General features: G+C 67.2%; 422 protein-coding genes, 5 tRNA genes, 1 other RNA gene, 5 pseudogenes and 4 riboswitches (2 of these 437 only partly in view). Of the genes and pseudogenes, 180 read left to right on the plus strand and 253 right to left on the minus strand.

All coding sequences use genetic code 11. From position 1 onward, the window contains the following. Positions 1-256, plus strand: the end of a protein-coding gene (locus tag AC4EEO_RS15800) for a thiamine pyrophosphate-dependent enzyme (RefSeq protein WP_491339244.1). It extends 1,484 nt beyond the left edge of the window; the window shows 256 of its 1,740 coding nt (coding positions 1,485-1,740); its start codon lies off the left edge, out of view; it ends in the stop codon at positions 254-256. A gap of 100 nt (positions 257-356) precedes the next feature. Here AC4EEO_RS15800 and AC4EEO_RS15805 read toward each other — a convergent pair whose 3' ends face one another. Both AC4EEO_RS15805 and AC4EEO_RS15810 read right to left on the minus strand, forming a co-directional pair. Continuing rightward, on the minus strand, positions 357-1,136 hold the full coding sequence (locus AC4EEO_RS15805; protein ID WP_018763797.1) for an SDR family NAD(P)-dependent oxidoreductase: 780 nt from the start codon (positions 1,134-1,136) through the stop codon (positions 357-359). A 94-nt stretch (positions 1,137-1,230) separates the two neighbouring features. Next, positions 1,231-1,578, minus strand: coding sequence for a hypothetical protein (locus tag AC4EEO_RS15810; RefSeq protein ID WP_018763796.1), 348 nt, complete (start codon positions 1,576-1,578; stop codon positions 1,231-1,233). 232 nt (positions 1,579-1,810) lie between these two features. On the opposite strand from AC4EEO_RS15810, the gene AC4EEO_RS15815 reads away from it, so the two are divergent. From AC4EEO_RS15815 to AC4EEO_RS15830, 4 genes are all read left to right on the plus strand, one after another. Next, positions 1,811-2,020, plus strand: coding sequence for a hypothetical protein (locus tag AC4EEO_RS15815; protein WP_133831432.1), 210 nt, complete (start codon positions 1,811-1,813; stop codon positions 2,018-2,020). A gap of 197 nt (positions 2,021-2,217) precedes the next feature. After that, positions 2,218-2,871 (plus strand): DUF4232 domain-containing protein, encoded by a 654-nt coding sequence (locus AC4EEO_RS15820; RefSeq protein WP_026265151.1) that lies wholly within the window; start codon positions 2,218-2,220, stop codon positions 2,869-2,871. A 99-nt stretch (positions 2,872-2,970) separates the two neighbouring features. Beyond that, positions 2,971-8,043: a DNA glycosylase AlkZ-like family protein gene (locus tag AC4EEO_RS15825; protein ID WP_491339245.1), complete on the plus strand. Its 5,073-nt coding sequence runs from the start codon at positions 2,971-2,973 to the stop codon at positions 8,041-8,043. Beyond that, a complete protein-coding gene (locus AC4EEO_RS15830) occupies positions 8,036-8,866 on the plus strand; it encodes an Fpg/Nei family DNA glycosylase (protein ID WP_018763791.1) in 831 nt (276 codons plus the stop codon). The genes AC4EEO_RS15825 and AC4EEO_RS15830 overlap by 8 nt, the downstream gene beginning before the upstream one ends. A 22-nt stretch (positions 8,867-8,888) precedes the next feature. On the opposite strand, the gene yczE is transcribed toward AC4EEO_RS15830, so the two are convergent. Beyond that, positions 8,889-9,509 carry a membrane protein YczE gene (gene yczE, locus AC4EEO_RS15835; RefSeq protein ID WP_491339246.1) on the minus strand — a complete coding sequence of 207 codons (621 nt, stop codon included), beginning with the start codon at positions 9,507-9,509 and terminating at the stop codon, positions 8,889-8,891. 61 nt (positions 9,510-9,570) lie between these two features. On the opposite strand from yczE, the gene yczR reads away from it, so the two are divergent. Next, the gene (gene yczR, locus AC4EEO_RS15840; protein WP_491339247.1) at positions 9,571-11,049 is read left to right on the plus strand and encodes a MocR-like transcription factor YczR; all 1,479 of its coding nucleotides are present in this window, start codon (positions 9,571-9,573) and stop codon (positions 11,047-11,049) included. Between the two features lie 115 nt (positions 11,050-11,164). Here yczR and AC4EEO_RS15845 read toward each other — a convergent pair whose 3' ends face one another. After that, positions 11,165-11,857: an SRPBCC family protein gene (locus AC4EEO_RS15845; RefSeq protein WP_491339248.1), complete on the minus strand. Its 693-nt coding sequence runs from the start codon at positions 11,855-11,857 to the stop codon at positions 11,165-11,167. After that, positions 11,854-12,489, minus strand: a complete 636-nt coding sequence (locus AC4EEO_RS15850) for a winged helix-turn-helix domain-containing protein (protein ID WP_133831084.1) — start codon at positions 12,487-12,489, stop codon at positions 11,854-11,856. Before AC4EEO_RS15850 ends, AC4EEO_RS15845 begins: the two co-directional genes overlap by 4 nt. Before the next feature lie 113 nt (positions 12,490-12,602). On the opposite strand from AC4EEO_RS15850, the gene AC4EEO_RS15855 reads away from it, so the two are divergent. Further along, a complete protein-coding gene (locus AC4EEO_RS15855) occupies positions 12,603-13,583 on the plus strand; it encodes an RluA family pseudouridine synthase (RefSeq protein WP_133831433.1) in 981 nt (326 codons plus the stop codon). Here AC4EEO_RS15855 and AC4EEO_RS15860 read toward each other — a convergent pair. Continuing rightward, entirely contained in the window at positions 13,555-14,085 is a 531-nt protein-coding gene (locus tag AC4EEO_RS15860; protein WP_043424489.1) for an O-acetyl-ADP-ribose deacetylase, read from the minus strand. The two genes, AC4EEO_RS15855 and AC4EEO_RS15860, sit on opposite strands and share 29 nt — an antisense overlap. A gap of 120 nt (positions 14,086-14,205) precedes the next feature. Here AC4EEO_RS15860 and AC4EEO_RS15865 point away from each other — a divergent pair, with 120 nt between their 5' ends. Further along, positions 14,206-14,829, plus strand: a complete 624-nt coding sequence (locus AC4EEO_RS15865; RefSeq protein WP_043424487.1) for a DedA family protein — start codon at positions 14,206-14,208, stop codon at positions 14,827-14,829. On the opposite strand, the gene AC4EEO_RS15870 is transcribed toward AC4EEO_RS15865, so the two are convergent. Both AC4EEO_RS15870 and ppc read right to left on the minus strand, forming a co-directional pair. Next, positions 14,826-15,131: a hypothetical protein gene (locus AC4EEO_RS15870; protein WP_109045907.1), complete on the minus strand. Its 306-nt coding sequence runs from the start codon at positions 15,129-15,131 to the stop codon at positions 14,826-14,828. The genes AC4EEO_RS15865 and AC4EEO_RS15870 overlap by 4 nt on opposite strands. Before the next feature lie 345 nt (positions 15,132-15,476). Beyond that, positions 15,477-18,284, minus strand: coding sequence for a phosphoenolpyruvate carboxylase (ppc, locus tag AC4EEO_RS15875; RefSeq protein ID WP_491339249.1), 2,808 nt, complete (start codon positions 18,282-18,284; stop codon positions 15,477-15,479). A gap of 191 nt (positions 18,285-18,475) precedes the next feature. Here ppc and AC4EEO_RS15880 point away from each other — a divergent pair, with 191 nt between their 5' ends. Next, a complete protein-coding gene (locus AC4EEO_RS15880) occupies positions 18,476-19,300 on the plus strand; it encodes a DUF1684 domain-containing protein (RefSeq protein WP_491339250.1) in 825 nt (274 codons plus the stop codon). Positions 19,301-19,315: 15 nt separating this feature from the next. On the opposite strand, the gene AC4EEO_RS15885 is transcribed toward AC4EEO_RS15880, so the two are convergent. Together AC4EEO_RS15885 and AC4EEO_RS15890 are read right to left on the minus strand one after the other, a co-directional pair. Further along, positions 19,316-20,524, minus strand: coding sequence for an acyl-CoA dehydrogenase family protein (locus AC4EEO_RS15885; protein ID WP_491339251.1), 1,209 nt, complete (start codon positions 20,522-20,524; stop codon positions 19,316-19,318). After that, on the minus strand, positions 20,521-21,315 hold the full coding sequence (locus tag AC4EEO_RS15890) for an SDR family NAD(P)-dependent oxidoreductase (protein WP_133831089.1): 795 nt from the start codon (positions 21,313-21,315) through the stop codon (positions 20,521-20,523). Before AC4EEO_RS15890 ends, AC4EEO_RS15885 begins: the two co-directional genes overlap by 4 nt. 136 nt (positions 21,316-21,451) lie before the next feature. Here AC4EEO_RS15890 and AC4EEO_RS15895 point away from each other — a divergent pair, with 136 nt between their 5' ends. Then, the gene (locus AC4EEO_RS15895; RefSeq protein WP_491339252.1) at positions 21,452-22,771 is read left to right on the plus strand and encodes a glycoside hydrolase family 76 protein; all 1,320 of its coding nucleotides are present in this window, start codon (positions 21,452-21,454) and stop codon (positions 22,769-22,771) included. Between the two features lie 34 nt (positions 22,772-22,805). On the opposite strand, the gene AC4EEO_RS15900 is transcribed toward AC4EEO_RS15895, so the two are convergent. Together AC4EEO_RS15900 and AC4EEO_RS15905 are read right to left on the minus strand one after the other, a co-directional pair. Then, positions 22,806-24,473 carry a glycoside hydrolase family 32 protein gene (locus AC4EEO_RS15900; protein ID WP_491339253.1) on the minus strand — a complete coding sequence of 556 codons (1,668 nt, stop codon included), beginning with the start codon at positions 24,471-24,473 and terminating at the stop codon, positions 22,806-22,808. A 131-nt stretch (positions 24,474-24,604) separates the two neighbouring features. Next, complete coding sequence (locus AC4EEO_RS15905; RefSeq protein WP_018763776.1) at positions 24,605-25,207, minus strand: YdeI/OmpD-associated family protein; 603 nt, start codon at positions 25,205-25,207, stop codon at positions 24,605-24,607. A gap of 108 nt (positions 25,208-25,315) precedes the next feature. Here AC4EEO_RS15905 and AC4EEO_RS15910 point away from each other — a divergent pair, with 108 nt between their 5' ends. The 10 genes from AC4EEO_RS15910 (at position 25,316) to AC4EEO_RS15955 (ending at position 34,604) form a co-directional block, all read left to right on the plus strand. Next, a complete protein-coding gene (locus AC4EEO_RS15910; RefSeq protein ID WP_491339254.1) occupies positions 25,316-26,044 on the plus strand; it encodes a VOC family protein in 729 nt (242 codons plus the stop codon). A gap of 9 nt (positions 26,045-26,053) precedes the next feature. Then, on the plus strand, positions 26,054-26,593 hold the full coding sequence (locus AC4EEO_RS15915; RefSeq protein ID WP_018763774.1) for an NUDIX hydrolase family protein: 540 nt from the start codon (positions 26,054-26,056) through the stop codon (positions 26,591-26,593). 88 nt (positions 26,594-26,681) lie between these two features. Continuing rightward, complete coding sequence (locus tag AC4EEO_RS15920) at positions 26,682-27,701, plus strand: DUF6707 family protein (RefSeq protein WP_491339255.1); 1,020 nt, start codon at positions 26,682-26,684, stop codon at positions 27,699-27,701. 72 nt (positions 27,702-27,773) lie between these two features. Next, positions 27,774-28,502, plus strand: coding sequence for an SRPBCC family protein (locus AC4EEO_RS15925; protein ID WP_109045899.1), 729 nt, complete (start codon positions 27,774-27,776; stop codon positions 28,500-28,502). 66 nt (positions 28,503-28,568) lie between these two features. Then, positions 28,569-29,864, plus strand: coding sequence for a tRNA guanosine(34) transglycosylase Tgt (tgt, locus tag AC4EEO_RS15930; RefSeq protein ID WP_491339256.1), 1,296 nt, complete (start codon positions 28,569-28,571; stop codon positions 29,862-29,864). Positions 29,865-29,899: 35 nt separating this feature from the next. Next, positions 29,900-30,649: a dienelactone hydrolase family protein gene (locus tag AC4EEO_RS15935; RefSeq protein WP_491339257.1), complete on the plus strand. Its 750-nt coding sequence runs from the start codon at positions 29,900-29,902 to the stop codon at positions 30,647-30,649. 185 nt (positions 30,650-30,834) lie between these two features. Then, positions 30,835-31,773 (plus strand): type IV toxin-antitoxin system AbiEi family antitoxin domain-containing protein, encoded by a 939-nt coding sequence (locus AC4EEO_RS15940; protein ID WP_491329259.1) that lies wholly within the window; start codon positions 30,835-30,837, stop codon positions 31,771-31,773. A 222-nt stretch (positions 31,774-31,995) separates the two neighbouring features. Next, positions 31,996-32,652, plus strand: a complete 657-nt coding sequence (locus AC4EEO_RS15945) for a TetR/AcrR family transcriptional regulator (RefSeq protein ID WP_109045896.1) — start codon at positions 31,996-31,998, stop codon at positions 32,650-32,652. 28 nt (positions 32,653-32,680) lie between these two features. After that, positions 32,681-33,592, plus strand: a complete 912-nt coding sequence (locus AC4EEO_RS15950) for a TIGR01777 family oxidoreductase (RefSeq protein WP_491329258.1) — start codon at positions 32,681-32,683, stop codon at positions 33,590-33,592. Positions 33,593-33,746: 154 nt separating this feature from the next. Next, positions 33,747-34,604 (plus strand): hydroxymethylpyrimidine/phosphomethylpyrimidine kinase, encoded by an 858-nt coding sequence (locus AC4EEO_RS15955; protein ID WP_491339258.1) that lies wholly within the window; start codon positions 33,747-33,749, stop codon positions 34,602-34,604. A 94-nt stretch (positions 34,605-34,698) separates the two neighbouring features. On the opposite strand, the gene AC4EEO_RS15960 is transcribed toward AC4EEO_RS15955, so the two are convergent. Further along, the gene (locus AC4EEO_RS15960) at positions 34,699-36,447 is read right to left on the minus strand and encodes a pyruvate dehydrogenase (RefSeq protein ID WP_491339259.1); all 1,749 of its coding nucleotides are present in this window, start codon (positions 36,445-36,447) and stop codon (positions 34,699-34,701) included. Between the two features lie 100 nt (positions 36,448-36,547). Further along, the gene (locus tag AC4EEO_RS15965; RefSeq protein WP_491339260.1) at positions 36,548-37,162 is read right to left on the minus strand and encodes a TetR/AcrR family transcriptional regulator; all 615 of its coding nucleotides are present in this window, start codon (positions 37,160-37,162) and stop codon (positions 36,548-36,550) included. Between the two features lie 99 nt (positions 37,163-37,261). Here AC4EEO_RS15965 and AC4EEO_RS15970 point away from each other — a divergent pair, with 99 nt between their 5' ends. Then, positions 37,262-37,567 carry a hypothetical protein gene (locus tag AC4EEO_RS15970; RefSeq protein WP_018763763.1) on the plus strand — a complete coding sequence of 102 codons (306 nt, stop codon included), beginning with the start codon at positions 37,262-37,264 and terminating at the stop codon, positions 37,565-37,567. A 93-nt stretch (positions 37,568-37,660) separates the two neighbouring features. Here the strand turns inward: AC4EEO_RS15970 and AC4EEO_RS15975 are convergent, their stop codons facing one another. Further along, positions 37,661-39,055, minus strand: a complete 1,395-nt coding sequence (locus AC4EEO_RS15975; RefSeq protein WP_491339261.1) for an MFS transporter — start codon at positions 39,053-39,055, stop codon at positions 37,661-37,663. A gap of 252 nt (positions 39,056-39,307) precedes the next feature. On the opposite strand from AC4EEO_RS15975, the gene AC4EEO_RS15980 reads away from it, so the two are divergent. Genes AC4EEO_RS15980 through AC4EEO_RS15990 form a run of 3 tightly spaced genes read left to right on the plus strand, consistent with a single transcriptional unit; the run spans position 39,308 to position 42,418 of the window. Further along, positions 39,308-39,976 carry a response regulator transcription factor gene (locus AC4EEO_RS15980; protein ID WP_285320420.1) on the plus strand — a complete coding sequence of 223 codons (669 nt, stop codon included), beginning with the start codon at positions 39,308-39,310 and terminating at the stop codon, positions 39,974-39,976. After that, the gene (locus AC4EEO_RS15985) at positions 39,973-41,421 is read left to right on the plus strand and encodes a sensor histidine kinase (protein WP_491339262.1); all 1,449 of its coding nucleotides are present in this window, start codon (positions 39,973-39,975) and stop codon (positions 41,419-41,421) included. The genes AC4EEO_RS15980 and AC4EEO_RS15985 overlap by 4 nt, the downstream gene beginning before the upstream one ends. Beyond that, positions 41,390-42,418, plus strand: coding sequence for a TAXI family TRAP transporter solute-binding subunit (locus tag AC4EEO_RS15990; RefSeq protein ID WP_491339263.1), 1,029 nt, complete (start codon positions 41,390-41,392; stop codon positions 42,416-42,418). The genes AC4EEO_RS15985 and AC4EEO_RS15990 overlap by 32 nt, the downstream gene beginning before the upstream one ends. 207 nt (positions 42,419-42,625) lie before the next feature. On the opposite strand, the gene AC4EEO_RS15995 is transcribed toward AC4EEO_RS15990, so the two are convergent. Continuing rightward, positions 42,626-44,137 carry a helix-turn-helix transcriptional regulator gene (locus AC4EEO_RS15995; RefSeq protein WP_133831104.1) on the minus strand — a complete coding sequence of 504 codons (1,512 nt, stop codon included), beginning with the start codon at positions 44,135-44,137 and terminating at the stop codon, positions 42,626-42,628. A 149-nt stretch (positions 44,138-44,286) separates the two neighbouring features. Here AC4EEO_RS15995 and aceA point away from each other — a divergent pair, with 149 nt between their 5' ends. Continuing rightward, complete coding sequence (gene aceA / locus AC4EEO_RS16000; protein ID WP_018763757.1) at positions 44,287-45,615, plus strand: isocitrate lyase; 1,329 nt, start codon at positions 44,287-44,289, stop codon at positions 45,613-45,615. A gap of 218 nt (positions 45,616-45,833) precedes the next feature. Next, complete coding sequence (aceB, locus tag AC4EEO_RS16005; protein ID WP_491339264.1) at positions 45,834-47,486, plus strand: malate synthase A; 1,653 nt, start codon at positions 45,834-45,836, stop codon at positions 47,484-47,486. 452 nt (positions 47,487-47,938) lie between these two features. Here the strand turns inward: aceB and AC4EEO_RS16010 are convergent, their stop codons facing one another. Then, a complete protein-coding gene (locus AC4EEO_RS16010) occupies positions 47,939-49,141 on the minus strand; it encodes an MFS transporter (protein WP_133831106.1) in 1,203 nt (400 codons plus the stop codon). 143 nt (positions 49,142-49,284) lie between these two features. Here AC4EEO_RS16010 and AC4EEO_RS16015 point away from each other — a divergent pair, with 143 nt between their 5' ends. Together AC4EEO_RS16015 and AC4EEO_RS16020 are read left to right on the plus strand one after the other, a co-directional pair. Next, positions 49,285-50,244: a D-2-hydroxyacid dehydrogenase family protein gene (locus tag AC4EEO_RS16015; RefSeq protein WP_133831107.1), complete on the plus strand. Its 960-nt coding sequence runs from the start codon at positions 49,285-49,287 to the stop codon at positions 50,242-50,244. 14 nt (positions 50,245-50,258) lie between these two features. Beyond that, complete coding sequence (locus AC4EEO_RS16020; RefSeq protein ID WP_491339265.1) at positions 50,259-50,792, plus strand: GNAT family N-acetyltransferase; 534 nt, start codon at positions 50,259-50,261, stop codon at positions 50,790-50,792. Here the strand turns inward: AC4EEO_RS16020 and AC4EEO_RS16025 are convergent. Continuing rightward, positions 50,789-52,957 carry an amylo-alpha-1,6-glucosidase gene (locus AC4EEO_RS16025; protein WP_491339266.1) on the minus strand — a complete coding sequence of 723 codons (2,169 nt, stop codon included), beginning with the start codon at positions 52,955-52,957 and terminating at the stop codon, positions 50,789-50,791. The genes AC4EEO_RS16020 and AC4EEO_RS16025 overlap by 4 nt on opposite strands. 46 nt (positions 52,958-53,003) lie before the next feature. Then, positions 53,004-54,074 (minus strand): glycosyltransferase family 4 protein, encoded by a 1,071-nt coding sequence (locus tag AC4EEO_RS16030; RefSeq protein WP_491339267.1) that lies wholly within the window; start codon positions 54,072-54,074, stop codon positions 53,004-53,006. A gap of 215 nt (positions 54,075-54,289) precedes the next feature. Here AC4EEO_RS16030 and AC4EEO_RS16035 point away from each other — a divergent pair, with 215 nt between their 5' ends. Both AC4EEO_RS16035 and AC4EEO_RS16040 read left to right on the plus strand, forming a co-directional pair. Further along, positions 54,290-54,988 carry a DsbA family oxidoreductase gene (locus AC4EEO_RS16035; protein WP_491339268.1) on the plus strand — a complete coding sequence of 233 codons (699 nt, stop codon included), beginning with the start codon at positions 54,290-54,292 and terminating at the stop codon, positions 54,986-54,988. Positions 54,989-55,023: 35 nt separating this feature from the next. Then, the gene (locus AC4EEO_RS16040; protein ID WP_133831112.1) at positions 55,024-55,674 is read left to right on the plus strand and encodes a TetR/AcrR family transcriptional regulator; all 651 of its coding nucleotides are present in this window, start codon (positions 55,024-55,026) and stop codon (positions 55,672-55,674) included. 22 nt (positions 55,675-55,696) lie between these two features. Here the strand turns inward: AC4EEO_RS16040 and AC4EEO_RS16045 are convergent, their stop codons facing one another. Beyond that, positions 55,697-56,371 carry a LytR C-terminal domain-containing protein gene (locus AC4EEO_RS16045; RefSeq protein WP_491339269.1) on the minus strand — a complete coding sequence of 225 codons (675 nt, stop codon included), beginning with the start codon at positions 56,369-56,371 and terminating at the stop codon, positions 55,697-55,699. Beyond that, complete coding sequence (locus tag AC4EEO_RS16050; RefSeq protein ID WP_026264985.1) at positions 56,364-56,663, minus strand: type II toxin-antitoxin system VapB family antitoxin; 300 nt, start codon at positions 56,661-56,663, stop codon at positions 56,364-56,366. The genes AC4EEO_RS16045 and AC4EEO_RS16050 overlap by 8 nt, the downstream gene beginning before the upstream one ends. 137 nt (positions 56,664-56,800) lie before the next feature. Between AC4EEO_RS16050 and AC4EEO_RS16055 the strand changes: the two genes are divergently transcribed. Continuing rightward, a complete protein-coding gene (locus AC4EEO_RS16055) occupies positions 56,801-57,730 on the plus strand; it encodes a hypothetical protein (RefSeq protein ID WP_491339270.1) in 930 nt (309 codons plus the stop codon). 49 nt (positions 57,731-57,779) lie between these two features. After that, the gene (locus AC4EEO_RS16060) at positions 57,780-59,417 is read left to right on the plus strand and encodes a stealth family protein (protein ID WP_018763164.1); all 1,638 of its coding nucleotides are present in this window, start codon (positions 57,780-57,782) and stop codon (positions 59,415-59,417) included. 55 nt (positions 59,418-59,472) lie between these two features. Here AC4EEO_RS16060 and AC4EEO_RS16065 read toward each other — a convergent pair whose 3' ends face one another. Then, entirely contained in the window at positions 59,473-60,402 is a 930-nt protein-coding gene (locus AC4EEO_RS16065; RefSeq protein ID WP_109045878.1) for a phosphodiesterase, read from the minus strand. A gap of 161 nt (positions 60,403-60,563) precedes the next feature. Beyond that, the gene (locus tag AC4EEO_RS16070; RefSeq protein WP_018763162.1) at positions 60,564-61,076 is read right to left on the minus strand and encodes a glutathione peroxidase; all 513 of its coding nucleotides are present in this window, start codon (positions 61,074-61,076) and stop codon (positions 60,564-60,566) included. A gap of 81 nt (positions 61,077-61,157) precedes the next feature. On the opposite strand from AC4EEO_RS16070, the gene AC4EEO_RS16075 reads away from it, so the two are divergent. Next, on the plus strand, positions 61,158-61,787 hold the full coding sequence (locus tag AC4EEO_RS16075; RefSeq protein ID WP_491340454.1) for a hypothetical protein: 630 nt from the start codon (positions 61,158-61,160) through the stop codon (positions 61,785-61,787). 74 nt (positions 61,788-61,861) lie between these two features. On the opposite strand, the pseudogene AC4EEO_RS16080 reads toward AC4EEO_RS16075, so the two are convergent. Beyond that, positions 61,862-62,626 (minus strand): annotated as a pseudogene (locus tag AC4EEO_RS16080) (M23 family metallopeptidase); the annotation flags it as partial. A 186-nt stretch (positions 62,627-62,812) separates the two neighbouring features. Between AC4EEO_RS16080 and AC4EEO_RS16085 the strand changes: the two are divergent. Next, on the plus strand, positions 62,813-63,748 hold the full coding sequence (locus AC4EEO_RS16085) for an oxygenase MpaB family protein (RefSeq protein ID WP_491339271.1): 936 nt from the start codon (positions 62,813-62,815) through the stop codon (positions 63,746-63,748). 89 nt (positions 63,749-63,837) lie between these two features. Here AC4EEO_RS16085 and AC4EEO_RS16090 read toward each other — a convergent pair. Further along, positions 63,838-63,922, minus strand: a tRNA-Ser gene (locus AC4EEO_RS16090). Between the two features lie 385 nt (positions 63,923-64,307). Between AC4EEO_RS16090 and ffs the strand changes: the two genes are divergently transcribed. The 4 genes from ffs to AC4EEO_RS16110 all read left to right on the plus strand — a co-directional run bounded on the left by ffs (position 64,308) and on the right by AC4EEO_RS16110 (position 69,966). After that, an RNA gene (gene ffs, locus AC4EEO_RS16095) (signal recognition particle sRNA small type) lies at positions 64,308-64,404 on the plus strand. Between the two features lie 21 nt (positions 64,405-64,425). Next, positions 64,426-67,695 carry a DNA polymerase III subunit gamma and tau gene (locus AC4EEO_RS16100; RefSeq protein ID WP_491339272.1) on the plus strand — a complete coding sequence of 1,090 codons (3,270 nt, stop codon included), beginning with the start codon at positions 64,426-64,428 and terminating at the stop codon, positions 67,693-67,695. Positions 67,696-67,771: 76 nt separating this feature from the next. After that, positions 67,772-68,371 carry a recombination mediator RecR gene (recR, locus tag AC4EEO_RS16105; RefSeq protein WP_018763158.1) on the plus strand — a complete coding sequence of 200 codons (600 nt, stop codon included), beginning with the start codon at positions 67,772-67,774 and terminating at the stop codon, positions 68,369-68,371. 236 nt (positions 68,372-68,607) lie between these two features. Next, positions 68,608-69,966: an aspartate kinase gene (locus AC4EEO_RS16110; RefSeq protein ID WP_491339273.1), complete on the plus strand. Its 1,359-nt coding sequence runs from the start codon at positions 68,608-68,610 to the stop codon at positions 69,964-69,966. Between the two features lie 59 nt (positions 69,967-70,025). Here the strand turns inward: AC4EEO_RS16110 and AC4EEO_RS16115 are convergent, their stop codons facing one another. Together AC4EEO_RS16115 and AC4EEO_RS16120 are read right to left on the minus strand one after the other, a co-directional pair. Further along, on the minus strand, positions 70,026-70,241 hold the full coding sequence (locus AC4EEO_RS16115; RefSeq protein ID WP_491339274.1) for a hypothetical protein: 216 nt from the start codon (positions 70,239-70,241) through the stop codon (positions 70,026-70,028). 118 nt (positions 70,242-70,359) lie between these two features. Beyond that, entirely contained in the window at positions 70,360-70,602 is a 243-nt protein-coding gene (locus tag AC4EEO_RS16120) for a hypothetical protein (protein WP_018763155.1), read from the minus strand. 78 nt (positions 70,603-70,680) lie between these two features. On the opposite strand from AC4EEO_RS16120, the gene AC4EEO_RS16125 reads away from it, so the two are divergent. From AC4EEO_RS16125 to AC4EEO_RS16140, 4 genes are all read left to right on the plus strand, one after another. Beyond that, positions 70,681-71,145, plus strand: coding sequence for a MarR family winged helix-turn-helix transcriptional regulator (locus AC4EEO_RS16125; protein ID WP_491339275.1), 465 nt, complete (start codon positions 70,681-70,683; stop codon positions 71,143-71,145). Between the two features lie 90 nt (positions 71,146-71,235). Next, the gene (locus AC4EEO_RS16130) at positions 71,236-71,766 is read left to right on the plus strand and encodes an SSI family serine proteinase inhibitor (RefSeq protein WP_166651681.1); all 531 of its coding nucleotides are present in this window, start codon (positions 71,236-71,238) and stop codon (positions 71,764-71,766) included. Further along, positions 71,735-72,676 (plus strand): 3-methyladenine DNA glycosylase, encoded by a 942-nt coding sequence (locus AC4EEO_RS16135; protein ID WP_491329243.1) that lies wholly within the window; start codon positions 71,735-71,737, stop codon positions 72,674-72,676. Before AC4EEO_RS16130 ends, AC4EEO_RS16135 begins: the two co-directional genes overlap by 32 nt. Beyond that, positions 72,673-73,005: a hypothetical protein gene (locus AC4EEO_RS16140; protein WP_018763151.1), complete on the plus strand. Its 333-nt coding sequence runs from the start codon at positions 72,673-72,675 to the stop codon at positions 73,003-73,005. The genes AC4EEO_RS16135 and AC4EEO_RS16140 overlap by 4 nt, the downstream gene beginning before the upstream one ends. Positions 73,006-73,080: 75 nt before the next feature. Here the strand turns inward: AC4EEO_RS16140 and AC4EEO_RS16145 are convergent, their stop codons facing one another. Then, entirely contained in the window at positions 73,081-76,188 is a 3,108-nt protein-coding gene (locus AC4EEO_RS16145) for a S8 family serine peptidase (RefSeq protein WP_491340436.1), read from the minus strand. 276 nt (positions 76,189-76,464) lie between these two features. Continuing rightward, positions 76,465-76,650: a hypothetical protein gene (locus AC4EEO_RS16150; protein ID WP_491339276.1), complete on the minus strand. Its 186-nt coding sequence runs from the start codon at positions 76,648-76,650 to the stop codon at positions 76,465-76,467. A gap of 245 nt (positions 76,651-76,895) precedes the next feature. Between AC4EEO_RS16150 and purS the strand changes: the two genes are divergently transcribed. Genes purS through purL form a run of 3 tightly spaced genes read left to right on the plus strand, consistent with a single transcriptional unit; the run spans position 76,896 to position 80,240 of the window. Beyond that, positions 76,896-77,147 (plus strand): phosphoribosylformylglycinamidine synthase subunit PurS, encoded by a 252-nt coding sequence (gene purS / locus AC4EEO_RS16155; RefSeq protein ID WP_015935902.1) that lies wholly within the window; start codon positions 76,896-76,898, stop codon positions 77,145-77,147. A 1-nt stretch (position 77,148) separates the two neighbouring features. Beyond that, positions 77,149-77,934, plus strand: coding sequence for a phosphoribosylformylglycinamidine synthase subunit PurQ (gene purQ / locus AC4EEO_RS16160; protein WP_018763148.1), 786 nt, complete (start codon positions 77,149-77,151; stop codon positions 77,932-77,934). Further along, positions 77,931-80,240, plus strand: a complete 2,310-nt coding sequence (purL, locus tag AC4EEO_RS16165; RefSeq protein ID WP_491339277.1) for a phosphoribosylformylglycinamidine synthase subunit PurL — start codon at positions 77,931-77,933, stop codon at positions 80,238-80,240. The genes purQ and purL overlap by 4 nt, the downstream gene beginning before the upstream one ends. Positions 80,241-80,314: 74 nt before the next feature. Here the strand turns inward: purL and AC4EEO_RS16170 are convergent, their stop codons facing one another. Genes AC4EEO_RS16170 through AC4EEO_RS16185 form a run of 4 tightly spaced genes read right to left on the minus strand, consistent with a single transcriptional unit; the run spans position 80,315 to position 81,902 of the window. Beyond that, positions 80,315-80,608 (minus strand): DUF503 domain-containing protein, encoded by a 294-nt coding sequence (locus AC4EEO_RS16170; protein WP_491339278.1) that lies wholly within the window; start codon positions 80,606-80,608, stop codon positions 80,315-80,317. Positions 80,609-80,627: 19 nt separating this feature from the next. Further along, on the minus strand, positions 80,628-80,945 hold the full coding sequence (locus AC4EEO_RS16175; RefSeq protein ID WP_491339279.1) for a putative quinol monooxygenase: 318 nt from the start codon (positions 80,943-80,945) through the stop codon (positions 80,628-80,630). Further along, on the minus strand, positions 80,942-81,496 hold the full coding sequence (locus tag AC4EEO_RS16180; RefSeq protein ID WP_285320438.1) for a DUF1990 domain-containing protein: 555 nt from the start codon (positions 81,494-81,496) through the stop codon (positions 80,942-80,944). Before AC4EEO_RS16180 ends, AC4EEO_RS16175 begins: the two co-directional genes overlap by 4 nt. Then, complete coding sequence (locus AC4EEO_RS16185; protein WP_133831122.1) at positions 81,489-81,902, minus strand: MmcQ/YjbR family DNA-binding protein; 414 nt, start codon at positions 81,900-81,902, stop codon at positions 81,489-81,491. Before AC4EEO_RS16185 ends, AC4EEO_RS16180 begins: the two co-directional genes overlap by 8 nt. 45 nt (positions 81,903-81,947) lie before the next feature. On the opposite strand from AC4EEO_RS16185, the gene AC4EEO_RS16190 reads away from it, so the two are divergent. Continuing rightward, a complete protein-coding gene (locus AC4EEO_RS16190; protein WP_109045865.1) occupies positions 81,948-82,976 on the plus strand; it encodes an isopenicillin N synthase family dioxygenase in 1,029 nt (342 codons plus the stop codon). On the opposite strand, the gene AC4EEO_RS16195 is transcribed toward AC4EEO_RS16190, so the two are convergent. The 6 genes from AC4EEO_RS16195 to AC4EEO_RS16220 form a co-directional block, all read right to left on the minus strand. Next, positions 82,973-83,398 carry a CoA-binding protein gene (locus tag AC4EEO_RS16195; RefSeq protein WP_133831124.1) on the minus strand — a complete coding sequence of 142 codons (426 nt, stop codon included), beginning with the start codon at positions 83,396-83,398 and terminating at the stop codon, positions 82,973-82,975. The two genes, AC4EEO_RS16190 and AC4EEO_RS16195, sit on opposite strands and share 4 nt — an antisense overlap. A gap of 62 nt (positions 83,399-83,460) precedes the next feature. Then, positions 83,461-84,363 carry a hypothetical protein gene (locus tag AC4EEO_RS16200; protein ID WP_491339280.1) on the minus strand — a complete coding sequence of 301 codons (903 nt, stop codon included), beginning with the start codon at positions 84,361-84,363 and terminating at the stop codon, positions 83,461-83,463. Continuing rightward, positions 84,360-84,911, minus strand: coding sequence for an RNA polymerase sigma factor (locus AC4EEO_RS16205; protein ID WP_026264977.1), 552 nt, complete (start codon positions 84,909-84,911; stop codon positions 84,360-84,362). The genes AC4EEO_RS16200 and AC4EEO_RS16205 overlap by 4 nt, the downstream gene beginning before the upstream one ends. A 271-nt stretch (positions 84,912-85,182) precedes the next feature. Beyond that, positions 85,183-85,548 carry a DUF1508 domain-containing protein gene (locus tag AC4EEO_RS16210; RefSeq protein WP_018763138.1) on the minus strand — a complete coding sequence of 122 codons (366 nt, stop codon included), beginning with the start codon at positions 85,546-85,548 and terminating at the stop codon, positions 85,183-85,185. A 258-nt stretch (positions 85,549-85,806) separates the two neighbouring features. Further along, positions 85,807-87,096, minus strand: coding sequence for an adenylosuccinate synthase (locus tag AC4EEO_RS16215; RefSeq protein WP_018763137.1), 1,290 nt, complete (start codon positions 87,094-87,096; stop codon positions 85,807-85,809). A gap of 229 nt (positions 87,097-87,325) precedes the next feature. Then, positions 87,326-88,381 (minus strand): M14 family zinc carboxypeptidase, encoded by a 1,056-nt coding sequence (locus AC4EEO_RS16220; RefSeq protein WP_491339281.1) that lies wholly within the window; start codon positions 88,379-88,381, stop codon positions 87,326-87,328. A gap of 221 nt (positions 88,382-88,602) precedes the next feature. Beyond that, positions 88,603-88,707: riboswitch (SAM riboswitch) on the plus strand. Between the two features lie 12 nt (positions 88,708-88,719). On the opposite strand from AC4EEO_RS16220, the gene AC4EEO_RS16225 reads away from it, so the two are divergent. Together AC4EEO_RS16225 and AC4EEO_RS16230 are read left to right on the plus strand one after the other, a co-directional pair. Next, positions 88,720-89,928, plus strand: coding sequence for a cobalamin-independent methionine synthase II family protein (locus AC4EEO_RS16225; protein WP_491339282.1), 1,209 nt, complete (start codon positions 88,720-88,722; stop codon positions 89,926-89,928). A 211-nt stretch (positions 89,929-90,139) separates the two neighbouring features. Further along, positions 90,140-90,772: a uracil-DNA glycosylase family protein gene (locus tag AC4EEO_RS16230; RefSeq protein WP_018763130.1), complete on the plus strand. Its 633-nt coding sequence runs from the start codon at positions 90,140-90,142 to the stop codon at positions 90,770-90,772. An 82-nt stretch (positions 90,773-90,854) separates the two neighbouring features. Here the strand turns inward: AC4EEO_RS16230 and AC4EEO_RS16235 are convergent, their stop codons facing one another. From AC4EEO_RS16235 to AC4EEO_RS16245, 3 genes are all read right to left on the minus strand, one after another. Beyond that, positions 90,855-91,274 carry a DUF3151 domain-containing protein gene (locus tag AC4EEO_RS16235; RefSeq protein ID WP_018763129.1) on the minus strand — a complete coding sequence of 140 codons (420 nt, stop codon included), beginning with the start codon at positions 91,272-91,274 and terminating at the stop codon, positions 90,855-90,857. After that, positions 91,275-92,294, minus strand: a complete 1,020-nt coding sequence (fbaA, locus tag AC4EEO_RS16240) for a class II fructose-bisphosphate aldolase (RefSeq protein WP_491339283.1) — start codon at positions 92,292-92,294, stop codon at positions 91,275-91,277. Between the two features lie 122 nt (positions 92,295-92,416). Continuing rightward, entirely contained in the window at positions 92,417-93,073 is a 657-nt protein-coding gene (locus AC4EEO_RS16245) for a TrmH family RNA methyltransferase (protein ID WP_018763127.1), read from the minus strand. Between the two features lie 58 nt (positions 93,074-93,131). Between AC4EEO_RS16245 and AC4EEO_RS16250 the strand changes: the two genes are divergently transcribed. Continuing rightward, positions 93,132-93,974 (plus strand): HAD-IIA family hydrolase, encoded by an 843-nt coding sequence (locus tag AC4EEO_RS16250; RefSeq protein ID WP_018763126.1) that lies wholly within the window; start codon positions 93,132-93,134, stop codon positions 93,972-93,974. Here AC4EEO_RS16250 and AC4EEO_RS16255 read toward each other — a convergent pair. The 4 genes from AC4EEO_RS16255 to AC4EEO_RS16270 all read right to left on the minus strand — a co-directional run bounded on the left by AC4EEO_RS16255 (position 93,971) and on the right by AC4EEO_RS16270 (position 97,239). Further along, positions 93,971-95,011 (minus strand): alpha/beta fold hydrolase, encoded by a 1,041-nt coding sequence (locus AC4EEO_RS16255; protein WP_109045856.1) that lies wholly within the window; start codon positions 95,009-95,011, stop codon positions 93,971-93,973. The genes AC4EEO_RS16250 and AC4EEO_RS16255 overlap by 4 nt on opposite strands. A 70-nt stretch (positions 95,012-95,081) precedes the next feature. Beyond that, positions 95,082-95,705 carry a hypothetical protein gene (locus AC4EEO_RS16260; RefSeq protein WP_018763124.1) on the minus strand — a complete coding sequence of 208 codons (624 nt, stop codon included), beginning with the start codon at positions 95,703-95,705 and terminating at the stop codon, positions 95,082-95,084. Positions 95,706-95,788: 83 nt separating this feature from the next. Next, entirely contained in the window at positions 95,789-96,535 is a 747-nt protein-coding gene (locus AC4EEO_RS16265; protein WP_018763123.1) for a GAF and ANTAR domain-containing protein, read from the minus strand. A 62-nt stretch (positions 96,536-96,597) separates the two neighbouring features. Beyond that, on the minus strand, positions 96,598-97,239 hold the full coding sequence (locus AC4EEO_RS16270; RefSeq protein ID WP_491339284.1) for a helix-turn-helix domain-containing protein: 642 nt from the start codon (positions 97,237-97,239) through the stop codon (positions 96,598-96,600). Between AC4EEO_RS16270 and AC4EEO_RS16275 the strand changes: the two genes are divergently transcribed. Continuing rightward, complete coding sequence (locus AC4EEO_RS16275) at positions 97,223-98,020, plus strand: flavin reductase family protein (protein ID WP_491339285.1); 798 nt, start codon at positions 97,223-97,225, stop codon at positions 98,018-98,020. The genes AC4EEO_RS16270 and AC4EEO_RS16275 overlap by 17 nt on opposite strands. Here AC4EEO_RS16275 and pyrE read toward each other — a convergent pair. Beyond that, a complete protein-coding gene (pyrE, locus tag AC4EEO_RS16280) occupies positions 98,017-98,601 on the minus strand; it encodes an orotate phosphoribosyltransferase (protein ID WP_018763120.1) in 585 nt (194 codons plus the stop codon). The genes AC4EEO_RS16275 and pyrE overlap by 4 nt on opposite strands. A 10-nt stretch (positions 98,602-98,611) precedes the next feature. Continuing rightward, positions 98,612-99,889: an FAD-dependent oxidoreductase gene (locus AC4EEO_RS16285; protein WP_491339286.1), complete on the minus strand. Its 1,278-nt coding sequence runs from the start codon at positions 99,887-99,889 to the stop codon at positions 98,612-98,614. Positions 99,890-99,964: 75 nt separating this feature from the next. Between AC4EEO_RS16285 and nadE the strand changes: the two genes are divergently transcribed. After that, positions 99,965-100,819, plus strand: a complete 855-nt coding sequence (gene nadE / locus AC4EEO_RS16290) for an NAD(+) synthase (protein ID WP_491339287.1) — start codon at positions 99,965-99,967, stop codon at positions 100,817-100,819. Here nadE and AC4EEO_RS16295 read toward each other — a convergent pair. Further along, a complete protein-coding gene (locus tag AC4EEO_RS16295) occupies positions 100,816-101,601 on the minus strand; it encodes an IclR family transcriptional regulator (RefSeq protein WP_491340437.1) in 786 nt (261 codons plus the stop codon). The two genes, nadE and AC4EEO_RS16295, sit on opposite strands and share 4 nt — an antisense overlap. A 169-nt stretch (positions 101,602-101,770) precedes the next feature. On the opposite strand from AC4EEO_RS16295, the gene AC4EEO_RS16300 reads away from it, so the two are divergent. Genes AC4EEO_RS16300 through AC4EEO_RS16315 form a run of 4 tightly spaced genes read left to right on the plus strand, consistent with a single transcriptional unit; the run spans position 101,771 to position 105,883 of the window. Then, positions 101,771-102,502: a CoA transferase subunit A gene (locus AC4EEO_RS16300; protein WP_491339288.1), complete on the plus strand. Its 732-nt coding sequence runs from the start codon at positions 101,771-101,773 to the stop codon at positions 102,500-102,502. A gap of 35 nt (positions 102,503-102,537) precedes the next feature. Next, complete coding sequence (locus AC4EEO_RS16305; protein ID WP_109045851.1) at positions 102,538-103,977, plus strand: short-chain fatty acid transporter; 1,440 nt, start codon at positions 102,538-102,540, stop codon at positions 103,975-103,977. A gap of 44 nt (positions 103,978-104,021) precedes the next feature. Beyond that, the gene (locus AC4EEO_RS16310) at positions 104,022-104,693 is read left to right on the plus strand and encodes a CoA transferase subunit B (RefSeq protein ID WP_491339289.1); all 672 of its coding nucleotides are present in this window, start codon (positions 104,022-104,024) and stop codon (positions 104,691-104,693) included. After that, the gene (locus AC4EEO_RS16315) at positions 104,690-105,883 is read left to right on the plus strand and encodes an acetyl-CoA acetyltransferase (protein ID WP_491339290.1); all 1,194 of its coding nucleotides are present in this window, start codon (positions 104,690-104,692) and stop codon (positions 105,881-105,883) included. Before AC4EEO_RS16310 ends, AC4EEO_RS16315 begins: the two co-directional genes overlap by 4 nt. 29 nt (positions 105,884-105,912) lie before the next feature. On the opposite strand, the gene AC4EEO_RS16320 is transcribed toward AC4EEO_RS16315, so the two are convergent. Further along, positions 105,913-106,491, minus strand: a complete 579-nt coding sequence (locus tag AC4EEO_RS16320) for a GlcG/HbpS family heme-binding protein (RefSeq protein ID WP_018763112.1) — start codon at positions 106,489-106,491, stop codon at positions 105,913-105,915. A 189-nt stretch (positions 106,492-106,680) separates the two neighbouring features. Here AC4EEO_RS16320 and AC4EEO_RS16325 point away from each other — a divergent pair, with 189 nt between their 5' ends. The 5 genes from AC4EEO_RS16325 (at position 106,681) to AC4EEO_RS16345 (ending at position 110,198) form a co-directional block, all read left to right on the plus strand. Beyond that, on the plus strand, positions 106,681-107,907 hold the full coding sequence (locus AC4EEO_RS16325; protein WP_491339291.1) for a sensor histidine kinase: 1,227 nt from the start codon (positions 106,681-106,683) through the stop codon (positions 107,905-107,907). After that, complete coding sequence (locus AC4EEO_RS16330) at positions 107,908-108,534, plus strand: response regulator (RefSeq protein WP_491339292.1); 627 nt, start codon at positions 107,908-107,910, stop codon at positions 108,532-108,534. A gap of 131 nt (positions 108,535-108,665) precedes the next feature. Then, positions 108,666-108,869 carry a cold-shock protein gene (locus tag AC4EEO_RS16335; protein ID WP_009357211.1) on the plus strand — a complete coding sequence of 68 codons (204 nt, stop codon included), beginning with the start codon at positions 108,666-108,668 and terminating at the stop codon, positions 108,867-108,869. Positions 108,870-109,024: 155 nt separating this feature from the next. Further along, on the plus strand, positions 109,025-109,360 hold the full coding sequence (locus AC4EEO_RS16340; RefSeq protein ID WP_285320452.1) for a hypothetical protein: 336 nt from the start codon (positions 109,025-109,027) through the stop codon (positions 109,358-109,360). A 52-nt stretch (positions 109,361-109,412) separates the two neighbouring features. After that, on the plus strand, positions 109,413-110,198 hold the full coding sequence (locus AC4EEO_RS16345; protein WP_109045847.1) for a MerR family transcriptional regulator: 786 nt from the start codon (positions 109,413-109,415) through the stop codon (positions 110,196-110,198). Positions 110,199-110,207: 9 nt separating this feature from the next. Here the strand turns inward: AC4EEO_RS16345 and AC4EEO_RS16350 are convergent, their stop codons facing one another. The 4 genes from AC4EEO_RS16350 to AC4EEO_RS16365 all read right to left on the minus strand — a co-directional run bounded on the left by AC4EEO_RS16350 (position 110,208) and on the right by AC4EEO_RS16365 (position 113,860). Beyond that, a complete protein-coding gene (locus tag AC4EEO_RS16350) occupies positions 110,208-110,870 on the minus strand; it encodes a DedA family protein (protein WP_133831143.1) in 663 nt (220 codons plus the stop codon). A gap of 107 nt (positions 110,871-110,977) precedes the next feature. Further along, positions 110,978-111,754, minus strand: coding sequence for an enoyl-CoA hydratase (locus AC4EEO_RS16355; protein ID WP_109045845.1), 777 nt, complete (start codon positions 111,752-111,754; stop codon positions 110,978-110,980). Beyond that, a complete protein-coding gene (gene mmsB, locus AC4EEO_RS16360; protein ID WP_109045844.1) occupies positions 111,751-112,755 on the minus strand; it encodes a 3-hydroxyisobutyrate dehydrogenase in 1,005 nt (334 codons plus the stop codon). The genes AC4EEO_RS16355 and mmsB overlap by 4 nt, the downstream gene beginning before the upstream one ends. Beyond that, positions 112,748-113,860 carry an enoyl-CoA hydratase/isomerase family protein gene (locus AC4EEO_RS16365; protein ID WP_491340438.1) on the minus strand — a complete coding sequence of 371 codons (1,113 nt, stop codon included), beginning with the start codon at positions 113,858-113,860 and terminating at the stop codon, positions 112,748-112,750. Before AC4EEO_RS16365 ends, mmsB begins: the two co-directional genes overlap by 8 nt. Positions 113,861-114,020: 160 nt before the next feature. Here AC4EEO_RS16365 and AC4EEO_RS16370 point away from each other — a divergent pair, with 160 nt between their 5' ends. Next, positions 114,021-114,827 carry an exodeoxyribonuclease III gene (locus AC4EEO_RS16370; protein WP_026264965.1) on the plus strand — a complete coding sequence of 269 codons (807 nt, stop codon included), beginning with the start codon at positions 114,021-114,023 and terminating at the stop codon, positions 114,825-114,827. A 34-nt stretch (positions 114,828-114,861) separates the two neighbouring features. After that, a complete protein-coding gene (locus AC4EEO_RS16375; protein WP_018763102.1) occupies positions 114,862-115,752 on the plus strand; it encodes a DUF8083 family protein in 891 nt (296 codons plus the stop codon). A 7-nt stretch (positions 115,753-115,759) separates the two neighbouring features. On the opposite strand, the gene AC4EEO_RS16380 is transcribed toward AC4EEO_RS16375, so the two are convergent. From AC4EEO_RS16380 to AC4EEO_RS16400, 5 genes are all read right to left on the minus strand, one after another. After that, the gene (locus AC4EEO_RS16380; RefSeq protein WP_018763101.1) at positions 115,760-116,812 is read right to left on the minus strand and encodes a LacI family DNA-binding transcriptional regulator; all 1,053 of its coding nucleotides are present in this window, start codon (positions 116,810-116,812) and stop codon (positions 115,760-115,762) included. A 128-nt stretch (positions 116,813-116,940) separates the two neighbouring features. Next, positions 116,941-117,192, minus strand: a complete 252-nt coding sequence (locus AC4EEO_RS16385; protein ID WP_018763100.1) for a hypothetical protein — start codon at positions 117,190-117,192, stop codon at positions 116,941-116,943. Next, positions 117,189-118,088, minus strand: coding sequence for a carbohydrate ABC transporter permease (locus tag AC4EEO_RS16390; protein WP_018763099.1), 900 nt, complete (start codon positions 118,086-118,088; stop codon positions 117,189-117,191). The genes AC4EEO_RS16385 and AC4EEO_RS16390 overlap by 4 nt, the downstream gene beginning before the upstream one ends. After that, complete coding sequence (locus AC4EEO_RS16395) at positions 118,085-119,122, minus strand: carbohydrate ABC transporter permease (protein WP_018763098.1); 1,038 nt, start codon at positions 119,120-119,122, stop codon at positions 118,085-118,087. The genes AC4EEO_RS16390 and AC4EEO_RS16395 overlap by 4 nt, the downstream gene beginning before the upstream one ends. 7 nt (positions 119,123-119,129) lie before the next feature. Further along, positions 119,130-120,416: an ABC transporter substrate-binding protein gene (locus AC4EEO_RS16400; protein ID WP_018763097.1), complete on the minus strand. Its 1,287-nt coding sequence runs from the start codon at positions 120,414-120,416 to the stop codon at positions 119,130-119,132. Between the two features lie 139 nt (positions 120,417-120,555). Here AC4EEO_RS16400 and AC4EEO_RS16405 point away from each other — a divergent pair, with 139 nt between their 5' ends. Next, positions 120,556-122,355 (plus strand): glycoside hydrolase family 13 protein, encoded by a 1,800-nt coding sequence (locus tag AC4EEO_RS16405; protein ID WP_491339293.1) that lies wholly within the window; start codon positions 120,556-120,558, stop codon positions 122,353-122,355. A 36-nt stretch (positions 122,356-122,391) separates the two neighbouring features. Here the strand turns inward: AC4EEO_RS16405 and AC4EEO_RS16410 are convergent, their stop codons facing one another. From AC4EEO_RS16410 to AC4EEO_RS16450, 9 genes are all read right to left on the minus strand, one after another. Further along, positions 122,392-123,003: a hypothetical protein gene (locus AC4EEO_RS16410; protein WP_018763095.1), complete on the minus strand. Its 612-nt coding sequence runs from the start codon at positions 123,001-123,003 to the stop codon at positions 122,392-122,394. Continuing rightward, positions 123,000-123,638, minus strand: a complete 639-nt coding sequence (locus AC4EEO_RS16415) for a hypothetical protein (protein ID WP_491339294.1) — start codon at positions 123,636-123,638, stop codon at positions 123,000-123,002. The genes AC4EEO_RS16410 and AC4EEO_RS16415 overlap by 4 nt, the downstream gene beginning before the upstream one ends. Continuing rightward, complete coding sequence (locus AC4EEO_RS16420; RefSeq protein ID WP_133831151.1) at positions 123,635-124,015, minus strand: hypothetical protein; 381 nt, start codon at positions 124,013-124,015, stop codon at positions 123,635-123,637. Before AC4EEO_RS16420 ends, AC4EEO_RS16415 begins: the two co-directional genes overlap by 4 nt. Continuing rightward, the gene (locus AC4EEO_RS16425) at positions 124,012-124,203 is read right to left on the minus strand and encodes a membrane protein (RefSeq protein WP_018763092.1); all 192 of its coding nucleotides are present in this window, start codon (positions 124,201-124,203) and stop codon (positions 124,012-124,014) included. Before AC4EEO_RS16425 ends, AC4EEO_RS16420 begins: the two co-directional genes overlap by 4 nt. Further along, positions 124,200-124,655, minus strand: coding sequence for an Asp23/Gls24 family envelope stress response protein (locus AC4EEO_RS16430; protein WP_491339295.1), 456 nt, complete (start codon positions 124,653-124,655; stop codon positions 124,200-124,202). The genes AC4EEO_RS16425 and AC4EEO_RS16430 overlap by 4 nt, the downstream gene beginning before the upstream one ends. Positions 124,656-124,839: 184 nt before the next feature. Beyond that, a complete protein-coding gene (locus AC4EEO_RS16435; protein ID WP_018763090.1) occupies positions 124,840-126,432 on the minus strand; it encodes a glycoside hydrolase family 68 protein in 1,593 nt (530 codons plus the stop codon). 656 nt (positions 126,433-127,088) lie between these two features. After that, positions 127,089-127,164, minus strand: a tRNA-Phe gene (locus tag AC4EEO_RS16440). 48 nt (positions 127,165-127,212) lie between these two features. Further along, positions 127,213-127,286 (minus strand) — tRNA-Asp (locus AC4EEO_RS16445). Positions 127,287-127,377: 91 nt separating this feature from the next. Then, a tRNA-Glu gene (locus AC4EEO_RS16450) sits at positions 127,378-127,450 on the minus strand. A 164-nt stretch (positions 127,451-127,614) separates the two neighbouring features. On the opposite strand from AC4EEO_RS16450, the gene AC4EEO_RS16455 reads away from it, so the two are divergent. The 4 genes from AC4EEO_RS16455 to AC4EEO_RS16470 all read left to right on the plus strand — a co-directional run bounded on the left by AC4EEO_RS16455 (position 127,615) and on the right by AC4EEO_RS16470 (position 131,855). Then, positions 127,615-128,631: a PHP domain-containing protein gene (locus AC4EEO_RS16455; RefSeq protein WP_018763089.1), complete on the plus strand. Its 1,017-nt coding sequence runs from the start codon at positions 127,615-127,617 to the stop codon at positions 128,629-128,631. A 97-nt stretch (positions 128,632-128,728) separates the two neighbouring features. Beyond that, on the plus strand, positions 128,729-129,709 hold the full coding sequence (locus AC4EEO_RS16460) for a DMT family transporter (RefSeq protein WP_491339296.1): 981 nt from the start codon (positions 128,729-128,731) through the stop codon (positions 129,707-129,709). 9 nt (positions 129,710-129,718) lie between these two features. Then, complete coding sequence (locus AC4EEO_RS16465) at positions 129,719-130,177, plus strand: metallopeptidase family protein (RefSeq protein ID WP_026264962.1); 459 nt, start codon at positions 129,719-129,721, stop codon at positions 130,175-130,177. 208 nt (positions 130,178-130,385) lie between these two features. After that, a complete protein-coding gene (locus AC4EEO_RS16470; protein ID WP_491339297.1) occupies positions 130,386-131,855 on the plus strand; it encodes a C40 family peptidase in 1,470 nt (489 codons plus the stop codon). Positions 131,856-131,880: 25 nt separating this feature from the next. Here AC4EEO_RS16470 and AC4EEO_RS16475 read toward each other — a convergent pair whose 3' ends face one another. The 5 genes from AC4EEO_RS16475 to AC4EEO_RS16495 are packed head-to-tail and all read right to left on the minus strand — an operon-like array spanning position 131,881 to position 138,942. Further along, complete coding sequence (locus AC4EEO_RS16475) at positions 131,881-132,795, minus strand: ABC transporter permease (protein ID WP_491339298.1); 915 nt, start codon at positions 132,793-132,795, stop codon at positions 131,881-131,883. After that, on the minus strand, positions 132,785-133,795 hold the full coding sequence (locus AC4EEO_RS16480) for an ABC transporter ATP-binding protein (RefSeq protein WP_018763084.1): 1,011 nt from the start codon (positions 133,793-133,795) through the stop codon (positions 132,785-132,787). The genes AC4EEO_RS16475 and AC4EEO_RS16480 overlap by 11 nt, the downstream gene beginning before the upstream one ends. After that, positions 133,792-135,003, minus strand: a complete 1,212-nt coding sequence (locus AC4EEO_RS16485) for a LolA family protein (RefSeq protein WP_491339299.1) — start codon at positions 135,001-135,003, stop codon at positions 133,792-133,794. Before AC4EEO_RS16485 ends, AC4EEO_RS16480 begins: the two co-directional genes overlap by 4 nt. A gap of 9 nt (positions 135,004-135,012) precedes the next feature. Further along, entirely contained in the window at positions 135,013-137,868 is a 2,856-nt protein-coding gene (locus tag AC4EEO_RS16490; protein ID WP_491339300.1) for a PEP/pyruvate-binding domain-containing protein, read from the minus strand. Positions 137,869-137,901: 33 nt separating this feature from the next. Then, on the minus strand, positions 137,902-138,942 hold the full coding sequence (locus AC4EEO_RS16495; protein ID WP_026264955.1) for a universal stress protein: 1,041 nt from the start codon (positions 138,940-138,942) through the stop codon (positions 137,902-137,904). 426 nt (positions 138,943-139,368) lie between these two features. On the opposite strand from AC4EEO_RS16495, the gene AC4EEO_RS16500 reads away from it, so the two are divergent. Continuing rightward, complete coding sequence (locus AC4EEO_RS16500; RefSeq protein WP_133831439.1) at positions 139,369-140,007, plus strand: NAD(P)-binding protein; 639 nt, start codon at positions 139,369-139,371, stop codon at positions 140,005-140,007. Positions 140,008-140,059: 52 nt separating this feature from the next. Here the strand turns inward: AC4EEO_RS16500 and AC4EEO_RS16505 are convergent, their stop codons facing one another. Continuing rightward, positions 140,060-140,755, minus strand: coding sequence for a copper resistance CopC family protein (locus AC4EEO_RS16505; protein WP_491339301.1), 696 nt, complete (start codon positions 140,753-140,755; stop codon positions 140,060-140,062). Positions 140,756-140,862: 107 nt separating this feature from the next. On the opposite strand from AC4EEO_RS16505, the gene AC4EEO_RS16510 reads away from it, so the two are divergent. Continuing rightward, positions 140,863-142,302 carry an NCS2 family permease gene (locus AC4EEO_RS16510; protein WP_018763078.1) on the plus strand — a complete coding sequence of 480 codons (1,440 nt, stop codon included), beginning with the start codon at positions 140,863-140,865 and terminating at the stop codon, positions 142,300-142,302. A gap of 65 nt (positions 142,303-142,367) precedes the next feature. On the opposite strand, the gene AC4EEO_RS16515 is transcribed toward AC4EEO_RS16510, so the two are convergent. Beyond that, positions 142,368-143,672 (minus strand): cation:proton antiporter, encoded by a 1,305-nt coding sequence (locus AC4EEO_RS16515; protein WP_018763077.1) that lies wholly within the window; start codon positions 143,670-143,672, stop codon positions 142,368-142,370. 175 nt (positions 143,673-143,847) lie between these two features. Here AC4EEO_RS16515 and hutG point away from each other — a divergent pair, with 175 nt between their 5' ends. Continuing rightward, a complete protein-coding gene (gene hutG / locus AC4EEO_RS16520) occupies positions 143,848-144,837 on the plus strand; it encodes a formimidoylglutamase (RefSeq protein ID WP_018763076.1) in 990 nt (329 codons plus the stop codon). Positions 144,838-144,865: 28 nt separating this feature from the next. Here the strand turns inward: hutG and AC4EEO_RS16525 are convergent, their stop codons facing one another. Then, positions 144,866-145,531, minus strand: coding sequence for a response regulator (locus AC4EEO_RS16525; protein ID WP_018763075.1), 666 nt, complete (start codon positions 145,529-145,531; stop codon positions 144,866-144,868). Then, on the minus strand, positions 145,528-147,108 hold the full coding sequence (locus tag AC4EEO_RS16530; RefSeq protein WP_491340439.1) for a sensor histidine kinase: 1,581 nt from the start codon (positions 147,106-147,108) through the stop codon (positions 145,528-145,530). The genes AC4EEO_RS16525 and AC4EEO_RS16530 overlap by 4 nt, the downstream gene beginning before the upstream one ends. A gap of 308 nt (positions 147,109-147,416) precedes the next feature. On the opposite strand from AC4EEO_RS16530, the gene AC4EEO_RS16535 reads away from it, so the two are divergent. From AC4EEO_RS16535 to AC4EEO_RS16550, 4 genes are read left to right on the plus strand one after another with little or no spacing between them, the layout of a single operon-like run. Then, entirely contained in the window at positions 147,417-148,427 is a 1,011-nt protein-coding gene (locus AC4EEO_RS16535; RefSeq protein ID WP_491339302.1) for a Bug family tripartite tricarboxylate transporter substrate binding protein, read from the plus strand. Further along, on the plus strand, positions 148,424-148,927 hold the full coding sequence (locus tag AC4EEO_RS16540) for a tripartite tricarboxylate transporter TctB family protein (RefSeq protein ID WP_110544112.1): 504 nt from the start codon (positions 148,424-148,426) through the stop codon (positions 148,925-148,927). The genes AC4EEO_RS16535 and AC4EEO_RS16540 overlap by 4 nt, the downstream gene beginning before the upstream one ends. Next, a complete protein-coding gene (locus AC4EEO_RS16545; protein WP_142069171.1) occupies positions 148,928-150,466 on the plus strand; it encodes a tripartite tricarboxylate transporter permease in 1,539 nt (512 codons plus the stop codon). Between the two features lie 39 nt (positions 150,467-150,505). Beyond that, entirely contained in the window at positions 150,506-150,901 is a 396-nt protein-coding gene (locus AC4EEO_RS16550) for a universal stress protein (RefSeq protein WP_491339303.1), read from the plus strand. A gap of 2 nt (positions 150,902-150,903) precedes the next feature. On the opposite strand, the gene AC4EEO_RS16555 is transcribed toward AC4EEO_RS16550, so the two are convergent. Continuing rightward, positions 150,904-151,785: a fumarylacetoacetate hydrolase family protein gene (locus AC4EEO_RS16555; protein ID WP_018763068.1), complete on the minus strand. Its 882-nt coding sequence runs from the start codon at positions 151,783-151,785 to the stop codon at positions 150,904-150,906. A 209-nt stretch (positions 151,786-151,994) separates the two neighbouring features. On the opposite strand from AC4EEO_RS16555, the gene AC4EEO_RS16560 reads away from it, so the two are divergent. Then, complete coding sequence (locus AC4EEO_RS16560; RefSeq protein WP_018763067.1) at positions 151,995-152,255, plus strand: hypothetical protein; 261 nt, start codon at positions 151,995-151,997, stop codon at positions 152,253-152,255. 112 nt (positions 152,256-152,367) lie between these two features. Here the strand turns inward: AC4EEO_RS16560 and AC4EEO_RS16565 are convergent, their stop codons facing one another. The 4 genes from AC4EEO_RS16565 to AC4EEO_RS16580 form a co-directional block, all read right to left on the minus strand. Beyond that, positions 152,368-152,613, minus strand: a complete 246-nt coding sequence (locus AC4EEO_RS16565; protein ID WP_018763066.1) for a hypothetical protein — start codon at positions 152,611-152,613, stop codon at positions 152,368-152,370. 163 nt (positions 152,614-152,776) lie between these two features. Next, the gene (gene hutH, locus AC4EEO_RS16570) at positions 152,777-154,369 is read right to left on the minus strand and encodes a histidine ammonia-lyase (protein WP_109045824.1); all 1,593 of its coding nucleotides are present in this window, start codon (positions 154,367-154,369) and stop codon (positions 152,777-152,779) included. Between the two features lie 9 nt (positions 154,370-154,378). Continuing rightward, complete coding sequence (gene hutU / locus AC4EEO_RS16575) at positions 154,379-156,097, minus strand: urocanate hydratase (protein ID WP_133831160.1); 1,719 nt, start codon at positions 156,095-156,097, stop codon at positions 154,379-154,381. A gap of 240 nt (positions 156,098-156,337) precedes the next feature. Then, positions 156,338-157,207 (minus strand): IclR family transcriptional regulator, encoded by an 870-nt coding sequence (locus tag AC4EEO_RS16580; protein ID WP_491339304.1) that lies wholly within the window; start codon positions 157,205-157,207, stop codon positions 156,338-156,340. Between the two features lie 173 nt (positions 157,208-157,380). On the opposite strand from AC4EEO_RS16580, the gene AC4EEO_RS16585 reads away from it, so the two are divergent. Next, positions 157,381-157,971 (plus strand): DinB family protein, encoded by a 591-nt coding sequence (locus tag AC4EEO_RS16585; RefSeq protein ID WP_018763062.1) that lies wholly within the window; start codon positions 157,381-157,383, stop codon positions 157,969-157,971. A 141-nt stretch (positions 157,972-158,112) separates the two neighbouring features. On the opposite strand, the gene AC4EEO_RS16590 is transcribed toward AC4EEO_RS16585, so the two are convergent. Next, positions 158,113-159,594, minus strand: a complete 1,482-nt coding sequence (locus AC4EEO_RS16590) for an HNH endonuclease signature motif containing protein (RefSeq protein WP_491339305.1) — start codon at positions 159,592-159,594, stop codon at positions 158,113-158,115. A gap of 171 nt (positions 159,595-159,765) precedes the next feature. Here AC4EEO_RS16590 and AC4EEO_RS16595 point away from each other — a divergent pair, with 171 nt between their 5' ends. After that, complete coding sequence (locus AC4EEO_RS16595) at positions 159,766-161,256, plus strand: amino acid permease (RefSeq protein WP_109045804.1); 1,491 nt, start codon at positions 159,766-159,768, stop codon at positions 161,254-161,256. 80 nt (positions 161,257-161,336) lie between these two features. On the opposite strand, the gene AC4EEO_RS16600 is transcribed toward AC4EEO_RS16595, so the two are convergent. Beyond that, a complete protein-coding gene (locus AC4EEO_RS16600) occupies positions 161,337-162,200 on the minus strand; it encodes an SDR family oxidoreductase (RefSeq protein WP_109045805.1) in 864 nt (287 codons plus the stop codon). A gap of 120 nt (positions 162,201-162,320) precedes the next feature. Between AC4EEO_RS16600 and AC4EEO_RS16605 the strand changes: the two genes are divergently transcribed. Further along, positions 162,321-162,698 (plus strand): winged helix-turn-helix transcriptional regulator, encoded by a 378-nt coding sequence (locus tag AC4EEO_RS16605; protein WP_491339306.1) that lies wholly within the window; start codon positions 162,321-162,323, stop codon positions 162,696-162,698. A 214-nt stretch (positions 162,699-162,912) separates the two neighbouring features. Then, complete coding sequence (locus tag AC4EEO_RS16610; RefSeq protein WP_491329209.1) at positions 162,913-163,176, plus strand: hypothetical protein; 264 nt, start codon at positions 162,913-162,915, stop codon at positions 163,174-163,176. 9 nt (positions 163,177-163,185) lie between these two features. On the opposite strand, the gene AC4EEO_RS16615 is transcribed toward AC4EEO_RS16610, so the two are convergent. Further along, positions 163,186-163,935, minus strand: coding sequence for a 3-hydroxybutyrate dehydrogenase (locus tag AC4EEO_RS16615; protein ID WP_285320473.1), 750 nt, complete (start codon positions 163,933-163,935; stop codon positions 163,186-163,188). A gap of 46 nt (positions 163,936-163,981) precedes the next feature. Then, positions 163,982-165,361 (minus strand): MFS transporter, encoded by a 1,380-nt coding sequence (locus tag AC4EEO_RS16620; protein WP_491339307.1) that lies wholly within the window; start codon positions 165,359-165,361, stop codon positions 163,982-163,984. A gap of 127 nt (positions 165,362-165,488) precedes the next feature. On the opposite strand from AC4EEO_RS16620, the gene AC4EEO_RS16625 reads away from it, so the two are divergent. After that, positions 165,489-166,385 (plus strand): LysR family transcriptional regulator, encoded by an 897-nt coding sequence (locus tag AC4EEO_RS16625; RefSeq protein ID WP_109045809.1) that lies wholly within the window; start codon positions 165,489-165,491, stop codon positions 166,383-166,385. Between the two features lies 1 nt (position 166,386). On the opposite strand, the gene AC4EEO_RS16630 is transcribed toward AC4EEO_RS16625, so the two are convergent. From AC4EEO_RS16630 to ccmD, 3 genes are all read right to left on the minus strand, one after another. After that, positions 166,387-167,292, minus strand: coding sequence for a spermidine synthase (locus tag AC4EEO_RS16630; RefSeq protein WP_491339308.1), 906 nt, complete (start codon positions 167,290-167,292; stop codon positions 166,387-166,389). Between the two features lie 108 nt (positions 167,293-167,400). After that, the gene (locus AC4EEO_RS16635; RefSeq protein WP_109045810.1) at positions 167,401-168,345 is read right to left on the minus strand and encodes a sigma-70 family RNA polymerase sigma factor; all 945 of its coding nucleotides are present in this window, start codon (positions 168,343-168,345) and stop codon (positions 167,401-167,403) included. Between the two features lie 155 nt (positions 168,346-168,500). Next, positions 168,501-169,265 (minus strand): heme exporter protein CcmD, encoded by a 765-nt coding sequence (gene ccmD / locus AC4EEO_RS16640; RefSeq protein ID WP_491339309.1) that lies wholly within the window; start codon positions 169,263-169,265, stop codon positions 168,501-168,503. Positions 169,266-169,457: 192 nt separating this feature from the next. On the opposite strand from ccmD, the gene AC4EEO_RS16645 reads away from it, so the two are divergent. The 5 genes from AC4EEO_RS16645 (at position 169,458) to AC4EEO_RS16665 (ending at position 173,412) form a co-directional block, all read left to right on the plus strand. Beyond that, positions 169,458-170,477 (plus strand): hypothetical protein, encoded by a 1,020-nt coding sequence (locus tag AC4EEO_RS16645; RefSeq protein WP_491339310.1) that lies wholly within the window; start codon positions 169,458-169,460, stop codon positions 170,475-170,477. Next, positions 170,477-170,908: a phage holin family protein gene (locus tag AC4EEO_RS16650; RefSeq protein WP_285320477.1), complete on the plus strand. Its 432-nt coding sequence runs from the start codon at positions 170,477-170,479 to the stop codon at positions 170,906-170,908. Before AC4EEO_RS16645 ends, AC4EEO_RS16650 begins: the two co-directional genes overlap by 1 nt. Continuing rightward, a complete protein-coding gene (locus AC4EEO_RS16655; RefSeq protein ID WP_491339311.1) occupies positions 170,905-171,546 on the plus strand; it encodes a DUF3618 domain-containing protein in 642 nt (213 codons plus the stop codon). Before AC4EEO_RS16650 ends, AC4EEO_RS16655 begins: the two co-directional genes overlap by 4 nt. A gap of 110 nt (positions 171,547-171,656) precedes the next feature. Next, positions 171,657-172,835 (plus strand): YihY/virulence factor BrkB family protein, encoded by a 1,179-nt coding sequence (locus AC4EEO_RS16660; RefSeq protein WP_491339312.1) that lies wholly within the window; start codon positions 171,657-171,659, stop codon positions 172,833-172,835. Between the two features lie 319 nt (positions 172,836-173,154). Continuing rightward, positions 173,155-173,412, plus strand: coding sequence for a hypothetical protein (locus tag AC4EEO_RS16665; RefSeq protein ID WP_018763046.1), 258 nt, complete (start codon positions 173,155-173,157; stop codon positions 173,410-173,412). Positions 173,413-173,431: 19 nt separating this feature from the next. Here the strand turns inward: AC4EEO_RS16665 and AC4EEO_RS16670 are convergent, their stop codons facing one another. From AC4EEO_RS16670 to AC4EEO_RS16690, 5 genes are read right to left on the minus strand one after another with little or no spacing between them, the layout of a single operon-like run. After that, positions 173,432-174,166, minus strand: a complete 735-nt coding sequence (locus AC4EEO_RS16670) for a glycosyltransferase family 2 protein (protein WP_491339313.1) — start codon at positions 174,164-174,166, stop codon at positions 173,432-173,434. A gap of 44 nt (positions 174,167-174,210) precedes the next feature. Beyond that, positions 174,211-175,593 carry a bifunctional PIG-L family deacetylase/class I SAM-dependent methyltransferase gene (locus tag AC4EEO_RS16675; protein WP_109045816.1) on the minus strand — a complete coding sequence of 461 codons (1,383 nt, stop codon included), beginning with the start codon at positions 175,591-175,593 and terminating at the stop codon, positions 174,211-174,213. Then, positions 175,587-176,669, minus strand: coding sequence for a hypothetical protein (locus AC4EEO_RS16680; RefSeq protein WP_491339314.1), 1,083 nt, complete (start codon positions 176,667-176,669; stop codon positions 175,587-175,589). The genes AC4EEO_RS16675 and AC4EEO_RS16680 overlap by 7 nt, the downstream gene beginning before the upstream one ends. A 54-nt stretch (positions 176,670-176,723) precedes the next feature. Next, positions 176,724-177,416: an O-methyltransferase gene (locus AC4EEO_RS16685; protein WP_491339315.1), complete on the minus strand. Its 693-nt coding sequence runs from the start codon at positions 177,414-177,416 to the stop codon at positions 176,724-176,726. A gap of 59 nt (positions 177,417-177,475) precedes the next feature. After that, positions 177,476-177,799, minus strand: coding sequence for a thiamine-binding protein (locus AC4EEO_RS16690; RefSeq protein WP_018763041.1), 324 nt, complete (start codon positions 177,797-177,799; stop codon positions 177,476-177,478). A 122-nt stretch (positions 177,800-177,921) separates the two neighbouring features. Between AC4EEO_RS16690 and AC4EEO_RS16695 the strand changes: the two genes are divergently transcribed. Both AC4EEO_RS16695 and AC4EEO_RS16700 read left to right on the plus strand, forming a co-directional pair. Next, positions 177,922-178,539 (plus strand): TetR/AcrR family transcriptional regulator, encoded by a 618-nt coding sequence (locus AC4EEO_RS16695; RefSeq protein WP_026264947.1) that lies wholly within the window; start codon positions 177,922-177,924, stop codon positions 178,537-178,539. A 222-nt stretch (positions 178,540-178,761) separates the two neighbouring features. Further along, on the plus strand, positions 178,762-178,986 hold the full coding sequence (locus AC4EEO_RS16700) for a hypothetical protein (RefSeq protein ID WP_018763039.1): 225 nt from the start codon (positions 178,762-178,764) through the stop codon (positions 178,984-178,986). A 96-nt stretch (positions 178,987-179,082) separates the two neighbouring features. Here AC4EEO_RS16700 and AC4EEO_RS16705 read toward each other — a convergent pair whose 3' ends face one another. From AC4EEO_RS16705 to AC4EEO_RS16735, 7 genes are all read right to left on the minus strand, one after another. Further along, positions 179,083-179,409 (minus strand): hypothetical protein, encoded by a 327-nt coding sequence (locus AC4EEO_RS16705; protein WP_491339316.1) that lies wholly within the window; start codon positions 179,407-179,409, stop codon positions 179,083-179,085. An 83-nt stretch (positions 179,410-179,492) separates the two neighbouring features. Next, complete coding sequence (locus AC4EEO_RS16710; protein ID WP_018763037.1) at positions 179,493-179,750, minus strand: hypothetical protein; 258 nt, start codon at positions 179,748-179,750, stop codon at positions 179,493-179,495. Positions 179,751-179,856: 106 nt separating this feature from the next. Continuing rightward, entirely contained in the window at positions 179,857-180,168 is a 312-nt protein-coding gene (locus AC4EEO_RS16715; RefSeq protein ID WP_018763036.1) for an AzlD domain-containing protein, read from the minus strand. Further along, the gene (locus AC4EEO_RS16720; RefSeq protein ID WP_491339317.1) at positions 180,165-180,953 is read right to left on the minus strand and encodes an AzlC family ABC transporter permease; all 789 of its coding nucleotides are present in this window, start codon (positions 180,951-180,953) and stop codon (positions 180,165-180,167) included. The genes AC4EEO_RS16715 and AC4EEO_RS16720 overlap by 4 nt, the downstream gene beginning before the upstream one ends. Then, positions 180,950-181,474: a DoxX family protein gene (locus AC4EEO_RS16725; RefSeq protein ID WP_491339318.1), complete on the minus strand. Its 525-nt coding sequence runs from the start codon at positions 181,472-181,474 to the stop codon at positions 180,950-180,952. Before AC4EEO_RS16725 ends, AC4EEO_RS16720 begins: the two co-directional genes overlap by 4 nt. A gap of 91 nt (positions 181,475-181,565) precedes the next feature. Beyond that, positions 181,566-182,897, minus strand: a complete 1,332-nt coding sequence (locus AC4EEO_RS16730; RefSeq protein ID WP_491339319.1) for a CoA transferase — start codon at positions 182,895-182,897, stop codon at positions 181,566-181,568. 7 nt (positions 182,898-182,904) lie between these two features. Next, the gene (locus tag AC4EEO_RS16735) at positions 182,905-183,804 is read right to left on the minus strand and encodes a glycerophosphodiester phosphodiesterase (protein ID WP_026264945.1); all 900 of its coding nucleotides are present in this window, start codon (positions 183,802-183,804) and stop codon (positions 182,905-182,907) included. A 205-nt stretch (positions 183,805-184,009) separates the two neighbouring features. Between AC4EEO_RS16735 and AC4EEO_RS16740 the strand changes: the two genes are divergently transcribed. Both AC4EEO_RS16740 and AC4EEO_RS16745 read left to right on the plus strand, forming a co-directional pair. Further along, the gene (locus AC4EEO_RS16740; RefSeq protein WP_491340440.1) at positions 184,010-185,215 is read left to right on the plus strand and encodes a DUF445 domain-containing protein; all 1,206 of its coding nucleotides are present in this window, start codon (positions 184,010-184,012) and stop codon (positions 185,213-185,215) included. Between the two features lie 192 nt (positions 185,216-185,407). Continuing rightward, complete coding sequence (locus AC4EEO_RS16745) at positions 185,408-186,973, plus strand: HNH endonuclease signature motif containing protein (RefSeq protein ID WP_491339320.1); 1,566 nt, start codon at positions 185,408-185,410, stop codon at positions 186,971-186,973. 173 nt (positions 186,974-187,146) lie between these two features. Here AC4EEO_RS16745 and AC4EEO_RS16750 read toward each other — a convergent pair whose 3' ends face one another. The 3 genes from AC4EEO_RS16750 to cycA form a co-directional block, all read right to left on the minus strand. Continuing rightward, complete coding sequence (locus tag AC4EEO_RS16750; RefSeq protein ID WP_491339321.1) at positions 187,147-187,896, minus strand: LamB/YcsF family protein; 750 nt, start codon at positions 187,894-187,896, stop codon at positions 187,147-187,149. Next, positions 187,880-188,683: a hypothetical protein gene (locus AC4EEO_RS16755; protein ID WP_491340441.1), complete on the minus strand. Its 804-nt coding sequence runs from the start codon at positions 188,681-188,683 to the stop codon at positions 187,880-187,882. Before AC4EEO_RS16755 ends, AC4EEO_RS16750 begins: the two co-directional genes overlap by 17 nt. Positions 188,684-188,761: 78 nt before the next feature. After that, positions 188,762-190,288 carry a D-serine/D-alanine/glycine transporter gene (cycA, locus tag AC4EEO_RS16760; RefSeq protein WP_133831185.1) on the minus strand — a complete coding sequence of 509 codons (1,527 nt, stop codon included), beginning with the start codon at positions 190,286-190,288 and terminating at the stop codon, positions 188,762-188,764. Positions 190,289-190,336: 48 nt separating this feature from the next. Beyond that, positions 190,337-190,432: riboswitch (glycine riboswitch) on the minus strand. After that, positions 190,433-190,531: riboswitch (glycine riboswitch) on the minus strand. 290 nt (positions 190,532-190,821) lie between these two features. Further along, positions 190,822-190,922: riboswitch (glycine riboswitch) on the plus strand. Positions 190,923-191,081: 159 nt separating this feature from the next. Here cycA and gcvP point away from each other — a divergent pair. The 6 genes from gcvP (at position 191,082) to AC4EEO_RS16790 (ending at position 199,535) form a co-directional block, all read left to right on the plus strand. Further along, entirely contained in the window at positions 191,082-193,964 is a 2,883-nt protein-coding gene (gene gcvP, locus AC4EEO_RS16765; protein WP_491339322.1) for an aminomethyl-transferring glycine dehydrogenase, read from the plus strand. A 5-nt stretch (positions 193,965-193,969) separates the two neighbouring features. After that, the gene (gene gcvT, locus AC4EEO_RS16770; RefSeq protein ID WP_491329195.1) at positions 193,970-195,118 is read left to right on the plus strand and encodes a glycine cleavage system aminomethyltransferase GcvT; all 1,149 of its coding nucleotides are present in this window, start codon (positions 193,970-193,972) and stop codon (positions 195,116-195,118) included. A gap of 247 nt (positions 195,119-195,365) precedes the next feature. Beyond that, positions 195,366-195,749, plus strand: a complete 384-nt coding sequence (gcvH, locus tag AC4EEO_RS16775) for a glycine cleavage system protein GcvH (RefSeq protein WP_018763959.1) — start codon at positions 195,366-195,368, stop codon at positions 195,747-195,749. Next, positions 195,746-197,068 carry a serine hydroxymethyltransferase gene (gene glyA / locus AC4EEO_RS16780; protein WP_491329194.1) on the plus strand — a complete coding sequence of 441 codons (1,323 nt, stop codon included), beginning with the start codon at positions 195,746-195,748 and terminating at the stop codon, positions 197,066-197,068. The genes gcvH and glyA overlap by 4 nt, the downstream gene beginning before the upstream one ends. Positions 197,069-197,141: 73 nt before the next feature. Then, positions 197,142-198,155 (plus strand): lipoyl synthase, encoded by a 1,014-nt coding sequence (gene lipA / locus AC4EEO_RS16785; RefSeq protein WP_461840003.1) that lies wholly within the window; start codon positions 197,142-197,144, stop codon positions 198,153-198,155. Between the two features lie 69 nt (positions 198,156-198,224). Then, entirely contained in the window at positions 198,225-199,535 is a 1,311-nt protein-coding gene (locus AC4EEO_RS16790; RefSeq protein WP_491339323.1) for an MFS transporter, read from the plus strand. Positions 199,536-199,596: 61 nt separating this feature from the next. Here the strand turns inward: AC4EEO_RS16790 and AC4EEO_RS16795 are convergent, their stop codons facing one another. The 3 genes from AC4EEO_RS16795 to AC4EEO_RS16805 all read right to left on the minus strand — a co-directional run bounded on the left by AC4EEO_RS16795 (position 199,597) and on the right by AC4EEO_RS16805 (position 203,627). After that, entirely contained in the window at positions 199,597-201,942 is a 2,346-nt protein-coding gene (locus AC4EEO_RS16795; RefSeq protein ID WP_491339324.1) for a glycoside hydrolase family 65 protein, read from the minus strand. Positions 201,943-202,076: 134 nt separating this feature from the next. Continuing rightward, the gene (locus tag AC4EEO_RS16800) at positions 202,077-202,814 is read right to left on the minus strand and encodes an HAD family hydrolase (protein WP_133831191.1); all 738 of its coding nucleotides are present in this window, start codon (positions 202,812-202,814) and stop codon (positions 202,077-202,079) included. 195 nt (positions 202,815-203,009) lie between these two features. Next, on the minus strand, positions 203,010-203,627 hold the full coding sequence (locus tag AC4EEO_RS16805) for an alpha/beta hydrolase (RefSeq protein WP_026265134.1): 618 nt from the start codon (positions 203,625-203,627) through the stop codon (positions 203,010-203,012). 173 nt (positions 203,628-203,800) lie between these two features. Between AC4EEO_RS16805 and AC4EEO_RS16810 the strand changes: the two genes are divergently transcribed. The 5 genes from AC4EEO_RS16810 to AC4EEO_RS16830 all read left to right on the plus strand — a co-directional run bounded on the left by AC4EEO_RS16810 (position 203,801) and on the right by AC4EEO_RS16830 (position 208,557). Then, positions 203,801-204,058, plus strand: a complete 258-nt coding sequence (locus AC4EEO_RS16810) for a DUF6458 family protein (RefSeq protein ID WP_018763712.1) — start codon at positions 203,801-203,803, stop codon at positions 204,056-204,058. A 228-nt stretch (positions 204,059-204,286) separates the two neighbouring features. Continuing rightward, the gene (locus AC4EEO_RS16815) at positions 204,287-205,093 is read left to right on the plus strand and encodes a DeoR/GlpR family DNA-binding transcription regulator (protein WP_018763713.1); all 807 of its coding nucleotides are present in this window, start codon (positions 204,287-204,289) and stop codon (positions 205,091-205,093) included. Then, positions 205,090-206,112, plus strand: coding sequence for a 1-phosphofructokinase family hexose kinase (locus AC4EEO_RS16820; RefSeq protein ID WP_491329192.1), 1,023 nt, complete (start codon positions 205,090-205,092; stop codon positions 206,110-206,112). Before AC4EEO_RS16815 ends, AC4EEO_RS16820 begins: the two co-directional genes overlap by 4 nt. Positions 206,113-206,114: 2 nt before the next feature. Continuing rightward, a complete protein-coding gene (locus tag AC4EEO_RS16825; protein WP_491339325.1) occupies positions 206,115-208,211 on the plus strand; it encodes a PTS fructose transporter subunit IIABC in 2,097 nt (698 codons plus the stop codon). Positions 208,212-208,278: 67 nt separating this feature from the next. Beyond that, complete coding sequence (locus AC4EEO_RS16830; RefSeq protein WP_018763716.1) at positions 208,279-208,557, plus strand: HPr family phosphocarrier protein; 279 nt, start codon at positions 208,279-208,281, stop codon at positions 208,555-208,557. A 174-nt stretch (positions 208,558-208,731) separates the two neighbouring features. Here the strand turns inward: AC4EEO_RS16830 and AC4EEO_RS16835 are convergent, their stop codons facing one another. The 3 genes from AC4EEO_RS16835 to ku form a co-directional block, all read right to left on the minus strand. Next, on the minus strand, positions 208,732-209,163 hold the full coding sequence (locus tag AC4EEO_RS16835; RefSeq protein ID WP_491339326.1) for an SRPBCC domain-containing protein: 432 nt from the start codon (positions 209,161-209,163) through the stop codon (positions 208,732-208,734). A 2-nt stretch (positions 209,164-209,165) separates the two neighbouring features. Continuing rightward, complete coding sequence (locus tag AC4EEO_RS16840) at positions 209,166-210,005, minus strand: class I SAM-dependent methyltransferase (RefSeq protein WP_285318582.1); 840 nt, start codon at positions 210,003-210,005, stop codon at positions 209,166-209,168. Positions 210,006-210,153: 148 nt separating this feature from the next. Then, a complete protein-coding gene (gene ku, locus AC4EEO_RS16845) occupies positions 210,154-211,254 on the minus strand; it encodes a non-homologous end joining protein Ku (RefSeq protein ID WP_018763719.1) in 1,101 nt (366 codons plus the stop codon). 40 nt (positions 211,255-211,294) lie between these two features. On the opposite strand from ku, the gene AC4EEO_RS16850 reads away from it, so the two are divergent. Continuing rightward, entirely contained in the window at positions 211,295-213,796 is a 2,502-nt protein-coding gene (locus AC4EEO_RS16850) for an ATP-dependent DNA ligase (RefSeq protein WP_491339327.1), read from the plus strand. A 118-nt stretch (positions 213,797-213,914) separates the two neighbouring features. Here AC4EEO_RS16850 and AC4EEO_RS16855 read toward each other — a convergent pair whose 3' ends face one another. After that, a complete protein-coding gene (locus tag AC4EEO_RS16855; RefSeq protein ID WP_491339328.1) occupies positions 213,915-214,172 on the minus strand; it encodes a hypothetical protein in 258 nt (85 codons plus the stop codon). 432 nt (positions 214,173-214,604) lie between these two features. Between AC4EEO_RS16855 and AC4EEO_RS16860 the strand changes: the two genes are divergently transcribed. Both AC4EEO_RS16860 and AC4EEO_RS16865 read left to right on the plus strand, forming a co-directional pair. Next, positions 214,605-216,191: an MFS transporter gene (locus tag AC4EEO_RS16860; protein ID WP_491339329.1), complete on the plus strand. Its 1,587-nt coding sequence runs from the start codon at positions 214,605-214,607 to the stop codon at positions 216,189-216,191. A gap of 220 nt (positions 216,192-216,411) precedes the next feature. Next, entirely contained in the window at positions 216,412-217,554 is a 1,143-nt protein-coding gene (locus tag AC4EEO_RS16865; protein WP_109863633.1) for an FUSC family protein, read from the plus strand. Here the strand turns inward: AC4EEO_RS16865 and AC4EEO_RS16870 are convergent. From AC4EEO_RS16870 to AC4EEO_RS16890, 5 genes are read right to left on the minus strand one after another with little or no spacing between them, the layout of a single operon-like run. Then, entirely contained in the window at positions 217,504-218,283 is a 780-nt protein-coding gene (locus tag AC4EEO_RS16870; RefSeq protein WP_285318589.1) for an SDR family NAD(P)-dependent oxidoreductase, read from the minus strand. The two genes, AC4EEO_RS16865 and AC4EEO_RS16870, sit on opposite strands and share 51 nt — an antisense overlap. 26 nt (positions 218,284-218,309) lie before the next feature. Next, entirely contained in the window at positions 218,310-220,157 is a 1,848-nt protein-coding gene (locus AC4EEO_RS16875; protein WP_491339330.1) for an IucA/IucC family protein, read from the minus strand. Further along, positions 220,147-220,740 (minus strand): GNAT family N-acetyltransferase, encoded by a 594-nt coding sequence (locus AC4EEO_RS16880; RefSeq protein WP_491339331.1) that lies wholly within the window; start codon positions 220,738-220,740, stop codon positions 220,147-220,149. The genes AC4EEO_RS16875 and AC4EEO_RS16880 overlap by 11 nt, the downstream gene beginning before the upstream one ends. Next, the gene (locus tag AC4EEO_RS16885; RefSeq protein WP_491339332.1) at positions 220,737-222,077 is read right to left on the minus strand and encodes a lysine N(6)-hydroxylase/L-ornithine N(5)-oxygenase family protein; all 1,341 of its coding nucleotides are present in this window, start codon (positions 222,075-222,077) and stop codon (positions 220,737-220,739) included. The genes AC4EEO_RS16880 and AC4EEO_RS16885 overlap by 4 nt, the downstream gene beginning before the upstream one ends. Then, entirely contained in the window at positions 222,074-223,690 is a 1,617-nt protein-coding gene (locus AC4EEO_RS16890) for a pyridoxal phosphate-dependent decarboxylase family protein (RefSeq protein ID WP_491339333.1), read from the minus strand. Before AC4EEO_RS16890 ends, AC4EEO_RS16885 begins: the two co-directional genes overlap by 4 nt. 360 nt (positions 223,691-224,050) lie before the next feature. Here AC4EEO_RS16890 and AC4EEO_RS16895 point away from each other — a divergent pair, with 360 nt between their 5' ends. Beyond that, the gene (locus AC4EEO_RS16895) at positions 224,051-224,374 is read left to right on the plus strand and encodes a hypothetical protein (RefSeq protein ID WP_491339334.1); all 324 of its coding nucleotides are present in this window, start codon (positions 224,051-224,053) and stop codon (positions 224,372-224,374) included. Positions 224,375-224,455: 81 nt separating this feature from the next. Here the strand turns inward: AC4EEO_RS16895 and AC4EEO_RS16900 are convergent, their stop codons facing one another. The 7 genes and pseudogenes from AC4EEO_RS16900 to AC4EEO_RS16930 all read right to left on the minus strand — a co-directional run bounded on the left by AC4EEO_RS16900 (position 224,456) and on the right by AC4EEO_RS16930 (position 231,589). Then, positions 224,456-224,785, minus strand: coding sequence for a GNAT family N-acetyltransferase (locus AC4EEO_RS16900; RefSeq protein ID WP_018763726.1), 330 nt, complete (start codon positions 224,783-224,785; stop codon positions 224,456-224,458). Between the two features lie 15 nt (positions 224,786-224,800). Then, entirely contained in the window at positions 224,801-226,168 is a 1,368-nt protein-coding gene (locus tag AC4EEO_RS16905) for an acyltransferase family protein (RefSeq protein ID WP_491339335.1), read from the minus strand. Between the two features lie 85 nt (positions 226,169-226,253). Then, positions 226,254-226,652, minus strand: a complete 399-nt coding sequence (locus AC4EEO_RS16910) for a DUF1304 domain-containing protein (protein ID WP_491339336.1) — start codon at positions 226,650-226,652, stop codon at positions 226,254-226,256. 36 nt (positions 226,653-226,688) lie between these two features. Beyond that, positions 226,689-227,540 carry a class II fructose-bisphosphate aldolase gene (locus AC4EEO_RS16915; RefSeq protein WP_491329186.1) on the minus strand — a complete coding sequence of 284 codons (852 nt, stop codon included), beginning with the start codon at positions 227,538-227,540 and terminating at the stop codon, positions 226,689-226,691. Further along, on the minus strand, positions 227,540-229,006 hold the full coding sequence (locus tag AC4EEO_RS16920) for a GntP family transporter (RefSeq protein WP_018763730.1): 1,467 nt from the start codon (positions 229,004-229,006) through the stop codon (positions 227,540-227,542). The genes AC4EEO_RS16915 and AC4EEO_RS16920 overlap by 1 nt, the downstream gene beginning before the upstream one ends. A 159-nt stretch (positions 229,007-229,165) precedes the next feature. Then, a pseudogene (locus AC4EEO_RS16925) lies at positions 229,166-230,059 on the minus strand (NAD(P)-dependent oxidoreductase); the annotation flags it as partial. Between the two features lie 30 nt (positions 230,060-230,089). Next, positions 230,090-231,589 (minus strand): four-carbon acid sugar kinase family protein, encoded by a 1,500-nt coding sequence (locus tag AC4EEO_RS16930; RefSeq protein ID WP_018763732.1) that lies wholly within the window; start codon positions 231,587-231,589, stop codon positions 230,090-230,092. A 172-nt stretch (positions 231,590-231,761) separates the two neighbouring features. Here AC4EEO_RS16930 and AC4EEO_RS16935 point away from each other — a divergent pair, with 172 nt between their 5' ends. Next, entirely contained in the window at positions 231,762-232,466 is a 705-nt protein-coding gene (locus AC4EEO_RS16935; protein ID WP_018763733.1) for a FadR/GntR family transcriptional regulator, read from the plus strand. Positions 232,467-232,581: 115 nt separating this feature from the next. After that, on the plus strand, positions 232,582-232,794 hold the full coding sequence (locus AC4EEO_RS16940) for a dodecin (RefSeq protein ID WP_018763734.1): 213 nt from the start codon (positions 232,582-232,584) through the stop codon (positions 232,792-232,794). A gap of 84 nt (positions 232,795-232,878) precedes the next feature. Here AC4EEO_RS16940 and AC4EEO_RS16945 read toward each other — a convergent pair whose 3' ends face one another. After that, positions 232,879-233,085: a hypothetical protein gene (locus AC4EEO_RS16945; RefSeq protein WP_018763735.1), complete on the minus strand. Its 207-nt coding sequence runs from the start codon at positions 233,083-233,085 to the stop codon at positions 232,879-232,881. Between the two features lie 149 nt (positions 233,086-233,234). Next, the gene (locus tag AC4EEO_RS16950; protein ID WP_109863642.1) at positions 233,235-234,149 is read right to left on the minus strand and encodes a helix-turn-helix domain-containing protein; all 915 of its coding nucleotides are present in this window, start codon (positions 234,147-234,149) and stop codon (positions 233,235-233,237) included. A gap of 197 nt (positions 234,150-234,346) precedes the next feature. Here AC4EEO_RS16950 and AC4EEO_RS16955 point away from each other — a divergent pair, with 197 nt between their 5' ends. From AC4EEO_RS16955 to AC4EEO_RS17000, 10 genes are all read left to right on the plus strand, one after another. Beyond that, positions 234,347-235,168, plus strand: coding sequence for an aldo/keto reductase (locus AC4EEO_RS16955; RefSeq protein WP_133831210.1), 822 nt, complete (start codon positions 234,347-234,349; stop codon positions 235,166-235,168). A gap of 55 nt (positions 235,169-235,223) precedes the next feature. Beyond that, on the plus strand, positions 235,224-236,195 hold the full coding sequence (locus AC4EEO_RS16960) for an aldo/keto reductase (RefSeq protein ID WP_018763738.1): 972 nt from the start codon (positions 235,224-235,226) through the stop codon (positions 236,193-236,195). Then, the gene (locus AC4EEO_RS16965; RefSeq protein ID WP_491339337.1) at positions 236,189-237,211 is read left to right on the plus strand and encodes an NAD-dependent epimerase/dehydratase family protein; all 1,023 of its coding nucleotides are present in this window, start codon (positions 236,189-236,191) and stop codon (positions 237,209-237,211) included. The genes AC4EEO_RS16960 and AC4EEO_RS16965 overlap by 7 nt, the downstream gene beginning before the upstream one ends. 81 nt (positions 237,212-237,292) lie before the next feature. Continuing rightward, positions 237,293-238,009: a TetR/AcrR family transcriptional regulator gene (locus AC4EEO_RS16970; protein ID WP_018763740.1), complete on the plus strand. Its 717-nt coding sequence runs from the start codon at positions 237,293-237,295 to the stop codon at positions 238,007-238,009. 126 nt (positions 238,010-238,135) lie between these two features. Next, positions 238,136-239,392 carry an acyl-CoA dehydrogenase family protein gene (locus tag AC4EEO_RS16975; protein WP_491329182.1) on the plus strand — a complete coding sequence of 419 codons (1,257 nt, stop codon included), beginning with the start codon at positions 238,136-238,138 and terminating at the stop codon, positions 239,390-239,392. Between the two features lie 48 nt (positions 239,393-239,440). After that, positions 239,441-240,637, plus strand: a complete 1,197-nt coding sequence (locus tag AC4EEO_RS16980) for an acetyl-CoA C-acetyltransferase (protein ID WP_018763742.1) — start codon at positions 239,441-239,443, stop codon at positions 240,635-240,637. A 40-nt stretch (positions 240,638-240,677) separates the two neighbouring features. Further along, entirely contained in the window at positions 240,678-242,234 is a 1,557-nt protein-coding gene (locus AC4EEO_RS16985; protein ID WP_109863648.1) for a long-chain-fatty-acid--CoA ligase, read from the plus strand. A 99-nt stretch (positions 242,235-242,333) separates the two neighbouring features. Further along, a complete protein-coding gene (locus AC4EEO_RS16990) occupies positions 242,334-243,167 on the plus strand; it encodes an aldo/keto reductase (protein WP_491329180.1) in 834 nt (277 codons plus the stop codon). Between the two features lie 130 nt (positions 243,168-243,297). Further along, positions 243,298-243,561 (plus strand): GlsB/YeaQ/YmgE family stress response membrane protein, encoded by a 264-nt coding sequence (locus tag AC4EEO_RS16995; RefSeq protein ID WP_018763745.1) that lies wholly within the window; start codon positions 243,298-243,300, stop codon positions 243,559-243,561. A gap of 125 nt (positions 243,562-243,686) precedes the next feature. After that, complete coding sequence (locus tag AC4EEO_RS17000; RefSeq protein WP_109863649.1) at positions 243,687-244,088, plus strand: hypothetical protein; 402 nt, start codon at positions 243,687-243,689, stop codon at positions 244,086-244,088. Positions 244,089-244,269: 181 nt separating this feature from the next. On the opposite strand, the gene AC4EEO_RS17005 is transcribed toward AC4EEO_RS17000, so the two are convergent. Then, positions 244,270-245,112, minus strand: coding sequence for a putative protein N(5)-glutamine methyltransferase (locus AC4EEO_RS17005; protein ID WP_018763747.1), 843 nt, complete (start codon positions 245,110-245,112; stop codon positions 244,270-244,272). A 189-nt stretch (positions 245,113-245,301) separates the two neighbouring features. Between AC4EEO_RS17005 and AC4EEO_RS17010 the strand changes: the two genes are divergently transcribed. Both AC4EEO_RS17010 and AC4EEO_RS17015 read left to right on the plus strand, forming a co-directional pair. Next, entirely contained in the window at positions 245,302-246,348 is a 1,047-nt protein-coding gene (locus AC4EEO_RS17010; protein WP_285318610.1) for a lactonase family protein, read from the plus strand. 176 nt (positions 246,349-246,524) lie between these two features. Further along, positions 246,525-249,701 (plus strand): alpha-amylase family glycosyl hydrolase, encoded by a 3,177-nt coding sequence (locus AC4EEO_RS17015; RefSeq protein WP_491329179.1) that lies wholly within the window; start codon positions 246,525-246,527, stop codon positions 249,699-249,701. A gap of 83 nt (positions 249,702-249,784) precedes the next feature. On the opposite strand, the gene malQ is transcribed toward AC4EEO_RS17015, so the two are convergent. Further along, entirely contained in the window at positions 249,785-252,004 is a 2,220-nt protein-coding gene (gene malQ, locus AC4EEO_RS17020) for a 4-alpha-glucanotransferase (RefSeq protein WP_491339338.1), read from the minus strand. 285 nt (positions 252,005-252,289) lie between these two features. On the opposite strand from malQ, the gene AC4EEO_RS17025 reads away from it, so the two are divergent. Both AC4EEO_RS17025 and AC4EEO_RS17030 read left to right on the plus strand, forming a co-directional pair. Beyond that, positions 252,290-253,336, plus strand: coding sequence for an aldo/keto reductase (locus AC4EEO_RS17025; RefSeq protein ID WP_491329177.1), 1,047 nt, complete (start codon positions 252,290-252,292; stop codon positions 253,334-253,336). Positions 253,337-253,503: 167 nt separating this feature from the next. Continuing rightward, complete coding sequence (locus AC4EEO_RS17030; protein ID WP_081624215.1) at positions 253,504-253,800, plus strand: DUF3040 domain-containing protein; 297 nt, start codon at positions 253,504-253,506, stop codon at positions 253,798-253,800. On the opposite strand, the gene AC4EEO_RS17035 is transcribed toward AC4EEO_RS17030, so the two are convergent. The 10 genes from AC4EEO_RS17035 to AC4EEO_RS17080 all read right to left on the minus strand — a co-directional run bounded on the left by AC4EEO_RS17035 (position 253,711) and on the right by AC4EEO_RS17080 (position 262,234). Beyond that, positions 253,711-254,757, minus strand: a complete 1,047-nt coding sequence (locus AC4EEO_RS17035) for a DMT family transporter (RefSeq protein WP_491339339.1) — start codon at positions 254,755-254,757, stop codon at positions 253,711-253,713. The two genes, AC4EEO_RS17030 and AC4EEO_RS17035, sit on opposite strands and share 90 nt — an antisense overlap. After that, on the minus strand, positions 254,754-255,350 hold the full coding sequence (locus AC4EEO_RS17040) for a TetR/AcrR family transcriptional regulator (protein ID WP_491339340.1): 597 nt from the start codon (positions 255,348-255,350) through the stop codon (positions 254,754-254,756). Before AC4EEO_RS17040 ends, AC4EEO_RS17035 begins: the two co-directional genes overlap by 4 nt. Positions 255,351-255,423: 73 nt before the next feature. Further along, positions 255,424-255,966 carry a gluconokinase gene (locus AC4EEO_RS17045; protein ID WP_285318618.1) on the minus strand — a complete coding sequence of 181 codons (543 nt, stop codon included), beginning with the start codon at positions 255,964-255,966 and terminating at the stop codon, positions 255,424-255,426. Continuing rightward, the gene (locus AC4EEO_RS17050) at positions 255,963-257,054 is read right to left on the minus strand and encodes an L-idonate 5-dehydrogenase (protein ID WP_491339341.1); all 1,092 of its coding nucleotides are present in this window, start codon (positions 257,052-257,054) and stop codon (positions 255,963-255,965) included. The genes AC4EEO_RS17045 and AC4EEO_RS17050 overlap by 4 nt, the downstream gene beginning before the upstream one ends. Continuing rightward, entirely contained in the window at positions 257,054-257,824 is a 771-nt protein-coding gene (locus tag AC4EEO_RS17055; protein WP_491339342.1) for an SDR family oxidoreductase, read from the minus strand. The genes AC4EEO_RS17050 and AC4EEO_RS17055 overlap by 1 nt, the downstream gene beginning before the upstream one ends. Beyond that, positions 257,821-258,762 carry a 2-hydroxyacid dehydrogenase gene (locus AC4EEO_RS17060; RefSeq protein WP_491339343.1) on the minus strand — a complete coding sequence of 314 codons (942 nt, stop codon included), beginning with the start codon at positions 258,760-258,762 and terminating at the stop codon, positions 257,821-257,823. The genes AC4EEO_RS17055 and AC4EEO_RS17060 overlap by 4 nt, the downstream gene beginning before the upstream one ends. A 43-nt stretch (positions 258,763-258,805) precedes the next feature. Continuing rightward, on the minus strand, positions 258,806-259,561 hold the full coding sequence (locus tag AC4EEO_RS17065) for an SDR family oxidoreductase (protein WP_018763292.1): 756 nt from the start codon (positions 259,559-259,561) through the stop codon (positions 258,806-258,808). Positions 259,562-259,704: 143 nt separating this feature from the next. Further along, positions 259,705-260,718: a 5-oxoprolinase subunit C family protein gene (locus AC4EEO_RS17070; protein ID WP_491329171.1), complete on the minus strand. Its 1,014-nt coding sequence runs from the start codon at positions 260,716-260,718 to the stop codon at positions 259,705-259,707. Next, the gene (locus AC4EEO_RS17075) at positions 260,715-261,446 is read right to left on the minus strand and encodes a 5-oxoprolinase subunit B family protein (RefSeq protein WP_491329170.1); all 732 of its coding nucleotides are present in this window, start codon (positions 261,444-261,446) and stop codon (positions 260,715-260,717) included. Before AC4EEO_RS17075 ends, AC4EEO_RS17070 begins: the two co-directional genes overlap by 4 nt. A 2-nt stretch (positions 261,447-261,448) precedes the next feature. Further along, positions 261,449-262,234: a LamB/YcsF family protein gene (locus tag AC4EEO_RS17080; RefSeq protein WP_491329169.1), complete on the minus strand. Its 786-nt coding sequence runs from the start codon at positions 262,232-262,234 to the stop codon at positions 261,449-261,451. A 392-nt stretch (positions 262,235-262,626) separates the two neighbouring features. Between AC4EEO_RS17080 and nac the strand changes: the two genes are divergently transcribed. Further along, positions 262,627-263,589 (plus strand): nitrogen assimilation transcriptional regulator NAC, encoded by a 963-nt coding sequence (gene nac / locus AC4EEO_RS17085; RefSeq protein WP_491329168.1) that lies wholly within the window; start codon positions 262,627-262,629, stop codon positions 263,587-263,589. Between the two features lie 123 nt (positions 263,590-263,712). Continuing rightward, positions 263,713-263,955: a hypothetical protein gene (locus tag AC4EEO_RS17090; protein ID WP_018763287.1), complete on the plus strand. Its 243-nt coding sequence runs from the start codon at positions 263,713-263,715 to the stop codon at positions 263,953-263,955. Between the two features lie 98 nt (positions 263,956-264,053). Here AC4EEO_RS17090 and AC4EEO_RS17095 read toward each other — a convergent pair whose 3' ends face one another. Together AC4EEO_RS17095 and AC4EEO_RS17100 are read right to left on the minus strand one after the other, a co-directional pair. Further along, the gene (locus AC4EEO_RS17095) at positions 264,054-264,749 is read right to left on the minus strand and encodes a 4-carboxy-4-hydroxy-2-oxoadipate aldolase/oxaloacetate decarboxylase (protein ID WP_491329167.1); all 696 of its coding nucleotides are present in this window, start codon (positions 264,747-264,749) and stop codon (positions 264,054-264,056) included. Between the two features lie 46 nt (positions 264,750-264,795). Further along, on the minus strand, positions 264,796-266,004 hold the full coding sequence (locus AC4EEO_RS17100; RefSeq protein WP_491339344.1) for an aspartate transaminase: 1,209 nt from the start codon (positions 266,002-266,004) through the stop codon (positions 264,796-264,798). 401 nt (positions 266,005-266,405) lie between these two features. Between AC4EEO_RS17100 and AC4EEO_RS17105 the strand changes: the two genes are divergently transcribed. From AC4EEO_RS17105 to AC4EEO_RS17125, 5 genes are all read left to right on the plus strand, one after another. Beyond that, positions 266,406-266,900: a hypothetical protein gene (locus AC4EEO_RS17105; protein WP_491339345.1), complete on the plus strand. Its 495-nt coding sequence runs from the start codon at positions 266,406-266,408 to the stop codon at positions 266,898-266,900. Positions 266,901-267,222: 322 nt separating this feature from the next. Beyond that, entirely contained in the window at positions 267,223-268,602 is a 1,380-nt protein-coding gene (locus tag AC4EEO_RS17110) for an MFS transporter (RefSeq protein ID WP_133831227.1), read from the plus strand. Positions 268,603-268,855: 253 nt separating this feature from the next. After that, positions 268,856-269,716 carry an SDR family NAD(P)-dependent oxidoreductase gene (locus AC4EEO_RS17115; RefSeq protein WP_491329165.1) on the plus strand — a complete coding sequence of 287 codons (861 nt, stop codon included), beginning with the start codon at positions 268,856-268,858 and terminating at the stop codon, positions 269,714-269,716. A gap of 123 nt (positions 269,717-269,839) precedes the next feature. Continuing rightward, positions 269,840-270,139, plus strand: coding sequence for a DUF4193 domain-containing protein (locus AC4EEO_RS17120; protein ID WP_018763281.1), 300 nt, complete (start codon positions 269,840-269,842; stop codon positions 270,137-270,139). A 125-nt stretch (positions 270,140-270,264) separates the two neighbouring features. Next, a complete protein-coding gene (locus AC4EEO_RS17125) occupies positions 270,265-271,335 on the plus strand; it encodes a quercetin 2,3-dioxygenase (RefSeq protein ID WP_491339346.1) in 1,071 nt (356 codons plus the stop codon). Between the two features lie 53 nt (positions 271,336-271,388). Here AC4EEO_RS17125 and AC4EEO_RS17130 read toward each other — a convergent pair whose 3' ends face one another. The 11 genes from AC4EEO_RS17130 to AC4EEO_RS17180 form a co-directional block, all read right to left on the minus strand. Next, positions 271,389-272,624, minus strand: coding sequence for a DUF3500 domain-containing protein (locus AC4EEO_RS17130; protein ID WP_491329163.1), 1,236 nt, complete (start codon positions 272,622-272,624; stop codon positions 271,389-271,391). Next, the gene (locus tag AC4EEO_RS17135; RefSeq protein ID WP_491329162.1) at positions 272,602-274,335 is read right to left on the minus strand and encodes an FAD-dependent monooxygenase; all 1,734 of its coding nucleotides are present in this window, start codon (positions 274,333-274,335) and stop codon (positions 272,602-272,604) included. Before AC4EEO_RS17135 ends, AC4EEO_RS17130 begins: the two co-directional genes overlap by 23 nt. Beyond that, positions 274,335-275,216 carry a fumarylacetoacetate hydrolase family protein gene (locus AC4EEO_RS17140; protein ID WP_491329161.1) on the minus strand — a complete coding sequence of 294 codons (882 nt, stop codon included), beginning with the start codon at positions 275,214-275,216 and terminating at the stop codon, positions 274,335-274,337. The genes AC4EEO_RS17135 and AC4EEO_RS17140 overlap by 1 nt, the downstream gene beginning before the upstream one ends. A 59-nt stretch (positions 275,217-275,275) precedes the next feature. Continuing rightward, positions 275,276-276,265, minus strand: coding sequence for an alpha/beta hydrolase fold domain-containing protein (locus AC4EEO_RS17145; protein WP_491339347.1), 990 nt, complete (start codon positions 276,263-276,265; stop codon positions 275,276-275,278). Positions 276,266-276,384: 119 nt separating this feature from the next. Next, a complete protein-coding gene (locus tag AC4EEO_RS17150; RefSeq protein ID WP_491339348.1) occupies positions 276,385-277,398 on the minus strand; it encodes a bile acid:sodium symporter family protein in 1,014 nt (337 codons plus the stop codon). A 92-nt stretch (positions 277,399-277,490) separates the two neighbouring features. After that, positions 277,491-279,050 (minus strand): acyl-CoA synthetase, encoded by a 1,560-nt coding sequence (locus AC4EEO_RS17155; protein ID WP_491339349.1) that lies wholly within the window; start codon positions 279,048-279,050, stop codon positions 277,491-277,493. A 7-nt stretch (positions 279,051-279,057) separates the two neighbouring features. Further along, positions 279,058-280,386, minus strand: coding sequence for an MFS transporter (locus AC4EEO_RS17160; protein ID WP_109863672.1), 1,329 nt, complete (start codon positions 280,384-280,386; stop codon positions 279,058-279,060). A gap of 106 nt (positions 280,387-280,492) precedes the next feature. Further along, the gene (locus tag AC4EEO_RS17165) at positions 280,493-280,948 is read right to left on the minus strand and encodes a MaoC family dehydratase (protein ID WP_018763272.1); all 456 of its coding nucleotides are present in this window, start codon (positions 280,946-280,948) and stop codon (positions 280,493-280,495) included. Positions 280,949-280,991: 43 nt separating this feature from the next. Further along, on the minus strand, positions 280,992-282,206 hold the full coding sequence (locus tag AC4EEO_RS17170; protein WP_109863673.1) for an acyl-CoA dehydrogenase family protein: 1,215 nt from the start codon (positions 282,204-282,206) through the stop codon (positions 280,992-280,994). 1 nt (position 282,207) lies between these two features. Next, positions 282,208-283,098: an amidohydrolase family protein gene (locus AC4EEO_RS17175; protein WP_491339350.1), complete on the minus strand. Its 891-nt coding sequence runs from the start codon at positions 283,096-283,098 to the stop codon at positions 282,208-282,210. A 2-nt stretch (positions 283,099-283,100) separates the two neighbouring features. Further along, complete coding sequence (locus AC4EEO_RS17180) at positions 283,101-284,042, minus strand: SDR family NAD(P)-dependent oxidoreductase (protein WP_491339351.1); 942 nt, start codon at positions 284,040-284,042, stop codon at positions 283,101-283,103. A 131-nt stretch (positions 284,043-284,173) separates the two neighbouring features. Here AC4EEO_RS17180 and AC4EEO_RS17185 point away from each other — a divergent pair, with 131 nt between their 5' ends. Further along, positions 284,174-284,641, plus strand: a complete 468-nt coding sequence (locus AC4EEO_RS17185; RefSeq protein WP_133831446.1) for a MarR family winged helix-turn-helix transcriptional regulator — start codon at positions 284,174-284,176, stop codon at positions 284,639-284,641. A 686-nt stretch (positions 284,642-285,327) separates the two neighbouring features. Here the strand turns inward: AC4EEO_RS17185 and AC4EEO_RS17190 are convergent. The 4 genes from AC4EEO_RS17190 to AC4EEO_RS17205 form a co-directional block, all read right to left on the minus strand. Next, positions 285,328-285,537, minus strand: coding sequence for a hypothetical protein (locus AC4EEO_RS17190; RefSeq protein WP_133831239.1), 210 nt, complete (start codon positions 285,535-285,537; stop codon positions 285,328-285,330). A gap of 845 nt (positions 285,538-286,382) precedes the next feature. Continuing rightward, the gene (locus tag AC4EEO_RS17195; RefSeq protein ID WP_491329149.1) at positions 286,383-286,955 is read right to left on the minus strand and encodes a hypothetical protein; all 573 of its coding nucleotides are present in this window, start codon (positions 286,953-286,955) and stop codon (positions 286,383-286,385) included. A 65-nt stretch (positions 286,956-287,020) separates the two neighbouring features. Then, a complete protein-coding gene (locus AC4EEO_RS17200; RefSeq protein ID WP_491329148.1) occupies positions 287,021-287,389 on the minus strand; it encodes a hypothetical protein in 369 nt (122 codons plus the stop codon). A gap of 124 nt (positions 287,390-287,513) precedes the next feature. Further along, entirely contained in the window at positions 287,514-287,849 is a 336-nt protein-coding gene (locus AC4EEO_RS17205) for a hypothetical protein (protein WP_285246854.1), read from the minus strand. Between the two features lie 174 nt (positions 287,850-288,023). Here AC4EEO_RS17205 and AC4EEO_RS17210 point away from each other — a divergent pair, with 174 nt between their 5' ends. Beyond that, a complete protein-coding gene (locus tag AC4EEO_RS17210; protein WP_491329147.1) occupies positions 288,024-288,734 on the plus strand; it encodes a DUF2625 family protein in 711 nt (236 codons plus the stop codon). Between the two features lie 22 nt (positions 288,735-288,756). Here AC4EEO_RS17210 and AC4EEO_RS17215 read toward each other — a convergent pair whose 3' ends face one another. After that, on the minus strand, positions 288,757-289,071 hold the full coding sequence (locus tag AC4EEO_RS17215; protein ID WP_491339352.1) for a PASTA domain-containing protein: 315 nt from the start codon (positions 289,069-289,071) through the stop codon (positions 288,757-288,759). A 544-nt stretch (positions 289,072-289,615) separates the two neighbouring features. Between AC4EEO_RS17215 and AC4EEO_RS17220 the strand changes: the two are divergent. Further along, positions 289,616-290,014, plus strand: a pseudogene (locus tag AC4EEO_RS17220) (recombinase family protein); the annotation flags it as partial. Between the two features lie 512 nt (positions 290,015-290,526). Here the strand turns inward: AC4EEO_RS17220 and AC4EEO_RS17225 are convergent. The 3 genes from AC4EEO_RS17225 to AC4EEO_RS17235 are packed head-to-tail and all read right to left on the minus strand — an operon-like array spanning position 290,527 to position 295,210. Beyond that, the gene (locus AC4EEO_RS17225) at positions 290,527-291,495 is read right to left on the minus strand and encodes an alpha/beta hydrolase (RefSeq protein ID WP_491339353.1); all 969 of its coding nucleotides are present in this window, start codon (positions 291,493-291,495) and stop codon (positions 290,527-290,529) included. Beyond that, complete coding sequence (locus tag AC4EEO_RS17230; RefSeq protein ID WP_018763255.1) at positions 291,492-292,484, minus strand: alpha/beta hydrolase; 993 nt, start codon at positions 292,482-292,484, stop codon at positions 291,492-291,494. Before AC4EEO_RS17230 ends, AC4EEO_RS17225 begins: the two co-directional genes overlap by 4 nt. After that, the gene (locus AC4EEO_RS17235; protein WP_491339354.1) at positions 292,481-295,210 is read right to left on the minus strand and encodes an alpha-L-rhamnosidase; all 2,730 of its coding nucleotides are present in this window, start codon (positions 295,208-295,210) and stop codon (positions 292,481-292,483) included. The genes AC4EEO_RS17230 and AC4EEO_RS17235 overlap by 4 nt, the downstream gene beginning before the upstream one ends. Before the next feature lie 151 nt (positions 295,211-295,361). Between AC4EEO_RS17235 and AC4EEO_RS17240 the strand changes: the two genes are divergently transcribed. After that, positions 295,362-296,192: an IclR family transcriptional regulator gene (locus AC4EEO_RS17240; RefSeq protein WP_491339355.1), complete on the plus strand. Its 831-nt coding sequence runs from the start codon at positions 295,362-295,364 to the stop codon at positions 296,190-296,192. 32 nt (positions 296,193-296,224) lie between these two features. Here the strand turns inward: AC4EEO_RS17240 and AC4EEO_RS17245 are convergent, their stop codons facing one another. From AC4EEO_RS17245 to AC4EEO_RS17290, 10 genes and pseudogenes are all read right to left on the minus strand, one after another. Continuing rightward, positions 296,225-297,724, minus strand: coding sequence for a glycoside hydrolase family 43 protein (locus tag AC4EEO_RS17245; RefSeq protein ID WP_491339356.1), 1,500 nt, complete (start codon positions 297,722-297,724; stop codon positions 296,225-296,227). A gap of 83 nt (positions 297,725-297,807) precedes the next feature. Further along, entirely contained in the window at positions 297,808-298,065 is a 258-nt protein-coding gene (locus AC4EEO_RS17250) for a glycoside hydrolase family 95-like protein (protein ID WP_491340442.1), read from the minus strand. Positions 298,066-298,071: 6 nt separating this feature from the next. Continuing rightward, positions 298,072-300,162, minus strand: a pseudogene (locus tag AC4EEO_RS17255) (glycoside hydrolase family 95 protein); the annotation flags it as partial. Positions 300,163-300,230: 68 nt separating this feature from the next. Then, a complete protein-coding gene (locus AC4EEO_RS17260; RefSeq protein WP_491339357.1) occupies positions 300,231-300,695 on the minus strand; it encodes a DUF8821 family protein in 465 nt (154 codons plus the stop codon). A gap of 59 nt (positions 300,696-300,754) precedes the next feature. Then, positions 300,755-301,714, minus strand: coding sequence for a glycoside hydrolase family 43 protein (locus tag AC4EEO_RS17265; RefSeq protein WP_491339358.1), 960 nt, complete (start codon positions 301,712-301,714; stop codon positions 300,755-300,757). Beyond that, complete coding sequence (locus AC4EEO_RS17270) at positions 301,714-304,005, minus strand: family 78 glycoside hydrolase catalytic domain (protein ID WP_491339359.1); 2,292 nt, start codon at positions 304,003-304,005, stop codon at positions 301,714-301,716. The genes AC4EEO_RS17265 and AC4EEO_RS17270 overlap by 1 nt, the downstream gene beginning before the upstream one ends. Before the next feature lie 37 nt (positions 304,006-304,042). Beyond that, positions 304,043-305,050 carry an oligopeptide/dipeptide ABC transporter ATP-binding protein gene (locus AC4EEO_RS17275; RefSeq protein WP_491339360.1) on the minus strand — a complete coding sequence of 336 codons (1,008 nt, stop codon included), beginning with the start codon at positions 305,048-305,050 and terminating at the stop codon, positions 304,043-304,045. Beyond that, a complete protein-coding gene (locus tag AC4EEO_RS17280) occupies positions 305,047-307,152 on the minus strand; it encodes a dipeptide/oligopeptide/nickel ABC transporter permease/ATP-binding protein (RefSeq protein WP_491339361.1) in 2,106 nt (701 codons plus the stop codon). Before AC4EEO_RS17280 ends, AC4EEO_RS17275 begins: the two co-directional genes overlap by 4 nt. Continuing rightward, positions 307,149-308,102: an ABC transporter permease gene (locus AC4EEO_RS17285; RefSeq protein ID WP_491339362.1), complete on the minus strand. Its 954-nt coding sequence runs from the start codon at positions 308,100-308,102 to the stop codon at positions 307,149-307,151. Before AC4EEO_RS17285 ends, AC4EEO_RS17280 begins: the two co-directional genes overlap by 4 nt. A 65-nt stretch (positions 308,103-308,167) precedes the next feature. Then, complete coding sequence (locus AC4EEO_RS17290) at positions 308,168-309,724, minus strand: ABC transporter substrate-binding protein (protein WP_285318659.1); 1,557 nt, start codon at positions 309,722-309,724, stop codon at positions 308,168-308,170. A gap of 218 nt (positions 309,725-309,942) precedes the next feature. Here AC4EEO_RS17290 and AC4EEO_RS17295 point away from each other — a divergent pair, with 218 nt between their 5' ends. Next, on the plus strand, positions 309,943-311,202 hold the full coding sequence (locus AC4EEO_RS17295; RefSeq protein WP_491339363.1) for a glycoside hydrolase family 1 protein: 1,260 nt from the start codon (positions 309,943-309,945) through the stop codon (positions 311,200-311,202). 62 nt (positions 311,203-311,264) lie between these two features. Here AC4EEO_RS17295 and AC4EEO_RS17300 read toward each other — a convergent pair whose 3' ends face one another. Then, entirely contained in the window at positions 311,265-311,561 is a 297-nt protein-coding gene (locus AC4EEO_RS17300; protein WP_491339364.1) for a hypothetical protein, read from the minus strand. 573 nt (positions 311,562-312,134) lie between these two features. Here AC4EEO_RS17300 and AC4EEO_RS17305 point away from each other — a divergent pair. Continuing rightward, positions 312,135-313,082 carry a methyltransferase family protein gene (locus tag AC4EEO_RS17305; RefSeq protein ID WP_491339365.1) on the plus strand — a complete coding sequence of 316 codons (948 nt, stop codon included), beginning with the start codon at positions 312,135-312,137 and terminating at the stop codon, positions 313,080-313,082. On the opposite strand, the gene AC4EEO_RS17310 is transcribed toward AC4EEO_RS17305, so the two are convergent. From AC4EEO_RS17310 to AC4EEO_RS17320, 3 genes are all read right to left on the minus strand, one after another. After that, a complete protein-coding gene (locus AC4EEO_RS17310) occupies positions 313,057-313,494 on the minus strand; it encodes a universal stress protein (RefSeq protein WP_285318663.1) in 438 nt (145 codons plus the stop codon). The two genes, AC4EEO_RS17305 and AC4EEO_RS17310, sit on opposite strands and share 26 nt — an antisense overlap. Positions 313,495-313,528: 34 nt before the next feature. Beyond that, entirely contained in the window at positions 313,529-313,813 is a 285-nt protein-coding gene (locus AC4EEO_RS17315) for a hypothetical protein (protein ID WP_133831263.1), read from the minus strand. A 92-nt stretch (positions 313,814-313,905) separates the two neighbouring features. Next, positions 313,906-314,628 (minus strand): AAA family ATPase, encoded by a 723-nt coding sequence (locus AC4EEO_RS17320; protein ID WP_109044013.1) that lies wholly within the window; start codon positions 314,626-314,628, stop codon positions 313,906-313,908. A gap of 104 nt (positions 314,629-314,732) precedes the next feature. Here AC4EEO_RS17320 and AC4EEO_RS17325 point away from each other — a divergent pair, with 104 nt between their 5' ends. Both AC4EEO_RS17325 and AC4EEO_RS17330 read left to right on the plus strand, forming a co-directional pair. After that, positions 314,733-315,029 (plus strand): hypothetical protein, encoded by a 297-nt coding sequence (locus AC4EEO_RS17325; protein WP_018763239.1) that lies wholly within the window; start codon positions 314,733-314,735, stop codon positions 315,027-315,029. A 51-nt stretch (positions 315,030-315,080) separates the two neighbouring features. After that, positions 315,081-316,628: a carboxylesterase/lipase family protein gene (locus AC4EEO_RS17330; protein WP_491339366.1), complete on the plus strand. Its 1,548-nt coding sequence runs from the start codon at positions 315,081-315,083 to the stop codon at positions 316,626-316,628. On the opposite strand, the gene AC4EEO_RS17335 is transcribed toward AC4EEO_RS17330, so the two are convergent. The 5 genes from AC4EEO_RS17335 to AC4EEO_RS17355 form a co-directional block, all read right to left on the minus strand. Continuing rightward, the gene (locus tag AC4EEO_RS17335) at positions 316,606-317,046 is read right to left on the minus strand and encodes an SRPBCC family protein (protein WP_285318668.1); all 441 of its coding nucleotides are present in this window, start codon (positions 317,044-317,046) and stop codon (positions 316,606-316,608) included. The genes AC4EEO_RS17330 and AC4EEO_RS17335 overlap by 23 nt on opposite strands. A gap of 80 nt (positions 317,047-317,126) precedes the next feature. Next, complete coding sequence (locus AC4EEO_RS17340) at positions 317,127-317,618, minus strand: RpiB/LacA/LacB family sugar-phosphate isomerase (protein WP_491339367.1); 492 nt, start codon at positions 317,616-317,618, stop codon at positions 317,127-317,129. Continuing rightward, entirely contained in the window at positions 317,615-319,384 is a 1,770-nt protein-coding gene (locus AC4EEO_RS17345) for a dihydroxyacetone kinase family protein (RefSeq protein ID WP_491339368.1), read from the minus strand. The genes AC4EEO_RS17340 and AC4EEO_RS17345 overlap by 4 nt, the downstream gene beginning before the upstream one ends. A 35-nt stretch (positions 319,385-319,419) precedes the next feature. Next, positions 319,420-320,193, minus strand: coding sequence for an SDR family NAD(P)-dependent oxidoreductase (locus AC4EEO_RS17350; protein WP_491339369.1), 774 nt, complete (start codon positions 320,191-320,193; stop codon positions 319,420-319,422). 27 nt (positions 320,194-320,220) lie between these two features. Continuing rightward, positions 320,221-321,045: a sugar phosphate isomerase/epimerase family protein gene (locus AC4EEO_RS17355; protein WP_491339370.1), complete on the minus strand. Its 825-nt coding sequence runs from the start codon at positions 321,043-321,045 to the stop codon at positions 320,221-320,223. 187 nt (positions 321,046-321,232) lie between these two features. Between AC4EEO_RS17355 and AC4EEO_RS17360 the strand changes: the two genes are divergently transcribed. The 5 genes from AC4EEO_RS17360 (at position 321,233) to AC4EEO_RS17380 (ending at position 325,868) form a co-directional block, all read left to right on the plus strand. Continuing rightward, positions 321,233-322,570 (plus strand): MFS transporter, encoded by a 1,338-nt coding sequence (locus AC4EEO_RS17360; protein WP_491339371.1) that lies wholly within the window; start codon positions 321,233-321,235, stop codon positions 322,568-322,570. A 36-nt stretch (positions 322,571-322,606) separates the two neighbouring features. Beyond that, positions 322,607-323,518 (plus strand): transketolase, encoded by a 912-nt coding sequence (locus AC4EEO_RS17365; protein WP_491339372.1) that lies wholly within the window; start codon positions 322,607-322,609, stop codon positions 323,516-323,518. Next, complete coding sequence (locus AC4EEO_RS17370) at positions 323,515-324,525, plus strand: transketolase family protein (RefSeq protein WP_018763230.1); 1,011 nt, start codon at positions 323,515-323,517, stop codon at positions 324,523-324,525. Before AC4EEO_RS17365 ends, AC4EEO_RS17370 begins: the two co-directional genes overlap by 4 nt. A 121-nt stretch (positions 324,526-324,646) precedes the next feature. After that, positions 324,647-325,306 (plus strand): GntR family transcriptional regulator, encoded by a 660-nt coding sequence (locus tag AC4EEO_RS17375; RefSeq protein ID WP_109044021.1) that lies wholly within the window; start codon positions 324,647-324,649, stop codon positions 325,304-325,306. Positions 325,307-325,418: 112 nt separating this feature from the next. Next, positions 325,419-325,868 carry a transferase gene (locus tag AC4EEO_RS17380; RefSeq protein ID WP_491339373.1) on the plus strand — a complete coding sequence of 150 codons (450 nt, stop codon included), beginning with the start codon at positions 325,419-325,421 and terminating at the stop codon, positions 325,866-325,868. A gap of 34 nt (positions 325,869-325,902) precedes the next feature. Here AC4EEO_RS17380 and AC4EEO_RS17385 read toward each other — a convergent pair whose 3' ends face one another. Next, positions 325,903-326,955 carry a LacI family DNA-binding transcriptional regulator gene (locus AC4EEO_RS17385; protein ID WP_491339374.1) on the minus strand — a complete coding sequence of 351 codons (1,053 nt, stop codon included), beginning with the start codon at positions 326,953-326,955 and terminating at the stop codon, positions 325,903-325,905. Between the two features lie 161 nt (positions 326,956-327,116). Here AC4EEO_RS17385 and AC4EEO_RS17390 point away from each other — a divergent pair, with 161 nt between their 5' ends. Then, positions 327,117-329,039, plus strand: coding sequence for a pectate lyase-like domain-containing protein (locus AC4EEO_RS17390; RefSeq protein WP_491339375.1), 1,923 nt, complete (start codon positions 327,117-327,119; stop codon positions 329,037-329,039). A gap of 80 nt (positions 329,040-329,119) precedes the next feature. Here AC4EEO_RS17390 and AC4EEO_RS17395 read toward each other — a convergent pair whose 3' ends face one another. The 11 genes from AC4EEO_RS17395 to arfA form a co-directional block, all read right to left on the minus strand. Further along, positions 329,120-330,154, minus strand: coding sequence for a HoxN/HupN/NixA family nickel/cobalt transporter (locus tag AC4EEO_RS17395; RefSeq protein WP_491339376.1), 1,035 nt, complete (start codon positions 330,152-330,154; stop codon positions 329,120-329,122). After that, a complete protein-coding gene (locus AC4EEO_RS17400) occupies positions 330,154-331,122 on the minus strand; it encodes an urease accessory protein UreD (RefSeq protein ID WP_491339377.1) in 969 nt (322 codons plus the stop codon). Before AC4EEO_RS17400 ends, AC4EEO_RS17395 begins: the two co-directional genes overlap by 1 nt. Beyond that, a complete protein-coding gene (gene ureG / locus AC4EEO_RS17405) occupies positions 331,119-331,736 on the minus strand; it encodes an urease accessory protein UreG (RefSeq protein ID WP_491339378.1) in 618 nt (205 codons plus the stop codon). The genes AC4EEO_RS17400 and ureG overlap by 4 nt, the downstream gene beginning before the upstream one ends. A 42-nt stretch (positions 331,737-331,778) precedes the next feature. Further along, a complete protein-coding gene (locus tag AC4EEO_RS17410; protein ID WP_491340443.1) occupies positions 331,779-332,489 on the minus strand; it encodes an urease accessory protein UreF in 711 nt (236 codons plus the stop codon). Between the two features lie 55 nt (positions 332,490-332,544). Further along, a complete protein-coding gene (gene ureE, locus AC4EEO_RS17415) occupies positions 332,545-333,024 on the minus strand; it encodes an urease accessory protein UreE (protein ID WP_491339379.1) in 480 nt (159 codons plus the stop codon). Positions 333,025-333,040: 16 nt separating this feature from the next. Further along, entirely contained in the window at positions 333,041-334,798 is a 1,758-nt protein-coding gene (ureC, locus tag AC4EEO_RS17420) for an urease subunit alpha (RefSeq protein WP_491339380.1), read from the minus strand. Further along, positions 334,795-335,133 (minus strand): urease subunit beta, encoded by a 339-nt coding sequence (locus AC4EEO_RS17425; RefSeq protein WP_018763218.1) that lies wholly within the window; start codon positions 335,131-335,133, stop codon positions 334,795-334,797. The genes ureC and AC4EEO_RS17425 overlap by 4 nt, the downstream gene beginning before the upstream one ends. An 11-nt stretch (positions 335,134-335,144) precedes the next feature. Then, complete coding sequence (locus tag AC4EEO_RS17430; protein ID WP_018763217.1) at positions 335,145-335,447, minus strand: urease subunit gamma; 303 nt, start codon at positions 335,445-335,447, stop codon at positions 335,145-335,147. Positions 335,448-335,539: 92 nt separating this feature from the next. Beyond that, positions 335,540-336,544, minus strand: a complete 1,005-nt coding sequence (locus AC4EEO_RS17435; RefSeq protein ID WP_018763216.1) for a LacI family DNA-binding transcriptional regulator — start codon at positions 336,542-336,544, stop codon at positions 335,540-335,542. After that, the gene (locus tag AC4EEO_RS17440) at positions 336,544-337,131 is read right to left on the minus strand and encodes an HhH-GPD-type base excision DNA repair protein (protein ID WP_491339381.1); all 588 of its coding nucleotides are present in this window, start codon (positions 337,129-337,131) and stop codon (positions 336,544-336,546) included. The genes AC4EEO_RS17435 and AC4EEO_RS17440 overlap by 1 nt, the downstream gene beginning before the upstream one ends. Positions 337,132-337,190: 59 nt before the next feature. Next, the gene (gene arfA, locus AC4EEO_RS17445; RefSeq protein ID WP_491329123.1) at positions 337,191-338,717 is read right to left on the minus strand and encodes an arabinosylfuranosidase ArfA; all 1,527 of its coding nucleotides are present in this window, start codon (positions 338,715-338,717) and stop codon (positions 337,191-337,193) included. A 310-nt stretch (positions 338,718-339,027) separates the two neighbouring features. On the opposite strand from arfA, the gene AC4EEO_RS17450 reads away from it, so the two are divergent. Continuing rightward, positions 339,028-339,975 (plus strand): ANTAR domain-containing protein, encoded by a 948-nt coding sequence (locus AC4EEO_RS17450; RefSeq protein ID WP_081624200.1) that lies wholly within the window; start codon positions 339,028-339,030, stop codon positions 339,973-339,975. A 31-nt stretch (positions 339,976-340,006) separates the two neighbouring features. Here AC4EEO_RS17450 and AC4EEO_RS17455 read toward each other — a convergent pair whose 3' ends face one another. The 5 genes from AC4EEO_RS17455 to AC4EEO_RS17475 all read right to left on the minus strand — a co-directional run bounded on the left by AC4EEO_RS17455 (position 340,007) and on the right by AC4EEO_RS17475 (position 344,260). Next, complete coding sequence (locus AC4EEO_RS17455; protein WP_018763212.1) at positions 340,007-340,801, minus strand: anti-sigma factor domain-containing protein; 795 nt, start codon at positions 340,799-340,801, stop codon at positions 340,007-340,009. Continuing rightward, complete coding sequence (locus AC4EEO_RS17460) at positions 340,788-341,366, minus strand: RNA polymerase sigma factor (RefSeq protein WP_109044033.1); 579 nt, start codon at positions 341,364-341,366, stop codon at positions 340,788-340,790. Before AC4EEO_RS17460 ends, AC4EEO_RS17455 begins: the two co-directional genes overlap by 14 nt. A gap of 50 nt (positions 341,367-341,416) precedes the next feature. Further along, positions 341,417-341,860 carry a class F sortase gene (locus AC4EEO_RS17465; protein WP_285318693.1) on the minus strand — a complete coding sequence of 148 codons (444 nt, stop codon included), beginning with the start codon at positions 341,858-341,860 and terminating at the stop codon, positions 341,417-341,419. Between the two features lie 431 nt (positions 341,861-342,291). Beyond that, positions 342,292-343,128, minus strand: a complete 837-nt coding sequence (locus tag AC4EEO_RS17470; protein ID WP_018763209.1) for a DUF4397 domain-containing protein — start codon at positions 343,126-343,128, stop codon at positions 342,292-342,294. Positions 343,129-343,246: 118 nt separating this feature from the next. After that, positions 343,247-344,260 carry a LacI family DNA-binding transcriptional regulator gene (locus tag AC4EEO_RS17475; protein WP_491339382.1) on the minus strand — a complete coding sequence of 338 codons (1,014 nt, stop codon included), beginning with the start codon at positions 344,258-344,260 and terminating at the stop codon, positions 343,247-343,249. 132 nt (positions 344,261-344,392) lie between these two features. On the opposite strand from AC4EEO_RS17475, the gene AC4EEO_RS17480 reads away from it, so the two are divergent. Then, positions 344,393-344,734, plus strand: a complete 342-nt coding sequence (locus AC4EEO_RS17480; RefSeq protein WP_018763207.1) for a YciI family protein — start codon at positions 344,393-344,395, stop codon at positions 344,732-344,734. 165 nt (positions 344,735-344,899) lie between these two features. Here the strand turns inward: AC4EEO_RS17480 and AC4EEO_RS17485 are convergent. Further along, a tRNA-Lys gene (locus AC4EEO_RS17485) sits at positions 344,900-344,972 on the minus strand. A 208-nt stretch (positions 344,973-345,180) separates the two neighbouring features. Between AC4EEO_RS17485 and AC4EEO_RS17490 the strand changes: the two genes are divergently transcribed. The 3 genes from AC4EEO_RS17490 (at position 345,181) to AC4EEO_RS17500 (ending at position 347,773) form a co-directional block, all read left to right on the plus strand. Next, a complete protein-coding gene (locus AC4EEO_RS17490; protein ID WP_018763206.1) occupies positions 345,181-345,840 on the plus strand; it encodes a hypothetical protein in 660 nt (219 codons plus the stop codon). A gap of 303 nt (positions 345,841-346,143) precedes the next feature. Beyond that, a complete protein-coding gene (locus AC4EEO_RS17495) occupies positions 346,144-346,761 on the plus strand; it encodes a DUF47 domain-containing protein (protein ID WP_026264994.1) in 618 nt (205 codons plus the stop codon). 1 nt (position 346,762) lies between these two features. After that, positions 346,763-347,773, plus strand: a complete 1,011-nt coding sequence (locus tag AC4EEO_RS17500) for an inorganic phosphate transporter (protein WP_491339383.1) — start codon at positions 346,763-346,765, stop codon at positions 347,771-347,773. Between the two features lie 25 nt (positions 347,774-347,798). On the opposite strand, the gene AC4EEO_RS17505 is transcribed toward AC4EEO_RS17500, so the two are convergent. The 5 genes from AC4EEO_RS17505 to pstS all read right to left on the minus strand — a co-directional run bounded on the left by AC4EEO_RS17505 (position 347,799) and on the right by pstS (position 352,421). Beyond that, entirely contained in the window at positions 347,799-348,197 is a 399-nt protein-coding gene (locus AC4EEO_RS17505; protein WP_018763203.1) for a hypothetical protein, read from the minus strand. Between the two features lie 94 nt (positions 348,198-348,291). Then, positions 348,292-349,071: a phosphate ABC transporter ATP-binding protein PstB gene (pstB, locus tag AC4EEO_RS17510; protein WP_018763202.1), complete on the minus strand. Its 780-nt coding sequence runs from the start codon at positions 349,069-349,071 to the stop codon at positions 348,292-348,294. A 79-nt stretch (positions 349,072-349,150) separates the two neighbouring features. Next, the gene (gene pstA / locus AC4EEO_RS17515) at positions 349,151-350,263 is read right to left on the minus strand and encodes a phosphate ABC transporter permease PstA (RefSeq protein WP_018763201.1); all 1,113 of its coding nucleotides are present in this window, start codon (positions 350,261-350,263) and stop codon (positions 349,151-349,153) included. Continuing rightward, on the minus strand, positions 350,264-351,196 hold the full coding sequence (gene pstC / locus AC4EEO_RS17520; RefSeq protein ID WP_018763200.1) for a phosphate ABC transporter permease subunit PstC: 933 nt from the start codon (positions 351,194-351,196) through the stop codon (positions 350,264-350,266). Positions 351,197-351,299: 103 nt separating this feature from the next. Beyond that, positions 351,300-352,421 (minus strand): phosphate ABC transporter substrate-binding protein PstS, encoded by a 1,122-nt coding sequence (gene pstS, locus AC4EEO_RS17525; protein ID WP_018763199.1) that lies wholly within the window; start codon positions 352,419-352,421, stop codon positions 351,300-351,302. 251 nt (positions 352,422-352,672) lie between these two features. On the opposite strand from pstS, the gene AC4EEO_RS17530 reads away from it, so the two are divergent. From AC4EEO_RS17530 to AC4EEO_RS17540, 3 genes are all read left to right on the plus strand, one after another. Continuing rightward, positions 352,673-353,800, plus strand: a complete 1,128-nt coding sequence (locus AC4EEO_RS17530; protein WP_133831285.1) for an FUSC family protein — start codon at positions 352,673-352,675, stop codon at positions 353,798-353,800. Between the two features lie 126 nt (positions 353,801-353,926). Continuing rightward, on the plus strand, positions 353,927-355,300 hold the full coding sequence (gene radA, locus AC4EEO_RS17535) for a DNA repair protein RadA (protein WP_018763197.1): 1,374 nt from the start codon (positions 353,927-353,929) through the stop codon (positions 355,298-355,300). Between the two features lie 111 nt (positions 355,301-355,411). After that, on the plus strand, positions 355,412-357,100 hold the full coding sequence (locus AC4EEO_RS17540) for a sensor histidine kinase (RefSeq protein WP_018763196.1): 1,689 nt from the start codon (positions 355,412-355,414) through the stop codon (positions 357,098-357,100). A gap of 17 nt (positions 357,101-357,117) precedes the next feature. Here the strand turns inward: AC4EEO_RS17540 and AC4EEO_RS17545 are convergent, their stop codons facing one another. Continuing rightward, on the minus strand, positions 357,118-357,357 hold the full coding sequence (locus AC4EEO_RS17545) for a hypothetical protein (protein ID WP_018763195.1): 240 nt from the start codon (positions 357,355-357,357) through the stop codon (positions 357,118-357,120). A 116-nt stretch (positions 357,358-357,473) separates the two neighbouring features. On the opposite strand from AC4EEO_RS17545, the gene AC4EEO_RS17550 reads away from it, so the two are divergent. The 4 genes from AC4EEO_RS17550 (at position 357,474) to AC4EEO_RS17565 (ending at position 361,676) form a co-directional block, all read left to right on the plus strand. Then, entirely contained in the window at positions 357,474-357,962 is a 489-nt protein-coding gene (locus AC4EEO_RS17550) for an NUDIX hydrolase (protein ID WP_018763194.1), read from the plus strand. A gap of 102 nt (positions 357,963-358,064) precedes the next feature. After that, entirely contained in the window at positions 358,065-358,949 is an 885-nt protein-coding gene (locus AC4EEO_RS17555) for a LysR family transcriptional regulator (RefSeq protein ID WP_018763193.1), read from the plus strand. A 161-nt stretch (positions 358,950-359,110) separates the two neighbouring features. Beyond that, the gene (gene kdgD, locus AC4EEO_RS17560) at positions 359,111-360,025 is read left to right on the plus strand and encodes a 5-dehydro-4-deoxyglucarate dehydratase (RefSeq protein WP_018763192.1); all 915 of its coding nucleotides are present in this window, start codon (positions 359,111-359,113) and stop codon (positions 360,023-360,025) included. A gap of 37 nt (positions 360,026-360,062) precedes the next feature. Continuing rightward, positions 360,063-361,676 carry an aldehyde dehydrogenase (NADP(+)) gene (locus AC4EEO_RS17565; protein ID WP_491339384.1) on the plus strand — a complete coding sequence of 538 codons (1,614 nt, stop codon included), beginning with the start codon at positions 360,063-360,065 and terminating at the stop codon, positions 361,674-361,676. A gap of 1 nt (position 361,677) precedes the next feature. On the opposite strand, the gene AC4EEO_RS17570 is transcribed toward AC4EEO_RS17565, so the two are convergent. Next, entirely contained in the window at positions 361,678-362,913 is a 1,236-nt protein-coding gene (locus AC4EEO_RS17570) for a beta-ketoacyl-[acyl-carrier-protein] synthase family protein (protein ID WP_018763190.1), read from the minus strand. Between the two features lie 10 nt (positions 362,914-362,923). Next, positions 362,924-364,537: a peptide chain release factor 3 gene (locus tag AC4EEO_RS17575; protein WP_109044043.1), complete on the minus strand. Its 1,614-nt coding sequence runs from the start codon at positions 364,535-364,537 to the stop codon at positions 362,924-362,926. Positions 364,538-364,732: 195 nt separating this feature from the next. On the opposite strand from AC4EEO_RS17575, the gene AC4EEO_RS17580 reads away from it, so the two are divergent. The 3 genes from AC4EEO_RS17580 to disA all read left to right on the plus strand — a co-directional run bounded on the left by AC4EEO_RS17580 (position 364,733) and on the right by disA (position 366,840). Next, positions 364,733-364,975, plus strand: a complete 243-nt coding sequence (locus tag AC4EEO_RS17580; RefSeq protein WP_109044044.1) for a hypothetical protein — start codon at positions 364,733-364,735, stop codon at positions 364,973-364,975. A gap of 40 nt (positions 364,976-365,015) precedes the next feature. Further along, positions 365,016-365,519: a 2'-5' RNA ligase family protein gene (locus AC4EEO_RS17585; protein WP_018763187.1), complete on the plus strand. Its 504-nt coding sequence runs from the start codon at positions 365,016-365,018 to the stop codon at positions 365,517-365,519. Between the two features lie 244 nt (positions 365,520-365,763). Next, positions 365,764-366,840: a DNA integrity scanning diadenylate cyclase DisA gene (gene disA / locus AC4EEO_RS17590; RefSeq protein WP_018763186.1), complete on the plus strand. Its 1,077-nt coding sequence runs from the start codon at positions 365,764-365,766 to the stop codon at positions 366,838-366,840. 53 nt (positions 366,841-366,893) lie between these two features. On the opposite strand, the gene AC4EEO_RS17595 is transcribed toward disA, so the two are convergent. Next, the gene (locus AC4EEO_RS17595; RefSeq protein ID WP_491329114.1) at positions 366,894-367,577 is read right to left on the minus strand and encodes a hypothetical protein; all 684 of its coding nucleotides are present in this window, start codon (positions 367,575-367,577) and stop codon (positions 366,894-366,896) included. A 148-nt stretch (positions 367,578-367,725) separates the two neighbouring features. Between AC4EEO_RS17595 and AC4EEO_RS17600 the strand changes: the two genes are divergently transcribed. The 3 genes from AC4EEO_RS17600 to AC4EEO_RS17610 all read left to right on the plus strand — a co-directional run bounded on the left by AC4EEO_RS17600 (position 367,726) and on the right by AC4EEO_RS17610 (position 369,724). Beyond that, positions 367,726-368,670, plus strand: a complete 945-nt coding sequence (locus AC4EEO_RS17600; RefSeq protein WP_018763184.1) for an HhH-GPD family protein — start codon at positions 367,726-367,728, stop codon at positions 368,668-368,670. Positions 368,671-368,730: 60 nt separating this feature from the next. After that, on the plus strand, positions 368,731-369,162 hold the full coding sequence (locus tag AC4EEO_RS17605; protein WP_491339385.1) for a DUF3592 domain-containing protein: 432 nt from the start codon (positions 368,731-368,733) through the stop codon (positions 369,160-369,162). Positions 369,163-369,241: 79 nt separating this feature from the next. Continuing rightward, the gene (locus AC4EEO_RS17610; RefSeq protein WP_109044047.1) at positions 369,242-369,724 is read left to right on the plus strand and encodes a hypothetical protein; all 483 of its coding nucleotides are present in this window, start codon (positions 369,242-369,244) and stop codon (positions 369,722-369,724) included. A 7-nt stretch (positions 369,725-369,731) separates the two neighbouring features. On the opposite strand, the gene AC4EEO_RS17615 is transcribed toward AC4EEO_RS17610, so the two are convergent. From AC4EEO_RS17615 to AC4EEO_RS17645, 7 genes are all read right to left on the minus strand, one after another. After that, positions 369,732-369,905, minus strand: a complete 174-nt coding sequence (locus tag AC4EEO_RS17615; RefSeq protein WP_018763181.1) for a hypothetical protein — start codon at positions 369,903-369,905, stop codon at positions 369,732-369,734. Positions 369,906-369,974: 69 nt separating this feature from the next. Beyond that, positions 369,975-370,667 (minus strand): dihydroxyacetone kinase phosphoryl donor subunit DhaM, encoded by a 693-nt coding sequence (gene dhaM, locus AC4EEO_RS17620; protein WP_109044048.1) that lies wholly within the window; start codon positions 370,665-370,667, stop codon positions 369,975-369,977. Beyond that, entirely contained in the window at positions 370,664-371,296 is a 633-nt protein-coding gene (gene dhaL / locus AC4EEO_RS17625; RefSeq protein ID WP_109044049.1) for a dihydroxyacetone kinase subunit DhaL, read from the minus strand. Before dhaL ends, dhaM begins: the two co-directional genes overlap by 4 nt. A 2-nt stretch (positions 371,297-371,298) precedes the next feature. Continuing rightward, a complete protein-coding gene (gene dhaK / locus AC4EEO_RS17630; protein ID WP_109044050.1) occupies positions 371,299-372,300 on the minus strand; it encodes a dihydroxyacetone kinase subunit DhaK in 1,002 nt (333 codons plus the stop codon). 238 nt (positions 372,301-372,538) lie between these two features. Beyond that, complete coding sequence (locus AC4EEO_RS17635; RefSeq protein ID WP_018763177.1) at positions 372,539-373,048, minus strand: amino-acid N-acetyltransferase; 510 nt, start codon at positions 373,046-373,048, stop codon at positions 372,539-372,541. A 34-nt stretch (positions 373,049-373,082) separates the two neighbouring features. Further along, entirely contained in the window at positions 373,083-375,209 is a 2,127-nt protein-coding gene (locus AC4EEO_RS17640; protein WP_491339386.1) for a S9 family peptidase, read from the minus strand. Positions 375,210-375,296: 87 nt separating this feature from the next. Continuing rightward, complete coding sequence (locus AC4EEO_RS17645) at positions 375,297-377,789, minus strand: ATP-dependent Clp protease ATP-binding subunit (protein WP_026266017.1); 2,493 nt, start codon at positions 377,787-377,789, stop codon at positions 375,297-375,299. Positions 377,790-378,036: 247 nt separating this feature from the next. On the opposite strand from AC4EEO_RS17645, the gene AC4EEO_RS17650 reads away from it, so the two are divergent. After that, positions 378,037-378,678, plus strand: a complete 642-nt coding sequence (locus AC4EEO_RS17650) for a hypothetical protein (protein ID WP_491339387.1) — start codon at positions 378,037-378,039, stop codon at positions 378,676-378,678. Positions 378,679-378,767: 89 nt separating this feature from the next. Here the strand turns inward: AC4EEO_RS17650 and AC4EEO_RS17655 are convergent, their stop codons facing one another. The 3 genes from AC4EEO_RS17655 to lysS all read right to left on the minus strand — a co-directional run bounded on the left by AC4EEO_RS17655 (position 378,768) and on the right by lysS (position 380,960). Further along, positions 378,768-379,100 (minus strand): histone-like nucleoid-structuring protein Lsr2, encoded by a 333-nt coding sequence (locus AC4EEO_RS17655; RefSeq protein ID WP_018762634.1) that lies wholly within the window; start codon positions 379,098-379,100, stop codon positions 378,768-378,770. Between the two features lie 142 nt (positions 379,101-379,242). After that, positions 379,243-379,419 carry a hypothetical protein gene (locus AC4EEO_RS17660; protein ID WP_018762635.1) on the minus strand — a complete coding sequence of 59 codons (177 nt, stop codon included), beginning with the start codon at positions 379,417-379,419 and terminating at the stop codon, positions 379,243-379,245. Positions 379,420-379,421: 2 nt separating this feature from the next. Then, entirely contained in the window at positions 379,422-380,960 is a 1,539-nt protein-coding gene (gene lysS / locus AC4EEO_RS17665) for a lysine--tRNA ligase (protein WP_491339388.1), read from the minus strand. 68 nt (positions 380,961-381,028) lie between these two features. Here lysS and AC4EEO_RS17670 point away from each other — a divergent pair, with 68 nt between their 5' ends. Beyond that, the gene (locus AC4EEO_RS17670; RefSeq protein ID WP_491339389.1) at positions 381,029-381,943 is read left to right on the plus strand and encodes an alpha/beta fold hydrolase; all 915 of its coding nucleotides are present in this window, start codon (positions 381,029-381,031) and stop codon (positions 381,941-381,943) included. Here the strand turns inward: AC4EEO_RS17670 and atzF are convergent. The 5 genes from atzF to AC4EEO_RS17695 are packed head-to-tail and all read right to left on the minus strand — an operon-like array spanning position 381,921 to position 390,616. Continuing rightward, on the minus strand, positions 381,921-383,783 hold the full coding sequence (atzF, locus tag AC4EEO_RS17675) for an allophanate hydrolase (protein ID WP_491339390.1): 1,863 nt from the start codon (positions 383,781-383,783) through the stop codon (positions 381,921-381,923). The genes AC4EEO_RS17670 and atzF overlap by 23 nt on opposite strands. Beyond that, entirely contained in the window at positions 383,780-387,526 is a 3,747-nt protein-coding gene (gene uca / locus AC4EEO_RS17680; protein WP_491339391.1) for an urea carboxylase, read from the minus strand. Before uca ends, atzF begins: the two co-directional genes overlap by 4 nt. Then, on the minus strand, positions 387,523-388,194 hold the full coding sequence (locus AC4EEO_RS17685; protein WP_018762640.1) for an urea amidolyase associated protein UAAP2: 672 nt from the start codon (positions 388,192-388,194) through the stop codon (positions 387,523-387,525). Before AC4EEO_RS17685 ends, uca begins: the two co-directional genes overlap by 4 nt. Further along, a complete protein-coding gene (locus AC4EEO_RS17690; protein ID WP_109044057.1) occupies positions 388,191-389,066 on the minus strand; it encodes an urea amidolyase associated protein UAAP1 in 876 nt (291 codons plus the stop codon). Before AC4EEO_RS17690 ends, AC4EEO_RS17685 begins: the two co-directional genes overlap by 4 nt. A 44-nt stretch (positions 389,067-389,110) precedes the next feature. Continuing rightward, the gene (locus AC4EEO_RS17695; protein WP_018762642.1) at positions 389,111-390,616 is read right to left on the minus strand and encodes an amino acid permease; all 1,506 of its coding nucleotides are present in this window, start codon (positions 390,614-390,616) and stop codon (positions 389,111-389,113) included. 229 nt (positions 390,617-390,845) lie between these two features. On the opposite strand from AC4EEO_RS17695, the gene AC4EEO_RS17700 reads away from it, so the two are divergent. Both AC4EEO_RS17700 and AC4EEO_RS17705 read left to right on the plus strand, forming a co-directional pair. Further along, a complete protein-coding gene (locus AC4EEO_RS17700; protein WP_491339392.1) occupies positions 390,846-391,517 on the plus strand; it encodes a TetR/AcrR family transcriptional regulator in 672 nt (223 codons plus the stop codon). A gap of 57 nt (positions 391,518-391,574) precedes the next feature. Next, positions 391,575-392,411, plus strand: coding sequence for an alpha/beta fold hydrolase (locus AC4EEO_RS17705; protein WP_018762644.1), 837 nt, complete (start codon positions 391,575-391,577; stop codon positions 392,409-392,411). A 16-nt stretch (positions 392,412-392,427) separates the two neighbouring features. Here AC4EEO_RS17705 and AC4EEO_RS17710 read toward each other — a convergent pair whose 3' ends face one another. Both AC4EEO_RS17710 and AC4EEO_RS17715 read right to left on the minus strand, forming a co-directional pair. Further along, positions 392,428-393,927, minus strand: coding sequence for a DHA2 family efflux MFS transporter permease subunit (locus AC4EEO_RS17710; RefSeq protein ID WP_018762645.1), 1,500 nt, complete (start codon positions 393,925-393,927; stop codon positions 392,428-392,430). A gap of 128 nt (positions 393,928-394,055) precedes the next feature. Beyond that, a pseudogene (locus AC4EEO_RS17715) lies at positions 394,056-394,623 on the minus strand (type 1 glutamine amidotransferase domain-containing protein). Positions 394,624-394,931: 308 nt separating this feature from the next. Here AC4EEO_RS17715 and AC4EEO_RS17720 point away from each other — a divergent pair. Next, complete coding sequence (locus tag AC4EEO_RS17720) at positions 394,932-395,198, plus strand: hypothetical protein (RefSeq protein ID WP_491329101.1); 267 nt, start codon at positions 394,932-394,934, stop codon at positions 395,196-395,198. Between the two features lie 38 nt (positions 395,199-395,236). Here AC4EEO_RS17720 and AC4EEO_RS17725 read toward each other — a convergent pair whose 3' ends face one another. The 15 genes from AC4EEO_RS17725 to AC4EEO_RS17795 form a co-directional block, all read right to left on the minus strand. Continuing rightward, positions 395,237-396,163: a 4-phosphopantoate--beta-alanine ligase gene (locus AC4EEO_RS17725; RefSeq protein WP_491329100.1), complete on the minus strand. Its 927-nt coding sequence runs from the start codon at positions 396,161-396,163 to the stop codon at positions 395,237-395,239. Next, a complete protein-coding gene (locus AC4EEO_RS17730) occupies positions 396,164-397,057 on the minus strand; it encodes a Rossmann-like and DUF2520 domain-containing protein (RefSeq protein WP_109044062.1) in 894 nt (297 codons plus the stop codon). Continuing rightward, positions 397,050-398,609, minus strand: coding sequence for a PH domain-containing protein (locus AC4EEO_RS17735; protein ID WP_491339393.1), 1,560 nt, complete (start codon positions 398,607-398,609; stop codon positions 397,050-397,052). The genes AC4EEO_RS17730 and AC4EEO_RS17735 overlap by 8 nt, the downstream gene beginning before the upstream one ends. After that, positions 398,606-399,118 (minus strand): PH domain-containing protein, encoded by a 513-nt coding sequence (locus tag AC4EEO_RS17740; protein ID WP_018762651.1) that lies wholly within the window; start codon positions 399,116-399,118, stop codon positions 398,606-398,608. The genes AC4EEO_RS17735 and AC4EEO_RS17740 overlap by 4 nt, the downstream gene beginning before the upstream one ends. Beyond that, a complete protein-coding gene (locus tag AC4EEO_RS17745) occupies positions 399,099-399,644 on the minus strand; it encodes a DUF3180 domain-containing protein (RefSeq protein ID WP_018762652.1) in 546 nt (181 codons plus the stop codon). Before AC4EEO_RS17745 ends, AC4EEO_RS17740 begins: the two co-directional genes overlap by 20 nt. Continuing rightward, positions 399,641-400,186, minus strand: a complete 546-nt coding sequence (gene folK / locus AC4EEO_RS17750) for a 2-amino-4-hydroxy-6-hydroxymethyldihydropteridine diphosphokinase (RefSeq protein ID WP_491339394.1) — start codon at positions 400,184-400,186, stop codon at positions 399,641-399,643. The genes AC4EEO_RS17745 and folK overlap by 4 nt, the downstream gene beginning before the upstream one ends. After that, on the minus strand, positions 400,183-400,575 hold the full coding sequence (gene folB, locus AC4EEO_RS17755) for a dihydroneopterin aldolase (RefSeq protein WP_491329098.1): 393 nt from the start codon (positions 400,573-400,575) through the stop codon (positions 400,183-400,185). The genes folK and folB overlap by 4 nt, the downstream gene beginning before the upstream one ends. 14 nt (positions 400,576-400,589) lie before the next feature. Then, positions 400,590-401,528: a dihydropteroate synthase gene (gene folP / locus AC4EEO_RS17760; RefSeq protein ID WP_018762655.1), complete on the minus strand. Its 939-nt coding sequence runs from the start codon at positions 401,526-401,528 to the stop codon at positions 400,590-400,592. Positions 401,529-401,534: 6 nt separating this feature from the next. Next, the gene (gene folE / locus AC4EEO_RS17765) at positions 401,535-402,179 is read right to left on the minus strand and encodes a GTP cyclohydrolase I FolE (RefSeq protein ID WP_491339395.1); all 645 of its coding nucleotides are present in this window, start codon (positions 402,177-402,179) and stop codon (positions 401,535-401,537) included. A 9-nt stretch (positions 402,180-402,188) separates the two neighbouring features. Further along, positions 402,189-404,252, minus strand: coding sequence for an ATP-dependent zinc metalloprotease FtsH (gene ftsH / locus AC4EEO_RS17770; RefSeq protein WP_018762657.1), 2,064 nt, complete (start codon positions 404,250-404,252; stop codon positions 402,189-402,191). 172 nt (positions 404,253-404,424) lie between these two features. Continuing rightward, the gene (locus AC4EEO_RS17775; RefSeq protein ID WP_491339396.1) at positions 404,425-405,513 is read right to left on the minus strand and encodes a LacI family DNA-binding transcriptional regulator; all 1,089 of its coding nucleotides are present in this window, start codon (positions 405,511-405,513) and stop codon (positions 404,425-404,427) included. A 41-nt stretch (positions 405,514-405,554) separates the two neighbouring features. After that, positions 405,555-406,106, minus strand: coding sequence for a hypoxanthine phosphoribosyltransferase (hpt, locus tag AC4EEO_RS17780; protein ID WP_018762659.1), 552 nt, complete (start codon positions 406,104-406,106; stop codon positions 405,555-405,557). A 30-nt stretch (positions 406,107-406,136) separates the two neighbouring features. Continuing rightward, the gene (tilS, locus tag AC4EEO_RS17785) at positions 406,137-407,201 is read right to left on the minus strand and encodes a tRNA lysidine(34) synthetase TilS (protein WP_285319066.1); all 1,065 of its coding nucleotides are present in this window, start codon (positions 407,199-407,201) and stop codon (positions 406,137-406,139) included. Positions 407,202-407,324: 123 nt separating this feature from the next. After that, on the minus strand, positions 407,325-408,455 hold the full coding sequence (locus AC4EEO_RS17790) for a zinc-dependent metalloprotease (RefSeq protein WP_491339397.1): 1,131 nt from the start codon (positions 408,453-408,455) through the stop codon (positions 407,325-407,327). Between the two features lie 264 nt (positions 408,456-408,719). Continuing rightward, positions 408,720-410,237, minus strand: a complete 1,518-nt coding sequence (locus AC4EEO_RS17795; protein WP_491339398.1) for a D-alanyl-D-alanine carboxypeptidase/D-alanyl-D-alanine-endopeptidase — start codon at positions 410,235-410,237, stop codon at positions 408,720-408,722. Positions 410,238-410,391: 154 nt separating this feature from the next. On the opposite strand from AC4EEO_RS17795, the gene AC4EEO_RS17800 reads away from it, so the two are divergent. The 3 genes from AC4EEO_RS17800 to AC4EEO_RS17810 all read left to right on the plus strand — a co-directional run bounded on the left by AC4EEO_RS17800 (position 410,392) and on the right by AC4EEO_RS17810 (position 413,148). Next, positions 410,392-410,880, plus strand: a complete 489-nt coding sequence (locus tag AC4EEO_RS17800; RefSeq protein ID WP_018762663.1) for an inorganic diphosphatase — start codon at positions 410,392-410,394, stop codon at positions 410,878-410,880. A 143-nt stretch (positions 410,881-411,023) separates the two neighbouring features. Next, positions 411,024-412,367 carry a carboxylesterase family protein gene (locus AC4EEO_RS17805; protein WP_491339399.1) on the plus strand — a complete coding sequence of 448 codons (1,344 nt, stop codon included), beginning with the start codon at positions 411,024-411,026 and terminating at the stop codon, positions 412,365-412,367. Between the two features lie 7 nt (positions 412,368-412,374). Further along, entirely contained in the window at positions 412,375-413,148 is a 774-nt protein-coding gene (locus AC4EEO_RS17810; protein ID WP_491339400.1) for a DUF429 domain-containing protein, read from the plus strand. Here AC4EEO_RS17810 and AC4EEO_RS17815 read toward each other — a convergent pair. Further along, the gene (locus AC4EEO_RS17815) at positions 413,145-415,571 is read right to left on the minus strand and encodes a phosphoketolase family protein (protein WP_491339401.1); all 2,427 of its coding nucleotides are present in this window, start codon (positions 415,569-415,571) and stop codon (positions 413,145-413,147) included. The genes AC4EEO_RS17810 and AC4EEO_RS17815 overlap by 4 nt on opposite strands. Positions 415,572-415,738: 167 nt before the next feature. Between AC4EEO_RS17815 and AC4EEO_RS17820 the strand changes: the two genes are divergently transcribed. After that, on the plus strand, positions 415,739-416,338 hold the full coding sequence (locus AC4EEO_RS17820) for a hypothetical protein (protein WP_018762667.1): 600 nt from the start codon (positions 415,739-415,741) through the stop codon (positions 416,336-416,338). Between the two features lie 53 nt (positions 416,339-416,391). On the opposite strand, the gene AC4EEO_RS17825 is transcribed toward AC4EEO_RS17820, so the two are convergent. The 4 genes from AC4EEO_RS17825 to serS all read right to left on the minus strand — a co-directional run bounded on the left by AC4EEO_RS17825 (position 416,392) and on the right by serS (position 420,552). Further along, positions 416,392-416,976 carry a histidine phosphatase family protein gene (locus AC4EEO_RS17825; protein WP_491329091.1) on the minus strand — a complete coding sequence of 195 codons (585 nt, stop codon included), beginning with the start codon at positions 416,974-416,976 and terminating at the stop codon, positions 416,392-416,394. A 60-nt stretch (positions 416,977-417,036) separates the two neighbouring features. Then, a complete protein-coding gene (locus AC4EEO_RS17830; RefSeq protein ID WP_018762669.1) occupies positions 417,037-417,921 on the minus strand; it encodes an HAD family hydrolase in 885 nt (294 codons plus the stop codon). Between the two features lie 203 nt (positions 417,922-418,124). Then, the gene (locus tag AC4EEO_RS17835; protein WP_285318754.1) at positions 418,125-419,129 is read right to left on the minus strand and encodes a type IV toxin-antitoxin system AbiEi family antitoxin domain-containing protein; all 1,005 of its coding nucleotides are present in this window, start codon (positions 419,127-419,129) and stop codon (positions 418,125-418,127) included. A 142-nt stretch (positions 419,130-419,271) separates the two neighbouring features. Then, positions 419,272-420,552 (minus strand): serine--tRNA ligase, encoded by a 1,281-nt coding sequence (gene serS / locus AC4EEO_RS17840; protein WP_491339402.1) that lies wholly within the window; start codon positions 420,550-420,552, stop codon positions 419,272-419,274. Between the two features lie 88 nt (positions 420,553-420,640). Between serS and AC4EEO_RS17845 the strand changes: the two genes are divergently transcribed. Further along, a complete protein-coding gene (locus AC4EEO_RS17845; protein WP_133831319.1) occupies positions 420,641-421,729 on the plus strand; it encodes a diacylglycerol/lipid kinase family protein in 1,089 nt (362 codons plus the stop codon). Between the two features lie 64 nt (positions 421,730-421,793). Here AC4EEO_RS17845 and AC4EEO_RS17850 read toward each other — a convergent pair whose 3' ends face one another. The 3 genes from AC4EEO_RS17850 to AC4EEO_RS17860 form a co-directional block, all read right to left on the minus strand. Further along, the gene (locus AC4EEO_RS17850) at positions 421,794-422,000 is read right to left on the minus strand and encodes a hypothetical protein (protein WP_018762673.1); all 207 of its coding nucleotides are present in this window, start codon (positions 421,998-422,000) and stop codon (positions 421,794-421,796) included. Between the two features lie 95 nt (positions 422,001-422,095). Next, positions 422,096-423,076: a prephenate dehydratase gene (gene pheA / locus AC4EEO_RS17855; RefSeq protein ID WP_491339403.1), complete on the minus strand. Its 981-nt coding sequence runs from the start codon at positions 423,074-423,076 to the stop codon at positions 422,096-422,098. Then, positions 423,076-423,402 (minus strand): rhodanese-like domain-containing protein, encoded by a 327-nt coding sequence (locus tag AC4EEO_RS17860; protein ID WP_018762675.1) that lies wholly within the window; start codon positions 423,400-423,402, stop codon positions 423,076-423,078. The genes pheA and AC4EEO_RS17860 overlap by 1 nt, the downstream gene beginning before the upstream one ends. A 214-nt stretch (positions 423,403-423,616) precedes the next feature. Between AC4EEO_RS17860 and AC4EEO_RS17865 the strand changes: the two genes are divergently transcribed. From AC4EEO_RS17865 to AC4EEO_RS17875, 3 genes are all read left to right on the plus strand, one after another. Further along, the gene (locus tag AC4EEO_RS17865; protein ID WP_491339404.1) at positions 423,617-425,023 is read left to right on the plus strand and encodes an amidase; all 1,407 of its coding nucleotides are present in this window, start codon (positions 423,617-423,619) and stop codon (positions 425,021-425,023) included. Between the two features lie 136 nt (positions 425,024-425,159). Beyond that, complete coding sequence (locus AC4EEO_RS17870; RefSeq protein WP_109044078.1) at positions 425,160-425,387, plus strand: hypothetical protein; 228 nt, start codon at positions 425,160-425,162, stop codon at positions 425,385-425,387. 473 nt (positions 425,388-425,860) lie between these two features. Next, positions 425,861-426,331: a LapA family protein gene (locus AC4EEO_RS17875; RefSeq protein ID WP_285318759.1), complete on the plus strand. Its 471-nt coding sequence runs from the start codon at positions 425,861-425,863 to the stop codon at positions 426,329-426,331. 62 nt (positions 426,332-426,393) lie between these two features. Here the strand turns inward: AC4EEO_RS17875 and AC4EEO_RS17880 are convergent, their stop codons facing one another. The 3 genes from AC4EEO_RS17880 to AC4EEO_RS17890 are packed head-to-tail and all read right to left on the minus strand — an operon-like array spanning position 426,394 to position 430,557. Beyond that, positions 426,394-427,920 carry a carboxyl transferase domain-containing protein gene (locus tag AC4EEO_RS17880; RefSeq protein WP_491339405.1) on the minus strand — a complete coding sequence of 509 codons (1,527 nt, stop codon included), beginning with the start codon at positions 427,918-427,920 and terminating at the stop codon, positions 426,394-426,396. A gap of 1 nt (position 427,921) precedes the next feature. Continuing rightward, positions 427,922-429,136 carry a CaiB/BaiF CoA transferase family protein gene (locus AC4EEO_RS17885; protein ID WP_133831325.1) on the minus strand — a complete coding sequence of 405 codons (1,215 nt, stop codon included), beginning with the start codon at positions 429,134-429,136 and terminating at the stop codon, positions 427,922-427,924. 53 nt (positions 429,137-429,189) lie between these two features. Further along, the gene (locus tag AC4EEO_RS17890; RefSeq protein ID WP_491339406.1) at positions 429,190-430,557 is read right to left on the minus strand and encodes an SLC13 family permease; all 1,368 of its coding nucleotides are present in this window, start codon (positions 430,555-430,557) and stop codon (positions 429,190-429,192) included. A 129-nt stretch (positions 430,558-430,686) separates the two neighbouring features. On the opposite strand from AC4EEO_RS17890, the gene AC4EEO_RS17895 reads away from it, so the two are divergent. Further along, entirely contained in the window at positions 430,687-431,385 is a 699-nt protein-coding gene (locus tag AC4EEO_RS17895) for a FadR/GntR family transcriptional regulator (RefSeq protein ID WP_018762683.1), read from the plus strand. 138 nt (positions 431,386-431,523) lie between these two features. Here AC4EEO_RS17895 and AC4EEO_RS17900 read toward each other — a convergent pair whose 3' ends face one another. Continuing rightward, positions 431,524-432,027 carry a DUF4190 domain-containing protein gene (locus tag AC4EEO_RS17900; protein ID WP_491339407.1) on the minus strand — a complete coding sequence of 168 codons (504 nt, stop codon included), beginning with the start codon at positions 432,025-432,027 and terminating at the stop codon, positions 431,524-431,526. Positions 432,028-432,061: 34 nt separating this feature from the next. Then, a complete protein-coding gene (locus AC4EEO_RS17905) occupies positions 432,062-432,634 on the minus strand; it encodes a LysE/ArgO family amino acid transporter (RefSeq protein ID WP_491339408.1) in 573 nt (190 codons plus the stop codon). A 95-nt stretch (positions 432,635-432,729) separates the two neighbouring features. On the opposite strand from AC4EEO_RS17905, the gene AC4EEO_RS17910 reads away from it, so the two are divergent. After that, positions 432,730-433,653, plus strand: a complete 924-nt coding sequence (locus AC4EEO_RS17910) for a LysR family transcriptional regulator ArgP (RefSeq protein WP_018762686.1) — start codon at positions 432,730-432,732, stop codon at positions 433,651-433,653. Here AC4EEO_RS17910 and AC4EEO_RS17915 read toward each other — a convergent pair. Beyond that, a complete protein-coding gene (locus tag AC4EEO_RS17915; RefSeq protein WP_018762687.1) occupies positions 433,613-434,521 on the minus strand; it encodes a nuclease-related domain-containing protein in 909 nt (302 codons plus the stop codon). The genes AC4EEO_RS17910 and AC4EEO_RS17915 overlap by 41 nt on opposite strands. Before the next feature lie 240 nt (positions 434,522-434,761). On the opposite strand from AC4EEO_RS17915, the gene pgm reads away from it, so the two are divergent. Continuing rightward, positions 434,762-436,423: a phosphoglucomutase (alpha-D-glucose-1,6-bisphosphate-dependent) gene (pgm, locus tag AC4EEO_RS17920; RefSeq protein ID WP_018762688.1), complete on the plus strand. Its 1,662-nt coding sequence runs from the start codon at positions 434,762-434,764 to the stop codon at positions 436,421-436,423. Positions 436,424-436,507: 84 nt separating this feature from the next. On the opposite strand, the gene AC4EEO_RS17925 is transcribed toward pgm, so the two are convergent. After that, positions 436,508-437,113, minus strand: a complete 606-nt coding sequence (locus tag AC4EEO_RS17925; protein ID WP_018762689.1) for a malonic semialdehyde reductase — start codon at positions 437,111-437,113, stop codon at positions 436,508-436,510. Positions 437,114-437,312: 199 nt separating this feature from the next. On the opposite strand from AC4EEO_RS17925, the gene AC4EEO_RS17930 reads away from it, so the two are divergent. Further along, positions 437,313-438,665: a uracil-xanthine permease family protein gene (locus tag AC4EEO_RS17930; RefSeq protein WP_285318770.1), complete on the plus strand. Its 1,353-nt coding sequence runs from the start codon at positions 437,313-437,315 to the stop codon at positions 438,663-438,665. Between the two features lie 12 nt (positions 438,666-438,677). Here the strand turns inward: AC4EEO_RS17930 and AC4EEO_RS17935 are convergent, their stop codons facing one another. Together AC4EEO_RS17935 and AC4EEO_RS17940 are read right to left on the minus strand one after the other, a co-directional pair. Next, positions 438,678-439,595 carry an SGNH/GDSL hydrolase family protein gene (locus tag AC4EEO_RS17935; protein ID WP_491339409.1) on the minus strand — a complete coding sequence of 306 codons (918 nt, stop codon included), beginning with the start codon at positions 439,593-439,595 and terminating at the stop codon, positions 438,678-438,680. Then, on the minus strand, positions 439,592-440,479 hold the full coding sequence (locus AC4EEO_RS17940) for a GAF domain-containing protein (protein ID WP_491339410.1): 888 nt from the start codon (positions 440,477-440,479) through the stop codon (positions 439,592-439,594). Before AC4EEO_RS17940 ends, AC4EEO_RS17935 begins: the two co-directional genes overlap by 4 nt. A gap of 185 nt (positions 440,480-440,664) precedes the next feature. On the opposite strand from AC4EEO_RS17940, the gene AC4EEO_RS17945 reads away from it, so the two are divergent. From AC4EEO_RS17945 to AC4EEO_RS17960, 4 genes are all read left to right on the plus strand, one after another. Then, the gene (locus AC4EEO_RS17945) at positions 440,665-441,549 is read left to right on the plus strand and encodes a LysR family transcriptional regulator (protein ID WP_491339411.1); all 885 of its coding nucleotides are present in this window, start codon (positions 440,665-440,667) and stop codon (positions 441,547-441,549) included. 151 nt (positions 441,550-441,700) lie between these two features. Then, positions 441,701-442,798 carry a tartrate dehydrogenase gene (locus AC4EEO_RS17950; protein ID WP_285318777.1) on the plus strand — a complete coding sequence of 366 codons (1,098 nt, stop codon included), beginning with the start codon at positions 441,701-441,703 and terminating at the stop codon, positions 442,796-442,798. Between the two features lie 135 nt (positions 442,799-442,933). Next, a complete protein-coding gene (dctA, locus tag AC4EEO_RS17955) occupies positions 442,934-444,382 on the plus strand; it encodes a C4-dicarboxylate transporter DctA (RefSeq protein ID WP_491339412.1) in 1,449 nt (482 codons plus the stop codon). 1 nt (position 444,383) lies between these two features. Beyond that, positions 444,384-445,370 carry the 5' portion of a glycerate kinase gene (locus AC4EEO_RS17960; protein WP_491339413.1) on the plus strand. The gene runs 210 nt beyond the window's last position, so only the first 987 of its 1,197 coding nucleotides appear in the window; the start codon lies at positions 444,384-444,386; its stop codon lies beyond the right edge, outside the window.

Below are 445,370 nucleotides of genomic sequence, written 5' to 3' on the forward strand. Positions count from 1 at the left end.
GGTGGTCATGGACAACCAGGAGTACGGCACCATCCGCACGCACCAGGAACGGCATTACCCGCAGCGGGTCTCCGGCACCCAACTCAAGAACCCGGACTTCGGGTTGATGGCCACGGCGTTCGGTGGCTTTGGCATCACGGTCAGGGATGACCGCGACGTGCCGGCGGCCCTGGACGCCGCCTTGGCGGCCATCGACCGGGACCGCACGTTCGCGCTGGTCCACCTCGTGGTGGACCAGCGCGTCAAGGCGTACTAGGCCGCACTGCGGGGTGCTGCCCGGGTGGGCGGACGACGACGGGCCGCACCCGGCGTCGTCCGCTTGGCTTTAAGGTGCCTGCCGGCAGCGGTGCTGCCCGCTACAGTGCCGACCAGCCGCCGTCGGAAGCGAGCACGGCGCCGTTGACGTTCGTGCCGTCGTCGCTGAGCAGGAAGGTGATGGACGCGGCGAGCTGCGCGGCGGTGGCGGGTGTCGGGATGTTCGCCTGCATCAGCGGACCCAGCCGACCTGCCGCCAGCTCCGAGCCCCAGTTCGCCTCGATATTGGTGATGGTGGCGCCCGGCGCCACGGTGTTGAAGCGCAGCCCCAACGGGCCGTACATGACGGCAGAGTTCCTGGTAAGGCCCACCACTGCATGCTTGGAGGCCGTGTAGGCCGCACCCGCGGCGGAACCCCGCAGCCCGGCCTCCGAGGAGACATTGACCACGGAGCCGGTGCCCGCCTGCAGCATCAGCGGCACCACCGCACGGGTGAGTCGCATCAGCGCGGTGACGTTGATCCGGAAGACCCGCTCCCAGACTTGGTCGTCCACCTCGTGGATGGGGGCGAAGTTGTCCATGATGCCGGCAACGTTGGCCAGCGCATCCACCCTGCCGCCGGCGGCCGCCACCACTGCCGCCACGGCCTCTTCGGTGGAGATGTCACCGGCGACGGCAACCAGGTCCAGGCCGGGGTTCCCGGCCACAAGGTCATCCAGCCGTTCCTTGCTGATGTCCGCCGCGATCACGCGGCCGCCTTCCTTGGCGACGCGCAGCGCGGTTGCCAGCCCGATGCCCGAGCCTGCACCGGTGACAATGACGGTCCTGCCGGCGAACCGGCCCGCGGTTGTGGTTTCCTGCCATGCAGCTTCGTTGCCCATGATGTTCCTTCCAACAGAGATGTGGTGCACTGGCGTCCCAAGCACTGATGGCCGGCATCGAAAACGATGCCGGCCATCAGCCAGGTTTCCGGGGCTACAGCCGGTCGGTCCGGTCTTCGCCGCCCTTGTGGCCGGTCCCGCGGAGGTTCTCCTGGACCTTGCCGAACAAATCCTTGATGGTGGATTCGGCGTTGGTGATGACGTCCACGGGAACGAAGACCTCGTGGGCGGCCGGCAGGTCGTACTCATCCTTCAGGTGCGTGCCGTTCCCCACCCCTGTCAGGGAGATGTAAACCATGGCTTCCGTCCGCGCGATTCCTGCGAGCTTGCCGAAGACCACCGTGAATTCATTCGGCTGGAAGCTGATTGTCTGCCCGATGTGGCTGCGGCCCAGTTCACCGGCTGTGACTGCCTTTTCCGACTGGCTTCCGGTGTAGTCCATGAACTTCTCCTTCGATCGCCGACGCTTACGCAGGCAGTCTAACCCCGCCCTTCCCCATGGCACACGGGCCTTCCGGACCCCTGCACCAGCCTGCTGGAGGCCTGCACAAAGAAGAAGCGTGGAGCGTGGTCACTCCTCCATTGAGTTGGGCGGCAGCGTCCCTGTTTGATGGCTTCATTGGGCGGCAGCTGCCGCCGCAACCACGCCGTGCAAAGGAATGCCCGTGACTTCAATGACGAGCCGCGTAAAAAGCCCTGTCCGCTGGGACCCGGTCGAGACCGGCGACCTGGTGGAACTCCGCAGGAACGGCCGGGTGGCCTTCAGCGGCGTGGTGGATGACAGGACGGACGACGGCGGCATCGTGTGGGTGACCGCGCCCGCGGGGGGCCGCCGGCTGTTCCACGTCGCAGACGGCCTGGACCTGGCGGTGGTGCCGGCATGACGGAGTGCCCCGAGGACTGCCCGTACTGCACGGGACCTGAGACGGACTGAGGATGGCCGCTCCCGGCCGGGGTGCGCCGCCGCATGCCATCCCGCGGGAGCCTTCCAGTGACCGGATCATCACGATCCGGGCATCAAATTGCCGCCAAGGCAGGTGGCATCGTTGACGCGGGCAACCGGTACGGCGAAGGTGGTGCCATGAGGTCTCAGATAATTTCCCAGGCGATTGCCCTGACGACGGCGGCCGCAACGGCAACGCTGTTGCTCACCGCGTGCGCTCCAAGCCAGCCGCAGTCCCAAACGACGACGACGCCCGCCACCGGGCAGGCCAGCCAGTCGCCCACGTCGTCGGCATCCTCGGCCCCGCCGTCGTCCTCCGCACCTGCCACGACGCCGGACTCCCCCGCCCCCGGCACCACCGCCGCCGGAGCGCCTGCCCTGTGCAAGGCGGCCGGACTCACGGCCGCCACCGATGCCTCCGGCGGCGGCGCGGCGGGCAGCGTCTACATGAAGCTCAACCTCACCAACAAGGGAACCGAACCCTGCATCCTCAAGGGATTCGCCGGCGTCTCCCTGGTTGCGGACGCCGCAGGCGCCCCGATCGGAGCCCCGGCCGCGCGCGACGACTCCACGGGAGTGGTTGACGTCCTGCTGGCCCCCGGCCAGACCGGCACCGCGGTACTGCGCTACACGCAGGCCGGCAACTACATGGACTGCTCGCCGGTGGATGCCGCCGGCTACCGGGTCTACCCGCCCGAGGACACCGACTCCCTGTTCCTCCCGCAGCCCACCAAGGCCTGCGGCAACGCGCAAATCACCTTGCTCTCCATCGGGGCGTTCCAACCGGCCTGACCGCGCACGGCCCGGCGGACCTGGCCGCGACCCGGCACCCACGCCGGGTCGCGGCGGCCGTCGAAACCCAGTGTCGGTGCCTTGGGGCATGATGGAGGCATGAACCAGGAACAGCGTCCTGCGGGCAGCGCTCCCGGCTCCGCTGCGCCCATGGCCCAATTCAGCCGCGCCACCAGGGACTGGTTCCTGGGCGCCTTTTCCGAACCAACACCGGCCCAGGCCGGGGCCTGGACTGCCATCTCGTCAGGTTCGCACGCACTGGTGGTGGCGCCCACCGGGTCCGGCAAGACCCTCGCCGCCTTCCTGTGGGCCCTGGACCGCCTCCTCGGCACGGCCCCGCCGCCCACCGATCCCGCAGCGGAAACCCCGGCCAAAGGCAAGCGGTCCCGGGCACCCAAACGCAAAACCCGCGTCCTCTACATTTCGCCCCTCAAGGCGTTGGGCGTCGACGTCGAACGCAACCTCCGCTCGCCGCTGATCGGCATCACGCAAACAGCCAAGCGGCTGGGGCTCCCGGCACCGCTGATCACCGTGGGCGTCCGGTCCGGGGACACCCCCACAGCGGACCGCCGGGCCCTGCTCAGCAACCCGCCGGACATCCTCATCACCACCCCCGAATCGCTGTTCCTCATGCTCACCTCCAGGGCCCGCGAAACCCTCACCGAGGTGGACACCATCATCATCGACGAGGTCCATGCCGTGGCCGGAACCAAGCGCGGCGCCCACCTTGCGGTGTCCCTGGAGCGGCTCGATGCGCTGCTGCCCAAACCTGCGCAACGCATCGGGCTTTCCGCAACCGTGGAGCCGCGGGAACTCGTGGCGCAGTTCCTGGCCGGTTCCGCGCCCGTGGAAATCGTCGCGCCGCCGGCCAGCAAGAACTGGGACCTTACGGTGTCGGTGCCGGTGGAGGATATGTCGGACCTGCAGGGCGCTGCGGGCGCGTTCGACTCCGGGCCCGCTTCCGGCCTCCAGCCGCAGGCATCCATCTGGCCCCATGTGGAGGAAAAGATCGTTGACCTGGTGCTGGCCAACCAGTCCACCATCGTCTTCGCGAACTCCCGGCGCCTCGCCGAACGCCTCACCGCCCGGCTCAACGAAATCTACGCCGAACGCCAGCTGGTGGCCGTGGGCGGCGGCTGGGACGACGCCGCCCCGGAAGGGCTCGACGCCGGGCCGGGCACCCCGGGGGGACCGTCGTCGGGCCTTCCCGCGTCAACGGCCACACCCGCGCACATGATGGCGCAAGCGGGCAGTTCCGCCGGCGCAGATCCGGTACTGGCGCGGGCGCACCACGGTTCCGTTTCCAAGGACCAGCGGGCATTGATCGAGGACGACCTCAAATCCGGGCGGCTGCGGTGCGTGGTGGCCACGTCATCGCTGGAACTTGGCATCGATATGGGTGCCGTGGACCTGGTGGTCCAGGTCGAATCGCCCCCGTCGGTGGCCAGCGGCCTGCAGCGGGTGGGCCGTGCAGGCCACCAGGTGGGCGAGGTCTCCCAAGGCGTCCTGTTCCCCAAGCACCGGGCGGACCTGGTCCACACGGCCATCACCGTGGAACGGATGCTGGATGGCAAGATCGAGCGGCTGGCCATCCCGGCCAACCCGCTGGACATCCTGGCCCAGCAGACGGTGGCGGCAACGGCCCTTGGGAGCATCGACGTGGAGGAATGGTTCAGCACCGTGCGCCGTTCCGCTCCCTTCGCGTCCCTCCCCCGCTCCGCGTTCGAGGCCACCCTCGACCTGCTGGCGGGACGGTACCCGTCCGACGAATTCGCCGAACTCCGCCCCAGGATCATCTGGGACCGGAATGCCGGCACCATCGAGGGCCGTCCCGGCGCCCAACGGCTGGCCGTCACGTCCGGCGGCACCATCCCGGACCGCGGACTGTTCGGCGTCTACATCATCGGCACGGAGGCGGAAGGCTCGGCGTCCCCGGCCGAGGACGGAAAACCGGCGCGTGCGCCCAAGGGTGGCCGGCGTGTGGGCGAACTCGACGAGGAAATGGTCTACGAGTCGCGGGTGGGCGATGTCTTTGCCCTCGGCGCCACCAGCTGGAAGATCGAGGACATCACCCACGACCGCGTCCTGGTCTCCCCCGCGTTCGGCCAGCCCGGCAAGCTGCCGTTCTGGAAGGGCGACTCCCTGGGCCGCCCGGTGGACCTTGGCCGCGCCCTGGGCGCGTTCGTCCGCGAACTGTCCGCGTCCGATCCCGGCCCGGCCACCGAACGGTGCAAAGCAAGCGGCCTGGACGACTTCGCTGCCAACAACCTCATCCAGTACCTCAGCGAGCAGAAGCAGGCCACCGAGGTGGTCCCCAGCGACACCACGCTCGTGGTGGAGCGGTTCCACGACGAACTGGGCGACTGGCGCGTGATCCTGCACAGCCCGTTCGGCATGCCCGTCCACGCGCCGTGGGCCCTCGCGGTGGGCCAGCGGCTTCACCAGCGGTACGGGCTGGACGGCTCGGCCATGGCGGCCGACGACGGCATCGTCCTGCGGGTGCCCATGATGGAAGACGAGCCGCCGGGCGCCGAACTGTTCCTCTTCGACCCGGAGGAATTGGAGCAGATCGTCACCGCCGAGGTGGGCGGCAGCGCCCTCTTCGCCTCGCGTTTCCGCGAGTGTGCGGCCCGCGCGCTGCTGCTGCCCCGGCAGACCCCCGGCAAGCGCCAGCCGCTCTGGCAGCAGCGCCAGCGGTCGGCCCAGCTGCTGGACGTGGCCAGGAAGTACCCCACGTTCCCCATCGTGCTCGAAACGGTCCGGGAATGCCTGCAGGACGTCTACGATCTGCCGGCGTTGAAGGACATCGCCGCCTCCGTGGAAAGGCGCGAGCTGCGGATTGTGGAGACCACCACCCAGCAGCCCTCGCCATTTGCCAAGTCCCTGCTCTTCGGTTACGTCGCCCAGTTCCTCTACGAAGGCGACTCCCCGCTCGCGGAACGCCGAGCCGCGGCCCTGGCCCTGGACTCCACGCTGCTCAACGAACTGCTGGGCCGGGTGGAACTGCGCGAACTCCTGGACGCCAAGGTCATTGAGGCCACCGAACGCGAACTGCAGCGGCTGACCCCGGACCGGCGTGCGCGGGGCATGGAGGGAGTGGCCGACCTCCTGCGGCTGCTGGGCCCGCTCGCGCCGGAAGAGGCAGCCGCGCGGTTGCAGGGCACGGCGCCGCCGGTTGAGGCTGCCGAGACCTCTCCGGCCGTGGAACCTGCCGAAACCTCTCCTGCGGTTGAGGCCGCCGAAACCGGGCAGTCCGACACCCCCGCCGCTGTCGCCGACGCGGCCGCCCACCTTGCCGCGCTCCAGCGGGCCAATCGCGCCATCAAGGTCAACATCGGCGGGTTTGAGCGGTTCGCCGCCGTCGAGGATGCCGCCCGCCTCCGCGATGCCATCGGCGTGCCGCTGCCCATGGGTGTGCCGTTGGCCTTCATCGAACCCGTTGCCGATCCGCTGGGCGACCTCGTGTCCCGGTATGCCCGGACACACGGTCCCTTCACGGCAGCCGAGGCCGCCACCCGGCTGGGCCTGGGCGTTGCCGTGGTGGGCACGGCACTGAAACGGCTGGCAGCGGACGGACGCGTCGTGGAAGGAGAGTTCCGGCCCCACGCCACCCCGCCCGAGGCCCCACCGCTGGAGCCGGGCGGGCAGGAATCGGGGTCGGGGGATCAAAGCCGTCCGGCTGATCAGCCGGCACCATCGGGCAGCTCCTCACCTGTCGGCCAGCAGGCGGTCGCCAGCGAATGGTGCGACGCCGAGGTGCTGCGCAAGCTCCGCCGCCGCTCCCTGGCCGCGCTGCGCGCCGAAGTGGAACCGGTGGACGCCGCAGCCTATGGGCGCTTCCTGCCGGCCTGGCAGCATGTCAGGACCCCCGGCGGCGGGCGCGGCCAACCCTCCCTGCGCGGCCTGGACGGCATCATCACCGCCATCGACCAGCTCTCGGGGGTGCCCGTTCCCGCCTCGGCCTGGGAGCCGCTGGTCCTGGCAAGCCGGGTATCCAACTACCAGCCCGCCATGCTGGATGAACTCATGGCGGCAGGTGAGGTCTTGTGGTCGGGCGCCGGATCCTTGCCGGGAAACGACGGCTGGATCAGCCTCCACCTCGCTGACTCCGCGGAGTTGACGCTCAATCCTGCCCCTGACTTCGAGCCCGGAGATGCCGGCCGGCGCCTCCTGGACCACCTGCGGAACAACGGTGGCGGGTACTTCTTCCGGCAGCTCACCGAAGTGGCCGGCGGCATGGACGCCGTCCTCAGCGACCAGGAGGTGGTCACCGCGCTGTGGGAACTCGCATGGGCCGGCAGGATTACCGGCGACACATTCGCCCCGGTCCGGTCCCTGATCGCCGGCGGGCATACAGCGCACCGGCAAGTGGCCCGTGCCCCGCGCGCCCGGGCACCGCGGTTGAGCCGGCTGGGCCGCTCCCACGGCACCGGCCTGATGGGCTCCCCCGGGCTGGCCGGCGGCCGGTACGGAGCTCAGGGAGCTTCAACGCCGGCTACGGCAGCCGGCCGCTGGTCCGCCCTTCCCGAGCCCGAACTCGATGCCACCATCCACGCCCGCGCCACTGCTGAACTCCTGCTGGACCGGTATGGCGTGGTCACCAGGGGCTCGGTCATGGCCGAACAAATCCTCGGCGGCTTCGGGCTCATGTACAAGGTACTGGCGCGGCTGGAGGAAGCGGGCCGGTGCCGGCGCGGCTACTTCATCGAACACCTCGGCGCCGCCCAGTTCGCCGTTCCCGCCACCGTGGACCGGCTCCGTTCCTACTCGGAGGACACGCAACTGGCCAAGGCGGACCCGGTGGCCCTGGCCCTTGCCGCCACCGATCCCGCCAACCCGTTCGGCGCGGCCCTCCCCTGGCCCGCACTGAGGGACGACGCCGGTACCGGCCACCGCCCCGGCCGGAAGGCGGGTGCCCTGGTAGTGCTGGTGGATGGCGCGCTGGTGCTGTACGTGGAACGCGGTGGCAAGACCCTTTTGGCGTTCAGCGATGACGCCGCCGTCCTGGCGGCTGCCGGCGCTGCCCTGGTCGGGGTGGTCACCAGGGGAGCCGTGGACAAACTGATCATGGAGAAGGTGAACGGGCAGGGAATCCTGGACACCCCCGTTGCCGCAGCCCTCAGCGCCGCCGGCGCCTACTCCACGCCAAAGGGATTGAGGATCCGTGCCTGAGGGGGATTCCGTCTGGCGGGCCGCCCGTCAACTGCACCAGGCCCTGGCGGGGCAGGCGCTGCTTGCCTCGGATTTCCGTGTGCCGCGGTTTGCCACGCTGAACCTTGCAGGGTGGACCGTCGAGGAAGTGGTCCCGCGCGGCAAGCACCTGCTGATGCGGGTGGTGGGCCCGGAGGACAAACGGCTGACCATCCACTCGCACCTGAAAATGGAAGGGGCCTGGCAGGTCTACCCGCCGGGCGGACGGTGGCGGAAGCCCGGATTCACCGCCCGGTGCGTACTGCGGACGGCCGCTGCGGACGCCGTCGGCTTCTCCCTGGGAATCCTGGAAGTGGTGGCCACGGCCAATGAGGACTCCGTCGTGGGATTCCTGGGTCCGGACCTCCTGGGCCCGGACTGGGACCTGGATGAAGCCGAACGCCGTGTCCGGTCCCGCCCGGAGGTACCGATCGGCGTGGCATTGCTGGACCAACGGAATCTCGCGGGCATCGGCAACATCTACCGCTGCGAGGCGTGCTTCCTGTCGGGAGTGCATCCCGCCACGCCCGTGGCCGACGTCGTGGACGTGCGGACCATGATGACCGACGCCAAACAATTGCTGGAGGCCAACCTCGGCCCCGGCCGCCGCGTTACTGTCCTCAATGCCCGCGGCCTCCCTGTAGGCAGGATGGCCGGCAGGCCCGGCTATTGGGTGTACGGCGGGGAACGACGACCGTGCCTCAAGTGTGGGACTCCCATCCAGCGAGGCCTCCTGGGCAAGCCCAACGGCGAGGAGGAACGGGACATTTACTTCTGCCCCACGTGCCAGCCAGTGCCGGACTGACAGCAGCAGGCCTGGCGGGGACTCAGCAGCTGGCGGGAGCCGGCTTGCTTGCCGCTTTCGGCGTCGCCGCAGGGACCATGAAGCGCGGCAGCAGGACATGGACCAAGGGGCCGATGGCCAAGGCATAAACCACGGTGCCCACGCCCACGGAGCCGCCGAGCAGCCACCCGATGGCCAGCACGGCCACTTCAATGAGGGTGCGGGACAGCCGGACCGACCAGCCGGTCCGGCGGGCCAGGCCGGTCATCAGCCCATCCCGTGCGCCCGGCCCGAAGCGTGCCCCGATGTAGCAGGCGGAAGCGATGCCGTTCAGCCCGATGGCCCCGCCGAGGAGGCCGATCTGGCCGGCCAGGAGGGAAACCGGCGGGATCACTGCCAGTCCGATGTCCGCGAACACTCCCACCAGTACCGCATTGCACAGGGTGCCGAACCCTGGCCACTGCCGCAACGGAATCCACAGGAGCAGCACCAGGAAACTCACCGCGATAACCACCACCCCGATGCTCAAACCGGTCCGGTTGGCAACGCCCTGGTGGAACACATCCCAGGGGTCCAGGCCCAGGCCGGCACGGATGAACATGGCCAGCGAAATGCCGTACATGGCCAGGCCGGTGAAGAGTTGGAGAAGTCTGCGGGTCATCATGACAACAACCATTCCACGCAACTGGCATTGGAATACATAGCCAGTTTGAGATACTGGCTCTATGGCTGTCCTCACTCCCCAGGCTTTGTCCCGCCTCCTCGGCCCGTGGAACAGCGGCACCGGGCCGGCCTACCGCGAGCTGGCGGACGTGGTACGGCTCCTGATCCTGGACGGCCGGATTGCCCTGGATACCGCCCTGCCCAGCGAGCGCTCGCTCAGCTCCGTCCTCGGGGTCAGCCGGACAACCGTTACGGCGGCGTATGCCACCCTCCGGGACCAGGGCTTCCTGAGCACCGGCCAAGGCAGCCGGGGCAAGACCCGCATCCCGGAACTGACCCCGTTCGGGCCGGCGCTTTTCGGCCCGCAACCCCAATCCGCTTCCCCGCTGGCGGCGCCGGGCCTGACCGCCCCTGAAGGGCTGATCGATCTGGCCTATTCGGCATTGCCCGCCAGCGGCGAAGTGGTGCACCGGGCCTTCGCCGCGGCGCTGACGGAGCTGCCTGCCCTGCTGCCGGGTTTTGGCTATGACGCCTTGGGACTGCTGCCGTTGCGCCAGGCAGTTGCGGACCGGTACACGGCTGCCGGTGTACCCACCCAGCCGGGGCAGGTCATGGTCACGTCCGGAGCGCAGCACGCCTTGACCATCATCATCCGGACCCTGGCCGACCGGCAGGACAGGATCCTGGTGGAGCACCCCAGCTATCCCCATGCACTGGATGCCATCCGTTCCGCCCGCTGCCGCCCCGTCCCGGTGGCTTTCGCCGAGTCCGGCTGGGACCTGCCGGCCCTCGAATCGGCCCTGGTCCAGCAGCGGCCCAAGCTCGCCTACCTGGTGCCGGACTTCCACAACCCCACTGGGATGATCCTGCCCGACGAACAACGGCGCCTGCTGGCCCGCGCGGCGGCCGCATCCGGAACAGTGCTGGTGGCGGATGAAACGCTGCGCGACCTCAACCTCGACGGCATCGCCACCACTCCGCTGGCAAGCTTCGGCAGCGGAATCGTATCGATCGGCTCGTTGAGCAAGTCGCATTGGGGCGGCCTGCGCACCGGGTGGATCCGCGCCTCCGAACCGATGATCCAGCGCTTCGCCGCCGCGCGCACCACGCTGGACCTGGGCGGCCCCGTCATGGAGCAGCTGGCCGCAGCCCACCTGGTGCGGGCACTTGAGGAGCCGCTGCCCGCACTGTTGCACACGCTGCGGGGCAACCGCTCAACCCTGCTCGGCCTGCTCGCGGAACACCTGCCCACCTGGCAGACGACTCCTCCCGCCGGGGGCCTCTCCGTCTGGTGCAGGCTTCCCGCCCCCATCAGCACGGCCCTCACGGTCTTGGCGCCGGAATTCGGCATCAGGCTCGCGGCCGGCCCCAGGTTCGGGATCGGCGGCGCCTTTGAACGCAACCTGCGCCTGCCCTTCACGCTCGCACCGGACAAACTGGAGGCGGCGGTGCTGGGACTCCGCGCCGCCCAGGACCGGCTGGACGCCGCTCCCCAGCTGCGCCGGTCACTGATCCATGCCCCCGCCGTCGCCATCGCCTGATCCGGCCACCGGCTGACCCGGGCCACCGAAATCGCCGGAGGGGTGCGTAACCGCCGGAGCGGAACGGCGATCCCGCACCGCTCCGGCGATTTCGCGCGCCAAACGGGAGGCGTGGCTACGCGTACACGTGCTCCAGGAACCCGGCCCATGCCTTGGCCGTGGTCTCGGAGTCGCCGGCGCCGCCGAAATCGTGAACCGTCATGCCCACCGGGGCGCCGAAGGCGTTGCGGCCGAAGAACCGGTACAAGGCGTTTTGGGTACGCAGGCCCAGGAAGTGCTCGTTCGAGAAGTCCACGTCGCCCGCCAGCCGCCCCACGCCGTCGAGCTCCACGTCAAAGCTGTCCCCCTGCCCGGCGGTTCCCAGGCCCAGCGCTTCCAGCAGCTTGGCGAACCCGTCCGGTGCCTGCGAAGCCGGGGGAGCCTGAATGTCGGTGAACACCACGGGACGGCCGTCGAAGTACTGCAGGTATTGGCCCAGCGTGTGCAGGTAGAACTCGGTGTGGCGGCTGGCGCCGTCGTACTGCTCATCCCAGTTGTCGGCGAAAATGCCGCTATGGACGTAGTGCAGGCGTGCGCGGCCGCCGTCCAGCGGCTCCAGGACGTGTTCCAGTTGGTTGAACCAGCCGTCCGGGCCTTCCATCCTGGATACCAGGTGGCTGGGGTACTCTTCCACGGTCCTGACCGCTGGCCACTGGTCCGTGGGGAACATCCAGGCCGGGGTTCCGGCGGTGACGGCTTCCCACACCCGCTCGGGCGTGCCGGGAAGCTCAGAGTCGTGGACGATTTCAAAGGAGCGCTTGTTGTTCATTTGTCCTGTTCCTTGCCTGGAGTGGATTCGTTGGTCGCCTTGGGGGCATTGGTTTCTTTGAGGACCGGGTGCAGGGCCACGACCAGCCGGTGCCGCCGCCCGTGTGGGGACCCGTCGTCGTGGTACTTGTCAACCAGCCGGGTGACCTCCACGCCGAGCTCCTCGGCGAAGGCTGCCCGGTCGGCGGCGGTGCGGAAAGTAATCTCGCCGTCGATGGCGAATGTGGCCAGTTTCTGCCGGGCAGCGGCGGCACCGGCTATCAGTTTTCCCACTTCCCGGACCATCCGGCCGGCGAGCGCCAGCAGCCAGAATGCGGAGAAACGGTCTGAGAAACGGTGCGGATCCGGCGAGATCGAGGCCAGCGCGGACGGCGAGATCAGATAGGAAGCTGCGGTGGCTTGGAGCACGCGCTCGGTGACGTTCCCTTTGCGGCGCTCCTCCACCAGCTCCACCAGTCCATGCCGCTCCAGCGCCTTGAGGTGGTAGTTGACCTTTTGCCTGGGCAGGCCCACCCGAACCGCCAGCTGCGTTGCGGAACCGGGCCGGGCCAGCTCCCGCAGGATGCTGGTGCGGATGGGGTCCAGCGACGCTTCGGCCGCAGCCGGGTCCTCGATGACTGCAATTTCCTGCATGCCACCATTCTCATTACCGACAACTTTTATTGTCAAGAACTTTTTTGTCGTCGGTGGTCCGCGTGATCCTGGCCCCGCTGGCCGCCCAAGGGCACCGGTAGAATAGGGCGGTGATGCAATCCCCCCTCCCCGTGCGCGACGGCGTCAACGCCACCCGCCTCCGCCTCCCGGACGAGGGCCCCTGGGACACCGCGATGGACTACATGATGCACCGCTGGGGGCACATCGATCCGCAGGGCATCGAGGACCGGTTCGACGCCGGCGAGATCGTGGGCGAGGGCGGCATCCCCCTGGACCGCAGCACCCCGCTCCAGGACCACACCTTCATCTGGTACTACCGCACGCTGCCGCCGGAGACCCGGCTGCCCGTCGAGCTGTCCATCCTGCACCAGGACGAGCACCTGCTGGTGGTGGACAAGCCGCACTTCCTCCCCACCACCCCGGGCGGGACCTACATCCAGGAGTCCGCCCTGGTCCGGCTGCGGAACCAACTGGACCTGCCGGACCTGATTCCCATGCACCGGCTGGACCGCATGACGGCCGGGGTCCTGCTCTTCTCCACCAACCCGCAGACCCGCGGCAAGTACCAGGTGCTGTTCGAGAAGCGGCAGGTGCAAAAGGAGTACGAGTGCGTCTCCGCCGCGGAGCCCGCTCCGGGACATCCCGCCGTCGAATTTCCCGTGGTGGTCCGCAACCGGATGACCAAGTCCCGAAGCTACCTGCTGGCGGAAGTCATTGACGGCGAGCCGAACGCGGAAACCAGGATCGAGCAGCTGGAAACGTTCGACGACGGTGGCCCGGAGGGTGCCGCGGGTACCGGTGGCAGCGGCACCAGCAGGCGCCGCCTTGCCAGGTACCGGCTGGAACCACACACCGGCAAGACCCACCAGCTGCGGGTGCACATGGCCTCGCTGGGACTTGGGATCGTCAACGACGCCTTCTACCCTGACCTGCTGGACAAAGCCCCGGACGACTACGCGAAACCGCTGCAGCTGCTGGCCCGCGGCATCCGCTTCGTCGACCCGATCTCAGGCCGGCCAGTAGAGTACCGCAGCGACCTGGACCTCAGCGAAGCTGTCCGAACACGTCCCTGAACACCTCTTCAACCCCGGACGTGTGGAGCACGAACTCCACCACCTCCAGGTCGCTGGCCGGGTGCAGCGCCTGGAATCCGGCCAGGGCGTCCAGGGCCGCCTGTGCGACGGCATCCGCCGCCCAGCCGTAAGCGCCCGCACCCACCGCCGGGAACGCCAGTCCGCGGGCGCCCAGGGAGTCCGCCAGCCGCAGGCTTTCGCTGAAGCAGGACACCAGGAGGGCCCTGTTGGTCTGCCCGGCATGCCGGTTCGGGCCGACGGTGTGGATAACCCAGCGGGCCGGCAGCCGGAATCCGGCCGTTGCCACGGCGGCGCCGGTCTGCAGTCCGTGCGGGAGGTCCGTTGCCCGCAACTGACGGCACGCAGCCAACAGTTCCGGACCGGCTGCCCGGTGCAGCGCCCCGTCCACTCCCCCGCCGCCGAGCAGCGACGAATTCGCGGCATTGACAACCGCATCCACCCGCCGCTGCGTTATGTCGCCCTGCAAAACCGTGATCCGCATGCCGCCAGTTTCCCACTCCACCGTGCGTTCCGGGCACGCACGGCCTCGGCGGTATCCCTCCCCGGGTGGGTGCCCGTCACGGGCACCGCCGGGCCGGCAAAAGTGCGGTACCTTGTGGCAATGGACTTCGGCAGCGCTGACAGCTGGGGAGCGGCCCTCTATTTCTGGGTCATCCCGCTGGTGGTTGGCGACGCCATTTTCCCGCCCATCCCCTCGGAGATGGTGGTGATTACCGGCGGCGCATTGTCCGCGGACGGCCGGGCCAACGTCTTCCTCGTCCTGGTGCTCGCCGCCCTGGCGTCCTGGATTGGCGACATGGTGGTGTTCCACCTGTTCCGCCGCCGGCTCAGCCACGTACTGGATCGCTGGAAATGGGGGCGCCGGGTGCACGCCGGCATCCATGCAGCCCTGGCCAAGGCCGGGCGGTCGTCCACCTATGGCACCATCATCGGCGCACGGTTCATCCCCGGCGGCCGGCTGGCCACCTCGGCAGCGTCAGGGGTCGCAAATGTCTCGGTGCGCGGCTTCGGACTCTGCGCCGGGCTGGGGGCGGTCCTCTGGGCCTGCTGGCTCGTCGGGCTGGGGTACTTTACGGGGTCAACCACCAGGCTGCCGTTCTGGGCCAGTTCCCTGATCGGGGTGGCCGTGGGCCTGGTGATCGGCGCCGTCGTGGGGCTGATCGTCACCCGCCGGCGCGGCGACAGGTCCCCCGTGGAGGACGAGCCCATTCCGGACGCAGGCTAGACGGGCAGCCACTTGCCGCGGCTGCGCCGCAGCACGCTGAGCGCACCTGTCAGCGCAACGCGTTCGACGGCGTCGCGCATCATGCTTGCCGACTCCAGCGCCTGCTGGTTCTCACCGGAGTACTCGGTGGCTTCCACAAGGAATCGAAGGTTGAGTTGCGGCACTCCGCCGGCAATCTGCAGCTGGTGCGCCTCCACGTGGTGGCGGGTGCCCAGCGCCTCCACGGCGGCGTCCATGACGGACTCCGGCGGATTCCCCGGCCGCAGCCCGGTGATCTTGAGGCGGGTCTGGAAGGAAGGCATGCCCTCCACCCTATCCAAACCCCCGCTCACATCCTGCCGCCAAAAACCCAACCCCCGCTCACATCCTGTCCCCCAAAACCCAACCCCCGCTCACATCCTGTCCCCCAAAACCCAACCCCCGCTCACATCCTGTCCCCAAAACCCAAACCCCCGCTCACATCCTGTCCCCAAAAACCCAACCCCCGCTCACTCTCTTCAAGAGAGTGAGCGGGGGTTGGGGTTGGAATGGTAAAACGTGAGCGGGGGTTTGGGTTGGAACCGCAAAACGTGAGCGCGCGTTGGGATGCCAACGGCAATAGGTGAGCCCGCGTCGGAAGAAAAGCCGCCGGAAGTGAGCGGGGGTTCCTAGCCGGTGTTGCGCAGGCCTGCGGCAACACCGTTCACGGTGATGAGCATGGCCCGCTGGAGGCGCTCGTCGATCTCGGCCCCGCTGATTTCCGCCTCGGTCCGGATACGGCGCATCAGCTCAACCTGAAGGTAGCTGATGGGATCCAGGTATTGGTCGCGGATCTCCAGGGAACGCTTCAGCGTGGGCTGGGCGTCCAGGAGGATGTCCTCGCCCGTCAGCTTCCGGACCTCAGCCACCGTGAGTTCGTATTCCTCCCGGATGGTGCGGAACAGGTGGTGCAGTTCCTCCGGGACCAGGGTGGACACGTAGTAGCCGGCGATGTCCATGTCCGTCTTGGCCAAGGTCATCTCCACGTTGGACAGCACGGACCGGAAGAAGTTCCAGTGGTCCATCATCTCCACCAGCTGGGCGGAGTGACCGGCTTCCCGGGCAGCCTTCAACCCCGAGCCCACGCCGAACCAGCCCGGCACGATCTGCCGCGACTGCGTCCAGCCGAACACCCATGGAATGGCGCGCAGGGCGCCGAGGCCCGCGCCCGAATCCGGACGCTTGGACGGCCGGGAGCCGATGTTGAGCGACCCGAGCTGTTCCACCGGCGTGGACGCCATGAAGTAGGCAGGCAGGTCCGGGTGGTCGATCAGCTTGCGGTAGCGGTCGAACGCGGCATCCGAGATGGACTCCATGACGTGTCCGTATCGCTCCCGCTGGTCCTCGGAAGTCCGGGGGGTGCGGTGCAGGGCCGAACCCTGCAGCACCGCAGCGAGTGAGAGTTCCAGGTTCTCCCGGGCCAGTTCGGGCAGGGAGTACTTGTCCGAGATGACCTCACCCTGTTCCGTGAACTTGATTTCGCCTTCCAGGACGCCGTTGGGCTGGGCCAGGATGGCGTCATAGGTGGGTCCGCCGCCACGGCCCACGGAACCGCCGCGGCCGTGGAACAGGCGGACGCGGACACCGTGCTTGGCCGCGATATCGCGCAGCTTGCGCTGGGTCTTGTGGATCTCCCACTGGCTGGTCATGACGCCGGATTCCTTGTTCGAGTCCGAGTAGCCCAGCATCACTTCCTGGACGTCCCCGCGCAACCGCACCAGCTCCCGGTAGGAGGGATCGGACAGCAGCTGGTCGACAATCTCGGCCGAGGCCCGCAGCTCCTCCACCGTTTCCAGCAGCGGGGCGAAGCCAAGCTTGGCGTAAGGCTTGTCGCCGAACAGGTTCACCAGGCCGGCTTCGCGGGCCAGGACGGCAGCGGCGAGGACGTCGTCTGCGCCGCGGGTCATGGAGATGATGTAGGTTTCGATGACGTCCGGCCCGTACATGCGCAGGGCCCGCCGGATCTCCCGGAAGACGTCGTAGGTGCCGTCGGCGGCGCCGTCGAGCTTGATCGGGTGGCCGGAGAGCGGGCGGCGGGACGCCAGTTCGGAGCCCAGAACCTCGAAGCGTTCCTCGCGGCTCAGCTCCGCGTAGCGCAGCCCGGGGCCACCAATCCGGTCCATCAACTGCCCGACGGCGTCGTGGTGGTGGTCGGCGTGTTCGCGGATGTCCAGCGTGGCCAGGTGCAGCCCGAACGAGGCGATGGCGCGGCGCACCCGTGCCAGCGAACCGTCTGCGGCCAGGGCTGCCGAGTGGTTGCGGAGCGAGAGTTCGAGCAGCTGCAGGTCGGCCATGAGTTCATCGGTGGCGTTGTAGTCGCGCCCGTGCTCGTGGTTCGAATTGACTGCCACCCGCTTGCCCGTGTTGATGAGCTTGGCCTTGATGCAGGTGAGCTTCAGCCGGTAGGGCTCCTGCGCATTCAGTTCCAGGACCCGCTTGTCCAGGCCCGGCAGGTTCTTCAGGTCCGTTTCGATTGATTCGAGCAGCGCGCGGTCGGCACCGGCCAGGGCGGTGGAGTTGGAGAGCACGGAGATCAGTTCATCGATCATGCCGATGCTGATGCGGATGGCGCTCTGGTTTTGGATCTGGAGGATTTCCCGGGTCACGGCCGCGGTGACGTTCGGGTTGCCGTCGCGGTCACCGCCGATCCAGGAACCGAACCGGATGGGTGCGTCCTTGGCGGCCAGGCTGACACCGTGCTCACCCAGGAGGTCGGCGAGTTCGGACAACATCTGCGGCATGGCGTCGGTGAGGATGCCGCCCAGGTAGTAGATGGCGTTCCGGGCCTCATCCACGGGCGTGGGCCGGACCTGGCGCAGTTCGTCGGTCTGCCACATCTGGTCGATGATCTCGGCCAGCTGCCGGTCCTGCCTCCGCCGCGCCGTTGACCCCTCGGCCGTGGAGTGGGACAGGACGTCGGAGATCTTGCGGATCTTGTCCAGGACCGAGCGGCGGGACGCTTCGGTGGGGTGTGCGGTGAAGATTGGGCGGACGTCCAGGCCGTTGACCACTTCCTGGAGGACGTCCGGGCCCGCCTGCTCGGCGATGTCCGCCACGGTCTTGGCCAGCCAGCCGTCCTTTTCCGCCCGGTTTCGCAGGCCGCGGACCCGATGGACCTGCTCGGCGGCGTTGGCCAGGTGGAAGTAGAACGCGAAGGCGCGCACCAGGTCGGTTGCCTGCTCGATCGGCAGGGAGCCGAGCAGTTCGCGGACCTGGGCGACGACGTCGTGCGCGCTCCAGGGGCCGGTGGCGTCCGCGCCGCCGCGCGCCGCTTCCTTGGATTCCTTGGTCAGCAGCCGGACCTGTTCCACGAGGTCCAGGAGTTCGGGGCCATGCTGGCGGACCAGGGATTCGCCGAGGAGGGTGGAAACACGGCGGACGTCTGCCCTCAGTTCGGAGGCCAGGTCTGTTTCGGGATGTGCTGCAGTGTGAGCCATGGAAGCTATCTTTCGAGGGTTTCGGACTTGGCTCGTACACTGCGCTGGATACTGTGAGCCACGTTACTAGCTAAAGATGCTACCCCCGGTCCGGCGCCACAGTGGAATCTGTCTCAAAAGATGTCGCCACCGGCGGAATGAACAGGAAATACCCGTGGTTGTAGCGTGGGCACACGCAACCGGAAGGAACCATGTCCACCACCGCCGCAGCCAAGTTCGAGCGTTGGCAGCGCTTCCGCACCAACCGGGACAAGGCGCTGGCAGCCCCGCACGGCTGGCTCACCCTGACCTCTTTCCAGTGGCTCGAGGACTCACCTGCCGGCGTCGACCTCGCCCCGGGCCTCTGGTCCGTGGACGGCACGACGGCGGTACTCACCGCGGTCCCGGCGGACGGGCTCACGCTGGTGGAGACGGGCGGAAAGGTGGACGGCACCGTGTCCGCTGTCCTCGCGGACGAGGAGTCGCTGATGTGGGTCCGGTTCGGCGGCCCGGACGGGAACCAGGTGGTGGTGGAACTGGCGATGCGCGGCGGGAAATACGCGATCCGCACCCGGGATTCGGCCTCGCCGGTGTTCACCGAGTTCGACGGCGTCCCCACCTACCCGTACAACCCGGAGTGGGAAGTCACCGGCCGGTTCGTGCCCTACCCTGAGCCGGTGGACGTACCGATCGGAACCGCCAACCCGCTGGTGGACGGCGTGCACCGCAGCGTGGGTGAGGTGGTCTTTGGCCTCCCCGGCAGCAGCCACGAGTTCCGGCTGCAGGCCGAGGAGGAGAGACTGGGCGCGCTGACCGTCACCTTCCACGACGAAACGAACGGCGACACCACGGACGACTGGCGGAAGCTTTCGCTGCCCCGGCCCCGCCCGGACGGCTCCGTGGTCCTGGACTTCAACCGTGCCATCAACTACCCCAGCGCCTTCACCCCCTACGGCACCTGCCCCATGCCCGTGAAGAACAACAGCCTGGACATCCGCGTGGAGGCAGGAGAGAAGCAGCCGTACCCGGGCGCGTGACCGGTTTCGACAGGTTCAACCCCCGAACGCTGACACCCCTGTGATGGCCCGGCCCACGATCAGGGTGTTGACCTCGAACGAGCCCTCGTAGGTGTAGATGGCCTCGGCGTCGGCGAAGATCTTGGCCATCCGGTAGTCGGTGACAATGCCGTTGCCGCCAAGGATGGACCGGCCCAGCGCCACGGTTTCGCGCATCCGGGCGCTGAGGTACGACTTGGCCAGGGCCACCTGCGGCATGCCCGCTGAGCCCTCGTCCTGGAGCCTGGCGATCCCAGCCATCATTCCCATGCTGGCCACGGTGTTGCCCAGCATGGTCACCAGCTGTTGCTGGATCAGCTGGAAGTGCGCCAGCGGCCGGCCGAACTGCTGACGCTCCACGGCGTACTGCCGGGCGACGTCGAACGCCGCCAGCTGCTGGCCCACCGTCTGCCAGGCCACCATGATCCGCGAACTGCGCAGCAGCTCCTTGGTATCCTCGAAGCTGCTGATGCCGCTGAAGCGGTCCGCCTCCGGCACCCGCACGTCGCTGAAGACGATGTCCGCGTTTTGGACGGTCCGCAGCGCGATCTTGTTCTCGATCCTGCTCCGGCTGACGCCAGGCAGGCCGGCGTCCACGATGAAGCCCCGGACTGAACCGTCGGCTTCGTCGCGCGCCCAGACCAGCATGTAGTCGCAGAACGTCCCGTTGCCGATCCAACGTTTGGCGCCGTTGAGCACCCACGTGTCGCCGGCGTCGTCCGCTTCTCCGGTGCCGGAGGAAATCCGCCGGGCACGTGTCTCCATGCCGCCGGCGACGTCGGAGCCGTGCAGGGGTTCGGTGAGGGCGAAGGCGCCGGTGATCCGCAGGTTCGAGGCGTCGGCCAGCAGCCGCCGTTTCTGGTCCGGCGAGCCGAAGGCGTGCAGGGATTCGACGAAGAGGTCGTGGTGGACCAGGAAGAACGTGGCCAGGGAGGTGTCCACGCGGGTCATCTCCGCGATGACCAGCCCGGCGAACAGGTTGCTGTAGCCCCGGTGCGCCGGCGTGCTCAGTTCCAGGGCGGCCAGCTTGGGCAGGATGTGGGCAGGGAACTCGGCTTTGTTCCACCAGTCGCCGGCGTAGGGTGCCACGTCGGCGGCAAGGAAGTCCCGCAGCTCCGCCAGCTTGTTGCGCTCGGCCTGTCCCAGCATGGATTCGACGGCGAAGAAGTCCGCCGCCGGCAGGTCCGGGATGTCCGGGGAACTCATCGCGGCCCCATCCGGATGGCGCCGTCCAAGCGGATGGTCTCCCCGTTCAGCATGGCGTTATCGACGATGTGCGCCACCAGGTTGGCGTACTCCGCCGGCTTCCCCAGCCGGGACGGGTGCGGTACCTGGGCGCCCAGCGAGTCCTGGGCCTCCTGCGGCAGGCCTGCCATCATGGGCGTTTCGAAGATGCCCGGGGCGATGGTGACCACCCGGATCAGCGAGCGTGCCAGTTCCCGGGCGATGGGCAGCGTCATGGCGGCCACGGCCCCCTTGGAGGCTGAGTAGGCGGGCTGGCCGATCTGCCCGTCGAAAGCGGCCACGGATGCCGTGTTGATGATGACGCCGCGCTCCGGGCCGCCCAACCGGGTGGCGACGGGTTCGGTGGCCGCCATGGCCTCGGCCGCCAGCCGCAGCACGTTGAAGGTGCCGACCAGGTTGACCTGGACAACGCGGCTGAACGCTTCCAGCGGCAGGACGCCAGCACGGCCCAGCACCTTGCCGGGAGTGGCAATTCCTGCGCAGTTCACTACGATCCGCAGCGGGCCCAGCCCGGCGGCTGTTGCGACGGCGGCCCGCACCTCGGCTTCGCTGGTCACGTCCGCCGCGGCGAAGACGGCGGACTGCCCGGCTTGGGCGCGGCCGTTGAGGTCGTCCGCCACCGCCTGGCCGCCCGAGGAGGCGAGGTCCAGGAGCACCACCGAGGCGCCGTCGTCGAACAACCTGCGTGCGGTGGCCGCTCCCAGCCCGGAGGCCCCGCCTGTGACCAGGGCGACGCTGCCTTTGATGTCCATACATCCTCCTTGATGCGCGTGCCTCCGGCCGCGGCGCGGCCTCGGGCAACAGTTAATGAATGTTAACTGAAATACGGCGCCGCCGCACTCACCCCCGCGGAGCCGAGGACCCGGCACCGCCGCTAGGGTGGACGGCATGACCTCCAGCAGCACCTCCTTGGCCACCTGGCAGGACCGTGCGGACCACGCGGCCCGCTCCGTGACCAAGCTGTTCGGCCGGAACCTCTTGCTCCTTCCCGGAACGCACCTCGCTGCCGTGGTGTGGCAGGGCAGGCACCCGGCCGGGAAGGACGCCCCCGAGGCGGGGCAAGAACCCGTTGCGGGGCAAGAACCCGGCCGGCCGCGGGAGCGGTGGCTCGCCGCACTCCGCGGCGCAAGGCCTGCCGCGGGTCTGCTGTCCCCATGGCACTACTGGTGGCAGGCGCATTACGTGGACTGCCTGGTGGACACCGGCCTGCGAGAGCTGGCCGGCGGAGCCACGCCGGCTGCTCGGTTCAACGGGCCGGACCGTCCCAGCGCAGGGCATCTCGCCTCACGGCTGGTCACCGGTATGAGGCTCCGCAATGCCCTGACGCTCGTGAACAGCTACTACGACGACATGGCATGGCTGGCCCTGGCGACCCTGCGGCTGGACAAGCTCGCAGAAGAAGCGCAGCGGCCCGGGCGCCGGCGCAACGCCCGGGTGCGTTCCGCACTGGCCCTGCAGTTCGACTCCGCCTGCACCGACGATTTGGGCGGGGGGACGTTCTGGAGCAAGAAGCGCGATTTCAAGAACACCCCGGCCACGGCACCTGTGGCGTTGTTCTATGCCCGCACCGGCCGGCGCGGCATGGCACAGACGCTGCTGGACTGGCTGGACGCCACCCTCTTCGACCAGGACCAGGGTCTCTACCTCGACGGTGCACGGCTGGGTCCTGCCGGGGATGTGCTGGTGGAACGGTCGCTGTACACCTACAACCAAGGCCCGGTCCTGGGCGCCCTCCTGGAACTGGGCGGCGACTCCAACCTGGCCCGGGCCGCCGCACTGGTGGACTCCGTCCAGCGGCTGCTGACCGTTCCGGCAGCCGGCGGCAACGCCAACGCCGGCACGGTGCTGCGCTGCGAAGGAACGGGCGACGGCGGTCTCTTCACCGGGATCCTCTGCAGGTACCTCGCGCTTGCCGCGGCGGACCGGCGGCTACCCGGGCCTGCCCGCGCTGCGGCCGCTGCGTTGGTGCTGGACACCGCCGAGGCGTTCTGGGCCGGACGGCGGCCGGTGGGCGCCGGTGAAGCAAAGGCGCCCCTGGCCGGCAGGAGCATCTTCTCCGTTCACGCCTGCCAACCCGCGGACCGGACCTATCCGCCGGGAGTGCCGGTGGAGCTCGCCACCCAGCTGCAGGCCTGGATGACGCTGGAGGCAGCGGCCACGGTCATGTCCGCCGGCCGGGCCACTGAACAGCCCGGTCCGGCCGTATGACAGGAAAGCCCGGCCAAACCGGCAGGGCCTGCGCTCAGCGGATACCGGACAGCGGCGTGACTGTTCCGGCTTTCAGCGTCAGGGGCACGTCAGCGGCCAACCGGACCTCTTTCGGGCCTGCCGGCGGGAACATGAGGGACGTCAGGGACTGTCCGTCCACGAAAACCTCCACGGAGGACCGGTCCACGTAGGCGGTCAGCTGCACGGTCCCGCCGGCGGTGCGCGCCTCCACCGAACGGGCCTGGCGGTACTCGCCGCTGCCCTCGGAGGGTCCCTTCCCCTGGCCGCCGGCCGCGGCGTCCCCGTCCCGGGTGATGAAGGCCCGGCCGGCCGCGAAGTCGTAGCCGATGGTGGCGTAGGTGGTGCCACCGCTTTGCAGGAGCAGGGTGGCTTTCCCGGTGCCGTCGGCGGGTTTTTCCAGCTCGACGTCGGCCTTGAACGCTCCGGTGTCCGGGATGGGCAGGGTACGGGCATCCCGGATCGGGCCGGCAGGCACCTGGACAGGCGTCCCTTCCAAGGACTGGAGCGCAGGGGTGGGCGCCTGCACCAGGGCGGGGCGGCCGGCGCCGGACGCGAGCCGGATGTCGCGGACCACCGAAGCCGCCCCGAACCAACCGTCAGTGGGCAACTCCCGGGCATAGGCCCAGTTGTTCATCCAGCCGATGGCGTGCCGGGATGCCTTCCGCTGGCCATCGCTTTGGCGCGGATCATCCCAGGTGACGGCCGCGTAGAAGTCCGCCCCGCCGTCGAGCCACTGGTGGCCGCCGTCCGCCGTGAAGGCCTTGCCGTCGAAAGTGCCGGTCCAGTAGGCCAGGCCGGTGGTGCGGCCTTCCTTGGAACCGTTGGCGCTCGCGGCCAGGACCCAGGTGCGTTTGGCGGGGTCGCCGTCGATGTCCATTTGGAAGAAGTCCGGGCATTCCAGGATACCCAGCCCGTCCTGCTCGAATCCGGACACATAGGTCCACCGCTTGAGGTCGGGGGAGGTATAGAACCCGATCTTGTGGCCCTCTGCGAGGAGCATGAGCCACTGGTTGTTGGCGTCGTCGCGGACAATGCGCGGGTCCCGCCAGTGCTCCGCGCCGGGGTTCTCCATCACCGGGTTCTGTCCATAGCTTTGGAAGCTGTAGCCCTGGTCCGTGGAGTAGAAGAGGGACTGGCGCTGCACGCCGTCGAGCTGCTGGGTGAGCACGGCGATGACCGCCCCCTTGCCAAAGCCCGCGGTACCTTCCGTGTCCACCACGGCGGAGCCGGTCTCGATGTCTCCCAGTCCGTTGCGGAACTTCGGGATGGCAACGCCCCGGTTCTCCCAGTGCACCAGATCGGTGCTGGTGGCGTGGAACCACTCGGTGCCGTTCCCCTCCGGATAGTCGGCGTTGTAGAGGTAGTAGTAGTGCCAGAGGCCATCCAGGTAGAAGGGCCGCTGGGGATCGTTCATCCAGCGCTGGTCCGGGGTGAGGTGGTAGGCAGGCCGGTAGCCGGTTTGGTCAGCCGGCGGCGCCTGCGGCCCTCGGGGTGCCGTGGGTGCTGGGGGTGCCGTGGGTGCCGTGGGTGCCGCACCACCGCGCTGTCCGTCGACCGTCCGCGTGTTTCCGGTAATCACCAGGGCCGCCGCCACCAGGAGCACGGCCACGGCCGCGGCCGTCCACAGAAGGGGGCGGCGCCGAAGGGCGGCATACGCCGGTCCGAAAATTTTGGGGAGCATGGGGTCATCGATCCGTCGCTGAACGCACAAGTGCCGTCCCCCGGGTCGGGGAACGGCACCAGCGCAAGTGAACCGTCAATTTTACCCGGCAGAACGCCGGGAGCCGAATCCGGTTCGTCATGCGGCCGCAGCTAGTCACGGCCTGCGGGGCGCTTCTTCTGCGGATACGGCGTCTCGCCCCGTGCCAGCATCTCCACGAAAGCGGCGATCCGGCGTTCCCGGGTGGCTGCCTGCTTGGCCGTGTTGGTTCGGAACACCAGGGCGAACAGGTTGGTCTTGGTCAGGACATCGAACATCTCCTGCGCGGCCGGGTTCGCGGCGATCGCTGCCGCAAGGTCCGGGGGGACCTCCACGTCGGCCTGGCCGCCGTAGGCTGCTTCCCAGCGGCCGTCCGCCTTGGCCGCGGCAACTGCCGCCCTGCCGGCGTCGGTCATTTTTCCCTCCGCTTCCAGCCGGGCGACATGTCCCACGTTCCGGGCGGACCAGATACTCCTGGGCCGCCGGGGTGTCATCCGCTGAAACGAGCTTTCATCATCGCGGCGCCGGAGCTGCCCGTCGATCCAGCCAAAGCACAGGGCCTCATCCAAGGCCGCCGGATAGTCGAGGCCGGTCACCGTGCCGCCCTTCTTATGCAGCACCAGCCAGACGCCGGGGCTGGTGCTGTGGTTCGCTTCCAGCCAGGCGCGCCAGGCAGCGGCGTCGGGCACCAGCAGTTCCTCGAGGTCATCGGCCATGGCCCCATTCTGCCGGGAAAATGACCTGCCACAAGCCCCTGCGCACCGGCCGGCCACGTGGCATCATGGCCATACAGCCGCACGCCACCCAGCACCAAGGACAACGCCATGCTCCGAGTCCGCCCCGTCCACTTCACCTCGCGCACCGACACCTGGAAGCAGTTCCTCACCGCACTGGGGATGGCACAAACAGAGGACGACGGCGGCTGGCAGGTTTTCGATTCCGCGTCGGGCCGCCTGGCGCTGCATGGGGCGGAGGCCGGGTCCGGGCAGGACGGCCGCACCGCCTTCGCGGTGGAGGTGGGCGACGTGGCAGAGTTTGCCCGCCGCACCAACGACTCGGCCCAGGAGGAGGCAACCGTGCCCGCCGAACTGGTCACCGCCGACCACGGCGAAGCCTGCCGCATCAGCGCGCCGGACGGCTTCAGCTTCCTGGCCGACAAGGCCGTCCACGAGGCCCAGTGCGCCGACGCCGACCCCGCCCTTGCCGTCGCCGCCGTCTGGTACACCGCAGATCCGGAAGCTGCCGTCCGCACCATGCTGCATATCGGGGCGCGGCCGCGGCCCGTGCCCGACGACGACGAAACCGCCGACTTCACGGCCAAGAACGGCGGCGTCCTGCTGGTCCGGGCGGCGTCCGGGCCGTCCCGCTCCGGCCTGGGCTTCGAGTACGGCGGCCCGCTGGAACCGTTGCGGGAGCGGCTCGCTGGAGCCGGTTTCCCGGCCAGCCTCACCGAGGAGGCCTTCGGGAGCACCCTCCACGTGGCCAATCCGGACGCTGGCAGCCCCAACGCGCCCGCCACCGTCTGGATCTCGGAGCGCCGCCCCATGGGGTAGAACTTAACCATGAACGTGCGCACACCTGACCCGAATCCCGGCTGGCTCTCCGAAGAAGACCTCTTTGAGGCGCGCGGGCGGCTGCCCATGGTGTACGTGGAGGCAGTTCCAGTCAGGCTGGACCCGCTGGGCTACGTCAACGAGGTGGGAACGCTGCTGCAGGCCGATGCCGACGGGACCATGGTGCGCTCCCTGGTGTCCGGCCGGGTCATCTACCGCGAGACCATCCGCGCCGCCCTGCTGCGGCACATGGAAAAGGACCTGGGCCCCCTGGCGTTCCCCCAGCTTCCGCTCAGCCCCGTGCCGTTCACGGTGGCCGAATACTTCCCGGCACCGTCCCAGACAGGGTTCACCGACGAGCGGCAACACGCCGTGTCCCTGGCCTACATCATCCCGGTCACCGGCGAGTGCGAACCCCGCCAGGACGCCCTGGAACTGACGTGGATGACCCCGGAAGAAGTGCTCAGCCCGGGCGTCCAGATGGAGTTTTCCGGCGGCCGCGGCGGCCTCATCCGGCAGGCCCTGGCCTTCGCAGGCGTGGGCTTCTGACCACCCCGCCGGGACGTGGGGGTCCCCGGTTTTAGGTGCCCGGCTTTGTAGACTGTAGGGCGGACCGCAAGAGAACTTAAGGACTCCCATGACCGAAACACCAGCCGCCAGGCACCACCGTGAACAGCAGGCTGGATCTCTGACCACCGGCACCCACATCCTCCTTCCGGACGGCCAACGCACCGCCGAAATCGACCAGGTGGAGCTTGAGCGGGACGACTACGGCTCCCCGGCCCTGGTACTGGCGAGCCTTTCCGGCGGCGGAACGCTGAGGGTTGCCGTGGGCGCCACGGTCACCGTTGTGGATGGAGCGCACGACGACGTCACGCAGCTTCCGCTGCCAGCGGACCTTCCAGAGGTCGCACCCTCACCCGAGGCGGGAGCCGCGCCGGCCCAGCCGGCGGCCGGGACGGGCCCCATTGCGGTGGCGCCCGCCGTCGTCCTTCCCCCGCTGCCGCCCGCGCCGCCCGCCGTGAACGGGCCCAGCGAGGAGGAGCTCGCGCTCATCCCGGAACCGGACGGCACGCCCGAATCCGTGGTGGAAGCCGCTGCGGAAGCGCACCCTGATGCGGAGGGTGTCCTGCTCCTGGCCGACCGGCTGTCCAAAGGGGTCAACTTCAAGTCCGGCAGCTGCCTGAAGGACCTCAGCGACCTCGCGCACGAACTGTTCGTCACGCTCAAGGACGCAGACGCCGCGCTGTCCGTCGCGGACCTCCTCACTGTGCTGCCCTACGACGGCAACCCGGGCCGGTGGACCTCCGTGGAAGCATCCCTGGCACTGGCCAGCTACATTTGCCGGCAGGACGGCCAGGATAAACGCGCCGAGGTCTACGAGAAACTGATCCGTACCCCGGAAAACCAGGAAACGGATCCGTTTAAGGCGCGCATGGCGGCCAAGGTTCGGCAGCGTTCACTCAACGAGCCCAACCTGTACGACAAGGAAATCTTCCGCTCGATCGACAACTCCAACCACGACGCAGAACGCGAATGGCGGCTCCTGCGGCTGGAGTCCCTGCTGTTCCTGCGAGCCCACGGCGGTTCGGAAACCATCGGCATGACCGAACTTGAACGGCGCATCAGCAACGAGCTGGAGGCAGTCCGCGCCTGAGCCCGGCGGTGCCCCTCCGGCGGTAAAAATTCCCCCTACCCGGGGCGTAGCCGGAGTTGTACATTCGGGGCTATGACGAACAATCTCAGCGTAGTGATCAACGCCGACGCGCCGCAGGTCTGGACCATGCTGCGTGAACCGTCCAAGGTGGCCCAGTGGCACGGCTGGCAAGCCGAGGACCTGGAGTCCGAGATCAAGCAGATCTATTTCTCCGGCGACGAACAGGAATCCGCGGACCATACCAGCCTGACGGTGCACGGCGGGGACACGTTCGAACTCCACCCGGTGCCGGAAGGGACAAGGGTCAGCGTCACACGCGGGGCGCTGGACCACAATTCGGAGTGGGCAGCCTGGGACGAGGACATCACCCAAGGGTGGCTGACGTTCCTGCAGCAGCTCCGCTTCGCGCTGGAACGCCACCCGCACGGCAAGCGGCACACCCTGTTCCTGCACCTGACGGACGGGAAGGGCTCGGCCATCGAAAAACTCGGGCTGAAGGACCTCCCGGCCCCGGGCGAGCCGTACCAGGTCACCTTGGATACCGGGGAGGAAATCAGCGGCAAGGTCTGGTACCGGACCAGCCACCAAGTGGGCCTAACCGTGCACAGTTACGCCGAGCACGGCGAAGGGCTGCTGGTGGTTGCGGACCACCCTGCCATCAAGGACGTCCGTGCGGAGGGCGACGGTTCGCTGGTGGTGGTTTCCACCTATGACCTTGGCGCCGGAGCCTTCGACGCCGTGCGTTCCGCCTGGGATTCTTGGCGGGAGGCCAACTACCCCGGGACGGACCCAGCCAGCTGACGCTCCGCCGCCGGCCTGCCCGAGGCCGGTTGCCGGCGTCGTAAGGTTTGCTGGCAGACTGGTGTGGTGCCTGCCAACCCTGCCTTCGCCCTGCCTGAAACCCAATCGCAGTTCTCTTTCACCGTAGGCACGCGGCTGGCGGACTCCTGCCCGCCGTCAGCGGCCCAAGAAAGGGAAAACGGCGGCGAGTTCCTGGGCCGCACCGGCACCATCACCACCCCGCACGGTGAGATCCAGACGCCGGCGTTCATCGCCGTCGGCACCAAGGCAACGGTCAAGGCGGTACTGCCGGAATCGATGGCGGACCTGGGCGCGCAGGCCCTGCTGGCCAATGCCTACCACCTGTACCTTCAGCCCGGCCCGGACATCCTGGACGAGGCCGGCGGCCTGGGCGCCTTCATGAACTGGTCCGGTCCCACGTTCACGGACTCCGGCGGTTTCCAGGTGATGAGCCTGGGGTCCGGGTTCAAGAAGGTCATCGACATGAAGACTGTTGCTGCCGCGGGCGCACCCGGCCCGGATGACGCCGTGGCCCCCGGCAAAGAGCGCCTGGCGCACATCGACGACGACGGTGTCTGGTTCAAATCCCACCTCAATGGCGACCGCCACCGCTTCTCCCCGGAAATTTCCATGCAGGTCCAGCACCAGATCGGCGCGGACATCATGTTCGCGTTCGACGAGCTCACCACCTTGCAGAACTCCCGCCGCTACCAGGAAGAGTCCCTGGAGCGCACCCGGCTGTGGGCGGTGCGGTGCATTGAGGAGCACTTCCGCCTGACGGAGGACCGCGCGGGCAAGCCGTACCAAGCCCTGTTCGGCGTGATCCAGGGGGCACAGTACGAGGACCTCCGCCGGAAGGCGTGCCGGGACCTTGGTGCCATGCCGTTCGACGGTTTCGGTATTGGCGGGGCCTTGGAGAAGGAGAACCTGGGCACGATCGTCCGCTGGTGCAACGAGGAACTGCCGGAGGACAAGCCGCGCCACCTGCTGGGGATTTCCGAGCCTGACGACATCTTTACGGCCATCGAAAACGGCGCCGATACGTTCGACTGCGTCTCCCCCACCCGCGTGGCCCGGAACTCGGCCTTCTACACGCCTTACGGCCGGTTCAACCTTTCCGGCGCCAAATACAAGCGCGATTTCGGGCCCCTGCAGGACGGCTGCGACTGCTACGCGTGTGCCAACTACTCCCGGGCATACATCCACCACCTGTTCAAGGCCAAGGAAATGGTGTCCGCCACCCTCATCTCCATCCACAACGAGCGGTTCGTGGTGAAGATGGTGGACGACGCCCGGCTGGCCATCGAGTCCGGCACGTTCTTCGACTTCAAGGCGGAAACCCTGGGCCGTTACTACTCCTGAGCGTTGCTCCCGGCAGCCTCCGCTATCCTGACCAGATGCTCATTGAGATCCAGGCCGCAGCAGGTCCTGCCGAAGCCCTTGTCGCCCGTCCGTCCAGCGGAACCGGCCCGTTCCCCGGCGTGATCCTTTACATGGACGCCTTTGGCCTGCGCCCCCGCATCGAGGAGATGGCGCAGCGCATCGCGGACTGGGGCTACGTGGTGCTGGCCCCCAACGTCTTCTACCGGGACGGAACCGTGGAGCAGCTGGCCCCGGCCGTTGACATGTCCACCGACGAAGGCCGGGAAGCGGCCGGCAAGGCGGCGTTCCCGCGGGTCGGGCACCTGACGTCGGACAAGGCGCTGCCGGACATCGATGCGTGGGTTGCCGCGCTGGCCGGGCTCGACGGCGTTGCCCCCGGCCACATCGGAACCACCGGCTACTGCATGGGCGCCCGACTTGCCGTCCGGACCGCCACTGCGCACCCCGAGGTAGTGGCAGCCTGCGGTGGCTTCCACGGCGGCGGCCTGGCCACGGACGAGCCGGACAGCCCGCACCGTGGGCTGGGGAACGCACGGGCCCGCTTCGTGTTCGGCCACGCCGACAACGACAGGAGCATGGCCCCGGACGCCGTGGCCCGCTTGGGCGACGCGCTGCGGGACGCGGGCTTGGAGGCGTCCAACGTCATCTACACCGGGGCTCCCCACGGGTACACGATGGCGGACACGTCGGCCTTCCACCCTGAAGCCACGGAACGACATTTCCGTGAGCTGCGGGCCCTCCTGGACGGGACGCTGAAGGCCTGACCCGGCCGGCCGCCGTCGAACTCGCCGGAACGCTGCCGGATCGCCGGAACGTTGCGGCGAGCTGGACGGCTTGCGGCGAGCTGGACGGCTTGCGGCGAGCCCGGGGGCAGGGCGGCCCTGGCAGGTTTTCCACATGACGACGGCGGCGCCTTCCTGAGTTGCCGCAGCGGCAGGATCCTGTCCGGATGACACTCCAGCCGCCTTTCCGTCTCCCCTCCCTTCCGAGCACCGGCAACCTATGGCGGACGGCGCAGTTGCACGAGAGCGGCCTCAATTCCCGGGCCATCAAGGCATTGGTCCTCCACGGGAAGCTGGTACGGCTTCGCCACGGCTGCTACATCCGCGCCGAGCTGTGGGAGAAGCAGACAAATCCCGTCCGCAGCAAGCAGTTGATTCGCGCCCACGCGTACGGGACCCTGACCACCTCATCGGGCGGCTATGTGTACAGCCATACCTCTGCGGCCCGGATGCACGCTCTGCACCTGTGGGCAGTCGATGACACGATCCACCTTCTGCTGCCGCGGAATCCTTCCAGCGAGCGGCTCGGCAAGGATGTCCAAGGCCATACCCGGCCGTGGACAGCGTCGGAGGTGGTCACCCTCGGCGGCCTCAGGGTGACCTCGCTGGAGCGGACGGTAGTTGATTGCGCCATGATGCTGGGTTACCGGCAGGCACTGGTACTGACCGATCATGCCCTCCGGCTTGGGGCCGACAAAACCCTCCTCGAAAGCATGGCCGAGGGGCTGGAGGGGCGCCGCGGGATCCGGACCCTCCGGCGCGCCCTTAACCATGCAGATCCACGTTCGGAGTCAGCCGGCGAAACACTGACCCGGGAACTCCTGATGCGGCTGAAACTTCCCCTGCCGGAGCCCCAGGTGTTGGTAGCAACTCGTGCCGGCCGGTACCGGCTGGATTTCGCCTGGAAGGACAAGAAGGTGGCACTCGAATTCGACGGGAAAGCGAAGTACTTCGACTACCGGCCAACGGCTGAGGTGCTGTTTCAGGAGCGGCAGCGCGAGAAGGACCTCACCGAGAATGGCTGGACCTTCCTTCGCCTGACCTGGGCCGACCTCTTCCGTGAACATGAGTTCAAAGCCCGTGTCCTGGCCGCACTTGGGCGGTAGCCAAACCGCCGCGTGGAGCGCCAGATCGCCGGAACGGGACCAGGTCGCCGGTTCTTTCCGGCGACCTGGCATCTTTCCGGCGACCTGACATCCATGCGGCGTGGAGCGCCACACCCGGGGCGTTGCCGGACCACAGCGGATATCGGATCCCAACCAGTCTTTGAACACGTTCAGTTTTGTGTCACACTCATTTTTGAACACGTTCAAGAGTGGGGAGACGCGGTGGTAGCCAAGAGCGAACAGACGCGGCAGCGGGTGGCGGACACTGCGCTGCGCATGTTCCGTGAGATCGGCTTCGAGAAGACCACCATGCGCGCCATCGCTGCCGAGGCAGGCGTTTCCGTAGGCAACGCCTACTACTACTTCGCGTCCAAGGACGATCTTGTCCACGAGTTGTACATCCAGGTGCAGGCCGAGCACGCTGCTCTGGCCTCCGAAGCGCTGGAGCGGACCGCCGGATTCGCTGAGCGGCTGAAGGCCACATTGCATGCCGGCCTTGACGTCATGGCCCCGTACCACCGCTTCGGAGCGGACTTCGTGGCCACCGCCATCCGGCCAACATCGCCGGTGAACCCGTTCTCCGGGGGCTCAACCCTCGCTCGGGAAGCATCCCTGGATATCTTCAGGAACACGGTGGACGGGACCCGCCCTGCCGTACCGAAGAAGGTGCGGGACGACCTGCCGGAACTGCTCTGGCTCTGCTACATGGGCATCACCCTGTTCTGGGTCTACGACACCTCCGAGGGCCAGCGGCGGACCAGGAAACTGGTGGACGGAGCGGCTCCACTGGTGGCCCGCGGACTGGCACTTGCCCGCATCCCGGGAGTCGGCAAGGTGCTGGACGACGTCCTCGACCTGAGCCGCAGCATCCGCGGTTAAGAAAGACAACAACCATTGGGGGGAAAAGGTGGACAGCACACGGACAGTTGTACTGGCAGGCGCTTCGGGCTTCATTGGCACCTACCTGCGCCGGCGTTTCCAGGAGGACGGCTGGATGGTGCGGACCATAGGACGAAAGGGAACCGGCAGTGCCGGGGCAGCATGGGCCGACGACGCCGGCATGGCCCGGGTGCTCAACGGCGCCGAACTGGTGGTGAACCTCGCCGGACGCTCCGTCTCGTGCCGTTACAGCGAGCGGAACAAGGGGGTGATCATGGACTCGAGGGTGTCCACCACCAAGGCACTCGGCCGGGCCATCGCGCGGTGCCAGGAGCCGCCGTCGACCTGGCTGAATGCCAGCACCGGAACCATCTACCGCGACGCCCGCGATCGTCCCCAGTCCGAGGCCGACGGCGAGCTGGGCACCGGCTTCTCGGTGGACGTGGCCAAAGCTTGGGAAGCCGCCCTTGAGTCGGCGGTCACACCGGGAACCCGGAAGATCCCCCTGCGGATCGCTATCGTGCTGGGCCGCGGCGGCGGTGCACTGGCTCCGTTCGCCAACCTCGCACGGCTGGGGCTGGGCGGCCACATGGGTGATGGCTGGCAGAAGTTCAGCTGGGTCCATGTGGAGGACCTGTACCGCAGCATCCGCTTCCTGCACGCGCGGACCGGCATCGCAGGGCCGGTAAATGTGGCTTCACCGGAAGTGGTGAGCAACCGGGAGATGATGCATTTGGTGCGCCGGGCCTACGGCGCGCGCTTCGGCATACCTACCCCGGGATGGCTCCTTCGGGCAGGCGCCATCCTGATCCGCACGGAGACCGAACTCGTTCTGAAGAGCAGGTGGGTACAGCCGCAGAAACTGCTCGACGCGGGCTTCGTTTACAGCCAGCCGGAGCTGGGGCAGGCCTTGCTTCAGATCGCCCGGTCGCGGCCGTGAACCGCCCGCTCCACGTCCCCTTTGGACCAGGGGCATTCCTGCCCGGCGCCGCACTGGCAGGCTCTGAACCGCTGGATTCCTGACCATATGACGTCCCGATGCCCTGTACGTCACCACATGGAAAGCGCCCGACGCCGGGTGGCAGGATGGGGGCATGACTTCCGCTACCCCTGATGCAACGCTGTCCGTCAACGGTCCCGCCGTCGTCCTCACCATCGCAGGTTCCGAGGCAACCGGCGGTGCCGGCGCCCAGGCCGACCTGAAGACATTCCAGGAGCTGGGCGTCTTCGGCATCGCGAACCTGACCTGCATCGTCTCCTTCGACCCGAAGGACAGCTGGAACCACCGCTTCGTGCCGGTGGACCAGCAGGTGATCGCTGACCAGCTGGAGGCGACGACGGCGGCGTATGGTCCGGCGTCCGGCGCACCGTCCGCGCTGGACACGGTGAAGATCGGCATGCTGGGCAGCCCGGCAACGATCAGCACGGTGGCCTCCGCGCTGCAGGAAAACAGCTTCGCCAACGTGGTCCTGGATCCGGTGCTGATCTGCAAAGGCCAGGAACCGGGCCACGCGCTGGACACGGATCAGGCCCTGAAAGCCCAGATCCTGCCGCTGGCAACCTTCGTGACGCCGAACCACTTCGAGGCGGAGTCCCTGTCCGGGCTGGAGATCACCGACGTCGAGTCCCTGAAGGCCGCCGCCGTCCGCATCCACGAACTCAGCGGTGCAGCAGTCCTGGCCAAGGGCGGGGTGCGGCTGGAAGGCCCGGACGCCGTCGACGTCTTCTACGACGGTGAGACCCTGGAAGTCCTCACAGCCCCGAAGGTGGGCGAAGTTGCCGTCTCCGGTGCCGGCTGCTCGCTCGCCGCAGCCGTGACCGCGGAGCTGGCCAAGGGCGCCACACCATTGGATGCAGCCCGGACCGCCAAGGACTTCGTCACCGCCGGTATCCGCAACCGCGTAGCCTCGGGCGCCCCGTTCGATGCGCTCTGGCAGGGCGGCCCCCGGTAGAACCTCTTCTCCCCGCGCCGGGTTCGCCGGAAACCCTCGAGATCGCCGGGAGTTTCCGGCGATCCCGGGAGTTTCCGGCGAACTCGACGTGTTCCTAGCGCCGCGGGATGTTGCGCAGGTTGCTGCGGGCCATACTCACGGCCTCGCCCGCTCCCCGGTTCAGGACCACCTTGGACATGGCTGTGGCGAACCCCAGCACCTGTGACCCGGAGATCTTGGGCGGGATGGACAGTGCTTTGGGATCGGTGATCAGCTCCACCAGGGAGGGACCGGGGTGTGCAAAGGCCTCCCGGTACGCCGTCTCGATCTGTGCCGGATCCGTCACGCGCACGGCGTGGAACCCCAGGGCCTTGGCCACGGCGGCGTAGTTGGCGTCCGGCACGTCCACGCCGAAGTCGGGCAGGCCATCCACCAGCATCTCCAGCTTCACCATGCCCAGAGTGGAGTTGTTGAAGACCACCACGTTGACCGGCAACCGGTGCGCCGCCACCGTAATCAGCTCCCCCAGCAGCATGGACAGGCCGCCGTCGCCCGAGACCGAGACCACCTGCCGGCCGGGACAGGCCAGCTGTGCGCCGATGGCATGCGGCAGGGCGTTGGCCATGGACCCGTGCAGGAAGGACCCGATCAGCCGCCGGGTGCCCAGCGGGTTGATGTAGCGGGCGGTCCAGACATTGCACATGCCCGTGTCCGCGGTGAAAATGGCGTTCTCTGCCGCCACCTGGTCCAGGAGCGAGGCCGCGTACTCCGGGTGGATGGGCTGCTTCTTCTCCACCTTGCGGGTGTAGGCGCCCACGGCCTTGTTCATCAGCCGGTCGTGCTTCTTGAGCATCTGGTCCAGGAACCGGCGGCTCTTCTTGGCCTTCACCAGCGGCAGCAGGGCCCGCAGGGTGGGGAGGACGTCGCCGTGGACGGCAATGTCGACGTCGGTCCGCCGGCCCAGCCGCTGCGCCGCCCGGTCCACCTGCGCGGTCCTGGTGTCGGGCAGGAACTGGTCGTACGGGAAGTCCGTGCCGAGGAGGATCAGAAGGTCGGCGTCTTCGATGCCCTCGGCGGCGGCGCCGTAGCCGAGCAGGCCGGTCATGCCGATGTCGAAGGGGTTGTCGTACTGGACGAAGTCCTTGCCGCGGAGCGAGTGCCCCACCGGCGCCTTGGCCAGCTCAGCGAGCGCCATCAGCTCTGCATGTGCCCCCTCCACGCCGGCGCCGGCGAAAATTGCCACCTTGCCGGCGTCGTTGATGGCGTCCGCGAGCGCTTGGACGCTGGCCGGATCCGGGACCAGGCTGGCGGGACGGAAGGCGGCCGGCAGCGGGGTGGGTGCCGTTGCCTCGAGTCCGGCAATGTCGCCGGGAAGGGTCACGACGGCGACTCCCCCGAGGCCCACGGCGTGCTGGATGGCGCTGTGCATGACCCGCGGCGCCTGCTCGGCGGTGCTGACCAGTTCGGAGTACACCGAACATTCGTTGAAGAGCCGGTCCGGGTGGGTTTCCTGGAAGAAGCTGCTGCCGATCTGCTTGCTGGGGATGTGGGAGGCAATGGCCAGCACGGGCGCCCCGGACCGGTTGGCGTCGTACAGGCCGTTGATCAGGTGCAGGTTGCCGGGGCCGCAGGATCCTGCGCAGACCGCGAGCTTGCCGGTGAGCTGGGCTTCGGCGGCTGCGGCAAAGGCGGCGGCTTCCTCATGGCGGACGTGGATCCAGTCGATCCCACCCTTCGCCGCCCCACCTGTTTGCCGGACGGCGTCCACGATCGGGTTGAGGCTGTCACCCACAATCCCGTAGATCCGCTGCACGCCGGCAGCCTGGAGTTGTTCGATGAGCTGGGTGGCAAGTTCCTTGGCCATGAGTGCAGACTCCCGCGTTTGTGGTGCTGTGCTGACATGGCCCAATATAGTCCGCCCGCGCCCGGCGGACCGCCCGCCGCCAGCGGACGCGGTGGTGCAGCTAGCCGGGCGCGTTTGCCAACGCTGCCTGCGCCTCCGCGAGGAGCGCGCAGGCGAGCAGGGTGGCGGTCCGCACAATGAACGCACGACGCCGGGCGGTGCGGTCAGGGCCGCTGCCCGCCAGGAGGGTGTCGATCTGGGGCAGGACGGGCCAGCCGTCGCAGAGGGTGATGACGGTGATCAACAGGTCCGCGGCGTCCGTGCGGTCGATCCCGGGCAGGACGTCAAGCACCTGGCCCACCTTGATGGCGCAGTGGTCGGACCGGGTGGCACGGCTGACGGTTTCCTTGCCGCGTTCAAGGCCTTCCCAGAACAGGAGCCGGGGCAGGACGCCGTCGGTGGTGTGCCGGTCAAAGAGGCGGCCGGCGTATTCTCCAAACGCTTCCGGCCCGCTGCCGCTAATGGGTACCTCGGTCATGACCCGGACCATTTCGGCGGCCAGGACGGCGTCGAAGAGCTCATCCTTCTTGCCGAAGTACTGGTAGATGCGTTCCTTGTTCACGCCCGCGGCAGTTGCGATCCGGTCCACCCGGGCTCCCGCCAGGCCCTTGGCACTGAACTCCTCCGTGGCAGCAGCGAGCAACAGTTCCTTGGTCCGCTCCGTGTTCCACGCCATGACACAAGTCTACGCAATTCCAACCAGGTAGTTGCAATTGTTGCGGGCCGAGGTTTATTGTCGTTGCAAACAAAAAGCAACTAACTAGTTGGAGTTCCCATGGACACGGTGACACAGCCCGCCTCCCCCGCCATTGCCAATTCGACAACCCCCACGCCACCGGAGCCCGCGGCGCTGCCCATTCCGCCGTCCATCCACGTCCGCGCCGCCATCACCTGGCTGGCCATCTTCCCGCTGGTGGCTGTTGGAATGATGGCTTCCGCCCCGTTGATGGAAAGCTGGCATCCCATCTTCCGGGCGATGGTCCTGACCATGGTGGTGGTGCCGACTGCGGTGTACGTGGTACTGCCCCGCCTGTTCGCCGCCCACGGCTTCCTGGCGCGGCGGCGGACTGCCCGGCGCTAAGGATCCCCAGCGCATAAAGGAGGCGTACGACGACGGCCTGGCAGCCGTCGTCGTACGCCTCCTTGGGAACCAGGCACCCTGGGGCCTCCCGGACTAGACGCCGAGCGGATCCTTGTCCTTGCCGCCACCCACCGGCGTTTGTTCCCAAGCGTGGCCCTGCTCGTCATCGAGGTGGGTGGCCTTCTTGTTCTTCAGGGCGAAGATGTAGACCAGCAGCGAGATGCCGATAGCCACGGTGACGTAGGTGAAGAGGAGCTCAACCTGTCCGGCCTTCTGCAGCGCGGCACCGATCAGCGGCACCGTCCCGCCGAAGAGGGAGTTCGCGATCGCGTAGCCCAGGCCGACACCGAGGGCGCGGATGGAAGCCGGGAACAGTTCGGCCTTCACCAGTGCGTTGATGGAGGTGTAGCCGCCCACGATCAGCAGGCCGCCCATCATCAGCATGAAGGCCACGAAGGGATCCTTCGTCCCGGCGAGCGCGGACATCAGCGGCCAGGTGAACAGCACGCCGGTGATGCCGAACCAGAGCAGCAGGGGCTTGCGGCCCACCTTGTCCGAAATGATGCCGTAGACGGGCTGGAGCAGCATGAAGATGAACAGCGCCCAGAAGTTGATGACCGAGGTCGTTTCCTTGGCGATGCCGCTGGTGGTGTTCATGAAGCTGAGGATGAAGTTGGTGTAGGTGTAGAACGCCACCGTGCCGCCCAGGGTGACGCCGATGCAGATCAGCAGCGCCTTCCAGTGCTTGGTGAAGAGCAGCCTGAGCGTTCCGGGCTGGGCTTCCCCGGATGCCTTGGCGTTTGCTGCGGCCTCGACCTGGCTGGCGGAGACGGTTTCCTCCATGGAACGCCGCAGCCACAGCACGATTAGTGCGGCCACGCCGCCGATGGCGAACGGGATGCGCCAGCCCCACCCGGCCAGGGCCTCCTTGTCCAGGACGTTCTGCAGGACCACCAGCACCAGCAGTGCCAGCATCTGGCCGCCGATCAGCGTGACGTACTGGAAGCTGGAGAAGAACCCGCGGCGTTTGGCGGTGGCCGCCTCCGACATGTAGGTGGCGCTGGTGCCGTATTCGCCACCCACCGAGAAGCCCTGGACCAGGCGCGCCAGCACCAGCAGGACCAGCGCCCAGACGCCGATCACGTCCTTGGTGGGCAGGATGGCGATGAAGAATGAGCCCGCGGACATCATGGTCACGCTCAGCGTCAGGGCCGCCTTCCTGCCCTTGCGGTCGGCGAACCTGCCGAAGAACCAGCTGCCGATGGGCCGCATCAGGAACGTGACGGCAAAGACAGCCATGCCTTCCAGTGCGCCCTGCAGCGGATCCTTGGAGTTGAAGAAGTGTGGCTGGAAGTACGCCAGGAACGCCGTGTAAATGTAGACGTCGTACCATTCCACGAGGTTGCCCGCGGAGCCCTTCAGGATGTTGCCCACCGCCCGGCGGGTCTGGGCTGCCTCCGACTGGGGCGCGGCTTGTTGGGTGCTCATCGGTGAGTTCCTCCTGTAGTAACCTCGGCCTCCTGCGGCGGAGGGCCTCATCCACGGTATGGGTGATTTACCGCACAACCAACGAGGAACGCACTTTCCTAACACTTCCTTAGGTTTCGCGGCGCCCCGCTTTCCCCCTGCCCGATCTCCCGCCGTCGGGCAAATTTTCCCGCCACGCGGTAGTCTCACGGGGGCGGGAATGAACCGGCAACTGGACCTGGAAACAGTGGAAACGCGGCAAGGAAGATGGCCATGGACGTGCTGATCGTCGAGGACGACGACGCCATGGCCGGCGCGCTCACGGCCGCCGTCGAAAGCGCCGGGCACCACCCGCGGCGGTTGTCCCGGGGCGCTGACGCGCTGCTCTCCCACCGGAATTTCCAGGTGATACTGCTGGACCTCGGGCTTCCGGACATGGACGGCCTGGAGGTGCTGCGCAAGCTCCGGCAGGTCACCGATGTGCCCATCCTGATTTTGACGGCGCGCGACGACGAACGCAGCGTGGTGCTCGGGCTCCGCTCCGGCGCGGACGACTACCTGGTCAAACCGGTGAAGCTGGTGGAACTGCTGGCCCGGATAGAAGCTGTAACGCGCCGGGCCGGGCGCAGCAGGGGGACGCCGCAGGAGGTGATCGTGCTTGGCGATGTGGAGATCGACCTGGCCAAGCGCACCGCGTCCAGGGCAGGCGAACCGGTGCCGCTGACCGCCACGGAATTCGAACTCCTCGCCTTGCTGGCCAGCCATGCAGGCTCGGTGGTCACCAGGGAACAGATCCTGGACGCCCTCTGGGGTGACGCCTTCCTGGCCTCGTCCCGGTCCCTGGACGTGCACCTCACCGGGCTGCGGGCAAAACTCGGCAAGCCGGGATTCATCATCAATGTCCGCGGCGTGGGCTACCGCGTCGAGGCGGCTGCCGGATGAGGCTGCGGGTGCTCGGGGTCCTCAGCGTGCTGTGCCTGGTGGTGGTCTTCCTGATCTCGGGCACCATCCTGACCTCCGCCTCCCGGGAGCTGACCCAGGAACTGCAGATCAATCGGGCGGCCTCCTTGAACCGGCTGGCACAAGTGGCCTTTGACGCCGCGAACGACGGCGACACCGTGCGCCTGCAGCGGGAAATGGACACCTATTCCGGGCTGTATGGCGAAGGGATGGTGGTCCGCGTCCAGCAGGCCACGCTGCGTTCGGGGGACCTGGACGCGGGCCGGCCCGATGTGCAGGACGCGCTGTCGATGGCCCGGCTGAACGTGAGCAACACGTCCCTGGAACCGCTGGAGCCCTTCGGCGCGGGGTCGCACGTCATTTTCCGGCCCTTTGGCAGCGCCAGCCAGGTGCTCGGTGCCGTGGTCCTGGACGTCCACGCGGAGACGGCCCGGCAGAAGCTCCAGCAGCGCTGGCTCGGTGTGGGCGTTGCCGCCCTGGCGCTGGCAGCAGTGCTCCTGCTGGGGGCGGCCAGGGTCACCGGCTGGGTGCTGCGGCCCGTCCTCCGGCTTGATTCGGCGGTGCACGAGCTGGAACGGACCGGGCGCACCGAGCGGCTTCCGGAGGAAGGTCCCCCGGAGCTGCGGGAACTGAGCCGGTCGTTCACGGCGATGGCCAGGACCGTGAGCGCCAGCATGGAAGCGCAACGGCAGCTGATCGCGGACACGTCCCACCAGCTGCGCAACCCCGTGGGCGCACTCCGGCTGCGGCTGGACCTGCTCCAGCTTGAGCTGAAATCCGCCCGCGAACACGACGGAGCGGACCGGGCCGTGGCGGAGCTTGAGCGGGTGGAGGACATCCTTGACGGGGTTTTGAAACTTGCCGCCGCGGAGCACCGGGCCTCGGAAGGGTACCTGCGGGCATCTGGCTCTCCCGCGGACCATGCGGCCGCCCCGCCCGTCGACCCGTTCCCCGTCCTTCAGGGGGAAATCGAAAGGGCGGCACCCCTGGCGGACCAGGCCGGGTGCCGCCTGGTGCTCGTGCCGGCACCCCATCCTGCGGCCCTGATTGCGTGCCGGGCCGCCGAGCTGGCCCAGATGCTGGACGAACTCCTCGGCAACGCCTTCAAGTACGCGCCCGGGGCCACCGTCACCGCTGCCGTGCGGACGGAGATGGACGCGGTTGTGGTGGAAATTTCCGACGACGGCCCGGGGCTTTCGGCGTCCGAACGCGCCTCGGCTGCCACCAGGTTCTGGCGGTCCCCCCGGCACTCCTCGGTTCCCGGGACCGGGCTGGGTATGACCATCGTGGGTGAGCTTGCCGCCGCGAACGGGGCCCGGCTGGTGCTGGCCGAAGCAGTCCCCCACGGATTGACGGCCCGGATCGAGTTCCACGCCTACTCGAATGCCGCCCCGGATGCGATGCCCGGCGGTGGTACCCGTGCCTAGCGTTTCCATCCCGGCACCGCACCCGTCCCGCCGGTCCGTCCTGGCGTGGGCCACCGCCGTCGGACTTGCAACCACGCTGCCGCCCGCCCTCAGTGCCTGCACCGGCGGGGACCGGCCGGAGAGCCTCATTGTGGCGGGCGGCGAACCGGGCGGCTTCTACCTCGAGTTCTCGACGCTCCTGGCGGCGGCCCTGGAGCGTCACGGCGTGGCCAACCATGCGCGCGCCGTAGCCACCGGCGGGAGCCTGGACAACATTGCCGAACTCCGAGCCGGGCGCGCCGCGTTTGCCGTGGCCCTCGCGGACGCTGCCGGGGACAAATCCAGCGGGAATGCGCCAGAGATCGCAGCGATCGGGAAGGTCTACGAAAACTACGTCCACTGCGTGGTGCGCAAGGACAGTGGGATCCGGGATGTCTCCGGGCTTGCCGGGCGCCGGGTTGCCGTGGGACAGCCGGGGTCCGGTACTTCCCTCACCACCCCCAGGCTCCTTGAAGCGGCCGGCCTGGGTGCCTCGGCAACTGCCGCAGCGCCCACAGCCGGGACCGCTGCCGTCGAAAATCTTGGCCTGAACGACGGCATTGCCGCTCTGAAGGCGGGTGCCGTGGATGCGTTGTTCTGGTCCGGTGGCGTGCCGACGGCCGCCATCGCCGCAGCCCAGCAGGAGGTGGCGCTGGGGCTGCTGGACCTCTCCGGCCTGCTGCCCGAACTGCGACGGCGGTACGGCGGCATCTATGACCGCGTCCTCATCCCCGAAGGCAGCTACCCCGGCATCCCGGCCGTGTGGACGGTGGGCGCGCCCAACCTGCTGCTGTGCCGCCGGGACCTGGACAACGCCACGGTGGAGCGGACGGTGCAACTGCTGGTGCATAACGCCGGCGAACTCATTCCACAGTCCAGCCTGGGGGTGCAGTTCCTTAGCGCCGAAAGCCTCATCAATACCGCCGGCGTCCCCCTGCACCCCGCCGCGGCCGACGCCTACCGGACCCTGCACGGCTGACCCAACGCCCGCTCACCTCCGACCGGAAAAACCCAAACGCCCACTCACCTCCGACAGGAAAACCCCAAACGCCCGCTCACTTCCGACCGGAAAACCCCCAACGCCCGCTCACTTTCGACCGGAAAACCCCCGACGCCCGCTCACTTCTTTGGCAAGATGTGAGCGGGCGTGCGGGGGATAGCCGCAAGACGTGAGCGGGCGTGCGTCTCAACTCCCGGAGTGGGCCTGCAGGAAGCTGTACACCTCGGTTTCGTCCACGCCCGGGAAGGCGCCGGGCGGCATGGCGGCCAAGAGGTGTGAGTGGGCCCGCGCCGACGGCCAGGCATTGCCGGCCCACTGGTTAGTCAGTTCGGCAGGCGGACGCTTGCAGCAGGTCGGATCCGGGCAGTTGGAGGTGGCGCGGGCCGTGGTCTCGCGCCCGCGGAACCACTTCACGTGCTGGTAGGGCACCCCAATGCTCAGGGAGAACTCCCCGGCGGCGGAGCGCTCCGTGCGGGCCGTGCACCAATACGTGCCCGACGGCGTGTCGGTGTACTGGCTGTACGCGCTGAACTTGTCCGGCACGTCGAACACCGCCCGCGATGTCCACGCCTTGCACGACGGTTGCCCCTCGATGGCGCCGGTGTGGTCCTGGGGGAAGTTCACGCCGTCGTTCTCGTAGGCCTTGTAGATGATCCCGCTTTGGTGCGTTTTCTGGAAATGCGTGGTGATGCCCAGGTGCTTGGTGGCCAAGTTGGTGAACCGGTGCGCTGCGGTCTCGTAGGACACAGCGAACGCGTCCCGGATGTCCTCCACCGCGATTTCCTTGGCAGCTTTGGCTTTTTGCAGAAATTCCACCGTGGCCTGTTCGGGCAGGAGCAGGGCGGCCGCGAAGTAGTTGGTGGCCACCCGCTGGGCCAGGAAGTCGCCGTAGTTCTTGGGCGTTTCATGGCCCAGGACGTAGTGGCCCAGCGCCTGCAGCAGCACCGAGCGGGGGTCGTGGTCCTGCCGCTGGCTCTGGGTCAGGTAAATTCTGCGGTTCTTCAAATCCGTCACGGACCGGGTGGAATGCGGCAGATCACCCACATGGTGCAGGGTGAAACCGAGGTGCGCGGCGATGTCTGCGATGACGTGCTGGCTCAGCGGACCGGTGGTGTAGCCCACCTCCTTGAGGACCTTTTGGGCCTCGGCCTCATACTCCGGAAAGTAGTTCCCGCGTTCCCGCATCATGGCCCGCAGTTCCCCGTTGGCGCGGCGGGCTTCCTCAGGGGTGGCCACCTGCTCGTTCATCTTCCGTTCGAGCTCGTGCAGCAGCCCCACTTGGGCCTCCAGCACATCCAGCGGCAGCCGCGAACTGATACGGATTTTGGGCAGATCCAGCGACTCGTACAGCGGTCCGCGCTGGTACCGTTCCAGCTCGATTTCCAGGGCGGCCCGACGGCTGGGCGGCTCGGCGCCGAGCAGTTGGTCAATGCTGACATTGAGCGCCCCTGCGAGGTGTTGAAGCAGCGTCAGCTTGGGCTCCCGCTTGCCGTTTTCAATCAGGCTGAGCTGGCTGGGAGCGGTGCCGACGGCGGCGCTCAGGTCATCGAGCGTCAGGCCGGCTTGTTTGCGCAGGTGGCGGACGCGGCGTCCCAAGGCGATGACGTCCAGTTCCGGGGCGGCGGTGGAGGGCGTCTGGGAAACGTCCCTGTTCCAGCTTGATGGCGACATTTCTGAAGAATACGGGAAGAAGTGCATTTCTTTCCACAGTTTTCATCTAGAAAGGGGGTTGAAAGTGCTGAAAAGTAGTTGTCACGGAAAGAAACACCGCACCGGATAAGCCGGTGGGAGCCTCAACGGCGAGGTTCCCACCTACTCCATCCGGAGCTCAATCAAGGAGATCAACGATGACTGCAGCATTTGAGCCCACCCAGCAGCCGTCCGGCCAGGACACAACTCAGCAGGCCGCCGCCCTGGAGCTCGAGTGGGCCGCCAACCCCCGCTGGGAAGGTGTGACCCGGGACTACTCAGCCTCCGACGTCGTCCGTCTCCGGGGACGTGTCTCCGAGGAGCACACCCTGGCCCGCCGCGGCTCCGAAAAGCTGTGGAAGCAGCTCACCGAGGAGCACAAGACCGGCGGCTACACGAACGCCTTGGGCGCCCTGACGGGCAACCAGGCCGTGCAGCAGGTCAAGGCAGGCCTGCGCGCCATCTACCTCTCCGGCTGGCAGGTGGCCGCGGACGCCAACAACTCCGGCCACACCTACCCGGACCAGTCCCTCTACCCGGCCAACTCCGTTCCCACGGTGGTCCGCCGCATCAATAACGCCCTGCTCCGCGCCGACCAGATCGAATTCTCCGAGGGCATCCAAACCGTCGAGGACTGGCTGGTCCCGATCGTCGCGGACGCCGAAGCCGGCTTCGGCGGCCCGCTGAACGCCTACGAACTCATGAAATCCATGATCCAGGCCGGCGCGGCCGGCGTTCACTGGGAGGACCAGCTCGCCTCGGAGAAGAAGTGCGGCCACCTCGGCGGCAAGGTGCTGATCCCCACCCAGCAGCACGTCCGCACCCTGAACGCGGCCCGCCTGGCAGCCGACGTCGCCGGCACCCCCACGGTCGTCATTGCCCGCACCGACGCCGAGGCAGCCACCCTGATCACCTCCGACGTGGACGAGCGGGACCAGGAGTTCATCACCGGCGAGCGCACCGCCGAGGGCTTCTACAAGGTCCGCAACGGCATCGAACCCTGCATCGCCCGCGCCAAGGCCTACGCCCCGTACTCCGACCTCATCTGGATGGAAACGGGCACCCCGGACTTGGAGTTGGCACGCAAGTTCGCCGAATCCGTCAAGGCCGAGTTCCCGGACCAGATGCTCTCCTACAACTGCTCGCCGTCGTTCAACTGGCGCAAGCACCTGGACGACGCCACCATCGCCAAGTTCCAGCGCGAACTCGGCGCCATGGGCTTCACGTTCCAGTTCATCACCCTGGCCGGCTTCCACGCCCTGAACTACTCGATGTTCGACCTCGCCCACGGCTACGCCCGTGAAGGCATGAGCGCCTACGTCGAACTCCAGGAAAAGGAATTCGCCTCCGAGTCCCGCGGCTACACCGCAACCAAGCACCAGCGCGAAGTCGGCACCGGCTACTTCGACACCATCTCCACGGCGCTCAACCCCAACGCCTCCACCCTCGCCCTGGTCGGATCGACCGAAGAGGGCCAGTTCCACTAACGCTTACGACGGCGGCGCTTCCGTCCGGCCTTCGGACCGGCATCGTCTCTGCCTGCTATTCCCCACGTCCGGCCTTGGGCTCGTAGAACTCGCCGAGGCCGGACGCAGGGCCCCTTTTACGCAGGCTGCCGCGACACCGGCTCCTCGGCCTCGTGCCTCAGTCGCCACCCTGCTGCTACCCGCCGTCGAACTTCCCTTTTGTCTTTAAGGAGACTGAAATGAACAGCTTCACTGACAGCTTCACGATCAATGGCATTACCTTGACCGCCCAGCCCATTTGCCGCCAGGACGAGGTGCTCACCCCGGATGCCCTCTCCTTCATTGCCAAGCTGCACCGGGCCACCGCTGAGCGGCGCCAGGAGCTGCTGCAGGCACGGCGCGCGCGCCGGGCCGACATTGCCGCCGGAACGGACCCGCGTTTCCTGCGGGAGACCGAGGAGATCCGTAATGATTCGTCCTGGCGGGTGGCTCCCCCCGCACCCGGCCTGGAGGACCGCCGCGTCGAAATCACGGGCCCGGTGGACAAGAAAATGACCATCAACGCCCTGAACGCCGGCGCGAAGGTTTGGTTGGCGGACATGGAGGACTCCTCCACCCCCACCTGGCGGAACGTGATCAAAGGCCAGCTGAACCTCACCGACGCGCTGGAGCGCCGGATCGACTTCACCACCGAAGAAGGCAAGGACTACAAGCTGAAGGCGGACGGCGACCTGCCCACCATCGTGGTCCGCCCCCGCGGATGGCACCTGCCGGAAAAGCACATGCTGATCGACGGCCAGCCCATCGCCGGCGGCATCGTGGACTTCGGCCTGTTCTTCTTCCACAACGCCCGCCGCCTGCTCGCCCAGGGCAAGGGCCCCTACTTCTACCTGCCCAAGATCGAGAACCACCTGGAAGCCCGGCTGTGGAACGACATCTTCATCCTGGCCCAGGACCTGCTCGGCATCCCGCAGGGCACCATCCGAGCCACCGTGCTGATCGAAACCATCACCGCAGCGTTCGAGATGGAGGAGATCCTGTACGAACTCCGCGACCACGCCTCGGGCCTGAACGCCGGCCGCTGGGACTACATCTTCTCCCTGATCAAGAACTTCCGTACCCGCGGCCCGCGCTTCGTCCTCCCGGACCGCGGCCAGGTGACCATGACCCAGCCGTTCATGCGCGCCTACACCGAACAGCTGGTCCGGGCCTGCCACAAGCGCGGTGCCATGGCCATCGGCGGCATGGCCGCAGCCGTTCCCAACCGCAAGGACCCGGAAGCCAACGCCAACGCCCTCGAGAAGGTACGTGCGGACAAGACCCGCGAGGCCAACGACGGGTTCGACGGTTCCTGGGTGGCCCACCCCGACCTGGTGCCCGTCTGCCGCGAAGTGTTTGACGGCGTCCTCGGCAGCAAGCCCAACCAGCTGGACCGGCTCCGCGAGGACGTCACCCCCGATGACCGCGCCCTGATTAACGTCGCTGCCACCACCGGCACCATCACCGAGCAGGGCATCCGGAACAACATCGAGGTGGGCATCCGCTACATCGAGTCCTGGCTCCGCGGCAACGGCGCCGTAGCCATCCACAACCTGATGGAGGACGCCGCCACCGCCGAGATCTCCCGGTCCCAGCTGTGGCAGTGGATCTACGCCCGCGCCATCACGGACCACGGCGAGATCATCAGCCACGAATGGGTGGAAGAACTCCTGGACGAGGAATTCGCCCGGCTGGAGCGCTTCGACGGCGACCGTTTTGAGGACGCCCGAGACATCTTCGAGGAAGTCACGCTCAGCCGTGAGTTCCCGTCCTTCCTGACGCTCCCCGCCTATGCCCGCTACCTCACGGAAGCCCGCGAGAAGGCCACGGTCGAGGAGCTGGCAGCGGCCTGACCCACCACAACTTCCGTTTGCCGGGCCGGCACGCCCTTCGCAACAGGCCCCCCGAAATCCGGGGCGCCGGCCCGGCCACGGAGCACCCCTCACACCCCCGCTCACTTGTTGCAGGAAAACCCGGAACGCCCGCTCACTTTCCCCAAGAAAGTGAGCGGGCGTTCCGCCGTTTGATGCAAGAGGTGAGCGGGCGTTCCGCCGTTTGATGCAAGAAGTGAGCGGGCGTTCCGCCGTCTGGTGCATCAAGTGAGCGGGCGTTCCGCCGTTTGATGCAAGAAGTGAGCGGGCGTTCCGCCGTTTGATGCAAGAAGTGAGCGGGCGTTCCGCCGTCTGGTGCATCAAGTGAGCGGGCGTTCCGCCGTTTGATGCAAGAAGTGAGCGGGCGTTCCGCCGTTTGATGCAAGAAGTGAGCGGGCGTCGGGGTGGCGGAACGCCCGACGGCGGACGCGGCCTTAGCGCCCCTTCGGCACCTTCCGCACGGACAGGGTGGTGCTGGCGAAGAAGGTCAGTACGGAGGCCAGGATGACCAGCAGGGCCGGCGTCCACGAGCCGGACGTGTCGTGGACGAAGCCCACCAGCGGAGGGGCAACGGCAGCGAGGCAATAGCCAAGGCCCTGGACCGTTGCGGACATCCGGCCGGCGGAGGCCTGGTCGCGCGCCAGCTTGATCACGGCGATGAAGATCAGGGTGATGCCGCCGCCCTGGGCGATGCCGCCGGACGTGGACCACAGCCACCACAGCTGCGGCAGGACCAGGAGCCCTACGGGAACGGCAAGCCACAACGTCCCCAAGGTGACCGCCACCGCCGTCGTACTCATGTATTTGGCCGCAAAGGGAACGCCAAGGCCGCCCACGATCGCCAGGATCTGGAAGATCGAGGACGCGGCACCGGCCTGCGCGGCATTCATCCCCAGTTCGTCGTGCAGGTAGCTGGGCAGCCAGGCGGTGACGCCGTAGTAGGAGAACGCCTGGCCGCCGAAGCCCGCGGTCAGCCCGAACGTTGTCCATCCGGAACTGCGCGCCGTCGCCCGCTGCCCGTCCCCACCCGAGGCCTCATCCGGATCCGACACCAGGAATGCCGTGCGCGGCCCCACCGCCAGGACCCACACCACAATGGCGGCGACCGCAAGGACAGCGACGGCGGCGAGCGCAAGCCGCCACCCGGTGACCGCTGCCAGCGGGGCCATGGCCACCGAGGTCAGGAAGGACCCGATGTTCAATGCCGCCGTGTAGATCCCCATGGCGGTCCCCTGCCGGCGCGGTGCGAAATCGCGGCGGATGATCAGGGGCACCGCAATGTTTCCCACCGTGATGGCCACCCCGATGAGCACGGTACCGGCCACCACCAGCACCGGGCCGCCCGCGGAACGGACCACCACGCCGGCAAGGACACCCAGGATGGTCAGCGTGACGGCGAACTCTGCCCCGAACCTCCGCGCCGCCAGAGAGGCCAATGGAGCAGCAAGCGAGAAGCAGAGCACCGGGATACTCGTCAGCAGCCCCAGCATGACCGGCGAGAAGTGCAATTCGGCCTGCATGAGGTCCACCAGGGGCGCGACCGCCACGAAGGGGCCCCGCAGGTTCAGGGCCAGCAGGCCGATGCAGGCCAGCAGGATCCAGCTCTTGGGCACGCGGGAAAGGACGCCGGCGCTCACAGGGACAACATGGGGAATGGGCTTTGATTCATCACCCTCATTGCTATCACGCCGCGCGAGCCCGGAACTCCAGGCGACCACCTGCGCGGCCCTGCCATACGATGAACGTGACTGTGGACGACTGGACACCGCAAAGGACACCCATGACGCACCGGCTTGCCATCCTTGATGACTACCAGGACGTGGCCCACGGCTTCGCCGACTTCGCGGCCCTGGAGGCTGCGGGCGTCACCATCACCTCGTACCGGGAACCCTTCGCCTCCCGCGACGCCCTGGTCTCGGCGTTGGCAGGCACCACCATGGTGATCGCCATGCGCGAGCGGACCGCGTTCCCGCGTGAGGTGTTTGAGCAACTTCCCGCCCTGCAGCTGCTGGTGACCACCGGCATGGCCAACGCCTCGATCGACGTCGCGGCGGCGGCCGAGCACGGAGTTACCGTGTGCGGCACGCCCGGCTCACCCACTGCCGCCCCGGAGCTGACCTGGGCCTTGCTGCTGGCCATCGCACGGCATCTGCCGGCCGAGGACCACTCGCTGCGCGCCGGCGGCTGGCAGTCCACGGTGGGCTTCGAGCTGGCAGGGAAGACCCTTGGCATCGTGGGGCTGGGCAAGATCGGCCGCCGGGTAGCGGCGTACGGCCGGGCCTTCGGGATGGACGTGGTGGCGTGGAGCCCGAACCTGACGGCGGAGGCCGCGGCCGACGCCGGCGCGCGCCTGGTCTCGAAGGCTGAACTGTTCACCCTCGCCGATGTCGCAACCCTCCACCTGCGGCTCTCCCCGCGCTCCGAAAACATCGTGGGCGAGGAAGAACTGCGGCTGCTCGGCCCCGAAGGCATCCTCGTGAACACGGCGCGGGGGCCCTTGGTTGACCAGGACGCACTCCTCAGGGCCCTGGCCGAGGGCTGGATCCGCGGCGCGGCCCTGGACGTCTTCGACCAGGAACCGCTGCCGGCCGGGCACCCGCTCCTGGCCGCCCCCAACACGGTACTCTCGCCCCACCTGGGCTACGTCACGCAGGAAAGCTACCGGCAGTTCTACGGCGGAGCCGTGGAGGACATCACCGCCTGGCTGGCCGGCTCCCCCATCCGCACCATCACCGACTGAGCCGGAAGGCGCCCATGACCCACAGCATCCGCAGGGCAACGGCGGACGACGCCGGCCCGCTGGCCGAGCTGGCAGCCGTCACCTTTCCGCTTGCCTGCCCGCCGTCGTCGTCACCATCCGACATCGCCGCGCACCTGGCCAACACGCTCAGCGAAGCACACTTCACGCGCTACCTCGCTGACCCGGACATCACCATCCTGGTCATCGATGCCGACGGCCCGCTCACCGGCTACAGCCTGCTGGTGGACCGGCCCGCCACGGACCCGGACGTTTCCTCCGCGCTGACGCTGGTCCCGTCCGTGGAGATCAGCAAGTGCTACGTCCACCCTGACTACCACGGGTTGGGCGCCGCCGCCGAGCTCATGCACGCCAGCCTTGAGGCAGCCGCCGCAACCGGTGCGGCGGGCGCCTGGCTGGGCGTCAACAGCCAGAACGCCCGGGCCATCCGCTTCTATGGGAAGTCGGGTTTCCGCAAGGTGGGAACCAAGTCCTTCCGGCTGGGCAGCACGGTGGAACACGACTTCGTGCTGGAACGCCCCCTCCCTTAGGGGAGCCTGCGGGCGCCAAGGCCCGCCGCCGCCGCTTCCAACGGGTAGGCCAGCGGCGGCCGGGGCTCGGCCAGCAGCTTCAGTCCCGGCGGAAGGCCTTCAATGGTGCCGGTGGTTCCGGTGGCTTTGATGGTCACCCGGCTTCCGTCCAGCAGGACATTTTCGGCCCGGAAGGTGCCCACCGTCTCCGGCAGGATCGGTGCCAGGTGCACCACCCCGCGGGTGAAGACGGGGTCGAACCGCAACAGGATCCGTGCCAGTTGCACGGGCGCCGCCGCGGCCCAGGCCTGCGGCGAGCACGCGGTGGGATACGGAACCGGACCAGGGTATTCGCCACGGTCGAACCCGCAGAACAGCTCCGGCAGCCGCCCGTCGAAATGCCGGGCGGCGTCGAGGATCCCGGAGGCCACCCGCTTGGCCTCGTCCACGAACCCGTAGCGCATCAGCCCGGTGGCCACCAGTGCCGTGTCGTGGGGCCACACCGAGCCGTTGTGGTAGCTGACCGGGTTGTAGGCGCCCATGTCGGACGCCAGCGTGCGGATGCCCCAGCCGGTGAACATCTGCGGGGACATCAGGTTCTCCATGACGGACACGGCTTTGTCTTCGTCCACGACGCCCGTCCAGAGGCAGTGGCCGATGTTCGAGGTCAGCGCATCGACGGGCCGTTTGTCCTTGTCCAGCGCCACCGCGTAGTAGCCCTTGTCCGGCAGCCAGAACTTCTTGTTGAACTCCTCTTTGAAGGCGGCTGCCTTGTCTGCCCAGTGCTTTTCGAGGGCGGAATCGCCGCTCCAGTGGGCCAGCAGGGACCTGCCAAGGTACGCGGAGTAGACATACGCCTGGACTTCACAGAGGGCGATCGGGGCTTCGGCGATGGTTCCGTCGGCGAAATTGATCCCGTCCCAGGAGTCCTTCCAGCCTTGGTTCACCAGGCCGTGGTCGTTGGGCCGGAGGTATTCCACGAAACCGTCGCCGTCCCGGTCGCCGTATTTTTCGATCCATTCCAGCGCCCGGTCGGCGTGTGGCAGCAGGGGCTGGATCGCGTCCCGGGAAAGGCCCCACCGGCTTAGCTCCCCCAGGGTGGAGACGAAAAGGGGGGTGGCGTCGGCGGTGCCGTAGTACGCCGTCCCTCCCAGGGACAGGCCGGCAGTGACGCCGAGCCGGACCTCATGCGGGATGCGGCCAGGTTCCTCCTCGGAATCCACGTCCACTTTCTTACCCTGGATCCCGGCCAAGGTTTGGAGCGTGCCCAAGGCGAGGTTGGGGTTGACCATCAGGCTCATGTAGGAGGTCAGCAGCGAATCCCGGCCGAACAGGGCCATGAACCAGGGCGCCCCGGCCGCCACCGCAGCCCGGTTGGGATGGTGGGCATCAAAGATGCGCAGGGCACCAAGGTCGCTCTGGCTCCGGTTGAGCACGTTCTGGAAGCTGGAGTCCTCGATGCTGATCCGCGGGACGCCTTCCTCCCAGTCCAAGTGCCGGCGAACCCCTTCCCGGTGGCGCGGAAGCCGCCCCTCCTTGAAGGGTTCCTCCGGCGCCTCACCGTTGACCAAGGGCACCACTATGACGCTGGTGCTCCATTTGCCCCGTGCCGGAACAGTGACATGGAACCGCAGCCCGTCCGTGCTGACCTCTGCCCCCCGTGCGCCGACGGCGGTCCCTCGTTGCTGGCCGTGCCGTGATGCTTCGATGACCAGCCTCCCGTCCGTGATGGCCCGGGTGGTATCGTCCAGGCCGCTGGTACGGCCGCCCTTTACTTCGAAGAGGTCTGCCTGGTCGGCGTCGACGAGCAGCTCGATCTCGCACTCCACCGGTTCGGCCGCATAGTTTTCAAGGGAAATATCGTCCTGCAGCCCCGGGCCGATGTGGCGGACCTGGCGGACCACCAGGGGGCTGTCAAACCTGCCGCCGGGCCATTTGGCGCGGCCCACGAACGTGGCCTCGAACGGTTGCGGGCGTTGGGCTGACAATGGTTCGCGCAATGCGCTGTTGATCCTGAGCATCCAGCGCGAGATGATCCGCGTGTCCTGGAAGAAGACTCCGTTGGTTCCGGCGTCAGGACTGATGTCGCCCGTGCCGGAGGAGATGCAGAACGACGATCCCTCCAAGACCGTGACCGATCCCGAATCGGATACTGCTGCCTCGTTGTCTTCGTTCCAGGCGGTCATGGAAAGGCTCCCTTCTCCGGCAGATGCCCCCTGGATCGGGAAGCATTCAGGCCCCCAATAAATTCTGGTGCACCCGGGGAACCTGCGGAACCCCTGAGGGCATCCTCCCTTCTATGAGTTCGGCGTAAAGCTCCAGGTGGTCGGCAACCATACGGGCGGCGCTGAAGCGTTCTTCCACGGCTTGCCGGCACACAGCCCTGTCCAGCCCGGCCGCGGCCGCCACAAAGCCGGCCAGTTCCTCGGTTTTTCCCAGGAATCCCGTCCGGCCGTGCTCGACAATTTCCGGAGCCGCTCCGATGAGCGTCCCAATCACCGGGGTGCCGGTAGCGAGCGCCTCGATCATCACCAGGCCGAACGGTTCGGACCACTGGATAGGGTTCAGGAACGCCGTTGCACCGCCAACCAACCGGTATTTGGCGGCATCGTCCACTTCCCCGACGAAGTCCTCGTTGGGGCCCAGGATTGGTTCAATGACTTCCCGGAAAAAGCGGACCTCCTCCGGTTCGCGCATCTTGACCGCAATTTTGAGGTGCATTCCAACCTGCCTGGCGATGGTGATGGCCTCAAGGAGTCCCTTGTCCGGACACGAGCGGCCAACGAAACACAGGTAGCCGCCGCTGCCGGTCCCCACGGGCACGGCGGAGAGGTCCATCCCGTGGTGGATGATCCGGGTGACGGGAACAGCGGGGGCGTGCGACGCCTGGTCCTTGGAGATGGCGATCACGGCACCACGCCGGGCAACGGCGCGGTAGATATCCGCCGCTTGGGCGTGGATGGGCCCGTGGATGGTGGTGGCCACCGGGACCCCGGCCGGCCGGTGCAGGTAGAGGGGCCCCGCCATGGTGTGGTCGTGGATGATGTCGACGTCCTGCAGTCCCTCGTAAGCCCTGACAACATGGCTGAGTTCGCTGATGCTGGTGCCGAGTCCTTCGTACTCGGCGGTCCGCATCCCCGGAACGAGCCTAACCGGGCACGTACTCTCGAGCGGTGCCGCGAGCAGGACCTCGTGCCCGGCGGCGGCGAAGCCCCGGGCAAGGGCGTCCACCACCCTTTCCGTGCCTCCGTAGGTTGCCGGCGGGACCGGGATCCACGGCCCTGAGACAAGTCCAATCCGCATTCCTGGCCTCCCAGGTTACAGGCCGGGCTCCCCAGCAGGCCGGGCTAAATTACACCGGATGCGCTCTTGCACCCGATGAGTCTTCGATTCCGAGGGCCGCTGCATGACCACCTGATCCGACTATTGCCCACGACGGCCGCTGCCACAAGACCCAATGTGGCGGATCTCATGGCAGGTGCCGGAATGGCGCCCCCTGCCGGCCGGTTATGCAGGCCATGAAGATTGAGATCTGGTCCGACGTCGCCTGCCCGTGGTGCTTCATCGGCAAACGCCGCTTTGAGGCCGCCCTGGCATCCTTCCCGCACCGTGATGCTGTTGATGTGGTGTGGCGGAGCTACCAGCTGGATCCCGGGCTGCCGGAGCACTTCGATGGCACCGAACTGGAATACCTGAGCAGCCGCAAGGGGATGCCGGCCCAGCAGGTCTCGCAGATGTTCGAGCACGTGGCACAGCAGGCCAAGGACGAGGGCCTCAACTACCGCTTCGACAAGGTGGTGGTGGCCAACAGTTTCACGGCCCACCGGCTGATCCACCTCGCTGCCGTCCACGGCAAGCAGGACGCCGCCAAGGAGCGCCTCCTCAGCGACCATTTCGAGCACGGCAAAGACATTGGCAGCCGGGAATACCTGGCAGGACTGGGCCGGGAGCTTGGCTTGCCGGAGGACGAGGTGGACGAACTGTTCACCACGGACAAGTACTCGGACGCGGTGCGGTCCGATTTCCAGGAAGGCCAGTCCCTGGGCATCAGTGGTGTCCCTTTCTTTGTCATTGACCGCAAGTTCGGCCTGTCCGGCGCCCAGCCGGCGGAAACGTTCACGCGCGCGCTCAACCAGGCGTGGCAGGAAGCCAACCCGTTGGTGTTGGTCGATTCCGCGGAGGCCGGGGCCTGCGGTCCGGATGGCTGCGCACTCTAGCGCCGTTTACTGACACATCGCGGTAAAGTGTCTGTATGCCCAGGATTTCAGCGGCCAGCAACGCCGAACAACGCGCTGATACGCAGCGCCGTATCCTCACAGCCTTCGGCGAACTCCTTTTCACCCACGGCCTTCCCGGGTTGACCATGACGGACGTGGCCCGGCACGCAGGCGTGGGCCGGACCGCCGTCTACAACTACTACGCGGACATCGAGGAACTGTTGATTTCCTACGCGCTGGAGGAGACGGAAAAGTTCCTCTCGGACCTGCGCGATTCACTGGGCCGCCTGGAGAACCCGGTGGAGCGGCTGGCCCTCTACGTCCGCGCCCAGGTGGTTGACCTCAGCCGCCGCCACCTCCCGCCCGGACCGGCCATGGGGGCTGTGCTGTCGCCGTCGTCCTTCGCGAAACTCTCCGACCACGTCAGCGAGCTCAGCACCCTGCTGCAGGGCATCCTGCGTGACGGCATGGAGCAGGGCTACCTGCCGGTGGCGGACGTGGGGCAACAGTCCCAGCTGATCCTGGGCACGCTGTCCTCCAGCGCCGCCAGGGGCAGCGACGAGCCTGCCGAACTGGAGGCGCGCGTGGCCCGGACGGTGCGGTTCATCCAGCTGGGGGCGGGAGCAAGGTTCGACGACGAAGGGCGGCCCCTGCGCGTGGCCGGCCTTCCGGCGGCGGCCGGCTAAGCGGCGGCCGGCTGAGCCGTGGTCAGCGCGCCGGCACGGCGGCCGGGGTTACCGGAAGCTTGTTGGCATCGGCAATGCGGCGGCTTTCCCTGGGGCAGCCCAGGGTCCCAGGGGTTTGGTCCACCACATCCGCCGGGACGAGCGCTGCGAAATCATGGGCCAGGATGACGTCCACGCTGGCGTCGGTCCTGCTGTCCTGGAAGTAGTCGGACCCCGGTACATTGCGCTGCACCGTGAAGGCGGCAGCCTGCCCGGCCGCGCCTGAGACCACTGCAGCAACGCCCCGGTAGCCGGCATTGACGTTCGACACATTGCCCACCGCGAACTTCCGCGCCAGGAATTCATCCGCCACGGAGCGGGCCAGGCCGGCCCGGGTGGTGGAGTTATAGACGTTCAGGCTGACCTTGTCGTTGGGCGTGTAGTCGAACACCGCAGTGGGGCATGAAGACACCGGCTTCTGGCTGGGCTCGGCCGTGGGAACCTTCAGCCGCCCGTTAATGATGGCGAGGGCAACGATGATGGCCGCGGCGATCATCCCAACCAGCAGGACCAGGACCACGCCGTGGAGCGCGCGGCGGCGGACCCGGGCCGTTTCGTCGGCGTCCTTGGCCGCTTCCATCGCTGCCCGCAGCTCAGCGCCGGACACCACACGGTGGCCGTGCAGGACGCTGGGGTCTTTCGGCCGGCGGCTAGCCATCGAGCACCAGGACCCGGGCGTGGATCGCCGTGCGCTGGTGCAGTGCCGTACGGACCGCGCGGTGCAGGCCGTCCTCCAGGTAAAGGGTTCCCTGGTATTGCACCACGTGCGGGAACAAGTCACCGAAGAATGTGGAATCTTCGGCCAGCAAGGCCTCCAGGTCCAGCGTGCGCTTGGTGGTCACCAGTTCGTCCAGCCGGACCGGCCGCGGCGGCAGCGACGCCCACTGCTTCGGGGTGCTGTAACCATGGTCGGGGTAAGGGCGGCCCTCGCCCACAGCTTTGAATATCACCATGCAACAGTAGGCACCGCGCCGCCCCAGCGAAAGCATCAGGGCGGACCGGCGCCAGGTTGTAGCCAAACAGTGACCATCCGTCACATCGCCCCGTTCCACGGCAACGGGCCGGTTCCTGCTGACAGAATGGAGCCATGACCGCATCCGACTCCCCCGCCATGCCCGAGCCAGGAACCCGCCTGCCATCCACGCCCCCGCTGGCGCTGCTGCTGGATGTGGACGGACCGGTGGCAAGCCCAGTGACCCGCGACGTGAAGCCGGACATCATCCTTGACCTGGTGGCACTCGCGGCAGCCGGAATCCCCGTCATCTTCAACACCGGCCGCTCGGACGCGTTCATCCGCGAACAGGTCATGGAACCCATGATCGCCGCCGGGATCCCGGCGGGAACGGTCATCCACGCCGTGTGCGAGAAGGGCGCCGTCTGGTTCAGCTACACCTCCGCCGGGCCGGGCCCCATCCACGTGGACCGGGAACTCGCCGTGCCCGCAGCGTACGGCGACGACATCCGGCGCCTGGCGGCGGAGGATTACGCCGCCCACATGTTCTTTGACGAAACCAAACGCGCCATGGTCTCGGTGGAGCAGCACATCGACGTGCCCAGCGCCGAGTATCTGGCCGAGCAAAAGCTGTTCGACGCTGACGCCATGGAGCTCATGGGCAGGCACGGCCTGGGCGTTGTGCGGCTGGACCACCATGCGCCCAATTCCGACGACGCAGTGGATTACCGGGTGGATCCCACCATCATCTCCACCGATATCGAGTCCGTGCGGCTGGGCAAGGACCTCGGCGCCAGCCGCGCGGTGGAACTGCTGGCTGCCCAGGGCATCACGCCCCAGGCTTGGCGGACGGTGGGCGATTCCCGGACCGACTACGCGATGGCCGACTGGCTGCACCACAACGACCACCCGGTCAAGCACGTCGACGTCCGGCCCGCGGACGGCGTGCCCGGCAAACCGTATCCGATCCTCACGGCAGCGGACCTGGGACTGGACAGCACGGTGATCCACGACGACGCCGGCGGCGCTTTCCTGCGCGCCTGGCGGGAGGCGCTGGGCGCCTGAGCCCCTGCCGCCGCGGCCCGAAACCTGCTGTTACCACGGCAGGACTATCATGCAGGTAAGAAAGCTTACTTCGACCACCACGGAGACAACCATTACAGAAGCACCGGTCCAGGACGAGGTCTACTACGGCGGCCAGGCGTCCGTGGAGGAACAATTTCACGCGGAGATCACGTCGGCGGCGGCGGAACAACGGCTCAGGCACCGCCCCGATGTCATCCGGCACAAGGGCCGCTACGCCCTGATCAACGACACCAGGACCCCCTACCAGGCCATGGTGGAAGATTTGCTGTTCCTGCGGAACGTCCTGGCAAACGCGGGCCTGGCCTACCTCCTGGTCCGCGGCAACAACGACCGCCCCGTGGTGGCGCTGGACTGGAAGAGCCGGAAGAAACTCCGCGCCGCCCTGGTGGAGGCGTGCAGGGACGAGCCCTTCTACTCCATGACCGTGGACGCCAAGAAGAAGACCTCCGTCCTGGTGGCGGACGGCGAACTGTCCTCCAACCGGCAGGCACGGATCTTCCGCCTGTACCGGCCGCGGGTGGAGCCGGTGGGCGGATTCGAATTCGGCGCCTCCGCCGGCGTCCAGATCGAGCTGTGGTCCTTCGAAGGCGAAGAACTGATCCTCCCCATCGAGAACTCCCTGACCCGCAGGACCATGCTGCGGCAGGACGCCGTCCGCGGCACGGTGGAACGCTACGGCCACACCTGGCCCACCATCGAGAACATGTTCGCCGACCACGCCAGCGACATCAGCTTCGACATCGACCTGGTCTTTTCCTGGGTGGACGGAAGCTCTCCGGAATACATCGCGGCCCGCCGCGCGCAGCAGCAGGGCGTGGTCCTGGGCGAGGGCGACGACCATGAGGCCCGGTTCCGGCAGATCAACGAGCTCAAGTACGCGCTGCGCTCCGTGTACATGTTCGCCCCATGGATCCGCCGCATCTTCATCGCCACGGACTCCCCCGCTCCGGCCTGGCTGGCAGAGCACCCGTCCGTCACGATCGTCCGCAGCGAAGAGTTCTTTGCAGATCCCTCGGTGCTGCCCACGCACAATTCCCAGGCGGTCGAGTGCCAACTGCACCACATCGAAGGGTTGTCCGAACACTTCCTCTACTCCAATGACGACATGTTCTTTGGCCGGCCCGTAGGCCCGGACATGTTCTTCACACCCGGCGGCATCACCAAGTTCATTGAGGCAGAAACCAGGATCGGCCTGGGCGAGAACGCTGCCGAGCGCAGCGGGTTTGAGAACGCCGCCCGGGTCAACCGCAAGCTTCTCTGGAACCGGTTCGGGCGGATCACCACCCGGCACCTGGAACACACTGCAGCTCCGCTGCGGCGCAGCCTCGTGGCCCAGATGGAGGAAGAATTCCCGGAAGAATTCCGGAAGACGGCGGCCAGCAGGTTCCGGGCAGCGGACAACATCTCCGTCACGAACTCGTTCTACCACTACTACGCCCTGCTGACAGGCCGAGCGGTCACGCAGACGGCCGCGAAGGTGCGCTACGTGGACACCACCATGCGGGCCGGGATCAACTACCTGCCCAAGCTGCTCGCCAAGCGGAACATGGACTTCTTCTGCCTGAACGACGGCAGTTTCCCCGAAGTCAGTGCCGACGAACGCGCAGAAGCCGTGACCGACTTCCTGGAAAAGTACTTCCCCATCAAGGCTCCCTGGGAAAAGTGAAGTCCGGGCACGGGTGCCCGGACTTACCGGCGGCCGGCTCCGGAACCCGGCGCGCCTACTTGCTGCTGGCCACGCCCTGTTTGGTGCTGCGGCGCTGCTTGGCGGTTTCCGGAATCCGGACTCCGGCAGCTGCCAGGCGCCGGGCGGTTTCCTCGGGCGAGACGTATTCACCCACGGTGGCCGCGCGGCCCATTGGCACCACCGAGTGCACGATTGTGTGCTCGTATACGTGCACCAGGTTGAAGGCCTGTCCGCCGTCCTGCCCGCGGGTGCCTCCCACCGGAACGTTGAGGTCCTGCGTATAGCAGGATGCTGACGCGACCGAGACCGGAACACCGGCGAAGCTGGCCGTGGTGGAGTAGTGCAGGTGGCCGGCCAGGATGGTGCGGACGTCAGAGTTGCGGACCACCGCCGCCAGGGAGGCTTGGTCGCGCAGCTCCACCAGCACCGAAAGATCGAGTACCGACGGGACCGGCGGGTGGTGGAGTGCAAGGATGGTGCCGTCCGGGGCCGGCGTTTCGAGTTGCTGCGCCAGCCACTCCAGCTGTGCTGTGCTCAGCTCCCCGTGGTGGAATCCAGGGACGGTGGTGTCCAAGGTAATGACTCTCAACCCATTGATGAAGTAGCTGTGGTCCACCGGCTCATCGGTGCCTGGCTGGTCCAGCAGGCCCCGGCGGAAGTTCGCACGGTCGTCATGGTTACCCATGGCCCAGATCACCTTGGCGCCAAGTTCCTCGCATGCAGGGTCAACGATGGCCCGCAGTTTCACATAGGCTTCGGGATCACCCTTGTCTGCGAGGTCGCCCGTGAAAATCACAGCCTCCGGCCGTGCACCGGACGCCTTGACTTCCTCGAAAAGCTGGATGAGGCGTGCTTCGCTGTCGACGGTTCCGTAGAGGGGTTCTGGACCTCCCAACAGGTGGGGATCGCTCAAGTGGAGTAGGAAGTGGCGTGGCCGGGGATGTTCGGCCTCGATGTGCTCCATTGCTACCTCTATGGTCGGTGGGAAGCCGTTCTTCCCTTGTACCCTTCAGTAATATTTATCCAATCAGACATTTGGCAAACTTGGGGTGAATCGCCGTAGCTGATGTGGAAAAAATCAAAAGAACTGCGCTTCTGCAGACTTAATTCGGCCTGCCCGGCGGATCAGCCCAGCGCCTCCTCGATCGCTTCGATGACCTTAGGCGCGTCCGGCTCCACGGTGGGGCCGAACCTGGCCGCCACTGTCCCGTCACGGCCCACCAGGAATTTTTCGAAATTCCACTTCACCGCTCCCGGCAGCAAACCGGTGCGGAACTTGGTCAGCTCGGAATACAGCAGGTGCTGGTTCCGGCCCCGGACGTCCGCCTTGGCTGTCAGCGGGAACGTCACGCCGAAGTTGCGCTCGCAGAATTCCGCGATTTCGCTGTCGGTGCCGGGCTCCTGGCCGGCGAACTGGTTGCACGGGACACCGAGGACCTCAAAGCCGCGGTCACGGAATTTTCCGTAGAGTGCCTCGAGGCCGGCGTACTGGGGCGTGAAGCCGCAGTTGGAGGCGACATTGACCACCAGCACCACTTTTCCCTTGAACTGGCCGAAGTTCGTCCTGGTGCCATCGTTGAGGAGCAACGGGATCGGGTACAGGGGCGCCGGGCGCTGTGTTTGCGAAAGGAAGCTCATAAGGGCAATTCGTTGCCGTCGACTCCGTGTACGGGTCCGGCGTTGAAGAATTTTCCCGTCTAGGACGTCGTCGGGACCGGCGTGGGCTCCAGCGTTGTCGGGGCGGGTGCCGGCGCCACCGTCGTCTCAGGCGCCGTCGGGGCAGGTGGGGGCGCCACCGTCGTCGCAGGCGCCGTCGGGGCAGGAGCCGGCTCCACCGGTGCGGGTGCGGGTGCAGGCGTCGGCTCCGTGGCCGTCGGCGTCGGGGTCGGCTCACTCGGCATCGGCGTCGGCGTCGCGGCAGGTTCGGGACTCGGCGTCAGTTCACTCGGCGTCGGGCTCGGGTCCGGAGGCGCGGGTGTCGGCGTCGGGCTCGGATCCGTGGGCGTGGGCGTCAGCGTCGGGCTCGGATCCGTGGGCGTGGGCGTCGGCGTCGGCGTTGGTGTCGGCTCACTGGGAGACGGGGACGGCGACGCCGTCGGGTTGCCGGCTGTCGGATCGGACGACGGCGGCGGGGCACTGGGCGAAGGCTGGGCAGACGCCGTTGGGGCCGGCGTCGTCAACTGCCCGTTGGACATTGGAAAGAAGGTACCGGACGGCGCCGGGCCAGGCAGCAGCGGCGCCGGACCAGGCGATGCCTCCAGCCCGGCGGACGGGGACGATCCCCGGTCCACGTGGAGCGGGATGGTCCAGCTGACCCTCCCGTCGGACAAGCCAGGCCCGGGGCCGTAGGAAACCATGCCGGCCGGGAGTGATTGGCCGACGGCGCGCAGCTGGAGGAAGCTCCAATTCAAGGGATTGGTGTAGCGGCCGTTCTGGATGGTCTCAAAGTGCAGATGGCAGCCCGTTGACCAGCCCGTGGTTCCCACCCGGGCGATAACCTGGCCCACCTGGACCCGGTCGCCGGTATGGACGCCAATCGACTCAAGGTGGTTGTACGTGGTGATAAGGCCGTCACCGTGGTCGATCTCCACCCGGTTGCCTCCGCCCCAAGGATGCCATCCGGCCGCCCGGACCACCCCGGTGTCGGCCGCATAGACGGGGGTGCCGCAAGCGGCCGCGTAGTCCTGGCCAAGGTGGAAGTCTCCTGATGTCCCGCTGAGGGGACTCACCCGGAAACCGAAGGGCGAGCTCGGGTCGAGCGACTGGAGCGGCGCCATGAGGAAGCCTGCCGGTGGTCGGCCCGCACCGGCCGGGCCGACCACCAGTCCCGCCGACGGGTCCTGGAAACCGCCCAGCGCTGCATGCGGGAAAGCCAAAGTGACATTAGGATCCGAGGCGACGGCCGGCGGAAGGGAACCGGCACCAACCTGGTCCGAGGCCGGCGGCCCGGTATTGCCGTCCACCCCCCGGGTGTCCGTACCCGCGACCGCCCCGGCCGACGCCACGTCACCGGCAGTCCGGGCCCGGTCGAGCGCCCCTGCCAACCGGACGGGTCCTGCGGGGCCGCCGGAAAGATTGACTGCACAAGCGGCAGCCGCGACCATACCGGCGGCGGCCACGGCACGGACCAGGTGGGGAAATGTCCGCTGGGCCGGTTTGCCGTTACCGGGCACCCAATAATTGCCCATTGATTGACTCCAGGACGGGGGTTGCCGCGCGTTGTCTCGACGGTACGTCCCATGGGACCACAGGTCCGCCCGCCGGGGAACCCTGGAGCAGCACAATGCGGGTTTTTTGTGGGCGTTGGGTGCAGGGACGCGCCAGCCGGCCAAGCCGCCGACTGACGCACAGGCCGAAATGGGCAAGAATGGCTCATGCGCAATTTCGTTCGTACCTGGCGGGACGAAATCAAGAAGACTTTCTCCGGGAACGCCGATGCACCACCGGAGTGGTCGCTGCGGCTCGCGGAGGGCGACGATGCCGGCTACCACCTGCCAGGGTCGGCGGTGTGGGCGGTCCACGGCTCCATGTCCCCGATCGTGGGCGGAATCCGGACACTGCTGATGCAGTCGCTGCATCCCGGTGCCCTGGCGGGCGTGCATGAACACTCCAACTTCCGCGAGGATCCCCTCCGACGGCTGGCCAATACCATCCGTTGGATTTTCACGGTGACCTACGGTTCCACTGCCGCCGCGGAGGAGGCCTCACGGCGCGTGCGCCGGCTCCATGAACCGGTGCAAGGCAGCTACCAGGACAATGCCGGCACCGAACGCGCCTACAGCGCCAACGATCCCGGGCTGGCGGCCTGGATCCACATCGCCTTCACGGACGGATTCCTGGCCGCCCACCGGATCTGGGGCGGACCGATCCCCGGCGGAGAAGATGCCTATGTCCGCGAGTGGGCCCAGGCCGGGCGGCTCATGGGCGTGGAGGACCCGCCAGTCACCCGGGCACAGATGCGGAGCCAGCTGGACGCCTGGTACGAGCAGGGCGAACTGCGGGCTGACGGCAGGGTCAGGGAAACGGTGGAGTTCATCCGCAACGCACCCCTGCATCCACTGCTGAGGCCGGGTTACCGCATATTGTTCGCGGCCGCCGTTTACAGCCTGGAACCCCGGTACCGCCGGATGCTGGGCCTCTCCGTCCCACGGCTGGGCCCCTTCCCGATTCCGGTGCGGCTGGCCACAAAGCTGGTGCTCGGCGTCGTACATCTCGCCCTGGGCGGCATCCGCAGGCGCAAGGGTCCCAGCGAAGCAGCAGCCCGGGAACGGCTGCGGCGCCTGGGCGAACCCGCCGCTGACCTGGCCTGAGAAACTGCCCCGCTGTCCCGTTGGGAAGGCCTGGATGGTTATACGAAAGAACCCGGCCCCGGCAGCTGCCGGGACCGGGTTCCAACCGGCGGAGAATGGGGGATTTGAACCCCCGAGGGCGTTAACCCAACACGCGTTCCAGGCGTGCGCCATAGGCCGCTAGGCGAATTCTCCAACTGCTTCTGAATCAAAAGCAGGTACCAGATTACCTGAACTTTTCCGCATCGCCCAATTGGCCCGCGCAGGGCCCGTTTTCGAACGCGCCCGGCAAGACCTTCAGGTCCCGCCAGGCTGCGTCCCTGACCCGGCAATGGACGCCCCCAATGCGCCCATTCCCTGTTGCTGCACCGTTGAGCTGCCGGGTCCGGTTCGTTCAACCAGGCCACGCAGCTCACAATCTTGAGATTGCCCCAATCGGTGTATATACAAATGATCGTGGCTGCCCCGGGGATAAGCAATGGAAATCCGCGACGTGACCGGCGTTTCCTGCCTCGCGCCACCTCCGTCACCGCGGCAGCCGGCCGATTCGAGTCGCGCCCCATGTTCAGGTAAAGTGTTTGACGGCCCCTCATGTGGCGTCATCCTGTTGAACTCCCCCAGGACCGGAAGGTAGCAAGGGTAAATGGGCTCTGGCGGGTGCATGGGGGGTCTTTACTATTCCCCCACAGGGCGGCAGGATGTCAGCCCGGATTGGTAGGGTTTTCTCTGTGACAGTTACCACCGCCCTGTACCGCAGATACCGTCCCGACTCGTTCGCTGACGTTATCGGGCAGGAGCATGTCACCGAACCGTTGATGACGGCTTTGCGCAAGAACCGTGTCAACCACGCCTACCTTTTCTCCGGCCCCAGGGGCTGCGGCAAAACCACCTCCGCCCGCATCCTGGCGCGCTGCCTCAACTGTGCCCAAGGCCCCACTGACACCCCGTGCGGAACCTGCCCCAGCTGTGTGGAACTGGCCCGTGGCGGCTCGGGTTCCCTCGACGTCATCGAGATCGACGCCGCGAGCCATGGCGGCGTGGACGATGCCCGGGACCTCCGTGAGCGCGCCACCTACGCCCCGGTCCGGGACCGCTACAAGATCTTCATCATCGACGAAGCCCACATGGTCACCTCGGCCGGGTTCAACGCCCTCCTGAAGATCGTCGAAGAGCCGCCGGAACACATCAAGTTCATCTTTGCCACCACGGAGCCGGACAAGGTCATCGGCACCATCCGCTCCCGGACCCACCACTACCCGTTCCGGCTGGTACCGCCCGAGCCGCTGATGGCTTACCTTGAGCTGCTGTGCCGCCAGGAGAATGTTCCGGTGGCTCCCGGCGTGCTGTCCCTGGTCATCCGGGCCGGCGGCGGATCCGTCCGCGACTCCCTGTCCGTCCTGGACCAGCTCATGGCAGGCGCCGGACCCAACGGGCTGGACTACGAGCTCGCCGTCGCACTCCTCGGCTACACCCACGCCTCACTGCTGGACGACGTCGTGGAGGCCGTGGCCGCATCTGACGCCGCAACGGTCTTCCGGGCCGTAGACCGGGTCATCCAAACGGGCCATGATCCCCGGCGGTTCGTGGAAGACCTGCTGGAACGCTTCCGCGACCTCATCATCGTCCAGGCCATGCCGGAAAGCGCGCACGCCATCCTGCGGGGCATGCCGGCGGACCAGATCGCACGGCTTCAGAACCAGGCGCACAACCTTGGCGCCGCAGAGCTGTCGCGGGCTGCGGACGTTACCAACACGGCCCTGACCGAGATGACAGGAGCCACGTCGCCGCGGCTGCACCTTGAACTCCTGTGCGCCCGGATCCTCCTGCCCAGCTCCGAGCAGAACGAACGCGGCATGGCCGCACGGATCGACCGGGTGGAGCGGCGGCTCAACTACGCCGGGAACGACGTCGGCGCTGCCGCAACGGCCCCGCCAACAGCCGCGCCGGCGCCTTCAGCGCCCGCACCGGCTGCCTCCGTCCCGGCACCAGCGGCACCCGTTCCGGCACCAGCCACCCCAGCCCAGCCGCAGGTGCCCGCCGGCCCGGCGTCACCCAGCCAACACCCTGCCGAAGAAGCCGCCCGGCCCGTTCCCCACCCCGGCCGGGATGCGGCGGACCAGCCATCGAATGCTTCGCCGGCGCCCGCCGTCCGCCCACAGGAAACCGAACAGGCCGCTCCCGCCCAGGCCGCATTGGCCACCCCTGCGGCGCCTGCTCCTTCCGCGGGACCGGCATCCCCTGCAGGTCCCGCTTCCGGGACCAGCCATGGCGCGCCCGCTCAGGATGCCCGCAACCCCCTCACTCCCCCACGCGTAAGCACCAGCGACTGGCCTGTGGAGGAGCCGGCCCGCGGCCGCCAACCCCAGGCGCCCGCTGCGGCAGCAGCCCCCGAGGCAACGCCTCCGGCGCCACAGGAGCAACCTGCACGGTCCGCCCCGGCAGCTCCCCCGGCAATGGGTGACGTTGAAGTCCTCCGCAGGGCCTGGCCTGATGTCCTGCAGACCCTTTCGAAGATCAAGCGCAGCACCTGGGCCTTGGTGGAACCGAATGCACAGGTCAGCGCCTTCGACGGCAGCGTCCTGACCCTCTCCTTCACCACGCCCGGACTCGCCGGAGCCTTCGGCCGGGCGGACCACTCCGACAATTTGCGCCAGGCCATCCACAAGACGGTTGGCATGGACCTGCAAATCCACGCGCTTGCCGGCGGCGCCAGCCAGGCGAGCTCTGAGCCAAACCCAAAAGTTCCGGCCAGTCCGGTGGTTCCGGCCACGTCAGCTGACGTTGCCTGGGGACTTGCCCCGGCCCCCGCCACATCATCGGCTGCCACGGCGGACAATGCTGCCGCAGCCACGCCGGCTGCAGCACCAGTACCTGCACCTGCCGCATCGCCGGCACCGGCCGTAACCCCAGTGACTGCACCTGCCTCCGCGCCAGCCCAGGCTGCGTCGTCGCCGGCATCCGCCGCAGCCGCTCCGTCCGCTGGGGACAACCAGCGCCGGGAGCCTGCCCAGCCGGCATCTGAAGGCACCGGAGGCCCGGGCAAGGCATCCGGCCCCGCAGTGTCGCAGTCCCCCTACCCCTCCGCCGCCGGAGACTACTCCTATTCGGACGACGACTGGGGCCCGCCCCGGGACGAGGACGCTCCGCCGCTGGATGAAGAGCCCCCCATGGACTGGGAACCTTCGGCCCCTGCTTCCGGCACCACCGCAACGCCTGCCTCCACCGCCGGCACGGACCGGCCCGCTGGCAGCAACCGCACAGAAGCCGCGCCTAAGGCGGGACCCGCTACCGCCCCTTCCGCCAATACCGGTAACGGAGAGGCCCCGCCTGCGGTAGCCGCCCACGACCCATGGGCCCGGGCCGTCGAACAGGCCCCCGGTGTCTGGGTGGTTGGGGACAAGAGCAACGTGGGTGTGCCGCCTGTCAGTGCTTCCGTGGACGAACCGGCGCCCCCGGCCCCTGCCCCGACCCCGCATTACGAACCGGCCACCGCACAGGTGCCGCCCGCTATCCCGGCCTCCGCGACCAGGGCCACGGCCGAGGCCGACCGGGGTGTGGGAGCGGTGAACGACAACAGTCGTGCGGACTCCGTCCGGGAAACGTACAAGCCGGCCCAGGCCATGCCTGCTCCGGAACCTGAACTTGCCATGGCATCAGCCGGGCCCGCCACGTCTGCCCCGTCGCGGCCACAGGCTCCGGCGGCAACGCCCTCCGCGGGACGGCCTGAAACGCGGCAAAGCCTCTACCAGCGGCTGTCCAACAGCCCGGAAGCCGAGGCCGGCCGTGCCAAAGCGCCCACCAGGGCCGCAACGGCCCCCAGCGCGTACGTCCAGGACATCCCGAGCGCCGACGACGAAACCATCGAGGAGTCCGGTGTCTTCGGACGCGCGGCGGTGGAGCGTATTCTGGGCGGAAAGCTGATCGAGGAACGGTCCAACGACGGCAGTCCCCTAGCGCCCCGGTACTGACCGGCCACAGCGCCACAAACCGTTGGTCCGCACCTGGTGACCTGCCCGCCATCCACATCGAACTAAAGAGGGAATTGTGTACGAAGGTGCTGTCCAGGAGCTGATTGACGAGCTCGGACGCCTTCCAGGGGTGGGACCCAAGTCGGCGCAACGGCTGGCGTTCCACATCCTCGAAGCCGATCCCCAGGACATGAAACGGCTGGTCGAGGCCATCACCACGGTCAAGGACAAGGTCAAGTTCTGCACTGTCTGCGGCAACGTCACCGAACAGGAACTCTGCAATATTTGCAGGGATCCGCGCAGGGACCCGGCCGTGATCTGCGTGGTGGAGGAGTCCAAGGACGTCCTTGCCGTGGAACGTACCCGGTCCTTCCGTGGCAGGTACCACGTACTTGGCGGTGCGATCAATCCCATTGCCGGCGTCGGGCCGGAGCAACTTCGCATCCGCGAACTGCTCACGCGGCTGAACGACGGCGCCATCCAGGAAGTCATCATCGCCACAGACCCCAACCTGGAGGGCGAGGCGACGGCGACCTACCTTGCCCGCATGCTTAAGACGATCGGTATCACGGTCACCCGGCTGGCGTCCGGCCTGCCGGTGGGGGGCGATCTCGAATACGCGGACGAAGTCACTTTGGGCCGCGCCTTCGAAGGCCGTCGAAACGCCCTGGCCTGAGGGGCTGCCCGCCGGCCGCAATACCGGGCCCGGCCGGATTTTCCTGCAGTCGGACGACAGCCAGCCTGTCCAGGCGTTGTCCGGCCGGGCTGCCGCCTGCACGCCAGTCCCGTCGTGGGCCGGTATGTGGTCATAATTCAACGTCCCTCCGGGCACGGCGATAAACTGTCGGAGGAAGTCGCGCCGCCAGGCTTCATGGCCTCCAAAACTCCAACTGATCCGATGAAGGTACGCGCATGAGTACGCCCACTACCGAACTGCACAACGCAACCCAGCCGCAGGTGGCGCCCGCCGCCGGCGCGGTGACCAAACAGCTCATCGTGCAGAAATTCGGCGGCTCCTCCGTGGCGGACGCCGAGGGAATCAAGCGCGTGGCCAAGCGCGTGGTCGATGCCCAGGATGCCGGCAACGAGGTGGTGGTTGTCGTCTCGGCAATGGGCGACACGACGGACGAACTCCTGGACCTCGCCGCGCAGGTGACAGATTCCGCTCCCGCCCGCGAAATGGACATGCTCCTGTCCGCCGGCGAGCGCATTTCCATGGCGCTGCTGGCCATGGCCATCAACAAGCTCGGCGCGTCCGCACAGTCCTTCACCGGGTCCCAGGCCGGCATGATTACCGATGGCATTCACGGCAAAGCCCGGATTATCGACGTCGACCCGCACCGCATCCGGACTGCGCTGGACAAGGGCAACATCGCCATCGTTGCCGGTTTCCAGGGCATGAGCCGGGCCACCAACGAAATCACCACCTTGGGCCGTGGCGGCTCGGACACAACGGCTGTGGCACTTGCCGCGGCGCTCGAAGCGGATGTGTGCGAAATCTACACCGACGTCGACGGCATCTACACGGCCGATCCGCGCGTTGTCCCCTCAGCCCAGAAGATCGACACCATATCCAGCGAGGAGATGCTGGAACTCGCCGCCTCGGGCGCGAAAATCCTGCACCTTCGCTGCGTGGAATATGCCCGCCGGTTCGGTGTGCCGCTACACGTCCGTTCCTCATTCAGCCAGCATGAAGGCACCTGGGTCATTCCCGGCGCCGACGACAAGATCACCACTCAAGAGGGAGTTGCCTTGGAGCAGCCAATCATCTCCGGCGTTGCGCACGACCGTTCCGAAGCGAAGGTCACCGTGGTCGGCGTTCCCGACATTCCGGGCAAGGCCGCTGCGATCTTCCAGGTCATCGCCGACGCCCACTCGAACATCGACATGATCGTCCAGAACGTTTCCACCCACGGCACGGGCAAGACGGACATCTCCTTCACCCTGCCGATCGTCGAGGGCGCCGATGCCCTGGCCGCCCTCCACGCAGCGCAGGACCAGATCGGCTTCGAGGCCATTGAATACAACGAGCAGATCGGCAAGCTCTCCCTGATCGGCGCCGGCATGCGGTCACAGCCCGGCGTTTCGGCCACGTTCTTTAAGGCCCTGTCCGATGCCGGCATCAACATCAACATGATCTCCACCTCTGAAATCCGCATCTCGGTGGTAACCCACGCTGACCTGCTGGACGAGGCCGTGCGCGTGATCCACCAGGCGTTCGGCCTGGACAGCGAAAGCGAAGCGACAGTTTACGGCGGCACCGGCCGCTGAGCAGGCACAGAAAGGCCGGGCTGCCGTTACTTTGGTAACGGCAGCCCGGCTTTTTCGTATCAGGACTCCCGGTCCAAGTCTTCCCGGCGCACTGCGTAGTGGTGGCCCGTTGAATCGGCTTCCACCACGAAATGTGAAAGATCCTCTTCGGAGGCCTGCTCAAATTCGTCGTGTCGGTGCACCACGGGCGTGTCGGCATCCAGCCGGGTGGCAGGGCCGAAGAAGAAGCGGAGCCTCTCGGTCAGGCCCATGAAACCGCTGAGGACATGTGCCACTGTTTCCCACCCCCTTCCCGAACCTCGGGCGAAAGTGCTGCTGCCTCCTAGCGGAAACAGTGCCCTTATTCTAGTCCCGGCGCCGGAAAAAGGCGCCGGTGACGGCGGCGCGAAAGGGCTACCGCAAGGAACGGTCCTCAGGGTTCCTGGGCACAACATAGGTGCTGCCATCCGGCCTGGTAATGGTCTCCCACTGCTGGGTTTCCGCCTGGCGCTGGACCAGCAGCCGGCGGTTTTCCTCGGTCATATCGTGGGCCAGCGCAGAGCGGTTGGCCGGGCCGAAGACAGCCCTGAGTTTTCCCGTGGCGCGCATAAAGCGCTGGGAGGCGTTGCCTTTGTCCCCGGACCTGTCCCTGGCCATGAACGCGTTCCTTCCACTCACTGCTTACTTACCGTCAATGTACACTAATAATTAGTGCACTAACAATGTAAGGAAGCCATGACCCCCACATCTCCCGTCGATGCCGCGGATGAAGACCTCTTGCTGGAACACCAGCTGTGCTTTGCGCTGACGGTGGCTGCCCGAAGCGTCGTGGGCGCCTACAAGCCGGTGTTGGAAAAACTCAACCTCACACACCCGCAGTACCTGGTGATGCTGTGCCTGTGGGAGACCAGCCCGCGTACTGTAAGGAACATCAGTGCGGCTTTGGCCCAGGAACCGGCAACCATCTCTCCACTCCTGCGCAGGCTCGAGGCGGCAGGGTTGATTACCCGGGCACGCGCTGAGGGCAACGAACGCGCCCTGGCGGTGGCCCTGACGCCCGAAGGAAGAGCGCTCCGGGAACAGGCACTTCAGGTTCCGGGAACCATGATGGAACGGCTGGGCCTCACCCGGGAACAGGTGACCGAACTGCACGCCTCCATGATGGGACTCATCGCCGCCACGTCGGAGGGCACGCGCTGACCGGCCATCCATCAAGCGGCCCGGCCGCCGGCCCGGGGTTTTCCGGCAAAACCGACGACTAGAATGGCATGACGAAGGGGAGGTGGCCTGATGCGTAACCTACGATTGGCCGCAGCGGTCCTGGCCATGGGTTCCGGGCTGCTCTCCGGTTGCGGCGGTTCGTCCAACGGCGGGCCCTCCGCGTCCGGCAGTTCACCCGCAGGGCCCTCTCCCGATACTGAAACTTCGGCCGCGGCCCCCGCGCCCGCAACGTCACGTCCCGGCAACGGGCCGGGGCAGGGCAACGCCAAGCTTGCCATTACCGTGATGCCGTCCGAGGGCGCACCCGCGCTCGACTACATTTTGGTCTGCTCCTCCGGAACCCCCGCCGCGGAAAGCCGCCACCCGGATCCTGCTGCTGCCTGCGCGGCCCTCAAGGCGAACCCCGCCATCGTGGCCCAGGCCGCACCGGGAAGCGACCGGACCTGCACCCAGCAGTATGGCGGCCCGCAGAAAGCGACTGTGACCGGGGCCGTGGATGGCGTCGCCGTCGAATCCTCCTTCGCCCGGACCAACGGATGTGAAATCAGTGCGTGGGACGCTGCCAAGGATGTGCTCGGTGCCGCCGGTGGAGCCTCATAGCGTGCTGGCGGAGGACAGCGCCCAGGCACGGGAGGAAGCCCACCTGCAGCGCGTCAGCCGCTACGCCGATCCTTATCTTGCCCGCCGGTCGGCCGGGCAGAAGCATCCGGTGGAAGATTTCCTTTTCACCTATTACACCCAGAAGCCGGGCCAGCTGAAGCGCTGGCACCCGGGGTCCGGGACCGTCCTCACCGGCAGGCAGGCAGCCGCCCGGCAAGGCTGGAAGCACTACCGGGCGCTCGACGACGGCGAGCTTGCCTCGCTGGGGCTGGCTGCGGGGAGCATGGCAGTCACCTTTGACCGGGCCGCCTTCCTTGCCGACCGCAAGGAGGCAGTGGCGTTCGCGGGGGTGATCCTTCGCGGCACGGCGGCACGGCCTGCACAGTTCGGCTGCTTCGGCCTGCATGAATGGGCCATGGTCTACCGGCAGGACAAGTTCGATCTGCGCCACGAATACCTGCACCTGCGGCTGGGATCAGCAGGTACGGACAAGGTGGTGGAGGACAACAAGATCCGGTGCACCCACTTTGACGCGTTCCGGTTCTACACCCCGGATGCCATTCCGCTCAACGAGTTTTCACCCAGCCGTGAATCGCAGCGCCACCTGGAGCAGCCGGGCTGCCTGCACGCCAACATGGACCTCTACAAGTGGGCGTACAAGCTGCTGCCGGCCCTTTCGAGCGAACTGGTCATGGACTGCTTCGAACTCTCCTGGCGCATCCGGGCCATGGACATGCAGGCTTCCCCGTACGACCTCGCCGAGTGGGGCTATCCCGCCATTCCCATCGAAACTCCGCAGGGTAAGGCTTCCTACGTTGAGCACCAGCGCAATTTTGCCGCTGAGGCTGCCGCCTTGCGGGAGCGGCTTGCCCTGGACCTGGACGCCCTCGCAGCGGGAGCGCCGAGGTGATCGACCTGTCCATCAGCGTCCGCGATGCCCCGGATGCCCCCGAGTACGTTTTCCGGCTGGTGGCGGAGGACGGAACTTTGGCGGCCGAAACCACCCTGCCGGCACCCGAGGCCGCCCTGGCGGCCGTGGAGGAATTCGGGGAAGACATCTTCTTTCCCCGGCCCGGGCCACCGAGGCTGTGCACCCAACAGTACGGGGGACCCCAGGTTGCCGTCGTTTCCGGCACGTTCCATGGGCGCCCGGTCCATTCGGTCTTCACCCGGACGGACGGCTGCGAGATCGCCCGGTGGAAGGCCATGGCTCCCCTGCTGGGCGGTAACGCCACCTGACCGCCGGACGCCGGGCACGAAAAAGGGTCCCGGACGAAAATCGTCCGGGACCCTCCCCCCATGCTCAGGCGATGGTCATGCTCCGGGTACTGCCTGCGCAATGCCCATCTGGGGCGCACCGGCCGGGGCCTGGGCAGAGCCGGAACCCACCTGCACGTTTACCCAGGTCTTGATGCCGTTGCTGCCCAGGCTCAGCCGCGAAAGGTATCGCCCATCACCCAGGCCGGCCCAGTTCAGGGTGGCCGAGGTGGCCGTCCCGTTGGGTGCCACGATCGGGTTGGGGTTGACGGTGAGGTTGCCGGCGTCGCCCGCAAAGCTCACCGCCTCGACCGAGGCAGTGGCAGGCCCATTGTCCGGGGTGGCGTACAGGTTGGCCACCACGTAATAGGTGCCCGGCCGGGGCGATTCCAGGTCAAGGAATTCGCTCGCCGAGGCCGTTGCCACCTGGGTTGCCGTCAAACCGCCCGAACCGTTGGGTGCGTACACCACCATGTCCCAGTCGACGTCGTTCGACTGCGCCTGGATGCCCAGCCGCGCGAAGGTGGAGCCGGCGGGAACCTGCACCTGGACCAGGGCGTTGTGGGCATCATTCGTGGGTGCGTACGCGCCCGGGGTCTTGGTGATCGCGGTCTGGTTCAGTGGCGCCAGGCCTTCCACGCCGACGGCGATCGGGCTGTCCGAGCCCGACACCAGCTCCATGGAGCCGCTGCCCGTGCCCGTGGCCGAGCTGAACGAGAACGACGGAGCGATCTGGGCATCGACCGGGCGGATGGCAATCGGCGATGTGACGGTCCGCGGGCCCTTCCATGTGAGGCTTCCGGTGCTGAATTTGCCGACCGGTGCGCTGACGTTCCGGATGGTCAGTGTTACTTCACGCGTTTGTCCGGCCTTGGCGAAGTTCAGCGCCTTGGGTTCGACATTGACGTTGAAGCCCGGCATGTTCACCTCGGGCCGGTACATGCCCGGCACCAGGGCCGTCAGCTTGCGCTTGACCTGGACCTCACCCACCAGGCTGCCCAAGGCGACCGACGGGAGGTTGAGGTCGCGGGCGGCGATGGAGCCCGCCTGCGGGGCCCCGGTATCAACGCCTTGTCCGTTCAGGAAACCAAGCCAATCCTGGACGCCGGAGTCGTAAACGAGGCCGGGATCGAGCACCCGGGTGGAGTCGATGTGGCCGGCGCCGCCCTGGAACGGATCCGTGTTGGGCGACCCGTCCGCGTTGACCAGCGGGTAGGCGGTGGTCATCATGGCCGACTTCACCATGGCGGGTGACCACTTCGGTTGCTTGCCAAGCACGAGGGCGCCGAAGCCGGCAATGTGCGGTGCGGCCATGGACGTACCGGACATGAAGCCGAACTGGTCGCCATGGTTGCCGATCGTGGAGACGCCGGCAAGGACGTTCACGCCAGGGGCGGAAATATCAGGCTTGAGCAGGTCGCCGCCTGAAGCGAGGGTGGGCCCGCGGGACGAGAAGCCCGCGATCTGGGGCGCCGGCGCCGGGGGAAGTCCGGTCAGGTCACCCTTGACCAGGCTCACCGTCAGTGCCGTGTTTGCCTGCAGCTTGGACTTCAATTCCAGGCTCTTGGGCGCGTTGACGTGGACGGTGGGAATGACGTGGTTGTCGGCGTCCTCGGAGCTGCTGGTGAGATTCACCAGGATCATGCCGACACCGCCCTTGTCCTGGACTTCCTGGCTCTTGGCAGTCCGGTCCACTACTCCACGGTCACAGACCACCACTTTGCCGGCCACCTTGGCGGGGTCCAGGGTTCCGGGCCCGCACAGGTTGGCGTTGGCCGCCCCGGGAGCAGCGGCAGCAGCGGCCACCACAACAGGCTTGTCCGCAACCTCTGATTTCATGATGGAAGCGCCGCGGTACAGCGAACCATCGGAAACCTTGACCGTTCCCACCAGGTCGCTGGGAAAGGTGGAGGCGGCCACGGTGGTCAGCCACGGTGAGGCATGGTTCACGGTGGAGGCCGTCGGGCCGGAGTTTCCGGCAGAGGCCGACACGAAGACGCCTGCGGCGGCTGCGTTCAGGAAGGCGAGCGCCACGGGATCGGTGGTGCTGTTGTTGTTGCCCGAAATTGAGTAGTTCAGGACGTCCACGCCGTCCTTGATGGCCGCGTCGACGGCCTCAACCGACGATGACGAGTAGCAACCGCCGGTGTCCGGGTTGGTGTCCTCCCAGCACACCTTGTAGACCGATACCTTGGCCGCCGGAGCCACGCCGGAGCTCTTTCCGAAGCTGGCCCCATCAATGACCTGCTCGACGTTGGCATTGCCCGCTGCCGTTGTTGCCGTATGGGTGCCGTGGCTGCCCACGTCCACCGGGGAAATCTGCTCCTCGGGGGCCCGATCGCCCGGGGTCACGTACTGGAGGAAGGAGTCGGCGAAGTAGCGGGCGCCGATCACCTTGGAGTTGCAGAGCGAGCCGTCGAAGCCGGCACCGGTTCCCTGGCCTTTTTGGCATTCGCCTTCAAAGGTGGTTCCGTCCGCCTTGAGCATCGCAATCTTGCCGTCGCCGGTGCGGTAGGGGACGCCCACCTGCGGCGTACCCTGCAGGGGCTGCAGCGGTTCGCCCTGGAGGAAGGGGTTGTCCGGGGCGTAGCCGGAATCGATGACGCCCACCACCACGCCCTTGCCGGCGTTGGCTTCGCCCCCGAACTGCTTGGCCCAGGTCCCGTCCGGACCGGTGAGCTTGAGGAAGTCGGTGGTGGTGTAGTCGGGTTTGTTCTCGACGTCCGGCGCCACCACGAGCACGCGCTTGTCCTTGGACAGTTCGGCCGCCTGGTGGGCGGTCAGCTCCGCGGTGAATCCGTTGAGGGCGGCGGTGTACTGCTTGGCCGGGGATACTCCATGGGTTCCCGCAACGTCACGCTGCTGCTGGCGCAGGTGCGCGTCGTAGGCTTTGTAGTTTGGGCTGCCGGCGTCCAGTTTGCGGCCTTGCTGCGGCTTGGTTGCGCCAAGCCCGGCGGCTCCGCCCTCGTAGGCTGCTGCAGCCGGGCCGGCCAAGACCACGATGTACCGGCCGTCCTTGAACTGGCTGTCTTTCGTGGTGGCGGCGGCATTCTCGAGGCTTTGGCTCCCCGGCGCCGCCGTGGCCGGCGTTACTGCCAGCGAGCTTATGAGGAGGGGCAACCCGACAGCCAGGGCGGCTGCCTTCCGAAGTCCCCCAGCCCGCAAGGGGCTCTTTCCAGTTGATTTCACGCGCAACCCTTTCACGATGTACCGCCCAGACTTGGTGGGCGCCCCAGACGACTGGAACCGCAGAAGTAATTACAGATCTTGTAATTAGCTGAGACCAGACTGTTCACAGGGTACAGACTGAGAGCGAGATATGACATAGAGCACATTTTGGAAATTTTCGCTTGTCATATCCGTCCCGCCGGAACATTCGGGCATACAAAAAGGGCGCCCCGAAGGGCGCCCCGGAGTTGCTGGGGAATGAATTCCGCGCGGCTAGTGGCGTGGGGTCCGCACCACGTCGCTGATCCACTGCCGGGTCTTCTCGTCCAACGGGCCGGCGAGCCGGGTTTCGCGGGCCATGCGGTCCGCCTTCACCTTCTGCAGCACCATCCTGCCCAGGCCGGCAAAAACGGCAGCGGCAACCATCGGCAACAGCACGGACTTGGAATTTTGCGCCATCAGCCAATCCTAGTGAACGCCCTCCGGCAACTCCAGAAGCACATCCTTCGGGCCTCCACCCCGGTCCTCCCGGATCGGGGTCTACTCCATGAACATGCGGAATGCGGCGGCATGGGCCCGGGCCGGTAGAATGATAGGGCAAGCTCGCGGAGCGCCCGTCCACCATGTCCCCGACACCCCGGTACGGCGTGAGACGGCACCACTCCGCTGCGCCCTTAACCAAGCTCACGCACAGGAGTTGCCGGATGCCCCGGATCGTTGTTGACGTCATGCCCAAGCCCGAGATTCTGGACCCGCAGGGGAAGGCGATCGTTGGCGCTCTCCCCCGGCTGGGCTTCACCAGCTTCAGCTCTGTCCGCCAGGGCAAGCGCTTCGAACTGACGGTCGACGGCGAGGTGACGGAAGAAATCCTGGCCCAGGCCCGCGATGCCGCCGAGACCCTCCTGTCCAACCCCGTGATCGAGGACGTCGTCAACGTCGAGGTCGTCGAGGCCTGAAATGACTGAACTTCCCCTGATCGGCGAGGCCGTGGCCGTCGCCGCAGAGCCGCGCCTCGCCGGCGCCCGGATCGGCGTTGTGACTTTCCCCGGGACCCTTGACGACCGCGACGCCGCCCGCGCCGTCCGCCTGGCCGGTGCCACCGCCGTCGAACTCTGGCACGGCGACACGGAACTTGGCGACGTGGACGCCGTGGTCATCCCCGGCGGATTCTCCTACGGCGATTACCTGCGCGCCGGCGCGATCGCCCGTTTCGCCCCGCTGATGTCAAAGATCATCGACGCCGCGAACAGCGATGCCAAGCTCCCCGTGTTGGGCATCTGCAACGGCTTCCAAATTCTCACCGAGTCGCACCTGCTGCCCGGTTCCATGATCAAGAACGACCACCTGAAGTTCCTGTGCCGCGACCAGGTGCTGCGGGTCGAGAACGCCAACACCGCGTGGACGCTGGACTACCAGGCGGGCCAGGAGATCACCATCCCGCTGAAGAACCAGGACGGCCAGTACATCGCGGACGAGAAGACCCTGGACGCCCTTGAGGCCGAGGGCCGCGTGGTGTTCCGCTACGTCGGCTTCAACCCGAACGGCTCCCGCCGCGACATCGCGGGCATCTCCAACGCCGCAGGCAACGTGGTGGGCCTCATGCCGCACCCGGAGCACGCCGTTGAGCCGGGCTTCGGCCCCGAGGCGGCGTTCTCCCGTGAGACGGGTGCCGGCGGTTCCGACACCGACGGCCTCGGCTTCTTCACCTCCGTACTGAACAAGATTGTGGGAGGCGACAAGTGACCACCGAAACCACCAAGAAGTTCAACATCGACACCGTCGAGAACGCAGCCAAGACCCCGGATACCGAGCTGCCCTGGGCTGAACTTGGCCTGAAGCGGAACGAATTCGACGAGATCGTCAAGGTCCTGGGCCGCCGCCCCACCGGCGCCGAACTGGCCATGTACTCCGTCATGTGGAGCGAGCACTGCTCCTACAAGTCCTCCAAGAACCACCTGCGCCAGTTCGGCCAGAAGGTCACCGAGGAAATGAAGAAGGACATGCTGGTGGGCATCGGCGAAAACGCCGGCGTGACCAACCTGGGGGACGGCTGGGCCGTGACCTTCAAGATCGAATCGCACAACTCGCCGTCGTTCGTTGAGCCCTACCAAGGCGCCGCGACCGGCATCGGCGGCATTGTCCGCGACATCATTTCCATGGGCGCCCGCCCGGTTGCCGTAATGGACCCGCTGCGCTTCGGCGCCATCGACCACCCGGACACGGCCCGCGTCATGCACGGCGCAGTCGCGGGCATCGGCGGGTACGGCAACTCCCTGGGCCTGCCGAACATCGGCGGCGAGATGGTGTTCGACTCCGTCTACCAGGGCAACCCGCTGGTCAACGCCCTGGCAGTGGGCGTCATGCGGCACGAGGACATACGGCTGGCCAACGCCTCCGGCAAAGGCAACAAGGTGGTCCTTTTCGGTGCCCGCACCGGCGGCGACGGCATCGGCGGCGCCTCCGTGCTGGCCTCCGAGTCCTTTGATGACACCAAGCCCTCCAAGCGCCCCGCCGTGCAGGTGGGCGACCCCTTCGCGGAGAAGGTGCTCATCGAGTGCTGCCTGGAGCTCTTCAAGGGTTCCCTGGTGGAAGGCATCCAGGACCTCGGCGCCGCAGGCATCTCCTGCGCCACGTCGGAGCTCGCCTCCAACGGTGACGGCGGCATGCAGGTTGAGCTGACCTCCGTCCTGCTCCGCGACCCCACGCTGACCCCTGGCGAGATCCTGATGTCCGAATCGCAGGAACGCATGATGGCCGTGGTCACCCCCGAAAACGTGGAAGCGTTCGAGGCCGTGATGGACAAGTGGGCTGTTGAGTATTCCTGGCTGGGCGAGGTGACCGACACCGGCCGCCTCATCATCACGTGGGAAGGCGACGTGATCGTCGACGTCGACCCCCGCACCGTGGCCCACGACGGCCCGGTCTACGACCGCCCGTTCGCCCGCCCCGAGTGGCAGGATGCCGTCCAGGCCGACACCTTCACGGGCTCGGTGCAGGACGCCGGCCGGCCGGCAGCCCCTGCTGAGCTGGCCAAGGCCGTCACCGAACTCGTGGCATCGCCGAACATGTGCTCCAAGTCCTGGATCACCAACCAGTACGACCGCTACGTCGGCGGCAACACCGCCATGGCATTCCCCGATGACGCCGGCGTGGTCCGGGTGGATGAGGAAACCGGACTGGGCGTTGCCCTGGCCACCGACGCCAACGGCCGCTACACCTACCTCGATCCGTACCACGGCGCGCAGCTGGCCCTGGCGGAGGCCTACCGCAACGTGGCCACTGCCGGCGCCATCCCCATGGCCGTCAGCGACTGCCTGAACTTCGGCTCCCCCGAGGACCCGGACGTCATGTGGCAGCTCGCCGAGGCCATCCGCGGCCTGTCCGACGCCTGCATGGTGCTGGGAATCCCGGTCACCGGCGGCAACGTCTCGCTCTACAACCAGACGGGCACCACGCCCATCCACCCCTCCCCCGTGGTGGCGGTCCTGGGCAAGCTCGACGACGTCGCCCGCCGCACGCCGTCGGGCTGGCGCGAGGACGGCCAGGCCATCTACCTGCTGGGCACCACGGGCGCCGAGCTGGATGGTTCCGAGTGGGCGAACATGCGCGGCCACCTGGGCGGCCAGCCGCCGAAGGTGGACCTCGAGGCCGAACGCGCACTGGGTGAAATCCTGATCAACGCGTCCCGCGACGGCATGATCGACTCCGCGCACGACCTCTCCGAAGGAGGCCTCGCGGCTGCACTGGTGGAGTCCTCGCTGCGTTACGGCGTTGGCGCCCGGATCGCGCTTCAGGACGTCATGGACCGCGACGGCGTGGACCTGTTCACGGCGCTCTTCTCCGAGTCGCAGGGCCGTGCCGTGGTAGGCGTTCCCCGTTCCGAGGAGGTCCGCTTCACGGACATGTGCACCGCCCGCGGCTTTGCCCACACCCGCATCGGCGTGGTGGATGCGGCCAGCGGCAAGCTGGAGATCAACGGCGTGGAGGGGCTGTCCCTCGACGCCCTCCGCGAAGCCCACGAAGGGACACTGCCGAAGTACTTCGGCTAGGCCCCACAGAACGCGGACGGACACTCAAGCCCATAGAGAGGGCTTTGGGTGTCCGTCCGCATTTAAGGACCGGTTCAGTCCTCGCTGTGGAGCTCCCGCTGGCGGGCGCTGAGCAGCTCAATCTCCGGCAGGCCTGCCACGAAGCGCTCGACGGCGGCAAGCACCTCCACGAGGTGCGCCCGGTCAGCAGAAACCAAGCCGACGCCCAGCTGTGTGCGCCGGTACTGGCTGTGGTCCCCCACCTCAGCCACCGAGACATCGAACCGGCGCCTCAATTCCGCCAGCAGCGGCCTGACAACCGAGCGCTTCTCCTTGAGGCTGTGGACCGGCCCCAGCAGTATGTCGAACTCGATCCAACCGATCCACATGGGTTCATGCTATCGAGGGTCAGACGGTGAGTTCACCCATCAGGTCCCAGCCTTCGCCGTCGAACTGGCGGCTCACGATTTTCGGTGTTTCCACAAGGGCTTGCGGCATGTCCGCCATGGCCTTCTTGAAGTGGTCACTGTTGACGTGGTCGCCGGCAGAGTCGTCCTTGAAGGCTTCCACCAGGACGTATTCGTTGGGGTCCTCCAAGCTGCGGGACCAGTCGAACCACAGGTTGCCCGGTTCCTGCCGGGTGGCCTGGGTGAAGTCCGCAACGAGGTCCGGCCAGCGTTCAGACCATTCGGGCTTGACCTTGAACTTGACGACGATAAAGATCACTGGGATGTTCCTTCCGCGGCGAGAGAGCGTGCCCCTTCAATGTACCGGGAAGTAACGTGCCGCTGTGCGGCGCGGGTGACTGGTCCGCCGGCGGCGTAGAACCAGTTGGCGGGCTTGCTGAAGGCGCGGATCCGAAGCCACACCTTCCCCTCTCCATCAAGCTCCACTTCGAAGGACTCTTCGCCACGGGCGGGATGGCCGGGAAGCGTACCGTAGCCAAAGCCGGCCGATTGCGGCCCGTCCAGGTCCGAAGGTTCGTGGACCCACACCACCTGGCACGGCGCATTCAGGCGGAAGGGCCCGACGCCGAATCCGCTCACCACGCGAACGCCGGGCGCCGCCCTCGGTGACCCCGCACGGACCCGCAGCCCGGCCCGCCGCTGCAGCTCCCAGCCCAGGATGCCGTCCGCGACGTGCCGGTACACTGTGGTCCCGGAGCCAAGGTAAGCCTCCTTGAGGACGCGGCCATACCCGGCCGGAGCCGTGCCGGCTTCAGTGCTTCCTGCGCCGGGGTAGTTCAGGCCACCCCCGGGGTGTCCCTCTTCAATCATCGCTTCCGGCCCTTTCGAGGCGCGCCCACCCCAGTTGCTCCTGCTGCTTCCGGCTCAGGCCGGCCACCACCAGGTCATAGGAATCCTCCACCATGTCCCGGATCATCGCTGCCGGCAGGTTGCCATCAAGGCGCACCCCGTTCCAATGGGTCTTGTTCATATGCCATGCACCGGTAATCTCCGGGTGCACTGCGCGCAACTGTACCGCCAGCGCCGGTTCACACTTCAGGCTCACCGAAAAGTCGCGCTCGTCCATGGTGGACACGGCGAACAACTTGGCCTCGTGCCGGGCGCCCCCGGCGATATGGGCACGGACCTTGAAGACTGAGGTGTCCGGTCCGAACGGAAAATCCTCATATGCTCCCGGGAACGAAAGGCAGATCGTCCTCAGCTCAGTTGGGTCCATGAAGGAAGCCTATAAAGCCGGACTGCGCGGTGCTAGTCTGCGAGCATGTCACTCGACCAGGGCCCCATACCTGTTCTGGACCTGCATTCCGCACGGCAGGCGGACGGCTCTTTCAGCCCGGAATTCATCGAACAACTGCGGCACGCCACCCACAATGTCGGGTTCTTCCAAATCACGGGATACGGGGGCAGGCCAGGGCAGGCCGAACAGCTTCTGGACATCATCCGGCGTTTCTTCAACCTGCCGCTGGACGAACGGATGAAGCTGGACAACCGTTTGTCACCGCACTTCCGCGGCTACACGCGGATGGGTACCGAAGTCACCCAGGGGCGCGCGGACGCCCGGGAACAGATCGATTATTCGCCGGACCGCGAGCCGGTTCCGGAGGTTCCGGCAGACCAGCCGTACTGGCTTTTACAGGGCCCCAATCTTTGGCCCGGAGAGGCGTTCCCCGAACTCCGGCCGGCCGCCATGGAGTGGGCCGCGCTGATGTCCGGCGTGGGCATGGAACTGCTCAGGGCCATTGCCGTTTCGCTGCAACTTCCCGAAGACTACTTCGACGAACCATTCCGCGATGCCCCCGCCTGGATGGGCAAGCTGGTGCACTACGTGGGCGGTGTGGTGGAAGCCGCCGGCGACCAAGGCGTGGGCTCGCATGCCGACTACGGCTTCGTAACCCTGTTACTGCAGGACAATGTGGGCGGCCTTGAAGTGCTGCCCCCTGGTACCAGCCGCTGGCTGCCGGTGGAACCGCTGCCGGGGGCCCTGGTGGTGAACCTGGGCGAGATGCTGGAGGTAGCCACCGAGGGGTACCTTGCGGCCACCATCCACCGGGTCCAGGCGCCGCCTCCTGGCGTCGACCGCTACTCGGTACCGTTCTTCTGGTCGCCCCGGCTGGACGCGGTGATCCAGCCGGTCCCCCTGGCTCCGGAGCTGAAGGCCGCGGCACGGGGCATCACTGATGATCCCGCCAACCCCCTGTTGGCGTCCTTTGGCATGAACATGCTCAAAGGACGCATGCGCGCCCATCCGGACGTCACCGAGCGGCACTATCCGGAGCTGATGAAGCGCTAGAGGTTGTACTTCCAGGCCAATTGGGCCGGGCAGGCGTTCATCACCACGTCCAGGCCCGCCGCCTTGGCGCGTTCCGCGGCGGTTTCGTCGATCACCCCCAGCTGCAGCCATACGGCTTTGGCGCCGGTGGCGATGGCTTGGTCCACCACGTCACCCACCCGCTGCGAGTTCACGAAGCAGTCCACGACGTCGATAGGCCGCTTTTCCGCCGGAATGTCAGCGAGGGTGCGGTACCCGGTCTCGCCATGGACAGGTTCGCCGGGCAGGTTGACGGGGATGATTTCCATGCCGAGCTTGTCCCGGATGAACAGCGACGTATCGTAGGCGGCGCGCCACTCATTGGTGGTCAGGCCCACGATGGCCCACCGCCCTTTGGTGCGCATGAGGCGTTCAATGACTGCGGGATCGTTGGTGTGGCCCATGCGATCAGCCTACGCCGCACTCTCCGGAGCCGTTGATGCCAGGCACCGGCTGCGCCCGCTGACTACTTCGCCGGGGATTCAGCCTTCCTGCCGCTGCCCTGGCCCGGCGACTGGCCCACTGGTCCCGGCGCATCAGCCGACTTGGGCGTGGCTGCACCGGGGCCGTCCTGGCCCACTGCCGGAGCCTTCGCCGCGGGCGCGTCCGGCTTGCCTGCTGCCGGCGTCCCCGGAGGCGTGGCGCCTGCCGCCGGTGGTGCGCCGCCGTCGTCCCGGCCGCGGCCGTTCCCGTCCGTCCCGCCTCCCGGCGCGGCGGGAAAAGCAGCCCCCAGCCGGGCCGGCACGCAGGCTACCGGCCTGCCGCCGTCGTCGTGCGTGGAAGCTCCGCCGCAGCTTCGCACGGCCCCACGGCCCGTCGCTCCGGCAGCGTCCTCCAAAAGGCGGGTCGCGTGGCTTCTGCCGGGTGCGGCCGCGGCGGGTGAAGGTGACGAAACCGTGCCCGGGACTTCCCCATCGGCGGCGGGGACCGGGGACCGGTAGCCGCCTCCTGCGGCCGAAGCATTGGTGGTGGACGGCGCGCCCCACGGTGGAGTCCAGTCAGCCAGCACGTGCTGCAATGTTTCACTTCCGGGTGCGGAGGAGCTGGCGGCAACCCCGCCAACCCCCAATCCCATTGCGGCCACCAGGACCAGGCCCAGGGCGGTCGGGCGGCGGCGCCGCCGACGGCGCGCGAGGTCATCGGCGGGCTGCTCCCCGGCAGGAGGGTCTTCCAAGGCGCCTCCCACCACCGGCGTGCCGGCGGCTGGTGCCAGCAAGGCGGCAAGCTCCGCACTGGGTGCCGGAGCGGGCAGCGAAGCCAGCGAACCGAGCGAAAGCAGGACGTCGCGAAGTTCCGGGTCATCGCCGCAGCCGGCGTCCCGGAGCATGTCGTCGACAAGGGACACGAGGTTGCCTGATGGTTGTGTCATGGCGCGAGGTACTCCTTCACTGACGCCAGCTCCCGGAGTTTCAGCAGCGCACGGCGCTGGAGCTGCTTCACGGACCCGGGGCTCTTGTCCATGGCCTCCGCCGCCTGTTCCACGGTCAGGCCGGCCACGAGGCGAAGCGAGAGCGCTTCGCGCTGGTCTTGCGGCAGCCCGGACAAAAGTTCCAGGACTTCGCCGGGCGAGATGTTGCGCAGGGCTTCCTTTTCGGCGGAGGTGTCTTCGCGCTGGTCGAGCTGGGGCTCGAACGGCAGCTTTACCGGGTGACGGCTTTGGCGCCGGCGATCGTCCACCATCCGGGCATGGGCAACGCTGAAGATGAAGGTCCGCAGCCCCGCTTCGCCTCCCCGCACGGTGTCGAGGCGGGGCAGGACGGAAAGGAACACTTCCTGCATGGCCGCCTCCGGATCGTCGACTCCCCGGGCGGCAAGATAGCCCAGGACTTGTGATGCGTACGTTTTGTAGACGAGGCTGAAGGCAGCAGGCCCGGGGACGGCGTGGTCCGGGGCCGCATCTGTCTGTGCATCGGTCACTGACGTGGAGCTTTCAATCAAAAGGGCGTCGGCAAGGGAAGCGTCTCACGGGAATCCGGAACGCTGGTCCTACTTTACCCTTCAGTAACCTTCCCGACCGGTGAGCGCCACGGAACTCCGTCCGCGTGCGGCCTTGCCAAGAGATCAAAAGAGCCGGCCTGGAACGTGATGGGGGACAGGTTCCAGACCGGCACTTCACAGGGGTAATCGCTGCGGACCCCCGAAGGGTTACGCCCTTGTGAAAGTTTTTTTGATTTTATTCATCCCGTCCTCAACGGGTAGCTGCGCTGGCCCAACGCGGCGCGGCCTGCCTGCGCGTTGTTTTCGCCAATGCATAGGCGTGCAGCCTCACCGGCAGCCGCCGGTCATCACACGCCGGTACGACGACGGGCAGGTCGCCAGGAGCTGCGACGCCGGCGGCAGCGGGTACAGCGGCGGGACGGGAGACTGCCCCGGCGGGGCTGAGATCGGTGACCAGGCCCGTCCCCGCACATTCACGAACGGCCGCGATACCGGCAGCTACCGCCGCCTTGTCCTCGAATCCTTGCGAGACGGCCATGACCGACCCATCGGGCCCCAGCAGCCGGAACCTGTAGAGCAGCTCCGGATCAAGAAAGACTTCAATGTTTCCTGCCACGGCATGTCCTTCCGGTCTGGTGTTTTCGACCGGCGACGGCTCTTCGCTGGGTGCATCCCTGCACCGCCAAACGCATAGTGGGACCGTCCGCTGATCAGTTCAAATGGTGTTAACGAGTCTGGCCGCCGCGGCTGCAGGGGTACAAGACCAACTGCGTTAAGCCTGTGTAAATTACTGCCCACGCCCCCAAACGCCGGCGGCGGCCCACCCGCAATGGGTGGCCCGCCGCCGTCGTCTACCGTGTTCCGGAGGGACGTGTCAGTCGTTGATGAGGTCGTTCACCACGATGGTCTGGTCCCGGTCCGGGCCAACGCCAATAGCGGAGAACCGGGTGCCGGACAGCTTCTCCAGCGCCAGCACGTAGTTCCTGGCGTTTTCCGGGAGGTCCGCGAGGGTGCGGGCGCCGGTGATGTCCTCGGTCCAGCCCTCGAAGTATTCGAAGATGGGCTTGGCGTGGTGGAACTCGGTCTGCGTCATGGGCATCTCATCGTGGCGGACGCCGTCCACGTCGTAGGCCACGCACACAGGGATCTGCTCGATGCCGGTGAGCACGTCCAGCTTGGTGACGAAGTAGTCCGTGAAGCCGTTCACGCGGGAGGCGTGGCGGGCCAGGACGGCGTCGTACCAGCCGCAGCGGCGCGGGCGGCCGGTATTGACGCCGAACTCACCGCCGGTCTTCTGCAGGTACATCCCCATCTCGTCAAAGAGCTCGGTGGGGAACGGTCCGGCCCCAACGCGGGTGGTGTAGGCCTTGATGATGCCGATCGAGCGGGAGATCCGGGTAGGGCCGATGCCCGAGCCCACGGACGCGCCGCCGGCGGTGGGGTTTGAGGAGGTCACGAATGGGTAGGTGCCGTGGTCGACGTCGAGGAACGTGGCCTGGCCGCCCTCCATCAGGACCACCTTGCCCTCGTCCAGGGCGGTGTTAAGGACCAGGGTGCTGTCGATGACCAGCGGGCGGAGGCGGTCGGCAAAGGACAGGAAGTAATCAACGATCTCGTCCACCACAACGCTGCGGCGGTTGTAGACCTTGACCAGGAGCTCGTTCTTCTGGCGCAGCGAGCCTTCCACCTTCTGGCGGAGGATGGATTCGTCGAAGACGTCCTGGACACGGATGCCCAGCCTGGCCACCTTGTCCATGTAGGCGGGGCCAATGCCGCGGCCGGTGGTTCCGATGGCGCGGCTGCCGAGGAAACGTTCGGTCACCTTGTCCAGCACCTGGTGGTAGGGGGCCACCAGGTGGGCGTTGGCGGACACGCGGAGCCGCGAGGTATCGGCGCCGCGGGCCTGGAGTCCGTCGATCTCCTGGAAAAGGGCTTCGAGGTTCACCACGCAGCCATTGCCGATGATGGGCACCGCGTTGGGGCTGAGAATGCCTGCGGGCAGCAGTTTGAGTTCGTACTTTTCACCGCCTACGACGACGGTGTGCCCGGCGTTGTTCCCGCCGTTGGGCTTGACGACGTAGTCAACACGGCCGCCCAGAAGGTCGGTGGCCTTGCCTTTTCCTTCGTCGCCCCACTGGGCTCCTACGATCACAATTGCTGGCATGGGATCCTCCCCCATTCGTTCGGGCTGCCCGGGTCCGGCCGCGGGGAGCGGACCTGCGCAGCGCCGTTCATGAGAATGCCCCGAACAGACCGGCCGTCGCCGGACCGCGGGGCGGCTCAGCGATGCAAGAGTTCCGGGGCTCTTACCACCCAAGTTTAGCGGATCAGGCACTTTGTCCACTCGATGGGCCCGCCGCGGCCCCGCAAGGGACTGCGGCGGGCCTGGTCCCTTACTCGTCCTCGGCTTCCCCGGCCGGCCGGGACGTCTGTTCGGCGAGAGTGTCCCAGAAGGAGGTGTCGGCGTCGGCAATGGAACCGTCCGCGATCGCCGCGGCGGTGGAGGTCAGGGTGGTGACCGTCTGCTTGATCAGGTAGCCGTTGCTCCGCTGCCCCAGCGCGTAGCCGTCCAGGTAATGGTCGGACATGCCGCGCATCTCGAAAAGCAGGGTGGCAATTCCGTATTCCACGGAGATGCCGTTGCGGCTGATGGTCTCCGCACTGCCGCCCTGGTACTTGCCCAGGTGGCCCCAGCCGGTGGAGTCCACGTTGTTGAAGACCACGGCGCCGAGCCGCTTGGATTTCTCGACGACGGCGGGATCGGCGTTCGGGGTGGTGGGGTACAGGATTGACCCGGACACCAGCTTGCCGTCGCGTTCAGCGCGGGTGCCCTGGTGGTGCAGGTCGATCATGTAATCGACGCGGTACTTGCGCATCACGTTGCTGTGCAGGGCCTGGGTCTCCGGCTGGACCTTGGCCACGTGGTCCCGGTTCAGGTCCACGCCCTCCGCGTTGTAACGCGTCAGGTGGCGGTCGCCTTTGGCGAGGTAGTCGTCCAAGGAAAAATTCACGTCCCCCATGGCGCCATCGGCATTGAGCATGGGCACGATCAGGATATTGACGCCGTCCAGGATGCCGGACGACTTGCCGGTGCCCAAGTGCTTGATGAACTCCATGGCGCCCTCGGTGGTGAGCTGTTCGTTGCCATGCTGCTGGGTCAGGTAGAGGATGGTGGGTTTGGCCGGGTCAGAGATGTATTTGACCAGGTGGATATCGCGGCCCTTGACCGTCTGGCCGATCACTTCCAGCTCCATGGCCGGTTGCTTGGCGTCCTGGTCCTTAAGGAAGGAGACCATCTGACTGTACGTAGCCAGCTTGCTTGTGGTGATCTGGCCGTTGCCGCCGTAGTTGGGGCCTTCGCCAACTGCGTGGGCCATCGGGGCGGACCCGGCGAAGACGGCCAGCGCCAGCGCGCCGGATACGGCAAGGGTCCTCAAAGATTTCGTCACAGTGCGTTACCTCTTTCGAGTGCATCGGGTGCGTTCAGCCGCCATGTTCCCCATCACGGCCCGTGACAGACAGCCAACCAAGCTTGACGAAAGCTGTCAATAGACTGGACAAAACCTGGGAACGGGTTGGGCTCTTGCCGGGGAGCGCCACCGCCCAACACTGATCCGCCGTATTCTGAACCGCATTTGCCCACGGGCGGTTCATGGATTTAGGTAATAGTGGACCATCCGGAGCGGCTGAGAGACCTGGCTCAATGACGCCGCAGCAACCACGGTCCGGCAGGAAAGCTGCCGGCCGAAGGTGCTACTGCCAGGACCGATGGAAGGAAGATTCCAGCATGCCCCTCAACACCGACCATATTCGCGCCACCCACGCCGGGTCCCTGCCTCGCACCGATGAACTCATCGCAGCCAACACCGCAAAGGAATCCGACGGGATCACCCCGGCGTTCCTGGAGCTCCTGGAAGACTCCGTTGTGGGCGTGGTCCAGCGCCAGAAGGACCTGGGCATCGATATCCCCAACGACGGCGAGTACGGGCATACGATGTCCAACTCCGTGGACTACGGGGCCTGGTGGAACTACTCCTTCGCCCGGCTCGGCGGCCTGGAGCCGACCACCGTGGACCGGTGGGCTGAAGCCGAAGTCCGGCGGTCGTCCCCCGGAAACGTTGTCCTGACGTCCTTCCCCGACCGGCGGGACCGGCAGGCGTTCAATGAGGCGTACAGCGATCCCTCCTCCGGGATCTTGGCGCACCGGAAGAGCGTGTCCCAACCCAAGATCGCCGGGCCCCTGACATATACCGGCCATGACCTGGTGGCCTCGGACATCAAGAACCTGAAGACCGGGCTCGCCGCGGCAGGCCTCAGCGAAGGATTCGTGGCGTCCCTCTCCCCCGGTTCCTGCGCCCGCGTCGCCAATGAGTACTACAAGAACGATGAGGAGCTCGTCTACGCCTGCGCCGATGCGATGCGCGAGGAATACAAAGCCATCATCGACGCCGGCCTGACGGTCCAGCTCGACGATCCGTCCCTGGCCGAGAGCTGGGACCAGATCAACCCGGAGCCGTCCCTGGAGGACTACCTGAAGTTCATCCAGCTGCGCGTCGAGGCCACCAACTGGGCCTTGCGGGACCTTCCGCAGGAACAGGTCCGGCTGCACGTTTGCTGGGGCTCCTGGCATGGTCCGCACACTACGGACATCCCATTCGCCGACATCATCGGCTCAGTGCTGCAGGTCAACGCGGGCGCGTACTCCTTCGAGGCGGCCAATGTCCGCCACGAGCACGAATGGCGTGTCTGGGAGGACACCACCCTTCCTGAGGGCAAAGTCATCATCCCCGGCGTCGTCTCCCACGCCACCAATGTGGTGGAGCACCCGGACCTGGTGGCGGACCGGATTGTCCGCTTCGCCAAGCTGGTGGGACGCGAGAACGTCATCGCGTCCACCGACTGCGGCCTGGGCGGCCGGGTGCATCCGCAGATCGCATTCGCCAAGCTGGAGGCTCTTGGCGAGGGCGCCCGCCGCGCCACCGGGCGCCTCTGGTAGTTATCCGCCCCTTCCGGGAATGACCGCCGGTCCACTGCGCCATGAATGAGGTGCGCTGGACCGGCGTTTCGTTTCTCCGGGCTTGGTAAACTGGCAAAGGCCGACCCGGAATCGGCCCACCCCAACTAACCACCGTTGATGAGCTGCGCCACCGTGCGCCCATTTTCGGCGGTGGACGCAACATCAATCCCCGCAGGAGAACCAGCCCTTCATGACCGCACTGGCCCCCGAAACATTCCACGAACAGCTCATGAGCCGCCGTTACGAGCCCAGCGTTGCCGCTGTCAACGAGCTGTGCGATTCCCTGCAGGAAGCGAAGCCCGGAACCGTGGTGCCCTACGTGGACCCCATGCACGATGTTGAGGAATGCCGCATCATCAGCCTGTACTCCAATATTGGCGAGATGGACCAGTCCGGTTTCATCACTGCCGGTGACCAGGACGCCGCGACCCGCATGCTGGGCATCCAGTGGAAGCTGGGCCTGCGCCCGGAATTCGTGATGCCCTGGAACGTCCACCCGTGGCACGTCCCGGGCGAGGCCAACGGAAAATTCACCCCGGACCAGGTGCAGGCAGGTTTGAAACCGCTGCTGAAGTTCCTCGCCCTGGTCCCCCGCGCTTCCGTGATCGTGGCGCACGGCACGGAGGCAAACCGCCTGGCCAACCTGCTGCTGAAGACCGAAGTCCCGCTGCTGTGGCGCCGCGGCCTCAAGACCTACAAGGTCCGCTCCCTGAGTGGCCGCGCCTTCGCCGGTTCACCGGCCCGCCAGGAGGAGTTTCTCGCGGACATGCACACGGCGTACGCCGATGCCATGGCACGCACCGGCATCGCCCACCAGGCCTAGGGTTTCGACGCGGCTCAACCACCGACGACGGCAGGTCACCTTCGCTGGGAAGGTGACCTGCCGTCGTCGTAATTAGTCGTATCTAGCCCTCGATGGCTGCCTTCGCCGCGGGATCGGAGTCGTTCAGGAACTTCTCGATCCGCTCCGGCTCGTCCGCTTCCCCAATAGCCGACGAAGCCCTGCCCAGCGAGTAAAGCGCACGGAGGAACCCGCGGTTCGGCTCGTGCTCCCACGGGATGGGCCCGACGCCGCGCCAGCCGTTGCGGCGCAGCGCGTCCAGTCCGCGGTGGTAGCCCACTCGGGCGTACGCGTAGGAGTCGATGGTCCGGCCCTCGGTCCACGCTTCCTCAGCCAGGATCGCCCACAACAGTGAGGACGTGGGGTGCTTTTCCACCAGGTCCAGGGCCTCGTGCCCGGCTTCCAGCTGCGCATTGACCTCGGTCTCGGCAGGCAGGAGCGTGGGCTCAGGTCCCATCAGGTTCTTGCGGAACTCATCCGACATCTAGAACGTCTTTCCGGCCGAACCGAGCTGCTTGGTGGCTTCCACCACGCGGGCCGCCAGGCCGGCTTCGGCGGAAGCGCCCCAGACGCGGGGGTCGTAGGTCTTCTTGTTGCCCACTTCGCCATCAACCTTCAGGACGCCGTCGTAGTTCTTGAACATGTGGTCGGCCACCGGGCGGGTGTAGGCGTACTGGGTGTCGGTGTCGATGTTCATCTTGATCACGCCGTAGGAGACGGCGTCGGCGATTTCCTGGTCCGAGGATCCGGAGCCGCCGTGGAACACGAGGTCGAACGGGCTGTCCTTGCCGATCTTCGCGCCCACCTGGGCCTGGATGTCCTTGAGGATCTCCGGGCGCAGCTTTACGCCGCCGGGCTTGTACACGCCGTGGACGTTGCCGAAGGTCAGTGCGGTGATGTAGCGGCCGTTTTCGCCGGCGCCCAGGGCGTCGATGGTGGCCAGGGCGTCCTCGACCGTGGTGTAAAGCTTGTCATTGATGGCGTTTTCGACGCCGTCTTCCTCGCCGCCGACCGTGCCGATCTCCACCTCGAGGATCATCTTGGCGGCAGCCGTGCGCTGGAGCAGGTCGCGGGCAATGCGCAGGTTTTCCTGCAGGGTTTCGGCGGAGCCGTCCCACATGTGGGAGTTGAAGAGCGGATTGCGGCCGGCCTTGACCTCGGCCTCGGAAGCCTCAAGCAGCGGCAGGACAAAGCCGTCCAGCTTGTCCTTGGGGCAGTGGTCCGTGTGCAGGGCGATGTTGACGTTGTAGTTCTTGGCAACTTCGCGGGCGAAAGCTGCGAAACCCAGGGAGCCGGCAACCATGTCCTTGGTGGACGCGCCGGACCAGTAGGCGGCGCCGCCGGTGGAGACCTGCACGATGCCGTCGGACTCCGCCTCCGCGAAGCCTCGCAGTGCCGCGTTCAGCGTCTGCGAGGACGTGACGTTGACGGCGGGGAAGGCGAATCCGCCCGCCTTCGCGCGGTCGATCATCTCGGCGTAGATCTCTGGGGTTGCAATGGGCATGCTGGCTCCTCTGCTGAGTTTCGTCTGTGGGTGGATGACCCTCAAGTAGACCGCTTACGGCTAGGCACCATCCTAGCCATTCCCGGGCAGGCCGGGTGTTTCGGGTCACGGGTTGGTAATACTCAGACCTGCTGGCCGAAGACGTGCCTGCGGACCCAGGCGTGCATGGCGATGGCGGCTGCGGAGGCGGCGTTAATGGACCGGGTGGAGCCAAACTGCTCAATGGACAGGGTGGCGACGGCTGCCTCGTGGACCTCCGGCGTCAGGCCCGGGCCTTCCTGTCCGAACACCAGCACGCAGTCCCGGGGCAGCTCGTAGGTCTCCAGCGGGACGGAGTCCGGGAAGATGTCGATCCCGATGATGGCGAGCCCCTCCCCGTTCGCCCACTGGACGAAATCCGCCACGGTGGGGTGGTGGCGTACGTGCTGGTAGCGGTCGGTGACCATGGCACCGCGCCGGTTCCACCGCCGTCGGCCGATGATGTGGACCTCTTTGGCCAGGAAGGCGTTGGCGGTGCGCACCACCGTGCCGATATTGAGGTCGTGCTGCCAGTTTTCGATGGCCACGTGGAAGTTGTGCCGCCGCGAGTCCAGCTCCGCAACAATCGCCTCGTGTTTCCAGTAGCGGTACTTGTCCAGCACGTTGCGCCGGTCCCCGTCCGCCAGGAGGTCAGGGTCCCAGTGGTCGCCTTCCGGCCATTCGCCTTCCCAGGGCCCGACGCCGACCTCGGCCTTGGCGGGTTCGGCGTCCCCGGGCTCGTGGTTGGGTTCGTCGGTCATCCCGGGCGTTTGATTCACCCTTCAACACTAGACTGGACCACTGGAGCATTCATCACCGGTGGAGGTAGACGTGGCAGAAGAAGTCCAGGCAGCAGGAAACCCCGCGGTTTACCGCAGCGGCCAGGAAATTGAATGCTGGCTGACGGACATGGACGGCGTCCTGGTCCACGAGAACCAGCCTATTCCGGGCGCTGCCGAGTTGATCCAGCGCTGGGTGGATACATCCAAGCGGTTCCTGGTGCTGACCAACAATTCGATCTTCACCCCGCGCGACCTCGCTGCCCGCCTGCGCTCCTCCGGTTTGGAGATCCCGGAGGAAAATATCTGGACCTCGGCGCTGGCCACGGCCCAGTTCCTGAAGGACCAGGTGCGCGGCTCGGAATCCGGAAATCGCGCCTACACCATCGGCGAGGCGGGTCTGACGACGGCGCTGCACGAGGCGGGCTTCATCCTCACCGACCAGGATCCGGACTTCGTAGTGCTCGGCGAGACGCGGACGTACTCCTTCGAGGCCATCACCATGGCCATCCGGCTGATCCTGGGCGGGGCGCGGTTCATCGCCACCAACCCGGATGCCACCGGCCCGTCCAAGGACGGCCCCATGCCCGCTACCGGCGCCATTGCCGCCCTGATCACCAAGGCCACCGGCCGCGAGCCGTACATTGTGGGCAAGCCGAACCCCATGATGTTCCGTTCTGCCATGAACCAGATCGACGCGCACTCCGAAACCACCGCCATGATCGGTGACCGGATGGACACGGACATCATCGCCGGCATGGAGGCGGGCCTGCACACGGTGCTGGTGCTCAGCGGCATCACGCACAAGGACGATATTGCGGCCTACCCGTTCCGGCCCAACCAGGTGCTGAACTCCGTGGCGGACCTGAAGAACCAGATCTAGAAGATACTCACCCGGGAGCCGCCCCGGGGCAAGGGGAAGTATTCATCCAGCAGCTCCGTCAGGAGGGGCCGGTAGATTTGCGGGTTCCAGCCGGGGCTGGCGTGGGCCGGCGCGGCCCCGATGGTTTGCAGGCCGCTGGAGACCATGTTGTCCTTGAACGCCACGGCCCAGGTCTCCGAGGCCGTTTCGTAGTCGACGGTCTGGTCCTTCGGGTTGCCGACATAGGCCATCTTGGCCGTTCCAAGCTGGCCCGCGAACTGGCTGCCCTCGAAGTGGTAGATGTACGCCGACTCGGTCTGGATGAGCACGCTGGAGGGGGCGATCGGCGAAAGTTGTTCGAGCGTCTGGTCCAGGATCTGGCGCCAGCTCCGTTCGTCCTTGTGGATGATCCGCTCTCCCAGTTCGTAGCCGCCGCGGAGGGTGGACGGGAACCTGAAGCCGCGCTCGTACAGGAACACCACGCCGTCGAACCAGCTCTGGTCCAGGACGTCATGCGCACTGTAGGGGCTCGAGTCCAGCAGGATGAACTGCACCTGTATGCCTGCCACGGCAAGGAGCCGGGCGGCCACCTGGGTGGCCAGCATGCCGCCGAAGCTGTGCCCGTAGAAGAACAGTTTGGTGATTTTCTCCACCGCGACGTACTCGGAGATCGCGCGGACCACGTCAGTGACATCCAGGCCCAGGTTGGAATACCCGACGGCGGCGAGCCGGGCGCGCTTGTTCAGCGAGCCGCGGAGGGTGTTGAGGATCCACTGGGCCTCTTCCCAGCTGGTTTTGTACCCGGGGAAGAGGAACCAGCAGGCGTCCGGGTAGTAGGCATCGGCGAAATCATCCGCAACGGGCAGGATCTTTGTGGTTTGGCGCTGCGATTGCACTTCACGGGTCAGCAGCATGTCCGCAGCGAGCAACCCGGAGGCCCCGGCACCGGCGAGGAACGTCCGGCGGGAAAAGCGCTTAAGGGCAGCCGCCTCCGCCAGCAGCCGGGCCTGGGGGACCCCGCGCCGGTGTTGCGGACCTGTCTCCCCCTCATACGGCACACCCCTACCGTAAGCACACCTGAAGTAAACGCCGCAAGGACCGGTATGTAACCATTCCGCGACGCGGCGGTCAGCTGGCCGCCTGGCCCTCCGTGGCGGGGAACGGAGCCTGGGGTTTTTGCTGCCGGCGCGCGATTTCCAGGCCGATGTCGTTGTAGCGGCCCAGCAGGTCCGCGCCGTCGAACGCCTGCGGGTTATCCAGCAGGGCGAAGACGGAATCGCTGGCGTGGAGCAGTTCTTCGTCCGAGTACTCCGTCAGCGGGCGGCCGTAGAGTACTTCGAAGAAAATCACCGGCAACTGAGGGAGTCCCTCGGCAAAATCACCGCCGCCGGTGAACAACTCCGTGACATCGTCGTCCATGAGGAGCGGTTGGGTGGTCGACGGGCCGTCGGCATTGCGGTCGTAACTGGCGGTGACAAGCTGGAGGGTCACCCCGGCGGAGGGAAGGCCCGGCAGGGAGTTGGTGTCCATGGCGTTCAGGTCGGCGCGCAACCCGGCGAGCGCCGATGATTCGATGAGGGCAGCCTGCGAAAGATCAACACAAATGCGGCAACGCAGGCCCATCCGCCGGACGCGTCGAATGATGTGGACGAGTTCCGCACGGGTGTCGTGGCGAAGGGTTCCCCGGACTTCAATCCGGACGATGTCAGCTGAGACATCGAGGTCAACTAGTGCGTCAAGCGCGCGGTCCATAGGTACTCCAAAAGAGGTTCTATGGCCGACGGCTCAACCTCCGCAAGCGTAACCTCCAGCGGGAGCCCCGCACAAGCCGTCCCTCAGGCGCTCTGGCCCGGCCTGACGCTTCCCGGCTCCTGGTAGTGGGTGTGCGCGCCTGCCCCGCCGACGGAATCCACCAGCGACCTGGCGATGTCGCGCAGCTTGGTGTTGCTGTTGCTGGACGCCTCCGTGAGGATTTCGACGGCGGCCGCCTGGCTGCAGCGGTTTTGCGCCATGACAATGCCAATGGCGATGTCGATGATGGTCCGCGATTCCAGGGTCGCGCGGAGATTTGAGGCGCTGTCCGCATGCAGTGAGAACCTGACCGCGAGGCGCAGTGCCTGCGAAATCTCCCTGGTGAAGTCCCGCGCACGGGCAGCCGCCCCGCCATCGAACTTGTGCGGGACGTCGGAATAGAGGTTCAAGGCAGCCTTGGCCTCGCCCTGCAGGTTGAAGGGCAGGGAAAGCACCGAACGCAGCCCGTGGGACGCAACAGCGTTGGCGTAGTCCGGCCCCCACCTGTCCTCCTCGAAAAGGTCCGGAACATAGACCTCACGTTCGTCCTTTGCCGCGGTAAGGCACGGCCCTTGGGACAGGGAGTACTGGATTTCATCTACTTCCCGGGCCGAGTCACTGCTCCAGCCGATCGTGGCTGCCTTCCGGTCACGGAGCAGTGTGATTCCGCACAGGGCGTCGTCGCCGTCGCCTGCCATCTGGTGCGCGGAAAACCGCGCAAGCTCGTTGAGGAAGTCCTCAAAGTCAGCGCTGTCCAGAATCAGGTTCTGGACCTTGTCGGTAGCGCTCAAAGGTTGTTCTTGGGTGGGCAAGTGTAGGGTCTCCAAGCAACTGAAGGGTGATAAGGCAAATATTAGGTCACCCGCTGGCCCTGACCAAGTGCGGACCCCAGTCCGAACCGACGCAATTCTTCGGAGCCGAAGGCGGTCAGTCGGACGGAGCGCGGGTGCGAGCCACGGATCAACCAGCCCCGGTCCAGCGCGCCTGCTGCGAACAGTTCGGCAAAAAGTCCGGCCGCGTGGTCTACCCGTTCGGTCCAGTCCAGGCATGGCCGTGCCAGCGCACGGGTGGGGTTCTCCGGTAACGGCATCCCAACGTCCCGGGCCCAGGCCCGGCCGTTGCCAGTAACCGTCCAGTCGGATGAAAGGAGCCCTTTGTCCAGCCAGGTCCGGGTCACTGCAACTCCGAGGGCCCCGGCCAGGTGGCGGTAACAGGTCCGGCCCTGTTGCAGTTCATGGTTATGTTTCTGAGCCCGGAAGGACCGGGGCACCACGGGTTCTGCATGCGGGCTCAGCCGGACCAGCGCCTCCACCGCGTCGGCCACGTTACGGTTCTTCAGCCTCACATACCTGTGCCGCCCCTGGCGGACGTCCTCGACCAACCCCGCGTCAGTGAGTTTGTTAAGGTGCACCGTGGCGGTCCCGCGGGTGATGCCGGCGCTCTCCGCCAGTTCCGCCGCGGTCCATGCCCGCGCGTCCATGAGGGAGATCAGCATCCTGGCCCTCGACTCCTCAGCCATGGCCCGCGCCGTCATAGCCAAGTCATCTGCCCAGAGCGGTGCCATGCTCCAATACTTCCACGGAGATGGTTTGACCGGCACCAAACTGTTGAGGGGCGACTATTGGGGCATGTTCACCGCCATCACCCCGGGCGCCCACTACTTTGGCTCCCTCGTTGTCCTTTTGACCACCGCGAACCCCGATGGCAGCACGAACATCACACCCATATCCTCTGCATGGTCCCTGGGGGACCACTACGTCCTGGGGCTCGGCACCGCCAACCAGGGCCACGCGAATTTAATGCGGAGCCGCGAAGTTGTACTCAACCTTCCCGAGGCGCGCCTGGCCGGGCAAATAGAGCAGATTGCCATGACTACTGGAATGGACCCGGTACCGCCCCAGAAGAAGCGGCTGTACCGGTACGTACCCGACAAATGGGCCCTTACCGGCTGGACCAGCCTTCCGAGCATGGAAGTTTCGCCGCTCCGGATCGCCGAATGCCCCGTCCACATTGAGGCGACGCTGGAAAACAGTCTGGCCCTGGACACGGATATGGAGGCCATGCACGTCCGGGTGCGCAAAGTCCACGTCAGGGAGGACCTTGCCCTCGACGCACGACATGTGGACGTCGGCGCATGGCAACCGCTGTTCTATACGTTCCGCCACTATTTCGGGCAGGGCCACCACTGTGGATCCAACACCAGGGCGGAGCAGCGGCTGCCGGAGCCGGCCGGACGTCCAGGGCAGCGCCCTGCCGCCGCCCTTACCGGGTACTAGGCAAGGCCAAGCTCGTCCTTGCCAAACGCGAACAGGTAGGGAACACCCGTTTCGGCCTCGATCTTTTCCTTGGCGCCGGTGTCGCGGTCAACGATGACGGCAACGGCCACTACGTTCCCCCCAGCCTTCCGCACGCCTTCCACTGCCGTCAGCGCCGACCCTCCGGTGGTGGACGTATCCTCCAGGACCAGCACCTTCCGACCTTCGACGGACGGGCCCTCCACCTGGCGGCCCATGCCGTAAGACTTCTGGGCTTTGCGGACCACGAAAGCGTCAACGGACCGGCCTGCGTCAACCGCGGCGTGCATCACCGCGGTACCGACCGGGTCTGCGCCCATGGTGAGCCCGCCTGCGCACTCAAAGTCGATCCCGGCGTCGTCAGCCAGGGCCAACATCACCTGGCCCACCAGCTTGGAGGCTTCGTGGTGCAGGGTGATCCTGCGCAGGTCGATGTAGTAGTCGGCCTCGGCCCCGCTGGAAAGGATCACCTTGCCGCGGACAACGGCGAGTTCCTTGATCAGTTCGAGCAGTCGGGCGCGGGCAGCGGCAGCGTCAGGCGCAGCGTGAGTGGGCGAAGTCATGGGCTCCAGTTTAGTGGGTGAGCGGGCGGGCAAAGCCTGGCGCGTGCTCCGGAAGCGGACCGAAAGCGATGACCCGGGGCAGGATCCGCCTCAAGACGGGGTTGTGCCTGATAGCGAACAGCAGCGTCTGGCGGAGCCTGGACGTGTTTCCGGCTGCAGCGGCTGCCGGAAATTTCCCGGCGAACAACGGAACGAACACGGCCCGGTGCATGATCCGCTGCACGGTTTGCACCACCACGGTGGGCATCCAGCGGCGGCGCTGGACCGCAGCAAGGGTGGCGGTGCGCACCTGTCCGCGACGCAGGTCCGGCGCCAGCCGCTTCGCCGCTGCCACCGCGTCCTGGATGGCCAGGTTGATTCCTACGCCCCCGGCGGGTGACATGGCATGCGCGGCATCCCCGATGCAGAGGAAACCGCCGGCATACCACCGGCGCAGGCGGTTCAGCCTGACATCGAGCCAGTGCAGGTCTTCCACACTGCTGACCGAACCGACGGTGTCCGCCAGGTCGGGTCGGAGTGCGGCCACCCGTCGGCGGAACCGCTCCACGCCTTCGGCCCGGATCCTGGCGTCCGCGCCCTTCGGGGCGAGGTAGCCCATCTGGTAATAGTCAGTGCGGTTCAGTGCAATCATCGCTTCCCGGTCACCTATGGCCGGGACCACCCCGGCCGCCCCAGTCCTTCCTGGCGTCCGGCGCGGAAGTTTGAACCACCACACATCAAACGGCACCGGATACTCCTTCGGGGACAACCCCGCGGCCCGGCGCAGCACCGACTGCCGGCCATCAGCCGCCACCACCACGTCGGCGTGAAGCACCTGCTCCCCGCCGGCCGCGGTATCGCCGGCGGACCGGTAGCGCACCGCGGTGACGCGTCCGCCGTCGTCGAACTCCAATCCCGTGGCTTCGCATTCCATCAGGAGGGTGAATGTCGGTTCAGCCTTGGCGGCGGATGCAAGGAAATCCAGGAAGTCCCACTGCGGCATCATGGCCACATAGTTGTACGGGGGTTTCAAGGAGTCGAAGTCAGCCAGGGTAACCAGGCCGGCGCCCGGGACCGGGAATGCCACATTTTGCAGGCGGCTCTGCGGCAGGGCACGGAATCCGGGGCCAAGGCCCAGCTCGTCCATCAGCCGGATCGTGGAAGCATGCACCGTGTCGCCGCGGAAATCTCGCAGGAAATCGCCGTGTTTTTCCAGGACAACCACGTCCACCCCGGCCCTGGCCAGCAACAGTCCGAGCATCATTCCCGCCGGGCCGCCGCCCACCACTGCACACCCCGTCCGTTCCATGCAGTTACGCTACGCCGGGCGCCGCGCGTCCGGAACAGTTGAGGGTTGTTGACAGCGCTGGCTAGGCTGGACCACATGCGCGAACTCCAGGCCAAGATCATTGAAGAAATGGGCGTTCTGCCCCGGATCGACCCCGCAGGGGAGGTGCGCAAGCGCGTCACATTCCTGAAGGAATACCTGAAGGCAACGCATACCAAGGGCTTCGTCCTGGGCATTTCCGGCGGGCTGGATTCCTCCTTGGCCGGGCGCCTTGCGCAGCTGGCGGTGGAGGAACTCCAGGCCGAGGGCGTGGAAGCGAACTTCGTGGCTGTACGGCTGCCGTACGGCGTGCAGCATGATGAGGATGACGCGCAGGCAGCCCTGGACTTCATCAAGGCCAAGACCGAGTGGACCTTCAACATCTCCGCAGCGGTTGACGGTTTCGAGGACGAGTTCGAAAAAACGGTGGGCTCGGAGATTTCCGATTTCCACAAGGGCAACACGAAGGCCCGCACCCGCATGATCGCACAGTACGCACTGGCTGGGGAATTCAACTACCTGGTGATCGGCACAGACCACGGCGCCGAATCCGTGACCGGCTTCTTCACCAAGTACGGCGACGGCGGCGCGGACATCCTGCCCCTGTTCGGCCTCAACAAGCGGCAGAACAGGGCCCTGCTGGCCGAACTGGGAGCGCCGGCCCGCATCTGGGAGAAGGTGCCCACCGCCGACCTCCTCGATGACCGTCCTGGCCGTAGTGACGAAGACGAACTCGGCATCAGCTACGACCAGATCGACGACTACCTCGAAGGCCGCGACGTTCCGGAAACAGTGGCCGAATCGATCGAACAGAAGTTCCTCCGCACCCGGCACAAGCGCACGGTTCCGGTGACCATCTTTGACACCTGGTGGAAGGACCAGGGCCCGGAGGAGCCCCGCGCCGGACTCTAGCGGGTACGCCGCCTGTCCGCGCCGCCCAGCTGCTGCGTAATCCGGTGCGCCTCCGCCATCAGCAGGCCACCAAGTTCCTCCTGCCGTTCGGGTTTGAAGCGCGGCTCGATGCCGGTCAACGACAAAGCCCAGGCCGGCTTGCCGGATCGGTCGAACACCGCCGCACCCATCCCCCAGCTTCCCTCCAGGACCAGCCCGGGGTTTACCGAGTAGCCGGCCAGCCGTGTGCGGGCAAGGTTTTTCCGGATCAAGGCGGCGGTGTGGTTTGCCGCGAATGCCCCCGCGTGGTCAGTCCACCGGTCCAGCAGTTCCTCCTGCTCGCTTTCCGGCAGGAAGGCCAGGATGGCCGTGCCGGCCGACGCAACACCCAGCGGGAACCGCACGCCCTCGTGCAGGACGAAGGAACGCACGGGGAAACTTCCTTCCTCGCGCAGCAGGCAGACCGTCTCAGCGCCGCGCCGGATCGAAAAGAAGGCGCTCTCCCCCGTGGCCTCGGCAAGTCGTCGAAGGCTGGGGCGGGCAATGTCCTCCATCGGAAAGCGTGCCGCGGCCACGGACCCCATGAGCAGCACCTCCGGGCCGAGCACCCAGTTGCCGGTGGTGGGATCGTGGTCCAGCAAGCCTTCAGCGGCAAGGGACGAAAGGAGTCGGTGGACCGTGGGGCGGGTGAGTCCTGATTCGCGCACCAGCCCGGCCAGCGGCATGCCCTCCGCGCTTCGACCTACCAGCCGCAGCAGCCCGGCAATCCGCGTCACCACCTGGGCGCCCTGCACCGGCGTCATGGTCACAAATCCTCCTAATGTCCACAATATGGATATGTTTGAGCATATCGTCCACACTGTAATTCCTTGGCATTGTCGCCTTGACAGGTTCAATGAGCCGCCCGTAGTCTCCGGAAGCAGATCCTGCGTCCACTAAGTGGACGTTCACTGCTCTCAACGAGGAGACGTCATGAAAAAACTCCAGCCTTCTGCCATCGCAGCCCTGGCGGGCGCGCTGCGGAACGGGATGACCCTCGCCGTGGGCGGCTTTGGCCTCAGCGGCATCCCCGCTGACCTGATCGAAGCCGTGCGCGACTCCGGCGTCAAGGACCTCACCGTCGTCTCGAACAACATGGGCGTGGACGGCAAGGGCCTGGGCATCCTGATCGAAGCCGGCCAGGTCCGCAAGGTCATCGCCTCCTACGTTGGCGAGAACAAGCTCTTCGCGGAGCAGTACCTCGCAGGGAAACTCGAGGTTGAGTTCACCCCGCAGGGAACACTGGCGGAACGCCTCCGCGCCGCCGGCGCCGGCATTCCGGCGTTCTACACCAAAACAGGCGTGGGCACCCTGGTGGCCGAGGGCAAGCCGCACGAGGTGTTCGACGGCGAGACTTTCGTCCAGGAGCGCGCCATCAAGGCCGACGTCGCACTGGTCCACGCGCACACCGCGGACACGGACGGCAACCTCACCTACCGTTTCACTGCCCGGAACTTCAACCCGGTGGTGGCCACCGCAGCGGTCCTCACCATCGCCGAAGCGGAGGTCATCGTCTCCCCCGGCGAACTGGACCCGAACCACATCGTCACCCCCGGGGTCTTTGTCCAGCGGTTGGTCCAGGCCACGGCCCGGGTAAAGGACATCGAGCAGCGGACGGTACGCCAGCGCACTGTGGCTGCCGGCGCCGAAGCGCTGGCCGTCTGAGCCGTGGCCGGGAACTCAAAGGAGAGCACCACCTTATGACTACCACGCAACCCGATGACCTCGATATCCGCCAGAAAGGCCTGGCCCGGATGGCGGAGAGGCTGGCCGGATGGACACAGAAATGGTTCCCTGACGCGTACATCTTCGCCTTGGCCGGGGTGCTGCTCGTCGCCGTCGCAGCGTTGGCGGCAGGCGCTTCGCCCAAAGCCGTGGTGGATTCCTTCGGCAACGGATTCTGGGACCTGACCGCTTTCACCCTCCAGATGTCAATGGTTGTCCTGACCGGTTACGTCGTGGCAACCTCGCCCCCTGTGGCCCGGCTGATTGAACGCCTGGCCCAGGTTCCCGGCTCCGCGCGGACCGCCGTCAGCTTTGTTGCCGTGATGTCCATGTCGGTGTCGTTCGTGAACTGGGGTTTGAGCCTGATCTTCGGCGGCCTCCTGGCGCGTGCCGTGGCCCGCCGGGGGGACCTCCACGTCGACTACCGGGCCCTCGGCGCGGCGGCGTTCATGGGGCTGGGCGCAGTCTGGGCGCTGGGGATGTCCTCCTCCGCGGCCCAGCTCCAGGCAACCAAGGCTTCCATTCCGCCGGCGCTCCTGAAGATCACCGGCGTCCTGGACTTCGGCACCACCATCTTCACCTGGCAGTCCCTGCTGACCCTGGTCATCCTGATGCTGCTGACCACCGTCATTGCCCACTTCTCCGCCCCCACGGGCGGCGCCGTCAAAACCGCGGCCGACCTCGGCGTCGACCTTGATGACCAGCCCGAACCGCCGGCCGAGAAGTCGCGCCCCGGCGAGTGGCTCGAATACAGCAGGGTCCTGCCTATCCTGGCGGGGGTGCTCACCCTCGGCTGGCTGGTGTCCCAGCTCCTGACCCTGCCCATCCTGAGCGTGGTCAGTTCACTGAACGGCTACCTGCTGGTCTTCCTGATGCTGGGGCTTGTGCTGCACGGAACCCCGCGCAAATTCCTCCAGTCCGTGACCAAGGCCGTGCCCGCAACCGCAGGCATTTTGGTCCAGTTCCCGCTCTATGCGGCGATGGCGGCCATCCTCACCAAGGCGACGGGCGCGGGCGGCCTCTCGGTGTCCGAGCATCTGGCCCATTTCTTCACCAGCATCGGCGGCAACGGTGCGTTCGCGGTCATCATCGCCCTTTACACGGCCTTCCTGGGGATGTTCGTCCCTTCCGGCGGAGGCAAGTGGCTGGTCGAGGCACCCTACGTCATGCAATCCGCGACCGACGTAAACATGAACCTTGGCTGGACCGTGCAGATCTACAACATGGCCGAGGCCCTGCCCAACCTCATCAACCCGTTCTTCATGCTGCCGCTGCTGGCCGTGTTAGGCCTGCGCGCCCGGGACCTGGTGGGCTTCACGTTCCAGCAGTTCCTGTTCCACCTGCCGGTTGTGCTGCTGTTGGCCTGGCTGCTGGGAATGACATTCGAATTCGTGCCGCCGGTAATACCCAACTGACTACAGACACCCGCATACTGCGAGAAGGAAAAAGGAGTTTCGCCATGGCCTGGACCAGGGATGAGATGGCTGCGATTGCGGCCGGGGAACTGAATGACGGCGACTACGTCAACCTGGGGATCGGCATCCCCACACTGGTGGCCAACAACCTGCCCGAGGGCGTGCGGGTGGTGCTGCAGAGCGAGAACGGGCTGCTGGGCATGGGGCCGTTCCCGTTCGAGGGCGAAGAGGACGCGGACCTGATCAACGCCGGCAAGCAGACCGTCACGGTGTTGCCCGGCGGCAGCATCTTCGATTCCGCCACTTCGTTCGGCATGATCCGCGGGGGCCATGTCAAGGTGGCGATCCTGGGCGCCATGCAGGTCTCCGGCGATGGTGACCTGGCCAACTGGACCATCCCGGGCAAGATGGTCAAAGGCATGGGCGGCGCCATGGACCTGGTGGCCGGAACACCGCGCGTGGTGGTCCTGACCGAACACAACGCCAAGGACGGCAGCGCCAAGATCGTCAGCCAATGCACCCTCCCGCTGACGGGGCTCAGCTGCGTGGACCGGATCATCAGCGACCTCGCCGTGTTTGACCTTTACAAAACGGGCGACGGCGGACGGCAGCTCACGCTGACCCGGCTGGCGCCAGGCGTCACCGAAGAGGAGATCCGGGAAAAGACCGACGCCGGCTTCGATGTCCGGCTTGAGAACGAGGAAATGGCAGCGTGAGCCTGAAAGACCAGTTCGGCAAGGATGTCCTGATCACCGGCTGGGGGCACAGCAGGTTTGGCAAGCTGGCGGACGAGACCCTCGAATCGCTGATTGTCCAGGTGGCCACGGACGCCATCAGCACCGCGGGCGTTGAACCGTCGCAGATCGACGAGGTCTACGTGGGCCAGTTCAACGCCGGCATGATGCCGCTGGCCTTCCCCTCGTCACTGGCCCTGCAGGTTTCCCCGGACCTGGCCAACGTCCCGGCCACCCGTGTGGAGAACGCGTGCGCTTCCGGCTCGGCCGCCTTCCAGCAGGGCACCAAGTCGCTGCTGGCCGGTACCGCAAAAACGGTCCTGGTGATCGGCGCGGAAAAGATGACCCACGCCGGGGCAGACGTGGTGGGCGCCGCGCTTCTCGGGGCGGACTACGACATGGCCGGGAAACAGTCCACCACAGGTTTCACCGGGCTCTTCGCCGAGGTGGCAAAACACTACGCCAAGCGCTACGACGCCGCCGGCAGCCTTGGAGACATACTGGGCAGCATCGCAGCGAAGAACCACCGCAACGGCGTGGACAACCCCTACGCCCAGCTCCGCAAGGACCTTGGCGAGGAGTTCTGCCGGACCGTCTCAGACAAGAACCCGATGGTGGCCGACCCGCTGCGCCGCACCGACTGCTCCCCCGTCTCGGACGGTGCAGCCGCCGTCGTGCTGTCCGTCTCCCCCACCGGCGGTGCCACGGCTCCGGTACGGCTTGCCGGCTTCGGCCAAGCCAACGACTTCTTCCCCACCGACCGCCGCGACCCCACGGCGTTCGAGGCCACCCGGGCCTCCTGGCAGCGCGCCCTGGCGATGGCCGGCGTCGGGCTCGAAGACCTGGACCTGGCCGAAGTCCATGACTGCTTCACCATCGCGGAACTGCTCATGTACGAAGCCATGGGCCTGACCGCCCACGGCGAAGGCGCCCGGGCTCTTGAGGAAGGCTGGGTGTACAAGGACGGCAAGCTGCCGGTCAACGTCTCCGGCGGGCTCAAGGCCAAGGGCCATCCGGTGGGCGCCACGGGAGTCTCGCAGCATGTGCTTGCTGCGATGCAGCTCACCGGGACCGCCGGCGATATGCAGCTGGCGGCCCCGCGCAGGGCTGCGGTGCAGAACATGGGCGGCGTCGGCATCGCCAACTACGTCAGCATCCTTGAGGCTGCCTGACATAGCGCACGGGGGCAGCCCCGTCCTGCTTACTTCGCGGCACCCGCAACAGCATCGGCGCCGGCGGTGGCACAAGCTTCATCCAGGGCGCCATCAGGTGCCCCGCCCACGCCGATGCCGGCAACAGAAACGCCATTGACCTTCAACGGGACACCGCCTGCCAGGAACAGCGTGCCCGGCAGGTCGGCGATCGAGGGACCATTGCCATTGACGCGCTTGGCGAGTTCGCTGGTGGGTGCACCGAAGGCTGCGGCCGTGTAGGCCTTCTGCTTGGCGGCCTCAATGGTGTGGGCGGCGGCGTTGTCTCCCCGGAGCACAGCCTGGACCGTGCCGAAGCGGTCAACGACGGCCACCGTGACGAAGGGCAGCTTGTCTGCCTGGCATTTGGCGAGCGCCGCAGTCACGGCCTGGGCCGACGCTCCGGCAGTGATCCGGTTCTGCTGCACCACTGTTTCCGGAGCCGGCCGGACATCAACGGCCGGTACGACGGCGGGAGCTTCCGCGCCGTTCGCCCCGCCGGTACCGGCGTTCGCGGCCACCGTCGCTCCGGCCGTGGCCAGGATCGCTGCGGCTGCTGCGGCGGTGAGTGCTTTGTGCGACGTCTTCATAATGCTTCCTTCGGTTGGGGGTGCTGCTTCCGGGTTCCATCCTTCCGGCCGCGTCCTGCGGCGGCATCGGTTGATGGGCTGTTCCTGGCTACCCCGAAAGGCCGGCCATATCAGCCAAAAGGCTGAGGGCAGCCAGGGCAGGGACGCCTAGCATGGAGTGCAGAGCCACCCATCAGAACCGGATCCCGCATGCCCACCAGAGATGCCCTACCAGCCACAGGTCCGGCGGCCGGCGCCGCCCAGGGCCCCGACGCCCGCCGGTCGCTTCGTGCGCCGGCGGCGAACGGCCGCCTGGGCGGCATCGAGGCCGCGGTCCATCTTGGCTTCGCGGTGCTCCTGGTGGCCTCCGTGGTGCGGTACGTTCTGCGGCACTCACCGGCCGACAACATGCTGGTGCTGGGACTCGCTGCCGCCGCCAGCCTGCTGTACGCCGTCGTAGCCCTGCTAACGGCTCGGGACCGGCACAGCGTCGCCTGGGTGGTGGCGCTGGTTGGCGTGTGGGCGGTCCTTGTGGTGGCGGCGCCAAGCTTCGCGTGGTGTTCCTTTGCCCTGTTCTTCCTGTGCAGGAGTGCTTTGCGGGGCGCTGCCGCCTACATCCTGGCGGCCGTCATCACCCTGGCAACAGCCGCCGGCCTGTTCCGGCTCGGTAACGGCACCGACATCGCCATGCTGCTGGGTCCACTGGCTGTCGGGACCATGCTGACGCTCATCTATGACAGGATCCAGAACGACGCCGCAGAGCAGCGCCGCCTGAACGCGCAGGTTTCCCTGGCCCAAGGGCAGCTCGCGGCCAGTGAGCGCCGGGCCGGCACCATCGCCGAACGGGACCGGGTATCCCGGGAAATCCACGACACCGTCACCCAAGGGCTCGCCAGCAGCCTGCTCCTGCTCGAAGCAGCGGGCCGCGGGTGGCCGGATGGGACAGCCCGGGACGGTCTGCGCCAGGCCACCGACCTGCTCCGCGCGAACCTGGCGGACACCCGGAGCCTGGTCCACGAGCTCGCCTCCCCCGGGTTGGAATCGACGCCGTTGCCGGACTCGCTGCTGCTTGCCGCCCGGCGGTACATGCCGGCGGCCACCCTGGCGGTGACGGGCGAACCGGGCCCCGTTCCCCCGGAGGTGCGGCACGCCCTGCTGCGGGTTGTGCAGAGTGCCTCCTCCAACATCGCGCTGCATGCTTCGGCTTCGATGGCCGCGCTGACGTTGGGTTTCCTGCAGGACACCGTCACCTTGGACATTTACGACGACGGTGCGGGCTTTGACCCGGCGGCGGCAGCCCCGCCGTCGGCCTCGGGTGGGTACGGCCTGCGGGCAATGCGGCAACGGGTGGAGCAGCTGGGCGGGAGCTTCTCGGTGCAGAGCACCCCGGGCGAGGGCACCATCGTGGCCGCGCAACTTCCTTTGGAGGGGCCATAGATGGGCGGCATTACGGTCCTTCTGGTGGACGACCACCTGGTGGTTCGCAGCGGCCTGCGTGCGTTGCTTGCGACCCAGCCTGATATGGATGTCGTCGCGGAGGCGTCGTCGGGTGAAGAGGCGTTGCAGCTGGTCCGTTCGCACGCCCCGGCGGTGGTGGTCATGGACCTTGCCATGGGCCCGGGCATGGACGGGATCGAAGCCATCTGGCAGATCCGGGACCTCAACCCCGGGCAGGCCATCCTGGTGTTCACCACCTACGATTCGGATGCGGACATTGTCCGTGCCGTGGATTCCGGGGCAATGGGATACCTGCTGAAGGACGCCGCGCCGGAGGAAATTTTTGCCGCCATCCGGGGCGCGGTGCAGGGCCGAAGCGTGATGAGCCCGCCAGTGGCGTCACGGTTGTTCCAGCAGCTGCGCAACCCGGACGAGGTGCTCACGCCGCGGGAGGCCGAACTGCTCAGCCTGCTCACCGAGGGCCTGAGTAACCGCGAACTCGGACGGCGGCTCTTTATCTCAGAGGCCACCGTCAAAACCCACCTGGCACACATCTACGCCAAGCTCGGAGTGGACACCCGGGCGGCCGCGATTGCCACTGCAATCCGGCGCGAGGGGATGCGGTAACAGCGCTTTATGGCCAATACCCTTGCACCATGGCCCCGCGCCCCGTACGTTGGGGACTGCGGGGGACGTTCTCCGCACACTCCGGGATGATCCCCGGAGAGAGAATCAGAGTCACATGAAGGAATGCAGCCATGGCAACAGGCACAGTTAAATGGTTCAACGCCGAAAAGGGTTTTGGCTTCATTGCCCCCGATGACGGGTCCGCTGACGTATTCGCCCACTACTCGGCAATCGCCACCAGCGGCTACCGCTCACTGGACGAAAACCAGAAGGTCGAATTCGATGTGACCCAGGGCCCCAAGGGTCCGCAGGCAGAGAACATCCGCCCGCTCTAAGTCTTCGGCGGCTCCGGCAACTGCCGGGCCCCCCGTCCAGCGGCCCCTCCAACGAACGTTGGAGGGGCCGCTGTTTTTTGCCGGCGTTGTTTCGCCGGCGCTTGTTTTCGCCGGTGCTGTGTTTCACGGCATTGCGGGTTGGGGATAATTGATCCATGACCGGAAAGGACCAGGACCAGGATCCGTGGGTCGAGTTCGACGCACTCGGGCCCGCCGCACCCGACCGCGTCCCGGGCCAGCCCGGCGGCGAACCCCACGGCTTCGGATTCCGCACCGGCGTACGCAGCGCCCGGGTCGCCGTCGGCTTTGCCGTCTACGCCCTGGCCCTGGGCACCATCCTGGCCCTGACGGGTTGCATCGTGTTCATCGCCCGGCAGCAGTGGCTGCTGGTGGGGCTCATGCTGATGTTCGAGTCCATCTTTGTCTTTGCCTTCACGCGGCTCGTCGCCCAGGCGCGGCACCGGACACCGCGAAACGGTCAGGCCAAGTAACCCGACAAGCACCCTTGACCTTGACGCGGCGTCAACCCCTAGGCTCAAGGGCATGGAAGAAATCCGTGGCAACGGCTTGAGGGATTGGCCCATCCAGGATGTGGCCAGGATGGCCGGCACCACCAGCCGCACGCTCAGGCATTACGACGACATCGGGCTCTTGAAGCCCAGCCGGGTGGGCGGGAACGGCTACCGCTATTACGACGGTGCCGCCCTCCTTCAGCTGCAGCGGATCCTTTTGCTGCGGGAGCTGGGCCTGGGGCTGCAGGCCATCGCCGAAGTCTTCCAGCGCCAGGCCGACCCCGTCGCGGCGCTCTCCCGCCACCTTGAGTGGCTGGCGCAGGAGCAACAACGGCTGGCCCGGCAGGCGCAGTCCGTGCAGCAAACCATCGAAACAGTGAAGGCAGGAGGCCAACTGATGGCTGAGAACATGTTTGACGGCTTCGACCATACCCAGTACCGGGAGGAGGTCGAGGAACGCTGGGGCAAGGACGCCTACGCCGCATCTGATGCGTGGTGGCGGGGGATGGACGCCGCGGAAAAGCGGGCGTGGAAGTCCAGGGTGGAGGAGCTGGGCAGGGACTGGAACGCGGCCGGCGCTTCAGGGGTGACGGCGGATGGACCGGAGGCCCAGGACCTGGCACGCAGGCACGTGGCCTGGCTCCAGTCCATTCCCGGAACTCCCGCTGCGGCCGCCGGCGGCGACATCAAGGGATATGTCACCGGACTCGCTGACATGTATGTTGCGGATCCGCGTTTTGCCGCCAACTACGGGGGCATGGACGGGGCCGCCTTCGTGCGGAGCGCCCTGCGCATTTTTGCGGAGAAGCACCTCTGAGGGCACCTGTCAGCGGTTGGCGTTGACCCGCCTGGCCCTCTTGACCCGCCGGACGATGAGCAGGACCACGGCCACGGCGAGCGCAGCGTAGACAGCGTAGTTCAGGACGTGTGAATACTTCTCGATGAGCTGGTACTGGGTGCCCAGCAGGTAGCCGAGGCCAATGAGGGCTCCATTCCACAGCCCGCTGCCGGCGAGGGTGAAGAGGCTGAAGGTGGCCGGTGGCATCGCCGCGGCCCCGGCCGGCAGCGAGATCAGGCTGCGGATGCCTGGGAGGAGGCGGCCGAAGAAAATGGACGATCTTCCGTGGCGGCGGAACCAGGCCGCTGCCTGTTCAAAGTCCTCCCGGTCCACCAAGGGCAGTTTGGACAGCCAGCGGATTGAACGTTCCAGGCCCAGTTTTGCGCCGAGCCAATAGAGCAGCAGGGCACCCAGGTAGGCGCCCAGGGTGCTGGTGGCGAAGACAAGGAGCAGGTTGAGGGAACCTTGCTTGGCAAGGTAGCCCGCCAGGGGAAGGATCACCTCGCTGGGGATGGGAGGCACCACCGTCTCCGCGAGCGTGAAGGCACCCACGCCCCACTCGCCCAGGGTGTCGATAGCCCTCGCCGCGAAGCCCACGATGCCCGTGAGTCCGTCGGTGGGGCTGGCTGCACCGGTCATGGTTGTCCACATACGTCTGTCCCCGTTCGCTGGCATGGCCGTCCGTTACCCGTCATGTCCACAATACGGGCCGCGGAATTCGTCGAGCGCCCCAAGGTCCCCGGAAGCGCGTCCCGGGGTCACCGGTGCTTGAACTGCGGCTCACGCTTTTCTGCGAACGCCGCCATCCCTTCCTTTTGGTCCTCGGTGGCGAACAGCGAGTGGAAAAGCCTCCGTTCAAACAGGACCCCTTGGGCCAGCCCGGTTTCGAAAGCTGCATTCACGGCTTCCTTTGCCGCCATGGCAGCGGGCTTCGACTTGGCGGCGATCAGCCCGGCTGCCTTGAGGGCCTCGGACACCACTTCCTCCGCCGGTACGACCCGGGAGACAAGTCCGCACCGGTCCGCTTCCTCGGCACCGATGAACCTGCCGGTGAGGATCAGGTCCATGGCCTTGGCCTTGCCGATCGCGCGGGTGAGCCGTTGCGAGCCCCCCATCCCGGGAAGTACGGCAAGGTTGATTTCCGGCTGGCCGAACTTGGCGTTGTCCCCCGCAATAATGAGGTCGCACATCATCGCGAGCTCGCAGCCGCCGCCCAGGGCAAACCCGGACACCGCCGCGATGGTGGGGATCCGCAGCCGGGTGAAGTCCTCCCAGCCGCGGAACCAGTCCGCGGTGTACATGTCCATGTAGCCCTGATCAGCCATTTCCTTGATGTCGGCGCCCGCCGCGAACGCCTTGGCCGAGCCGGTGATCACCACGGCGCCTACGTTCGGATCGGAGTCCATCGCGGTCACGGCGGCGACCAGTTCCTCCATGGTGGCCTTGTTGAGCGCATTCAACGCCGATGGCCGGTTGAGGGTCACCAGCCCAACCCTGCCTTGTTGCTCCACCAGGATGTTGGCGTATTCAGTCATTCGGGGCTCCCGTCGTCGTGTGCTGCCGTGGTCCGGCTCCGGCCCGTTGCGTCCGTTCCTGTTGCCGCCGCCGTGGTGTCCGCGGCAGCCGGTTCCGCGCTGCCGCGGATATCAGTAATGATGGCGGAGAAGTCGCGGCCGGCGCCGCCCTCCGCGGCAAACGTATCGTAGATGCGGGCGGCGAGCGCCCCCATATGTCCTGCCACTCCCGTGCTGTTGAGGGCATTGACCGCCAGATTGAGGTCCTTGGCCATCAGCGCCGCCGCAAAACCCGGCTGGTAGTCCCTGTTGGCCGGACTGGCGGGGACGGGTCCCGGTACCGGGCAGTTGGTGGTGAGCGCCCAGCATTGGCCCGAGGCCGCGGAGGCGACGTCGAACAGGGCCTGGTGGCTCAGGCCCAGCTTTTCGCCGAGGACAAACGCCTCGCTGACCGCGATCATGGAAACGCCCAGGATGAGGTTGTTGCAGATCTTGGCAGCCTGGCCCGCACCGTGGCCGCCGCAATGGACCACGCGTTTGCCCATCACCTCCAGGAGCGGCCGCACCGACTCGAAGTCCTGCGCTTCGCCGCCGGCCATGAATGTCAACGTCGCTGCTTCGGCGCCCACCACGCCGCCCGAAACGGGCGCGTCGACCGAACGGTGGCCTGCTTCAGCGGCCAGGCGCGCGGCCTCCCGTGCCTCATCGACGTTGATGGTGGAGCAGTCAAGGAACATGGTGCCCGGCGGAGCCGCAGCCAGCAATCCGGGTTGTCCGGCGTTGCCGCGGTAGGCGTCCAGGACGTGTCCACCGCTGGGGAACATGGTCAGCACGACGTCGGCCTCCGCTACGGCGCCAGCCGCGCTGGCCGCGACCGGCACACCATGTTCCCGTGCCGCTTGGACGGCGGCAGGCACCACATCGAAAGCAACCACCGCATAGCCGGCCCGGACCAAGTTCACGGCCATGGGACCCCCCATGTGCCCCAGGCCGAGGAAAGCCACGGTTCCCGTCTCAGGCATGGTCCGCCTCCTCGGGTGCCCGTTCCGGGTGCAGGTCCAACTCCCGGCCCTCCAGCGGTTCGAAGAACCTGTCCACCTGTCCTGGAAGCACGTCAGCCAGTGTTGCCGGTTTCCACTGCGGATTCCTGTCCTTGTCCACAACTTGGGCGCGGATGCCTTCGCGGAAGTCGGGACCGGCCAGGAACCGGATTCCGGCACGGTACTCCTGGGCAAGCGCTTCATCCAGGGTCAGTCCAGCGGCCCGGCGCAGCGACGCCAGGGTGACCTTGACAGAGGTGGGTGACTTGGCTTCAATCGTGTCGGCCGCCTCCACCGCAGCCTCCCTCCCGGGCCCCGCCCACTCCCGGAGGCGCCGGACGATCCCGGCTGCGTCATCCGAGGCGTAGCAGGCGTCGATCCAGTCACGGTGCCCGGCGAGCAGCGAGTCCGGGGCCGGCCGGGTATACCGTTCGACGACGTCTTCCGCGTCATGGTCCACAAGGGCGGCCGCCAGGTCCGGCAGCGATCCTGACGGTACGTAGTGGTCCGCAAGGCCAAGGAACACCGCGTCGCCGGCGCCAAGATGCGCGCCGGTCAGGGCAGCGTGCGTTCCGGCCTCGCCGGGTGCGTGCGAGAGCAGGTAGGTGCCACCAACGTCCGGGGCGAATCCGATGGTGGTTTCCGGCATGCCCGTCCTGGTCCGCTCCGTGACCACCCGGACACTCCCGTGCGCGGAGATCCCCACCCCGCCGCCGAGGACCAGGCCATCCATGAGGGCCACGTACGGCTTGGGATACCGGGCGATCAGGGAGTTCAGCCGGTATTCTGCCTGCCAGAAACCTGCCGTCCGGTGTCCGCCGTGCAACATGTCCTCGTAGATGGCCACAATGTCGCCGCCGGCGCAGAGGCCGCGTTCCCCGGCGCCCTGCACCAGGACGGTGGCGACGTCATCGTCCCCGGCCCACGCGGTGAGCTGCCGGAGCATCAGGTCCACCATTCCGGCGGTGAGTGCGTTCACGGCTTTAGGCCTGTTGAGCGTGACCAGGCCCAGCCGGCCGCGGCGCTCCAACAGTACTTCCGGGTGCCCGTTGCCGGCGGCACCATCCATTCCCTTGGCTGCGGTCATCGGCTGGCTGCTCCTTCGCATGGTGGCCGGACGAGTGATCCAGGTCATTCTGGTTGCGAATATACCCGCCGCGTCATGCTGGGGACCAACCGCGTGCGGTGCCGCCCGGACTGGCGGGAGGCTTTACCCGGCGCGCAGCTGCCAAGGTAAGTTAGGAACCGTGAAGATAGCTACCTGGAATGTGAATTCGCTCCGTGCCCGCGCCGACCGTGTTGAAGCCTGGCTCCAGCGCAGCGACTGCGACGTCCTGGCCATCCAGGAGACCAAGTGCAAGGACGAGAACTTTCCGTGGGAGCTCTTTGAACGGATGGGCTACGAGGTTGCCCACTTCGGCGTAAACCAGTGGAACGGCGTGGCCATCGCCTCCCGCGTTGGACTTGAGGACGTGGAGCGGACATTCCTGGACCAGCCCTCGTTCGGCAAGGCCGGCAAGGACCCCGTCCAGGAGGCCCGCGCCATGGCTGCCACCTGCGGCGGCGTCAGGGTCTGGAGCCTGTATGTCCCCAACGGGCGTTCCCTGGACGACGAACACATGCCTTACAAGCTCAAGTGGCTGGAAAGCCTGAAAACGCACGCCCAGGGCCTGGTTACGGACAACCCGCAGGCGCAGGTCGCATTGATGGGCGACTGGAACATCGCCCCGTTCGACGACGACGTCTGGGACATCGACTTGTTCGTCAACAACCGCTACACCCATGTCAGTCCGCCGGAGCGTGCGGCGTTCCATGCCTTCGAGTCCGCCGGCTTCACCGACGTTGTGCGCCCCTATACCCCCGGCCCGGGCGTCTACACGTACTGGGACTACACCCAGCTCCGGTTTCCCAAGAAGGAAGGCATGCGGATCGACTTCATCCTGGCCTCCCCCGCCTTGGCAGCCCGGGTCACCGGCGCCTCGATCGACCGCGAGGAACGGAAAGGCAAAGGCGCCTCGGACCACGCTCCCGTGCTGGTGGAGCTGGCGGACTGATGACAGCCCCCTGCGCCCATCCAAGGAGACCGTCATGACGGGAAACCTCTACCGGGGCCAGGCAGGCCTGCCATTTTCCTCCACACTGCGCGTCTACGAACCCTTGGACGCCTTTCCGGCGGAACAACGACCCGCCCTCCAGGCCGCCGGCGAGCGCGCCGCGTCCCGTGCCGCCGTCGAAAACGCTGAACTGCTGGCCTCGCTGGGACGGATCACCCGCTCCGGCGGTGATCCGTTTCCCACCGGGCGCACCGACCTGGTGCGCGTCACCACCGCGCCGGCACCGGACGGCGGAACGGCCGACGACGGCGCTGCCGCCGGCACCGCGCCAGTGTTGCTGTACTGCCCCAGCCAGCTGGTCCTGCGCGCCGGGCTGGCCGCCAACGCCCTGATGGAAGGGATCCACGGCCCGCTGGCGGAGCTGCTGATCCCTGAGGAACAGCGCGACCGGCACCAGGAGCGGATCGACCTGGTGAAGGCACGGGACGGATCCGTCCGCGTGCACACGCGGGCCTCCACCTGGGGCATCCCGTTCAGTTGGTTCTCGCTGTTCATGGAGTCCGACCGCAAGGACGTCGTGGAAGCCGCCGGCCGCATCCTTACGGTCCGCGTCTGGGCCCCGATCACAGACGCCTTGGAGCGGGCCCGCTACGCCGTGGCCAACCTGGCGCTGGCCGCCCCGGACCTTGACATGCTTGACGACCTGGCACAGCTGACCGAATGGCTGGAGCTGTTCCACGTGAACTCCATGGTGGAGCTGGACTATGGTGCCGTCGCAGACAAGGTGTACCCGGACGAATCACCCATGGACATCAGGCTGGGCATCGAGTGCCTGGCTGAGGGCGACATGACCGGCGCCGCGGCCGCCTATCGCAGGCTCGCCTCGCGCTGGATCCCTATCCGGCAGCTTGCCCGCGCTTCTTGAGGCCGTTTCACGCCTTGGGCGGCGCGGTGGTGCGCCGGATAATCAGTTCATGCGGAGCAACGGCGGACCGGACGGACCCGATGTCCCCGTCCAGTTCGTCCAGGAGCATCTTGGTGGCCAGTTCGGCCTGCTCATCCGGGCGTTGCCCAACGGTGGTGAGGCCCATGGCCTCCGCGAAGTCGTGGTTGTCGATCCCCACCACTGACAGTTCGCCGGGGATGTTAACGCCGAGGCGGTTGGCTTCGAAGATGACCCCCATGGCCATTTCGTCAGACGCGCAGAAGATTGCTGTGGGCTTCGGCCCGGAACCGGACCAAAGGCGGCGGAAGGCTTCCTGGCCGCTGCGCACCGTGAAGTCGCCCCATTCGTCCCACTCCGGCCGGGTGGCAAGGCCTGCGGCAGCCATGACGTCCTTGAACGCCAGGATGCGCACCCTCGGGACGTCGAAGTTGAGGTCGGTCTCGTCGTCGCCGTGCAGCAACGCGATGTCCCGGTGGCCCAGGTCGATCAAGTGCCGGACCGCCGTTGAGGCTGCCGCGTAGTCGTCAATGCCGATGTAGGGGCACTCTTCGACGTGGCCGCCCACCACCACCAGCGGGATGTCGATTTTTTGCAGGTGTTCGATTTCTTCGTGGCTGAGCGCCATGCAGAGCACCAGCAGGGCATCGATCTGCTTGTAGACCATGGTCTTGCTGAAGAGCCGCTCGCGGTTGCTGCCGTGGCCGCCGAGGTTGAACAGGGAGAGGTTGTAATGCCGGGCGTGCAGCTCGCGGTCCGCACCCTCGATGGCCTTGGAGAAGAACCAGCGGCTCACGAACGGCGCCAGGACGCCAATGGTCTTGGTGCGTCCCGTGGCCAGTCCGGAAGCAGAGGACGATGCCACGTAGCCCAGGTTTCCCGCGACTTCGAGTATTTTCTCCCTGGTGGCCGGCGAGACGCGGGGCAACCCACGGACGGCGCGGGAGACGGTTGCGGTTGAGACTCCGGCGGCCGCTGCCACGTCCTCGATGCTGACGCCATTATGGCCGCCCCGTTGGGACCTTTCCGTTGTCCGTGCCACCGTGTCCCCTCATAACTCCTGCGCGGCGCAGAGCCGGCTGGCCCTGCGTCTACCCCCAAGCCTCGTATTTTTCCATTCCGCGGCCGGGCAGTGGTAACTGTGGCGGGGACCGCTGTTTTTAAGTGCGCCTACTTGCGGGCCGGCAGCCTACGCCGCAGGCGCACCATTCCGTACAGGGCCAGCAGGGTTGCCAGCAGGCCCAAGGCCCAGCCAATGGCCGGCTGCGCGGTAATTTCCATCCACACAGTGACCACCAGGAGGACCACTGCCCAAAAACCAAGGAAACCGATGATGATGTCGAAATCCTCGCCCGACCTGACCAGCCGGCTGCGGTTGCCCGCCCCCGCTGGTGTGCGGGGGCGGGCACCGTGATCCGTCACTTGACCGCACCTGCCGTGAGGCCGGCGACGATCTTGCGCTGGAAGACCAGGACCAGGATCACCAGCGGAATGGTGACAATGGTGCCGGCGGCCATGATGGCCGTGTACGGGATCTGGTTGGGCTGTGCACCGGCGAAGTTGGCGATTGCCACCGTGACCGGCTGGGTTGCGTCGCTGGACAGCTGGCTGGCAATCAGGAACTCATTCCAGGATGAAATGAACGCCAGGATTGCCGTGGTGAAGATTGCCGGCGCCGCCAGGGGCATGATGACCTTGCGGAATGCCTGCCCCTGGGTGCAGCCGTCAACGCGGGCCGATTCCTCCAGCTCCCACGGCATTTCCCGGAAGAACGAGGTCATGGTGTAGACCGTCAGCGGGAGCACGAAGGAGATGTTGGGGATAATCAGCGCCTGGTAGGTGCCCATCCAGCCGATGTTGGTGAACAGCTGGAAAAGCGGGGTGATCAGGGCAACGCCCGGGAACATGGAAGCACCCAGGATGAAACCGAGCACCAGGTACTTGAACCGGAAATTCAACCGGGCCAGGGCGTAGGCAGCAAACACGCCGATCACCAGCGATACGACCGTCACCACGCCGCCAATGAACACGCTGTTCAGCAGTGCCTGTCCGAACCTGTTGCCGAAGGACGTATCGAAGGCGGTGATGAAGTTGTCCATGGTGACATGGGTGGGCAGGATCGAGGTGTCGTACGTGAACCCGACCTCGCGGAAGGCGGTGACCACCATCCAGTAGGCCGGTGCGAGGCACCAGATCAGGACGACGACGGCACTGATGTAGGTCCTGCCCTGGGCCCACTTCTCCCGGTTCTGGGCAGTTTTGCGACCCTTGTCCTGGCGTGCCCGCAAGGCGGTGGCGTCTGCTGTTGCCGTGGTCATTTCTTCCCCTTTCCGGTTGCGCCGCTCTGCTCAACCACATTTGCCCCGAGGAAGCGGACAAAGATGAAAGCGACCAGGAAGATGATGATGAACGTGATGGTGGACAACGCCGCCGCGGAATTGAAGCCCTGCCTGATCTGGTTGATGACCAGGATGGACAGCGTGGTGGTGTTGTTCGCGCCGCCGGTAAGAATGTACGGCAGGTCGAACATGCGCAGTGCATCCAAGGTACGGAACAGGATCGCCACCATCAGCGCCGGTTTGACCAGCGGCAAGGTGATGAGCCGGAACCGCTGCCACGCGGACGCACCGTCCACCTTGGCCGCCTCATAGACTTCGGCCGGAATCATCTGCAGGCCCGCAAGGATCAGCAGTGCCATGAACGGCGTCGTCTTCCAGACGTCGGCAATGATGACGGCCCACTTGGCCGGCCACTCGCTGCCGGTCCACAGGATGGTGGTGTTGAACAGCTTGTTGGCGATGCCCTCGAAAGCGAAGATGAAGAACCAGAGCTTTGCCGTCACAGCCGTGGGGATGGCCCACGGCACCAGGACGGCCGCGCGGACGAGGCTCCGGCCCCGGAAGGTGCGGGCCATGATCACAGCCATCCAGAAACCCAGCACCGTTTCCAGCGTCACCGTCACGATTGTGAAGAAGAACGTGGTGGCAGTGGCGGACCAGAATTGGCCGCCCAAGGTGCCCGGCGGGCAGGCGACGGTACCGCCGGCGGGCGCGGAACACTGTTGCGCCAGCCAGTTGACGTAGTTTTGGATGCCGGCCGAGCCGCCTGCCGTGAACAGGCCGGTGGCGGGATCGAGGCCGGCGTCCTTCTGGAAGGACATCACGATCGCGCTGATGATGGGGTACACGATCACAATGCCCAAGGCCACGATGGTCGGGGCGAGCAGCCAGGACGCCCAGCGACCCTGGCTTGCGATCCTGTTGTCTTCCCCTACGCCCTTGGGCGCGTGATGGACAGGGGCAGCGCCCGACGCCGGTGACTTAACCGGCGTCGGGCCTAGTTCGGTTGCCATGGCAGGACTACGATCCTGCACCGGCGGATTGAATGGCGTTCTGCATGTCGGAAAGTGCAGCGTCCACTGTCTTTTCTCCCTTGATAGCGGAGTAGGCATTATCTTGGATTGCCTTGGTGACAGCCGGGTAGAAAGGCGTTACGGGACGCGGTACGGCGTTCTCGATGGACGTCTTCAGGACCGGCAGGTAGGGCAGCTTGGCAACCAGTTCCTGGTCTTCATACAGCGAGCCGAGGACCGGAGCCAGGGAACCCTGGGTGGCGTAGAACTTCTCGGTCTCCGCGGAGGTCATGAACTTCATGAAGTCCAGTGCGGTGGCTTTGTTCTTGGAGTACACGCTGGTGGCGAGGTTGTGGCCGCCCAGCGAGGACGCACCAGGGCCGCTCTTGCCGGGCAGTGCCGCAAGGCCGGTCTTGTCCTTCACAGCCGAAGATCCTTCGGTGGTGATCAGGTTGAAGGCGTAGGGCCAGTTGCGCAGGAACAGGAGCTTTCCGCTCTGGAATGCCTGGCGGCTGTCCTCTTCCTTGTAGGTGATGGCTTCCTTGGGGATGTTCCCGTCAGCGTAGGCCTTGGCCAGGTTGCCCAGGCCGGCCTTCGCTTCCGCCGTGTTTACGCTGGGCTTGCCGTCCTTGTCCAGGACTGAGCCGCCGGCGGAGTTGATGGCCTCGGATGCGTTGACGGTCAGGCCTTCATACTTGCTGAACTGGCCGGCGTAGCAACCAATGTTGTTCTGCTTGGCGATGGAGCACATGCTCATCATCTCGTCCCAGGTCTTGGGAGGCGTGGGAACCAGGTCCTTGCGGTAGTACAGGATGCCGCCGTCAGAGGTTTGCGGGGCCGCGTAGAGGGTGCCCTTGTAGGTGGCGCTGTCCACGGTGGGCTTCAGCATGGCGCTGGTGTCGATCGCCATCTTGTCCTTCAACGGCTGCAACCAGCCCTTGGCCGCGAACTCCGCGGTCCAGACAACGTCGACGTCAACAACGTCGTAGTCGGACTGCTTGGCCTGGAAGTGCTGGACCAGGTCGTCGTGCTGCTGGTCGGCCTGGTCGGTCTGCTCCTTGAAGGTGACCTTTTCATTCGGGTGCGCGGCATTCCACTTGTCAATGAGCGGACGGACGACGTTGCTGTTGTCCTTGCCCTGGACATACGTGATGGGGCCGCGGCCGTCGAGGTTGGCATCAGCATCGCTGCCTCCCCCGCCGGTGGTGCCCCCTCCGCCGCCGCCGCAGGCGGACAACGTCAGGGCCAGAATGCCGGCCGTGGCGGCCGGAAGCAGGAATCTCGGGGTTTTCATTAGCTTGAAGCTCCTCGCTGAGTGACAAGTAAGTCGACAGTGCGCTTGTAGGTGAGGTTGATGTGGTGACCATCACACTAGTAAGGTTGCTGTCGCGAATGCAAGCGTTTACATCAAAAAGTTATCTTAGGGGAACCAAATGCCCAACCCATCCGTTCCGGTACCCCGTCCCGTACCCTCCGCATGGTGGGCGGACGCGGTGGTCTACCAGATTTACCCCCGGTCCTTCGCCGATGGGAATGGCGATGGGATGGGCGATTTGCGGGGCGTCCTGCTGCGGCTCCCCTACCTGGAAAAGCTGGGCGTGGACGCTGTCTGGCTCTCCCCCTTCTACAAGTCGCCCCAGGCCGACGGCGGTTACGACGTCGCCGACTACCGCCAGGTGGATCCGCTCTTCGGCACCTTGGCGGACTTCGACGCGATGTTGCAGGAAGCTCACCGCCGCGGCCTGAAGGTCATCGTGGACCTGGTCCCAAACCACACTTCCGACGAACACACCTGGTTCCAGGCGGCGCTGCGGGCAGCCCCGGGAAGCCCGGAACGGGAACGGTACATCTTCCGTGACGGCAAGGACGAAGTGCCGGGATCGGGGGATGGCCGGCTGGCGCCCAACAATTGGAAATCCATCTTCGGCGGACCGGCATGGACCCGCCTTACCAACGCTGACGGCTCACCCGGCCAGTGGTACCTGCACCTGTTCGACACCAGGCAACCCGACCTGAACTGGGAAAACCCGGAAGTACAGGAGGAGATGCGCTCCGTGCTGCGCTTCTGGCTGGACCGCGGTGCGGACGGCTTCAGGGTGGACGTGGCCCATGGACTGGTCAAAGAGGCAGGCCTTCCTGACTGGGACGGAGCCGCGGCCATGGTGGAAGGAACAACGGGTCCGCGCAGGGAAAGCCACCTGCCCGGGGATGCTCCCCACGCCCACACCGATGCCGAGGAGCCGCACCGGGCCGTCTCGCCGATGTACCCGCCATCGCCCTTCTTCGACCAGGATGGCGTGCATGAGATCTACCGCGACTGGAACCGGGTCCTGGCCGAATACGGAGGGGACCGGATGATGGTGGCGGAAGCCTGGGTTGAACCCGCCGAACGCCTGGCCAGGTACGTCAGGCCGGATGAGATGCAACAGGCCTTCAATTTTGATTTCCTGCTGGCCGGCTGGGATGCCGGGCGGATGGCTGACGCCATCAATGCGTCCTTGGCAGCGGCCGCGTCCGTGGGCGGTCCGTGCACGTGGGTGCTCAGCAACCACGACACCGTGCGGCACAGCACAAGGTTTGGACTCAAGGATCCGACCACGTTCCCGAAGGGCATAGGCGCCGGTGACGAACAACCGGACGCTGCCCTGGGCCTTGCCCGCGCCCGCGCCGCCACGTTGGTTGCGCTGGCATTGCCGGGTTCGGCCTACCTCTACCAGGGGGAGGAGTTGGGGCTTCCGGAGCACACCACCCTTCCCGACGCGGCCAGGCAGGATCCGACATTCTTCAGGACCCAGGGCGCCGAGATCGGCCGCGACGGGTGCCGCGTCCCGCTGCCATGGGCCCAGGGCGAACCGGGGTTCGGGTTCTCCGGCGGGGACTCCGGCCAGGCGCCCTGGCTCCCGCAGCCGGACAGCTTCGGCCCCCTGGCTGCGGACCAGCAGGACGGCGAGGAAGGTTCAACCCTTGAGCTCTACCGGGCCGCTCTTGCGTTCAGGTCGGCGCGCCACCTTGGCAGGGGAACCGTTGAATGGACAGATGAGCACGCGCCGGACAGTGGGCTGCTGGCATTCCGGAACGGAGATGTCATAGTCCTGTCCAACCTGGGCTTCGCCTCGGCACCTGTGCCCAACGGTTACACCGTAGCGCTGTCCAGCGGGCCTCAACCGGCCAGCGACCGGGCAGCGATGCGGGAAGTTCCCGTGGACTGCACCGTCTACCTCCTTGAGGACTGACCCGCAGGAGGACTGACAGTCGGGCCCGCATGCAGTTCAGCGGACCCGCTCAGCCCGGCTGAAGCGCGTCCGCGCCCCGGCACCGATGTGGATGAGGACCGGAATCTCCTTGCCCACCACGGCGTCCAAGGCGTCCAGGAGCCCCGATACCTCGGCAGCCAACAGGTGTGGCGCCACACCCTGGCGGGGCAAGAGCCGGACCTTGAGCGCGGGCGAGCCCTTCACGTCATAGGTGGTGACGGTGGAACCGGCAAGGTCTGGACGCCCCTCAAGGGCCTGCTTGAGCGCCTGTTCGGCGACGCCGCCTCCGATCCGGACATCGCCGGGAACATCACCGGGGTCGTACTCGGCCGCGAGGACGTTGGCCCGGCCCTTTCCCTGTTGCGCAATCCAGCCAACCATGAGTCCCATGAGGACCAGCAGCGCCAAGGCCACCGCGATCCACAGCCAGCTCTCCTGCTGTCCGGGGAAACGGGTGGAATTGAAGGCCTGGGTAATGCCTTCCCACGCCCCGGAGGCCCAAGCGTGCCACCACGGACCGATTGCGGGCACAACTGCCAGCAAGACCAGCAGCAGGCCCGCCGTCAGCAGGACAACGCCCAGCAGGGTGAGGAGGATCCGGTTCAGCAGGGCAGGGGTACTGGTCATGCGCCGATCACCCCGGACGGGGCCACGTTGACGCGGGCAACGGGGGCAGGTTCCAGCTGCATCTGGTCCAGTTCATCGCTGACTGCGGCAAGGACGCGGCCCTGGTCCACCGCAACACCGGAGGTGGGCCGGACGTTCACCAGGACCTGGCGCTGGGAGACCACCACCATGACTTGCTCCGGCGTGACATTCGCAGCCAGCCGGGCACGGCGTGCGATCGAGGACGCCACGACTTCGTCGTCCACCACCGCGGCCGAGGACCCGCCACGACGGACGGCGGCCAGCTGGTGGCGCGCCCGCCGTCCCGGAAGTATCCCGTTGAGCAAGAAAATGACACCCAGCATGCCCAGCACCCCGCCGATCGCTCCCAGCAGCAGTGGCGGTACGCCGGACGGCAGATCCACGATCCGTTGGGCCGCCACCTGCGGCTCAATCAGCCAGGCAGGCTGCCCGACGGCATGGACACCGGATTCGAGGACGCCGTAACCGGCCAGCACCAGGACCAGGGCGGCAGCTGCGATCGAGACCGCGGCGCGCGTCGAATGCGTCTCGCGGTAGGTGATCCGGCGCATGTCCGGCCCATCGTTCCCCCGGGCATTAGCCCTTGCACGGCGGTTTTCCACGCTGCCGCTCATTGCACCCGCCCTCCTGTGCTGATCTTTGCCCCGCTGATGCGGATATCCACCCGGCTCAGCCTGGAACCGCTGAGCTCCGAGACCGTCTGCAGAATGGCCGCCTTCGCCTTGACCGTGCGGTCCCAGATGGATCCACCGGATCCCTGGACCCGCGCGGGATCAAGCACAACCGATTCCAAAGGCGGGATGCTGATGGGCGCCACGAGGGACAAGGCCAGCAGGCCGTCGTCGTCCGTCCAATCCGCCCGCACGTCCTGCGCCTCGACGCCCAAGGCCTGTGCGGCGGCCGCCTTGGCGAGGCTGGTCAATGCCTGTGTACTGATCCGGTTGTGGCCGCTGAGCGCCTGCCCACTCGCAACGGGCGCTGGTGAACTCATGAGGATGAACGCCGGCCGATGATGGCATCGATCACGCCGCGCAGATCCAGCTTCCCCTCGGCGGCGCGGCCCAGGACGGCACCGATAGCCATGAAGAGCAGGGACGCGATGAATCCCCACAAACCGAACTGCAATGACATGAAGGCCACGAAGGCGCCCATGGCCGTACCCGCAACGGTGAGGTTCACAGCAACGCCTCCCGGTCCACAGCCGCCGGCGCCGCCGGCTTGACCGGCGGTGGCACGTACACGTCCGTGATCTCGACATTCACTTCAATGACCTGCAGGCCAACCAGTTCTTCGACGGCGCGGTAAACGGCGGCGCGGACGTCATTGGCCAGCGAGTGCAAGGGGGTCCCGTAACTTGCCACCAGGGTGATATCCACGGCTACCTGCGTTTCGCCCACTTCCGCGTGGACTCCGGCTGCATGGTCCGAACTGCCGACGGCATCACGGATGGCACCCAGCGCACGGGACGGAGCCGAGCCAAGGGAATAGACGCCGGGAACGGACCGTGCCGCGATTCCCGCCACCTTGGCTACGGCGGTTTCGGAGATTACGGTGCGCCCGGGCCCCGGACTCGTCACCGGGCTGGCGGCAGGACGGCTTGGCACCACGGGTTGTGGGTTCTGGTCTTCCATCAGGCACTCCCCCTTCTGTTGATTCCACCCTATCCCCAGCCTGCGGCAGATGCGCCGGAAACACTGCGGGGCGCCGCGCCCAAGCTTCTGCCCGACGGAAAAGGCCCAGGCGGGGAAGCCCCCAAGGACATCCCCGCCTGGGCGGTATACGGCCGGAAATTACCGGCGGTGGATCAAAAAAGGCCTACTTGTAGAGGCCCTCGCCGCCTACCCGCACGTTGGTAGGCAGGTAACCGAACGGGCCAAGGCCGTTCCGGCCAAAGCTGCGGTCAACCTGCGAGACGCCGTTGCGGAAGTTGATCTTCACGGTCGGCGACAGCGAGCCGCCGCGGACGCCGTTGACGTTGTCGATGAACGACTGCACCAGGCCGCCGGGCTGCACGTAGTGCGAATAGGCCTGGAACTGCCGGCCGTTCTGCTTCGCGGAGGGGCTCTCCGGTGCGTTGGCTGCCAGGTTGAGGTCCGTCGGGGATCCCAGGGCAAGGCCGCTGTTGTTCATCGGCTGGAAGTCGGAACGGATGCCGTCACCCGCGAAGCCGTAAACGCCGTCGGGACCGCGCATACCGGCTGCATAGGTGAACTGGTGGCTGATGGTGAAGAGGTAGTACTTGTTCTTCCCACCCTCATTCTGGATGAAGATCTGCGGCCGTTCAGTCTGGTCGTTCACGCAGTTCGCCGAAAGGATCGGCGGGAGGAAGGACCACTTGGTCAGGTCCTTGTTGTCGGCCACAGCGAGGCCAACGTTTGCGGTCTGGTAGTAGGCGCCGCTGTTCTGGACGTCGCTGACGTTTTCGGCGTGGGGATCGCCCGGCTTATAGCCGAGGTCCTCGTCCTTGCACTTGTAATCGCCGCGGGTGCCGCCGGTGTTGCCTTCGAAGACCATGTAGGTCTTGCCGGGGTGGGCCGGGTCAACGAACGTGTAGGGGTCGCGGAACGCGAAACCGGGGTTCTGCGCCTTGGTCTGGTACATCTTGCCGTCCGGTTCCAGCAGCTTGGTGTGCTGGAACCCATCAAACGTGACGCCGTTCTTGTCAGCATGGATGTTGCCCAGGGCCTTCGCGATCGCAGCATCGGGGGCAATGCCGCCGCCACCGGCATTGCGCTGGGCGATGTCGTAGAACGTGGTGGCCGTGTAGAACACGTTGACGTGGTCACCCTGCATCAGGCGGGTGGAGCCGGACCACTCGGTGTTGCCGATGGAGGTGTTGTCCAGGAACAGGTGGCCGCCGTAGTTCCACTTGTCCTTGGCCGGGTCAGCGTTGGTCTTGCGGAAGAAGTAACCGATCCGGGCATTCCAGTGGCGCTGGTCGAAGCCGTAGCCGGCGTGGCGGTCAGCCACCAGGGAGAAGATGACATCCCAGCCCTTGTAGCTGATCTGGTTGGCATTCTCGTCGGTCAGGGACCAGGTGTCCCAGACCCAGACGTCGTCGTTCATGGTGGGGAAATCCTGGGGAATCTCGGGCATGGTGACGTCGGGGCTCATGGAGTTTTCACCCGGAGTGACCGTCGAGTCGCTCTGGGCCATGATCTGCTTGGCGTCGGCACGGGTCCACTTGGACGTGAAGTCCGACGCCGGATCGAACGCCTGCTGCGTATGTCCGGTCGGGAGGGGGAAGCCCGGAGCGGGTGCCGGCATCTGCTGCACGGCGGGCGGATCGGACGGCTCGTTCGCCTGTGCCGAGGGGACGGCCAGGAAGGCCGAGGCGGCGACGGCCGCGGCCAATGCTGCGGCGGCGGGGCGCCACCGCAGCATCCGGTTTTGGGGGTGCTTGTGCATTGTTGCTCTTCTCGCGGAGTTGTAACTGTTCGTGGAAGACGGGCATATGCCCATTGCCCCGAGAACATCCGCGGCCCCGGCAACACCTCAGGTGCCGTCGGAGACGCCTTTGTGTGTCGGGAATCAACAGGGCCTGGGTAGGGCCCCGGGCAGATGGGAAGCATGCTTCCCCTTGCCGCGATCCACGCTATGGGGCATCCCGCAGCCATTTCAAACCCTGTTTCAGCGCTCCGAATGACCTACCGGCGGGTAAGGTGCAAGCGCTTACGCAATCCAATGCGCGCGCGTGCCACAACGGTTTGGCGCAGGTCAAATGTTTCGTGGCATGGTCGATTTTTTTGTTTCAACCTGCCCGGATGTTGCGCAGGCCACTGGCTGAGCCGAAGCCAGAGCGCCTCTGCGGCGGGCCCCTTGGGGGAGAATCGCGTGCCGGGTTCGAGGCCGGGCAGCCAGTGGGGCAATGCCGGACACTTGGGCGCAGCGTTCGAGGCCGGGATTCCGGGCCGGGCCCCATACGGGCCGCGGATCTTTATCTGCACGCCCCATAGGCCCTTGGCGACGCGAAGATGCGGGTCGCACTGATGCCCGTGGATGGCGCACGATGCCACGCCTTAAACGAAGAAAAGCACCAGTTCCGAAGAACTGATGCTTCCCAGTGGTGGCTCCGACCGGCGTCGATCCGGTGACCTTTCGATTTTCAGTCGAACGCTCTACCAACTGAGCTACAGAGCCTAGGTGACTAGTCACCATGAGAGCCGGAATTTCTTCCAACAATCAGAGCGACCCTGACGGGACTTGAACCCGCGACCTCCGCCGTGACAGGGCGGCGCGCTAACCAACTGCGCTACAGGGCCTTGCGTTTCTTGCTTTCACAGTATCTCTACCGCTTTTTTCAAGGCTTCCAGCCTACCAGACTTTTTCTGCCTGCCTGACCAGTTCCTTGCGTACCCCCAACGGGATTCGAACCCGTGCCGCCGCCGTGAAAGGGCGGTGTCCTAGGCCGCTAGACGATGGGGGCCAGAACCCATTCGGCACAAAATAAAAGGCGTCAAGCGATGCTTTCCGTCTTTGCCCTTTGCGTTTCTCCGAACTGGACTCAACAACTATAGGGCCTTCGCAGGAATTATCCAAAATCGGCCAAAAACACCGCCATTCCGCCATTGCAGGGGCCAAGATGGACGGATGGATGCCGTCGCAGCCCTCAACGAGATTGCTTTCTGGCTGGAGCGCGGGCGCGCTGCCACCTTCAAGGTGCAGGCCTTCCGCAAGGCCGCCGCCACCATCGGCGCCCTGGACCCGGACGAACTGGCGTCCCGCGCACGGTCCGGGCGGCTGAAGTCCATGAAGGGGATCGGCGACCGGACCTACGCCGTGATCCGGGAGGCCGTGGACGAACAAGTTCCCGAGTACCTGGCGGACCTCCGGGAGAAGGGAGCGCAGCCGCTGGCTCCCGGCGGCAGGGACATCCAGGAGGCGCTGCGCGGCGACCTCCACAGCCACAGCGAATGGTCCGACGGCGGCTCCCCCATCGAGTTGATGCTTGCCGCCGCGGAGGTGCTGGGCAGGGAGTACGTGGCCCTGACAGACCACTCCCCCAACCTCACGATCGCCAACGGCCTCTCGCCCGAACGCCTGCGCGACCAGCTTGACGTGGTGGCGGGCATCAACGGCAAGGGCGGACCCACCCGGCTCCTGGCAGGCATCGAGGTGGACATCCTGGAATCGGGAGAGCTGGACCAGGAACCGGAACTGCTGGACAGGTTGGACATCGTGGTGGCCAGCGTCCATTCCAAGCTGCGTGCTGACCGCAAGACCATGACCACGCGGATGCTCGGCGGAATCACCGACCCGCGGACCAACATCCTGGGCCACTGCACCGGCCGGCTGGTGGAGGGCTCGCGAGGGACCAGGCCGCCGTCGGAATTCGATGCCAAGGAAGTTTTTGCCGCCTGCGCAGAGCACAACGTCGCCGTGGAGATCAACTCCCGGCCGGAGCGGCAGGACCCGCCCGACGCCCTGATCCAGCTGGCTTTGGAGGCCGGCTGCCTGTTCTCGATCGACAGCGATGCCCACGCACCCGGGCAGCTGGATTTCCTGCAGTACGGCGCCGAACGGGCGGCCCGAAACAACGTACCCGTTGAGCGGATCATCACCACCTGGCCGGCGGACAAGCTGCTGGCCTGGGCCGCAGCCCCGTAGGGCCGGCCCCGCCGGGCACCGGGGAGTCCCCCAACCGCCGTACCTCGTTGTCCGATTCCCGCCAGCCGGGCTCCTCCGCCGCCGCTACATTTGGTTCATGCCCTCATCCAGCCCCGGACCCAAAGCACTCACTCCCCCAGCTCCCGCGGCTGTCCCGGTGAGGGCCCTCGGCGTGGCGGCCATGGCGGTCACCGTGCTGCTGTGGGCTTCGGCATTCGTGGGAATCCGCGCGATCGGCCCGCATTTCTCCCCCGGCTCCCTGACGTTGGGCAGGCTGGCGGTTGCCGCCGTCGTCCTGGCCATCCTGGTGCTGCCGCAACTCCTCAGAAGCCGCGTGGTGCCCCGGGGTCGGGAGTGGCTGCCCATCCTTGCCTACGGAGTGATGTGGTTCGGTGGCTACAACGTGGCGCTGAACGCTGCCGAGCACATCCTGGACGCAGGCACCAGCGCCCTGCTGATCAACGTCAATCCCATCCTGGTGGCAATCATGGCCGGCATCTTCCTCAAGGAAGGTTTTCCACGCTGGCTGCTGATCGGCAGCACGGTGGCCTTTGCCGGTGTCGCGATGATTGCCATCGGTTCCGGGCAGCCGCGCACCCCGGGCGGGAGTACGACGGCGGACCTCGCCGGCGTGGCGCTGTGCCTCCTTGCCGCGGTGCTCGCCGCAGTCAGCGTCATCATCCAGAAGCCGGTGGTGCGGAAGTTTCCCGCGGCCCAGGCCACCTGGTTCGGAATCGTGGTGGGTGCCCTGTGCTGCCTGCCCTTCGCCGGGCAGCTCGCGGCCGAAGTACAGGCAGCTCCGCCGCAGGCCACCTGGGGGCTGGTATACCTGGGGGTCTTCCCCACCGCTATCGCCTTCACCACATGGGCCTACGCGTTGTCTTTGGTGGATGCCGGCAAGCTGGCCGCCACCACGTACCTGGTACCAGGAACCACCGTCCTTATCTCCTGGCTGTTGCTGGGCGAGATTCCTGCCGCCTGGGGACTGGCAGGTGGCTTGGTGTGCCTCCTGGGCGTCGGCCTGACCCGGCGCAGGACCCGGGCGCCCGGCGGGCGGCGCCGCCCGCATCGGGGCTAGAGTCGAACTATGCCAGCCAGCCTGCCACCGGGCCTGCCGATTGTCCCCTCGAGTCCGGACGGAGCAGCCCCTAACGAACCGGTTGCGGACGCGCCCTCCGGATTCGCCATGTCCCCGGACGAGTTCGAGACCGCCGTCCAGGATGCCCTGGACAGTATTCCCGACCGCCTGGCCCGCGCCATGGACAACGTGGCCGTCTTCATCGAAGACGATTATGTTCCCGGCCCCGGGGAAGATCCGGACGCCGTCCTGCTGGGCCTCTATGAAGGGGTGCCGCTGACGGAACGCGACTCGTGGTGGGATGCCGGTTCCCTGCCGGACCGCATCACCATCTTCCGCGAACCCATCCTGGAGATCTGCGGCTCCCGGGATGATGTGATCCACGAAGTGGCCGTGACCGTCGTCCATGAAATCGCCCATCACTTCGGCATCTCCGATGCCCGGCTGCACGAGCTGGGTTGGGGCTGAGCAGGCTCCGGCCTGCGACCGATTCCGCGACACGCCCTATCGGCCAGCACCACGAATGACATTCTTGTGGTTTATGTTATTGCTGTGACTGCTGTTGCCAATGTGCATCGAGTCACGTAACCTCGGACTGCTGGCGAGCAGCTGAGGGGCACCGTCGTGCCGCATCCAGAACCTCACTCCCAGCCCAATTGTTGCGAGGTCTCTGCACATGGCTTTACCCGGATCCGGCCGTACAACGGCCGTGCTGTGCGCCGCCGTCGTACTCTTTGCCTCCGTTGCCACACCCGCAGCAGCCGTACCGGCGCCTTCCGCGCCGCTGTCCGTTCCGGCATCGCCGGACATCCCGTCCCCGGAAGATATTGCCGCGGCAAAAGCCAGCGAAACCGCGACGGCGGACCAGGTCACCGCGATCGAACGCATTCTCGCCGACGCATCCACGGCCCAGCAGGCGGCCTTCGCCGTGGCGATGCAGGCAAACAACTCCTACAGCGAAGCGCTGGTTGAGCTGCAGCAACGGACCCAGGCTGCGTCCGCGGCCTCCGCCCGCGCCTCGTCCGCGAAGGAGCAGCTGGACAAATCCCGGAAACAGGTAGGGCAACTCGCCGGAGACCTTTACCGCAACGGCGGACTGAACCCCACGCTCGGAACCCTGGCCAGCGGTGGGGACAGCCTGCAGCAGGCCGCCACGCTCGAAGCCCTGTCCGCCAGCCGGAGCCGCGCTTTTGAAGCTGCGGGTGCCGCGGCCACCGCGTACCGCTCCCTGACGGCATCCGCCGACGATGCCACCAAGGCCGCCGACGATGCTGCGAAAACCGCCGAGCAGCGGAAGTCCCAGGCCGAAGAGGCCAACGCCGCGCAGGCCAAAGCCGTGTCCGACGCGAAGGCGCAGCGGAGCATCCTGGTGGACCAGCTGGCGCAGCTCCGGAACACCACCGTTGCGCTGGAATCGGCCCGGGTTGATGCCCTGGACAAGCAGCGTGAAGAAGCGCGGCTTGCGGCTTTGTCTGCCGCTGCCGACAAAGCGGCACAGGACAAGGCAGCCCAGGACCAAGCGTCACAGGACCAGTCCGCTGCGCAGAACGCCCCGGCCCGGAACACGCCGGCCCAGGACACGGCACCTGCTCCCGCCGCTCCGGCCCCGGCGGCCCCGGCCCCGGTTCCAGCCCAGCCGCCTGCAGCTCCGGCACCCGCCGCACCCGCTCCCGCGGCCCCGGCCCCCGCTGCGCCCGCACCGGCCCCTGCTCCTGCCAACCCCGCGCCGGCGCCGGCGCCGGCGCCCGCTCCCGCGCCCCCGTCAACCGGCGCTGGGACCTACGAGACGGCGATCGCCGTCGCTTTGGGGAAGGTTGGCGCGCCGTACTACTATCAGTGGGGCGGTACCGGCGTGTACGGCTTTGACTGCTCCGGCCTGGTGCAGAACGCGTTCGCCGCCGCCGGAAAGTACCTCCCGCGCACCGCGTCCCAGCAGTACGCTGCCGCCCCTGTCCACGTCCCGATCTCACAGGCGCGCCGCGGCGATCTCCTGGTGTGGGGCTCGGCTCCGAACTTCTACCACGTGGCCATCTACCTGGGAAACGGCCAGGTGGCGCAGGCGCTGAATCCGCAGGAAGGCATCACCGTCTCCAGCATCAGTTCCATGGTGGGAATGGACCTCTACCCGTACGCCGCCCGCTACTGAGCCGTACTGCGGGTCCGCCCACCAGTCAGCTCAAGACGTCCTTGGTGACGAAACGGCCGTACGCCAGCGCCCCGAACACCGCCACGTAGCCTGCTTGGAGCAGTCCATTCGCGGCGAACGAGTCCCACAGCACCGGCTGGCGCAACATGTCACCGAAACCAAGCCAGTAATGGCTGAACAACCACGGATGCAGCCATTCCAGCTGGGGAAGCTGGTCCAGGACCTCGGAAACGACCGAGACCACCACGGTGGCCGCCATCGCACCGACGGGGACCACGGTCATGGTTGACAGGAACAGCCCAATCGCTGAGAGGCCCGCCAGGGATACGGCAATGTAAGCGGCGATGAGCACTATCCGCACGGCGGCCTCAGCAGGCTGGATGACCCCGCCGGACAGCAGGGTCACCGGCCCTACTGGAAAGAGCGCCGCGCCGATGGCTGCCCCCACCAGGCCGATGGTCAACGGTGCCACGATGCAGAAGGCCACGGCGCCCGCATATTTGACCAGGAGCAGGCGCACCCTGCCCGCCGGGGCCACCAGCAAATAGCGGAGGGTTCCCAGGCTCGCTTCCCCGGCGATGGTGTCGCCGGCCACCACCCCCACCGCGAGCGGCATGAACAGCGGGACGGACACCAGCATGGCGGTGAAGGCCACGAACAGTCCGTTTTGGGTAATCCGGTCCAGGAAGGCAGGGCCGCGACCGGGCGGGACGGCGGACGAGACCTTGACCGCGACGGCGATGAGCACCGGAATGGCGGCCAGGGCCAGCAACAGCGCCCAGGTGCGCCGCCGGGTGAACAGGACCCTCAGTTCAGAGGCCAGCAAGGAAAACCCGGAACCCGACGTCCTGGAACCGGACCGCCTGGACGTGCTCTGCGGGGTCGCGGCCCGGGCGGTTCCCGCAGGCTGTGGGATGTCGGCAGGCACGCTACTGGGCAACGTCGAATCCTTCCCCGGTAAGGGCAACGAAGCGGTCTTCGAGGCTTTCGCGTTCGACGGCGAAGCCCCGGACACGCACCCCGGCCTGGACCAGGTGCGCAACGACTTCTTCCGGGAGCGGGGCGGGTGGCTGCACTGAGGTAACCAAGGCCGCCACGATGGTCTCGCCGTCCGGCGACGGCTTGCCGGATTCCCCGTCCACAGGTGCGGGTGGCAGCCCCAGCCGCGCGAGGACCCGCCGCGCCGCGCCGCCATCCGGGGTGACCAGCCGGAGGCGGGTGCTGCCGGCTTGCCGGAGTTCAGCCAGCGGCCCTTGCGCCACGAGCTTGCCGGCGCTCATCACTGCGGCGTGGGTACACATCTGGTCCACCTCGGCCAGCAGGTGGCTGGAGACGAACACGGTGGTGCCCTCGTGGGCCAGGGACCGGACCAGGTTGCGCACCTCACGCGTACCTTGAGGATCCAATCCATTGGTGGGCTCATCCAGCACCAGCAGGTCCCGGGGAGACAGCAGCGCGTTGGCAATGCCCAGCCGCTGCTTCATGCCCAGTGAGTACGCGTGGACCCGCTTCCGGGCTGCGTGTTCCAATCCCACGCGCTCCAGGGCCCGTTCCACCCTGGCCTTGCGGGTGGCCGGCACGGTGTGCCGGCCGGCGGCATCAAGCCGGTGGAGGTTGGCGGCCCCGGAGAGAAAGGGATAGAACGCCGGTCCTTCCACCAAGGCACCGACCCGCGGAAGCACATCGTGGAACTCATCCGGCATCTGCCTGCCAAGCAGGTTCACGGTTCCGGCGGACGCGGCCGCCAGGCCAAGCAGCATGCGGATGGTGGTGGTCTTGCCGGACCCGTTGGGCCCAAGGAAACCGAACACCGCCCCATGCGGGACGGCGAGGTCCACAGCATCGACGGCGGTCTGCTGGCCGAACCGCTTACTCAGGCCATGGGTCTCGATCGCAAGGCCGGCAGCCGCCGGACCAGCGCCCGCCAGGCCCGTACTCACCGAGCCGCTGCCGCTGCGGCCTGCAGTGCCTCCGGCGGCACCATGCCAGCGAACATCCGGCCGTCGTCAGTGACCAGTACGTTCACCAGGGCTGTGGAGAGAAGCCGGCCGCCCGGGACGGGGACTGCGGCCTGTGCCAGCAGCGGATCGGCCAGCAGGGACGCTGCAGCTGAACCGGAAGCGCCCGCTGCCGTGCCCACTACCGTTTCCCAGCCCGTTCCGGCCACGGAGAGGTGCGCCTTCGCTTCGAGCTGGGGAAGCAGCTGGTCCGGGTTGGCCATGGGGCCCGGATGTGGAGCATCTGCCGGCTCATGGGACTTGTCCGGCACCGGAACGTCCTTCACCGTGCTGCCTGGCGGTGGCGTGAAGCTGAACAGGGACTGATCCGGCGTGTCCAGGGAAAAGGCGGTGAAACCGGAACGAAATGCCGGTTTGTCGGCTCCGCGCGCGGTCACCTGGACGGACAGCGGCATGCCCGTTTGGCCATCGACCGCGATGGCCACCTTGCCCACCAGCGTTGCATCGGTGCGGGGCTCAATCACCAGGTTGTAAGCGCTGCGGCCGGCAACAACGACGTCCGGTCCCACGGTGACAGCGGTGGTGGGATCGACCTTGGACAGGAGCTGCTGCGCCAGGTCGCCCGGCGCGGGGACGCCGGACGTGCCCTGCATGTCCCTCGAGGGCATCGAATCCTGGGTTTTTGCGGGCAGCCTCAGGTGCTCAGCGGTGTTGTCCTTCGACGAGTAAAACCAGACATCATTGCCGTGCCGGACCACGTCCCGTTCTGCCAACTGGTCCACGACCTGCACGCGGGCGTTGTCCTTGCCGTCAACGTAGATGCGGGCGCTGTGCCGGCCGGACAGGAGCTCGATCACGGCGGCTGCGCTCCCGGCTGATGCAGGGGCGGAGGTCTTGCCGGCGGCCGGAAGCTCGGGCAGGCCCAACTCCGACACCTGCTCCAAGGTTCCCGAGAAAGAGTGCACCTGATGGGTGCCCACCAGTTCCAGGACTTGTGCGGGGGTTTTCGCGGGCAGCGGGTCTCCGGCGCTGGCGGGCAGGGACCCGGTGAGCGCGCCCACAGCGATCACCACCGGGGCTGCGGCGGCCGGCATCCACCGAAGCCATGTCCGTCGGCGCAATGTGCTGCGCTGTTGCAATGTGCTGCTCTGCTGCAACTCTCCGCTGGAATCCAGCGTGTTGGAACCCATAGATCAAGGTTACGCCCGCGCGGCCGGGTCCGTGCCGGCATGGGTCCCTAAAACTTCGGTACCGGCAGGACGTTCGGGCACGACGGTTCCCTGACCGCCGTCGACCGTTACTCTTTGGCCGGTGGTTATCAGCCTGGTGGCATCCGCCACCCCGACGACCGCGGGGATCCCGTATTCCCTGGCCACCACAGCGCCGTGGGAGTTGGCGCCGCCCATTTCCATCACGAGCCCTCCGGCAGTAAGGAACAACGGCGTCCACCCGGGGTCAGTAGAAGGGGCAACGAGGATCTCGCCCGGTTCGAGGCGGGCGCCGACGGGGTCCAGGACCACCCGTGCCGCTGCCGTCACCGTCCCTGCCGAGGCAGGACTTCCAGCCAGCGTTCCGTCCGCCATGCCGGCGGCGGTACGGACCGCTTCGGGTTCGGTGCCGTCCGAGAGGAGCACCCGGGGTATATGCCGGCGATCAAGCTCCCGGCGGTAGTCCGCCCGCCGGCCGGCGACAAGCTGCCGGACGTCCGGCAACGTTGCTCCCGGGTCCGCTGTTCCGCCGGAAAGGGCCTGCCGCACCTCGGCGAAGTCCAGGAAGAAGACGTCGTCCGGGCGGTCGAGGGCTCCTGCCTCCGCGAGTTCGGCGCCCACCAGGAGCAGTTGCCTGCGGACTTCTCCAAGGCCAAGCACAAGCTGGTACTTGGGCAGTTCGCGCAGGCCGGCGAAGAGCCGTGCCCTGCGCAGGGCGGCCCGCACCAACACTCCCCTGGTCCTGCCGCGCCCGGCTGCGCGGGCTACGAGCCGCTCGACCTGGGCTTCAGCGTCCTCGGCTGCTGTGCTGAACTGCCGGTCCGGCGCTAGGGCGGGATCTTCCAACCGGAGGTAATTGGCCAGGATGCCCAGGATATGTGCGGGCTCTTCCGACCACCGCGGCAGCCCGATGTCGATCTCAGCCACCGCCCGGTGCCCGTACCGCTCCAGGAACCGCCCCAGCCCGGCGTCCAGGCGCGCGGGCAGCCGCCCGGCCCTGAAGTCTTCCGCCAGCGCCGCTGGATCCGATCCCATCAGGGCGGCTGCCGATTCGCCATCACCCTTGATGGCCGAGGCGAGGCGCCACAAATCAAGGTCCATCTCGGTGGTGACGTTGTTCGGCAGGCCCCGGATCACGGGCTGGAGTTCGTCCCACGCGTCGTCGCCCAGGAGCTTTCCGGCGAGGCCCAGCATCGCAAAGCCCACCAAGGGGAGGGGAAGTATGGCCGGAACAATCGGAAAAAGGCGGGCTCCCAGGAGGGCCTCGACATGGTCCAGCCTGGCCAGGGCCCCGGGACCATCGGTGGGGGCCAAGGATCCCTCGAAGTCCCGGGTAAAGCGGTGCAGCCGGCGGAGCGCCGCCCCGGGCCGGAGCAGGGCCCGAAGTACTGCCTGCGGAACCTTGGCGTGCACTGCTGCCGGGCCTGCGTGCCGGAGGAGCCCGAGGGGCGTCCTGCCGGTCACCGAAAAGGCAGGGTCCGCGAACAGTTGACGCATGACCGCTGCGGTCCGTGCCTCCATGACGTCAAAGACCCGGGGAACGATGCGGCGGCCCACGGCGCTGCGAAGGGGCGTGGTGAAGTCGATGTATATCCGCTGCCCTGCCTCGGCGTACGGGGACGGCCCCCGCCGGGGTTCGGGAACAGGGAACCGTGCGGCCGTGGCCACGGACGAGGCGACAAGGCGCAAGGCGGCCAGCCCCATGGGGGTAAGCGGCCGGGTGAGTCCCTGCGCCAGGCTGAAGCACAGGTACGCCCTGGTGCCGCCGGCGCCGGGCCCGCCGTGGCGGACGTGGGCGGCCCCGTTGCTTTCCGGGACCGGGTAGAGGGTGGTGATGGGCCGGGATTGGGTCAGCCACAAGGCCCCGGCGTTGTCGATGGCCCACTCGGTGTCCTGCGGGGCGCCGAAGTGGTCTTCGGCCTGCAGCCCAAGCCTCGCCAGGGCGGCCAGCTGGGGTTCCGTCAGGCAGGGCGTTCCGGTGCTGCCCGGCAACTTCCTCGTCTCCGTGCCGCCGCCGGGAAGGGACCTGACCTCGACGCCTTCCCCGCCAAGCCGCTGCTCCACTGCCCTGCCGGTCAGGCCATCCACCACAAAGTGGTCCGGGTTGACCGCGCCGGAGACCACTGCTTCGCCGAGGCCCCGGCCGGCATCGATGACGAGCTGCCGGCGCCGCCCGGTGAGTGGGTTCGCCGTGAACATGACTCCCGCCGTGTCTGCATCCACCATCCGCTGCACCACTACGGCGATGGCCACTCCGGCAGGGTCGATGCCCAGGCTTGCCCGGTAGGCAGTTGCACGGTCGGTCCAGAGCGATGCCCAGCAATTGCGCACTGCCTCAAGGACCGCGTCCCCTCCGATGACGTTGAGGTAGGTGTCCTGCTGGCCGGCGAAACTCGCAAACGGCAGGTCCTCGGCGGTAGCGGAGGACCGTACCGCCACCGGAACGTCCGGTCCCATCGCGGCGTACGCCTGCCGGACGGCGTCGGATACTGCTGCCGGAAGCGGCGCCGCCAGGATTGCGGCACGCGCGGTTCCGGCCGGTCCGGCCAGGTCGATTGACCCGCTGGCGGCAAAATCATGGCTTGTGGCCCGTGCTGCTCCCTGCAGGGCCGCAAAGGCATCGGCAAGTCCGGGAAGGACGGGCTCAGGGGTGCCGACCACCTGCCAATATGCCTCTGTTGTCAGGCAGAAACCTTCCGGGACGGGCAGCCCGGCGGACATCAACTCGCCGAGGTTCGCCGCCTTGCCGCCCACGAGGGCCAGCATTCCGGCGTCGAGGGCCTCCAGCGGCAGGACGGGACCGGCGCCTGCGCTGGTGCCCGATGACGGTATCCCCTGCTGCCCCATGGCGTGGCTGGCCTGCCGGCGGACCTGGTGTGCCTACGCTGCGTCGCCCAGGATGGGCCCGAACCGTGCCCGGTCTGCCAGGCGCGGGTCTTCCCGGTCCGGCACCACCATGACCGGTCCCCTGGCATGATGGAGTACGCCGTCCGATGTTGAGCCGAGGAGCATGCCGGTGAAGCCACCGCGGCCGCGGGTGCCCACCACCACCAGTTCCACGTGCCTGCTCTCCTCCACGAGGACGTCGACAGGCGAACCGTCCTTGAGCTCGTAATCGGCCCGCAAGTGGGGATAGTGGCTGCGAAGCCAGGCCATGCCCGCGTCCAGGGTGACGCGGATGTCCTCAAACAAGGCCTTCCGGTCCATCGGGGCGGGAACCCACGCCAAGGAACCGCTGTACTGCGGCACGGCACAGACCACACGGAGCGCGGCGCCGAGCCGTTCGGCCTGGTCAGCTGCTTCCAGCACGGCCACCCTGGCCTGCTCGGAACCGTCGACGCCGACCACCACCACGTTCTCCACCGGCCGGTGGCCGGATTTGGCCTGCTCTGCCTTGATGCGCCGGTCCTCGGTGGTCTCACCGAGCCGCTCCGAGCAGAACAGCGGCACGGTCACCGTGGGGCATTTCGCGTGGGCGGGCAGCGCGCTGCTGACCGAACCCAGGAGCCGGCCCACGAAGCCGCCGCGGCCGCGGGTTCCCACCACCAGGAGCTCGGCGGTTTCGGAGATCTCCAGCAGCACACCGGCGGCGTCACCGTTCTCCACCGAGGAGCTGGCCTCCACGTCGTACGTTGAAACCTTCTCGAGGGCCTGTTTGGCGATGGCCTCGGCCCCCTCCCGGATGACCGAGTCGTCCACGGTGGCGTAGCCGCCGTCCAGGCCGGAGGCGGCGAAGATCGGCACCGAGTAGGCGGTGACGATATGGAGTGGACGACGACGGCGCTGGGCCTCCCGCGCGGCCCACACCAGGGCGCACTGGCCGTGCTCGGAGCCATCGACCCCCACCACGATGCCTTCGGGAGCGGCCGGAGAACCACCGCCGTCCCGAGCGGGGTCCGGATGCAACTCTTGTGAGCCCATGGGGGCCGCCTCCTCGCGATACTGCCTGATGTTGCGGCTATTCTGCCAGAAAACGGCCCCGGGTCCGTGCACCCCGTCCCGCTGCTGCAACGGCAGGGAACAGGCCGCTTCCACTTCCCACTATTCTCCGTCCCCCGCGGCTTAGCAAGCCTGTTCAGGGGCGCGAACGAGGGTTATCCACAGGCTTTCCCGGCGCTCCCGGAAAGCGCCTTCACCACCGCGCGAATGTTTTCTCCCATGGGCTATTCACGGCCGCAATTGTTCTGTAGTCTTCAGGACATTGTTGGTCCGGGACGCCAGCTGCAACTTCCTGTGGGGGCGGCCCGGCCATGCGCTGCGACCGTGCTTGGGGGCATCGGGACGCGAGCCGGCGAGGTCGCCGGCAACCTGCCGAAGCTTCGAAGGAGGGAAACTGTAGTGTCAAGCATGCCTGGGAATGCCGGGACCGAACAGACCACCACTGTGATCATTGGCACCGGCCTGTCCGGGCTGGCCGTGGCCGCTGAACTGCGGCGGCACGGAGTGGAGTCCATCGTGGTGGACGGCCTGGATATCCTGGGCGCGGCGCAGCCGGCGAACACGTCGTCGCTGCAGCGCTGCGACGCCGCGGACAGTGACACCCTGAGGGAGCGGAACGAGATCCTGCGGCACCTGCGCAACTACGCCGCAAGCCACAGCGTCGACGTGCGGAACACCACCCGGGCTGTGCAGCTGACCATGCTTGAGGGTCCGGAGGACACCGCAGCGCCCCAGTGGCAGGTCCACACGCCCACAGGCATCCTGGTGGCAGACCACATTGTCCTGACGCGCTGCGCCCACAGCCAACTGCGGCGCATGCTCAGCGACTTCGGCATTGCCGTAGGCAAGAACGTGGCAGCAGCCATGCGGGCGATCGGCATCTACCTGGTGGGGGTGGGTGAACTGATCACGCCGTCACCCAAGGAGGTGCTGCGCCAGGCCAAGACCGTAGGCCAGGCGATCTCCGCCAAGGTCAACCTTGGCAACGTCCAGCCATCGGCCGGCGCCTTCCCCGCAACGGGCAGCTTTGCGGCGCTTACCTGCTGACGGCAATCCTCTTGACCGCCGGCCTTGATCCGCCTGTTCGGCCAAGCGGCCGCTACCGCCGGCCCTCTCCAACTGTGTCCCCGTCGTCGGGCCGGTCCTCCTCGTCGGGCTGGTGCCCGTCGTCAAGCGCGTCACCGTCACCGGATAGCCGGCGCCGGGCCAGAACGCCCAAGGCGGCGAGCAGTCCAACGGCCACCGCCGCAAACAGCACGATGCTCCACTGGAAGGGCTCGGGTGCGCCGGCAGGTGCTGACGGTTCCTCCGTCACCCCCGGCCTCGCCGTGCCCATGCCGGGGACGGCGCCGGCCGCCGTCGAACTTCCCGACGGGGCAGCGACTGAGGCCGCAGCGCCGCCTGGGGCGGATCCCGATGCCGCGGTAAACGTGAACGTCCCCTCGATCGGGTGTGAATCTGAGCTGACCACGCGCCACGCCACCGTGTACGCCCCCGCCGGGCCACCCGAACGAAGCTTTTGGGTGGCGACGTTGTCGACGATGCGGACGGAACCGTCAGCCCACTCCTTCCCGGACGCATCCTTGACCGAGAACGAGGAACCAATGCCCAGCGGCGGGTTACTGAAGGTCACCGAAACTTCTTCAGGCGGGGCCGCCAACGCGGCTCCCTGCGCCGGGGTGGTGGATTCCGCGGCATCATGCGCGGAGGCCGGCCCCACCAGGCCAAGGGTGGAGGTTGCAAGGACGAACAAACCGAGCATTATGCTCAGCAACTGCCGGCGGACCGGGCGCATGGGCTGCTCCTCATGTTGGCTTCCTTACAGACTAGGCGAATTTGGCCGCCCCCACCGTGCAGCACCCTTAGGATGCAGGTATCCCCACACATTCCCCCGGAGGACTAATGCTTAAGCAAGGCTCTGCCCTGGACCGGTACTTCATGGTCACGGAGCGAGGCTCCAACTTTTCCCGCGAGATCCGCGGCGGGTTCGCCACCTTCTTCGCCATGAGCTACATCGTGGTGCTGAACCCCCTGATCCTGTCAGGTCCCGACTCCACCGGCGCAACGCTCGGTTTCACCGCCGTTGCCGCGGTAACCGCGCTCGTGGCCGGGGTGCTGACCATCCTCATGGGCGCATGGGGACGGCACCCCTTCGCACTGGCCACCGGCCTGGGCGTCAACGCCTTCGTGGCCGTGACGGTCGCCAGGAACCCGGGCCTCACCTGGCCGGACATGATGGGCCTGGTGGTCCTTTCCGGCATCACCATGCTGATCCTGGTCCTCACCGGTTTCCGGACCGCCGTCTTCAAGGCCGTGCCCGAGGGGCTCAAGACAGCAATCGTGGTGGGCATCGGCCTGTTTATCGCCCTGATCGGCCTGGTCAATGCCGGGTTCGTCCGGCGAATCCCGGACGTGGCAGGAACCACCGTGCCCGTGGGCCTGGGCTTCGACGGCAAACTGCTGGGCTGGCCCACCGCCGTGTTCGTCTTCGGCCTGATCCTCACCATCGCCTTGGTGGTCCGGAAGGTCAAGGGCGCCATCCTGATCGGCATCATCACCTCGACCGTACTGTCCGTCATCCTTGAGATGACCCTCCACATCGGCCCCAGCTTTGACGGCAAGACCTCCAACCCGCAGGGCTGGTCCCTGGTGGCCCCCACATTCAGCGGCTGGGCCGCCCCGGACCTCTCCCTGATCGGCAAGGCCAACCCGTTCGGCGCCTTCTCCGACCTCGGCTTCGTGGCCGCCACCCTGCTGGCCTTCGTGATCCTGCTCAGCATCTTCTTCGACGCCATGGGCACCATGGTGGGCCTGGCCAACGAAGCCGGCACGGTCGACGAACACGGCAACATTCCCGACGTGGACCGCGTGCTCCAGGTGGACGCCCTCGGTGCCATCATCGGCGGCGGCGCGTCCGTCTCCTCCAACCAGATCTACGTCGAAGCCGGCGCCGGCATTGGCGAAGGCGCCCGGACCGGCATCGCCTCGATCGTCACCGGCCTGCTGTTCCTGGTGGCCATGTTCTTCACCCCGCTGATCAACCTGGTCCCGTTCGAGGCCGTAGCCCCGGCCCTGGTGGTGGTGGGCTTCATGATGGTGTCCCAGGTGGGCAAGATTGACTGGCAGGACTGGGGCATTGCCATCCCGGCGTTCCTGACCTTCACCCTCATGCCGTTCACCTACTCGATCGCCAACGGCCTGGGCGCCGGCTTTATCGCCTACGTCCTGATCCGCACGGTCCAGGGCAAGGTCAAGGACATCCACCCGCTGATGTGGGCCGTTGCCGCGGCATTCCTGCTGTTCTTCGCCATCGGCCCGATCGAGGCCGCCCTCAGCATGTAGCCACCCGCTGGACGGGAAGGGCTGGTGCGGCGCCTGCCGTACCAGCCCTTTGTCTTTACGGCCGGCTATACCGGCGTGTTGGGCGCGAGTCCTTCGTCCCCGGAGACGGCCAGCGCCCGTTTCTCGCGCAGCCGGTCCAGCCGGTTCATCAGCGGCGAGGTGGTGGCCCCGTGGATCACTATGGACAACGCCACCACCAGCCCGACAAACGACCAGAGCCAGTGCGCCTGGTCCGCGAAATGGTCCTCCCCCAGGGCAAAGGCCAAGTAGTACAGCGACCCGATACCGCGGATGCCGAAGAAGGACAGCGCCACCCGTTCGCGCGGCCCGGTCTTGCCGCCCAACAGCCCCAGCCAACCCGCCACGGGCCTGACCACCAGCAGGAACGCCAACGCGACCAGCACCTCCGCCGGCCCGATGCCGGCGAGGAGTCCACGGGCTATGGCGCCGCCGAGCAGGACCAGGATCACCACGGTCAGGAGCCGTTCGAGCTGCTCCACGTATGAGTGCAGCACCCGGTGGTAGCCATGGCTGCGCTCGGCCGCGCGGATGGTCACGGCACACACGAAGACCGCGATGAACCCGTAGCCCTCCGCCAACTGCGTCAGCCCGTACGCCAGGAAGGTGGCTGCCAGCGCCACGAAGCCCTCCGAGTGGTTGGAAAGCCGCAGGCTGTCGCGGCGCGCTGAAAAGAACAGCTTCGCCAGGAGTTTTCCGGTGAGGAAACCCACCAGCAGGCCCAACGCCAGCCGCCACAGCACGTCCACCCCGAACCATTCGGGAAACCAGGCCGACGGCGAGGCGCCTGCCACGCTGATGGCGATGGCCAGGTAGACGAACGGGAAGGCCAGCCCGTCGTTGAGGCCGGCCTCCGAGGTAAGGCCAAAACGCACCTCATCTTCCTTTTCGACACCTTCTTCCTCGTCCGCCGGTTCGCCCACCTGCACTTCCGAGGCAAGGACCGGATCCGTGGGGGCCAGGCTGGCGGCCACCAGCAGTGCCGCGCCAAGGCCCAGGCCCAGGAACCACATGCCCAGCAGCGTCAGGGCGGCGATGCACAGTGGCATCGCGATGCCCAGCAGCCGCCAGGTGGTGGACCACCGCTTGCGCCCTACCGGCCGGTCCAAGGCAAGCCCGGCGCCCATCAGCGAAATGATGACGCAGATTTCCGCCAGGTGCATCACGAAACCACTGTGCTCCACCGGGTTGGGATCCGGGAGCGAGGGAATCAGCGCAAAGGCCCCCATGCCGGCACCGAGGAAGACCATGGGCATGGACAAGGGCATGTTGCGCAGCAGTTTTGGCAAGACGGCGGCGACGAAGACGGCCGCGCCGGCGGCCGCAAAGATGATGTTAGCGGCGTCGAACATGAGCGGCCTCCGGCTTGGAAAGATGCGTGGTTCCGGCACAGGCACGTCACGCTTGGATCTGGCCGACCGATCCCACCCTACCCCTGCCCCGCCCCGCGGGGTTGGTTCTTGGATCCCGGACAGGACGACGGCGGCGTTGCTGGTTTTTCCGCCCGGCGTACGGTGAGCTTGATGCATGCCTTTCCAGTCCCCAGCCGTCGACGTCCCGCCGCAGCCCTGGACAGGGAGGTACGACGGCGACGGCCCGGCCCACCGCCGCTGGTGGCAGGCAGTGAACCGGGCGCTTGAGCCCGGTCCGTCGGACGCGGAGGGCGGCCAGGGTGCCGGGCACCCAGTGGCCTCGGGCCGGAAGCCGGTGGCCTTGCTGGGTTTCGCCAGCGACGAGGGAGTACGCCGAAACAAGGGCCGGACCGGGGCTGCCGCCGCCCCCGCAGCGCTGCGGACAGCGCTCGGACCCCTGGCCTTCCATCTGGACCGCTCCGTTTCCGATTGCGGTGACGTGGTGGTGTCCGGAGACCGGCTTGAGGCCGGCCAGGAACGGCTGGGCCATGCCCTGGCAGCCCTGCTCGACGCCGGCCACCAGACTGTCGTCCTGGGCGGCGGCCACGAAACCGCCTACGCCAGCTACCTTGGCGTCAGTGCGTCGGCCGCGGTCCGGAGCGGGCAGCGGCTGGGCGTGCTGAACCTCGACGCCCACTTCGACCTCCGCGACGAAGCGGTTCCAAGTTCGGGTACGCCGTTCCTGCAAATGGCCCGTGCGGAAACGGACGCCGGACGCGACTTCCGTTACGCCGTCGTCGGCATTTCGGAGCCAAACAACACCCGGGCCCTGTTCGACACCGCGGGAAAACTCGGCGTCCGCTACCTGCTGGACGAAGACTGCGGGGCAATACGCGTCCAGGCGTTCGTGGCGGACTTCCTGGCGGAAACCGACATCCTGTACCTGACGATCGACCTGGACGTACTTCCCGCCTCGGTGGCCCCGGGCGTCAGCGCCCCCGCAGCCTACGGCGTGCCACTTCCCGTGATCACGGCCGTATGCCGGCAGGTGGCCGCGAGCGGGAAGCTGCTGCACCTGGACGTGGCGGAACTGAACCCCGCATTCGACATTGACGGACGGACCGCGCGAACGGCCGCCCGATTGGTTGACACGCTGCTGCGCTGACAGTCCTTGGCGGCCGGGTCAGGCCGGGTCACGCCTTCAAGACATAACGCCGTTCCGGCCGCCCCACGCCGTACTTGAGCCGTACGTCCAGGGCGCCTGCGTCATGCAGGTATTCCAGGTAGCGGCGGGCGCTGACGCGGGACGTTCCGAGCTCCTGGGCAACCTCCGCGGCGGACACGTCGCCGGCGGCAGCGTTGAGGGCGGCCTCCACCAGTTTCAGGGTCTCGATGCTGCACCCCTTGGGCAGCGGCCGTTCGCCGCGGTCCAGGCCGAATACCCGGTTGACGTCCGATTGCTCGGCCACGTCCTTGGCGGCATCCAGGCCCTGGTACGCGCTGCGGTAATGTTCCAGCCGCTCCTGCAGGTCCGACTGGGAAAACGGCTTGATCAGGTAATGCACGATGCCGCCCCGGAGCGCCTTCCGTACCGTTTCGACCTCGCGGGCGGCACTGATCACGAGGACGTCCAGTTCTGGGGCCACGCTGCGCAGCCGGTGCATGAGGTCCAGGCCGTTGACGTCGGGCAGGTGGATGTCCAGCAACACCAGGTCGGGCCGGAGCCGTTGGGTCTCGGCAACTGCCTGTGCCCCGGTGTGGGCCGCCCCCACCACGGTAAAGCCGGGCGTGCGCTGGATGAATCCGGCATGCACTTTGGCCACCATGAAGTCGTCGTCGACGATCAGGACTTTGATCATGCCTGGGTACTCCCTCGTTTCAGCACGGCCCTAAAGACCGCCCCGTGGTCATTGGCCACCGTCAGGTCCCCGCCGCCGCGACGGCAGACAACCCGGGACATCGCCAGGCCAAAGCCGCGGCTGCCCGCCGGCCCTGGTTCTTTGGTGGTAAAGCCCTGGCGGAAAATGTGGTCGGCCGAGCCGCCCGGGACGCCGGGCCCGTTATCCCGGACTGTGACCACCACGTCTTCCCCGGCTCTGCCCTCCACCAGCACCGTGACGGCTGCCTGTGGAAGCCCGGTGACGGCGTCGAACGCGTTGTCGACGAGGTTCCCCACCACCGTGGTGAGGTCCCGGGACAGCGCGTCATCCACCTTGTCCAGCCCTGAACCCGGGTCCAGCTGCAGTGCCACGCCACGCTCGGCGGCCAGGCTGGATTTGGCGATCAGCAGGGCGGCGAGCGCGGGATCGGCAATCCGGCCGGTCACCTCGTCGTTGAGCCGGGTCCGGTCCACCGTGGCGCCGTTGACGAACTGGACCACGGACTCGTACTCGCCGATCTGGATCAGGCCGGAAATGACATGGAGCTGGTTGGCGAACTCATGGGCCTGGGCCCGAAGGGTGTCCGTGGCGGTGCGGGTGGCGCCCAGCTCCTGCTCAAGTTCAGAGAGTTCCGTCCGGTCGCGGAGCGTGGCCACCGATCCGATCACCTTGCCGCGGGACCGGATGGGCACCCGGTTCATCACCACCAGGCGGTCCCCGACGAGCACCAGCTGGTCCGGTCCGGGCTGGTCCTGGGTGAGGACTTGCTTGAGGGCCGGCTCGACAGCCAGGCCGGACACCCGCTTGCCCACGCAATCCGGGGGGAGGCCCAGCAGCGCCCGTGCACTGTGGTTGGCCACTGTGATCCGTTCGTGCAAGTCGAGGGCCACCACGCCCTCCTTGAGGCCGTGCAGCATGGCTTCCCGGTTTTCCACCAGGCTGGTGATTTCGCTGGGTTCCATGCCGAGGGTCTGCCGCTTGACCCTGCGCGACAGCAGGAGGGACCCGGCGATGCCCAGGACACTGGCAACCCCAAGATAGGTAAGGAGATTGGGGACGGCGTCGCCCAGCCGTTCCAGGACGGTGGGGTAGTTGCGGCTGATGGAGGCGATCCCGATCATGCGCCCGGTGTCGTCAAGGACGGGAACGTGGGCGGACAGGAGCGGGGCAGGCGTACCGCCCACCACGCCCGTCCAGGCCCGGCCTTCCATCACCCTGCTGGGCCCGAGCTCCAGCGGCTCGCCCACCATGCTGGGGTCCGAGGACGCCACCACGGTCCGGTCCACCCTCGCCAGCGCCACCCGTGATGAGCCGGAGACGATCCGCACGGACTCCGCCACGGAGGGTAGCACCGCCCCGCCCCGCGGTTCGGCGTCCGGCAGCAGTTCGCGCACCACGGGATTGCCGCCCAGGGCCTCCGCGGCGGAAAGGGCACGGCGGCCCTCCGTCCGTTCGAAGGCCGCGGCGGACTGGGCCAGGGAGATGGCCACCACGCCCACCAGGACGGCCAGGACGATGAGCAACTGCAGCAGAAGGTACTGCCCCGCAAGGGACATTCCTCGTCGTCGAGTCACGATGGTCTTCCTGGTGTTGGGGTGCAGGCCGGGTTGCGGCGGTTTTGGCCGGCTGCCACTGCGCGCACAAAAGATGGGACGCAGAGCCGGGGTGGTACCGGGAACTATATCCCAAAGCCTCCAGCGCGGCGGCCGTGGGGTTTTGGAAACGTGAACGCAATGAACACAACTTTCTCTGCGTACACAAGAGTGATCGGCGTCACGGCCGCCCCTAGCATCGGAACCACAAGGCACCGGAACCCCTAGTCAGCCGGTGCTGGTCTGATTTGTTTTTGAGAGAAGAGGAACACATGCGCCAGATCCGCGCATTGCGAGTTGCCGCCGTCGCCGCCGGCATCGCCCTGATGGCCACCGGCTGCGGTGCCACCGGAAAGAGCTCCACCGGTTCAGAAAGCTCCGGCGCTGCTGCCGGACCCATCACCGGCCTGCAGATCATGGTCCCCAACTCCCCGGGCGGCGGATATGACACCACTGCCCGCGCTGCCGCCAAGGTCCTGGACGACGCGAAAATCTCCACCAACACCGAAGTCTTCAACCTGGCAGGCGCAGGAGGAACGGTGGGCCTGGCCCGCATTGTCAATGAAAAGGGCAACGGTGACCTGGCCATGCTGATGGGGCTGGGCGTCGTGGGTGCCAGCTACACCAACAAGTCCGAATCCAAGCTGACCGAGACCACCCCGCTGGCCCGCCTCATCGAAGAGCCCGGCGCCATCATGGTCGGCAAGGATTCCCCCTACAAGACCATCGATGACCTGGTGAAGGCCTGGAAGGCCGATCCCGGCTCCATCGCCGTGGGCGGCGGCTCCTCCCCCGGCGGTCCGGACCACCTGCTGCCCATGCAGCTGGCAGGTGCCGTGGGCATCGACGCCACCAAGGTCAACTACGTTGCATACGACGGCGGCGGTGACCTCCTGCCCGCAATCCTCGGCAACAAGCTCGGTTTTGCCGCCTCCGGCGCCGGCGAGTACCTGAAGCAGATCGAGTCCGGCGAGGTCCGCGTGCTGGCCACCAGTGGCGAGAAGCGCCTGGACGGCGTGGATGCACCCACGCTGAAGGAATCCAACATCGACCTGGTATTCACCAACTGGCGTGGCGTCGTGGCCCCTCCGGGCATCAGCGACAAGGACAAGGCTTCCCTGATCGCGGCCCTGGAAAAGATGCATGGCACGGACGGCTGGAAGGAAGCGCTGAAGACCCACAGCTGGACCGATGCCTTCATCACCGGTGACCAGTTCAAGTCCTTCCTGACCGAGCAGGACAAGCGCGTGGCGGACGTCCTCAGCAAGCTTGGGCTGGCGTGACCTCCCTGACCACAGGCCTCAAAGGCCGCTCCGAGCTGGGAGTCGCACTCCTGCTCGGGGCGGCCGGCGTCATGGTCTTCCTGGACGCCAACGGCCTGGCAACCCCGTATTCAAAGTCCGATCCGGTCGGGCCCAAAACCGTTCCGTTCATCGTGGCCGGAATGCTGGTTGTCTGCGCCGTGCTGCTGGCCATCAACGTGCTGCGCGGCGGCAAGGGCGAGGCTGAAGGCGGCGAGGACGTGGACCTCACGCACCCCGCCGACTGGAAGACCGTCCTGCCACTGGCAGGGGCCTTCATCCTGAACATCCTGCTGATCGACTGGGCCGGCTGGGTGATCGCCGGAACCGTCCTGTTCTGGGGCAGCGTCCTGGCCCTCGGCAGCCGCCGCTACGTCCGGGACGGCCTGATCTCCGTCGCACTGTCCCTGCTGACCTTCTACGGCTTCTACCTCGGCCTGGGCATTGCGCTGCCGGCCGGCCTCCTGGAAGGAATCCTCTAAATGGACGTCTGGTCCTCCCTGATGGACGGCTTCGCCACCGCCCTCACCCCCATGAATTTCCTCTACGCCGTGATCGGCGTCATCCTGGGCACCGCCGTCGGCGTCCTGCCCGGCCTGGGCCCGGCCATGACCGTCGCCCTGCTGCTTCCCGTCACCTATGCCCTGGAACCCACCAGCGCCTTCATCATGTTCGCCGGCATCTACTACGGCGGCATGTACGGCGGTTCCACCACCTCCATCCTCCTCAACACGCCCGGCGAATCGTCGTCGGTGGTCACCGCCATCGAGGGCAACAAGATGGCAAAGGCCGGCCGGGCGGCGCAGGCGCTGGCGACGGCGGCCATCGGCTCGTTCGTCGCCGGCACCATTGGCACGGCGCTGCTGGCCGTCTGCGCACCGATCGTGGTGAAGTTCGCCGTGAGCCTTGGCGCGCCCAGCTACTTCGCCATCATGGTCCTGGCCCTGCTGGCGGTGACCGCTGTGCTGGGTTCTTCCCGGCTGCGCGGTTTCGCGTCCCTGGGCCTCGGGCTGGCCATCGGACTGGTGGGCATGGACTCGGTCACCGGCCAGCGCCGCCTGACCTTCGGCCAGCCGCTCCTGGCGGACGGCCTGGATATCGTGGTGGTGGCCGTGGCCATCTTCGCGGTGGGCGAGGCGCTCTGGGTTGCAGCACACCTGCGGCGCACCCCCCTGCATGCCATCCCCGTGGGCCAGCCCTGGATGGGCAAGTCCGACTGGAAGCGCTCCTGGAAGCCGTGGCTGCGCGGCACTGCCTTCGGCTTCCCGTTTGGCGCACTGCCCGCCGGTGGCGCCGAGATCCCCACGTTCCTGTCCTATGTGACGGAAAAACGCCTCAGCAAGCATCCCGAAGAGTTCGGCAAGGGTGCCATCGAAGGCGTGGCCGGCCCGGAAGCCGCCAACAACGCCGCGGCTGCCGGTACCCTGACCCCGATGCTGGCGCTGGGACTGCCCACCAATGCCACCGCGGCCGTGATGCTGGCCGCCTTCACCTCGTACGGCATCCAGCCGGGTCCGCAGCTCTTTGAAAGCCAGGGGCCCCTGGTGTGGGCGCTGATCGCGAGCCTGTTCATCGGCAACTTCCTGCTCCTGATCATCAACCTGCCGCTGGCGCCACTGTGGGCCAAGCTGCTGCAGCTGCCCCGGCCCTACCTGTACGCGGGCATCCTGTTCTTCGCGACGCTGGGTGCCTACTCGGTCAACCTGCAGGCGTTCGACCTGGTGATCCTGCTGATCCTCGGCGCGCTCGGGTTCATGATGCGGCGCTTCGGGCTCCCCGTGCTGCCGCTGATCCTCGGCGTGATCCTTGGCCCGCGGATCGAAGGCCAGCTCCGCAAGACCCTGCAGTTGAGCGCAGGCGATCCGGCAGGGCTCCTGGGTGAGCCGATCGCCGTCGGCATTTACGTCATCATTGGCGTCATCCTGCTCTGGCCCTTTGCGTACAAGCTGTTCCGCCGGAACCGTCCGGAGCGCAAGCCGCTGGTTCCGGCCAATTCCGGTGCGGCGGACTACAGTGACTGAACAGCCGCCCCATCCATCTCCAGCAGAACAGGAAACAACATGACCGTCGTTGTGGGATACGTCCCGACCCCCGAGGGCGAAGCTGCCCTGACGCAGGCCATCGCCGAAGCCCGGAAGGGCAACAGCACCCTGGTCCTGATCAACTCCTCCAAGGGCGAGGCCGCCGTGGACAGCCGGTTCGCGCCGGAGGGCGGGATCCAGGACATAGAGCAGCGCCTGGCCGGCGAGGGCATCCAATACATGATCAAGCGGCCGGTCCGGGGCCACGACGCCGCCGCCGAGGTCCTGGATGCTGCCGAGGAACACAACGCCGACCTGATCGTGATCGGCCTGCGCCGCCGCACCCCGGTGGGCAAGCTCATCATGGGCAGCACATCCCAGCGCATCCTGCTGGAGGCGGACTGCCCTGTGCTGGCCGTAAAAGCGGGCCGGTAAACCTAGGCCGTTGCGGCCGCCGGGGCCCGGAACAACTCCTGGCGCTGGCGGCCCAGGCCTGCCACTTCCACCTCCACCACGTCGCCCGGCTGGAGGTAGGGGAAACGGCCGCTGAGGGCAACACCCTGCGGCGTCCCGGTGAGGATCACGTCGCCTGGTTCCAGCCGCATGTACTGGCTGCAATGATGGACCAGGGTGGCTGCGTCAAAGATGAGCTCTGAGGTCGAGGAGTCCTGGCGTGGTTCACCATTGACCCAACTGCGCAGCGGGAGGTTGCCGCCGTCGATATCCTCGGCCGGAACCAGCCACGGGCCAAGGGGCGTTGACCCGGGAAGCGACTTGCCTTTGGTCCACTGGCCCGCGGCTCCCGGCAACTGGTATTCCCGTTCGGAGAGGTCGTTGGCCGTGACGTAGCCGGCGATACACGCGGCTGCTTCTTCCGGGGAGCCCAGGTAGCAGGCCTCCCTGCCGATCACGATGCCCAGCTCCACCTCCCAGTCGTACTTTGCGGAATGCGGAGGGATCGGGGCCGGGTCGAAGGGGCCGGCGACCGTATTGCTTGGCTTGAGGAAGACCACCGGAACCGTGGGCGGTTCGGCTCCCGACTCGGCCGCGTGGGCGGCATAGTTCATCCCGATGCCCACCACTGAGCCGGACCTGGCCACTGGCGGTCCGACCCGCAGCGCTTCCGCACCCTCAAGGACCGGCAGGTCACCTGCGGCCAAGGCTTTCCGGACCTTGTCCAGGCCGCCGGCAGCGAGGAACCCGCCGTCGACGTCATCCGTCAGGGGCAGCAGGCTGAAGTACCGGCCGGTGCCGTCCGCTGAGGGAACGAGCACTGCGGGCTGTTCGCTGCCGCTGTTGCCCAGGCGCATGATCTTCATACCGAATCTCCTCAAGGTGTGGGGGCGGGACTGCTGGATGGGGCCCTGGCGGTGCCCGCTTCCATGGTCGTTGATTCCGTCCGGCGCCGCGGAACGAACGCTTTGTGACTGCCTCTCTAGTGGTTCAGGAGGGCAGTCATCTGACATATATGGATACTGATCGTTAGAATAGCGGAGCCACCCGGCACGAAACACAGAAAGTTCAGTACATGATCACAAGCACTTTGGAGCGCGTCCCCGCCGCTGCCAAAACCGCCGAAGGCCCGGAACTCCGGTCCATCAGCCTCGAGTTCTCCAGCGCCAGCGAGGTCCACTCCGGGCTGGAAGAGGCGGTAGCCGAGTTGATTGAGGTGGCAGCGAAGGACGCCGCCTGCGGCATCCTGGTGACCAGGCTGCACCCGGGACGCTACACGGTGGCCCTGGACGAATCCGTCCCCTTTGGCGAGACCTACGAATCCGTCGCGGCCTGATTTCCCGGCTGCGCGGCCCCCGGGCCACCGGACGAACGCTTGGAGCCAAAGAAAGAATCCCCGCAGTGCCGTAAGGCGCTGCGGGGATTCTTTTGTCTAGCGGGTGCGGCCTTCAGGCGAGGCGGACCTGGACGCCGTCGGACTTAAGGAAGAGCTGCTTTTCCGACAGGTCTGACGGTCCGGCCGGCACCAGCCAGAGGACGTTGCCGCTCTGCGACACCTCTTCCACTTCCCCGGCTGCCACCACATGCGCATGCTTGATGATTTCGACGCGGTCCCCGGCCTTGAGGGCCTTCCAGTTGGATACCGCGGCGGAATGGGCGTTGCGCCTGGACAGGACTGCCCCACGTGCTTTCATGTGAACTTCTACCCCTTTGTATTGTTCTGCTGCCACAGCGTCGTTGATGTGACTTTCGCTACACCATCAGTTCTACTACACTCCGGACCCCGCTACTGGCAGTGTCGCCGGATATTCCGCACTTCGGACCGGAGTGCAGCAGGTACTGAAGATCCTTCGGTTTTCAGGCCAGGAAGCCGACGGCGGATTCGGCCGCCCGTCGCACTTCCCCGGAGGCAACCAGCCGGTCCGCCGCCTCCAATTCCGGAGACAGGAAACGGTCCGTCCCCGGGCCCTCCACCACGGCGCGAAGGGCGGCCACGACGGCGGTGCCCGCCGGGCCCGGCGTGAGCTCCCCACCGGAAAGCTGCGTGCGGATATCCAAGGCCCGCGCAGACGTCACCAGCTCGATGGCCAGGACCCGCCGGAGGTTCTCCACTGCCTTGCGCAGCTTCCGCGCCGCGTGCCAGCCCATGGAGACGTGGTCCTCCTGCATGGCGGAGCTTGGAATGGAATCCACCGACGCCGGCACAGCCAGCCGCTTGTTGTCCGACACCAGGCCTGCCTGGGTGTACTGGGCAATCATCAGCCCCGAGTCCACGCCGGGATCGGAGGCCAGGAACGCGGGAAGGCCGTGCGAACGGGCGGGATCAAGCATCCGGTCGGTCCGGCGTTCGGCGATGGAGCTGAGGTCCGCGACGGCAATGGCAAGGTAGTCCAGGACATAAGCCACCGGGGCGCCGTGGAAATTGCCGTTTGAGCTCACGCGGCCGTCGGGCAGGACCACCGGGTTGTCGATAGCCGCGGCCAGTTCGCGGGTTGCCACGAGTTCCGCATGGTCGACGGTGTCACGGACGGCACCGGCAACCTGCGGGGCGCAGCGCAGCGAGTAGGCATCCTGCACACGGGAGTCACCCTCCTTGTGGGACGCGACAATCGGCGAGTCCGAGAGCACACGCAGCATGTTGTCGGCACTGGCTGCCTGGCCGGGATGAGGGCGCAGCGCGGCGTGCAGTTCGGGAACGAATACCTGGTCGGTGCCCAGCAGCGCCTCAACGCTGAGCGCGGCGGTAATGTCCGCCGTCGCCAGCAGCTGGCGGAGGTCGGCAATGGCCATCAGGAGCATGCCCAGCATGCCCTCGGTGCCGTTGACCAGCGCCAGCCCTTCCTTCTCGGCCAGGGTGACCGGCTCGATGCCGTGGTCTGCAAGCAGCTCGGCGACAGTCCGCTCTCCCCGCCCGCCGTATGTGACGCCGTCGGGCCCTTCCGCTTCGCCTTCACCCATCAGCACCAGGGCGCAGTGGGACAGCGGAGCGAGGTCGCCGGAGCAGCCGAGCGAGCCGAACTCGCGGACCACCGGGGTGATCCCGGCGTTCAGCACGTCCACCATGGTTTGCAGCACCACGGGGCGGACGCCGGTTCGGCCGGAGGCGAGGGTCTTGGCGCGCAGGAACATGATGCCGCGGACTACTTCGCGTTCCACGGCCGGGCCCATGCCGGCGGCGTGGCTGCGGATCAGGGACTTCTGCAGTTGGGTGCGCAGGTCATTGGGGATGTGGCGGTTGGCCAGGGCACCGAAGCCTGTGGAGATCCCGTAAGCCGGGATGTCGCTGGACGCGAGGCTGTCGATGTGGGCGCGGACCTGGGCCACGGCCTCCAGGGCATCCGGAGCGATGGCCACTTTGGCGTCATGGCGGGCGACGGCGAGCACGTCCTGGGCAGTGACGCCGTTGGAGCCGAGGGTGACGGTCAGCGGTGAGTGGGTTGTTAGGGTCATCGGATAGTCCTAGTTCGTTGCTGCTGCGGAGTCGGCGGACTCTTGCATGGGGATTCGGACGCCGCGTTCCTTGGCGACGTCAAGGGCTCGTTCGTAGCCGGCGTCGGCGTGGCGGATCACGCCCATGCCGGGATCGTTGGTGAGGAGGCGCTCAAGCTTTTCGGCTGCGAGGTCGGTGCCGTCGGCAACGGACACCTGCCCGGCGTGGATGGAGCGGCCGATGCCCACTCCGCCGCCATGGTGCAGTGACACCCAGGTGGCTCCGGAGGCAGTGTTGAGCAGGGCGTTCAACAGCGGCCAGTCCGCGATCGCGTCCGAGCCGTCAGCCATGGCCTCGGTCTCGCGGTACGGGGAGGCGACGGAGCCGGAATCCAGGTGGTCGCGGCCGATCACGATGGGCGCCTTGACCTTGCCCTCCTTGACCAGCTGGTTGAACAGCAGGCCGGCCTTGGCGCGTTCGCCGTAGCCGAGCCAGCAGATGCGGGCGGGGAGGCCCTCGAATTCCACCCGCTCCTGGGCGGCGTCGATCCAGCGGTGCAGGTGCTTGTTCTCGGGGAAGAGTTCCTTGATGGCCTCGTCCGTAACGCGGATGTCCTCGGGGTCGCCCGAGAGGGCCACCCAGCGGAACGGGCCCAGGCCCTCGCAGAACAGGGGCCGGATATAGGCCGGAACGAAGCCGGGGAACTCGAAGGCCCGCGCGTAGCCGCCCTTTCGGGCCTCATCACGGATGGAGTTGCCGTAGTCGAAGACCTCGGCGCCGGCGTCCTGGAATTCGACCATGGCCTGGACGTGGCGGGCCATGGAGGCCTGGGCCTTCTTGGTGAAGCCTTCCGGGTCCGCGGCTGCCTCGCGGTGCCATTCCTCGACCGTGATTCCTTCGGGCAGGTAGCTCAGGGGATCGTGCGCGGAGGTCTGGTCGGTGACGATATCGACGGTGAGCTCGCCGGCCTTGTGGCGGCGCAGGATCTCGGGGAAAACCTCGGCGGCGTTGCCGACATAGCCCACGGACCATCCGCGGCGTTCCTCCTTGGCCTTGAGGACCTTGGCGATGGCGATATCGAGGTCGGTTTCGACCTCGTCGAGGTAGCGCTTGCCGGCCCGCCGGCGCAGGCGGGTTTCGTCGACGTCGACAATCAGGCAGGCGCCGTCGTTCAGGGTGACGGCGAGCGGCTGGGCGCCACCCATGCCACCGCAGCCGCCGGTGAGGGTCAGCGTGCCCGCCAGGGTGCCATTCTCATCGCCAGTGAGCTTGCGGGCAATCGCGGCGAACGTTTCGAACGTGCCCTGCAGGATGCCCTGGGTGCCGATGTAGATCCAGGACCCTGCCGTCATCTGGCCGTACATCATCAGGCCCTCGGCCTCGAGCCGGCGGAACTCGGGCCAGTTGGCCCAGTCACCGACGAGGTTGGAGTTGGCCAGGAGCACGCGCGGGGCCCATTCGTGGGTGCGGAAGACGCCCACCGGCTTGCCGGACTGCACCAGCAGGGTCTCGTCCTTTTCCATGGTTTCCAACGTGCGGGTGATGGCGTCGAACGCGGCCCAGGACCGGACGGCGCGGCCGGTGCCGCCGTAGACCACCAGGTCATCGGGGCGCTCGGCGACCTCGGGGTCAAGGTTGTTCATGAGCATGCGCAGCGGGGCTTCGGTCTGCCAGCTCTTGGCGGTGAGCTCGGTGCCGCGGGCTGCTTTGACCGGGCGGGCACCGGTGGTGAAATCGGCGGGTGCCATGATGGGCTCCTTCGGGTGGTGTCTGTTGGAGGAAAGAAGTTCTGTTTCAACTAAAGCCCTTGGCGGACGGACTTCACAGGGGCTTTGACGGGGCGCTGTCCGGTATTCCAGACATGCGCGGCATCCAGTTGCAAGGGTTTGCGGAGCGGAACAAACAGGGGCGCTCCGGGGCCCCGGGAACGCCTGGGGATTGCCGGGCGGCGGCTGCCTGGCCGGCCTGCCGGGCGGCAGCAGGCTGGACTACTTGCCGGGCCGGCCGTGGAGGCGGAGGGAAAGTTCATCGGCCACCTTCTGGACGCGCGCCGCAAGGACGGGCCATTCCGCCGCGGGAAGCTTGTCCTCGAGGAAGGTCACTGCCACGGCCGCAGTTGGCCATCCCAAGTGGTCTGTCACGGCAGCGGCAATGGAGCCGAAACCCGGCGTAACCTCTCCGTGTTCGGTGGCGTACCCCCGCTGGCGGACCTGGTCCAGGTGCGAGGACAACGCGGAGTATTTCATGATGGCCCCCACCACCTCATGCCGGGCGGTGAAGGCGGCGGCGTTCGGGTAGAGCGCGCGTACTTGCGATTTGGGCAGCGCGGCAAGGATGGCGCGTCCGCTGGCGGTGAGGTGGCTGGGAAGGCGGACGCCGACGTCGGTCACCAGCGACGGACGGTTCTTGGCCCGTTCCTCCACGATGTACAGGACATCGCGGCCGTGCAGCACTGCCAGGTGGGCGCTCTCACCGATGGCATCCACGAGGCTCGCGAGGAGGGGGCGGCCCAGCCGCGACAAAGGTTCCTGCCGTGAATAGGCGGAACTGAGTTCGAAGGCGCTGATGCCCAGCCCGTAGCGTTGCTCCTCATGCAAATGGAGGACGAAGCCGTTCGCCTCCATGACGCCCAGCAAGTGGTAAACACTCGACCGGGGAAGGTTCAGGCTGGAGGCGATCTGGGAGGCCGCCATTGGCCCGCGCCGGGAGGCCAGCAACTTGAGGATGCGGAGGGTATTTTCCGCAGCAGGGACTTTTGAGGATGCTTTGATCGCAGCGCGGGGCGCGTGGGCTTCGGCTCGTGTTTCGGCGCCCGGTCTTTCGGCGCCCCGTGATGCGGCGCTTAGTGCAGTGCTCATGGGCTCAAATGGTCTTTCTGGCTAGCTCTGTCCGGTATCCCGTACTTCAGTGTGACGGCTGCCCTTTCCGCTTACGGCACCGCCGCAATTCAATGTGTCCGGTATACCAGACGCTGGCCTGCCCAGCGCAGCTTACGGTGCCGAATCATCCACGTTTCGGTAGAGTCCGGACCATGGACGGGAAAGAAACCCTGCACACGTACCTGCGGATCCGGCGGGACAACCTGTTGGGCAAGCTGGACGGACTGGGCGATTACGACATGCGCCGGCCCCTCACGCCAACGGGCACCAACCTGTTGGGACTGGTCAAACACGTTGCCAGCGTGGAGTTGGACTACTTCGGCGTGGTCTTCGGCCGGCCCAGTGGGCGCCACCTGCCGTGGCTCGAGGACGGCGGCCGCCCGGACGCAGACATGTGGGTAACGGCTGGCGAGTCATTCGAAGACATCGTCGAACTCCACCGCTTCGCAGGAACGCACAGCGACGCGACCATTGAGGCTCTGCCGCTCGACGCTCCAGGCTCCGTGCCGTGGTGGCCGGAGGAGCGCCGCCAGGTTACCCTGCAGCAGATTCTCGTCCATATGGTTGCTGAACGTGCCCACCATCTGGGCCACGCGGACATACTCCGTGAACTGATTGACGCGACCGTGGGCCAGCGTCCAGGGGACCCGAACCTGACGTCCAGGACACCCGAAGAGTGGGCGGCGCACCGCGCCGAAATCGAAGGTGCAGCGCGGGACGCAGCCGGTACCTGGCGGAATTGATGCCAGCGTGAAGAGCACAGGGTATTGAAGAGGAAGCGCCCGAAAAGTGCAGGGTCTGACCGCAACGGGTCCCGAATCTGCGGTCACGGAGGAGCGCACGGATCTCGGAGGAGGCAAGGCACGGGGCCGGTTCCAGCCTGGTCAGGGTGGAGCCTCGAGATAGCGGGACAACGCGTTTTCCCAGGGAGATCCGTGGTGGCGCACTATATCGATGGTTCCCGCCCGCGCCAACGACGTTCCCTGTGAGGGCGGACAATGGGTTGGCCAGTGGGGTGGTTCCCAGTCCTGGTGCTCGCTGCTGTAGCGGCGACCGGAGGGTGAAATCCAGCCGGGTGGTTTGTTTTTGCCGGCAGTCGTGGGTTTCCAGGCCGTGGTATGCCGGAGCCTGTGGTGTTTGGGGCAGGGCTGACCGAGGTTGCTGATCCCGGTGGCACCGCCCTTGGCCCAGCTGAGGAGATGGTCGGCGTCGTTGTCGAGGGAATGGTTGCTGCACCCGGGAAACGGGCATTTTCCGTCCCGCATCCGCAGCCAAGCCCGCATGGCCTTGGTCAGCCGATAGCTGGTCCGCCCGATTTCCAGCGGTGCACCGTCCCTCGGATCCACCAGCACCCGGTAGAACGACCCCGCCCCCTCGGCCACCAGGGCCCGTGCCATCGACGGCGGAATGGGACCGTACCCGTCCAGGACCGCCGGTTCATCGGTGAAGCCCATCAGCGAGAACACCGGGACAGTGACCAGCACCTGAGCGCGGATCCCGGAGAAAGGGCGCTCAGCGGCCTGGCATCCCCCGCTGCCTGCGGGGAAGGTAGCCAGCAGCGACGAGGCGTAGTTGTCAGCCCGCAACTGGGATAGCGTGCGACCTTCCTCAGTGCCCTGCATGCTGCGAGCCTCGGAGGTGAGCCGGTCCCAGACTGCCGAGGCTTGGCCGGCGGGCAGGTATGCGGACAGCCAGGCCATGCCGTCCCGGTCCGGCCTGTACTCCACCCGCCGTTCTGCCACTCCCTTGGAGTGACGGGCTTCGATACTCCCGGCATGGTGAAGCTCCCGCCACGTGCGGGCCTTCACCCTGAACCGGTGCGCCGGCATCTCCCCGGGGGGACAGCCCCGCGCCGGATCGGGGGCATCCGGGTCCAGGAAATGCGCCTCCAACGCCGCAGCCCCGTTCACATCCAGGCTCGCCGTCTCATCCGCCATCACCACCGCGTGGCCCCAGGACAGGGTCCCTGCCTGCAGCCCCGCAAGGGTCCGCGGCAACGAGGTAACAACGGCGTGCGAGGTAGCCAGGAATGTCGATGCCGCCCTCGGTCCAACCGCCAGGACGCAGCCAACTTCCGCCGCGACCGCCATCTCATGGGCCTGCACCGGCACGTCGGGCCCCGCAACAGCAGAAGCACTTTCCGCATAAGCGACCGCGGCCTTCGCTTTCAGCCCTGCGATCATGGCCTCCACGGCCCTGACGCCCGCCAGGATGTCGAGGCACCCATCAACAAGGGTGGCCAACGGGTGAGCACACTCCTTCGTGGCGGCAACCGATCCGCGTCCAGCTCTGTCCACCTCGGTGTCCAGCGCGGCAAGGGCAGCCTTGATCTCCTCGAATGCCCTCACCGCCGCCGCTTTCCCCATGACCCAACTATGGCAAGGGGGTACGACATTCAAACCCGGCCAGGTTTCGACTGATCACCTCCCGGACAGTCTGGAACCGAAGACAGCAACCAGCCGTGAGCCTCATCACGATGCCTGCGAAAATGGTCTGCTGGTTAGCGGCTCCCCTCCCAATGACGAGAAGGTATTTGCATGCAACCAGCTTCAACCCCAACCCGGACCGAAACCGCGGCGGAAACGCACAAGCCGGCTGCCGTCGTCGGACACGTCCTCAACCGCGGCTTGAACGTGCGGCACATCCGCTTCATGGCCCTGGGATCGGCGATCGGCACGGGCCTCTTCTACGGCTCCGCTTCCGCCATCCAGAAAGCCGGACCAGCCGTCCTGCTCGCCTACATCATCGGCGGCGCCGCGGTGTTCATGGTGATGCGCGCCCTCGGTGAGATGGCGGTGAGGCACCCTGTGTCCGGTTCCTTCAGCCAGTACGCCGGGCGGTACCTTGGCCCCCTGGCCGGCTTCGTGACCGGCTGGACGTACGTGTTCGAGATGGCCATCGTGGCCATCGCCGACGTCACTGCATTCAGTATCTACATGGGGTTCTGGTTTCCGCAGGTGGACCGCTGGATCTGGGTCCTTGCCGTCATCTGCTTCCTGGCGGCGTTGAACCTGCTCAGCGTCAAGGTCTTCGGCGAACTCGAATTCTGGTTCTCGCTGATCAAGGTCGCCGCCATCATCGCCATGATTGCAGGCGGTGCCGCGATCATCACGTTCGGGTTCCAGGCCGCCGGTTCAACCGTGGCACCGGGCCTTGGCAACCTCGTTGACCACGGCGGACTGTTCCCGAACGGCTTCGAAGGCCTGCTGGCATCCTTTGCCGTGGTGATGTTCGCCTTCGGCGGGATCGAGACCCTTGGCATCACCGCCGGTGAAGCGGCCGACCCCAAGAAGGTCATCCCCAAGGCCGTCAACACCGTCCCGGTCCGCGTACTGCTCTTCTACGTCCTGACGCTGGGCGTCCTGATGAGCCTTTTCCCGTGGGACCAGGTGGGCAGTGACGGCAGCCCCTTCGTCCAGATCTTCAGCGGCCTGGGTATTCCCGCGGCGCCCCACATCCTCAACGCCGTCGTGATCACCGCCGCGCTCTCCGCGATCAACAGCGATATCTTTGGCGCCGGCCGCATCCTCTTCGGACTCTCCAACCAGGGCCACGCACCGGCGGCGTTCGGCAAAGTCTCCCGCCACGGCGTCCCTTGGATGACGGTGGTCATGATGGCCGGGATCCTGCTGGTGGGGGTGGTCCTCAACGCGGTCATCCCGGAGGACGTGTTCCTGGTCATCGCCTCGATCGCCACCTTCGCCACGGTGTGGGTGTGGGTGATGATCCTGGCCTCCCACGTGGCAATGAAGCGGGAAATCGTCCGGAAGGGCCTGCCGGCGTCGGAATTCCCCTCACCGTGGTGGCCGGCCGCGTCCGTCCTCACCATTGCCTTCATGGCGCTGGTGATCGCCATCCTGGGCGCTTTCGAGGACACCCGGGTGGCCCTCTACGTGGGCGCCGCCTGGCTGGGCCTGCTGGTCCTGGCATACCGGCTGTGGGTGAGAGGTGACGGACGACGCCGAGCCCACCTTGAGGACGAAACCTCGCCGCTGCCCGTGGTCGGGACCGCCCGCAACAGCGGGTAGGCACGTCATCGGCGAAAGGTGCCGGCCCCGCCGGGGCCGGGCACCTTTCGTCGTCCGGTGACGTACTGTCTTCCGCTGCCTTACGCCGCAGCCGCGGCGGACCGGACGGCCTGGGCGAGGGACGTCGTCGGGCGTCCAATGAGGCGCCGGAGGTCTCCGGTGCTGACCAGGAGGTCACCGCGGGCGATGCCGAGATCCGAGTCCGCCAGGACCTCGGCGAATGCCTCCGGCACCCCCACGGAGGTGAGCAGGCCGGAGTAGTCCTTGGCGGGGAGGTCGTTGTAGGTGATGGCCTTGCCAGTGGCGGCGCTGATCTCAGCAGCGAGGTCCGCCATGCTGAAGGCTTCATCTCCGCCCAGCTCGTACACCTTGCCGGCCTGGTCCTCGGCCACCAGGACCGCGGCGGCGGCGTGGGCGTAGTCCACCCGTGCAGCGCCACTGACTTTGCCGTCCCCGGCGCTGCCTGCGACCGCACCCTGGGCGAGGGTACCGGGCAACTGCTCCGTGTAGTTTTCCAGGTACCAGCCATTGCGGAGCAAGGCGAAGGGAACACCTGACTCCCGCAGCAGGGCCTCCGTGGCCTTGTGCTCCCCGGCCAGCAGCATGCCGGTGGTGTCCGCGTTGGCGATGCTGGTGTAGGCCAGCAGTTCCACGCCTTCGGCCCGGGCTGCTTCGATGACGGTGCGGTGCTGTTCGACGCGACGGCCCACTTCGCTGCCGGAGATGAGCAGCACCCGGGTTGCCCCCTTGAGCGCGGCGGCAACTGAGCCTGCGTCGGCGTAGTCCATGGCCTTGACGTTGACTCCGCGCGCGGCGAAGCCGGCCAGCTTTTCCACGGAACGTCCGGCGGCCACAATTCCGGCTGCGGGCACCCCACGTTCAAGAAGGGCTTCGATGACATGCTGGCCCAGCTGTCCGGTGGCGCCTGTAACAACAATGCTCACGATGGATCCTTTCGAGGAATTTGATCTGTCGAAGGGCACAACCGCGAGCCATGGAGAATACTTCCTCAAAGAGAGTACGCACTTTGAAGTAAGGTACTGACCTTTAGGTAAGCTAGTGACATGGAAGCTGTTCCGCAGGCCGCACCGCTGCCCCTCGCCTTCGCCGACGGCGTGTTCCCCGCCGGATGCCCCAGCAGGACCCTGCTGGACCACATCACCAGCAAGTGGGGAGTGCTGATCCTGATCGCCCTGTCCGAAGGCGAGCAGCGATGGAGTGATTTGCGGCGCCGGGCCGAGGGCATCAGCGAGAAGATGCTGGCCCAGACCCTGAAGACCCTCGAGCGGGACGGCCTTATCAGCAGGAATGCCCAACCGGTCATTCCACCCCGGGTGGACTACAGCCTCACCGAGCGTGGCTACGAGCTGAGCGGGCTGCTGGTGCCCCTGGTGGCGTGGGCCTTCGAGAACGCGGAGGACATCATTAACAGCAGCCGCTGATGCTCCGCCGGACCGCTGGGGGATGTACCGCACCCAACAGGCAAGTGGTTCCACTGGACAAAACAAGTACTTGTTACTGGTGTTGCTGATGTGAATAGCGCATAGCGTAGGCGTACGGTGCCGGCCGGAATGGGAGGACCATCCTCCGCTGGGAGCGTTCCGCCGACCAACACCGTTAGCAGGCGGCCGGCTGCCGCCTGAAGGGGAGGCTCACATGGCCAAGGGCTACATACAGGACCTTTCCGGCATGGGCCGGCCCGTCAGCCTGCGCGATGCCCTGGTGACAGTATGGCGCCGGGCCAAGGGGGCCGTCAGCCCACGATGCCCCTACCGGGTGGGCGACACCGTGATTGGCGACGACCCCTTCAGCGGCAGGCGCGAAGGGGTCGTCGTATGGCATGATCGCCGGTCAGTGGGGCTGAAGACCACCCATGGCGTCTTCTTCTACGATCACCGCGTGGTCAAACCGATGGACTAGCGGGGTAACCTACCGGGCAGACCAGCCGCCGTCCATGGTGTAGCTGGCCCCCGTAACCATAGCGGCACTGTCGGAGGCCAGCCACGCAACCAGGGACGCCACTTCCTCCGGTTCCACCAAGCGTTTGATGGCCGATTCGGTGAGCATCACCCTGGCCAGGACCTCAGACTCGTCGATCCCGTGCACCTGGGCCTGGTCCGCGATCTGCTTCTCCACCAGGGGCGTGCGGACGTAGCCCGGGTTCACGCAGTTGGAGGTAACACCGTGCTCCCCGCCCTCCAGCGCCGTCACCTTGCTCAAGCCCTCAAGGCCGTGCTTGGCGGATACGTACGCGCTCTTGAACGGGGAAGCACGGATACCGTGCACCGACGACACGTTGATGATGCGGCCAAAGCGGTTGGCGTACATGTGCGGCAGGGCGGCCCGGACCAGCAGGAACGGCGCCTCCAGCATCAGGCTGATGATCCTGCGGAAGTCCGCCGGATCAAAGTCCTCAATGGGGCTGATGCGCTGGATTCCCGCGTTGTTCACCAGGATGTCCACATCCAGGCTGAGGGTGGCCAGGGCGTCCACGTCCAGGAGGTCCACGGCCCAGGCGGTGCCGCCCACCTCGTCGGCGAGCCTGGCAGCTGCGGCGGAGTCGACGTCGGCCACCACCACTTTCGCGCCCTGGGCCGCGAGTGCGCGCACGCAGGCGGCACCGATTCCGCTGGCACCGCCGGTGACCAGTGCCTTGCGTCCATTCAACGTGTTATCCATTGCATTTCTCCTTCATGCGCCCAAACGGTCCAACGGCTCCGGCAGCCTAGCGTTGGCCGGCTGGGAGCAGTCCTTCGCGGGTGGCGTCTTCCTTGTCCACGTCCTCCAGGGCGATGCCCTTGGTTTCCTTCAGGCTCAGCACGGCCACCGCGGTAATGGCACAGGCGACGAGCAGGTAGATGGCCGTCGGCACCCACGAGCCGGTGTCCTTCAGCCACTGGGTGGCCAGGAGCGGCGCCAGCGAGCCGGCGAAGATCGACGTTACCTGCGAGCCGAGGGATGCACCGGAGTACCGCATGCGGGTGGGGAACATTTCGGCCATGATGGCAGGCTGTCCGGCGTACATCAGGCCGTGCAGGCACAGGCCGATGGTGACGGCGAGGACGATGACCACGGCGTTGCGGGTATCGAACATGGGGAAAGCGAAGAACGGCCAGGTGGCACCGAGGATGGCGCCGGCCAGGTACACGGGTTTGCGTCCGATCCGGTCCGCCAGGCGGCCGTACTGCGGGATGATCGCGAAGTGGATGACGTGTGCGATCAGCAGTGCCAGCAGCAGCGAAGAGGTGTCGTACTTGTGCACGCTCTTGAGGTAGACGATCGCGAAGCTGACCACCAGGTAGTACATGATGTTTTCGGCGAACCGCAGGCCCATGGCCTGGAAGATGCCCTTGGGGTACTTGCGGACAACCTCGAACACGCCGTAGCTGACGGCCTGTTCCTTCTCCACCAGTTCCTTGGCTTCGAGGAAGATGGGTGATTCGCTGACGTTGGTGCGGATGTAGTAGCCCACGAACACGATCACCGCGGAGAGCCAGAAGGCCACGCGCCAGCCCCAGCCGAGGAATGCCTCGCTGCTGAGGGTGGTGGACATGATGTAGAGGACCAGGGTGGCCAGCAGGTTGCCCACGGGGACGGCCGCCTGGGGCCAGCTGGACCAGAAGGCGCGGGTCTTGTTCGGGCTGTGTTCAGCCACCAGCAGGACGGCACCGCCCCATTCACCGCCGAGCGCGAAGCCTTGGATGAACCGCAGCGCCACCAGCAGGGCTGGAGCCAAATATCCGATGTCGGCGAAGCCGGGGAGGCAGCCCATCAGGAAGGTGGACACGCCGATGATGACGATGGTCAACTGCAGCGTGGGCTTGCGGCCGAGCTTGTCGCCGATCTGGCCGAAGACGATGCCACCCAGCGGCCGGGCAATGAAGCCCACCGCGTAGGTCAGGAAGGCTTGGATGATTCCGTCCAGGTCATTGCCGGTGGACGGAAAGAAGTACTTGCCAAAGACCAGGGTGGCGGCGGTGGCGTACAAGAAGAACTCGTACCATTCCACCACCGTGCCCACCATGGAGACGGCAACGATCTTCTTCAGTCCGGTTCCTTTGGGTGCATACCTGGCTTCGTTTGCCTGGCTGTGCTCAACGCTCATGGTTCTCCTCAGTGTCCACATTGACACGTGCTGTGATCTCCAGCACAAGTGACTCAGATGAGTATTGCTGCACAAACTTTGCAGTTCAATGCCCAAAGAGGCACCTGGCATGTGCACAATTGCAGATATGAACGCCAATCCTGACGACCTGCTGGTCCTCCTGGCGGTGTCCCGCTCGGCAAAATTCACGACGGCGGCCCAAGCCCTGGGCTTGAACCACACCACCGTCTCGCGCAGGATCGCCGCGCTCGAGAAGGCGCTTGGTGGCCGGGTACTGTCCCGGGCCGCCGGCGGCTGGGAACTCACGGAGCTGGGCGAGCGTGCCGTGCAGGTGGCCGAACAGGTCGAAGCGGTGCTGGGCACGCTGGGACCGGCCGGCCAGGCACCCGACCCGATTACCGGCGTCGTACGCATGACGGCGACCGACGGCTTCAGCGCCTACATCGCAGCCCCCGCCGTGGCGCGGCTGCGCCGGCACCATCCCGGCCTGAGTGTTGAGGTGGTGACCATGACCCGGCGGGCACTGCAGCAGCGCTCCGGGCTGGACATCGAGGTGGTGGTGGGCGAGCCGCAGGTGCACCGTGCGGAGGCCATCCGGCTGGGCGAATACCGGCTGGGAATGTACGCCTCCCGCACCTACCTCGCCGAGCACGGAACTCCGGCCACCGTGGCCGAACTCAATGAGCATCCCTTGGTCTACTTCGTGGATTCGATGCTCCAGGTGGACGATCTCGATGCGCCGCGGCGGCTGGTGCCGGCCATGCGCGAGGGCCTGACATCAACTAACGTGTTCGTCCATGTGGAGGCCACCCGGGCAGGTGCCGGGGTCGGCTTCCTGCCATGCTTCATGGGCGATCTCCATGACGACCTGGTCCGGTTGCTGCCCGGCGAAATCGGTGAGCTGCTCCCCTACTGGATGGTGCTGCGCCCGGACTCGCTCCGCCGCCCCGCGGTGGCCGCCGTCGTGCAGGCCCTGCGGGAACGGATGGCCGAGCACCGCGGCGCGCTCCTGGGCCGCGGGTAAGTCACCGGATGATTGGCTCAACCGGCTCGTCATGCCGGACCAGCGCGCCGGCCGCGAAGGCCCGGACCTGGGCATCGTCCCAAAGATGGGCGGGGACGGCGCCGCCAAGGAGCCGGCGCCGAAGTTGGGGATCGTCGCCGAACGGGACGTCGCTGCCGGCCATCACCATGTTGCCGTAGCGCCTGCCCTTCAGCATGGCAGGGTCGGCGATGATCACCGTGTGCTTGAAGGCAGCGGCGATGGTGGCGGCGTCCTCACGCGCGTTCTTGAGGTCCGGGGCGTCCCCCGAGTTGGCCACGAACAAGCCGCCCGGCGCCAGGACCCGCTTGGCGTGGGTGGTGAATTCGGCGGTGGTAAGCGGCCGCGGGGTAAAGGCCCCGGCAAAGACATCGCGGATAATGAAGTCCCTGGTGTGCTCCGTGAGGGTTTCGGTCACCGCCCGGGCCTCCCCCACGCGGATGCGGAGCAGCGGCGCCTTCGGGAGGTCGAACCAGCCGCGCACGTATTCAGCCAGCTTGCCGTCCAGTTCCACCACCACTTGCCGGGCATCGCGGTAGGCGGCGGCGAAGTAGCGTGCCATGGAGCACGCACCGCCGCCCAGGTGCAGGCCGCGGAGCTTAGCCGACGATGCGTCCGACGGCGGCCAACGGGACTCAATGAGCGCCGCCATCCACCGCATGTACTCAAAGTCCAGGAACAAGGGGTCGGCGAGGTCGATATGCGAGCTCATGACGCCGTTGATCTTCAGGAGCCAGCCCGTGGAGTTGTCCTGGTCCGCCACCAGCTCGCAGTCGCCGGTGTCAATGTAGTAGACACCCTCCACCGGACCGTCCGGCGCCGTGCCCTTGGGCACCTCCACCACGCCTGCGGACCGGCCCCGGCCTCCCGACTTTCCGCGTTTGGCCATTATTGGGGCCCGCCTTCACTCATGGTTCAACCCTAGTTGAAGCCATCGAACCCCCCGGTCAGCGGGCCTCATGGCGTGAACGCTGTCCCGTGGCCACGCCGGATCCGTTCAACTGGTGCCTGTGCAGTCGAGGCGGCCCCTGCCCGCGACGCCTGGACGGCCGGTCTTCCTGGGCCGCCGGAACGGCACCACCTGGTTGGCCGGCTGGGCCGTCCGCGCTTCCCGTTCCGTCCTCGCCTTGCGGTCCCCGACCGGACCGTCCACGCCGGCGCCTTCTTCCAGCCGGCGCTGCAATTCCGTCAGCACCTTCGCCAGGCGTCGGGAAACCTGCATTTGGGACATACCGAGCCGCTTGCCTAACTGCACCTGCGTTTCCTCGCAGAAATAGCGGCGGTACAGCAGTTCCCGATCCACGTCAGCCAGGTCCTTCATGGCGGCGCGCAGGCCGGCGAGCTCCTCAAGCCTCTCCAGAGGTGTTTCAGGACTGGCCAGCATTTCACCAATGGAGGGGGCATCCGAGTGCGGACTCACCGCGTCGAGGGAATCGGGGTGCATGCTGCTGGAGGCCGACATGGCTTCCAACACGTCCACGGGATCCGCACCCAGCTCTCCGGCCAATTCGGCCACACTGGGGATCCGGCCCAGGGACTGGGTGAGTTCCGGTTCCGCCCTGAACAGGCGGGTCCTCAAGTCCTGGACCTGGCGTGGCGGGCGGACCACCCATGTCCGGTCGCGGAGATACCTCTTGAGCTCACCGGTGATGGTAGGCGCGGCATAGGCCGGGAAACTGTCACCCTTGGCCTCGTTGAATCCACGGGCGGCTTTCACCAGTCCCAGGTAGGCGACCTGGTTCAGGTCCGCCCGTTCCCTGCCGCGTGCTTCAAACCGTGCGGCCAAGGCCTCGGCAAGATCCAGGTACCTCAAAACCATGTCATTTTCGGATGCCCCCTGCGAACGCTCCGAGGCGGCCCGCGGAGATGGCGGATCAGATGTTTCGGCCTGTTGATGGACCGGGACGGTGTTAGCGGCCAAGGCGGCAAAGGATTCGGGCATGGGTGCTGTTTTCCCTCGGTCTGGTTCCGAAAGCCTGCGGCAAGACTTAGAAGCAGGAAATCATAAGGCTGCTTATAAAACAATCCTTGTCCGCCCGCGCGGGCGTGGGAACGGAAGAAGGAACCGCCTTCCGCCCCCACCCGGAGCAATCCAGCCTAGAGGTCCGCGTGCGGGTTCTTCACGTCGCGCACATCGCGCTCCGCGTCGCTGTTATTGATCCGCCGTCCGGCCTCAGTCCGCGGATCCGCAGCCGGAGAATCAGGGCGCTCTGCGTCGATGGGCCGCGCATCACTGGACTCCGCGTCACCGCCCGCAGCGTCGCTGCCCACAGAGTCATGGTGCCGAGTATCAGAGTGCGGCAGGTCGGTGCCCACAGCGTCACGGTGCCCAGCCTCAGCCTGCGGCAGATCGTTGCCCGCGATGCCATGGCGCCCGGTTTCGCGTTGCACAGCCGGGTGATGCACAGCCGGGTCGTGCCCGACGTCGGCCGCATTGCCGCCATGATTGGAAGCCTCGGCCTGCGACTGCCCGTCCCGGGCCGCCCCGTGTACGTCGCGGCCCGTGCCGTCACGACCGACGTCGGGATCCAACTCGTCCGCCTCGCGGGCATGGCCGGCAACGTCGCTGCGGAGGGACTGCGCTTCCCGGCTGCGTTCCTCGGCTTCCTGCCGCAGCCGGGCCGCGTCCACTTGGGCCTGCTCGGCGTCGGCGCGTGCACGGATGGCCTTGGCTTCCCGTTCGCGGGCGTCGAGTTCCATGTTTTCAGCCTTGCGGCGGATCTCGGCCGCTTTTTCCCGATTCTCCTGGTCCCGCTTCTCCTGCATCGCCTTGCGGCGCCGTCCGCCGGAGAGGAGCAGCACAACAATCAGTGCCACGACGACAACCGCAACCACTACCCATACCCATGGAGCTGTATCCATGTTTCCCACCACTTCCCACTTCGTTGTGACCGGGCAGGCCAGAGCCATTCCGGCTGACATTTTTACTCGAACGGTTAGAACCCAATTAGCAAGGGTACTTACCTTTCATTAGTAAACATGCTTACTATTTTACGGCCAGTACCGCTGGTTCTTGATCAGCAACCAGCCTTCTTTCTGAAAGGAAGAGCGAAGATGACAGAGAACCAATGGCCCGAGGACACCGCAAACACGGCCCCTCAGGCACATACAGGAATCCCCGGCGAGCGCCGGCCCGCAAACTTTCCGTCTCCGGCAGCCAGCTATGGCGCTGAGAGCGGAAACGGGTACGCACCCGCCGATTACGAACAAACCCAAACCATGCCGGAGAGTGCCGGCACCGGTTCTGCGTCCTCACGCACCGAAGCTGCCAAGGACGAGGCAGCAGGCGTAGCCAGGACCGCAGCGGGTTCCGCACAGAACGTGGCACAGACGGCCAAGGAAGAGGCAGCCAACGTGGCCTCGGAGGCAAAGTCCAACGCGCAGGACCTGCTGCACCAGGCCAAGTCAGGCCTCACGAGCGAGGCCGCAACGCAGCAGCAGAAGGCTGCAGAAGGCATCCGCAACATTTCCGGCCAGCTGCACAGCATGGCCAGCGCCCCGGACCAGCAAGGCATGGCCAGCGACCTGGTCCGGCAGGCGGCCGAGCGCACCTCCTCGATAGCCACCTGGTTGGAGAACCGGGAACCCGGAGACCTCCTGAACGAGGTCCAGCGGTTTGCCCGCAACCGGCCCGGCACTTTCCTGCTCCTCGCCGCCGGAGCCGGTGTCCTCGCCGGACGCCTGACCCGTGGCCTTACGGCAGGCGCCCCGGAGTCTACCGGCTCAACCGCATCAGCTGCCGCAGGCCTTTCCGGCCAGCACGCAGGCACGGCATACCCGGACCAATACGGCCAGCCGCCGGCCGCCGGTGGTGTAGTGCCTCCGCCGCCCGTCCAGCTGCCCGGTCCGGCCACCACCACGGCCGGATACGACGGCGGCGCGCCGGGCAGCAGCTACCCCGAGTCCACGTCGACTGCCATCGGCCTCGACAGCCCGCAATTGGTGGAGGAACCGTGGTCCGGAAACCAGGTTTCCGACGACCCCCTGCGCGACCGCGAATTGGCCGATGACCCAATGGCGGCTGACCCCTTCACCCGGGACCGCGCCAGGGGCGGCCAGGCTGGCGGACTCTGATGAGCAGCCACATACCTGAGCCGCCGCCAAGCGCGGCGCACATGAAAGCGGACAACGCCTCACTGGGGGAGTTGCTCGGCGACGTAACGCGGGACTTGTCCACCCTCATGCGCCAGGAAGTCGATCTGGCCAAGGCTGAACTGAAGCAGACCGCCACCCGCGCAGGCAAAGGATCCGGCATGCTGGCCGGCGCCGGGGTTGGCGGACACTTCGTCCTGCTGTTCCTGTCCTTGGCCCTGATGTTCGCCCTCGGCGCCGTCATGCCGCTGGGCTGGTCCGCCCTGATCACTGCCGTGGTCTGGGCCATCATTGCAGCTGTCCTGGCCTCCATGGGCCGCAAGGAACTGAAGCAAATCAAGGGCATGCCCCAGACCGGCGAAACCCTTTCTGAGATACCCCCAACCCTTAAACCAGGTGAGGTAAACCGATGAGCGAAAACCCTGACGTCATCCGCGCAGACATCGAAGCCACCCGGGCACGCCTGGGAACAAACGTGGACGCCGTGGCCGACAAAGTCACGCCGTCCAACATCGTCCACCGGCAGACCGACAAGCTCAAGGATGCGGCCACCGGGATGAAGGAGAAAATCATGGGTGCAGCAGACACCGCCACCACCAAGGTCCACAACACCACGGGCGCAGGTGCGCACTCAGCGGCGGACAGCCTGCACCAGGCTGGCGACGCCGTCTCGGCGAAGCTTTCCGATGCCGGCCACGCTGTCTCCCAAACCCCGGGCCAGGTGAAGTCAAAGACCGCTGGCAACCCGCTGGCTGCAGGCCTCATCGCGTTCGGGGCCGGACTGCTGGTCTCGTCGCTGATCCCGCCAAGCCAGAAGGAGCGGGAAGCGGCCGATCAGCTCAAGACGGCAGCCCAACCACTGGCCGCCGAACTTACTGACGCCGCTAAAAACATGGCCCAGGACCTCAAGGAGCCGGCACAGGAAGCCATGGAAAACGTCAAGGCCACGGCAACCGACGCCGCCCAGAACGTCAAAGCTGAGGGCCAGCACGCAGCCGACGACGTCAAAGACCGTGCCGCAGACGCGAAGGACACCGTCCAAAGCAGCTGACGCTCCGCTTACCGCGGCTCCCTAAAGGCAACACCTAAGACGACAGGCCGGCACCGCCACCCGCGGGGTCGGCCTGTCCTCTTGGCCCCGAGATCGAGAGGACTCCCCCAATGGCCACTCACAACACGTCCGAGACCAGTACCGCGAAGGCGGGCCAGGCCCCCGATCCGAACGATTCGCGAAAACCCGGGAGCCCCCGGGACCTGGAGAAGCCCTCCTGGAAGTACATCGCCAGGAAGACGCTGCGGGAATTCAGCAAAGACCAGTGCCCGGACCTGGCAGCGGCCCTGACCTACTACTCCGTACTTTCGATCTTTCCGGCGCTGCTGGCGCTGGTATCCCTCCTGGGAATCTTCGGCGACCCGCAGAAGACCACCTCCGCCCTGCTGGACATCGTCCAAGGTTTCGCCCCCGGGCAGACCGTGGAGACGATCCGGCCGGTGGTCCAGGACCTCGCGAGTTCCTCGGCCGCCGGCTTCACCCTTGTCCTGGGCCTCCTCACGGCACTCTGGTCCGCGTCCGGCTACGTCGGGGCCTTCGGCAGGGCCATGAACCGTGTCTACGAAGTCGATGAAGGCCGTGCCTTCGTGAAGCTGCGGGGCACCATGCTCGGCGTCACCGTCGTGAACCTGCTGATCGTCGTCGTCATTGCGGCGATGCTCGTGCTGAGCGGCCCCGTGGCAGAATCCGTCGGGAACCTGATCGGGCTTGGGGGCGCCTTCCTGACGGTGTGGAACATCGCCAAGTGGCCGGTCATGCTGGTGCTGATCACCGTGGCGATCGCCATCCTCTACTACGCCACACCAAACGTGAAACAGCCGAAATTCCGGTGGATGAGCATGGGTTCGGCCATCGCCCTGGTGGTGTTCCTGCTGGCTTCGCTGGCCTTCGGCTTCTACGTGGCGTACTCCAACAGCTACAACAAGACCTACGGCGCCATTGGCGGTGTCATCGTCGCGCTGCTCTGGCTGTGGATCCTGAACATGTCCCTGTTGTTCGGCGCAGAGTTCGACGCCGAAGTGGAGCGCGGCCGCGAACTTCAAGCCGGCATCAAGGCGGAGGAAACCATTCAGCTACCGCCCCGGGACACCAAAAAGAGCGAGAAACTTCAGCAGCAGATCGAGGAAGACGTCAAGCACGGCAGGGAACTCCGGGAGAAGCACGGCCAGGAGGGCAACGGCTTCCAGAACCAGGGCGAAAGGCACCGGGACAAGGTTCGCGAGAAGGTCCGGGCCCGCGACGAAGAGGGAGAGTCCGACGGCGGGGGCCGGCCGGGCAGCAACATGTAACGGTCCGGGCCGGCCAGGGAGGAAGGGACTAGGCAGGACCTTCGAGAAAGAGGAAAATTCATGGTGAAGGTCCTGTCGAAGTTTCCCGGGCTGTTGAGGTCCGGGGTGAAGCGGGGCCGGCGGTGAGATGGCCTCTTCTGAGACCGAGGCCAGTCCCCCCAGTCGCCGTCGGCCCCCCCAGGGGCCTGCCCTCTTTCGGCGTGACTGGACAAGCCGCGCCTCCTGCAATAGTTTCGTGAATACCTTGCCGGGGCCTTTTGGGAACCGGCGTGGCCGCTGAAGCAGACGGCGGATACAAGCTCCAACCAAATGAGCGAACATGACTGCTACACATTTTGACCAGTTCCTAGCCGAGGCAGTTGTCCCGGACAGGGAGCCCGGACTGGGCCTTGGACGGGACGAGCTCTATGGCCTTTACACCAGCTGGTGCCTCCTGAATAAGGCCGAGCCCCACACCCCGTCCTCCCTGTGGGAGGCGTTGCAGCAGGCAGGCATCGATCCCGACAGCAACAACCTTTCCATGACCGGACCGGCGGCGGCGGACTACATCGTGGCGAGCGCTCCGGACCTCGTGTGACCGCCGGACGCACGCGCCGTCAGGGTTGCGCCAGCGCCAGGAGGTAAGCGGCGAACCCGCCGGGCGCGCGGCCGCTGGTCCGCCCCGAGGTAAGGACGCGCGTGGTGTCAGTGGAAACGATTGCTGCCCCGCCCGCGCGAATCCGCTCCACCAGGATCCTGTCTTCGTCGCGGTCAATCCCAGGGAAGCCCCCGGCCGCGAGATAGGCCGAAGCGCGGACACCCAGGTTGGCCCCATGGACGTGTGGGTGGTCCTCGGCCAAGGCATGCCGGGCGTGCCAGCGGGCCAGCAGCTCGTGGTGTGTCCCATGGGCATCGGGCTCCACGGAGCCAAGGACAAGGTCGGCTCCGGCTGCTGCCAGTTCCAGCTGCCGGAGCAGCCAGTCTTCCGGTACCTGTGAATCGGCGTCGGTGTTGGCCAACCACAGGCGACGTGCCGGAATACCCGCCGCGCCGGACCCGCCCAGGCTTTCCAGCACCACCCCGCAACCTGCCCGGCGGCTCTTTCCCACACTGTGGAAACCGACGGGCAGGACGCGGAAGCGGAGGTCACGGGCTGCGAAGCCGGCGGCTACCTCCAGCGACCGGTCCGTGCAGGCGTCGAGGACAATAACAACCTCCGCCTCAGTTCCGGGACTGTCCACGGCCAGCCGGTCCGCGGCGGTTCCGGCTGAAGTGAGCGCCCGCTCCAGGGCCTGTTCCTCGTTGTGCGCCGGGATCACGACGGCCACTTTGTCGATCTGCGTTGCCGCCATACCGTCCCGACACCCTGCGGCTGGACCCCCCGGCGCCGCCAGCGTCATGCCACGCCCGTCCCGCTGGCCGGGCACACCAGGACTTCCAGGACGAAGTCGCGCTCCCGGTACAGCCCCGTGGTTGGCCAGCCCAACCGTTGGCGGGCGAGCGCGTGGACGGTGTCGCCGTCGAGCTGCCAGCCGTCGATCGGGTGCCGCCAGTGGCACAGGACCAGGACCCCGCCCGGTTCCAGTGAGGCCTCCACCCGGTCCCACAGGTCAGCGAGCTCGCCGGGGGCCAGGTAGTAGCCGACCTCGGACACCACCAGCAGGTCGAATGTTCCGCCGGGCCAGGAGCCTGGGACCACGCGCTGCTCGACGCGGACCCCGTGGTTGCCGTCAAGCCGTTGCGTGGCTCGGCGAACCGCGGTCCCACTGGCATCAACGGCCAGCAGGCTGCGGCAGCGGCCCGCGAGGTCCTCCGTGAGGGTACCGATGGAGCAGCCCACTTCCAGGCCGCGCTCATAGGTCTCATCCGGGAGGGCCGCGAGGGTGATCGCCCGCTTGCGCCGCTCATACCAGCTCGAGGCGTAGTTCCAGGGGTCGGCGGAGCCGTTATGGACGACGTCGAAGACCTCCTCGGCGTCCTGGCTGGAGTGCGCCGGGCCGGACGCGTCCCGGGGCGGTGTCCAGGCAAACACTTCGTAGCCTCGGGCGAAATGGCCAAGGAACTCACGGCTCAGCAAGGTTTCGTCCCCCTGGGCCGGGGACAGCGGCATGACTTGGGTGGCGTGGGCAGCCATGGCACGTTCCTTGGCCGCGCCGGACTCGCCGTCCAGCGGGAACCGGAGCCACGCCCGCCACTGCTGGTCACCGGGCGTGGCCCAATGCCAGTACCAGATGGGGTACTCCAGCAGTGCGTGGCCATCCTTCCTGGCGGTTTCCGCTGCCACGGCACCGAGTGCGTCGTGGTCGGAGTGGCCGTCGGAACGGTAGGGCGCAACCAGGACCAGCTGGTCGGCCCGCCCGGGCAGCCGCGCCGCTGCATCCCTGACGGCAGCGGCGATGGCGTCCGCGTGGGAGCCGAGGCCGCGGTCCGGAAAACCGAGGAAGCGCCACCGGTCCCCCAATCCCAGGACGGTCAGTGCCGCGGCGAATTCCGCCAACCGGGCCTGCGCCAACTCCTCGGGTGAGGTGGTGGGGGAATCCGGGTGGGATCCCTCCCCCGCCGTGCACAGGAGGACTTCCACTTGCGCGCCCAGCGCGGCCAGCCGCGCCATGAGTCCGCCCGCGCCGAGGGTCTCATCGTCAGGATGGGCGGCCAGGACCACGAAGCGCAGCGCAGCGAGTTCATCGGGGCCGAGCGGCAGTTCCGGCGCGACCGACAGTTCGCTTCCGGCCCAGGCTGCTTCGGCGGTGCCTTGGTCCGCGTGCGAGAAGGTCACCACGGGCAGTCACCCTTCAGCGTGAGGCGGCCCAGCTGGGCGTCGTCCCGTGACCCGTGATGCTGGCGCACGTACAGTCCCAGGTCCGCCGTCCGTTTGGCATAGCGTTCGTCGAAGGCAAGTGGGGCGGGGCCCCGGTTGGAAAGCACCAAGTGCAGGACGCGTTCGACGACGGAAGCAACGGTTCCGCGGACACGCTGGGCTTCGCTCCAGGAACTTTGGCCGTGGGCGCCCAGGCTGCCGTCATCGATGCGTGCCGCGGTTCGGACGAGGTATTGCATGGCGGCAGTGAGGGTGCGGTCCACCTCGCCGAGGGCGGCGAGCGCCACTTGGTCCGGTTCCCTCCCGGCGTCGGCGCCGGCTAGCAGGCCGGCGCGGAAATCGCGGGCCACTCCCACCGCGCCGCCCAGCCAACAGGCGGCAACGCCCACGCCTCCCCAGGCGAAGCCGGGGCGGCTGTGATACCAGCCGGTTCCACCCAGGGCCACTGCCGGAACGTGGTCGAAGTGCACGGTTCCACTGGGGATCTCCCGGAGGCCGCGCGCCACCCAGGCGGGCTCTTCGCACCATACCCCGGGGTGGCGGAGGTCGACGGCGAAAGCCGCCCTGCCGCCGTCGTCCGTATGGGCGGTGATGACGGCACGGTCCAGGCTTGCAGCCAAGGAGCACCACGGTTTGGCCCCGTCCAGGACCACCGTGCCGCCGTCGCGGCTGGCCCGCAGGCTGACGCCGGGGGCCTCTGCCGCGAAGACGCCCCATGACGCTCCGACGCCTTCCCCGGGCGGCTGGTCAGCGGTATCCGTGCCGGCAGCTTGGGAAAGAATGGCAATGGCGTCCATATGCGGCTCTAATACCCGGGCTGCCGCCACGTCAATGGCGGCGACAGAGGCCAGGAGCTCCCATAACAGCTGCGTCCGGCCTTCTCCGGGACGCGGCCAGGTTTCGCCCGCTTCCACGGCCAGGGCCAACAGGGCAGTGACGTCGCCTGCAGCGTCCGGAACTGCGCGCAGGAATGAGCTCCATGGGGAGATGCCGGCGTCGGTGGAATCAAAGAAGACAGAAGTGGTTACCGCTTGCAAACGTTCCTCCATCGACGCTGGGGGCGCCCGGCCCCCGGGACGCATCTACACAGCTTACTTACTATTTGGCGGGAGGATGCGGGCAACGGCGAATCCGTCCCAGCCTTTGGAGCCCACGGTCTGTATTACGGTGGCGTCCAGGCGCGGGTGGTTGCCCAAGAGCGTGAGTGCGTCAATGATTCCGGGCGCATTGACCGGATCCATGCCCGGGTCCAGGACCGCACCCTCCCAGATGGTGTTGTCCACCACCACGGTGGCACCCGGCCTGCACAGCCTGACGGCCCACTCAAGGTAGTGGCTGTTGTTCTGCTTGTCGGCGTCAATGAGGATGAAGTCGAACGGTTCCCGGTCCTCTTCCTCAAGGGCGGCAAGGGTGTCGAGCGCCGGCCCCAGCCGGATCTCCACTTTCTCCCCCAGGCCGGCGGCGTCAATGTTCGCCCACGCCACCTCGGCGTGCTGGGGCAGGTATTCGCACGTGACCAGCGTGCCACTGGGCGGAAGGCCCCGGCCCAGCCAGATGGTGCTGTAGCCGGCCAGCGTTCCGATTTCCAGGATGCGGCGGGCCCCGGACATCTGGACCAGCAGCTTCAGCAGCTTCCCGGCGTTGGGTGCCACCTCGATGGCGGGCATCCCGGCATCCGCCGCCGCCCGGATGGCCTGCTGGAGGGCCGCATCCGGATGCACCACGGTTCGGGACAGGAACTCTTCGGTGGCTATCCACTCCGGACGGGGCTTGTGCTCGAACATGGGCACAGTTTGGCACGGGGCGCCGTGGGGGTCCAGATGCGTCCGGTCCTCCCGCGGGCTCAGGATTCCTGGGCCAGTGCGCCTTCCAGGCGGTCCACTTTCGCGGTGATTTCGCCCGAGTAACCCGGCCGGATATCAGCCTTGATCACCAGCGACACCCGGCTGCCGTAACGTCCCACAGCCTCGGTGGCACGCTTGACGACGTCGAACACCTCGTCCCATTCACCCTCGATGGTGGTGAACATCGAATCCGTCTGGTTGGGCAGACCCGACTCCCGGACGATCTTCACCGCGGCGGCAACGGCGTCGTGCACTGAAGCGTCGTCGGGCCTGGCGCCCTCGCTGGGAACACCTGAGGGAGCCACGGAAAATGCAAGCAACATGCCCCCAGTGTCCCACGCGGATCCCGGCCGCCGCAGGCTGGACCACCGGCAGCGGCCGTCACATAAGCGCCTACCCTGCGGTAACCATGCCGGCCGGAGCCTCCGTTGCTAACCTGTTGGCCATGAGCCTCGCAGTCGCCCGAAAGCCCCTCCGTGCGGACGCAGCGCGGAACGTGGACAAGATCATCACGGCGGCGCGCCAGTGTTTCCGGGAATTCGGTCCCGAAGTGCCGCTCCAAACCATCGCAACAACGGCCGGAGTGGGCCCGGCTACCCTGTTCCGGAACTTCGCGGACAAGGAAGAACTGGTCCTCGCTGCGCTCAACCGGCAACTCCGCCTTACCGTGGACCCCGTCATGGACGGCGCCCTGGCCGATATCGACGCCACAGCGGGGTTGCTGCGCGTACTCGAAGCACTGATGGCAGCCGCCAGCGCCGACGCCAACCTGCTGTGCGCCGTCGCCGGGCGGCGGGAACTCCTCACCGGGATCACCGGTTCGCTCATGGAGTCCATCAGTGTGCTGCTGGTCCGGGGACAAGGACAGGGCACGCTGCGTGCCGACATTTCCATGACCGACATGTTCCGGCTGCTTGCCATGCTGATCGGCGTGGTGGACACCATGGAGCCCGGCTCCGATGCGTGGCGGCGGCCCCTGGCGCTGGTGGAGGATGCCATCCGCGCCGACCGGCCGGCGCGTCCGCTTCCCGCGCACGTGCCTGTCCCGGCCCCCACAGCCTGAACCGGCGCTGGCCCACTGGCCATCCGCTGCGGCGCCGTGCCAGGTCCATTGCCGGGTGGGGTCCATTGCCGGGCGGGATACATTGTGGGGGCGGTTACATTGTGGGGGCCTTGTCCAGTGCCATAGAATCTGGAGAGGTTAAGCAGCCAGCCGCGGGAATTTCAGCTGGAGGCGACCCATGAGCAATTTTGCGCCCTTCCGCCGCGCAATGGCAGCACTGCAATGAACAGTTCACACCTTGTCCGCTACCTCACGGACCCCCGTGGCCCCGAGGAAGTCCTCCCGGCCCTGGAGCCTGCGGAACTCGCGGAGCTGCTGGACGCCCTCTACCAGAACCTTGATACGCCAGAGCCCGAGTTCGGCGCCGAGGCGTGGTACGAGATGGCAGTCGAGGAAAGCTGCCGCAGGGCCGCTTCGCCCGATGGAGCCAGCCAAAGACTGGCTTAGCCAGCGAGCCCCCGCCCGGGGCTCATCCCGGACAGCACGGAAATACAACCCGCCCCTGCTCGATACCGGGCACGGCAGTCAGGATTATTCCGGGGCCTATTCTGCAGCATCGCCTTTGCCCTCGGGCCGGCCCGGTTCGGCGTCGTGGGCATGCGGGTGGTGTTCGTGGAACTCGTTGGGGACGTGTTCTTTCGCTTCCATCAGGTGCTGCTGCAGCTTTTCTTCCGCATCCCGGCGCCGCCTGGCAGTGTCCCGCAGTTCCCGGGTTCCTTCCGAGCCGCGGGGATCAAGATAGGCGGACCGCTGCTTCGCAGGCTGCTCCGCTGGCGAACTCCCGGCGGAGTAATCTTCCGGCCTGTCTTTCCCGGCGTCCTCGGTGCCCTGGCCGTCTTCCGGCCCGGCGGGCCGTGACTGTTCGTCCATTTCGGTTCCTCCTTTGTGGCAGCGCCCGTGAGGGCCGCCTCTGTTCCAGTGCACCATACGCGGCACCCGGAAGGCTGGGGGCGTTAGGCCCTGCCGCCCTCAGCCCGCTTGCGGACCTCCCGGCGCACCAGGGCTTGCAAGGCAGGGGCGGACGACGACGGGTCCAGGTCGAGTGCCGCCTGCAGCCTCTGCGACAGGATTTCCAGGTCCTCCGGCGGCACGTCCGACAGGCCTGCAAAGCGCTTGAAGAAACGTTTGGCGGGAAGTCCCGCCCGGCGTCGAGCATTTTTTTGCCGGGGACCGCCCGCCAAGTCCCTTGCCACCTGCAGCTTGTTTTCCATGGGTGCCGTTCATCGCGAATGCCGTGGCCAGCTGCATAAGCCGATTTCATGATACAACCGGCAAACCACGCAGGGCGTGATCTATATCACTCTGTGATGCTGGTGGTCAGTTCCAGCCCAGCAGCCTCAGCAGCGCCGCGGTTCCTGCCCCGGCGATAACCACCACCAGGAAAGGCGCCCGGAACGCCAGGGCCACCGCGGCCGCGGCCAGCGCACCCAGCCGTGCGTCGGCGGCCAGCGCCTGTCCGGAGGCCACGGCGTTGACCACGGTCAGCGAGGCGAGCAGCCCGATGGTCATGGTGCCGGCAATACGCGAGGCACGAGGGTCCGCCAGGAGCTTGGCAGGAACGAAATACCCCACGAGTTTCCACGCGTAGGCAAGGGCACACGCGATCAGCAGCCAGATCCACAGGCTCATGGGGCGGCCGCCGGGCCAGTGGTGTCGCCGCGCTCCGCGCCTGCCTGCGGTGCACTCCCGCGAGCGTGGCGGCCGGCCGGGTGCCCGTATGGCTCGATGTCCGGTTCGAGGCCTTCGTCACGCCGGCCGTGGCTTAGCCATCCCGCCAGCGCCGCCACCACAGCTGCCACCAGGATAGGGACCCCCGGCGGCACGAACGGCACGGCAATCACGGTGGCTACGGCGCACGCCACCGCGATCGCAACGGGCTCCCGGCCCTTTAGCCGCGGCCAGAGCAGTGCGAGGAACGCTGCCACGGCGGCGCCATCGAGTCCCCACCTCTTGGGATCGCCCAGGCCGCTCCCGGCCAGGGCGCCTACGAGCGTGAAGATGTTCCACAGCACATAAATGCCAATCCCGGCGGTCCAGAATCCGCGGCGCTGCTCGGCCGGATCCGTCTGTCCGGTGCTGGTGGCGGTGGACTCGTCGATGGTCAGCTGCGCACCCACGTACTTGCGCCAGCCGTTGGGCCTCAGCAGCGCGTTCAACTGCATGCCGTAGATGCCGTTGCGCATGCCCAACAAGGTGGCGGCGCTCATGGCGGCGATACCCGAGCCTCCTCCGGCAACGACACCGATGAACGCGAACTGCGAGCCGCCGCTGAACAGGAGCAGGCTCAGCGCCATGGTCTGCCACAGGTTGAGGCCGGACGTCACTGACAACGCCCCAAAGGAGATTCCATACAGGCCGGTGGCGATGCTGATGGAGATTCCCACCTTCACCGCGGGCGAGCCCGTCAGTTTCACGGCCGGCCTCCCGGCGGGCACCCTGGCGAGGCCGGCTTCCGCAGGCTCCAGGCCCACAGGATCAGTGGCGCCTGCAGCGGGAGCCGCAGCGAGTGGATCTTCCGGCGGCGGGGCGAACCCTCCGGACCGTACGCCCGCACCAGGGCGTCGACGTGCCCTGCCAGGAATGCGGTGAACATCCCGGTGAGGGCGGTGGCAGTCAGCTTCCGGGTAGGCGGGAGGAGGACGCCGACGGCGGCAGCCAGTTCCAGCAGCCCGCTCACCGCGATCCATTCGTCCCGGGAAAGGAGCGCCAGCGGGTGCTGGGGCACCTGAGGCAGACCGGGTTGCGGATCCACGCGGCAGAGGTATTCCGGAACAACGTCACGGAAGAAACCAGGGTCCCGGAAATGCTTGCCGGCACTGGCCAGCAGGAGGGCGCCCATGGCAGCGGCGGACAAGCCTTGGAGTCGACGGCCGTGCAAAGGCAGGACGCGCGAGGGCAGGCCCTGGACAGCGGGGCCGGACCGGGGAAAAGACATGGAACCACTCAACCACAGCAGGAGCGGACGCTCGAAACCCGGCTGGCCCGGCCGCGGCGGGGCGGAAAAGAGGCGACGCGGGGCCTTTCCTTCAGGCCCAGGTCAGCGTGGAACTGCCGTAGGCCGGGGGCGGAGACGGATAGTCCAGGGGCCGCCCGCCGGAAATCAGCGGCGGCCCAACGTAGCGGAGCACGCCGTAGGGGCTGTCCATGGTGCGGTACTCCGGTGCTGCCAGCTCCCCGCGGACTGCCTCGGTGTCCGGCAACGCAAAAAGTTCCTCCGCCGTCCGGGCCAGAGACAGGTGCGCAGCGGCGCCCACCCCAGACTGCCTGCGGCTGTCCAGCAGGTGGATCACCGCCGCCGCCACGCCGTATCCCGTGGCGTGGTCCAGCGCTTGGACCGGAAGGGCACCCGGGCGCCACCCGTCGTCGTCGTTCCTCCCGTACGCGCGGGCAATCCCGCAGGCGGCCTGGACAATGCTGTCGAAGCCGCGCAGGCCGCTCCAGGGCCCGGTCGTGCCCCAACTGTTGAGGGTAACCACCACCAGGCCCGGGTGTGCCGCCAGCAGTTCACGGGGGTTGAGCCCAAAACGGTCCAGGGCGGCGTGCCGGTAGCCGGTGACCACCACATCCGCGCCGGCCAGGAGCTGCCGCAGGCTGTGCTGGTTCGCCGGGAGGCCAAGATCGGCTTCCGCGCTGCGCTTGCCGAACGCCGTGTCCACGAACTGGTCCGCGATCTCGGGGAAAGCCGGCGGGTCGATCCGGAGGACATCCGCTCCGAGCGCAGCCAGCAAACGGGTGGCAACGGGCCCTGCGATAACCCGGGTCAGGTCCAGGACGCGGACGCCACCCAGGGGCCGGCCAACAGTGTGCCGACGACCCGGCGTTGTTGCCGCGAAGTCACCCAGGCCCAGGCCCGCCGTCCGCCCATCGGCAAACTCCACAGCGGCCCAGGGTCCCTGGCCGGCGGCCCGGCCCATCTCCGTCGCCAGCCATTCGCTGCGGGTCCTGACCGCCGCGGCGATACCGCCGTTGCCTTGGATGGCAGCTTCCGCCTGCAGCGACGGCATGCCGCGGAGTGCCTGATCCGCGTCATCGGCGGAGGACGCCCCCAGCGCCTGCAGCAGCCGCTGCTCATGGTGCGGGTAGTTGGCGTGCAGCCGGATCCAGCCGTCCGCGGTGCGCCGGAAGCCCGACAGCGGCGCGAAGCCCTGCAGCTGGCGCCCCTCGATCCGCAAGTGCCCGAAGGAGTCGAAGGCTGCCGCCGTCAAGGCAGCGGTGGTGCTGAACCGGCCCGCGTCACCCGTGTACCGGTTCAGCGCCTCCGCCGCTGCCCCCACCGACTGCAGGGCCAGGCCCTCCACGTCCAGCGAACCGGCCCACCACCTGCGCGGGAAGGATCCGCCGACGCCGCCCTCCGCCACGGCCGTCCTACTTCGCCTGCGGTGACGCCACGCGGAGCTGGCCCAGGACCCGGGCCGGCACATTGGTGGTGATCTCCTGGATGCCCAGTTCCTGGCACAGGTCAACATCCTCGGGAGCGTCGACCGTCCAGACCCTGAAGCGCCGGCCGGAGTCCAGCCAGCGGCGGACGGTGTCCCGGCGTTCGCGGACATAGTCGATCCCGGGACCCGCCATGCCCACCAGGCAGTCGTCCAGGATTTGTTCGCCCTCAAGTTGGGTGGCCTTCATCAGGTTGGCGATCGCTCCGCCGGTAATCGGGCCCACGCCCAGCCCGCCGCGTATCTCGTGGACCGTGAGATCGTCCACGAGCTGGCAAATGTACCGGGGCGGGACGGATTCCAGGAGGTGGCGGACTGAATCGGGGCTGAAACTCATGAAGGTCACGGCCACGTTGTCCAGCGTGGAGCTTTCCGGATCCCAGCCTTCGCTGCGGAGCACTTCCAGTACCCGGTCCTCCAGCTTGAGCTGGTAAGGGCTTGGATGCTTGAGCTCGATGGCCAGGCCCACGGGCCGCCCCGCACCGCGGAGGATGTCCAGGAGCTCCGGAAGGGTGAGGAACTGCTCGGAACGGGCGCCGTAGGCCTCGGGAATCCGCGCCCCCTTCCACGACGAAAAGTCCAGCTGCCGCAGTTCGTGCAGGGTCCGGTCCCCCACCGGCCCCGTGCCGTCCGAGGTACGGTCCAGGTTGGCGTCGTGGAGCAGTACCACGTGCTGGTCCCGGGTCAGGTGGACATCGCACTCCACCCCGTCGGCCCCGTCAGCCAAAGCCTGCAGGTAGGCGGCGCGGGTATGTTCAGCGTAGGTGCCGCTGGAGCCCCGGTGGGCGTAGACCAACGGCCGTTGCGGCACAGACTCGTCAGTTGTCATGCTCACACGGTAGCGGACCGACTTCCGCCTTCGGGGCTAGGCTTGGCACATGCAGGTGAACTCTGAGGCAACTACCGGGCACGCCGCGCAGGATGCACCAGCGGAGGCGACGCGGCAGGTGCGGCAGGGCACCTTGGCGGCAGGCGCCGTCGTCGCCCGCGATCCTGGCGCCGGTGACGCCGAAAAGGCGGCAGCGCTGCGGAAAATGAAGCTGCTGGCGCTGAGCCTGCTCATTGCCATGGCCGTGATCTTTGTCTTCGCGTTTGCCCTCCAGAAGGACTACCCGTGGCTGCAGTACGTGCGCGCAGCCGCCGAGGGGGGCATGGTGGGCGCGCTCGCCGACTGGTTTGCCGTCACTGCCCTGTTCAAATACCCCATGGGCATCAAGATTCCGCACACCGCGATCATCCCCCGCCGGAAAGACCAGATCGGCGCTTCCCTGGGCGAATTCGTGGAGACGAATTTTCTCTCCGAACAGGTGGTCCAGGACAAGCTGGCAAGCGTCAACATCGCCGGCCGTGCCGGCCAGTGGCTGGCCGCGCCGGGTGGTGCGGAGCGGGTGGCCAAGGAAGGTGCCGCCGTGATCCGCGGCGCCTTCAAGGTTTTGAATGACGACGACGTCCAAGCCGTCATCGAGGGCATGGTGCGCAAGCACCTGCTCACCCCGCCGTGGGGCCCGCCGGTGGGCAGGCTCGCCGAGCGGATCTTCCATGACGGTCACCACCACACCCTGGTGGACCTGATGGTGGACCGCGCCGCGGACTGGGTGGACGACAACCACGAGACCGTCAGCCGCCTGGTGTCCGACCGCTCCCCCACCTGGGTGCCGCAGTTCGTGGACGGGCTGGTGGGCGACAAGGTGTACGTAGAGATCCTGAAGTTCGTCCGGGCCGTCCAGGCCGACCCCAACCACCAGGTGCGGCAGTCGATCGACAAGTACCTGAACGACCTCGCGCAGGACCTTCAGCACGACCCGGCCATGATCGCCCGGGCCGAGGACATCAAGGCCCAGGTCCTGGGTGATCCCGAGGTGCGCGAACTCGCGTCCCGCACGTGGGGCACCGTCAAGAATGCGCTGCTCGGTGCCGTGGACGATCCCGACAGCGAGCTCACCATCAAGTTCAAGGCCGCTGTGCGGGATTTCGGGACCAGGCTGGTGGGCGACCCCGAACTGGCGGGGAAGGTCAACGCCTGGATCGGGGACGCCGCGGCCTACTTGGTAAAGACTTACCGCTCGGACATCGCCGGGGTCATCACGGACACGGTGGCCCGTTGGGATGCCGAGGAGACCTCGCAGAAGATCGAACTGCAGGTGGGCAAGGACCTGCAGTTCATCCGCATCAACGGCACGGTGGTGGGCTCCCTGGCGGGGCTTGCGATCTTCACCGTGGCGCAACTCATCTTTGGCTAGCGTTCGCTCCCGCAGGTCCCGGGTGCGTTTGGCGCGTACGACGGCGGGATGAGGCTCGCACGCTCACGGCACCTTGGTTGCGCCACGAGGGCGTCCGGCCCGGTTTGGCTTGAGCGGGTGCTTGGCGACAGGGCCTGGGGGCAGGACTGGTCGGCGGGCATAAATGTCAGTGCCCCGTTGGATGATGTGTTTATGGGAATCGGTGCGGATCTGGCGGTGGTGATGGAGGGTGTTTCTGCCTCTGTTGCTGCGCTGGATGCACTGATTTTGAGGGATGTTTCCCTCGCTGCCGGTATCGGTGTTGGCGCTGATGTGGATGTGTTGCAGCGGCGGTATGAGTCATGCTTGGGGCGGCTGGAGGTGGTGGCCCGGTTGGAGGCCCAGCTGGCGGCGGTGAAGGCGCGGGATGTGGCGGATGCCGTTGAGATCCAGCGTGCTCTGCTTCCGCCGGACGCCCCGGTGGAGGAGCGCACGTTCGCGGAGATGTCCGTGGTGGAGGAGATCGCCGGGATCCTCACCATCAGTTCGGGGGTTTCCGGGGCGCTGGTGGAGCAGTCCCGCCGGGTCTGCTCCCTGCCCCCTGTGGTCGAGGCCCTGTCCACGGGTGCGGTGTCCTGGCAGCACGCCCGGATCGTCGCGGACGAAACCGAAGGCCTCACCCCTGCAGGGGCGGCCGGGTTGGTGGCGCACTTCTTCGACCCCGACGCACCCAACCCCGCTCGCGCCGCGCCCGGTGACCTTGTCCCGTCCCGGTTCCGGGCGAAGGTCCGGGCCTGGCGGGAACGCCACCACCCCGAAACCCTGGAAAAACGCCACGCCAAGGGGGTGGCGGACCGGCGGATGGACTACGCCCCGGACCACGACGGGATGGCCTGGCTCTCCCTCTACCTGCCCGGGGACACCGCGTGCGCGATCTGGAACCGCAGCACCGCCACCGCCCGCGGCCTCCAAACCCCCGACGAGCCCCGCACCCTCACCCAGCTCCGCGCCGACGTCGCCGCGTCACTGCTCCTCGGCACCGGAAACGCGACAGCCCCGGGTGAAGCTTCCGCAGATGCCCGTGCTATCGGCAAGATCCCCACGCCGCGGGCGGATGTCCTGGTCACGGTCCCGGTGTTCTCGCTGCTGGGCCTCACGGAGGACCCGGCCGTGCTGGACGGGTTCGGGCCGGTCCCGGCATCCATGGCGCGAAAGCTCGTCGCCGGCGGGGCGGAATCGTTCTACCGGGTCCTGGTCGACCCCCGCGACGGGGCACCCCTGGAAATCGGCCGCACCCGCTACCGGCTCCCGGAGACCATCAAACAATGGCTCCGGCTGCGGGACACCACATGCACCTTCCCCGGCTGCACCAACCACACCCCCGACAACGACACCGACCACCTCAACCCCTGGCACCACGGCGGCACCACTGGAACCCACAACCTGGCCCAACTCTGCCCCCGACACCACCGCCTCAAACACCACAGCACCTGGAACCCCGACCCAGCCACCAAAAACAAACCACCCGGCTGGACCTCACCCACCGGCCGACACTACAAACCCGAACAACACGACCCCCAACCAACCCACTGGCCACCAGGAACCCTGCCGGCCAGAACTCATGCAATACCCATCCAATTCCACGGCGAACAGGCAGGCATGGAAGACCTCCCGCCATGGGAACCGGACGACGCCAACCTCATAGACCTCAGTGACCTGTCACCGGAAGACCCGCTCTGGGCAGAGTTCTTCGAAACGCCGTTTGCCCTGTCGGAGTGACGCCGGTCAGCTGAAGTGACACTGGGGCGACCCCGGTTCAGCGGATGCGACGCTGGGGGGACCTCGGTTCGGTCAGAGTGACGCCGGTCAGCTGAAGTGGCACTGGTGCCGATTCCGGTCAGCTGCGGTGCCGCTGGAGCAGCTAAGCCGGCATGCCCTACGGCTGCAGGCTCCTAGGCGAAGGACTCCAGCCCGACGCCGGCTGCCTCAAGCCCTGCCCTGATCCGGGCCGCCATCTCTACGGCGTCAGGAGTCCCACCGTGAATGCACAGGGAGTCCGGCCGGACCGCAATGACAGTTCCGTCCGCGGCCGCCACTTCGCCTCGCGTAGCCAGGCGAACAGCCCGTTCGACTACCGCATCGACGTCGTACAGGACGGCATCGTCCTCGGAAAGCGGCACCAGGCTGCCATCGGCGCGGTAGGCACGGTCGGCGAAGGCCTCGACGAACACCGGGTGCCCCGCTTCCTTGGCCTGCTTGAGCAGCTCCGAGCCGGGGAAGCCCAGGATGGGCAGGCCGGGATCGTAGGCGTTGACGGCCGCCACCACGGCGGAGGCTTGCTCGGCGTCATGGATCACCGCTTCATACAGGGCTCCGTGAGGCTTGACGTAGTCCACAGAGGCACCCACCGCATGCGCTACGCCGTCGAGCGCCCCCAGTTGGTACAGCACGTCACCGAAGAGCTCATCAAAACTCATGTCCAGCGCGCGGCGGCCGTAGCCGGCCAGATCGCGGTAGCCGAGTTGGGCCCCGACGGTGACATCCAGTTCGTAGGCGGCCCTGCAGCTGTCCAGCATGGTGATGGGGTCACCGGCGTGGAGGCCGCACGCCACGTTTACGCTGGTGGCCATCTGGAACATCGCCGGATCGCCTCCTGCCGTCCAGGAGCCGAATGATTGCCCTACGTCAGCGTTGAGATCCAAGTGTGTTGCCTTCCAGCGTCAGGTTGTCCGGCGCGGCAGCGGCGGTCAGCTCGCCGGGAATGGTGTCCGGCATCGGCCCAAAAGCCTCGCGGGCGTTCCTGGCCACTGCGCGGCCCATCATGAGGTTACCGGCTCCACCCACAACAGCCCCTATCCCGAAGGGCAGGGCGCGGCCAAATAACGCAGTGCCCTGCCGCTTCAGGAGGTTCTTCAGGAAGGCCGACTGGATCCGCTTACGGACGCTCCCGAATCCCGGCACCACCATCGACTTGGACAGAACGCTCCCCCAGGCATTGCCTGCGCTGTTGCCGGCTGCCTGGCCGCTGAGGGTCCCCAGCAGCGCAGTGCCCTCTTCGCCGAGCATGATGGCCATGACCATGGTGCCGGCTTTCTCCGGGTTGGTCAGCCTGATGCCGTGCAGTTCAGCCAGCGACGTTGCGTAAAGGGCCGTGGCTTCCAGGAAGCCAACGGTGGCGGCCGCGGAAAGTCCCAGCGACGCCACGGTTCCAACGCCGGGGACGACGGCGGTGGCACCCACCAGGGCGCCTCCTCCGGCGACAGCCCGGAGGTAGTCGCGTTCCGCGATGTCTGCCAACTGCGCGCCTGTTGCCCGCGGATGCTTCTTCTGGAGCCTCCGGATGTAGCCCACCACCAAAGGCCGCTGGATCTGCACGGCCTTCAGGATCATGTTGTGAACGCCGGGCTTGGGCTTGCCCTGGGCGTCAAACATCGCGTTATGGGCGGTTTCCTGTGCGATACGGAGTGCGGGGTTGCTGCGCCGGGCCATGGTCACCTTCATTCAAATCGACCTGCAGCGCGTGGCTGCCGTGTCATCCCATCCTAAGTGGATAAACACTAAGCATGCTTACACTTTTTGGGCCGGCTCTTCTGCGTCCGCGCGTTCGCCGCGGCGACCGGCGGCCTCGTCGGCCCGAAGCTCGGCCCGGAAGACCTCGAAGCGGGCCAGGTGCGCGGGACGGCGCCGGAGAATGGCCCACGCCACGCCGAGGATGACGAACCAGACGGGAGTCACCAGCAGGGCAGCGAGCGTGTCGGGCTGGGTGGTCAGGGCCCAGAGAACGAAGGCGAAGAACGCGTACACCACCCACACGGCGGGGATGCCACCGGGCATCTTGAACTTCGAGGCCGCGTGCAGGTGCGGGCGGCGACGCCGGAAAGAGATGTAGCTCGCGAGGATGATCGACCAGACAAAGACGAAGCAGACGGCCGACACGGTGGTCACCATTTCAAAGGCCATGCCAACATCCTGGCCCGCATACATGAGTACGACGCCGGACAGCAGCAGGACGCAGGACAGGAACAGCGCGTTGCTGGGCACCTTCCTCGTGGAGAGCCGGCTGAAGACACCGGGGGCGTCGCCTTCCTGGGCCAGGCCGAAGACCATGCGGGACGTGGAGTAGATGCCGGAGTTCGCAGAGGACATCGCCGAAGTGAGGACCACCAGGTTGACCACCGTGGCCGCGGCGCCGAGGCCGGCCAGGGAGAACATCCCGATGAAGGGGCTGTGGCCGGCGGCGAACTGGGTCCACGGGGTGACTGCCATGAGGATGACCAGCGCGCCGACATAGAAGAGCAGCACGCGGACGGGGATGGCGTTGATGGCCCTGGGCAGCGTGCGCTCGGGATTCTTGGCCTCGGCGGCGGTGGTGCCCACCAGTTCGATGCCCACGAAGGCGAATACTGCAATCTGGAATCCGGCCACAAAGCCCATGAACTCATTGGGGAAGAACCCGCCATGGCTCCACAGGTTGGTGAAGCTAGCCGTGCCCGCGTCGCTCTGGAAACCGGTGAAGATCATGAAAAGTCCCACGATGATCAGGGCCGCGATGGCGACGATCTTGATGAGGGCGAACCAGAACTCTGTCTCGCCGAACGCCTTGACCGTGGCGAGGTTCAGCAGCAGCAGGATGCCCACCGTGGCCAGGCCCGGGATCCAAAGCGGCAGCGCCGGCCAAAGTTCTTTTGAGTACCCGGCGATGGCGATGACGTCCGCGATTCCGGTGATCACCCAGCAGAACCAGTACGTCCACCCGGTGAAGAAGCCTGCCCACGGACCCAGGAGGTCGGCGGCGAAATCACTGAAGGACTTGTAGTTCAGGTTGCTCAGCAGCAACTCGCCCATGGCCCGCATGACGAAGAAAAGCATGAAGCCGATGATCATGTACACGAAGATCACGGAAGGTCCGGCGGCGGAAATGGTCTTGCCGGAACCCATGAACAGGCCTGTGCCGATCGCGCCACCAATGGCGATGAGCTGGATATGCCGGTTGGTGAGTTGCCGTTCCAGGTGGGGAGGCCCGCTGCGGGCCGCCGTGGCAGCACCCTGGCCGCGGGCTGGTTCGCTGTTGGACGTGGGGGGATGAATCGCCATGAGGAACTCCATCGATAAAGCGGCTTTTGGAGCCGCAAAGATTTGGTTCCTCCCCGCTCTGTTGTGGACCTGAGAGTTTCCGCAGCCAAAGCCGCTTGCACCGTCGGTGAGCCAAGGTCATGCCCGGCTGCTTTCCAGAGTTGCCTGTCCGCGGCGGTACGTGGGCCTGAGAGTTTCCTGGGGAGGGTTTGCTCCTACGGCGCCTGCTGGGTGTACCCGGCAGGACTCTCCCGCCGCAGGTCGAAGGCGTATTCAGTTGGAGGTCGGCGGCTTTTTGGGCCGCCGCCGGGCATGCACGGGACAGGCGCCGACTGGTAGGCCGCTCCGGATACGCTGAGCCAGCCACCGGCGGCGCCAATCCCGGGTTCAGTGTGGTGTCCGTCACGATCGAATGTCAAACCCCTTCCGACACAAGCGGGGAACGAAGGCGTCACGCGCCCAGTCAAGCCCCTCACCGCACCTGGCCGATTTGCCAATGACGGGTTCGTCCCGATACCTTGTGAGCCGAATCACCCACATTTGAATAAGCCTTTCGAGCTGTGACGGGAGAGTCCTCCCGGCGAATCACCGGGCAGGCGCCGTAGGAGCAAATCCTCCCCAGGAATCTCTCAGGCCCATGTACCGTCACGGCGAGGCGACTCTGGAAAGCAACCAGGCTCCGGCCTGGTTCACCGACGGTGCAAGCGGTCCCCTGCCACCAGCAGGCAACGCGGAATCTCTCAGGTCCAATACAGAGCGGGGAGGAACCCATCCCACGCTGTGCCACCCTGGCCGGCCAGACCTGGAGTTCCTCATGACGATTCAGTCGCTTCCAACATCCTTCGTGGACCGCCATATCGGTGCGCGCCGCCAGGCCGACGTCGACACCATGCTCAAGGCCGTGGGATACGACAGCGTGGACGGCCTGGTTGACGTGGCCGTCCCCGCGTCCATCCGGCAGGAAACTGCGCTCAAGCTGACCGACGCCCTCAGCGAGGTTGAAGTCCTCACGGAACTGCGGAAGCTTGCCGCGAAGAACAAGACTGCCGTCCAGATGATCGGCCAGGGTTACTACGACACCGTGACGCCGCCGGTGATCCGCCGCAACATCCTGGAATCCCCGGCCTGGTACACCGCCTACACGCCCTACCAGCCGGAAATCTCGCAGGGCCGGCTTGAGGCGCTGCTGAACTTCCAGACCATGGTGCAGGACCTGACGGCGCTCCCGATAGCCAACGCTTCCTTGCTGGATGAAGCCACCGCCGTGGCCGAGGCCGTGCTCCTGATGCGCCGCGCCAACAAGTCCGCGGCAGCCAAGGACGGCAAGACTGTCCTGGACATCGACGTACTTCCGCAGACCATCGCTATTGTCAGGGGCCGTGCGGAGGCGCTGGGCTTCGAGGTGGAGGTCGCGGACCTGTCCAAGGGCCTGCCCGAGGGCGACATCAATGGCGTCGTGCTGCAGCAGCCCGGGGTCTCCGGCCGGGTGTGGGACCAATCCGCCGTGATCACCGCTGCCAAGGACCGGGGCGCGCTGGTCACGGTGGCTGCGGACCTGCTGGCCCTGACCCTGATTACCCCTCCGGGCGAGCAGGGCGCGGACATTGCTGTCGGCTCGGCCCAGCGTTTTGGTGTGCCGTTGTTCTTTGGGGGGCCGCACGCCGCCTACATGGCCGTCCGAAAGGGCCTGGAACGTTCCCTGCCCGGCCGCCTGGTTGGGGTGTCCAAGGACGATGCCGGCGTTCCCGCTTACCGCCTGGCTTTGCAGACCCGCGAGCAGCACATCCGCCGCGAGAAGGCCACATCCAACATCTGCACCGCCCAGGCGCTGCTGGCCATCGTGTCCTCCTTCTACGCCGTTTACCACGGCCCCGACGGCCTGAAGGCGATCGCAGAGACCGTCCACCACAAGGCCAGGGTCCTGGCAACAGCACTCACGTCACTGGGCCGCGAACTGGTCACGGACTCCTTCTTCGACACCCTCACCGTCCGCGTTCCGGGCAAGGCCGCCAAGGTGATCACCGCCGCTGAAGCCCGCGGCATCAACCTGCGCTTCATCGATCCGGACACGGTGGGCGTCTCCGTTGATGAGACGACGACGGCGGCAACACTTTCCGCCGTCGCCGTCGCCTTTGGCGCCGGTCCGGTGGGTGACGCCCAGGGATTCGAACTGCCCGACACTATTTTGCGTTCCTCGGCCTACCTGCAGCACCCGGTCTTCAACACGCACCGGTCTGAAACCCAGCTGCTGCGTTACATCCGCAAGCTCTCGGACCGTGACCTGGCGCTGGACCGCACCATGATCCCGCTGGGTTCATGCACCATGAAGCTGAACGCCACGGCCGAGATGGAAGCCATTTCCTGGCCGGAGTTCGCCTCGATCCACCCGTTCGCCCCGGACTCCCAGACCGAAGGCTGGCGCGAACTCATCGCCGGCCTGGTAGCGGACCTCGCCGAGATCACCGGGTATGACCAGGTGTCCATCCAGCCCAACGCGGGCTCCCAGGGCGAGCTCGCCGGGTTGCTCGCGATCCGCGGCTACCACCAATCCCGCGGCGAGCAGCAGCGCACCGTCTGCCTGATCCCAGCCTCGGCGCACGGCACCAACGCCGCCTCCGCCGTCCTCGCGGGCATGAAGGTGGTCGTGGTTGCCACCGCCGCTGACGGGACGATCGACCACGACGACCTGACGGCCAAGATCGAGGCCAACAAGGACGTCCTCTCGGCCATCATGATCACCTACCCCTCCACCCACGGCGTGTACGACTCCGATGTCCGCGAAGTCTGTGACGCTGTGCATGCTGCCGGCGGCCAGGTCTACATCGACGGGGCCAACCTCAACGCACTTGTAGGGCTGGCCCAGCCGGGCCAGTTCGGCGGGGACGTGTCCCACCTGAACCTGCACAAGACCTTCTGCATCCCGCACGGCGGCGGGGGACCCGGCGTCGGGCCCGTTGCCGCCAAGGCGCACCTGGCACCGTTCATGCCGGGCGACGCGAACAAGGCGGCGCACGAGCCCGGGCACGGGGTGGCGATCTCGGCGTCCCGGTTCGGTTCGGCCGGCGTGCTGCCGATTTCGTGGGCGTACGTGAAGCTGATGGGCGGTGAGGGCCTGACCGAGGCCACCAAGTCCGCGCTGCTGGCGGCCAACTACGTCGCGTCCCGCCTGAACGAGTACTTCCCGGTCCTCTACACCGGTGAAGGCGGGCTGGTGGCGCACGAATGCATCCTGGACCTGCGCGAACTCACCGCGAAGACGGGAGTCACGGCCGAGGACGTGGCCAAGCGGCTGATCGACTTCGGTTTCCACGCCCCCACCCTTTCGTTCCCCGTCGCGGGCACGCTGATGGTGGAGCCCACCGAGTCCGAGGACCTGGCCGAGATCGACCGCTTCATCGAGGCCATGATCACCATTCATGGCGAGATCCAGCAGGTGGCCAACGGCGACATCACCCTGGAGGCATCCCCGGTGCGCAACGCACCCCACACTGCGGCCGCCGTCGTCAGCTCTGACTGGGACCGCGCCTACCCGCGGGAGCAGGCGGCCTTCCCCGTTGCCTCGCTCCGCCAGGACAAGTACTTCCCACCCGTCGGCCGGATCGACGGCGCCGCCGGCGACCGGAACCTGGTCTGCTCCTGCCCGCCCCTCGAAGCGTTCGAGACTTCGACAAGCTCAATCACCGGATTGGAAGACTGATTCCCATGACCGAGAACTACACCGCTCTTTTCGAGCAGCACAAGAAGGCCGGGGCCTCGTTCACGGACTTCGGCGGCTGGCAGATGCCGCTCAAGTACGAGTCTGAACTCGCGGAACACCACGCTGTCCGCAAGGCCGCCGGGCTGTTCGACCTCTCCCACATGGGAGAAGTCTGGGTCACCGGCCCCGACGCCGCCGCGTTCCTGGACTACGCCCTGGTGGGCAAGATCTCCGCGGTCGCCATCGGCAAGGCAAAGTACTCGCTGATCTGCAACGAAGACGGCGGCATCATCGACGACCTCATCACCTACCGCCGGCCATCCCCCGAAGAGGGCGTTGACAGGTACCTGGTGGTGCCCAACGCGGGCAACGCCGCAGTGGTGGCCAAGGAACTCCTGGAACGCTCCGCCGCCTTCGACGTCACTGTGGAGGACGCCTCCGCCAACACCTCGCTGATCGCCGTCCAGGGACCGAATTCCGAAGCGATCCTCCTGACGCTGGTCCCGGCCGAACAGCACGCACTGCTCACCGGGCTCAAGTACTACGCCGCCGTGGAGGTGGGCATCGCCGTCAACGGCACGGTCCAAGACCTGCTCGTGGCCCGGACCGGCTACACCGGCGAGGACGGGTTCGAGATCTACGTTCCCAACCTGGACGCGCCCGCGCTGTGGGAGGCACTGCTCCAGGCCGGCGAAGGCTCCGGCCTGGTGCCCGCCGGCCTCGCCGCCCGCGACTCGCTACGCCTCGAAGCCGGGATGCCGCTCTACGGCAACGAACTCTCCCGCTACGTCAACGCTTACGCGGCAGGCCTGGGCCCCGTGGTGTCGCTGGCCAAGGAAGGCGACTTCGTGGGCAAGGACGCCCTGGCAGCCATCAAGGCCGCCGGAGTCGGATCAACCATCGGGCAGAAGTTGGTGGGCCTCAAGGGTGCCGGACGCCGCGCCGGCCGCGCCCATTACCCCGTCCTTAAGGACGGCACCCTGGTGGGCGAAGTAACCTCCGGCCAGCCCTCCCCCACCCTCGGATACCCCATCGCCATGGCCTACGTCGAGGTCGAATTTGCTGAAGTCGGCACCGTCCTTGACATCGACCTCCGCGGAAAGCCCGAGCGCTTCGAAGTGGTCCCCCTCCCGTTTTACAGGCGCCAGAAGTAGCTTCCGGGGCTGGGTTCGGCCCGGGGGGCCGCACCCGCAGGACCCAACGCCCGCTCACTTGTTGCGGGAATCAACCCAACGCCCGCTCACTTCTTGCGGGAATCAACCCAACGCCCGCTCACTTCTTGCGGGAATCAACCCAACGCCCGCTCACTTGTTGCGGGAATCAACCCAACGCCCGCTCACTTGTTGCGGGAATCAACCCAACGCTTTCTCACTTTCTCAACACGAACCCAAGGAAACACACATGGCAAAAGTTGTAGCTGAACTGAAATACTCCGCCGAGCACGAATGGGTTGCTGTGGACGGATCCGGGCCTGCGGGGATCGGGATTTCCGCCGTGGCGGCCGACGCCCTGGGCGACATCGTGTACGTGGACCTGCCTGAGGTCGGCTCCATCGTCACGGCCGGCGAAACCTGCGGCGAGGTGGAATCCACCAAGTCCGTCTCCGACCTCTACGCCCCGGTCACCGGCGAGGTCACCGAGATCAACGACGGCGTGGTCTCGGACCCCGCCCTGATCAACAGCGATCCCTACGGTGCAGGCTGGCTCTTCAAGGTGTCCGTCACCGAGGAAGGCCCGCTCATGTCCGCCGAGGAATACGCCGCAGCAAACGGCGGCGAGCTGTGAGCGCCCCGGCAGAAGTGGGCGCCTTCGAGCAGGTGGCCTCCCCCAGCCTGAACGCCGACCTGTCCGTCCTGGACCCTGAGGTTGCCGCCAGGATCGACGACGAGCTTGGCCGCCAGCGCGACGGCCTGGAAATGATCGCCTCCGAGAACCACACGGCCGCCGCCGTCATGCAGGCCCAAGGCTCAGTCCTGACCAACAAGTACGCTGAGGGCTACCCGGGCAAGCGCTACTACGGCGGCTGCGAACACGTCGACGTGATCGAGCAACTGGCGATCGACCGGGTGAAGGCCCTGTTCGGCGCGGAATACGCCAACGTCCAGCCGCACTCCGGAGCCCAAGCCAACGCCTCCGTGATGCACGCCCTGATCAAGCCCGGCGACACCATCATGGGCCTGAACCTGGCGCACGGCGGCCACCTCACGCACGGCATGCGCATCAACTTCTCCGGCAAGCTCTACAACGTGGTGCCGTACCAGGTCCGGGAGGACACCCACACCATCGACATGGCCGAGGTGGAACGCCTGGCCCGGGAGCACAAGCCGCAGCTCATCGTGGCCGGCTGGTCCGCCTACGCCCGCCAGCTGGATTTCGCCGAGTTCCGCCGGATCGCCGATTCCGTGGGCGCGTACCTGATGGTGGACATGGCGCACTTCGCCGGGCTGGTCGCAGCAGGCCTTCACCCGAGCCCGGTGCCGCACGCGCACGTCACCACCTCCACCACGCACAAGACCCTCGCCGGTCCGCGCGGCGGGATCATCCTGAGCAACGACGCCGACATCGCCAAGAAGATCAACTCGGCAGTGTTCCCGGGACAGCAGGGCGGCCCGCTGGAACACGTCATCGCCGGCAAGGCGGTGGCCTTCAAGATCGCCGCCACCGAAGAGTTCCGCGAACGCCAGGAACGTGTGCTCGCCGGCGCGCGCCTGCTGGCAGAACGCCTGGTCCAGCCGGACGTCACCGCAAAGGGCATCAGTGTGGTCTCCGGCGGCACCGACGTGCACCTGGTCCTCGTCGACCTGCGCAACTGCGAACTTGACGGACAGCAGGCCGAGGACCGGCTCGCCGCGATCGACATCACCGTCAACCGCAACGCCGTGCCCTTCGACCCGCGCCCGCCCATGGTCACCTCAGGCCTGCGCATCGGCACCCCGGCGCTGGCCACCCGCGGGTTCGACGAGGACGCCTTCCGGGAGGTTGCGGACATCATCGCCGAGGCATTGACGGCCGACGCCGGCGCGGACCTTTCCGGGCTCCGTCACCGCGTCGAGGCCCTGGCCAAAGCCCACCCGCTCTACCCAGGCATCGCACCCCTGTCCTGACCCTGGTTCCGACAGGCTCAGCAAACGGTCGTTGAGCCTGTCGGCCCCCCTTCGAGCAAACAAAGGAACAACGATGACATTGGCACCTGAAGGCCGGAAGATGCTGCGGATCGAGCAGCGCAATGCTGCCGTTCCGGTGGAGCGGAAGCCGGAATGGATCAAAGCCAAGGTCCAGATGGGCCCGGAGTTCGTCGGGCTGAAGAACCTGGTCAAAAAGGAAGGCCTGCACACCGTCTGTGAAGAGGCCGGCTGCCCGAACATCTTCGAATGCTGGGAAGACAAGGAAGCGACCTTCCTGATCGGCGGGTCCGAATGCACCCGCCGCTGCGACTTCTGCCAGATCGACACCGGCAAACCCTCCCCCGTGGACATGTTCGAACCCACCAAGGTGGCCCGCTCCGTCCAGTCCATGCAACTGCGCTACGCCACCGTCACCGGGGTGGCCCGCGACGACCTCGAAGACGAAGGCGTCTGGCTCTACGCCGAAACCGTCCGCAAGATCCACGAACTGAACCCCGGCACCGGCGTGGAACTGCTCATCCCCGACTTCTCCGGCAACCCCGACCACATCAAAGCGATCTGCGACTCCGCCCCCGAAGTCTTCGCCCACAACGTCGAAACCGTGCCCCGGATCTTCAAACGCATCCGGCCCGCGTTCCGCTACGACCGCTCCCTGGACGTCATCACCCAGGGCCGCAACCTGGGCATGGTCACCAAATCCAACCTCATCCTGGGCATGGGAGAAACCCGCGAGGAAATCTCCGAAGCCCTCCGCGACCTGCACGAGGCCGGCTGCGACCTGATCACCATCACCCAATACCTCCGCCCCTCCGAACGCCACCTCCCCGTGGACCGCTGGGTCAAACCCCAGGAATTCGTCGACCTCCAGCACGAAGCCCAGGACATCGGCTTCCTCGGCGTCATGTCCGGCCCCCTGGTCCGCTCCTCCTACCGCGCCGGCCGCCTCTGGGCCACCGCCATGCGCAAAAAAGGCCGCGACATCCCCGCCGAACTCGCCCACATCGCCGACGGCATCCAAGACTCCGGCACCACCCGCCAGGAAGCCAGCACCCTCCTGGCCGGATAATCCGGAACGGGGTTCCGGCCGGGCCGCCCAGGGTGGTCGTGCCGGCCGGAAGGCCCCTAAACTTGGCCTATGCCCACGCCCAAAGCTTTGCGGCCGTTTGCCCATCGCGAGTACCGTGTGCTGATTGCGGCCCTGGCCATCTCGATTTTCGGGTCCGGGATGTGGGCCGTGGCCATGGTCTACCAGGTGATCCACCTGGGTGGCGGCCCATTGGACCTCTCCCTGGTGGCAGCGGCGGGCAGCGTTGGCCTGGTGGCCTTCGTCCTGGCCGGCGGGATCGCGGCCGACCGGGTCCCCCAGCGCCGCCTCATCATCGCCGTGGAAGGCGCCAACCTTGCCGTGATCGCCGCCATCAGCGGGCTGGCGATCGCCGGTTGGCTGGAATTGTGGCACGTGGCGGTGGGCGCGTTCGTGCTGGGGGTGGGTGCGGCGTTCTTCTTCCCGGCGTACTCGGCCATCCTGCCGCGCATCCTGCCACCGGAAGACCTGCTGGCGGCCAACGGCATGGAAGGGTCCATGCGGCCGGTTTTGCAACAGGCGGCCGGGCCCGCGGCGGCAGGCGTCCTGGTGGCAGCGCTCTCGCCGTCGCACGCAGTAACCGCGGTTGCCGGTTGCCACTTCGCGGCTTTCGTCATCCTGAACTTCCTGCGCCCCCAGGAACGCCCGGACACCCGCGGCGAAGGCGGGGAAGCGGCGGAAGGCGCGGAACGCCGTCGGCAATCCTTCATCCGGGACTTGCGTGAGGGCGTCAGCTACACCGTGCGCACCCCTTGGCTCCTGTGGACACTCCTGTGGGCCTGCATCTCGGTGCTGTTCCTGATCGGCCCCATCGAGGTGCTGCTCCCGTTTGTGGTCCGCGACCAGCTCGGCGGGGATTCAAGCGCGTTCGGGTTCCTGCTCGCCATCATGGGCGTCGGCGCTGCCCTGGGCTCGCTGCTCACCGCGTCCTTCCGGCTGCCGCGGCGGTACCTCACGGTCATGATGGTGTCCTGGGGTGCCGGCAGCCTCCCCCTGGTCGCGATCGGCGTGATGGACAACTTCTGGGCGGTCGGGGCGGCCCTCTTCGTGTTCGGTGCCACCGGCAGCGTCGGCATGGTCATCTGGGGCACCCTGCTCCAGAGACGCGTGCCGCCGCACCTGCTGGGAAGGATTTCCAGCCTGGACTTTTTTGTGTCGCTGGCCCTGATGCCGGTCTCCATGGCGCTGGCAGGACCGGCGGCGGAGGTACTGCCCATCTGGCTGATCTTCCTCGTGGCCGGCGGCGTGTGCCCCGTCGTGGGGGTGGTGGCCATGGCAGCCGCCAACATGTCCCGCGATGAACGCGCGCATCCGCTGGACGCGGCACTCCAGGTGGAACGGGCGACGACGGCAGGAGACTAGGGCGGCGGGCGCACCACCGTCTCCTCCCGCCGTCGGACCCACCCGGGTGCCCGGCAGGGGCCTAGCTGTGGCCGCGGACCACCGGGATGCTCGCCGTCGGAAGGCCGCTGGGGAAGACCGTCGGTTCAGGAATGGCCACCGGCTCCAGCGGGACCTGCACGCCCTGCGCCGCTGCGAGGACCCGCTGGCCCCGGACGTCAATTTCCAGGGGTTCACCTTCCTGCACGGTGAGAGTGATGGAACCGGACGCGAGCTGGACCAGCAACAGCCGGCCTCTGACCTTCAGGTGGAAGGCCAGCGAATCCCACTCCGCGGGCAGGCGCGGATCGAAGAACGGGACCGGCCCTTGGTCCCGCAAGCCTGCGAAGCCGCACACCAGGGAGGACCACACGCCGCCGGTGGAGGCGATGTGGACGCCGTCGATCGTATTGCCGTGGGTGTCGTCCAGGTCGATGAACGCGGCACTGGTGAAGTGGTCCAGGGCTTCCTTTGAATACCCCACCTCGGCCGCCATGATCCCCTGCACGCAGGCGGACAGGGTGGAGTCGCCGGTTGTGATGGGATCGTAGAAGTCGAAGGCCCGCTGCTTCTCCCGTGCCGTGAAGTCCTGCCACTGGAGGAACATGACCAGGACCGTGTCCGCCTGCTTGAGGACCTGGTGGCGGTAGATCACCAGCGGGTGGAAGTGCAGCAGCAGGGGGTACTTGGACCGCGGGGTGGTCCAGTCCCAGGCTTCCAGGGTCATGAAGTCGTTGTCCTGGGAGTGCACCTGCAGGTCCTCATCGAAGGGCAGCTGCATCCGGTTGGCGGCCTGCTCCCAGAGCTCCCGCTCGGCGTCGTCGATCCCGGGGTGGTCCAGCGCCGCGGCGACCCGCAGGTTGAAGCGGGCCATCACGTTCGTATAGAGGTTGTCATTCACCACGGCCGTGTATTCGTCGGGGCCGGTGACGCCATGGATGTGGAAAAGGCCGTCCTTGCCGAAGAAGCCCAGGGAGATCCACATCCGGGCCGTCTCGATGAGCAGTTGGGCACCCATTCCGTCCCGGAAGGCGGCATCGCCGGTGGCCCAGAGGTACCTGTTGGTGGCGAAGGCGATCGCGGCCGCGATGTGGAACTGGGCCGTTCCGGCAGCGTAATAGGCACTTGCTTCGAGTCCGTTGATGGTGCGCCACGGGAAGAGTGCACCGTCAACGCTCAGTTCCTTGGCGCGGATCTTGGCCTCTGGCAGCATGCCGTGGCGGAACTCCAGGACCTGCCGCGCGCCGTCGGGGTTGGTGTAGGTGAGGTAGGGCAGCAGGTATACCTCCTGGTCCCAGAAGTAGTGCCCCTCGTAGCCGGAGCCGGTTACTCCCTTGGCGGGAATGCCGGCAACATCGGCGCGGGCCGTCGCCTGGGCCAGCTGGAAGAGGTTCCACCGGATGGCCTGCTGAAGCCCCGGGCTGCCGCCGCCCACCACAATGTCGGACGTGGCCCAGTAGCCGCGGTAGTGGGCCATGCTCTCGGCGAAGATTTCGTTCACCGGGCGAAGGGCTTCCTCGGCCACCGCGGCTGCATCGACGTTCGGGTCCTGGACGCGGCGGCCGGCGGCGTAGCTGACGCTCTTTTCCAGCCGGAAGGGTTCGTCCGGCTCCACTGCCAGGACATACCGGACGCTGCTGTCATCCTGGTCCACCAGGGTTTCGAAAGGCTGGTGCCCCGCAGAGGTCCAGTGGTCCACGGCCAGGCCCACCCGTTGCTTTGATTCTGCGGCCTCCCACGAGAGGCGCAGCGAACCGTCGCCGCCGTCAAGGTTTACGGGCAGCAGTACCCGTCCGGCGTGGCGGCCGGACCGGCGCGGATCGTGCACGGAGTGGTCCTCCACCGGCTGGTCCTGGCGGTTGATCACCTGGGAGGTGACGTCCAGCGAAACCAGCCGGTCCGTGGCCACTTCCAGCGAGATGCCGAGGCAGCCGCGGGACTCGAAGCCGACGGCGCGCCGTTCAGTGGTGGTCACGGCGGCCCCGGACCGGCACTGCCAGGTGATGCGGCATTCGTAGATTCCGGTGGAAAAGTCCACGGCGCGCCGGTATTCCAGGACCTCGGACTCGGCGAGGCTGAGGCTTTCGCCGTCCACCACCACCGCGAAGTTGTTGGCATCCGGAACGTAGATGATGCGTTGCCCGGTCCGGGCAAAGCCAAAGGCGTTTTCCGCGTGCTTGATGTCCCAAATTTCATGCAGCCCGTTGATGAAGCTGCCGGGCAGGCCGCCATCCGCCGCCGCCCAGTGGGCGCCGCGGATACCCAGGTGCCCGTTTCCCAGGGCAAAGAGTGTTTCGAGGGTGCCTGCGCCACCAGCCTCGTGGCGGGTTTCGACGAGTTGCCAGGGGGTGTCGGGGAACCGTTCGCGGTCCGCGGTAATGACTGCCATGGTGGGGATCCTTTTGGCCTTGCTGGGTGCCGCCGGGGGGCGGGCACGAGGTATTCGGGGAGAATGCGCTGCTCGGATGGGTGCCACTTGGGGGGTAGCGGCACCGGTAGCCCGGGGGAACGGGCATCACCGGCTTAGGGGATGAGTTCCTGAAGGTCATTGACCACCAAGGTGGCACCGGCGTCCAGGAGCGTCTGCCGGCCGGCGCCCCGGTCCACCCCAATGACGGAGTGGAACGACCCGGCCCGTCCGGCCTGCACCCCGGACACGGCGTCTTCAACCACCACGCACTCGGCGCTGGAGAGGTCCAGCAGTTTCGCGGCGTATTCGTAGGTGGCAGGGCTCGGCTTGCCGGGCAGGCCCTGTTCCGCGGCAACCACCCCGTCCACCACGACCGGGAAGTGGTGGCTGAGCCCGGCCGCCTGCAGGACGGCGGGCGCGTTCCGGGAGGACGAGACGACGGCGACTTTGAGTCCCTGCGCCAGCACCGCTTCGAGGAACCGCACCGAGCCGTCGAAAGGTTCGACGCCGGCGCTGACGATGTCGTTGAAGATCCCGTTCTTCCGGTTGCCCAGGCCCTGGACCGTTTCGTGGGCGGGGTCGTCGTCGAGCGGGCCTTCGGGCAGGGTGATACCGCGGGACGAAAGGAAGTCCCGCACCCCGTCGAAGCGGGGTTTGCCGTCAATATGGTCGAAGTAGTCGCTTTCGCGGTACCCGGGAACGTCCGGATGCGAGGCCAGGTAGCCGTCGAAGAGTTCCTGCCACGCGCGCTCATGCACTGTGGCTGTGGGCGTCAGTACTCCGTCGAGGTCGAACAGGATTGCGGCGGCGCCGGTCCAGTCGGTAGTCCCGGGTGACGTGAGGTGTGTCATCAGCGGTGCGGTGTCCTTTCAGTCTGCGGACAGCCGGCCCCGCCGGTGCGGCCACAGGAGGCTCCCGTGCGCACGCGCACAGCAGCATCTCCGTGTCCGCCCACTGCAGGACCGATCATGGCCACAGACGAGTGTAAGCGCTTGCAAATTTGACTGGCAACTGTTTTTTCCCGGCCCGGCAGCACCGGGCGGAGTTCAGCGCAGCACGTAGTGGCGCAGGAATGCGCTGATGTCCACCATCTCGGCTTTGGACATGGCGTGCCCCATGCCCGGGTAGGTCCGGGCCGTCAGCAATGTGTTGGCAGCCAGCCACTCGGCGGTGTAGGCAGTGGCGTCCTCATTGATCACCAGGTCCGCCTTGTCCCGCCCCCAGAAGAACGGCGGTTTGGTGTCGAAGGAGTCCATCGTGGACAGGAGTTCGTTGTTGAGCACGAAGCCGGACAGCCCCACCACGGCCTTGTAGTCATCGGGGTGCAGCCGCATGAGCGTGCTTGCCATCGCCATCCCCTGGGAGTACCCCATCAGGGTGACGCTGCTGTGCTGGTCCTTGACCGATCCGATCCAGGCCCGCACGGAGGTGGCCGCGGAGATAACGTCCGCAAAGTCGTTGGCCAGGAAGTAGTCCAGCAGGAACCATCCCCAGTGGTCCCCGATGGGCATGGGAGCACGCAGCGCGGCGAACGTGAACTCCTGGGGCAGGTACTCGAAGAGGCGCACCATCCGGGACTCGTCCGTGCCGTAGCCGTGCATCATCACCAGCAAGGGGGTGCCGGCGCGCAACTCTTCCGGCTTGGACCACACAACTGTTTCCACCGGACCAGCCTAGCGAGGCGTGCACGCCGCCCCGGCGCGGTGATTGAATCCGGAATCGCCGGGAGGTAGCGTGTCGCCTGACAGACAGCATGCTTAGCAGTGGCACCATACGCACCACCATCACCGCAATGCCCTACCAGCGCCGCGCAGGACGCGGCTATAAGGAGCACGTCATGAGAATTGGCTCGTCTATCTTCCTCATCGCCCTCGGCGCCATCCTTGCCTGGGCCGTGGCTCCAGGGCTGATCCCGTTCGTGGACCAGCAGCTGGTGGGCTACATCCTGATCGCCGTGGGCGTGATTGGGTTGATCGCCTCGCTGATCCTGGCCTCCCCCGGCCGGAGCCGCCGCGTCAGCGAGTCCCGTTCGGTCATCGATCCCAACACTGGCGAGCGCATCACCCGGCACGAAACCCGCGACGGCGGCATCTAGCCACAGCGAATCCCGGAACGAGAGTCCGGAGTAAGCCATGAACCCGGAGAGCCGGGCTGGACCATCCCAGGTCCGGCCCGGCTTTCCTGCGTCCACAGGGGTCCCTCCCCAAACCGATTTTGTTTCGTGTGGGTTTCCATTGACAAACCAACATAAGCAAAGATAAAGTCAAGTAACTCAACATCAATGTGATGCCAGTCACGCAGGAACCTACGCAACGGAGGGTACGTGTTCGCCGAAGAGCGCCAGCAAAAGATTGCCGAGCTTGTCGCCGGCAACGGCCGGGTCAGCGTGACCCTGCTGGCAGAGCGCTTCCGCATCACCACCGAAACCGTGCGCAGGGACCTTGCCGCCCTGGAGAACGCGGGCACCGTCCGCCGGGTCCACGGCGGCGCCGTGGCTGCCGACCGCTTCAGCACCACCGAAGAAAGCGTCACCGAGCGTGCCATCCAGCGGCCGGACCAGAAGATCCGCATCGCGGAGGCCGCACTCGCGCTCATTCCACGGAACTCGCCGGCCAGCGTCCTCATGGACGGCGGCACCACCACCGAGGTCCTGGCGGACCTGCTGGCGCGCCGTACCGCCATCGAACCGACCGACGGAACCGGGCCGCACCACGAACTGGTGGTCATTACCCACGCCGTCCCTATCGCCAGCAAGCTCTCCAACGTTCCCGGCGTAGCCCTGCAGATCCTGGGCGGGCGCGTCCGCGGCATTACCCAGGTGGCCGTGGGGCAGGCGACGGTGGACGCCGCCGCCCGCATCCGCCCGGACATAGCGTTCATCGGCACCAACGGCATCCACGCCACCTTCGGCGTCAGCACTCCCGATCCTGAAGAAGCGGCCGTCAAGGCAGCCTTCGTCCAGTCGGCACGCCGCATTGTGGTGTTGGCCGACTCCTCCAAGCTGGACACGGAAACCCTGGTCCAGTTCGCCTCCCTGAAAGACCTGGACACCTTGATCACAGACAGTGAACCCGGGCCCGAACTCGCGGCCGCCCTGGAAGACGCCGGCGTCGACGTGGTGATCGCATGATCGTCACCTTCACGGCCAACCCCAGCCTTGACCGGACCGTTGCCCTGCCCGGCCCGCTGGCCCGCGGTGAGGTGCAGCGTGCCGTCTCCGTCCGCCAGGAGTCCGGCGGCAAAGGAGTCAACGTCTCCCGCGCCCTGGTGGCGTCCGGCCTCGATTCCCTGGCGGTCCTGCCCGGAGCGGACGGCGATCCCGTCCTGGCCGGACTGCGCGAGCAGGGGGTGCCTTTCGTCTCCCTGCCCATCGACGAGCCGCTGCGGACCAATGTGGCGCTCACCGAACCCGGCGGCGTCACCACGAAGATCAACGAACCCGGGCCGGTCCTGGCCGCAGACCAGCAGGAAGCGCTCATCAAGTTGCTGCTGGAAAGCTCACGCGGCGCCAGCTGGGTGGTCCTGGCCGGCTCGCTGCCACCCGGGTTCCCGGACAACTTCTACGCCATGGTGGCCCGGCGGATCCGGGAGGCGGGCAATGGCACAGCGCCGCTGATCGCCGTCGACTCCTCCGGGGCGCCCCTGGCCGCCTCCCTGACCGACGCCGGAAGCTCCGACGACGGTACGGGCAGCGGCGCAACAACCCCAGGTTCCGGGAAACCGGACCTCCTCAAACCCAACGCCGAAGAACTGGCTGAGCTGGCCGCAGCCGCCGGTTTTGCCCCGGCCACCGGAGACGAGCTGGAAGCGGACCCGGCTGCAGCCGCAGCCGCCGCGGCCGCCGTCGTTCGTTCCGGCGTGGGTGCTGTGCTGGCAACTCTCGGTTCCAAGGGAGCTGTCCTTGTAACGGCCGACGGCGCGTGGCTGGCCACGCACCCGCCGGTCGCCGCAGTGAGCACGGTTGGTGCGGGCGACTCCGCGCTGGCCGGCTACCTGCTCGCCCACGGCCGGGGATCCGCCCCGGCCGACTGCCTTCGTCAGGCGGTGGCCCACGGTGCCGCCGCCGCCTCCCTGCCGGGTTCCACTGTTCCGGCAGTACACCAAACAACCCCGGATGCCGTAACCATCACGGCCCTTCGAAAGGATTGACAGTGACTCAGCTCATCACCACGGAACTGGTCGAGCTCGACCAGAACCTGGGTAACGCGCCCGAAGCGGTGATCCGGCATCTGGCAAGCAAGGTAGCTGCCACCGGACGTGCCTCAGAAGTCGAGGGCCTCTTCGCCGACGCCTTTGCCCGCGAGCAGAAGACCGCCACCGGCATCCCCGGCGGCATCGCCATCCCGCACTGCCGCTCGGCCGCCGTCACGGTACCCACCCTGGCCATGGCCCGCCTGAACCCCAAGGTGGACTTCGGCGCCAAGGACGGCCCGGCGGACCTGGTCTTCTTCATCGCCGCCCCGGACGGCGCGGACCAGGAGCACCTGAAGCTGCTCTCCAAACTGGCCCGCTCCCTGATCAAGAAGGACTTCACCGCAGCGCTGCGCAACGCCTCCTCCGAGGCCGAGATCGTGGAACTCGTTGAAGGGGCCTTGGCGGACAAGCCCGCCGCCCACGCTGCCACCGCCCCCGCGGACGCGGTACCGGTTGGTGCCAGCGTTGGCGCAGGTGCCGCCGGCTCCGCCGCCGGTGCCCCCGCCGCCGGTGTGGCCGGGTCCGGCGGACGCGGCCCCAAGCGCCTGGTAGCCGTCACGGCCTGCCCCACCGGGATCGCGCACACCTACATGGCAGCCGATTCCCTCGTGGCAGCCGCCCGGGAAATGGGCGTGGACCTCCAGGTGGAAACCCAAGGCTCGTCCGGCGCCAAGGCACTGGACCCCGCCGTCATCGCCGCCGCGGACGCCGTCATCTTCGCGGTGGACGTGGATGTGCGCGGCAAGGAGCGCTTTGCCGGCAAGCCCGTGATCAACGCCCCCGTGAAGCGCGGCATCGACGAGCCGGACAAGATGGTCCAGGAAGCACTCGCCGCAGCCGACAACCCCCACGCCCGCCGCGTCCCGCACTTCGGTGCCGAGGAGCAGGCCGAGCACGAGGCTGAGGAGAAGGGCGAGCACATCGGGCAGAAGCTGAAGAAGGCCCTGCTCACCGGTGTCAGCTACATGATTCCGTTCGTGGCAGGTGGCGGCCTCCTGATCGCCCTCGGCTTCCTCATGGGCGGCTACCTGATCACCAAGTACGCGGACAACATCGTTGTCCAGAACAGCCTGTTCAACCTGCCCACCGAGTTCCCTGACAACGCGTGGGGTCCGCTGGGCGCCTACCTGGGTGCGGTGCTCTTCAAGATCGGCGCGCTCTCGCTGGGCTTCCTGGTCCCGGCGCTGGCCGGCTACATCGCCTACGCGATCGCCGACCGTCCGGGCATCGCCCCCGGCTTCGTCGCCGGTGCCGTGGCCGGATTCATGGGAGCCGGCTTCCTCGGCGGCATCGTCGGCGGCCTGCTCGCCGGTTACATCGCCCACGTGGTGGGCCGCCTGCAGGTAGCCCGCTGGCTGCGTGGCCTGATGCCCGTGGTGATCATCCCGCTGCTGGCATCGCTGGTGGCCTCCGGCCTGATGTTCCTGATCCTGGGCGGCCCGATCGTGGCCATCACCAAGGGCCTGAATGCCTGGCTGTCCGGCCTGACCGGTGCCGGCGCCATCGCGCTCGGCGTGATCCTGGGCCTGATGATGTGCTTCGACCTCGGCGGTCCCGTCAACAAGGTTGCCTACTCCTTCGCCGTCGCCGGCCTGGGGGCAGCAACCATCGACAACCAGGCACCCTGGCAGATCATGGCCGCGGTCATGGCCTCCGGCATGGTTCCCCCGCTGGCCATGGCGCTGGCCTCCACCGTCCTGAACAAGAAGCTGTTCAGCCTCGCGGAGCAGGAAAACGGCAAGGCCGCCTGGCTGCTGGGGGCGTCCTTCATCTCCGAAGGCGCCATCCCGTTCGCCGCTGCAGACCCCCTGCGCGTCATCCCCGCCAGCATGCTCGGCGGCGCGGTGACCGGCGCCATCTCGATGGCGGCGGGCGTCGGATCCAAGGCACCGCACGGCGGCATCTTCGTCTTCTTCGCCATCGACAACTTCCTGATGTTCGTCGTCTCGATCGTGGTCGGTACGGTAGTTACGGCCCTGTCCGTGATCGCCCTCAAACGCTGGGCAGTCAAGAAGACCGTTGATACGGTTGAACCGGTTCCCGTAACCGTCTAAGCCGGCCCCGACCCACCTATCCTCCCGGCGCTGAACCATCAGCACGCCGAACGACTAAGGAGCAACAATGCCAGAACGCACCGCAACCGTCGCCAGCCGAGTGGGCCTGCACGCACGCCCCGCCGCCATCTTCGCTGAGGCGGCAGGCGAGTTCGACCTGGAGATCACCATCGCCCGCGAAGGGGAGCCGGCAGACGAGGCAATGGATGCCGCCAGCATCCTGTCCCTCATGAGCCTGGGCGCCTCGCACGGCGACGTGGTGGTCCTCCGCGCCGAGGGCGCGGGTGCGGACGACGCCTTGGAACGCCTGGTGCAGATCCTGGAAACGGATCACGACGCCGAGTAGCAGCCACGCTGCCTGGCAGCACACAACCGGCGGCCGCCGTCGGGCTTCCCCCAAGGAGGGGTGCCCGACGGCGGCCGCTTGGCTTTAAGCGCCACCCCACCCAAGCAACTCGCAGTTGTTGTCGTTTTGAACGCCCAAAACGACAACATGTGCGACCCCGTTGGGAGGCGGGAATCAGCCGCGTTCGGCGATGGCCTTCACGTCCGCCACCAGCTTGTCCCACATCGCCTGGGAGTGGGCGGCGGCTTCCTCGCTGGGGTTGTTGTCCTGGGCCAGGGACAGCCGGGTGGTGCCGCCCTGGTCCTCCAGGATCCATTCGAGCGTGTGGTAGTTTCCGGGCTCGTCAGGCTGGCCGGAGAGCGGACTGAAGTGGGTGTGGACCAATTTCCGCCCAGGTTCCACGGCCAGGATCTCGCCCTTGTCCTGGTACGGTTTCCCTTCCCACTCGCCCAGCCAGATGATGGGGCTGCCAACCTTCCAGTCCGTCTGCAGGGTGGCTCCGAACATGAACTCCTTCACCGCCGCGGGGTCGGTGATCACCTCCCACACACGGTCCGGCGGGGCATCGATGGTGGTGACTGACGTTGCCACGTGGTTTCCGGTCATGCTCAATCCTTCCTCGCGGTGAAGACCAGGTATTCCCATTCCATCTGGAACGGGATGTCGCCGTGCGCGTCCCCATAGGAGTCCGCCAGGTCCGTGAGCGCCCGGTCCAGGGCTTTGACCTTGTCCGGGTCATCGGCCAGTGATTTGTACACGGAGATCATCGGGCCATAATGCGATTTGAAGTACCTGACGAAGTCCGCCGGCTGGTGGAAGCTCCGGACGGCCAGGTTCTGCTTCCGGGTGCGGATCCCGGCCGCCCTGTCCCCCAGGAGTTCGCGGAGGTGTTCCTCGCTCCCCCACAGCGTGGCGGGCTGGGCACCCGCCGGGGGTGGGGGCGCGAACGGTCCCAGGGCGGCAAACAATTCCCCGATGAAGCCTTCCGGCGTCCAGCAGAGCAGCCCGATGGTGCCACCCCGTTTGCAGACGCGGAGCAGTTCATCGGCGGCGGCCTGGTGGCGCGGCGCGAACATCACCCCGATGCAGCTCATGACGGCGTCGAACTCCTCATCGCCAAAGGGCAGGGCTTCGGCGTCAGCCTCCGTCCAGTCGAGGGTGACGCCCCGGTTGGCCGCCTCTTTCCGGCCTGCGTCGAACAGCTCTGGGGTGAGGTCGCTGGCCACTACTTTGGCGCCCATCATGGCAGCGGGAATGGCTGCGTTGCCGGTCCCTGCCGCAACGTCGAGGACACGCTGCCGCGGTTTGATGCCGCACGCCTCCACCAGCACGGCACCCAGTTCCAGGAGCAGTTCGTCCGCGAGCGCCGGGTAGTCCCCCGACGCCCACATGGCCCGGTGCTTTGCCTTGAGTTGCCGGTCCGCCTCCGCTGCTGCCTGGTCGTTCATGTCCGCGCCCCTTTACGTGCCCGTTCCCACGGGTCCGTTCCGAATGGGTGACAGCACGCTGTTGGCACAGCGGAGGCTGCGATGCGACTCATTGTGGACGCGATGGCAGCCCCTGTAAAGGCGCAGCAACTGTTCCGGCCGGACAGGATCAGGCAGGCTTGCGGGTCCTGGTGCTGGTCTTCGCGGCCGGTTTGCCATCCGCTGCGCCGGTGGATTTGGTGCCGGCGGACTTAGTGCCCGAGGTCTTGGCGGCGGTTTTGGCCGCCGGCTTCGCGGCAGCCTTCGTGGCAGTGGCCTTGCCTGCCTGCCTCGTGGTGGCCGGCTTTGCCTCATCGGTACCTGTCTTGGCAGCGGCTGTCCTGGCGCCGGACGCTTTGGTGCCGGCGGCCTTGCGTGCTGGCTTGGCAGGTTCCCCGTCCGCCGCGTCCTCGCCGCCGTCGGAATCTCCGCCCGAGGCGGCACCTCCGCGCTTCCGGTCCAGGCTCCGCTTCAGGGCTTCCATCAGGTCGATGACCTCGCCCTTGCCGCCCTCACCGGACTCGACGCCGAAAGTCTCCTCCGTATCCAGCGATTCACCCTGTTCGAGTTTCGCCTCAATGAGCTGGCGGAGTTGCACCTGGTACTCGTCGGTAAAGGAGGTGGGGTCGAAATCAGCTGCCATGGACTCCACCAGGGCCGCGGACATGTCCCGTTCCTGCGCCGAAATCCGGATGTCTGCTTCGAGGGAGGGGAAGCTGGCTTCCCGCACCTCGTCCGGCCAGAGGAGGGACTGCAGCACCAGCACGTCGTCCTTGATCCGCAGGGCCCCCAGCCGGGTCTTCTCCCGCAGCGCGAATTGGACCACGGCCACCCGGTCCGTGTCCTCCAGGGCCCGCCGCAGCAGGACGTACGCCTTGGGCGACTTGGAATCCGGTTCCAGGTAGTAGCTCTTCTCGAACATCATGGGTTCTAGCTGCTCGGACGGCACGAACTGCACCACTTCGATCTCGTGGCTGTTCTCGGCCGGAATGGACTTGAGTTCCTCCTTGGACAGCACCACGGTCCGGCCGTCCTCCTCGAACGCCTTCTCAATGTCCGAGTAGTCCACCACCTCCCCGCAGACCTCGCACCGGCGCTGGTAGCGGATCCTTCCGCCGTCGGCGTTGTGCACCTGGTGCAGACTGATGTCATGATCCTCAGTGGCGCTGTAGACCTTCACGGGCACGTTGACCAGCCCGAACGCGATGGCACCCTTCCAGATGGCTCTCATTCATACAGTCAACATCAGAGCGGGCCGGAGGTGAAGACCTGTGGCCGGCACTAGGGAACGTGTCCGGGTGGCGGGACGCGAATTGACGCTCACCAACCTGGACAAAATCATCTATCCGGAGACCGGCACCACCAAGGCTGACGTGCTGGCTTACTACGCCGCAGTGGCCCACGTCCTGATCCCCGCCGCGGCCAACCGGCCGGCCACCCGCAAGCGGTGGGTCAACGGCGTGGGCACGGCAGGCAAGCCCGGTGAGGTGTTCTTCCAAAAGGACCTGGAGGACTCGGCCCCCGGCTGGCTGCCCCGGGCCGCTATCACCCACAAGGACCGGACCATCCACTACCCCCTGGTCAATGACGCCGCCACGCTGGCCTGGTTCGGGCAGATCAACTCACTCGAAATACACGTGCCGCAGTGGCGGGTGGATGCACACGGCAACCAGTTGAACCCGGACCGGCTGGTACTGGACCTTGACCCGGGTGAGGGCGCGGGCCTGCCGGAATGCCGCGAGGTGGCACTGCTCGCGCGGTCCATCCTGGAGGACGTAGGCCTGGAACCGGTGCCGGTGACCAGCGGCAGCAAGGGCATCCATCTCTACGCCGCGCTCGACGGTTCCCAGACGTCCGAGCAGATCTCCGCTTTCGCCCGCGAACTGGCCCGGGCGCTCGAGGCGGACCACCCCGACCTCGCCGTCAGCGACATGAAAAAGACGCTGCGCAGAGGCAAGGTGCTGGTGGACTGGAGCCAGAACAACGCGGCGAAAACCACGGTGGTTCCCTACTCGCTGCGCGGCCGGCCCACGCCTATGGTGGCCGCGCCACGCACCTGGCGGGAAATCGGGTCTCCCCGCCTGAAGCACCTGGACTACCGGGAAGTGCTGCGCCGGGTGCGGGACGGCAAGGACCCGTTCGCCGTCGTCGTCAATGCTGCGGCCCGCGCGGAGGAACCGGAGGACGGGCACGACGGCGACCCCCGCCTGGGCGCGTACCGCTCCATGCGTGACCCCAAGGCAACGCCCGAGCCTTTCGCGGGCATCCCGACGGGCGGGAACGCGTTCGTCATCCAGGAACACCACGCCAGCCGGCTGCACTGGGACCTGCGCCTGGAGCACGAGGGCGTCATGGTGTCCTGGGCGTTGCCCAAGGGGGTCCCCCAATCCGGCGGCAAGAACCACCTGGCCGTCCAGACCGAGGACCATCCCATGGACTACCTCACCTTCCACGGGACCATCCCCAAGGGACAATACGGGGCGGGTGAGATGACCATTTGGGACACCGGCACCTACGAACTGCACAAGTGGATCAATGGCAAGGAAGTCATCGTCACCCTGACCGGATCGGAGGGTGGTGGCCTGGGAGGGCCCACGAAACTGGCGCTCATCCACACCGGCCGCGGCCGGGACAAGGACGGGGAGAAGCAGTGGCTCATCCACCTCATGGACCCGGAACACGCGGGCGGGAGACCACGGCACGCGCCGACGGGAGCAGCAGAGCCGTCGCCGGAACGGGGCGAAGCCGGCGCAGGTGGCACGGCGCCTGCGCCGGAGCCTGCCCGGACCGCGCCCACCGCACCGGATCCGTCCCCGGACCCTGCCGAATACCGGCCCATGATGGCCACGGCGGGCACCGAACCCGACCTGCGCGGCAGCACGTGGCAATTTGAACTCAAATGGGACGGGGTCCGGGCAATCCTGGTGGCCGACAGGGAAAAGATCCGGATATTGAGCCGCAACGGCAACGACGTGACCAAGACCTACCCGGAGCTTACGGACCGCGCCTGCTGGCCGGAGCAGCCGTTCGTGGCCGATGGCGAGATCATCGCCGTCGGGCCCGGCGGCAGGCCCGACTTTGGGCTCCTGCAAGGCAGGATGAAACTCACCCGGGCCGCCGACGTCGCCAAAGCCCGCACCGCCATCCCGGTGCAACTGATGCTGTTCGACCTGCTTTTCGACGACGGGAAGGACCTGCGGCGCCTGCCGCTCAGCACCCGGCGGCGGAGGCTCGAGGAGTTCTTCAGGCCGTCGGCCTGTCCGGTGGACCTGTCCATGGTGCTCGAGGAACCCGTGGGGCTCCTGCTGGACAGCGCCAGGGAGCTGGGCCTGGAAGGAATCATGGCCAAACGGACGGACAGCCGGTACGTCAGCGGCCAACGGACCCGGACCTGGATCAAACTCAAGCTTGAGCAAACCCAGGAAGTGGTGGTGGGCGGTTGGCGGCCGGGGAAGGGTGGCCGGGAAGAGACGGTGGGCTCACTGCTGGTGGGGATTCCCGATGGCGACAAGCTGCAGTACGTGGGCCGGGTGGGCAGTGGTTTCAGCATGCGCGAGCTCACGGAACTGCGGCAAACCATGGAACGGCTGGGCCGGAAGGCATCCCCGTTCCACGATGTCCCCCGTTTGGACGCAGCTGACGCCCATTGGGTGGCCCCGGAACTGGTGGGAGAGGTGACCTACAGCGAATGGACCGGGCCGGGCAGGCTGCGGCACCCTCGGTGGCGGGGCTGGCGCGTTGACAAGGACCCGGCGGAGGTGGTCCGGGAATGACGCCCCGGTTTGCGACGTACCGTGCGCGCGGCAAGACGGAAATTACCCGGCGCCCGCGACATTTCCGGGGCGCCAGGTAATTTGCGTTTCGATTGATGCGGTGGCCGTCGCCAGGCGGCTACGAGGAGTGCGGCATCTGCGGCCGGCCGGTCCGGTGGACAGCGGTTACTGCCGCCTCGTGGCCCATGCGGCCGTGTCCGGCAGCCCGGTCCTTCGGATGCCGGCGTTTGCCGCCGCCATCCGGCCATGCATTCTGCCGGGCCAGGGGGACAGCCCCGCTTACTGCGGGCCCGGGTGTGACCGGGGCTTCCATGGCTGCAGCAAGATGGTCCGCCACCTCTGGCCTGATGTGGAACTGGTTGGACTCTTGACCCATGTCTTTTTCCCTTCTTTCCATCGTTCTTCGTTGAAACGAGGCGCCGGCCGGGCGCCCGGGCGTGCGCGGGCAGTCAGCCGAAAAGAAGTGTGTTCATCGCTCTACCATAGGCACCCCGAAGGCTCCTGTGAACCCCTCCGGAGGCCGTGACCGTGCTCACTTCCGCGCCCGCATTTACCCAAATAAACGGCTTGAAACGGTTCCCGAGGAAAAATTTTTGGTAACGGCGCCGTTGATCAGCCTGCTTCCCAGTAGTAGCGCGGGAATCCACGGCGAAAAAAGGTACCCAATGCGGCACTTCAGGGGTAGAAAAGGGAGCATGCTACGCCATTGAGCCGAGCAAACGCCATAGACATCCCGTAAAATTGAAGGCCTGCCCGGAGCGGGGCAGCTACAAGTCGCAAGCAAATGACCTCCACAGGAGTTGCCCAAATGCCCACAGACCGAAGCAGTAACCACTCTCCAGCAGGCGCCAAGAGCGCCCGCGGAACCGACCCTGCGGCCCCCACGGCTGCCAAGAAGCCCAGGCTCCTGCCACGCCGCCGGCTCAAGGAATCCGACGTCAACGTAGTTGACCAGCCCATGCTCAAAAAAGCACTGGGCGGCACCATCGTTGGAAACACGATGGAATGGTACGACGTCGGCGTTTTCGGCTACCTCATCACCACCATGGGGCCCGTGTTCCTGCCGGAATCCGATCCCACGACGCAGAACCTCTTCCTGCTGGGCACATTTGCGGCGACCTTTATCGCCCGCCCCCTCGGTGGCGTCATCTTCGGCTGGCTCGGCGACAAAGTGGGCCGGCAAAAGATCCTGGCCACCACGCTGATGATCATGGCGGCCAGCACGTTCGCCGTCGGCCTGCTGCCCGGATACGCCCAGGTTGGATTGTGGGCGGCAGCATTGCTGGTGCTCCTCAAAGTCATCCAGGGTTTCTCCACCGGCGGTGAATATGCCGGTGCCACCACCTTCGTCAGCGAGTATGCCGCCGACAAGCGCCGTGGCTTCTTTGCCAGCTTCCTGGACCTGGGCAGCTACATGGGCTTCGCTATCGGCGCGGCCTTGGTCTCGGTCCTGCAGTTGACCCTGGGCCAGGCCACCATGGAGGACTGGGGCTGGCGCATCCCGTTCCTGATTGCGGGCCCGCTGGGCCTGATCGCCGTGTACTTCCGGAGCAAGATCGAGGAGTCGCCGCAGTTCCAGGCCACCCTGGACGCCCAGGAGGCAAACGCCAAAAACGCCTCCGAAGGCACCCCTACGGCCAAGGGACCTGTCGGTATCGTCAAGGCCTACTGGCGTCCGATCATCGTGGCCATGGTTGTGGTTGCGGCCGCCAACACGGCTGGTTACGCCCTGACCTCCTACATGCCCACCTACCTGACCGACGCCAAGGGTTACGACGAGCTCCACGGCACGCTGTTGACCATCCCGGTGCTGGTAGTCATGAGCCTTTGCATCCCACTGACCGGCAGGCTGTCTGACCGGATCGGCCGCCGCCCCGTGCTGTGGATCGGTGCGGTGAGCACCATCGTCCTGGCCGTTCCGGCGTTCCTGTTGATCGGTATCGGTGCCGTTTGGTCCACCCTGGCAGGCCTGGCCCTGGTAGCCTTCCCCGTGACCTTCTACGTGGCCAACCTCGCCTCGGCCCTGCCGGCCCAGTTCCCCACGTCGAGCCGCTACGGAGCCATGGGCATTGCCTACAACTTCGCAGTGGCGATCTTCGGCGGAACCACACCCTTCATCGTGGAACTGCTGATCAAATCGACCGGCAACGACATGATGCCGGCGTACTACCTGATGGCAACCTCTTTGGTTGGCGCCGTGGCCATTTACTTCCTGAAGGAATCCGCCAACCGCCCCCTCCCGGGATCGATGCCCAGCGTTGATACCCAGGCGGAAGCCAAGGAACTGGTGGAGACCCAGGACCAGAACCCGCTGATCAACCTGGACGAACTGCCGTTCGACACCCAGGACGGCACGGATCCGCATGCACACCGCGGTGTTCCGGCAGGAGCGTAAGCTCCCGCCTGCCGCCCGGGCATTCTTGTAGCCCACGCTCACAGGCCCGCTCCTGTGCTTCCTGCGGGAAGTACGGAAGCGGGCCTTCGCGTGCCCGCCGGATGTCCTGGTGTGTCAGGAGCCCAGCCGGCAACATATGACTCTGCGGGATGCCTGGTGATACGTTCCCAAAGGCCCTATCAGGCGCCGGCACCGCAGTAACAGGGAATGGATTCGGGATATGAAGCGCGTAGTGGACCAGGTGCGCGCGCTGCACCGGCTGGAACCGGCCACCAACGACCATCTTGCGGCGCTCCGGGTTGCCCTGAGTGTCGCAGCCCCCTCCCTGGTCCTGTTGGCCTTGGGCAGGACTGACCTGATCATCTACGCCGTGTTCGGTGCCCTTACCGGGATGTACGGCCGCTCGGAGCCCCACCAGTTGCGGCTTCGGCACCAAGGCCAGGCCGCCTTGGTACTGCTCTGCGGAGTGGCCGTGGGGATCACGCTGTCCATCAACCACCTCCATTCCTGGTGGCTGGTGGCCGTGGAAGCCACCCTTGCCGGGGTGGGCTCCGTCTACTCGGACCGGGTGCGGCTGAAACCCAACGGACCCTTCTTCGGCATCCTGGCCCTCGGAGCCTGCGCTTCCGTTCCTGTCGCGGTCCCTTGGTATGTGGCGATGCTCATCGCCGGCGGATCGGCTGTGTTCTCCATGGCTGTGGGCTTCAGCGGCTGGATACGGCGCAGGTCCTGGGAACCCGGCGCCACCAGGGCCGTGCCCTCCCCCACCCCGGCGGGCCGGCGTGAGCTGCTGGTCCACGCCGCACGGTATGTGCTGGCCGTGGGCGCAGCCGGAACAGTGGGCGTCCTCAGCGGCAGCGGCCATCCGCACTGGGCCATGGCAGCCGCGGCAGTGCCGCTCGCCGGGGCGGACCTTCCCAGCCGTGTCCGGCGCGGCATCCACCGCATCGTGGGGACCTTCCTGGGCCTGGCCGTGACCGCCGTCGTCCTCCTTCCGGCACCCTGGACGCTGGCCGGGCTCTACCCCGCGTTCCAGGAGCCCGCGCGCCATGCCCAGGTGCTGGCCCTCCTGGTGATCCTTTTCCAGTTCGCCACCGAGCTGTTCATGACCAGGCACTACGGCTTGGCCATGGTCTGGTTCACCCCGGTGATCCTGCTCATGACCCAACTGGCCTCGCCGGCCGAACCGGGGGTCCTGATCCTGGAGCGGGCCGTGGAAACGTTGGTGGGCGCGCTGCTGGGCATCCTGGTAGTGGTGGCCGTCCGCCGCTCCGGGCCGCAAGCAGGCACCGGCTTCGAAGGCCCGGTACAGCTACCCGGGGTTGCGCTCCGGCTTGGGTTTGCGCGCCGGTCCCGCCATTAGCCGCGCCGGCGCCAGCTTGGCCACGGCGGCCACCGCCTTGTAGCGCCTGGAAGGCACGGACACCGCCTTGCCGCGCTCGTTGTCCGCCAGGCCTTCCCGCACCACCCGCTCCGCACGCAGCCACGTCCAGGACGGGGCCACGGACTTGTCCATGCCCATCCGGTCGTGGAACTCGGTATGCGTAAACCCCGGACATACCGCGGTGACCTGGATCCCGCGCGAGCGGTACGCCAGGTTGGCCCACCGGCTGAAACTGACCAGCCATGCTTTCGCTGCCGAGTAGGTGCCGCGGGGTAGGAAGGCGGCCACGCTGGCCACATTGATGATCCTGCCCTCCCCGCGTTCGAGCATTCCGCCGAGCGCCGCGTGGGTGAGCACCATGGCCGTTTCCACGTGCAGCTTCAGGTGGTCTTTTTCCGCCCCGATCGGGTTGTCCTCGAAGTTGTGCAGCAGCCCGATACCGGCATTGTTCACCAGGATGCCCACCGGCCGCGCGGGGTCCTTGAGACGTTCGACGACGGCGGCGACGTCGGCGTCCACCGTGAGGTCAGCGGGCAGGACCTCAGCCGTGATTCCGTACCGCCGGTGCAGGTCCGCCGCGGTTTCCTCCAGGCGGGAGGCGCTGCGGGCCACCAGGACAAGGGGGTGCCCCTGGGCCGCGAGCTGCTTGGCGAATTCGTGTCCCAGCCCGGCGCTGGCTCCGGTAACGAGTGCGATTGTTGGCGTCATGCTGCCAGCCTAACCAGTTGCCGGTACTACACCCCTGCGAACCGGGCCAGCGGGTTGGCCAGGCGTCCGGCCAGCTGCAGGCCGCCGGAGGGATCGGAGAGCTCCAGCATGTGCTGGTTGTTGCGCAGCTGCAGCCGGTTGAGGCAGGACAGTGGAAAGTCCGGGGCGAACAGGTTGTGTCTTGCGAACTGGTCCGCAAGCTCTGGATGCTCCGCCTGGTAGTCCCGGATGGCTGCGGCTGCGGTGCGCCAGAACTCCTCTTGGGGCAGGGTGCCGTCCTCGTCCAGCAGGGCCGCGAGGAAGCGGAAGATGCAGTCGAAGACGTCGGTGAAGATCGCCAATACCTTCTCCCCGTCAGGAATCGCGGCCTTGATCCTTGCGGCTTCGGCGGGCACCTCCAGCCGGTCCCCCATCACGACGATTTCCTCGGCGATGTCCTTCATGACGGCCCGCACGGGCACGCCGTTTTCCAGGACCAGGATGACGTTTTCGCCGTGCGGCATGAACGCCAGCTCATAGCGGCAGAGGCAGTGCACCAGGGGAACCAGGTAGGCCTCGAAGTACCGGCGGAGCCATGTGGCGGGCGCCAGTCCGGAACGTTCGATCAGTGCGGCGGCCATCGGTTTTCCTGCCGCATCCACATGCAGGAGCGACGCCATGGTGGCCAGCTGCCCGCCGTCGCGCAGCAGCGGCAGCGGACTTTCCCGCCAGAGCGCGGACAGCATCTTCCGGTACGGTGAGCCTTCCGCGGAGCCGGCCTCGTAATGCGGGTTGTGGTAACCGACGGCGGCTACCTCGCCGATCATGGTGAACCCGCGGCGCTGCAGCGCCGGGTCTGAGCCGATCAGTTCCCGCAACCAGTCGTTGATGGCGGGCGTCGCCTTCATGTACTGAGGGGAGAGTCCGCGCATGAAGCCCATGTTCAGCACTGACAGGGCGGTCTTGACGTAGTGCTTGGCGGGGGCCGCGGTGTTGAAGAACGTCCGGATCGACTGCTGTGCCTGGTATTGATCGGTTCCCGTACCCAGATGGACGATGCGTTGCCGGGCGATCTCCGCCGCGAACGTACCCGTGAGCTTGTTCTGCCACTGCCAGGGATGCACCGGCATGAGGAAGTACTGCTCCGGCTCGAGTCCCTGTTCCGCCAGCACGGCGTGGAAAGTGTCCAGCAGCGGCCCCAGTTCGGCGGCCAGGTGTGTCCGGTAGTCCAGCCCCGCTGCGCAGGTGAAGACGGCGCAGCTGCGGTGCACGGCGATCCATTCCAGGCGCACGGCGGCACCGGTTTCGGGGGCGAAGGCGTGGTAGTCGCGGATGCCGAAGCCCAGCCGGCCGTTGTTGGCCACGAAGCAGGGGTGGCCCTCGGACATGCTGCGTTCGATGGCCTGGAAATCGGCGGCAGCGTCCGCGCCGCGGGTTATTCCGGCCGCCAGTTCCGCGGAGTCCGGCCGGCGGGCCGCCAGTTTGTAGGCGTGTCCGGCCAGCGTGCTGCTGATTTCTTCCAGGTAGACCGGAAGCATGGAGATGGTGATGCCGAGGGTCTTGTGGAAGGCAGTGATGAACTCCATGGCGTCCAGCGGTGCCTCGGCGCCCCCGTGGAGATGCCGGATTGAACCGGCATCGATGGACCAGTGGTCCAGGTCCAGGATCCGCGCGTCGAAACGGTACTCGCGGGTTCCGTCGTCGCTGACCACCCGATAACTGGCGGTGTGCTCCGTCCCGCTGAGGCGCTGAGGCGCAAGGATCCGTTCATGCGAGAACTCGGCGAGCGCTTTGCGGAGCAGATGCCGGTTGGCTGCCTCCCAGCGATGCAGGCTGAGGTGGGAAACGTCGGACGGGAAGGCAGCGGCCGGGGCGGGGTAGAGGTCAGTGGTCACAGTGGTGCTCCATTGCGGTCGAGGTGGCGGGCACGCGGATTGGGGCGGTGAGAAGGTTCAACGCCCGGGCAGCCAGGTAGTCCTCCCGGCTGCAAAAGCTCAGGAGCGCGTCCTTGTCCGGGAGGGCCACCACCCCCTCGGGGCGGAAGCCGAGCCGTTTATTGAGGGCGTGGATCCGGGTATTCCGGACGTCGGGTTCCACAACGATCCGGTCCACCCCGGGCTTGGCGAACAGCCGGGCCAGCACGGCATCCATGACGGCCGTGGTGAACCCGGCCACAGGAGCGTCCGACGGCGGGGCCACCAGCAGGTGCATGCCGGCGTCACCGGGCCGGACCGGGTAGGCCGTGGCCAGCGGTGAGGACGCGGGCAGGTACTCCTCAACGAGGAAGGCCGGAATGCCGTCGTCGAGCCCCAGCAGGGCGTGGTGGTGTCCGCTCGCCTGGATGGCGGCGTACTCCTTTTCGACGTCGTCAACGTCGGCGGCCAGCATTCCCCAAAAGGAGGCGTAGGGCCGCGTGACCCAGCTGTGCAGGAGCTGGGCGTCGGCCGCGGGGTCGACGCATCGGAACGTGACCCTCATGCGTGCACCTCCGCCGTGATGCTCTCCGGTGCGCCGAACTGTTGGAAGGCGATGCTGCGTTCCACGGGGTAGACCTCCCGGCCGGCGATCTCCCGGAGGATGCACGAGTTGCGGTAGGCACCCATGCCCAGGTCCGGGGCGGCGAATCCGTGGGTGTGCAGTTCGGCGTTCTGGACGTAGATCTCTCCGGGTTCCACACCGGTGCTGTAGTTGCGGTCCACCGCAAAGCGGCCTTCGCTGTCCCGGGCAATCCTGTCCCGGATTTCCGCGAGGAACTGCGGTTCCCGGTAGCTGTAGCCGGTGGCGAAAACCACGGCGTCGCTGTCCAGGGTGTAGGGGGCGCCCTGCTCGTCGTGGTGCAGGTGCAGGGTGTGGGTTCCGGCGGCGGCGTCCCATGCAGCGGCTGTGAGCGTGGAATGGGTCAGCAGCCGCGTGTCCACCATCCCTGAGAGGCTCCGGGTGTAGAGGAGGTCGTAGATTGCGTCGATCAGGTCCGCGTTGATGCCCTTGTAGAGGTTCTTCTGCGTCTTGTTGAGGTGGTCGCGGCGGTGCGGCGGGAGGCCATGGAAGTAGTCCACGTACTCGGGCGAGGTCATCTCGAGGGTCAGTTTGGTGTACTCCAGGGGAAAGAACCGGCCGGAACGGGTCACCCAGTCCAGCCGGTACCCGTAGGCGTCCGCGTCCGTGAGCAGGTCATAGTAGATCTCCGCCGCACTCTGCCCGCTGCCCACGATGGTGATGCTGCGGCGCTGCTGCAGGTCCGCCTTCCGGGCCAGGTAGTCGGCATTGTGGAAGGCCATGCCCCCGCGGCCTGCGGCGGCCTCGGCCATGATGCCATGGCCGGCTTCCGGTACGTAGGGGCTGGTGCCGGTGCCCAGCACCAGCCGGCGGGCGGAAAGTACCTCCGTGCCGCCGGGGCAGGAGACGGCCAGCCGGTACACGCCGTCGTCGTACGCCGCATCCAGCACGGTTGTGCCAAAACGTACCGAAGGCAATTGCCCGGCCACCCACTGGCAGTACTGGTTGTATTCGGCGCGCAGCGGGTAGAAGTCCTCGCGGATGTAGAACCGGTACAGCCGGCCGGTCTGCTTGAGGAAGTTCAGGAACGAGTAGGGCGAGGTGGGGTCCGCCATGGTCACCAGGTCCGCCAGGAAAGGGACCTGCAGGTGGGCCGGCTCCAGCATCATGCCGGGGTGCCACTCGAAGGATTCGCGCTGGTCGAGGAAGATGCCGGCCAGGCCCTCGACGGGCTCAGCCAGGGCGGCGAGGCCAAGGTTGAAGGGGCCGACGCCGATGGCTGCGAAGTCATGGACGTGGCCGGTTGCGGGGGTGGTCATGCGGCGGCCCCGTCCTGCAGGAGGTCCGCGCCGGTGCGGCGCAGGAGGTCGATGATGCCGGCGATGTCCTCGAGGGTGGCTTCGGCATTGAGGAGGGTGAACTTCAGGTAGTGGCGGCCGCCCACCGTGGTCCCGGCAACCACTGCCCGCCCGGACGCGAAGACGGCGGCGCGCACGGCAGGATTGAGCGCGTCGGCGGCGTCCTCACTGAGCCGCGCTCCCCCGTCCAGCCGCGGGCGGTAGCGGAACACCAGGGTGCTGAGCTGCGGCGGTGCCGCGAGTTCGAAGTCGTCGTCCGCGTCCAGGAGCAATCCGACGCGCCCCGCGAGGTCGATGGCTTCGTCGAACAGCGCGCCGATGGCGTCCGCCCCCATGATCCGCAGCGTGAGCCACAGTTTCAGGGCGTCGAAGCGGCGGGTGGTCTGGAGGCTCTTGTCCACCTGGTTTGGAATGTCCGCGAGGGCGGCGCTTTCCGGGTTCAGGTAGTCGGCGTGGAAGGTGACGTGCCGCAGCATGGCCCTGTCGCGGACCAGCAGCGCGCTTGAGCTGACGGGCTGGAAGAAGGTCTTGTGGAAATCCACGGTGACCGAGTCCGCGAACCGGGTCCCGTCCAGGAGGTGCCGGTACCGGCCGGAGACCATGAGGCCGCCGCCGTAGGCGGCGTCCACGTGGAGCCAGGCGCCGGAGGCATGGGCAAGGGCGGCAAGGTCTGCGAGCGGGTCCACCGCGCCAAAGTCGGTGGTCCCGGCGGTGGCCACCACCGCCATCGGAACCAGGCCGGCCCGGTGTGCGTCGGCCAGGGCATCGGCCAGGGCTTCGGGGTCCATCCGGCGGTCCGGCGTGCAGGGAACACTGATGACGGCGTCGAATCCGAGGCCCAGCAGGGCGGCCGACTTTTGGATGCTGAAGTGGCTGTCCACGGAGGCGTAGATCCGGAGTCTGTCCAGCAGCGACGGGAGGCGGAGGCCGCTGCGGGCCGGGTCCTGGCGGAGGGCCGCAACTGCGTGGTTGCGGGCGATCAGTAGCGCCTGCAGGTTGGACTGGCTGCCGCCGGAGGTGAAGATACCGTCAGCGGCGGCGCCCAGGTGCAGCCGTTGCGCGGTCCAGTCGATGAGGCGCCGCTCGATCATGGTGGCCCCCGCGCTTTGGTCCCAGGTGTCCAGCGAGGAGTTGACGGCGGAAAGGACGGCCTCGCCCACCAGTGCCGGGATCACCACCGGGCAGTTGAGGTGCGCCGCGTATTTGGGGTCATGGAAATAGACGGCGTCGCGCAGGTAGACGTCCTCAAGCTCCTCCAGTGCCGCAGCGGTGTCCCGCAGCGGCACGTCCAGGTCAACCGCCCCCACCCGGGCCTCCAGCTCTGACGGTTCGACGCCGGCGAAGGGCCGGGTGGTCCGCTCCAGCTTGGTGGCCACGGCAGTGACACCCTGCAGGACCTGCGCCACGTACCGGGCTGAGTTCCTGGCATTGAGGAGGTGGTTGCTGGCCCCGAGCGCCAGTTCCAGCCGGGAGGCAAAATCCTCACCGGCGGAAGTGGATGGCGGGCCCTGTGGGGAGGCGGTGGCGGGTCGCGGTGTTTCCACGTGCGGAGCAGGGTGGGGCATCAGCGGCATGGGTTTCCTTTGCTGGGCATTGCCGGAGTGGCAGTGGTCGTAGCAGTCAGGGCTGGAGCCGAACACCCCACCCTGCATTCTTGTAAGGTAAGCCTTACTTAGGTAACCCTTTTAATCAAACTTTTGTGATGTATTTCGTATTGAACCGTGGATTCGGCGTTCCGGAGCACCGGCAGGTCCCCGCGACGCTACGCTTGGGGTCAAGGGGGCACCGGGGATTGCGGGCTCCATCACCAAATGCCGGAACTTGTGCATCAATTAGTAAGCATGCTTTTCTTATGGGGTAGATGAACCTCCGCAAGCAGTTCGCGGCGGGACTGCCGGCCATGGCGGTTCCGTGAAAGAAGCCCAAGGAAGAACATGATGACCACCGCAATGGATGAGCAGCTGATGGCGTTTGGGGAGCGCCGCGAACCGGCTGAGCAGTTTCCGGCCACCACGGTACCTGTCGACGCAGGACTGCTGGTGACCCTCAATTCGCGCATGCACTGCCGCACGCCGATGCAGCTTGTCGATCACGGGGAACTTCCGGTCCGGCAGCCCGTTTACGTTGACGGAACCTCCGTGGTGGCACTGCGGCCGGAGGCGGCCGAAACCGTCACCACCTACCGCTGTGCCTGCGGCTTCACCATCGACGACCCCGGGACCGCCTGGGCGGTCAGCGATTCGGCCCTGGCCAGCTGACCCTGCTCCGAGCGCGGGCGCCGGCCAGCGGCCAGCGAATGTGATCGGCGGATGCGATCAGCGGATGGGGCCGGCGGGCGGTCAGCGCTCGGGCCAGTCCACGAACTGTTCGTAGCCCTCGTGCTTGCGGAGGTAGCTGGACATGAACGGGCAGTGCGGAATGATGCGTTTTCCGGTGGCCACCACGTCATCCAGGGCAAAATGCGCCAGCACCTTGCCCAGCCCCTGCCCCTCGAAGTCCTGGCCCGTTTCGGTATGGGTGAAGTCGATATGTCCCGGCAGGTCGTGGAAGAAGGCCTGGACAGCGAGCCTGCCGTCCACCAGGAGTTCGTACCGGTGGTCCGCATCGTTGCGCCGCAGGGTGACGTTGGGGGTGAACTTATCCTCTGTGGACATGGTGTTCTCGGTCATGGTTTGACACTGGCACTACTTCACCCCGCTGGCAATGCCCCTTCGGCCGCGCCTCCGGCGGGAGGTGGTCCGGGCCGCCGGCCCGCCCGCCGGCCGTCGCGGGGGCCTGGTCCCGGCCGATGGCCGTCGCCGCAGCGGAAACCCGCCCAGCAGGAGGATCGCCGCGGAAAAGCACAAGGTGCCGGCAGCCAGCAGCCCCAGTGACAATCCGTTGAGGGCGGCGTCCGCCGCGGGAAGGAAGACCACGACGACGGCGGCCGCAGCCAAGGCGGGCCGGCTGCGGTAGGCGCGTGGCGCCGTTTCCCGGTCCTCGAGGCGGCCGAAGGCGGCAGCGACGGGGAGCAGCAGGACGACCAGGGCCAGGACCACCACGGGCCGCGACCACCACCACGCGGCGGTGCCGGCGCCGGGCTTGGGGAACGGCACCAGGAGCAGCAGCCCTGACATCGCGCCCAGCAGCGGCAGGTGCCACAAGTACACCGTCAGGGACCGGCTGCCCGCCACGCCCACGAGGCGGCCAATCCAGCGGACCTCGGCGAGCGACGCGAGGACCGGCCGCGCCAGCTCCATCGCGGCCAGCTGGGAGACGGCCAACAGGACCAGGGTGAGGTTGGGTGGATTGAGGTTCACCAGCATGTTGCCGGTGTACAGGCCCAGCCCCGTCACCACACCCAACGCAAGGTTTGCTGCCAACGCAATGGCCAGCAGGCCCGAACGGGAAAGCCGGGACGTCCAGCCGTCGGCCGCCAGGAAGCCCAGTTGCTGCACTGCGCACCACACGAACACCAGGTTCGCGTAGGCAAGGTTCGGCAGCGCCCCCCGGAGGCAATCCACGGCAACCACCAGGCCGAGGAGCAGGCCCAGCGCCAGCCAGGGGGAACGCGCATGGAGCGCCGCCAGGACCGGAATGTTCAACTGCGCCGCGAGGTAGGCGGCCAGGAACCACAGCGGCATGCCGGCGCCGGTGGCCATGAGCTGGACCACCTGAGGGTCCACCCCGAGGGCACGGGCCAACAACAGTCCCAGGACCATCGCCGCAAGCAGCGCGGTGGCCGGACGGACCAGGCGCAGCAGCCGTGCACGGATGAACTGGGCCGCCGTCCCGCCGCGCGCCTTAATCCGGCGCCAGGACTGCAGGCCGGTCACACCCCCGGTAACGAAGAACAGGGGCATGACCATGAAGATCCAGATGACGGGGACAAACCAGTCCTGGTCGCCAAGGGTGTTCTCCGTTGTCACGGTCCCGTCCGGGTGCAGGACCGGACTGACCATCATGGAATGGCCCACCACCACCAATGCCAGGCAGACGAAGCGGACAAGGTCGATCGCCGGATCACGGGCTGCCGTGTCCGCGTGGTCTTGGTTCCCCCGACCCCGCCGCACCGCGTGGCCTTACAGCGTTCCGACCCTGTTCACAGCACCATTCTGCGCCTGTTGCCGGTGGTGTAGAAGAGGCAGGGGTGCCGGGCTAAAGCACAGCTACCAGGCCCAGGACGACGGCGAGCAGCGGCGTTGCGCCCTGGGTGGCCGCCGCGCGGAGGTACTTGCGGCCGCTGAGGGCCAGGACCACGGCCGCCAGGAGCATGGAGCCGCAGCTTGAAAACACCAGGGTCCAGCCCGCCACGTGCTGCGCCGGACCGGCCCCGAACACCACCAGGCCGATTCCGACCAGGGCACCCACTGCCAGGAACAGGTTGTAGAACCCCTGGTTGTACGCCAGCGGCCTGGTGATCTCTGCATGCTCTTGGGATCCGATGCTGAAGCGTTTCCACGTGGCGGGCCGGGACCAGGTCACGGATTCCATGGTGAAGATGAAAACGTGCAGCGCCGCGGCGAGGAAGGCAAAAAAGAGGGAGGCCAGGATCATGGCTTGATCCTAGCCTCCCCCGGAGTGGGGTCTTTCCTACCGTGCCAGCGTGGCCAGCGTGGCGGTGGCGAACTCCTTGGCCGAGTGGTTCCACCGGGCCAGCAGGCCCTGCAGGTTTTCGCCGTCCGCACGATGGGCGGGCAGCTGGTCCTGGAGGGTGGCCAGCACGCCGGTCCGCAGCTCGGTGTTGAAGTTGACCTTGCCTACGTTCATGGCCGCGGCTTTCACCAGTTCCCCGGCGGGGATGCCGGAAGCGCCGTGCAGCACCAGCGGAATGTGGATTCGGGCCGCAATGTCCTGGAGCACGTCCCAGCGCAGCCTCGGCTCGCCCTTGTACTTGCCGTGGACATTGCCCACGGCCACGGCAAGCAGTTCCGCGCCGGTACGGGACACGAAGTCCTCCACCTGCGCCGAGTCGGTCAGGCCTGCAACGTCGGCGCCGGACTGGTCTGCACCGAAGGCGCGGTCCTCGTCGCCGGCCAGGCCGCCAAGTTCCGCTTCGAGCACGACGTCCGGGCCCAGCAGGGCGCGGGCCGACTTGACCAGGGCAATGTTGTCCTCGTAGGGAAGGGATGAACCGTCGGCGAGGACCGAATCCGCCCCTGCCGCGACGGCGTCGGCCATCACCTTGAGGTCGCTGGCGTGGTCAAGCTGCACGGCAACCGGAACCGCGGCCGCGTCGGCCAGGGTGCGGAGCGCCGCTATGAGCCTGAGCCCGTTCGCGGTAGCCGCGGTCTTGGGTGCCACCAGCAGGATGGCACCACGTCCTGATTCCTCTGCGGCGCCCACCACGGCCAGCGCGGTGGTGAAGTCGTAGCAGGTGAAGGCCGGCACGGCGGAACCCTGCTGCAGGGCGGTGGTGACCAGGTGGTCCAGTCGGGTACGCATCAGACGCCCAGGCCTCCCACCAGGATCCAGGCCACGAAGGTCAGCGCGAAGCCGGCCAGGCCCAGGATGGTAGTCAGGACGGTCCAGGTCTTCAGGCCGTCCGAGACGGTCAGGCCGTAGTAGCGCACCACCACCCAGAAGCCGGCGTCCGTGACGTGGGAGAGGCCCAAGGCGCCGAAGCCGATGGCGATCACGATCACCGCGATCTGGGCCGGGCTGTAGCCGCCGCCGCTGACCGCTGCGGAGAGCAGGCCGGTGGTGGTCACGATGGCCACGGTGGCCGAACCCTGGGCGGCACGCAGTGCGAGGGAAATGATGAAGCCGAGCAGCAGCAGCGGCACGCCGAGCGTGTCCAGGGTCTTGGAGAGCGCCCCGCCGATGCCCGAGACCTGCAGGACGTTGCCGAAGACGCCGCCGGCAGCCACCACCATCAGGATGGAGGCGATGGGAGGCAGGGCGCCTTCGAAGATTTCACCGGTCTCCTTGAAGGACCAGCCGCGGCGGACCGCGAGCAGGAAGAAGGACAGCGCCACGGCCACCAGCAGGGCCAGGAACGGGTTGCCGATGAAGGCTGCCAGGCCGTAGAGGGGATCGCTCTTGGGGAGGATGAGGGTGCCGGCGGTACCCAGGAGGATCTGCACGATCGGGGCGGCGATCAGGAAAATGATCAGGCCCGGGCGAGGGGGTGCGATGGCGGCGGCACCGGGGCCGTCGTGGCCCACCTTGACCAGTGAGTCGGAACCGAACTCCTCCACCTGGGTCTTCACGGCCGGCAGCAGCTCGTAGTCCTTGCGGTTCATGATGGACGCCACCCAGTAGGACAGGAAGCCGAGCGGAATGCAGATGAGCAGTGAGATCAGGGCGATCAGCCCGATGTCGGCACCCAGCACGCCGGCGCCGGCAACGATTCCCGGGTGCGGCGGAACGGCCACGTGGATGGCGAGCATGATGCCGGCCATGGGCAGGCCGAACTTGACCGGGTGGACCTTGGCGATCTTGGCGAAGGCGTAGACGATGGGGACCAGCACGATGATGCCGACTTCGAAGAACACGGGGATGGCCACCAGGAAGCCGACGGCGGTCAGCGCCACGGCCACCCGGCGGGCGCCGAGTTTGCGGGTGAAGTGGTCGGCCAGCGACTGGACACCGCCGGAGACCTCGATCATGCGGCCCAGCACGGCGCCGAGCGCGATCAGGATGGCCACCTTGCCCATGGTGCTGCCCACGCCGCCGGACACCACGGTGAAGATGTCCTGCAGCGGGATCGTGGCGGCCACGGCAACCAGGATGCTGACGGTCAGCAGGGCCACGAACGCCTGGATCTTGAAGCGGATGATCATCACCAGCAGGATGGCGATGCCAACGGCGGCGATGGTGAGCAGCAGCGGGGTGCCCAGCTCCACGGCGGGCTTGATGGCCGGGGCATCGGCCGCCCGCTGTATCAGCGGGCTCATCAGGTGGTTCACGGGAAATGTCTCCTTTGACGTGCCGGTCCGGGGCAGACGGGCATCAGGTATCACGGCGGGGATGGAACGCTGCGGAACAAAGCCGCAACGCTGGGAGGTACGACGACGGCGGAGGGGGACCGCCGTCGTCGTACCGTTCGGGGGGAGAGACGCTTACTTGGTCCGCTTGGCCGGGGCGACCACCTTGATGACGGCGGAGTCATCTGCCGCGGCGAGGCCCTGGGCCTGGCCCAGCAGGTAGAGCTGCTCGGCGGCGGCGGCAACGGGGGCTGCCAGCCCGGCCGCGCGGGTGGCTTTGCCCACGATGCCCATGTCCTTGACGAAGATGTCCAGGCGGGACAGGACCTCGGCGCCTTCCTCGTTGTAGGCCTCCAGGATGCGGGGGCCACGGTTGGAGAGCATGAAGGAACCGGCAGCGCCGGCTTCGAGGGCGGCGAGGGTCTTGGCCTGGTCCAGTCCCAGCGCGTCGGCCAGGGCCAGGGCCTCGGCGGCCGCGGCGATGTGGACGCCGCACAGGAGCTGGTTGACGGTCTTCAGGGCCTGGCCGTCGCCGGGGTTGTCACCCACCACGGTGAGCGTGGAGGCCAGCAGGTCCAGGGCGGGGGCGGCCTTTTCGCGGGCTTCGGGGGACGCGCCGACGACGATCAGCAGGTCGCCTTCGCCGGCGCGCTTGGGGCCGCCGGACAGCGGGGCGTCCACCAGGTCCACCCCGTATTCGGCCAGCTTGGCCACGGTGGCGGGGATGGCGTCGGTGCCCACCGTGCTGCCGAGGATGACGACGGCGCCCGGCTCCAGGACGGAGGCCACGCCGTTTTCGCCGAAGAGGACGTCGTTGAGCTGCTCGCCGTTGCGGACGGCCAGGAGGACGGCGTCCGCTCCCTTGGCGGCTTCGCGGGCGGTGGTGAAGGTGGCGATGCCGGCTTCTTCGGCGAGCTTGAGGCGGGGCTCGGCGATGTCGAAGCCGTGGACTGTGAGCTGGGAGGCCAGTCGGGTGGCCATGGGCAGGCCCATGGCGCCGAGGCCCAGGACGGTGATGGTGTAGTTGCTGGTCATGGTGTTCTCCGTTGAATTTGTTCGGAACTCTTAGAACTTGTTGCTGAGCTTGCGGGTGACCTGGGCCAGGGAGTCGTCGTCGCCCACGTTGCCGGCGAACACGATGTAGGGGATGCCCTTGGCGGGGCCGTCCACCGGTTCCCAGAGGCTGACGATGCCCGGGAGCATGGGGCCGCGGACAATGCCGTGCCGGATTTCCAGGCCGTGGGCGGCGACGTCGGAGGACGTGATCCCGCCCTTGGCGATGACGAACCGCGGCGGGAAGGTCTTCAGGGTCCGGTTGACCACGTCCACGACGGCGGCGGAGACGGTACGGGCGATCCGCAGGCTTTCGGCGGGGTCGTCCGTCTTGATCAGCAGGCGGCTGGTGTGGACGATCACGTCGCCGGCGTGTAGGGCCTCGACCACGGCGTCCACCGTGCGGTCCAGGTGCTCCTTGGCGTTGGGGTCGGCTGTTCCAGCTTCGGCGGCGAGGAGCTTCTCGACGTCGATCTCGATGATGCGCGCCGAGCTGTGTTCGGCGGTGAGGACGTTGAGCTGCCGTGTGGTCACGCCGACGTGCGAGCCCACCACGATCAGGCCGCCCGCCTCCGACGGGGTGTTGCCTGCGTAGGCCTCTTCGGAAGTCAGTGCGGCCCGGATCTCCTGGCCGATGCGGCCGCGGACGAACGGCGGGCCCACTCGGTACAGGAGCTTCTTGCCGCGGCGTTCTGCCTCTTCCAGTCCCAGCGCCAGGGCGCGGAAGTCATTCTCGGTGACGATGTCCGCCACGATGGGCGTGGAATCGGTGGCGGGCTCGATGGCGTCCGCGATCGCCTTGGCGGAGATGGCTGGGTCCTGGGCGGCGGCGCCGGCACGGATGATGTTCAGGTCCAGGACGATCACTGAGTCCGCCGGGAACCTGCCCTGGGATTTCTCGGCGACGTAGTCGGCCATGACGGAGGTGCTGAAGCCGAAGGACGCATCCTTGGCGAATTCGGTCTCGGAGACGGGGACCACGGTGCCCTTCGCGTCACCGGTGCCGCGCATGTAGTGGACGCCGCCGATGGTGAGCCGGCCGGCGTCTGGGAATGCGGGGACCAGGACCACGCCGTCGGTCTTCTCGCCGCTGACCCCGGCAACGGTGGCCGCGATGACGTCAGGCTCCAGGGGGTAGTGGCCGCGGAGGGTGGAGTCGCTGCGGCTGACGAATCCCAGCCGCAGGGAGTCGGGCGATCCTGCCGCCGCGAGGGCGTTGCGGACCACTTCCTCATTGCGGGCAGCCGCTTCGGCGGGGTCGAGGGACCGGGTGTTGGTGAGGACGTAGACCGCGGGCTTTCCCTGCGCAAAAGCCCAGCTGAAGTCCTCTACGTCCCATCTGGTGAGCACGGGGAGGTCTGCCACGGACTGGGTGCCGGTGGGGTCGTCGTCGAGCACCACCAGGACGCGGGGAACCTCTGCGTTGGAAGCGGCCAGGGAGCCGGCAACGAGCCCTGCGGGGATCTCGAGGTCAGCCGGATAGGCGGCCAGAAGGTCTGCTTCAAGCGTCACAGTGCACTCCATTGTGTAGCGATCCGGGACCCGGATACTGATGTAAAGGTAACTGTAAGATGTCTGACATCTTGCATTTGAATGTTAGTGTGGCACACGGCATAAAGACGCGCAAGTAGACTTGTCTGACATATCCGCCGGGCGTTGGCCGGAAGCAGGAAGCGGGGGAACCATGGCAAGGAAATCGCTGGTCGGCATCGTGGCCGATGAGCTGCTGGACCGCATTATCGAAGGCGAGTTTCCGCCCGGCGCCACGGTTCCGGGCGAACTGGAACTCAGCGCCCGCCATGAAGTCAGCCGCATGACGGTCCGTGAAGCGATGAAGACGCTCCAGGCCCAGCAGATCCTCAGCGTCGAACGAGGGCGGGGGACGTTCGTCAACCCCCTGAGCCGGTGGACATCGCTGGAAGCGGTGCTGCGGGCGGCATCGGAGGGCAAGAACGACGCCGACGCCTCCATCCAGCTCATCGAGCTCCGCCGGATGCTGGAAACAGGAGCCTGCGAACTTGCCGCCGGACGCATCTCGGAGGAGGACATTGCCTCCTTGTTCGCCTACGTCTCGGCCATGAAGGCCGCCAACAGCATCAACGACGTCGCAGCGTTCGTAGAGGCCGATCTCGGCTTCCACGATGTCATCCTGCGCGCGTCGGGGAACGTCTTCGTCTCCGTCCTGTTCGAGCCGCTGCACCGCGTCCTGGAAAAGCGGCGCGCCGAGACGTCGGCGGTACCGGCCATCCAGGAACACGCCATCGGACACCACCAGAACATCGCCGAGGCCCTTGAGTCCCGCGACCCGGCCCGCTCCCGCACCGCCATGGACGCCCACATGCAGCAGACCCTGGACGACCTGCGGAACCTGGTCCTGCCCGCCAAGTGAGCCCGCGGGCGGCCTGCATGAAGGGGGCCGGCCCCTCTGGTCAACGCTCTCGCAGTGCCACTAGGCTTCAGGGACGGCCCGCAACCGGGAGCAACGATGATCACGAGGAGCGAAGTTGTCCAACCACACGTACAGCATTTCTGAAATTGTCGGCACCTCCACCGAAGGCGTGGACGACGCGGTCCGGAACGGGATCGCCAAAGCCTCCCAGACCCTCCGGAACCTCGACTGGTTCGAGGTGAAGGAGATCCGCGGCCACCTGGAGGAGGGCAAGGTCGCTGACTGGCAGGTAACCATCAAACTCGGCTTCCGGCTGGAAGATCACTGAACACCCCAGCGTTAACGCCGGGAGGTCGTGAGGCGATGGCTTCACGACCTCCCGATTTTAAGTTTGGTGCCCCGGGCCCGTGCGTTAGTTGGCTGTTCCCGGGCTGCGGCGCCGCCAGACCGTTGGGACGCCGTCGAACGCGGGGAAAACCTGGCCTTCGAAGAAGGACAGGACGGTGCGGGAATCGGAGTCCGGGCTCCAGAGTCCGGAGGCCGGGCAGTGCGAACCCGTGGCTGTGGACGTGGCGCCGGCGGAGGCCTGGCGTTCCTTCAGCAGTGCGATGCGTTTCATCGTTGAGACCATCCTGGGGTGGTAAGAACCGGGCGGGGAAGCTTGTTCTTCAACCCTAGGAAACAGCCGGCCGAAGCCCAATGGGCGGCTGGCCAGAATCGGTGCCATTCGCTGGACGAATGTACAGTTACGGTACCGAGCCGCGGCGCTTAGTCCGCCGGCCCGCCGTCGGCCACCGTGGCTGCGTCCCGCAGCGCGCCTGCATCTCCCGCACCGGGAGCACTGGGGGCACCCAGGCTGCCAAGCAGGGCCAATGCGTCCGACGACGGCGAGCCCGGACGAGCGGAATACACCCGCAGCATCTGGTCGGGATCCTCCGGCAGGACCAGGTTCTCGAAGTTCAATTCCAGGTCGCCCACCGCCGGATGGTGCAGCCGGACAGTGCCCGCCGCCCTCGTGGCCACCCGGTGCCCGGCCCACCACTGGCGGAAATGCTCGCTGTTCACGGCCAACTCCCCCACCAGGTGGTTGGCCTGCGGATCGTTGGGATGCCGGCCCACGTCGAGCCGAAGGGATCCGGCGGCTTCGGCAGCCACCGTCTTCCAGTCCCTGAAAAGCTCCCGCGCCGCTGGATCAAGGATGGTCCAGCGGGTGAGGTTCCGCTCCGCCGCCGGCAGCGCCGGAAAATCGGCGAACAGCAGGAACGCCATCCGGTTGCCGGCCAGGACATCGCTGCGCCGGCCCAGCACCAGGGCGGGCACCTCCCCCACCGCGTCGAGGAGCTGGCGCAGCGCGGGCCGGACGCCCTGCGCTGCGGCCGTACCGGCCTCGCGCGGACCACCGGCACAGTTCTCCAGCAGGTCCAGCATGTGCGCGTGCTCGCTGCTGTCCAGCCGCAGCGCCCTCGCGACGGCGTCCAGGACGGTGCGTGAGGGGTGGATGTTGCGCCCCTGCTCCAGCCGGACGTAGTAGTCGGTACTGACCCCGGCCAGCCGCGCCACTTCCTCCCGCCGCAGCCCCGGAACCCTGCGGGCACCGGTGCTGGGACCCGTTCCGGCAACCTCCGGACTCAGCCGGGACCGCATGGCTTTGAGGAATTTTCCGAACTCGGCGCTTTGACCCATGCAGACCATTCTGCCCGGGAAGGGTGCCCCGCTCCACCCAAAAGGTAGGTCTGGGAATCCTAGGAAAAACAGGAACAGCCTTCTCTGCTGACTTGTCGGGCAAAAGTGCATAGGCTCAGGAGTGAGCCAGCGGAAACCGCTTTCTTCGTCGAGCAGCCGGCACCGATCCACATCACCATCGTCCTAGGAGCACACCCATGTCAGAGCTGACACTCAACAACGGCGTCACCATCCCGCAACTTGGCTTCGGCGTTTTCCAGGTTCCGCCGGAAGACACCCAGCGCACCGTCGAGGACGCCCTCGAGGCCGGCTACCGCCACATCGATACCGCCGCCGCCTACCGCAACGAGGCCGGAGTGGGTGCGGCGCTTGCCGCCACCGGCATCGCCCGCGACGAGATCTTCGTAACCACCAAGCTGCGCAACGGCGAGCAGGGCCGCGCGCAGGAGGCGTTCCAAAACAGCCGCAAAGCACTGGGCCTGGACTTCATCGACCTCTACCTCATCCACTGGCCGGTGCCCTCACAGGGTTTGTTCGTCCAGGCGTGGAAGGAGATGGAGCGGTTGTACCAGAACAAGGAAATCCGCGCGATCGGGGTCTCGAACTTCTTGTCCGACCACCTGGACACCCTGCTTGAGTCCGCCGAAACCGTCCCCGCCGTCAACCAGATCGAACTGCACCCCAGCTACCAGCAGGCGGACCTCGCCGCAAAGTGCCGGGACCTGGGCATCGCCGTGGAGGCGTACAGCCCGCTGGGCCAGGGCGGGGACCTGAACGGAAACGCCGTCACCGCGATTGCCAGCGCCCACGAGGCCACCACCGCCCAAGTGGTACTCGCCTGGCACCTGGCCCAGGGAAACATCGTCATCCCCAAGTCGGCCAACCCCGGCCGGATCCGGGAAAACTTCGCGGCATCATCGCTCACGCTCTCCGCCGACGAACTGGCCGCCATCACGGCGCTTGAGTCCGGTGCCCGCATCGGGTCCGATCCCGCCGTCGCGGCCTTCACCCAGATGTAGGTTTCGACAAGCCCGACCACCTGGCCGACAAGCTCCACCACCGAAAGGAATTTCCGTGCAGTACACCCACCTGGGCCGCTCCGGCCTGAAAGTTTCCCGCCTCTGCCTTGGCACCATGAACTTCGGGCCGCAGACGGAGGAAGCGGACGCCCACAGCATCATGGACTCCGCCCACGCGTCCGGCATCAACTTCTTCGACACCGCCAACGTCTACGGCGGGGCAGACCACCGCGGCTGGACCGAGGAAATCATTGGGCGCTGGTTCGCCAAGGGCGGCGAGCGCCGCGAGCACACCGTCCTGGCCACCAAGCTCTACGGCACCATGACGGACCGGCCCAACGAGTCCAAGCTCTCGGCACTGAACATCCGCAGGGCCCTGGATGCGAGCCTCAAGCGGCTGCAGACGGACTACATCGATGTGTACCAGTTCCACCACATCGACCGTGACACACCGTGGGACGAGATCTGGCAGGCCATCGAAGTGGCGGTGCAGCAGGGAAAGATCCTGTACTCCGGCAGCAGCAACTTCGCCGGCTGGCACATCGCCCAGGCCCAGGAAGCGGCGCGGCGCCGGAATTACACCGGGCTGGTCAGCGAACAGTCCATCTACAACCTGTTCATGCGGCAGGTGGAGCTGGAAGTCATCCCGGCGGCCCAGCAGTACGGCCTGGGCCTGATCCCCTGGTCACCGCTGCAGGGCGGCTTGCTGGGCGGCGTGCTGAAGAAGGAGCGGCAGGGCGTGCGGCGTACCGAAGGCCGCGCCGCCGAGACGCTGAAGAAGCATGAAGACCAGATCCGCCAGTACGAGGACTTCGCCGACGAACTGGGGCACGAACCGGGCGACGTCGCACTGGCGTGGCTGCTGCACCAGCCCGCCGTGACCGCCCCGATCGTGGGCCCGCGCACGCAGGAACAACTGGATGCCGCCATCCGCGCCCTGGACGTCACACTCGACGCAGACGCGCTCAAGCGGCTTGACGACATCTTCCCCGGCCACCGCACGGCACCGGAAGACTACGCGTGGTAACTCCCCTGGCTGCCGGCACGGTGGCGCCACGGAACCTCCTCTTCATCGGCGGCACCGGGGTGATCAGCGCGGCGGCGGCCGAACACGCCGTCGCGCTCGGCGACCGGCTGACCATCCTGAACCGGGGCCAATCCACCAGGCCGGTTCCGGACGGTGCTGAAGTGCTGCACGCGGACGTCCGGGATGCGGCCGCGGTCCGTGAGGTGCTGGGCGGCAGGGAGTTCGACGCCGTGGCGGACTTCATCGCCTATACCCCGGACCAGGCGCAAACCAGCATGGATCTGTTCCGGGACCGGGCGGGCCAGTACGTCTTCATCAGCTCCGCCTCCGCCTACCAGAAGCCGCCCACCAGGCTGCCCATCCTGGAGTCCACGCCGTTGAAGAACCCCTTCTGGCAGTACTCCCGGGACAAGATCGCGTGCGAGGAGCTGTTGTTCCGGGCCTACCGGGAAGAGGACTTTCCGCTGACCGTGGTCCGGCCGTCGCACACCTACGACCGCACCAAAATCGCCATGGTGGGCGGCTGGACGGACATCCACCGGATGCGGAGCGGGCTTCCGGTCATGGTGCATGGCGATGGCACGTCACTCTGGACGCTGACGCACAGCAAAGACTTCGCGAAGGCGTTTGTTGGCCTGCTCGGAAGGCCCCAGGCGGTGGGTGAAAGCTACACCATCACCTCCGACGAATACCTGCCGTGGAACCAGATCTACCGGCTGTTCGCCCGGGCGGCCGGCGTCCGTGAACCCGAACTGGTGCACGTGGCATCCCAGACCATCGCCGCGCACGACCAGGAACTGGGGTCAAACCTGCTGGGCGACCGGTCCCACTCGGTGGTCTTCGATAACACCAAGATCAAATCCTTGGTCCCGGACTACACCGCCACCATCCCGTTTGCGGACGGAGCCCGGGAAATTGTCCAGTGGTACGACGCCCACCCGGAGCTGCAGCAGGTCAACGAGGCCTACATGCAGCTTTCGGACAAGCTCACCGGCTGGGCCCGGCAAGGCGCCTGATCCGTACCTGCCGGCGTGGCCGGCCTGCCGCACCATCCCGCGGCAGGCCGGCCACAGTGCCGCTGTGCTAGATTTCGGCGCATGACCCCACCCCCTCCCAGCCATCCTGCCGACGGGCCTGTCGCCGCCGCCATCGAACTCCTGGCAAAGCAGGGTTTCGATGCAACGTCTGTTGAGGAACTCGCGGAGGCCTCGGGCATGAGCCGCAGCACGTTCTTCCGGAGGTTCGGATCCAAGGAGGATGTGGTCTTCGCTGACCACGAGCGCATCCTGCAGCAGGTGAACACCCGGCTGGCGGACTCACGGCTGGAGCCACTGGCCGCCGTCGCGGACGCCGCGCTCCTGGTGTTCGACCACCACTTGCGGAACCGCGCAACGTCCCTGGCCCGGTACGGGCTCCTGCAGGCGGTGCCGGCCCTCCGGGACCGGGAACTGGTCACCTCCCACCGCTATGAACGGGCATTCCTGCGGTACCTCAACGACACCCTGCCCAGGGACGGCCGCCGCGAGTACGCGGCCGTTGCCTTCGCCGCAGCCGTGGTGGCCGTGCACAACGCCTTCCTGCGGCAGTGGCTTCGCGCGCCCTTCGCGGCCGGGGAATCCGGGCAGCCTGACAGGTCGGCAGCCCTCGCCCGTGAACTCGCGGCCCTGGCCGAAACGTTCCGGCCAACCCTCCTCGGTCCCGGCGCCCCTGTTGACGCCACGGAGCAAAGGGCGGCCACCGTCGTCGTCACCGTGCTCGCCGGCCCGGCAGACAAGGATGCCATCGCCCGGGCGGTCCGCGATGCGTTACCCTGACGCCCAGCCGCATCTGGTACGGAGTTTCTTGACGTGGAACTGCGTTTCAGTGCATTCTTAGTCGGTGCGGCGTGAGCCACATCACCCGGGTGGCCCGCAGCCGCCGCTGAACCAGAGGATGCAGACATGACGACGACGTCGCCCAGCCCAGCACCCACCGTCACCGGCGGTGCGCCGGACTTCCCGGCCGGGACGGTGGAACCCGAGTACCTTCTCACCGAGGCCCTCGGCACCGATCCCGCATCCGTCTTCGCCGGCATCAGCGCCGAGGACCGGAAGTACTGGGACCGCGCCCGCTGCTTCGTCCAGGAGGAAGTCCTCCCCGTCATTGACGGCTACTGGGAGCGCGGCGAGTACCCGCTCCACCTCCTCCACCGCCTCGGCGAACTGGACCTGCTCCGCGACGGCACCGCCGTGGACGGCTTCGAACCGATGAGCAGCATGGCCGCCGGACTGGTGAACATGGAAATCAGCCGCGGGGACGGATCCGTGGCCACCATGATCGCGGTCCAGGGCGGCCTCGCCCTGCGGTCCGTCGCCGAGTGCGGATCCGAGGCGCAGAAGGAACGCTGGCTGCCCGCGATCGCCCGCGGAACCGAGTACGCAGCCTTTGCCCTCACAGAGCCCACCCATGGATCCGACTCCGTAGCCCTGGAAACCACGGCAACCCGCACTGACGGCGGATTCCTGCTCAATGGCGAAAAGAAGTGGATCGGCAACGGCTCCATCGGCGGGGTCAGCGTTGTCTGGGCGCGCGGCGACGATGGCCAGGTGCACGGCTACCTGGTCCCCCAGGATTCCCCCGGCTACGCCGCCACCAGGATCGAGGGCAAGCTGGCCCTTCGCGCCATCTGGCAGGCCCACATCCGGCTGGAGAACGTCTTCGTCCCCGAAAGCAACGTCCTGCCGGGCGCACGCACGTTCAAGGACACCGCCCGCGTCCTGTTGGCGACCCGGCTCGGCGTGGCCTGGTCCGCCGTCGGGCATGCCACGGCCTGCTACGAGACAGCCGTCCAGTACGCCAAGCAGCGCAAGCAGTTCGGCCGGCCGCTGGCCGCGTCCCAGATCATCCAGGAGCGCCTGGCGCGGATGCTCAGCGAACTGGCCACCATGCAGCTCATGGTGGTGCAGATGACCCGGCTCGACGAAGCCGGAACGCTGACCCCGGAGCAGGCCTCGCTGGTCAAGTACACCTGCACCCGGACGGCCCGCGGGATCGCCTCCAATGCCCGCGACATGTTGGGCGGCAACGGCATCCTGCTGGCCAACCGGGTGGCCCGGCACCTGGCCGATATCGAAGCGATCCATACCTACGAAGGCACCGAAACCGTGCAGGCCCTGATCATCGGCCGCGCCATCACGGGTGTCTCCGCCTTCGCCTGACCCTTACCGGCTGACTTTGGCCGCCCCATCGTCCCGAAAGGACTGTTCTTGAACCAGAACGCCAACATCCCCGTCATCCTCGGCGGCGCCCGGACACCTTTTGGCAGGTTCCGCGGCGGCCTCACCCCCTTCTCCTCGAGCGAGCTGGGCGCCCACGCGATCCGGGCGGCGCTGGAACGGACGGGCGTGGCCCCGGAACTCATCGGAGCCGTCATCGTGGGGCAGGTCATCCAGGCCGGGGCCGGCCAGGGCCCGGCGCGGCAGGCCAGCCTGGCCGCCGGCATCGGCTGGGACGTTCCCACCATCACCATCAACAAGCTCTGCCTGTCCGGCCTGACGGCAGTCATTGATGCCGCCCGGATGATCCGCACCGGCGAAGCCGACTTCATTGTCGCCGCCGGCCAGGAGTCCATGACCAATGCGCCGCACCTGGTCCCCGGGCTGCGCGCCGGCGTCGTCATCGGCGATGCCCCCATGCTGGACTCCCTGAACCATGACGGGCTCCAGGATCCGGTGAGCGGCAAACTGATGGGCGAGGCAACTGACGCCGGAAATGTTGAGCGCGGGATCACCCGTGCCGAGCAGGACGCCGTGGCCGCCCGCTCGCACCAGCGTGCCGAAGCGGCGCGCGCTTCCGGTGCCCTGGCAGAGGAAATCGCGCCGATCCAGGTACCGCAGCGCAAGGGCCCCGCCGTGACCCTTGAGCACGACGAGGGCATCCGGCCGGACACCACGGCCGAATCGCTGGCGCAGCTCCGGCCTGCCTTCTCAAAGGATGCCGCAGCCACCATCACCGCCGGCTCGGCGTCGCCCCTGTCCGACGGCGCGGCGGCGCTGGTGATTGCCAGCAAGGCCGCCGCCATCGCCGCGGGGCTGGAATGGATCGCCGAGATCGGCGCACACGGCCAGACTGCAGGCCCGGACGGATCGCTGCACTCCCAGCCCGCCCGGGCCATCGAGCGTGCCCTCAAGGTCGAGGGCCTCAGCACGCAGGACCTCGACCTGGTGGAAATCAACGAGGCCTTCGCCTCGGTCCTGATCCAGTCCGCGAACGATCTTGGCATCGACGCCGAAACGGTCAACGCCGAGGGCGGGGCGATTGCCCTGGGCCACCCCGTCGGCGCCTCGGGCGCCCGCCTGGTGCTGCACCAGGCATTGGCGCTGAAACGGCGTGGCGGCGGCACCGGCGTCGTAGCCCTCTGCGGGGGCGGCGGCCAAGGCGACGCCCTCATCCTCAAAGCCTGACCCTCCCACCAGCGAGTCCCTCCCACCAAGGAAGCAGGCCATGACCAACACCAGCACCGCCGACGGTTTTGCCACCATCTCCGTCGCCGCCATCCTGGCCGAATCGGCACACCGGACCCCGGACAGCATTGCCCTCGTCGTCGGTGAGGACCAGGTCAGCTACCGGGACCTGTGGAGCCAGACCCGCGCCTACGCCGGAGCGTTGCGGGCCCGCGGCATAGGTACGGGAGACGCCGTCGCCGTCCTGATTCCCAACGTTCCGGACTTCGCGCGGGTTTACTACGCCATCCTGTCCCTGGGCGCCATCGTGGTCCCCGTGCACGCCTTGCTCAAGGCCCGTGAGATCGAATATGTCCTGCAGGACAGCGGGGCCGGGCTGCTGATCTGCGCTGCCCCGCTCCTGGCCGAGGGTGCGGCGGGTGCTGCCGCCAGCGGAGTGGACGTGGTGACGGTGTTGGCACCGGACGACGACGGGTTCCCCCGGCTGGAGACGGAGGCCGCCGCCGCCGACCCCATCCGGACCTATGAACCCTGCCGCCCCTCGGACACGGCCACCATCCTTTACACCTCGGGCACCACGGGCAAACCGAAAGGGGCGCTGGGCACGCACTTCGCCCTGGTGGAACAGACCAGCGTCCTGCTCACCAGCGTGATGGACTTCCGGCCCGGCGACGTCCTGTTCGGTGGACTGCCCCTGTTCCACACCTTTGGCCAGACCGTTGTCCTCAACACGGGACTCCGCGCCGGCGCCACGATCGTCCTGATGCCGCGATTCACCGGCGCAGACGCCCTGCAGCTGCTGGTAAAGCACGACGTGAACATCTTCCTCGGCGTGCCCACCATGTACGTGGCTCTCCTGGAAGCCGCCAAGTCAGCGCCTGAACGGCCGGCGGCCTTGCGGTACGGCATCTCCGGCGGGGCCTCCCTTCCGCTGGCCGTGATGGACCGGTTCCGCGACGTCTTTGGGGTGGAAATCCATGAAGGCTACGGCCTCACCGAGACCTCCCCGGTGGCCGCCTTCAACCACGTGGGCACCCCTCCCCGGCCGGGAACCATCGGGGTCCCGATCTGGGGCGTGGATATCGAGATCGCCCGTCCCGAGACGGTGGAAAGCATCGAACTGCTGCCCAACGGGGAACTGGGCGAGCTCGTGATCCGCGGACACCTGCTGATGAAGGGCTACCTCAACCGCCCGGAGGCAACGGCAGAAGCCGTGGTGGACGGCTGGTTCCGCAGCGGCGACCTTGGGACAAAGGACGACGACGGCTACCTCACCATCGTGGACCGCAAGAAGGACATGATCATCCGCAACGGATACAACGTCTATCCCCGGGAGGTGGAGGAAGTCCTGCTGACCCACCCGGCCGTGGTCAGCGCCGCCGTTTACGGAATTCCGGACGAGATGCATGGGCAGGAGATCGCGGCCGCAATCGTACTGGACCCGGGAGCCGCCGTCACCGAATCCGAGCTGGTCGAGTTCGCCAGCACCCGGCTGGCGGCCTATAAGTACCCGCGGGTGGTCAGGATCCTCTCCGAACTGCCCCTCGGACCAAGTGGAAAGATCCTCAAGCGGAAACTGGCCGGGGACGCCGGCTAAGCCCGCGGGACCGGCACACCGGAGGACAAACCCCAAAGCTTCCCCCGAAACCTCATGGACGAAGGCACCGCCGCGGCCGATTCAGGGCAGACTGATGCCATGACACTTGCACCGCTCATCCCCCTCAATGACGGCAACAGCATTCCCCAAATGGGCCTTGGCACCTGGCCGCTGGACGACGACCAGGTGGCTGCCGCCGTCGTAGAAGCCGTGGAAGCCGGGTACCGGCACATCGATACCGCCGTGAAGTACGGCAACGAACGCGGCGTGGGCAACGGCATCCGGGCGAGCGGACTGGACCGCAGCGAGCTCTTCATCGCCACCAAGCTCGACGGTGAGTTCCAGGGCCACGACCGCGCCGTCTCAGGGCTGGAAGACTCGCTGAAACGCCTGGGCCTGGAGTACGTTGACCTTCTGCTGATCCATTGGCCCCTCCCGGGCAGGGACCAATATATTTCCACCTGGCAGACGTTCGAGCGGCTGCAGGCGGAGGGGAAGGCCAGGTCCATTGGGGTGTCCAACTTCAAGCCGTCGCACCTGGAGCGCCTGATGGCGGAGACGGACGTGGTGCCCGCGGTCAACCAGGTCCAGCTCAGCCCCGCAATTACCCGGACCGCTGAGCGCGAATTCCATGCCAGGCACGGGATCGTCACGGAATCCTACAGCCCATTGGGCGGATCCGGAGCCGGTTTGCTGGGTGCCCCCATTCTGGCGCAACTGGCGGAAAAACACGGGAAAACACCCGGCCAGCTGGTCCTGCGATGGCACATACAAAACGGATTGGTAACGATTCCCAAGACCTCTTCCCCGGAGCGGATGCGGGAGAATCTGGACGTGTTCGATTTCGCCCTGGATCCGCAGGATCTAGCGGAACTTTCGGTATTGGACGAGGGTCCCGGCGCCGGCAACGATTCCGACAAAACCGGGCATTAAGAACAGCCTGGACAGCACTTTTCCAGAAAACAGGTTGGCAAATAGATAGTAAGCATGATTACTATTGAGCCAGAAGGATGAAGTGCCTCCGGGACCCGGAGGCCTCCTCTACCTAGGAAGAGAGCAACAAATGGGATTTATTGCATTTCTGATTCTCGGACTTATCGCTGGTGCGATCGCTAAGGCGATCCTCCCGGGCAGGCAGGGTGGCGGCTGGGTCGTCACGCTGATCCTGGGCGTTGTTGGCGCGCTCCTCGGCGGCTGGCTGGGCGGAATGATCTTCGGCAGTGGACTGCAGGAGTTCTTCTCCATCCAGACGTGGCTGCTGGCGATCGTCGGCTCGCTGATCGTCCTTGCCATCTACGGCATGGTCACTCGGCGCAGCGCCCGCTAACAGCTCGGGCAAGCCAGGAAGCCGGCTTGGGGACACCCTCCCCAGGCCGGCTTTCATTTTCTCCGGCAACGGGTGCCCCCGCGTATGCCGGAACTGACAACCCTCTCGCAGAGCAGGAGTTCATCATGAAAAACAAGCTTCTTTTGGGTGTGGGCGTGGCTGTCGGCTACGTTCTCGGCTCACGGTCCGGCCGTGCAGCGTATGACAAGCTGAAGGCCCGCGCGGCCGGCCTGTGGGACAGCAAGCCGGTTCAGGACAAGGTGGCAGCAGCCACGGAGGCCGTCAAGGAAAAGGCCCCTGAAGTGGCCGACCAGCTCGGCGAAGCCGCCCGCAGGGCAGGCACTGTGGTTGGCTCGGCACTGCACCGCGAGGGTGCCTCCGACGGGAGCCGGACCTCCGCCACCGTTACCGGCACCCCACCGGCTGAGAGTGCGGCGGGGCTGGGCGAGGACCACATTCCCGCCCACAGCACCCACCCGGAGACCACCAACCTTGGCACCTCGGACGCGACCGCAGGAAAGGCCTGACTCCAGGTCTATTTGTTTGCATTTAGCGCTGCGGCCGTGTGACAAGCACAGCCGGCCAGTGTTGTGCTACAACTGAATCGCCTTGCTGGCCGTCGCGATCCTTGGGGGACGCGGCGGCCGGCATCGTCTTAAGTGTGGCGGGGTCACTTCCTTAGGCAAAATTCCTGCCCCGCGACAGCACTTAGCCCCGGCTGGTCCCGGGCAGGGCGCGCCCCGCCACCACCGTCGCGTCCAAGTCCTCCGAGCGGACCGTCTGCGTCCGGAACCCGGCCGCAGCCAGGATTGCAGATGTGCCGGCCGCCTGGCGTTCACTGGTTTCGATCAGCAAGTGTCCCCCGGGCGCGAGCCACTCGATGGAGCCGGCGGCAACGCGGCGGTGGAAGTCCAGCCCGTCCTCGCCGCCGTCCAGTGAAGCCACCGGCTCGTAGAGCCGGGCTTCGGGCGGCATGGTCCTGATGGCCCCGGTGGGCACATAGGGCGCGTTGACGGCCAACAGCCCGACCCGGCCGTGCAGCGAGGAAGGGAGTGCCTCGAACAGATCGCCCCGATGGACGCGGCCGCCCAGCGGCCCGATGTTTCGCATCGCACACCGTGCGGCTGTGGCGTCGATGTCGGCCGCGTGCAGCTCCACACCGGGCAGCGCGTAGAGGATGGCAGCCCCCATGGCGCCGGACCCGCAGCACAGGTCGACGACCACCTGAGCTACCGCCAGGGAAGAGCCGGACAAGAGGGCCACAGCATGGTTGACCAGCAGTTCAGTACGGCGACGCGGTACGAAAACCCCGGGCTCGACAACAATGCGGCGGCCCGCGAACTCCGCCCAGCCCAGCACGTACTCCAGCGGCACCCCTTCAACGCGCCGCTGCACATTCAGCGCGAGCTCCGCAGGCCCGGACGCGTCCGACAGCAGCAGCCGGGCCTCCTCCTCGGCGAAAACGCAGCCGGCGGAACGCAGGAGGGTGGCGATGTGGCCGAAGGCCCGGGTGGGGTGGCTGTCAACGGCGCTTGATTCAGGATCTGGCATATCGACGCCTCTCATGTGAATCAGCGGGAACACTCACCGACACCGTCCGCCACCAGTCTGGACCGGCATGCGGTGGACAACGAAAACTGCAGAAGACGGCATCGTCGCCTGCTGCAACAGCCGGACTTCCCCATGCTAACGGCCAGCCCGATGCAGGGAAATGGGGCCAAGTGTTGAAAGGATGGAACCATGACCACCGGCACAGCCAGCAGCGCTCTTTGGATCGGCAGCTACACCGACGACGCAGGCGGCCGTGCCAGCGGCATCGGCGCGGTGGGCACGCGCCAGGACGGAAGCCTTGAATGGCTGGGCACGGCGGTCGAGGCCCCGTCGCCGTCGTTCGTGGCCGTCCACCCAACTCAGCCGGTGGTGTACGCGGCCGCCGAGCACCGCCAGGAAGTGCGGGCCTACCGCCGCCGGGGCAATTTCGGTTTGGAGCCGCACGGACAGCCCCAACCGGCCGGCGAGGCCACGTGCCATGTCGCCGTGGATCCGGCCGGGCGGTTCCTCACTGCGGCGTGCTGGGGTGACGGTCAGGTCCTCCTCTACGAATTGGATAACGACGGCGCCATCACCGGGCGGTTCCCCGGCGCACCATCGGTGGATCCCTACGCCGGCACGGCCCCCGGCAGCCCCAGGCAAAGCCGCGCCCACGCCGGCCTGGTGCTGCAGGACGGCCGCATCATGACCACCGACCTGGGCCATGACGTGCTCCGTATCTGGAACTATGTGCCGGGAACCGGGCTGGTTCCCGACCATCATGTGGTCCTCCCCCGCGGCAGCGGTCCCCGGCACATGGTCCAGCACCATACCGGCGCCGTTTTCATCGTGTCCGAATACTCCGTGGAGGTCTTCGTGGTCCGCGCGGCGGCCGGCACCTACGAACTGATATTCAGCGGACCGGCCACGGCAAGCGGTGGCAAGGACAGCGATTCCGCGGCCGAGATCTGCCTCGGCCCCCAGGGCAGGTTCGCCTATGCCGGTGTCCGCGGCTCGAACATCATCAGCGTCCTGGCCGTCACAGAAGGCGGCACGGAACTCATCCCCGTCAAAGACGTCCCCAGTGGCGGTGACTGGCCCCGGCACCACCTGGTCCGGGGAAACCGGCTGCACGTAGCCCACGAACGGTCGGACAACATCGCCACATTTGACCTGGACCCCGCCAGCGGCATCCCCGGCCCGGTCCTGCACCGCCTTTCCACCCCGTCACCCACCGCCCTCATAAACGCCGGTTAACAGCAAGGCACCAGGGAACGCCAGCTTCCCCAAACGCTGGAGTAATCCGGTGCAAGCGCTTACAGTTGTGACTTGGTTCACAAGGACAGCAAGCTGCCCTTTCGAGCTCTCCTGCCGCATCCCCATGTCAACGGCACGCCTGTACAGCAGCGCTGCTTCCCAGGAAGGTCTCACCCTTGTTATTCCGCACCCCCCATGGCGCGCCCCCACGCGCCCACCTGCCGGGCACACCGGCAGCATCCCAGCACGTCACTGCGTCCCGGCGGAACAAACAGTCCCGCCGCGCCGCATCCCGGCCAACTTCCGCAATCCACCTCACCGCTGCCCGGTCCGCCGCCGCATTGCTGGCAACGGCACTCGCCGCAGGCATCGCGGTCCTTCCGGCCCAGGCGGCGCCCGGCATCAAGGATCCCGGACCCAAGAACCCGGACTCCGCTCCGGCACTGCATTCGCTGCGCGGCCCCGTGACCGACGAAAACTTCTACTTTGTCATGGCGGACCGGTTCAACAACGGCAGCACCGCCAACGACCAGGGCGGCCTGGGCCCGGATCCCATGGTGTCCGGCTTCGACCCCACCAAGAAGGGTTTCTACAACGGCGGCGACCTGGCCGGCCTGCGAAACAAGATCGATTACATCCAGGGCTTGGGCACCACCTCCATCTGGTTGACGCCCAGCTTCAAGAACAAGGCAGTCCAGCCGGAGGACAAGTCGGCCGGGTATCACGGTTACTGGGTCACCGACTTCACCCAGATCGATCCGCACCTGGGCACCAACGATGAACTCAAGGCGCTCATCGACGAGGCACACGCCCGCGGCATGAAGGTCTACTTCGACATCATCACCAACCACACGGCGGACGTCATCGGCTACGAAGAGGGCGACCGCAAAGGCTACGTATCCAAGGACGCCGCACCGTACAAAACTGCCTCGGGCCAACCGTTTGATGACCGGGATTACGCCGGCACCGGGACCTTCCCGCAGCTGGATGCCGGGACATCGTTCCCCTACAAGCCGGTCCTGGCGCCCGGCGAAGAAAACCTCAAAGTACCGGCCTGGTTGAACGATCCCACGCTGTACCACAACCGGGGCGACACCACCTTCACCGGCGAGGACTCCATGTACGGCGACTTCTTCGGCCTCGATGACCTCTTCACCGAAAACCCCACGGTGGTGCACGGCATGGAAGACATCTACACATCGTGGATCGGCAATTTTGGCGTGGACGGCTTCCGGATCGACACCATGAAGCACGTGAACAACGAGTTCTGGCAGGAATTCGGCCCCAAGGTCCTTAGCTACGCCAAGGAACACGGCAAGGCCGAATTCTTCATGTTCGGCGAGGTGTTCGATACCAGCAAGAGCTTCACCTCCCAATTCACCACCCGCAACAAAATGCAGGCAGTCCTGGATTTCCCGTTCCAGGATGCCGCCCGCAACTTCGCGTCCAAGAGCCAGGACGCCAAAGGACTCCAGGCCTTTTTCGCCGGCGATGACTGGTACACCGACGCCGATTCCAACGTCTACGAACTGCCCACCTTTCTCGGAAACCACGACATGGGCCGCATCGGCAGCTTCATCAGCCAGGACAACCCCGCCGCAGGCGACGCCGAGAAGGTGGCACGGGACGAACTGGCCCACGAGCTGATGTACTTCTCGCGCGGCAACCCGGTGGTGTACTACGGCGACGAACAGGGCTTCACCGGACCGGGCGGTGACCAGGATGCCCGGCAAACGCTCTTCGCCAGCAAAGTTCCGGACTACCTCGACGACGACCTGCTGGGCACGGACGCCACCCACGCCACCGACAACTTCAACCCAAGCCACCCGCTGTACGCCAAGATCCGGGAGCTTGCTGCCCTCACCAAGGAGCACCCGGCGCTGCGGAACGGCGCACACCAAAACCGTTACGCCTCCGACGGCCCGGGCATCTACGCCTTCTCCCGCACGGACGCCCAGGACCAGCGCGAATACGTGGTGGCACTGAACAACAGCGCCCAGGCCCGGACGGCGGACGTTCCCACCTACATCGCCAAGCGCAGCTACACGCGCGTTTACGGCGAAGGCGCCAATGAAGCCAAAACCTCTGACGACGCCAAACTGACGGTGACCGTCCCGCCGCTTTCCGCCGTCGTCTACGAATCCTCAGGCCGCATTCCGCACTCAAAGGCCGCTCCCGCCGTCGCCCTCCAACAGCCGGCAGCAGCCACGAGTGAAAACGGGCGCATCCAGGTGACGGCCGACGTCGACGGCAGGTCGTTCTACGAGGTCACCTTCGAGGCCAGGACGGCGGGCGGCAGCTGGGAGCCGATCGGGACGGACGACACCGCCCCGTACCAGGTGTTCCACGACGTGGCGGCCTTGGATGCCGGGACACCGCTGGAATACCGCGCCACCGTGCTGGACAACGGCGGCCACACAGCCACCAGCCAAAGCCGCTCCACCAACGTTCCCGCGCCCCTGCTGACCCTCCAGAAGCCTGCCGAAGGCAGCAGCGTCGAGGGCAAAGTGGAGCTGAGCGCCACGGCTGACCCGGAGAAGGCAAGCCATGTGGTGTCCTTCGAGCGCAGCGTCAATGGCGGGGATTGGACGTCGGTGGGCACCGACTCGTCCTCGCCCGTGTACTCGGCCACTGATGACGTCTCCGGACTGGCGGACGGTACCAAGGTCCAATACCGGGCGGCGATGATCGGCGCCGGCTTCAACGTCACCAGCGGCACCAGGACTGTCTTGGTGGGCCAGGCCCCGCAGCCCGACTCGGTCACGGTGGCCGGATCACTGAACCTGGCCATGGGTTGCACCGCGCAGTGGGATCCGGCCTGCCCGCAGGCAAAGATGGTCCTGGACCCGGCGGACCGGATCTGGCGGCTGACCGTGGACCTGCCGGCCGGGAAGTACGAATACAAGGCAGCGCTCAACGGCGGCTGGGACGAAAACTACGGCGCAGACGGCCAGCTCAACGGGCAGAACATCGTGCTGGACCACCCCGGCGGCCCGGTCACGTTCCGCTATGACAACAGCACCCACCTGCTCAGCGCCGTCTTCGCGTCGCAGCAGCCGGCCGCCGTGGCAGCCGCTGGAAGCATGGACAGCGAGCTGGGCTGTGCCTCGGACTGGGAGCCGTCCTGTGCCCAGGCGCAGCTGGTACTGGACCCGGCCGACCTCCTCTGGAAGCTGTCCATCCCGGACCTCCCGGCGGGAAGCTACGAGTTCAAGGCCGCCCTCAACAAGTCATGGGACGTCAGCTACGGAGCGGGCGGGGCAACGCCTGGCGCCAACATCGTGTTTAAGCACGACGGCGGCCCGGTCACCTTCCGCTACGACCACTTCACCCATGTGATGACCGCCGGCTAGCGTTCGCCGGCAACACACCGAAGGGCCCCGCCGCTTCCCGGGCAGTTCACCCAGCGGCGGGGCCCTTCGTCAATGAACACCAGTCAGGATCCGTGCAGGGCCCCCTCCACCACCGCGAGCAGCGAGTTGAACCTCTTGTTGGCCGGAAGGTCGTCCAGGAACACCGGTTTGCCGTCGGGGCCGCCCAAAGGCACCTGCCAGTTGGGGTACAGCGCTTCGGTGGTCCCGGGCTGGTTCTGGACCCGCCGCTCCCCCACCGCATCCACCAGGGCCACGCCGAGCAGCACCGAAGGCGCCTGGGCCAGCAGCAGGTGCAGCGCCTCGATGGTGTTCGCCTCGGCACCGGGTTCGCCCGGTCCGGTGGTGTTCGCCTCGGTGAGATAACCGCGTTCGCGCAGCAGGGCGAACATCTTTTCCAGCGACGCATTGTGCTCGGCCCGCTCGTCCTCCTCGGAGCGCTCCAGCAGGCCAAGACGGCTCCGCAACGCCACATGGTCACCCGCGAGGTAGCCGGCGGTGGGCGGGAGGTCGTGCGTGTTGACGCTGGCGAGTGCCTGCGTCCGGTACTTTTCGGGCGCCAGCGGGGAGTCGCCGTCGTACTCGAACCACAGGATGGACGTGCCCAGGATGCCGCGGGCAGCGAGGTAGTCACGCACCCACGGTTCAAAGGTTCCCAGGTCCTCCCCGATCACCACGGCACCGGCGCGGTGCGCTTCGAGGGCGAGGATGCCGATCAGGGCCTCATGGTCATACCGGACGTAGGCGCCGTCCCCCGGCGCGTTGCCGGCAGGGATCCACCACAACCGGAACAGGCCCAGGATGTGGTCAACGCGGATACCGCCGGCGTGCCTCAGCACGGTGGCGAGCATGTTGCGGAACGGCTCGTAGCCGGTTTCTGCAAGCCGGGTGGGGTGCCATGGCGGCTGGCCCCAATCCTGGCCCTGCTGGTTGTACATGTCCGGCGGCGCGCCCACGCTGGTGGCCGGCGCCAGCACGCCGCGCAGCGTCCACGCGTCGGCACTGCTGTGGTCAACCCCTACGGCGAGGTCGTGCACCACTCCCAGCCGCATTCCGGAGCGCAAGGCTGCCTGCTGCGCTTCTTCCAACTGTTCGTCGCAGATCCACTGAAGCCAGCGGTGGAAACCGATCCGGTCCGCCAATTTCTCCCGCAGTGCCTCCGCCCCGCGGGTTCCGATGGCGCAGGCCGGGTCTGTCCAGAGCGGATCGTCCGGCGCGAGGTCCTCCCTGATGGCGGACCAGAGGGCAAAGTCGTCCAGGCCGCTGCCGGAGATACGGCAGAACTCGTCGAACGCCGCCTGCCGGGCCGGCGAGCGCCGGGTGTGGTACAGCATTTCCAGCGCCTGCAGCTTCGCCGCGTAGACGGCATCGCGGTGCAGCCGGGCCCCGTCCCTGTTCAGCCCGGCGACTTCCTCGTGCAGCTTTTCCAGCGCCGCCCGTTTCCGCGGCCGCAGGTAGGCAAGCTCGGGGACCGCCTCAATACGGATGTAGAGCGGGTTGAAGAACCGCCGCGTGGACGGGGAATAGGGCGAGGGCTGGATGGGTGGCACCGGTTCCGCCGCGTGCAGGGGATTGACCAGCACATAATCGGCGCCGCGCCCGCCACTGATCGCCGCCAGGTCCGCCAGGTCCGCGAAATCGCCGATGCCCCACGAGCGCTTGGACCGGACCGAATACAACTGCGTGGCCAGGCCCCAGCCGCGCCGCTCCATCAGGGGCGCCGCCGTGTCCAGGCGCGCCGGCGTCACCACCAGCGTGGCAGTGGCCGTGGCGCCCTCGGAGTCGGCGTGCAGGGTATGCCAGCCCAGCGGGAGATCCGGCGGCAGGGAAAAGGTGGCGCGTCCGGTGGGGATGCCGTCGACGTCCAGGGGCTGGACCCAGACGTCCTCCTGGGCCGCCTCGAGTGAGCCTGCGCCGCCTTCGAGGGCGACCGTCAGCCGGGCCGTTGCGCCGTCCCGGACATGGACCGGAACCTGGGCGGGCTCACCCTGCTTGATGACGACGGCGGGCGGCAGCATCCGCCGCCATGGCGCCAGTTCCGCTTCCGCCAGGGCAGCTTCGATGTGCTGGTTCGTATGGGCCTGCACACCCAGGGCGGCGAGCACCTTGATCAGCGTTGGCGCGGCCACGGAGTGCGGGAGCCCGTCCCAGCCTTGGAAGGACGTGCCCACGCCGTGCGCATCCGCCAACTGCTGGAGCAGGTGCGGATCCACCGGCGCCTGGGCGGCGGGAGGGTCTGCGGGCATGTTTGGCCGTGGTGCGTGCTGCTGGTCTGAAGCCGTCATGGGTGTCCGCCTCGTCTGTGATGGTCCCGAACTTACAGTGCTGCCTGTTGCCCCGGGAGCTGACACCCCAGTGCACAACCGTTGGTTCAGATTATTGCAGGGGGCAGCCGGGGCGAAACCCGGCCCGAGGATGGCGGCGGCCGCCACAAAACGTCATCCTGCGGCGCTCCGGTTACTCCATGCGACGAAAAGAGAAGGACTAAGGCGGAATTCTGCGGCCGTCCGGGGAATCTGTGTAGCGTCATGACGATCCACGGCGCGGCAACTATATGGAGGAGACCGGAGATGAGCCTTAGCGAACTGCGGGTGTTCGGACGGTCAGGCACCCCCATCAGCCCGCTCACCCTTGGCACCATGAACTTTGGCGAAGGAACCGGCGGGCCGCCGGGCGCCCCCACCGGCGCCGATGATGCCATCCGCATCATCCACGCGGCGCTTGATGCCGGCATCACGGCGGTGGACACCGCCGATGTCTATTCCCAGGGCGAGTCCGAACAGGTGGTGGGGAGGGCACTGCGCGGCCGGCGGGATGACGTCTTCCTGGCCACCAAGTTCCACGGCCAGATGAGCCCCAATCCGGCGCACTCGGGCAACTCCCGCCGCTGGATCACCCAGGCCGTCGAGGGCAGCCTCCGCCGGCTGCAGACGGACCGCATCGACCTGTACCAGGCGCACCGGCCGGACTACAACACCGACGTCCTGGAAACCATCACCACCCTCAACGACCTCATCCGCCAGGGCAAGATCCTCTACTACGGCACGTCGGTGTTTACCCCGGCGCAGCTCGTCGAAGCGCAGTGGCTGGCAACCACCAACCACCTGATTCCGCCGCTGGGCAACCAGGTTCCCTATTCAATGCTGGTCCGCGGCAACGAACGCGACGTGCTGCCCATCGCCCAGCAGTACGGGCTGGGCGTGCTGGCGTACGGACCCTTGGCCGGCGGCTGGCTTTCCGGCAGCTTCGTCCTTGACTCGGGGAAGCCGCCCACCCGGGTGCACACGCTGCCGGGGCGGTACGACATTTCCGGGCCCTCCAGCGAGCGGAAGCTGCTGGCAGCGGATTCCCTGGCCCGGCTGGCGGACAAGCTGGAGATGCCCCTGGTGGACCTGGCCGTCGGCTTCGCCCTGACCCACCCCGCGATCAGCAGCGTAATCATCGGCCCGCGCAGCGAGGAACACCTCCAGGCATACCTCCGCGCCGCGGATGTCCAGTTGGGCGAGACGGTCCTGGACGCCATCGACGATCTGGTTCCGCCGGGGACCAACTTCGTGGAGCGGGACGCCGGGGCAATTGTCCCGTCCATCGAGTTCGCCGAATTACGACGCCGGTAGCGGGCTCACGGGCGCGGCAGCACGGTCAGCGTCCGGCAGCACCGTCACGGCCCGGCGTCGAACGACACCGGCGGGCGGGACGGCGGGGCGGGGAAACTATTGACTAAGCGGTAGAAGACTTCTACGGTCGATAGCGAAACCGCCTCCCAGGGAATACAGGGGCTGCCATGCCAATGTCCGATGAGGAGCGACGCCTGCTCAAGGAGCTGGAACTGGGGCTGATCGCGGACGATCCCCATCTGGCCATGGAACTGCTGTCCGGCTATCCAGCGCGCCGTTTCCCCACGGCTCTCCTCCCGGGATTGGCGGTGGCGGTCATCGGCCTGGTGTTGATCCTGGCGGGGGCAGGTCTGCCGGCGCCGGGCGCGGTGGTGCTAGGAATCCTGCTGCTGGGGCTGGGCGCCTGCCTGTTGCTGGGCCCCATCGGGTTGAACAGGAGCGCGCGGCGGCAGCCCACCGCCTGACGGCGCCGCTGGTGAGCGCGGACCCGGGATTGCTGCCGGCCCTGGTACGGCCCGGGTGCGCGGCGCCAGGATGAACAGGCTGGCCAGGACCGCGGCGGCGCCAAGCCAGCCGAGCGCCGGAAGCCGTTCACCCACTACGAATACCGCCAGTACGGCGGCAACCACCGTTTCGAGCAGCGAGATGCCGGTGGCCGTGCTCGCCCCCACCCGGGCAAGGCCCCAGCCGAACAGGAGATAGCCGGCGAACATCGGCACCACCGCCATGTAGGCGCCGACGCCGACCGTGGACCAGGAGGCCAGGAGTGGGCCGCCCGTCAGGGCAAGGACCGGCATCAGGAAGAGCCCGCCCAGGCCAAAGACCGTGCCCATGGCAGCCCTGGGTGTGACACCGTCCCCGATCAGGCGGTGGGCTGCCCAGGAATACAGGGCGTACGTGCTGCCGGCCAGCAGTCCCAGGGCCGCTCCCGCCGTGGTGGTCCAGGAATCCGTGGCGGCGGGCCCGGCAGGGCCGTGCCCGGCAAAGGAAAGGAGCGCCGCTCCACCCACTCCGAGCATTGCCCCGGCAATCCACCGCCGGCGCAGTGGATTCCTGTCCGCCGCCCGCTCGATGAGGGCCGCCGCGATGGGGGCCGAGCCGATGGAGACCACAGTTCCCACGGCCACGCCGGAGAGGTGCATTGAGCTGTAGAAGGCCAAGGGATAGACAGCCACCGCTGCCGCCCCCAACAACACCAGTCTCCACCGCCGGAACAGGCCGGCCGGCCGGGTGGCAATGTGCCGTGCGGCGTACAGAGCCTGCAGCAACCCGCCCGCCCCCATGGCCACCGCGCCGATGGCCAGGGGACTTACATCCGGTGCGAAGGTGGCGGCCGTCCCGGTGGTCCCCCAGAGGACGGACGCCGCCACCACGGACAACGCTCCCCAGGGCAACGCAGGGCGGCGTGGAGTGGAGTTCACAGCGCGTCCAACAGTTGCGCGGCGATGGCCCGGGCCTGCCGCAGCGGCGCGTCGCCGCCCTCCAGGCCTGCCCTGGCCATGGCACCCTCGAGGAGGAACGCCAAGTGGGCGGCAACGGCGGGCGCCTGGCCCTCCCTCCCGGGCAACAGGTCCGTGACGTGCCGGGCCAGGAGATCCTGGACTTCCTCCTTGTGGAGCCGCACTGCAGTCCGCCCCGGATCCCCTGCGGGCAGTTCAGCCGCCGCGTTGAGCAGCCCGCAGCCGCGGAATCCGTGCTGGTAGGCGGCATGTGCGTGGTCCAGGTAGGCGTCGAAGACTGCCAGTGCCCGCTCCGCCGGGGTCCCGGCCTTTTCCAGCCGCGTCCGGTAAAGCCCCAGCCACTCCTCATGCCGTGATTCCAGGTAGGCGGCCACGAGGTCCGCTTTGGACGTGAAGTTGTTGTAGAGGCTTTTTTTGGCAACGCCCGCCTCGGCAGTGATCGTGTCGATCCCGGTGGCCGCAACGCCGCGGTCGTAGAAGAGGCGGGCGGCGGCGTCGAGCAGCAGTTCCCGGGCGGGAGGCCGGCTGGGCGCCGAGGCGCGTGGCACAGGCATGGGGCTCCTTGCGGTGATGGTAGGTAGACCAGTCTACCTACCACCAGCGCAGGGTGGAACACTTGCTTCTTGATTAGGCGGTGCGGACCGTCCGGGCGGACATGGCCTGGAGCTCCGTGGCCAACCGTTCCACCAGGAGTGCCGGGGGTTCGGTGATATCGGCCAGGACGTGGGCCTCGTCCTGGTCCAGTTCCTCCAAGGCGGCGAACTGGGATTCCAGCAGGGTCCGCGGCATGAACTCGTGGGCGCGGGCTTCCATCCGCGCTCCAATGGTGTCTGTGCTTCCGGTGAGGTGGATGAAGACAACATCCGGCGCTGCGCTGCGCAGCAGGTCCCGGTACCGGCGCTTCAACGCTGAGCAGGCGACGATCGGCGGGACTGTCGTGACGCCGTCGGCCTTTCCTGCGAGCAACTCCCCCAGCGTGCCAAGCCAGGGCTCCCTGTCAGCGTCCGTGAGCGGTATGCCGGCGCCCATTTTCTGCTTGTTGGCGGCCGGATGGAAATCGTCGCCATCGAAGAACGGCATGTCCAGGCGCAGGCCCAGCAGGGAGCCCATGGTGGATTTCCCCGAGCCGGACACGCCCATCACCACCAGGGGCGGCAACGGGGCGTTCACCGTTGCTCCCCGTTCCCGTCGAAGCTGAGGAGGACTTTGCCGGAGCTGGTGGAGTCTTTGGCGACCTCGAAGGCGTGCAGGGCGTCCTCCACGGGGTATTGGTGGGTGATGACGGGGCTGATGTGCAGTGATCGGTCGGCAAGCGCCGCGATGACCTGGTCGATTTCGTCGTTGAAGCGGAAGGAGCCTTTGAGGTCCAGTTCGCGGGTGATGGCCAGCGAGATGGGCAGCGGTTGCATGCCGGTGGGCAGCAGCCCCACCATGACCACGGTCCCGCCGCGGACCGCGCCGCGGATGGCGGAGGCCAGTCCGTGGTGGTTGCCGGAGGATTCGATCACGACATCGGCCTCCACGGCGGCGATCGCTTCGGTGTCTGCGGCGTTGATGACCTGGTCCGCGCCGACGGCCTTGGCGATCTCCAGCGGCTTGGGATGGAGGTCCACAGCGGTGATGTGCGCGGCTCCGGCGCGTTTGAGGACCGCGACGGCGAGGGCACCGATGGGGCCGGAGCCGATCACCAGCGCGGTCTTCCCGGCCACGTCCCCGGCCCGGGAGACGGCGTGCCAGGCCACGGACGCGGGTTCGACCAGGGCGGCTGTGCGCAGGTCGATGCCCTCGGGCAGGGCCCGGAGCATCCGGACGGGCAGGTTCACGTACCGGCTGAAGGCGCCGTCGGTGTGCGGGTAGCGGGCGGCGCTGCCCAGGTAGGTGCACCCGGGTGAGAGGTTGGGCCGGTCCACAGGGTACCTGGCCGCGCCCGGACCGGGGGTGGCGGGGTGGACGGCGACGGCGGTTCCGGGCTGCGGCCCCTGGCCGTTGGCCGCGGCGCGGACCACCACGCCGGAGATTTCGTGGCCCAGCACCAGGGGCGCCTTCAGGATGGATTCCCCGGCCGCACCGTGCAGCCAGTAATGCAGGTCCGACCCGCAGATCCCGCCATACAAGACCTCAACCACGGCCTGGTCATCCGCCGGCCGGGCCAGCGGGACCTCATCGACCCGGAGATCCCCCGCGGCGTGGGCCACCACGGCCGGCCCGGAGCCGGGCAGCATGTGGGCCCCTGGCTGGACGGGTGTGTTCGCGGGCATCAGACCACCACCGTCATTCCGCCGTCGATGAAAATGGTCTGCCCGTTCACGAAATCCGACCCGTCCGAGGCCAGCCAGACCACCGGCCCGGCCAGATCCCTCGGCGTGCCCCAGCGGCGGGCCGGGGTGCGGCCCAGGATCCAGGCATTGAACTGTTCGTCATCCACCAGGTTCTGCGTCATCTCGGTGTGGATATACCCCGGCGCGATCCCGTTGACCTGCAGGCCGGACCCGGCCCACTCGGCCGTCATGGCCCGGGTCAGGTTCCGCAGCCCGCCCTTGGCCGCAACATACGGGGCAATCGTGGGGCGGGCCAGGTCCGTCTGCACCGAACAGATATTGATGATCTTGCCCCGGCCCCGCGGAATCATGCGCCGGGCTGCTTCCCGCCCCACCAGGAACGCACTGGTCAAGTCCGTGGAAATCACCCGCTCCCAATCCGCCACGTCCAACTCCAGCATCGGCACCCGATGCTGGATCCCGGCATTATTCACCAGAATCTCCAACGCACCCACATGCTCTTCGATCCACGCGATACCCCGGGCTGCCGCCTCGCCATCGGTAACGTCAAACGCGACACTATGCACCCGGCCCGGGGCATAATCGGCGGCCATCGCCGCCTCGGCCTCCTTGAGCCGCTCCCCGTTGATGCCATTCAACACAACCGTTGCACCGGCGTCCGCCAACGCCCGGGCCAGCGACGAGCCAATCCCCCGGCTCGACCCGGTGACCAACGCAACCCGGTCCGACAAATCAAAAAGTGAACTCATGCGAACGGTCCCTGCTGCACCAGGTTGACCGGGGTTTCGCCGGCGGCGAGGGCCTCAAGCTGCCGTTTCAGGAGTTTGAGGATCCGCGGCTCGAACGCTGACGCGTTGCCGCCAACGTGGGGGGTGATGAGGGCGTTCTCCGAGGACCAGAGCGGGTGGCCGGCGGGCAGCGGTTCGGGGTCGACCACGTCGATGGCGCAGTGCAGGCGGCCGGACACCACTTCAGCCGTTAGGGCGTCGGTGTCGATCACGGAGCCGCGTCCGACATTAACCACCAGGGCGCCGTCCGGCAGGGCGGCCAGGACCTTGGCTCCCACCAGGTGGTGGGTCGCCTCGGTGAGGGGAAGGACGGAGACCAGGATGTCGTGGCCGGCGGCGAGCGCCACGAGTTCATCCGGACCGTGGACCCGGCCGTCCGCATCGGTCCGTGCGGCGCTTCCCACCCGGGTCAGTGTGACTTCGAAAGGCTCCAGGCGGCGGGCCAACTCCTTCCCGATTCCGCCGATGCCCAGCAGCAGGACGCGCCTGTCGGCCAGGGACTGCCGCCGCTGCGGGGCCCAGTTCTCCACCTGCTGGTCCCGGACAGCTTGGTCAATGCCCCGCAGTTTGGCGAGGATGAGGCCAACGGCCAGCTCCGCGGTGGCAGCCGCATGGACGCCCGAGGCGTTTGCCACCCCGGCGGCCGGACCTGCTGCCTCGCGGACGCCGTCGAACCCTGTTGACTGTGTTTGCACGAACTTCAGGTCCGGGACGCTGCCAAGGGAACCCAGCACGGCGCCGGCATTGAGGTACGGCAGGATGACCCCGTCGATGCTTCCGTGGGCCTCGTCAGGGGCCCCTTGCATGTCCCAAACCACTCCCGTCAGTCCCTCCGGGAGCGGGGACAATTCAGCCAGGAGCTGGGGTTCGGGGAAACTGACGGTTTGCACGTGCTGCATCGTTGAAGGCCTATCGGTTGGTGGGAAGGTGCTGCGGGGATCGTTATGCGTCGCGGCGGTCGAAGGTGAGGCCACCCGGGACCTGGAAGGTGGGCATGAGTTCAAGCATGCCAACGTTGACGTGGCGCGGGGTTTCGATGGCGTAATCAAGGGCATTGACGATGTCGTCCGTGGTGAGTGATTCGTAGCCCTCGTAGTAGGTCTGCCAGGCTTCTTCCATGGCCTCGGGGCTGCCGCCCAGGTTGCGGCCGAAGATTTCGGTTTCCACCCGGCCGGGGCAGATTTCGGTGACGCGAATGCGCTTGCCGACCGTGTCGTTGCGCAACTGCCGGGAAATCTGGTGCACCGCGGCCTTGGTGGCGTGGTAGGCGGTGTGGCCGTAGAAGTTGTAGAGCCCGGCGATCGAACTGATGTTGACCACGTGGCCCAAATCGCGCTCCACCATGCCGGGCAGCACCAGCCGCGTGAGCTGCAGCAGGCCGCGGAGGTTGACGTCGATGAGTTCGTCGATGTCCTGCTCGGAGGAGTCCAGGATGTTGCCTGTCCGGGAGACGCCGGCGCAGTTGACCAGGACGTCCACCTTGAGGTCGCGGACGACGCCGGCCAGGGCGGCGGTGTCGGTCAGGTCCACCACATGCGGGACTGCTCCCGTGCGGTCGGCCAGTTCGGCGAGGCGTTCCTCGTTGCGGGCCACCGCGTGGACGGTCAGTCCGCGCTTGGCGAGACGTTCGGCGATTGCCGCGCCCATGCCGGTGGACGCTCCGGTGACGAGGGCTGTGGTGTAGTCGGAAAAAGGCACAGGGACTCCAAAAAGTGGTAGGTGGCGGGGCTTTTAGGTCCGGCAATGGACTGGACGTTGTGGCCCCCCGGTTGGCAGGGGTTAGGGATCGCGCGGCAGTCTGTGGGTGCGGTCCTGGGCGGTGGGGCGGTCAATCATGATGTTCAGGCTCCTGACGCCGGGCTGAGTTCGTGCCAGCGCTGGCCGGCGCCGACCCCGAGGAGTCCGAAGACCGTGTTCACGGTGTTCCGGAGTCTGTCCAGTTCCAGGCAGGCTGTGCGGTGCATGGCTGTTGCTTCAGCCACGGTTGTCTTCCTGAAGGTGACGGTGTGTCCGGGCCTGGATTGCGCCAGGACATCCAGGGAGCGGCTAGTGACGACCCCCAGGACCGGATAGCCCGCCGTAACGCCCCGTCCCCGGTGCAGGACCAGCAGTTCGTCCCGGGACGGAACCTCGATGGCCCCCACGGGGACACCGCGGGAGAGGACCTCGGAGGTGAGCTGGCGTTCGGGCAGTGCGCCGCCGAGCCGGAGTCCGATGTGGTTGCTTCGGGGGCTCACGGTGTACTGCGTGGTGAAAAGCAGGTCTGCGGTGTCGCCGAATTCGGCTACGTCCGGCCCGTCGGTGACGTCGATGACCGGGTGGGTGGTGAATTCCGGCTTTGCCAGCCCCAGCCGGAACAGGGGCAGGCCGAAGTGCGGCTGGATGATGGGTGCGGTGGTCTTTTGCGTTGCAAGCCGGCTGCCTTCAACAAGTTTCAGTCCGAAGCCCACCACCGTGTCCGGTGCGCAACTGCCCAGCAGCGTGGGGACGGTGAAGGATCCGCGGACGGCGATGTAGGCCCGGAGACCGGTGCGGATTCCGCGGACCGTCACTGTTTCGCCGGCCCGGACGGAGACGGGCTCCCACTGGGGTAAGTCGCGGCCGCCCACCGAGAGGTCCAGCGGGGCGCCGGTCACGGCGATCAGCAGGTCCGTGGTGGCGCGCATCCTGAAGTCCAGGGCGGTGAGTTCCAGGAGCGGATCGTTGTCCCCGTTGCCGGCCAGGATGTTCGCGGCCTTGGCCGAGAACTGGTCCAGGGCCCCGTTGACGGGAAGTCCGAATGCAGGACCCTTTGTCCGGCCAAGGTCGGTGACGACAGAGTGTCCGGGCTGAAGGACGATCAGTGCCCCGGTCATGGCCGGGCCTCCAGGAACTGCCCCTCGTACTTTTCGAAGTCCTCCGCTGGAATGCGGTAGAAGCGCAGTTCATCGCCGGGGACGTAGGGCACCAGGGGTTCGCGTGCTGCGTCCAGGACCGTCAGGGGGGTCTGGCCGATGACACACCAGCCTCCTGGTGCGACGGCGGGCGCGATCACGGCCTGGCGTCCGGCCACGGAGACTGCACCGGCGGGCACGGAGAGCCGCGGGTCCCTGAGCCTGGGGACGGGGGCCGGGAAGTCTGGTCCGTCCATCATGGGCGAGCCTGCCGGCGCTCCGAGGCAGCGGATGACGTAGGTCTTGGCCGTGTGCCGGGCGATCACGTCCTGGACATCCAGGCCCTGGTGCTCTGCCACGCTTTCCAGGTCCGGCCCGTAGCTGCCGCCGTACACGACGGGTACCTCGAAGCGGCGCGGCTCGCGCAGGGTGGTGCCCACAAAGTCCAGCTGGCGCATCCCCAGGAGGATGAACGCCCTGACCTGGCGGGCGGAGGTGAGGTAGGGGTCGAATTCGACCAGGACGGAGTCGTAGGTGGGAACGGCGCCGTGGATGCCGTCGACGCCGACGGTCGCCAGCCAGCCGGCCAGGGAGTGGACGGTGGCCCAGTTGGCTTCTGCGTCACCGGACTGTGCCACCACGCGCAGGGCGGCGTCGCCCGACTCGTAGATGTCCAGCATTGTCCGGCTGGTTGTCGTTGGGGCGGCCATGGTCAGGAGACCTTTTGCTTTGCGGCGAGCACTTGTGCCAACGGGGCAATGGTGACCCCCGCGGCGACCAGTTCGCTGCGAACCAGGCGGGCAAGTTCGACGGCGCCCGGATTGTCGCCGTGGAGCAGCACCGTGTCGGCATGGACGGCGATGTCGCTGCCGGAGACTGTTTCGATGAGTCCTTCGGTCACCATCCGCACAGTGCGCCGGACAATGACGGAGGGGTCGTGGATCACGGCGCCGGGCCGGCTGCGCGGCACCAGAGTCCCGTCATCCTGGTAGGCGCGGTCCGCGATGCCAACGATGGCCACCCGCAGGCCGCGCTCCGCCGCCGCAGTGGCGAGTTCACCGTCCTGGGCCAGGATGATCAGCTTCGGGTCCACCCGGGCGGCAGCATCTGCCACAGCCCGGGCGTAGTCCGCACGGGTGGCCACCAGGTTGCCCAGGCGGCCGTGGGGAGCCAGGTGGGAGACGGTACCGCCGTGGTAGGCGGCAAACGCCGACAGGGCACCCAGCTGGTAGATGACGTCGTTGCGGACTTCGTCAGCCGTGAGGTCCATGGCGCGGCGGCCGAAGCCGCGAAGATCCGGGAAGCTCGGGTGGGCGCCGATGCCGACTCCCGTCCTGACACATTCAGCCACGGTGGCGTCCATGATGTCAGGGTCCCCTGCGTGGAAGCCGCAGGCGATGTTGGCGCTGGACACGATTTCCAGCAGGGCTTTGTCGTCACCGATCGAGTAGGCGCCAAAACCTTCACCAAGATCCGCTACGAGATCGACTGTGGGCATTGCGGGCCTTCCTCTGCTGGTGCTGCGGGTGTAAATCAGTGTGGCATCGGGATTGGAGCCACACAAAGACGAATGCGGTATCACGCTATAGGGAACAGTTATGACCTTTTGAGGCGCCATTGGCGACCCAAAAAATTCAACCGGCCCATGTTTAGTGACGCCAAGACTGGGCTTTCCAGCAAATTGCTTCCCCGCTTATGCACAAAACATATGCCGGCATCAAAACCGGTGATGGCTTGGGTGGGGATAGAATGCTCTGGTCATTGGAAAGTCATCTGCAATTAACCTATGCCCGAGACTCGGATCACACAAAGACGTATTGCCTGTCCCGCCATAGCGCCAACGTATGACCCCGCAGGCTGTGCCGTCCCCGGCTGGAAAAGAGGAGCGCTATGGACACCCGGAAGCTGGCGTACTTCGTGAAGATCGTCGACTCAGGAAGCATCACGAAGGCGGCCGCCGCCCTCCACGTCGCCCAGCCGGCGCTGAGCCAGCAGGTGTCGGCACTGGAAACGGAGCTGAAGCAGCGGCTCCTGATCCGGAGCAAGCAGGGCGTGGAGCCCACGGCGGCGGGCCATACCCTGTACCGGCATGCGCAGACCATCCTGCGGCAGGTGGAGCAGGCCAGGATCGATGTGGCAGCTTCAGGAGCTGCACCTTCAGGCCGCGTCTCCATAGCAATCGCTCCCTACAGCATGGCCTCAAGCCTCACTCCGCGGATTATCCGCGAAGTAGGACGGCGCTACCCAGACATCGTGCTGCACCTGACCGAGATTTACGGCGGCGTGCTCAGCGAGGCCATCAAGAACGGGCGGCTGGACATGGCCCTCATCTATGAACCGGGGCCCATCCGGGGCGTGCAGTTCACCACCCTCATCGTCGAGGACCTGTACCTGGTGGTCAACGCCGCGCGGGAGCTTCCGGTGGACCCAGGGGCCGGCACCATCGCCCTGGAAGCGGCGGCCACCCTGGGCCTGTTCCTGCCCGAACGGATCCACACCCTGCGCCAGGTGGTGGAGGCGGGCTTCGACAGCAAGGGCCTCACGCTGCACCTGGTGGGGGAAGTGGAATCGGTCCCGTCCCTGACCAGGTTGCTGCGCAGCGACCTGGGTGCGACCATCCTGCCCAAGTCGGCCGCGGATGCACTGTTCCACGAGGAGGACTTCCGGGTCCTGCGGATCACCAGGCCTGCATTGCAGTGCAAGATCGCGCTGTGCACTCCGGACCACGAACCGCTCTCCGAGGCCGGTTCCGCCGTACTGCTGGTACTGAAGGAAATGCTCCAGGAAATGCTGCGCAGCAAATACCAGCCGCTTTCCAGCGGAAAACCCTCCGCCGCCGCGGATGCGTCATAAGCGGCCCTTATCAGGTCACGCTCCATTAGTCTTATCCATGGAATTTACTGCGTCCTAGGATAAAAGCCATAAAGGTTCGCCAACGGCGTTTACCCGGCACAAATGATTCCCTTGGAGCCCAGCATGAAAAAGATCACCAGCCTGCAATACCGGAATTCCTCTGAACGACGGATCCAGCTCAAGGCCAGCACCGGTTCGCATTGCCCCACCAATGGCTTCTGGCGGGCCGAAGACGGCGCAGCCTCGGATCCGGTATTTGTCTTCGAGGGCAGCATGATGCCGCCGGGCAAGCGGGGATCCACCATGTGGTACCTGGACGACTCCCAGGTGGGGCCGCCTGCGTACCTTCTTCCGGGGATGAACTGAGGTGGCGTGAACCACCGCACCGCCGGCGGCCAAGAAGGCCCGGAGTTCCGAAAGGAACGCCGGGCCTCTCTGCCTTAACCCCATCATTGGGGGTGGAGCTACAGCGCCGGCTCCAATTCGGCGTCCTCCACCAGCAGGCCTTTGGCCTTCAGCACGTCGGTCAGTTTGCACAACTCGATGGTGGTGCCGCCTTCCTTATAGCGGCGGATGAGGTCGTCCTCAGCGTCCACGCGTGCCTGCGACAGCTTGATGACTTCCTCGATCTCATCCTTGCGGACCACCACCACGCCGTCGGCATCACCCAGCAGGACATCGCCCGGGTAGACAATTTCGTCGCCGAACACCAGGGGATGGTTGATCGGGCCAATGGTTTCCTTGACAGTCCCCTTGATGCAGACACTGCCGGAGAACACCGGCAATCCGAGTTCAACCAGGTCCTTGGTGTCGCGGACACCTGAATCCGTGACCATACCCGCCAGGCCTTTCGCCTTCATGGCGTTGCCCAGCACGTCGCCGAATGTCCCGGCTTCCTCGTACTCACCTGCTGCCACCAGGACAACGTCACCCTTCCGGGCGTAGTGAATGGCCACCTGAAGCATCAGATTGTCCCGCGGTGCACAGACCACGGTGACGGCGGGGCCACAGAAGGACATGCTGCGGTCGATCGGCTTGATCTTCGAACTCAGCGCACCTTTGCGGCCCTGTGCTTCATGCACTGTGGCAGAGGAGAACTTGGAAAGTCGCTGAACGGCATCTTCGGAAGGGCGGTCGAATTTCGTTTTGACATGGATCATGGGGTACTCCTGTTTTGTAGAAAGCGTGGGCAGAGTAGTGGTTGGGTCAGGCCAGCGCCCTGACGGCCTTTTCGATGGCAGCGATGGCATCGTCGATCACCGGCAGCCCGGTGGCATAGGAAATCCGGAAGTAGGGGCTTAGTCCGTACGCCGATCCCTGGATGACGGCAACTGACGCCGCTTCCAGCAGGTACAGCGTGAAGTCCTCGTCGTTGCTGATCTGCCTGCCATCGGGCGTCGTCTTGCCGATGACCCCGGCGCAGTTGACGTACGCGTAAAAGGCGCCTTCCGGCGTCGCGCACTGCAGGCCGTTGACCGCGTTCAGCCCGGAGACTGCCGCATCACGCCGTTCGCCGTACACTTCCACGCTTTCGCGGACGAATGCGTGGTCTCCGGTGAGTGCCGCGGCGGCAGCCGCCTGGCTGATGGAGGACGGGCAGGAGGACATCTGGGACTGCAGCTTGTTGATGGCAGCCACCAGGGGCGCCGGTCCGCCGGCGTAACCCAGCCGCCATCCGGTCATCGCGTAGGCCTTGGAGACCCCGTTGGTGACCAGCACACGGTCCTTAAGCTCAGGGGCAACAGCCACGAGACTGGTTATGGGCTCTTCGCCGAAGTGGATCTCGTCGTAGATCTCATCGGTGAGGACATAGACGCCAGGGTGGTCCTTGAGGACCGCGGCGAGGCCTTCCAGTTCTTCGCGGGAGTAGACGGCTCCTGTGGGGTTGGATGGCGTGTTGAGGATGACCCACTTGGTGTGCTCCGTCAGTGCGCCTGCCAGCGTCTCAGGGGTTAGTTTGAAACCGGAGTCCTCACCACAGGAAACGATGACGGGGGTGCCTTCGTTGGCGAGCACCATGTCCGGGTAGGAGACCCAGTACGGCGCGGGAATGACGACCTCGTCGCCCGGATTGAGGGTGGCCATGAACGCGGTGAAGATGACCTGCTTGCCGCCTCCCCCGATGGTGATTTCGCCGGCGGTGTAGTGCTGCCCGGTTTTGCGGTGCAGCGTCTGCAGGATGGCCTTTTGCAGTTCGGGCGTCCCGGTGACCGATGTGTACTTGGTTTCACCACGGTCGATGGCCGCGACGGCAGCGTCCTTGATGTGCTGCGGCGTGTCGAAATCCGGCTCGCCGACCGTCAGGTCCAGGATCCGGCGGCCCTCGGCCTTGAGCTCCCGGACACGGGCCGCCGCGGCAACGCTGGGTGAGGATTTGATACGGGTTACGCGTGATGCGGGCACGAATTCAGGCATGGTGTCTTCCAGGCTTCCGGTACGGATGGGGGTGGTTCATTTGAGCCTAGGGAAGGAGCCGCCCCCTTGGATAAGACCTAAAGTGCGTGGACAGATAAGCAGCCCTTATGACGGAGCACTTAGAACTTTCGCCTATTGCTCCACGCACTTTCGGTATTGCCCTGCCGGCTTGCCTGGGGCGTAGCCTGCAGGGTGGATCACGGGCCCAACGAACGCAACGCGTCGCTCCCTCCCGCGACGCCTTCAATGCGATGGGCCGAACCGCAGGAGAGGTACGCCTGCCGGCGGGAGGCCGCGCGGCATGCAAACTCAAACGGAGACAAGGAGCAGAGGTGCCCGGCAGAAAAACTCACGATCGGATACCTCCGCGTACAGCCGGCACCGGAACGGGTGCGACCGGCGTGGCAGCGTACCGGTACCGCGGCGTCCCGAAGCCGGACCCCGCCACGGCCCGAGCCCAACAAGCCTTGGCCGTGCTGGCCCAGCTGAGGACGACCCTCGCCTTTCGGTCCAGCAGGGTACGTGCCCTCACCGCCGAGTTGGGTGATTGCCTTGCCCAGGCCGTGTGCGATGGCGTGAAGGTTGCCGCGGTAGCGAAGGCCGCCGGACAGCCTGCAGCCAGTATCCGGTCTGCCGCCCTGGCACGCGGCGAACTGTACCCGTCCGGCCAAACCCGAAGCGGGCATCTTCATCTCATTGCGGGATTGGCGTCGGAGCTGGCGGCAGCCGAGGGCGCCCGGAGTGAAGCGGAAGACGAACGAACGCGGGTACTGGCTTTGGCCAGAAAATCCCGGCTCCTCGACGACTACCAACTTGCCGGGGCAAGCGGGCTCAAGTCCGACGAAATCCGCAAAATGACCAGGGGCGTCGGCTTGCGTGTGGCCCAGCCGCAGTAATCGTCCCGCCTGATCCCCGGCCGGCGGCCCGGCGGGCCTTCCGCTCTCCCATCCCCATTCCACGGCGGGCTTCCGTATTGTCCAAGGTCTCCGGCTCGTCGACTCCAAGCCATAACGAATCGCTATGTAGGTACATAAAAGCCGACTTTGTGTGACCCATACCGCAAACGTTAACTTGATGTTTGAGGCCGGTCCGCAAAGCCGTCAACACGATTTGCGAGAGAGCTCACAGCAGGACCAACAGGACATTCCATTCAAGATCTCTTTCCGAGAGCCCAGGTTTAGCGGCAACCGGTGTTCACCCATCACCCACGGAGACGAAATGACAGAAACCACACTTCCCAGGAAGACCCCGGTCAAGGCCGCAATCGCGGCCTGGATCGGCACGACGTTGGAGTACTACGACTTCGCGGTGTATGGCACCTCGTCGGCGTTGGTTTTGAACGTGCTCTTCTTTTCACCCGATCTTCCCCAGGGCCTCAGCGTGCTGCTCGCCATGATCACCTTCGCGGTCGGCTACGCGGTACGCCCCCTCGGCGCCCTCATCCTGGGACCGCTGGGCGATCGTCGCGGCCGCAAGTTCGTCATGATGATCACACTGTTCGGCATCGGCGGCTGCACCTTCCTGATCGGGTGCCTGCCCACGTACGCCCAAATCGGTCCTCTTGCTCCGATCTTGCTCGTGCTGATCCGCGTCATCCAGGGACTGTGCCTTTCCGGTGAGCAGCCCAGTGCCATCACCATGAGCCTGGAGCATGCTTCCGAAGGCCGGCGCGGGTTCCTCGCGAGCTTCACCACCTTGGGTTCCTCCTCCGGCACGCTGCTCACCCTGCTGGTGTTCATCCCGATCGCCGCCATGCCCTCGGAGCAGTTGCTGAGCTGGGGTTGGCGGCTGCCGTTCTGGGCCTCCGCCCTCGTCGTCGTCGCTGCCTACCTGATCCGCCGCCACATCGAGGAGCCGCCGGAGTTCGTAAAGGCCCAGGCCGCCAAGGTGAACGCGGCTCCCCTCCGGCATCTTCTGCGCTTCCACTGGCGTGCTGTGCTGCGGATCGTGTTCTGTGCCCTCATCGCGGGCACCAGTTACATGATGCAAACCTTCTCGGTGGCATTCGGTACCGCCGGATACAAGCTGGATAAGCCGACCATGCTCCTGACGACTACCGTCTCGGCCGTGATCGCGCTCGGCATCACACCCCTGGCTGGATTCCTTGTGGACAAGATCGGCCGCAAGACGATGTTCCTCATCGCAACGGGCGGCGTGGGCGTCACGATGGCGCCCTATCTGTGGTCAATCACGACCGGCAACTGGTCGCTGATCTTCCTGTTTGGCATCATCAACTACTCCCTTTTCTACTCGATGGTGAACGCGTCCTGGCCGTCATTCTTCGCAGAGATGTTCCCCGGCCGGCTGCGCGTCTCCGGACTCGCCCTTGGGACCCAGGTCGGCTTTGCCATCTCGGGCGTCATCGGCCCCGTTCTCTCGACAGCACTCGCTGGCCCCGACCTGAAGGATTGGGTCGGACCGTCCATGGTGGCGCTCGGGTTCATGGTCCTGGCAGGAGCCTCAGCCCTCACCGCCAAGGAGACCAAAAAGTACACCCTCAAGGAGCTCGACGAGGTGCAGCAGAGCGAACGGGAAACGTCCGTCCTCACGGCCGCGGCCATGTCCCCAACCTCAGCTGCCCGCGGCCTCGCCGGTTAGACCGAAAAGCAGGATGACGGGATATCTCCCTTGAGATGATCACGGACTCGCTGTACGTCCCACAACGTTGATTCCGTTGTGAGCAAGTGAAGACCTCTTAGTGACGGCACCGACAGCCAACCACTAAGGGGTCTTCCTGTTGCCAGGGCCGCCGCACCACAAATACCCGCGTACCCTGGTTCCAGTCCGGAAGACCCTGGCCCGCCGCCCCAATAAGTGCTGGGATAGTGCTGGCGATGTGGAGGCGATGGCGATGGCACGGTTGGACGGGCGGATTGCGGTAGTGACCGGGGCGGCCGGCGGTATTGGACGGGCGGTTGCTGCCGGCCTTGCCCGCGACGGGGCCGCCGTCGTGGTGGTGGCCCGCAGCCAGGCCCGCGCCCTGGCGGCCATGGCGGATATCCGGACGCGCGTCCCGGCCGCGGAGCTGGAGCCCCTGGCCTGTGACCTGTCGCTGCAATCGTCCATCCGTGAGGCCATGGCCGAGCTGAAATCCCGTCACGGCCGGGTGGACGTCCTGGTGAACACCGCCGGCGTATTCCGGAAGGAACGCCAGGAAACCGCGGAAGGGCTGGAGCTCACCTTTGCCACGAACGTGATGTCCTATTTCCTGGTGACCGGACTCCTCCTGGATGCCCTCAAGAAGGGTGCCACAGCCGCCCTGCCGTCACGCATCATCAATATCGCCTCCAAATACGGCAACGTCAGGCTCCCGTTCGATGACCTGCAGACCGCCACGGGCAAATACAGTTTCCTCCGTTCCACGCCACCCACCATGCTGGCCCGGATCCTGCTGACGCAGGAGTTCGCCGAACGGCTGCGCGGCACGGGCGTGGTGGCCAATGCGGTGCACCCGGGACTGGTGCGGAATACGGGGCTGCTGCAGGACGTGGGCGGTCCGTTGCGCCGGCTGACCAACACGCTGGGCAAATCGGCGGAACGGGCCGCGGACACACCGCTGTGGCTGGCAACCTCGCCCGAGGCTGCAGCCGTGACCGGAAAGTTGTGGGCGAAGCGGAAACAGCTTCCCACCCCGGGCATGGGATCGGACCCGGAAGCCAGGCGGCGGTTGTGGGAGGCGTGCGTGCGCCTGGCCGGTACGGATTTCGCGTGAACGGCGCCCGGACGGCAACGGACGGGCCAACGTAGCGGGCAGGGAATTTGTTGACGCGCCCCTGCGTTGTCGATCTGTCCAGAACAATCTGGACAATTGAAGCTCGACAGGAGAAAACACCACATGTCAGTTGACTACGACGCTCCGCGGGTTACTCCCGAGGAAGAGCCGAACGTCGCTTTGGAGGAGCTGAAGTCCGATAAGTCCGGCCGCCGGGAGGCCAGTCCCGACATGGACGAGACGGACCTCGCGGACAGCTTCGAGCTGCCCGGCGCGGATCTTTCCAACGAGGAACTCCTTATCCAGGTGGTCCCGGTGCAGGCCGATGAGTTCACCTGCATGTCCTGCTTCCTGGTCCACCACCGAAGCCAGCTGGCCCGGGAGAAGGACGGCAAGAAGTACTGCAAGGAATGTGAGGGATAGCCGGCAGGCGGGCCGGCCAGGTTCGGATTCCAACCATTGGAATCCGGCCTCGTGGACGGAGCGTGCGGCAGTGATGATGTAGGTCACGCTCCGGCAAGGGCCGGCCGACTGGAAAGAAGGAAACCATGTCCCTCAGCGTTGAGGAAATGAACAAGCAGCTCCCGGTGGCCAACACGCTGCCCGGCGAGGCAGTCCCGTACTACATGGCGTCCGGCGAGGGCGCACGCTACGAGATCAACGGCCAGCTGGTGACAGTCATCGCCCGCGCCGCCGATACCGGAGGGATCTTCAGCGCAGCCTACGTTTCCGGCGGAATGGGGGCCGAATCCCCCTTTGTCAGCCACAGCATCGAACACAAGACCCTCTACGTCTTCGACGGGATCCTGCACGTCTGGCTGCCCGGCGAGAGCAGGATCCTCACGCCGGGCGACTCGGTGGTCATCCCGCCGAACACCCCGCACGCCTACCGGATGGCGAGCCACTACACCCGGTTCCTGAGCTGGATGACGCCCGGCGGCGGCGAAAAGTACTACGAGCGGGTGGGAACGCCCATCGATTCACACGTCCCGCCGGCCAGGCCCGGACACAAGGCCAGCCTGCAGGAGCAGGCCGAGGTGGGCGCCGAATTCGGCATCACCTTCCCCGACATCGAGCGCGTGGCGCCGTCGTTCAAGCACGACGCCGGCCTGCCGCCCACGCAGAGCCCCTACTTCCTTAGCGCCGGCGAGGGTGAGCGGCTGGCCAGCTACCAGACGATGTTCACCTACCTGTCCCGGCCCGCCAACACCGGCTCGAACTACTTCGCCGTGCACACCAAGGGCGCCAAATCCCCCTACATTCCGCTGCACTTCCACTCACAGCACACGGAGAACTTCCTCTGCACCGAAGGCCGGATGTGGCTCTACGCCAACGGCCGCGAGATGCTGCTGACCAAGGGTGACTTTGTGCACGCCCCCGCGGGCACCGTCCACTCGTTCGCCCTCGACGCCCACAACACCCAGATGGTGGGGTTCCTGACGCCCTCGGTCTTCAACGGGTTCTTCGAGTACTTCAACCAGCCCACCGAGGACTACATGTACACCGAGGGCGGCGAACCCTACATGGACATGGAGGGTTTCGGCCGCGCCCAAGCCGAAATGGACCTGACGGTGGTGGGGCCGCCGCCCCAGCGCCGCGCAGCCCTGGACATCCCCTAAGCCGCACCACAGAAGGCCCGGACTTCCGAGAGGAAATCCGGGCCTTCCCTGTGTTACCGGGTGGTTTGCCTGACGAGTTCCCGGCCGTAGTCGTTGCCGTTGGGCGTGCGGACCACGGTGTGCATGTGGAACGGGGCAGGTTCGTCGTTGCTGAGGAACACGCCGGTGTGGTGGTCCAGTTCCAGCACCACCACAGGGCTTTGCAGGCGGAAGTAGAAGGCCTCCCCGCCTTCCCAGCCGCCGATCCAGCTGAAGTACGTTTCGCCGTAGTGCTCGCGGATTTCGCGGCGACGGGCTGCGCGCGGGCCTTCCGGGAGGTACGCGATGAAATCATCCACCACCGCGTCCAGCAAGGCGCGCGCCCCGGAGGGCATATCAGCAGCCCGGATGCCCTCGTACGGGATCACCCGGTTGTCCTGGAAACAGCCGCCCAGGTGCCGTTCGTCCCCGGGGTGAAGGCGGCCTTCCGGCATGGCAGGGTCCACCATTGCCCCGTAGACAACGGCGCGGGAGCGCAGCTCGGCGGGCAGGGCGCCCATCAGTTCCCGGGCCAGGGCGATGCGGTCCTTGAATACTTTGACGCCCCGGTGCGGGCCGGCGTCGATCATGTCCGGCTCGGCGCCCATGAACACCGGCGAGATGACCAGCTGGGTGCCTGCTACCAGGCAGTTCAGCGCCGCATGGTGGCCAAAGAGCTGCCACCCCCACGGTTCGGTTTCTGACGGCCCGCCGTAGAGGGCGAAGTTGTAGCTGAACTCGTTCATCAGCAGCGGTAGCTCCACCAGGTCGCCCAGGAAGCCGTTGATGCGCATCAGGTTCCGCACCAGTTCGAACCCTTCGGCGCTCAGGCTGGCTTCCACCACGCCAAGCACGGCGTCGCGCACCGCGGGTTCCAGTTCATCGAGCCGGAGGCCGGTGTCGTGCTGCATGAACTCCGGGTTGGCCCAGCTCTGCCATTCGGGGGCGTCCACGGCGTGGCTGAGCTTCCGGGCCCGGTCAGCGTCCAGGGTGCCCAGGAGCTTGCGGGCTGCCGCCACCATCTGCGCGGTGGGCGCTTCTTCGCCGGGCCGCGCCGGTGCGAGCGGGTACAGGCCTTCCCGCCGGACGCCGTCGCTGGTGATCCCGGTGAAGGGCTGCGGGTAGAGTTGCTGCCACCCTTCGATCATGGGCCCGGCGAACGAATCGGTCTTGGCGGCTTCCGCGTACGCGCGGGCGTCCAGTCCGCGGATCCCAGCGACGCGCGGGTGGTCCGGGGAGAACAGGTAGTCACGGAAGGACGGCGTCTGCACGGATGCTCCTGGTGGTCTCGAGGGAAGTGGGCGACCAGCCGGCCGCCACGGACAAGGCGGCGCCTGCGGCCGCGGCGGAATTGCCCCGCCACGCCACGTGCTGGTCCGGGCGGACCAGCAGGGTGCCGGCACCCCATACCTGCGAAAGGTGCGTGCCGTCGTCGGCTGGTCCGACGACGGCGATGGTCACCGGGCAGCCGGTGCGGGCAGCCGCCGCCAGCACCGGCTGGAAGGCTTCCGCCGCCGGCACCCCGGCCAGCGCGCCGGCGTCGGCCAGCAGCGTGAAGCCGATTCCCAAGTGGCTGTACAGGGAGGTGCCGTCCGCCAGCCAGGCGTGCGGCAGCAGGGCGCCGGGGGTGGCTGAGGGAAGGTAGTGGATGGGGTCCTCGGCGGGGGCTGGCAGGGCGTCCGGCACCACCAGGGTTGAGTCCGCGTACGAATAGCCGAGCACCAGGCCCAGTGAGTCGAACTCGCTCTGCTTTATGGCCAGTGCCGCATTGGCGGCCCGCCGCGCCGCGTCGCCCCGTGCCCCTGGGGCCGCGAGGTGGGTGTCCGCGAAGTGGTACGCCAGGGCCTTGCCGTTTTCGGCGGCGTCCCGGATGGTGCGGGCGGCCACCGGTCGGCGCTCCTCCCCATAGCTGGGCAGGAGTCCGGGGCCGGCCCATCCGTTGATGGCGGCGGCGAGCTTCCAGGCCAGGTTGGCGGCGTCGCCGATGCAGGTGTTGAAGCCGTGGCCGCCCCACGGTGGGTTCAGGTGTGCGGCGTCGCCCACCAGGAAGATGCTGCCGTGGCTGTACTCCGGGGCCAGCAGCATCCGGGCGGTCCACGGGTCGGTGGCCACCACGTCAATGTCCACCTCCGCGCCCACGAGGGAGCGGACCATCGCGGCGGCATCTTCCGTGGTGACGTTGACGGCGGGATCCACGCCCTGGACGATCGCCCACCAGGTGCCTTCCAGGTCCATGGGCCCCACCATGCCGGAGGTTTCGGACCCCACCACCCAGTACTGGACGGCCGGGTCCAGTGCGATGGCGGATGCCAGGGACTGCGAGCGGAACAGGATGCTGACGTTGGACAAGGCCGCGGAGCCGCCTTCCAGCCGCAGCCCCAGGCTGCGGCGGACGGTGGAGGACCCGCCGTCGGCTCCGATCAGGTATTGTGCCCACAGCGTGCGGGAGGTGCCCACCGCATCGGTGACGACGACGGCGTGCGGCCCGGTGGCATCGCCGCCGGCGGGGCCGGCATCGGTGACAGACCACCCGGTGACGAAGGTGACCAGGGGGTTGTCCGTTGCGGCGTTGCGGAGGACTTCCTCAAGGACCGGCTGCGGCACCTGCTGGCCGCACTCGGGTTGCGGGCCGTACCGGCCGGGGACCAGTTGGAAGGCGTTGCGGAACCGGCGCAGTTCGTGGGCGGCGGAGCCGGTGAGCCCGGTGCAGAAGATCACGTCCTGCCCGTGGTCCACCGGCAGCGGCGCCGCGTCCCGAAGCAGGTCCGCGAGCCCAAGCCGACGCAGGTGGGTCATGGTGCGGGCGTTGGTGGTCTTGGCCCGCGGCCTGGTGTGGTCCACGGCGGTGCGGGGTTCGATGACGGTGCTGGCGATGCCGCGGGAGGCGAGGTCCAATGCCAGGAAGAGCCCGCTGGGGCCGCCGCCGGCGATGAGGACCTGCACCTCCGCCGGAAGGTCTGCAGCGTGATGGGATGCGGTCATCAGGCACGGCTCCGCAGGGAAAGGTCCCCCACCGGTGTGGTCAGTGTGCCAAGCTTCTCGATCTCCACTTCCACGGTGTCGCCGGGCTGGAGGAGCCACTGCGGGGTGCGGGCATAGCCAACGCCGTCGGGGGTGCCGGTGGCGATGACGTCGCCGGGGTGCAGCGTGAACGTCTGGCTGATGAGGGCAATGATGGCGGGGACGGAGAAGATCATGTCCCGGGTGTTGCCGTTCTGGGCCTCGATGCCGTTGACGCGGGTGCGGACCTGCAGGCCTTCGCGGAGGTCCCCCACCTCATCGCGGCTGACCAGGGGACCCAGCGGCCCGCTGAAATCGCCGTTCTTGCCCAGGGTCCACTGCGAGGTGAGCTTCTGGGCCCTGCGGGAGGTGATGTCGTTGAACGTGGAGTAGCCAAAGACGGCGTCGCCGGCGGCGGATTCGTCCACTGACTCGACCCGGCGGCCGATGTAGGCGGCCACTTCGCCCTCCCAGTCCAGCCCGTCTTCACCGGCGGGGACGGGGACCGGGACGTTGCCCACCGACAGGGACGCCGTCCAGCGGGCGAACAGGGTGGGGTACGGGGGCAGTTCCTGGTCCTTGAAGCTGCCTTCGGCAACGTGTGCCTTGTAGTTCAGCCCGACGCAGATAACCCGGGCCGAGGCCGGGACCAGCGGCACCTCGGTGACGCTGGCGCGCTCCAGCCAGGCGCCGGCGTCGGACGCTTCACTGCCTGCCGCGCCGGCAACCAGGCCCGCGGCCTTGTCCTGCCAGCCCTCGGCGTCGGCCCAGAATCCGGGGACGGGTACGAGCGGGAGGAGCCGGGAACCGGCGAGGGCGGCTGCCCAAGGTTCGCCGTGGTGGGTGGTGCCGATGAACTGCATGGAGGCCTTTCAGGTCCGGTTCCCGGAGTGCGCGTACACACCGGGCAAGGGTTGGGAAATCAGTGCAGGTCCGCCTGGCGGCGGAAGAACTCGATGGTGGCGGCGGTGGCCTGTTCCGCGGCCGTGGTGCTGCGGTCCGGGAGCTGCCACATGTGGTCCGCGTCCTCCAGCAGGAGGAGGTCGACGACGTTTCCGGCGGCTTCCAGCGCGGCGGCGAAGGTGGTGGACTGTTCCACGGGGACGAAGCGGTCGGCCGTGCCATGGATCAGCAGGAACGGCGGCGCGGCCGGGTGTACGTAGGTGAGGGGGCTCGCTGCCGCGGCTTTCGCGGGGGCCTCCGCCGGCTGCGCCCCGAGCAGGAGGGCCTCGCGGGAGCCGGGGTCATCGGCGGTGGCGACGGCGTCCGGCCGGGCCTGGGACCCCATGGTCGCAAGGTCAGTGGGCGGGTACCAGGCCACGACGCCGGCCACCTGGCTGTCCCCGTCAGCGTCGGGGCTACGGGCCGGGTCCACAAATTCCGCGCTTCCTGACGTCAGGCCGAGGAGGCTGGCCAGGTGGCCGCCGGCGGAGTCACCCCAGGCGTAGATCCGGTCCGGGTCCACCCCATACCCGGCAGCGTGGGCCCGGAGCCAGCGGACGGCTGCTTTGGCGTCCAGCAGCTGCGCCGGGAAGGTGGCGGTGTCCGTCAGGCGGTAGTCGGCCGAGGCCACCACGAAGCCGGCGGCCGCGAGCTGCTCAATAGGGCTGAGGCGGAAGCCGTCCACGCCAGGTCCCAGGGAGGACCGCTCCCCCGTCCGCCAGCCGCCGCCGTGGAAATGGACCACGGCGGGCAGGCCGGCCTGGCGGCTGCACCCGCCTCCCGGGGGCGCCGCCTCCGGAAGGTAAAGGTCCAGCAGCAGCGGGTCCGCGTTCTGTGGCCGGCCGAACTCGATCCCCCGGAGGATCCGCAGTGCCGTCATCGTTGACTCCATGTGTGCCGCGCCGTTTCTGTCCTGTTGCCTCTGTCCCGGCGTTGCCGGGCGCCGGACCAAGGTGTGGTCCGCGTTCATGGACTCAACTGTGGGGCATGGGCGGGTCCGGATGCGCGGGTGGTTTCACTGAATGAAACTGGTTCGCTGAGGACCGCACGGTGACTGGCAGGAGCCCGGGGATGACCCGGACGGTTCGGTCAGCGCGCTTCCTGCGCCGGTGGCTCTTCCTTCAGCGGACGCCTGGCCAGCCACGCCGCAACGATGGCGCCGGAGATGTTGTGCCACAGGGAGAAAACGGCGGACGGGAGTGCAGCGAGCGGGGTGAAGTGCGCGATGGCCAGCGTCGATGCAAGGCCGGAGTTCTGCATCCCCACTTCGAACGCCAGGGCACGGCGGGCCTTGTCGTCCAGGCGGCCCAGCTTGCCGGCCAGGTAGCCCAGGCCCAGGCCGAAACCATTGTGGAGCACCACGGCAAGGAACACGATGGCACCGGCGTCGAGGATCTTGTTGGCGCTGCCGGCCATCACGATGGCCACGATGAGGGAGATCACGACGGCGGAGGCCCAGGGCAGCGCGGGCAGCACCTTCGCGACGAGCTTCTTGAGGAACAGCCGGGCCAGCAGTCCGGCGACCACGGGCAGGAGCACCGTCTTGACGATGTCCAGCACCATGCCGGCGGCGTCGATCTGCAGGTAGGAGCCGGCCAGGAACAGGACCAGCAGCGGCGTGACGATCGGGGCGATCAGGGTTGAAACGGAGGCGACGGCGACCGAGAGGGCCACGTCGCCCTTGGCCAGGAACGCCATCACGTTGGAAGCGGTTCCGGAGGGTGCGCAGCCCACCAGGATGACACCGACGGCGAGTTCAGGGCTGAGGTTGAGGGCTCCGGCGATGAGCCAGCCGGCACCGGGCATGATGACGTAGTGCGCCACGATTCCGAGGGCCACCGCCCACGGCCGCTTGGCCACCGCCGCGAAATCCGGCGGGGTCAGGGTCAGGCCCATGCAGAACATGATGATGCCCAGCAGGTAGGGCACGCCCTGTCCCATGGGCTTGAAGACTCCGGGGAGCAGGAAGCCGGCGATGCCTGCGGCCACCACCAGGAGCGGGAATACCGTCACCGCGATGCGGGCGATCCGGCTCTCCGCTTCCAGCGCAGGGTTGGCGGGTGCCCCGTCCGGGGAATTCTGGGGTTTAGTTGCCTCAAGCATCCAATCATGGTGACACCGGCTGGCACGGCTCCGCCAATTGATGACCGGGAAGGGTAACAACGGCGGGGCCCTGCCGCGCCAGGACGTCCACGTCAGAGCTGTTTGCGGAGCTCCATCTTGCGGATCTTCCCGCTGGCTGTGCGGGGCATCTCGGCCACCACCACCAGGGACTTGGGGATCTTGTACCGGGCCAGCCGGCCGTCGAGGAAGCTCCGCAGCTCGTCCGCCGTCAGGGATTCGCCCTCGCGCAGGGTCACGATCGCCTGCGGCACCTCGCCCCATTTCTCGTCCGGGACGCCGATAACGGCCACGCTCCCTACGGCGCTGTGCTCGGCGATGACAGCCTCCACCTCGGCCGGGTAGATGTTCTCCCCGCCGGAGATGATCATGTCCTTGAGCCGGTCGGAGACAAACAGGAAGCCTTCCCCGTCCCGGTAGCCCATGTCACCGGAGCGGAACCAGGCCCCGTCCGCGTAGCTGGCGGCGGTGGCCTCTGGCCGGTTCCAGTACTCCTTGATCACGTTGGGCCCGGAGATCTGGATCTCCCCCACCTCCCCGGGAGCCACGGCGCCGCCCATGGGATCGGCGATCCGGACGTCCGTGAAGAAGTGCGGAAGGCCCGCCGAACCGGCCTTCTCCCGTGACCGCGCCACGGGGAGCATGGTGACTCCCGGCGCTGTTTCGGTCATGCCGTAGCAGCTGGTGAACCCGATGCCGCGGTCCTCGTACGCATCCAGGACCCGGCGGGGAATGGCGGAGCCGCCGCACGTGATCTTGTCCAGGGAGCTGAGGTCCGCCCCTTCCCAGCCCGGGTGCTCGCAGAGCAGCTGGAACGTGGTGGGCACCCCGTTGAGGGTGGTCACCTTGTGCTGCTCGACCAGTTCCAGGACCCTGGCGGGATCGAACTTGGCCTCCAGCACCACGGTGGCGCCCTTCAGGAGCATCGGCAGCAGGCCCATGTCCAGCGATGCCACATGGAACAACGGTGAGATCATCAGTGCCACGTCGTTGCGGTTCAGGTCCATGTCCACGATGGTGTTGATGCAGTTCCACGTGATGTTCCCGTGGGTCAGGAGCGCACCCTTGGGTTTCCCGGTGGTCCCCGAGGTATAGAGGATCATTGCCCCGTCATCGTGCCCCACCGGCACGTCGGGGTGGTCCGGCGCCCCCGCCTGCAGCGCCTCTTCGTAGGGTGCCACCTCACAGGGAACGACGGCGGCGGGTGAGGTGCCGGCGGAAGGTTCCGTCCCGCCGTCGGCCGCCATCACCAGGCGATGGGTGACCCCTGTCCCCTCCGCCGCGGCGGACGCGGACGGTTCCAGGGCGGCCGCGTTGACCAGGAGCCGGGCCCCGGAATCCTCCAGCTGGAACTGAAGTTCAGGCGGAGCCAGCCGGGTGTTGAGCGGGACGAAGATGGCGCCCAGCAGGCCGCAGGCGAAGAAGGTCTCCACGAAGGACGGGTGGTTCTCGCCCAGGTACGCCACCCGGTCCCCCTTGACCACTCCGCGGCCCCGGAGTGCGTTGGCCAGGCGGTCGGCCCGCTCGGCCAGTTCCTCGTAGCCAAGGGTGCTGGTTCCGGAAATGAGGGCTGCCTTGGAACCTGATTTGTGCCGGCGGCGCTGCAGCCAGGATCCAACTCCGTTGTTGTCCATGGTTCTCCTAACGGACCGTGGTGAGGTCGTTGTTCTTAGATTCCCGCGTCAGGGCGATGAAGACAATCGATACGAGGGCCATGACGGACAGGAACACCACCACCGGAACGATGCTCTGGCCGGAATCCTTATAGAGACCGGCGATGATGCCCGGGGTGAACCCTGCGCCGATGAGGGTGGCCAGCTGGTACCCCACCGCGGCACCGGTGTAGCGGGACGTGGTGCCGAACTGTTCGGACACGAACGCTGCCAGCGGCCCGTACAGGGATGAGTGCAGGACCAGCGCCACGGTAAATGCCACGAAGACCAAGCCGACATTGCCGGAGCCCAGCATGCCGAACATCGGGAACAGGTAGGCGATGAACAGGGCCAGGCCGGCGATCATCACGGGCCGGCGGCCGAACCGGTCTGACAGGCGGCCGCCCAGGAGGACGAAGACGATGGAGATGGCCGAGGCCCCGGCGAACGCGTACAGCACACCTTGCTGGGGTGCGCCCTTGGAGACGGCATAGGTGACCGAGAAGGTGGGCAGCACCACCTGCAGGCCGAACCCGGCGGCGCCGGCGAACATGATCATGATCAGCGCTTTGGGCCGGCGCAGCACCTCAAGGAGCGGGATCTTGCGCTTGGTGCCGGCCTGGGCCTCCTCCTGGGCCACCGCTTCGGCGAAAATGGGGCTTTCCGAGACCCGGAGGCGGACGAACATGCCCACGATCAGGAGCACAAAGGACAGCAGGAACGGCACCCGCCAGCCCCAGGCAAGGAAAGCGTCCTGCGGAAGGGCTGAGAAGGCACCCATCACCAGGGTGCCCAGCACGGCGCCGGTAGGCGCGCCGGCGTTGACGAACGACGCCGCGAAGCCGCGCCGTTTCGGGTCCGCGTGCTCCAGTGCCATGAGCGCGGCGCCGCCCCATTCACCGCCGACGGCGATGCCCTGGCAGACCCGCAGGAGCACCAGGATCACGGCGCCCCACGGCCCGATGACGCCGGCGCCCGGGATCAGGCCGATGAGGGTGGAGGCGATGCCCATCATGGCCATCGAGATGATCAGCATCCCCTTGCGGCCCACCTTGTCACCGAAGTGGCCGAAGATGACGCCGCCCAGCGGCCTGGCCACGTACCCGGCGGCGAAGGTGGCGTAGGCCGCCACCACGCCCACCCATTCGTCCGTGCCGGCGAAGAAGACCTTGGGGAAGGCCACCGCTGCGGCCGTGGCGTACAACAGGAAGTCGTAGAACTCGATGGTGCTGCCCAAATAGCTGGACAGGATGACCGTGCGCGCTTCCTTGCGCTTGGCGGCCGTGCCCGCGGGTGCGAGCGTGGTGTGTCCGGACATGGCTGTTCCTAAAGACGGAGGAATGTGGGGTTTTTGGGGTTGCCTGAGGCGGCGGCGCCGGAGGGCGCAGCCTGGGTTTGGATCGGCTGCTACTGGTTGAAGCGGCTTACTTGTAGAAGCGGGCCAGGAATTCGGCGACGACGGCGGGCCGTTCCTGGCCTTCGATCTCGATGGTGGCGTTGACCTTGATCTGGGCGCCGCCCTTGACCTCGGTGACGTCGGCGATGGTGGCCTGCATGCGGACCTTGGAGCCGACCTTCACCGGGGAGGTGAAGCGGACCTTGTCCAGGCCGTAGTTGACCTTGGTGGTGACGCCGTCGACGTCGAACAGCTCTCCCCAGAACGGGATGATCAGCGACAGGGTGAGGAAGCCGTGCGCGATGGGGGCGCCGAACGGGCCGTCTTTGGCGCGTTCGGGGTCGGTGTGGATCCACTGCTGGTCGTCGGTGGCGTCCGCGAACTGGTTGATCTGGTCCTGGGTGATCTGGCGGTAGTCGGTGGTGCCGAGGTCCTTGCCGGACAGGGTGAGCAGGGTGTCGAAATCGACGACGAGATTGGGCATCGTTGCCTCCTGGCAGTTGTTTGTTGGGTGAAGAAGTAGTGGTTCAGCGGGTGAAGGCGCTTTCGCCCGTGAGGGCGCGGCCGATGATGAGGGCGTTGATCTCGTGGGTGCCTTCGTAGGAGTAGACGGCCTCGGCGTCGGCGTGGAACCGCGCGACGTCGGCCGCGAGGGTGATGCCGTTTCCGCCCACCACTTCGCGGGCCAGCGCTACGGTGTCGCGCATGAACAGGGATGTCTGCATCTTGGCCAGGGCCGAGTCCTGGTCGCGGTAAATGCCTTTGGCCTGCTGCTCGGTGAGCCTGACCACCAGGGACAGGCTGGCCGTGACGTTCCCCAGCATGCGGGCCAGTTTCTCCTGGACCAGCTGGAAGGAACCCAGGGTGCGTCCGAACTGACGGCGTTCGTTGACGTAGGCAAGGGCTGCCTCGAAGGCACCTGCGGCTATTCCGGTGGCGATCCAGGCGACGTCCGAGCGCATGGCCCGGAGCATCGCCGCGACGTCCCTGAACGAGTCCACGTTGTGCAGCCGCATGGACTCGTGAACACGGACGCCTTCCAACGTGATGTGGGCGTTCTGCATCATCCGCAGGGCCGTCTTCCCGTGGATCTTCTCCAGCGTGACCCCGTCGGCCTCCCGGTCCACGAGGAAGGCCTTGACCTGCCCGTCGGCTGCATCCCTGGCGAAGACGGCCAGGACGTCCGCGGTGGCGGCGCCGCCGATCCAGCGCTTGGCGCCGTCAAGGATCCAGCCGTCCCCTTCACGGCGTGCGGTGGTGGAGAGGCCGCCGGCGATGTCCGATCCATGCTCGGGCTCGGTCAGGGAGAAGACGCCCTTGAGCGAGAAGTCGATGACCCGGGGCATCCACTCGCGCTGCTGCTCCGCCGAGGCGCCCACCCGGATGGCGGTGCGGAACAGGCCGGCCTGGGCGGTGTACCAGGTGGCCAGCGAGGCATCAGTGCGGGCAAGTTCGAAGATCCGGAAGCCCTGGTAGATTCCGCGCGCGGGCCCGTCTTTGGTGAGTTCCGCAGGTTCCATCAGGTCCAGGTCGATCAGCGGCCGGGCGAGCTGCTCCGGAAATTCGCCGCGCTCCCAGTACTCAGCCAGCAGGGGTTTTGCTTCCCGGTCCAGGAACTCCCGCAGCCGGGCCAGGACCCGGCGCTCGTCCTGTGTGAGCAGGCACTCGGCGTCGTACCAGTCCGCTGCCTCGTAGAGCCGGGCACCCACGCCCGCAGCCGTCGTCGTGCTGCTGGTGCCCATCTCAGCCACCCAGCCCGAGGAGGCGCACCGCGTTGTCCTTGAGGATCTTGGGCCGGACCTCGTCCTTCAGGGACAGCCCCGCGAAGGCACCGAGCCATTTCTGCGGGGTGATCAGCGGGAAGTCGGTGCCGAACAGCACTTTGTCCTGCAGGTAGGAATTGGAAGCCTTCACCAAGGACTCCGGAAAGTACTTGGGCGACCAGCCGGAGAGGTCGATGAAGACGTTGGCCTTGTGCGTGGCGATGGAGTTTGCCTCGTCCTGCCACGGTACTGAGGGGTGGGCCATGATGATCTGCAGGCCCGGGAAGTCCGCGGCCACGGCGTCCAGCAGCAGGGGGTTGGAGTAGGCGAGCTTGATGCCGTACCCGCCGGGCAGGCCCGCGCCCATGCCGTTCTGGCCCGTGTGGAAGATGGCCGGCAGCCCGAGTTCCTGGAGGGTCTCCCACAGCGGGTAGAAGCGTTCGCTGGACGGGTCGAAACCCTGCAGGGACGGGTGGAACTTGAAGCCGCGGGCGCCGAGTTCAACGGCCTGGTGCTTTGCTCCGGCGATGGCGTCTTCGCCGGTGCGTGGATCGACGCTGCCGAACGGGATCAGGACGTCGTTGTTCCGGGCGGCGCCGGCGATGAGCTCCGGGATGCTGTTGGGTTCGTGCTTGAGCTGGGTGCGGGCGTCCACGGTGAAGACGACGGCGGCCATGTTCAGTTCGCGGTACACCTCGGCGATGCGGTCCAGGGAGGGGGTGCGGTCCTCGGCCTTGAAGTATTTGGCGGAGGCCTCGGTCAGTTCCTCGGGCAGGGAGCCGTGGCCGCAGCTGTCCACCTCGAGGTGGACGTGCATGTCGATGGCGTCGAGCTTCGCCGGGTCGATGGCCACTTCGTAGCGGTCGGCCATGGTCAGCGGGCCTCGGCGGGCTGGGCGGGCTTCAGGTCCTCCGGGAGCGGGAGGAATTCCTCGCCGTAGCTCTGCAGCGTTTCCGGGGTGAACAGCTGGCCGGCGTCTTCCTGCAGCGCCTCATAGCTCCAGCCGCCCTCACGGTACTCGGTGGTGGCCGCTTCCGGGTGGGTCCAGACCTGCAGCCGGTCACCGCCGGCTCCGATGGCCTGGCCTGTGATGGTGGCTGCCTCGTCGGAGGCGAGGAAGGCAACCAGTCCGGAGACGTCGTCGGCCGTTCCAAAGCCCAGGTCATGGCGGAAGAAGGACGGCATGGCCTCGCCGCGCTCGTCCGCCTCCACCGCCTTCTGGAAGTAAGGGACGGTCTTGGTCATGGCGGTGGCTGCCACGGGAATGACGCTGTTGACCGTGACGCCGGCCTTCTTCATTTCCAGCGCCCAGGTGCGGACCATGCCCACGATCCCGGCCTTCGCCGCCGCATAGTTGGTCTGGCCGAAGTTGCCGCGCTGCCCGGTGGGCGACCCGATGGTGATGATGCGGCCCTGCACATTGTTTTCCTTGAAGTGCGCGAAGGCCTCCCGGACGCAGGTGAAGGTGCCCTTGAGGTGGACGTTGATGACCACGTCGAAGTCCTCGTCCGTCATCTTCAGCAGGGACTTGTCCCGCAGGATTCCGGCGTTGGTGACCAGGATATCGAGCCGTCCGAACGTGTCGACGGCTCCGGCCACCAGCGCCTTGGCGGCGTCCGTCGTCCCTACCGGAACCACCACCGCGGCGGCCCGGCCGCCGTCGGCCTCGATCTGCGCCACAGCCCGGGCGGCAGTCTCGGCGTTCACGTCGTTGATGACGACGGCGGCGCCCTGGCGGGCCAGTTCCCGTGCGTAGGCAAGGCCAAGGCCCTGCCCGCTGCCGGTGACGATTGCAACCTTGCCGTTCAAGCTCATTGGCCTGCTCCTTCGCATGCGCCGGCCGAAGCCGTTGGGGTGGTCCCACTGCGGTGTGAGATCCTTGTTGGGATCAATGAAATTACGGATCATTGAAAAAGTCAACGATTGTTTTTTACACCGGAGTTGTGATGGCCACCTTGGGCACCGAAGTTCAGACCCCCCGCCTTGCGGCAGCGAGGATCGGCAGTGATGTGGGCCTGCTGCTGGCCAAACTGCACGCCGCCGGCTCGGTGCTGAACAACAAGGCCCTGGCTGACTTTGGCCTGCGGGAGCGATCCTTCTCGGTCCTGACGCTGGCGTGCAGCGGGCTGGAGCCCACGCAGCGGGAACTGGCGGACTTCCTCAGCCTGGACCCGAGCCAGGTGGTCACCTTGGTGGACGACCTGGAGCGCCGCGGGCTGGTGGAAAGGGCGCAGGGGAAGCAGGACCGGCGCGCCAAGATCATCGTCTCCACGGCCGAGGGCCGCAGGATGCATACCAAGGCCCGGGCAGCCCTGGACGCCGCGGAACTTCACCAGCTGGCCGGACTGACCGACGGTGAGTCCCAGGAACTGAAGCGGCTTTTGCGCAAGGCCCTGTGGGGCGCGGCGGAGTAGGCGTCCGGCTGGATTTCTGTAATTCTCACCGTCCCGCTGTGGCTACCACGACCCCGAAGTTTCTTCGACAGAGGTTTCGGACGACCCAGAATCCCCTGACGCCTCCCGTCAAACGCCGGGTCCCCACGGCAGATGCGCCTAGTCACGGCCTCTGCACTACACGTCATCCGAGCGTCCGCTGAAGCATCGTCTAACGGACGTTTGTCGGGGTGGCTGAGCACCCGAGGCCCCCAGATCTGGCCTCGATCTCGACCCGCGGGTCCTGACTGCCCACGGGAACTCACACAGCCCCTGCCCTACCTTTCTGACGCCGAGTCGCTTTGGTTTTGGCGACGTTCCTTGAGTCCTGAGCGCAGGGTAGATAAAATCGCGATTCCCATGGCCACTGCGGTGAACCACAGGCCCGCAGATCCCTGCAGGGCAAGTGTTGCGGAGACGAGCAGGAGCACTACGGCAAGCATGAGAAATGCCCATCGTCCGGCGGCCATCATTTTCCCCGTTCGGTGGAGTGGTCGAGCTCGCGGGCTGCGCGGGATTTTTGATCGTGCCGGCGAAACATAAAAGCGACCACCAACATGGCAATGACGCCGATTAGCACGGACGGCACGAAGCCGATGGAACGCCAAAAAAGAGCGAACGGCAAGAACCCGGCCGCGTAGACGGCCAAGCTACGGAGCGCTCGGGTCCTAGTGGTCATCGGCCGGGGTCATCTTGTGCTCGCGTTTCGCGGGTCGGCGGCCGATGAAGTACTTGACGATCAGTGCCAGGCCGATTGGCACGAAGATAATGCCAGTGGCCAGACGGAGCATGTCAGCGGGGACCCACATGAGAAAGATTGCCGCCCAGATGAGGAAAAATACTCCGGCAATTAGTACTGGCAATGCGGGACTGCTCATTGAGTTCCCCCTCGGTGCTGAGCCCGGACCGAGCTTTGCTTAGTCAGACCGACCTCGTGATATGCCGCGAGCCTACCCACGGGGCCAGCGAACGCAAGTCAATTTACCGGCGCCGTCCCTAATCATCAAAAGCACCATCTCGTCGCGCAGACGTCCGTAAGGGGATCCTTCAACGGGCACCCCTTGTCAGACCTCAGCGCAAGCTCCGCTAGGTACTGAAGGGTGTCCAAACAGGACGAAGGTTGTGCCGTCATCCTCCAATACCGAGACATATCTTGGGCCGAAAAGCGTTACGACCGACTCGCAGATAGCCATCGCGCTCTTCGCCTCCTCACTACCGGTGGCACCGTGAGGGTCCACGAAGTTGGTTTCGACGCGAATCCTGCCCGGCTCAGTTTCTGCCACTGACTTGATCGTGTTCAACCATGGTGCGTCCTTTTTAGCTGTTTTGAAGTCAGCTGTCTTGTCCCGGCTGTAGGTCGTGGTGGGGATGGAGCTAGGCGCTATTGCGGCCTGACTGGCCATCAGGGGCGGCGTCGAGGTCTCGGGGCTCGCTTGGGGAGCGGACGCTGAGCACCCACAGAGCAACGGGGAAACCGCAACCGCGATCAACGCGAGGACAGGGAAAGCAAGCCCGTGCGAACCTGATTGTTTTGTGAACTTCGACTTATTGCCTGGCATGATGTTCCCCCAATTTATGCATCGTCTATAGAAGCTACTCGCCATCAGAATGGCATCTGAGTATTCCTCTGTGAAGATCTCGAGTGAGCGAGGGGGCTTCTAATCTCAACAGGCTGCAATGCGTTCGATTGAGGATCCTTTACCGTGCACCCTGGGGGGATCACCTATCGGGGAAGGTCAATAGGCCCTGGTTCTGTTGACGACGTCGCGGTTTCGGATGTCTGCCACGACCTGATGAACTCCGGAATGCTTTTGCCATGTTCTGACCGGGACGAAATAGTAATTGGCGGGGATGCTGATTCTTTCCAGACCTGGACCAGGTGCTGCTCGGTCGGGGCGTCCACAACGAGGTCAAAAGCTGCATCGCGGCCGGTACTGTGGACCCTTGCACGGTAGCTGCCCTTTTCGTCACCGGTTACGTTGCCAATGTCCTTCATTTCCCAATCCGTGGGGGTATTGAAGTAGGCCCGCCCTTCCGGCAGCGTTAGGGACACTTCGTGGACGTCTTCCCACACAGGAGCCGCGGCTTCCGGACGTTCTTGCAAAACCTCGATCGCCAATTCGACTGGTCCCGAATGCACTCCGGTGAACACTAGAGGCACTCGAAGGGCTTCCGGTTCTTGGCCCCGTCTGGCAGCTTGCAGCGCCGCTATAGGGTCTAAAGGAGGGAACGGCTCGACAACGAAATCCACGGCGTGGCCAACGGCGCGTATGGCAAAGGCGGCTGACTCGATCACAACCTCAGCCTAGCGTCGGCTGCTTGTGCCGTAAGTGGATCCCTTATCGGGCGGCGTATCGACGGTCAGGAGCAGATGTTGAGAAAGCCTGTGGCACCGGGACGAGCAAGGAAGGTGACGATGTGGCCATTGTCGTCCCGGAATATAGCCTTTGAACCGGACACGGTCACGGCGCCGTCCTGATAGGGGTTTCCCCATCCCGGAGGTGGATTGCCCTGACCGTCGTCCAATGGTGTTTCGGCAACGAAGAATGTGTCCTCCACGCGCAATTCCTTGATTCCGCAGTGGGTATAAAGCCGGCTTGGCATGCCCGAAGCAGCGGGGGTCAGTGTTTCCGGGGAGGCTTTGGTCATCGGCGCGGCAGGAACAGCGCACGCAACCAGGACGGCCGATAGCGCAAGGGCCAATGATGAGCGTCTGATTTTTTCGGCCATGCGACCGCCCCCAATTCCCGATCAGGCTCAAAGAGTATGCCGTGGGAAAGAGCGTGACAATGCTAGGGCTGGTCACATTTTCCTCACGGCCTCCGGTACTGGATCCTCAATCGCGCCGTTTGCGTCAGAGTTGAAAGGTCACTTCGGCGTTCTCGGATTTGAGGGTCAGTGGAGTGCCTAGATCGAACTGGCCATCTGACGGGAAGGCCAGGTAGAGGATTCCTCCGAAGGGGCCGTCTGAAAGCGAGTTGCTTTGCGCGGTCATTAGCGCCGTGCCGTGTCCATCTGTGAGCGTAAATCGCTCATGCACCGCTGCCAAAGTTGTTGCTGCCCTATGGCTGGATGGAATTCGGGCCTCTGATCGGAGGCGAATGAGGAGATGGGTCTCTGTGGTCTCCAAGGTCTGGACCGTGAGATCCATGCCGCTCTTACGGACGATGGTCAAGTTGGACGTGAACATGGTTGCATTCTAGGCACTGAGGAATGAGTGCGATATTGCTTGATGGGCGCTAAGTGTCCGGTGAAGGATCCCTCAGCGGACACTGAAGGGATCGGCGCCGCCGGAAAGTCCGGGTGGCATTGCGTTCCTGGAGTCGCGGCAACTGGGCAATCGGACCTATGACAGGATCTGATTATGACTCCAACACGATCTGCTGACGAGCTTCTTGGCGTCGATTCTCCCGCGTGGCCGTGGCTGGTGGAGCTCTTGGCTGGCGCGGTGGTCGACTTCAAAGTGTTGTCAGCGGACGACGCGTCCAAAAGGAACGTTCTCTTCCGCCTGCAGGTGACAGCCGCGTCGACGCTGGGAGCAATTGCGTCGAACTGCGCGGCTATCGTCATCGACCACGGATGGGTCCGCATTCTCGGCGCTGGCGCCAATGGAATCGAGGACATCGCTACAGTAAACGCTTTAGGTGATCCCGATCCTCGTGCAGTGCCCCCAAGGCATCTCGTCATTGCTTACGACGTCCTGGGTGGCATTTTCGCTATCAATCACGATGATCTTCGTGCCGAGCCCGGTGAAGTCTGCTACTGGGGTCCGGACACTCTGGAGTGGACGCCCCTCGGAGCCGGCCACACGGCATTCGTCGAATGGCTCGTAGGGGGCGGAACAACGGAGTTCTACCGCGAACTGAGATGGCCGGGATGGGAAGAAGAGGTCGCAGCGCTGTCCCTCGACGAAGGCATAAGCGTCTACCCGTTCCTCTTCACGAAGGAGGGCCAGAACATCGCAACGGCGGCAAGAAAAACCGTTCCCTTCCATGAACTGCTCTATTTAAATGAACACATGGCCAACAGCCTCAGCGCGAATCAGAATGGAGGACCTCCGCCTGGCGTTCGGTGAGGGATCCCTGACCGGACATCGCTCACTCGTTCTTGTTGTCCTCCGCCCGACTCGTAAGTGAGGGGATCGGCCCATCCGGCTGCTCCGGCACGTCGCTTCGGGCTTGACCGTCTTGAACGAAAGTAATCCTGACTTGGCTCCCCCGCTCAAGGACGGACCCAGCGGGCGGATCTTGGGAGGTCACCCAGAACAGCCCTGGCCACGTACGCGAACGCAGCCCTGGCCCGTCAGGGTCGCCAGCGGCAAGACCAAAGCCAATGCTCGCCGCCATCTCCTGGGCAATGTGCACAGGCTGCCCAACGAGATCTGGAACAGTCAGCTTCTGACGTTCATCCATCTCTGCAACTCCACGGCGGGTTAGGAGGATGCTGTTGTGAGAGCACCCACGAGCGCGTAGATGAAAAGACCCAAAGAGGCGATTGTTAGCACCATTATGGTTCGGCGTCCCAGGAACGGGCTTCCATCACCTTCGGGTCTATTGCGTCTGACATAAAAGAAGCAAAAGCCTAAAATAGCAAATCCGAGGACGGAAGGAATTAGTGGCCAGTACATAATTCTCTGATCCTCTCTCTCCATATGCTTTCACCATAATCGTCCTAAACCCGAAATTCCGGAAGTGCGCGGCGTTCGCGCACCGTGCAGCTGGCGATACCCAGACTTAGGAGTATTGATACGGCCCGCGACCGGGAATGCATGTATTCCTATACTTGACGCCCCCTGGCTGACAGGCGACGGGTGTCCGTAAGCCGGTCGTCCCCCGGACGTGCCGGCGCTGCCCATCGACTCGTTCCAAATCCGCGTGCATCCGCCAAGTTCGGATTCTCGTATACCCCGCCCGAATTAATGCCCGGTGAAGGGGCCTTATACGCTACAGCCCAATCATGCTCATCGGTAATGCCCGCTGCTCGACCAGCAACCAGGACCTCACCGCCCAGCGTCATGCCCTCCACGGCCTGGGAGCCGACGACGACATGGTCCACGTCGACCACGGATTTGCCGGCACTAAGCGTGACCGGCCCGGCCTGAAAAAGAACCTGGCGGCGTGCCGCAACGGCGACACCTTCGTTGTCACCAAACTTGACCGGTTGGCAAGGTCCCTGCCGGACGCAAGGGATATTGCCGACGAACTCACACGCAAGGGCGTAATCCTCAACATCGGAGGCAGCATCTACGATCCCCATGACCCGGTTGGAAAGCTGCTGTTCAACGTCCCTGGCATGGTCGCGGAATTTGAATCCGACCTTATTCGCGCCCGGACCCGCGAAGGCATGGCGGTGGCGAACGTGATCGCTTCCCGGCAGTGAGGGCACGGCCTTGGAGCTTTCGTGCAGAAGACTCTCGACCAAAACAGGGGACTTTGAACACTCCGATTTCCATACCCGTCTGCACGCGTCCCGTACTTTCGGGGCAGCGTGTGCAGACGACTTCGGAAAATGAAAGCCACTTTGATTGCCAGCCATCGAGACGGATCGTCACTTTTTCGAAGCCGGCATAGTTGGCGTCGCCCTACGCTCTGGCAGTCGCCACCCATCTTTAGATCTGGGTCCGCCGCTCTGCGCGGCCGGCCGCTGCTTGAGGCGTGGGATCCTGACGACGTCCGCCGGCAGTACACGCCATACGTCGATACCTACGGCCCGGCCCCCTGGACCCGCACCAGCTCAGCGGCGAAGAGGCCTTCTGGCTGCGGACCGGGGTCATTGACGCGAGGCGGGCGTTCCCCTGGGAGGACCCCGGCCTGCCGCCGGAACTCCTCACCCGCGAATTTCCGGGTCAGGGCGTAGGACCTCACCGCCTATGCCGCCCGAACCGCCGCCAGTTCCCGGGCCAGGAAGTCCAGGGCGGGCTGCCCCTCGGGAAGCCCCGCCGTGTGGTTGAGGTGGCCGTGGACGGCACCCCGGGCCAGGAAGGAAGACACCGGAACCCCGGCCCGCTCCAACGAGGAAGCAAAAAGCTCGGTCGAGCCGCGGGCGTCGTCGTATTCGCAGGCCAGGAGCGCTGTGGGCGGAAGGCCGGCAGGATCGGCATACCCGGGCATCGCATAGGACGGCGCCATGCTGACAGGTCCGCCCACGTAGTTCTCCGCCGTGCGGATGCAGTCCTCCAGGGTGAACCGTAAATGCCGGGGCAGGCCGGCCATGACCGCCTCGTCCAGGCCGCCGGCCGGCGGCGGGAGTTCGGCATGCAGGAAGGGGTAGGCCAGCAGGAGCTTGGCCGGCAGCGGCTTGCCCGCGTCAATCAGGTAGAGCGCGGCGCCCACGGCAAGGTTGCCGCCGGCACCGGCACCGCCCAAACAGAGCAGGTCCGGATCCAGCCCCAGGGCCGCGGCGTTCTTCCGCGCCCAGAACCATCCGGTCAGGGCATCGTCATGCGGAATGGGGTAGGAGACCCCGTCCCGTGCCAGCCGGTAGTCAACGGACAGCACCGGCGTCCCCCGGTCCGCAAGCACCCGGGCCAGGTAATCAGATTCGGGAATGTCCACGCTGCCGCTGACGAAGCCGCCGCCGTGCAGCCACACCAGGGCCGGGCTGCCGGTTCCGGATGCTTCGCCGTAGATCCGGAGCGACACCGGCCCGTGCCGCCCGTCCGCAGTGACCGTGTGGATGGGGACGTCGGGGCCAGGCGTCCGGACGGCGTCGGGATTCAGAAACCGCGGGCCTTCAGGGCTGGCAAGGTATTCGGCGAAACCGTCGGCGGTTCCCCCCGGGCCGCCGGCCGTGGGAGCCTCCGCGGCAACCGCCGTCGGCTCTGTCCGTGGTGTCATGGCGTGCCCAGCTTCCTGGAGAAGTAGCGGACGGCAGAGTCGAGGATGTCCGCCATCCTGTCCTCCGCGCCGAAGAAGCAGTGGTCGGCGCCCTCGATGGTCACCACCTCATGCTCCACCCCCGCCTCGGCGAGCGCGGCGGCCAGCAGGTCGGTCTGCGAATGCGGCACCAGCCCGTCGGAGTCACCGTGGACCAGGAGGAACGGTGCGGCGCCGGCGTCCACGTAGCTGACCGGGCTGGCCGCAGCCAGCAGCTCCGGATCATCCGAGCCGCCCACCAGCATGTACTCAGGCTGCAGGGACATGCCCGGCGGCACCGCCGCGGTCAGGGCAGCGGGAAAAAGGCCCTCAGGCATGGACATGGGAGGGATGTCCACCAGCGAGGAAACACCGTAAAAGTCGACGACGGCGCTGACGCCACTGGAGTGCCCTTGCGCACCAAGTCCGCCTTCAAGGCCGCCGTGGTTGCCGGTCAGTCCAAGGAGGGCCACCAGGTGGCCGCCGGCAGATTCACCCCAGGCGCCGAACCGGTCCGGGTCGACGTTCAGCTCTGCGGCAAATTCGCGCAGGTACCGGACGGCGGCTTTGAGGTCGTGGAGCTGGGCGGGGAAGGGTGCCTCAAGGGAGTGCCGGTAGTCAGCCGTGGCACAGGCAATGCCGGCCTCGTTGAGCAGCCGGAACACCGAGTTGGGTGCGAACGTGGGCGGCAGTTCCCGGCGGTCGCCCAGCTGGAACGCACCACCGTGCACCCAGAGCACCAGCGGTGTGGGGCCGGACGCCTGGCGCGGCAGCCAGATGTCCAGCTTCAGCGGCCGGAACCCGATGGCCCGGGCATACGTGATTTCCCGGTGCACTGCGGACACGTCCGAGACCTGCTCCGGTGTTCCGGGCGCGTCAAAGACGGGGAACGCCGGAACGTCCCTGCCGCCCGGCCGGGAAACGTCAGGACGGGCGGGGTCGAGTATGCCGGTAGCGTCTTCCACTGTCATAGTGTGCTCCTCATCAGTTCGGGTTTGGCAGCGTCCCCACCGGTGGCGGCAACGAAAGTATGGATTCCCGGCCCGACGACGACGGCCGGTTCGCCGGGCAGCAGCACCTCCGCGGTGGTGCCGGCGGGGATCGTGGCAGTGAGCGTCAGCCCGGCGTCGTGCTGTTTCCCCGGGGACGCTGCCCCCTCCGCCACGGCCCACTCCACCTGGATCAGGCCGCGCGGCCCCAGGTGGGAGGTGGAGGCGGAGGCCAGTCCGGCGCCGGGGCGTGGCTCGATGATGATCCGTTCCCAGCCGGCGCTTCCCGGTGCCTGGCGCAGCCCGGCCGTATACCGGTGCAGGAAGGTCACCACGGCCCCCTTGCTGTAGTGGTTGAGGGACTGGTGTGCGGTGCCGGCGGCGTCGATACCGTTCCACAGCTCCCACACGGTGGTGGCGCCGCGGTCCACCATGGCCAGCCAGGACGGTTCCGTGTCCTGCATGAGCAGCTGGTAGGCCAGGTCCAGTTCACCGTTGTCGGCAAGGGCGGGGAGCAGGTAGGGCGTGGCCAGGAAGCCCGTGCCCAGGTGCGTGCCGGCGTCCCGGATCAGCTCCGCCAGCTGCGCGGTGACCCCGGCACGGCGGTCGGGGCCGACCAGGCCGAAGGCCAGGGCGCGGACGCAGTTGGCCTGGCTCGGTTGGGTGACGCGACCGTCCGGTCCGAGGTATTCCGTTTCCCAGGCGTCCCGGATCCGGCCCGAGAGTTCTGCCAGCTCGGCCGCCTCGTCGTGGCGCCCCAAAACGCTGGCGATGCGTGCCATCAGGTCCGTGGTGTGGCGGTAGTAGGCGGTGGCCACGATGCCGTTGTCGGCGCTGCGGGCGGCGAAGAGGTCCGGCTCGGGACCGTCCGGTTCCATCCATTCGCCGAAATGGAAGCCCGTGTCCCACAGGTATTGTTCGTGCGGTGCCGGGGTGGGGTGCGCGGCGGCCCTGGCGGGGTGCCGCCGGGTTTCGGCGGAGGTCTGGACGAAGCCGTGCCAGCGCTTCATCGCGTCAAAGTTTTCGGCAAGGATCGAGGCGTCACCGGTGGCCAGGTAGATCTCCCACGGCACCATGACGATTGCGTCGCCCCAGCCGGCGGAGCCGTTGGTGAAGCCCATGAAGTCGGCCGAGGTGACGGCGGGCCCGGCCGACGGTGAAATGTTGGCGATGACGCCGTTCTCCCATTGGTCCGCCCGGACGTCCCGCAGCCACTTGCGGGAGAACCCGGTGACGTCGTACAGGTAGGCGGCGGCGGGGACGAACAGCTGCCAGTCTCCGGTCCAGCCGGCTTTCTCGCGCTGGGGACAATCGGTAGGGACTTCGCAGGAGTTCCCCAGGAAGCTCCATTCCGCGATGTCGTGGAGCGTGTTCAGCCGCTCGTCGCTGCACCGGAAGGTGCCGATGCGTTCCAGGTCCGTCCGGACCAGGCAGCCGGTGACGTCCTCGGGATGCAGGTCCCGGCGAAGGCCCTGCACGGACACGTACTGGAAGCCATGGGTGGTGTGGCGGGGTTCGAAGACCTCGCCGGGCGCGCCGGAGGAGATGACCGTGTCCACCTGGCCGGCGTCGAGGAACGCCCCAGGTGAGCGGAAATCATGCGGGCGCAGGTGGTCCCGGGTGACGTTGCCGTCACCGCCGAGCGCCTCGGCGTATTCCAGCGTGACGATTTCGCCCGGCGCCCCCAGCTGGGTGAGGCGGATCCAGCCGTGGATGTTCTGGCCGAAGTCCACCACCTGGTTGCCGCTTGGAAGGCGGGTGATGGAAACGGGGGTGAGTTCCCGGGTGACCCGGGTGGGCGGGGCGAGGGGTCCGGCCAGTGCGTCCACACTGCCGGGACGGACGACGGCGGGACGGGGCCCTGGTGCCGTGCCTCCGGCAGGTGCGCGGCCGGCGTCGTCCGATCGAAAATCGACGCGCTGGCCTGCCATGAGGTCCGCGCTGGTGATCTCCGTAGCGGTCACCTGCCACGTCGCGTCCGTGCCGATGACCTGACTGCCCGCCCCGGACTCCAGCTCGAGCTGCGCCAGGAGGGCCGTGTGCGTGCCGTACGTGTCGGCGTCGCGCGTGTAGCCGAAGCTGCCGCGGTACCAGCCGTCGGTGAGGACGGCGCGGATGGTGTTGACGCCTTCGCGGAGCAGACCGGTGACGTCGTGGGCCTGGACCTGGAGGGTGGTGTTGTAGCTGGTGGAGCCGGGGGTGAGCTGCTGGTCTCCGACGCGGCGGCCGTTGATGAAGAGCTCGTAGATGCCGTGGGCAGTGGCGTAGGCGCGGGCCTGCTCCGGGGCGGTCTGCAGGGTGAAGGTTTTTGTGAGGGCCCAGCCGGGCCGCTCCCCGGGGGCGGGGACGTCCTCATCGCCGGGCCCGATCCACTGCGCCGTCCAGTCGGAGGCGTGCAGGAGGCCGAGCTCTACGGACATCGGTTCGGACCAGCCGCTGGCCGTTTCGGTGCCGGCGGGGTCGATGTTCCAGGTGCGGACCCGCCACTCGAACCGGCTGCGGGAATCCAGCGCGGGGCCGCAGTAGGGGATGCCGCCGCTTTCAGCCGACTCCACCCTGCCGGTATCCCAGCCGTTGCCGGCGGTGATCCGGTAGGCGGCCTGGCGGACGGTTCCGGCGGGCGGTGTCCAGCTGAGCCGGGGTTCGCGGATGGTCAGGCCCATCGCCTCGGAGAGGTGTTCGGCCCGAAGCCGGGTGGGGGCGGTCATGCGGCGGGACTCCTGGAGTGCGGTTGCTGGGAGTTCCAGCTTCGTGTGCCGCCACCGGTCCCCCACAGGGTGCTTTCAATGGTTGGAATAGTATTGTGGTTCAGCTCACTGCGGGCCACCGCAACGATCCACGGCGCGAGGAACCACTGCCATGACTGCCACCCCGGAAACGGATACCCCGCCGGCCCGCGGCAAGCGACCGAAACAGGGCGAACCGGTCATTGACCGCGCGCTGAGCCTGCTCGCCGTCTTCTCGGACCGGCGCCGGGCACTGACCCTGTCCGAGTTGGCCCGGTACGCGGAGATGCCGGCGCCCACGGCGCTGCGGCTGATCGCCCGGCTGGTGGCGTGGGGTGCATTGGAACGGCTGGACGACGGCCGCTATGTGGTGGGGGTCCGGCTGTGGGAGGTCGCGTCGCTGTCGCCGCGCGGGCACGGGGTGCGGGAGATCGCGCTCCCCTACCTGGAGGACCTCTTCGAGGTCACCCGGCACCACGTCCTGCTGGCGGTGCGGGACAACGAGCAGGCGGTGCTGATCGAGCGGCTGTCCGCGAAGGACGCCACCGAGGTGGCGTACCGGGTGGGCGGCCGGGCACCGCTCCGGTCCACGGCCATCGGCCTGGTGCTCCTGGCCGGAGCGGACCAGCAGTTCCAGGAAACCATCCTGAAGCGGCCGCCGGAGATCGAACCCGGCGTATCCGAGATGCCCGAGGGCCAGCTGCGCCGGACCTTGTCCGATGTGCGGCGGACCGGCATCGCCATGATCCGCCGCAGCCTGCCCTCCCGGACCGTGTCCGTGGCATCGCCCATCTTCGACGCCCAGGGTGCCGTGGTGGCGTCCCTGTCCATCGTGGTTCCGGACGGCTCCACGCCGCCGAACGTCCTGGCCCCGGCGGTCCGCGCCGCCGCCAGGGCGGTGTCCCGCAACCTCGGCTACCAAGCACAGGCAAGCGCGGACGTCAGGACGCACTCCCAGGGGTAGCGGCGGCACCGGCCGCCTCAGTCCTGGCCGCCTCAGTCCTTGCCGCAATAGTCCAGGCGGCGAACGACGACGTCTCCTTCCACGGCGAACGCGCCGAAGGCCCGCCCGGTGAACGCCTTGGCGGTTTCAAACGCCCAGTGCCTGCCGTCCAGTTCGGTGAGCAGCACCTCGCCGGCACGGCCATCCGGGGCAGCATCAGGGGCCGCAGGCCGGGCGAGGAGGCGGATCCTGTCGCCGCCCACGGCCCCGGCCCTGAAGTCCCGCGACGGCGGCTCGGCCAGGATCGCCAGTTCAACGTCACCGTGCGGGAGCGTTGCGTCCCAGGTGCGGTCAAAGCCTGCGACGACGGCCCGCGCGGTGACCGTCACACCTGCGCTGCTGCTGCCGGCTTCAACGCCGAACCAGTTGTCCTCCGCGTTGCGCACGGCGATGCCGCCGCTCCCGGCAGTGACGCCCAGGACGGCCCGCACTTCGATGCCCTGATGGCGCTGACGCTGCCCGACGAAGGCAGGCCGGGGCGCGCCAAGGGTGTTCCCGTCTCCACTGATGACCAGTCCGCGGTCCGTTGGCGTGGTGAAGTCCGCAGGTGTCCGCCGGACTCCAATCCAGTGCAGGTGGTCCAGGCCGGCACCCCCGGTGAAGTCATATTCGATCCGTTCCGGCAGGACGGCGGACGGCACCGGCATGCTCGCGTACGGCCAGTCGTCATCCCAGTCCAACGTAGTCAGGAAGGTTTCGCGGCCCAGCGGGGAAAACGCCTGGGTGAGGCCCACCGGACGGACGCCCAGCAGCACCATGGCGGTGCCGCCGTCGGGAAGCTCCACCAAATCTGCGTGCCCGGTGTTCTGGATGGGCGAGCCCGTGCCGGCCGCGGTGAGGATGGGGTTGTGCGGCGCCGCCTCGAAGGGTCCGTCCGGCTGGCGCGAACGGGCCACGGTGACGGCATGGCCCCTGTCCGTCCCGCCCTCGGCCGCCAGCAGGTACCACCAGTGGCCGCGCCGGTAGAGGTGCGGACCCTCAGGCGAGTAGAGTCCGCTGCCCTGCCAGAGCGGCCTGGGCTCCTCCAGGGCCGTCCCGGTCTCCAGGTCCACGCGGACCTGCTGGATCGCGTCCGGGTGCCGGGCGAAGGTCACGTACGCGGTTCCGTCCTCATCCCAGGCGAGGTCCGGGTCAATGCCGTCCACCGCGTCGATGACAATCCCGTCGCTCCAGGGGCCGGCGGGGTCTGTGGCAGTGAACAGCACGCAGCCGCGGCCCCCGAGGAAGACCGAAACGATCAGGTGGAACACGCCGTCCCGGTACCGGAGCGTCGGCGCCCAGACCCCTCCGGGCGTCGGGACGTTGGCAACGTGGACCTGCTCCTCACTCGTGGCCACATGCCCGATCAGCTCCCAGCTTTGCAGGTCCTGGCTGTGATAAACCGGCAGTCCGGGGAGGTATTCGAACGATGACGTCACCACGTAGTAGCCGTCCGGGGTACTGACAATGGTCGGGTCCGGGTTGAAGCCGGGAAGGATGGGGTTGGAGTGCATCCAGCCATCCTTCGCCTCGCCCGGCCCAGCGTGTGGCCTTATTTCATTCGTTGAAACGCGTTCCGGGCCGGCGGCGCGGGCCGCTACGCGAAGTTGCCGCGGCGGAGCTCAACATCCTGGATGCCGGACAGGCGCACGGTGGTCCGGGGGCCGTTCCAGTTGACCTCCCGGTGGACAGGCGCGGCAGACCGCAGCACGGCGCTGTCCAGGACGCCCCCGGACCAGCGGATGTCCACCTCGATTCCACCCACCGCCCGCATGCCGGTCACCGATCCCTCGCGCCATGATTCCGGCAGTGCCGGCAGCAGCCGGATGGCGGCCGGGTCCGACTGGAGCAGCATCTCGGCGATGCCGGCGGTGGCACCGAAGTTCGCATCGATCTGGAACGGCGGGTGGGCGGTGAAGAGGTTGGGATAGACCCCGCCGCGCCCGTCGAAGCCCTCCCCCGCCGCCCGGAGTGCCAGGTTCAGGCTCTCCTAAGCTTTTGCCGCGTTGCCAAGCCGGGCCCAAAGGGCGATGCGCCAGGCCATGGCCCAGCCGGTGGACTCGGGGCCGCGGAGTTCCAGGGTCCTGGCAGCGGCGGAGGCGAGCTCCGGCGTGGCCTCCGGGTTCCACTGCCGCAGGGGATAGACGGCCGCCAGGTGGGAGGTGTGCCGGTGGTCCGGTGCATGCTCAGTGGCCGGAAAGGACCATTCCCGGATTTCTCCCCGGTCACCGGTGGCCGGCCCGGGAAGGGCGTGCACCTTGTCCGCAAGGTCCGCCCGCCAGGGTGGGTCCTCCGCCAAGGCTGCGGCGGCGTGCCGTGCCGCATCGAGGAGCCCGCGGAGGAGGGAAACATCCATGGTGGAGGACCGGCTCACCGACGCCGGCGCGCCGTCCGGGGCGACGTACTGGTTCTCGGGAGAGGTGGACGGTGACGTGTGCGTTCCGGTCTCCGTATCCCCAATGATCCAGTCCAGTGCGAAGAGGCATGCGCCTTCGATGGCCGGCCAGGAAGCCCGCAACCGGCCGGCATCCCCGGTGTAGGCGTAGTGCTGCCAGGCTGACTGGACCAGCCAGGTGCCTCCCATGGCCCAGCTGGCCCACATGGAGTCGCCTTCGCCGGCGCCGGCGGCAAACGGGTAGCCCCAGGGATCCGTGTTGTGGTGGACCGCCCATCCCCGCGCACCGTACAGGGCGGCAGCGGCCGGGCCGGTGCGGGCAAGCGTGTCCACCAGCTGCAGCAGTGGTTCGTGGCATTCGGCGAGGTTGGCGGGCAGTGCCGGCCAATAGTTCATTTCCGTGTTGATGTTCACGGTGTAGTTGCTGCTCCACGGTGGCGGCAGTTCCTCGTTCCAGATGCCTTGGAGGTTGGCCGGGAACCCACCGGCGCGGGAGGAGGCAATCAACAGGTACCGGCCGTAGTGGAACAGGAGGGAGATCAGTGCGGTATCGGTCTTGTCCACTTCGAAGTCGCGGATGCGCTGGTCCGTTGGCTTCCCCGGACCGGAGCCTGCGCCGGCGTCCGGGCCGAGATCCATTCGGACCCTGCCGTAAAGCCCGGCGTGGTCGGCAACGTGGCGTTCCAGAACCGCCTCCGCGGAGTCCTGGAGGGCCCGCGCCACCCGGCCGGTGAGGAGTACGGCAAGGTCGTCAGGGGAACCGGCGGTGTTCGCGTGCCGGCCGGTGTGCGGATGGGCCAGGACCGTTCCGGTGGCAATGGCCAGCCGCACGGAACGTGCGCCCGTGACTGCGAGGACTCCCGCGGTGGAGGCCAACGCCCCGTCGGTGGCGACGCCGGCATGGACTGCTCCGGCGCGCGAGCCGCCGTCGTAATGGATATGCTCGGCAGTCCGCTCAAAGGCGGGCGCCACGTCGCTGGGCAGCAGCAACCGCAGGCGGAGTTCGTTCCCCCACTCATGCTCTGCGGCGTCCTGTCCAAGGGGCCGGATGCCGTCGGGGTGCAACCCGATCCGGACGGTGATGGGAGCGTCGGCGGTGATCTCGTGGATGATGACGGCGTCCGGGTGGGAGGCGAAGGTCCGGTGCCGGACCTCGGCGCCGTCAACCACGTATCGGTGCCCCGCGGTACCGGTCCTGAGGTCGAGCCACCGGGCGGGCCCACCGTCAACAGCTGCGGCGGACCCGGCAACGTCCACTGCCAGGACAGCGAACGGCAGGTATGCCTGCGAATGAGTGCCCTGGAATGCCAGCAGCAGCTCTTCCGCCCGGCGCACATTCCCGGCATCCACCGCCGAACGGACAGCGTGGAGCGTGGCCGGTCCGGCGGATGGGTCCAGTGCCGGTGCGGACCGGCTGGTTGGCCCGGACCACGCCGAACCTTCATTGAGTTGGAGGCGCTCGCCACCCACCAGGCCGCGAACCGTGGCCCCTGCGAGTCCGTTGCCTACCGGCAGGGACTCGACGAACCGTTCCGCCGGGCCCCGGTACCAGAGCATGTGGGCGGGATCCGTGCCGGGCACTTCAACCGGCCCCGCGGATCCAGGCGATGCCCCCGCTTCAGCGCTCAGTACTCGCCCTTGATGACGAAGTAGGAACCGCGGATGGTGCCCGCAAGCTTGGACTTCTGGCGGGCGAACTTGAAGCTGGACGCCAGTTCCTCCGGAACGTCCATGCCGTCCGAGAGTTTGAACCCGACCGCCCGCTTGCCGCCTTCCGCAATGCCGTACATGACGTTGATGGACAGCCCGGACTCATAGAACACGTACGCCATCCGCAGCCCGTCCACCTCGAAAGAGGACACCTCAAGCGGCTTGGAGGTGATCACCAGGTTCCGCTCGGTGGAGAGGATGTTGTGGACGTAGTCAACCGTTTCCGGCGCCTCGTCCGCGGGGACCACGGTGAAGTCGTGGTCGTATTTGTTCTTGTAGTAGCGTGCCTCGTTGGCCCGCAGGCCGGACAGCGCGTCGGCAACCGGCGACGATTCCAAACCAACGGTGGACACGTTCTTGAAATCCACGGTGTACGGCATGAGTCCTCCTGGGAATGGTCTTTTGCCACATCGTTGCAGATCAGCGCCTCCACTGCACCTCACTGATGCAGGCGGAGGCTGTTTCCGTCGATTCTTACAGCTGTGAGCCGGACCCGTTCGTTCGGTGTGTCGTTCGGCCCGTGAAAGACCAGGTAGTCGCGCCCGCCGGAGGTGCGGAGGACCATGCCATGCCCGCCGTTGCCCGGCCACAAGGGTTCATCCTGCTGCACCCATGGCCCCATCAGTGTTCCCCCTGCTGACTCGGCGATACCCATGGCATAACCGGCTTCGCCGTGGCTGGACCACAGCATCAGCAGTGACCCTTGTGGTGAACGGAGGAGGAACGGCCCGTCGGTAAACAGCGGGTCCTTGGCAAGGTTCAGTGCCGGCGGAGGTTCTGCACCGTCCGGGAGACGCAGCGGCCTGGCCCAGGGGGCCGAGGAGGCCGTGAACAGCAGGACCGGCTCACCAACGGCGGCGCGAAGATCATGGGCCAGGCGGACCGCGCACATGTGGCCGTCGGCGGTCCCCGGTTCCTCCTGTGTCCCTTCCGCCCCGCGGCTGTAGACCAGCCACCGGGCGCCGGCGTCGTCAACGTAGAGTGTTCCATCCAGGCAGGGCTGCGCGGCCGGGGTGACCGGTCCGTCGCTCCACGGCCGGTAGGGGCCGATCGCCGCATCGGCAACGAGCACCACAACGCCCCGAGGGCGGGCCCGGGACGATGTTGCGAGCGTGGCAAACATGAAGAACCGCCCGTCCAGCGCGTACACCTCCGGAGCCCAGAACTGGGTGTCCGCCCAGAAATCCGCCGGCGGCCGGAAGGCGGCAAAAGGGCCATCCCAATGTTCCAGGTCCTCGCTGGTGTAGCAGTCAAAGCCGGTGGCCGGTCCGCCCCACACATTTTCATCGCTGGTCCCGAACAGGACGAACCCGCCGGGAGCGGACTCCAGGATGAACGGGTCCCGCATCCTGATGGCGTCGAGGCGCAGGGCAGGTTCCGCCCGGGCAGCGGCCCCCATCAGCGGGCCACCGTCGGTTCCCGCACCGCAACAGGGCAGTCAAAGCGGCGCGTCCCGCCCTCCATGGCGTGCCGGGAACCGTCCGGAAGCACGACGTCGGCCGCCACCCCGGCAGGGACGGCCGCCTCCAGGCGGAACGCACCGCCGTCGAGCGTCCATTCCACCCGGACCTCACCGTGCGGAGTCTTCAGGGAGGTTTTGGCCCAGTTGATCCCGTCCCCCGGCTGCGGTGCGATGAGCACCCGGGCGTAACCGGGTTCCAGCGGCCGGATGCCGCCGATGGCTTTGTGCATCCAGTCGGCCACCGCGCCCAGGGCGTAGTGGTTGAAGCTGGTCATTTCACCGGGGTTGATGGTGCCGTCCGGGAGCATGGAATCCCAGCGTTCCCAGACCGTGGTGGCGCCCATCGTCACCGGGTACAGCCAGGACGGGCAGCCCTCCTCCAGCAGCAGCCGGTAGGCCTCGTCCGCGTGGCCGGTGTCCGTCAGCGCGTGGGTGATGAACGGGGTGCCGGCGAACCCGGTGGACACGCGGTAGTTGTTGGCCCTGACGAGTTCGGCCAGGCGGTTCCCGGCGAATTCCCGCAGCTCCGGGGTGGGCAGGATGCCGAAGGCGATGGCCAGCGCGTAGACGGTGGTGCAGTCGCTGCGGATGGTGCCGCCGGCTGCCACGTAGTGTTCAGCGAAGGCGGTCCGCACCCGGGCGGCGAGCGCCTCGAAGTACGCTTCGTCGTCGTGCTTTCCCAGCAGCCCGGCAGCCTGCGCTGTGAGGCGCGCGGTGCGGTACATGCAGGCGGTGGCCACCACGCCGGTGTCCGCCTTGGCCGCCCATGGCTGGTCCGGCGCGGCGTCCGGGTCCAGCCAGTCGCCGAACTGGAAGCCGGAGTCCCACAGGCCGGTGGGCGAGAGCAGCCCCTCCACGCGGCGGGTGTGCGAGGCCATTGACTCGTACTGGTTCCGCAGCACGCTGATGTCCCCGTAGGCCTCCCAGAGTGCCCACGGCACCCACACGGAGGCTTCGCTCCAGAGCGCCGAGGATTCCGGGGCCGGGAATTCCGGCGGTTGCGGGCAGTACTTCAGGGCATCGGGCACGGTGATGGGTACCAGGCCGTTTGCCGCCTTTTGCTCGGCGGCGAGGTCCAGCAGCCAGTCCTGCAGGAAGCCCTTGACGTCGTACAGGTAGGCGGCGGTGGGGGCGAAGACCGCGATGTCGCCGGTCCAGCCCAGGCGCTCATCGCGCTGCGGGCAGTCGGTGGGCAGGTCCAGGAAGTTCCCGCGGAGGCCCCAGACGATGTTGCGGTGCAGCTGATTGACGAGCTCGTTGGAGCATTCGAAGGTGCCGGTGCGCTCAAGGTCTGAGTGGACCACCACGGCCTCGACGTCATCCGCGGTCAGCGTTCCCGGCCAGCCGGCGATTTCGGCGTAGCGGAAGCCGTGGAAGGTCTTGGTGGGTTCAAAGACGTCTTCCCCGCCGGAGAGGATGAACGTGTCCGTGGCCTTCGCGGACCGCAGGGGCCGGACACCGAGTTCGCCGTTTTCCAGCACCTCGGCATGCCGGACGGTGATGGCCTGCCCGGCCTCGCCCCGAACGGTGAACCGGAGCCAGCCCACCAGGTTCTGGCCGAAGTCCACCAGTGTCCGGCCGCCGGGTGAGGTGAAGATTTCCACGGGACGGACGACGCCGGCGCGCACCACGGGCGGGCCCACCGGCTCAGCGAGCCGGCCGCCGTCGAACGCCAGTTCACGCACGCCCGTCCAGCCAGCGCCGGGCACAAAGCCGGGCTCCTCCCAGCCCTTCTGAGAGCGGCGGGCGTCGATGGTTTGGCCGTCGTAGAGGTCGTTGAAGGTGGTGGCGGAGGGGCCTGCCTGCCAGGTGGTATCCGACGCGATCGATTGGACATGGCCGTCCTCAAACTCGATGTCCAGCTGCCCGAAGAACCCCAGCTCGCTGCCGTACAGGTTGGACATGCCATGCCAGGCCAGCCGGCCGCGGTACCAGCCGTTTCCCAGCTCCACGCCCAGCACGCTGGTGGGCGCCACCAGCGACGTGACGTCATAGCTGCGGTAGCGGAGCCGCCACTCGTAGGAGCTCCAGCCCGGGCTCAGGACGTCGGCCCCCACCGGTGAGCCGTTGATGAACGCCTCATAGACGCCGAAGGCGGTGGCCCGCAGCGTCGCCCTCGCCACGCCGCCGTGGCCCTCCTCGAGCGCAAATTCCTTGCGGAGCCGAGGTGCGCCGTCGAAGTCCTGCTCGGGCGAAATCATGGCGGCGAGCCAGGGAGTGGAAGTCATGGAAGAAGGGGTCCGTTCTGAAGTTGAGGCAAGGGGTTCAGGCGTAGTGGCAGGCGACGTCGGCCGTCCCCACCCGTCGCAGCGCCGGCCGCTCGGCGGCGCACAGGTCGGTGGCCAGGGGACAGCGGAGCCGGAAGGGGCAGCCGCCGGGTGCGGGGACCGCAGCCGCCCCCGTACGGACGCCCAGTGATTCGCGGGCCTCCCGGCGCGCCGCCTGCTCCGCCGGACGCGGCACCGGGGAGGCGGCCACGAGCGCCTGGGTGAAGGGGTGCCTCGGGTTTTCAGTAACGGCCGCGGCAGGTCCGCTTTCCATGACCTGCCCGCGGTACAGCACCACCACGCGCTGGGCCAGGAATTGGACCACGGCGATGTCGTGGGCGATGAACAGGTAGCTCAGGCCCCGCTCGTCGCGGAGGTCGGCCAGCAGGTTGAGCACCTGCGCCTGGGTGGAAAGGTCCAAGGCGCTGACGGCTTCGTCGCAGACCACCAGCTGGGGATCGCAGATGAGGGCACGCGCCACGGAAATGCGCTGGCGCTGGCCGCCGGAGAACTGGCTGGGGTACCGGTCCACGGCGTCCCGCGGCAGGCCCACGCGTTCCAGCATGTCTCCGGCCTTGGCGCGTGCCTCTGCCGCTGAAACCCCTCGCAGGCGCAGCGGTTCGGCCAGGGACGTGCCGATGGTGTTCCGCGGGTTCAGCGATGAGTTGGGGTCCTGGAAGACGGCACGCAGTTCCCCGCCCAGCGCCCGGCGCTGGGCGGCGCCGGCGGAGGTGATGTCCTTGCCCTGGTAGCTGATGGTGCCGCCGGACACCTTCTGCAGGCCAAGGATGGCCTTGCCGATGGTGGACTTTCCGGATCCGGACTCCCCCACCAGTCCCACGGTCTCGCCGGGGGCGATGCTGAAGCTGACATGGTCGACGGCGGCGGGGGCCGCGGCTGCCTTCCGACCCCGGCCGTAGCGGACCACCAGGTCCTTGACCTCCAGCATGGGAGTTGCGGCGGAAGGCGGCGTGGAATCGCGGCGTTCGGTGACTGCGGTGCTCATGCCAGGTCCTTTTCGACGATGGTCTGCAAAGTGCGCGGATTCTGTGTGGGGGTGATCTCCAGGGTGCGGGCGGCAGGTACGTCCGTGGCCAGCCAGTCCATGCCTTCGACGGCGAGCTGGTCCGCTTTGACGCACCGCACCACGCCTGTACCGGCACCCGAGGACAGCAGCGGGACCGGTTCCAGGCAGGCGGACCCGGCGAACTGGCAGCGGGCGGCGAACCGGCACCCGGTGGGCCAGTCCTTGGGCTGGGGTACCTGCCCTTGAATCGTGGCGAGGCGTTCCGGCATGTCGTTTGCATGGTTGGCGTGCGGGTCTGCGGCAAGCAAAGCCAGGGTGTAGGGGTGCCGGGGATTGTCCAGGATGCTGTCCGTCCTGCCGTTCTCCACCACCTGGCCGGCGTACATGACGGCAACCTGGTCACAGATGTCCGCCACCACGCCGAGGTCGTGCGTCACCATCACCACGGACATGCCGGTGTCCGTCACCAGGGAGCGCAGCAGGGACAGGATTTCGGCCTGCACCGTGACGTCCAGGGCGGTGGTCGGTTCGTCAGCCACCAGCAGTTTCGGCTGCCCGGCGAGCGCCAGGGCGATGGCCACGCGCTGGGCCATGCCGCCGCTGATCTGGTGCGGATAGATCTTCAGGATGCGTGCAGCGTCCACGATCCCCACCTTCTCCAGAAGGTTCCGGGCTTCCTCCCGGGCCTCCGCCTTGCCCATGCCGCGGAGCCGCCGGATGGTGGCGGTGAGCTGGTAGCCCACCGTGAACATCGGATCCAGGGCGCGCATGGGTTCCTGGCTGATCAGGGCGATGTCCCGGCCGCGGACGGTTTCCATGGCTTTGTCGGTGGTGGCGGCAAGGTTCCTGCCGTTCCAGAGGATCTGGCCGCCCGTGACGGAGACCCCGGACGGCAGCAGCCCGAGAAGGGACAGCGCGGTCATCGTCTTGCCGCAGCCGGACTCCCCCACCAGCCCCAGGACCGTGCCTTGTTCGACGTCGAAGGAGACATCGGTGACCAGGCGGACGCCGCTGCCCGCACCGGTACTGTCGACGCCGACGGACAGGTTGCGGACGCTGAGCGTCCCCTTCGCCCCACCGTCCTGCGTGACGGGAGCGGGGGCTGTTGAAGCGATGGCGGCAACTGCCTTGGCGCGCTGGCGCCGGGCGGCGGCGGAAGGCAGATGTGAGGCGGTGGCGTTGGGCGCCTTGCCGAGGGCGTTGCCGATGGCGTTGGCGGACAGGACGGTCAGGGCAAGTACGGCGCCGGTGGGCACCATCATCCAGGGTGCGTCATAGACGTGCTGGGAGGCGCCTTGGATCATTCCGCCCCAGCTGGGTTGCGGAATGGGCGGCCCGAAGCCGATGAACGCCAGGCCTGCCTGGATCAGCATGCCGACGGCGAAGATCAGCGCGGCCTGGACGACGATGGTGTTGGTCAAGCCGGGCAGCACATGGCGCAGGCTGATACCGGCGGTGCTGACACCGTCCACTTTGGCGGCGTCCACGTACAGCTGCGACTGAAGGGATTTGGCCTGCCCGAGCATCACGCGGTAGATACCGGCCGAGATCAGGACGCCCAGGATTCCCATGATCATCGGAATATTGGTTCCCACAGCTCCGATCACGGCCAGGATGATCACGGTGCCGGGCAGCGACATCATGATCTCGGTGATGCGGCTGACCGCGTTCTCCGCCCTCTCGCCGGCGGCTGCGGCCAGCAACGCAAGGAGCGTTCCGAGTCCGACGGCGACAATCACCGTGATCATTGACGTTCCGAGGGTACCGGCTGCGGAGGCGAAGATCCGGCTCAGGAGGTCACGGCCCAGTTCATCCGTGCCAAGCCAGTGCGCGGCGGTTGGGCCGGAGAGCACGGCGGTGAAGTCCTGGTCCTCGGTCTTGAACGGCAGCCACAGCGGGGCAGTCAGGGAGGCGGCCACGAGGACGGCCAGCCAGGCCACCCCTGCGATGCTCCCGAACGAGCCAAACAGCTTGCTGCCAGTGAACTTCTTCGGCGCGCCCTGGCGACGTGTCTTGCGAAGGTCCGCGGCCGTCGTCGGCTGTGCTTGGTCTGCGGGCGCGGGGGCAACGTTGGGAATCATGAGGCACGCAACTTCGGGTCGAGGAACTTGGTGGCGAGTTCCAGCACCAGGTTCACGGCGACCACCACCACGGTGGCGATCACCACCACGCCCTGCACGGACGGGGCGTCATGGGTGCTGACGGAGTTCTGGACGGCCTGGCCCAGGCCGGGCATGGCGAACAGTTGCTCCGCGATGACCGACCCGCCGAACAGCTGGATGAACTGCAGGGCGATGCCGGCCACAATCGGGAGGCTGGCATAGCGCAGGGCATGGACGTAGAGGATTTTCCAGGTGGGTGCGGCCGTGGCACGCAGCGTGCGGATGTGTTCCTGCTGCAGGGCTTCGAGCATGGAGGCACGGGTCTGCCGGGCGATGAATGCCCCTCCGCCCACCGCCAGGGTGATCACGGGCAACGCCAGGGACAGGGCCCAGTCCTGTGGGGAGGATTCAAAGGGGACATAACCGGTTGCCGGGAAGACGGAGGACTGGACTGCCAGCAGGTAGACGAAGATGATGCCGATCCAGAAGGCGGGCAGGGCAACGGCCATGCCTGCCACTCCACCGATAATCCGGTCCACGACGCCGCCGCGGACCGCTGCGGTGACGCCCAGGCCGATGCCAAGGACCGCACTGAGGACGGTGGCGCCGGCAGCCAGCGACGCGGTGACGGGCAGCCGGCTGGCGAGGTCGGCGCTGACCGAGCGGCCGTCGATGAGCGAGACGCCCAGGTCGCCCTGGACCGCGGAACCAAGCCAGGTGAAAAACTGCGCCGGCAGCGGATCGTTCCAGCCCATCCGCTGGTTGACCTCGTCGATCGCCTGCTGGGAGGCGCCTGCGCCGAGGGACACGGCCCCGGGGCTGCCCGGCATTGCGTGCACCAGCAGGAATGCCAGTACCGCAACCACCAGCACGGTGGCAAGCGCCATCAGCAGGCGCTTGGTAATGAATAGTGCCATGGTGACCTCCATCGGTCAGGCCCTCCCCGGGCGGCCCTTGCCCTGGTGGACAAGGGCCGCCCGGGACGGTGCGGGTATCAGCTGGCCGGCGTGTAGGACGAGAGGAGCGGGTAGGCGTTGGTGCCGGCGAACTTCACCTGCGCCACCTTCTTGGTGTTGTAGCCCTGGTTGGTCAGGGCCTCGTACAGCGGGATCATCCAACCGGATTCCACCAACCGGGTGTTCAGCTTCGTGGCGGCGGCCTTCACGGCGGCGTCGTCCTTCGCTGCAGCCAACTCGCCGGTGGCGGCGCTGAGCTGGTCATCGGTGGCCTTTTGGACGTTGGTGAATCCGTTGAGGACGGCGCCGTACATCACGCCGACGGGGTTGTCCCAGTTCAAGGGAGCGTAGCCCAGGGGCGTGGTGGCGACGGCGGCGAAAGCTTCGTCGGTGGAGGCGGCCATCTTCACGTTCATGGTGATGCCGACGGCGGCGAGGTCCTTCTGGACTGCCTGCAGGTCCGTCTGGGTTTGTGCGCTGGCGATGATGGTGAACTCGAAGCCGTTGGGGTAGCCGGCCTCGGCCAGCAGGCTCTTGGCCTTGTCCGGGTTGTACGCGAACTTGGTTTCGAGGTCCTTGGTGAAGCCGGCCGAATCCTTGGGGAGGGCGTTCCAGGCGGGGATGTCGCCCTTGTGCAAGGCGTCCACCAGGGCCTGGCGGTTGATGGCGTACTGGATGGCCTGGCGGACCTTCTCCTGGGCGAACGCCGGGGCGGTCTTGCCGATCTTGTCGAAGGAGATCATGGTGTTGACGGTGCCGCCGATCTGCGAAACGCCAATGCCCTTGGACTTCGCGAAGTCAACGGTGTTCGAGGTCAGCATGGCCACGTCGGCCTGGCCGGAGACCAGGGCGTTGGCGCGGGCCTGCGGGTCCTGGACAACACTGAAGACCACCTTCTTGTAGGCGTACTTGGAAGCGTCAGCGCTTTTGTCGTTCTTCACCAGGACGTACTTGTTGCCCTTCACGGTGGAGGGGTCAAGGGTGTACGGGCCGGAACCGTCAGGGGTCGCCGCGAGGCTGGAGGTGTCGGCGACACCGTTCTTGCCCACGATCATGCCGGTGGTGGAGGCCAGGTTCTTCTCGAATCCGGGCTGCGGCTTGGCGAAGGTCAGGGCCACCTGGGTGGGGCTGACCACGTCCACGGAGGTGATTTCCTGGGCGCCGCCCTTGGCGACGGCGGAGTAGGCGCTCAGTGCGGGATCGGACCGGCGGTCCAGGTTGGCCTTGACCAGGGCGGCATCCAGTTTGGAGCCGTCGGTGAACGTGACGTCATCCTTGAGGTTCAGCGTCAGGACGGTGTTGTCCGCGTTGTAGCTGAAGTCCTTGGCGAGGCCCGGACCTGCGGAACCGTCCGGCTGAAGGGTCATCAGGCTGTCGTAGAGGCCTTCGAAGAACTGGCGCTGGGCTGCGGAGACGCGCAGCGGGTCGAAACCGAAGGAGGCTGAGTCGCTGTCGATGGCCAGGGTGAGGCTGCTGGTATCAGCCTTTGCGGCGGCTTGGCTGGACCCGCCGCCGCAGGCGGCCAGGGAACCCATCAGCAGGGCACCGGCCAGAACGGCGGAGCTCGCACGGGCGGTGGAGTTCGGAAGTTTCATGTAGTGCGCCTTTGCATTCTGATGTGATGACGGAGGAACGGTTGTGGGGGCTGGCTGCTCGCCGGCTCCCTTCAAGAATCAGCCGTGGCCGCAGGCACCAAACATGACAATGTCATTGATTGAAAAAGTATTGTGGCGGCGGTCACGCCGGGCGGAAGGATGGATGGAAGGCAGCGAAGCCTCGGACGCCTGCACGCGTCCATCACGAAAGGAACCCCATGACCAACCCGTTCCCCCGCGACTTCCTTTGGGGCGTGGCCACCGCCGGCCACCAGGTGGAAGGCAACAACGTCAACAGCGATACTTGGTTCCTGGAGCACCTTCCCGAAACGATTTTCGCGGAGCCGTCCGGGGATGCCGTGGACCATTACCACCGTTACGCCGAGGACATCGCACTGATCGCCGGCCTCGGTTTTACCAGCTACCGTTTCTCCGTGGAATGGGCCCGGATCGAGCCGGAGGAAGGCCAGTTTTCGGTGGCTGCGCTGGACCACTACAAGCGGGTGCTGGAAGCCTGCCACGACCATGGACTCACCCCGGTGGTCACGTTCCACCACTTCACGTCACCGCTGTGGCTCCTTCGGATCGGCGGTTGGGAGGGCAGCCGGACGCCCGAACTCTTTGCCCGCTATTGCGACCGGGTCATGGCCCACCTGGGTGACCTGATCGGCGTCGCCTGCACCCTGAACGAGCCCAACCTCCCTTGGCTGCTGGAGTCGTTCGGCATCGGCGGGGAAGCCCCGGAGAACCGCGGTTCGGTGCCCATCTGGGCCGCCGCCGCCGAGCGCCTGGGCGTGGAGGCCGCCACCCTCGCGCCGTTCCAGTTCTGCTCCACCGAAGCCGGTTTCGAGGTTAAGGTGGCCGCGCACCGGGCCGCCACCAAGGCCATCAAGGCCCGCCGCCCGGACCTCCAGGTGGGGTGGACCCTCGCAAACTCCGATATCCACGCGCTGCCCGGTGGCGAAGGGATTGCAGACCAGGTACGCCGCGACGTCAACGAACGCTTCCTCGAAGCCTCTTGCGGCGACGACTTCGTGGGCATCCAAACCTACGGCCGCACCGTGTACGGCCCGGACGGCCATGCCCCGGCGCCGGGGGGTGTGGCCACCAACCAGATGGGCGAGGAAATCTATCCCCAGGCGCTGGAAGCCACCATCCGCGAGGCCCACAGGATCGCCGGCATCCCGGTGATTGTCACCGAGAACGGCCTGGCCACCAAGGATGACACGCAGCGGGTAGCGTACCTGCGGACGGCCGTCGACGGCGTAGCTTCCTGCCTCGCGGACGGCATCGATGTCCGCGGGTACATCGCCTGGACCGCGTTCGACAACTTCGAATGGATCTTCGGCTACGGGCCCAAGTTCGGCCTGATCGCCGTCGACCGCTCCACCCAGGAACGGACCCCCAAGGAGAGCGCACGCTGGTTGGGGAACCTGGCCGGGGAGCACGCCCGGGCCGGGGCACCGCAGCCCGCCTAGCACCAAGGGCAATGGTCCGGGTTTCCACGGGAAGCCCGGACCATTTGCCTTTCGCGTCGCGCCTACCCAAGCATGCGCAGCCTTGCGACCAGGTCCGCCACGACAAGCCTCGAATCCACTGAAGTGTAGGTCCGCCGCTGCGGTACGGTTCCCGTCTCCGTGAAAGTGCTCGTGGCGCCGTCCAATCCGGTGACTGCCAAAGGTGCGCTGTCTCCCAGGCACCACAGCGGTCCGAACTGCACGAAGTCCGGCACCTCCAGGCTGTTGAAGTGTCCCCACAGCCACCTTCCGGCGGGCCCGGAATTCTGCAGGGCATGATCGAGTTCGGCCACCGAGGCCCGGATCCAGCAGGAGTGCATCAGCCACGTTTGTGAGGGGGCCGGCGCAGACAAGGATTAACGGGAGGTCCCCACGGGTTGCGGCCGCCTCCACGATGGCCTGCGCGGCTGGATTCCCTCGCCGCTTCCCGGTGAAGGTGGTGTCCGGTCCGGAACATACGTCGGCGAGGTCTGCCAAAGTCAGGGCCTGAAGCAGGCTGCCCGCCAGCTCCGAGCCCCGCTGTGCCATGCCGGCGGTCGGGCCGAACATGGGGTTGGTCAGCGAGCTCGTGACGGCGACAATCCGGTTGGCGGGGGACAGCGCATGGTGGGCCAGGGCCACCAGCCCGTCGGGATCACCGGCCCAGTCGTTGTCGATAATCACCCTGCAGCGGGTTGCAACGCGGATCATGTCCATCCTGGTCCATTCTCTTAGGTCCTGGTCAGCCAGGCGCCGGCAGGGACGCGGGTCCCGGCACAACGGGTAGTCTCAGGAGCAAGTCTTGCCGCCAGGCGGATGGCGGAGGACGCAGCTTTCATTCACCGGAACGCTGCCTCCGAAAAGACAAACCAGGCCGCTCAGTCCTTGTGCCTGCTAGAGATTCGGGGGGATCTGTGCCGCGGTCAGGCCAGTGGGGCAGGGCGTACTTTGCCGTTCAAGCTGTCGCCGGGTGTTTGTGGTGGATTGCGGTATTCCTGGACCCGGCGGTGCGCCGGGCAACGCTGGGAGGCCTGGACCCGTTCCTTGTTGCCGTATTCGACGTTCCGCTGTTTGTCCTTGCCTCTGCGGCCGCAGCCTGCGGAGTGCGGTCCGCAGCGGTTGCCGGCACCGTGTGGACCACCGTTGTTGCCGTCGCCCTGGCCGTCTATGCCACGGTGAGCACCCAGGCGGGCCTCGGTGCGCTGGCCATGGGCGCCGCCACTGCGGGGTCGGTTGCCGGACTGTGCCTGGTGCTGTTTGGCCGCATCCCCACGGCGTGGATTGTCCGTGGCCCGTTTGCGTTCCGTCCGGCCCGGAAACGCACCAAGGCAGGAGCCCATGTTGCCGCCACGTTCGGACAGATTGTCGTGTTCTGGGGTTTCTTCCTCGGGCTGGTACCGGCCTGCCTGGCCTTTCTCGAGCAGCGCTGGGGGTTGGGCCTGGACATCCCTGCCGTTGCCGTCCCGGCCGGCGTCGCCATCCTCATCCTTGCGAGCGCTTTGGGGATCTGGTCTGCCGCCGTGATGTCCACCCTCGGGGACGGGACACCGTTGCCGTCCGTGATGGCAAACCGCCTGGTGGTTGCCGGGCCGTACCGCTGGATCCGCAATCCGATGGCGGCGGCGGGCATTGTGCAGGGGGCCGCCGTCGGGCTCATCCTGCATTCGTGGCTGGTGGTTGGCTATGCGGTGCTGGGCTCACTGGTGTGGAACTATGCCGTCAGGCCACTGGAAGAAGCAGACCTCTCGAAGCGTTTTGGCCAGGAATTCCAGCGCTACCGCGAAACCGTCCGGTGCTGGATCCCGACTTTTCCCGGCAGCCGCCGTACCGGCACCGCTAATCAACGGCCGGTTCGCGGATAACCAGCACCGGGCAGTGTGAATGGTGGATGGTCTGGTGCGAAACGGAGCCAAGCATCATGCCGGTGAATCCGCCGTGGCCGCGGGAGCCCACCACTATAAGGTTGGCATCTTTGGACGCCTCGATGAGCGCCGAAGCCGGGTTCCCCTCCACGACGCGGCCGGTGATGGCAACGTCCTGGTCCTTGACGCGTTCCAGCTCCGCCTCCAGGATCGCCTGCGCGTCCTTCTCGAAGATTTCATAGTCCCAGGCGGTGCCCAGTGCGTCACTGACGTAGGGGAAGTTCCAGGCGGTTACGGCCTGCACCTCACCGTGCCGCAGCCTGGCTTCCTGCACGGCCCAGTCCATGGCGGCCCGTGACTGTTCCGATCCGTCCGTTCCCACCACGATCTTGTACTTTCCGTTACCGGCCATGGCTCCCCTTTTCCGTTCCAGGCTTCCAGCCGGGTCACCCCTGGCCGGCGGCGGCGCCCTGGGCCGGAACGGCCACGGTGGAGTGCTCGGCTTTGGGGGCCTGGTGCGGATTTCCCGCTTCCTTGGCACAGTGGAGGCAGCAGTAGATGCCTGCTTCGCTTTCCACCGGATGGCCCAGGATCCGGCAGCCGCAGTGCTCACAGGCGGGAGCCATCATGTGGATTGCACACTCAAAGCTGTCGAACGTGCCGGTCTGGTTTCCCATACTGACGGTAAACATGCGGCCCTCGCTGCTGCCGCAGACATCGCACGCGCCCATTGTCCCTGCCTCCTGAAATTGCTGCCTGTTCCGGACAATCAAGTTGACCGCTTGGAGCCTTTTCCTGCCTAGGGGCGAAGGTCCTCCGGCAGCTAGAGGTGGCGGAGGTAGCGTTCGGGCGAGTCCATGAACCGTTGCCAGTTCGCCACGAGCTCCAGCTCCGCCCAGGACCGGGACCGCAAACCCCAAGGCCCCGCTTCCAGGATGGTCGCGCCGGGCAAGGCGGCCAGCAGCGGCGAATGCGTGGACATGATCACCTGGGACTGGCCGCCGGCCAACAGTTCCTTCAGGACGGACAGGAGGCTCAGGCAGCCCGAAAAGGACAGTGCGGATTCCGGTTCGTCAAGGACCCAAAGTCCGGCTCCGCGGAACCGGTCGGCTGCCAACTGCAGGAAGGACTCGCCATGGGACATGTCATGGAACGGGATGTCCGGCGTGAACGTGCTGGGATTCTTTTCCAGGTAGGTGTACAGCCCGTGCATTGTCTCGGCCCGGAGAAAGTAGCCCCGCCGGGTGGCGCCCGGGTTCCGGACCAGCTGCAAATGGTCGCCGAGGACGGACTCAGTAGGCCGGGTGGTGTGCCTGGCGCCCGTGGAACCGCCCTCCGGGGACAGCCCGTAGGCGAGCGCGATGCCTTCCACCAGCGTGGACTTACCCGAGCCGTTCTCACCCACCAGGATGGTGGCCGGGCCCAAGTCGAGCCCCTGGTCGAGGACTTGGGCCACCGGCGGCAGGACGGCCGGCCAGCGTACGCGGTCAAGGACGTTCGAGGGGTCCTCTGCCAGCCGCCGGATCGGGTAGGAGCGCAGGGGCATGGGCCCATTCTTACAGGAAAAGATTCTTCTCCACTTCACCCATCCATCCCGGGTCCCGCTCCGAAGTTCAGTGGAACAGGTGTACCAAAGGCTAGGACGGGACAATGGATGCCGTGGACCAGCAAGCCCTGACGGGGGCCGTCATCAAGGAGCACCGGCTGGATATCTGGCAGCTGTGGATTGAGTTCGTGGGGCTGGGCGGCGACGCCTCGGAACAGCTCATCCGAGCGTACTGCGCCGGCGAAGCCACCCTGTCGGCGAAGGAACGGGACGCCCTGTCGTTGGCCGTCAATGAGCACTGCACTGCCAGGGGGCTGCCGCTCCGGGCACCACTGAGCAGTTCCGCCCTGCTCCTCGTGCACACCGGAAAGGACTCCCCGTCGGGAGGCCTGCAAAGCTAGGCAGGCCCCCGGGGAAGCCGTGGGCCTCCCTGGCGACGTAACCTGTCAACCATGACCCTCCTCTCTACCCCCGGCGGTTCCCTTCGCGGCACCTCCCTCGGAACTGACGGGACCACCGTCCACCGCTTCCTTGGCATCCCGTACGCCGGGCCGCCGTCGGGCGTGAACCGCTTCCGGCCGCCCGTGCCGCTGGAGTCGTGGGACGGGGTGCTGGACTGCACCGCCGCCGGGCCTGCGGCACCGCAAAACCCCGAATCCCCGGCACCTCCAGGTGCCGTGCCGCGGAGGTGGAGCGAAGACGGCTGCCTGAACCTGAACGTCTGGGTGCCGGAAACCGGCGGCCAGGCGCAGCCGGTGATGGTTTGGATCCACGGCGGTGCGTACCTGCTGGGCGCCAACAGCGATGCCATGTACGACGGCGCCAGGCTCGCCGCCGCGGCGGGCGCGGTGGTGGTGTCCATCAATTACAGGCTCGGCGCGCTGGGCTTCCTGCACCTGGCGGACCTGCTGGGGGACGGGTACGTCGACTCGTCCAACGTTGCATTGCTGGACCAGCTGGAGGCCCTTCGCTGGGTCCGCCGCAACATTGGCGCCTTCGGCGGCGACCCGGGGAACGTGACCATTTTTGGCGAGTCGGCAGGAGCCGCGGCGATTGGCACCCTGCTGGGGATGCCGGCGTCGGAAGGGCTGTTCCGCCGGGCCATCATGCAAAGCGGAACGGCGGAGCGCTTCCGCCAACCGGAGGAGTCCGCGCGGATCAGCGCGGCATTCCTTGACCTGTGCGGCCTGGCCCCCTCGTCTGCAGCGGAACTCCTCACCCTCCCGGTGGAGCAGCTGCTGGCAGCGCAAAAAGGCCTTGAGAAGCGTTTCGCCGCGCAGTCCTACGCAGTCCCGCTCCCCTTCCAGCCGACAGTGGGGACGCCGTCATTGCCGGCGCCGCCGCTCGACGCGGTCCGGAACGGGGCGAACAGCGGCGTCGACCTGCTGATCGGAACCAACCTCAACGAGGGATCGTTTGCGGTGGAGATGCGCCCGCCCTCGCCGGCCGACCCCGGCTACCCGGAGCGTGCCGCCGCCGTCCTTGCCGCGTCCGGGATTCCTGCCGCCCATGCCGGCGGATACGCGGCCGCGCTGGAGGAGGTGCTGCAGCGTGAACCGGCAGGCAAGGAACTCCTGGAATCCGCCATTGCCGATTCCCTGTACCGGCAGCCCAGCAACCGGCTCCTGGCGGAACGGCACGCGGCGGGCGCCGCCGGGAAGAGCTTCGCCTACCTGTTCACATGGCGCAGCCCGGCCATGGGCGGCAAGCTCGGGGCCTGCCATGCCCTGGAAATCCCGTTCGTCTTCCGGCACCTGGACGCACCGGCGGCGGCTTTCCTCACCCGCGGCAGCGCACCACGCCGGCTCAGCGGCGCCATGAGCGGGGCCTGGGCAGCTTTTGCGCGGACGGGGTCACCGGACACGGCCCAGCTGGCGTGGCCCGAGTACGGGCACGGACGCAGCACCATGGTGTTCGACGACGAGACGCGCCTCGAGGCCGACCCGCGCGGTGCGCTCCGGGCGTTTTTTGAGGCTGTCAGCCCGCTGCCAGCGAGTTAAGCGTGTCCCGGATGCCGTTCAAGGCGGGGTCCCGCAGTGAGTTGAAGGCCGGTTTCAGCAGCGGCTGGATGATCTTGGCCGGCCCGTTGATGCTGAACTCGGCCGTGTACGTGACCACAGAACCTGTGCCGCTGGGCCGGACGTCGATGGAGTCGTACGAGGTGACGGTCTTGTTCTCGCCCCGGAGCTTGATGTGGTTGTCCGAGAGCTCGATGACCTCGTAGGTCAGGGCCTGGCGTTTGCCGCGAAACTCGGATTCGGCGTGGTACTTGTGCCCCACGGCCACCGGTCCCGGCGTGATCTTGTCCATGACAGGGGTGTTGGGGTCCCATTTGCTGGTGTTCTCGAACTCGCTGAGGAAAGCAAAGGCCTTCTCCGCGGACAGGTTGGTTTCCACACTTCCGGTGACTGTGATCATCATCCCAGTGTAGGAGGACCAGGGCGGGGAGCGGCGGCCATTCTGCGCCGTGGCCCCGCCCAGCTCCGGGGCACGGCCTGTCAGCAGGACTCGAAGTCGGTAAGCACCTTCACTTTGCCAGCCGAGGCCGACGCCGGGTCGAACGTGTAGCCGATCCATTCCCTGGCGAGGCGGCGGGCGAGTTCGATGCCCACCACCCGCTGTCCCATGGTGAGGACGTGGCAGTCGTTGGACAGGATGGAGCGCTCCACGGAAAAGGAGTCGTGGGCGGCGGTGGCGCGGATGCCTTCGACTTTGTTGGCGGCGATGGCGACGCCGATTCCGGTACCGCAGAACAGGATGGCCCGGTCAGCGGCGCCGTCCCGGATCATCTCGCCGGCGGCAATGCCCACGTACGGGTAGGGCTTGGCGAAGTCATCCGGCGCGTCGCTCCGGTTGACGCCGATGTCGATGACCTCGCTGACGCGCGGATCGTTCCGCAGGTCCGCGAGGACCATGTCCTTGTAGTCCACGCCCGCTTCATCCGCGCCGACAATGAGCCGCAGCCCCATGGTGTTCCCTTCCGTTGTCATGACTCAGCGGCCGCCGCCGCAACGGTGGCGGTGCTGCCTTCGGACCCGGCGGCGCCGGTGAAGTGCGGCCCCATGACGGCGAAGACCATGGCCAGCGATGTGGCGCCGGGATCCGCCGTGCCCAGGCTCTTTTCCGCAAGGGGCCGGGCCCGGCCCTTAAGGGGAAGGAGGTCCGCGGTGCCTTCCGCCGCAGCAGCGGATTCCTGCGCGGCTTCCTGCCATGCACGGCCCGTTTCCACGCCCTCGGCCACTGCGCGGCTAAAGGCGGAGGCGAAGGGCAGCAGGGCATCCACCATGGTCTTGTCGCCTGTTTCGGCCTTGCCCAACTGGATGATCCGGTCAGCGAATGCGGTCACGGCTGCTGCCAGCGCACGCGGTTCAGGGGCCGAGGAGTTGCCCAGCGTCTCGCCAAAGGCACGCAGCGCCGCGCCCCACAGGACGCCGGAGGTGCCCCCTGCCTTGTCCGCCCAGGCGTCCCCGGCGGCAGCCAGCACATCACCGGCACCGGCGCCGTGGCCCAGGGCGGCGGAGGCGGCTGCGGCGGCCGCGTCGACGCCGCGGACCATGCCCCGGCCGTGGTCGCCGTCGCCGGCAATCGCATCCATGCGGCCCAGCCGCTCTTCGGCGTCGTGCAGGGACGAACGGGCGGCATCAATGGCCGCTACGCAGGCGGCGGCGTACTCGCGGGAGGCGTCCGTGGCGACGAACGCCGCAGCGGCCGCGCCGCCGTCGGCCGTTTCCTCGACGCCCCGGGCCCCGACCTCCAGGGCAGCGTTGCCGCGGCGGTAGGCAGGCGTCTCCGCAGGGGCAGCCCACAGGGGTTCCAGTTCCTCATCAAGCCAGGTGATGGTGAGCGAGACGCCGGCCATGTCCAGGCTGGTCACCAGCTCGCCCACCTCGGGCATCACCAGCGTGTAGCCGGCGGCACGCAGCCGCGGCGCCACGGTCCCCCAGAGGACGAACAGCTCCTCATGCTTGGTGGAGCCGAGGCCGTTGAGGATGACGGCGATGCGGCTGCCGGCGTGCGGTGGCGTTTCGGCGAGCACCCGGGACACCAGTTCCTGCCCGAGGTCCTTGGCCGAGGGCAGGTCGGTGTCGTGCAGGCCGGGTTCGCCGTGGATGCCCAGGCCCAGGCCCATCTGCCCTTCGGGCAGGGTGAACAGGGGCGATTCGGCGCCCGGGAAGGTGCAGCCGGCAAACGCGCTGCCGATGGTCCGCGTCAGGTCGTTGGCCTTGCGTCCCAGGCGGACCACCTCGGCGAGGTCCGCCCCGTTCTCGGCGGCGGCGCCCATGACCTTGAACACCGTGAAGTCACCGGCGATGCCGCGGCGTTTCGCTGATTCCGACGGCGGGGCGCTGGCGATGTCGTCAGTGATCAGGACGTTCTCCACCTCCATGCCCTCGGCGGCAAGGCGCTCGCTGGCCATGCCGAAGTTCATCACGTCGCCGGCGTAGTTGCCGTAGGTGAAGACGACGCCGGCACCGGACTCGGCGGCCTTGGCCACCGAGTAGGCCTGCTGCGCCGACGGCGAGGTGAAGATGTTGCCCACCACCGCGCCATCGGCGAAGCCGGCACCGATCAGCCCGGCGAAGGCCGGGTAGTGGCCCGAGCCGCCGCCGGCCAGGACTGCCACCTTGGGCTGTGCCGGCCGGAAGCGGCGGACGGCACCGCCGGGAACCTGCCGGACCAGGTCCGAGTGGACGTCGCAGAACCCGGCGAGGGCTTCCTCGGCGAAGTCGGAGGGGTCGTTGAAGATCTTTGTCATGGAGGGAGCTTTCTGGCTGGCGCCGGGGCCGGCTGCTAGTGGATGTGGCTGCCGCCGTTGATGTCGATGGTGGTGCCGGTGAGGTAGGCGGAGTCCTCGGAGGACAGGAAGGTGATCACGGAGGCCACTTCTTCGGTGGTGGCGTTGCGGCCCAGCGGGATGCCGGCGTTGATGGCTGCTTCCTGTTCCTCGGTGCTGCCCACGCGGATGTTGGTGTCCACCGCACCCGGGGTGATGGCATTGACGGTGACGCCGGTGGTGCCGAGTTCACGGGCCAGGGCCTTGGTGAAGCCCAGGATGGCGGCCTTGGCAGCGGAGTAGGGAACCTTGCCGAAGACGCCGCCGCCGCGCTGGGCGGAGACGGAGGACATGTTGACGATCCGGCCCCAGCCGTTCTCGATCATGGCGGGCAGGAAGGCCTTGGTCACCAGGTAGGTGCCGGTGGCGTTGACGTCCATGACCTTGTGCCACAGCTCAAGGGTGGTCTCCAGGAATGGCACCGGGGAGGTGATGCCGGCGATGTTGGCCAGGGCGCCGACGTGCGGGAGGTTGCCGGCTGCCACTTCGGCGGCGACGGCGGCCTGGGCGGCGGTGACGGAGGCTTCGTTGGCGACGTCGATCTCGTGGCCGAACGCGGGGACATTGAATTCGTTGCCGATTTCGGCTGCGACCTTGGCGGACTTCTCGCCGTCGAGGTCCAGGATGGCGATGCCCCAGCCCTCACGGGCGTAACGGCGGGCGGTGGTGATGCCGATGCCCCGGTCCGAAGTTGCTCCGGTGAGGACGGCGGTGCGCTGGATGGCGGTCATGATGGTGCTCCTTGGGGTGTGTGCAGGTCAGATGAGGTCGGTGATGAAGCTTGCAGCCTTGGCGGCGGCGGCCGGGCGTTCGTCATGGGTGACGTCCCGGGTTTCCAGTTCGAGCGAGAAGTGGCCGGCGTAGCCGTCGGCCGCGAGACGCTTCAGGCCCCCGGCGAAGTCGGCGTTACCGTTGCCGATGCTGAGGTTGATGTTCCCGGGCACGGCGTCGCGCAGGTGGACGTGGCTGATGCGTCCCGCATGAACGTCCAGATAGTCCTGGATGTCCTCGCCGGCGGCGGTGATGTGGCTGAAGTCCATGACGATTCCGACGCCGGATCCGGCCAGCCGTTCGGCCAGCAGTCCCGCACGTTCCAGGTTCCAGCAGAACCGCAGGAAGTGCAGGGACTCGGTCCAGAGTTCGACGCCGAACCCTGCAGCGCGCCGGGCCGCAGCCGCGAGCTGCCCGGCAATGAGGTCCAGGTCTTCCTCGACGCTCCGGACCGGGTTGTGATCGAGGGCGCCGCAGGGCAGCACCAGGGCGTTGGCCCCGATGTTGGCAGTGAGGGTGAGCAGGGCGTCCAGGTGGCGCCGCCTGGCGTCCTGTCCATTGGCGTCGAGGACTGCGTTCAAGTCCCCTATGTCACCGTTCACTGAGCGGACCCGCAGACCGGAAGCGATGACTTCCTGCGACACCGCCGCCACAGCGGCCTCGTCAAGTTCGTAGGGGACGTGGTCGCAGACCCCGGGCAGGGCGCCCAGATCGATCTCTTCGAATCCCAGACCCTTCATGGTGCCCAGGGCAGTGCCCAGGTCCTGGTGCCGGAAGCTGATGGATGAGCACCCAAGTCTGGAATGGAACATCATTGATCCTTTGAATCGTGCCGAGCGGTAGTGATGGGCACCACAGTACTGGCGTTAACTGTCAACAGTCAACTCTGAAAGTCGACTGTTGACAGTGAAGATGAGGTGCGTCACACTGGGTCGTACCAATTTGTTAACAGTCGACAGCGGCGGACCTTCCACAGCCGCTTTTCGAAAGGGAACCACCATGAGCAAAGATGCTCTGACCATGCGCGGCCCGGTCCACGGCACCAAGGACGCCCGCCGAGTTGCCATCGGATCCGGCGTGGGGGCCGTCATCGAGACGTATGACTTCATCGGCTTCGGCACCGCTGCCGCACTGTATTTCGGCACCGCCTTCTTCCCCGGCAGCGATCCCGTCACCGGGACCCTCGCCTCCTTCGCCACCTTGGGCGTCGGCTTTGCGGCCCGTCCGCTGGGCGGCATCATCGGCGGCCACCTGGGCGACAAGGTGGGCCGCAAGCCCGTCCTGGTCTCGTCGCTGATCCTGATGGGCCTGGCCACCTTCGCCATCGGCCTGCTTCCCACCTACGCCGCCGTCGGCCTGTTGGCTCCGGCACTGCTGGTCTTCGTCCGCATCGTCCAGGGCCTGGCCTTCGGCGCGGAGTGGGGCGGCGCCATCCTGATGAGCTACGAGCATGCGCCGTGGAAGACCAAGGGCAAGTACACCGGCATCGTCCAGGCCGGCTTCCCGGTAGGCCTGCTGCTGGCCAACCTGACGTTCCTCGCAAGCGCCGGCCTCGGCGGTGAACTTGCCTGGCGCATCCCGTTCCTGGCCAGCATCGTGCTGGTCGCCGTCGGCCTGGTCATCCGGTCCAAGGTTCCCGAGTCCCCCGTTTTCGACGAGGTCAAGGACAGCGGCACCATCGTCAAGGCACCCATCGTCGAGGTCCTCAAGACGGACTGGCGCAACATCGTCAAGGGCATCGGCCTGCGCATCGCCGAGACCGCCGGTTACGCCGTATCCATCACCTACATGATTTCCTACCTCAACAGCCAGCACTTGGCGGACAAGACCCAAACCCTCGTCGCCCTCTGCATCGCCTCCGCCATCGGCATCTTCGCCACCCAGGCCTGGGCAGCACTGACGGACCGCATCGGCCGCCGTCCCCTGTACATCTGGTCCACGGCCTTCGCCGCACTGTTCGCGATTCCCATGTTCCTGCTGGTCAACACCGGCCTGTTCATCGCCATCATCCTCACCATCGTGATCTCCTACGCGGTCTGCCAGAACTCCCTGGCCGGCGCCCAGGGCGCCTGGTTCCCCGAGCTCTTCCAGGCCAAGACCCGCGCCTCCGGCGCCAGCCTGGCCTACCAGATCTCCGCCATGGTGTCCGGCTTCACACCGTTCATCACCACCTTGCTGTTCGTCAGCTTCGGCTGGATGGGCCCGGCGCTGCTCTTCGGCGCCTACGCCCTGATCGGCCTCTGGGCCGCGATCGCCACCCGGGAAACCTGGGGCAAGCGGGAACGGCAGCTCGCAGACGAAGCCACCAAAAGCACCCCCAACACGGTCAACGCCTGAATGACCACCACGCACCAGAGAATCACGGAGCACGCAATGCCTACAGAAACCGTCCAGGACGCCGCCCCGCAGGGACAGACATATCAGGCTGGGGTGACCCCGGAGCGGGTGGACAAGATCAACGCCGCCGCGTACCGCATCCGGCACCACGCCCTGAACATGGGCGAAGTCCAGGGCCAGGGCTACGTGGGGCAGGCCCTGGGCGCCGCGGACATGCTGGCCACCGTCTACGGGGACCAGCTGCGGTTCAGGGCGGAGGACCCGCACTGGGAGGCCCGCGACCGGTTCCTGCTTTCCACCGGCCACTACGCGATCGGCCACTACGCCGCCCTCGCCGAGGCCGGCATCGTCCCGGTCCAAGAGCTGGAAACCTATGGTTCGGATGACTCGCGGCTGCCGATGTCCGGGATGTCCACCTACACCCCCGGCATGGAAATCTCCGGTGGCTCCCTGGGCCACGGGCTGACCATCGCCGTCGGCATGGCCCTGGGCCTCCGCTACCAGGGCTCCAACGCCCGGGTGTTCAACTTCCTCTCCGACGGCGAACTGGATGAGGGCTCCACCTGGGAGGCCGCCATGGGCGCGCACCACCACCAGCTGGGCAACCTCACCGCCATGGTGGACATCAATGCCCTGCAGGCCGACGGCAAGACCGACACCGTGCTCCGGACCGAGCCGGTCACCGAAAAGTGGGAATCGTTCGGCTGGTACACCCAGCGCGTGGACGGGAACGACGTCGGCGCCCTGCTGGCAGCGTTCGACAACGCAGCCGCCCAGGCCGCCGCCGTCGGGCGTCCCTCCGTGATCCTGTGCGACACCAAGGTGGGCCGCGGCGTTCCCCTGCTGGAGGAGCGCGAAAAAGCGCACTTCATGCGCATCGAAGAACACGAATGGCAGGTCTGCCGCGAGCAGCTCACCGCCGGATATGAAGGAAAGGCTTCAGCATGAGCACCACCACGACGACGGCCACGCCCGCCAAGCCCAAGCTGAAGACCTCGGCGATGATCGCCTCCTTCGCGGACCCCGGCCAGAAGACGTCCTCCGCGCCGTTCGGGCACGCCCTGGTCAAGGCCGCGCAGGAGAACGACAGGATCGTGGGCCTGACCGCGGACCTGGGCAAATACACGGACATGCACATCTTCGCCCAGGCCTTCCCGGAACGGTTCTTCCAGATGGGCATGGCAGAGCAGTTGCTCTTCGGCGCCGCGGCCGGCCTGGCCGAAACCGGGCTGGTCCCGTTCGCGTCCACCTATTCGGTGTTCGCGGCCCGCCGCGCCTACGACTTCCTGTGCCTGGACGCTGCCGAACCAAACCTGAACGTCAACATCGTGGGCGGCCTGCCAGGCCTCACCACCGGGTACGGGCCCAGCCACCAGGCCACCGAGGACATGGCGATCTTCCGCGGCATGCCCAACCTGACCATCGTGGACCCCTGCGATTCGGTGGACATCGAGCAGGCGGTGCCGCAGCTGGCAGCGTCGGAAGGCCCCACATACCTGCGACTGCTGCGCGGCAACGTGCCCACCGTCCTTGACGAGTACGGCTACACCTTCGAGCTGGGCAAGGCCAAGGTGCTGCGTGGCGGCAACGACGTCGTGTTCATCTCCTCCGGCCTGATGACCATGCGTGCCCTCCAGGCAGCCGAGGCGCTGGCGGCCCACAACGTGGACGTCGCCGTCGTACACACCCCCACCATCAAACCGTTCGACGCCGAAACCGTCCTCGCGGAGATCAATACCGGCCGCCTCGCCGTCACGCTGGAAAACCATTCCGTGGTGGGTGGACTGTTCGAAACCGTCGCCTCCGCCGTCGTCACCGCGGGGCTGGGCAAGCGCGTGGTGCCCGTGGCACTCCCGGACCAGTTCCTCGATGCCGGCGCCCTGCCCACCCTGCACGACCGCTACGGCCTGGCCACGGACCGCATCGTCGCCAAGGTCCTCGCCGAACTCGGCTAAAGGCAAGCCACCCCATGAAAATGCACGGCACCGGTCCCAAGCCGGTGCCGTGCATTCTGCCGTACTATCGAAACTACTCCCGACTGTAGACAGTCGACTTATGACATTGAGGACAGAAGCCATGGCCGGACTGACCGCCCCGTTGCTGGGACTGGAAAAGAAGAGCCTCCGCGAGCAGGCGCTCTCGGCGCTGCGGACCGCCATCACCAGCGGAGAGCTGGAACCCGGGCGCCACTTGGTGGAAACCGAACTGTCCGAGATGCTGCAGATCAGCCGCGGCACCCTGCGCGAAGCCCTCCGCCAGCTTGAACAGGAGGGCCTGCTCTCCGCTGGGCCCCGCGGCAGGCTGTCCGTCCGCCACCTGGACGAAAAGGAAATCCGGGACATCTACTCCGTCCGCGCCGCCTTGGAGTCCCTCGCGGCCCGGACCCTGTGCGAACTGCCCGACCGGCAACAGGTCACCGACTCGCTGCACAAGGCCATTGACGCCATGGATGCCGCAGCCAGCGGCACCCTGGAGGAACGGATCGAATCCGACCTTGAATTCCACCGCACGCTGTGCCGGCTCACCGGCAACGAAACGCTCCTCCACTCCTGGGAGTCCCTGGAGGGCTCCATCCGGATGTCCATCATGTTCGCCGGCCTGGAAAAAGGCGTCCGCAACATGAGCGTGGACCGGCACAAGGACATCGTCGCCGCCATTGATACCGGCGACGCCGCGCTGGCCCGGAAGACCATCCTGGAACACATGGACACCGCGGCCGCCAACCTGGTGGCATAGCCCGTCGGCGGCACCAAAAACCGCGCCGTCTGGGCCCGTTTGGGAATCCTCGAAAGCTCCCGGCCGTTAACCTACTGTGCGGTAGAGTGCCGCAGCGTTAACGAGGGACGGTATGACCGCAAAGTTTGTGTCAGTTGAGGACGACGCCGGGAAGATCACCCGGTATGCCCGCCACGACAACGGCGGCGGCCTCATCGCTCCAGGAGCGAAGGTGGCCGAGAGCGCACGGATCGGCCCCATGACCTACGTGGAGCACGGTGCGCAGGTGGGTGCGGGCTGCAGGATCGGGCACGGCAGCTGGATTGACCGTGACGCACGGATCGGTGACCGGACAGTGATCGGCGACGGTGTGCGCATCGGTCGTGGCACAGTCATTGGCAACCGGGTCCATATTGGCAGCCATTCCAGGATCGGCTCCGGCGTCCTGGTGGAGCACGGCGCCCACCTGGTCACGGACAGCACCGTGCCCGATGGCAGCGAAGTCCTCGCCGGGGCGCACTCGCGCCTGGCCCCCACCGCGCACCGGCCGCACCGCAAATCCAAGGGAAAGCTGGCGGCGTAGGCCCCGGCCTTTGCTGGAATGCGCGCCGGAACGGTCAGGGAACCGTACTGGCGCGCACCACCAGTTCCGCCGGATAGACCACCGGGTCCATGTGCTCCCCGGGGGATCCGATCGCGCTGACCAGGAGTTGTCCTGCCGCAGAAGCCATGTCCACCATGGGGTGCGCCACTGTAGTGAGTCCCAAGCCGTTTGATGCCTGGATGGCGTGGTTGTCGAAGCCCACCACTGCCACATCCTCCGGTACCCGCCGGCCCATGCCCCGAAGGGCATCCACGACGCCGAGGGCCATGAGGTCGGAGGCGGCGAAAATCCCGTCCACTCCGGGCGCCTGGGCCAGCAGGCGCCCGGCCGCGGCGGCGCCTCCCGTCGTCGTAAAGTCCCCGTGGATGACGGGCCCGGGCTGCAGGCCCGCATCCTTGAGTCCCTGGAGCCAACCGTCAAGGCGGTCGACGGCGGCCGTCATGTCGGTGGGGCCGGCAACACTTGCCAGCGTGGTGCGGCCCAAGGATGCCAGGTGCCGGGCTGCCAGCCGGCCGCCCTCGAAGTTGTCCAGGTCCACGTAGGGGATTCCCGCTCCCGTGTCCCAGGGCCTGCCGATGAAGACGGTGGGCAGCCCCGTGGCACCCAAGGTCTCCACCCAGTCATCGGCGCGGTGGTGGGACACCACGATGGCACCGTCCACGTGCCCGCCGCGCAGGTAGCGGAGGGTCCGGGCGGAATCGTCCCCGGCCCGGGACATCAGCAGCACCAACTGCAGGTCGGTGCCGCGCAGTGCTTCATTGACGCCCGTGATCACGGCAGCGAAGTAGGGGTCCATCATGACCCGGGCGTCAGGTTCAGGGATGACCAGCGCCACCGAACCGGCGCGCCGGGTGACCAAGCTCCGTGCAGCGCGGTTCGGTGTGTAGCCCAACGCCACGATTGCGGCATCGACGGCGGCCTGGGCCTTCGCACTCACCTTGGACCCGCCGTTGATTGCGCGGGATGCGGTGGAACGGGATACCCCGGCGGCCGACGCCAGGTCCTCCAGCGTGGGACTGGGCCGCCCTGCTCCTGGCGTGCCCGGGCGGCTGGAGTTTGCGTTCATTCCACCGACAATACGACACCGAGGGTGCGTGGGAGCGCTCCCGAAAAGCCTTGCCTGGGCAAAAACGCAATGCTACGCTTCCCCGACGGGAGCGCTCCCACCACTCGGCCCGGCTGCCCCAGTTGCCCTGGCCGTCCACCCCATCACCGACAGGACCAGCAATGCCGCTAGCCTCACGCCCTGATACAGCCAACCCCGTATTGTTACCGCGCCTGCACCGGGCCGGGACGATTGCGGCCGCCGCCGCCTTGCTCATGGGTCTCTTGGCCGCCGGCGGGGCAGCACCCGCGCAGGCCGCAGCACCGGCCCTGGGCCCGGCAGCCCAGGCACCGGCGTCGCCAGAGCCCCCAGCCCCAGCCCCAGCCCCGGCTGCAGGACACCCCTTCGGACCCAACACCTACGTTTTCGATCCCGGCATGCCGGTGGCCCGGATCAAGGCCACGGTGGATTCCATTGCGGCGCAGCAGGTGGACGACGAAATGGGGACCAAACGCTATTCCCTGCTCTTCAAGCCCGGCACCTACGGCACGCCCCAAGAGCCGCTGATCATCCAGGTGGGGTATTCCACCGAGGTTGCGGGCCTGGGCGCTGCCCCCACCGACGTCACCATCAACGGGCACGTGGACGTCTACAACCGGTGCCTGGCCGCTGACAACTGCATCGCGCTCAACAACTTCTGGCGCTCCTTGTCCAACCTCACCATCAACGTCACGGGCCTTGAGGGCTGCCGGAGCTCCGCCAACTTCTGGGCCGCCTCCCAGGCCTCCCCCATGCGCCGGGTCAACATCACCGGCGGCAACCTCTCCCTGATGGACTACTGCACGGCCGGTCCACAGTACGCCAGCGGCGGTTTCATCGCTGATTCAAAGACGGGCGCCGTCATCAATGGCTCCCAGCAGCAGTACCTGGTCCGCAACAGCAGCATCGGAAGCTGGTCAAATGGAGTCTGGAACCAGGTGTTCTCAGGGGTGAACGGTGCACCTGCCGATTCCTTTCCGAACCCGCCCTACACCACCTTGGACAGCACTCCCGTCAGCCGCGAGAAGCCCTACCTGACCGTGGATCCGGCCGGCCAGTACAGCGTCTTCGTACCGGCCATCCGCCGGGACGCGGCCGGGACCTCGTGGGAGAACGGCCCCACCGCGGGCCGCAGCATCCCCCTGGCCGACTTCTACGTCGCGACGCCCGCCGACTCGGCGCAGGCCATCAACTCCCAGTTGGCCCGGGGAAAGAACCTGCTCCTGACCCCCGGGGTCTACGACGTTGACCGGAGCATCGAGGTCAAGCGGGCCGGAACCGTGGTCCTGGGACTCGGGATGGCAACCCTCACCGCCGTCAACGGCTCAGTTCCCCTGACGGTGGCAGATGTCCCCGGAGTGGACATCGCCGCCGTCACGGTGGACGCCGGCGAGGTGAATTCGCCCGCCCTGATGCGCATCGGGAAGGGCAATGGGCCGTCCAGCTCATCCGTGCACCCCGATCCGGCAAACCCCACCACGCTCCATGATGTGTTCTTCCGCGTCGGTGGACCGCATGGCGGCAAAGCCTCGGTCAGCCTGGAAGTCAACAGCGACAACGTCCTTCTGGACCACATCTGGGCCTGGCGCGCCGACCATGGAAACGGCGTCGGCTGGACCACAAACACCGGTGCGAACGGTGTGATCGTCAACGGCAACAACGTCACGGCCACGGGCCTGTTCGTGGAGCACTACCAGCAGTACAACGTCATCTGGAATGGAGAAAGCGGGCGCACGGTCTTCTTCCAGAACGAGCTGCCCTACGACGCCCCCAACCAGGCCGCGTGGCAGCACGACGGGGTCCTGGGCTGGGCAGGCTACAAGGTGGCAGACTCCGTCAAGGCCCACGAGCTCTGGGGCGGCGGCAGCTACGTTTACACCAACGTCGACCCCAGCATCCACGCAACGAGGGGCTTTGAGGTGCCGGTAACGCCGGGCGTGAAGCTGCACAGCCTTTTGACGGTGAACCTCGGCGCAGGCACGCTGGATCACGTGGTCAACGACACGGGGGCGCCGGTCTCAACCGACGCCGTGGGGGTTCCCAGCTACGTGGCCGATTTCGGCTGACCGGCTGATTCCGTCCGTTGCTGATTCTGTCCGGTAAGGTCCGGACCTGGCGGGCGCGGTGCCGGTGGTACCGCGCCCCGTCACTTGGTCCGGAAGGCCTTGCCCTTCAGCACCGCGCCGGCCCATACGGCCAGCAGCAAGGCCACCAGCAGCAGGCCGGCGTCGCCCAGGTCGATCGATCCAAGCCACCCCGTCACGGGGTCGTCAAGGGACAACGCGGCGTGCAGGAATCCGCCGAGCGTGATCACGGCAATGAACAAGGCGGACACGGCCGAGATGCCCGTGACCACGGCGTTGAAACCGAGCTTCCGCCGGGGGTCGTCCAGCGCGGAGCGGTACATCCGCAGCATGGCCATGCCGTTCACGGAGTCGCAGAGTGTCATCGCGGCGGCGAAGGCGACCGGCAGCGCAAGCAGGGCGAACGGCGGCACTCCGGCCAGCGAGGCCGCCGTCGTCATCATCAGCAGCCCGATGGTGGTGGCAGTGTCAAAGCCCAGGCCGAACAGGAACCCGATCACGTAGATGTTCCGCGGCCGGCGCACCCTGGACAGCGGCCGGGCCAGCAGGCTCGCCACCGCGCCTTGCGGTTCCAGGTCCCGGGGCTCGACGGCGGCGCCGTTGCGGGCGCGGCGGTAGGCGCCGGCGGAACGGACGAAGGCGGAGCCGTTGAACAGTCCCATGGCCAGCAGGAACAGGCCGGATACGCCGCTGCCGATCAGGCCCAGGACCAGGTTGCCGGCCGAACCGTCCTGCATCAGTCCGCCCACCAGGGATGCCCCCGCGATGACCAGCACCCCGGCGAGGGTCACCACGGAGCTGTGCCCCAGGCTGAAGGCGAAGCCAACGCTGACCGGGTCTTGACGCTGCGCCACGAACTTGCGGGTGGAGTTGTCGATGGCTGCCAGGTGGTCCCAGTCGTAGCTGTGCTTCACGCCGGCCAGGTAGGCGGTGAGGAACAGGCCCCAGGTCAGCGGTTGGCCGCCGCCGGTCGTGCCGGCGAGCAGGAGGACGACGGCGGCGGCGTGCAGGGCGGCCACCGCGCCGAAAGTGAACAGCGCGCGGGTCCGGAGCGGCAGGGAGTCCCGGTCCCGGTAGAGGGTGGCGATGTTGGTCATCAGTGCTTCCTCAGGTCCAGCAGACCCTGGCCGTACCAGCGGCTGCGCAGGAAGTCGGTGCAGGACCGGAGCAGGCGGTTCAGTTCGTCGGTGCTGTTGGAGAGGCTCCGCAGAACCAGCCCGGAAGTCCCCGCAACTGGGCGCGTCAGTGAGATGCCGGTCAGCGCTTCGCGGCCGGCCGTGAGCCCGTGCAGGTCATCGGCGAGCGCCTGGTCCACCCTCGCATCCACCACCACCAGGGACCCGAGGTGGCTGTGGCCTTCCATGAATCCGAGCCCGGTGACGTCGTGCAGCGGTGGCCGGATCAGCAGGTTGTCCAGCGCCAGCAGGTGGGTTCCGCCGTCGGATTCGATGCGGATTTCGTTGCGCAGGCGCACTTCCCGGTATTGGAAAGCCGAACCGTCCGGCGACCAGCCGGGAGTGACCACCTCAGCCATGACCAAGGACGACGACGGCCGCAGGGTCACGGAGGTCCGCTGCCGGTAGCTGGCCTCGCGGTAGGCGATGAGCTGGTCCGGCATGAATTCCAGCCGCGCCGCCTCCCCCAGCCGCACCACCATCCGCTGCTCGGCAAAGGACCCGGGAGTCCGATAAATCTTGGTAGCGGATTGGGTGGTCAACAGCAGGTCGGCTCCATCCTCTACCTCAATGTCCAGGACAAAAAGGTCAGCCCCCAGATAAGCTCCGCCAGGATTCACCACGACGTAGCAAACCTGCCCGGAGTCATCAAGATAGTGCGGCCGCAGTACTCGAAGAGCGCCACGGTGATATTGATACGTCGCGACTGAACGCTGACCTCGTAAGGCGACCCGAAGCTCAAGCTCGCCCATCGGGGGCCGATCAGCGGACGCGGGTGATAGGGGCCGCGGCGTGGCGGGCACCGCGAAGCGGGCACGGCCCCTATCACCCGCGGGCGCAGGCCCCGGCGAGGTGCCTGCTTGAGGTGACCCGACCGCCGTCGTACTCATGAGGCCAAATCGAGCATCAGGACGTCGTGCCGGATCCAGTCCATGACATTGTCGAGGCCCTCGTCAGTTTTCAGGTTGGTGAAGCAGAACGGTTTGTTGCCTCGGAATTCCTTGGAATCCCGCTCCATGACGGCCAGGTCCGCACCGACGTGGGGTGCGAGGTCGGTTTTGTTGATGATGAAGAGGTCGGACTTGATCATGCCCTGGCCGGCTTTGCGGGGGATCTTTTCGCCTTGGGCCACGTCGATGATGTAGATGGAGAAGTCGACGAGTTCGGGGCTGAAGGTGGCGGAAAGGTTGTCGCCGCCGGATTCGACGAAGATGACTTGCAGGTCGGGGTGGCGGGTTTTGAGTTCCTCGATGGCGGCGGTGTTCATGGAGGTGTCTTCGCGGATGGCGGTGTGCGGGCAGCCGCCGGTTTCGACGCCGATGATCCGGTCCACGGGGAGGATGCCGTTGGCGGCAAGGATTTTGGCGTCCTCGATGGTGTAGATGTCGTTGGTGATGGCGGCCATGGAGATTTCCCCGCTCATGTGCCGGGTGAGCCGCTCCACGAGCTGGGTCTTGCCAGCTCCCACGGGTCCTCCGATGCCGATCTTGATGGGTTCAGACATGTGTCCTCCTTTGACTCAAAAGCACAGTATTTTCAAGCACGGTCAGCTCATGAACATGCGGGCACGTTGGCGTTCGTGCCTCATTTGCGAGATTTCCAGGCCGGGGCTGACGGCCCCAAGGTCGTCCGGCGTGAGGTGGGCGATCGTGGCGATGGCGGCAGCGACGTCGTCGTGCGCTGCCCGCAGCACCCGCTGCCCGGCGTTCTGGCCCAGCGGAATGGCGCGCACGGCATTCTGCGTCAGCGAGGTGACGGTGGCGAAAAGGTAGGCGGCGAGTGCCTCCTGGAGCGGAACGTCCAGGGAGCGGGCGACGACGGCGAACGCGAGCGGCTGGTGCCCTGCGGCCCGGCCGTCACCCACCAGGCCCCGGTACAGTCCCAGCGCAGGTGAAGGAAACACCTCAGCCCCGATCTCCAGCAGCCGGAGCCCCATTTTGACGCTCGCCTCCCGAACCTGCCGCGGCAGGAGAGAAGCAGAAAGAAGAGAATCCAGCTCCCCCACATCAGCCCCTTCATAAAGGAACCGAATCGCCAGCCCATCCGAGTAAGTAAGCTGCTGCGACACAAAAGCACCGAGCCACACCCCAAAAGAAGCCTCATCAGCGACCACCCCGGCGTCGACATAGGTCTCGAACCCAAGCGAGTGGGCAAACGCCCCAGTAGGAAGCGCAGAGTCAGTGAGCTGCTGCAGCGCCAGCTGATAGCTGCCGACACTGGCGGTGGCGGGTGAAGGGGGCTGCGGCGTGGTGGGCACCGCGAAGCGGGCACAGCCCCCTTCACCCGCCACCGCACCCAAGGTGCCGCTGGTACTAGTGCGAGTGTTCAGCATGGCGGAAAGGCACAGGCATGACGCGTTCCTGGCGGGTGTAGGGCACTGAGTTGTGGCGGAGGTAGTCCTCGACGGTGTGGTCGTAGGCGCACACCATGACATCGGCCCCGTACTCGGAGGACGCGTCGAAGAACTGTGCCTGGAGGTGCCTGTTGCCGAGGGAGTGTGCGGTGACGCCCATTTCGTGGATGGTGCGGGGTGCGATGACCAGGACGTCGCTGGGCAGCACCGAGACCACGATCATGGTGGAGTTTTCCACGTGGAGGATGTCGCCGTCGCGGAGGTCCCCGGAGCCGGAGGGGAGGCGGATGCCGATTTCCTTTCCGTGGTCGGTGGTGGCGCGCTGGATGCGCTTGACCAGCTGGGCGCTGGGCAGCACCACCTTTTCCCGGTGCAGTCCGGCGTAGGTTTCGGGGTCCGGGAGGTCGTGCAGGTTGCCGAGGACTTTGTCGATGATCATGGGGTTTCTCCGGGCTCTAGAACAGGAAGTAGCGCTGCGCCATGGGCAGGACGTCGGAGGGTTCGCAGGTGACGTCCTCGCCGTCGACCGTCACCTGGTAGGTTTCCGGGTCCACCTGGATGTCCGGGGTCGCGTCGTTGTATTTGAGGTCGGCTTTGGTGAGGTTGCGGATGCCGGAAACGGGCCGGATGACCTTCTCCAGCCCCAATTCCCCGGGCACGCCGGCGTCGATCGCTGCCTGGGACAGGAAGGTGATGGAGGACTGCTGCACCGCCTTGCCGAACGTGGCGAACATGGGCCGCATGGTGCGTGGCTGCGGTGTGGGGATGGAAGCGTTCGCGTCTCCCATCAGGGCGTAGGCAATCTGGCCGCCCTTGAGCACCAGCTCAGGTTTGACCCCGAAGAAGGCCGGGTCCCAGAGCACGAGGTCGGCGAATTTGCCCACCTCCACCGAGCCCACCGAGTCCGCGATGCCCTGGGCGATGGCCGGGTTGATCGTGTACTTGGCCACGTAGCGCTTGAGCCGGAAGTTGTCGCTGCCTGGCGAGCCGTGGCTGCCCGGGCCGGTCCCGCCGTCGCCCTCGTCCAGGGCGCCGCGCTGCTTCTTCATCTTGTCCGCCACCTGCCAGGTGCGGGTGATGACCTCACCCACCCGGCCCATGGCCTGCGAGTCGGAGGAGGTAATGGAGAAAATGCCCAGGTCCTGGAGGACGTCCTCGGCGGCGATGGTCTCGGCGCGGATGCGGGAGTCCGCGAAGGCCACGTCCTCGGGGATGTCCGGGTTGAGGTGGTGGCACACCATGAGCATGTCCAGGTGCTCTTCGATGGTGTTGCGGGTGTAGGGCAGGGTGGGGTTGGTGGAGGCGGGCAGGACGTTGGGCAGGCCGGCGATTTTGATGATGTCCGGCGCGTGGCCGCCGCCGGCGCCTTCGGTGTGGAAGGTGTGGATCACGCGCCCGTTGATGGCCCGGATGGTGTCCTCCACGAACCCGCACTCGTTCAGGGTGTCGGTGTGGATGGCCACCTGGACGTCGTATTCGTCGGCGACGGTGAGCGAGGTGTCTATCGAGGAGGTGGTGGATCCCCAGTCCTCGTGGACTTTCAGGCCGATGGCGCCGGCTCGGATCTGCTCGGCGAGGGGTTCGACGGCGGACGCGTGGCCTTTCCCGAACAGGCCGATGTTCATGGGCAGCCCTTCGGCTGCCTGCAGCATCCGCTGGATGTGCCACTTTCCGGGCGTCACGGTGGTGGCCTTGGTGCCTTCAGCCGGGCCGGTGCCGCCGCCGATCATGGTGGTCACGCCGCTGGCCAGGGCCGTGGGCACCTGATCCGGGGAGATGAAGTGGATGTGGGTGTCGATGCCACCGGCGGTAAGGATTTTCCGTTCCCCGGCGATGATTTCAGTGCTGGCCCCGATGACGATGTCCACGCCGTCGGTGATCTGCGGGTTGCCCGCCTTGCCGATCCTGAAGATGTGCCCGTCCCTGATGGCCACGTCCGCTTTGTAGATGCCGGTGTAGTCAAGGATGACGGCGTTGGTGATGACGGTGTCGGGGATGTCTGCGCCCTGGACGTTCCCGTCCCTGGTGGCCTGGCCGTTCTGGCCCATGCCGTCGCGGATGACCTTGCCGCCGCCGAACACCACTTCCTCGCCGTAGGCGGTGAAGTCTTTTTCGATCTCGAGGAACAGGTCGGTGTCCGCCAGGCGGATCTTGTCCCCGGCGGTGGGGCCGTAGAGGTCCGCGTACTGCCGGCGTGGAATCTCGAAGCTCACTTTGCGCCCCCGTCCAGGCGGGTGCCGCCGTCGAGCTTTCCGTTGACGGCGTTGCTGAGTCCGTAGACCTCGCGTGCGCCGGCCAGTTCGATCAGCCGTACGCTGCGGGAGTCGCCAGGTTCGAACCGGGCGGCTGTTCCGGCCGGAATGTCCAGGCGCCGGCCGTAGGCCGCCTCCCGGTCGAAGGACAGGGCGGCGTTGGCCTCGGCGAAGTGGAAGTGGGAGCCCACCTGGACGGGCCGGTCACCGGTGTTGGTCACCGCAACGTCGATGGACTCCCGGCCGGGGTTCGCCGTCACGGGCTCGGGCCGGAGGATGTACTCGCCTGGGATCATTGCGGCGCTCCTTAGCGGATCGGGTTGTGGACGGTGACCAGCTTGGTGCCGTCGGGGAACGTGGCCTCGACCTGCACGTCATGGATCATCTCGGGCACCCCTTCCATGACGTCGTCACGGCCCAGCAGGGTGGTGCCGTAGCTCATGAGCTCGGCCACGGTCCTGCCGTCCCGGGCACCTTCGATCAGTTCGTAGCTGATGATGGCCACGGCTTCGGGGTAGTTGAGCTTGAGTCCCCGCCCCTGGCGGCGGCGGGCGAGGTCCGCGGCCACTACGATCAGGAGCTTTTCCTGCTCACGCGGCATCAGATGCATGGGGTTCCCTTCGACGGCCTGGGGCGTGCTGCCAGCCAGCCTAGGCCGGTCACGTTTCCGCCACGTTTCAGGTCCATCATCCGGACGGAACGCTAGGGTGCGGATTCCCGGATCTTCAGCTCGAACCCTGATTCCATGTGCACGCCCTGCCCGGATGTTTCGCGCCCGCCGATCCGGTCCAGCAGCAGGCTGATCGAACGCTCCGCGATCTCATCCATGCCTGGGGAGATGGTGGTCAAGGACGGGGACGCGAAACGGGCCTCGTCGATGTCGTCAAAGCCCGCGACCGCCACGTCCCCCGGCACGTTGACGCCCCTGATCAACAATTCGTGCATGGCGCCCAATGCCAGGACGTCGTTCAGGCCGAAAACGGCGTCGAACTGCACGCCCGAGGCCATCAGTCCCGCCACGGCGGCGGCACCTGTATCGCGGCGCCATTCGGCGGGGGCCACCAGGTCGGCGTCGAATTGGACGCCCGCCTGTTCCAGCGCCTTCCGGTACCCGTTCATGCGCAGTCCCGCGGTCCCGGTGGACTCCTCCGGGTGGGCGCCGATGACGGCGATGCGACGGCGGCCGGCCTGCAGCAGGTGGGTGGTCAGCGCAGCCGCGGCTTCCCCGTTCTTCATGGTGACCAGGTCGAAGCGGGGGTCCATGATGTGCTCGCCGAGCATCACCAGGGGTTTGGTGCCGGCGCGGGCGGCGATGGCGTCGGCGTCCAGCACCAGCGGGGTGAAGAGCAGCCCGTCGGTGAGCTGCCGGAACGTCCCGTGCAGGGCGCTGAGTTCAACGGAAGCCTCAGCGCCGGACTGCTCCACCAGCACCCGGTAGCCGCGGCGTGATGCGGCCTTCATCAGCCTGGACGCCAGTTCCGCGTAGTAGGGCGCCGAGAGGTCGGAGAGCACCAGGCCCAGCATGGACGTCTTGCCCGAGCGCAGGCTTCGGGCGGTGAGGTTGGCCTCATACCCCAGTTCAGCAATGGCGTCCTGCACACGCTGCTTGGTGGCCGGGCGGATGAACTCGTAGTCGTTCAGGACGTTCGAGACCGTTTTGAGCGAAACGCCGGCCGCGCGGGCGACGTCGTTCATGGTGACTGCCATTAACGTTCTTTTCCTGCCTTCGCCGCCGCCTTGGCCGCTTGCTTGCTGGCCCGCACCTTGGCCAGGGATTCCGGGTCCACGATGTCCGCCACCGACAGGTAGGAGCCCTCTTCCCCGTAATGGCCGGCCGCTTCCCGCCAGCCGGGCGCGTCAAGGCCCCACTGCTTGCCCAGCAGGGCCAGGAAGATCTTTGCTTTTTGCTCACCGAAGCCGGGCAGCGCCTTGAGCCGCTTCAACACCTCTGCACCGTCGGGTGAGCCCTTGGTCCAGATGGCTGCGGCATCGCCGTCCCAGTGGTCCCGGACAGCCTCGGCGAGCGCCTGCACCCTGCCGGCCATGGATCCGGGGAAGCGGTGGACGGCGGGCCGTTCCTTGAAGATCTCCACGAATTCCGCGGGGTCGTGCCCGGCGATGGCCTCGGGCGTCAGGGTGCCCATCCGGGTCCTGATCTTTTCCGGTCCGGCGAAGGCCGATTCCATGGTGACCTGCTGGTCCAGCAGCATGCCGGTCAGCAGGGCGAAGGCGTCCTCACTCAACAACTTGTCCGCGGCGGGATCGCCCGTGATGTGCAGTTCCATGCCGTCCATCCTCCCACCTGCGGGCCGTCGTCGTCATGGGGCCGCCTCCGCCCTGGCACGCGGCCCGTTCAGGCCTCCACGGCGAGCCGGATCATGGACCAGGACACGGCCGGGAGCTCGGCTGTCAGGTGTCCGCCGTCGGCCTTGGCCGTGACGTTCTCCGCCGGCAGGACGGAGCTGGAATCGTCGGCCGTGGCCTGCCAGTAGGGGTCCTTGTTGGAGTAGGTCAGCGCCTCGATGACCCGGACGTTGCCCAGTCCCCCGACGGCGGCGTCAAGGGTCAGTGCCCCGGCGGCCGAGCGGTTGACGGCGAACACCACCGCCTCGCCCTTTGCCGCGTCGTAGGTGGCGACGGCGGACAGGGCGGCGAAGTCGGCCGTCGTACCTCCGCTGACAAGGGGGGATTCGACGGCGAGCTGCAGGACCGTGCCGGACGCGTGCCGGGAGGTCAGGGCGAACGGGTGGAAGGTGGTCTGCTTCCAGGACCGGCCGCCGGGTTCGGTCATGATGGGGGCGATGACGTTCACCAGTTGCGCCAGGCTTGCCGAGAGGACGCGGTCCGTGTTCCGGAGCAGCGTGACCAGCAGGTCCCCCACCACCACGGCGTCGGCCACCGTGTAGGTGTCCTCCAACAGGACGGGGGCCACGGGCCAGTCGTTTCCGCTGGGGACTTTGGATTCGCCGCGGCTCATGTGCCAGACGTTCCATTCGTCGAAGGAGATGTTGACCTGCTTGGTGGACTTTCGGACGGACTTCACGTGGTCGATGTGGCTGACGATGTCGCGGATGAAGGCTTCCATCTTGTGCCCGGCGGCGAGGTGTTCCTGGAGGTCGCCGGAGTCTTCGAAGTACTGGTGCGCGGAGACCAGGTCCACCACGTCGTAGGTTTCGGTCAGGACCACACGCTCCCACTCACCGAACGTGGGCATCGTGGGGCCGGAGCTGCCGCAGGCCACGAGTTCCAGGCCTGGATCGATCATGCGCATTCCGCGGGCGGTGTCCGCGGCCAGCCTGCCGTACTCCTGGGCGTTCTTGTGCCCGATCTGCCAGGGGCCGTCCATTTCGTTGCCCAGGCACCACATCCTGATGCCGTAGCCGGTGGCGGCACCGTTGGCGCGTCGTTGCTCTGAGAGGGCGGTGCCGCCGTCGATGTTGCAGTACTCCAGCAGGTCAAGGGCCTCCTGGACGCCGCGGGTGCCCAGGTTGACGGCCATCATGGGCTCTACACCTGCCTTCGCGGACCACTTGGCGAACTCGTCCACGCCTACGGAGTTGGGGTCGGTGGAGTGCCAGGCCAAATCCAGCCGGACGGGCCGCTGGTCCACCGGTCCCACGCCGTCCTCCCAACGGTATCCGGAGACGAAGTTGCCGCCGGGGTACCGCACCGTGGAGACGCCCAGTTCACGGGTGAGCTCAAGTACATCCTTCCGGAAGCCGTCCTCGTCGGCATCGGGGTGGTCCGGCTCGAAGATTCCGGTGTACACACAGCGCCCGAGGTGCTCAACGAAAGCGCCAAAGGTGCGCCGCCGGACGGGGCCCACGGTGAAGGCGGGATCGAGGGTGATCGTTGCCGGGGTGGATTCTGTTGGGGTCACGAAAACATCCTTGTGTCAGATTATTTACAACGTTATAGAAACATTCTTTGCGGTTCTGTCCGGCGAGTCAAGGAAACGGGGAAGTCCGTGGTGTTTGCCCTCTCCCCCACATGCGCCCGGCGGGGCAGGGTCCCACCTGCGGCAATGGCCCGAAGGCATCGCAGGAGCAGGATTCCAAGTACTGCCCCATCCCAAAAACAGGTACCAGCTACGCATTCACCGGGTGCTTCCTGGCCACTAAATTCTTCCCAGAGGCAATACCACTTCCGGCTTTCGGTACTTGACTCACTAGGGGGGTGTGGGACTGGCAATGAATGCACCACACCCACGTACAGGTTTCCCGGCCCGCAGGGCCCGGGTAGTAAGCGGGGCCGGCGACGAGGAGCTCTTTGAGACCAAGGGCTCTCCCCCAGCCGTCGCCGGCCCTCCATCCTCACGCGGCCCCGGCGGGGGCAGTGCTGCCACGGTTGCGCCTGCCTCTCCAGGACCCGACGGCCACCGTAATCCAGCCCTCCTGTTGGACCTGGTCAGCGGCGCCCAAACCCTCGCCGACTCCCTGGACCTGCTGGTGGCCGCATCCGCCGGGCACATCGCCAGGACGGCGGGGATTGAGGTGGGTTGCGGCCTGGTGCTGCAGCAGCCCAAGCGGAGTCCGGCGCTGTCCGGCACCTCCGAAGAGGTCCTCCGCCTGCTCGGCTGGGAACGCGGGTCCGCGGAGGGGCCGGTGACCGATGTCTTGTCGGGAGGCCATCCGGTGGCGGTGCTTCAACGGAACGGTGACTTCCGCTGGCGGCAGTACTCCGGGCGGCTGCAGTCCGCCGGATACGGCAGTGCCTTGGCAGTAAGGCTCCCGCTGGACGCCGGGGTCCAGCGGGAGCAGATATTTCCCGCCGAGGCCGACCCCCGCCGGATGACCGCGGCCCTCGCTTTCTTCGCACCGGATGCGAAAGCCTTTCCGCTCCAGGTCATCGCCGAGGCCCGCGGGTTCGCCACCCTGGCCGCCAGGAGCCTCCACATGGCCATCGACATGCACACTGCCCGGTCCCTCGCGACCGACCTCCACTCTGCCCTGGACAGCAGGACGTCCATCAACGTCGCCTGCGGGGTGATCATGGCCCAAAACAGGTGCTCCTACGAGGAGGCGTTCGCCATCCTCGCAAAGGCATCGAGCCACCGGAACATCAAGGTCCGCAAGGTGGCGGAGGGCATCCTGGAGCGGCTTCCGGAGGGGGCGCCGCAGCCGCACTTCGGCCGCTGACATGTTGTGATCCCTGCTTTTCACCCGTGGGTCAGGACGTCAACGTGCCCCTGGCGATGCTCACGCTGGAGTGTGCGGGGTTGCCATCCATTGGTTCGTCCGACACATCCACCACCGGGTACTGGGAGAGGTCCAGGCCGGTGGGCACCTGAAAGGTTCCGGACGTGGAGTTCATGACGCCCAGGCTGACCAGCCGGGTCAGGTCCGGGGCGATCAGCCACACCTCCTGGTAGCCCTTGGCTTCATCCTTGTCCAAGCTGATTTCCAGCTTGCGGGAGCCGTCTGGACCCGTCACGACCTTCGCCGACCCTGACGCTGAGTGCTGGGCCAGCGGCGCCAGCCGGGCAGCAGCAAGTTCCTGGGGCCCGGGCGGACGGTTCAACGCCCAGATGGCACCGGAAACCACCAGCGCAGCAGCGGCCGCCGTTGCCAGCAACGGGCCGGGGCGGTGCCACCACGCGGCTTTGGTCCTGCCGCCCCCGGCCCGGCCACCGAGCCGGATGACGTTCGACGGCGGCGCCGGCGCCGGCGGCGCGGCTACCCCTGACGCCACCGGGCCTTCCGCCGGCTCCTTCACAGCGAGCGGATCCTCCCGCAGTGATTCGGAAAGGCCCAGCTCCCGATGGATTCCAGCCCATACCTGGGGCCCGGGCACGGCCAGGCGGCCGACGTCGGGGGATGCCTTCACGGCATCCACCGTGCGGCGAAGGGCGGCAAAGTCATTCGCGCACTCGGGGCAGGCCGCAAGGTGATCGCGGCCCTCCGGGTCCTCCCGCCCCTCATAGAGTGCCAGGAGGCTCAACTGTTCCGGATCAAGATGCGGCATGGTCTACCTCCAATCTGCTGCGTAGATGCGCCAGGCTCCGGCGGATGTGGCTCTTGACCGTACCAAGCGGGAGCCCGAGCTTTCGTGAGATCTGCTCGTGCGTCAGGTCCTCGTAGAAGGCCAGTTTCATGATGGACCCCTGCGGCTCGCCGAGCCTCTCCAACTCCCCGTCCAGAAGCAACCGGTCCGCCAGCATTTCCGCCGCCTCCGTGCCGGTTCCGGCATCGTCCCCCATGCCGGCCCCGGCCGCGGCGAAGGCCTTGCGCGCTTCCCGGGCCGCCGCCGAATGGGCGTCGGTAATGGCGTTGCGCGTGATTCCGACGATCCATGCCGGAAGCCCGGCCACCTGGGGGTTGAAGGTGTTCCGTGAACGCCAGGCCCGGATAAAGACCTCCTGGGTCACGTCGTCGGCGGCCGCACGGTCCGGAAGGGAGCGCAGGGCCAAGGTTTGCACCAGGGGCGCGAACTCGCGGTAGGCCGCTGCCAGCGCGTTCTCGTCCCCGGCCAGGAAAGAATCGGTCAGCGTGTCGTCCCACCCGCGGGAGGCCTGCCCGGGAAGCGTCACAGGCAACTCCTTCCCGGCTTCGGTGCACGAGTCAAGCGATTGGCCACCGATCATGCAGGAACCGCGGTGACAATCACATTGTCGCTGTAGTCCATCCGCTCGTCCAGCCACCTGCCGCCACAGGTGACCAGCTTGAGTTCGTGCGGGCCGGACCGGCGGAACAGGGCGCCGCCGTCGAATTTATCCTTGGCCATCATTTCCACTCCCACCACCCGGTAGGTAACCGGCGGGGCTCCGTCCCGGCCCACCCGGATGACGGTCCCGGCAGCGAGGGACTTCAATGCCGAAAACGGCGCCCGGTCCGAGGTGGTGTCGATATGGCCGGCAATGACGGCGGTTCCTTCCGCCGCGCCGGGGGCCGGACCGAATTTGTACCACGACGCCCGGTTGAAGGCCTCAGGAATTTCCATCACTCCCTCTGCGGAAACTCCCCCGGGCACCACCGGCATATCGATGGCCGTGCCCGCCACGGTCAAGGAGGTGGGCGCGGACACGGCCGGAGCTGCGGGCGCAGTGGCGGGCCGGACCGGGATACCCCCGGCAGGAGGAACAACCGGGCGGACGGGAACCGCAGTTCCGCCGGGACCGGTGGGAGTGGGCTCTTGTCCGGAGAGCGCCGGACCGGGAGAACCGGTCCCTGGCGACATCGTTGCCATCGGGGGGACCGCTTCTCCCCCTGGGTTGCCGGCTCCTCCGGAGCTGCCCAAACCGCAGCCGGACAGAACCAGCGCGGCAGCCACCAGCGCGGCGGCCCCGCCACCTGCCGCATGGCGCCGGCGGCAGCCCGGTGCCGTCGTCGAGCTTGCCGTCATTCCTAACGCCTCCCTTCCACTGTGCTTGTTGACCTTGGCAGGACCAGCCCAAGGGGCCCGTCCTTTGACGGGCCGGGCCCCTTGCGCTTACGTCCTTCGCGGATTCCGCGAGGCTACTGCCCCGCCCTCCGGGCACGGACCGTGCGGGCCGCGCCTATCGCGCCCGCGAGGAGGGCCAATGCTGCCAGTCCGAATCCGGCCGTGGCTACGGCAGTACCCGCTCCGCCGGAACTCGCCGAACCGTTAAGCGCACCCGGCACCGAGCCCGGCGCCGAATGCAGGCCCTCGATGGTTTGCACGGCAAGTTTCAGGTTCTGGTCAGCCAGGCTCCCCCAGGCATAAACGATGGTGTGTGTTCCCTCGGCCACCGCCACGTCCGCCGGGCCTATCACCGGAGTGGTGGTGCCCGTGGCGGCCACTGCGGCCGGGACGGTGCCCGGGTCGAGGGTGAGTGTCTTCTCGTTCGGGTTGGCCAAGTTGGTGATCACGGGGGTGGCGCCGGCCAGCACATCGACGGCCGGGGCGGCGGCGGCATGCCTGACTGTCAGTTTGCCTTTTCCGGCCGGGATCTGGGACACATCATTGGTGAAGAGGCTGGCTGTCGGCTTGCCATCCGCACCCAGGTGGGCCGCGGCAGTGTAGTTCCCGTTGGCCGCAAGGTTGACGCTTACGGGACCAATGGCGGGTGCGGACGCGTCGGCGGCATCCGCCGCGGTGATCGCAATTTCGTAGCTGCCGGCCGGAAGCGCGAGCGGCCCGGCAAGGGTTCCCGGGGTGAAGTCATCAAGGGTCCGGTTTCCGTTGACCCAGACGTCAACGGTCAGTCCGGGGACCCCGTGCAGCACGGAAAGCTGGGCGTCCCCTTCGGCTGCCTGGGCGGGACCGGCCAGAGCGATTGCGGCTGCAATGGCTGCTGCACCGGCGCCTGCGGCGAAGAATGTTTTGCGCATGTCCATCTCCTTGAACGGCCCGGCTGGCGGGCATTTTCTGCTGACACTCCTACTACCGGCCCAACCCCGGATTTGGATGCAGATTCATGGAGTTTTTTTGGTTCTGCGCGCTCCCCGCCTACGCGGGGGCGGCGGTGCTGGCCCGCATCACGAGCTCGGGCGGGACCACAGTTGAACTGACAGCGGCGCCGGACTCGATTTCCTTGAGCATGATGTCCATGCAGCGCCGTCCGAGTTCCTCGAAGTCCTGCCGGACGGTGGTCAGCGGCGGCGTGAAGTACCCCGCTTCCGGCTGGTCGTCGAAGCCCACCACGGAGACGTCGTCGGGCACTTTGATCCCCGCTTCCGTGAAGGCGCGCAGCAGGCCCAAAGCCATCTGGTCGTTGCCCACGAAGATGGCCGTCGCGGTGCGCCCGGACGCCAGCTTGCGGCCGATCGCGTAGCCGCTGCCTGCGCTCCAGTCCCCTTCCACCAGCAGGGACTCCTCCAGCCCGGCCTCCCGGAGCGCGGCGCGCCAGCCCTCCGCACGCTCGGCGCCGTCAGTCCAGTCCGGCGGGCCCGCGATGTGCCCGATCTGCCGGTGGCCTTCCTTGATGAGATGTTCGACGGCGAGCCTGGCTCCCGCGCGCTGGTCCACCATCGCGCCGCTCACCGAGGCACTGCCGGCGGAGCCCACAGCCACCACGGGCACGGGAAGGTTCATCTGTTCCAGCACGGCCAGGGTGTCCGAATGCGGTACCAGCACGGCGATACCGTCCACGGCCTGGTCCATGAAATGGCCCACCGCGTTGGATATGGCGTCCCTGCTGACTTCCCGCAGCGCGGCGATACTGACGAAGTAGCCGGCGTTGCGTGCTGCCTGCTCGACGCCCAGGAGGGTATTGGCAGGGCCGTACTGCGAGAGTTCGCTGGCCAGCACGCCGATGGTCTGCGAGCGCCGGGTGACCAGGCTCCGGGCAGCGGTATTGCGCCGGTACCCCAGTTCGGCAATGGCCGCCTCCACCTTTTCCCGCGTCGCCTTGCTGACGTTGGGGTGGTTGTTCACCACCCGGGAAACGGTCTGGTGGGAGACGCCGGCCACCTTGGCCACGTCTTCCAGGCGCGGCATCCGGCCCTTGCTGGTATTTGCCATGTGCCTATTGTGCCTTTCGGCCGCGGCGGCATCCTGTTTTGCAGCGCCAGCGGTGGGAACAAATCCTTGCGCGGCCCCCTGGTGGTGGGAAGGATGAAGGTGATCCGCGCCTGCAAAGAAGGAGCCTGCCCAATGACCAAGTACCTGATCTCGTTCCCCAGTGGCGTCATGGACATCCCCGACGGCGGGCTGCAGGAAGTTGCCGACGCGGCCCATGCGGTGGTCCAGGAGGCAAAGGAAGCCGGTGTCTGGGTGTTTGGCGGGGGCATCGACGAGAGCGTCCCGCCCGTGATGGTCAGCGGCGAAGGAGCAGTGCGCGAGGGCACCTACCCCCAGACAGCGCAGATCGAGGGCGGCTACACAATACTGGAGTTGCCCACGTACGACGCCGCCCTCCACTGGGCCTCCAAGATCGCCACCGCCTGCCGCTGCGCCCAGGAAGTGCGGGCCTTCCAGTACGATCCCGCCAGCTGAACGCCGAACACGGCAGGCACTGGGGCCCTGGAGCAACGGTGGAGCTGGCGTTCCCATCTCGTTCCATGGCGGGATACCCCGCAACGGGATAGTCGTGCGAGCCTGAATCCCAGGCTTAAAAGGAAAAGGCCCGCCTCACGGCGGACCTTCAAAACCTTCTGTGGGTGGGCCCTGTGGGGCTCGAACCCACGACCCACGGATTAAAAGTCCGATGCTCTACCAACTGAGCTAAAGGCCCCTGCCGGTCGGTCAGACACGCTGTGTCGTTCCGCCCGGCCCAGTCCATTTCTGGACGTTAATACTCTAACCCATGGTTCCGGCGTCTTTCGCACCTGGTCCGGGAGCCGCCGTCGTGCGCTTGTCCGGGGCCAAAGGCACTTTCTGCGGGGACCGGGCGATCGCGACGACGCTCGATTTCCGCTGCGGCACAGGAGTAGCGTGGGGGCATGAGCGAGCAAGCAGGAACCAGCCCCTACGGCGGCAGCAACCGGCACCACAAACCAAAGCCGTTCGCCCCGATGGATTTCGAGCCGTTCGCCGGCGGCGCCGATCCCGCCCGCGTCTCGGAGGCCGCCCACCTTGCCGCGCAGGCGCTGGTCCGCCATGGCCGGGACAGCGACGATCCCGTCATCACCGAACGCCTGGTGAAGCTCGCCGACGAGCAAGGCCTGGATGCCATTGCCGAGATGTGGGCCGAAAGCCCGGCCCGCTCCCTGCCCGGTGCGCTCTGGCGGCTCTACGCGCTCCGTGCCGCCACCGTCCGTGACCCCGAGCGGATATCTGTCTACTTCCGGGCCGGCCGGGACACGGCACAGGTGTCCAACGTGGTGGCCGGTGCCGCCGAGCCGCCGGGCGCTGATGAAATGCGCACCATGGCGGACGCCATCCTCTCAGGCGCGTTCGACGGCGATTTCGACGTCGCGCTGGAACGCTCGGCAGCTTTCTGCCGGGTGGTGGCCCTCGGCCAGGCCACGCTCGCGGACGGCGCCGAGCACGCCAATGAGGCCCACGCCAGCAAGCTGACCCGCAACTCGCACCAGCTGGTCAAGACCGCCGAAGACCTGGAACACGCCGCCAACGCGTGGCGCCTGGGCGAACTCGATTAGGCGCCGCCCTGATATTTTCCGCACCCCCCAACGGCCGGCTGTCAAGATTGACTTGGGCGGGGCGAAGTAGAAGACTGAAGCCGGTGCCGAGCCGCGAAACCCCCGGGCTTCAACAATTAGCCGCCTAGAGCGGCCTACCGCCGAGAGGCGTATCCGGTTCGGCACCATTTTTCTGCCCTCGTCCCGGAAGCCAATTCAAGGCACACTCTTTCGGGCCGGTAGAGTAGGCGACAGTTGCGCGTCGGCGTCAAGTCACACGGCAGCAACGCCCGCCTTGAACAGTCCCCGGAGACCGGTAAACACGTGAAGCTGCGCCTTTTTCCCCAGGAGCCCGCAGGGCTGAACCTCCTATCGCAGATGGCACAACAGATCGTGCTGGCCAGCGCAACCCTGGCCGAAATCCTTGGCGTACCCGCGGACGAACACGGCAAGCTCGTAGATCACATGCACAACCTCGAGGCCAAGTCCGCCGAGCTGCATTTCGCGCTGCTGACGCACATGCGCTCCAGCTTCGTGAACCCCCTCCCCCGCGAGGACATGTACGCCCTGTCCCGCTACCTCAACGAGGCCATGGAGAAGATGGACGCGGCCGCGGAACTGGTGGCCCTGTACAAGTTGGACCGCCTGCCCAAGCGGGCGGCCGACCAGCTGGAGATCATCAGCCGGCAGGCGGAGCTGACGGTTGATGCCATGCGCCGGCTCAATGACCTGGATGACCTTGAGGATTACTGGATCGAGATCCTGCGCCTTGCAAAACGCGCCGAACGCACCCACCGGGTGTGGGTTGCCGACATGATCGCCGACATGAAGTGGGCGCAGTACTCGCGCAACCGGGACATCGCCAACCAGCTGGTGGAGGTCACCAAGGACATGCGGCGGGTGGCCACCCAGGTAGGCAGCATCATCGTCAAGGAATCCTGACGTGGCCGCAGCCATCTTTGCTGGGGTGGTCCTGCTGGCCGCAGCGTTTGCCTTCCTGAACGGCTTCCGTGATGCCTCCACCTCGGTTGCCCTCGCCGTGCGGAACCGCGCACTCACGCCCAGCGTGGCCGTGCTCCTGGCTGCGTTCTTCAACTTCGTGGGCGCCCTGCTGAGCGCGATGCTTGCCGTTGCAGCCAGCCGGACCTGGATCAATCTCCCGGCCGGCCCGGGCGGCCTCGCCATCCTGGTGGCCGGCCTGGCCAGCGCCTGCGCCTGGGGCCTGCTGATGTGGCGCCGCGGCATCCCCGCCTCCTCCACCCATGCCCTGGTGGGGGGACTCGCAGGGGCGGGACTGGCCAGCCTTGCGGTGGGAGGCCCTGGGGTGGCGGGCGTGGACCAGTCGCTGCTGTTCCAGGTGGTCCTCCCGCTGGTGCTTTCCCCGCTCGTGGCCTACAGCGGATCCTTCCTGCTGGTCTATCCGGCCACCTGGGGAGCGCGCTACACCCAACCCAACGTGGTGAACCAGCGGTTCCGGAGGGCGCAGGCGATTGCCGCCGGCGCGGTGGCTTTCGGCCACGGCCTGCAGGACGGGCAGCGGGTCAGTGCCGTGCTGTTGCTGGCCCTGCTTGCGGCAGGGTACGCCGACGGCGGGATCCCCATCTGGGTGGCCTTGCTGTCGGCGGTGATGATGACAGCCGGGACGTTGTTCGGAGGATGGCGGATCTCGTACACCATCGGCTACAAGATCACCCGGATCGATCCCCTGCGCGGCTCCGTGGCGCAGACCTTCAGCGCGCTGATGCTCTTCGTGGGCGCCATCGGGTTGCACTGGCCGCTGTCCACCACCCACACCGTCACGGCGGGCACCCTGGGCGCGGGCGAGAACCAGCACTTTTCCGTGACCAACCGGACGCTGGTCATCAGGATCATCTGGCTCTGGGTCCTGACGCCGGTAGCCACCTGCGCCTTGGCCTTCGTGCTGGCGCTGGCGCTGTCACCGCTGGCCAGGTAGCCGGGAACCGAAGAAGTGCGTGGCCCTAGATGGCAGCGGGTGCTGCTTCAGGGCCCAGCAGGATCGCGGCCAGCTCTTCGGCAGACAGGTTCGCCGCCGTGCAAAGTTCATCCCGGGCGACACCCGCAGAAGAAGCCTTCCGGACCGCCTGGCGCAGCGCTTCGAGGGCGCTGTCCAACTCCCACTGCTTGCCCTCGAGGTAGGAACTGGTCCGCCACACCTCCGTGAGCACATCCTCCGCATCCCCGGCCGCCGCTATTGCCTCCGGGTCGATTTGCGGGACGAGCGGCCCACCCCCAAGGGTGGCGGCGAGTCCGGCGGCCGCGTCAAAGTCCTGCACGTGCACGGCGGGCTTCGCCGGTGCGCCCGCAGCGGGTACGGAAACCGTAAGCTGGGGGCCGGGGTTGCTGGCCGTCTGCGTCATGGCAAAACTCCTAAAGCTGGCTTACTACTAGTTTCAAAAGTATCTAGTTCAGCGTACTAAATGCTGTCGGAGTTCGCCACCACGGAGCAGCTGCCTACCCGAAGCGTCCCGAGACGTAGTCTTCGGTGGCCTTCTGCACCGGGTTGCTGAAGATGGTGTGGGTGTCACCGTACTCGATCAGCTTGCCCGGCTTGCCCGTCCCGGCAATGTTGAAGAAGGCCGTCTTATCGGAGACGCGGGCGGCCTGCTGCATGTTGTGGGTCACGATCACCACGGTGTACTGGTCCTTGAGCTCATTGATGAGGTCTTCAATGGCCAGGGTGGAAATCGGGTCCAGGGCGGAGCAGGGCTCGTCCATCAGGATCACCTGCGGCTCCACGGCGATGGCGCGGGCGATGCAGAGGCGCTGCTGCTGGCCGCCGGAGAGGCCGGAGCCAGGCTTTTCGAGCCTGTCCTTGACCTCGTTCCAGAGGTTGGCGCCTTTGAGCGAGCGCTCCACCAGGACATCGGCCTCGCCCTTGGAGATCTTCTTGTTGTTCAGCTTGACGCCGGCCAGCACGTTGTCGCGGATGGACATGGTGGGGAACGGGTTGGGCCGCTGGAAAACCATTCCAATCTGGGAACGGACCGTCACAGGGTCCACGCCGGGGCCGTAGAGGTTGTCGCCGTCCAGCAGCACCTCGCCTTCCACGCGGGCGCCGGGGATGACCTCGTGCATGCGGTTCAAGGTCCGCAGGAACGTGGACTTGCCACAGCCGGAGGGGCCGATGAACGCGGTGACGGACTTGGCCTCGATGTTGATGCTAACGTCCTCCACGGCGAGGAAATCGCCGTAATACACGTTCAGGTCCTTGACGTCGATGCGCTTAGACATGGTGTTCCTTCACTTACTGGGTATGGGTTGAAGTCTAGGATCCGCCACGGTGGGACGGAAGGCCGGGCCGGCGGCCTGGTTACCGGCCGGTCTTGGGGGCGAAGATCCTGGCAATCAGGCGGGCCGCCAGGTTCAGGACCATGACCAGGATGATCAGCACCAGTGCCGCGCCCCAGGCCCGCTGCGAGGACGGATCCGGGTTCGATGGCGAGGTGGGGTTCAGGATCTGGGTGTAGATGAACGTGGGCAGTGATGCCATCCACCCGCCGAATACATTGGAGTTGATGCTCGTGGCAAAGCCCGCGGTGACCAGGATGGGTGCCGTCTCGCCGATGACCCGGGCGATCGCCAGGGTGACGCCGGACGCGATGCCGGAAATCGCCGTCGGGATGACCACCTTGAGGATGGTCCGCCACTTGCGCACGCCCAGGGCGTAGGCGGCCTCGCGCAGTTCGTTGGGGACAATCTTGAGCATTTCCTCGCTCGAGCGGACCACCACGGGGATCATCAGGACAGAAAGGGCGACGGCGGCCACGGCACCGGTCTTGGTCCCCGGGCCCACCACCACGAAGAAGAATGCGGCGGCAAAGAGGCCGGCCACGATGGAGGGGATGCCGGTCATGACGTCCACGAAGAACGTGATGGCCTTGGCCAGGCGGCCGTCGTGGCCATACTCCACCAGGTAGATGGCCGTCAGCAGCCCCACGGGTACGGAGATGACGGTGGCCAGCAGGGTGATCTGTACGGTGCCCAGGATCGCGTGGTAGATGCCGCCCATGACCGGGCCACCACCCTCCACGGCCTTGTTGTCGAACGCGCCCGTGACGCCGTTCATGGAGGTGGTGAGGAAGCCGGGATCCAGGAGTCCCGGAATGCCGTTCACCAGCACCGTCCAGATCACCGAAACGAGCGGCAGGAGGGCCACCAGGAATGAGCCAACCACCAGGCAGGTGGCCAGCTTGTCCTTGGCCCTGCGGGAACCTTCCACCGCTGCGCTCCAGGACACCAGGCCGATGGCGAAGAGCAAGGCCGAGACCACTCCCCACCCGAACGCATTGAAGCCGATCAGGGCAAGGATGGCTGCGCCGACGATCAACGCCGCGGCAAGGACGGCGTAGGGGGCGTATTTGGGCAGCTGGCCCTTGGTGAGCGCGGACCGCTTGCTGCGGACCGGGGTAAGCGTGGAGGTCATTTAGTTGGCTCCCGAGAATTCTTTGTGCCGGGTGATGACCCAGCGGGCGATCATGTTCACGGCCAGGGTGATGACGAACAGGACCAGGCCGGCGGCGATCAGGGTGCTGACCTTGATGCCGCTGGCTTCCGGGAAGTTCAGGGCGATCTCGGCCGCGATGGTCTGGTTGCCGGACTGGATCAGGCTGGCGGTCAGGGCGCCGGAGGACAGGACCAGGGCAACGGCCATGGTTTCGCCCAGTGCGCGGCCCAGACCCAGCATGATTGCGCTGATGATGCCCGGGCGGGCGAAGGGCAGCACGGCCATCTTGATCATCTCCCAGCGGGTGGCACCGAGCGCCAGTGCCGCCTCCTCGTGCAGCTTGGGGGTCTGCAGGAAAATCTCCCGGGACAGCGAGGTGATGATGGGCAGGACCATGACCGACAGGACGATGCCCGCAGTGAGGATGGTCTTGCCGGTGGTGGAGGCGGGGCCCTGGAAGATGGGAAGCCAGCCCATGTTCTCCGCGAGCCATCCGTAGGCGGGAGAGATCTGCTTGGCCAGGAACGCCGCGCCCCAGGCGCCATAGACCACGGAGGGGATGGCGGCGAGCAGGTCCACGACGTAACCGAGTCCGGAGGCGAGGCGGCGCGGCGCGAAGTGCGAGATGAAGAGGGCTACTCCGATGGCCACCGGGGTGGCGATCACCAGCGCGATGACGGCGGCGATCAGGGTCCCAATGACAATGGGCCAGATGTAGGCGAAGAAGCCCTGTCCGCCCTGGATCTTGTCGGCGGGAGCGGTCAGCGCGGGAATTGCCTGGACCACCAGGAAGAGTGCGACGCCGAAGAGGACGGCGAGGATCAGGCAGCCGGCGGCCAGTGCGGCCCCGGAGAAGACTTTGTCCCCGGTGCGTCCGGCGCCCTGTGAACTGGTCAGGGAGGTGGCGGTCATTCGACGGCCCTTCGATTCGTTGCTGGATTAAGGAAGCAGGGTGCAAAGCCAAGTTCCCCGCACTGCCTTCCGGCAGGCGGGGAACCCGGTTTTGCGGCGATGGTTAGGACTTGACCTTGATCGAGTCGATGGCCTTCGCGGCCTTGGCTGCGAGGTCGGAGGACAGCGGAGCGGACTTGGCCGAGTCCGCAGCGGCCTTCTGGCCCTCAGCGGAAACTACGTAGTGCTCGAAAGCCTTGACCAGGTCAACGGTCTCCTGCTTGTCGTACGTGGTGCACAGGACGTGGAAGGACACCAGGACGATCGGGTAGGCGCCGGCGATGGTGGTCTTGCGGTCCAGCTTGATGGAGAGGTCGTTCGCGGCGCGGCCGTCAACGGGCTTGCCGGCGTCCACTGCCTTGGCGGCGGCATCGGCGGAGATCTTGGTGAAGGAATCGCCCACCTTGATCTGTGCAACGCCCAGCTTGCCGCTCACGGCGGAGTCGTCGGCGTAGGTCACGGCGCCGGGGGTGTCCGTCACGGTCTTGACCACGCCGGAGGTGCCCTTGGCGTTCTCGCCCTGGAGGCTGGCGGGCCAGACACCGGCGGCCTTGTCCGTCCAGACGTCGGAGGCTGCGGCGGACAGGTAGTCCGTGAAGTTCTGGGTGGTGCCGGAGTCGTCCGAGCGGTTCACCGGGGTGACCTTGAGGTCGGGCAGCGAGACGCCCGCGTTGAGGGCAGCGATCGCGGGGTCGTTCCACTTGGCGATCTGGCCGCGGAAGATCTTGGCGACGGTGGTGGCGTCCAGCTTCAGGTCGGTGACACCGGGAACGTTGAAGGCCACGGCGATCGGGGAGATGTAGACGGGGACGTTGATGGCGCCGTCGGGGCCGCACACGGACTTGGAGGAGGCGTATTCGTCATCCTTCAGGTAGGCATCCGAACCGGCGAACTGGGCGGAGCCGTCCAGGATCGCCTTGCGGCCGGCACCGGAACCGTCCGGGGAGTACTGCACGCTCGCGCCGGAGTTGGCGGAGGCGAAGTTCGTCTTCCATGCGTCCATGGCCGCACCCTGCGCAGAGGAACCGATGCCGGTCAGCGTGCCGGTGACCTTGGTGCCGGACGAAGCCTGGTTGCCTGCAGGCGCGGTGCCCGTGGCGTTGTCTGAACCGCAGGCGGACAGCGCGAGTGCGCCCGCAGCGATAACAGCGATAGCCGCGTGGCGGCCGAAGCGAAGTGCCTTCACTAGATGTACCCCTTCCAGGGTTATTCAGGTGCGGGACAGGGACGGAGAACCCTGCTGCGCGATGCGTACGTTGTGTACCTTCAAGAAAGTTATGGGCCGCAGGTAACGGGATGGGCTGTCCAAAGTGAACGGATGATTAACGACGGCGGGATATTGGCTGACAAATGCCGGGTCACCATTGCGCAGATCACATCCGCAGTCGTAGTGGAGCCGTGCCCGGCAGTGGACGGGCACTGAATAGACTTGACCGCATGGCCATCCCAGCAGGACTCTCAGCAGGCCGGCGGTTCCTGCGCACCCGCATCCGGACCGGGCTGATCCGCAGCCGCAACTCCTTCGTCCCAGCCATCCAGATGACCATCTGCGCCGTGGGCGCCTACGCTTTCGCGGAGTACGTCCTGGGCCATTCCGGGCCCCTGTTCGCCGCCACGTCCTCGCTGATCGCGCTCGGGTTTTCCCGGGAGCCGCGGCTGCGCAGGGTGATGGAGGTGGGCCTGGGCTGCACCATCGGCATCGCCGTGGGCGACCTGCTCCTGCACTGGCTGGGCGGCGAAATCTGGGTGGCCGCCGTCGTGCTTCTCTTCTCCATCCTGCTGGCCCGGTTCCTGGACAGCGGAAACATCTTCACCACCCAGTTGGCACTCCAGTCGCTGCTGGTGGTGCTGCTGCCGGCACCGTCCGGGGGCCCGTTCACCCGGAGTATCGACGCCGTGGTGGGGGGCCTGTGCGCGCTGCTGGTAACCATCCTGGTGCCCAAGGACCCCCGCCGTGAGCCACGCCGCGACGTCCAGAAACTGCTGCATGAACTGGCCGAGGTCCTGCGTGAATGCGCAGGTGCGCTGGCGAACAGCGATTCCACGCAGGCGTGGCACGCGCTGATCCGCGGCAGGAACTGCCAGCCCCTGGTGGATGCCATGCGGCAGTCCCTTCGGGCGTCAGGGGAAGTGGCCACGCTGGCGCCGGCCTACCGGCGGCACCGCGACGAGCTGGAACGGCTGACGCAGTCGCTGGACTTCATCGACCTGGCGCTGCGGAACAGCCGCGTCTTCGCGCGGCGGCTGACCAGCGCCATCAACCACACCGCCCTCTCGGACGAGGCAACGGACAGCATTGCCGGGGTGCTCCAGGAGACGGCTGCCGCCATTGATGAGCTCTCGCTGGGCCTGGCGGAAACGCACGACGGCGTCCGGCGCGCCCACCTGCGCACGGCCCGGCGCGACCTCAGTGAGATAGCGCTGCGGCTGCACCCGAAGCTGTTGGAGGTCCAGCGGCTGGAGGGCGAAACGGTGGTCATGCTGTTCCGCCCCCTCATGGTGGACCTGCTTGAAGCAACAGGCATGGACGCGGCCGAGGCACGGGACATCCTGCCCGCGCTGTAAGAACCGGCGGCTAAGCCTGGGCCCATGGCCGCAGGGCTCCCTGGCCGGGCTTGCGAGGTCCGGGAGCGCGTGGGGACGAAGGCCGCGTCGACGCTGATGTCAGTGGCCGCCGCTAGGGTTGAACCCATGGCAACAAAGACTTCCCGGGCATCAAAGGCGCCTGCCTATAAATGCGCCGAATGCGGCTGGACCACCGCCAAATGGGTGGGCCGCTGCGGCGAGTGCCAGGCGTGGGGCACCGTCGAGGAAACGGGCACCGCGGTGGCCCGGACCACGGCCGCCACAACGGTGCTGGAACCGGCGCGTCGTATCGCGGATGTTGACGCCACTACGGCGGCGTTCCTGCCCACCGGCGTGGACGAGCTGGACCGCGTCCTGGGCGGCGGGCTGGTTCCCGGCGCGGTGATCCTGCTGGCGGGTGAACCCGGCGTGGGCAAGTCGACGCTGCTCCTGGACGTGGCGGCCAAGTTCGCCCGGACAGCCCAGGACGTCCTCTACGTCACCGGGGAGGAGTCGGCAGCCCAGGTGAAGCTGCGCGCGGAGCGGATCGACGCCGTCGCGGAGTCCCTCTACTTGTCCGCGGAGACAGACTTGGGCCAGGCACTGGGCCAGGTGGAACAAATTGAACCGCGGCTGCTGATCGTGGACTCCGTGCAGACCCTCAGCAGCGCGGACGTTGATGGCAGTGCCGGCGGCGTTTCCCAGGTGCGCGAGGTGGCGGCATCGATCATTGCCGCGGCCAAGCGGCGGAACATGACCACTTTGCTGGTGGGGCATGTCACGAAGGACGGTTCGATCGCCGGGCCGCGGCTCCTGGAACACCTGGTGGATGTGGTGTGCCAGTTCGAGGGCGAGCGGCACTCCCGGCTGCGGATGCTGCGCGCCGTGAAGAACCGGTACGGACCCACCGATGACGTTGGCTGCTTCGACCTCAACGAAAACGGAATCGAGGGCCTCGCCGATCCCAGCGGGCTGTTCGTCAGCCGCACCAAGGACCCTGTTTCGGGCACTTGCATCACGGTCACCATGGAAGGGCGCCGTCCCCTGCTCGCCGAGGTTCAATCACTCCTGGCCGAAAGTCCCAACGCGCAGCCGCGCCGGGCCACCAGCGGCCTGGACAGTTCACGGGTGTCAATGCTGCTGGCGGTACTGCAGCAGCGAGCGGGAACCATGCTGCACAAGGACGATTCCTACGTCGCCACCGTTGGCGGCGTCAAGCTCAGCGAACCGGCCACGGACCTCGCCGTGGCCCTCGCAGTAGCATCGGCGAAGGCCCGTAAACCGCTGCCCATCCGGCTGATTGCTTTTGGCGAGGTGGGGCTGGCCGGCGAAGTCCGTCCGGTACCGGGGATCAACCAGCGCATCCAGGAGGCCCACCGGTTGGGATTCACGCACGCTGTGGTCCCCGCCAGCCACACGGGGCCCGGTCCCGTGCCCGCCGGTTTCTCGGTGCGGGAAGTGGAACACCTGACGGAGGCGCTGAGCCTTTTGATCGGGTGACCGCATGCCAATAAACCCGCCGCCCACCGTGAGAACCTGCATTCACCCGGGTACTGTGGCTGCAGGACCTTCTTGCAAACGGAGGCATGACATTTCTGTGCTGGGGGCAGCGTGGTAATCCGGGAACCGCAGGGCACCACCGATGTGCCCGGCCTGGCGCGCAATGCGCTGCCCGAACCAGTGGTGTCGGACCGGCTTGACGGGCTCTTCGGTGGGCTCAGCGCCCGGCAACGGGTGATGGCCAGCCAACTGCCCGTCAGCCTGACCGTGGCACTGGTGGTGGTGGCGGCCGCCGTGTTCAGCCCGTGGACCCTCACGGACAGCAGGTTCCTGAACGCTTTGCTGTTCCACCTGGCGATCGCCGCAGCGTGCGTCGCCGTCCCGTGGGGACGGCTCCCGTCCGGAGCATTCGCCGTCATCCCGCTTCTTGACTGCTTCGCCATCGGCTTTACCCGCGAGGCCGGCGGGCCCCCGTTCAGTGTCCTGAGCCTGACGCTGGTATTCCCCGTCATTTGGCTCTCGGCCCAGGTCCGGCCGTACATGCCCGCCCTCGCCATTGCCGGGACCGTCCTCAGCACCGTGGTCCCGGCAGCAGCACTGGGGTCGCCGCCTGTGGCCGGCTCGATGATCCGTGTCCTCATCCTGCCCCTGGTCATGTCCGTTATGGCCGTAACCGCGCACGTGGTGGCCACCACCATCCGCAGGCACCGGACCAAGCTGATGGACAGCGAGTATCACCTTGGCCGGACGCTGGACGAAAGCGTCCGGCGCCAGAACCTGCTTGATGCAGTGCTCGGCGCCGTGGGCGTGGGCGTGTGGGTGGTGGACCGCAACGGCAACACGGTGCTGACGAACAAGACCCTGCAGTCCGATCCTGCGCTGGCCGGCCTTGTTGGAGTGGGCGGCGGACATACCCAGTTGCTGGCGGCAGACCGCACCACGCCTGTTCCGGCCGGTTCACGTCCTGCTGAGCGCGCCGCCGCCGGGGAAGCGTTCATGGACGAGCTCTACTGGGCCGGGCCGGCGGACGGCCAGCGCGCCTATTCAGTGAGCTCACATGGCTTTCCTGCTGCCGGCGGCCAGGAAGCCGGCGGGGTCATCACCTTCGCGGACGTGACCGACCTGATCAGCGCCCTGGCTGCCAAGGACGACTTCGTGGCCACGGTTTCGCACGAGCTGCGGACTCCCCTGACCTCAATCCTCGGCTACCTCGAACTGGTCCTCGACGAGCCTGGCCACGACGACATCCGCGCAGAACTGCTGGTGGTCCGGCGCAACGCTGACCACCTGATGGGCCTGGTGAACGACCTCATTGCCGTGGCCTCCGAACGCGTGGAGCTGTCCCTGGAGGAGACGGACCTTGCCCAGCTGGTGAGCCGCGCGGTTGACGCCGCACTGCCCCGCGCGGCCGGGAACGGCCTGCAGGTGAAGCTCGAGGTGGAACAGCCGCTCCCGGTGCGCGCAGACCCGGCCAGGATCAGCCAGGTCCTGCACAACCTGCTGTCCAACGCCGTCAAATACTCCCCGGACGGTGGGCTCATCACCGCCACCGCTGCCAGGACCGAGGCCGGGCTGGTTTGTTCCATCACGGACACCGGCGTGGGCATGAGCGAAGAAGAGCAGGAGCAGGCATTTACCAAGTTCTTCCGCTCCGCGCGCTCGCGGTCCACTGCCATACCGGGGGCAGGCTTGGGATTGCCGGTCAGCAAGACCATCGTGGAAGGCCACGGCGGATCGATCAGCCTGGCCAGCGAACCCGGTTCGGGCACCAGCGCCACTTTCATCCTGCCGGAATCATGAGCCGCCCGGGGCGGCGATCAGGAACCGGAGCCGGTCAACCAGTTCGAGACGTCACTGCGCAGCACCATAAGGGGCCCGCCGGTTGAGCTGACGTTGCCGTTTGCCACGTAGTAGCCGCGGCCGGATCCCGTTCCCCCGGCGGCACGGTCCAGCGCTTCCACCAGGTGCCGCGGCAGGTGGCCCTGCGGACCCAGGCTGCGGAGTTCAGCAACTTCCTCCGGCGTGAGCCGTCCCAAAACCTCAGCAATATTGGCCATGACCGGGTCCCTTCGAGCAGAGTGCCTGAAGGAATAACCTAAAGCAGGGCCGTGAATACCACGTTAACGGCGGACGGCGATTGAGCGTCGTCAACAACAGCCGGGAAGGAACCCAAATGCCGGTTCGAAGTGCAGGCATCCTGCTGTACCAGCGGCCTCAGGGCGACGCGGCCGGCCCCGGCGATGGGCTGCAGGTGTGGATTGCCCACATGGGCGGCCCGTTCTGGAGCAGTAAGGACGCCCATGCCTGGTCCATCCCCAAAGGGGAGTACTCCGACGGCGAGGATGCACTGGCCGCGGCGCAGCGCGAATTCGCCGAGGAAATGGGCGTCCCCGCCCCTGGCGCCGAATACCGCCTGTTGGGTGAATTCCGGCAGTCGTCGGGAAAAATAATTACCGTCTTCGCAGCCGAGGCCGGATTTTCACCGGAAGCCATCCGCAGCAACACCTTCCCCCTTGAATGGCCTAAGGGATCGGGAAAGATCCAGCACTACCCCGAGATCGACGACGCCCGGTGGTTCCCGGAGCAAGAGGCCCGGCTCAAACTCGTGAAGGGCCAGCTGCCCGTCCTGGACGCGCTGCTCCAGGACCTTTCACCGGCCTAGGCAGGAACTTGCAGCTGTTCCTTGGCCCGGCCTTGACGGCGGCCACTGACATTGCGATGCCCGGCTAAGCTAAGTCGTTACCTTTGATACCCGGAGGGCATCATGTTCACGTTCGACCAACTGGCCGGCTTCATCGCCGTAGCGGAGGAGCTGCACTTCGGCAGGGCTGCCGAGCGGCTGAACATGACGCAGCCTCCCCTGAGCCGGCAGATCCAAAAGCTGGAGAAGATCGTCGGGGCCGAGCTGCTGGAGCGGGACAACCGCAAGGTGGAGCTCACCTCCGCCGGCCGGACGTTCCTGGACGAGGCCCGACGGCTCATGGCGCTGGCCGAACGCGCACCTGCAACGGCCCGCCGGATCGCGTCCGGACGCTCGGGCGTGCTGCGGATCGGTTTCACGGCAGCCAGCGGCTTCAGCATTCTTGGCCCCGTGCTGGACGAGCTGTCACGCGTCATCCCCGACGTCGATATCGAGCTGCAGGAACTGGTCACCGGCGAGCAACTTGCGGGGCTGCTGACCGGCGAACTGGATCTGGGCCTCGCCCGCCCACCCTTCGACCGTGCCACCTTTGACTCGCGCCTGCTTTACCGGGAATCCATGGTGCTTGCCGTACCGGAAGGTCACCGGCTCGCACTCCTGGACCGGCCGGTCACCGCGGACGACCTCAACGACGAGCCACTGATCATGCATTCCCCCACCCAGGCCCGATACTTCTACGACCTCGTCGTCCGCATGTTCCCCGTCCGGCACGCCAACGTGGTGCATACGGTCAGCCAGATCCTCACCATGGTTTCGCTGGTGGCCGCAAAGCGCGGTCTGGCCTTCGTTCCCCACTCGGCCACCACGCTGGGCATAGACGGCGTCGGCTTCCTGCCACTGGCGGGCGGGAGCCGCGAGCCAGTGGAACTGCACGCCCTGTGGAACCGGCGGATCACCAACCCCGCGCTCTCCCGCCTGCTCCGGGACCTGGAATTCGCCACGGAATAACTGCGCCTCCCGGGTCCGGCACAAGGCACGCGGATTCATTTTGCCATGCCTCAAAGGTATCAAAGCATCCAATAAAGCACTTGGACAGGCATCAATGACGGTCCCTAGGCTGGAGAAAATCACCCAAACCCGCCGCCCGCGGCAACACACCGGAGGACCCCATGGCAAGGTACACACCCCAGGAACTGGCGGACACCCTCAAGGAAGGACTGCTGTCCTTTCCCGTCACCTCGTTCGATGCAACCTTGGCGTTCGACGAGGAGAACTACCGCAAGCACCTGGCGTGGCAGGCAAGCTTCCCGGTGGCCGGCCTGTTCGCTGCCGGCGGCACCGGCGAAGGCTTCTCCCTCACCCCGGCCGAATCGGAACGGGTGGTGCGCACCGCCGTCGAGGAAGTGGGAGCCCGGGTCCCCGTGCTGGCATCGGCCGGCGGGTCCACCGCCCAAGCCATCGAAAACGCCAAGGCGGCAGAAGCCGCCGGCGCAGAAGGCATCCTGCTGCTGCCGCCCTACCTGACCGAAGCAGACCAGGAAGGGCTGGCCGGGCACGTCAGTGCCGTCTGCCGCGCAACCTCGCTCGGCGTCATCATCTACAACCGCGCCAACGCCATCTACAAGGACACCACCGTGGCGACCCTGGCCGAACGGCACCAGAACCTGATCGGGTTCAAGGATGGCGTCGGAGACCTGGAACATGACGCCCGCGTCTACGCCAAGCTCGGTGACCGGCTCTTCTACCTGGGCGGCCTGCCCACCGCGGAAACGTTCGCCCTGCCCCTGCTGCAGCTGGGGATGAGCACCTACTCGAGCGCCATGTACAACTTCGTCCCGCAGTTCGCGCTGGATTTCTACCAGGACGTCCGCAACAACGACCGCGCCGCCGTCAACAAGAAGCTCAACGAGTTCGTGGTCCCCTACCTGGACATCCGCGACCGTGTGAAAGGCTACTCGGTGTCCATCGTGAAGGGCGGCCTGGACGCCATCGGCCGGTCGGCAGGGCCGGTGCGCACGCCGCTGCAGAACCTGGCTCCGCAGGACCTCGCGGACCTCAAAGCCCTGATCGCCACCGTTTCCTGAGAGACAAACAGCACCACTCCCACCACAGGAGGAACCCATGAACCTCACCGGACATTCACTCATCGCCGGCCGGACGGTTGCCGGCGACGGCAAGACCACCAACGGCTTCAATCCGGCCACCAATAAGGCCCTGGAACCGGCCTATTCCCTGCTCACCGCGGAACAGGTCAAGGCCGCAACGGCCGCAGCCGCCGAAGCGTTCCCGTCCTTTCGCGCCCTGGACCCGGAAACCCACGCCGCGTTCCTGGAAGCCATCGCGGACAACATCGACGCCATCGGGGATGAACTCATCACCCGCGCCGGGCAGGAAACCGGCCTGCCCGCAGCCCGGCTCACCGGTGAGCGGGCCCGCACCACCGGCCAGCTGCGCCTGTTCGCCGGCGTGGTCCGCCAAGGCGACTTCCGCGGCGTCCGGATCGACCCCGCCCTCCCCGACCGCACACCGCTCCCCCGCGCAGACATCCGCCAGCGCCAGATACCGCTCGGCCCGGTGGCCGTGTTCGGCGCCAGCAACTTCCCGCTCGCCTTCTCGACGGCGGGCGGAGACACTGCCTCGGCCCTCGCCGCAGGCTGCCCGGTCGTCTTAAAGGCCCACAACGCCCACCCCGGCACCAGCGAACTCGTGGGCCAGGCCGTCAGCAAAGCCGTCAAGGAAGCAGGACTGCATCCCGGCGTCTTCTCCCTGATCTACGGTCCCGGCTCCAGCATCGGCCAGGCACTGGTCGCCGACCCCGCCATCAAGGCTGTCGGCTTCACCGGGTCCCAGACCGCCGGCCTCGCCCTGATGCGCACCGCCGCCGCGCGCCCGGAACCCATCCCGGTCTACGCGGAAATGTCCTCCCTGAACCCGGTGTTCGTTTTCGAGGGCGCCCTCGCCGGCAGCCCCGAAAGCATCGACGCCCTGGCCCGGCAATACGTCGCCTCCGTCACGGGCAGCTCAGGCCAGCTTTGCACCTCCCCCGGCCTGCTGTTCGCCCCCGCAGGAGAGCCGGGAGACAAACTCGCCGCCGCCGTCGGACGCGCCATCGCCGCCAGCACCGGCCAGACCATGCTCACCGAAGGCATCGCCGCGTCCTGGAACACCGGAACCGAAGCGCTCAGCTCGGCCGCCGGCGTCGAACTGATTGGCCAGGGCTCTCCCGGCACCACCGACAACGCCCCGGCACCGGCCATCTACGGCACCGGCGTGGACCAGTTCACCGGCAACCCCATCCTGCACCAGGAAATCTTCGGTGCGGCGTCCCTGGTGATCCGCTACAAGAGCATCGAAGACCTGCTGCAGGCTGCCTCCCGGATAGAGGGCCAGCTCACCGCATCCCTGCAGCTCACCGAACCGGACTACCCGACGGCGGCACGGCTGATCCCCGTCCTCGAACAAAAAGTGGGACGCATCATCGTCAACGGCTGGCCCACCGGGGTGGAAGTTGGCCACGCCATGGTCCACGGCGGCCCCTTCCCGGCCACGTCGGACACCCGCACCACGTCGGTGGGAACGCTGGCCATCAACCGCTTCCTGCGCCCGGTGGCCTACCAGGACCTGCCCCAGGAACTGCTCCCCGAGGCGTTGCAGGACGCCAACCCCTGGCACCTGAACCGGCGGATCGACGGCGAGGTCGCCCCCGCCGAAGCGGAAGCCGCGCTGGGCGCGTAACTTACGCGCCCGTTATCACCAAGGCCACGCTGTGGCCGCCAAAACCGAAGGCATTCACCAGCCCTGCCGGGGCAAATCCCGGCGGAAGGCGGTGGGTGCCTTCGGTGATGACGTTGAGGTCCACGTCGGGGTCCTGCTCCTCCACGTTAAGCGTTCCCGGCACCTGGCCGGTCCGCAGGGCTTCGAGGACCACGACGGCGGCCAGGGACCCGGCACCGCCCAGCAGGTGGCCGGTGTGCCCCTTGGTGGAGGTGACCGGCACGTCGGCGCCGAAGACGGCGTTGATGGCCTGGCCTTCCAGCCGGTCACCAACGGGAGTGGAGGTGGCATGCGCATGGATGAACCCGATGTCCGCCGGCTGCATCCCGGCCGAGTCAAGCGCCTTCTGCATGACCCGGCGCTGCATGGCGGGGTCCGCGGCCACGATGTCGTTGGCGTCGGAGGTCACGGCCCCGCCGGCCACGGCACCCAGCACGGCGGCACCGCGCGCACGTGCGTGTGCCTCACTTTCCAGCACCACCACTGCGGCGCCTTCTGCAAGCACAAAGCCGTCCCTGCCGCCGTCGAACGGGCGGGAGGCGCGCTGCGGATCGCCGGTGCGCGTGGACAGGGCACGGATCTGCGAAAAGCCGCTGATCACCAGATCGTTCACCGAGGCGTCCACCCCGCCGGCAATCACGACGTCGGCGGCACCCGAGCGGATCATTTCGGCAGCCTGCACAATCGCCTCAGCCCCTGACGCGCAGGCGCTCACGGGCGTCCGGGCGCCGCCACGGGCACCAAGGTCGATGGACACCCACGCGGCGGGGCCGTTGACCATGAGACGGGTGAGGGTGTGCGGGGACACCTTGCGCGGGCCGGAGCGTCCCAGCGCGCGGTCCTGCTCCAGGGTGGAGCCAAGGCCGCCGTAGGCGGAGCCGATCACCACGGCGAACCGCTCCGGGTCCACGTCCGGGGTGCCCGCTTGGGTCCAGGCTTCCCGCGCCGCGACCAGGGCCAGCTGGCCGCAGCGGTCCATCCGTTTCATTTCACGGGTGCCCAGGTGCTCCGAAAGGTCCGCCGTGACCTGCCCGGCGATCTTGACCGGCAACTGCTCCGCCCAGTCCTGGGTCAGCTCCGCAATCCCTGAGCGCCCGTCCAGCAGCGCCTCCCAGGTTTCCTTCACGGTGGAACCGAGCGGGTTGATGGTTCCGGCGCCGGTGACCAGGACGCGTGGTTGGACAGGCATGTCAGGCATCGGAGCCGCCCTACTTCGCCGGGTTGTGCGTGCCGATGGGCAGCAGCGTCAGGTCCGGATGGTTCTTCTCGATCCGCCGCAGCGCCCAAACGTCATTGAACAATGCGAGGTATTCGCCGTCGGACCGCAGGAGCACCTCCGCGCCCGGAACGTTGGCCAGGGCAGGCATAGCGTCCGCCGTCGAAATCCGGGCCAGGGAGTACGGCAGGCGCTCCAGGCGCATGGGAGCGCTGAAGTCGTGCGCCATGCGGTCCTCCACCACCTCGAACTGCATGGGTCCGACGGCGGCGAGCACCGGTGCCTGGTCGCCGCGCAGGTCGGAGCGGAGGAGCTGGATGACGCCCTCATGCTCGAGCTGTTCGATGCCGCGGCGGAACTGCTTGAACTTGCTGGGGTCCTTGGACCGTGCCACCTGGAAGTGTTCCGGGGCGAACAGCGGGATGGCCGGGTATTCCACTGCTTCGTCAAGGAACAGGCTGTCTCCCACCCGCAGCGAGGAAGCGTTGACCAAGCCAACCACATCGCCGGGGTAGGCCTCGTCGATGACCTCGCGTTCGCGGCCGAAAACCTGCTGTGCGTACTTGGTGGCGAATGATTTTCCGGTGCGGGTCTGGGTGACCACCATCCCGCGCTCAAAGACGCCGGAGCAGACGCGGATAAAGGCCACGTGGTCCCGGTGCGCCTTGTTCATGCCGGCCTGGACCTTGAACACGAAGCCGGAGAACGGCGCTTCCACCGCTCGGGGGTTGCCGTCGATGTCCGGCCGGGGAGCTGCGGGCGGAGCGAAATCCACCAGGGCGTCCAGCAGTTCCTTGACACCGAAGTTGAGTGCGGCCGAACTGAACAGGATGGGGGTGGCCTTGCCGGCGTGGAAGGCATCGACGTCGAACTCAAGGTTGGACTCGATGACCAGTCCGGCCTCATCCACGGCGTCGGACCAGTTGCTGCCCTGGTTTTCGGCGGCTTCCTCCGGCGTGAAGTATTCCGTGATGGCGATCTGGGCGCCGGCATTGTTCCGCTGGAACCGGGCAAAGCGGTCGTTGCGGAGGTCCCAGACGCCGCGGAAATCGCCCGAGATGCCCACGGCCCAGGTCAGCGGCATGGGCTGCAGGCCGGTGCGTTCGGTGATTTCATCCATCAGGGCCAGGGCGTCCAGGCCCGGGCGGTCCCACTTGTTGATGACGGTGATGATGGGCAGGTTGCGCTGCTTGCAGACGTCGAAGAGCTTCATGGTCTGGGTTTCCAGGCCCTTGGCGGCGTCCACCAGCATCACTGCACAGTCGACGGCGGCGAGCACCCGGTAGGTGTCCTCGGAGAAGTCGGCGTGGCCGGGGGTGTCCAGCAGGTTGATGACGGTGTCCCGGTAGGAGAACTGCAGCGCCGCAGAACTGATGGAGATACCGCGGTCCTTTTCCATCTGCATCCAGTCCGAGACCGTTTCCCGGCGGTTGGCCTTGCCGCTTGAGGCGCCGGCCGTGCCGATCACCTTTGCGTGCAGGGCCAGCGCTTCGGTGAGCGTGGACTTACCGGCGTCCGGGTGGGAAATGACGGCGAAGGTCCTGCGGCGGCCCGCTTCCTTGTGAATCTCGGAGATCCGGGCGGGGGTCAGGACATCTTGGGACACGGTGCTACTTTCGCTGCGGTTGTGGCTGCCCAGGGGCCTGTCGGGTAGTGCGCTGCGACTCAAGGGCGGGGAATGTCATTGGCAAGCGGCCAAAGTACAAGTTTATCGCAGGGCCGCAAACGGGAGCCGTTCCGCTTAACGAGTGCGAAACCGGACGTTCAAGGCCACGAAATGCGTACCGGCTAGCTTGGGCGGATGATGCACGGTCCCACCTTCTCCGGCAACCTTTTCTTCGATCCGCTGGCAACAAACCTCGGCAACAACCTCGCGGCAGGCCTGGCCACCGCCGGAACTGCCGACCCGGCTCCCGCCAGGCACCCCGGGGCGGCGCGGAAGCGCGGTGTCCAGTCGGCCGCCGAACACAAGGCGCTCAGGGCAGCCTCCCTCTCCAAAGTCAGCCGCGACCTGGAGCGGATGCTCAGGGAACGTAAACGCTGACGTTCCCACCATCGTGCCGCGGGAACGGCATGATGTGTTCATGCGCAGCATCGAGCTGGTCTTCGATGACCCCACCGATTCCCTGGTCAGGGCCGACTGGGCACGGCTTGCGGCTGCCGGCCTCCCCAGCCTGGCGGCGCACACCTCCCCCAGCAACAGCCCGCACATCACGCTGGCTGCAGGCGCAGAGCTGGAGGCCGGTCCGGATGGACCCTGGGACCAGCTGCCCCTGGACGTGACGTTCTCCGGGGCAATCATTTTCCCTGCGGGTACGGGGAAGTACGTCCTGGCCCGCTCGGTCCTGCTGGATCCCGCCCTCTTGGACCTGCACCGCGCGCTGCACCGGGACGTGTCCGGGGCGCTTCCACTGACGCGTCCCGGAGCCTGGACGCCGCACGTCACCATTGCCCGGCGCATCGCCGGGCCCCAACTCGGAACAGCGATGGACCTGCTGGACCTGCGCATCGAGGGCCGGTGCACCGGCGCCAGGCTTTGGGACGGGAGCACCAGGACCGTGACGCCCCTGGCCAACGGGTCCTCCTGAACAGGGCCCGGAGCCCGGGCCAACGCAGGGCAAAGTGCCCTCCCGGGACCGGCCGCAGCGCCCACTTTCCCTCCTGTTCCAAGCACCCCCCAATGAGGCACTTTGGGGCTTGCCCGTGCGGAAGTGGCGTTTCTTACCCCTATTATTGAGCTTGCGGGAATCAGCGCACTTTTTGATCCTGCCGGCCAACTGCGGATGCCGGCATTCCCGCGGCCGGCGGTCCGCACCTTTGAAGGGAAACACCATGGCGCGGAGCCCCGAAGAATCGCTGCGGGCCACTCTGGGCAGGGTAGCCCCCGGAACGCCCCTCCGCGACGGCCTGGAACGCATCCTCCGCGGGCGTACCGGTGCGCTGATCGTCCTGGGCTCCGACCGGACCATCGACTCCATCTGCTCCGGCGGTTTCGATATCGGGATCGAGTTCTCGCCCACCCGGCTGCGGGAGCTGGCCAAAATGGACGGCGCCATCATCTGCGACAAGGACGCCGGCAACATCCTGCGGGCCGCCGTCCAGCTGGTCCCGGACTCAAGCATCGAGACACAGGAATCCGGAACCCGCCACCGCACGGCCGAGCGGGTGGCCAAACAGACCGGCGTCCCGGTAATCTCCGTGAGCCAGTCCATGCAGATCATCGCCCTCTACGTCAATGGCCTCCGGCACGTCCTGGAAGGCTCCGAAAACGTCCTGGCCCGCGCCAACCAGGCCCTTGCCACCCTTGAGCGCTACCGCGCCCGGCTGGACCAAGTCACCAGCTCCCTTTCGGCCCTGGAAATCGAGGCGATGGTGACGGTGCGGGACGTGGCCGTGACCTTGCAGCGGCAGGAAATGGTCCGCCGCATCTCCGAGGAAATCTCCCAGTATGTCCTGGAACTCGGCGAGGACGGCCGGCTTCTGTCCCTCCAGCTCGACGAACTCACGGTGGGCCGGGGCCCCGGCAGCGACGTGATCATCCGCGACTACGCCAGCCCCAACGCCTCCGCGGAGGACATCGAGAAGGCCGTCAGTGAACTGGTGAACCTGGGGCCAACGGAATTGATCGACCTGGGCAAGATTTCGGCGATCGTGGGATTCGCCGGCGGCGAGGCCAATCTCGATGCCGTCGTGCAGCCGCGCGGCTACCGGCTGCTGTCCGGCCTGAAGGCAGTTCCCAAGGCCGTGGCGGACCGCCTGGTGGACCATTTCGGTGGCCTGCAGTTCCTGATGGCCGCCACCATCGATGACCTGATGACCGTGGACGGCATCGGCGACCAGCGCGCCCGCACGGTCCGCGAAGGACTGAGCCGGATGGCCGAAGCAAGCCTCCTGGACCGCTTCCTCTAAACACGAATCGAGCTCCCGCGCACCGGGAAACCTCCCGGAGGTTCCCGGTGGGCTCAGTTCAGCTGGAACACGGCCTTAGGGCTGGCCCGCGAGCCCAGTTTCGCGGTGAAGATGTAGTACGCCCCGCCACCGCCGGGTGCTGCCGAGACGGGCTTGCAGCCATCGGCGCTGCGGTTCCGGCCCCAAGGGAAGTTGGCGGTTTCGCTGGCGCCGGGGGCAATGACCTTCTCCAGGTCCTCGCTTGACGCCTGGCAGTCCTTGGAGGAGAAGATCCGGTCCGAGCCGCTGGTGACCAGGAACTCCATTTGCGAGGTTCCGATATTGACCTCGCAGGGCACGGTTCCGCCGTTGGTGACCTTCAGCGTGAGCATCGGGTTTTCGCCGGGACCATAGGCGGCCTTGTCCGTGGACGCCGTCACGGTCACCAGGTTCTGGTTGCACGTGGGTGTGGCTGCGGCAGTAGGCGACGGCGTTGCGGAGGGCGTCGCGGACGCCGTGGCGGACGGCGTCGGGGAAGCCGCCGGATCAGCGGTGGAAGGTTGGGTCGAGGAGGCCTGCTGCGAGCCGCCCTTGAAGGCCCCCGCCAGGGCGAGGCCGCCCAGCACCAGGGCAATCACCAGGAGCAGGGCACCGCCGGCTGCCAGCCGGCGGCGACGGTACACGGCCGGGCTCGGCTTCCGGACGCTGCTGGAACCGGATGCCGTGCCGCGTGCTGATGAATTGCCTTGCCTGCCCATCCTCCTAGGCTATGGAACGCCTCTGGTTCTGCACCGCCACCACGCCGCCGGGCCGCCATCGCTCTGGTCACAACCGGTTTTCAGCGGGCCGGAAACGATCAACTACAGTGTTGGAATCGACACTCAAACCATCGCCACCACCCCGGCCGTGCCCGGCCCGGACCGCCTGCAGCGGCTCCATCACCGGATCAACGGCTGGTTCGCCGGCATCGCCCGCGACCTCCCCTGGCGGGAGCCTGACTGCTCCCCCTGGGGCGTACTGGTCAGCGAGATCATGCTGCAGCAGACCCCCGTGGTGCGGGTGCTTCCCGTCTGGCACGAATGGCTCAAGCGCTGGCCCACCCCGGCCGGCCTGGCCGGCGAACCCGCGGGCGAAGCCGTGCGGTCCTGGGGCCGGCTGGGCTACCCCAGGCGGGCACTCCGGCTGCACGCCGCGGCCACGGCCATTGTGCAGGACCATGGCGGCAAGGTCCCGGACACGTACGCGGCCCTGTTGGCACTTCCCGGGGTGGGCAGCTATACGGCTGCGGCGGTGGCCGCCTTCGCCTACGGCCGCCGGGAAACGGTGGTGGATACCAACATCCGCCGGGTGCACGCCCGGCTGATCTCCGGCGTCGCCCTTCCCGCCCCCGCGCTGACCGCGGCGGAGATGCGCCTGGCCGCGGCACTGCTGCCGGACGACGACGACACCTCCGTGCGCTGGAACGCTGCGGTCATGGAGCTGGGAGCGCTGGTGTGCACGGCCCGGGCACCCAAGTGTGCCGCGTGCCCGGTGAAGGACTCCTGTGCCTGGCTAGCGGCGGGTGAGCCGCCGCCGTCGTACGTGCCCAAAGGCCAGGCCTGGCACGGCACCGACCGGCAGGTCCGCGGCGCCGTCCTGGCCGTCCTGCGGCTGGCCGATGCGCCCGTGCCGCCGGAGATGTTCCAACGCGAACCCGCCGACCTCGGCTTCGCCCCGGAAGGCGTCGGCGTGCCGCTGGCCGCCCTGCACCGGCTCAACTCCGCGCCCGAACAGCTGGAACGGGCGCTTGCCGGGCTGCTCGCGGACGGCCTGGCAGAAATGCACGACGGCGGCTACCGGCTCCCGGCCTGAGCCGCCCGGAGTGCGGGACGGGGATGGCATACTTCTTGGTGACCGGAACCGGGGGAAGCCATGAAGATCATTCTGTACATCGTGTGGGCACTGTTCGTCGCCGCCGCCATCGTCGCGCTGGTGCGCTCCGTGCGCAAAACCAGGCAGCAGGACCAACGGACGGCGGCCTGGCCCAAGACGCAGGCCACAGTAACCGGCAGCACCACCGGCTGGACCAGCGGCGTGGGCGGCTCCAACCGGAACCTCCGCCACTACCCCACCTACCAGTTCACGGATCCGCAGGGCACCCTCTTCATGGGCAAGTCCGAGGTCTCCCTTGCCGAGCAGCCCGTCCCGGGATCCCTCGTGGAGGTGGCGTACAACCCGGCGAATCCCAACGAGTCGTTCCAGGTTTCCTCATCGTCACGTGCCGCCCTCGGCTGCCTGATCCCGTTCTTCGCGGTCTTCGCCATCGCCCTGTTCTGGTTCATCGGAATCTTCCCGTTCGGGTGACCGTGGGGGCGGGTAACGATGTTGCCGCTAATCCGGGACGAACCGCCCTGTAGTCCCGCCCGGGACGTAGCCTGAAAGTATGGGCAGGCCCGGACTCCTGTTGGTTTTGATCACCGCCGCGGTGTCCCTGCCGGCGTGCGGATCCACCCCCAGCGCGTGCCCCGCCATCGCGCAGGCCACCGCCGTCTCCGTCACAGTCAGCGCCGACTACGCTCCGCGGGTCGGCAAGCTGCATCTTCGCGCCTGCCAGGACGGTACGTGCAAGGAGGGGGACCTTGAACTGCGCCCCGGCAGCGCATCCGTTGACCAAGGCTGCGCTGGTGGGATCTGTTCCGCCACGGCCTCGCCCGACGGCACCGCAGTGGGGATGCTCATGCTGGAAACCCTGACCGAATCACCCATGGCCATCACGGCCTCCGGCGCCGCCACAGACGGCTCCGCCCTGCCCGTGCGGACCCTGGAATTCCACCCGCAGGCGGCGTATCCCTTCGGTAAGGAATGCGGCAAGGTCGTGTCAGCATCCGTCACGCTGGACAGCTCGGGGCTGCACCCGCGGACCTGAGCCGGGGCTAGAAGAGCGCCGGCTGGCTGAAAGGTTCGCCTCCCGACGTTCCGGGCACCACACCGCCGTCCACCGGCTCAGCGGTCCATTCGAACCCGAGTTCCGCGAGCAGCTCCTCCACGGATATCTGGCCGTCCAGCACTTCAATATCCGGTGGGTTCTCTGCAGGCGGCCGTTCCATGGCATCGAGCTTATTCCCAGGAATGCGCGCAGGCCTCCGGAACACACCGCGAAGCCACGGATTGGAACGTCACGGTTCACCGAAGCCGGACTGCACCAAGGCGCCCACGTAGCTCACGGCCCGTTCGGCATCCGCGCCCCAGGCCTCCACGTGCAGGACCGAACCCTTGCCTGCACCCAGGGTCATCAGGCCCGTCATGGAGGCGCCGTCCACCCCGTTGATGGTCACTTCCGCGTCGAGGGAGGACAGGCCGCCGGCCATTTTCGCCGCCGGCCGGGCGTGCATGCCGGCCTGGTTTACCAGCTCGAAGTCACCGGTGCAGTCCGGTGGTGCGCCGGCGCCCGGGCCCTCTTCGGCGGCCTGGCCGGAGTCCGGCGCCGGCTGGCGGGCCGAGCCGAACGCCGCCTCCGCAGCACGCTTGACTGCCTGCGCGTCAGCCCCGCCCTGCGCAGCCACCGCCGCGGCCACCAGGCCCTCCACCAGGGGCGCATCTGCGAGCAGGACGCCGTCGGGATCTCCCAGGAACTCGAGAGCCGATTCGGCGGTCATTACGGCCGACCCCAAATCCGTGAGGACCACTGTCCCGTCCCCGCCGGCCTGCTCCAGGGCGGCGAGGACCTTTTCCAGGCTGGTGCCGATCCTGCCGTCGTCGGTGCCTCCGGCGGCCAGGAGCACCACACCAGGTGCCATCTGGGCGGCAAGTTCCGTGGCGCCATCGGCAATCTTTGCGCTGTGGGACACCACCACGATGCTTACGGTCACGCGGCAGCCCCGACTGCCGCGCGCAGGATTAGGGCGCTGGAAACAGCGCCGGGATCCCGGTGCCCGGCACTGCGTTCGCCGAGGTAGCTGGCGCGGCCCTTGCGGGCAATCAGCGGATCCGTGGCAACGGCACCGGCCTCGGCAGCTTCCGCTGCCGCCACGAGGACGCCAAGGAGGCCTGCGCTGCCGCCGTCCGCAGCCGCCCGCGCAGCGTCAACCGCGGGTGTCCACGCGTCCACCATCGTCTTGTCCCCTGGCTCCGCCTTCCCGCGCGCCACGATCCCGTCCCGGGCGGCTGCCAGTGCATCGGCCCAGGCGGAGGGATCGATCTCGGCAGCATCGCCCACCGCCGTGGCGGCGCGCAGGAAAGCGGTACCGTAGAGCGGGCCGGCAGCACCGCCAACCTTGGACATCAGGGTCATTGCCGTCATCTTCAAGGCCGCGCCGGGTGTCTCCGGCATGGATTCGCCGAGCTTGGCCAGGACCGCCTGGAAGCCGCGGTCCATGTTCTCGCCGTGGTCCGAGTCCCCGATGGCCCGGTCCAGTTCGATCAGTTCCACCCGGTGCTCGGCCATGGCCTGCGCGCAGAGGGTCAGCCATTTCACGGCCCAGTTCGCGTCCAGCCCCATGGTTAGACGCCCCAGCGCAGGGCAGCGGTGTGGACGGGGGCGTCCCACAGTTCCGTAAGCTCGTCATCGAGCCGGAGCACCGAGATGGAGCAGCCCTGCATCTCCAGGGCGGTGATGTAGTTGCCCACCAGCGAGCGCTCCACCGTGGCCCCGGCGTCGGCAAGCACCTGCACGGCCCGCCGGTACACGATGTAGAGCTCGCTCAGCGGGGTGCCGCCCATGCCGTTGACGAACAGCAGCACCTTGTCCCCTGCGCTGACGTGCAGGTCGGCAAGGACGGGTTCCAGCAGGCGGTTGGTGATGCTGTCTGCGTTTTCCATCGGGATTTTGTGCCGGCCTGGCTCGCCGTGGATACCGATGCCGATTTCGATCTCGTCGTCGGCAAGGTCGAAGCTCGGGGTGCCGGCGTGGGGAACGGTGCAGGCAGACAGCGCAACGCCCATGGTCCTGACGTTGGCATTGACCCTCTCGCCAATGGCGGCCACGGCGTCGAGGTCGTCGCCGCGTTCCGCCGCGGCCCCGGCGATCTTTTCCACCAGGACGGTGCCTCCCACTCCGCGTCGGCCGGCCGTGTAGAGCGAGTCCTCCACTGCGACGTCGTCGTTGACCAGGACGGTGCGGACGGTGACGCCTTCGGCCTCGGCGAGCTCGGCGGCGGTTTCGAAGTTCAGGACGTCACCGGTGTAGTTCTTGACGATATGCACCACCCCGGCGCCGGAATTGACGGCCAGGGTGGCCGGAAGGATCTGGTCAGGCGTCGGTGAGGTGAACACCGCCCCCGGCACGGCGGCGTCGAGCATTCCTTTGCCCACATAGCCGGCGTGCAGCGGCTCGTGGCCGCTGCCTCCGCCGGAAACCAGCCCCACCTTGCCGGCCACGGGCGCATCCTTGCGCGTGATGTAGATGGGGTCGTTGCTGACCGTGACAAGGTCGGCGTAAGCCAGGCCAAACCCCTGGACGGCTTCCTCGACGACGGATTTGGGATCGTTGATGAGTTTCTTCATGGCGGTGCTCCTGGCTGCGCTCCTGGAGGATGTGTTTTTTGACCCTACTACCGGGGTGGCCGGTGGCGGTAGGTTCGTTCGATCCGGTTTTCCCCGCACCCCTGCCCCGGACGCAGCAAAGGGACAGCCCCCAATGACTGTCCCTTTCCTGAGGCCCCCCATATCCCGGCCACAGATAGTTTATCCATCAATTCGAATAATGCAAGGACGGGTCATTGATTCCTTGCCGGGACGGCGTTCAGAGGATGCGGATCATCCGGGTGTTGCCCAGGGTATTCGGCTTGACGCGGGCCAGGTCCAGGAATTCCGCCACGCCTTCGTCATGGGAGCGCAGGAGCTCCGAGTACACCTCAGGGTCCACGGCGGACTGGTCGGCCATCACTTCGAATCCGTGGCGCTTGAAGAAGTCCACCTCGAATGTCAGGCAGAAAACCCGGGCCACGCCAAGGGCCCGGGCTTCCTCCAACAGCTTCTCCACCAGGACGTGCCCCACCCCCTTGCCCCGCCATTGCCCGGAGGCCGCGAGCGTCCGGATTTCGGCAAGGTCCTCCCACATGACGTGCAACGCCCCGCAGCCGATCACTTCGCCGTCACTGGACTCGGCGATCCTGAACTCCTGCAGGCTCTCGTAGTACGCCACAGTCTCCTTCGCCATCAGGATGCGTTCCTCAGCCAGGGGCGCCACGAGCTTCTTGATGGCCGGGACGTCGCTGGTGCGTGCAGGGCGGATGTGGAAGGAGTCAGTCACAAAGCCATCCTACGAGGTCGGGGTGGCCGGGAATTTAGAGGCCGAGTTCCGGCGGCAGCTCGGTCTCCTGGCCCAGGACGTTCCTGGCCAGGAACCACTCCACCACCTGGTACCAGACCTTGGCGTGCTGTGGCTTGAGGATCCAGTGGTTCTCGTCCGGGAAGTAGAGGAACCGGTGCGGCGTCTGCCCGTCGTCGTCCGCGGCCAGCCGGGACTTGGACAGCAGCTCATACCAGAGGCGCAGGCCCTCGCCGATGGGCACCCGGTAGTCCTTGTCGCCATGGATCACCAGCATGGGGGTGCTGATGTTTTCCGCGTGGAGATGCGGGGAGTTCTCCAGTGCCATCTCCTCGGTCATTTCCTTCAGCCAGTACTGCGAGGCATCCGTGGTGGGACCGAACTGGTCCAGGGCCCACAGGCTGGCGTGGGTCACCACGGCCTTGAACCGGTCCGTGTTGCCCGCAACCCAGTTGGCCATGTAGCCACCAAAAGAGCCTCCCATGGCGGCGGTCCGCGCCGGGTCAATATCCGGGCGCTCCACGGCGGCGTCCGTGACGGCCATGAGGTCGGTGAACGGCGCTTTCCCCCAGGAACCCCAGCCGCGCTGGATGTGCGATTGCCCATATCCGGTGGACAAGGCCGGATCGGGGAGCAGGACGGCGTAGCCCTTGGCCGCCAGGAGCCAGGGGTTCCAACGCCAGGTCCAGGCGTTCCAGGAGCCCAGCGGACCGCCGTGGATCCAGAGCAGCAGCGGCGCCGGGGACCCGGCAGAGGCACCCTCCGGCAGCGCAAGGTATGCGGGGACGCGGGAACCGTCGGCAGCGGAGGCCGCGATGCGCTCCAGCCGTCCGGGACTGGCCGGGCGTTCGGCCGGAGCGGGCAGGCGCGTGGTTTCGCCGGTGGCCAGGTCGATGCGCACGGCCTCGGGTGGGAACGCATAGGAACTCTGGAGGGCGTACGCGTGGCGCCCCTCCGGAGAGATGGCGACGTCGGTGTACGCCGCGGAGTCCTGCGTCACCCTTGTGACGCCCACCTCGGCGGCAGCGGACGGAACGCTGACCCGAAAAACCGGCGACGCGCCGTCGTCGTCCGCCGTGACGAGGATGGCGGAGCCGTCCGGAAGCCAGGCTGCGGGCTTGGCCCAGCGGTCCCAGTCATGAGCGAGGGGCTGCAGGCCGGAAGCGTCGTCGACGGCGGCGTCACCGGACACGTCGAGCAGGTGCAGCTTGATCTCCGGCGCCTTGTGCGGGGTGGAGTCGGACTCGCTGACCACCACGAGCGTCCTGCCGTCAGGGCTGACGGGCCCCGGAAAGTAGCTCATGCCTTCGTGGTCCAGCAGGACCTTGAGGCTGCCCGAGGCCACATCCACGGCCACGAGGATGGATCGACTGTCAGCCTTGGCGAGGGGCTTGGTGTAACTGCTGTAAATGGTCTTCCCGTCCGGGCTGACCACGGTTTCCGCCTCGCGCAGCCGGGGCCCGGCGTCGGGCGTGAGGTTGCGCAGGGCAAGGGGCGCGGTGGCGTCAACCGTGGCGGGCTTGCCAGGAGCCGCGTCCTCCCCCGGCTCGACGGCAAAGATGCGCGGCTGGGCCGGCCCCAGGTCCGCGTCCCAGTAGCGGACCGGGTATTCGCTGTGCAGGATGGCCGAGACCTTCTTGTCCCTCCGGGACTTGCGCCGCTCGGCGTCATCTCCTTCGTCGGCGGATCCGGCCAGGACCTCTGCCGTCACAAAGGCTGCGTCGGCGTCCCTGGCCGTCATGATGCGGCTGATGCCGCCGGGCCGGCTGAGGACCACCCGGGCTTCGCCGCCGTCAGCGGGAAGCATCCAGAGCGCGTTGACCGGCTCCTCGTCCGGGCTGTCCGGGTCCGGCCGTGCGGACGTGAAGTACACGTCACCGTTGGCCGCGAAGGCGGCACCCGCTTCGCCCTTGGCGCTGCGGGTGATGCGGCGGGCGTGTTTTTGTCCTGCCGGGTCCAGCTCCCACAGCGCCGTGGCGAATTCGGTGCCCTTGCCGTTCAGGGTGCTGACGGTGGTGACCAGCCGCGAACCGTCGGGGCTCAGGGCAAGGCCGCTTACCCGTGGGATGGAGAGGTAGTGGTCGAGGTCGTGGAAGGGGGTCAGTGGTTGCTCATCCGGGATCACCGGTTCCAAGTTAGCCATGCCCCGATTCAACACGGTTTGTGCCGCTGATCACAATGCGAAAGCCCCGCCGCTCCGAGGGGAGCGGCGGGGCTTTGGCTGTGGAGGCTAGACGCTCGGGGCGATCTCCGGGATGCGCGGCTTGGCATTGCCCGCGAAGGTGAACTTCGCGTCGTCGCCTTCGCCCTCGACATCCACCACGACGATGTCGCCGGGGTGGATCTCGCCGAACAGGATCTTCTCGGAGAGCTGGTCCTCGATCTCGCGCTGGATGGTGCGGCGCAGCGGCCGGGCACCCATGGCGGGATCGTAGCCGCGGGTTGCCAGGAGCACCTTGGCGGCCTTGGTGAGCTCGATGCCCATGTCCTTGTCCTTGAGGCGCTTCTCCAGGCGGGTGACGAACAGGTCCACGATCTCGATGATCTCGTCCTGGGTCAGCTGCGGGAACACCACGACGTCGTCAACACGGTTCAGGAACTCGGGGCGGAAGTGCTGCTTGAGTTCCTCCGTGACCCGTGCACGCATGCGGTTGTAGCCGGTCTGCGTGTCGGTGCCGGACTGGAAGCCGGTGGCGACGCTCTTGGAGATGTCCCGGGTACCCAGGTTGGTGGTCATGATGATCACGGTGTTCTTGAAGTCCACCACGCGGCCCTGGGAGTCGGTCAGGCGGCCGTCTTCCAGGATCTGCAGCAGCGAGTTGAAGAGGTCCGCGTGGGCCTTTTCCACTTCGTCGAACAGCACCACGGAGAAGGGACGGCGGCGGACTTTCTCGGTCAGCTGGCCACCCTCTTCGTAGCCCACGTAGCCCGGAGGGGCACCGAAGAGCCGCGAGACGGTGTGCTTCTCGGAGTACTCGGACATGTCCAGGGTGATGAGGGCGTCCTCTTCACCGAACAGGAACTCGGCGAGTGCCTTGGCGAGCTCGGTCTTGCCGACGCCGGTGGGGCCGGCGAAGATGAACGAGCCGCCGGGGCGCTTGGGGTCCTTGAGCCCTGCACGGGTGCGGCGGATGGCCTGGGAGAGCGCCTTGATGGCCTCGTCCTGGCCGACGACGCGCTTGTGCAGTTCGTCTTCCATCTTGAGCAGGCGCGAGGACTCTTCCTCGGTCAGCTTGAAGACGGGAATGCCCGTGGAGTTGGCCAGCACCTCGGCGATGAGATCCTCATCCACCTCGGAGATGTCGTCCATGCCGCCGGACTTCCAGTGCCGTTCCTTCTCCGCGCGCTCGGAGATCATCTTCTGCTCCTTGTCACGGAGCGAAGCTGCACCTTCGAAGTCCTGGGCGTCGATGGCGGATTCCTTCTCCATCTTCAGCTTGGCGATGCGCTCGTCCATGGCTTTGAGCTCCGGCGGAGCGGTCATGCGGCGGATGCGCAACCGGGCGCCGGCCTCGTCGATCAGGTCGATCGCCTTGTCCGGCAGGAAGCGGTCCGAGATGTAGCGCTCGGCGAGGCTTGCGGCGGAGGCGAGGGCACCGTCGGTGATGGTGACGCGGTGGTGTGCCTCGTACCGGTCGCGCAGGCCCTTGAGGATCTCGATGGCGTGGGCCACGGAGGGTTCCTTGACCTGGATCGGCTGGAAGCGGCGCTCCAGCGCGGCATCCTTCTCAATGTGCTTGCGGTACTCGTCCAGCGTGGTGGCACCGATGGTCTGCAGCTCGCCGCGGGCCAGCATGGGCTTCAGGATCGAGGCCGCATCGATGGCGCCTTCGGCGGCACCGGCACCCACCAGGGTGTGGATCTCGTCGATGAACAGGATGATGTCGCCACGGGTGCGGATCTCCTTGAGGACCTTCTTGAGCCGCTCTTCGAAGTCGCCGCGGTAGCGGGAACCTGCCACCAGGGAGCCGAGGTCGAGTGTGTAAAGCTGCTTGTCGCGGATGGTCTCCGGGACATCGCCGCGCACGATCGCCTGGGCCAGGCCTTCGACGACGGCGGTCTTGCCGACGCCGGGCTCGCCAATGAGGACAGGGTTGTTCTTGGTGCGGCGGGAAAGGACCTGCATGACACGTTCCATTTCCTGCTCGCGGCCGATGACGGGGTCCAGCTTGTTCTCGCGCGCAGCCTGGGTCAGGTTGCGGCCGAACTGGTCCAGAACGACGGAACCGGCGGGTGCGCCTTCGGGCTGTCCGCCACCGACGCCTGCGCCGGTGGTTTCCTTGCCCTGGTAGCCGGAGAGGAGCTGGATGACCTGCTGGCGGACCCGGTTGAGGTCTGCGCCGAGCTTGACCAGCACCTGGGCGGCGACGCCCTCACCCTCGCGGATGAGGCCGAGCAGGATGTGCTCCGTGCCGATGTAGTTGTGGCCCAACTGGAGGGCTTCGCGCAGCGAGAGCTCCAGTACCTTCTTGGCACGGGGGGTGAAGGGGATGTGGCCGGAAGGAGCCTGCTGGCCCTGCCCGATGATCTCCTGCACCTGCTCGCGAACGCCGTCGAGCGAAATGCTCAAGGACTCAAGAGCTTTAGCGGCAACACCCTCACCCTCATGGATCAGACCCAAGAGGATGTGTTCGGTACCGATGTAATTGTGGTTCAGCATGCGTGCCTCTTCTTGGGCAAGCACAACTACGCGACGGGCACGGTCCGTAAATCGCTCAAACATTTCGCCACACTCCTAGCTACGACGTACTTTGATGCTACGTGGCCGGTCCGGAGTTGTGGAGCGTGTTCGCCACAGGGGAAACATGGGTCTTGCCGGAATAATGCCGCGCCCCCTCCAAAGGACCTGGGACACCGGGCATCAGCGGTCAAAGGAGTCCATCAAAGAACCCTTGTCCCCGGCCGGGTGTTGCGCCATTCTTGGCCATAACAGCGGGCCTGGCCGCTTCAACGGGAGCAACGAGGGCAGCGTGAACCAACAGGGAGGGCGGGAGATGCCGAAGGTGGACCTGGAACGCGTCAGGCGCCCGGCGGGGGTTGCACTCGCGGCGGGCGGGGTTTGGCTGATCGGCATCAGCCCGGTGCCGGGGGTACACCTTGAGCCCGACGCTGCGCGGCGGCTGGACATGCTCCGCAAAGGGCAGCGCTGGTGGGTGGCGGGACAACATGTCGCCGCGGCGGGAACCGCTGCCATGCCCGCGGCGTTTGCGCGGCTGGCCCTCGCCCTCCCGCCGGGAAGGAGCAGGGCACTCGCCGGCACAGCCGCCGTCGCACTTGCCGCCGGAGCGCCTCTGTTCGTCTCCGAGCTTGCAATGCGAGCATCGGACCTGGAGCGCTTCGCGGCGCGCCGCTTCCCGGCATGGCCGTTCTACGCCTATGCGTGGCTGCATGTGCTCGCGCTCGGGTCCCTCTCCGGTGCCCTGGCAACCTTGCCGCACCGGAAAAAGGAAGCGGCAGCGGTTGGCCTTGCCAGTGTCGGATGTGCGGTAGTGCTGGCGAAAACAGGCGATATTCCGCCTTTCGTCTTCTATGTCACCGAGCAGTTTGCTGCCGGCAGCCTGCTGCGCCGTGAATCGCGCCGCGGCGAATCCCCGGGTGCGCTGCGGGATTAATTCCGCCCATACCCTTATTACGTGCCGCAGACAAAAGCCCTGCCTCCCCAAGGCGGGAAGCAGGGCTTTTAGCCAGGTTGGCTCCGTAGCTAGGAATTTGCCTTTTGGTAGGCCTCCTGGATTTCAGCCTGAATTCGGCCGCGGCTGTTAACGGTGTAGCCGTTATCCCGGGCCCATTGCCGGATTTGCGCCGAATCGTGGCTGCGGCCGCCGGTGGGAGCCTTGGCCCGCTGGGCGGTGCGACCTCCGGTAGCCTTGCGTGCAGCGTTAATGAACCTCTCCAGTGAAGACCGAAGTTCAGCGGCATTGGCTGCCGACAGGTCAATCTCGTAGTTGACCCCATCGAGGCCGAACTTAACATTCTCGTCTGCGGATCCCCCATCCAGATCATCAACGAGGATGATGTTTACTTTCTGTGCCATTAAAAGTCTTCCTCTTGCTGGAAAGTTCGATTTTCAGAAAAGCAGGATGTTTCCCTAAAAAGTATGACTCTTATGTTGGCAACGCGTCAAAGCGCCTTTTGGTTCCCGGTGGATAAAGGCGGAAAGTCGGCGGGGATTTAATCTATTGCGATTCCGGCCGGGGGCCGTCGGCGGGCCGCGCCGGGAGCGAATCCGCCTCGGCCTGGGCACGGGCCTCGGCCTGGCGCTCAGCCTTGTCCGCGTTGAAGATCGCCTTCATGGCAAACCAGAAAATCAGGCCCACCACCAGGGAGGGAAGAATGACGGCTACGTATTCCATGGTCAGTGCCCTTCGGGCTTCAGCAGCGGGAACAGGATGGTTTCGCGGATACCGGCTCCGGTGAACAGCATCACCAGCCGGTCGATGCCCAGGCCGATGCCGCCCATGGGCGGGGCGCCGTACTCAAGGGCGCGCAGGAAGTCCTCGTCCAGCTGCATGGCTTCGGCGTCGCCGGCGGCCGCGTGCAGGGACTGCTCGGTGAGGCGTTCGCGCTGGATGACGGGATCGATCAGCTCGGAAAACGCGGTGCCGCGTTCCATGCCGCCGATGATCAGGTCCCAGGCCTCGATCAGCCGGCCGTCCTCACGGTGCGGGCGGGCCAGCGGCTGTGCCGAGGGCGGGTAGTCGTACACGAAGGTGGGGTTGAGCAGGGTGGGCTCCACGATTTCGCCGAAGAGCTCAACCACCAGCTTCTCGGCGTCCCACTTGGGATCAACCTTGACCTCGTGCTTGGCCGCGAGCTCGCGGAGCACGTCCACGGAGGTGTCCGGCGTAATGTCCTGCCCGACCGCCTCGGAAAGCCCCGGGTAGACGGGCAACCAGGCCCAGTCGCCGTCGAGGTTGATCTCCCCCGCCTCGGTCTGCAGCACGCGTCCGGCCCCCACGGCGTCCGCGGCGTCAAGGATGATCTCCTTGATCCGTTCGGCCATGACGAACTGGTCAGCCCAGGCCTCGTAGCACTCAAGGGTGGTGAATTCGGGGCTGTGGGTGGAATCGACGCCCTCGTTGCGGAACACGCGGCCCATGTCGTAGACGCGGTCGATGCCGCCCACCACTGCCCGCTTGAGGTACAGCTCGGTGGCGATCCGGAGGGTCATCTTCTGGTCGAACGCGTTCATGTGGGTCTCGAACGGGCGTGCCAGGGCGCCGCCGTGGACCAGCTGCAGGATGGGCGTTTCCACTTCCACGTAGCGGTGGCGGAACAGCGTTTCGCGGATGGAGCGGGTGATGGCGGCCCGGGTGTAGACCATTTCGCGGGCTTCGTCACGGACCATCAGGTCCACGTAGCGCTGGCGGACGCGGGTTTCCTCGTTCAGGTCCGCGTGCAGGACGGGCAGCGGGCGGAGGGCCTTGGATGCCATGGACCAGGATTCGGCCATGACGGAGAGTTCGCCGCGGCGGGAGGAAATTACCTCGCCCTTGATGAACACATGGTCGCCCAGGTCCACCAGGGCTTTCCATTCCGCGAGGGCTTCCTCCCCCACGTTGGCCAGGCTCAGCATGGCCTGCAGGCGTGTGCCCTTGCCGTCGGTGCCGCCCTCCTGCAGGGTGGCGAAGCAGAGCTTGCCGGTGTTCCGGACGAAGACCACCCGGCCGGTGACGCCCACGGTGTCGCCGGTGGTGTCGTCCGCTTCGAGGTGGGCGTACTTTTCCCGGATCTCGGCGAGGGAATGCGTGCGTTCCACTCCCACGGGGTACGCCTCCGCGCCGCGCTCAAGAAGTTTGGCGCGCTTTTCCATGCGGATCCGCATCTGCTCGCTGGCGTCGAGGGGCTCCGGGGCGTTCTTGGGCGCGGGGGTGTTTTGGGAAGTCACAATCATCAAGTTTACCGGGATTTGGCCACCCGGACTTTCAGCTGGCCCGCAGGCTTGCCCCCTAGGATGGGCGGGTGAAAGAACGGGTACTTCCAACGCACGACGGCGGCAGGCTGGCTGTCTACAGCTACGGCACCGCGGATGCGCCGGGAGAACGGCGCGTCGTGGTGATCGGCGGCGCGTTCCTTACCGCCTCGATCTACCGCCCCTTCTCGGTGGAACTGGCGAAGGGGCTGGGCGAGGGCTGGGCGGTGGACGTGTACGACCGGCGCGGCCGGGGCAACTCCTCCGAGCAGCCGCCGGGCTACTCCATGGCCACCGAAATTTCGGATGTCCGGACCGTGATGGATGCCACCGGTGCCCGGAACATTCTGGGCCACAGCCTGGGCGGGGCGGTGGCGCTCAACGCCGTCCAGGAGTTCACTGGCACCGGGTACGTGCCGGACAAACTCGCGGTGTACGACGCCGCGGTGAACATCGACGGCAGCATCGACACCGCCTGGCTGGACGGATTCGAGGACGCCGTCAACAACGGCAGGGTTGGCCGCGCCCTGGCGTACATGGAGAAGGCCACCAGTCCCGGCTCCGTCATGGCACGGATCCCGGTTCCCGTGCTGGCCGGCCTGATGGCCGTGCTGTCCCGGACCAAGGTGAACACATTGTTCCGCGAGGTGATGCCCAGCGGAGTGGGTGAGCTGCGTGCGGCCTTCGACGAAAAGGACCACGCGTGGGACTTCAGCGTGCTGCCGGCCGGCACGCATTTCATGGCCGGCGGCAAGAGCCCCGACTACTACAAGGTGACCGCGGAGCGGCTGCACGCAGCCGTTCCGGGCAGCACCCACCAGCTCTCACCCAAATGCTTCCACGGCTCCATTCCGGCGGCGGTCAAGGAGCTCGTGGCTGATGTCTCGGCGTACTTCACCGGCGGTAATCCGGGCGGGCCGCCCCGCCCGGATTCCTCCGGAGCTATCCCCGTTCCCCGCGGCTGAAGCCCGCCAAGGCAGCCTCCCCCAGGTCCCGCCACACGGTCCGCGGCTTCGGTTCTTTGCTCCGGTCAGCCAGCCAGTCGCCCCAGGCGGTGATGTCCTCCCCGCCCGCGGCGGCCACGGCGTCACAGGCGAAGCCGACGGCGGCCGTCCCGTCACGGAGCTGGACCGACCCGAGCAGCATTGGCTCGGGAAGGGCGGCCAGGAACGTCCCCAAGGCCGCGGGCGGCAGCAGCCACCGCTCCCCGGCCAGCTCTGCGCCGTCGTCGGACCGGTACACGCCTGGCTTCGGCGGCACCGTGTCCAGTGCCACCATCCGGTAGCGCGCAGCGGTGCGGACGGGCCCGTCCCAGAAGGCGCCGAGTTCCTCAAGCTCGCGGGCCAGCGGCTGGCCCTTGCGGTGCGCGCCCACCACCACCAGCGGCAGGGCCGTTGCGCCGGCGGCGACCGGCCAGGGAATGGGCGACGACGGCCGGGCGGCTCCTGCGGCTGCCTCCAGTCCTGCGGCACCAGGCGCCGCCCCGGCCGCGAAGAGTCCAGGCTGCGCTGGGGTGGTTTCCAGCCGGCGGGCGATGTCCGCCGCCACGGCGTCATCGAACGCCCGGCCCACCACCGTGACGCCGAACTGGGCGCCGTCCACCCCGCCGGCCGGGACAGCCACGGCACAAAGATCGAACAGGTTGCAGAAGTTCGTGTAGGTGCCCAGCAACGAGTTCACCCCCACCGGATCCGCGGCAACCTCTGCCAGGGTGGGGTGGAACGGCGCCGTCGGAACCAGGAGGGCATCGAAGCCCTGGAGGCGGCCCATGGCGGTGGCCTTCAATTCCTCCAGCCTGGCGGTGTCGGCGACGTACCGGGAGGCGGACACCGTGCCGGCGGCACGGATGATGCCTTCCACGGTGGAATCGATGCCTGCACGGCCGCCCGTGCCGGCGTCGTGCTTTGCCAGGAAGTCCCCAACTGCAGCGTGGCGTTCGGCCACCAGCGCTCCGTCGTAGAGCAGCCGTGCTGCCTGGAGGAACGCGTCGAACTCGATCGCTTCGGCATCCACCCCGCTGGACCGCAGGCGGTCCACCTGCCGCTGGAATTCCGCAGCCCACTCAGGCGGCAGGGCCGGGAGGCTCGCGGGGTAGGCCACCCGGGGCCGGGACGGCGCTGCGAGCTTTGTGTCCGCGGGCCACGCCCGGGCACCGCCGGCCATGATGCCCATGGCGAGCTCGGCCGTGGCCAGGTCCCGGGCGAAAATGGTGACGGCGTCCCAGGACCGGCAGGCCGGCACCACCCCTGCCGTGGAGACCACGTTCAGCGTTGCCTTGATGCCCACGATGCCCTGCAACCCGGCGGGAACCCGGCCGGATCCTGCCGTGTCGGTGCCGATGGCGATGTCCACCAGTCCCAGCGCCACGGCCACGGCGGACCCGGAGCTGGACCCGCCGGAGATCCGGTCCGGCCGGCGGGAGTCCCGGACGGCGCCGTAGGGGCTGCGCGTTCCCACCAGGCCGGTGGCGAACTGGTCAAGGTTGGTGGCGCCGAGGACCATGGCACCCGCGGCGCGGAGCCGCGCCACGGCTTCGGCATCCTGCTCCGGCACGTAGGCGAAGCCGGGGCAGGCCGCCGTGGTGGGAATCCCGGCCACGTCAACGTTGTTCTTGACGGCCAGCACCAGTCCGGCCAGCGGCAGGTGCGCACCCCGGGCAACGGCGGCGTCGATGGTTGCCGCTTCGGCCAGGACGTCCTCGCGGCCGCGTAGCGTTATCCAGATTTCCGGGCGGTCCACGGCGTCAACCGCGGCCAGTGCTGCTTCGGCGCGCCGCGTGGCGGCGCCTGCGGGTGCCGGGTTCATACCGTGGCCCCTTCCAGTTCCAGGTCCTCCACCTCGAGCAGCGCAAGGTCGCTGCCGCCGAGGACAACCACTGCCTCCCCGGCAACCACCTGCGAACCCGCCGTGGGCAGGACACGGAGTACCACACCGTCGCACGGCGCCTCCAGGACTGTCTCCATTTTCATGGCCTCCAGCGAGACCAGCGGCTGGCCCTTCGCCACCCGGTCGCCCTCGGCCACATCCACCTTCCAGACGCTCGCGGCGAACGGGGCGGAGACCAGGGACCCGCCGTCCGGAACCACCACGTCATCTGCTGCGGGGGCGGCGACGGCGGCGAGCGCGTCGGCACGGTCGAACTCGCCGGCGTCAGCCCATGCCTGCCGTTCCACAGCGAAAGCCGCACCCTGCTTGTCCCGGAACGCCTCGATGGACGCGCGGTTTTCGGCCAGGAACTGTTCGTGCTCAGCGAGCGAGAACGTGCCGTCCTCGATCTCCACGCCGCGGCCGCGGCCGGCCGCCATGTCGGCGCGCAGGTCCAGGAGTTCCTCCGGGCTGACGGGGTACCAGGAAATCCGGTCGAAGAAACGGAGCAACCAAGGCGATCCGGGTTCGAACGGAGCGGAATCGGCGTACCGGGACCACACCTGGGTGGTGCGGCCCACGAACTGGTAGCCCCCGGGGCCCTCCATCCCGTAAATGCACATGTACGCGCCGCCGATGCCCACCGCGTTCTCCGGGGTCCAGGTGCGCGCCGGGTTGTACTTGGTGGTGACCAGGCGGTGCCGCGGATCCAGCGGCGTGGCCACAGGCGCACCCAGGTACACGTCGCCCAGGCCCAGGACCAGGTATTCGGCGTTGAAGACGGTGTCGAAGACGTCATTGACGGAGTCCAGGCCGTTGATCCGGCGGATGAACTCGATGTTCCACGGGCACCACGGTGCATCATCCCGGACGCCGGCCATGTAGCGTTCGATCGCCTCGCGGGTGGCGGGGTCGTCCCAGGACAGCGGCAGCCGGACGGTGCGGCTGGGAACCACCAGCTCGGAGCTCGCCGGCAGGGCTGCCTCGACCTCCTGGACCAGGCCCAGCAGCCGGCGGGTGGACAGGGCGGACGGGTCCACCTTGATCTGCAGCGACCGGATTCCCGGGGTCAGGTCAACGATGCCGGGCACCCGGAGCGCTTCGATGTGCTGGTGCAGGGCGTGGACCCGGGCCCGCAGGCCCAGGTCGAGCACCATGTCGCCGTATTCCACCAGCAGGTTGTCATCGCCGGAGCGGCGGTACGTGACCGCGGGCCGGCCGGAACCGTCCGGCACCCGGCCCAGGACGCCGTCGTCGCCATCTCCGCGGACCGGCCCCGGCGTTGCCGCTTCCGCTGCCGGAAGCTTCAGGGCGGCACTGCCGGACCAGCCGGCGTCGCCCGGGAGGACCAGCTGGCGGCCGGGTCCCAAGTCCGCGGCCGACGGCGCCTGGCTGGCTTTGATGGGCACGAACCGGACCTTGTCCCCCGGACGGAGCTGGCCGAGCTTCCAGCGCTCGGCCGTCACGACGGTGACGGGGCAGACGAACCCGCCCAGGCTGGGCCCGTCCGGGCCAAGCAGGATGGGGGTATCGCCGGTAAAGTCCAGGGCGCCCACCGAGTAGGCGGTGTCGTGGATGTTGGACGGGTGCAGGCCTGCCTCGCCGCCGTCGGTCCGTGCCCAGCGGGGTTTGGGGCCGATGAGACGGACGCCGGTGCGGGCGGAATTGAAGTGCACCTCATACTCCGCGGCATACAGGTCCTCGATATCTTCGCGCTGGAAGAACTCGGGGGCGCCGTGCGGCCCCTCGGCCACGGCCAGTTCCCAGGTGGACACGAGGACGGGGCGGCTGTCGGCGGGCACCGCTGCGGCCGGGCCTGCGGCCGGTACCCCATCCACCGTGACCGCGCGGAGTACGTCGCCGGCGCGCAGAACCCGTCCGGCGTGGCCGCCGAACTGGCCCAGGGTAAAGGTTGACGCGCTGCCCAGGTAGGCGGGAATGTCCAGGCCGCCCTGGAACAGGATGTAGCCGCGCAGGCCCTTGCCGGTGGCCGTGCCGACGTCGAGCGTCCCGCCTGCCGGGACGGTCACGGGGGTCCAGGCGGGCACCTCCACGCCGTCAACGGTCACTGTGACCTCCGCGCCGGTGACGCAGACGGTGGTGGCATGCGTGAACACCAGGCTGGGTCCAGTCATGGTGAACTCCAGGCCCGGGACCCCTTCGGGGTTGCCCAGCGCAGTGTTGCCCAGGCGGAAGGAGAGGTCATCCATGGGGCCGCTCGGCGGAACGCCGATCTGCCAGAGCCCGGTGCGTCCCGGCCAGTCCTGCACGCTGGTCTGCAGCCCGGGTCGTTCCACGGTGATCCGCGGTTCGGGGTCCCCCACGTTGTCCAGGGTGCTGGTGGAGTGCTCGACGGCGCGGACCACGTTCATGCCGCTCACGGCGCGGAGCAACCCTAAGTTGGTCTCGATGCCATCGATCCGGGTGTTGCCCAGCGCAACGGCGAGGCGGTCGAAGGCCTCGGTGCGGCTTGCGCCGGAGGTGATGATTTTGCCCAGGAGGGGATCGTAGTTGGTGGAGACGTCGGTGCCGGTCTCCACCCAGGCATCCACGCGCGCTTCCTCCGGCCCCGGGTAGGCGGCGCTGGTGACGGTTCCGGCGCTGGGCTGGAAGCCGCGTGCCGGGTCTTCTGCGTAAACGCGGGCCTCCACGGCGTGCCCGGATACCGGCAACGCATCGGGCACGTCCGCCAACACCGTGTGGGCTTCGGCGCCGGCCTGGGCGAGGCGGAGCATCCATTCCACCAGGTCCACCCCCGTGACGGACTCGGTGACGGGGTGCTCCACCTGGAGCCGGGCGTTGACTTCCAGGAAGGAGGCTTCCTTGCGGGCGGAGTCGTAGACGAACTCGACTGTGCCGGCCGAGCGGTAGTTAAGGGAGGCGCAGAGGGCGCGGGAACTGCGGTGCAGTTCCTCGCGCAGATCGACGGGCAGGTCCGGGGCGGGGGCCTCCTCGAGGACTTTCTGGTGGCGGCGCTGGAGGGAGCAGTCCCGGTCGCCCAGGCTGACCACCCGGCCTTCGCCGTCGCCAAAGACCTGGACCTCCACGTGGCGGGCGTTCTCCACATACCGTTCGGCGAAGACCCCTGCGGTGCCGAAGCTGGCACCGGCAAGCCGGGCGACGCGAGGGAAGCTGTCCACGAGCTCGGCCTCCGTGCGGCAGACCGTCATGCCGATCCCGCCGCCACCGCCGGTGGCCTTGAGCATCAGCGGGAACCCAATGGTTGCGGAGGCCGCGACGGCGGCGTCCACGTCCTCAAGCAGGCCGGAACCGGCGATCATGGGTACCCCGGCCGCCCGTGCGGCGTCGCGCGCGGTGTGCTTGGTTCCGAAGATCCGCAGCTGTTCGGGGGTGGGGCCAACAAAGGCGAGACCTGCGGCTTCCACGGCCTCGGCGAAGGCCGCGTCCTCGGACAGGAAGCCGTAACCAGGGTGGATGGCGCCGGCGCCGGTTTCCTTTGCCGCGGCCAGGATCGCCTCCACCCGGAGGTAGGACTCCTTGGCGGGCGCTGGCCCCAGCAGCACAGCCTCGTCGGCGAGCCGGACGTGCTTGGCGCCGCGGTCGGCCTCGGAGAAGACGGCGATGGTGCGCAGCCCCAGTTTCCTGGCAGATTCGATGATGCGGCACGCGATTTCGCCGCGGTTGGCGATCAGGAGGGTGTCGAAGAGTTTTGTGGTGGTCACAGTGCAGCCTCCGGCCGGGTGACGATCATGCGGACGGGCGTGGGGTTGAAGCCGTTGCACGGGTTGTTGATTTGCGGGCAGTTGGAGACGAGCACCAGGGTGTCCACCTCCGCCTTCAGCGCAACGCGCTTGCCGGGGGCGGACAGTCCGTCCACGATCCCCAGGGCGCCGTCCGGGTCCACCGGGACGTTCATGAACCAGTTGATGTTGGACACCAGGTCCCGCTTGCCCAGGCCCCAGCGGGAGCCCTCGATCAGGAAGTTCTCCACGCAGGCGTGCTGTTCGCGGGTGTGCTGGCCGTAGCGCAGGGTGTTGGATTCCTGCGAGCAGGCGCCGCCAATGGTGTCGTGCACGCCCACTTCGTCCGCAACAACGGTCATCAGGGCAGCACCGGTGTCGGCGCGCAGGACCGAACCGGTGGTGAGGACGATGGACTGCTGCGCGGCGATGGTGGCTGCAGCCGAGTAGCGCACGGTGGTGTCCCCGGCTGCGTAGAGCAGGCAGTCAACGGCCTGGTTGCCTTCCAGGTCCACGATGGTCAGCACGTCGCCGGCTGCCACCACTGCCGACCAGGGGCCGCGGGCTTCGACAAATTCGTCCAGGATCAGGGTGCCGGGGGCCAGTGCCGTGCCTGCAGCGTCCGGGCGGGTCTCAATGGCGGTGTTCATCGGGCGTTCCTTGCGGTGAGATCGTGTTCGGTATTGAGCAGGGCCTGCAGGTGTTCCGGGGCCAGTGGGCCAACCAGGCGGCCTGCTTCGAGTTCGCGAAGGTCCTGCGGCGCGTGCCAGGCAAGGATGTCCACGGCAGTTCCGGTGAACTCCCGGCGGGGGTCCAGCGGGTGCGCTGTGTTGGCCAGGACCAGGACGGCGTCCAGGTGGAGAAGGAGCTCGACGGCGGCACCGGGGCCTGCGCTGCCGGTGAAGGTGATGCTGCCGGCCGGGTCAACGGTGATGCCCTTGAAGAAGGACAGCGACGGAGCGACGTCCCGCGGACCCATCCCGTTCTTCAGGGCGCCCAGCGTGAGCAGTTCGCGCGCCGCCGGAGATGCGCTGTGGACTGTTCCCGCACCGTATTTCGCGGTGTTGCCGGTGAGCGTGGTGGCGCCCGTCAGGGCATCATGCCGGGCGGAGGTATCGGCCACGATGGTGGCCATCAGCCGGCCGGCGTCGGACAGCAGCGGGTGCCCGGCAGCGGGATAGGCCTGCCACGGGACCTTGACGGTGTCGGCGACATTCAGTCGTTCGTGGGTGGCACCGGTCCGGTACAGGAGCGCGTGGACGCAGCCGTCGCCGGCGGTATCCGTGAGCCGGATCCGGGTGCCGCGGGCCAATGCCATGGTGGTGTAGCGGCCAAAGGCGAGGGACTCCGCCCAGGTGGGGGACGCGTCGTCGGGCATTCCGGACAGGAGGCGCCCTGGCGCGGAGGCGGCCGGGACGAAGCGCATGGTTTCGGCGGTCTTGCCGTGCTGGTCCCTGGCGTGGGCGCGGGCGCCGGCCGTGGTGGCGGTGCCGGCGGCGGCCGTTTCGATGGTCTGTGTCATGGTCGAGGTCCTGGTTATTGTCGGGAACGATGGGAATTTAGGGCTCAGGCCTTGGTGGCTGCGAGGTTCCTGCGCCGGACCCAGACGCCCAGGAGGAGGACGGCGGCGACCATGAGCGGTGCGGACCACAGGAGCAGCCCGTTGTCGCCGGAGGGGTCGTACACCTCGGGCCGGGGCCAGGCGAGGTTGACCACCATGAGGCCTCCGTAGAGGACGGCGAGGATGTTGACCGGCAGGCCCCAACGGCCCAGGGAGAACAGGCCGGCAGGCATGGTCTGGCCCACCCGCGCCCAGTCACCGCGGAGGCGGTTGATCAGCTGCGGGACGGTGACCAGGAGGTAGGCGATGTAAACCATCACGATGCAGACGCTGCACAGGGTGGTGAAGAGGGCAGCGTTGCCGACGTTGATGGCCAGCACGGCAACTGCCAGCGCGCCGATCACGATCGAGGGCCACATGGGCGTCCCGCGGGTGGGGTGAACGGAGGAGAGCAAGGCCGACGCCGGGAGCTTGCCGTCGCGGGCCATCGAGAATACGAGCCGGGAACCGGCGGTCTGGATTGCCAAGGTGCAGACGAAGATGGCAATGGCAACGTCAACCAGCAGGACCTTTCCCCAGAAGGTTCCCAGGACAGCGGTGAGGACGTAGGGCAGGCCTTCGGTGGCGAGGCGGCCATCGTCGAGGCTGGGGGCGGCCATCAGGGCGGTGATGATCATCAGGGCGCCGCCAATGCCGGAGATGAGCAGGGCGGAGAGAATGGTCCGCGGTGCGGTGCGGCGCGGGTCCTTGGTTTCCTCGGAGAGCTCCCCGGCGGAGTTGAAGCCCACCATGACGTAGGCGGCCATGAGCCCCGAGACCAGGAAGGCTCCCACGGCGCCGAGGTCCGAGCCCTCAAGGACGGTGGTGTCCGCCACCACGTCCGGACCGCGCTGGGCGGCGCTGATGAGGGCGAGGATCACGGCTGCGACGCCGACGATTTCGCAGGTGACACCGACGGAGTTCACGTGCGCCATGAGCTTGACGCCCAGGGAGTTGATGATGGTGGTGGCCACCAGCAGGACGGCACCCAGGATCACCGCGTTGGATGCCCCGGTGACGGTGTTGAGGGCGGGGTCACCACCCACCACCTGGAATCCGTCCCACAGCTGGGGCAGGACCACCTGGAGGGCGATGGCTGCGGCTGCCGCGGTGACCACCTGCGCGATGGCCATGAACCAGCCGGCAAACCAGCCCACGGCCTCCCCGCCGACGCGGCGCGCCCACTGGTAAACGGCTCCGGAGAGCGGGTAGCGGGCGGCGAGTTCGGCAAAATTGAGGGCCACGAGCAGCTGGCCCACCAGCACTACCGGCCAGGTCCAGAAGAACGCGGGACCAGCGAAGGAGTAGCCGAAGGCGAAGAGCTGGAAGATGGTGGTGAGGATGGAGACGAAGGAGAAACCGGCGGCAAAGGAAGCGTAGCGGCCGAGCTTTCGGTGCAGGGTGGGCTGGTAGCCAAGGGACGTCAGGTCTGCATCGTCCTGGTGGACGGTGGGAAGAACGGTGGATGTCATGGGAATCTCCGGGGCTGGAAAGGGATCTTGGGGGCGAAGCCTTCCGGCAGTGCAGCGCTCGGCCGAAGGCTGCGGATTACCGGTCACTTGATAGTTTTCCAGCGCGATGTCCCCAAACAGTTTCCCCTCTGTAAAAGGCGGATAGACATCTTGTTTCGGGGATATTTCCATCCCCTCACCGTTCCCGCAGGGCACCTTCGAGCCCGCTTTGCGGTGCAAGAATGAGTCGGTGACTTACGCCGGACCGGGACGCCCCCGCCACCAACTGCCATCACGGCCAGGCGCCACCGCCCGCGACGAAATCCTCGATGCCGCGGCGGAACTGTTCACCACCCAGGGTTTCGCCAGCACCTCCACCCGGTCCATCGCGGACGCGGTCGGGATCCGGCAGTCATCGCTCTACCACCACTTCAAGACCAAGGACGACATCCTTGAGGACCTGCTCGAGGGAACGGTGTCCGGCGGCCTGGAGTTTGCCCGGGCCGTGGCCGCGCTGCCCGCCGGCAGCGCAGGGACCGAAAGCCCGGCCGGGAGCCGGCTGCACGCCGTCGCACTGTATGACGGCACGCAACTGTGCAGCGCACGGTGGAACCTCGGCGTCCTCTACCACCTGCCCGAGGTCCGGAGCACGCGTTTTGCCCGGTTCCTGGCCGACCGGCAGGAACTGCGGCGGCTCTACGGGGAACTTGGCAGCGGCCTGTCCGCCACCGCCTCCGGGCCGGACGGCGGCGACTTCACCTTCCGCCTGGTCGAATCACTGATCTACCTCCGCGCAGACGGTGCGGCAAACGCAGAATCGGCCCTGCAGGCGGCGGATGCCGGGCTCATCCTTTGTGGACTCGGCGCGGAACTCCCGGCCATCCGCGCAGCCAGCAGGGAGCTGATCAGGCGGCTCGCCTGAGCCTGGCCGCACCGGCCAGTGATGCCCGCACCCGGCTTGCTCGGCTAGGCTCGGAACATGACGCGAGAGAACATCAGGACCCCCGACGGCGGCACTGTGGAGCTCTTCTCCACCGGCGCGGAACTCGCTTCGGCTGGTTCGGGCGTGGTGGTGGTGCCGCCCTCCATGGTGACGGCTGCGGACTACACCAAATTCGCCCAGAAACTGAGCGCCGCCCTGGGCCGGCCGGTGCACACGTTCAACCGCCGCGGCCGCGGCTCATCGTCCCCGCAGCCCGAGGACTACACGCTGGACGTGGACATCCGGGACCTGGACACCGTCATGAAGCACACCGCCAGCACTGACGTCTTCGGCCACAGCTTCGGTGGAGCGGTTGCCCTGCACGCGGCACGGACGCTGCCGGTGGAACGGCTGGCCGTCTACGACCCCGCCGTCTCGGTGAACGGCAGCGTCACGGCCAGCTGGATCGTGGAGTACGAACGCGCCGTTGCTGCCGGAGACGACGACCGGGCCCTCGCGGTGATCCAGCGCGGCCTTGAGGCCGGCGGCACGTTCTCCTCGCGCATGCCGCTGTCCATGCTGACGCTGGCCAACAAGCTGACAGCGGGCACCACGGAGGGCAAGCAGCAACGCGAACTGATGCGCACCGGTGTCCGCGAGATCAAGGCCATCATCGCCGCAGACATGCCGGCCGAACCGTTCCAGGCGCTCCCCCTGGAGACGCTGATTGTGGTGGGCGAAAAGAGCCCGGCCTACTTCGGCATCGCGTGCGGCCAGATCCACGACGTCCTCTCCGGCTCCAGCTACACCATCCTGCCCGGCTTCGGCCACGACGGCGCCATCAAGGCCCCCGACAAGCTGATCAAGGAACTGAGCGACTTCTTCGCCGGTTGATCCCGGCCCGGTTGGGCTAGTGGGCGCCGTGGCCCGGTCCGGCGCCTTCGGTCTTGCGCATCATGGCGGACAGCACGACGGCGGCAAGGGCTATGACGGTTGCCGTCAGGAAGGCGGCGCTCATCCCGGCGACGAGCCCCGACGTCGCACTCACCACGGCGAAGATGGACACGAGCAGCGCCGTCCCGGCGGCGCCGGCCACCTGCTGGGTGGTGCTCATGATCGCGGAGCCGTGCGAGTAGAGGTGCGGTGGCAGCGGGTTCAGGCCGGTGGTGAAGGCCGGGGTGAACAGCAGGGCCAGGCCGAAACTCAGCCCGACGTGCAGGGTGATGATCCACCACACCGCCGTGCCGGCGTCGAGCATTGAAAACTGCCAGAGCGTCACCACCATCAGGATGGATCCCGTCACGGTGAGCGGCAACGGGCCCACCCTGTCGAACGCGCGGCCGATCACCGGGCCGAGCAGCCCCATGGCCAGGCCGCCGGGGAGCAGCGCGAGTCCGGTTTCCAGCGAGCCCAGGCCCCGGACTTCCTGCAGGTAGAGCGGCAGCAGGATGACCCCGCCGAACAATGCCATCATGGCCACCACCATCAGCAGGACCGAGACGGTGAACATCCGGAATTTGAACGCACGCAGGTCCAGCAGCGGCGCAGCGGCCTTCTGCAGGCGGACCTGGCGGAGGATGAAAACCGCGAGGGCGGCCACGCCGATGACCAGGGCGGCGATGGCTGCGGCGCCGGGACCGGACTGGCCGCCGTGGCCGCCGCCGATTTGGCTGAGTCCGTACACAAGGCCGCCGAACGCGGGGACCGTGAGGAGCACGGAGGAGAAGTCCAGCTTGGTCTTCTCCGCCTCACCCACGTTGGTGAGGAATTTTGCGCCGATGGCCAGGGCCGCCAGCGCCACCGGCAACACGAACACGAACATGAAGCGCCAGGTGAAGTGTTCGAGGATCAGCCCGGAAACAGTGGGGCCCATGGCCGGGGCGACCGAGATGGCGATGCTGACGTTGCCCATGACCGCGCCGCGCCTGGCCAGCGGGACCAGGGTGAGGATGGTGGTCATCAGCAGCGGGAGCATGATGGCCGTGCCGCCTGCCTGGACGATGCGTGCCAGCAGGAGGACTTCGAATCCGGGGGCCACGGCGGCAAGTGCGGTGCCGCCGGCAAACAATCCCATGGCCAGCATGAAAACGGCCCGGGTGGACAGGCTTTGCAGGATGAAACCGGTGGTGGGGATGACCACGGCCATGGTGAGCATGAACCCGGTGGAGAGCCACTGGACGGTGGGTGCGTCCACGCGGAGGTCCACCATGAGCCGCTGCAGGGCGACGTTCATGATGGTCTCGTTGAGGATCACCACGAACGTCGCCACCAGCAGCGTGCTGATGATGGTCACTGACTCCCGGGACATCTTCTCCGGCGCAGCGGGCCCGGTGCCCGTGCGGGGTTCCGCGACGGTTCCTGCGGCGGGAACGGACTGGCCGCCGGCGTTGGGAGAGACTTCGGTAGACATGGGTGTTCCCTCAGGGGTTCTTGAAAGTGATGGGCGGTCGGCGCCGCTGCAGATGCCAACACTCTACCCGCTGGAGTAATTCCCCGGCACGGGAATTTCCCCTAAACCCTGAGGGAACAGTTGGGGCTTTAGGCTGTCTGGCCCGCGTGCCGGCCTTCCGAGATCTCCTCCACCAGCTTGCTGTTGAATGCCGGGAGGTCATCCGGGTTGCGGCTGGTCACCAGGCCTTGGTCCACCACAACTTCCTGGTCCGACCAGTTGGCGCCGGCGTTCTTCAGGTCCGTCTCAAGGGTGAAGTAGGACGTGACGTTCCGGCCCTTGATGACTCCTGCATCAATCAGCAGCCACGGCCCGTGGCAGATGGACGCCACCGGCTTGTGCTGTTCAAAGAAGCTGCGCGTGAAGGCCCGGGCGTCCTTGTCCACCCGCAGATGGTCCGCGTTGACAACCCCGCCGGGAAGGACCAGCGCGTCATAATCGGAGGGATTTGCCATCCGCCACCGTGAGGTCGACGTCGAAAGTATCGCCCTTGTCCGTGCCGTTGTAGCCCTGCAGCTTGCCGCTCTTGGGCGCCAAAAGGGTGGGCTCGCCGCCGGCGTCCTTCACGGCCTGCCAGGGACTGGTGAGCTCCACCTGCTCCACGCCGTCAGTCAGCAGGAATGCGACCTTCTTGCCTGCGATGTTGTGCTCCGACATAGCTCCTCCTTGCCTGAGGCGGACCATGCACCACTGCGGTGCCCGGATCCGCTTCCAGAGTTGAATTCCTGACAACTTCCACCCTAGGAAAGGTGAAAGTGATAAGCAAGCTGACTATATTGGAATCCACGTGACGCCGTGGTGGCGGTTCCTTCCCGGGACCTTCGACTCTGGCGGTGCGGCTGTCTGCGGGATTGGGGTACAGACAGGACCCGGTTTCCGGCAGTAAGGTTTCACCTACGCGCAGTGCTCTCGTAGCCGCAGCGGCCACCCCACGGGCCACTTCGGATTGGTGCAAGGAGGCCCCGATGACAGTAGAGCGAATGTTCCAAGGCGTCCCCTCGGACCCGGACCCGTGGATGTCCGGCGACACTCCCGAGGACGTCCGGCAGTTCGCCATCGAATCGCTCCGGTGGCAGGCGCAGGAGATCATCGATGAGGTGCTCTGCAGCAAGGATCCGCGGGAAGAGTGGGTGCGGGACCGGCTCCGCGGGTGCGTGGCCAGGAATCCCGGGCGTCCGGAGCGCGCGCTCCTCGAACAGCTCATGAACAGCCCGGACAGCCCGGGCTGGTAGCCCGGGCCATGTGACGCCGGGCTGCAAGCCGCCGGCGCTCAGGAACTCAACGGCATGTTGTCGATCAGGCGGACCGGGCCCACCTTGGCCGCGATGAGGGCCAGGGCGTCGCCGCGGAACGGGGTCTCCCTGCAGTTTTCCGCCAACGGCTCAAGCGTGCCGGGGTCCACCACGTCGAAGTAGTCCAGTTCCACCAGCGGCTGGGACTCCACCAGGGCCAGCGCCGATTCCAGGTCCAGCGGTTCGTGGGCATTTGCGCGCTGTTCCAGCAGCCGCAGTGCCCGGGACAGGACCAACGCGGCCTCCCGCTCGTCCGCGGACAGGAAGCGGTTGCGGCTGGACAACGCCAGCCCGTCCGCAGACCTCACCGTGGGCACACCAACGATCTCCACCGGGAAGTTCAGGTCCGCCGCCATCCGCCGCACCAAGGCCAGCTGCTGGGCGTCTTTCTGCCCAAAGTACGCCCGGTACGCCGGCAGTCCGCCGGGCAAAGCCGGGTTCGCGGACCCGGCCGGAAGACCGGCAGCGGGCACGCCGTAATGCAGCAGCTTCGCCACCACGGTCAACGCGCCGTCGAAATGGCCCGGACGCGACGCACCCTCCCACTTTTCGCCAAGGCGGCCGGAGGTGATCCGAACCAGGGGTTCCCCGTTTGGATAGACCTCCTCCACGGATGGCGCGAAGGCCAGGTCCACGCCCTGTTCCTCCAGCAGGGCAAGGTCCGCCTCAAGCGTCCGCGGGTAGCGGTCCAGGTCCCCGGCGTCGCCGAACTGCAGGGGGTTGACGAAGATGCTCGCCACCACCACGTCGTTCTGCTCGACGGCGGTGCGCGCCAGCGCGGCATGGCCGTCATGGAGTGCGCCCATGGTGGGCACCAGCCCCTGCGAGAGACCCTTCTTGGCGCCAAGGAGCCTGGCGCTCTCGGCGTGCAGGCCTGCGACGGTGGTGACGAGTTGAATGGACATTCAGTCTTCCTTCGGGTCGAGGGCCTCGCGCAGCCCCTTCAGCTGGTCGGGTTTGAGCAGTCCGCGGCCTTCTGCCCGCAGGGCTGTGGCCCGGGCCATCGCCAGGTAGGCTTCCAGCACGTCACCGTGCCCGCCGCCGTCGAACTCCCGCAGCGCTTCCGCGTGGGCACGGACCGTTCCCACGTCACCGCGGGCCACGGGGCCGGTCAGCGCGGATTCCCCGGAGGCCAGCGCGTTTTCCAGCGTTGCCCGCAGGAGCGGGCCGAGCATGCGCTCCGGCAGCTCCACCCCCACCTCGCGCAGCAACTGGGATGCCTGGGCAACCAGGGTGACCAGGTGGTTGGAACCATGGGCCAAGGCGGCGTGGTAGAGGGTCCTGTCCGCTTCGGCGATGGCCACCGGCTCCGCCCCCATCTCCACCACCAGGGCCTGGGCGATCGGCAGCATGGCGGCATCTGCGGTCACGCCAAAGGTGCAGTCCAGGAGCCGGGTAAGGTCCAGGCTCATGCCCGTGAACGTCATGGCCGGATGCAGGGCCAGCGGCACGGCACCGGCGGACCGCACCGGGTGCAGCACGCCCACGCCGAACCGGCCGGAGGTGTGGGCCACCAGCTGGCCGGGCTGCCAGGCGCCGAGCTTCGCCAGTCCCTCCACGAGGCCCGGCAGGGCGTCGTCGGGCACGGCCAGCAGCACCAGCTCGGCGCGCTCCACGATGTCCTGCACCTCCAGGATGGGAACGCCCGGCAGCAGGGCCTCAGCCCGTTCCCGGCTTGCGTCCGAGACCGCCGAGACCCCGACGACGGCGTGCTCTGCTGCGCGCAGGGCCGCGCCCAGCACGGCCCCCACCTTTCCGGCGCCGATGATTCCGACGCCGAGGCGTCCGGGTTTAGCCATGCTGCTGGCCCTCCTGTTGGTAAGGGGTGCTGGTGGTCATAGGTCCCGCGGCCAGGGCAACCTGCTGGAGCCACTGTTCCGTGGTTTGCCGTTTCCGGGCCAGCCGGGCACGCGCAGACTGGTCGTTGAAGAGCTGCCGGGCCTCATCCAGACCCGCCTGGGCCAGCCGCGGGACGACGGGTCCGGCGGTGGTGTGCAGCACCAGGTCCGCCACCCGGAACCGCCGCGCCACGGGCCCCTGCTGCAGGGCCAGCGACTGCGTCCGCTGATGGGGAACCACCACCAGCTCACGCCACCACCGCCCGGAGCGGATCAACAGGGCCGTGTCCGTGGCGGCAAAGCCGTTGCGGCGCCACGCAAAGGGTGCCAGCAGCCAGGCCCGCCGCGGCGTGGTGATGAACCCGCCGTCGGAATCCCTGCCGTTCAAGCCGGCTGCAAAGACGGCCGCGGGCTGGTCAGTACCGGGGTCCGGCAGCACCAGGGAGAGCATGGCCAGGACGTCGGGAAGTTTACCCACCGGCAGGAGGATGGTCCGGGTATTGCCCTCGACGGCGTTGCCGGACTGCCCGTAACCGGCCACGTTCACCTGCATCCGGTACCAGCCGAACGGGCGCCACAGCGGGGACTGGGCCACTTTTACCGCCTGGATCCGGCCGGGCGGAAGGGTCTGCGCCTGGGTGTCCAGCAGCCCGTACCTCAGCCGGATGCCGTCCGGCGAGACTGCCGCCGTGAAGTTGTAGCCCCTGTTGAAGAAATTCCAGTAGCCGGCCGCCAGGCCCAGCACCGCCGGCACCAGGTAGAAGTAGAAGGCGCGGTTGTCCGTCACCGCGGACAGCACCACGGAGGCGGCGCCGCCCACCACCACGAAAAAGCTCTGCTCACTCAGCAGCAGCGAACCGAGCAGGCGCGACGGCGGGACGGCAAGTACCGGGAATTCCGGCTCCTCGGCTGCGGCCCGGGCCGGCTGTCCGGCACCGGAAAAGCCGGCCCCGGGCACGGCGACGGCTGCGGCACCCGACGCGCGGGCCAGGATGGTGGCACGCAGTTGGCGCGCATCATCGATCCTGAGGTAGGCGAGCCGCACCGCGGACTCCCCCGCGTCGGCCACCTCGAATTTGAGTTCGGCCAGGCCGAAGATGCGGGCCAGCAGCGGCTGCACGATGTCGATGGCCTGCACCCGGTCCAGCCGCGCCTGCCGGTGCTGGCGGAACAGCAAGCCGCTGGTGACCCGGACGTAGCCGCCGGACACCTGGTATTTGGTGAAGTACCAGGTCAGTACGAACCCCAGCACCGCCACCACCAGCACGGCCGCGCCACCGCCCAGGAGCCACGGAGCGCGCCGCCCCAGGCCTTCCTCGAAAACGGGCTGGCCCTGCAGGGCCCGTTCAAAAATGTCCCGCCCAAAGAAGAACGCAATGGCGGCCAGGGCAAACCAGCCCCTCACAAACGGTGACGCGGGGTGCACCCGCTGCCAGCCGTCGTCGGACTCGGCTGCGGTGTCCCGGCCGGCCGCTGCGGGCGGCACCGCCGGCAGTTGGCCGTCAGCGGTCACAGCCCGGCCAGCCTGGCTTCGCCGCGTGCCGTCAGCTCTTCCCTGAGCCGGGCGCCCTCAGCCACCGGCAGGCCGGGAATGCGCGCATGGGTTCCGGGCGAGGCGGTATGGAGCTTCAGCGTGCACAGGCCCAGGGCCCGCTCCACCGGCCCCACGGCGATATCCACGTACTGCATGCGCCCGTACGGCACGGCCATGGTGCGCTGGAAGAAGATGCCGCCCCTGACCAGCAGGTCCTCGTCCCGCTCGGCGTAACCGATGGCCCGGACCTGCCGCGGAATGAGCACCAGCCGCCACAAGGCCAGCACCAGCATGGCGGCCGGGACGGTCACGGCAAGCCACACAGGCGGCCAGGACCACCAGCCCAGGATGACAAACACCAGCGGAGCGGACAGGACCAGCACCGCAACCAGGTTGCCGAGGGCCCACTCCGCCAGCCGGACCGTGACGTACCGTGGCGACACCCGCTGCCAGGAAATACCGGGCGGGTCAATCGCCTCGGTACGCATATTCGCCTTCCCCGGCAGCCTCGCCGCGGGCAGGGCGGCCCTTGCCGTCGGTGCTGGTGGTGTCGCCGTCCTCCGGAGGGATCCGGCAGAACCGTTCCACCACGAGCCCCACCACGATCATCACCAGGCCGCCGCCGGCCATGGCCAAGGCAAGCCAGGTGATGCCCTGGTCGCTCCGCAGGCTCCAGATCCGCAACTGGTCCAGGACGATGCCCGCGTGCCAGCCCAGCAGGACCGTTCCGGCGTAGGCGCACGCCTGGGCGAGGATCAGTGTCCTTGCGGCCAGGAGCGGATCAAGTTGGGTCTTCTTTGCCTTGCTGCCGGGCTTGAGGCTGTTGCGCCACCGCACGACGCGGATGCCCAGGATCAGCGTGATGATGACGATGACGCCCATGGTGGCCAGCGCGGTGGCGGGAAGGACTGGTGTGGCAATGCTGTAGCGGCTGGTGACCACGGTCGCCGACCAGCCCGCGACGGCAAGGATGACGCCGATCAGCATCAGGCGCAGCGGGTTGATGGGTTTCATCGCGGCTCCACCGCTCCTGCCGTCGGCATCCCGTCGAAGTCCCCGAAACCGTCGAACGGCGCAAGGTCGCCGAAGTCCGGGGCACGGACCGCCAGGGCGCTGATCCGTTCCGCGCCCAGCATGGCGGCGGGTTCGATCAGCGACCACGGGTACAGGACGAAGGCCCGGGTGGCAGCACGGGGATGCGGGAGCGTCAGCGCCGGATCGTCACTGTGCAGGTCGCCATAGGTGATGATGTCGACGTCGAGCGTCCGCGGCCCCCAGCGGACCTCGCGGACGCGGAGGTGCTTGTTCTCCACCGCCTGGCAGTGCTCCAGCAGTTCCTGCGCACCCAGGCTGGTCTCCACGGTAATCACCATGTTCAGGAAGTCCGGCTGGCCGGACGGGCCGCCTACGGCTTTGGTCTGGACGATCGGGGAGACAGCCAGGAGCCTGACTTCCGGCGGATCCACGAGGTCGGCCACGGCTTCGGTCAGGGTTTCATTCCGCTCGCCAAGGTTGCTGCCCAAGGCCAGCACGGCCTTGGTGTAGGCGCGGTTCATGCCGGCTCCCCGGACAGGCCGTTGTCGGCCGGGACACGGCTCCGGTGGACGGTCACGGCGACGTCGCCAAAAGGCACTGCGATGGGAGCCTGGGGTTTGTGGAGGGTGATGTCCACCGCCTGGAGCGGGAATTCGTCAAGCAGGCTCTCGGCAATCCGCACGGCCAACGCCTCGATGAGGTTCAGGGGTTCCCCGGCGATCCAGTCGGTAATACGCTGCGCCACCTCGCCGTAGTGCGCGGTGTCCCGGACGTCGTCTGACTCCGCTGCTGCGGCGAAGTCAAGATAGAGCACCGCGTCCACCACGAAAGGCTGGCCCTCGCGGCGCTCAAAATCAAACACGCCGTGATGACCGACGGCGGTCACGCCCGTCAGCGTAATCCTGTCCATGGGGTCCCCCGGCCCTAGTGCGTCTTGGGTACGGCTTGTGGCGTGGGTACCGCTGCCATGCGGGCAGCGACCTTGACGGCGTCAAGGCTTGGCCCGACGTCGTGCACGCGGACTGCCCATGCGCCGCGCGAGGCGCTGATGGCGGTGATTGCCGCCGTGGCACCGTCCCGTTCCTCCGGAGCCGCGGACTTGCCGGCCACGGTGAGCAGCGTGCCCAGGAACCTCTTGCGGGAGGCCGCCACCAGGACCCGGTGGCCCAGGCTGTCCAGCTGGTCCAGGTTCTGCAGCAGCTCCCAGTTGTGGGCGTCGTTCTTGGCGAACCCCAGGCCGGGGTCCACGATGATCTGCTCGTGGCTGACTCCTGCGGCGTAGAGCTTGTCCCGCACCCCCGCCAGCTCGGCCACGACCTCGCCTGCCACGTCCGTGTACTCAGCGAGTGAATTCATGGTCCGGGCGTCCCCGCGGCGGTGCGTGAGGACGTAGGGGACCTTGGATGCTGCCACGAGCTCCGCCATCTCCGGTTCGATGGTCAGCCCGGAGACGTCATTGATGATGGCGGCGCCGGCCTTCAGGGCGGCGGCCGCAGTGGCGGCGTGGGTGGTGTCGATGCTGACCAGCGCACCGGCCTTCACGAGTGCTTCGATGACCGGCAGGACGCGCCGCTGCTCTTCTTCCGGCGTGACGTCCTCGGCACCGGGGCGGGTGGACTCCCCGCCGACGTCGATGATGTCCGCCCCTGCGTACAACATCCGCAGGCCGGCAGCGATGGCGGTGTCCGCGGTGGGGTGCTTTCCGCCGTCACTGAAGGAATCCGGGGTGACGTTCAGGATCCCCATGACCAGTGTGCGGCCGGTGGGGAGGTCCTCGAAGCGGGCCGCCGGGCGGGGCTTGCGGAGGATGGGCAGCGGCGAGGTCGCGGGCCCCGTTCCGGGGGCTGCGGCTAGTGAATCCATGGTTTGTTACCTTCCGAGGATGAGGCTCATGGCCTCGGCACGGGTGGCCGGGTCATGCAGCTGCCCGCGGACCGCACTGGTGACGGTCTTCGCTCCGGGCTTGCGGATGCCGCGCATCGACATGCACATGTGCTCGCATTCGACAACGACGATCGCCCCGCGGGGCTTGAGGTAGCGGACCATCGCTTCGACGATCTCCGTGGTCAGCCGCTCCTGGACCTGCGGGCGGCGGGCGTAGATGTCCACCAGCCGGGCCAGCTTGCTCAACCCGGTGACCTTGCCGTCATGCGACGGGATGTAGCCAACGTGCGCCACCCCGTGGAATGGCACCAGGTGGTGCTCGCAGGTGGAATAGAACGGAATGTCCTTGACCAGGACGAGTTCCTCGTGGTCCAGGTCAAAGGTGGTGGACAGGACCTCGGCGGGGTCGTGGTGCAGCCCGGCGAACACCTCGGCGTACGCCTTCGCAACCCGTTTGGGGGTATCTACGAGCCCGCCGCGGTCCGGGTCCTCGCCGATGGCGAGGAGGATCTCGCGGACGGCCGCCTCGATCCGGGGCCGGTCCACTCTTTCACGTTTTGAGGACCGGTGACCGCCTTCCGCCAGGTGATCGGCGGAGGCGGAAACGTCGTCGTCGTCGAAGGAAGTCACAGGGAAAGCTTAGCCGCGAAGGGTGCCGGGCCCCGATTCGGGGGTGCCGCCATGAAACGGCGCATCCTCCGCAACACCTTGGGAATGCGGCGGCTGGGCGTCCAGCGGCTCGTCCATCCGGGCCTTCTTCGCTTCCTCCTGGGCCTCGCGTTCTGCCCGCTCCAGCCGGCTCTCCACCGGACCCGCCATCTGCACGGGGCGGGTTTCCTTGGACAGCCACACCTCGCGGAAGTCACGCTTGCGGACGTCACGGAAGATGTCGGCGATCTCGGCCTGGTTCAGGGTTTCCCGCTCCAGCAGTTCCAGGGCCAGGATGTCCAGGATGTCCCGGTTTTCGGTGAGGATTTCGTACGCTTCGTCATGGGCCTGCTCAATCAGGCGGCGCACTTCCTCATCCACGACGTACGCGATCTGGTCCGAGTAGTTGCGCTCGTGCCCGGCGTCGCGGCCCAGGAACGGCTCGCCGCCGCCCTGGCCCAGCCGGACCGCGCCGACCCGTTCGCTCATGCCGTATTCGGTGACCATCTTCCGGGCGGTGCCGGTGGCCTTTTCGATGTCGTTGGAGGCGCCGGTGGACGGATCGTGGAACACGATCTCCTCGGCGACGCGCCCGCCCATGGCGTACGCCATCTGGTCCAGGAGTTCGTTGCGGGTCACGGAGTACTTGTCGTTGTCCGGCACCACCATGGTGTAGCCCAGGGCCCGGCCGCGCGGGAGGATGGTGATCTTGGTGACCGGAGCAGAGTTCCGCAGGGCCGCCGCAACCAGGGCGTGCCCGCCCTCGTGGTAGGCGGTGATCTTCCGCTCGTGTTCCTTCATGACGCGGCTGCGCTTCTGCGGGCCGGCCATGACGCGGTCGATGGCCTCGTCCAGGGCGCGGTCATCAATCAGGTTCGCGTTGGAGCGGGCGGTAAGCAGGGCGGCCTCGTTGAGGACGTTCGCCAGGTCCGCACCGGTGTAACCCGGCGTCTTCTTGGCGACGGCCTTGAGGTCGACGCCCGGAGCCATCGGCTTGCCCTTGGCGTGGACCTTGAGGATCTGGTCGCGGCCGATCAGGTCGGGGGCCTCCACACCGATCTGGCGGTCGAAGCGGCCCGGACGCAGCAGTGCAGGGTCCAGGACGTCGGGCCGGTTGGTGGCGGCGATCAGGATGACGTTGGTCTTGACGTCGAAGCCGTCCATCTCCACCAGCAGCTGGTTGAGGGTCTGCTCGCGTTCGTCGTTGCCGCCGCCAATGCCGGCGCCGCGGTGCCGGCCCACGGCGTCGATCTCGTCCACGAAGATGATGGCGGGCGAGTTGGCCTTGGCCTGTTCAAAGAGGTCGCGGACGCGGGAGGCACCGACGCCGACGAACATTTCCACGAAGTCCGAGCCCGAGATGGAGAAGAAGGGGACGCCTGCCTCACCGGCCACTGCGCGGGCCAGCAGCGTCTTACCGGTGCCTGGCGGGCCGTAGAGCAGCACGCCCTTGGGGATCTTGGCGCCGACGGCCTGGAACTTTGCAGGCTCCTGCAGGAATTCCTTGATTTCCTGCAGTTCCTCCACTGCCTCGTCGGAACCTGCGACATCGGCGAAGGTCACCTGCGGCATGTCCTTGCTGACCATCTTGGCCTTGGACTTGCCGAACTGCATGATCTTGGAGCCGCCGCCCTGCATCCGGGTCATCAGGAACCAGAACAGGGCGCCCAGGAGGATCACGGGGATCAGGAGCGAGAGCAGCCCGGAGAACCAGTTGCTCTCGATGGGCTGGTCTGTGAAGCCTTGGGCGGGCTTGGCGTCGGTGACAGCCTTCACCACATCCTGCGCGCGGGCGTCCACGAAGAAGAACTGCACGCTCTTGCCTTTGTCCTGCCCGTTCACCTGCAGGTTGTCCTTCAGCGTGAGGTCAACGCGGTTTTCGCCGTCGAAGATCTTGGCCTGCTCCACCTTGTTGCTGGAAAGCAGCTCCAGGCCCTTGTCCGTGTCGATCCGGGCTGCACCGCCGGGGGCGAGCGTTGCAAAAGCCACCAGGAGCAGACCGACCACAACGACGATCCAGATGCCCGGGCCTTTGAAGAAGTTCTTAGCTTTCATCTGTTCGGGGGCTCGCCCCGTCCCTTCCGGTAGTGCTTCACGGCGAGTAGTCTGCGCGCGTGATGGTGCTGCGTCAGCTTCTAGCTATACACCGTCCGGAGTACATCACGCATAGCGAAAAGCAAAAGTTCCCTGTGGGCGTAGCGGGCCCGGAAGTCAGGGAATGCCCCGGTCAGGGCTGTTCCGGCGGCGCTGCGACGGACCCGCGGGTGACCAGCGGGCAGCCGAGGAGCACCGGGCCGGATGTTCCGCCGCGGGTGCCGGCGCCGGTTTTGGGGGCTTCGCCGGATTCGGCTTCGATGGCGTCGGCTTCGATGGCGTCGATCAGCCGGCCCGCCGCCCACGCACCCATTTCGTAGTGCGGCAGGGCCACGGTGCTCAGGCCGGGGTGGAGGCTGGCGGCAATCAGTTCCTGGTCATCGAAGCCGACGACGGACAGGTCGCCCGGGATGGAGAGGCCCAGTTCCGCGGCCGCGCGGTAGGCGCCCATGGCCATGCGGTCGTTGTAGCAGAAGAGGCCCGACGGCGGGTGGCCGCTTCCCAGCATCCTGCGGGCGGCAGCGTATCCCCCGGCAGCATCGGACGACGCCGGCTCGACGGGGGCGGAGGAACCGTCCAGGCCCGCGCGGGTCAGCGTGTCCCGGAAACCCTGCAGCCGCCGGACGGTGGAGGGAACGTCCTCGGTGTTGTTGATGAACCCGATCCGGGTATGGCCCGCGGCAAGGAGGGCTTCCACCGCGGCGGCCGCACCGCCGTACTCGTCCGGGACCACTGCCGGAAAACTGTCATCCGCTGTGACGGCATCCACCAGAACCGAAGGGACCTTGCCGAGGTTGGCAGGCGCGTGCAGGTACCGGTGGTACATGGTGGCGTAGAGGATGCCGTCCACCTGCCGCTCCAGCAGGGACTCCACGTCGGCTTCACGGGATCCGTGGTCCGCCGAGCCCGCCGTGTTGATGATCATCAGGGTGTAGCCCCGGGCGCGGGCCGCTTCGTCGGCGCCGAGGATGATGCGGCCGGCATGCGGCGTGGTGGCCACGTCCTCGCTGACCAGGCCCAGCACGCCTGACTTGCGGCTGCGGAGGGCCCGGGCCAGCCGGTTGGGCCCGTACCCCAGCCGAGCCGCCGTCGACTTCACTTTTTCGCGGGTTTCGGGGCTGACGCGGGCGTATGGCGCGTCATTGAGGACATGGGAGACGGTGGTGGCGGACACCCCTGCCGCCCGGGCCACGTCCCTGATGCCAACGTTCCTGCTACCCACGGTGGTGGCCCCGGGCAGCAGGGGCTGCTGTCGCGGGCAGCTTATTCGTAGACGTGCGGGGCGAGGGTGCCCACGAAGTCCAGGTTGCGGTACTTTTCGGCGTAGTCCAGGCCGTAGCCCACCACGAATTCGTTGGGGATGTCGTAGCCAACGTACTTGACGTCGATCTCCACCTTGGCGGCGGTGGGCTTGCGGAAGGCGGTGCAGATCTCCACCGAGGCGGTGCCGCGGGATTCCAGGTTGGTCTTCAGCCAGGACAAGGTGAGGCCGGAATCGATGATGTCCTCGACGATCAGCACGTCCTTGCCCATCAGGTCGGTGTCCAGGTCCTTCAGGATCCGCACCACGCCGGAGGACTGCGTCCCGGAGCCGTAGGAAGACACCGCCATCCAGTCCATGGACACGTGGCTGTGCAGGGCCCGGGCCAGGTCCGCCATGACCATCACGGCCCCCTTGAGGACACCGACAACGAGGATCTCGCGCCCTTCATAGTCCTTGTCGATCTGCGCGGCGAGTTCGGTGATCCGCTGCTGGATCTGTTCCTTGGTGTAGAGAACGTGCTTGAGGTCTGCCTGGACGTCGTTTGAATCCACCAATGGCTCCTGTTTAGATGCGGGGTGCGACTATTTTTCGGGCGGTTTTTGAGGCCGGAATACTAGCTTCCCACAGCGCGCCCGTTCACGGGGAACGGAAGCGGCGCCTCCCGGGCTGCCGGCACCGGCAGGCCGTTCCAGTTGCGCCAGCGACAACCGGTACACGCTCACGCCGCCCGGAAGCTCCACCGGGCCTGCGGAACCCTGCCGCCGGAGCAGCGCTTCCGCCGCCAAAAGGCGCTGGTAGCCGGGCTGCTGGCCGCCGGCGTCGGCCGCTGCTTTGGCAATCACGCGGAACCTGATGGCTGGGGCCAAAGCCCCCAGCGCCTCCTCCGGCAGGCTGAGGTCCGTGCCGTCCCGCTCCACGAGGGAGGCATAGGTGCTTTCCGCCACATCCTCGAGGTAGTCCGCGTCCAGCTGCAGGATCGCGGCGGTGCGGGCCAGGGACTCGGCCACTCCCGGACCCAGCTTTTGCTCAAGGTGCGGGAGCACTTCCACCCTGGTGCGCGAGCGGGCGAAGGCAGGGTCGGTGTTGGTGGGGTCGTGCCAGGGTTCCAGCTCCTCGACGGCGCAGATCTCCTCCGTATCTGCCCGGCGCAGCCCCAGGAAAGGGCGCAGCAGCACGCTGTGTCCGGTTCCTGCGCGGGCGGGCCGCATGCCGGCGAGGGACCGCGTTCCGGAGCCGCGGGCCAGGCCCAGCAGGACCTGTTCGGCCTGGTCGTCGAGGGTGTGTCCCAGGAGGATGGCGCCGGCGCCCTGCTGGTCCGCTGCAGCCTCCAGCGCGGCGTGCCGGGCCTCGCGGGCCGCAGCTTCTGGGCCCATGCCGGCCGCCGAGACCGTGACGGTGCGGATTTCGACAGGATCGAGGCCCAGCTCCCGCAGGGCTTCAGCGGTGCGGGCGGCAACCTGGGCGGACCCTGCCTGCAACTGGTGGTCCACCACCACGGCGCCCACGGCCAGCGGATGGCCGTCAACGTGGCCACGCCGGGCGAAGTAGGCGGCCACCGCGGCGAGTGCCAGGGAGTCGGGCCCGCCGCTGCATGCCACGGTGATACGGCGGGGATAGCCGGCGTCGGCGAGCGCTTTTTGCAGCATTTTGCGCGCAGTGCCGACGACGGGGGCGAGCCTGCCGGGACGGCGCCGTCCGCTGCGGCGCGGGGTTGGGCCGGTGGAAGGATTCTCAGGCATGGGCGGGTGGTGCGGCTGGGCGTCCGGCAATCAGAGGCCCATCCGGTCAATCCAAAGCTTGGCGTCGTGGATCTCCGGCTCCGTGGGCAAGTGGTCCACCGACTCCCAGACCCTGTTGAAGCCCGCCATGCCGGCCACGTCCACCACCGCGCGGACAAAGCGGGCGCCGTCGGAGTACTGGCGCATTTTCGCGTCCAGGCCCAGGAGGCTGCGGATGAACTTTTCGATCACGCCGCGGTCCTTGCCGCGGTCGTTGAACCGCTGCCTGATGGTCTTCACGGAGGGGACGATGCTGGCGTCAACGGCGTCCATCACCACGTTGGCGTGCCCTTCGAGGAGGCTCATCACCGCGGTGAGGTGGGAGATGGCGGCCTTCTCTTCGGGGTCCTGCAGCAGGTCCAGGATGGCGCCCCGGCCGGGCGTGTTTCCGGTGGCGGAACGGTCCTTCAACGAACGGGCAGCGGCGGAGGCGCGCTCCATCAGGGAATCGACGTTCCCCAGCAGGTGGCCGCTGAGTTCATCGATCTGTTCGAGCATGTGGTGGCGCAGCCAAGGTGCCGCGGCGAACTGGACCCGGTGGGTCTGCTCGTGCAGGCACACCCAGAGCCTGAAGTCCTCCGGCGCGACGTTGAGTTCACGCTCCACCGAGACGATGTTCGGTGCCACGAGCAGGAGCCGGCCCGCAGCAGGCGCACTGGAGTTCTCGGCCAGGGCCGCGAAGGGATCGTACTGGCCCAGCACCTTGCTGGAGAGGAAGGCGAGCACGGCGCCGAGCTGGCCGCCGGTGATGGCGCCGCTGACGCTGGCCGCGGAGGGGCTCAGGGTGCCGCGGCGGCTGTCCAGCATCTTCTGCATGGCGGGCTTGAGCATCACCGCGAAGCTCTGGGTGTTGGCCTTGGCCCAGGATGCCCGGTCCACCACCAGCACGGAGGAGTCCCGCAGGTCCCGCGCGGCTTCCAGGCCGGTGATGTCGTGGACATGCGGGACGGATGCGTCGGCGAGCCGGCGGAGGCTGTCCACCGCCTCGCCAATGGCCTTTTCATCCAGCACCGGGCCGGCCGGAGCCAGCCGCGCCGCCGCGGAAGCAGCGAGGTCCCAGTTGATCAGGGACTGGGCCGTTGGGGACAACGTCGGTGCGGACTCGCGCGCGGTGGACTCCATGGTCCCATCAGAACACAGCGCGCCGGACAACGTCCTTAAAGTTCGCTGACCGGCGAACTTCCACAGCCACCGCACAGGGCGTCGAAAGCGGCGGCCCAGCCGGCCCGGCCATCGTTGGGGTACAGGCCAAGAACCCTCAGAAGGAGGCCGCCATGATCCCCTACCGCCCCATCCCTCCCCTGGCCGCAGGCCCGCGCAAGGGCTGGGCGACGGTGCTCGCCGCCGTCGTCATGGCCGCATTGCTGGGCGTGCAGCCGCAGTAGGTCAGCGGCAGCCGCACCCGGCCAGCACCGTGGCCGCACGGTCCAGCGCCTGCTTGTTCCCTGCCGCCCCCGGCGTGAGCCCGTTGCCGATGAACGAGAACACCAGGAGCCGGCCGTCCGCGTCCACCACGTAGCCGCTCAGGGCCAGGACGGTGTTCAAGGTCCCGGTCTTGGCGCGCACCAGGCCTGCCCCGCCCGCCGTGCCGGCATCCCCGTACCGGGTGTCCAGGGTGCCGGACAGGCCGCCCACCGGAAAGCCGTCCAAGGCACCGCGAAGCCTGGCATCGGCACCGGTGGTCATGGCCCTGACCACGTCCGTGAACTGGCGGGCCGATACCTGGTTGCCCAGGGCCAGCCCGCACACGTCCGCCAGTTTGATGGTGTCCGTGGCGACTCCGGCGGCCCCCGCCTCGGCAACGACCGCTGCCGTTGCGCCGTCATTGCTGCCGGACCGGCCGGTGGCCAGCGCCGCCATCCGGCCCATGGTCTCGGCCAGGTAGTTGTCCGATACCTGCAGCATCAGGTCCACCTGCTCGGCCACGGTGGCCGATTCAACCTCTCCCAGCAGGACGGGCTGCGCCTGCACGGCGGCGCCTGCCGCCGCGGCCGTGCCGGGTGCGCGTTCGACGCCGGCCGCGACGGTCAGGCCCGCTCCGGCACCTGCAGCGCGGAGCCGCGCAGCGAATTCACCGGCCGCGGCCATGGCTGCGTCCTGCGGCCGTGGGCCTGTGGTGACCGCAGGATCGAAGCGCGCGGAGTTGAGGGCGAGTGGGTAGAGCGGGGCAATTTCGCCGGCTTCCACGTCGCCCGCCAGCCAGGCCGGGTTCAGCGCCGGACCGGTGAAGAGCGAGTCATCCAGCAGCACTGTGATTTCCCCGGTGGTGCCGGCAGCCCGCAAGGCATCCACGGCCTGCGCCGCAAGGGTGGCCAGGCCGGCGTGGCCCAGGGTTTGTTCGGGCCGCGAATCCCCGGCCCCCAGCAGGACGTCGCCGCCACCTACCAGCACTACCTGCCCGGGAGCGGGACCGCGCAGCACCTTGGTGGCGAAGCGGTGGTCCGGCCCCAGGGTCCGCAGCGCGGCTGCCGACGTCAGCAGCTTGAGGTTGGACGCCGGCACCCGGCCTTCCGAACCGCCCCGGTCAAAAAGGACCTGGCCGGTGGACGCGTCCTGCACCATGCCCGTGAAGGTGCCGCCGCCGTCGGTGGTCAACAGCGGATCCACTTGGGCCGCCACCGCCGAGGGCGCGGGCACCGGCGCGGACTGCTGGAGCGGGGCAAGGACTTGCGGGGCGGACACCGTGGCGGGGAGCTGCTGCCAGGCCGGAACCGGCGCGGCCGGGACAGTCGCTCCGGGGGCGACGAATCCCGGTGCCACCAGCAGGGCCGCCGGAACGGCCAGGACCAACAGCAGCAAGACCACCAGCACCGGGGGGATGGCCGCCCGCAGGGCCTGGCCCAGGCCTGCGGGGCCCAGGGAACGCCGGCCACGCCGGGATTCCGTGCCGGTTGTGTTGCTCATGCTGGTGCTGGTCCTCAAGTCCTGAAATTTCCCCACAAGTTCCTGATTCCAGGGCCTCTCGCTATATCCTCAATAATAGTCGGCGGTACCGACACTCTCTTTTGTGGGCCGTCAAGTGTGCCGCGCACCCCCTGTAATTGCCGAGGAGCATTCCATGAAGCATGACGTGACCATCGAGATCCCCAAGGGATCACGCGTCAAGTACGAAGTTGACCACGAGACCGGCCGCGTCCGCCTGGACCGCGTCCTCTTCACCTCCATGCAGTACCCCACCCACTACGGGTACTTCGAAAACACCCTCGGCGAGGACGGCGACCCGCTGGACGCGCTGGTGCTGCTGCAGGACTTCGACCTGCACCCCGGCGTCATCGTCGAATCCCGCCCCATCGGCGTCTTCAACATGACCGACGACGGCGGCGGAGACGCCAAGATCCTGTGCGTCCCGGTGGATGCCCGCTTTGACCACATCCAGGAAGTCAGCGACGTCAACGAGTTCCTGATCAAGGAAATCGAGCACTTCTTCACCCGCTACAAGGACCTGGAGCCCGGCAAGTGGGTCAAGGCCGAGGGCTGGGGCGACCGTGCCGCCGCCGAAGCCGAATTGGAAGCCTCCATCAAGCGCTACGTGCCCACCGGCCACTAATTCCTGCGGCGGCCCGCCTGGGCGCGGCCTTCGCCACAAGTCCCCGCATCTCGGACTATTCCCCGCATCACGCGAGGGGGAATTGTCCGTGAGGCGGGGATTTCTGTTGTCCGGCCACTGGAAATCTGTGGAATCGTGGACCTGTGCCTACCGAGCCGACGCTTAACTCCACGTTGTTGTTCAATCCGCCCTGCGGCCCCGTCACCGGCTGGCGGGACGGCGATGTCCTTCGTGCCACCGGAATCCCGTACGCCCGGGCCCCACGTTTCCAAGCCCCGGCACCGGTCGCGGACTGGACCAGCGACTATGCCGCCACGGCGTTGGCCCCGGCCTGCCCGCAAGGCCCGGTCCCGTTCCTCGACGACGTCCTGGGCACCACCTACGGGGAGCTCCCGGGCAGCGAGGACTGCCAGAACCTCTCCATCACCATGCCCGGCGACCTCCAGCCGGGGGAACGGCTGCCCGTCATGGTGTGGATCCATGGAGGTTCCTACACCACCGGATCCGGAGACCTGACCATCTTCGATCCCGCCAGGCTGGTGTCCGAAAACCGCGTGGTGGTGGTAACCGTGACCTACCGCCTGGGCCTGTTTGGGTTCCTGGCCACGCCGGCCGGGCGTCCAGGCAACCTGGGTCTCCTGGACCAGCTGGAAGCCTTCCGCTGGGTACAGCGGAACATCGGGGCGTTCGGCGGCGACCCGGGCCGGGTGACCGCCTTCGGCCAGTCCGCCGGCGGCGACGCGATCGCCCACCTCATGGCCACGCCGGACGCGCCCGGGCTCTTCCAGCGTGCCATCATCCAAAGCGCACCGCTGGGCATTGCCCTGGGACGCGCCCGGATGAACCATGCCATGGGCATCGCCGCCGAAACGGTGACCGAGGAAACGCCGGCCATGGAGGTGGTGGAACGCGAGGCACAGGTCGCCCAGGTGGCGCGGAAGTTCGGGATGCTCGCGGCCATGCCGTTTGGAACGCAGTACGGCCACGATCCGCTCCCGGAGGAGGATGCCATCGAGGCGGCCTGGGACCGGACCGCCCCCGCGATTGACGTGCTGATCGGGCACACAACCGAGGAAGCCCGGTTGTTCCTCCCCCGCAGCCCGTGGCTCATGCGGTTGGCCGCCGTTCCGTTGGTGGGTGCCACTGCCGTCCGCGCCATCGACTGGGTGGTCACCGAAACCGTGTACGGCCGGGCCACCCGCCGCTTTGCCCGCCGGCACGCGAAGGCAGGCGGCCGCGCGCACCGGTACGTCCTGGACTGGCACGCCCCCGGCAACATTTTCGGCGCAGCCCACACCATCGACCTGCCCCTGCTGCTCGGCACCCGGAAGACCTGGGACGGTGTGGGCCTGATCAACGGTGCCCGGTGGGAGGACGTGGACTCTACCGGCCGTTCAGTGCGGGCCCTGTGGGCCGGCTTTGCCCGGGGCGATGACCTGGGCGAAGCCGGAGCCGTTGACGGGGCGCTGTGCTACAGGCGCGTCTGATCCCGGCATGAAGACCCTCGGCGTGGACCTCGCGGCGGCCACCAAGAAGACCGCGGTGGCGGTCATTGAGTGGGGCGCAGGCAGCACGGGCAGCGGGGCCGCCCGGCTCACCCACCTGGCCTTGGACGTGGACGACCAGCACATCGTGGAGCTGTTCGGCAGCACCGACATGACCGGCGTCGACTGCCCCGTAGGCTGGCCCGATGCCCTGATCCCGTTCCTCACCGGCCATCTCAACAACATCGCGGCCCCCGTCCTTGAACACGACGGAATCGCCGGCCGCCGGCTGCTCGCGTACCGGGACACAGACCGCTTCGTCACGCGTGAAACCGGGCTGATCCCGCTCAGCGTCTCTGCGGACCGGCTGGCCCACCCTGCCATGCGCTGCGCGGTCATCCAGGCAAAGATCGCCCAACTCCACGGCCCGCAGCCAAGGGACGGTTCCGGCCGCCTGGCCGAGGTGTATCCGGCGGCATCCCTGAAGATCTGGGGCCTCAACGGCCGCGGCTACAAGGGCCGCGGCGTCCCGGAAGCCGAGCGTCTGGCCCTCCTGCTGGCCGCCCTCGAGGAACAGGCGCCGTGGCTGGACCTGGCCGGGCACCGCGACAGCCTGGCAGGCTCGGACGACCTCTTCGACGCCGTCATCGCCTCCCTGACCGCCCGCGCCGCCGCCCGGCGTCGTACCCTCCTGCCGGACAGCACCCACGCAGCGGCCGCCCGCACCGAAGGCTGGATCCACCTTCCGGACTCCCGCCTCGACGAACTCCCGGACAGCTCCTAGCCGCCCAGGGTCCAGTTCCGGATTTCCGCCGGGTCCTCGCCATGCGTGCGGGTGTGCTCGCGGGCCCGGTTGCGCCGGTCCTGCAGGTCCTGGCGCAATAAGGCATGCTTCCCCGCCAGGCCGGGGACACGGTCGATCGCGTCGATGGCCAGGGTGAAGCGGTCAATGCCGTTGAGCATGGCCATGTCGAACGGCGTGGTGGTGGTGCCCTCTTCCTTGTACCCGTGCACGTGCAGGCCCTGCTGGTTGGTGCGGCGGTACGCGAGCCGGTGGATCAGCGCCGGATAGCCGTGGTAGGCGAAAATGACCGGCTTGTCCGCGGTGAAGATCCCGTCGAAGTCGTGCGCGGGGAGGCCGTGGGGATGCTCGCTGTCATCCTGCAGCCGCATCAGGTCCACCACGTTCACCACCCGTACCTTGAGCCCGGGAGCGCCGTCCCGGAGCAGTTCCGCGGCGGCCACGGTCTCTACGGTGGGGACATCACCGGCGCAGGCCAGGACGACGTCGGGCTCCTCACCTGGCACCTCGGACCCCGCGAACGTCCAGATGCCCAGGCCGCGCCGGCAATGGTTGGCGGCGTCCGCCGGACCCAGCCAGGTGGGTGACGGTTGCTTGCCGCTGACCACGATGTTCACGTAGTCCGTGGAGGCCAGGCAGTGCTCCATGACGGAGAGCAGGGTATTGGTGTCCGGCGGCAGGTAGACCCGGATGACCTCTGCCTTCTTGTTCACCGCGTGGTCGATGAACCCTGGATCCTGGTGCGAGAAGCCATTGTGGTCCTGCTGCCAGACGTGCGAGGACAGCAGGTAGTTCAGGGAGGCCACCGGCCGGCGCCATGGCAGCCCGCGGGAAACCTTCAGCCATTTGGCGTGCTGGTTGAACATGGAATCGACAATGTGGACGAAGGCCTCGTAGCAGTTGAAGACCCCGTGCCGGCCGGTCAGGAGATATCCTTCCAGCCAGCCCTGGCACAGGTGCTCGCTCAGCACCTCCAGGACCCGGCCGGAGCGCGCAAGGTGCTCGTCGACGTCGTCGATCCTGTACTGCCACACCTTGTCGGTGGCCTCGTAGACGTTCTGCAGCCGGTTGGAGGCCGTCTCGTCCGGGCCGAACAGCCGGAAGTTCTCCATGTTCTGCGCGATGACGTCCCGCATCCAGGAGCCCAGCGTGACCATGGGGCTCACCCGTTCGGTACCCGGGTGGTGTACCTCCACGGCGTGGTCCCGGTAGGCGGGCAGCTTCAGGGCGCGCCTGAGCAGTCCGCCGTTGGCATGCGGTGTGGCGCTCATGCGGAAGTCGCCGGTGGGGGCGCCCTCGGCGACGTCGGCGCGGAGCCGGCCGCCGCCGTCGAACAGTTCCCGGGGCCGGTAGGACTGCATCCATTCCTCCAGCAGCTTCAGGTGGTCACCGTTGGTGCGGACTTCGGACAGCGGCACCTGGTGCGCCCGCCACGTGCCTTCAACCTGCAGCCCGTCCACGGTCCGCGGCCCGGTCCAGCCCTTGGGCGAGCGCAGCACGATCAGGGGCCAGCGGTGTCCGCCCTCCCCCGCCTCTTCACCGGAAGCGTCCTGCCGGTGGGCATCCTGGATGGCCTTGATGTCCGCCAGGCACCGGTCCAGGACGCCGGCGAAATCACGGTGTGCCTGTTCCGTGTTGTCCGGGTCGGCCACGGTGACGAAGTACGGTTCGTGTCCGTACCCGCGCAGCAGCTGCTCCAACTGCTGCTCAGGCATCCGGGCCAGGATGGTGGGATTGGCGATCTTGTAGCCGTTCAGGTGCAGGATGGGCAGCACCGCGCCGTCCGCTGCGGGATCCAGGAAGTTGTGGGAGTGCCAGCTGGCAGCGAGGGGCCCGGTTTCCGCCTCGCCGTCGCCAATCACGACGGCGGTCACCAGCTGCGGGTTGTCGAACACCGACCCGTACGCGTGCGCCAGGGAGTACCCGAGTTCCCCGCCTTCGCTGATGGAGCCGGGAGTTTCCGGGGCGGCATGGCTGGGGATGCCGCCGGGGTAGGAGAACTGCCGGAACAGTTCAGCAATACCGGCCTCATCGTTGCCCACGTGCGCATAGATTTCGGAGTAGGTCCCCTCCATCCAGGCATTGGCGACGACGGCGGGACCGCCATGGCCGGGACCGGCAACAAAGAGCATCTCCAGGGAGTCGCGGCGGATCACGCGGTTCAGGTGGGCGTAGACGAAGTTAAGCCCGGGCGTGGTGCCCCAGTGGCCCAGCAGCCGGGACTTGGTGTCCGCCGCCTGCAGCGGCTCCCGCAGCAACGGGTTGGAGCGCAGGTAAATCTGCCCCACGGAGAGGTAGTTGGCGGCGCGCCACCAGCGGTCCACCAGGGCCAGATCGTCTGCCGACGCCCCGGCCTGCCCCCGCCGGTCGTGCCGCATGTCGTCGTGCCCTGTATTCCCGGCCATAGCCATCCTTACATCGGGTGTGCCGCTGGGCGGCCGTTCCCCCATGGCACCAGATGAAGGGGCACGCAGGCAAGGCCCGGCGTCGTGCCCCGCGCCCATTCCAGGACTTTCACACCCCCGGCCGCGGCGGTTTCGTCATTTCTACTTCCGGGTAGTGTGTACCCAGAATGTTCACGCTGACCATCAACCAGACTGACAGCCGGCGCGACGGCGACCAGGTGCCGCAGCTGCTCAAAGCGCTGCGACATATCCCTGCGCGCCTGGATTTTGACCGGTCCGTCGAGGATGAAGTGCAGGGTGTGGTGGACTGCCCGCACCAGGCTGTGGAGGCGGCGCTGATCGCTTTGCGCAGCGGATCCTGGTACGTGGGAATCGGCGCCGGGCCGGTGGACGAGCCGCTGCCCAACCAAATCAAGGACGCCACCGGCCATGGCCTGGTCTACGCGCGCAGGGCCGTGGACCGGCTCCGCAGCAGCAAGGAGCGGATTCCGGTTGCAGTGGAGGGGCCCCTGGCCGATGTGGCCCATGACGCGGAGGCCGTGCTGCGGCTGCTCGGACACATTGTCCGGGACCGTTCCGGCGCCGAATGGCGGGTGCTGGACCTGCTGACGCCCGGGGTCCGCGGCCAGCAAAAAGCGGTGGCGCAGGAACTGGGCATCACCACCCAGGCTGTCAGCAAGGCAGTGTCCCGGGCGCAGTGGAACGAGGAACATTCCGCCCGGCCCGCGGCAGCGAGGCTGCTGGCCCTGATCCTCGAAGCGAGGTAGCAGGGCCCGCCCTGCGCTGGGGCAGGCCTGCTTAGCCCCCGTCAGGAGGCTGTTCAGGCCCCCGCGGCCGCCATCATCGGTTCACCGTTGAAATACTCCAGCTTCCACCCGTCCACAGCATGGTGGTGTGCCAGGTTCAGGGCGGCGTTGTCCACGCTGGCCAAGGTCTGGCCGATGGCACGGCTGAGGCTGACCCGCAGCAGGGTGCCGTGCGCCACCACCAGTATCCGCTGCCCACGGAATTCCTCCGCCAATGCCTCAAGCGCGGCGAGGCCACGGTCCGCCGCCTCGGCTTCGCTTTCAGCACCCTTGAACCCGCCGGGCACTCGCAGCGCTTCCAGTTCGGGGCCGGCCTGCATTCCTTCGGCCGGTCCGAAGCTGCGCTCGGTCAGCTCGGGGATGCGCCGGGCCACCGCGAGCCCCAATCCTTCGGCGATCAGGTCCGCGGTCTCGGCGGCCCGGCTCAGCGGGGAGGACACGATCACGTCCCATTCGTACGGAGCCAGGACGGCGACGGCGTTACGTGCCTGGCCGCGTCCGACGTCGTTCAGGGGGATATCGGTGGCACCCTGCAGCCGGCGTTCGGCATTCCAGTCGGTCTGGCCATGGCGGACGAGGGCGAACGTCGTAAGGGTCATGATCCTATTCTGCCTTGGTGCCCGGTGCCGGCTGGAATCCGGGCTGCCGGAGTAGGCAGGTCAGAGGAGGCTGCGCAGTACGTGGGCGGCGCCGTCGTCGAACACCGAGTGGGTGACCTCATCGGCCGCCGCAATCACTTCCTCCGGAGCCTGCCCCATGGCAACTCCGCGGCCGGCCCAGCTGAGCATCTCGATATCGTTCCGGCCATCTCCAACGGCCACGGTGCGGTGCTGCTCGATCCCGAGCCGGAGCCGAAGGTTCTCCAGGGCGCTGGCCTTGGTCACCCCTGCCGCTGCGATATCCAGCCATGCGGTCCAGCCCACCGAGTAGGTCACCCCGGCCAGTCCCACGTGATCGATGGCCTCGTTGAATTCCTCGGGCGTGTTTTCAGTACTGAACACCACCACGCGCACCGCGGTGGCCTCCAGCATGGTGTGGAAGTCGACGCCTACGGCCTCGACACCGAAGCTGGCGTCCTGGAACCGTTCCGTGGAGAGGAAGTTTCCATCGGCATCCTCCAGCGCGTACTTGGCAGAGGGGAGCCGTTCCCGGAGGGCCCTCAGGGCAGGCCCGGGGTCGAAGGTGGCTTTGTGGATGACCTCGTAGCCGTTGGCCAGTTCGGGATGGAGCCGGAGGGTCACGCCGCCGTTGCAGCAAACAGCGTAGCCGCGCTCAATACCGATCTTCTCGATGACGGGGAGGGTGGCATTCAAGGAGCGGCCGGTGGCGATCATAACCTCGTGCCCGGCCGCCACTACTGCCTGCGCCGCGTCCCGCACGCCCGGCGTCATGTGGCCGTCGTGGTCCACCAGGGTACCGTCCACGTCCAGCGCGACCATCAGCTTCTGGCCGATTCCCGAAAAGCCGTAGGTGTTGGTGTTGTCTTGGTTGTTCTCTCGCCGGTCATCGTTGCCGGCGACTGAGGTTTCAGTCAGCGTTGTCATTGAAACAGTGAAGCAGACGTCACTGACAGGCGCTAGGACGCAGGACACAGCTTTACTGAACTGTTGATTAACTGCGGGTTCCCGCACCTCGAGGCGGGTCACCGGGGTTCCGCGGTACCGCCTGTCAGAGGCTTGATCGCAGAGGACACCCTTCTAGAATCTGATTCGCGAACAAGCTTAGGGATAACCGGGGGTAGGGGCGCTCACCTGCTCCGGATGCCGGCAGCCAGGAGTTTGGCGCGTAGCCGGTCAGGATTCTGCAAGTCGGCCCAGCGCCAGCGGACGAACCCATGACCAAGTGACCGGATCCGGTCCTCACGGATCTTCTCCCGATAGACCGCCTCCTCTGCGGTGATTCCTCCGCGCAGGGCGGCCTGAACATACTTGCCTTTGCCGTCGAATTCGCCAACCACCCCCGGGTTCGGCCACCAGCAGTCAGTCCTCCCAATGAAACCCTCCCGGTCGGCAAATGTGCGCTGAAGGACGGGCTGCTCAAAGCCAAGGAACTCGAAGACTGCCCTGCTGTAGGACTCCCCTACAGATTCCGACAACGGGCTGGCAAGGGAAGCGGCGCGTTCGGCACGTGCCGCGGCGGAAGCGTGCGGAAGCGCCCGGATCCCGTCCCGGATGTCCTGAAGCGACCACAAGCTGGCATCAGCGGGCATTCGGCCAGCCTTGTGCAGCTTTCGTGCGGCTCCGTCAGCAACAACCAGCGCCTGGCTCAGGCTGCGGGTTGCCATGATGTCCAAAGTGGTCTCCACCAGCCCGAGACTGAGGAACTCGCCGTGGCGCACAGGTTCATGTACCTGCTTTAGCCGGTATTGGAGGGGGTAGGACCGCACCTCCCGCGCTTCCCGGGCGGCCTTGTCCGTGCCGAGGACCACGAACGGCGACTTCCTGATCCCGCTGCGGCCCGGCAGGCTGGTTGCCAACTCCACACATTGGGGGTCGCCCAGCGTTGGTAGGCCGATGGCCCATGCAGCCGTCTGCCCACAGAGGACCGCGCCGCTGACGGATCTCGCAATCGCCGCCGTCGACCACGCGAAGCGTTGTGCGGGCGTGGCACCGATCCAATCATTGGTCCGCACGTAGAAGCCTCGCCGGAGCCGTACGAGCTGCCCGGCCTTGAAGGCGCGGTGCAGGGCATCAGTGCCGACGCCGGTGCGGAGTATGGCGGCAGTATCAATCAGGCCAGGTGGTATCTCCATATCCCAAGGATGCGGGGCTGGAGCCTGCCGGGCGGTTCGCCCGCGGCCGTATGTGGACAGTTCTGGGCGAAACCAAAGCTTGTTCGCGCATCCGATCGGTGAAGGACTGGTTGCGCGAACAAGCTTATGAAAAGGGACGGCCCTACAGGACCGAAAGAACCTCGAGCCCGCCGAGGTACTTCTGCAGCGCCTTGGGTACGTTGACCGAGCCGTCCGCGTTCTGGTGGTGCTCCAGCAGCGCCACGATCCAGCGGGTGGTGGCCAGGGTGCCGTTCAGGGTGGCCACGGCGCGGGTGCCCTTGGCGACGCCGTCAGCGTTGACCGCGCGCTCACGGATGTTGAGGCGGCGCGCCTGGAACGTGGTGCAGTTTGAGGTGGAGGTCAGCTCGCGGTAGGCGCCCTGGGTGGGGACCCACGCTTCGCAGTCGTACTTCCGGGCCGCGGACATGCCGAGGTCGCCCGCCGCGGTGTCGATGACCCGGTACGGCAGCTCGCACTTGGCCAGCATCTCCTCTTCCCAGGCCAGCAGGCGCTGATGCTCGGCGGCGGCTTCTTCGACCGTGGTGTAAATGAACATTTCCACCTTGTTGAACTGGTGCACGCGGATGATGCCGCGGGTGTCCTTGCCGTGCGAGCCGGCCTCGCGGCGGTAGCAGGAGCTTTGCCCGGCGTAGCGGATGGGGCCCTTGGAGAAGTCCAGGATCTCGTCGGCGTGGTAGCCGGCCAGTGCCACCTCGGAGGTTCCCACCAGGTACAGGTCGTCCTCGGCGAGGCGGTAGATCTCGGCGTCGTGCTTCACATCGAAGCCGGTTCCCTGCATGGTCTCCGGACGCACCAGCGTGGGGGTGATCATGGGGATGAAGCCCGCCTCGATGGCCTGGTCCATGGCCATCTGCAGCAGCGCCATTTCCAGCCGGGCTCCAACGCCGCGGAGGAAGTAGAAGCGGGCACCGGAGACCTTGGCGCCGCGTTCCATGTCAATCGCGCCGATCAGCTCGCCGATCTCCAGGTGGTCCTTGGGCTCAAAGTCCGGGAACTCGCGCGGGGTGCCGACGGTCTTGACCACCACGTAGTCGTCCTCGCCGCCTTCGGGAACGCCGTCCTCCACCAGGTTGGGGACGGTGCGCAGCAGCTCTTCCTGCTTGGTCTGCGCGGCGTCGGCCTCGGCGGAGGCCGCCTTGACGGAGTTGGCCAGCTCCTTGACCTCTGCCAGCAGCGCCTGCTTCTCCTCGCCCTTGGCCTGCGCCACCTTTTTGCCGAAGGCGTTCTGCTCGGCGCGGAGGTTTTCGAAGCGGATCAGGGCTGCGCGGCGGGCGGCATCCGCGGAGATGATCGCGTCCACCACTGATTCGTCGGCGCCGCGGGCGCGCTGGCTGGCACGGAACTTGTCCGGGTTTTCGCTGAGGTCTTTTACGTCGATCACCAGACAAGGGTATCCAATACCGCGCGCGACGGCGGGCGGCAGGCCCCGTGCGCCGGGCCGCCGCGCGCCGGGCTACTGTTGAACCACCATGAGCGACTGGATTCTCTACCTGCTGATTGCGGTGGCCCTTGCCTTTGCCACCTCCAGCTGGTGGGGGGTCCGGCGCCTCCAGGCCCTGCACGTGCGCAGCACGGTGGCTGGCGAAGCCTACGATCCGGGCCTGGCGCAGCAGCGGGTGGCCGTTGTCCTCAATCCGATCAAGGCGCGGGCAGAGGAAGCAAAGGCCACCATCCAGCGCGCCTGCCTGGCAGCGGGCTGGGAGGAACCGGCCTTTTTCGAAACAACCGCGGACGACCCCGGCTTTTCCCAGATGCAGGCGGCATTGGCCGGGAAGCCCGACGTCGTGTTGGTGGGCGGCGGGGACGGAACGGTCCGCGTGGTGGCCGAGGCCCTCGCGCACACCGATGTTGCCATGGGTTTGATACCGCTGGGAACCGGGAACCTGCTGGCCCGGAACGTCGACCTTGACGTGAACGACCTCCACGGGAACGTTCAGACGGCGCTGTTTGGGCGGCAGCGCTACATCGACACCGCCCGGATGGCCATTGAGAACTCCCGCACCGGGCACTACTCCGAGCACGTCTTCCTGGTCATTGCCGGGATTGGCATGGACGCGGAAGTCCTGGCGGACACCAACGACGGTTTGAAGAAGGCGGTGGGCTGGCTCGCCTACACCGAGGCGGGCGTCCGGCACCTCCCGGGCCGGCGGAAAAAGGTGTCCATTTCGCTGGACGGCAGCCCGGAGCAGGTGCGGAACATCCGCAGCGTACTTTTTGCCAACTGCGGGCTGGTGCCCGGCGGCATCGACTTCATTCCGCAGGCAATGATTGACGACGGCATGCTGGACGTGGTGGTCATGAGTCCCCGCAGCGCCCTGGGCTGGCTGCTGATGTACATGAAGATCATGTTCAAGCACAGCGGGAAACTGCCGATCATGACGGTCTACAGGTCGGTCAAGGTGGTCATCAAGTGTCCCGAGCCCATGCCCACCCAAATCGATGGCGACACGTCCGGGGAAGCGACCCAACTCACCGTCCAGGTGGAACCGAAGTCATTGCTGGTAAGGGTCAAGGCACACGAGCCGGGTGGCCCGGGGCAGGCGAAAACCCGCGTCTAGGCGTGCAAGGCCCGTCAGCGGCTGGGGAAATGCCGGGCCGGCCTGACCGGCCGGCTCACGTGGATCAGGCGCCGGCGTCTTTCTTCTCCGCCTCAGCTGCTGCTTTGGCAGCGGCATGGGCCTCGGACTGTTCACGGATCATTGCCTGTTCCTCTTCGAAACGCAGGCGGTCCGCGCGGTCAGCATCGTCGCCGTCCCAGTCCTGGTTGTCTGCGGCAGGCTTGGGGTTGACGATCATCCCCTGGCCGTCATTGTCAGTGGTGCTGGTCATGACCCGCTCCCTTCATTAGGGGCCATACCCCGTGTGGATCAAGCAAGCATACGCATTGTGCACACCCCGCGGAAGTAGTCCGAAAGGCAATTTGCCTACGCTGTGGGCGAAGATCCGGAACCGCTTTCACCTGCGGTGGATGCCGCGTCAAGTATGGATCCGACCCACCCCCGGGCCGCCGAAAAGGCGGCATCGGAAGTATGCGCCGCCACGGCCGTGGCCTGCCTGTCCGCCCGGGCATACGAACCCAGGAAACGGGTCCCGGGGCTGATCCGGTGCAGTCCCGCCAAGGCATCCGCAACACGTGCCTCGCCGGCGTGGCCATCCGCGTCGATGCTGAAGAAGTAGTGGCCCAGGTACTGCCCGGTGGGACGCGATTCGATCCGGCTGAGGTTGACGCCGCGGCTGGCAAACTGGTCGAGGATCTCCATCAGCGCACCCGGACGGTCCTCCGGCAGCGGGACAACAAGCGTGGTCTTGTCCGCGCCGGTGCGTTCCGGAAGGACACCCGGACGGCTCACCAGGATGAAGCGCGTCACGGCGCCCGGATTGTCACCAATGTTTTCCGCCAAGACCTGCAGGCCCGGATGCGCTTGCGCTACGAGCGGCGCACAGATGGCGGCATCGTAATGGCAGTCACCGTCCAGCAGTCCCATGGCCGCGGCCGCGGTTGAAGACCCCGGAACATATTCCGCACGGGGCATGTTGTTTTCCATCCACATCCGGCACTGGGCCCACGCGTGGCCATGGGTGGACACGTGCCGTACGTCCTCCCTGCGCACGCCAGGCCGGGTCACCAGGACGAAGCTGATGGGTACCAGGACCTCGCGGATGATCCGCAGCTCTTGGCCGCTCGCTATCGCGTCGAGGGTGGCGGTGACGCCGCCTTCGACCGAATTTTCAATCGGAACCATGGCAGCGTCGGCAGAACCGCTGCGCACTTGGTCCAGGGCGGCATTGACGTTCGACGCCGGCACCCGGACTGCTTCTTGCGCACCGGGTACCTGCAACAGGGCAGCCTCGGTGAACGTGCCCTCGGGTCCGAGGAACGCGTAGGTGGGGGGACTGCCGTGCACTACAGCACCAGCGGCTTGAGTCCGTTGTCGGAGACCAAGGGTTTGCCCGATTCGAGCCACTGGTCCATCCCGCCGGAGACGTTGATGGCGGTGTACCCCTGGCCCGTGAGCCACTGGGCAACACGGAACGACCTTCCGCCGGTCCGGCAGATGACATACACGTCCTCATCCGGATCAAGTTCGCCCAGCCGGGCCGGGATCTGGTCCATGGGGATGTGGAGTGCACCGTCGGCATGCCCGGCGACCCACTCGTAGTCCTCCCGGACGTCCAGGATGACGGCATCAGCCGGGATGTCGTGGACGGGCACGGTATCAAAATCGCTCATCGGAGTCCTGTCGTGGCGGATCAGAGTCACGTTAAAGCCTAGTCCTTCGACCACGGGTGGTGCGGAAACCGGCAAGCTAGGCTGGTGGCTCCCGAGGAGGTTTCCATGTCCCGTCAGCAGCCTGCCCGTCCGGCGCCAATACAGTCGCGCCCCGGCCGGGACGTCGGCGGGGATGCCGGACCGTCCACGGCCAAGGAGCCGGAGGGCCGGGTCCTTGGCTGAACTTCACGAACTGCCCGCGCTGGACCTGCGGAACCTCCTCCGCGCCGGGACGGTGTCCGCTGCTGAGGCCACCACACATTTCCTGGCGCGGATCAGTCGGCAGAACCCGTTGCTGGGGGCCTTCATCACCGTTACCGCGGACCAGGCCATGGAACGGGCCCGGGCGGCTGATGACCTCTACTCCCGCACCGGTACCGACGACCTCCCCCTGCTGCACGGCATGCCGCTGGGCTTCAAGGACCTCACCGATGTGGCGGGCGTGGTTACCACCCACGGAAGCGCCGCCGTCGAGCATAAACCGGCTCCCGCGGACGCTCCCCTGGTGGCACTCCTCACGGAGGCCGGCGCGGTTTCCCTGGGCAAGACCCAAGTACCCGAGTTCGGCCTGACGGCCTACAGCGAAAACCGCATCGCGCCGCCGTCGCGCAATCCTTACGCACCCAGCAGGAGTTCGGGCGGGTCCTCCGGCGGCAGCGCTGCCGCCGTGGCGGCGGGCTTGCTGCCCTTCGCGCCAGGGACCGACGGCGGTGGTTCAGTCAGGATTCCGGCAGCCGCCTGCGGCCTGGTGGGGCTGAAGCCGGGCCGTGGCCTGGTGGCTGCCGGGGAAAGCAGCGGTGACCCGGCCCGGCTGGTGGTCCCGGGCCCCCTTGCCCGGACCGCCAAGGATGCCGCCCTGATGCTGGACGCCATGGCCCCGGGGAACGAATACCTCGCGGGCATAGGCCAGGAGCCGCCACCGTTGAGGATCGGCGTCACGCTGGAGAGCCCTTGGTCCGGCACCTTCCCCTTCAGTATCGAACCCGAAGCACTCGATGCCCTCCGGGCAGGCGAAAGGCTCCTGGAACACGCCGGCCATACCCTGGCCGAAGCTGCCGTGCGGTACGACAACCGCTATCCCGATGCCTTCACCACCGCCTGGACGGCAGGAGTGGGTTCTGCACGGATCAGCCCCTCCCGCGAAGCGCTGCTGGCGCCGTTGACCCGGACCTTCCGGCGTCGGGCCCAACAACGCAGCCCGGCGAAGCTCGCCGAAGCCCTGGCGTTCCTGCGGCAGTTCCAGCACGACACCGTCGCGCAGTATGGCCAGTGGGACCTGATGATGATGCCCGCGCTGGCGCAGACACCCCGCCCCGTGGGCTGGTTCACCGGAACAGGCCACGGCGGCGGACGCTGGCCGGCCGTGCAATGGCCAGGAGATGCGGACGGCGACTACCGGAAGCAGTGCGAATATGCGCCGTGGTCCTCGATGGTGAACGTATGCGGATTGCCGGCCATAGCGCTCCCTGTCCACTGGACCGGTGGATCCGCCGGAAGCGGACTCCCAATGGGCGTCCAACTGGTGGGTCCCATGGGCTCGGAAGCCCTCCTGCTGCAGGTGGCGCATCAACTGGGCCTCTAGGCGCCGCGGCGGTGTGGTGTTGTTGACCTGAACCTAACGCCCGCTTAACCCGGCGGTAACCCCGGCGGCGCAGACTGGAAAAACCACCTTTCGCACCCTCCGTACGCCTTTCCGCCCAATGAGGAGCTGCACCACCATGAATGCTGAACAGCACGCCACCGGCGCCGGCCCCACAGGAACTGCTGACGACGGGCGGCCGGACCTGAGCAACTCCAACGTCAGGGAGGACCTGGCCATGGCCGGCCGCTGCGGCCTGGTGCACCTGCCGACGGGCCGGGCCTGCCTCCTTCCGCTGCGCCACGGCGGCCCCTGCGAGTTCCACCGCCCGCAGGAGGCGCAGGACGTGGTGACCGGCGGCCGCTGACAGGCGCCGGCCACCACGGTATCGACTCCGGCAACAAACAGGAGGACCATTAAAGGGCAGTCACCATGAGGAGGTCTGTGATGTGCTATTCATCAAGCAAGGACTTCGGGTGGGACGCCAGGAAAGAAACCAGGCGCCGGCCTGAAGAGCGGCCTGAGACCCACGAAACTCCGAAGCCGGCCAAGGCACCGGAATTCACGTTCTGGGCCTTTCCGAAGTGGCGCAGGTCGCCTGTGCCGGGGACTCCCTCCGCCGAACGGAGCAAGGAAAGGGTCTGACGCCCGGCCCTACACGGCCCGGGGCAGTAGTCCAAGGAGGGGTTCCCGTCGGGGCCCCTCCTTCCCCAGGGCTCCCAATCCAGCCTGCCTTTCATGCAGCAGTAGACGCGCGCGGCGCGCTCGTTGTGCTGCGGCAACCCAGGCGTCTATGGTTGCACCATAAGCATGCTTAGCATTCTGCGAAAGGACACGGGCATGAGCGAAGGACAGTACACGCCGGGACCGAACAGCCAGCCGGACCCGGACGTCAGCGTCACGCCGTCGGCCGCGGACCGGGCGGCAGGCGGCCGGGACGCAACCTACGGTGGCGCGCCGTCCTACGCCCCGGATGCCCCGGATACACCCGCGGTTCCAGCACCATCAGCGGGCACGGAAAAAGCCGCAGCGGGTGGCCGCACACCCGAAAGCAAAGTTACCCGCGCCGGCGTCATCTGGGCTGGCGTTGTCGCCTCACTGATCCTGTTGATCCTGCTGATCATCTTCATCCTGCAGAACCAGGAACAGGCCATGGTGCAGTTCCTGGGTTTTGAGGGGTCTGTCCCGCTGGGCATGGCACTCTTCATTGCCGCCGTCACCGGCGGGGTCCTGGTGGCTGTGGCAGGTGGGGCGCGCATCCTGCAACTGCGCGCCACAGCCCACCGCGCCAAGGTCCGTCAACGCCGCTAGGGCAAGCGACGGCCGGAGCCGCCGGAGCGAATCCGCCGGCGGCTCCCCGGCCGTGCGTTGCGTCAGTTGCCGCCCAGGTTCCGGTACTTCCGGAACCGCGCCCCCACCAGCCCGGCCACGGGGATGTCGGCAACGGATGCGAGTTCGTATTCGATGGCACGGGCCATCCGGGCACAGAATTCGCGCGGCTCCAGGGACGCGTCGTCGCGCTCGTCCACAATGTGGTCCACCAGTCCGTTCGCATACAGCGCCGCCACATTGACGCCCTGCGCCTGTGCCATCCCGGGCGCGAAGGCCGTGGTGCGGTGCACGATCGCACTGGCGCCCTCGGGCGGCAGCGGCGACAGCCAGCTGTGCTGCGCGGCGATGGTCCTGTCCGCGGGCAGCAGTGCCAGCGCCCCTCCCCCGGCACCCTGGCCAAGCAGCACCGAGACGGACGGCGATTCCAGGCCGATCAGTTCGTACAAAGAGCGTGCGATCTCGCCGGCGAGGCCGCCTTCTTCCGCCTCCTGGGAGAGCGCGGCGCCTGCGGTGTCGATGACAGTGAGCAGGGGGAGCCGCAGTTCTTCGGCCAGCTTCATGCCGCGGCGCGCTTCCCGCAATGACCCGGGCCCCATACCGGCGGCGTCCTTGCGCAGCGGGCGGGCATGGCCGAGCACAATGCAGGACCGGCTGCCGAACCGGGCCAGCGCCAGCAGCAACCCGGGGTCCTTTTCCCCCTGCCCCGTCCCGTTCAGCGGCAGGGCGTCGCTGGCGCCGAACTTGAGGAGCTGGCGCAGGTCCGGCCGCCGCGGCCGGCGCGAAATCCCGATCGACGTCCAGGCGTCCACGGGGGCCGGCCGCACGGCCAAAGTGGCCGGTGCGGCGGGCCGGACCACCGTCCCTGACGCCGCCTCCCGCCGGGGCGCCAGGATGTCCAGCGCCCGGGCCACCAGTTCCGCGAGCTCTTCGGGCTTCACGACGCCGTCGATGAGCCCCTTGTTGAACAGGTTTTCCGCCACCTGCACGTTGTCCGGGAAGGACTCCCCATGCAGTGCTTCGAACACCCGGGGGCCCAGGAATCCCAGCAGGGCGCCCGGTTCGGCAACATTGATGTGGCCCAGCGACCCCCAGGATGCCATCACGCCGCCGGTGGTGGGGTGCCGGAGGTAGACCAGGTAGGGCAGGCCGGCCTGGCGGTGCGCCCGGACGGCTCCGGTGATTTTGACCATGGACAGGAACGCCGGCGTCCCCTCCTGCATCCGGGTTCCCCCGGAGGCCGGGCCCGCCAGCAGCGGCAGTCCCTCCGAGGTGGCCCGTTCGACGGCGGCAACGATCCGCTGTGCCGCGGCGTGGCCGATGGAGCCGGCGAGGAAGGAAAACTCGCTGACGATCAGCGCCACCCGGCGCCCCCGGATCAGCCCGGTGCCGGTGAGCACCGATTCGTCGGCTCCGCTGCGTTCGCGGGCTTTGGCCAGGTCACGGGCATACTCTTCGGACAGCGCCGGCTGGTGCGGCGGCATATCCCAGGAGACAAACGAATCCTGGTCCACCACGGCGTCGATCAGTTCGGCGGCGCGCAGGTGCCGCACTTTTTCGGTGGTTGGCATGCTAGTTCACCCCGGCCGCCACGGGAGCCGGCAAACCGAGCCATGCGCGGATGGCAGGACCGTCCGCGTCCAGCAGCGGCGGCGCGGCGTGGTCCTTCACGGTGGTTTCGGCTGTGTCCCCCTGTTCGAAGAACCGCAGCGGGGGCCCGGGGAGGCTGACGGTTCCGAGCAGCGGATGCTCCACGTCCACCACGAGCCCTTGGGAGGCCACCTGGTCCCACGCGTACACCTCGTCCAGGGAGCGCACCTTCCCTGCCGGGATCCCGGCGTCGTTCAGTTTCTCCAGCAGTTCCGCCGCGCCGTAGCCGGCGAAAGCGCGTTCGACGGCGGCAATCACCCCGGCGCGGTTCCGCACACGTTCGGCGTTGCTGGCGAATCCGGGCGCGGCCGGGTCCAGGCCGAAGGCCGCCGCAAATGACTGCCAGAGCTTCTCGCTGCCGACGCTGATCTGCACGCTGCCGTCCTTGCAGGTGAACAGCCCGTACGGGGCGATGGACGGGTGGTGGTTGCCCTGTGCCTGCGGAACCTCGCCGGCCACGGTGGTCCGGGTGCCCTGGAAGGCGTGGACGCCGATCAGTGACGCCAACAGGGAGGTGCGCACCACCTGGCCGCGGCCGGTGCGGTTCCGTTCCACCAGCGCCGCCAGCACGCCAAAGGCTCCGTTCATGCCGGAAAGGAGGTCTGCGATCGGAACGCCGACGCGCTGCGGGTCTTCGGGCCCGGAGCCGGTGAGTGACATGAGTCCGGCCTCGCCCTGCAGGATCTGGTCGTAGCCGCTGCGTCGGGATTCGGGCCCGTCATGGCCGAAACCCGTGATGGACAGGATCACCAGCCGGGGGTTGAGCGCATGGATGGCGGCCGTGGAGAAGCCCAGCCGGTCCATCACGCCGGGACGGAAGTTCTCGATGACCACGTCCGCACGCTCCAGCAACCCGCGCAGCACTGCCTGCCCGTCCTGGCTCTTCAGGTCCAGGCTGATGGATTCCTTGTTGCGGTTGCAGGACATGAAATAGGTGGACTGCAAGTCATCTTCCGGGCCCACGAAGGGCGGCCCCCAGCCGCGGGTGTCATCCCCGGTGCCGGGGTTTTCCACCTTGATCACGCGGGCGCCGAGGTCCGCCAGCATCATGCCGGCGTGGGGCCCCGCCAGTGCACGGCTCAGGTCGACGACGGTGTGCCCCGCCAGGGGGCCTCGGGAATTTTCGGCTGAGCTCATGTGCTTGGGTTTCCTTTCTCAAGTGCGGGCGGCGTGGCGGGCGGCTGCGCCGGCTAGAGCCAGCCGGGGACCACCAGCGCCAGCCAGGCCAGGATGGGTCCGGCCACGATCACGATGCCGCTGTAGCCGAGGATCTTCTTGTAGAACCGGTCCTTGTCCACGCCCTCCGGGGCATTGGCCAGGACCAGGGCGCCGTTGGTGGAGAACGGGGAGACGTCCACGATCGTGGCGGAGACCGCGAGCGCGCAGATGACGCCGATGGCGCCGATCTCACCGGTGGAGAGGAAGGGCACGGCCAGCGGGATGAGCGCGGCCAGGATGGCGGTGGAGGAGGCGAAGGCGGACACGATGGCGCCAATGAAGCAGATGATGAGGGCCGCCAGCAGCGGCATTCCCATGCCGGCCACGCCGCCGGAGACGAATTCGATGGTGCCCGCTTCTTCCAGGACACCAACGAAAGTCAGCATGCCGCAGATGAGCAGCACGGTGGACCAGCTGATCTTGTTGATGGCACCCTTCTGGGCCGCCGGCGAGACCAGCGCAAGGACGATCGCGATGGTGATGGACACGAAGCCGACGTCCATCTTGAACCCGAGGGCCACGACGGCCAGCGCGACCAGGCCCGCAATGGTGACCAGTTGCGGAATCCGCTCCTTGCGCTCCTTGGTGGCGGCAACGCCGTCGCCTGCCGGGTCGCGGGGGCCGTACATGCCGGAGCCGAAGCCTTTGAACGGAACATCGGTGCCGGCTTTGGCGCCGACGCTGACTGCCATCCGTGCCTCGGCGGCCTGCTCCACGAACTGACCCACCTTGGAGGACATGAGGTTCCTGCCGCCCAGGACCACAAAGAGGACCAGGGAGATGACCAGGTTGAAGATGAAGCTTGAGAGGAAGAGTGCTGCCGGGCTGAAGGCGAGATCGGTCTTGGCAATGATGCCGTTGACGGTGACGCCGTAGACGGCGATGGGCGAGAAGCCGCCGGCCTGGGCACCGTGGATCACCATCATGCCCATCAGCAACGGGCTGATCTTGTATTTTCCGGCGAAGCTGAGGGCAACCGGGGCAATGATGGCGACGGCGGCGGGAGACAGCGCGCCCACGGCCGTGATGACGGCGGTGATGGCGAACATGACCCAGGGGATCAGGGCAACGCGGCTGCCCACGAGTTTGACGGCGCCCCGGACCAGGAGGTCGATGGTGCCGTTGTTTTGCGCGATGGCGAACAGGTAGGTGACTCCGACGATCGTCAGGAAGAGGCCGCCGGGGAAGTTGGCAAGGATGTCATTGGTGGACATGCCCAGCACCAGTGAGCCAAGCAGGAAGGCGCCCACGAAGGCGAGGGCACCCATGTTGAGGGGCAGGATGGTGGCGAGCAGGAACATCGCCGCCAGGATGATGATCGGTAAGACAGGAGCGGACATCGTTGGTCCTCCATTGGAACGAAAGAATGTGACGTGAGTTACTGGCTCACTGGACTAGCCTCTTAGACAGTGAGTCTATCTGTCAATAGACGAAGGGGGTATTCTGGTCCGAGAACCTCGGGAGGAACTGTGGAAAAGACGGCACGGGCAGGCCTGGAGCGGGTCTCGCGTCCCCGGCTCTATGAGCAGCTGGTGGAGCAGATCCTCGCCTACATCGAGTCGGCCCAGCTCCGCCCCGGGGACCTGCTGCCTGCCGAACGCGACCTTGCCGAGCGGCTGGGAGTTTCCCGCGCCACCCTGGCCCAGGCCCTCGTGGCCCTCGAAGTGCTGGGCGTGATCGACGTGCAGCACGGCACAGGGGCAGTCCTGGCACGGCGTCCCAGCGTGGCATCCGTCATCAAGGGCCTCCGCGAGCACCAAAGCCGGCTGCCGGAGATCGTCGAAGCCCGCAGCACCCTGGAAGGGAAGCTCGCGGCACTGGCCGCCGAACGCCGGACCGGAGACGACCTCGCCGCCATCGACAACGCCCTGGACGTCATGGCACGGGAGATCAACGACGGCGATCGAGGCACCCATGGCGATGAGCTCTTCCACCAGGCCATAACCGCGGCGGCGCACTCCTCCGTGCTGGCGCAGCTGATGGCCTTCATCGCCGAGATGATCCTGGAAACCCGGATGGAATCGCTGGGCCAGCCCGGGCGTCCGGAACAGTCACTGGCGTCACACCGCCGGATCGCCGACGCCATCCGCGCGCAGGATCCGGCCGCAGCAACGGAGGCCATGCTGGCGCACATCGACCTCGTCTCGGACGTGGAACTGCTCCGCTAGCGGCACGACCGCGGGTTCGTAGCGGCAGCATCCCCGTCGCATGGAACAGTCCCCCTGCCATGCGCAGGGGAGCAGTCCACCCGGAGGGGACTTTATTCGTGACCGACCCTTAACCGCCCCGCGGCGGGGGCAGGGCGCCTAGAACGTCCCGGAATTCGAACCCGTGGTGCTGGCGACGGTGAGGCCGATGATGAGCAGCAACCAGATGGCGCCGTAGCCCAGCAGGCACAGGTAGCCCAGTACCAGGCCTGAGATGGACATCCCCTTGCCGGACGGCTCGCGCCTGAGGGCGAGGTGGCCGGTAATGATGGCGGCCAGCTGGGGAAGGAGCAGCCAGCCCATGATGACCGAGGCGATGCCGCAGACCATGCTGGCGATGCTCAGGGTCTTTGGCTCGGCCGGCCTGCCGTAGTAGGCCGGCTGGCCGAAGTATTGCCCCTGGCCGTACTGGGACTGGTTGAACTGGCCCTGGTTGTAGCTTGGGCCGTACTGGGGCTGCCCATATTGGCCGTGTCCGTACTGCGTCTGGCCGTACGGCGTCTGGCCGTATTGGGCCGGCGGTTGGTAGCTGGGCCACGGCGCATCGTTGCCCTGGCGGTCGGGACGCTGGTAGTCGGGCCCCTGGGACGGCTGGTCAGTCATGGTTTCTCCCCTGCGGATCTGGCTCCAGCCTACTTCAGTGCAGGACCAGGCGGACGGCCAGCACCAGCATCAAAACACCGATGCCGGCATCGATCCAGCGCCAGGTGCGCGGGCTGCCCAGGACGCCCGCCAGGGCCCGCGCCCCGTACCCCAACGCTGAGAACCACAGGATGCTTCCGGCCACGGCGCCGGCGGCAAAGATCCAGCGGAGGTCCGGTCCCTGCTGGTTGGCCAGGCTGCCGAGCAGCACCACGGTGTCCAGGTAGACGTGGGGATTCAGGAATGTGAGGGCCGCCGTGGTGCCGAAAACCGAGTGTTTGGACCGGGGTTCCTGCTCCGCCAATGCTGAGGGCTTCGCTGCCGCCAGGAAGGACCGGACCGCGAACCACAAAAGGTAGGCGGCCCCTGCCCACCGCAGGACTTCGAGCACCCCGGGGAAGCGGGTCACCACGGCCCCGATTCCGGCGGTACCGCCCACGATCAGCAGCGCGTCACCGGCCATGCACACCGCCACCACCACGCCGATGTGTTCGCGGCGGATCCCTTGCCGCAGGACGAAGGCGTTCTGGGCACCGATCGCCACGATGAGCGCCAACCCGGTCAGCATGCCGGTTATCCACGAAGTCCACATGGCTACGACGGTAGGGTCCTGTGAGATATGTAGGCAAGTAAAGGATTCTGCGTACGCATTAGAATTTCTTCATGAATCTGGAGCATCTCAAGGCCCTGGTCGCGGTCATCGACGAAGGAACTTTCGAGGCGGCGGCGGACCTCCTGCGCATCACGCCGTCAGCCGTCAGCCAGCGGATCAAGGCCCTCGAGGGATCCGTGGGCCAGGTCCTGGTCCGCCGCCGGTCGCCCTGCACCACCACGGACGCCGGCGCACTGCTGCTGCGCATGGCACGGCAGGTCCAGGTGCTGGAGGCGGAGACATCGGCAGCGCTCGGTGCGGGGCTGCCAGCCCGCGCCCACCTGCCCGTGGCCATCAACGCGGACTCCCTGGCCACCTGGTTTGTCCCCGTCCTCCAACGGGCCGCCGGATGGGAGGACGCCGTGCTGGACCTGCGTGTCGAAGACCAGGGCTACAGCAGCCAGCTGCTCCGCGAAGGAGACGTGATGGGCGCCGTGACCTCTGATCCAGTGCCCGTCAGCGGGTGCCGGGCAGAAATGCTGGGTTCCATGCGGTACATCCCGGTGGCCAGCGCCGGACTGCGGCGCCGGTTTGCGGCGGCCGACAGTGTTGACTGGGCCGCCATGCCCGTCCTGAAGTTCAACGCCAAGGACAACCTCCAGCTGCAACTCCTGGCGGCCAAGGGCATTGGGCAGACTCCCCCTACGCATACCGTGCCGTCATCGGAGGGCTTCTTCGCGGCGGTCAAGGCGGGCCTGGGCTGGGGCATGATCCCGGAACTCCAGCTCGCGGATGGCCTTTCGGACGGCGGCCTGGTCCGGCTGGATGACGGCTACCAGGATGTGGCCCTCTACTGGCAGGCCTGGACCCTCGATTCTGACGGCCTCAACCGGATCACCCGCGCGGTACGGGCCGCGGCCAAAGACGGGCTGCGGCCAGGCGCCGGACTGGGTGTCAGCGGGCCAAGTAGGGCAGGAAATAAACGGCAAAAATGACGAAGGCCGCCAACAGGGCCAACTTCCCGCCACTGGTGCCGCTCTGCTGCGCTTTGGCTTTCCCGCCGCGGCGGCCGGCCGGAATGCCCGCCGCTGCTGCCCGGGATCCGCCTGCCGGCAGGTTGCGGCCGGCCGGATGCCGGGACATGCTTCCGCTGCGGCTCCTGCCATCGACGGGCTGGCGCCCTTCCGCCGCACCCGCGACGGGGCCGCCAGGCGGCAGGGCCCCTGCCGGGCGCACCACGGTTCCGGGGCGGACGTTCCGCAGGGCCGTGATGCCGGGCTCCTGTTCATGCGTGAGCTGCTGGCCCAGTTGCTCGTACAACCCCACCACCGCCTGCGGATCCAGCACCGGCGGAAGCGCCTCAATGGTCCGCACCACCCGGTGGGAACCCGCCACGGCTACATCGGAGGCGGTCACCCCGAAGAGATCCGGCTGGGCCGCCATGCAGATGAGCGGACGCACCAGCCGGCGATGCTGGGGGGCCAGCACCGAGGCGACGGCGGCGCACTGTGCCAGCGCTCCCTCCACGGCCTGGGTCCGCGCGTAGCGGCCCTGCCAGAGCACGCCGGACACTACGCGCACTTCGCCGGACCAATTCTTCGAATCAACCACCACCACCCCGCCGGGGCCCACCAGGACATGGTCAAGGTTGGCCTTGGGCCGGCCCGGCCAGTGGACATCGTGCAGCACGTACCAGCCCCGCGGGACCAGTTCGCTCAGCTTGTCCGCCACCACCCGCTCCCCCAGGGCTCCGGCGTCCCAGGCCTTGGTGGACCGTTCGGCCTCATCCAGCTGGCGCTTCAGCCTGGCAACACGTTCGGCAGCGAGCCTGGACTGCTCGGCTGCCCCGTCTCCTGCCCCCATTGGACGTCCCCGCTTCCTTGCCGGACGGGACGATCGGCGGGTCCCGCCGTCGTCCGCTGCTTTCGCTTGCATGCCTGGAATTTTCTTGAAAATAGCAGGGCGCTGAAGGGCCGGTATATAGGTACTTTCACGGTGCTGTACTCAGGTGCACTACTTGGTTGGTGACGTCATTGCGTGTCACAGCGTCCGGATCCTGGGCAATTCGTTTTGACTCCCGCCAGGTTCTGGCATGCTGGTCCCATGGCTAGCCGCGCGGGTACAGTTGCCCAACCCCAGGACCTTGTTGACATCACTGCGCTCCTTGATGCGTATTACGACATCGCGCCGGACCTGGGTGATCCAGGCCAGCGCGTGGTGTTCGGCACCTCCGGGCACCGGGGCTCCAGCCTCAAAGCGTCCTTCAATGAGCAGCACATCGTGGCAATCACCCAGGCGATCGTGGAATACCGGGCAGCGCAGGGTGTCACCGGCCCACTGTTCCTGGCCAAGGACACCCATGCCCTGAGCGAACCGGCGCAGAACTCCGCCTTGGAGGTGCTGGCCGCCAACGGCGTCCACGTCCTGGTGGACGCCCGCCACGGCTACACCCCCACCCCGGCCTTGAGCCACGCCATCCTCACATACAACCGGAAGGCCGCGCCCGGCGCCCCGCAGGCTGACGGCATTGTGGTGACCCCCAGCCACAACCCGCCGGCCGATGGCGGCTTCAAGTACAACCCGCCGCACGGCGGACCCGCGGACTCGGACGCCACCGGCTGGATTGCCAACCGTGCCAACGAACTGCTGGAGAACGGACTGCGCGGCGTCAAGAGGATCCCGCTGGCCGACGCGCAGGCCGCGGACACCACCGGCAAGTTCGACTTCCTGAGCAGCTACGTGGATGACCTTCCGTCCGTCCTGAACCTGGACGCCATCCGCGAGGCCGGAGTCCGGATCGGCGCCGATCCCATGGGCGGGGCGTCCGTGGACTACTGGGGCGAGATCGCCGAACGGCACCACCTGAACCTCACCGTCGTCAACCCCACCGTGGACCCGCAGTGGGCCTTCATGACCCTGGACTGGGACGAGAAGATCCGGATGGACTGCTCGTCGCCGTCCGCCATGGCCTCCCTGATCAGCCGGATGTCGGTGGGTGCCGACGGGTCCGTGCCCTTCGATGTCGCCACCGGCAACGACGCCGACGCCGACCGCCACGGGATCGTCACCCCCGACGGCGGCCTGATGAACCCGAACCACTACCTCGCGGTCGCCATCGACTACCTCTACCGCAACCGCAGCGGCTGGAACCCCGAATCCGTGGTGGGCAAGACCCTCGTGTCCTCCTCGATCATCGACCGGGTGGCGGAGAGCCTGGGCCGCAAGTTGGTGGAAGTCCCGGTGGGCTTCAAATGGTTTGTCCCCGGTCTGCTCTCCGGTGAAGGCGCGTTCGGTGGCGAGGAATCCGCCGGCGCATCCTTCAACAAGCTGGACGGCAGCGTGTGGACCACCGATAAGGACGGAATCCTGCTGGCGCTGCTGGCCTCCGAGATCACCGCCGTGACCGGGAAGTCGCCGTCACAGCTGTACAAGGGGTTGACGGACCAGTTCGGCGCTCCCGTCTACGCCCGCATTGACGCAGCCGCCACGCGTGAGCAGAAGTCCAAGCTGGGGAAGCTCTCCGCCGCTGACGTCACGGCCACCGAACTGGCCGGGGAGGCGATCACCGCCAAGCTCACGGAGGCACCCGGCAACGGCGCTGCCATCGGCGGCCTGAAAGTGGTCACCGAGAACGCCTGGTTCGCTGCCCGCCCGTCCGGCACCGAGGACGTGTACAAGATCTATGCCGAGTCCTTCAAGGGTGAGGAACACCTCAAGCAGGTGCAGGCCGAGGCCAAGGCGCTGGTGGACAGCGTCATCGCCTGACCGGAAGCCCCGCAGCTTAAGCACGAACGCCCCATCACCAAGTGATGGGGCGTTCGTGCTTTAGCCGCGGAACGTGCCGTGGCGTCAGACGGTGCGGACGGCGTCGTCGTAGGAGTACTTGGGCTTCGCCTCGCCCCAGGCTTCCTCGCCGGGCTGGCCGATGTTGACCACCAGGAAGCTCTTCTGGTCACCTGCCGGGAAGAAGGCGGCGTCGATGGCCTTGAAGTCGGCGCCGGTCATCGGTCCTGCGGCGAAACCGAGTGAGCGGACGGCCAGGATGAAGTAGCCGGCCTGCAGGTGGGCGTTGTTGTTGCCCGTCGCGGCGGCGAGCTCGGGATCGGCATCGTACATGGCCTTGGGGGCGTTGTAGCCGGGCAGGAAGCTGTCCCACTTGCCCGCCCAGTCGGTGTCATAGCTGAGAATGGCCACCAGCGGAGCCGACGCGGTCTTGGCCTGGTTGCCGCGGGACAGCGCATCCACCAGGGTGGCGCGGGCTTCGGGCGAGCGGACGTACGTGACCCGCAGCGGCTGGGAGTTGAAGGCGGTGGGCCCGAACTTGGTCAGTTCGTAGATGGCCTGCGCCTGCTCCTCGGTCACCTCGCCGGTGAACGTGTTGGCGGTGCGGGCCTGGGCGAAGATCGCGTCCACGGCCGCCGAATCGATAACCGCTTCTTCGTGTGCAATGGTCATTGGCTTACCTTTCGCTGTGCCGCCCGCCTACCGGGGTGGCCTCTGTGCTTTCCATAGTTGCAACTTCAAGTGCTTGGTTCCTCTTCCCATGACGGCAGGTGACGTTGGCCACAACGGACGGCAGCGAAATACTTGGCGGTATTCTGGACCGAGTTATCCTTCGCCCCCTCGCGGCACCCCCTGAAAGGCATTCCTTCCCATGAGCATGCTCGGAATCAAATGGAAGCTGCACGGCACCGGCAAAACCATCAAGCCCGGCCAGGTGGTGGCCCCGGATGAGCGGCTGGCCTGGCCCCTGACCATCGGCGTGGGCATGCAGCACGTGGTGGCAATGTTCGGCGCCACCTTCCTGGTGCCCATCATCACCGGGATGCCGCCGGCCACCACGCTGTTCTTCTCCGGCATCGGAACCCTGCTGTTCCTGGTGGTCACCAAGGGCCGGGTGCCCAGCTACCTCGGCTCCAGCTTTGCGTTCATCGCGCCCATCACAGCCTCGCAGGCACAGTTCGGCATCCCGGGCGCGCTGGGCGGCGTGGTACTCGCCGGTGCCACCCTGGCCCTCGTGGGTGCCGTGGTGCAGAAGTTCGGCGCCGGGTGGATCAACCGGCTGATGCCGCCCATCGTCACCGGCGCCATCGTCGCGTTGATCGGCCTGAACCTTGCCCCCGCAGCCAAGCAGAACTTCGACGCCGCACCCATCACGGCCGTCGTCACGCTGGCCACGATCATCCTGGTCAGCGTCCTGTTCCGCGGAATCCTCGGCCGGCTCAGCATCCTGGCGGGCGTCGTGGTGGGTTACCTGGTGGCCATGCTCCGGGGCGAGGTGGCCTACGACAAGATGGACGCCGCAGCCTGGGTTGGCCTGCCGCAGTTCCAGACCCCCGAGTTCCACATCGGCGTGCTGGGGCTGTTCGTCCCCGTAGTCCTGGTGCTGGTGGCGGAGAACATCGGCCATGTGAAGTCGGTTGCCGCCATGACGGGGCAAAACCTTGACGGCGTCTCCGGCCGGGCGCTGATGGCCGACGGCGCGGCAACAGTCCTCGCCGGCCTTGGCGGCGGCTCGGGAACCACCACCTACGCCGAGAACATCGGCGTCATGGCGGCTACCAAGGTGTATTCGACGGCGGCCTACTGGGTGGCCGGCATGTTCGCCATCCTGCTGAGCTTCTCCCCCAAGTTCGGCGAATTGATTGCCACCGTCCCGGCCGGCGTCCTGGGCGGCGCGGCCACCATGCTGTACGGCATGATCGGCATCCTCGGCGTGAAGATCTGGGTCCAGAACAAGGTGAACTTCGCCAATCCCGTAAACCTGACCACCGCGGCTGTGGCCCTGATCATCGGCATCGCCGACTACACCTGGACCATCGGCGACCTCAAGTTCACCGGCATCGCGCTGGGCTCGGCAGCCGCACTGGTGATCTACCACGGCATGCGCGCCATCGCCAAGGCGCGGGGAACAGCGGCCGAACCCGAAACCGAGCAGACGGGACTGCCGCCGGCCGTCAAGGCTGCCATGAATGCAGCCTCGAAGCGGACGCCCAGGAAGCGCTGACCCGGACCGGCGTCAGGCCACCCGGTCCGCCCTCCCATCCGGGCCGCCGGCTGCCGTGCCGGGGCCCATCGCCAATCCCTTGGCCGGGTGTCCCGGCGGGAAGGGACCAGGAAGGCCTTGGCCGAAGACCGGGCCGGGCTGCGGCCGCTTGGCCGCCAGCGCGTCGGCCTGGCGGGGCCGCAACTGCTTGAGCACCCACGGCATGAAATACTGCCGCGCCCACACCAGGTCCTCCGCCCGGGCCTGCGTCCACCCGTGGGCCGGCAGCGGCCTCGGCTGCAACGGCTTGAGCGCATGCTCCACTCCCAGCGCATCAAGGGTTGCCGCGGCCACGGCATGGTGGCCCAGCGGCGACAGATGCAGCCGGTCCGGGTCCCACATTGACGCGTGCTGAAGCTCGGGCAGGCACCACAGGTCAACCATGATGGCGTGGTGCCGGGCCCCGATGCTGTGCAGGTGCTCGTTGTAGATGGCCACGCGGCCGCGGATCTTGCCGAACACCGGTGTGTTGCCCCAGTCCGGGCCCGCAAAAAGAAGCACGGTGGCACCGGTGGCTGCGAGCGTGCCGATGGCCTGGTCCAGCTTCCCGGCCAGTTTGTCCGGATCGCCATGCCTGAAGATGATGTCGTTGCCACCGGCGGCAATGGCGACAAGGTCCGGCTTCAAGGACAGCGCCGCGGCCAGTTGACTGTCGAGGATCTGCCGCAGCAGCAGTCCCCGGATGGCCAGGTTGGCGTACGCAAAGTCGGGACGGCCGGACGCCAGTTCCTCGGCCACACGGTCCGCCCAGCCCCGAAGGCCGCCCAGGCTGAGCGGTTCCGGGTCGCCGATTCCTTCGGTGTAGGAATCTCCCAGCGCAACGAACCGGTGCCAGGGGTGGCTGTCCAGCCCGGCCGCGATGAATCGCGGCTCCTGCTTCTGGATGGTCATGCTGTCCTCCCCTCTGCGGGAGGCGGGGTTTCCGTCTTCACCGCAGCGTTCCTGCGGGGTTGCTTTCCGGTTGGAAAGCCCCGCCCCGCCGCCGACGGACGCGGCAGCTCCGCGACGCCGTCGTACGCTTCCTGCCGCAACGCGGACGGCGGTGCGCCGCTCGGGTCCCGGCCGGTCCCCGGGGCCACGACGTTCAGGGCCGCGTCCCGGAGGCCAAGCTCATGGTGCAGTGCCTGCGTCTGCAGGAAAAGCAGCGCCGCCTCCCTGCTGAGGCCGTATTCGCTGGTGAGGCTGCGCACGGCCAGGTCCACCAGGACCAGGGAGCTTTGGACGACGGCGAGGCCGGCCGTCGCTTCGGCCCGCTCGGCCACGCGGAATACGAGGCGAAGGGCCCGGGCCATCTGGCGCGCAAAGCCCTGAATCCTGACCAGGTCATCGCTGGCAAACGCATGCGGCACGCCCGCGTAGAAGGTGATGGCGGCGCTCGTCCCGCCTTCAGACATGATGGGAACGGAGAGCATCGACTGCACCCCGTGGCCCGACGCCGCACTCGCGTAACCGGGCCAGCGCCGGTCACGGCTGAGATCGGATACCAGGACGAAGGCCTCGGTGCGCATGGCCTCCATGAGGGGCCCGTCGGCGAACGAGCACTGTTCCCGGTCCGCCTCCTGCGCCTGCTCCGTGCTGGCCGCAAGGGTCTGTCCCTGGCCCAGGTGGAAGAGCGTGGCGGCCCAGCCGATACCGCGGCGTTCACCCTTGATCTCGCTCATGAAGTCATGGGTGACTTCCCGGAGGAAGGTTTCGACATCCTTGCTGTCGAAGACCGGCTCCGGGGTAACTGGAAGCAGCCCCCAGCCAACCTGCCCCGAAGGTTCAGCCGCCATGTTCCAGCCCTGTTCGAAGCGCTTCGGCCTACTACAAAACCTGGTTCCCAGAATACGTCCGAACCGGGCCCTGGCGGGAGTGGCAGCAGAAATAAGCCAAAAAGAGGAGGAAATTGTTCGCTGATAGGGTCCCTGTACGGCAACAGCTGCACCGCAGCACAGGTCCGGCCGGAGAGGAGCCCCGTTTGGACACCCGGAAGCTGAAATATTTCCTGGCGGTGGTGGACCACGGCGGGTTCAACCGCGCGGCCGAACACCTGCTGATCGCCCAGCCTTCACTGTCCCAGACCATCGCGGGCCTGGAAAGGGAACTGGGTGTTCCGCTGTTCCACCGGATTGGCCGCCGCGCCGTCCTCAGCGACGCGGGCAGGGAGCTGGTGGGGCCGGCCCGGCTGGTGATGCGGGACCTGGACGCCGCGCAATCCGCGGTTCAGGCGTTGCGCGGCGTCCGCAGCGGGCAGCTGGACATCGTCACCATGCCCTCGCCCGGAATCGAACCGCTGACCTCCATGATCGCCGCGTTCACCCGGTCCTATCCGTCGGTGAGGCTGAACGTGGAGGCAGCCTTCACGCCGGAGGAGGTCATCGAGTCGGTGCGCAACGGCAGCACCGAGATCGGGCTGGCCGGTTCTGCCACCGCCATCCGCGTGCCCGGGGTGGAAGTGCTTGGGCTGGAGCGCCAGCCGCTGATCCTGATCGTCAATCCGCAGGCAGACACCTTTGGCCCGGGTAAGGCCATCGCGCGGGAGGACCTGAACGGGCACCGGCTCATCGCCAGCCAGCGGGGCTCCCTGATGCGCTGGCTGGTGGATGACGCCCTGGCGCGCGGGGTCAATGCCGAGATCGTCGTGGAAGTGGCCCACCGCACCTCGGTCCTGCCCCTCGTCCTGGCAGGGGTGGGGCACGCGGTGATGCCTTCCTCGTGGGCCCCGACCGCCGGGAAGGCCGGCTTGCGCACGCTCCTCATTGAGCCGGTTTCCCACCTGGAGGTGGCCATCCTGAGCCGCAAGGACGACCTCACGCCGGCCGCGCGCGCCTTCTTGCAGGTGGCCAGGGACCACGCGGAATAACCGCCCATCGTTGATAGGCCCTTCCTATCAGCAGGATCGAATCTTGGTCTTGGACGCCCAACCCGCTGCGCCCGTCTACTTGAAGAGGAAGAAAACAGTGTGACTGGGGCGACACCGGCACACTGCCCACACTCAACGAGGAGGTAGGCACATGAGCGCCAACCAGACATTCAGCATCGCTTCGATCCCGGCCGACGGCGTGGGCAAGGAAGTGGTGTCCGCAGGCCGCCGAGTCCTGGACGCCCTGGCCGAACACTCGAACGGAAAGTTTGCCTTCGACTGGACCGAGTTCCCTTGGGGCAGCGAGTACTACGCCAGGACCGGCCAGATGATGGACCCCAAGGGCCTGGACGCCCTGAAGGACTTCGACGCCATCTACTTCGGCGCCGTCGGCTGGGAAAACGTCCCGGACCACATCAGCCTCTGGGGCCTGCGGCTGAACATCACCCAGAACTTCGACCAGTGGGCCAACATCCGCCCGGTGAAGTTCCTCCCCGGCGTGCAGTCCCCGCTCCGCAAGGCCGACACCACCGAATTGGACTGGGTGGTGGTCCGCGAGAACAGCGAGGGTGAATACGCCGGCCTCGGCGGCCGGAACCTCAGTGGCCGCGGCCCCGGCAACGAGGTGGCGCTGCAGACCGCCCTGTTCACCGAGAAGGGCTGCGAGCGCATCATGCGGTTCGCCTTCGACCTGGCCCGGACCCGGGCCGTCAAGAAGGTTTCCTCGGTCACCAAGTCCAACGCCCAGCAGTACGGGATGGTCCTTTGGGACGAGGTCTTCAACCGCGTCGCCCTGGACTACCCGGACGTCCAGACCGAAAGCGTCCTGGTGGATGCCATGAGCGCCAAGTTCATCCTCAAGCCCGAGGACCTCTCCGTCGTCGTCGCCTCCAACCTGAACGCCGACATCCTCTCCGACCTCGGCTCGGCGCTGGCCGGCAGCCTGGGCCTGGCGGCCAGCGCCAACCTGAACCCGGAGCGCCGTTTCCCGTCCATGTTCGAACCCGTCCACGGCTCCGCACCGGACATCGCCGGCCAGGGCATCAGCAACCCGATCGGCGCCATCGCCAGCGCCGCCCTGATGCTGGACCACTTCGGCCTGCACGCGGAAGCCCGCCAGGTGGAAGCCGCCATCGAAGCGGCCACCGGCGCCGGCCACCTGACCCGCGACGTGGGGGGCAAGGCAAACACCGGGGACGTCACCGAAGCCATCATCAAGGCCCTGACGCTCACTCCGGCAGCGGTCTAGGCACGCAGTAACCTCCGGCGCCGCCATCCGGTTGCTGATTCCAAGCACGGGGCGGGCGGTGAAGCAGTACCGCCCGCCCCGCACCAACTTTCTTCAGAACATCCTCCAGCGACATTCCACAATGAGGTAGGAATCATGGACCACACCAGCACCGCCGCGGCTACAACAGCGGCCCCGAAAACCCGGTGGTACCGCCAGCTGTACTTTTGGGTACTGACGGCGATCGTCATCGGCATCCTGGTCGGCTGGCTCGCCCCGGCAACCGGTATCGCCATGGAACCGATCGGCACCACTTTCGTGAACGCGATGAAGATGCTCATCGGGCCCATCGTGTTCCTCACGATCGTCGGCGGCATCGCCAGCGTGGCTGACCTGAAGAAGGTGGGCATGACCGGGCTGAAGGCGCTGACCTACTTTCAGGTCGGCACCATCTGCGCCCTGGCATTCGGCCTGGTAGCCATCAACTTCTTCCGGCTTGGCGAAGGCGTGAACGCCGATCCGGGCGCCATCAAGACCTCGGACTCGGCCGCCAAGCTGATCGATGCGGGCCAGCACCAGGAATGGTGGCAGTTCATCACCAACATCATCCCCACCAGCGTGGTCCAGCCCTTCGTGGTTGGCGACATCCTGCAAATCATCTTCATTGCGGTGGTCTTCGGGATCGCCCTGAACGCCCTGGGCAAGGTGGGTGCCCCGGTCCTTGACGGGGTGCAGCGGCTGACCGGGGTCATGTTCAAGATCCTCGGCTTCATCATGAAAGCCGCGCCCCTGGGAGCCTTCGGTGCCATGGCCTTTGCCGTGGGCAAGTACGGCGTCTCATCGCTCACCAGCATGGGCGGCTTGATCGCCCTGTTCTATGCCACCTCCATCCTCTTCGTCGTGGTGGTCCTCGGCTCGGTCATGGCGTTCCTGAAGCTGAACATCTTCAGCATGATCCGGCACCTCAAGGAGGAATACATGCTCATCCTGGGCACCTCCACCGCCGAGCCCGCCCTTCCAGGCCTGATGCGCAAGCTTGAGAATGCCGGAGTCAAGAAGGAAACGGTCGGCCTGGTGGTCCCCACCGGCTACAGCTTCAACCTGGACGGCGCCGCCATCTACCTGTCTTTGGCCGCCCTCTACATTGCCCAGGCCACCAACACCCACCTGAGCATTGGCCAGCAGCTGGGCCTGCTCGCGGTCATGCTGCTCACCTCCAAGGGCGCGGCAGGAGTCGCCGGCGGCGGCTTCATCGCCCTCACCGCCACCCTGGCCACCATCGGGACCATCCCCGCCGCCGGAATCATGCTGATCTTCGGCATCGACAAGTTCATGTCCGAATGCCGGGCACTGGTCAACTTCACCGGCAACGCCGTGGCCACGCTGTTTATCGCCTCGTGGGACCGCACCCTCGACGCCGACCGTGTGCGCCGCGTCTTCGCCGGCGAAGCCGTGGACCCGCTCCCCGCCCCGGCGTCGGACCACCTCGAGGCTGCCAACAGGGCAGGCGCCCACCCCCACAAGGAGCCGGCCCTCCAGGAAAGTACCGCCGGCGTCGAACCTTCCCTGCCTGCCCGCAGTCCCGCCTACTCCGAAACCGCCTGACATGCCCGCCAACACCACGGTCCGCGCCCTGATCGCACCCGACAAATTCAAGGGCAGCCTCACCGCAGGCGAGGTGGCACACGCCCTGGCGGCCGGACTCCGGTCCACCGCCGGGGCCGCCCGGACCATCGAATGCGAGCTGCTTCCGCTGGCCGACGGCGGGGACGGCAGCGTGGACGCGGCCGTCTCGGCCGGCTTCGCCCGGCACGCCTGCACCGTCACGGGCCCCACGGGGCAAACGGTCCGGTCGTCCATCGCCTTCGACGGCGTCACCGCCGTCGTCGAAGTCGCCAACACCTGCGGGATCGCACTCCTGGCGGACGGCTCCCTGGATGCCCTCAATGCATCCAGCCGCGGTTTCGGTGAGGCGGTCCGGTTCGCCCTGGGCCTGTCGCCCGAGCGGATCGTCCTGGCCTTGGGCGGCAGCGCCAGCACCGACGGCGGCATGGGAATGCTGACCGCCCTGGGATACGCCTTCCTCGCGGCCGACGGCACGGAACTGCCGGGGACCGGCCACGCACTCGGCCGGATCCACGCCGTCCGGGGATCCCTCCTGCCAGGCCTGGCAGGGACGGAACTGGTGGTCGCCAGCGACGTCTCCAATCCCCTCACCGGACCGGCCGGGGCAGCGGCCGTCTTCGGGCCGCAAAAAGGCGCCGGCCCGGCGGATGTCGACGCCCTCGACGCCGGGCTGGAACATTTCGTGGGCAGGATGGCGGACGCGGGGTTCGGCGCCGCGGCCGGCCTGGCACGGCATGACGGAGCCGGCAGCGCCGGGGGAATCGGGTTCGCCTGCCTTCTCCTGGGCGCGCGCCAGGTCTCCGGAGCGGACTTCTTCCTTGACCTGCTGGACTTCGATGCCCGCAAGGACAGCTGCGACGTCGTCATCACGGGCGAAGGCAGCATCGACGCGCAGACCCTCGCCGGCAAGCTGCCCGCCGCGGTGGCCCGGCGCTCCGGCACCCGCACCCTCATCGCCGTTGCCGGC

Source organism: Pseudarthrobacter sp. MOO13 (genome assembly GCF_058267655.1).

What these genes read in the sequence shown, in the direction of transcription:
- AC4EEO_RS17450 (WP_081624200.1), top strand. Translation starts at nt 339,028, where the DNA reads ATGAATGCACCACACCCACGTACAGGTTTCCCGGCCCGCAGGGCCCGG.
- AC4EEO_RS16870 (WP_285318589.1), bottom strand. Translation starts at nt 218,283, where the DNA reads ATGACGCCAACAATCGCACTCGTTACCGGAGCCAGCGCCGGGCTGGGA.
- AC4EEO_RS16320 (WP_018763112.1), bottom strand. Translation starts at nt 106,491, where the DNA reads ATGAAGACGTCGCACAAAGCACTCACCGCCGCAGCAGCCGCAGCGATC.
- AC4EEO_RS17505 (WP_018763203.1), bottom strand. Translation starts at nt 348,197, where the DNA reads ATGACGCAGACGGCCAGCAACCCCGGCCCCCAGCTTACGGTTTCCGTA.
- AC4EEO_RS16405 (WP_491339293.1), top strand. Translation starts at nt 120,556, where the DNA reads ATGCCCAACCCATCCGTTCCGGTACCCCGTCCCGTACCCTCCGCATGG.
- AC4EEO_RS16420 (WP_133831151.1), bottom strand. Translation starts at nt 124,015, where the DNA reads ATGAGTTCACCAGCGCCCGTTGCGAGTGGGCAGGCGCTCAGCGGCCAC.
- AC4EEO_RS16245 (WP_018763127.1), bottom strand. Translation starts at nt 93,073, where the DNA reads ATGACCGACGAACCCAACCACGAGCCCGGGGACGCCGAACCCGCCAAG.
- AC4EEO_RS17210 (WP_491329147.1), top strand. Translation starts at nt 288,024, where the DNA reads ATGACTCCAACACGATCTGCTGACGAGCTTCTTGGCGTCGATTCTCCC.
- AC4EEO_RS16170 (WP_491339278.1), bottom strand. Translation starts at nt 80,608, where the DNA reads ATGTGGATCGGTTGGATCGAGTTCGACATACTGCTGGGGCCGGTCCAC.
- AC4EEO_RS16030 (WP_491339267.1), bottom strand. Translation starts at nt 54,074, where the DNA reads ATGCGGATTGGACTTGTCTCAGGGCCGTGGATCCCGGTCCCGCCGGCA.
- aceB (WP_491339264.1), top strand. Translation starts at nt 45,834, where the DNA reads ATGAACAGCTTCACTGACAGCTTCACGATCAATGGCATTACCTTGACC.
- AC4EEO_RS17875 (WP_285318759.1), top strand. Translation starts at nt 425,861, where the DNA reads ATGAGCGAAGGACAGTACACGCCGGGACCGAACAGCCAGCCGGACCCG.
- AC4EEO_RS17480 (WP_018763207.1), top strand. Translation starts at nt 344,393, where the DNA reads ATGACCAAGTACCTGATCTCGTTCCCCAGTGGCGTCATGGACATCCCC.
- AC4EEO_RS16880 (WP_491339331.1), bottom strand. Translation starts at nt 220,740, where the DNA reads ATGAGGGTCACGTTCCGATGCGTCGACCCCGCGGCCGACGCCCAGCTC.
- AC4EEO_RS16735 (WP_026264945.1), bottom strand. Translation starts at nt 183,804, where the DNA reads ATGACAACTGACGAGTCTGTGCCGCAACGGCCGTTGGTCTACGCCCAC.
- AC4EEO_RS17275 (WP_491339360.1), bottom strand. Translation starts at nt 305,050, where the DNA reads ATGAGCACCGCAGTCACCGAACGCCGCGATTCCACGCCGCCTTCCGCC.
- AC4EEO_RS17365 (WP_491339372.1), top strand. Translation starts at nt 322,607, where the DNA reads ATGCCTACAGAAACCGTCCAGGACGCCGCCCCGCAGGGACAGACATAT.
- AC4EEO_RS17115 (WP_491329165.1), top strand. Translation starts at nt 268,856, where the DNA reads ATGGCACGGTTGGACGGGCGGATTGCGGTAGTGACCGGGGCGGCCGGC.
- AC4EEO_RS16715 (WP_018763036.1), bottom strand. Translation starts at nt 180,168, where the DNA reads ATGAGCCTGTGGATCTGGCTGCTGATCGCGTGTGCCCTTGCCTACGCG.
- AC4EEO_RS17660 (WP_018762635.1), bottom strand. Translation starts at nt 379,419, where the DNA reads ATGGAATACGTAGCCGTCATTCTTCCCTCCCTGGTGGTGGGCCTGATT.
- AC4EEO_RS17685 (WP_018762640.1), bottom strand. Translation starts at nt 388,194, where the DNA reads ATGAACACCGCCATTGAGACCCGCCCGGACGCTGCAGGCACGGCACTG.
- kdgD (WP_018763192.1), top strand. Translation starts at nt 359,111, where the DNA reads ATGGCAAGGTACACACCCCAGGAACTGGCGGACACCCTCAAGGAAGGA.
- AC4EEO_RS16025 (WP_491339266.1), bottom strand. Translation starts at nt 52,957, where the DNA reads ATGACCGCCTGGAACGAAGACAACGAGGCAGCAGTATCCGATTCGGGA.
- AC4EEO_RS16335 (WP_009357211.1), top strand. Translation starts at nt 108,666, where the DNA reads ATGGCAACAGGCACAGTTAAATGGTTCAACGCCGAAAAGGGTTTTGGC.
- AC4EEO_RS15970 (WP_018763763.1), top strand. Translation starts at nt 37,262, where the DNA reads ATGGACACGGTGACACAGCCCGCCTCCCCCGCCATTGCCAATTCGACA.
- AC4EEO_RS17295 (WP_491339363.1), top strand. Translation starts at nt 309,943, where the DNA reads ATGACCAACCCGTTCCCCCGCGACTTCCTTTGGGGCGTGGCCACCGCC.
- AC4EEO_RS16695 (WP_026264947.1), top strand. Translation starts at nt 177,922, where the DNA reads ATGAGCCTCGCAGTCGCCCGAAAGCCCCTCCGTGCGGACGCAGCGCGG.
- AC4EEO_RS16525 (WP_018763075.1), bottom strand. Translation starts at nt 145,531, where the DNA reads ATGATCAAAGTCCTGATCGTCGACGACGACTTCATGGTGGCCAAAGTG.
- AC4EEO_RS16610 (WP_491329209.1), top strand. Translation starts at nt 162,913, where the DNA reads ATGGCCAAGGGCTACATACAGGACCTTTCCGGCATGGGCCGGCCCGTC.
- AC4EEO_RS17850 (WP_018762673.1), bottom strand. Translation starts at nt 422,000, where the DNA reads ATGACCAGCACCACTGACAATGACGGCCAGGGGATGATCGTCAACCCC.
- AC4EEO_RS17260 (WP_491339357.1), bottom strand. Translation starts at nt 300,695, where the DNA reads ATGCCGTACACCGTGGATTTCAAGAACGTGTCCACCGTTGGTTTGGAA.
- AC4EEO_RS17340 (WP_491339367.1), bottom strand. Translation starts at nt 317,618, where the DNA reads ATGACAACGGAAGGGAACACCATGGGGCTGCGGCTCATTGTCGGCGCG.
- AC4EEO_RS16530 (WP_491340439.1), bottom strand. Translation starts at nt 147,108, where the DNA reads ATGTCCCTTGCGGGGCAGTACCTTCTGCTGCAGTTGCTCATCGTCCTG.
- AC4EEO_RS15880 (WP_491339250.1), top strand. Translation starts at nt 18,476, where the DNA reads ATGTCCACCACCGCCGCAGCCAAGTTCGAGCGTTGGCAGCGCTTCCGC.
- AC4EEO_RS16605 (WP_491339306.1), top strand. Translation starts at nt 162,321, where the DNA reads ATGGAAGCTGTTCCGCAGGCCGCACCGCTGCCCCTCGCCTTCGCCGAC.
- AC4EEO_RS16430 (WP_491339295.1), bottom strand. Translation starts at nt 124,655, where the DNA reads ATGGAAGACCAGAACCCACAACCCGTGGTGCCAAGCCGTCCTGCCGCC.
- AC4EEO_RS16900 (WP_018763726.1), bottom strand. Translation starts at nt 224,785, where the DNA reads ATGACCGAGAACACCATGTCCACAGAGGATAAGTTCACCCCCAACGTC.
- AC4EEO_RS17180 (WP_491339351.1), bottom strand. Translation starts at nt 284,042, where the DNA reads ATGAGCTTGAACGGCAAGGTTGCAATCGTCACCGGCAGCGGGCAGGGC.
- AC4EEO_RS15825 (WP_491339245.1), top strand. Translation starts at nt 2,971, where the DNA reads ATGAACCAGGAACAGCGTCCTGCGGGCAGCGCTCCCGGCTCCGCTGCG.
- AC4EEO_RS17280 (WP_491339361.1), bottom strand. Translation starts at nt 307,152, where the DNA reads ATGATTCCCAACGTTGCCCCCGCGCCCGCAGACCAAGCACAGCCGACG.
- AC4EEO_RS17165 (WP_018763272.1), bottom strand. Translation starts at nt 280,948, where the DNA reads ATGCCCAATCTCGTCGTCGATTTCGACACCCTGCTCACCCTGTCCGGC.
- AC4EEO_RS17150 (WP_491339348.1), bottom strand. Translation starts at nt 277,398, where the DNA reads ATGCTTGAGGCAACTAAACCCCAGAATTCCCCGGACGGGGCACCCGCC.
- AC4EEO_RS16910 (WP_491339336.1), bottom strand. Translation starts at nt 226,652, where the DNA reads ATGATCCTGGCCTCCCTCTTTTTTGCCTTCCTCGCCGCGGCGCTGCAC.
- AC4EEO_RS16185 (WP_133831122.1), bottom strand. Translation starts at nt 81,902, where the DNA reads ATGGACCCAACTGAGCTGAGGACGATCTGCCTTTCGTTCCCGGGAGCA.
- AC4EEO_RS17860 (WP_018762675.1), bottom strand. Translation starts at nt 423,402, where the DNA reads ATGAGCGATTTTGATACCGTGCCCGTCCACGACATCCCGGCTGATGCC.
- AC4EEO_RS15855 (WP_133831433.1), top strand. Translation starts at nt 12,603, where the DNA reads ATGCAATCCCCCCTCCCCGTGCGCGACGGCGTCAACGCCACCCGCCTC.
- AC4EEO_RS17950 (WP_285318777.1), top strand. Translation starts at nt 441,701, where the DNA reads ATGAGCGCCAACCAGACATTCAGCATCGCTTCGATCCCGGCCGACGGC.
- AC4EEO_RS15865 (WP_043424487.1), top strand. Translation starts at nt 14,206, where the DNA reads ATGGACTTCGGCAGCGCTGACAGCTGGGGAGCGGCCCTCTATTTCTGG.
- AC4EEO_RS16615 (WP_285320473.1), bottom strand. Translation starts at nt 163,935, where the DNA reads ATGGATAACACGTTGAATGGACGCAAGGCACTGGTCACCGGCGGTGCC.
- AC4EEO_RS17440 (WP_491339381.1), bottom strand. Translation starts at nt 337,131, where the DNA reads ATGGACGGCATGGAACTGCACATCACGGGCGATCCCGCCGCGGACAAG.
- AC4EEO_RS17230 (WP_018763255.1), bottom strand. Translation starts at nt 292,484, where the DNA reads ATGACAGTGGAAGACGCTACCGGCATACTCGACCCCGCCCGTCCTGAC.
- AC4EEO_RS15810 (WP_018763796.1), bottom strand. Translation starts at nt 1,578, where the DNA reads ATGGACTACACCGGAAGCCAGTCGGAAAAGGCAGTCACAGCCGGTGAA.
- AC4EEO_RS16620 (WP_491339307.1), bottom strand. Translation starts at nt 165,361, where the DNA reads ATGAGCGTTGAGCACAGCCAGGCAAACGAAGCCAGGTATGCACCCAAA.
- AC4EEO_RS17215 (WP_491339352.1), bottom strand. Translation starts at nt 289,071, where the DNA reads ATGGATGAACGTCAGAAGCTGACTGTTCCAGATCTCGTTGGGCAGCCT.
- disA (WP_018763186.1), top strand. Translation starts at nt 365,764, where the DNA reads ATGGCGCGGAGCCCCGAAGAATCGCTGCGGGCCACTCTGGGCAGGGTA.
- AC4EEO_RS16325 (WP_491339291.1), top strand. Translation starts at nt 106,681, where the DNA reads ATGCCCACCAGAGATGCCCTACCAGCCACAGGTCCGGCGGCCGGCGCC.
- AC4EEO_RS16835 (WP_491339326.1), bottom strand. Translation starts at nt 209,163, where the DNA reads ATGACCGGAAACCACGTGGCAACGTCAGTCACCACCATCGATGCCCCG.
- AC4EEO_RS17325 (WP_018763239.1), top strand. Translation starts at nt 314,733, where the DNA reads ATGGATGCCGTGGACCAGCAAGCCCTGACGGGGGCCGTCATCAAGGAG.
- AC4EEO_RS16790 (WP_491339323.1), top strand. Translation starts at nt 198,225, where the DNA reads ATGCCCACGCCCAAAGCTTTGCGGCCGTTTGCCCATCGCGAGTACCGT.
- AC4EEO_RS17430 (WP_018763217.1), bottom strand. Translation starts at nt 335,447, where the DNA reads ATGCATCTGATGCCGCGTGAGCAGGAAAAGCTCCTGATCGTAGTGGCC.
- AC4EEO_RS16330 (WP_491339292.1), top strand. Translation starts at nt 107,908, where the DNA reads ATGGGCGGCATTACGGTCCTTCTGGTGGACGACCACCTGGTGGTTCGC.
- AC4EEO_RS16515 (WP_018763077.1), bottom strand. Translation starts at nt 143,672, where the DNA reads ATGTTCGACGCCGCTAACATCATCTTTGCGGCCGCCGGCGCGGCCGTC.
- AC4EEO_RS16705 (WP_491339316.1), bottom strand. Translation starts at nt 179,409, where the DNA reads ATGGACGAACAGTCACGGCCCGCCGGGCCGGAAGACGGCCAGGGCACC.
- AC4EEO_RS16085 (WP_491339271.1), top strand. Translation starts at nt 62,813, where the DNA reads ATGCGCAATTTCGTTCGTACCTGGCGGGACGAAATCAAGAAGACTTTC.
- AC4EEO_RS17370 (WP_018763230.1), top strand. Translation starts at nt 323,515, where the DNA reads ATGAGCACCACCACGACGACGGCCACGCCCGCCAAGCCCAAGCTGAAG.
- AC4EEO_RS16685 (WP_491339315.1), bottom strand. Translation starts at nt 177,416, where the DNA reads ATGTTCGAGCACAAGCCCCGTCCGGAGTGGATAGCCACCGAAGAGTTC.
- AC4EEO_RS16410 (WP_018763095.1), bottom strand. Translation starts at nt 123,003, where the DNA reads ATGACCAGTACCCCTGCCCTGCTGAACCGGATCCTCCTCACCCTGCTG.
- AC4EEO_RS15980 (WP_285320420.1), top strand. Translation starts at nt 39,308, where the DNA reads ATGGACGTGCTGATCGTCGAGGACGACGACGCCATGGCCGGCGCGCTC.
- AC4EEO_RS16860 (WP_491339329.1), top strand. Translation starts at nt 214,605, where the DNA reads ATGCCCACAGACCGAAGCAGTAACCACTCTCCAGCAGGCGCCAAGAGC.
- AC4EEO_RS16285 (WP_491339286.1), bottom strand. Translation starts at nt 99,889, where the DNA reads ATGGAACGGACGGGGTGTGCAGTGGTGGGCGGCGGCCCGGCGGGAATG.
- AC4EEO_RS17475 (WP_491339382.1), bottom strand. Translation starts at nt 344,260, where the DNA reads ATGGCAAATACCAGCAAGGGCCGGATGCCGCGCCTGGAAGACGTGGCC.
- AC4EEO_RS15960 (WP_491339259.1), bottom strand. Translation starts at nt 36,447, where the DNA reads ATGGCCAAGGAACTTGCCACCCAGCTCATCGAACAACTCCAGGCTGCC.
- pgm (WP_018762688.1), top strand. Translation starts at nt 434,762, where the DNA reads ATGGCTAGCCGCGCGGGTACAGTTGCCCAACCCCAGGACCTTGTTGAC.
- folB (WP_491329098.1), bottom strand. Translation starts at nt 400,575, where the DNA reads ATGGACAGGATTACGCTGACGGGCGTGACCGCCGTCGGTCATCACGGC.
- cycA (WP_133831185.1), bottom strand. Translation starts at nt 190,288, where the DNA reads ATGGCGATTCATCCCCCCACGTCCAACAGCGAACCAGCCCGCGGCCAG.
- AC4EEO_RS17610 (WP_109044047.1), top strand. Translation starts at nt 369,242, where the DNA reads ATGGGCAGGCCCGGACTCCTGTTGGTTTTGATCACCGCCGCGGTGTCC.
- AC4EEO_RS15925 (WP_109045899.1), top strand. Translation starts at nt 27,774, where the DNA reads ATGACGAACAATCTCAGCGTAGTGATCAACGCCGACGCGCCGCAGGTC.
- AC4EEO_RS17890 (WP_491339406.1), bottom strand. Translation starts at nt 430,557, where the DNA reads ATGTCCGCTCCTGTCTTACCGATCATCATCCTGGCGGCGATGTTCCTG.
- AC4EEO_RS17050 (WP_491339341.1), bottom strand. Translation starts at nt 257,054, where the DNA reads ATGCCCGCGAACACACCCGTCCAGCCAGGGGCCCACATGCTGCCCGGC.
- hutU (WP_133831160.1), bottom strand. Translation starts at nt 156,097, where the DNA reads ATGGCACCCGCCGATTTCACCACCGGTGCCCGCCCGGTCAAAGCAGCC.
- AC4EEO_RS17905 (WP_491339408.1), bottom strand. Translation starts at nt 432,634, where the DNA reads ATGCTGACCGGGTTGGCGCTCATCGTGGCGATCGGTGCCCAGAACGCC.
- AC4EEO_RS17170 (WP_109863673.1), bottom strand. Translation starts at nt 282,206, where the DNA reads ATGGGCACCAGCAGCACGACGACGGCTGCGGGCGTGGGTGCCCGGCTC.
- AC4EEO_RS17125 (WP_491339346.1), top strand. Translation starts at nt 270,265, where the DNA reads ATGTCCCTCAGCGTTGAGGAAATGAACAAGCAGCTCCCGGTGGCCAAC.
- AC4EEO_RS16545 (WP_142069171.1), top strand. Translation starts at nt 148,928, where the DNA reads ATGGACGTCTGGTCCTCCCTGATGGACGGCTTCGCCACCGCCCTCACC.
- AC4EEO_RS17725 (WP_491329100.1), bottom strand. Translation starts at nt 396,163, where the DNA reads ATGTCCATTCAACTCGTCACCACCGTCGCAGGCCTGCACGCCGAGAGC.
- AC4EEO_RS16395 (WP_018763098.1), bottom strand. Translation starts at nt 119,122, where the DNA reads ATGGCAACCGAACTAGGCCCGACGCCGGTTAAGTCACCGGCGTCGGGC.
- AC4EEO_RS16040 (WP_133831112.1), top strand. Translation starts at nt 55,024, where the DNA reads ATGCCCAGGATTTCAGCGGCCAGCAACGCCGAACAACGCGCTGATACG.
- AC4EEO_RS16455 (WP_018763089.1), top strand. Translation starts at nt 127,615, where the DNA reads ATGGATGCCGTCGCAGCCCTCAACGAGATTGCTTTCTGGCTGGAGCGC.
- mmsB (WP_109045844.1), bottom strand. Translation starts at nt 112,755, where the DNA reads ATGCCTGAGACGGGAACCGTGGCTTTCCTCGGCCTGGGGCACATGGGG.
- AC4EEO_RS17870 (WP_109044078.1), top strand. Translation starts at nt 425,160, where the DNA reads ATGAATGCTGAACAGCACGCCACCGGCGCCGGCCCCACAGGAACTGCT.
- AC4EEO_RS15900 (WP_491339253.1), bottom strand. Translation starts at nt 24,473, where the DNA reads ATGCTCCCCAAAATTTTCGGACCGGCGTATGCCGCCCTTCGGCGCCGC.
- AC4EEO_RS16700 (WP_018763039.1), top strand. Translation starts at nt 178,762, where the DNA reads ATGAACAGTTCACACCTTGTCCGCTACCTCACGGACCCCCGTGGCCCC.
- AC4EEO_RS16110 (WP_491339273.1), top strand. Translation starts at nt 68,608, where the DNA reads ATGAGTACGCCCACTACCGAACTGCACAACGCAACCCAGCCGCAGGTG.
- AC4EEO_RS17185 (WP_133831446.1), top strand. Translation starts at nt 284,174, where the DNA reads ATGGCCACCTTGGGCACCGAAGTTCAGACCCCCCGCCTTGCGGCAGCG.
- AC4EEO_RS17315 (WP_133831263.1), bottom strand. Translation starts at nt 313,813, where the DNA reads ATGGGCGCGTGCGATGTCTGCGGCAGCAGCGAGGGCCGCATGTTTACC.
- AC4EEO_RS17835 (WP_285318754.1), bottom strand. Translation starts at nt 419,129, where the DNA reads ATGGAGATACCACCTGGCCTGATTGATACTGCCGCCATACTCCGCACC.
- ureG (WP_491339378.1), bottom strand. Translation starts at nt 331,736, where the DNA reads ATGTCTGAACCCATCAAGATCGGCATCGGAGGACCCGTGGGAGCTGGC.
- AC4EEO_RS16305 (WP_109045851.1), top strand. Translation starts at nt 102,538, where the DNA reads ATGACTACCACGCAACCCGATGACCTCGATATCCGCCAGAAAGGCCTG.
- AC4EEO_RS16890 (WP_491339333.1), bottom strand. Translation starts at nt 223,690, where the DNA reads ATGCCGCTGATGCCCCACCCTGCTCCGCACGTGGAAACACCGCGACCC.
- AC4EEO_RS17470 (WP_018763209.1), bottom strand. Translation starts at nt 343,128, where the DNA reads ATGCGCAAAACATTCTTCGCCGCAGGCGCCGGTGCAGCAGCCATTGCA.
- AC4EEO_RS16820 (WP_491329192.1), top strand. Translation starts at nt 205,090, where the DNA reads ATGATCGTCACCTTCACGGCCAACCCCAGCCTTGACCGGACCGTTGCC.
- AC4EEO_RS16400 (WP_018763097.1), bottom strand. Translation starts at nt 120,416, where the DNA reads ATGAAAACCCCGAGATTCCTGCTTCCGGCCGCCACGGCCGGCATTCTG.
- AC4EEO_RS16800 (WP_133831191.1), bottom strand. Translation starts at nt 202,814, where the DNA reads ATGACACACCTCACGTCACCCGGGACTACCGACTGGACCGGCGCCGCC.
- AC4EEO_RS17745 (WP_018762652.1), bottom strand. Translation starts at nt 399,644, where the DNA reads ATGAAACCCATCAACCCGCTGCGCCTGATGCTGATCGGCGTCATCCTT.
- AC4EEO_RS16465 (WP_026264962.1), top strand. Translation starts at nt 129,719, where the DNA reads ATGCCAGCCAGCCTGCCACCGGGCCTGCCGATTGTCCCCTCGAGTCCG.
- AC4EEO_RS17010 (WP_285318610.1), top strand. Translation starts at nt 245,302, where the DNA reads ATGACCACCGGCACAGCCAGCAGCGCTCTTTGGATCGGCAGCTACACC.
- AC4EEO_RS17800 (WP_018762663.1), top strand. Translation starts at nt 410,392, where the DNA reads ATGAAGCATGACGTGACCATCGAGATCCCCAAGGGATCACGCGTCAAG.
- AC4EEO_RS16350 (WP_133831143.1), bottom strand. Translation starts at nt 110,870, where the DNA reads ATGTGGACAACCATGACCGGTGCAGCCAGCCCCACCGACGGACTCACG.
- AC4EEO_RS16485 (WP_491339299.1), bottom strand. Translation starts at nt 135,003, where the DNA reads ATGGGTTCCAACACGCTGGATTCCAGCGGAGAGTTGCAGCAGAGCAGC.
- AC4EEO_RS17355 (WP_491339370.1), bottom strand. Translation starts at nt 321,045, where the DNA reads ATGTTCCATTCCAGACTTGGGTGCTCATCCATCAGCTTCCGGCACCAG.
- AC4EEO_RS17335 (WP_285318668.1), bottom strand. Translation starts at nt 317,046, where the DNA reads ATGATCACAGTCACCGGAAGTGTGGAAACCAACCTGTCCGCGGAGAAG.
- AC4EEO_RS16015 (WP_133831107.1), top strand. Translation starts at nt 49,285, where the DNA reads ATGACGCACCGGCTTGCCATCCTTGATGACTACCAGGACGTGGCCCAC.
- AC4EEO_RS15935 (WP_491339257.1), top strand. Translation starts at nt 29,900, where the DNA reads ATGCTCATTGAGATCCAGGCCGCAGCAGGTCCTGCCGAAGCCCTTGTC.
- AC4EEO_RS17000 (WP_109863649.1), top strand. Translation starts at nt 243,687, where the DNA reads ATGAAAAACAAGCTTCTTTTGGGTGTGGGCGTGGCTGTCGGCTACGTT.
- AC4EEO_RS17135 (WP_491329162.1), bottom strand. Translation starts at nt 274,335, where the DNA reads ATGACCGCATCCCATCACGCTGCAGACCTTCCGGCGGAGGTGCAGGTC.
- AC4EEO_RS16020 (WP_491339265.1), top strand. Translation starts at nt 50,259, where the DNA reads ATGACCCACAGCATCCGCAGGGCAACGGCGGACGACGCCGGCCCGCTG.
- AC4EEO_RS17330 (WP_491339366.1), top strand. Translation starts at nt 315,081, where the DNA reads ATGACCCTCCTCTCTACCCCCGGCGGTTCCCTTCGCGGCACCTCCCTC.
- AC4EEO_RS17310 (WP_285318663.1), bottom strand. Translation starts at nt 313,494, where the DNA reads ATGGCCGGTAACGGAAAGTACAAGATCGTGGTGGGAACGGACGGATCG.
- AC4EEO_RS17820 (WP_018762667.1), top strand. Translation starts at nt 415,739, where the DNA reads ATGTTCACGCTGACCATCAACCAGACTGACAGCCGGCGCGACGGCGAC.
- AC4EEO_RS17570 (WP_018763190.1), bottom strand. Translation starts at nt 362,913, where the DNA reads ATGCCTGACATGCCTGTCCAACCACGCGTCCTGGTCACCGGCGCCGGA.
- AC4EEO_RS15955 (WP_491339258.1), top strand. Translation starts at nt 33,747, where the DNA reads ATGACTTCCGCTACCCCTGATGCAACGCTGTCCGTCAACGGTCCCGCC.
- AC4EEO_RS15885 (WP_491339251.1), bottom strand. Translation starts at nt 20,524, where the DNA reads ATGAGTTCCCCGGACATCCCGGACCTGCCGGCGGCGGACTTCTTCGCC.
- AC4EEO_RS16390 (WP_018763099.1), bottom strand. Translation starts at nt 118,088, where the DNA reads ATGACCACGGCAACAGCAGACGCCACCGCCTTGCGGGCACGCCAGGAC.
- AC4EEO_RS16270 (WP_491339284.1), bottom strand. Translation starts at nt 97,239, where the DNA reads ATGCTGATCTCCCTCATGGACGCGCGGGCATGGACCGCGGCGGAACTG.
- AC4EEO_RS16100 (WP_491339272.1), top strand. Translation starts at nt 64,426, where the DNA reads ATGTCAGCCCGGATTGGTAGGGTTTTCTCTGTGACAGTTACCACCGCC.
- AC4EEO_RS15895 (WP_491339252.1), top strand. Translation starts at nt 21,452, where the DNA reads ATGACCTCCAGCAGCACCTCCTTGGCCACCTGGCAGGACCGTGCGGAC.
- AC4EEO_RS16745 (WP_491339320.1), top strand. Translation starts at nt 185,408, where the DNA reads ATGGGAATCGGTGCGGATCTGGCGGTGGTGATGGAGGGTGTTTCTGCC.
- AC4EEO_RS16650 (WP_285320477.1), top strand. Translation starts at nt 170,477, where the DNA reads ATGAGCAGCCACATACCTGAGCCGCCGCCAAGCGCGGCGCACATGAAA.
- AC4EEO_RS16275 (WP_491339285.1), top strand. Translation starts at nt 97,223, where the DNA reads ATGAGGGAGATCAGCATCCTGGCCCTCGACTCCTCAGCCATGGCCCGC.
- AC4EEO_RS16230 (WP_018763130.1), top strand. Translation starts at nt 90,140, where the DNA reads ATGACCGCACTGGCCCCCGAAACATTCCACGAACAGCTCATGAGCCGC.
- AC4EEO_RS16935 (WP_018763733.1), top strand. Translation starts at nt 231,762, where the DNA reads ATGGCAAGGAAATCGCTGGTCGGCATCGTGGCCGATGAGCTGCTGGAC.
- AC4EEO_RS16060 (WP_018763164.1), top strand. Translation starts at nt 57,780, where the DNA reads ATGCAGGTAAGAAAGCTTACTTCGACCACCACGGAGACAACCATTACA.
- AC4EEO_RS17455 (WP_018763212.1), bottom strand. Translation starts at nt 340,801, where the DNA reads ATGCCGCATCTTGATCCGGAACAGTTGAGCCTCCTGGCACTCTATGAG.
- AC4EEO_RS16970 (WP_018763740.1), top strand. Translation starts at nt 237,293, where the DNA reads ATGACCCCACCCCCTCCCAGCCATCCTGCCGACGGGCCTGTCGCCGCC.
- AC4EEO_RS16555 (WP_018763068.1), bottom strand. Translation starts at nt 151,785, where the DNA reads ATGAAGATCATGCGCCTGGGCAACAGCGGCAGCGAACAGCCCGCAGTG.
- AC4EEO_RS16830 (WP_018763716.1), top strand. Translation starts at nt 208,279, where the DNA reads ATGCCAGAACGCACCGCAACCGTCGCCAGCCGAGTGGGCCTGCACGCA.
- AC4EEO_RS16795 (WP_491339324.1), bottom strand. Translation starts at nt 201,942, where the DNA reads ATGGCAGTCATTACCGCGGACCGCGAACGGTTCCCCGACACCCCCTGG.
- AC4EEO_RS16660 (WP_491339312.1), top strand. Translation starts at nt 171,657, where the DNA reads ATGGCCACTCACAACACGTCCGAGACCAGTACCGCGAAGGCGGGCCAG.
- ureE (WP_491339379.1), bottom strand. Translation starts at nt 333,024, where the DNA reads ATGATCATCGACAAAGTCCTCGGCAACCTGCACGACCTCCCGGACCCC.
- hutH (WP_109045824.1), bottom strand. Translation starts at nt 154,369, where the DNA reads ATGACCCTAACAACCCACTCACCGCTGACCGTCACCCTCGGCTCCAAC.
- AC4EEO_RS16510 (WP_018763078.1), top strand. Translation starts at nt 140,863, where the DNA reads ATGCTTAAGCAAGGCTCTGCCCTGGACCGGTACTTCATGGTCACGGAG.
- AC4EEO_RS16180 (WP_285320438.1), bottom strand. Translation starts at nt 81,496, where the DNA reads ATGATTGAAGAGGGACACCCCGGGGGTGGCCTGAACTACCCCGGCGCA.
- AC4EEO_RS17605 (WP_491339385.1), top strand. Translation starts at nt 368,731, where the DNA reads ATGAAGATCATTCTGTACATCGTGTGGGCACTGTTCGTCGCCGCCGCC.
- yczE (WP_491339246.1), bottom strand. Translation starts at nt 9,509, where the DNA reads ATGATGACCCGCAGACTTCTCCAACTCTTCACCGGCCTGGCCATGTAC.
- AC4EEO_RS16225 (WP_491339282.1), top strand. Translation starts at nt 88,720, where the DNA reads ATGCCCCTCAACACCGACCATATTCGCGCCACCCACGCCGGGTCCCTG.
- AC4EEO_RS17705 (WP_018762644.1), top strand. Translation starts at nt 391,575, where the DNA reads ATGACGCGAGAGAACATCAGGACCCCCGACGGCGGCACTGTGGAGCTC.
- AC4EEO_RS17290 (WP_285318659.1), bottom strand. Translation starts at nt 309,724, where the DNA reads ATGAAACTTCCGAACTCCACCGCCCGTGCGAGCTCCGCCGTTCTGGCC.
- AC4EEO_RS16975 (WP_491329182.1), top strand. Translation starts at nt 238,136, where the DNA reads ATGACGACGACGTCGCCCAGCCCAGCACCCACCGTCACCGGCGGTGCG.
- AC4EEO_RS16580 (WP_491339304.1), bottom strand. Translation starts at nt 157,207, where the DNA reads ATGAGCACTGCACTAAGCGCCGCATCACGGGGCGCCGAAAGACCGGGC.
- AC4EEO_RS16710 (WP_018763037.1), bottom strand. Translation starts at nt 179,750, where the DNA reads ATGGAAAACAAGCTGCAGGTGGCAAGGGACTTGGCGGGCGGTCCCCGG.
- AC4EEO_RS15990 (WP_491339263.1), top strand. Translation starts at nt 41,390, where the DNA reads ATGCGATGCCCGGCGGTGGTACCCGTGCCTAGCGTTTCCATCCCGGCA.
- AC4EEO_RS17240 (WP_491339355.1), top strand. Translation starts at nt 295,362, where the DNA reads ATGACTGCCACCCCGGAAACGGATACCCCGCCGGCCCGCGGCAAGCGA.
- nac (WP_491329168.1), top strand. Translation starts at nt 262,627, where the DNA reads ATGGACACCCGGAAGCTGGCGTACTTCGTGAAGATCGTCGACTCAGGA.
- AC4EEO_RS17645 (WP_026266017.1), bottom strand. Translation starts at nt 377,789, where the DNA reads ATGTTTGAGCGATTTACGGACCGTGCCCGTCGCGTAGTTGTGCTTGCC.
- AC4EEO_RS16065 (WP_109045878.1), bottom strand. Translation starts at nt 60,402, where the DNA reads ATGGAGCACATCGAGGCCGAACATCCCCGGCCACGCCACTTCCTACTC.
- atzF (WP_491339390.1), bottom strand. Translation starts at nt 383,783, where the DNA reads ATGAACCCGGCACCCGCAGGCGCCGCCACGCGGCGCGCCGAAGCAGCA.
- AC4EEO_RS16990 (WP_491329180.1), top strand. Translation starts at nt 242,334, where the DNA reads ATGACACTTGCACCGCTCATCCCCCTCAATGACGGCAACAGCATTCCC.
- AC4EEO_RS17205 (WP_285246854.1), bottom strand. Translation starts at nt 287,849, where the DNA reads ATGTTCACGTCCAACTTGACCATCGTCCGTAAGAGCGGCATGGATCTC.
- AC4EEO_RS17380 (WP_491339373.1), top strand. Translation starts at nt 325,419, where the DNA reads ATGACCGCAAAGTTTGTGTCAGTTGAGGACGACGCCGGGAAGATCACC.
- AC4EEO_RS16295 (WP_491340437.1), bottom strand. Translation starts at nt 101,601, where the DNA reads ATGACGCCGGTGCAGGGCGCCCAGGTGGTGACGCGGATTGCCGGGCTG.
- AC4EEO_RS16535 (WP_491339302.1), top strand. Translation starts at nt 147,417, where the DNA reads ATGCGCCAGATCCGCGCATTGCGAGTTGCCGCCGTCGCCGCCGGCATC.
- AC4EEO_RS17285 (WP_491339362.1), bottom strand. Translation starts at nt 308,102, where the DNA reads ATGGAGGTCACCATGGCACTATTCATTACCAAGCGCCTGCTGATGGCG.
- radA (WP_018763197.1), top strand. Translation starts at nt 353,927, where the DNA reads ATGGCAACAAAGACTTCCCGGGCATCAAAGGCGCCTGCCTATAAATGC.
- AC4EEO_RS16755 (WP_491340441.1), bottom strand. Translation starts at nt 188,683, where the DNA reads ATGGCCCGGCGCAGCAACCCCGCACTCCGTATCGCACAGGAAACCGCC.
- AC4EEO_RS15850 (WP_133831084.1), bottom strand. Translation starts at nt 12,489, where the DNA reads ATGCAGGAAATTGCAGTCATCGAGGACCCGGCTGCGGCCGAAGCGTCG.
- AC4EEO_RS17490 (WP_018763206.1), top strand. Translation starts at nt 345,181, where the DNA reads ATGAGCGAGCAAGCAGGAACCAGCCCCTACGGCGGCAGCAACCGGCAC.
- AC4EEO_RS17810 (WP_491339400.1), top strand. Translation starts at nt 412,375, where the DNA reads ATGAAGACCCTCGGCGTGGACCTCGCGGCGGCCACCAAGAAGACCGCG.
- AC4EEO_RS17940 (WP_491339410.1), bottom strand. Translation starts at nt 440,479, where the DNA reads ATGGCGGCTGAACCTTCGGGGCAGGTTGGCTGGGGGCTGCTTCCAGTT.
- AC4EEO_RS16490 (WP_491339300.1), bottom strand. Translation starts at nt 137,868, where the DNA reads ATGGGGCAGCAGGGGATACCGTCATCGGGCACCAGCGCAGGCGCCGGT.
- fbaA (WP_491339283.1), bottom strand. Translation starts at nt 92,294, where the DNA reads ATGCCCATTGCAACCCCAGAGATCTACGCCGAGATGATCGACCGCGCG.
- AC4EEO_RS16355 (WP_109045845.1), bottom strand. Translation starts at nt 111,754, where the DNA reads ATGACTGAATACGCCAACATCCTGGTGGAGCAACAAGGCAGGGTTGGG.
- AC4EEO_RS16130 (WP_166651681.1), top strand. Translation starts at nt 71,236, where the DNA reads ATGCGTAACCTACGATTGGCCGCAGCGGTCCTGGCCATGGGTTCCGGG.
- AC4EEO_RS17345 (WP_491339368.1), bottom strand. Translation starts at nt 319,384, where the DNA reads ATGACAAAGATCTTCAACGACCCCTCCGACTTCGCCGAGGAAGCCCTC.
- AC4EEO_RS16625 (WP_109045809.1), top strand. Translation starts at nt 165,489, where the DNA reads ATGAACGCCAATCCTGACGACCTGCTGGTCCTCCTGGCGGTGTCCCGC.
- AC4EEO_RS16470 (WP_491339297.1), top strand. Translation starts at nt 130,386, where the DNA reads ATGGCTTTACCCGGATCCGGCCGTACAACGGCCGTGCTGTGCGCCGCC.
- AC4EEO_RS17175 (WP_491339350.1), bottom strand. Translation starts at nt 283,098, where the DNA reads ATGGCCGACCGCTACGAAGTGGCCATCGACCCGGCGAAGCTCGACGCC.
- AC4EEO_RS17155 (WP_491339349.1), bottom strand. Translation starts at nt 279,050, where the DNA reads ATGGACAACAACGGAGTTGGATCCTGGCTGCAGCGCCGCCGGCACAAA.
- AC4EEO_RS16045 (WP_491339269.1), bottom strand. Translation starts at nt 56,371, where the DNA reads ATGGCTAGCCGCCGGCCGAAAGACCCCAGCGTCCTGCACGGCCACCGT.
- AC4EEO_RS16125 (WP_491339275.1), top strand. Translation starts at nt 70,681, where the DNA reads ATGACCCCCACATCTCCCGTCGATGCCGCGGATGAAGACCTCTTGCTG.
- ccmD (WP_491339309.1), bottom strand. Translation starts at nt 169,265, where the DNA reads ATGGATACAGCTCCATGGGTATGGGTAGTGGTTGCGGTTGTCGTCGTG.
- AC4EEO_RS16915 (WP_491329186.1), bottom strand. Translation starts at nt 227,540, where the DNA reads ATGCGTACCCGACTGGACCACCTGGTCACCACCGCCCTGCAGCAGGGT.
- AC4EEO_RS16460 (WP_491339296.1), top strand. Translation starts at nt 128,729, where the DNA reads ATGCCCTCATCCAGCCCCGGACCCAAAGCACTCACTCCCCCAGCTCCC.
- AC4EEO_RS17640 (WP_491339386.1), bottom strand. Translation starts at nt 375,209, where the DNA reads ATGGCTAACTTGGAACCGGTGATCCCGGATGAGCAACCACTGACCCCC.
- AC4EEO_RS17375 (WP_109044021.1), top strand. Translation starts at nt 324,647, where the DNA reads ATGGCCGGACTGACCGCCCCGTTGCTGGGACTGGAAAAGAAGAGCCTC.
- AC4EEO_RS17555 (WP_018763193.1), top strand. Translation starts at nt 358,065, where the DNA reads ATGTTCACGTTCGACCAACTGGCCGGCTTCATCGCCGTAGCGGAGGAG.
- AC4EEO_RS17245 (WP_491339356.1), bottom strand. Translation starts at nt 297,724, where the DNA reads ATGCACTCCAACCCCATCCTTCCCGGCTTCAACCCGGACCCGACCATT.
- AC4EEO_RS16215 (WP_018763137.1), bottom strand. Translation starts at nt 87,096, where the DNA reads ATGCCAGCAATTGTGATCGTAGGAGCCCAGTGGGGCGACGAAGGAAAA.
- dhaL (WP_109044049.1), bottom strand. Translation starts at nt 371,296, where the DNA reads ATGGGGCTGGACGCGAACTGGGCCGTGAAATGGCTGACCCTCTGCGCG.
- AC4EEO_RS17360 (WP_491339371.1), top strand. Translation starts at nt 321,233, where the DNA reads ATGAGCAAAGATGCTCTGACCATGCGCGGCCCGGTCCACGGCACCAAG.
- AC4EEO_RS16495 (WP_026264955.1), bottom strand. Translation starts at nt 138,942, where the DNA reads ATGGGCTCACAAGAGTTGCATCCGGACCCCGCTCGGGACGGCGGTGGT.
- AC4EEO_RS17595 (WP_491329114.1), bottom strand. Translation starts at nt 367,577, where the DNA reads ATGGGCAGGCAAGGCAATTCATCAGCACGCGGCACGGCATCCGGTTCC.
- AC4EEO_RS17880 (WP_491339405.1), bottom strand. Translation starts at nt 427,920, where the DNA reads ATGCCAACCACCGAAAAAGTGCGGCACCTGCGCGCCGCCGAACTGATC.
- AC4EEO_RS15915 (WP_018763774.1), top strand. Translation starts at nt 26,054, where the DNA reads ATGAACGTGCGCACACCTGACCCGAATCCCGGCTGGCTCTCCGAAGAA.
- pstA (WP_018763201.1), bottom strand. Translation starts at nt 350,263, where the DNA reads ATGACCTCCACGCTTACCCCGGTCCGCAGCAAGCGGTCCGCGCTCACC.
- AC4EEO_RS17795 (WP_491339398.1), bottom strand. Translation starts at nt 410,237, where the DNA reads ATGAGCAACACAACCGGCACGGAATCCCGGCGTGGCCGGCGTTCCCTG.
- AC4EEO_RS15870 (WP_109045907.1), bottom strand. Translation starts at nt 15,131, where the DNA reads ATGCCTTCCTTCCAGACCCGCCTCAAGATCACCGGGCTGCGGCCGGGG.
- aceA (WP_018763757.1), top strand. Translation starts at nt 44,287, where the DNA reads ATGACTGCAGCATTTGAGCCCACCCAGCAGCCGTCCGGCCAGGACACA.
- pstB (WP_018763202.1), bottom strand. Translation starts at nt 349,071, where the DNA reads ATGTCTAAGCGCATCGACGTCAAGGACCTGAACGTGTATTACGGCGAT.
- AC4EEO_RS16655 (WP_491339311.1), top strand. Translation starts at nt 170,905, where the DNA reads ATGAGCGAAAACCCTGACGTCATCCGCGCAGACATCGAAGCCACCCGG.
- AC4EEO_RS16435 (WP_018763090.1), bottom strand. Translation starts at nt 126,432, where the DNA reads ATGCACAAGCACCCCCAAAACCGGATGCTGCGGTGGCGCCCCGCCGCC.
- AC4EEO_RS16070 (WP_018763162.1), bottom strand. Translation starts at nt 61,076, where the DNA reads ATGAGCTTCCTTTCGCAAACACAGCGCCCGGCGCCCCTGTACCCGATC.
- AC4EEO_RS15820 (WP_026265151.1), top strand. Translation starts at nt 2,218, where the DNA reads ATGAGGTCTCAGATAATTTCCCAGGCGATTGCCCTGACGACGGCGGCC.
- AC4EEO_RS16810 (WP_018763712.1), top strand. Translation starts at nt 203,801, where the DNA reads ATGAGAATTGGCTCGTCTATCTTCCTCATCGCCCTCGGCGCCATCCTT.
- AC4EEO_RS17710 (WP_018762645.1), bottom strand. Translation starts at nt 393,927, where the DNA reads ATGTCTACCGAAGTCTCTCCCAACGCCGGCGGCCAGTCCGTTCCCGCC.
- AC4EEO_RS15910 (WP_491339254.1), top strand. Translation starts at nt 25,316, where the DNA reads ATGCTCCGAGTCCGCCCCGTCCACTTCACCTCGCGCACCGACACCTGG.
- folP (WP_018762655.1), bottom strand. Translation starts at nt 401,528, where the DNA reads ATGGATTCACTAGCCGCAGCCCCCGGAACGGGGCCCGCGACCTCGCCG.
- hutG (WP_018763076.1), top strand. Translation starts at nt 143,848, where the DNA reads ATGCCTTTCCAGTCCCCAGCCGTCGACGTCCCGCCGCAGCCCTGGACA.
- AC4EEO_RS16560 (WP_018763067.1), top strand. Translation starts at nt 151,995, where the DNA reads ATGATCACAAGCACTTTGGAGCGCGTCCCCGCCGCTGCCAAAACCGCC.
- AC4EEO_RS17825 (WP_491329091.1), bottom strand. Translation starts at nt 416,976, where the DNA reads ATGACCCTTACGACGTTCGCCCTCGTCCGCCATGGCCAGACCGACTGG.
- AC4EEO_RS16885 (WP_491339332.1), bottom strand. Translation starts at nt 222,077, where the DNA reads ATGACCACCCCCGCAACCGGCCACGTCCATGACTTCGCAGCCATCGGC.
- AC4EEO_RS17740 (WP_018762651.1), bottom strand. Translation starts at nt 399,118, where the DNA reads ATGCGTACCGAGGCGATTGACCCGCCCGGTATTTCCTGGCAGCGGGTG.
- AC4EEO_RS16670 (WP_491339313.1), bottom strand. Translation starts at nt 174,166, where the DNA reads ATGGCGGCAACGCAGATCGACAAAGTGGCCGTCGTGATCCCGGCGCAC.
- AC4EEO_RS16365 (WP_491340438.1), bottom strand. Translation starts at nt 113,860, where the DNA reads ATGACCGCAGCCAAGGGAATGGATGGTGCCGCCGGCAACGGGCACCCG.
- AC4EEO_RS17910 (WP_018762686.1), top strand. Translation starts at nt 432,730, where the DNA reads ATGAATCTGGAGCATCTCAAGGCCCTGGTCGCGGTCATCGACGAAGGA.
- AC4EEO_RS16855 (WP_491339328.1), bottom strand. Translation starts at nt 214,172, where the DNA reads ATGGGTCAAGAGTCCAACCAGTTCCACATCAGGCCAGAGGTGGCGGAC.
- AC4EEO_RS15815 (WP_133831432.1), top strand. Translation starts at nt 1,811, where the DNA reads ATGACGAGCCGCGTAAAAAGCCCTGTCCGCTGGGACCCGGTCGAGACC.
- purQ (WP_018763148.1), top strand. Translation starts at nt 77,149, where the DNA reads ATGACTGAACTTCCCCTGATCGGCGAGGCCGTGGCCGTCGCCGCAGAG.
- AC4EEO_RS16340 (WP_285320452.1), top strand. Translation starts at nt 109,025, where the DNA reads ATGACCGGAAAGGACCAGGACCAGGATCCGTGGGTCGAGTTCGACGCA.
- AC4EEO_RS17390 (WP_491339375.1), top strand. Translation starts at nt 327,117, where the DNA reads ATGCCGCTAGCCTCACGCCCTGATACAGCCAACCCCGTATTGTTACCG.
- AC4EEO_RS15860 (WP_043424489.1), bottom strand. Translation starts at nt 14,085, where the DNA reads ATGCGGATCACGGTTTTGCAGGGCGACATAACGCAGCGGCGGGTGGAT.
- AC4EEO_RS17145 (WP_491339347.1), bottom strand. Translation starts at nt 276,265, where the DNA reads ATGAACGCGGACCACACCTTGGTCCGGCGCCCGGCAACGCCGGGACAG.
- AC4EEO_RS17385 (WP_491339374.1), bottom strand. Translation starts at nt 326,955, where the DNA reads ATGAACGCAAACTCCAGCCGCCCGGGCACGCCAGGAGCAGGGCGGCCC.
- AC4EEO_RS16550 (WP_491339303.1), top strand. Translation starts at nt 150,506, where the DNA reads ATGACCGTCGTTGTGGGATACGTCCCGACCCCCGAGGGCGAAGCTGCC.
- AC4EEO_RS15940 (WP_491329259.1), top strand. Translation starts at nt 30,835, where the DNA reads ATGACACTCCAGCCGCCTTTCCGTCTCCCCTCCCTTCCGAGCACCGGC.
- AC4EEO_RS16500 (WP_133831439.1), top strand. Translation starts at nt 139,369, where the DNA reads ATGCCTGGGAATGCCGGGACCGAACAGACCACCACTGTGATCATTGGC.
- AC4EEO_RS17885 (WP_133831325.1), bottom strand. Translation starts at nt 429,136, where the DNA reads ATGAGCTCAGCCGAAAATTCCCGAGGCCCCCTGGCGGGGCACACCGTC.
- AC4EEO_RS17090 (WP_018763287.1), top strand. Translation starts at nt 263,713, where the DNA reads ATGAAAAAGATCACCAGCCTGCAATACCGGAATTCCTCTGAACGACGG.
- pyrE (WP_018763120.1), bottom strand. Translation starts at nt 98,601, where the DNA reads ATGACTTCGCCCACTCACGCTGCGCCTGACGCTGCCGCTGCCCGCGCC.
- AC4EEO_RS17120 (WP_018763281.1), top strand. Translation starts at nt 269,840, where the DNA reads ATGTCAGTTGACTACGACGCTCCGCGGGTTACTCCCGAGGAAGAGCCG.
- AC4EEO_RS16895 (WP_491339334.1), top strand. Translation starts at nt 224,051, where the DNA reads ATGATGACCACCGCAATGGATGAGCAGCTGATGGCGTTTGGGGAGCGC.
- AC4EEO_RS16630 (WP_491339308.1), bottom strand. Translation starts at nt 167,292, where the DNA reads ATGGCCAAACGCGGAAAGTCGGGAGGCCGGGGCCGGTCCGCAGGCGTG.
- AC4EEO_RS17200 (WP_491329148.1), bottom strand. Translation starts at nt 287,389, where the DNA reads ATGGCCGAAAAAATCAGACGCTCATCATTGGCCCTTGCGCTATCGGCC.
- AC4EEO_RS16035 (WP_491339268.1), top strand. Translation starts at nt 54,290, where the DNA reads ATGAAGATTGAGATCTGGTCCGACGTCGCCTGCCCGTGGTGCTTCATC.
- AC4EEO_RS16415 (WP_491339294.1), bottom strand. Translation starts at nt 123,638, where the DNA reads ATGAGCGGCAGCGTGGAAAACCGCCGTGCAAGGGCTAATGCCCGGGGG.
- AC4EEO_RS17005 (WP_018763747.1), bottom strand. Translation starts at nt 245,112, where the DNA reads ATGCCAGATCCTGAATCAAGCGCCGTTGACAGCCACCCCACCCGGGCC.
- AC4EEO_RS16945 (WP_018763735.1), bottom strand. Translation starts at nt 233,085, where the DNA reads ATGAAACGCATCGCACTGCTGAAGGAACGCCAGGCCTCCGCCGGCGCC.
- AC4EEO_RS17300 (WP_491339364.1), bottom strand. Translation starts at nt 311,561, where the DNA reads ATGCACTCCTGCTGGATCCGGGCCTCGGTGGCCGAACTCGATCATGCC.
- AC4EEO_RS17845 (WP_133831319.1), top strand. Translation starts at nt 420,641, where the DNA reads ATGAGCGACTGGATTCTCTACCTGCTGATTGCGGTGGCCCTTGCCTTT.
- AC4EEO_RS17250 (WP_491340442.1), bottom strand. Translation starts at nt 298,065, where the DNA reads ATGCTGCTCCAGTCGGACCCGGCCGCCATCCGGCTGCTGCCGGCACTG.
- AC4EEO_RS16055 (WP_491339270.1), top strand. Translation starts at nt 56,801, where the DNA reads ATGACCGCATCCGACTCCCCCGCCATGCCCGAGCCAGGAACCCGCCTG.
- AC4EEO_RS17695 (WP_018762642.1), bottom strand. Translation starts at nt 390,616, where the DNA reads ATGACATCCACCGTTCTTCCCACCGTCCACCAGGACGATGCAGACCTG.
- AC4EEO_RS17790 (WP_491339397.1), bottom strand. Translation starts at nt 408,455, where the DNA reads ATGGAGTCCACCGCGCGCGAGTCCGCACCGACGTTGTCCCCAACGGCC.
- AC4EEO_RS16505 (WP_491339301.1), bottom strand. Translation starts at nt 140,755, where the DNA reads ATGCGCCCGGTCCGCCGGCAGTTGCTGAGCATAATGCTCGGTTTGTTC.
- AC4EEO_RS17550 (WP_018763194.1), top strand. Translation starts at nt 357,474, where the DNA reads ATGCCGGTTCGAAGTGCAGGCATCCTGCTGTACCAGCGGCCTCAGGGC.
- AC4EEO_RS17055 (WP_491339342.1), bottom strand. Translation starts at nt 257,824, where the DNA reads ATGAGTTCACTTTTTGATTTGTCGGACCGGGTTGCGTTGGTCACCGGG.
- AC4EEO_RS16120 (WP_018763155.1), bottom strand. Translation starts at nt 70,602, where the DNA reads ATGGCCAGGGACAGGTCCGGGGACAAAGGCAACGCCTCCCAGCGCTTT.
- lysS (WP_491339388.1), bottom strand. Translation starts at nt 380,960, where the DNA reads ATGATTGTGACTTCCCAAAACACCCCCGCGCCCAAGAACGCCCCGGAG.
- AC4EEO_RS17235 (WP_491339354.1), bottom strand. Translation starts at nt 295,210, where the DNA reads ATGACCGCCCCCACCCGGCTTCGGGCCGAACACCTCTCCGAGGCGATG.
- AC4EEO_RS17060 (WP_491339343.1), bottom strand. Translation starts at nt 258,762, where the DNA reads ATGCAGCACGTGCAAACCGTCAGTTTCCCCGAACCCCAGCTCCTGGCT.
- folK (WP_491339394.1), bottom strand. Translation starts at nt 400,186, where the DNA reads ATGAACCGCGCCTACACCAAGGCCGTGCTGGCCTTGGGCAGCAACCTT.
- AC4EEO_RS16135 (WP_491329243.1), top strand. Translation starts at nt 71,735, where the DNA reads ATGTGCTCGGTGCCGCCGGTGGAGCCTCATAGCGTGCTGGCGGAGGAC.
- AC4EEO_RS17730 (WP_109044062.1), bottom strand. Translation starts at nt 397,057, where the DNA reads ATGGCTAAACCCGGACGCCTCGGCGTCGGAATCATCGGCGCCGGAAAG.
- AC4EEO_RS16345 (WP_109045847.1), top strand. Translation starts at nt 109,413, where the DNA reads ATGGAAGAAATCCGTGGCAACGGCTTGAGGGATTGGCCCATCCAGGAT.
- AC4EEO_RS17095 (WP_491329167.1), bottom strand. Translation starts at nt 264,749, where the DNA reads ATGATCCATGTCAAAACGAAATTCGACCGCCCTTCCGAAGATGCCGTT.
- AC4EEO_RS17075 (WP_491329170.1), bottom strand. Translation starts at nt 261,446, where the DNA reads ATGGCCGCCCCAACGACAACCAGCCGGACAATGCTGGACATCTACGAG.
- AC4EEO_RS17265 (WP_491339358.1), bottom strand. Translation starts at nt 301,714, where the DNA reads ATGGGGGCCGCTGCCCGGGCGGAACCTGCCCTGCGCCTCGACGCCATC.
- AC4EEO_RS17320 (WP_109044013.1), bottom strand. Translation starts at nt 314,628, where the DNA reads ATGCCCCTGCGCTCCTACCCGATCCGGCGGCTGGCAGAGGACCCCTCG.
- AC4EEO_RS15890 (WP_133831089.1), bottom strand. Translation starts at nt 21,315, where the DNA reads ATGGACATCAAAGGCAGCGTCGCCCTGGTCACAGGCGGGGCCTCCGGG.
- gcvT (WP_491329195.1), top strand. Translation starts at nt 193,970, where the DNA reads ATGACCGAGAACTACACCGCTCTTTTCGAGCAGCACAAGAAGGCCGGG.
- AC4EEO_RS16235 (WP_018763129.1), bottom strand. Translation starts at nt 91,274, where the DNA reads ATGTCGGATGAGTTCCGCAAGAACCTGATGGGACCTGAGCCCACGCTC.
- AC4EEO_RS17830 (WP_018762669.1), bottom strand. Translation starts at nt 417,921, where the DNA reads ATGACAACGCTGACTGAAACCTCAGTCGCCGGCAACGATGACCGGCGA.
- AC4EEO_RS17400 (WP_491339377.1), bottom strand. Translation starts at nt 331,122, where the DNA reads ATGAGTACGACGGCGGTCGGGTCACCTCAAGCAGGCACCTCGCCGGGG.
- AC4EEO_RS17690 (WP_109044057.1), bottom strand. Translation starts at nt 389,066, where the DNA reads ATGACACAGACCATCGAAACGGCCGCCGCCGGCACCGCCACCACGGCC.
- AC4EEO_RS15975 (WP_491339261.1), bottom strand. Translation starts at nt 39,055, where the DNA reads ATGAGCACCCAACAAGCCGCGCCCCAGTCGGAGGCAGCCCAGACCCGC.
- AC4EEO_RS16865 (WP_109863633.1), top strand. Translation starts at nt 216,412, where the DNA reads ATGAAGCGCGTAGTGGACCAGGTGCGCGCGCTGCACCGGCTGGAACCG.
- yczR (WP_491339247.1), top strand. Translation starts at nt 9,571, where the DNA reads ATGGCTGTCCTCACTCCCCAGGCTTTGTCCCGCCTCCTCGGCCCGTGG.
- AC4EEO_RS17100 (WP_491339344.1), bottom strand. Translation starts at nt 266,004, where the DNA reads ATGCCTGAATTCGTGCCCGCATCACGCGTAACCCGTATCAAATCCTCA.
- AC4EEO_RS17140 (WP_491329161.1), bottom strand. Translation starts at nt 275,216, where the DNA reads ATGCAGTTCATCGGCACCACCCACCACGGCGAACCTTGGGCAGCCGCC.
- AC4EEO_RS17425 (WP_018763218.1), bottom strand. Translation starts at nt 335,133, where the DNA reads ATGATCCCAGGCGAGTACATCCTCCGGCCCGAGCCCGTGACGGCGAAC.
- AC4EEO_RS17925 (WP_018762689.1), bottom strand. Translation starts at nt 437,113, where the DNA reads ATGACCATTGCACACGAAGAAGCGGTTATCGATTCGGCGGCCGTGGAC.
- AC4EEO_RS16740 (WP_491340440.1), top strand. Translation starts at nt 184,010, where the DNA reads ATGAAGCTGCTGGCGCTGAGCCTGCTCATTGCCATGGCCGTGATCTTT.
- AC4EEO_RS15905 (WP_018763776.1), bottom strand. Translation starts at nt 25,207, where the DNA reads ATGGCCGATGACCTCGAGGAACTGCTGGTGCCCGACGCCGCTGCCTGG.
- ftsH (WP_018762657.1), bottom strand. Translation starts at nt 404,252, where the DNA reads ATGAAAGCTAAGAACTTCTTCAAAGGCCCGGGCATCTGGATCGTCGTT.
- AC4EEO_RS15995 (WP_133831104.1), bottom strand. Translation starts at nt 44,137, where the DNA reads ATGCACTTCTTCCCGTATTCTTCAGAAATGTCGCCATCAAGCTGGAAC.
- pstC (WP_018763200.1), bottom strand. Translation starts at nt 351,196, where the DNA reads ATGACCGCCACCTCCCTGACCAGTTCACAGGGCGCCGGACGCACCGGG.
- lipA (WP_461840003.1), top strand. Translation starts at nt 197,142, where the DNA reads ATGACATTGGCACCTGAAGGCCGGAAGATGCTGCGGATCGAGCAGCGC.
- AC4EEO_RS16310 (WP_491339289.1), top strand. Translation starts at nt 104,022, where the DNA reads ATGGCCTGGACCAGGGATGAGATGGCTGCGATTGCGGCCGGGGAACTG.
- AC4EEO_RS16645 (WP_491339310.1), top strand. Translation starts at nt 169,458, where the DNA reads ATGACAGAGAACCAATGGCCCGAGGACACCGCAAACACGGCCCCTCAG.
- AC4EEO_RS17580 (WP_109044044.1), top strand. Translation starts at nt 364,733, where the DNA reads ATGATGCACGGTCCCACCTTCTCCGGCAACCTTTTCTTCGATCCGCTG.
- gcvP (WP_491339322.1), top strand. Translation starts at nt 191,082, where the DNA reads ATGACGATTCAGTCGCTTCCAACATCCTTCGTGGACCGCCATATCGGT.
- AC4EEO_RS16585 (WP_018763062.1), top strand. Translation starts at nt 157,381, where the DNA reads ATGGACGGGAAAGAAACCCTGCACACGTACCTGCGGATCCGGCGGGAC.
- AC4EEO_RS17720 (WP_491329101.1), top strand. Translation starts at nt 394,932, where the DNA reads ATGACAGTAGAGCGAATGTTCCAAGGCGTCCCCTCGGACCCGGACCCG.
- AC4EEO_RS17930 (WP_285318770.1), top strand. Translation starts at nt 437,313, where the DNA reads ATGAGCATGCTCGGAATCAAATGGAAGCTGCACGGCACCGGCAAAACC.
- AC4EEO_RS17270 (WP_491339359.1), bottom strand. Translation starts at nt 304,005, where the DNA reads ATGACTTCCACTCCCTGGCTCGCCGCCATGATTTCGCCCGAGCAGGAC.
- AC4EEO_RS15805 (WP_018763797.1), bottom strand. Translation starts at nt 1,136, where the DNA reads ATGGGCAACGAAGCTGCATGGCAGGAAACCACAACCGCGGGCCGGTTC.
- AC4EEO_RS16300 (WP_491339288.1), top strand. Translation starts at nt 101,771, where the DNA reads ATGAAAAAACTCCAGCCTTCTGCCATCGCAGCCCTGGCGGGCGCGCTG.
- AC4EEO_RS16565 (WP_018763066.1), bottom strand. Translation starts at nt 152,613, where the DNA reads ATGAAAGCACGTGGGGCAGTCCTGTCCAGGCGCAACGCCCATTCCGCC.
- AC4EEO_RS17350 (WP_491339369.1), bottom strand. Translation starts at nt 320,193, where the DNA reads ATGACCGCCATCCAGCGCACCGCCGTCCTCACCGGAGCAACTTCGGAC.
- AC4EEO_RS16995 (WP_018763745.1), top strand. Translation starts at nt 243,298, where the DNA reads ATGGGATTTATTGCATTTCTGATTCTCGGACTTATCGCTGGTGCGATC.
- AC4EEO_RS17110 (WP_133831227.1), top strand. Translation starts at nt 267,223, where the DNA reads ATGACAGAAACCACACTTCCCAGGAAGACCCCGGTCAAGGCCGCAATC.
- AC4EEO_RS16955 (WP_133831210.1), top strand. Translation starts at nt 234,347, where the DNA reads ATGTCAGAGCTGACACTCAACAACGGCGTCACCATCCCGCAACTTGGC.
- AC4EEO_RS17070 (WP_491329171.1), bottom strand. Translation starts at nt 260,718, where the DNA reads ATGACCGGGGCACTGATCGTCCTTCAGCCCGGACACTCTGTCGTCACC.
- AC4EEO_RS17815 (WP_491339401.1), bottom strand. Translation starts at nt 415,571, where the DNA reads ATGGCCGGGAATACAGGGCACGACGACATGCGGCACGACCGGCGGGGG.
- AC4EEO_RS16200 (WP_491339280.1), bottom strand. Translation starts at nt 84,363, where the DNA reads ATGACACAACCATCAGGCAACCTCGTGTCCCTTGTCGACGACATGCTC.
- AC4EEO_RS15920 (WP_491339255.1), top strand. Translation starts at nt 26,682, where the DNA reads ATGACCGAAACACCAGCCGCCAGGCACCACCGTGAACAGCAGGCTGGA.
- ppc (WP_491339249.1), bottom strand. Translation starts at nt 18,284, where the DNA reads ATGGCTCACACTGCAGCACATCCCGAAACAGACCTGGCCTCCGAACTG.
- tilS (WP_285319066.1), bottom strand. Translation starts at nt 407,201, where the DNA reads ATGCTGCAAAAAGCGCTCGCCGACGCCGGCTATCCCCGCCGTATCACC.
- AC4EEO_RS15985 (WP_491339262.1), top strand. Translation starts at nt 39,973, where the DNA reads ATGAGGCTGCGGGTGCTCGGGGTCCTCAGCGTGCTGTGCCTGGTGGTG.
- AC4EEO_RS17615 (WP_018763181.1), bottom strand. Translation starts at nt 369,905, where the DNA reads ATGGAACGGCCGCCTGCAGAGAACCCACCGGATATTGAAGTGCTGGAC.
- AC4EEO_RS17565 (WP_491339384.1), top strand. Translation starts at nt 360,063, where the DNA reads ATGAACCTCACCGGACATTCACTCATCGCCGGCCGGACGGTTGCCGGC.
- AC4EEO_RS17040 (WP_491339340.1), bottom strand. Translation starts at nt 255,350, where the DNA reads ATGCCTGTGCCACGCGCCTCGGCGCCCAGCCGGCCTCCCGCCCGGGAA.
- AC4EEO_RS16260 (WP_018763124.1), bottom strand. Translation starts at nt 95,705, where the DNA reads ATGGACCGCGCGCTTGACGCACTAGTTGACCTCGATGTCTCAGCTGAC.
- AC4EEO_RS17900 (WP_491339407.1), bottom strand. Translation starts at nt 432,027, where the DNA reads ATGACTGACCAGCCGTCCCAGGGGCCCGACTACCAGCGTCCCGACCGC.
- AC4EEO_RS16985 (WP_109863648.1), top strand. Translation starts at nt 240,678, where the DNA reads ATGACCAACACCAGCACCGCCGACGGTTTTGCCACCATCTCCGTCGCC.
- AC4EEO_RS15845 (WP_491339248.1), bottom strand. Translation starts at nt 11,857, where the DNA reads ATGAACAACAAGCGCTCCTTTGAAATCGTCCACGACTCTGAGCTTCCC.
- AC4EEO_RS16375 (WP_018763102.1), top strand. Translation starts at nt 114,862, where the DNA reads ATGACGGGAAACCTCTACCGGGGCCAGGCAGGCCTGCCATTTTCCTCC.
- dhaK (WP_109044050.1), bottom strand. Translation starts at nt 372,300, where the DNA reads ATGAAGAAACTCATCAACGATCCCAAATCCGTCGTCGAGGAAGCCGTC.
- dctA (WP_491339412.1), top strand. Translation starts at nt 442,934, where the DNA reads ATGGACCACACCAGCACCGCCGCGGCTACAACAGCGGCCCCGAAAACC.
- malQ (WP_491339338.1), bottom strand. Translation starts at nt 252,004, where the DNA reads ATGACGGCTTCAGACCAGCAGCACGCACCACGGCCAAACATGCCCGCA.
- AC4EEO_RS17190 (WP_133831239.1), bottom strand. Translation starts at nt 285,537, where the DNA reads ATGAGCAGTCCCGCATTGCCAGTACTAATTGCCGGAGTATTTTTCCTC.
- AC4EEO_RS16150 (WP_491339276.1), bottom strand. Translation starts at nt 76,650, where the DNA reads ATGGCGCAAAATTCCAAGTCCGTGCTGTTGCCGATGGTTGCCGCTGCC.
- AC4EEO_RS16690 (WP_018763041.1), bottom strand. Translation starts at nt 177,799, where the DNA reads ATGTTGCTTGCATTTTCCGTGGCTCCCTCAGGTGTTCCCAGCGAGGGC.
- AC4EEO_RS17435 (WP_018763216.1), bottom strand. Translation starts at nt 336,544, where the DNA reads ATGGCAGTCACCATGAACGACGTCGCCCGCGCGGCCGGCGTTTCGCTC.
- AC4EEO_RS17080 (WP_491329169.1), bottom strand. Translation starts at nt 262,234, where the DNA reads ATGCCCACAGTCGATCTCGTAGCGGATCTTGGTGAAGGTTTTGGCGCC.
- AC4EEO_RS17655 (WP_018762634.1), bottom strand. Translation starts at nt 379,100, where the DNA reads ATGGCACAGAAAGTAAACATCATCCTCGTTGATGATCTGGATGGGGGA.
- AC4EEO_RS16665 (WP_018763046.1), top strand. Translation starts at nt 173,155, where the DNA reads ATGACTGCTACACATTTTGACCAGTTCCTAGCCGAGGCAGTTGTCCCG.
- AC4EEO_RS17915 (WP_018762687.1), bottom strand. Translation starts at nt 434,521, where the DNA reads ATGGGGGCAGGAGACGGGGCAGCCGAGCAGTCCAGGCTCGCTGCCGAA.
- AC4EEO_RS15965 (WP_491339260.1), bottom strand. Translation starts at nt 37,162, where the DNA reads ATGGCGTGGAACACGGAGCGGACCAAGGAACTGTTGCTCGCTGCTGCC.
- AC4EEO_RS16590 (WP_491339305.1), bottom strand. Translation starts at nt 159,594, where the DNA reads ATGGGGAAAGCGGCGGCGGTGAGGGCATTCGAGGAGATCAAGGCTGCC.
- AC4EEO_RS17530 (WP_133831285.1), top strand. Translation starts at nt 352,673, where the DNA reads ATGGCCATCCCAGCAGGACTCTCAGCAGGCCGGCGGTTCCTGCGCACC.
- AC4EEO_RS16725 (WP_491339318.1), bottom strand. Translation starts at nt 181,474, where the DNA reads ATGTCTTTTCCCCGGTCCGGCCCCGCTGTCCAGGGCCTGCCCTCGCGC.
- AC4EEO_RS17160 (WP_109863672.1), bottom strand. Translation starts at nt 280,386, where the DNA reads ATGTCCGGACACACCACGCTCGCACCCGCGGGCACGGCCGCCAAGCGC.
- AC4EEO_RS17025 (WP_491329177.1), top strand. Translation starts at nt 252,290, where the DNA reads ATGAGCCTTAGCGAACTGCGGGTGTTCGGACGGTCAGGCACCCCCATC.
- AC4EEO_RS17545 (WP_018763195.1), bottom strand. Translation starts at nt 357,357, where the DNA reads ATGGCCAATATTGCTGAGGTTTTGGGACGGCTCACGCCGGAGGAAGTT.
- AC4EEO_RS16950 (WP_109863642.1), bottom strand. Translation starts at nt 234,149, where the DNA reads ATGGGTCAAAGCGCCGAGTTCGGAAAATTCCTCAAAGCCATGCGGTCC.
- AC4EEO_RS17030 (WP_081624215.1), top strand. Translation starts at nt 253,504, where the DNA reads ATGCCAATGTCCGATGAGGAGCGACGCCTGCTCAAGGAGCTGGAACTG.
- AC4EEO_RS16190 (WP_109045865.1), top strand. Translation starts at nt 81,948, where the DNA reads ATGTCACTCGACCAGGGCCCCATACCTGTTCTGGACCTGCATTCCGCA.
- AC4EEO_RS17225 (WP_491339353.1), bottom strand. Translation starts at nt 291,495, where the DNA reads ATGACACCACGGACAGAGCCGACGGCGGTTGCCGCGGAGGCTCCCACG.
- nadE (WP_491339287.1), top strand. Translation starts at nt 99,965, where the DNA reads ATGCGCGAACTCCAGGCCAAGATCATTGAAGAAATGGGCGTTCTGCCC.
- ku (WP_018763719.1), bottom strand. Translation starts at nt 211,254, where the DNA reads ATGAGAGCCATCTGGAAGGGTGCCATCGCGTTCGGGCTGGTCAACGTG.
- AC4EEO_RS17935 (WP_491339409.1), bottom strand. Translation starts at nt 439,595, where the DNA reads ATGACCATCCAGAAGCAGGAGCCGCGATTCATCGCGGCCGGGCTGGAC.
- AC4EEO_RS17585 (WP_018763187.1), top strand. Translation starts at nt 365,016, where the DNA reads ATGCGCAGCATCGAGCTGGTCTTCGATGACCCCACCGATTCCCTGGTC.
- gcvH (WP_018763959.1), top strand. Translation starts at nt 195,366, where the DNA reads ATGGCAAAAGTTGTAGCTGAACTGAAATACTCCGCCGAGCACGAATGG.
- AC4EEO_RS16195 (WP_133831124.1), bottom strand. Translation starts at nt 83,398, where the DNA reads ATGGGCCACACCAACGATCCCGCAGTCATTGAACGCCTCATGCGCACC.
- AC4EEO_RS16635 (WP_109045810.1), bottom strand. Translation starts at nt 168,345, where the DNA reads ATGCCCGAATCCTTTGCCGCCTTGGCCGCTAACACCGTCCCGGTCCAT.
- AC4EEO_RS16595 (WP_109045804.1), top strand. Translation starts at nt 159,766, where the DNA reads ATGCAACCAGCTTCAACCCCAACCCGGACCGAAACCGCGGCGGAAACG.
- AC4EEO_RS17395 (WP_491339376.1), bottom strand. Translation starts at nt 330,154, where the DNA reads ATGACCAACATCGCCACCCTCTACCGGGACCGGGACTCCCTGCCGCTC.
- AC4EEO_RS16840 (WP_285318582.1), bottom strand. Translation starts at nt 210,005, where the DNA reads ATGAACGACCAGGCAGCAGCGGAGGCGGACCGGCAACTCAAGGCAAAG.
- purS (WP_015935902.1), top strand. Translation starts at nt 76,896, where the DNA reads ATGCCCCGGATCGTTGTTGACGTCATGCCCAAGCCCGAGATTCTGGAC.